Genomic DNA, 461,373 nt, shown 5'->3' with positions numbered 1-461,373 from the left:
GTGAGCACGCGGCGCATGCCACCTTCATCCCGGCGGAGGGTGCCGGTCACCACGACCGGCCCGGCATCCGCTCGCTCGGCCGCCGCCTCGATGCTCATCGTCAGCACCGGATGCGCGCTCACCTCGACAAACGCCGCAAAGCCTTCCTCGATCAACTGGTTGATCGACGGCGCGAACCGCACCGTGCTCCGCAGATTCCGATACCAGTACCCGGCATCCAACTCCACCGTATCCACCCACCCCGCCTCCACCGTAGAGAAAAACGGGATACGCGACGACACCGGCCGCACCTGCGCCAACGACCGGGCCAACTCCTCCTCCACCGCCTCCACCTGCGCCGTATGCGAGGCATAATCCACATCCACCCACCGCGCCCGCACCCCCGCACCCCCGCACTCCTCCACCAGCTCACGGAGCGCCTCCACCTCACCCGCCACCACCACCGACGACGGCCCATTCACCGCCGCCACCTCCACCCGACCCGACCAACGGGACACCAATGGCTCCACCTCCGCCACCCCCACAGCCAGCGACACCATCCCACCCCGACCCGACAACCCCACCGCGATCGCCCGACTCCGCAACACCACCACCCGCGCCGCATCCTCCAACGACAACCCACCCGCCACACACGCCGCCGCAATCTCACCCTGCGAATGACCCACCACCGCCGCAGGCTCCACCCCAAACCACCGCCACACCCGCGCCAACGCCACCATCACCGCAAACGACACCGGCTGCACCACATCCACCCGATCCAACGACACCCCACCCCCCACACCCCGCACCACATCCACCAACGACCACCCCGTCAACGGATCCAACACCCCCGCACACTCCCCCAAAGCCTCCGCAAACACCCCACACGACTCCAACAACCCAGCCCCCATACCCACCCACTGCGCACCCTGACCAGGAAAAACAAACACCACCCGACCCCGAACATCCGCCCTTCCCACGACATCGCCACCGGCCACCTCATCTCCCGCCACGGCCTCCAACCCGGCCACGGCCTCACTCCGGTTGCTCGCCAACACCACCGCGCGCTCCGACAACGCCGCCCGCGACGCCGCCAATGACCGTGCCAGATGGTCCAGGTCCACATCCGGCCGTCGCTCGACGACATCCAGCAACCGCCGCGCCTGCGCCCGCAATCCCGCATCGCCACGCCCCGACACCACCAACGGCACCACACCACCCGGCACCTCCGGCATCGGAACACCATCCCCCGACCGGTCCGGAGCCTGCTCCAAAATCACATGCGCATTCGTCCCACTCACACCAAACCCCGACACCCCGACCCGACGCGGACGCCCCACCTCCGGCCACACCCGCTCCTCGGCCAACAACTCCACCGCACCCGCCGACCAATCCACCTGCGGCGACGGCTCATCCACATGCAACGTCCGCGGCAACACCCCATACCGCAACGCCAACACCATCTTGATCACACCAGCCACACCCGCAGCCGCCTGCGCATGACCAATATTCGACTTCAACGACCCCAACCACAACGGACGCCCCTCAGGCCGACCCTGACCATAGGTCGCCATCAATGCCTGGACCTCGATCGGATCACCCAGCGTGGTGCCCGTACCGTGCCCCTCGACCGCATCCACATCCGCCGCCACCAGCCCCGCGCCGGCCAGCGCCTGCCGTATGACACGCTGCTGCGACGGACCATTCGGCGCCGTCAACCCATTCGACGCACCGTCCTGATTCACCGCCGACCCCCGCACCACCGCCAACACCCGATGCCCACGCCGCTCCGCATCCGACAACCGCTCCAGCACCAACACACCCACACCCTCGGCCCACCCCGTACCGTCCGCCGACGCCGCGAACGACTTGCAGCGGCCGTCTTCGGCCATGCCGCGCTGCCGCGAGAAGCCGACGAAGGCGCTGGGGGTGGACATGACGGTGACTCCTCCGGCCAGCGCCATCGAGCACTCCCCCGACCGCAGCGCCTGCGCGGCCAGATGCAGGCCCACCAGCGAGGAGGAGCATGCCGTGTCGATGGTCATCGCCGGGCCCTCGAACCCCAGCTCATAGGCGACCCGGCCGGTGAGCACGCTCGCCGAGCTGCCCGTCATCAGGTAGCCCTCGACGCCCTCGGGGACCGTGTCCACGTCCGTGGCGTAGTCCTGGTTGAGGGTGCCGAAGTAGACGCCGACGTCCTTGCCGCGCAGGCCTGTCGGGTCGATTCCGGCGCGCTCCAACGCCTCCCACGACGTCTCCAGCAGCAACCGCTGCTGCGGATCCATCGCCAGGGCTTCACGCGGTGAAATCCCGAAGAAGCCCGCGTCGAACTCCCCCGCGTCGCGAAGAAAGCCACCCTCACGGACATAGCTGGTGCCCGGGTGATCCGGATCCGGGTCGAAGAGGTTCTCCAGATCCCAGCCACGGTCCTCCGGAAACCCGCCGACCGCGTCACCGCCGGACACCACCAGGTCCCACAGCTCCTCCGGCGTGGTCACACCACCCGGCAACCGGCACGCCATCCCCACAATCGCGATCGGCTCCGACAGGCCGGCCTCGAGCTCGGTGAGCCGCTGCCGCGCCTGGTGCAGGTCGGCGGTCACCCGCTTGAGGTACCGGACCAACTTCTCGTCGTTGTCCACCGGAGGTCACCTTCCCCTTCACTCGTAGGCGCGGTCGGAATCCGACGGGTCCACGATGCCGAACTCGTCGTCGATGAAGGCCAGTACGTCGTCCACCGACGCCGCTTCCAGCGTCGCCTCGATGTCGGTGCCTCCGGCCGGCCCGGGGGCATCGGTGCTGAGCTTGGCCGCCAGGGCCCGGAGCCGGGCGGCGGCGCCGGTGTCCTTGGCGCCGTCCGGTGGCCGGGCGGCCACCAGTTCTTCGAGCCTCGCCACTTCGGCCAGCACCGGGTCCTGGGTGGTGTCGGCACCCAGACGGGTGGTCAGGTGGTCCGCCAAGGTCAGGGGGGTGGGGAAGTCGAAGGCGAACGTGGCGGGGAGTCGCAGCCCGGTGCGGGCGAGGAGCCGGTCCCGTAGCTCTATCACCGTGAGCGAGTCGAAGCCGACGTCGGTGAAGGCGACATCGGGGCCGATACGACCGACCGAGGCGTAGCCGAGCACATACGCCGCCTCCTGCCGGACCAGGTCGAGAAGGATCGCCTGCCGGTCCGTGGAACCCGCCCCGGCCAGTCGTACGGTGAGCGCGTCGGCGTCATGCGCATGCGCCGACTGCGCCTTCTGCCGGATCCGCCGTGGCTGGGGGACCAGCCCCCGCAGCAGCGGCGGCACCGCCCCGGTGGCGGCCTGGGCCCGTAGCGCACCGAGGTCCAGCTTGATGGGGAGGACCATGGGTTCGCCCGTACGCAGCGCGGCGTCGAACAGTTCCATGCCCTCGGCCTGGGATAACGCGGCGAGTCCGTCGCGTGCCAGCCGACGGTGGTCGGTGTCGCCGAGCTGGGCGGTCATGCCCTCGTCCTGGGCCCACATACCCCAGCCGAGGGAGATCGCGGGAAGCCCTTGGGCGGCCCGGTGCTGTGCCAGCGCGTCGAGATAGGCGTTGGCGGCGGCGTAGTTACCCTGCCCCGAACTGCCGAAGGTGCCGGCGGCTGAGGAGAACAGGACGAAGGCGGACAGGTCCAGGTCCCGGGTCAGCTCATGCAGATGGAGCGCCCCGTCCACCTTCGGCCGCAACACCGCGTCCATACGCTCCGGGGTCAATGCCGTCAGCACACCGTCGTCCAGAACACCGGCCGTATGCACCACCGCCGACAACGGAGCATCCCCCGGAACCATATCCAGCAGCCCGGCCACCGCGCCCCGATCCGCCACATCACACGCCACGATGCGTACCCGCGCACCCGCCTTCACCAGCTCCGCCTCCAGCTCGGCGGCACCATCGGCCCCAGGCCCGTTCCGGCTCGCCAACACCAGACTCCGCACCCCATGCACCGCCACCAGATGCCGCGCCACCACCCCACCCAGCGCGCCCGTACCACCCGTCACCAACGCCGTCCCACCCGAGCCCACACCGCCCGGCCCAGCCTCGGGCGCCTCCACGACACGGGTGAGCCGCCGCAGTAAACACGCTCCCGAGCGGAGCGCTGCCTGGGTCTCATCGGCGGCGAACAGGGCGGGGACGAGGGTGCTCAGGGTCGCGTACGAGGACGGCTCGTTGTCGACGTCCACCATCAGGATGCGCCCGGTGTTCTCCGACTGCGCGGTGCCCATCAGCCCCCATACGGCGGCGATGGCGGGCTCGACCCGCTCACCCGGTTCGACGGCGACCGCGCCCGTGGTCAGCACGACCATCCGTGTGCCGTCCAGCGCGGGTTCGGTCGACCACGCCTGGACGACCTCCAGTACGCGGCCGGTCAGCTCACGCACGCTCCCGGCGTCGGTCACTTCGACCGTCACGGCGTCGAACCGGCCGCCTCGCTCGGCCAGTGCGCGTACGTCCTCGGCCGTGGCCACCCGCACCGTGTTCAGTGGGCTGTCGTCCGGCGTCAACGTCGTCTCCTCCCACGCCGGGCGGAGCAGACGGTCGTGTGTCGAGGCGGCCTTGAACTGCCCGGGCTCGACCGGACGGGACACCATGGAGCCCACCGAAGCCACCGGGGTACCGGACTCATCGGCGAGATCCAGGGTCAGCGTGTCCTCTCCAGTGGGGACCACCCGTACCCGCAAGGCCGTGGCACCCGTGGCGTACAGCGCCACATCACGCCAGACGAAGGGAAGGGCTGTCCGCTGGTCGGCGCGCTCCGCACGGTGCTGGAAGGCGGCCGCGTGCATGGCCGCGTCGAGGAGTGCCGGATGCAGTCCGAACCCCGCCGCCTGGACCCGATGCTCCTCCGGCAGAGCCACCTCCGCATACACCACACCATCCGACCGCCACGCCGCCCGCACCCCCTGGAACACCGGCCCATACCGATAGCCCGCCCGCTCCAAACCCTCGTACAGGCCCTCCACCTCCACCGGATCCACCGCCACCGCACCCACTGGAGGCCACACCGACAACCCCACGTCAGGCGCGGAGACCCCCTCCACAGAGCGCAACGTCCCGCTGGCATGCCGCACCCACGCAGCACCTACACCGGCGTCCTCCGCACGCGAATACACCCGCACCCCACGCCGACCACCCTCATCGGCCTCCCCCACACACACCCGCACCTGCACCGCCCCGCCCTCCGCCAACACCAGCGGAGCCTCCATCACCAACTCCTCCACCCCACCGCATCCGATCTCATCACCGGCCCGCACCACCAACTCCACAAACGCCGCCCCCGGCAACAACACCGCACCCGCAGCCACATGATCAGCCAGCCACGGATGCGACCCCAACGACAACCGCGACGTGAACAACACCTCACCCGAACCCGGCACCTCCATCACCGCGCCCAACAACGGATGCCCAACACCCACCAAGCCTGCGGACGTCATATCGCCCACATCCCGCCGCTCCCCCACCAACCAGTAATGCTCCCGCTGGAACGCATACGTCGGCAGGTCGACCCAACCGGTAGGCGTTCCGCCCAGCACGTTCGCCCAGTCCACGTGCACACCACGGGTATGGCAGGTGGCCAGAGCCGTGACCAGGGCATGGGTCTCGTCGCCCTCCCGACGGAGGGCCGGTACGAAGGCGGCGTGCCCGTCGTCCAAGCACTCGCGGCCCATCGCGGACAGCGTGCCATCGGGCCCCAGTTCCAGATACGTACTCACCCCGTACTCGGCCAGCGCCCGCACACCGTCCGCAAACCGCACGGCAGAGCGCACGTGCTCCACCCAATACTCCGGCGAACACACCACCTCCGCGTCCGCCAACGCACCCGTCACGTTCGACACCAAGGGGATCACCGGCGCGGCGAACGACAAGCCCTCCACCACTTGCCGGAACTCCGCCAGCATCGGCTCCATCCGCGCGGAATGAAACGCATGCGAAACCGCCAGACGCCTGGTCCGACACCCCCGCACCGAAAGCTCTTCCGTCACCCGCAACACCGGCTCCTCATCGCCCGAGAGCACCACAGCCGCAGGACCGTTCACCGCAGCGATATCCACTCCCGGCACTAGCAGCGGCCGCACCTGGTCCTCACCCGCGCCCACCGCCACCATCGCACCGCCCTCCGGCAGCGCCTCCATCAACCGACCCCGCGCCGCCACCAACACCGCCGCATCCGCCAACGACAACACACCCGCCACATACGCCGCCGCCACCTCACCCACCGAATGCCCACCCACCACATCCACCACCACACCCCACGACTCCACCAACCGGAACAACCCCACCTCCACCGCAAACAACCCCGCCTGAGCAAACACCGTCCGCTCCAACAACACCCCATCCCCGAACACCACATCCCGCACCGACCCCGACACACCACCCGCACCCAGCTCACGGTCCAACGCCTCACACACCACATCAAAGGCCTCCCGGAACACGGGAAAGACCTCATACAACCCACGCCCCATCCCCACCCGCTGACACCCCTGACCGGCGAACAACACCCCCAACCGACCACGCACCACCGAACCCGACACCACACCCACCACCGACTCACCCCGCACCACCGCACCCAACCCCGACAACGCCTCCTCCCGATCCCCCGCCACCACCACCGCACGATCCGACAACCCCGCCCGCCCACAACCCAACGCGACACCCAGCTCCGCCACCCCCACCTCAGGGTGGGCATCGACGAAGTCCAGCAGCCGCCGCGCCTGGGCCCGCAGGGCCGCGTCACCCCGCCCGGACACCACCAACGGCGCCGCTCCACCCGGCGCCCGCACCACAGGCGCCACCTCCGGCGTCCCCACCTCCAGCGTCTCCACCGCAGGCTTCTCCACCACCGACCCCGCCGCGACCGCCACTTCCGGAGCCTGCTCCAGAATCACGTGGGCGTTTGTCCCGCTCACCCCGAACCCCGACACCCCGGCCCGGCGCGGACGCCCCACCTTCGGCCACACCCGCCGCTCGGTCAGCAGCTCCACCGCCCCCGCCGACCAGTCCACCTGCGGCGACGGCTCATCCACATGCAACGTCCTCGGCAACACCCCATGCCGCAGGGCCATCACCATCTTGATGACACCGGCCACGCCCGCCGCTCCCTGGGTGTGGCCGATGTTGGACTTGAGCGAGCCGAGCCACAGCGGGCGGTCCTCCGGTCGCCCCTGGCCGTACGTGGCGAGCAGCGCCTGTGCCTCGATCGGGTCGCCCAGCGCCGTGCCCGTCCCATGGGCCTCCACCGCGTCCACCTCGGAGGCGGTGAGGCGCGCATGGGCCAGCGCCTGCCGGATGACGCGCTGCTGCGAAGGGCCGTTCGGCGCCGTCAGACCGTTCGACGCACCATCCTGGTTCACCGCACTGCCCCGCACCACCGCCAGCACCTGGTGACCGTTCCGCTCCGCGTCCGACAACCGCTCCAGCAGCAGCACTCCGGCGCCCTCGGAGAAGCCGGTGCCGTCCGCCGCCGCGGCGAATGCCTTGCAGCGCGCGTCGGCGGCGAGTCCGCGCTGGCGTGAGAAGCCGATGAACGCCCGTGGGGTGCCCAGGACGGTGACGCCACCGGCCAGCGCCATCGAGCAGTCTCCGGCCCGTAGGGCCCGCGCCGCCAGGTGGAGGGCCACCAGCGACGCGGAGCACGCGGTGTCGACCGTGACGGCGGGGCCCTCGAACCCGAAGGTGTAGGAGATCCGGCCGGACAGCACACTTCCGGCGTCGGAGGTCATCAGATAGCTCTCCAGTGCCTCGGGCAGCTCCGGCAGCCCGGCGCCGTAGTCACTGCCCGCGAACCCGGAGAAGACACCGACGTCCTTGCCGCGCCACGCGGTCGCGTCGATTCCGGCCCGTTCGAACGCCTCCCAGGAGAGCTCGAGCATGATGCGCTGCTGTGGATCCATCGTGACCGCCTCGCGCGGGGAGATCCCGAAGAAGCCCGCGTCGAACTCCCCGGCGTCGTGCAGAAATCCGCCCTCGCGTACGTAGCTGGTGCCCCGGTGGTCGGGGTCCGGATGGAACAGGTGCGCCAGATCCCAGCCGCGGTTCTCCGGGAAGCCGGTGATTCCGTCCCGCCCGTGCAGCACCAGGTCCCACAGCTGCTCCGGGGAGGACACGCCGCCCGGAAGCCGGCAGGCCATCGCGACGATCGCGATCGGCTCCGACTTCTCGGCCTCCAGCTCGCGGACCCGCTTCTGGGAACGGCGGGCGTCCGCCAGCACGCGCTTGAGGTATTCGCGCAGCTTCCCGTCATCTGCCATCAGTGGTCACTCCTGAAGGAAACGGTGGCGTGTGCTGGAGGGTCGGCGGGGTGCGGTGTGCGGTCGCGCGGGCCCGGGCGGTCACGATGTGCCGAACTCCCGGTCGATGAGCTCGAACATGGCTTCGTCGGTGGCGGTGTCCACATCGAACTCCTCGTCCTCGTCGGCGGCTGTGGCGCCTTCGGCGGTTTCCCACTGCTCGACCAGCAGTTGGAGGCGGGCCAGCACCGTGGCGTGGGTCGTGGCGTCGGGGGTCACCTCGGCCAGGGTCGCGGCCACGGTGTCGAGCTCGGCCATCAGCACCTCGGAGGTGTCGACCTCCTGGCCCAGTTCGGCCAGCAGGTAGCGGGCGAGTGGCGCGGGGGCGGGATGGTCGAAGATCAGCGTGGCCGGCAGCCGCACCCCGGCGCGGCGGGAGAGCCGGTTGCGCAGCTCCACGGCGGTGAGCGAGTCGAAGCCGATTTCCTTGAAGGGCTGGTTCGGTTCGATGAGGTCGGCCGAGGCGTGGCCGAGGACGGCGGCGGCCTCTTGCTGGACCAGGTCGAGCAGGATCTTCTCCTGCTGGCCGGCGGTCGCCCTGGCCAGCCTGCTCACCAGGTCGTCCGTGTCCGCCGCCGCGTTGTCGACGGCCCGGCGCGGGGCTCGGACGAGGGCGCGCAGCAGTGCGGGCAGCGAGCCGGATCCGGCCAGGGCGCGCAGTGCGGCGAAGTCCATGTGGGCGGGGACCAGTACGGTGTCGGGGCCGCGCAGCGCGGTGTCGAACAGCTCCATGCCCTCGGGTACGGAGAGGCCGAGCATGCCGCCCTTGGCCATGCGCCGCTGGTCGGAGTCGTCCAGGTGTGCGCTCATGTCGGTGACCTGCCCCCACAGGCCCCAGGCGAGCGAGGTGGCGGGCAGCCCCCTGGCGAGGCGGTAGCGGGCCAGTGCGTCGAGGAAGGCGTTGGCGGCGGAGTAGTTGCCCTGGCCGGGAGAGTCAAAAGTGCCCGCGCCGGACGAGAAGAGGAGGAACGCGGCGAGGTCGAGGTCGCGGGTCAGCTCGTGCAGGTTGAGCACCGCGTCCACCTTGGGGCGGAACACGGCGTCCAGCCGTTCCGGCGTCAGGGTGGTGATCACGCCGTCGTCCAGCAGCCCGGCGGTGTGCACCACGGCGGTCAGCGGGGCGTCCTGGGGGATCGAGCCGAGCAGTGCGGCCACCGCCTCCCGGTCGGCGAGGTCGCAGGCCACCGTGTGCACGGTGGCTCCCAGCGCGCTGAGCTCGTCCTCCAGCTCCGGCATTCCCGCGGCGGCCCTGCCGCGCCGTCCGGCCAGGACGACGTTGCGCATCCCGTGCTCGGCCACCATGCGCCGGGCCACCAGGCGGCCCAGGGAGCCGGTGCCGCCGGTGACCAGGACGGTGCCGGTGGCGTCGAGGGTGCGGGGCAGGGTGAACACGTTCTTGCCGATATGCCGCCCCTGGCTCATATAGCGGAAGGCGGCGGGGGCGTTTCGTACGTCCCAGGTGTTCAGCGGCAGCGGGTGCAGCGCTCCCCGGTCGAACAGCCCGGTCAGTTCGCGGAGCATCTCCCCGATGCGGTCGTTGCCCGCCTCGTAGAGGGAGAACGCCTGGTAGGAGACGCCGGGATGGGTGGCTGCCACCTCCTCGGGGCTCCGCAGATCGGTTTTGCCCATCTCCAGGAACCGGCCTCCTCGGGGCAGCAGCCGCAGCGAGGCGTCTACGAACTCCCCGGCCAGGCTGTCCAGCACCACATCGACGCCCCGGCCCTGGGTGGCGTCCAGGAAGCGCGGTGCGAAGTCCACCGTGCGCGAGGTGGCGAGCCGGTGTTCGCCGATTCCGGTGGCGCGTACGGCGTCCCATTTGGCGGGGGCGGCGGTGGCGAACACCTCGGCGCCCCAGTGCCGGGCGAGCTGTACGGCGGCCATGCCGACCCCGCCGGCGGCGGCGTGGATCAGGACGGACTCACCGGATCGCAGACCGGCGAGGTCCCGCAGCCCGTAGTAGGCGGTGAGGAACGCCATCGGCACGGTGGCGGCCTGCTGGAAGGACCAGCCGTGCGGGATCCTGGCCACGGTGCGGTGGTCGGCCACGGCCAGCGGGCCGACGGCGTCGGGGAACAGCCCCATCACCCGGTCGCCGACGCCGATCTCGTCCACGCCGGGGCCGATCTCGGTGACCACTCCGGAGCCTTCGTTGCCAATGGTGGCATCGACCCTGTTCATGCCGAGGACGACCAGCACGTCCAGGAAGTTCAGCCCCGCCGCCCGGACCTCGATCCGGACCTGACCTGCGTCCAGCGGCTCCAGCGCGGCGGGCGCGGGGCGCAGGGCCAGGCCTTCGAGGGTGCCGTCGGTGCCGGGCTCCAGCCGCCAGGCCGCGGCGCCCGCGGGTAGGGCCAGCGCGCCGGTGGCATCCGCGCGGGTCAGCCGACGGGCGTAGCGGATGCCCTCGCGCAGGGCCAGTTGTGGCTCTTCCAGGGTGAACACGCTGGACAGCAGGGCCAGGGACGCTTGGGCCCGGTCGGTGTCGACCAGGGTGATCCGCCCGGGGTTCTCGGCCTGGGCGGACCTCAGCAGACCGCATACGGCGGCGGCGGTGGGATCGGTCAGCTCCCGGTCGTGGTGCACCGCCACCGCCCCGTGGGTGAGCACGAGCAGCCGGGTGTCCTCCAGTTCGGATGCGGCCAACCAGGTCTGCAGCAGTTCCAGCACCCGGCCGGTGGCCTCTCGTACGCCGCTCGCGCTCGGCTCCTGGTCCTCGCCGGCCGGGTCCGGGAGCAACGCCTCGCGCGTCAGGTCCAGAAGCAGCGCCTGAGGCACGCCCAGGTCGGCGGTCTCGGCCAGTTCCCGGATGTCCTCGGCGATCGCCACCGGCACGGGGTGCGGTGTGTCCGCCGTGGTGGCGGGCGCCGGAAGCTCGTCCCAGCCGACGCGGAACATCCGCTCCCGGGCCGGGGAGGCGCCGGTGTCCAGCTGTTCGGTGGCCACCGGCCGGGACACCACCGATCCGACGGCGGCGACGGCCGCGCCGCCGGTGTCCGCCAGCTGAAGCGCCACCTCCTCGGGGCCGTTCGGCGTGATGCGGACGCGCAGGGCGGACGCTCCGGCGGCGTGCAGGGCGACGTCACGGTAGGCGAAGGGCAGCGCCAGCCTGGCCTGCTCGACGGCCAGGTCACGGAAGGCGATCGCGTGCATGGCCGAGTCGAGCAGCACCGGGTGCAGGCCGAAGCCGTCCGTCGAGAGCCGCTGGTCCTCGGCCAGTGCGACCTCGGCGAACACCTCCTCGCCCCGGGTCCACACCGCGCGCAGTCCCCGGAAGGCCGGTCCGTAGCCGTATCCGGCGGCCGCCATGTCCTCGTACGCCTGCGACACCCGCTCCGGGTCCACCGGGACCGCACCGGCCGGTGGCCACTGGGCGAGGCCGGTATCCGGCGGGGTGGTGACGGCGGCGGGGGCCAGGAAACCGGTGGCGTGCCGCGTCCAGGCCGCCCCCGGTGTGCTTCCCTCCGGGCGGGAGCGCACGGAGAGCGGACGCCGCCCGGCGTCGCCCGCCTCGCCACGAACACCTGCAGGCGGGCGCCGTCGCCCTCGGCCAGGGTGAGCGGTGCCTCGATGACGAGCTCTTCCACCACACCACAGCCGACCTCGTCACCGGCGCGCACCGCCAGTTCCACGAAGGCCGCCCCGGGCAGCAGCACCGTGCCCGCCGCCGCGTGGTCGGCCAGCCACGGATGCGTACGCAGCGACAGCCGGGAGGTGAACAGCACACCGCCGGACTCGGGGAATTCGGTGACCGCGCCCAGCAGGGGGTGCTGTGCCGGTTCGAGACCGAGCCCGGCCGCGTCGCCGAAGGTCTCGGTCGACTCCAGCCAGTAGTGCTGGTGTTGGAAGGCGTACGTGGGCAGATCGACCCGGCGCGGCTCCGAACCGGCGAACACCGTCGACCAGTCCACCGGCAGCCCGCCCACATGGCCCTCGGCGAGAGAGGCGAGAAACCGCCGCGCACCGCCCTCGTCGCGCCGTAGGGAGCCCACGGCCACCGCGTCGGCCCCGGCGTCCTCGAACATCTGCTGCAGGGCCGTCACCAGCACGGGATGGGCGCTGGACTCGACGAAGAAGCCGAATCCGTCGGCGAGAAGTTCGCGGACGGCGCCCTCGAAGTTCACCGGCCGGCGTGCGTTGCGGAACCAGTACTCGGCGTCCAGTTCGCCGGTGTCGAGCACACCGCCGGTGACCGTCGAATAGAACGGGATGTGTCCGCGGCGCGGGGCGATGTCGGCGAACATCGCCAGGATGCGGTCCCGCAGCGGGTCGACCTGGGCGCAGTGCGAGGCCACCGTCGAACCCACGACCTGCGCCCGGATCCCGTCGGCCTTGCACCCGGCCACGAATTCCTCCAGCGCGGCCACCTCACCCGCCACGGTCACCGCCGAGGGCCCGTTGCGTCCGGATATCACCAGCCGCTCGCCCCAGGCCGCCAGCCGCTTCTCAACGGCCTCGGCCGACAGCGCTACGGAGGCCACCGCGCCCTTGCCCACCAGTTCCTCGGCGAACAGGGCGCTGCGCAGGACCACGATCCTGGCCGCGTCCTCCAGGGACAGCGCCCCGGCCACATACGCCGCCGCGATCTCCCCTTGGCTGTGGCCGACCACCGCCGCCGGTTCGACCCCGGCCGCCGCCCACGCCGCCGCCAGGGACACATGCACCGCGAACAGCGCGGGTTGCAGAATCTCGATCCGGTCCAGGGAGGGCGCTCCGTCGGCACCCCGGATCACCTCGGTGACGGACCAGTCCAGGAGGCGGCCCAGGGCGTCGTCGCATTCGGCGAACCGGGTGGCGAACGCCGGTGAGGAGGAGAGCAGTTCGGCCGCCATGCCCTGCCACTGCGAGCCCTGGCCGGGGAAGACGAAGGCGATGTGCCCGGTGGCCGGGCCGGTACCGCGGATCACATCGGGTGCGGGGGTGTTCTGGGCCAGTGCGGTCAGACCGCGCAACGCGCCGTCCCGGTCGGCGGCCAGCACCACCCCGCGCTGCTCCAGCGCGGCGCGCCCGGAGGCCAGCGACCAGCCGAGATCCGGCAGGGCCACCGCGGGGCGTTCGTCCAGGAACGACAGCAGGCGCTGGGCCTGGGCGCGCAGTCCCGACTCGCCCCGCCCGGATACCAGAAGCGGCACCGGGGCATCGTGGCCATCGACGAACACGGGCGGCGTCGGGGAGGACGGCGCCGGATCGGTGGCGGCGGCGGTTTCGGCAGCCGAGCCAGTGGTGGGGTCGGGCTCGGTGGGCTGGGGGGCCGGGGCCTCTTCGAGGATCACATGGGCGTTGGTGCCGCTGATGCCGAAGCCCGATACGGCGGCCCGGCGCGGCCGTTCCGTCTCCGGCCACGGCTGTTCGCTGGTCAGGAGCTCCACGGCACCGGCCGACCAGTCCACCTGGGGCGTGGGCGCGTCCACATGCAGGGTGCGCGGCAGCAGGCCGTGCCGCATCGCCATCACCATCTTGATCACACCCGCGGCCCCGGCGGCCGCCTGGGTGTGGCCGATGTTCGACTTCACCGACCCCAGCCACAGCGGGCGGTCGCGATCCCGGCCATACGTGGCCAGCAGGGCCTGCGCCTCGATGGGGTCGCCCAGCGCCGTACCCGTGCCGTGCGCCTCCACCACGTCCACCTCGGCGGCCGACAACCGCGCGCTGCTCAGTGCCCGGCGGATGACACGCCGCTGTGAGGGGCCGTTGGGCGCCGTGAGGCCGTTGGACGCACCGTCCTGGTTCACCGCCGAGCCCCGCACCACCGCCAGCACCGGGTGTCCCGCGCCGACCGCGTCGGACAGGCGCTCCAGCAGAAGCACACCGGCGCCCTCGGAGAACCCGGTGCCGTCCGCCGAGGCCGCGAACGCCTTGCACCGGCCGTCGGGGGCCAGTCCGCGCTGCCGGGAGAAGCCCACGAAGGCGTCGGAGGCCGCCATCACGGTGACCCCACCGGCCAGCGCCATCGAGCACTCCCCCGCACGCAGCGCCTGCGCCGCCAGATGCAACGCCACCAGCGACGACGAACACGCCGTGTCGATCGTCACGGCGGGGCCTTCGAGGCCGAGTGCGTAGGAGACCCGTCCCGACAGCACGCTTCCCGCGCCACCGGTGAGGATGAAGCCCTCCAGCCCTTCGGGAACCTCGGCGAGACCGGCGCCGTAGTCGTGGAACGCGATACCGGAGTAGACACCGACGTCCTTGCCCCGCTTGGTGGTCGGGTCGATCCCGGCGCGCTCGAACACCTCCCAGGACAGCTCCAGCATGATCCGTTGCTGGGGGTCCATCGCCACGGCCTCCCGGGGCGAGATGCCGAAGAAGCCCGCGTCGAACTCGCCTGCGTCGTGCAGGAAACCCCCTTCCGTGGCATAGCTGGTGCCGGGGTGGTCCGGATCGGGGTGGAAGAGGTTGTCGAGGTCCCAGCCGCGGTTCACCGGAAAGCCGGAGATGCCGTCACCGCCGGTGGACACCAGCTCCCACAGCTCCTCCGGTGTGCTCACCCCGCCCGGCAACCGGCAGGCCATCCCGACGATGGCGATGGGAGCGGAGGTGGTCGCGACCGCCTTGTCGTACTCGTGCTTCAGCCGGGCGTTGTCCTTCAGCGAGGCGCGCAGGGCTTCGACGATCTGTTCACTCTGGCTGCTGCTGCTCATGGCTGCTCCCACCGCTTCGAGTGCGCGATCACAACTGGGTTCCGTCGAATGCCCGTTGGACCAGTCCGGCGATATCCATTCCATCGATCAGGTCAAGCTCTTCGTCGGCGGACGGCCGACTCCCGTTCCCCTCGGTCGCATCCGTCCTGGCCAGCGACCGCAGCGCGTCGAGCACTCCGGCCTCGCGGAACCGGCTGAACGGTACGGAGGCCAGGACGCGGCGGATCTCCTCCTCATCGGCCTCGGTGACCTCGTCGTCGCCCTGGTCTCCCAGGAGTTCGGTGCGCAGGTACTCCACCAGCGCGGCGGGCGTGGGGTAGTCGAAGACAAGGGTGGCCGGTAGCCGGGTGCCCAGAGCGGCGCCGAGGGTGTTGCGCAGGTTCACCGCCGCCAGGGAGTCGAACCCCATCTCCTGGAAGGCGCGTTGCGGTTTGACGGCCTCGACACCGCTGTGTCCCAGCGCGATGGCCGCGTTCTCGCGCACCACCTTCATCAGCGCGCGTTCCCGCTCGGCGTCGGAGCCCGCGGCCAGTTCGCGCAGGAACTCCGAGGCGGACTCGTCGGCGGCCTCGTCCGGCCGAAGGCTGTCGACGATCTCCTGAACGCCCGGCAGGTCACCGATCAGCGGGCTGGGCCGCAGCGAGGTGAACGCCGGGACGAACGCCGCCCAGTCGATGTCCGCCACCGCCGCGAGCGTGTCGTCATGGCGGACGGCGTGTGTCAGGGCCGCCATGGCCGCCTCGGGCGCCATGGGCAGCACACCACGGCGGCGCAGCTGCTCCTGGGCGGTGGCGTCGGCGGCCACACCGAAGCCGTCGATCACCCCCCAGGCCACCGAAGTGGCCACCTGCCCCCTGGCGCGACGACGCTCGATCAGGGCGTCGAGCTGTGCGTTGGCCGCGCCGATCAGTCCCTGACCGCCACCGCCCCAGACGCTGGCGACCGAGGAGAAGACCACGAACAGGTCCAGCTCCCGATCGGTCAGGAGCGTGTCGAGATGGAGCAGACCGTCGACCTTGGCCGCCAGCGTCCGAGCCAATTCGTCGGTGCTGGTGGCATCGGTCTGGGCGATCCGTGCGAGGTCGGCGGTGTGGACGACGCCGGTGAGCTCGGGATACGCGGCGGGGCCGGTGAGCAGCCGCTCGACCGCGTCCCGGTCGGTGAGCTCCACCGGGCACACCGTCACCTTGGTGCCCTGACCGCTCAGCTCGTCCCGCAGGGCGACCACATCCGGCGCCTCCGGATCCGACGCCCCCGGCTCCGTCCCGACGGTCAGCACCAGGTGTTCGGCACCGGCACCGGCCAGCCAGCGCGCGGCGTGCCGGCCGAGACCCTCCGTACCGCCGGTGACCAGGACGGTGCCACGCGGCCGCCACTCCGGCTTCGCCACGACGCTGGGCAGTGGATGGCTCCGCATCCTGCGTACGAACGCGCCCGTGGCACGGATCGCGAGCTGGTCCTCATCGCCCGGATCGGCCAGCGCGCCGAGCAGGGTCCGGGCGGCCCGGTCGTCGATCAGGTCCGGGAGGTCCACCAGCGCTCCCCATCGGTCCGGCTGCTCCAGCGCCACGGCCAGGCCGAGTCCCCACACCGCCGCCTGTTCCGGTGCGCTGAGCCGGTCGGCCGCGCCGACGCTCACCGCGCCTGTGGTGGCGCAGTACAGACGGTGGCCACAGCCCAGGTCGCCGAGCGCCTGCACCAGCGCCAAGGTGGCCGCGACCCCCTCGGTGAGCGTCGCGGAGCCGGGACGGATGCGCTGGTCGAGCGCGAGCAGGGACAGCACTCCGCCGATGTCCTCATGGTCCGCCAGCGCGCCGCGTAGCGTCTCGGCGAGGGCGACGCGGTCCGCCGATTCGGCTCCGTCGAGCCGTAGGGTCGTGGTGCGCAGACCTTGGCGATTCAGGGCCGGAACCACCTGGGCCGCGTAGTCCTCGTCCCGGCAGCCGTACGGCAGGACGACCAGCCAGGTGCCGGTGGGTACGCCGGAGGCGGCGCCGGGAAGCGGCTTCCAGATGACCTGGTAGCGCAGCCGGTCGGCCGCGGACTTCTCACCGCGCTTGCGTCGCCAGTCCGACAGCACGCCCAGCGCACCGCCCACGGCGTCCAGAGCGGCACGGTCGTCCTCGCCGTCGGCCAGGTCCAGGGCCTCGGCCACCGAGCCCAGGTCCTCACGTTCGACGGCGGCCCAGAAGCGGGCGTCGTCGGTGTCGTCGGAGGCGCCGCCGGGGCTCTGGTGAGCGCCGGGCCGGGTGTCATGGAGCCAGTAGTGCGCACGCTGGAAGGCGTACGTGGGCAGATCGGGGAGGTGAACGGGCGGAACGGCGCCGCCGAACAGGGCGCCGAAGTCGATGCGTACGCCTGCCACATGCAGTCGGGCGACGGCGGACAACAGCGCACGGACCTCGTCGCCCTCCCGCCGCAGCGACGGCACGACCACGGACTCTTCGGCCGACTCCTCCGGCAGACAGTCACCGACCACCGCGGACAACACCGCATCCGGCGCCAGCTCCAGATACGTGCTCACTCCGTAGTCGGCGAGTGCTCGCACACCGTCCGCAAACCGCACCGCCGCACGCACATGCTCCACCCAGTACTCCGGCGAACACACCACCTCCGCGTCCGCCAACCGCCCGGTCACGTTGGACACCAGAGGTATCACCGGCGCCGAGAACGACAGATCAGCGATGGCTTCCCGGAAGTCCTCCAGCATGGGCTCCATACGGGCCGAGTGGAAGGCATGCGAAACCGCCAGCCGCCTCGTGCGACACCCCTGCTCGGAGAACGTGCGCGCCACCCGCAGTACCGGCTCCTCATCGCCGGAAAGGACCACGGCCGAGGGGCCATTCACCGCCGCTATGTCCACTCCCGGCACCAGCAGCGGCCGCACTTGGTCCTCGCCCGCGCCCACCGCCACCATCGCACCGCCCTCCGGCAACGCCTCCATCAACCGACCCCGCGCCGCCACCAACACCACCGCATCCGCCAACGACAACACCCCCGCCACATACGCCGCCGCCACCTCACCCACCGAATGCCCACCCACCACATCCACCACCACACCCCACGACTCCACCAACCGGAACAACCCCACCTCCACCGCAAACAAGCCCGCCTGAGCAAACACCGTCCGCTCCAGCAACACCCCATCCCCGAACACCACATCCCGCACCGACCCCGACACACCACCCGCACCCAGCTCACGGTCCAACGCCTCACACACCACATCAAAGGCCTCCCGGAACACGGGAAAGACCTCATACAACCCACGCCCCATCCCCACCCGCTGACACCCCTGACCAGCGAACAACACCCCCAACCGACCACGCACCACCGAACCCGACACCACACCCACCACCGACTCACCCCGCACCACCGCCGCCAGCCCCGACAACGCCTCCTCCCGATCCCCCGCCACCACCACCGCACGATCCGACAACCCCGCCCGCCCACAACCCAACGCGAGGGCGAACTCGCCGAGATCCTGGTCCGGTCGCTGATCCAGGGAGGACAGCAGCCGCTGTGCCTGAGCGCGCAGCGCGCCCTCGCCTCGCGCGGACACCGGAAGAAGGGCCAGGCCACCCGGCAGCTGAGGAGCAGGTGGGGCGGGCTCAGCAACGTCCAAGGGCTGTTCCAGGATGACGTGGGCGTTGGTGCCGCTGACCCCGAACGCCGACACCCCGGCCCGACGCGGACGCCCCACCTCCGGCCACACCCGCTCCTCGGTCAACAGCTCCACCGCACCCGCCGACCAATCCACCTGCGGCGTCGGCTCATCCACATGCAACGTCCGAGGCGCGATGCCATGCCGCAACGCCAACACCATCTTGATCACACTAGCCACACCCGCAGCCGCCTGCGCATGACCAATATTCGACTTCAACGACCCCATGAGCAGCGGCCGCTCACGATCCTGGCCATACGTGGCCAACACCGCCTGCGCCTCAATCGGATCACCCAACGGCGTACCCGTCCCATGGGCCTCGACCGCATCCACATCCGCCGCCACCAACCCGGCAACCGCCAACGCACGCCGAATCACCCGCTGCTGCGACGGACCATTCGGCGCCGTCAACCCATTCGACGCACCATCCTGATTCACCGCCGAACCCCGCACCACCGCCAACACCCGATGCCCAAGACGCTCCGCATCAGACAACCGCTCCACCAGCACCACGCCCGCGCCCTCGGCCCACCCCGTACCATCCGCCGACGCCGCGAACGACTTGCACCGCCCATCGGCAGCAAGCCCGCGCTGACGGGAGAACTCCACGAAGGCCTCCGGCCCGGCCATCACCGTCACCCCACCGGCCAGCGCCATCGAGCACTCCCCCGACCGCAACGCCTGCGCCGCCAGATGCAACGCCACCAACGACGACGAACACGCCGTATCCACCGTCACCGCAGGGCCCTCGAACCCCAGCACATACGACACCCGACCCGACAGCACACTGCCCGCGCCGCCGGTCATGAGGTAGCCCTCGGAGCCGTCGGGAGCCGTGTCGAGGCGGCTGGCGTAGTCGTGGTTGACCATTCCGGCGAAGACACCGATGTCATGGCCGCGGAGCGAGGCCGGGTCGATCCCGGCCCGTTCCAATGCCTCCCACGACGTCTCCAGCAGCAACCGCTGCTGCGGATCCATCGCCAACGCCTCACGCGGCGAGATCCCGAAGAAATCCGCGTCGAACTCCCCCGCGTCATAGAGGAAACCGCCCCGCCGCGCATAGCTCGTCCCCGCGTGATCCGGATCCGGGTCGAACAGGTTCTCCAGATCCCAGCCGCGGTCCGCGGGGAAATCGCCGATGCCCTCGCCCTGGGCCGTAACCAGTTCCCACAGGTCCTCCGGCGAGGCCACGCCGCCCGGCAACCGGCACGCCATCCCCACGATCGCGATCGGCTCCGTGGGATCGCCTGCCGCCCGTGCCGATCCGGTCGGGCCGGTGTCCCGTCCGAGAAGCCGGGCGTGCAGGAACGACGCGAGCGCGGCCGGTGTCGGATAGTCGAAGGCGAGCGTGGTCGGCAGCTCGGCGCCGGTCAGCTCCCGCAGGCGGTTGCGGAGCCGGACCACGTTCAGGGAGTCGAAGCCGAGGTCCTGGAAGGCCCGTTCGCCGTCGATCGCCGACGCGTGGTCATGCCCCAGCACCGCGGCCGCACTGCTCAGCACCACATCCATGACCAGCCGGCGGCTCTCGGCCTCCGTGCCGGCCATCAGTCGCTCGGCGAAGTCCGTGCCGCCGCCCGGGAGCGCTGCCGCATCCGGCGGCAACCGACGTGCGGAATCCAGCTCGCCCGCCGTAGTGGCGTCCGATACGGGGGCGTCGGGCCAGTACCGCCGGTGCTGGAAGGCGTAGGTCGGCAGGTCGACCCTGCGCCGCGAGGACCCCGAGAACAGCGCGGTCCAGTCGACCGGGACGCCACGGACGTGCAGCCGGGCGAGCGCGGCCACGGCGGCGACCGGCTCGGCCTCTTCGCCGTGCAACGTGGCCACGAACATGGCCGGGTCGGCACCGTCGCCCAGCGCTTCCTGCGCCATGGCGGTGAGGACGCCATCGGGGCCCAGTTCCAGGAAGGTCGTGATGTCCCCGTCGTTGAGCGTGCTGACGCCGTCGAGGAACCGGACCGTCCTGCGGGCGTGTTCGACCCAGTAGTCCGGGGAGCACAGTTGGTCGGGGGTGGCCCATTCGCCGGTGACGTTGGAGACGATGGGCACCGTCGGAGGCGCGTACGACAGCCCGGTGGCGACGGCGCGGAACGCCTCCAGCACGCCGTCCATATGCGCGGAGTGGAAGGCATGGCTGACCCGCAGCCGCTTGGTCCGGTACCCCTCGGCGGCGCATGTCCGCTCGACGGCCACCACGGCGTCCCGGTCGCCGGAGACGACGACGGAGGCAGGTCCGTTGACCGCGGCGATGTCCACGGCGCCCGGTTCATCGGCCAGCAGAGACCGCACCACGGACTCGGGAGCGTTGAGCGCGACCATTACGCCACCGGGCAGGTCCTGCATCAGCCGCCCGCGCGCGGCCAGCAGCGCGGCGGCGTCCTCGAGGGACAGCACGCCCGCCACATGGGCCGCGGTCAGCTCGCCCACGGAGTGGCCGGCGAGGGCGTCGGGGCGCACTCCCCAGGATGCGTACAGCCGGAACAGCGCGGTCTCCAGTGCGAACAGCCCCGCCTGGGCGTACACCGTCCGGTCGAGCAATTCCGCTTCGGGGGATCCGGGCTCGGCGAACACGACGTCCCGGACGGGGTGCGCGACATGCCCGGCGTCGACCAGATGCCGGTCCAGTTGCCCGCAGACCGCGTCGAAGGCATCGCGGAACACGGGACAGCGCGCATGCAGTTCCCGGCCCATGCCCACGTACTGGCTGCCCTGCCCGGTGAACAGCACCGCGAGCCTGCCGGGGCTCGGCACACCTCGCGCGATGGGGCCATCGCTCGGCCCCGTGATGGCGTCCAGCCCGCTCAGCAACTCCGCACGCCCCACGCCCACGACCACGGCCCGGTGGTCGAACGCTGCTCGTGTGGTGATGAGCGAGTGGGCGATGTCGCCCGGGTCGAGTTCCGGGTGCCTGCGGGCGAATTCCGCGAGCCGGGCCGCTTGGCCGAACAGCCCGTCGGCGGTCCTGGCCGAGATCACCCACGGTATGGCGGGGATCGCGTCCGGGTCCGCCGCGGCGGGCTCGGTGGGGGTGGCGGTGGCAGGCGCCTGCTCGACGATCACATGGGCGTTGGTGCCGCTGACGCCGAAGGCCGACACACCGGCCCGGCGCGGGCGTTCCGCTGCCTCCGGCCAGGGCCGTTCCTCGGTCAGCAGTTCCACCGAACCCGCCGACCAGTCCACCTCCGGGGTGGGGGCGTCGACGTGCAGCGTGCGCGGCAGAACACCGTGCCGCATCGCCATGACCGTCTTGATCACACCGGCCACGCCCGCGGCGGCTTGGGCATGACCGATGTTGGACTTCACCGAGCCCAGCCACAGCGGCCGGTCGCGGTCCTGTCCGTAGGTGGCGAGAATGGCCTGCGCCTCGATGGGATCGCCCAGCGCCGTCCCCGTGCCATGCGCCTCGACCAGATCCACGTCCGCGGCCGAAACGCCCGCTCCGGCCAGTGCCTGCCGGATGACGCGCTGCTGCGACGGACCGTTCGGCGCCGTCAGACCGTTAGACGCACCGTCCTGGTTCACCGCGCTGCCCCGCACCACTGCCAGCACCTGGTGGCCGTTCCGCTCCGCGTCCGACAGCCGCTCCAGCAGCAGCACACCCACGCCCTCGGCCCACCCCGTGCCATCGGCCGAGGCGGCGAAGGGCTTGCACCGGCCGTCGACCGACAGTCCGCGCTGGCGGGAGAAGTCCACGAAGGCGTCGGGCCCGGCCATCACCGTCACCCCACCGGCCAGCGCCATCGAGCACTCCCCCGACCGCAATGCCTGCGCCGCCAGATGCAACGCCACCAACGACGACGAACACGCCGTGTCCACCGTCACCGCGGGACCCTCCAGGCCCAGGGTGTAGGCCACCCGCCCGGACAGGACGGCCGCGGAGACGCCGGTGATCCGGTGCCCCTCGACCTCGTCCGGAACGTGGCGCAGGCGGATCGCGTAGTCCTGGGTGTTCATCCCGGTGAACACGCCGATGGCGCTGCCGCCCACCGTGGTCGGGTCGATCCCGGCCCGCTCGAACACCTCCCATGAGGTCTCCAGCAGCAGTCGCTGCTGCGGATCCATCGCCAGCGCCTCACGCGGCGAAATCCCGAAGAACTCGGCGTCGAACCCGGCGGCATCGGGCAGGAAGGCGCCATGCCGGACGTAGGAGGTGCCAGGGTGATCCGGGTCGCGGTCGTAGAGCGACGACAGATCCCAGCCACGGTCGTCCGGGAAGTCCCCGACGGCGTCACCGCCCTCGTTGATCAGGCGCCAGAAGTCCTCGGGGCTGTGCACCCCGCCCGGAAAGCGGCAGCTCATCGCCACGATGGCGATGCCCTCGTCCGACGCCTTGTCCGCGGGTGCCGCGGCTACGGGGGTGCTCGGCGAGCCCAGCAGTTCGGTGTGCAGATGCCTGGTGAGGGCCCGCGGGCTGGGGTGATCGTAGAGCAGAGTCGAGGGAAGCCGGAGCCCGGTGGCCACGTTGAGCCGGTTGCGCAGTTCCACGGATGTCAGCGAGTCGAAGCCCAGATCCCGGAAGGCCCGCACGGCGGCGAGACCGTCCGCCGAGGAGTGCCCGAGCACCTGGGCGGCATGGCGTGTGACCAGGTCCAGCAGCATCTGCTCCCGTTCGGCCGGGTCCGCCGACTCCAGCCGTCGTACGAGGTCGGTCTGCGGCAGTTCCGTACGGCGCACGATCCGGCGGCCCGGTGGCACCAGCTTGTGCAGCAGAGGGACGACCGGGGTGGTGGCCGCGTGGACGCGCAGGCCCGCGAGGTCCAACCGGGCCGCCACCAGCGCGGGCGCGGCGCTGCGCAGACCGGCGTCGAACAGCGCCAGACCGGTCTGCTCCGCCAGGGCGGTCATGCCGAAGCGCCGGGTGTGCTGGCGCAGATCAGCCGCGGTGAGATGTGCGGTCATCTCGCTGCTCAGCGCCCAGTGGCCCCAGGCGAGCGCGGTGGCCGGGAGCCCTGCCGCCCTGCGCTGCTGAGCCAGTGCGTCCAGGAAGGCGTTGGCCGCCGCGTAGTTGGCCTGTCCGGGGTTGCCGAAGACGCCCGCGGCCGAGGAGAACACCACGAACGCCGCAAGGTCCAGGTCGCGCGTCAGCTCGTGCAGGATGACGGCGGCGTCCGCCTTGGGGCGGAGGACGGTGTCCAGTCGTTCGGGTGTCATGGCGGTGACCACGCCGTCGTCCAGGACCCCGGCAGTGTGGACGACCGCCGTCAGGGGAGCATCGGCGGGAATCGAGGCCAGCAGCTCCGCAACCGCGGTCCGGTCGCCGATGTCGCAGGCCACGGTACGTACGGACGCACCCAGCGCGCCCAGTTCGGACTCCAGCTCCGCCACGCCCTCGGCGGCACCGCCACGGCGACTGACCAGCAGGAGGTTGCGTACGCCGTGCTCGGCCACGAGGTGCCGGGCGAAGAGCCGACCCAGTGCACCCGTGCCACCGGTGACGAGAACCGTACCCGCCGGGTCCAGCGGCCCCCGTGGCTCTTCCTCATCCGGTGTCGCGCGCACGAGCCTCGGTACGGATGCCGCCCCGGCGGTGATGGCGATCTGCGGTTCGCCGGTGGCCAGTGCGGCGGGCAGCAGCGCGCCGGAGGCGGCGTCCTCGTCCATCGCCACCAGGACCAGCCGGTCCGGGGCCTCCGACTGTGCCGAGCGCACGAGCCCCCAGACCGCCGCGCAGATCGGGTCGGTGGCCTCGCGTGTGACGATGACCAGCCGCGCATCGGTCTCCGGGGCGGCCAGCCACGCCTGGACCCACTCCAGCGCCTGCGAGGTCAGCGCCCGGAGGCCGTGCGTGGTGTCCGCCAAGTCCACACAGACGAAGGGCGGTACGTTCCCCTGGGCGGCGAGCGTCGTCAATTCGGCCGGGCTCGTGACCGTCAGTGTCATCGTCGCCGTCACCGGATCCGAGGTGGCCAGGGCGGATGCGGCCGACGCGACCGGAAGGGGGCACCACTGCACCTGGAACAGCGCGTCCTGCGGATCCGTCCCCGCCCCCGACACCAACCCGTCGGCGGGGAGCGGCCGCCACATCACCGAGCCCACGGACCCGACCGCCCGACCTGCGGAGTCCGCCAGCTCCAGCGCCACACCCCCCTGACCGTCCGGGCTGATACGCGCACGCAGCGCGGTCGCCCCGGTCGCGGATAGCGACACCGCACGGTAGGCGACGGGCAACGCCGATGCCTCGCCGTGAGTGTCGGCGTGTGTGTCGGCGTGTGTATCGACGTGGCAGACGGCTTCCAGCAGTGCGGGGTGCAGTGTGCAGCGCTCCGCTTCCTCGTACTGGTCGTCGGCCAGTTCCACCTCGACGAAGGTGTCGGTACCACGGGTCCACGCCGAGCGCAGAACACGGAAGGCCGGGCCTATGCCACGTCCGCCCTGTGCCAGGTCGTCGTACACCTGGTCCACATCGATGGGGGTGGCTCCGGCCGGCGGCCACAGTGCGAGGTCGATATCGGGTGCGGTGGTGGCCTCGGCGAGGGTGCCCGTGGCGTGTCGGGTCCAGTCCGTCCCGTCCGACCCGTCGCCCTGCCGCCGGGAGTGCACGGTGAGGCGGCGTCGGCCGGAGTCATCAGCCCCACCGACAACCACCTGAAGCTGCACACTCATGCTCTCCGCCAGCACGAGCGGGGCCTCGATCAGCAATGCGTCAACGACACCGCAACCGACCTCGTCACCGGCACGTACCGCCAGCTCCACAAAGGCCGATCCAGGGAGGACGACCGCACCGGCCACCCTGTGGTCGGCCAGCCATGGGTGAGTGCTCAGCGACAGTCGGGAGGTGAACAACACCCCGTCTGTGTCGGGCAGTTCCACCCATGCGCCCAGCAGGGGGTGCTGAGCACCGGCGAGGCCGACGGCGGTCGCCTCACCGGACCGGTGGCCACTCTTGAGCCAGTAGTGCTGGTGCTGGAAGGCGTAGGTGGGGAGATCCAACGCGGCATGCGCCGGGACGCCGCCGAGCAGCGCGGTCCAGTCGACGGGAACACCGCGTACATACGCCTCGGCCAGGGACGTGAGCACGCGACGCATGCCACCCTCATCCCGCCGGAGTGTCCCGGTCACCACGACCGGCCCGGCATCCGCTCGCTCGGCCGCCGCCTCGATGCTCATCGTCAGCACCGGATGCGCGCTCACCTCAACAAACGCCGCAAAGCCCTCCTCGATCAATTGGTTGATCGACGGCGCGAACCGCACCGTACTCCGCAGATTCCGATACCAGTACCCGGCATCCAACTCCGCCGTATCCACCCACCCCGCCTCCACCGTCGAGAAAAACGGGATACGCGACGACACCGGCCGCACCTGCGCCAACGACCGGGCCAACTCCTCCTCCACCGCCTCCACCTGCGACGTATGCGAGGCGTAATCCACATCCACCCACCGCGCCCGCACCCCCGCACCCTCGCACTCCTCCACCAGCTCACGGAGCGCCTCCACCTCACCCGCCACCACCACCGACGACGGCCCATTCACCGCCGCCACCTCCACCCGACCCGACCAACGGGACACCAATGACTCCACCTCCGCCACCCCCACGGCCAGCGACACCATCCCGCCCCGGCCCGAGAGCCCCGCCGCGATCGCCCGACTCCGCAACACCACCACCCGCGCCGCATCCTCCAACGACAACCCACCCGCCACACACGCCGCCGCAATCTCACCCTGCGAATGACCCACCACCGCGGACGGCTCCACCCCAAACCACCGCCACACCCGCGCCAACGCCACCATCACCGCAAACGACACCGGCTGCACCACATCCACCCGATCCAACGACACCCCACCCCCCACACCCCGCACCACATCCACCAACGACCACCCCGTCAACGGATCCAACACCCCCGCACACTCCCCCAACCCCTCCGCGAACACCCCACACGACTCCAACAACCCAGCCCCCATACCCACCCACTGCGCACCCTGACCAGGAAAAACAAACACCACCCGACCCCGAACATCCGCCGCGCCTGCCCCGCCGCCCTCCGCAACCGCTGCCAGCCCCGCCAACGCCTCAGCCCGATCCCCAGCCACCACCACCGCACGATTCGACAACGTTGCCCGACCGGACGTCAGCGCCGCTCCCAGCTCCACCACACCCACATCCGGCTGGCCCTCGGCGAAGTCCAGCAACCGCCGCGCCTGCGCCCGCAACCCCGCATCGCCACGCCCCGACACCACCAACGGCACCACACCACCCGGCACCTCCGGCATCGGAACATTATCCCCCGGCCAGTCCGGAGCCTGCTCCAAAATCACATGCGCATTCGTCCCACTCACCCCGAACCCCGACACCCCGGCCCGACGCGGACGCCCCACCTCCGGCCACACCCGCTCCTCGGCCAACAACTCCACCGCACCCGCCGACCAATCCACCTGCGGCGACGGCTCATCCACATGCAACGTCCTCGGCAACACCCCATACCGCAACGCCAACACCATCTTGATCACACCAGCCACACCCGCAGCCGCCTGCGCATGACCAACATTCGACTTCAACGACCCCAACCACAACGGACGCCCCTCAGGCCGACCCTGGCCATACGTGGCCAACACCGCCTGCGCCTCAATCGGATCACCCAACGGCGTACCCGTCCCATGGGCCTCCACCACATCCACATCCGCCGCCACCAACCCGGCGACCGCCAACGCACGCCGAATCACCCGCTGCTGCGACGGACCATTCGGCGCCGTCAACCCATTCGACGCACCATCCTGATTCACCGCACTGCCCCGCACCACCGCCAACACCCGATGCCCAAGACGCTCCGCATCAGACAACCGCTCCACCAGCACCACGCCCGCGCCCTCGGACCACCCCGTACCATCCGCCGACGCCGCGAACGACTTGCACCGCCCATCGGCAGCAAGCCCGCGCTGACGGGAGAACTCCACGAAGGCGTCCGGCCCGGCCATCACCGTCACCCCACCGGCCAGCGCCATCGAGCACTCACCCGACCGCAACGCCTGCGCCGCCAAATGCAACGCCACCAACGACGACGAACACGCCGTATCCACCGTCACCGCAGGACCCTCGAACCCCAGCACATACGACACCCGACCCGACACCACGCTCGCCGAGGTGCCGGTCATCAGGTGGCCTTCCAGACCGGCCGGTGTGTCCGCTGCTTCGGTGGGGCCGACTCCGTAGTTCTGATGCATCATCCCAGCGAAGACGCCCACGTCCTGGCCCCGCAACGAGCCAGGATCGATTCCGGCCCGCTCCAATGCCTCCCACGACGTCTCCAGCAGCAACCGCTGTTGCGGATCCATCGCCAACGCCTCACGCGGCGAGATCCCGAAGAAATCCGCGTCGAACTCCCCCGCGTCATAGAGGAAACCGCCCCGCCGCGCATAGCTCGTCCCCGCGTGATCCGGATCCGGGTCGAAGAGGTTCTCCAGATCCCACCCCCGATCCGCCGGGAATTCCCCGATACCCTCGCCCCCTGCCAGAACCAGCTCCCACAACTCCTCCGGCGAACCGACCCCACCCGGCAACCGGCACGCCATCCCCACAATCGCGATGGGCTCGTCGCCCGCGCCAGAGCCCGCGACCACGGCCGATCCAGGAGCCGGAACCGGAATGGCAGCAACCGGCGGCCCCGATGCCACTGCCGTACCGCCGCCGAGCAGCTCGCGCCGCAGCATGCTCCCCAACGCCAGCGGTGTGGGGTGGTCGAAGGCGGAGGTGGCGGGCAGGCGGAGCCCGGTGTCCTCGCTCAGCCGGTTGCGCAGCTCCACCACGGTGATCGAGGTCAGGCCCAGGTCGGTGAAGGCTCGCTCGGGCTCGACGGCCTGCTTGTCGGCGAGGCCCAGCAGGTCGGCGAGGTGTCCGCGGACGAGATCGGTGAGCAGCCGGTCCCGGTCGGCTTCGTGCGCATCCGTCAGCCGCTCCCGAAGGGCGATCGCGACGGCCTCGTCCACGGTGGCGGTACGGGCCGGCACGTCGATCAGGTCCTGCAACAGCGGGGAGGACGCCCCGGTGGGTACGGCCGTCGAGTCGAGTTTCATCGCGACGAGTTGGGCCTGGTCCACGGCCAGGGCGGCGTCCAGCGCGGCGAGCGCCTGCTGCGGGCTCAGGGCACCGGTCGTCTCGTCGGTCTCCCCCTCCCACGGCCCCCAGGCGATGGACTGGGCGGGTACCCCCCGCATACGCAGATGCTGGGCGTAGGCATCCAGGAAGGCGGCGGAGGCTGCCTCGGTGGTCTCCCCTGCCGCGCCCAGCAGCCCCTTGGTCGAGGAGGACAGTACGAACGCGGTGAGATCTGCGTTCCGGGTGAGCTCGTGCAGCGTTCTGGCCTCGGCGGCCACTCGCGCGTCGGACGGCTCGTCCACGGCCTCCCAGGCGTGTACGACCACACTCAAGGGGCTGCCCGCCTTGGCCAGCGCGCGCCTCAGTTTCGTGCGGTTGTCCAGGTCGCATTCGACGAGCCGCACATCGGCCCCGGCGTCGGTGAGCTGGGCGCAGAGCTCGGCGGCCCGGCCGCCCTGCCCTGGCGGGGCGATCAGCAGCAGTCGGCGGACGCCGTAACCGGCCACCAGATGCCGAGCGATGGCGGCGCCACGCCGGGTGTCCACTCCGGTGACGACCGCGGTGCCGAGCGGGTCGAAGGCCACGGAGGTGTCCCGCTCGGTGTCCATCCCCAAACCCAGACCCACGCTCACATCCGGCCCCATGCCCAAGCCCAGGTCCAGCGCCACGCGTTCGAGCCTTGGCAGCAGCACCACGCCCGAGCGCACCGCGCTCTGTGGCTCGCCCGAGGCCACCGTCGCCACCAGAGCGGAGACAGACGCCTCGTCATCCGGCTCGTCGAGGTCGACGATGGCGATACGGCCGGGATGAGCGGCCTGCACGGACCGCACGAGCCCCCACAGCGCGGCCTGTTCCGGATTCCGCACGTCTTCGCCCGTGGTGGTGGCCACGGCGCTGTGGGTCAGCACCACCAGCACCGCATCGGACAGTTCGGCGGCGGCCAGCCACGTCTCGACTTCCCTCAGAACCACATCGGTCGCGGTGGCGCGCCCATAGCCCTGAGCAGTGGCGTCGGCCCCGGTATCCACGGGAGCCGGTAGCAGGGCCACGGCGGGCAAGGGGCTGCTTGCTCCCGCCACCGCCGCCCTCAGCCCATCCGTGTCGATGTGCCCGACCGGCTCGGTGCCGGTGGCCCGCAACAGGCCGACGAGCCCGGTATCCGGCTGTCCGAGCAGGGCCCAATGGCCGGGCCGGGGCTGAGGGGCGGTCGGCTGGGGGATCCAGTTCGTGCGGAAGAGCGCGTCGTGGTAGGTGTTGCCGACCGCGCGCAGCCGTGCCGGGCCGTCCAGCAGCCGGTGCCGGGTGACCTTACCGGTCGCGGTGCGCGGGATCCGCGCGATCTCGTACAGCTCCTCGGGGACCTTGAAGTACGACAGCCTCTCCCGGCACAGGGCGAGCGCCTGGGCCGGGTCGAAGCCACCAGGCGCCGGGACGATGAAGGCCACGGGGACTTCACCGAACACCTCGTGCGGCTTGCCGACCACGGCGACGTCGGCCACACCGGGCGTCATCCGCAGGACGTCCTCCACCTCGACGGGGTGGATGTTCTCCCCGGCGCGGATGATGAGTTCCTTGAGCCGCCCGGTGACCGTCAGATAGCCGTCCCGGTCGCGGCGGGCGAGGTCGCCGGTGTGGAACCAGCCGTCCCGCAGCGCCTCGGCGGTGGTTTCGGGCTGGTTGTGGTAGCCCGCCATGATGTTCGGGCCGCGGACCCACACCTCGCCCTCGGTCCCGTCGGGCACGTCCAGGCCGGTGCGGTGGTCGACCACCCGCAGGGCGAGGCCGGGGACGGGGAGTCCGCAGGAGCCCTCGACCCGGGCCCCGGTCGGCCAGTTGATGGCGATCGAGCCTGACGTCTCGGTGCTGCCGTACGCGTCGATGAGCGGGGCCCCGAAGGCGTCCTCGACCGAGCGCCGCAGCGCCGCGGTGGTCACGGCGCCGCCGACCAGGCCCACCCGCAGTTCCGGGGCGGTGAACCCGGGCGCCTTGGAGGCGCGAACGAGGAAGTGGTACAGCGTGGGGACACCGGCGATGACCGTGGAGCGCTCCTGCCCCCACTGCTCCAGCACATCCTCGGCGGAGTGTCCGTCGGTGATCCGGGCGGTTGCTCCGACAGCCGTCACGGCCAGCACGCACACGATGTGGGAGAGGCTGTGGAACAGGGGCAACGGCCAGAGCACACGGTCCTCGGCGGTGAGGCCGAGCGCGGGTACGTACGACGCGGCCACCGACCAGAGGCAGTTGCGCTGGGTGGCCAGCACTCCCTTGGGCTTGTTGGTGGTTCCGGAGGTGAAGAGCATCCAGGCGATGTCGTCGAGCCCGTGGTCGTCGCGGGCCGGTGTGCCCGGCTCGGTGGTGGCGAACCGCTCGTAGGACAGACAGCCCGGCGGGACCGGATCCTCCCCCACGACCAGCACGGTCGGCGGGCTCGTCCCGGGTGGCAACCGGCGCAGCAGCGGCAGGTGGGCGGTGTCGGTGATGACGACCTGGCTGCCGCCGGCGGAGAGCAGATGCTCCAATTCGGCCTGGGAGACATGCGGATTGACCGGGACGCCGATGCCACCGGCGCGGACGACGGCGAAGTAGCTCTCCACCATCTCGACGCGATTGCCGAGGTACATGGCCACGCGGTCACCCGGCAGCAGACTCAGCCCGGCCAGATGGCCGGCGAGCCGACGGGTGCGCACCTCCAGTTCGCGGTAACTGATGGCGCGACGGGCGTCGATGTAGGCGGTCTTGTCGCCGTAGCGGCGGCTCTGCTCGGTGAGGAGGTCCTGGATCGGGCGGATCAGTTCGGTGCGCAGCATGCACCTCTCCCCTCCCTGCGGTCAGGGTTGCAGGTGATGCGTCAGCGGCTTCACCCACTCCAGCTTCACACCGGAAAACTAGAAGAATCCCCTGATTCACCCCCCTCATCCCCCCTTACTTGGTGATCGCCAAGCCCCCCTTATCCGTGGTCGGTTGGGCCTCTCTCCGTAGTCCGCGCGGCGCCCGCTGATAGGTTCACCGCACCGGAGGAGGGAGGAGCGGATGCGCCCTGCGGGCCCGGACACACCACAAGCGGACACACCAGAATCAGGCGTGCCGAAAGCGGACGTGCGGGAAGCGGATGTGCTCATCGTCGGCTACGGACCCATCGGTCAGGTGCTGTCCATCCTGCTGGCCACCCGGGGCTGGCGCGTGCTGGTCGTGGAGCGGTGGGAGACCCCGTACACGCTGCCCCGTGCGACCAGCTTCGACGGTGAGACGGCCCGGACGCTGGCCTCGCTGGGGGTGGCCGGTTCGTATCCGGAGATCGGTCTGCCGGCCGACGCCTATGACTGGCGCAACGCCGAGGGCAGGTCCCTGCTACGCGTCGAGCTCGCCGAGCGGGGTGTGCACGGCTGGCCGGAGACGACCACGATGCACCAGCCGGCGCTGGAGGCGGTGCTGTGCGCCCGCGCCGAGCGGCTGCCCAACCTGCGGGTGCTGCGCGGTTACGGCGCGACGGACCTGGTGGACCACGGCACCGGGGTCGAGCTCACGGCGATCGACACGGCGGGTGGGCGGTTGCGGTGCGCCGCCTCCTGGGTGGTCGGTTGCGACGGGGCGAACAGCTTCGTCCGCGACCACATCGGGGTGCGCACCACCGATCTCGGCTTCTCCTTCGACTGGCTGCTGTGCGATGTGGTGCTCCATGAACCGCGGGTGTTCTCCCCGCTCAATGTGCAGCACTGCGATCCGGACCGGCCGACGACGGCGGTGGGCAGCGGGCCGGGGCGGCGCCGCTGGGAGTTCATGCGGCTGCCCGGGGAGAGCGTGGCCGAGCTGAACCGGGCGGAGACGGCCTGGCGCCTGCTGAAACGCTTCGATGTCACCCCGGAGAACGCCACGCTGCAGCGGCACACCGTCTACAGCTTCCAGGCCGCCTGGGCCGACGAATGGCGGCGGGGACGGGTGCTGCTGGCCGGGGACGCCGCCCATCTGATGCCGCCGTTCACCGGTCAGGGCATGTGCGCGGGCATCCGGGATGTGCTCAATCTGTCCTGGAAACTGGACCTGGTGCTGCGGGGCGCCGCCGGTGAGCGGCTGCTGGACAGCTATCCGCGTGAGCGCGTCGACCATGTGCGGGAGGCCATCGACACCGCGGTACGGCTGGGCAGGGTGCTGTGTGTGACCGACGCCGCCACCGCCGCGAGCCGGGACGCCTCGCTGCTCGCGGGCGTGAGCGCGGACACCGGCCGGGGCAGGCAGCACGGCGCGGGTCCGCCGCTGCGGACCGGTCTGCTGTACACCGGGATCGGCACGGCGCCGGTGCCGCCGGCCGGGGAGGTCATGCCGCAGGGCCGGGTGCGGCACGAGGGCGTGACCGGGCTGTTCGACGAGGTGGTGGGCACCGGTCCGGTGCTGCTGGGGTCGGCCGATCCGGCCGCCGCGCTGGAGGAGTCTCAGCTCACCTTCCTCACCGGGCTCGGCACACCTCTGGTGCACATGGTGGCGGGGGACGCCGAGGTGGCACCGGGTGCCGTTGTCGACGTCGACGAGGTGTATCTGCCGCTGCTGAGGGCGGCGCGGGCACGGTTCCTGCTGGTGCGCCCGGACCACCACATCTACGGCGCGGCCCGCACCTCCCGTGAACTCACCGCGCTGGTCGGCCAGTTCAGGTCCGGGTTGCTGGAGTGACAAGGTTAGAGGAAATGCGGCAGATCCTGCCGCCGCTTGACGTTGACTTTACGGAACACCCGCGTGAGGTGCTGCTCGACCGTGCTCGCGGTGATGTAGAGCTTGGCGGCGATCTCGCGGTTGGTGTAGCCCTTGGCCGCCAGTAGCGCGATCCTGCGCTCCTGCGTGGTGAGCGCGGACAACCCGTCCTGGCGCTGTTTCGCGGCCAGCTCGGCCTCGGGGTCGATGGGGTCGAGAGCGGCCTCCCGGCACAGGTGCTCGGCCCCGGTCTGCTTCGCGAGATGCCAGGCGCGGTGCGCCACCCGGCGGGCGTTGCGCTGGTCCCCGGTGTCCTTGAAGGCGATGCTGAGGTCGATCAGCGCACGGGCCAGTTCGTAGTCGTCGCCACTGTCCTTCAGCATGTCGACGGCCTCGGTGAGCAGTTGCGGGCGGCGGGTGACCCGGCTGACCGCCGCCAGGGTGCGCAGGCACAGCCCGCGGGCCCGGGAGGGGCCGGGGTACAGCCGGGCTATCTGTTCCCGTACCAGACGTTTGGCCTGGTCCTGGTCGTCCTGTGCCAGCCATGCCTCGGCCGCGCTGGTTCGCCACGAGACCACGTCGGCGCCGGGCGCGTTCCAGGTCTCGGCGAATCTGCCACAGGCGAGGAAGTCCGCGAGCGCGGCCTGCGGATGGTGGGTGGCCAGTCGGTAGTGGCCCCGGGCGTGCAGATAGTGTGCGCCGTGGCGGCTGTGCAGGACCGGTTCGGGTATCGGCTGTGCCACGTACTTCTCCGCCTGCTCCAGCCTGCCGGACCGGGTGGCGGCCAGGATGGCGCAGCCCAGCACCCCGGCCAGGCCGATCCCCCAGCCCTGGGGCGCTACGAGGTCCATGGCGCGGGCCGCCAGGTCGTGGGCGCGGATCAGGTCTCCCTGCCGCAGATGGGCCTCGGCGCGGATGGCGAGGAACTTCCCCTGCCAGGCGACGGCGTGGTGGGCGGCGGCCTCGGCCTCGAGCTTTTCGCACCAGGCCACGACCTCGTCCGGGCGACCCGCGTAGAGGACTGCGCGCAGGGCGAGCGCTCCGGCCTCGGCGTTCCACAGTGAGCCGTGGTCGAGGTGGAAGGTGCGCAGCAGCAGTTCGGCGCGGTGCACCAGCTGGTCGTCGCGTCCGCGGATCAGGTCGTCGGCCAGGGTGACCGCCGAGGGCAGCCAGGGGTCGTGACAGGGGGCGGCCTCGGGGGTGGCCGCGGCGACCGACTGGGCCAGCTTCCGCAGCCCGGTGTGGAGCGGGTACACCATCGCCGCCCAGTTCGTCAGGGGGCGCAGGTCCTCGGTTCCGGAGCCGGCGCCCTGGTGGGCGCGGGTGCGCAGGGCGTCCAGCAGGGCGGTCAGCTCGGTGAGCGCACCGGCGTTGGCCAGGCCGAGCACCAGCTCGGAGACCTCGCGCCGGTCCAGGTGGCCCGCGGTGAAGTCGCGTAATTGGGGGCGGAGATGGCGGACGGCGACCTGCGGTTTCAGTTGCCACTCCAGGCGGCTGAGCCGGGCGCGGATACGCGCCGCGGTGGGGTCGTCGGTCCGGGTGCGCTGGGCGAGGTCCAGGCAGCCGAGCGCGGTGCCCACCTCGCCGGCCGCCAGCGCCTCGTCGGAGGCCGTCACCAGCACCTCGGTGGCGCAGTCGGCACGGGAGTCCCCGGCGCTCATCAACTGCCCGGCCACCGTCAGCGCGGGTGCGCCCGCCTCGTGCAGCAGCTCGGCGGCCGCGCGGTGCAGTGCGGCCCGGCTGTCGGCGGGCATGTCGTCCAGCACGGCGGTGGCGGCCACCGGATGGCGGAACGCATGGCCCTCGGTGAGCAGTCCGGCGCTGACCAGGGCGTGCAGGGCCCAGCTGGTCACTGTGGCGTCCACCCCGGCCAGCCGGGCCACGTCGGTCACCGAGGCCGCACCGCCGAGTACGGCGAGGGCGCGCACCACGGACAGCATCGACGGCCGGGAATGCGTCACGAGGTCGAGCAGTGCCCGTCCGTAGCCGTCCGGATAACATGCGCCGCCGGCCTGCTGATCGATGATCAGGGCCTGGACGGCCAGGGGGTTGCCGCCGCTGATGCGGTGGAGCTCCGCGGTCAGCCGGGGGGAGGCGATATGCGGTCCGAGCAGCCGCACGGCCAGGGCGTCGACCGCGCCGCGGCTCAGGGGGCCCAGGGGGATCCGGTGTGCGTTGGGGCTCTGCGAGAGCAGTCCGGCCAGCAGGGGCGAGCGTGGCCACCGCAGCGTGTGGTCATCGGTGAGCAGCACCAGGATGCGGGCGGAATGCAGCCACGGGACGATGCCGGCGAGGAAGTGCAGGGAGGGCGGGTCCAGGTAGTGGGCGTTGTCGATCCAGATCACCAGGGGGGTGGTCTCGGCCAGCTGGGCCAGCTCCATGGTGAGCTTCTGGAAGACGTCGACGACATGGACCTCCCAGTCGCCCCCGGCTGATTCCCCGTCGATGACGGTGTGTTCGACCGCCGAGGTGAGCAGGGCGCGCACCCGGTCCCGGCTGGGCGGCGGGATCGTCATGCCGTGGAAGAGCTGGGTCACCACGCCGAACGGCAGGAGGTGTTCCCGGAGCGAGGCGGTGGCCCTGAGGACCAAGGCGCCGTCCGGTTCGAGGGTTTCGAGGAACTCGTGCACCAGCCGGCTCTTGCCACTGCCCAGCGGCCCGTCCACGACGGCCAGCTGCCCCTTGCCCCGGGAGGCATCGGCGAGCAGCCCGCCCAGGCCGGTCAGGATGTCGTCGCGCTCCACCAGGTCGGGGGCCCCGCCGGGCCCGCGATCCCCCTCGTTTCCCTGGCCTTCCTGGTCCCTCCGGAAACCGATCGCCGGCCGACCGGCGTCGGCCGTGGAATCGTGGCATTCCATCAAGCTCACAGGCACCCCAGCTTTCTGAAATTCCTCAATCCGCGCGGCCGCTCATAGGGCATGTCCGCGCGAAAGCGCATGACGAGCAGGCAGAACTCCTCGGCGGCACAAGCGCGTCGCCCACCCTCGATGCCCGCGGCGTCCCGCCGGGGAAGAGAATGGGTGAGGGAAATACACGAGCCGGGCCGGAGTCTTTTGTTTCAACAGCATGTGAACAGCGTGTGGCTGCGACATGCACCGGATAGGGGCACTCTCGGGTCCTATGCGTAGGTCCCGGTGCGGCGCGCTGTCAAGCGAGTGAGTCGTACATCACGAAACGATCACGCCGCGCTTTTCGGCCGCCTCGGCGTGGCCCTCGTCCCTACGGGAGGGCACCGTACGGGCGGTATGGACGAGCGGTGGGGGCCGATGATTGGGCCGAAAGTCGACGGTCCTCGAGGAGTCCCGCGTACATGGCTCGGCGTACCGGCGCCGAACGAGGCCGGCACGGCGAGGGGATCGCCGCCCGACGCGAAGAGGGATCAGGTCACCGCGTATGAAGTGGCCTGATCCCCTGGGTGTGTGCGCCTTACATCACCTCACTGCTGTCAGACCAGCTGTACCGCCTGCTCGTACGAGGGGCGCGGCAGCCGGTCCCGGTAGGCCTCGGCGCCCGGGTAGCCGATGTTGACCAGCAGAATCGACCGCCACCGGCCATCGGGGAAGAACTCCTTGTCCACCGCTGCGGCGTTGAAGCCCTTCATCGGCCCGGCGGCGAGCCCCGCCGCGCGGACGGCCAGCACGAAGTAGCCCGCCTGGAGCACCGCGTTGAAGTCCATGTGGGACTCGCGCAGCTCCTGGTTGGCCTCCAGCATCTGCTGTAACTGCGGGTTGGACGGCGCGAGGAACGGCACATACTCCGGGTACCGGGTGTCCGCGGCCAGCACCGCGGTGACCGGGGCCGAGGCGGTCTGCTCCTGGTTGGGCTGCGCCACCCCGGTCAGCAGCCGCTGCTTTCCTTCCTCGGTGCGCACGTACGCAATGCGCAGCGGATTGATATTCGCCGAGGTCGGGGCCCATTTGAACAGTTCGTAGATGGCCCGCAGACGGTCGTCGCCCACCGGCTTGTCGCTGAAATCATAGGCCGTCTTGGCCTCGGTGAAGAGAAGTTTCCGCCCCTCGGGGGAAAGTGCGTACAGGGCCTGATCTATATCGGGGGCCAGGGTGCTGTCCGACATGGCCGTTCCACTCCTTGCTCACGGTATGGCAATCGCGTCCACAGCGTACGCGTAGGTGATGTGCGGCGGATGAGACTTGGTCAGGTGCGGCAGTGGCGTGGTCTATCGCCGCACGGATCATGTGTGGCACGCTCTTGGCATGATGCTGGCGGCGCGTCTTTCCGGAAAGCAGGCGTTCCCTTGAGGGCCGCCGTGCTGACGGAGCCCGGTGTGCTGTCCGTGGTGTCCGTGCCGGAGCCGTCCTGCGGCCCCGGGGACGTGCTGATCCGTATGCGGGGCACGGGGCTGTGCGGCTCCGATCTCGCGGTGCACGCGGGACACCGGCGGCCACCGCGTCTGCCCTGGATCCTGGGCCACGAGGGGGCGGGACGGATCGTCGAGCTGGGCAGTGCGGTCAGCGGTCTGCGCACCGGCCAGGACGTGGTCATCGAACCGGACTACTGCTGTCTGACGTGCGCCGCCTGCCGGGCCGGGCGGACGTCGGCCTGCGCTGGCCGGGCCGCCGTGGGACTGACCGTTCCCGGCCTGCTGAGTGACTACGTCGTGGCGCCGGCCGCCTTCGTCTGGCCGGTCGCCCCGCGGCTGCCGCTCGAGGACCTGGTCTGTGTGGAACCGGCGACCGTGGCCCGGGCGGCGATGCGGCGCTCGGGCATCGCGCCGGGGCAGAGCTGCCTGGTGATCGGGGCCGGTTCCCAGGGGCTGCTGCTGTGTCAGGCGCTGGTCGACCACGGTGTGACGGTGTTCGTCCAGGAGCCCAACGAGGCCCGGCTCGACCGCGCGTGTTCCCTGGGCGCCACGCCCCTGCCACCGGACACGGACGGGCTCCCCTGTCTCTTCGAGACCTCCGGCGCCCCCGGAGTCATCGAGCAGGGGCTACGACGGCTCGCCAAACCCGGCACCGCCGTCCTGATCGGGATGGACACCTCCCCTCTCGGGGTCTCCCCCGCGATCTGGTGGCGGGGCAGATCACCCTCATCGGCAGCATGATCTACGACCATCCGGTGGACTTCGCACAGACTCTCAGCGCCCTGGAGTCGCGGACACCGCCCCGGCTCGCGGCGGTGGTCAGCGACGGCTATGCCCTGGAGGACGTCCAGGAGGCGTTCACCGCGGCGTACACCGCGGCGGGAAAGGTGTGGGTCGACCTCTCCTGAGCCGCGGCTCCGGCGTAGCCGCCCGGCGGCGAACCTCACTCGGCGGGCCCGGTCAAACGCAGCACACTCCCCTCTCCGTCGGCCGATACGAGGAGGGCGCCATCCGGGGCGACGGCGAGCCCGGCGAACTGGCGCGGGCGGCCGGGGACTCCGGGAATCGGCTCGGGTTCGGTGCGCGTGATCCCGGGCGGCAGGCCGACCGCCAGGTTCTCGGCTTCGATCCTGCTCTCTCCCGTGGCCGGCGAGATCGCCCGCAGCCGCCGGTGCGCGACCTCCACCGTGAACAGCTCATCACCGCGCACGGCCAGGCCCTGCGGTGCGCCGAGCCCGTCCGCGACGACCACCGCCGCGCCGTCCTCCATCCGGAGCACCGCGCCGCGCCGGTCGTCGCTGACGTAACAGTGCCCTGCGCCGTCGAAGGCGACGTCCAAGGGGTGGTCGAGTCCCTCGGCGAGCACGCTCACGGTGTCGGTGTCGTCGATGCGCAGGATGCGGCCCGCACCGGTCTCGGCCACCACGAGGGAGCCGTCCGGTGCGACGGCGATTCCGGTGGGCTGGTCCAGCCCGGTGGCCCGTACCCGCGTGGTCTTGTCGACGGGGTCGTGAGTGCGCACATCGCCGAGTTGTGAGGTGAGGTGCAGCAGGCCGTCGTCGGCGGTGACATTGTGCACGGCGTACATCAGCTCGTGGGTGACCACACCGGGCTCGTCTTCGTCCTCGCGGGAGCCGGAGCCCGAAACCTCCGGGCTCGCCAGTCGGAAGTGGTCGGCCGCATACACCGTGCCACCGAGGTCCACCGTGATGCCGAACGGCCCGTCGAACCCCTGGGGGACCACCACCCGCGTCCTGCCGTCCGTGTGCATCTCCGCGATCCCGCCACTGGCGAAGCTGGAGACGAACATCCGGTTCTCGTGGTCGAACGCGGCGTTGTCCAGCCCCACGATGCCGCTCGCGACGACCGTCCGCGCCCCGGTGTTCAGATCGATCCGGGTCACCAGACCGGCCATGCCACGGGACAGGACGACGAGCACACCGCCCCGGTCGAACCGCACCGCGACCGGGTCGTCCACCTCCTCGGCGACCAGCTCGGACACCCCTCCGTCGGGCGGGATCCGCCAGACCTGGTTGCGCATCATCTGCGGGTAGTACAGGCAGCCGTCGGGGCCGAGCTGCATGGCATTGCCCAGGGCCAGCCCGTCGGTCAGCACCGCGGGGTCGCCGCCGCCGGGGAACAGCTCCATCAGGCGGCCGTTCATCTTCATCTCGTTGACGAAGAGGCGGTCGCCGACGCAGGTGATGCCATTGGGCACCGACACCTGGTCGGAGACGAGGGTGTACGCGCCCTCCGGGCTGCGCCGCCACACCCGGCCGGGGGTCAGATCGGCGATGTACATCGAGCCGTCCGCCCCGAAGGCCAGGTCGTCCGGCGCCTCCACCGGGCCGTCGAGCGGCACCACCACCTCGACATCACCCGAGGCCGGATCCACGGCGCTGATCTGCCCGGCGAGGAACTGCGCCACGTACAGCCGCCCGTCGGGGCCGAACGTGACGCCGTTGGAACCCCACAGCCGGTTCGTCCTGGTGAGTCGGCGCACCTCCATGCGGTCGCTGGTGGCCTGGCCGCCGCCGGTGCCGTCGAACCGGCTGGGGTGCATCGTCGCTCCTTGGGAGTAGGTGGCATCCATCGGTGTCAGAACACCAGCACGTCGTTCATGCCGCCGTCCGCGCGCCAGCGCCTGAGCAGGTCATGGAAGGCGATCGGCCCGTCGCCGAACGACTCGCTGCGCTCCCTGGGCATGCCCTCGTTGTTGTAGTAGCCGGGGGTGCACTCGGCCTGGAAGGCGTACAGGTCCGCCGCCTTCTCACGGATCGTGGCGCGCCAGGCCGCCTCGGCCTCGGCGGTCGGCTCGACATACCGGGCCCGGCGCTTGCGCGCCTCGGCGAGCACCTCGGCGACGTGGATGGCCTGTTCGTCGAGGATGTGCACATAGTTGACGGCGCTGGCGTTCTGCAGCGGGCCGAGCTGGAAGAGGTTGGGGAAGCCGTGGCTGTAGAAGCCGTGGAGTGTCTTCGGGCCGTCGCTCCAGGCCTCGGTCAGGGTGACACCGCCGCGGCCGTGCACCGGGAGGAGTCCGGAGGTGACGCCGGAGACGCCGACCTCGAAGCCGGTGGCGAAGATGACGCAGTCGACCTCGTATGCGACCCCGCCGGCCATGACGGCGTTCTCGGTGATGTGCTCGACACCCCCGTGGTCGGCCGTGTCCACGAGTGTGACGTTGGGCCGGTTGAAGGTGTCCAGATAGGTGTCGCTGAACGTGGGGCGCTTGCACATGTAGCGGTACCAGGGCTTGAGCGCCTCGGCCGTCGCCGTGTTCTCGACGATGGAGTCCACGCGGTCGCGGATCCCGTTCATCTTCTGGAAGTCGGCGATCTCGTAGAGGCGTTCGCGCTCCTGGGGTGGCAGGCCCGCGTAGCCGTCGGTCGGGATGAGCTTCTGCTGCAGCCGCGCGGTGCTCGTCCAGCCGTCGTTCACCAGGTCCTCGGCCGCCTCGCCGCCGGTGACGACGGCGAGGAAGTTGTCCCTGCGGCGCCGCTGCCAGCCGGGTGTCAGCGATGCGGCCCACCCCGGATCGGTGGGGCGGTTGCCGCGCACATCGACCGAGGACGGCGTGCGCTGGAACACATACAGATGCTCGGCGTCCCGTCCCAGATGGGGCACGACCTGGATGGCGGTGGCGCCGGTGCCGATGAGGGCCACGCGCTTGTCGGCGAGTCCGCGCAGTCCGCCGCTCGCGTCGCCGCCGGTGTAGTCGTAGTCCCAGCGGCTGGTGTGGAACGTATGCCCCTTGAAGGTCTCGATCCCGGGGATGCCGGGGAGTTTCGCCCGGCTGAGTGTTCCGCTGGAGATCACCACATGGCGCGCCCGGATGCGGTCGTCCCGGTCGGTGTGGACGGTCCACTCCAACTCGACGTCGTCCCAGTGGAGTTCGGTCACCTGGGTCCGGAAGCAGACATCGCGGTAGAGGTCGAAGTGGCGCCCGATCGCCCGTGCGTGCTGTCTGATCTCCTCGCCCGGCGCGTATCGCCACTGGGGTACGTAGCCGATCTCCTCGAGCAGGGGGAGATAGACATAGGACTCGATGTCGCACTGGACACCCGGATAGCGGTTCCAGTACCAGGTGCCGCCGAAGTCCCCGCCCTGTTCGACCATGCGGATATCCCGCACACCGGCCTGCCGCAGCCGCGCACCGGCGAGCAGACCGCCGAAGCCGCCCCCGATGATCAGCACGTCGACCCGGTCGTGAAGTGGCTCCCGGCTGAACTCCGGTTCCACGTACGGGTCCTGGGCGTAGGAGCCGAAGTCGCCGGCGATGCGCCGGTACTGCTTCCTGCCGTCGGGGCGGATCCGGCGGTCACGCTCGGCCCGGTACTTCGCCCGCAGGGCGTCCGGGTCGAATCCCAGCTCGTCGGCATCCAGGGAGGTGGCGGCGGCGGGCGGATGGTGGGGGGTGGACATAGGGGGTCCTCGTGCCTCTGGCGTCGGAAGGTCTGCGGGGCTCGGGCGCCGCCCGGGGTCCGTTGATCGGCGGCGCGGGCTCAGCCTCACAGAAAACGTTCCCACTGCGCAAGGTTTCCCAGTGGGCAAGAATCAGCCTTATCCCGTATGCTCACCGGCGATGACTATCGGCCTGCGCGAGCGCAAGAAGGCGGCGACCCGCCAGTCGCTGCACGATGCCGCCGTACGCCTCGCCGCCGAGCACGGCGTCGAACACCTCACGGTGGAGGCCATCGCCGATGCCGCCACCGTCTCCCGGCGCACCTTCTCCAATTACTTCGCCAGCAAGGAACAGGCGCTGCTGCATCACGACAGGGCGCGCACGGTCCGGCTGGTCGAGCTGATCCGCGCCCGCCCGGCGGGGGAATCCCTGATGACGGCGGTGATCCGCGCCGCCGAGCAGCACTCCACCGAGTTCGCCGCCGACCCGGCGCAGGAGGAGCACTACCGGACCCTGCGGCTGCATCCGGCGCTGCTCCCGGAGCTGGTCGCCACCTACGCCGCCGCCGAGCGCGATCTCGCCGAGGCCGCCGAGGAGCGCCTCCCCGCCGGACCGGACACCCCGCTGCGGGCCCAGGTCCTCGCCGCGACCCTGCTCGCCGCCTTCCGTGTCGTCGGGCAGACGGCTCTCGAACGCCGTGAGCACGATGTCGTGGACCTGCTCCGGCAGGCCATCGACATCACCCGCGAGGGCTTCCGCTGACCGTTTTCACCCGGCCGGGGGACGGTCGGAGGGACCGCCGGACCAAGCGTGGCCAGATCTGAGCGGCCCTCGATAGGCACTGACTATCGAGATGATCAGAATCATATCTTGGCCCTTTCGACCCGCCCGGTTCTACCGTCGTGTTCATGGCATTGACAACGCGGCCGGAGCAGCGTCCGACGCGGGCGGAGCGACGGCCGTCCATGGCGCTCACATTCTGGCAATCGACGCTCGGCAAGAAGATCGTCATGGGCGTGACCGGTCTGATCATGATCGGTTACCTCTGCGTTCACCTGCTCGGGAACATGAAGATCTTCTTCGGTCCCGAGGAGTTCAACGGCTACGGACACTGGCTGCGCGTCATGGGGGCGCCCGTCCTGCACCACCAGTGGGGCCTGTGGATCGCCCGTATCGTCCTGGTCGCCGCGGTGGTCCTGCACGGTGTTTCCGCCTACCAGCTGAGCAAGCGCGACATCAAGGCCCGCCCGCAGAGCTACGTCCATGCCAAGCCACGGATGAGCTATGCCACCCGGACCATGCGCTGGGGCGGGGTGATCCTGGCCCTGTTCATCGTCTGGCACATCCTGGACCTCACCACCGGCACCACGCACAGTGGCGGATTCCAGGAGGGCCACCCGTACCAGAACGTGGTGGACACCTTCTCCACCTGGTACGGGAACGTCATCTACATCGTGGCGATGCTGGCCATGGGCATGCACGTCCAGCACGGCTTCTGGAGCGCCGCACAGACCCTCGGGGCGGGCAGCCGTACCCGCGACCGTGCCCTCAAGGCCACTGCCAATGGGCTGGCGATTCTTCTCACCGCCGGGTTCATCTCGATACCCGTCGGTGTCATGACCGGAGTGGTGAGCTGACCATGACCTCGTACAGCGAATACACCGAGTACACCGTCGGCGAGCCGATCGAGGACGAGCAGGCCCCCTCCGGGCCGGTGAGCGAGCGCTGGGACACCCGCCGCTTCCAGGCCAAGCTGGTCAACCCCGCCAACCGCCGCAAGCACACCATCATCGTGGTGGGCACCGGCCTGGCCGGTGGCGCCGCCGGCGCCACCCTGGCCGAGCAGGGCTACCACGTGGTGCAGTTCTGCTACCAGGACTCGCCGCGCCGGGCCCACTCCATCGCCGCCCAGGGCGGGATCAACGCGGCGAAGAACTACCGCAACGACGGCGACTCGATCCACCGGCTGTTCTACGACACCGTCAAGGGCGGCGACTTCCGCGCCCGCGAGTCCAATGTCCACCGCCTGGCGCAGATATCGGTGGAGATCATCGACCAGTGTGTGGCCCAGGGTGTGCCGTTCGCCCGGGAGTACGGCGGTCTGCTGGACACCCGCTCGTTCGGCGGTGTGCAGGTCTCCCGCACCTTCTACGCCCGCGGTCAGACGGGCCAGCAGCTGCTGCTCGGCGCCTACCAGGCGCTGTCCCGCCAGATCGCGGCGGGCAATGTGGAGATGCACGCCCGCACCGAGATGCTGGACCTGATCGTGGTCGACGGGCGGGCGCGCGGCATCGTCGCCCGCGATCTGGTGACCGGCAAGATCTCCACGTACTTCGCCGACGCGGTGGTGCTGGCCAGCGGCGGCTACGGCAACGTCTTCTATCTGTCGACGAACGCCATGAACTCCAACGCGACCGCCATCTGGCGGGCGCACCGGCGCGGCGCGTACTTCGCCAACCCCTGCTTCACCCAGATCCACCCGACCTGCATTCCGCGCTCCGGGGACCACCAGTCCAAGCTGACCCTGATGAGCGAGTCGCTGCGCAACGACGGCCGGATCTGGGTGCCCAAGGCGAAGGGCGACACCCGTCCGGCGGCCGAGATCCCCGAGGACGAGCGCGACTACTACCTGGAGCGGATCTATCCATCGTTCGGCAATCTGGTGCCGCGCGACATCGCCTCCCGCGCCGCGAAGAACGTCTGTGACGAGGGTCGCGGCGTCGGACCCGGCGGCCAGGGCGTGTATCTGGACTTCGCCGACGCCATCGCCCGGATGGGCCGCAAGGCGGTCGCGGAGAAGTACGGCAACCTCTTCGACATGTACGAGCGGATCACGGCGGAGAACCCGTACGAGGTCCCGATGCGCATCTACCCCGCGATCCACTACACGATGGGCGGGCTGTGGGTCGACTACGACCTGCAGACCACCGTGCCGGGGCTGTTCGCGATCGGCGAGGCCAACTTCTCCGACCACGGTGCCAACCGGCTCGGCGCCTCCGCGCTGATGCAGGGCCTGGCCGACGGCTACTTCGTCCTGCCGTCGACGATCAACGACTATCTGGCCCGCCACCCGCACAAGGAAGAGGTGGATGCCGGGCACCCCGCGGCCGTGGAGGCGGTGCGGGAGACCGAGGACCGGCTGGCCAAGCTGCTGGCCGTCGACGGCGACCGCACCCCCGACTCGTTCCACCGCGAGATCGGCGAGCTGGTGTGGGAGTTCTGCGGCATGGCCCGCACCGACGAGGGGCTGCGCAAGGCGCTGGACCGCATCCCGCAGATCCGCGAGGAGTTCTGGCGCCGGATCAAGGTGCCGGGCACCGGCGAGGAGTTCAACCAGTCGCTGGAGAAGGCCAACCGGGTCGTGGACTATCTGGAGCTGGCCGAGCTGATGTGCCTGGACGCCCTGCACCGGGCCGAGTCCTGCGGTGGCCACTTCCGCGAGGAGTCCCAGACCCCCGATGGTGAGGCCGCCCGCCGGGACGAGGAGTTCACCTACGCCGCGGCCTGGGAGTTCACCGACACCGGCGCCGCCCCCGTGCTCCACAAGGAGCAGCTGACCTTTGAGTACGTCCACCCCACTCAGCGGAGCTACGCATGAAGCTCACCCTGCGCGTCTGGCGCCAGAAGAACGCCGACACCCCCGGTGCCATGGCCACTTACCAGCTCGACGGTGTCTCCCAGGACATGTCCTTCCTGGAGATGCTCGACATCCTCAACGAGGAACTCATCGTCAAGGGTGAGGAGCCGGTGGCCTTCGACCACGACTGCCGTGAGGGCATCTGCGGTGCGTGCAGCCTGGTGATCAACGGTGACGCCCACGGTCCGGAGCGCACCACCACCTGCCAGCTCCATATGCGGTCCTTCCAGGACGGCGACACCATCGACATCGAGCCGTGGCGTGCCTCCGCCTTCCCGGTCATCAAGGATTTGGTGGTGGACCGCTCCGCCTTCGACCGGGTGATCCAGGCCGGTGGCTTCATCACCGCCCCGACCGGGGCCGCGCCGGAGGCACACGCCACTCCGGTGCCCAAGGCGGACGCGGACTTCGCGTTCGAGCACGCCGAGTGCATCGGCTGCGGCGCCTGCGTGGCGGCCTGTCCCAACGGTGCGGCGATGCTGTTCACCTCGGCCAAGGTCAACCACCTCAATGTGCTGCCCCAGGGCTCTCCCGAGCGGGAGACCCGGGTGCTGGACATGGTCTCCCAGATGGACGCCGAGGGCTTCGGCGGCTGCACCCTCACCGGTGAGTGCGCCACGGCCTGCCCCAAGGGCATCCCCCTGTTCTCCATCACCGCGATGAACAAGGAGTGGCTGCGGGCGACCCGCAAGGTCAAGCGCTGACCCGCACTCCCCCGAAAACGGCACCCCTCGACAACGCTCCGTGGATGGGGTGTCCCGGCGGCGGAGGTCTCTCCGGACGCAAGACCTCCGCCGCCGCTCGACCCAGCGGCCGGGCGCCGGGCAATCGGCTCATGTGCCCCGCGCCCGGCCGCTAGGTTGGGCGTATGTATGCCACGCGAGTCTCCCGACGTGTGAACGCTCCGCGCTCGGCCGTCTACCGGGCGCTTCTCGACGCGAGCGCGGTCGCGGCCTGGCGGGTGCCCGACGGCATGACCTGCCGGGTGCATGAGTTCGACGCCCGCGAAGGCGGGACCTTCCGCATCTCGCTCAGCTACGACGACCCGGCGAGCACCGGCAAGTCGGGCGGCCATACGGACACCTACCACGGCCGCTTCAGCCGGCTGGTGCCGGACGAGCAGGTGGTCGAGGTGTCCGAGTTCGAGACCACGGATCCCGCCCTGCGCACCACGATGACGATGACGACCACGCTCACCGACGCGGAGGGCGGCGGCACGGACGTCCACGTCCTGCACGAGGGGCTCCCCGACGCCGTACCGGCCGCCGACAACGAGCTGGGCACCCGTATGAGCCTGGACAAGCTGGCCGAGCTCGTCGAGACGGGCCGGGCGCCCGGCTAGGAAGACCCCCGGCCGGGCGCGTGTCCGCTTATGCGGGCCGATGGTCGCCGCTCAGGCGGGCCCATCGTCGTCGAAGGAGTCCAGATGGGCGGTGAGGTCGTCGACGAAGCGCGCCAGAAGCCGGCCGAAGACCTCGCGGTCGTGCGGGCTCCAGCCGGCGAGGGCATCGCCGAACCATCCCAGGACGGTCCGCATATAGCGGTCGGTCGCCGCCGCTCCCTCGGCGGTCGGCTCGATGAGCCGAGCGCGCTGATCGTCCGGATCGGTGACCCGGTGGACCAGTCCGCGCCGCGCCAGCTCGTTCACCTGCCGGGTGACATGGGGCCCGACGACCTGCATCCGTGAGGCGATCTCCCCCACGCGCAGGGGACCGCCCGCCACATGCAGGGTGAGCAGCACCGACATCGCGGGCCGGTCCACGGATACACCGGCGGCCTCCATGGCGCGCTCGGTCAGGCGGCCCCGGTTCACGGCACCGCTGAGCTGCGTCAAGCGGGGCAGCATGGCCAGCAGGTCGTGCTCACCGTCGCCGCCCTGCCGGGCCTCCGGTTCCTCGGCCGTCATCCCGCACTCCACATCTACCTAAGTTAGGTATATAGTCTTTCCATCGGCCCCACGCCCGGGGCCCTTTCGCGCCATCAAAAAGGATACCTGAGTTAGGTATACGCCAGGCCCTCCCCGCAGGAGGGCCGGAGAGGAGTGCCCATGGGCGGCATGAACACCGCGCCGAAGCGCACGATCCTGGTCTCCGGCGCCAGCATCGCCGGCCCCGCGCTGGCCTACTGGCTCCACCGGTACGGCTTCGCGGTCACCGTCGTCGAGAAGGCGGCCGCACTACGCGGTGGCGGCTACCCCATCGACATCCGCGGCACCGCTGTCGAGGTCGTCCGGCGCATGGGGGTGCTCCCCCGGCTCCGGGACGCCCACGTCGGCGTCCGCCGGATCTCCTTCGTCGACGCGGAAGGCCGTCCGATAGCCGACCTCCGGCCCGAAGTCCTCTCCGGCGGCGAGGAAGGCCATGACCTCGAAATCCCCCGCGGAGAGCTGGCCGAGATCCTCTACGGTGCGATCCGCGACGACGTCGAACTCCTCTTCAACGACTCCATCGCCACCCTCCACGACCACGACGGCGGCGTGGACGTGACCTTCCGCGGCGGAGCCCGGCGTACCTTCGACCTGGTCATCGGCGCCGACGGCATCCACTCGCACACCAGGGGCCTGACCTTCGGCCCCGAGGAGCCCTACCACCGCTATCTCGGCCACAGCTTCGCCGGATTCACCATGCCCAACCATCTGGGGCTCGCCCACGAGGGTCTCACCTGGAACGTGCCGGGCAGGACCGCCGTCCTCTACGCACCCCGCGCGGGCGACCGGGTGCACGCCTTCCTCAACTTCCTGCGCCCCGACCCGCCCCTCGACGCCTTCCGCGACCCCGCCGCCCAGCGCGACCTCGTGGCCGGGACGTTCGCCGGATACGCATGGGAGATCCCACGCATGGTCGCCGCCCTGCGCGACAGCGACGACCTCTTCTTCGACGTGGTCGGCCAGATCCATATGCCACGGTGGTCCACCGGCCGGGTCGCCCTGGTCGGCGACGCCGCCTACGCGCCGTCGTTCTTCTCCGGCCAGGGCTCGAGCCTGGCGCTGGTCGGCGCGTATGTCCTCGCCGGCGAGCTGGCCGCGGGCCCCGACCACGCCGATGCCTACGAGAGGTACGAGCGCACCCTGCGGTCGTTCGTGGAGATGAACCAGGCACTCGCCACCGAAGGAAGCGCGGGCCTGTCTCCCCGTACCCCCGAGGACCTGGCCCGGCGCAACGAGGCGCTGCGCGACCCGTCCCCCGTGCTCAACAGCACGGGCCGGCACGCCCACTCGGCGCTGACCCTCCCCGGTTACGACGCCGCCTGAGGGCAGGTCACGCCGATATCGGCGCCGACCCGGTCAGCCGGTGGTGCCGATGGCCCGGGTGGGGCCCGAGCCGGCGGTCACGATGGACGGCACCCGGTCGGCGAGGTCGAGGGAGTAGGAGTAATACGCCTTCGGGTCGAACGCGGTGCCGCCGCTCTCGTTGCGGCCGGTGGTGTTGACGAAGACGTTGCCGCGCTGGACCAGGGCGGCGGTGGCGTCCTTGATGACCGGGTTCTCGAAGCCCTGGAAGTAGCTGTTCTCCAGCACCATCTTGGTGTTTCCCCGGGCGTAGTTGCCGTAGGAGGAGTTGATGTCCGTGCCGGGGTCGTCCTGCAGGTAGTTGTTGTACAGATGCGCATGGGCGATGTTGTCGGCGGACGGGTTGCGCTGCTCGCTCTCGCGGAACCAGTTGTGGTGGATCGTGAGGTCGGCCGTGGTGTTCTCCGTCCAGCCGATCCCGAAGCTCTTGTTGTTCTGCTGCAGGCGGTTCCAGGACACCGTGAGGTAGGTGGTGTCCTTACGGCTGTCGATCAGCCCGTCGGCCATATGCCGCAGTTCGTTGTGATCGATCCACACATGGTGGGCGCCGTCCATCTGGATGGCGTCCCAGTCGTGCTCCTTGTCGTTCCATGTGCCCTCGTAGGAGTCACGGATCGTCAGATTCCTGATGATGACGTTGTGCACGCCCTGGCCCAGGAAGAAGCCACCACCGACGATCTGGCCCGAGGTGCCCGAGCCCACGATGGTCTTGTCGGAGGCGACCTTGACCTCCTTGCCCTTGGGATCCATCGTGATCGCCGCGGCCACGACGATGACGTACGGCTCGGATGCCGTCGCGTACTTCTCGAGATCGGCGAGTGTCCGCACGGTGACGGTACGACCGTCCCGGCCCCCGTACGTACCGTTCTGCCCCAGCGCGCTGACGGATGCGAACCCGTCGGCGACCTCGGCGCTCCAGGGCGCGGCGGCCGGTCCCCGCCCGTCCTCGGCGAATGCGCCCTCCCCCGGCAGAGCGACCACGCCCGCCAGCGTCAGTGCCCCGACGACCGCTGCCGGCCCACGACGCCTGCCGCGCCCCACCGTCCGACGTTCGGCTTCCATGGCCCACCACTCCCACTGCTCGAATACATCTGCCGTGCGACTGTCGCCACCGCGCGCCGGGAGGTTGCCGGGGCCGCGGATCGTCCGGTGGCGGATTCTCGCCGGTCTTGCCCGGGCCAGGACGCGCTGACAGACTCCGACGGAAGACAGAAAGCGCTTACCGGCAGGCGCGTTACCCAACAGGCAGACGCATCACCCGAACAGGCACACGCACCGCCCAACAGGCAGACGCACCACCCAACCGACGGACGCACCCCCATGAGTCGCCCCGGAGGGAACAGTGAGCGAACACGGTCGCAGGCAGGTATTACGGACCGGCCTCGGCGCGGTCGCCGGATCGACGGTGCTCGGCGGAGTCGGCGCCACCACCCCGGCTTCTGCGACGCCACGGCCAGGCGGACCGATCGAGGCAGGTGGCGCGGTGACGGCAAGTGAACCGGCCTCGGCCCGCACGCATCTCCCCTGGGCGGCCGACCTGGGGGACGGCCGCTATCGGAACCCGGTGCTCAACGCCGACTGGTCCGACCCCGACGTGATCCGGGTGGGCCCCTACTTCTATCTGGTCGCCTCCACCTTCAACCGCGTTCCCGGACTGCCCGTGCTGCGGTCGGTCGACCTGGTCAACTGGAGCGTCATCGGCCACGCCCTGACCGAGCTGGAGCCCGAGGACCACTTCAGCGAGCCGAGGCACGGCGAAGGGGTGTGGGCCCCGGCCCTGCGCCATCACGACGGCAAGTTCTGGATCTTCTATCCCGACCCCGACTTCGGGATCTTCATGGTGACCGCCACCGATCCGCGAGGGCCATGGAGCGCACCGCGTCCGGTCAAACCGGGCAAGGGGCTGATCGACCCGTGTCCGCTGTGGGACGACGACGGGCAGGCGTATCTGGTCCACGCATGGGCGAAGAGCCGCAGCGGTATCAACAACCGGCTCACGCTGCACCGTATGAGCCCGGACGGAACCGAGCTGCTCGACGCGGGCCGGATCGTGATCAACGGCGATGAGCTCCCCGGCTACACCACACTGGAGGGCCCGAAACTCTACAAGCGGGACGGCTGGTACTGGATCTTCGCGCCCGCCGGAGGTGTCACCAACGGCTGGCAGTCGGCGTTCCGCTCCCGCTCCATCTGGGGGCCGTACGAGGACCGCATCGTCCTCGCCCAGGGCGACACCCCCGTCAACGGGCCGCACCAGGGGGCATGGGTGACGACCGAAAGTGGCGAGGACTGGTTCCTGCACTTCCAGGACCGCGATGCCTACGGGCGGGTGGTGCACCTCCAGCCGATGCGGTGGCGCACCGATGGCTGGCCGGTGATGGGCACCGACGACGGCAGCGGCCGCGGTACGCCGGTGCTGGTGCACACCAAGCCCCGGGTGAACGGCCGGACACAGGTCACCGCGCCGGCCAGTGGCGACGACTTCAGCAGGGCGGAGCTGGGCCGGCAGTGGATGTGGCAGGCGAACGCCGACCCGGCGTGGTGGTCGCTGCGCCACTCCCCGGGCCGGCTCACCCTGATCTGCCAGCCGAGCACGGTCGGCGATGATTTGCGGCTGCTGCCTCATGTGCTGACCCAGCGGTTACCCGCCGAGTCGTTCACCGCGACGACCTCGATGAGCGTGTCCACCATGACGGCGGGGTCCCGGGCCGGGCTGGTGGTTCTGGGTGAGAGCTACGCCTGGGCGGGCCCGCACCACGACGGTGACCGGATCGTCCTCGTATGCCGTACCGCGGCCCGGGACGCCGCCGAGGTGGACGTCGTCACGCCGGTGCCGTTGCGGAGGGGGCGCGCTGCCGTACGGCTCCGGGTGACTGTGCGGCCCGGCGCGGTGTGCCAGTTCGCGGCCGAGGTGGACGGGCGGGGGTTCACACCGCTCGGGGCGCCGTTCCCCGCGACCGCGGGCAAGTGGATCGGGGCGACCGTGGGACTCTTCGCGACCGGCCCGGCGACCGGCGGCAGGGGCGGTGTGGCGGAGTTCGACTGGTTCCGGATGGGACCGATTTTCTCGTAGACGGCCGGGGACGGGCCCTCGGGACCAGTCCCCGCCGGTTCGTGGTGCCCTGTCGGCAGAAGGGGCGCCCAGGAGGGCGCCCCCAGCGGAAGCCGGGAGGAACACCATGCACCAGCGCATCGCCGTCACGGCAGCCCTGTCCGCGGCCCTCGTCGCCGTACTCGCCAGCGCGCCCACCGCATCGGCCGAGCCCAGCCCGCCCGACTGTCCCCCGGGGAACGTCTGTGTGTTCGACAGCAACGTGGGCACCGACGGACCGGCCGTGATCAAGAGCACCGGCAACTGGAGGGGATCCCACCCGACCGGCATCGTCGGCAGCACGATCTTCAACAACGGCACCCGTCAGCCGGGCCACGATCACATCCAGGCCACCTGGGTCTTCAACGGACAGACGTTCGGCAGGTGTCTCCACTTCAACCCCGGCCCCGGCGACTACAAGTTGATCATTGGGAACAAGGCCACCCTGACCAGCCTCACCTGGCGCGGTGAATGTGACGACTGAACGGGCGGACGTCCCCTGCCCGGCCGGGCAGGGGACGTCGCCGAAGCTCCGGCACGGCTCGGATGACGGGACCAGGGGTCATTGGTGGGCGGGTGCGGACACCGTCCACTCAGAGGCCGTAGCGGCTCTTCAGATGGCGCCAGAAGTCGCGGAGCATCCACTTGTCGAACTCCGTGATCTGCGTGGCGCTTCCCGCCTTCATGAGGAAGCAGCACTGGCCGGTCGGCGTCCAGTCGTAGAAGTCGTCGAGGCCGAAGGTGTGGCCGACTTCATGCAGGTAGATGTGGATGTTCTCCTGGTTCAGCGCGCCGGTGAAGTACTCCTGTCCCACCCGCTGACCCCAGTCCCCGCCGGCACCGCCCTGGAAGCCCTTCGTCAGCCACAGCGACTGGTCGTAGTGGCGGGCCGCACCGCCCGGGCAGCGCGAGTAGTTACCATCCTGGTGGAAGAAACGTCCGCAGTCGGGTGAGCACTGCGGGGCGCCGCCGCCGTCGAGGTTCCCGGCGTAGATGTCGACCGAGTTGTCGGTCCACTGGAGTGTGGAGCGGTTCTTCACGGCCCAGCCGACGATGTTGACCGGGACATTGGTGTAGGGCCAGGCGTTGTGTCCCTTGCCGTTCTCCACCATGGCCGCCATCCACTTGGCGTACTGCTTCTTCACCGCGGTGTGGATCTGGTCGCGCAGCGCGGCGCTGACGGGCGCGTCGGACTCCCAGCGGACGCAGTAGTTGACGCTTCCCCTGTTGGCCATGACCTGGTCCCAGCCGTAGTTGCGGAAGCCGTAGAGATCGGGATAGGTCGACTCGACGTGATTCCACACCTCGCCCAGCGGCTGCACCAGGTTGGCGGGCGGGTTCCAGTCGTCGGCGACCCGCGACGGGGCGGCCGTCGCGACACCGGGCGCGGCGACCAGCGCGGCCAGGGCGGCCGGCACGGTGGCCAGGCGCGCGAGGAATGAGCGCACTGTGAACTCCCTTGAGCAGCTGACAAGTTGTCAGCCCCAGGTCGCCGCCACTGCCGCTTGGGTTGCCGCCATGTATCCGCGATCGCCGCGTCCGCGTGGATCCCGCCCACATCGGCCAGTGGCCAACAGTCCCGCTCAGACCGGCCGGGTGGCCACCACCAGTCGGCAGCGAGGGCTGCCGTCCGCCCGCCGGCCGAGCTCCTCCAGTGCCCTCAGTTCGACCTCGAACCCGGCCCGGAGCAGCTCTTCCCGCACCTCCGCGAGCCGGAAGGTCCGGTAGTACATCACAAAGCGCGGCCGCCATACCGCGTTGCGCACCCGCATCGCGGTGTCGAACGCCAGGAGCTCCCAGTAGTGCCGGGATCGCGGACGGGCCGGTGCCCCGATCGGGAAGGCGAACCGGCCGCCAGGGCGGAGCACGGAATGGACCTGGGCGAAGAGCCCCGGCAGCTCCCGCGGCAGGAAGTGGCCGAACGCCCCGAAGCTCACCGCCAGGTCGAAGACCGGCCCGAACGGAAGGGCGCGTACGTCGGCGCGTACCCAGTCCGTGCGCGCGGCGGCCGGCGCCACCGGCGTACGCGCCCGGCCCGCGGCCAGCATGCCCGCACTGAAGTCGACGCCGGTGATCCGCTCCCGGCACACCTGCCGCAGCACGCCCATGCCCGCGCCGGTTCCGCAGCACACGTCGAGGCCGCTGTCGAAGGGCCCGAGCCCGCGCAGGGCGCCGGTCACCGAGTCCAGCACCGACGCCGGGGTCCGGTACCCGGTGTGGTCGAACTTCGGGGCCAGCAGGTCGTAGCCGTGCTCGACGGACGACAGCGCCTGGACGACGAGCTCACGGAAGGTGGGGCCCTGGGGTGCGGACATCACCCTCAGCATAGAACCCCACCCGGGGCAGGGCGGTCGTACTCCCGGCTTGTCACACTCACGGCTTGCCGCACTCCTGGCTTGCCGCACTCCCGGCTTGTCGTCCTCCCGACCTGTCATGCACCTGGACAGGGCGCCGGTGGCGTGCTGTGATGCCCGACAACGATGTCAAGCACGACGTGTCGTCCTTGACCATCCCTCGGCACTTCTTCGGCACTTCCTCGGCACCCCCACCGACAGGAGCCGCACGATGCCCCTCGACCGACGTCGCTTCCTCCGCACCAGCGCCCTCACCCTCGGTGCCCCCGCGCTCGCCGCCCACCTGGCCCCGGCCGCCGTGGCATCCCCGGCATCTCCGGCCCGGCGGCCGAGGGCCCCGCTGGCCGATGCCTTCGACCGGCTCCCGTCCGGGAGCGTCACCCCGCGCGGATGGCTGGCCGAGCAGCTCCGTCTCCAACTCCATGGGCTCTGCGGCCGGTACGAGGAGCGCTCGCACTTCCTCGACTTCCATGCCACCGGGTGGACCCATCCGGACCAGGACGGCTGGGAGGAGGTGCCCTACTGGCTGCGTGGCTATGTCCCGCTGGCCGTGGCCACCCGTGACCAGGCGGCGCTCACGAACTCCCGTAAGTGGATCGACGCCATCCTCGCCACCCAGCAGAGCGACGGCTTCTTCGGGCCGCGCTCCCTGCGGACAAAGCTGAACGGCGGCCCCGACTTCTGGCCGTTCCTCCCCCTCCTCATGGCCCTGCGCACCCATGAGGAGTTCACCGGCGACCAGCGCGTGGTCCCCTTCCTGACCCGCTTCCTGAGCTTCATGAACGCTCAGGGGCCGGGCGCCTTCGACTCCAGCTGGGTCTCCTATCGCTGGGGCGACGGGCTCGACACCGCGATGTGGCTGTACCGCCGCACCGGCGAGGCGTTCCTCCTCGACCTCGTCCACAAGATGCATACGTACGGCGCCAATTGGGTCGACAACCTCCCGAGCCCGCACAACGTCAATATCGCCCAGGGTTTCCGCGAGCCCGCCCAGTACGCGCAAGTGACCGGTTCCGCCGAGCTCAGACAGGCGACCTATCGCACCTACGCGTCGGTGCTCGGCGCATACGGCCAGTTCCCGGGCGGTGGCATCGCCGGCGACGAGAACTACCGCCCGGGTTTCGCGGACCCCCGGCAGGGGTTCGAGACCTGCGGCATCGTCGAGTTCATGGCCAGCCATGAGCTGCTGACCCGGATCACCGGCGACCCCGTCTGGGCGGACCGCTGCGAAGACCTGGCCTTCAACATGCTGCCCGCCGCCCTCGATCCCCAGGGCACCGGCACCCACTACATCACCAGCGCGAACAGCATCGATCTGAACAACGCGGTGAAGTCCCAGGGGCAGTTCCAGAACGGCTTCGCCATGCAGTCGTACCAGCCGGGCGTCGACCAGTACCGCTGCTGTCCGCACAACTACGGCATGGGCTGGCCGTACTTCGCCGAGGAGCTGTGGCTGGCCACTCCCGACAAGGGGCTCGCCGCTTCCCTGTACGCCGCGTGCCAGGTGAGCGCGAAGGTGGCCGGCGGTACGGCGGTCACCTTCACCGAGGACACCGACTATCCGTTCGACGAGACCATCAGGCTCACCCTGTCCACCCGCGAGAAGGTGGCCTTCCCGCTCCATCTGCGCATCCCCGGCTGGTGCGCGAACCCCCGTATCGAGGTCAACGGCCGGGCGGTGGCCGCGAGCGGCGGTCCGGCCTTCGTCAAGGTCGACCGGAGCTGGATGGACGGCGATGTGGTGACGATCCGCCTGCCGCAGCGCACCACCCTGCGGACCTGGTCCGCCCAGCACAACGCGGTCAGCGTCGACCACGGCCCGCTGACGTACTCCCTGCGCATCGGCGAGGACTTCGTGCGCTACGCCGGCACCGACACCTTTCCCGAGTACGAAGTGCACGCCACCACGCCGTGGAACTACGGCCTCACCCCCGGAGCCCTTCCCGCCCTCACCCGCGACGACGGACCGCTCGCCGCGAATCCCTTCACCCACGAGGGCACCCCGGTCCGCATGACCGCCCAGGCGCGTCGCGTCCCCGAGTGGGTCTCCGACGACGAGCAGGTGGTCACCCCGCTACAGCAGAGCCCGGCCCGGGCCGACACACCGGCCGAGACGGTCACCCTCATCCCCATGGGCGCCGCCCGGCTGCGCATCACCTGCTTTCCGACTGCCTCGCCGGAGGGCCGGGCATGGACCCCGGAGCCGCCCTTCCGCCGCCTGCAGAACAAGCACAGCGGCAAGGTGCTCGCGGTCGACGAGATGTCCACGGCCAACAGCGCCCGTGTGGTGCAGTTCGACAACACGCCGACGGGAGACCACGCCTGGCAGTGGATCGACCGGGGCGACGGCTGGTTCCTGATTCGCAACGGCCACAGCGGCAAGGTCCTGGGCGTCGACCGGATGTCGACCGCCAACAGCGCCATCGTCGTCCAGTACGAGGACAACGGCACGGCCGATCACCTCTGGAGGAAGGTGGACAACGGCGACGGCTGGTTCCGCATCCTCAACAAGAACAGCCAGAAGGTGCTGGGCGTCGACGGCATGTCCACCGCCAACAGCGCCCAGGTGGTGCAGTACGACGACAACGGAACCGACGACCATCTGTGGCGGCTCGTGTGATCGGGCCGGGGCGGACGAGCAGGGCGCGGGGCCAAGTCGCCGCGCAGCACGGCACTCCCTTGTGATTCGTGGCAACACATTGACGGAGTGAGTACTCACTCCGTACGGTACCGGCATGCCGGAGAACTCCTCCACCCCGTCTCGGCGCCGTGCGCCGGCCATGGATCCCGACCAGCGCCGAGCGATGATCGTCGCCGCCGCACTCCCCCTCGTCGTCGAATACGGCGCCTCCGTGACGACGGCGAAGATCGCCCGGGCCGCGGGCATCGGGGAAGGCACGATCTTCCGTGTCTTCGAGGACAAGGACGCCCTGCTCGCGGCCTGTATGGCCGAGGCCGTGCGACCCGATGACACCGTGGCCCATCTGGAGTCGATCGCCCTGGACCAGCCGCTGGCGGACCGGCTCGCCGAGGCGGCCGATGTGGTGCGCGGGCACATGGCGCGCATCGGCGCGGTCGCCGGAGCGCTCGCGGCGGCCGGGCGGCTGGAACGTGTCGCCCCCAAGCCCGATAAGGACGGGCGCCTCCCGGACCGCGAGGCGAGCCTGGCCCGGCCGCGCGCGGCGCTGGCCGCGCTCTTCGAGCCCGACCGGGACAGTCTGCGGCTCGCCCCGGAACGGCTCGCGGACGCCTTCCAGCTGACGCTGATGTCGGCCGGGCGGCTGGGCGCCCCCGACCCGCTGACCACGGAGGAAGTCGTGGACCTCTTCCTGCACGGCGCGCTCGCGGCACCCGGGGAGGCCAGGTGACCGGACCCGACGCGTACGAGGAACTCCCGTCCCGCCGCCGGACCCTGATCACCCTCGCCCTGCTGGGCTGCGCCTTCCTGGCCATGCTGGACGGCACCGTGGTCGGCACCGCGCTGCCCCGCATCGTCGAGCAGATCGGCGGAGGGGACGCCTGGTACGTCTGGCTCGTCACCGCCTATCTGCTGACCTCCTCCGTCAGCGTGCCGGTCTACGGCCGCTTCTCCGACCTCTACGGCCGCCGCCGGTTACTGATCGGCGGGCTCGCCGTCTTCCTGATCGGCTCCGTCGCCTGCGGCCTGTCCGCCTCCCTGCCGGCGCTGATCCTCTCCCGGGCGCTCCAGGGCCTGGGCGCCGGAGCGCTGCTGACCCTCGGCATGGCGCTGGTCCGCGACCTCCACCCACCGTCCCGACCCCAGGGCCTGATCCGGATGCAGACGGCGATGGCCACCATGATGATCATGGGCATGGTCGGCGGCCCGCTCCTCGGCGGACTGCTCGCCGATCATGTCGGCTGGCGCTGGGCGTTCTGGCTCAACCTCCCCCTCGGGCTGGCCTCCATCGCCGTCATCGCCCTGGCCCTGCCCGACCGCCGTCCCGCCACCCCGCCGTCCGGCCGGCTCGACGCGGTGGGGATCATCCTCCTCGCCACCGGGCTCTCCCTCGCGCTGACCGGCCTCAGCCTCAAAGGCAACGCGACCGCCGGGCACGCCCCCTCTTGGACGGACCCGGCCGTCATGGGCTGTCTGCTCGGCGGTCTGGCGGACCGGCCATGGGCGGGCTCACCATCGCCACCCAGAACTCCGTCCCGCGCGCCGACATGGGCACCGCCACCGCGGGCTCCGCGCTCACCAAGCAGCTCGGCGGCGCGGTCGGCCTGGCCTGCGCCCAGTCCCTGATCGGCCACTCCGGCACGGCCGCGCCCACCACGACGGCCATCGGCTCCACCATCGCCTGGAGCGGCAGCGCCGCCGGGCTGCTCGCCCTCGGGGCGCTGTTCCTGATGCGCGACATCCCCATCGCCACGCCCGGACGGCGCCCCGGCGCGCCCACTCCCGCGTCCGCCGTCACCACGCCCGGGACGTCCCGGTAGCCATCGGCCGGGCGCTCGCGGCACGGCCTGTCGATCGCACTTGACCTCAAGCGCTTCAAGTGTCGGATGCTCGTCATATGACAACGACAGGGACAGAGGTCCGGGGCTCCCCGATGACCATCCAGCAGGTGTCGAGACTGAGCGGCCTCTCGGAGCCGACGCTGCGCTACTACGAGAAGATCGGCCTGATCCCCGCGGTGGACCGCGACCGGGACAGTGGCCACCGGCGCTACCACCCCACCGTGGTGGAGACGATCAAGGCGCTGGGGTGTCTGCGATCGACCGGCATGAGCGTGCAGGACATGCGCGCCTACCTCCGCCACCTCGACGAAGGCGCGCAGGGCGCCGCTCCCCTGCGCGACCTCTTCCGGCGCAATGCGGAGCGCCTGGAGCGGGAGATGGCGCTCATGGCAGTCCGCCTGCGCTATCTGCGGCTCAAGGCGGAGATGTGGGACGCGCGGGAGCGCGCCGACGCCGATGCGGAGCGCCGGGCGATCGACGAGATCACGGGCGTCATCGACGCGCTGTGAGAAATACGTTTCGGAAAGGATGCAAGGAATCCATGGAAGGCAGGATTGTCCCCGTGTCCGCTGACACCGACACCGACACCGACACCGACACCGGTGGTGGTGAACTCGTCCTGGTGACCGGAGGCAACGGCTATGTCGGCACCCATGTGATCAGCGGTCTGCTGCGAAGCGGCCATCGGGTGCGTACCACGGTCCGTTCGCACGGCCGGGCGGCGAGCGCCGCCGCGAGCGTCCTGTCGGCCGTCGCGGCCTCCGGTGTGGATCCGGGTGGGCGGCTCGACATCGTCGGCGCCGACCTGACCGCGGACGACGGCTGGGACGACGCGGTGGCGGGGTGCACCCACGTCCTGCATGTCGCGTCGCCGTTCCCCTCCGTCCAGCCGGAAAACGAGGACGAGCTGATCGTCCCCGCACGGGACGGCACCCTGCGGGTGCTGCGGGCCGCGCGGGACCACGGTGTGCGCAGGGTCGTGATGACGTCCTCGTTCGCCGCGGTGGGATACAGCCCCAAGGACGGTGACACCTACGACGAGAGCGACTGGACCGACCCCGCGGACGACAACCCGCCCTACATCCGGTCGAAGACCATCGCGGAGCTGGCCGCCTGGGATTTCGTGGCGAAGGAGGGGGACGGCCTCGAACTGACGGTGATCAACCCGAGCGGCATCTTCGGTCCGACGCTCGGTCCCCGGCTGTCCGCCTCGACGGAACTCGTGAAGGCGATGCTGGAGGGGACGATGGAGGCCGCCCCTCGTATGCACTTCGGCATGGTGGACGTGCGCGATGTCGCCGACCTCCATCTGCGGGCCATGGCCCATCCCGGCGCGGCCGGGCAGCGCTTCCTCGCCGGCGGCGAACGGGCCGTCAGCTTTCTGTGGATCGCCCGGGTACTGGCCGAGCACCTGGGAGAGCGCGCCGCCCGGGTACCCACGCATGAGGTGAGCGACGAAGAGCTACGGGAGGCCGCCCGCTCCGACCCGGCGCTGCGGGAAGCGGCCGGGCAGGCGGCGAAGGTACCGGTCCTGCGCAACGAGAAGGCGCGTTCCGCCTTCGGCTGGACCCCGCGCGACCCGGTGACGACCATCCTCGACACCGCGGAGAGCCTGTTCCGCCTGGGCCTGGTGAAGGACTGAACCGCCCCTGGCCCGTGCCGCCGGCCGCCATCCGTCGGTGTTCCGCTCCGCCATCCGTCGGTGTTCCGGCGCAGCGGGCTCGGGCCCCGGCGGGGGCGGTAAGGTCGGCGTCATGAAGTGATGACCCGGCTCACCGATCGCGATCCGCGTGAACGCCGTCCGAGCCTGTGCTCCGGCGTCCGGTCGGTGTGCCCGCAGCACCCGTCATCCACTTCACACGATCGGATCCGTATGACCGACATGACCGACGACATGTTCCTCGACGAGGTCGCTGAGCGGCTCGCCGCCCTGCCCGCCGTACGCGCCGTCACCCTCGGGGGCTCGCGTGCCCAAGGCACCCACACCCCGGAGAGCGACTGGGACCTGGCCGTGTACTACCGGGGCGGCTTCGACCCGGCCGACCTGCGGGCCGTCGGCTGGGAGGGCGAGGTCTCCGAGATCGGCGAGTGGGGCGGCGGTGTCTTCAACGGGGGCGCCTGGCTGACGATCGACGGACGGCGCGTGGACGTCCACTACCGCGACCTCGAGGTGGTGGAACACGAACTCGCCGAGTCGCGGCAGGGCCGCTTCCACTGGGAGCCGCTGATGTTCCACCTCGCGGGCATCCCCAGCTATCTGGTGGTGGCCGAACTCGCCCTCAACCAGGTGCTGCGGGGCGCCCTGCCCCGCCCCGAGTACCCGGAGGCGCTGCGCGAGGCGGCGCCTGCGGTGTGGCGCGGGCGCGCGGCTCTGACACTGCGGTACGCCTCGGCCTCGTATGTCGGACGTGGCCAGGCCACCGAGGTCGCGGGTGCGGTGGCGACCGCCGCCGTGCAGACGGCGCACGCGGTGCTGGCGGCGCGCGGCGAGTGGGCCACCAACGAGAAACGCCTCCTCCAGCGGGCGGGTCTGCGCGGTATCGACACGATCGTGGCAGGGCTGCGGCCGGAGCCCGCCGTCCTGGCCGAGGCGGTCGCCGATGCGGAGGCGTTGTTCGAAGCCGTCGGCTGAGCGGTGCCGTCCTGGGCGCGCCTCAACCGAGTCCGTGCCGGTGCGCGTAGGCGATGGCCTGGCCGCGGTCACGGCTGCCGGTCTTGGCGAAGACGCGGTTGACATGGGTTTTGACGGTGGCTTCGCTGACGAACAGCGATCGGGCGATCTCGCGGTTGGACTCGCCCTTGGCCATGCAGATGAGCACTTCGGCCTCGCGTGCGGTCAGCCCGGCGGGCAGCTCCCGCGATCCGGCGGCGGGCTGCTGCCGGGCGAGCGCGACGAGGCGGGCGTGTACGGCGGGATCCAGGAGGGCCTGTCCGCGGGCGGCCGCCCGCAGTGCCCGATCGACGTCCTCTCGCCCGGCTTCCTTGGTGAGGTAGCCCAGGGCTCCGGCGGTGAGCGCCGCGTTGATCGATTCATCGTCGATGAAGGTGGTCAGCACGACGACATGCGTCGCGGGATGGTCCATGGTGATGTGCCGTGTGGCTTCGATGCCGTCCATGTGCGGCATGCGCAGGTCCATCAGCACCACGTCCGGGGAATGCTCGGCGACCGCGGCCAGGGCCTGCCGACCGTCGCCGACGGCGGCGACCACCTCGACGTCGGGCAGCCGCTCGCAGATGGTGACCAATCCGTCGCGGACAATGGTCTGGTCGTCCACGATGACCACCTTCACGCCGGGACCTCCGCTTCCACTCTCCAGCCACCGGTTTGGGGAGCCGCGCCCTTGGGACCTGCCTCTTCGGGACCTGCGTCCTTGGGACCTGCGTCCTTGGGACCTGCCTCTTCGGGACCTGCGTCCTTGGGACCTGCGTCGAGTGTGCCGCCGAGCAGTTCCACGCGCTCGCGCATGCCGGTGAGGCCGAAGCCGCCGCCGGTCTCGGCAAGCGCTCCGGCCGGATCGACGCCAGATCGTACCGTCGCCTCATTGGTGACCGTCAGACGGGTGGACGCTTCGCCGAAGGCCAGGGTGACGGTGACGGCGGCGCCCGGTGCGTGCTTGCGCGTGTTGGTGAGTGCTTCCTGCGCGACCCGCAGCAGGGCTATTCCGGCCGCCGGCGGCAGCGGCCGTACGGAACCGGTGATCCGGAAGTCGGCGTCTTCGTCCGTGGCGAGGGCGGTGAGCTGTTCGTCGAGGGCGACCGGCTCCTCGCGCAGCGCCCGCACCGCCCGGCGGGTCTCGTCCAGGCCCTCCACGACCAGGCGGCGGGACCGGCCGATCGCGGCCCGCACCTCGTCGGTGCCGGCGCCGTCCTCGACGATGGAATCAAGAGCGGTGATCTGCACCGACAGCGCCGACAGGGTGTGGGCCAGCACATCGTGCACCTCCCGGGCGATCCGGTTGCGCTCGGCGAACAGTTCCGCGCGCTCGTGCTCGACGGCGCCGCGTTCCCACGCCACCGCCAGCTCGGCCTCGGACCGCAGCCGGTCCCGGCGCTGGCGGCGTACGACGCCCAGCAGCAGGCCGAACAGCGCGCCCACCCCCACGGCGGCGAGCTTCGCGACGTCCTGCTCGTCGATGACGAGGGCGACGGCGGCGGCCGCGACACCGAGGCCGGCCAGAGCCGTGGCGGGGAGCAGCCCCACCAGCATGACGGCGCACATCGCGGCCACCCCCACGACCACCGCACCGAATGACGCCCACGCCCCCGCCACCCCGCCACAGACCGCCACCAGGGCCACCGCGCACACACCGACTGTCGGCCGGTCTCTCCGCAGCCCCACCAGCCAGCCGACCCAGCCCAGGCCCAGGCCCACGGTGACCCCCAGCGCGACGAGGCCGCGGGCGTCGAGGCCGGGATGTGTCGCCTGCACCGCCCCGTAGATCAAGCCGCCCAAGGCGAGCAGGCCCACGGCCCATTCCGCGGTCGGTTCATTGACATCCCACCGGCCGGACGGTCCGCCGGGGCCCGACCGGAGATCACCAGTACTCATCCGACCAGCATGCCGCGCCCGTGACCTGCCCAGCCCCGGGGGCCACCGCTCATACCGTGGCCCGTCGCTCACTGAACACCCAGCCGGCCCCGGTCCGACGCCCCCAGGAGCACCGCCCGTGCACGCCAGGCCACGATGGCGGTGCGGGCGATCACCTCGGCGAACGCCATCAGGAGAATCGCCGGGGCCCAGGCCGTCGGATCAAGGTGGTAGTCGGTCGAGAAGCGGCCGATCGCCTCGTCGCCACCCTGCGTGGCGAACAGTTGGAAGGCCATGCGGAAGCCGCAGCCCACCACCCACAGGACGGCCGCCGTGGCCGTGGCGCGCGCGATGACCTCACCGGCGTCGTTGTGGTACACCCGGGTCAGCATCCCGGCCCCCGCGCCCAGAGCGAGCCCGATCAGCGTGGTGGCGGTGATCAGCAGGAGATCGTTGCCCGACGTCGGGATCTCGTGCAGGTACTTCGTCGCCGCCCATGCGACGAGCGCCACCGGGAGCAGCAGCGTCTTCGCCGTCAACCGTCGGCCACGCAGCTGCAGCAGCACCATGCCCACGAGGGCGATATCGATCAGCCAGTCCTTGATATCCATGCCGTCATGCTCGGCCGGAGCCCCTGCCGCGCACGTCAACCCACAGGTCCACCCCGGGTGGACATGAGCCTCCACCCACACCCGAGCACCGCACTGTGAGCGGTGGCGTCATGCCCGCCGGGACGGGACCCCGTCAGCCGTGTCGCGCACCGGCCGTCCGCGGCGGTACGCGGTCCTTCAGCCGCGCCGGGTGAGGATGCTCAGTGTGTTGGCCGCGACGATGGCGCCTATGCTCGTCCACTCCGTCCAGCCCAGGTTCTGCCCCAGGCCGACCCAGCCCACCAGGGCGGCGAGGACGGGGTTGATGCTCATGAAGAGCCCGAACGCCTGGGCGGGCACACGGCGCAGGGTGAACAGATCCGCGAGGTACGGCACGGCCGAGGAGAGGACGCCCGCGGTGACGGCGTACGCCACGGCGCTCGGGGTCGGCGGCTGATGGACGGCGACGGCGATCCCGATCGGCAGGAACATCAGGGCGGAGAGCCCCGCGGCCGCCGCCGACCCCTGAGCGCCGGGGACCCGTCGGCCCACGGTGCGGTTGAGCAGGATGTACGACGCCCAGCACACGGCGGCCAGCAGCCCGAGGCTCATGCCCAGGTAGTCGGCCGAGGGCCGCGGGCGCATCAGTGTCACCACGGCGGCCGCCGCGACCAGCGCACAGCACGCGTCCGCCCGGCGCCGTGAGGTGGCCAGCGCGATGCACAGCGGGCCGAGGAACTCCAGGGTCACCGCCAGCCCGAGGCCGATGCGGTCGATGGCGGTGTACAGGGAGAGATTCATGGTGCCGAACACCACGGCAAGACCCACCACGGGCCGCCACTGCCACCAGGTGAAGCTCCGCAGCCGCGGCCTGCCGACGGCCAGCAGGACGATCGCGGCCACATACTGGCGGACGGCGACGACCCCGACCGGGCCGAGGACGGGGAAGGCGTGGGAGCCGATCGCGGCGCCGGTCTGGTTGGACAGACCGCTGCCGATCATGGTGGCCACACCGGCGAACCGCCGCCCGGTCGGCTGCTGATCCGGGTCCGGGTGCGGGTCCGGCTCCGGGTGCGGGTCCGGGCTCGGTCCCGCTCCCAGGTCCGTATCCAGGCCGGGGCCCGGGTCGGAGTCGGCAGGGGTCGACGGGGTCCGGTGTGCGGTTCCCGTCGATCGTGCGGCGGCGATACGTGACGCGGGAGCTGGTCGCATGCGTCGATCGTGCGCCGGGCCCACGCATGCACATAATGCGTTCGGTGTCTTATCTATACGCTGGGCGTATGGATGTGGAGCTGCGGCAACTGCGCTGTCTCGTGGCGATCGTCGACGAGGGCACCTTCACCGACGCCGCCATCGCGCTCGGCGTCTCCCAGGCCGCCGTGTCCCGGACCCTGGCCTCGCTCGAACGCGCCCTGGGAACACGGCTGTTGCGGCGGACCTCCCGCGAAGTGACCCCGACGGGCACCGGGCTGCGTGTGGTGGCACACGCCCGGCGGGTGCTGGCGGAGGTGGACGGCCTGATCCGGGAGGCCATATCGGGCCACGCCCATCTGCGGATCGGCTACGCCTGGTCCGCGCTCGGCCGCCACACCCCCGCTTTCCAGCGCCGCTGGGCCCAGGCGTACCCCGAGACGGATCTGCACCTCGTCCGTGTGCATTCCGCGACCGCCGGGCTGGCGGAGGGCGTCTGCGACCTGGCCGTCGTGCGCAGGCCCCTCGACGAGCGCCGCTTCGACTCCGCCATCGTCGGGCTGGAGCGGCGGCTGTGTGCCGTGGCCGCCGACGACCCCCTCGCCAGGCGCCGCTCGGTCCGGCTGGCGGACCTCAGCGGACGCACCCTGCTGGTCGACCGGCGGACCGGGACCACCACCGCGGAGCTGTGGCCGCCCGACTCCCGTCCGGCCACGGAGGAGACCCACGACGTGGAGGACTGGCTCACGGTGATCTCCGCGGGCCGCTGCGTCGGCATGACGGCGGAGTCCACCGCCAACCAGTACCCGAGGCCCGGAATCGCCTACCGGCCGGTCCGCGACGCCGAACCGATCGCGGTACGCCTCGCCTGGTGGCGGGACGACCCGCACCCCGCCACCCAAACCGCGATCGAGCTGCTCACCACCCTCTACCGCAACGGCTGACCCCGCCCCGGGTATGGACTGTTCCGGATAATCCAGTACGGATCGAATTGTTACCCTGGGCCACATGACCGCGATGGCGCCCACCCAGAACGAACCGGACCTGTCCTTCCTCCTCGACCACACCAGCCACGTCCTGCGCACCCAAATGTCGGCCGCGCTCGCCGAGATCGGGCTGACGGCACGGATGCACTGCGTACTGGTCCACGCCCTGGAGGAGGAGCGCACCCAGGCACAGCTCGCCGAGATCGGCGACATGGACAAGACCACGATGGTGGTGACGGTGGACGCCCTGGAGAAGGCGGGTCTCGCGGAGCGGCGCGCCTCGACCCGGGATCGCCGGGCCCGGATCATCGCGGTGACCGAGGAGGGCGCGCGGATCGCCAAGCAGAGCCAGAACATCGTGGACGGCGTCCACCGGGAAGCGCTGGCGACACTCCCCGAGACCCAACGCGCCGCCCTGCTACGGGCCTTGACCCGGCTGACGGAGGGGCACCTGGCCGCACCCGCCGAGAGCCCCCGTCCGGCCCGGCGGGCGCGCCAGAGCGAGAAGTAGCACCGCCCCCACAGTCGCGTCCTGGCCCAAACCCAGCACCACACCTGGAACCACGAGCCGAGCCACGAGCCGAGCCACAAGGAGAGCCAAGAGTAGAGCCGAAACAAATAGTCTGCAACGAAACCATCTGCTACGGTCACTCCTGTCGCGTCTACCGACAGGAGTGACCGCATGTCCGCCACCGCGTCCGAGTCCGCCCCGTCCTCTTCCCGCGTCCGCCCATCACGCCGACTGGCCCTCGGGGTCATCGCCACCGGGATGTTGATGGTCATCCTCGACGGCAGCATCGTGACCGTGGCCATGCCCGCCATCCAGAGCGATCTGGGGTTCTCCCCCGCCGGGCTGAGCTGGGTCGTCAACGCCTATCTGATCGCGTTCGGCGGTCTGCTGCTGCTCGCGGGCCGCATCGGCGATCTCATCGGCCGCAAGCGCATGTTCCTGGCCGGCACCGCGGTGTTCACCGCGGCCTCGCTGCTGGCCGCCGTGGCCACTTCCCCCGCGGCGCTGATCGCCGCCCGGTTTCTGCAGGGGGTCGGCAGCGCGCTGGCCTCCGCGGTCAGCCTGGGCATCCTCGTCACGCTCTTCACCGAACCCACCGAACGCGCAAAGGCCATCGCCGTGTTCAGCTTCACCGGCGCCGCCGGAGCCTCGATCGGCCAGGTGCTCGGGGGCTTCTCACCGACGCGCTCAGCTGGCACTGGATCTTCCTGATCAATCTGCCGATCGGACTGCTGACCCTCGCGGTCGCCATCTCCGTCCTGCCCGCCGACCGCGGGCCCGGTCTCGCGGCCGGCGCCGACGTCCTCGGCGCCCTGCTCGTCACGGCCGGGCTGATGCTGGGCATCTACACCGTCGTCAAGGTGGCGGACTACGGCTGGACCGCGGCGCACACGCTCGGCCTCGGCGCCGTCTCGCTCCTCCTGCTCGCCCTGTTCCTGGTCCGCCAGGCCACCGCCCGCACCCCGCTGATGCCCCTGCGGATCCTGCGGTCGCGCGGTGTCGCGGGGGCCAACCTGGTCCAGGTCCTGATGGTGGCCGCACTCTTCTCGTTCCAGATCCTCGTCGCCCTCTATCTGCGGAACGTCCTGGGATACGGTGCCACCAGGACCGGTCTGGCCATGCTCCCGGCCGCCCTCGCCATCGGCGCGGTGTCACTCGGCGTCTCCGCACGGCTCAGCGCCCGCTTCGGCGACCGCGCGGTACTGCTGGCCGGGCTGGCGCTGCTGGCCGGGGTCCTCGGACTGCTCGTCCGCGTCCCGGTGCACGCCCGGTACCTTCCCGACCTCCTCCCGGTCATGCTGCTCGCCGCCGGTTTCGGGCTGGCCCTCCCGGCGCTGACCAGCCTCGGGATGTCCGGTGCGAAGGAGGACGAGGCCGGGCTCGTCTCCGGGCTGTTCAACACCACGCAGCAGATCGGCATGGCGCTGGGCGTCGCCGTGCTGTCCACCCTGGCCGCCTCCCGCACCGACGCGCTGCTCGACCGGGGCAAGGGCCGGGCCGAGGCGCTGACCGGCGGCTACCACCTGGCCTTCGCCGTCGGAGCGGGGCTCATCGTGACGGCCTTCGCCGTGGCCTTCACCGTGCTGCGAGGACCCGCGCCGAAGCGCCCCGCCGCGCCCCGGAAGGCCAACGCGGCCGCCGCACCCGTCACCAGCGTCTGACCCTCCCTTCTCCCCTTCCGAACGAAAGGTGCACCTCATGGCGACGACCGAGACCACGAACCCGACGAACGGCGCCGGGACGACACCAGGGGCCGGACCCCCGCCCCGGGTGCTCACCGAGGACGAGCTGTCCCTGATACTGCGGGACCAGCGGTTCGGGGTGCTCGCGACGGTCAGGCGCAGCGGCCATCCCCATCTGTCGACCGTGATCCACCACTGGAGTCCCGAGGAGCGGGTGCTGCGCATCTCCTCCACCGCCGACCGGCTCAAGGCGCGTCAGCTACGGCGCGATCCCCACGCCGCCGTGCACGTGGGCGCGCCGGACGGCTGGTCGTTCGCCGTCGCCGAGGGCGAGGCGGAGGTATCGGAGGTGACGGCCGTCGCCGGGGACGCGGTCGGGCGGGAACTGCTGTCCATGACGCCCGGCTTCGCCGATCCACGCGACGAAACGGCCTTCCTGGAGCAGTTGGTGGCGGACCGGCGGGTGGTGATCAGGATCCGGGTGTCCCGTCTGTACGGAACGGCCCTCGACATGGCCACCAGCTGACCACTCACCGGAACTGCACTCTTCCCCAGGCCGGTGGTTTCCCTGCCCGGACACGGTGAACATCGTGTCCGGGCCGTACGTATCGGGAGTGTGGCGCACCTGATGAACGCACCCGGTGTTCGGGTGCGGAGGGCTCGGGTGTCCCCCATGACGAGGAGAGATACCGTGAACGCACCTCATCTGCCGTCCCGCCCTCGGGCGCCGCGGTTCGGCGCGCTGGCCATCGCCGCGTCGGCGCTCGTCCTCGCCACGGCCTCCCCCGCCCTGGCTCACACCGAGGTGAGCGCCTCCGACTCGCACACCCTGGCGAAGAACGTGACACTGACGTTCGAGTCGGAGCCGGAGAATCCCGCCCCACTGCTGAAGCTCGAGCCCGCGGCTCCGTCCACCTCACTCTCGGCCTCCCCGCGGCCGGAGAGCCGGGCGCCGGACTCGGACGGCACGTCGCCCTCGAAGGCGGCGACGTCGGACGACGGGTCCCCGTGGCCCGCCGTGGGAGTCATCGTCGGCGTCTGTCTGGTCGCCCTGGCCGGAGGTTTCGTGCTGGTCCAGCAGCGGCGCGGCGCGGGCACCGAATGAGCCAAGGGGCGCCCCGCCGCGCCGACGGCCCCGCGCCCCGGGTTTGCTGCCGGGCCGAGTGGTAACGCGGTGGACATGACCGAGAAGAAGAACGCACACACAAGTGTCAGGAGCGCCAACGCTCACGCGAAGGCCGCCACCACCAAGGCCAAGGAGACGACGGCGAAGGCCAAGGACACCGCGGGCGAGGCGGAGACCACGGCGAAGACCGCCGCCGCGAGCGCCGCGACGACCGCCGCGCACACCGCTCATGTCGCCGCCGACAAGGCCCATGTGGCTGCCGAGAAGGCCGTGGCCACCGGTCGTACCGTGGCGGCCGAGGCCCCCAAGAAGGCGGCCGCGGCGGCCGGTTCGGCCTGGGTCGCGCTCAAGGCGCGGAAGGTCCAGGCAGCAGTCGCCGGCGTGGGAGCCGCCGCGGCGGGCGCCACCGCGGTGGTCCTGCGCAGGCGCGCCGCCCGGCGTCGCAGCCCGCTCGCACGGCTGACCGGTGGCCGGCTCGGCGCCTGAGGTCCGCCGTCGGCGTACGCGGCCTCTTCCCCCTGCGCGCCGGCCACCGCCGCCCGCCCCTGGCCTTCCGGCCACCGGCTGGGGCTACTCGGCCGCCCAGGTCACCGGCAGCTCGTGGACACCGTAGAACGAGGTGTTCTCCCGGTACCGGATCTCCTCCGGGGCCACCGCCAGACGCAGACCGGGGAACCTGGCGAGCAACCGCTGCAGGAGCACCTTCAGTTCCACCCGCGCCAACTGCTGCCCCAGGCACTGATGCACACCGTGTCCGAACGCGAGATGGGACGTGTGCGGCCGGTCGAGAGCGAGGCGGTCGGGGTCGGCGAAGCGTTCGGGGTCCCGATTGGCGGTGGACACCAGACCGGCCACCATCTCGCCCTGCGCGATGGGATGACCGTTGATCACGGCGTCCTCGGTGGCGGTGCGCACGGTGCCGAAGTTGTTGACGGGGAAGTAGCGGAGGAACTCCTCCACGGCGTCGTCGAGCAGGTCGGGGTTCTCACGCAACCGGGCCAGCTTCTCACGGTCCTCGAACAGCGCCAGCATGCCGAGCCCGATCAGGTTCTCCACGGGTTCATGACCGGCGAAAATGATGGTCATGGCGATGCCGACCACCTCCTCGTCGGTCAGCGCCCCGCCCTCGACCTCGCCGTGCAGCAGCCTGCTGATCACGTCGTCCGCGGGCTCCACCCGCTTGGCGCGTACGAATCCGCGCATCTCGTCCCACCACGCGGTCGCCATCGCGCCGACGGCCTGGTCGTCGCCGCCGGTCTCCCTGAGCGTGCGTACCTCGTGGTCGAACTTCTGGTGGTAGGTGTACGGCACGCCGAGAATCTCGGAGATCACCATCGCGGGCACCGGGTTGGCATAGGCCGCCACGAGATCGGCGCTGGTGCCCATCGCCTCCATCGCGTCGAGGTGCTGGTCGGCCAGCCGCTCGATCCGGCCGGTCAGTTCGCGCGCACCGCGCACCGAGAACTCGGCGGTGAGCGTGCGGCGGTAGCGGGTGTGGTCCGGTGGGTCCATGGAGAAGAAGAAGCCCGCCGGTATCTCCGGGCTCATCGCCGGGAACGGCACCCTGGCGCCGCTGAACCGGGAGTCCGCCAACATGGCCCTGATGTCGTCGTGCTTGGTCAGAAACCACATCACCAGGCCGCCGGGCAGCTCCAGTTTGCCCAGCTCACCCGCGTCCCGCAGGCGGCGGTGGTTCTCCGGAGGGTCGTACGGACAACGCCGTTCGGCCTTCACGGTACCGGGAAGGGGCAAGGTCTCACTCACTGTTTTTGACTCCCTCGTATGTGCCTCAGGGGCGGATGGTGCGTCAGGGACGGTGCGGTGTGTCCGCTCGTATGTGGTCATGGATGTGTGGTCATGGATGATCCGTCCGCTCGATCCACTTCGCGGACAGATCCTGGAGCAGGGTCGAGATCCGCACCCGTGCCGCGCTTGCCGGGTCGAGGTCGAGGATCGACTCGTCGAGTTTGTTGAGCTCTTCGAGCACGAGAATGGCGGCCGCCGCGTCGTCGGGCAGCATCTCGGTGCGCAGATGGCGGGCGAGCTCGACGGCCGTGGGATGGTCGAAGGTGAGGCTGGCGGGCAGTTCGAGCCGGGTGGCCCGGGCCAGCTGGTTGCGCAGTTTCACGGCCGCCACCGAGTCGAAGCCCATATCGACGAAACCCCGGTCCGGGTCGACCATGGCGGCGTCCGGATGGCCGAGGACCATCGCGACCTGGTCGCGGACCAGCTCCAGCAGGATCTCCTCCTGCTCGTCCTCCGACCGCCCGGCCAGCCGCTCCAGCAGCGTGGTCGCGGACGCCTCGGCCGCCGCGGGTTGGTCCACCGGCTGCCGGGCCGGTTCGGTGCGTGCCGGGACCGCTGTCGCGGCGGTGACCCGGACCGCCTCCCCGGGTCCGGCGCATGCCACGTCGAACAGGGCGAGGCCCAGGTCGGTGGAGACGGAGACCGCGGGCAGCCCGAGGGCCCGCCGGTATGCGGCCAGGGCGTCGGCGTACGCGGGGCCCGGTGTCCCGTCGGCGGAGGTGAGCAGCACAAAGCGGTCCAGCTCCAGGTCCCGCGTGGCCATGTGCAGATTCCAGGCCCCCTCCAGCTCCGACCGCAGCCGTGCCCGGAGGGTTTCCGGGGAGAGCGCATGGGCCGGTGTCCGCTCCAGGTCCTCGGCCGCGGTATGCACCACGCCCCGCAGTCGCGGAATCGTCTCCAGCAGCTCTGCCAGCGCCTGACGGTCCGCCGGATCGCACAGGGCGAGCCGGACGGTCGCTCCGAGGGCTTCCAGCTCGGCCATGTCGCCATTCCCGGCCATGTCGCCGACCCCGGCTGTGTCGCCGACCCCGGCCAGGACCAGGTCGTTCACGCCTCGCTCGACGATCAGGTGCCGGGCCACGTCCATGGCCGACCCGCCGGTCACCAGCACCGTGCCCGAATCCCAGGCGGGCGGGTTCTGCTCGGTGACCGCCACCGCGGCCAGGTCGGGTAGCAGCACCGCCGACGCCCGGACCGCCATCCGGCCCTTCCCCACGGCCACCGCGGCGGGCAGCAGGCGCAGATCGGACGCATCGGTGTCGACGAGTGTCATCCGTCCCGCGTGGGCCGCCTGGCTGCCCTCGACCAGCGACCACACCGCGGCCGCGGCCAGATCCTCGACCTCCTCACCTCCCGCCACGGCGAGCGCGCGCCGGGTCACCAGCACCAGCCGCGAGGCGGTGAAGCGTTCCTCGGACAGCCACGTCCGTACGGCGGCGGCGGCGCGGAGGGCCACCTCGGACGCCGTCGCGCCCTCGGACACGCACGGGAGGAGCACGACGTCCGGCACGTCCTCAATGGCCGCCAGGTCCGGATAGACCGCGACCGGCGCGCCGAGCGTGTCCGGTTTCCAGCCGTCCGGGTCGCCGACGAACCCCCACCGGACGAGGCCGAGCTCCGGTTCGGCCGGCGCAGGACACACCGTCCACACCGTCTGGAACAGTGACGCGTTGGCCTGCCGCAGCCGCTGCCCGGACACCGGGCGCAGCACCAGCGAGTCCACCGACAGCACGGGCGCGCCGGCGGCGTCGGCCACCTGGAGCGAGACCGTGTCCGGGCCGGTGGGCGCGAGGGTGACCCGCAGTCGCGTGGCCCCCTCCGTGTGCAGGGTGATTCCCGTCCAGGAGGACGGCAGATGGGTCCGCTCGGGCTCGGTGACCAGCCCGGCCAGCGCCTCCGCGGACAAGGCCCGGTCGAGCAGGGCGGGATGCAGGGTCCATCGCCCGGCCTCGGCCCCGGACGTCTCCGACAGCTCGATGTCGAGGAAGACCTCGTCGCCGCGGCGCCACGCCGGTGTCCCGGTGGACTCCAGCGGACGGGCGCCGGTGGGCGGCCAGGTCTCGGTGTGCGGCACCGGCGCGGGCGGCCGGTCCGCGCCGAGGATGGCGGTGGCGTGGCGGACCCACCGCTGGTCCCGGCGGCAGTAGACGGTGACCGGGCGGCGGCCGGACTCGTCCACGTCCCGGACGGACACCTGCACCTCGGCCCCGCCCCGTTCGGGGAGGACAAGTGGCTCATGAAGGGTGAGTTCGTCCACCGTCCGGCAGTCGAACTGCAGCCCCGCCTGGAGCACCAGCTCCAGGAAGCCGGTCGCCGGGAACAGGGGCACGCCCAGGCCACGCCGACCGGTCGGCCAGGAGTGCGCGTCGGCGGAGATCCGGCCGGTGAGGAGGACACCGTCCGCGTCGGGCAGCTGCACCGTCGCACCGACCAGCGGATGGTCCAGCGCGCCGAGCCCGAGACCGGCCGCGTCGCCGGGGGTACGGGAGGGCTCCAGCCAGAAGCGGGAGCGCTGGAAGGCGTAGGTCGGCAGCTCGACGCGCCGGGCGCCGGGGAAGACTACCGACCAGTCCAGCTCCACCCCATGGGTGTGCAGTTGGGCGAGGGCGGTGGTGACCGTGACCGGCTCGGGCCGGTCGGCGCGCAGGCTGGGGATGAACTCGGCGTCGGCCCCGGTGATCTGGGCCTGCGCCAGGGCGGTGAGGGTGCCGTCCGGTCCGAGTTCGAGGAAGGTGCCGGTGCCGAGTTCCCGCAGCCGGTCCAGCCCGTCGGAGAACCGCACCGTCTCACGCACCTGCCGCACCCAGTACGCGGAAGAGCACAGCTCCTCCCCCGCCACCGAACCCGTGAGGTTGGAGACCACCGGTATCCGCGGGGTGCGGAAGTCCACGGTGCCGAGCACCTCGGCGAACGCGGTGAGCATCTCGTCCATCAGCGGCGAGTGGAAGGCGTGGCTGACCCGCAGCCACCGCGTCTTCACCCCACGCGCGGCCAGTGCGTCGGCCACCCCGCTCACCGCGTCCACGCCCCCGGACACCACGACCGACGACGGTCCGTTCACGGCCGCGAGGGCGACCCGGTCGGTCAGGAACGGCCGCACCTGATCCTCCGGTACGGCCAGGGCCACCATCGTGCCGCCCGGGGGCAGCGCGCCCATGAGCCGGCCCCGGGCCGCGACCACCTTGGCGGCGTCCTCCAGCGACCAGAGGCCGGCCACATATGCGGCGGCCAGCTCTCCGACGGAGTGCCCCAGCAGATAGTCCGGGCGCACACCCCAGGAGGACACCAGCCGGAACAGCGCCACCTCGAGGGCGAACAGACCCGCCTGCGCATACGCGGTGGCGTCCAGCGCTCCCGTGGCGTCGGACACCACCTCGTCGAGCGGACGGTCCAGATACGGGTCGAGCGCGGCGCAGACCTCGTCCCACGCGGCCGCGAAAACCGGGAACGTCTCGTACAACTCCCGTCCCATACCGGCCCGTTGCGCACCCTGGCCCGCGAAGAGCAGGCCCACTCGCCCGGGACCCGCAGTGCCCAGGACCACGCCTGGCGTGGGCTCGCCGGCCGCCAACGCGGCCAGTCCGTCCAGCAGCTCCGCCCGGTCCGCCCCGACCACCGCGGCGCGGTGCGAGAGCGCCGAACGGGTGGTGGCCAGCGACCAGCCCACGTCCACCGGGTCGGGTCCGGGGTGCGCGGCCAGGAAGGACCGCAACCGGGCCGCCTGCGCCCGCAGTCCGTGCTCACCCCGGCCGGACAGCACCCAGGGCAGCACCGCCGGGGCGGGCTCGGGTGCCGGCTCCGGATCGGCCCCCGGATCCGCGGGGGGCTGTTCGAGGATCACATGGGCGTTGGTCCCGCTCACTCCGAACGAGGACACTCCGGCCCGGCGGGCGCGGGAGGCCGACGGCCACTCCACGGGCCCGGTCAGCAGCTCCACCGCACCGGCCGACCAGTCCACATGGGTCGACGGCTGGTCCAGGTGGAGGGTCCGGGGCAGCATCTCGTGCCGCATCGCCAACACCATCTTGATCACACCGGCCACCCCCGCGGCCGACTGGGTGTGCCCGATGTTCGACTTGATCGAGCCCAGCAGCAGTGGGCGTTCGCGCTCCTGCCCGTAGGTGGCCAGCAGTGCCTGTGCCTCGATCGGGTCGCCCAGGCTGGTGCCGGTGCCGTGTGCCTCCACCGCGTCCACGTCCGTGGCGGCCAGCCCGGCACTGGCCAGCGCGGCCCGGATCACTCGCTGCTGCGAGGGTCCGTTCGGCGCGGTCAGGCCGTTCGAGGCGCCGTCCTGGTTGACGGCGGAGCCCCGTACGACCGCCAGGACCCGATGGCCGTTGCGGCGGGCGTCGGACAGCCGTTCCAGCAGCAGCAGGCCGACTCCTTCGCCCCAGCCGGTGCCGTCCGCCGCGTCGGCGAACGCCTTGCAGCGTCCGTCGGCGGCCAGTCCGCGCTGCCGGGAGAACTCCACGAAGATGCCCGGGTTCGCCATCACCGTCACCCCGCCGGCCAGGGCGAGGGAGCATTCGCCGGACCGCAGCGCCTGCGCCGCCAGGTGCAGCGCGACCAGCGACGACGAGCAGGCGGTGTCCACGGTGACCGCCGGCCCTTCCAGACCGAGGGTGTACGAGAGCCGGCCGGAGACCACGCTGCCGGCGCCACCGGTCAGGAAATAGCCCTCGGACCCCTCGGCCGCCTGGCCGGCTCCCGTTCCATAGCCCTGCGACGCGGCACCGACGAACACCCCGGTCTGGCTTCCCTTCAGCGACGCCGCCGGGATACCGGCCCGCTCCACCGCCTCCCAGGCCACCTCCAGCAGCAGCCGCTGCTGGGGGTCCATCGCGAGCGCCTCACGCGGCGAGATCCCGAAGAACCCGGCGTCGAACTCCCCCGCGTCGTACACAAAGCCACCGGCGCGGACGTACGAGGTGCCCGTGCTGTCCGGATCGGCGCTGTACAGGCCGTCCAGGTCCCAGCCCCGGTCGTCGGGCAGATCCGAGACCGCGTCACGCCCGGTGTCGAGCAGCTCCCACAGCTCCTCGGGCGAGGTCACCCCGCCCGGATAGCGGCACGCCATCCCGACGATCACGACCGGGTCGTGGTCGGTGGCAGCCGGGGCGGCGGGCGTCGGCACGGCCTCGTCGACGGTGCCGCCGCCCAGTTCCCGCAGGAGATGACCGGCCAGGACCGCCGGTGTCGGGTAGTCGAAGATCGCGGTGGCCGGCAGCCTGACCCCGGTGGCGGTACGCAGCCGGTTGCGCAACTCGACGGCCGTGAGGGAGTCGAATCCGGTCTCCGCGAAGGTACGCGCCGTGTCGACGTCGCCGGGGGTGCCGTGCCCCAGCACGGTCGCCACATGCGTACGGACCAGGTCGAGCACATGCTGTTCGCGCTCGGCGACCGGCATGGCGGTCATCCGGTCGCGCAGTGACGACGCGTCGTCGCCCGTGCCCACGCCGGTCGCGCGGCGGATCGGGGCGCGGACCAGACCGTGGAAGAGCGCGGGCAGCGCACCCGCGTCGGCCTGTGCCCGCAGCGCCGCGGCGTCCAGCGGTGTCGCCAGCACGACCGCCTCGGTGGCCGCCCTGGCGCTGTCCAGGAGGCGGAGCCCCTGATCGGTGGCGAGCGGCGTGGCACCGGCCCTGGCCATCCGGGCGAGGTCCCGGTCCGACAGATGGCCGGTCATCCCGCTGCGCTCGGCCCACAGCCCCCATGCCACGGAGACACCCGGCAGCCCGGCGGCCCGGCGATGCGCCATCAGCGCGTCCAGCCAGGCGTTCGCCGCCGCGTAGGCGCCCTGCCCCGGGCTGCCCAGAACACCCGCGGCCGAGGAGAACACCACGAATTCCGCCAGCTCACGACCGGCCGTCAGCTCGTGCAGATGCCATGCGGCGTCCACCTTCGGCCGCAGCACCTCGCGCACCCGCTCCGGGGTGAGCGACTCCACCACCCCGTCGTCGAGCACGCCCGCGGTGTGCACCACCATCCGCAACTCGGGCACGGTGTCCAGCAGCCGCGCCAGCTCGTCCCGATCGGCCACGTCACAGGCGACCACTCGCACCTGGGCACCCACTTCCCGGAGAGTGGCGGTGAGTTCGGCCGCTCCCGGGGCGTCCGGCCCCCGCCGTCCGGCCAGGACGAGGTCCCGTACCCCGTGCCGTTCGACCAAGTGACGGGCGACCAGCCCGCCCAGGGTGCCGGTGCCGCCCGTGATGAGCACGGTGTCCCGCTCCCGCAACGGCTGCGGAACGGACAGCACCAGCTTGCCGATATGGCGTGCCTGGGAGAGGAAACGCAGCGCCTCGCCGGTCTGCCGGACGTCCCAGCACCGGGTCGGCAGGGCGGTGAAGACCCCCTGCTCGAAGAGCGACACCAGCAACTGGAGCAGCTCGCCGATCCGGTCGGGGCCCGCGTCCATGAGATCGAACGCCTGGTAGCGCACCCCGTGCTCGGCGGCGACGCGCTCACCGTCGCGGATGTCGGTCTTCCCCATCTCCAGGAAACGGCCGCCGTCGCCGAGCAGACCGAGCGACGCGTCCACGTACTCGCCCGCGAGCGAGTTCAGCACCACGTCCACCCGGTCGAAGCGCTCGGCGAACTCCAGAGTGCGGGAGGAGGCGATCCGGTCGTCGGCCACTCCGCCGGCGCGCAGCGTGTCCCACTTCCCCGGGCTCGCGGTGGCGTACACCTCCGCGCCGAGCCAGCGGGCCACCTGCGTCGCGGCCATGCCCACCCCGCCCGCGGCCGAGTGCACCAGCACCGATTCACCGGACCGGAGACCGGCCAGGTCCATCAGCCCGTACAGGGCGGTCAGGAACACCACCGGCGTGGCCGCCGCGTCGGCGAACGACCAGCCTTCCGGCAGCCGCGCCAGCAACCGGTGATCGGTCAGTGCCACGGGGCCGAACGCGCCGGAGAACAGGCCCATCACCCGGTCACCGGGCGTCAGGCCGGACACACCCGGACCGATGTCGAGCACCACCCCGGCGCCCTCGCTGCCGATGACGTCCTGGCCGGGGATCATGCCGAGGGCGACCACGACGTCCCGGAAGTTCACCCCGGCCGCGTGCATCGCCACCCGCACCTGTCCGGCACCGAGGGCACCGGCGGCTTCCGGGCAGGGGACGGCGGCCAGATTCTCCAGCGTGCCCTGGCTGGTGACGTCCATCCGCCACGGCGTCCCGTCCCCGGGGGCCGGGGTGGTGGCGGAGGGGGCCGACGGAGCCAGCCGAGGCGTCAGGGCACGGCCACGGCGCAGCGCGAGATGAGGATGGCCGGCTGCCACCGCGGCGGCCAGCACCGCGCCGGAATCCTGGTGGCCGTCGTGGTCGACGAGGAGGAAGCGGTCCGGATGCTCGGCCTGCGCGCTGCGGAGCAGGCCCCAGACCGCCGCCGCGCCGAGGTCTTCGACGTTCTCGCCGGGAGCGGTCGACACCGCGCCACGTGTCAGCACGGCCAGCCGCGACCGGGCGCAGCGCTCGTCGGCGAGCCACCGCCGTATCGCCGTCAGCGCCCGGCCGACGACGGTGGACACCGTGTCACCGGCCGACTCGCAGGGCAGCACCACGACGTCGGGGACTGCGGTGTCCGGTCCCAGGTTCTCTCCCAGGTCGTCGAACTCCATTGGTGCTTCGCCGGCCGTGGTCGGCAGCGGCGTCTCGGTCCAGTCCATGCGATACAGCGCGTCCTGGTCCACGCCCCGGGTGTCCGCGATCTGCCGGTCGGACAGCGGACGCAGCGCCAGCGACGCCACGGACAGCACCGGCGCGCCCGTCGGATCGGCCACCTCCAGCGACACCGCGTCCGGCCCGGCCGGGGACAGCACCACGCGGATGGCGGAGGCGCCGACCGCGTGCAACGCCACCTTGCTCCAGGAGAACGGCAGATAGGCCTGGCCGGGTTCGGTGAGGAAACGGCCGAGCCCCACTCCGTGCAGGGCGGCGTCGAGCAGGGCGGGATGCGCACCGCACCGCGCCGCCACGTCCTGTGCCGTCGGCTCCAACGTCACCTCGGCGAATATCTCGTCGTCGCGTGTCCACGCGGCACGCAATCCTTGGAAAGCGGGGCCGTATCCATGGCCGCGCTCCGCCATCGCCTCGTACATCCCCGAGACATCGACGGGCCGCGCGCCCTCGGGCGGCCACACCTCCAGGGACCGGGCCGGCGCGGTGGCGCCCTCGACTTCTGTGACGCCGAGGGTGCCCGAGGCGTGCAGCAGCCACTCTCCGGCGCGGCACGAGTGCACCGTGACCGGCCTGCGGCCCGACTCGTCCGCCGCGGAGACGGCCACCTGCACCTGGACGCCGCCCTGATCCGGCACCACAAGCGGGGCCTGGAGGGTCAGCTCCTCCACCACCGGGTGGGCGAAGTGCTGCCCGGCCTGCAGGGCGAGCTCGACGAAGCCCGTGCCGGGGAAGACCACCGTGCCCCGCACCCTGTGGTCCGCCAGCCAGGGCTGTCCGGCCAGGGAGAGCAGTCCGGTCAGCACACCGCCCTCGGTCCCGGGCAGCGGCAGTACTGCGCCCAGCAGGGGGTGCTCGATAGCGCCGAGCCCCAGACCGGACGCCTGGGTCACCGCCCGCACGGGTTCGAGCCAGAAGCGTTCCCGCTGGAAGGCGTAGGTGGGGAGGTCGACCGTCCGGGCGCCCGCGAAGAGCGGACGCCAGTCCACGTCGACGCCGTGGGTGTGGAGGTCGGCGAGGGCGGTGAGGAAACGGGCGGGACCGCCGTCGTCGCGGCGCAGCGATCCGGTCACGACGATGTCGGTGTCGACGGCGTCGGCGGTGTCCTGGATGCCGACGGTCAGCACGGGGTGCGGGCTCACCTCGACGAACACGGTGTGGCCCTGGCCCATCAGGGCTTCGAGGGTGCTCTGGAATTTCACCGTGTGCCGAAGATTGCGGTACCAGTAGTCGGCGTCGAGCGCGCGGGGGTCGGTGAGCCGTCCGGTCACCGTCGAGTGGAACGCGATCTGCCCGGCGCCCGGCTGGACCGGCGCCAGCGCCTCCGCCAGCTCCTCTCGGATGCGCTCCACCTGTGGGGAGTGCGAGGCGTAGTCCACCGGGATCCGCTTGGCCTTCGGGAACTCCGCGAGCACCGCGTCCAGCACCTCGGTCGCGCCTGACACCACGGTGGACGCGGGGCCGTTCACCGCCGCCACCGACAGCCCGGGGCGGTCGCGGAGCTGGTCGGCGGGCACGGGGACGGACACCATCCCACCTCGGCCGGACAAGGCAAGCAGCGCCTTGCTGCGCAAGGCCACCACCCGCGCTCCGTCCGCCAGGGACAGAGCGCCCGCCACACACGCCGCCGCGATCTCGCCTTGGGAGTGACCCACCACCGCCGACGGCACCACGCCGTACGAACGCCACAGCTCGGCCAGGGACACCATCACCGCCCACAACACCGGCTGCACCACATCGACACGGGCCAGCGCTCGTTCATCCGCCAGCACATCGAACAGCGACCACTCGGCGAACGGGGTCAACGCATCGGCACATTCACGCATTCGCCGTGTGAACACCGGCGAGGATTCCATCAGTTCCAGCGCCATCCCGGCCCACTGCGACCCCTGACCCGGGAAGACGAACACCACCTCGCGCCCGGGCTGGGCCGCGCCGCCGATCTCGATGGCGTCCAACCCCCGTCGTAGCTCCGCGAGGTCCGCGCCCACCACCACGGCACGGTGCGACTGAAGCGAACGGCCGGACACCAGCGTCCATCCGACATCGGCGGGATCCAGCCCCGGATGGGTGTCGATGAAGGACGTGAGGCGTTCGACCTGGCCCCTCAGCCCGGCCTCTCCAGCGCCTGACAGCACCCACGGCAGGGGCAGCGCCCTACGGTGCTGGTCGAGCAGCGGCTCGGGGGCCGATTCCGGCAACGGCTCCGGCCCGGACGCCGACTCCGGCAACGGCACGGGCACCGGCTCCGGCCCGTCCACCGCATCCGCCGGGGCCGCCACCGGCCCCTGCTCGACGATCACATGGGCATTGGTGCCGCTGACCCCGAACGAGGACACGCCCGCCCGGCGCGGAGCGCCGTCCCCTGGCCACGCCCTCGCTTCGACGAGCAACGCGACCTGGCCCGCCGTCCAGTCCACATGGGGCGAGGGCTTGTCGACATGCAGGGTCCGCGGCAGTACGCCGTGCCGCATGGCCATCACCATCTTGATCACACCGGCCACACCGGCGGCCGCCTGGGTGTGCCCGATGTTCGACTTCACCGAGCCGAGCCACAGTGGCTTGTCCTCGGGCCGTTCCTGACCGTACGTGGCGAGCAGCGCGTGTGCCTCGATCGGGTCACCGAGGCTGGTGCCGGTGCCGTGCGCCTCCACGACGTCGATGTCGGTGGCGGACAGGCGGGCGTTCGCCAGCGCCTGGCGGATCACCCGCTGCTGCGACGGGCCGTTCGGCGCCGTCAGGCCGTTGGAGGCACCGTCCTGGTTGACGGCGGATCCACGCATGACGGCCAGCACCCGGTGGCCGTTCCGCTCGGCGTCGGACAGCCGCTCCACCAGGAGCATGCCCGCGCCCTCGCCCCAACCGGTGCCGTCCGCCGCCGCCGCGAACGCCTTGCAGCGTCCATCGGCCGCCAGTGCGCGCTGGCGGGAGAATTCCAGGAAGGCCGCCGGGGTGGCCATGACGGTCGCGCCACCGGCCAGGGCCAAGGAGCATTCGCCGGAGCGCAGGGCCTGCGCGGCGAGATGCAGCGCGACCAGCGACGACGAACAGGCGGTGTCCACGGTGACGGCCGGGCCCTCGAGGCCGAAGGTGTACGCCAGTCGGCCCGAGGCGACACTGGCGGCGCTGCCCGTGCCCAGATAGCCCTCCGCGCTCTGCGGGGCCCCGCTCGCCAGAGCGGCGTAGTCCTGGCCGTTGGTCCCGATGAACACACCGGTCCGGCTGCCCTTGAGCGTGGCGGGTGACATATGGGCGCGCTCGAACGCCTCCCAGGCGACCTCCAGCAGCAGCCGCTGCTGCGGATCCATGGCGATCGCCTCACGCGGCGAGATCCCGAAGAACCCGGGGTCGAACGCGGCCGCGTCATCGAGGAAGCCGCCCGCCCGGACATAGGAGGAGCCAGGGTGGTCGGGATCCGGGTCGTACAGCTCGGCCAGGTTCCACCCACGGTCCGCCGGGAACTCCGACACGGCGTCGCGGCCGTCGGCCAGCAGCCCCCACAGGTCCTCCGGCGAGCTCACCCCGCCGGGGAAGCGACAGCTCATCCCGATGATGGCGATCGGTTCGTCGTCCACCGGGCGTGGCGCCACCGGGACCGGTGTCCGGACGGCCAGGCCCAGCGTCTCCCGGCACACATGCTCGGCGAGCGCCGCGGGGGTCGGGTAGTCGTAGATCACGGAAGCCGGGAAACGTGCCCCGATGGCCGCGGTGAGCCGGTTCCGCAGCTCCACCGCGGTGAGCGAATCGAAGCCGATTTCCTGGAAGGGCCGGGCCGGGTCGATCGCCTCGGATGCCGCGTGGCCCAGTACGGCGGCCACATGCGTGCGGACGAGGTCCAGCACGGTGGCCGTCCGTTCGCGCTCGGCCATGGCCTCCAGGCGGGTGGCGAACGCGTCGGACGCCCCGCTGCCGGTCGGCCCGGTCGGCATGGATACGTCCCTGAGCAACTCCCTCAGCAGCGGGCTCGGCCGTGAGGCGGTGAGCCGCGCCCCGAAGGTCGCCCAGTCGATATCGGCGACCATCACGGTGGTTTCGTCAGCCGCCAGCACCAGCCCCAGGGCGGAGAGCGCCGACTGTGGGTCCATGCCCTGCGACCGCGCCACTCCCGCGGCCATACCGGAATCGGCCCAGGCTCCCCAGGCCACCGATGTGGCCACCAGTCCCTCGGCTCGGCGCCGCTGGGCCAGTCCGTCCAGAACGGCGTTGGCCGCCGCATAGCTCCCCTGGCCCGGATTGCCCACGGTCCCGGCGGCCGAGGAGAACAACACGAAGGCGTCGAGAACGGTGTCACGAGTCAACTCGTGAAGATGGCGTGCGCCGTCGGCCTTCGTCCGCATCACGTCACGGATCCGCTCCGGGGTCAGCGATTCGAGTACACCGTCGTCGAGGACACCGGCCGCATGCACCACGGTACGCAGATCCGGAATCGTCCCCAGGAGAGCCGCGAGCGCCTCGCGATCGGCGACATCGCACGCCACCACGCGCACCAGGTCCCCCAGCTCGGCCACCAACTCCGCAACGCCAGGCGCCTCGGACCCCCGACGGCTCGTCAGCACGACCCGCTCCACACCGGTTCCGGCCAGCCAGCGCGCCACATGGCGCCCCAGTGCCCCCGTACCACCCGTGACCAGCGCAGCGCCGCGACCCCGCCATCCGGCCGACGCCACACGGGACGGTTCCGCACGCGTCAGACGGGCGGCCCACGTCCCGGTGGCACGGATCGCGATCTGATCCTCACCAGTGTCACCGGCGAGGATGGCGGCCAGTGCCTCCCCCGCCTGATCATCCATGACCGCCGGCAGGTCGATCAGCCCGCCCCAACGATCCGGATGCTCCAGACCGATGACATGGCCGAGGCCCCAGACTCCGGCCTGGTCAGGCTCCACCACGTCTCCGTCGACCGCCGCGACCGCACCCCGGGTGACACACCACAACGGTGCGTCGATCCCGGCGGCCAAGAGGCTCTGCAGCAGCGACACCGTCGCCTCGACCGACAGCAACGACACCACACCCGCGACCGGGGCCTCGCCCGGCTCCAGCGCCGCCACGACCCGGACATCCGCCCCGGCCGACCGCAGCGCGACGGCCACCTCGTCTCCATCAGTACCGTCAGCATCCGGCTCGCCCACAACCAGCCAGGTCCCCGTCAGCACCTGCCCGGACGGCACACCCGTGACCGGCGTCCAGCCAAGCCGATAGCGCCAGCCGTCGACGATCGACTGTTCCTGCTGTGCCCGCCGCCACGACGCCAGGGCAGGCAACACGGCACTCAACGGCTGTTCCTCGTCAACGCCCAGCGCCTGCGCATCCCCGCGCTCGACCGCGTCCCAGAACGCGGCGTCCACGGCGCTGGTCGCGGGCCGGGCCGAGGACGGCTCCAGCCAGAACCGCTGCCGTTGGAAGGCATAGGTGGGGAGATCGACCCGTCGACCGCCGGGGAACACCGCCGCCCAATCGATCTCGATGCCCCGGACATACAGCCCGCCCACAGCCTCCATGGCAGTGGTCGGCTCCGGGCGATCCGGGCGGAGGACGGGCAGTCCGTCGCCATCAGCCAGAGCGGTCAACGTGCCATCGGGTCCAAGCTCCAGGAAGGTACTGACGCCCAGCCCACGGAGTGTGTCGAGCCCATCGGCGAACCGGACTGTCTTCCGCACATGACGCACCCAATACTCCGGCGAGCACAGCTCATCGCCCGCCACCACACCGGATACGTTCGACACCACCGGCACATTCGGGGCCCGGAACTCCACCGACCCCAGCACCTGCCCGAACTCGGCCAGCATCCCGTCCATACGCGACGAATGAAACGCATGACTCACCCGCAACCACCGCGTCCGCACCCCCCGCCCGATGAACACCTCCTCGACGGCACGAACCGCCGCCTTATCACCGGACAACACCACCGACTCGGGACCGTTCACCGCCGCGACGGCCACGCCCTCGGTCAGCAGCGGCCGTACCTCATCCTCGGACGCCGCCACAGAAACCATGGCACCGCCCGACGGCAACGCCTGCATCAAGCGACCCCGAGCAGCCACCACCCGCGCCGCATCCTCCAACGACCACACACCCGCCACACACGCCGCCGCCAACTCACCAATGGAGTGGCCCAGCAGATAATCCGGCTTCACACCCCACGAGACGATCAGCCGATACAACGACACCTCAAGCGCGAACAGACCCGCCTGCGTATACGCCGTCGCCCCGATCAACTCAACGTCATCACCCCACACCACCTCACCCAAAGGCCGGTCCAACCACCGGTCCAGCTCCCCACACACCTCATCCCACGCCGCGGCAAACACCGGATACGCCTCATACAAACCACGCCCCATCCCCAACCGCTGCGACCCCTGACCCGCAAACACCACACCCAACCCACCACCTACCGAAACCCCCACAACCACCGAACCCAACCCACCCAGCAACTCATCCCGATCCGCACCCACCACCACCGCACGATGCGACAACGCAGAACGAGCAGCCGCCAAAGACCACCCCACGTCAGCCGGATCCCATTCGGGGTTGTCTGCCACAGACCCGCGCAACCGCTCCACCTGAGCCCGCACCGCGGCCTCGCTCTGACCGGACACCACCCACGGCACAGCGGGCAGCCCCACACGCTCGCCCCCAGCCTCCCCCTCCACCACAGGCGCCTGCTCCACAATCACATGCGCATTCGTCCCACTCACCCCGAACGCCGACACACCCACCCGACGCGGCCGATCCACCTCCGGCCACACCACGGGCTCAGTCAGCAACTCCACCCCACCAGCCGACCAATCCACATGCGGCGACGGCTCATCCACATGCAACGTCCGCGGCAACACCCCATACCGCAACGCCAACACCATCTTGATCACACCAGCCACACCCGCCGCCGCCTGCGTATGACCGATATTCGACTTCACCGACCCCAACCACAACGGCCGACCCGGGGCCCGATCCTGACCATAGGCGGCCAACAGAGCCTGCGCCTCGATCGGATCACCCAGCGTCGTCCCCGTACCGTGCGCCTCCACCGCGTCGACATCCCGAGCAGCAAGCCCGGCGCTCGCCAGCGCCTGCCGGATCACCCGCTGCTGCGACGGACCATTCGGCGCCGTCAACCCATTCGACGCGCCATCCTGGTTCACCGCGGAGCCGGAGACAACGGCCAGCACCGGGTGGCCGTTCCGCTCGGCGTCCGACAGCCGCTCGACCAGCAGCATGCCGACACCCTCGGACCAGCCCGTCCCGTCCGCGCCGGCGGCGAAGGACTTGCACCGGCCATCGGCCGCCAGCCCGCGCTGGCGCGAGAACTCCACGAAGGTTGCGGGTGTCGCCATCACCGTCACCCCGCCTGCCAGGGCGAGGGAGCACTCGCCCGACCGCAGCGCCCGCACCGCCCAGTGCAGTGCCACCAGCGAGGAAGAACACGCCGTGTCCACCGTGACCGCTGGGCCTTCCAACCCGAACGTGTAGGCCACCCGACCGGACACCACACTGCTCGCGTTGCCGGTCAGACGATATCCCTCGGAGCCTTCCGGGGCCTGCCCGTCTCCGCCGCCGTAGCCCTGCGCGGACGCACCCACGAAGACACCGGTCTGGCTGCCCTTGAGCGTCGAGGCCGGGATTCCGGCCCGTTCGAACGCCTCCCATGACGCCTCCAGCAGCAGCCGCTGCTGCGGATCCATCGCGGTCGCCTCACGCGGCGAGATCCCGAAGAACCCGGCGTCGAACTCGGCCGCGTCATGGAGGAAACCACCCGAGCGGACGTACGACCGACCCGAGCGAGTGGCGTCGGCGTCGTACACACCGGCCAGATCCCAGCCACGGTCGGAGGGAAGGCCGACACGGCGTCGTCACCGGCGCTGACCAGCCGCCACAGTGCCTCCGGAGAGTCCACACCACCCGGGAAACGGCAGCTCATCCCGACAATCACGATCGGATCGTCATCCACGGCACTCGGCGTGTGCGGTATCTGTATCTCTTCGGCCAGCCCGAGCGCCTCCCCGCACACATGCTCGGCGAGCGCCGCCGGGGTCGGGTAGTCGAAGATCACGGAAGCCGGGAAGCGCAGCTGGGTGGCCGTACTGAGCCGGTCCCGCAGTTCCACGGCAGTCAGCGAATCGAAGCCCAGCTCCTGGAACGTCCGGTCGAGCTCGATCGCGGTCGGGTTCCGGTGACCCAACACCTCGGCGGCATGCGTCCGTACGAGCTCCGCGACCGCACGATCCCGCTCCTGCCGCGACAACCCGCGCAGCGCGGCGACGAATTCGCCGGCCGTCGACGCGATCGGCTCGGGCGTGTCGACTATCAGCTCGCTCAGCAGGGGACTCGGACGCAGGGCCGTGAACCTCGGCCCGAACCGCTCCCAGTCCACATCCGCCACCACAAGCGCCGTCTCACCATCACACAACGCCCGCCGCAACGCCACCACCGCCGACCCCGGCGCCATCCCCGACACACCACGCTCAACCAGGAACTCCTCACCCCCAACAGCCATACCACCCCCACCCCACATACCCCACGCCACCGAAGTCGCCACCAACCCCACACCACGACGCCGCCACGCCAACCCATCCAAAAACGCATTCGCCGCCGCATACGCCGACTGACGACCGCTCCCCCACACCCCCGCAACCGACGAAAACAGAACAAAGGCATCCAGATCGGCGTCCGCCAGCAGTGCGTCCAGGTGCGCCGCTCCGGCAACCTTCGACCGCACGCTCTCCTCGAACTCATCGGTGGTCAGGCTGTCCACCGCACCCCAACTTGGCACCCCCGCGGCGTGCACGACGACCCGGAGATCGGGAATGCCGGCCAGCAGCGCCGCGACCGCGTCCCGATCGGCGACATCACACGAGGCCACAGTCACCTGGACTCCGAACGCCTCCAGCTCGGTCACCAAGTCGGTGGCACCGGGGGCCTCGACCCCTCGTCGGCTCGTCAGAACGATGCGCTCCACACCGGTCCCGGCCAGCCAGCGCGCCACATGACCGCCCAGCGCACCCGTGCCCCCGGTGATCAAGGCGGCTCCCCGACCATGCCACCCGACGGACGTGTCCGCCGCCGGTGCCACCCGGGTCAGCCGGGCACCCCACGCCTCAGCGGCACGGATTGCCACCTGATCCTCCCCGGTGTGCCCGGCGAGAACCCCGGCCAGCAAGGAGCCCGCACGCGCATCCATCTCCGTGGGCAGGTCGATCAGCCCGCCCCAACGCTCCGGATGCTCCAGGCCCACCACGCGGCCCAGCCCCCAGACCGCCGACGCGTACGGATCCACCACATCCCCGTCCGCCACGGAGACCGCACCCCGAGTGACGCACCACAACGGTGCGTCGATCCCGGCGGCCAGGAGGTTCTGCAGCAGGAACACCGTCGCCTCGACCGACAGCAGCGACACCACACCCGCGACCGCCACATCGCCCGGCTCCACCGCCGTCACGACCCGCACCTCGGCTCCGGCTGACCGCAGCGCGACGGCCACATCAGCACCGTCCGCACCCTGCTCGACCACGACGAGCCAGGTCCCCGTCAGCACCTGCCCGGACGGCACACCCCTGACCGGCGTCCAGCGAAGCCGGTACCGCCAGCCGTCGACCACCGACTGTTCCTGCTGCGCCCGCCGCCACGAGGCCAAAGCAGGCAACGCGGCACTCAACGGCTGCTCAGCATCAACCCCCAGAACCTCCGCATCCCCACGCTCGACCGCATCCCAGAACGCCGCATCAACGGCACTGGTCGCGGGCTCCACCACCGCCGACTCCAGCCAGAACCGCTCACGCTGGAACGCATACGTCGGCAAATCCACCTGCCGAGCACCCGGAAACACCGCCGCCCAATCGATCTCGATGCCCCGGACATACAACCCGCCCACAGCCTCCATGACCGCGGTCGGCTCCGGACGACCCGGACGCAGTACGGGCAGACCATCACCATCGACCAGAGCGGTCAACGTGCCATCGGGACCCAATTCCAGGAAGGAACCGACACCCAACCCACGAAGCGTCTCCAGGCCGTCAGCAAAGCGCACGGTCTCCCGCACATGACGCACCCAATACTCCGGCGAGCACAGCTCATCGCCCGCCACCACACCGGATACGTTCGACACCACTGGCACGCTCGGGGCCCGGAACTCCACCCCCCGCAGCACCTCACCGAACTCCGCCAGCATCCCTTCCATACGCGACGAATGAAACGCATGACTCACCCGCAACCACCGCGTCCGCACCCCCCGACCGATGAACACCTCCTCGACGGCACGAACCGCCGCCTCATCACCGGACAACACCACCGACTCGGGACCATTCACCGCCGCGACGGCCACGCCCTCGGTCAGCAGCGGCCGTACCTCATCCTCGGACGCCGCCACAGAAACCATCGCCCCACCCGACGGCAACGCCTGCATCAAACGACCCCGAGCAGCCACCACCCGCGCCGCATCCTCCAACGACCACACACCCGCCACACACGCCGCCGCCAACTCACCAATGGAGTGGCCCAGCAGATAATCCGGCTTCACACCCCACGAAACGATCAGCCGATACAACGACACCTCAAGCGCGAACAAACCCGCCTGCGTATACGCCGTCTCCCCGATCAACTCAACGTCATCACCCCACACCACCTCACCCAAAGGCCGCTCCAGATACCGGTCCAGCTCCCCACACACCTCATCCCACGCCGCGGCAAACACCGGATACGCCTCATACAACCCACGCCCCATCCCCAACCGCTGGGACCCCTGACCCGCAAACACCACACCCAACCCACCACCGACCGGAACTCCCACAACCACCGGCCCCTCCAAAGCCCCCAGCAACCCCGCGCGATCCGCACCCACCACCACCGCACGATGCGACAACGCAGAACGAGCAGCCACCAACGACCACCCCACATCCACCACATCCAGCCCAGCATCACCCGCCACAAACCCACGCAACCGCTCCGCCTGCGCCCGCACCGCCCCCTCACCCACACCCGACACCACCCACGGCACAGCAGGGAGCCCCACACGCTCGCCCCCAGCCGCCTCCACCACCACAGGCGCCTGCTCCACAATCACATGCGCATTCGTCCCACTCACCCCGAACGCCGACACACCCACCCGACGCGGCCGATCCACCTCCGGCCACACCACCTGCTCGGTCAGCAGCTCCACCTCACCAGCCGACCAATCCACATGCGGCGACGGCTCATCCACATGCAACGTCCGCGGCAACACACCGTTGCGCAGGGCCAGAACCATCTTGATGAGTCCGGCGACACCAGCGGCCGCCTGAGTGTGTCCGATGTTGGACTTCACCGAGCCCAGCAGCAGCGGCCGCCCAGGATCCCGATCCTGACCGTACGTGGCCAACAGCGCCTGCGCCTCAATCGGATCACCCAACGTGGTGCCCGTACCGTGCGCCTCCACCGCATCGACATCCCGAGCAGCAAGCCCGGCGCTCGCCAGCGCCTGCCGGATCACCCGCTGCTGCGACGGACCATTCGGCGCCGTCAACCCATTCGACGCACCATCCTGATTCACCGCCGAACCCCGCACCACCGCCAACACCCGATGCCCGTTGCGCTCAGCATCGGACAACCGCTCCACCACCAGCATTCCCACGCCCTCGGAGAAACCGGTGCCGTCCGCCGCCCCCGCGAACGCCTTGCACCGACCGTCCGCGGCGAGGCCGCGCTGGCGGGAGAACTCCACGAACAGACTCGGTGTCGCCATCACCGTGACACCGCCCGCAAGCGCCAGCGAACACTCACCGTTCCGCAGCGCCTGCACCGCCAGATGCAACGCCACCAGCGACGACGAACACGCCGTATCCACCGTCAGGGCAGGACCCTCAAGGCCCAGGACATAGGCGATCCGGCCGGACATCACCGACGCCGAATTGCCCGTTCCGACATGGCCCTCGAACTCCTGCGGCTGATCTCCGCCCAGAAGACTGACGTAGTCCTGGCCGTTGGTACCGGCGAACACTCCCGTCGTGCTGCCCCGCAGCGACCGAGGATCGATCCCCGCCCGCTCGAACGCCTCCCACGACGCCTCCAGCAGCAGCCGCTGTTGCGGATCCATCGCGGTCGCCTCACGCGGGGAGATACCGAAGAACCCGGCGTCGAACGAGGTCGCGTCATGTACGAAGCCACCTGTCCGCGTGTACGAGGTCCCCGGGTGGCCGGGGTCGCTGTGGAAGAGCCCGGACAGATCCCAGCCACGGTCGGCGGGGAAGGCCGACATCGCGTCCCCGCCCTCGGTGAGAAGACGCCACAGGTCCTCCGGCGAGCTCACCCCGCCGGGGAAGCGACAGCTCATTCCGACGATCACGATCGGATCGTCGTCCACGAGGGACCCGCTCGGCCCGGTGCGCAGGGGCTCGGCGCGCAGGGGCTCCGCGGCCGTCCCCAGCAGTTCGGAGCACGCGTATTCCGCCAGGGCGAGCGGGGTCGGGTAGTCGAAAACGGCAGTGGCCGGCAGCCGCAGACCGGTCGCGGCACCCAGTCGGTTGCGGAATTCGACCGCTGTCACGGAGTCGAAGCCGAGCTCCTTGAAAGCGCGATGGGACGGCACGCTCTCCGGGTCGGTATGCCCGAGCACGACCGCGACGTTGCGGCGCACCATGTCGAGCAACAGTCGCCGCTGCTCGGCCTCGTCGAGCCCGGCCAAACGCTCGCCGAGTCCGGACCGGTCAACGCCCGTCTCCTCGACGACGGAAGCGGCCCCCGCGTCGACGAGTCGCCGTACTTCGGGAAGGTCGGCGAGCAGGGGACTGGGCCTGGTCGCGGTGAAGGCGGCGTAATGGCGTTCCCACTCGATGTCGGCGACGGTGACCACCGTGTCGCCCTGCTCGATGGCCGTACGGAGAGCGGCCACCGCCAGTTCGGGGGACAGTGCCGGAACGCCATGCCGCCGGGCCACCTCACCGGCTTCGCTCTCCCCCATCCCGCCACCGGCCCACAGGCCCCAGGCCACGGAGGTCGCCACCAGGCCCTCGGCCCTGCGGCACTCGGCCAGCGCATCGAGGAAGGCGTTGCCCGGTGCGTAGTTGCCCTGCCCTGGCGTACCGATGGTCCCGGACAAGGACGAGAAGAGCACGAACGCGGACAGCTCCATGTCGCGGGTCAGCTCGTGCAGATGCATCGCACCGTCAGCCTTGACGCGCAGTACCCGGTGCAGTTGCTCGGTGGTCAGGGACTCGACCGTCGCATCGTCCAGCAGGGCGGCCGTGTGCACCACAGCCGTCAGCGGGCCTGCCTCGGCTATCAAGGCGGCCAGTTGGGCACGGTCGGCCACATCGCATTCGGCCACCGTCACCGCCGCTCCGGCCATCTCCAGGTCCGCGACGAGCTCGGACGCCCCGGGCGCGGCCATCCCGCGCCGGCTCGTCAGCACGAGGTGCTCAGCGCCCTGCTGCGCCAGCCACCGCGCGATATGCCCGCCCAGTGCTCCGGTGCCTCCGGTGACCAGTACGGTCCCGCTCGGATTCCAGGACGGCAGGTCGGTCCGCAACGCGGGAGCATGGGCGAGCCTGCGCCCGAAGGTCCCCACCGCCCGGATCGCGACCTGGTCCTCGCCCGATGCACCTGACAGGACCCTTGCCAGCTGTGCGCATGCCCTCGCGTTCACGTCGGTCGGCAGGTCGATCAGACCACCCCAGCGCAGTGGCTGCTCGAGCGCGATCACCCGGCCGACGCCCCACACCAGCGCCGATGCCGGTGCGGGCTCGGCGAGAGTGTCCCCGGGCCCGGTCGACACGGCTCCTTGGGTCACGCTCCACAGCGGGGCCTCCACACCCGCGTCGCCCAATGCCTGAGTCAACAGCACCGTCATGGCGAAACCGACGGGAACGGAGGCGAAGTCCGGGTGCGGCCGCTGGTCCAGGGCGACCAGCGACACCACGCCGCTGATATTCGTCGCGCTGCTCGTTCCGGTCGGGCTGGTGGTGCTGCTCGTGCCGGCGGTGCTGCTTGTGTCGGTCCTGCTGGTCGCAGTGGTCATGCTCGTCAGCTGGGCGGACAGCACAGCACGATCCATGTGCCGCTCGTCCACCGGACACACCACTGGCTCGGCCCCGTGCTGAGCGAGTGCCTCGCAGACGCCGGAGACCCACGGATGCTGCGCGTCCGCCTGGGAGACCACAACCAGCCAAGAGCCCGACAACATCGCGGCCTGGTCGTCGGCGAGCGGCTTCCAGTTGACCTGGTACCGAACCGCCTCGAGCGCGGACCTCTCGTGCCGTCGGCGACGCCAGGCCGACAAGGCGGGCAGCAGGCCACCCAGCGATGCGTCATCGACCTGGAGAACGGTCGCCAGCGATGCGGCGTCTTCGCGCTCGATGGCTGCCCAGAACTCACTGTCCGCGCTGGTGTCCCCGTCTCGGACCACGTCCGGGGCAGTGGGCTCGACCCAGAAGCGCTCCCGCTGGAATGGGTAGGTCGGCAAGTCGACATGCCGGGGGCCAATCCCTCCGAACGCCTGCCGCCAGTCCGTCGTTACCCCTCGTACGGACAGTTCGGCCAGCGCGGTCAGGAAGTGGGCAGGGCCGCCGTCGTCGCGGCGCAGCGATCCGGTGGTGATGATGGGGGTGTCGGTGGCGTCGGCGGTGTCCTGGACGCCGATGGTCAGCACCGGATGCGGACTGGCCTCCACGAACACCGTGTGACCGAGCTCCAGCAGCCCCTCGATCGTGGACTGGAACTCCACGGTCTCGCGCAGGTTCCGGTACCAGTACCCCGCATCCAGCTCCGCAGTGTCCATCAGCCGCCCGGTCACCGTCGAATAGAACGGCACCTGCCCACTACGCGGCTCCACGCCCGCCAGAGCCTCGGCCAGCTCTTCCCTGATCTCCTCCACCTGCGGGGAGTGCGAGGCGTAATCCACCGGAATCCGCTTGGCCTCCGGAAACTCCACCAACACCGCATCCAGCACCTCAACCGACCCGGACACCACCGTCGACGCCGGACCATTCACCGCCGCCACCGACAACCCGGGGCGATCACGGAACCGATCGGCGGATACAGGGACGGACACCATCCCACCCCGACCCGACAAGGCCAGCAACGCCTTACTCCGCAGCACCACCACCCGCGCCCCATCCGCCAAGGACAGGCCGCCCGCCACACACGCCGCCGCAATCTCACCCTGCGAATGACCCACCACCGCCGACGGCACCACACCATACGAACGCCACAGCTCCGCCAGGGACACCATCACCGCCCACAACACCGGCTGCACCACATCGACGCGAGCCAGCGCTCGTTCATCCGCCAGCACATCCGACAGCGACCACTCCACCAACGGAGCCAGCGCATCCGCACACTCGCCCATCCGCCGCGCGAACACCGGCGAGGACTCCATCAGCTCCAGCGCCATCCCGGCCCACTGCGACCCCTGACCCGGGAAGACGAACACCACTCCGGTGGGCGATCCGGCCTCGCCGGTCACCACTCCTTGGTCGGGGCTTCCGTTCGCCACCGCGTCCAGACCACGCAACAGCTCAGCGCGGTCGGCCCCCACGACCACCGCACGGTGAGACAGCATCGCTCGGGTCGATGCCAGCGACCAGCCGACATCGACCGGCTGTACGCCACCATCGGCGCTCACGAAGGACCGAAGCCTGGCGGCATGCGCCCGCAGCCCTGCCTCGTTCCGTGCCGACAGCACCCACGGAACGGCTGAGGGTTCGGTCGTTCGCACCGTCTCGGGTTCGGCCGCCACGGATGCCTGTTCGAGGATGACATGCCCGTTGGTGCCACTTACTCCGAACGAGGAGACCCCGGCCCGTCGCGGCACTCCCCTCTGAGGCCAGAGGGACGGTTCCGTGAGCAGTGCGATCCGTCCGGCCGTCCAGTCCACGTGGGGAGTGGGCTCGTCAATGTGGAGGCTCTGCGGCAGCACACCGTGGCGCATCGCCATCACCATCTTGATCACACCGGCCACACCCGCCGCCGCCTGCGTATGACCGATATTCGACTTCACCGAGCCCAGCAGCAGCGGCCGCTCCGGATCCCGGTCCTGACCATAGGTGGCCAACAGGGCCTGCGCCTCGATCGGATCACCCAGCGTGGTCCCGGTGCCGTGCGCCTCCACCGCATCCACATCCGCCGCCGACAGACGGGCATTCGCCAACGCCTGCCGAATCACCCGCTGCTGCGACGGACCATTCGGCGCCGTCAAACCATTCGACGCACCGTCTTGGTTGACGGCGGAGCCACGCATGACGGCCAGCACCCGGTGGCCGTTCCGCTCGGCGTCGGACAGCCGCTCCAACAGGAGGATGCCCACGCCTTCGCCCCAGCCGGTACCGTCCGCCGCCGCCGCGAACGCCTTGCACCGGCCGTCGGAAGCCAACGCCCCCTGGCGGGAGAACTCAGCGAACGCGGTGGACGTGGCCATCACCGTCGCGCCACCCGCGAGCGCCATACCGCATTCACCTGCGCGCAGCGCCTGCGCGGCCAGGTGCATGGCGACCAGCGACGACGAACACGCGGTGTCCACGGTGACGGCCGGGCCCTCGAGCCCGAAGGTGTAGGACAGTCGGCCGGACGCCACGCTCGCCGCGCTGCCGGTGGCCAGATGGCCGTCCGCACGCTGTGGCGCGTTACCGACGAGGGCAGCGTAATCCTGACCGTTGGTGCCGACGAACACTCCGGTGGAGCTTCCCCGCAGCACGTCCACGGCGATCCCGGCCCGTTCGAAGACCTCCCACGAGACCTCCAGCAACAGCCGCTGCTGCGGATCCATCGCGACAGCCTCACGCGGCGAGATCCCGAAGAAGGCGGGATCGAAGTCGGCAGCCGTGTAGAGGAAACCACCCGCCCCGACGGAGAGGCCATCGGCTCCGCCGACCAGGTCCCAGCCCCGATCCAGCGGAAAGGCGGATATGGCGTCCGTTCCCGATTCCAGGAGCCGCCACAGTTCTTCGGGCGAGTCGACGCCACCGGGGAACCGGCAGCTCATGCCGATGATCGCAATCGGGTCGTCATCCACCAGAGCCGTGGCGACCGTCGCCGAGAGAGCTGCCGATCCCACCCCTAGCAGCTGATCCCGCAGGTGGCCGGCGAGGAGTTCCGGCGTGGGGTAGTCGAACACGACCGAGGCAGGTGTCTGTACGCCGGTGGCCGCCATGAGTCGATTGCGGAGTTCGATCGCGGTCAGAGAGTCGAAACCGGCTGACTGGAATGTGGCCGCCGGGTCGATCGCCGCCGGGGTGGCGTGCCCCAGAACGGCGGCCACCTGGCCACGTACGAGCTCAAGGACCGCCCGTTCCCTTTCGACCGCAGGGAGGCTCCGCAGTCGCTCGACGAACTCGTCCGCCACGGGCGTGCGGCGAGCGGCGCCACCCAGCACATCACCAAGCAGCGGGTTGGGCCGCGCCCCGGCGAACCGCGAGGCGAAGTGCTCCCAATCGATGTCCGCGATCAGCAGTGCGGTCTCGTCGTCATCCAAAGCTCCCTGAAGGGCGGCCAGTGCCAGTGATGGCGCCATGGCCCGTGCGTGCCCGGCCCCCATGCCGCTGTCGGCCCAGGCGCCCCAGGCCACAGACGTGGCTACCAGTCCCTCCGCCCGACGCCGCCAAGCCAGCCCGTCCAACACCGCATTGGCCGCCGCATAACTTCCCTGGCCCGCGTTGCCCACGGTCCCCGCGGCCGAGGAGAACAACACAAAGGCATCCAGATCCCGACCTCGCGTCAACTCATCCAGATACCGCGCCCCCGTAACCTTGACCCGCATCACGTCACGGATCCGCTCCGGGGTCAGCGATTCGAGTACACCGTCGTCGAGGACACCGGCCGCATGCACCACGGTACGCAGATCCGGAATCGTCCCCAGGAGAGCCGCGAGCGCCTCGCGATCGGCGACATCGCACGCCACCACGCGCACCAGGTCCCCCAGCTCGGCCACCAACTCCGCAACGCCAGGCGCCTCGGACCCCCGACGGCTCGTCAGCACGACCCGCTCCACACCGGTTCCGGCCAGCCAGCGCGCCACATGGCGCCCCAGTGCCCCCGTACCACCCGTGACCAGCGCAGCGCCGCGACCCCGCCATCCGGCCGACGCCACACGGGACGGTTCCGCACGCGTCAGACGGGCGGCCCACGTCCCGGTGGCACGGATCGCGATCTGATCCTCACCAGTGTCACCGGCGAGGATGGCGGCCAGTGCCTCCCCCGCCTGATCATCCATGACCGCCGGCAGGTCGATCAGCCCGCCCCAACGATCCGGATGCTCCAGACCGATGACATGGCCGAGGCCCCAGACTCCGGCCTGGTCAGGCTCCACCACGTCTCCGTCGACCGCCGCGACCGCACCCCGGGTGACACACCACAACGGTGCGTCGATCCCGGCGGCCAAGAGGCTCTGCAGCAGCGACACCGTCGCCTCGACCGACAGCAACGACACCACACCCGCGACCGGGGCCTCGCCCGGCTCCAGCGCCGCCACGACCCGGACATCCGCCCCGGCCGACCGCAGCGCGATAGCAACATCGGCCCCGTCAGCGCCCACCACCAGCCACGTGCCACGCAGACTCGGCTGCTCAGGAACTTCGCCGATCGGGGACCAGCCGAGGCGGTACCGCCACGATTCGACCAGTGACCTCTCCTGGCGACGGTGGCGCCATGCCGCCAGGGCGGGCAGAGCCGCGCTGAGCGGCTGCCCGGCGTCGATACCGAACGAACCGAAATCCTCACGCTCGACCGCATCCCAGAACGCCGCGTCCACGGCACTGGTCACGGGCCGGGCCGAGGACGGCTCCAGCCAGAACCGCTCACGCTGGAACGCATACGTCGGCAGATCCACCTGCCGAGCACCCGGAAACACCGCCGCCCAATCGATCTCGATGCCCCGGACATACAACCCGCCCACAGCCTCCATGACCGCGGTCGGCTCCGGACGACCCGGACGCAGTACGGGCAGACCATCACCATCGACCAGAGCGGTCAACGTGCCATCGGGACCCAATTCCAGGAAGGTACCGACGCCCAGCCCACGAAGCGTCTCCAGGCCGTCAGCAAAGCGCACGGTCTCCCGCACATGACGCACCCAATACTCCGGCGAGCACAGCTCATCGCCCGCCACCACACCGGATACGTTCGACACCACTGGCACGCTCGGGGCCCGGAACTCCACCCTCCGCAGCACCTCGCCGAACTCGGCCAGCATCCCGTCCATACGCGACGAATGAAACGCATGACTCACCCGCAACCACCGCGTCCGCACCCCCCGACCGATGAACACCTCCTCGACGGCACGAACCGCCGCCTCATCACCGGAGATGACGGTCGCCGCCGGGCCGTTGATCGCCGCGACGCTCACCCGGCCCTCGTAACCGGCCAGACGCGGAAGCACCTCGGCCTCAGCGGCCTGGAGGGAGACCATCGCACCGCCCTCGGGCAGCGCCTGCATCAAACGACCCCGAGCAGCCACCACCCGCGCCGCATCCTCCAACGACCACACACCCGCCACACACGCCGCCGCCAACTCACCGATGGAGTGGCCCAGCAGATAATCCGGCTTCACACCCCAGGACGACACCAACGCAAACAACGACACCTCAAGCGCAAACAAACCCGCCTGCGTATACGCCGTCTCCCCGATCAACTCAACGTCATCACCCCACACCACCTCACCCAAAGGCCGCTCCAACCACCGATCCAGCTCCCCACACACCTCATCCCACGCCGCGGCAAACACCGGATACGCCTCATACAAACCACGCCCCATCCCCAACCGCTGCGACCCCTGACCCGCAAACACCACACCCAACCCACCACCGACCGAAACCCCCACAACCACCGAACCCAACCCACCCAACAACTCATCACGATCCGCACCCACCACCACCGCACGATGCGACAACGCAGAACGAGCAGCCACCAACGACCACCCCACATCCACCACATCCAACCCAGCATCACCCGCCACAAACCCACGCAACCGCTCCGCCTGCGCCCGCACCGCCCCCTCACCCACACCCGACACCACCCACGGCACAGCAGGCAGCTCAACTCCCTCATCCCGAGGGCCCTCCACCGCCGCAGGCGCCTGCTCCACGATCACATGGGCATTCGTCCCACTCACCCCGAACGACGACACACCCACCCGACGCGGCCGATCCACATCCGGCCACGCCACCTGCTCGGTCAGCAGCTCCACCGCACCGGTCGACCAGTCCACATGAGCAGAGGGCTCGTCCAGGTGCAGGGTCCGGGGCAACACGCCGTGGCGCATCGCCATCACCATCTTGATCACACCGGCCACACCCGCCGCCGCCTGCGTATGACCAATGTTCGACTTCAACGACCCCAGCAGCAGCGGCCGCTCCGGATCCCGGTCCTGACCGTAGGTGGCCAACAGCGCCTGCGCCTCGATCGGATCACCCAGCGGGGTGCCCGTGCCGTGTGCCTCCACCGCATCGACGTCCTGGGTGGCGAGTCCGGCGCTGGCCAGCGCCTGCCGAATCACCCGCTGCTGCGACGGACCATTCGGCGCCGTCAACCCATTCGACGCACCATCCTGATTCACCGCCGAGCCCCGCACCACCGCCAACACCCGATGCCCACGACGCTCAGCATCAGACAACCGCTCCACCAACAGCAGCCCCACACCCTCCGACCAACCCGTCCCATCCGCGTCGGCGGCAAAGGACTTGCACCGGCCATCGGCAGCCAGCCCGCGCTGACGCGAGAACTCCACGAAAGCAGTGGGGGTCGCCATCACCGTCACGCCACCCGCAAGCGCCAGCGAACACTCACCGTTCCGCAGCGCCTGCACCGCCAGATGCAACGCCACCAGCGACGACGAACACGCCGTATCCACCGTCACCGCCGGGCCCTCAAGCCCGAGCGTGTACGACACCCGACCCGAAATGACGCTGCCCGAACTGCCGGTGAGGAAGTAGCCCTCCGATGCGTCGGCAGCGCCGTAGCCCTGCGGGGAAGCTCCCACGAACACTCCCGTCCGACTGCCTCGGACCGAGGCGACCGGCACACCCGCCCGTTCGAACGCCTCCCATGCCGCGTGCAGCAGCAGCCGCTGCTGCGGATCCATCGCCAGCGCCTCACGCGGCGAGATCCCGAAGAGGCCGGGATCGAACTCGCCCGCATCGTGAACGAATCCACCGACACGCGCATACGACGTGTCCGACTCCCCCGCAGCCGCGTCGGAGAGTCCGGTCAGATCCCACCCGCGGTCCGCCGGGAAGGCCGTGATGGCGTCGCCGTCGGAATCGACCAGCCGCCACAGGTCCTCGGGAGACTCGACATCCCCAGGGAAGCGGCAGCTCATGCCGACAATGACGATGGGGTCGTCGTCATCCGGTGCGACCACCGGCAGCGGCGGCACACTCTCCCGCGGCGCGCCGAGCAATTCCACGTTCAGGTATTCGGCGAGGGCCACGGGAGTCGGATAGTCGAAGATCATCGTGGCGGGCGGTCGGATGCCGGTGGCTGTGGCCATCCGATCGCGCAGCTCCACCGCGGTCAACGAGTCGAAGCCGATTTCCTGGAACGTCCTGCCGGGGTCGATCGCCTCAGGGCCCGGGTGCCCCAGCACCGCCGCGGCAGAAACACGCACCAGCTCGACGGCCGCGCGCATACGCTCGCCCTCGGACAGGGTGTGGAGGCGGGCCGCGAATTCGCCCGCGCCAGTCCCCAAGTCGACGGTGTCGGCTATCAGCTCGCTCAGCAGGGGACTCGGACGCAGGGCCGTGAACCTCGGCCCGAACCGCTCCCAGTCCACATCCGCCACCACAAGCGCCGTCTCGCCATCACACAACGCCCGCCGCAACGCCACCACCGCCGACCCCGGCGCCATCCCCGACACACCACGCTCAACCAGGAACTCCTCACCCCCAACAGCCATACCACCCCCACCCCACATACCCCACGCCACCGAAGTCGCCACCAACCCCACACCACGACGCCGCCACGCCAACCCATCCAAAAACGCATTCGCCGCCGCATACGCCGACTGACGACCGCTCCCCCACACCCCCGCAACCGACGAAAACAGAACAAAGGCGTCCAAGGACATGTGGCGCGTCAGCTCATCCAGGTGGATGGCACCCATGACCTTCGACCGCATGCCGGCCTCAAGGTTCTCTGCGGTAAGGGCGCTCAACGGGCCCCAGCTCGGCACTCCCGCAGCATGGACGACCACGCGAAGATCCGGGATTGTCCCGAGCAGTTCCGCAACCGCGTCCCGATCGGCCACATCACATGCCACGGTCCGCGCCGACACACCCATGGCCGATAGTTCGGCGACCAGTTCCCGAGCTCCGGGAGCGTCCGGGCCTCGCCGACTCGTCAGCACGATCTCTGCGACGCCGGTACCTGCGAGCCATCGGGCGACATGGCTCCCGAGAGCCCCCGTTCCACCGGTGATCAGCGCCGTCCCCGACGCTTCCCAGGCAGCGGACTGCCCCCGACCCGACGTCGTCACACGGCTCAGACGACAGCCGAAGACTTCGTTGCCACGGATCGCTGTGTGATCCTCACGCGTGGCGCCTGAAAGCACCGAGCACAACAGACCGCAGGTCCGCTCATCCCATGCGGTGGGCAGGTCGATCAGTCCGCCCCAACGCTCCGGATGCTCCAGACCGATCACGCGGCCCAGCCCCCAGACCGCCGACGCGTACGGATCCACCACATCCCCGTCCGCCAAGGAAACCGCACCCCGGGTGACACACCACAACGGTGCGTCGACCCCAGCCACCCCGAGCGCCTGCACCAGCGACACCGTCGCCTCGACCGACAGCAGCGACACCACACCCGCGACCGGGCCCGCGTCCAGCTCCTCGACCGTGACAACGCGCACCTCGGCTCCGGCGGCACGCAGCGCGGCGACAACGTCCGTCTCCGCTCCGTCGGGCTCGATCACCACCAACCACAGCCCAGAGAGTTGCGAAGAGGGACTCACAACCGGGGTCCAGGTCACCCGATACCGCCATGCGTCGACCGCCGACTCTTCCCGGCGCGCCCGCCGCCACGACGCCAAGGCAGGCAACGCGGCACTCAACGGCTGCTCAGCATCAACCCCCAAAGCATCCGCATCCCCACGCTCGACGGCTTCCCAGAACGCCGCATCAACGGCACTGGTCGCGGGCTCAACCACCGCCGACTCCAGCCAGAACCGCTCATGCTGGAACGCATACGTCGGCAAATCCACCTGCCGAGCACCCGGAAACACCGCACGCCAATCCACCTCCACACCCCGGACAAACAGCCCACCCAAAGCCTCCATGGCAGCGGTCGGCTCCGGACGACCCGGACGCAGTACGGGCAGACCATCACCATCAGCCAGAGCGGTCAACGTGCCATCCGGCCCCAGCTCCAGGAAGGAACTGACACCCAACCCACGAAGCGTCTCCAGCCCGTCAGCAAAGCGCACGGTCTCCCGCACATGACGCACCCAATACTCCGGCGAACACAACTCCTCACCCGCCACCACACCGGATACGTTCGACACCACCGGCACATTCGGGGCCCGGAACTCCACCCCCCGCAGCACCTCGCCGAACTCCGCCAGCATCCCGTCCATACGCGACGAATGAAACGCATGACTCACCCGCAACCACCGCGTCCGCACCCCCCGACCAGCCAACACACCCGCGACCTCGGCCACCTCATCCGCATCCCCCGAGATCACCAGGGACTCGGGACCGTTCACCGCCGCAATAGCCACACCCCCGGTCAGCAGCGGCCGCACCTCATCCTCCGACACCGCCACAGAAACCATGGCACCGCCCGACGGCAACGCCTGCATCAAGCGACCGCGTGCTGCCACCACCCGCGCCGCATCCTCCAACGACCACACACCCGCCACACACGCCGCCGCCAACTCACCAATGGAGTGGCCCAGCAGATAATCCGGCTTCACACCCCACGAGACGATCAGCCGATACAACGACACCTCAAGCGCGAACAAACCCGCCTGTGTATACGCCGTCTCCCCGATCAACTCCGCGTCATCACCCCACACCACCTCACCCACAGGCCGCTCCACATATCGATCCAGCTCCCCACACACCTCATCCCACGCCGCGGCAAACACCGGATACGCCTCATACAAACCACGCCCCATCCCCAACCGCTGCGACCCCTGCCCCGCAAACACCACACCCAACCCACCACCGACCGGAACCCCCACAACCACCGGCCCCTCCAAAGCCCCCAGCAACCCCGCGCGATCCGCACCCACCACCACCGCACGATGCGACAACGCAGAACGAGCAGCCACCAACGACCACCCCACATCAGCGGAATCCAGATCTGGATTCCGCTCCGCCACAAAGTCGCGCAACCGCTCCGCCTGCGCCCGCACCGCCCCCTCACCCACACCGGACACCACCCACGGCACAGCGGGCAGCCCCACACGCTCGCCCCCGGCCTCCCCCTCCACCACAGGCGCCTGCTCCACAATCACATGCGCATTCGTCCCACTCACCCCGAACGCCGACACACCCACCCGACGCGGCCGATCCACCTCCGGCCACACCACCTGCTCGGTCAGCAACTCCACCCCACCAGCCGACCAATCCACATGCGGCGACGGCTCATCCACATGCAACGTCCGCGGCAACACCCCATACCGCAACGCCAACACCATCTTGATCACACCAGCCACACCCGCAGCCGCCTGCGTATGACCGATATTCGACTTCACCGACCCCAACCACAACGGCCGACCCGGGGCCCGATCCTGGCCATACGTGGCCAACAGGGCCTGCGCCTCGATCGGATCACCCAACGCCGTACCCGTACCGTGCGCCTCCACCGCATCCACATCCACCGCCGACAAACGGGCATTCGCCAACGCCTGCCGGATCACCCGCTGCTGCGACGGACCATTCGGCGCCGTCAACCCATTCGACGCACCATCCTGATTCACCGCCGAACCCCGCACCACCGCCAACACCCGATGCCCGTTGCGCTCAGCATCGGACAACCGCTCCACCACCAGCATCCCCACACCCTCGCCCCAGCCGGTGCCGTCCGCCGCAGCCGCGAACGCCTTGCACCGCCCATCGGCGGCCAGGCCGCGCTGACGGGAGAACTGGACAAAGGTGCCGGGTGTGGCCATGACCGTGACGCCACCCGCAAGCGCCAGCGAACACTCACCGTTCCGCAGCGCCTGCACCGCCAGATGCAACGCCACCAGCGACGACGAACACGCCGTATCCACCGTCACCGCCGGACCTTCGAGCCCCAGCGTGTACGACACCCGGCCGGACGCGACGCTCGCCGCGCTGCCGATTCCGACGTATCCCTCGAGCTCGTCCGGAACCGCCGAGAGCCGCGAGACATAGTCGGAGGACATCAGTCCGGCGAACACCCCGGTCCGGCTGCCCTTCAGGGAGTCGGTCGGAATGCCCGCCCGCTCCAGAGCCTCCCAGGATGCCTCCAGCAGCAGCCGCTGCTGCGGATCCATCGCCAGCGCCTCACGCGGCGAGATACCGAAGAGGCCGGGGTCGAAGTGGCCGGCGTCGGGGAGGAACGCGCCCTCTCGGGCATACGACCGTCCGGCACGATCCGGATCCGGGTTGTACAGGCCGTCCAAGTCCCAGCCACGGTCGGTGGGGAAACCGGAGACCGCGTCCACCGCCGACTCCGTCAGCCGCCACAGGTCTTCCGGCGAGCTGACTCCACCCGGAAAACGACAGCTCATGCCAACGATCGCGATCGGCTCGCGGCTCTTGGCCTCGACATCCGCCAGGCGCTGACGCGTCTGGCGCAGATCGGCGGTGAGCTTCTTGAGGTACTCGAGTACCTTTTCGTCGTTCGACATCCCCGTGCCAGTCCCCTCGATCCCCGGTCGGACGTTCTCGCTGCTCATGACCCATCGAGTTCCTGGTCGATGATTCCGAACATGTCGTCGAGCGAGGCCGATTCCAGGTCTCCCTCAACGTTGCTCGACCGCTCCGGACGGTGCAGGTCGGCCCACATCGAAACGATGGTCTCCATCCGCGAGGACAACTGCTCGCGCATGGTCTCGTCCTCCGCCATCACCGAAATCATGGCGGCGACCTTGTCCAGCTCCCTGAGCCGGGCCGCGACCGGGTCGGCGGTCTCCGGCGCAACCTCGGCGAGCACGTGGTCCGCCAGCGCCGCCGGGGTCGGATAATCGAAGATCGCGGTCGCGGCCAGCCTGATTCCGGTGGTGGCGCCCAGCCGGTTTCGCAGCTCCACCGCGGTCAGCGAGTCGAAGCCGATCTCCTGGAAGGTCCGCGCCGGATCGATCGCCGACGCGTCCGGGTGCCGCAGCACCGCGGCCACTTGCCCGCGTACCAGCGCCAGTACGGTCTGGCTCCGTTCCGCGTCCGCCATCTCGGCCAGGCTGTGCCGCAGCGCCACCCCACCGTCACCGGCCTCGGCGGCCCGGCGCGGCGGGGTCGGTGCCAGCGCGCTCAGCACGGGCGGCACCGCGCCGCTGGCCACCACCGCCCGCAGGTGCAGCGGGGTGGCCACGAGGGTGGCTTCGCCACTCCGGCACGCGGCGTCGAACAGCTCGAGACCACGCTCGTCGGACAGGGGAACGGCGCCCGTGCGGGCCATCCGGGCCACGTCCTCCTCCGACAGGTGTGCGGTCAGGCCACTGCGCTGCTGCCACAGGCCCCACGCCACCGACACCGCGGCGAGTCCCTGGGCCCGCCGGTGGGTGGCCAGCGCATCGAGGAAGGCGTTGGCCGCGGCATAGTTGCCCTGCCCGGCGCTGCCCAGTACTCCGGTGGCGGAGGAGAACAGCACGAACGCGTCCAGATCCAGCCGACGTGTCAGCTCGTGCAGGTGCCATGCCGCGTTCGCCTTCGGCCGGAGGACGGTCTCCATGCGTTCGGCGGTCATCGAGCCGATGACGCCGTCGTCCAGCACTCCGGCGGTGTGAACGACGGCGCGCAACGCCGGAATGGTGGCGAGCAGCGCGGTCAGCTGGGCGCGATCGGCCACATCACAGGCGGCGATGCGGATGCGGGCGCCGAGCGCCTCCAGTTCGGCGGCGAGGTCCGCGGCGCCGGCCGCCGTGGCACCGCCACGGCTGGCCAACACCAGGTCAGTCGCGCCATGGGCGGTCACCAGGTGGCGTGCGACCAGACCTCCGAGGGTCCCCGTCCCGCCGGTGATCAGTACGGTGCCGGTGTCCCAGGCGGGGGCCTTTCCGTCCGCTACGGGCGCCTTGACCAGCCTGGGCACCAGTACCGTCCCGGTCCGGATGGCCGCTTCGGGTGCCCCCGTCGCGAGCACCGCGGGGAGAACCCCAAGGTCCGAATCGTCGTGGTCGATCACGACGAGCCGGTCGGGGTTCTCCTGCTGTGCCGTGCGCAGGAGTCCCCGTACGGAGGCTGCCGCCAGATCCTCCACGTCGTCTCCGGTGGTTGTGGCCACCGCGCGGCGGGTGAGCACCACCAGGCGGGTATCGGTGAATCGCGCGTCCGCGAGCCAGCCCCGCACCACCCCCAGCACTCGGCGCAGAGCGGACGAGATCGCTTCCGGGACCGGACCGTCATCCGCCTCGGGCAGACACGGCAGGACCAGCACATCCGGCACCTGGCCGACGGAGGCGAGGTCGCGATGGCGCTGTGGCGCCACACCGGCCGTGGTCAGCGCGGCGGTCAGCCGCGGATCGTCGTGGCCACCCAGCAGTGCCCAGGACAGAGCCTGCGAGCCGACGGCCCCCGTGGGGAGAGGAAGCTCCTTCCAGTCCAGCCGGAACAGCGCATCGCTCCGGCCGCCACCGGCCACTTCGAGCAGCCGGCTCTCCGCCACCGGACGCATCGCCAGCGTGTCGATGGACAGCACGGGAGCCCCGGTGGTGTCCGCCATCCGGATGGCCACCGTATCCGGACCCGCCGGGCTGATCGCCACCCGGACGGTGGTCGCACCCACCGCGTGCAGGGTCACCCCGCTCCAGGAGAAGGGGAGATGGGCCTGACCCGGCTCGCTCACGAAGGCGCCCAGGCCGATGCCCTGCAGAGCCGCGTCCAGCAAGGCGGGATGCACGCCGCATCGGGCGGCGTCGCCCGCTAGCTGCTCGGGCAACGCGACGTCCAGGAACACCTCGCTGTCACGAATCCACGCCGCCCGCAGACCCTGGAAGGCAGGGCCGTACTGATAGCCCCGCTCGGCCATCGCCGAGTACAGCTCGGTGACGTCGACTGGCCGGGCATCGGCCGGTGGCCAGGCCGACAGGTTCGCGGACGGGTCGCCCTGCTCGCCCGTGCGCAGCGTGCCGCCGGCGTGCCGTGTCCAGTCGCCCTCGCGGCGGGAGAACACCGTAAGGGAGCGGTTTCCGAGGTGGTCCGGGCCTCCGACCGACACCTGGAGCTGCACGGTCTCCTGGTCGGGCACGACGAGCGGCTCATGCAGCGTCAGCTCTTCGAGTGTGTCGCAGCCGAACCGCGCCCCTGCCTGCAGCGCGAGCTCCACGAACGCGGTGCCCGGAAGAAGCACCATGCCGAGGACGGCGTGGTCGGCCAGCCAGGGCTGCCCAGCCAGCGACAGCGCACCGGTCAGCACACAGCCGTCCGCGTCCGGAAGCGGCACCGCCGCGCCCAGCAACGGATGGTCAACGGTTCCCAGACCCAATCCGGATGCGTCGCCGGTGCGCGTGGACGGCGTCAGCCAGAACCGCTCACGCTGGAAGGCATACGTGGGCAAGTCGACGTGTCGAGCACCGGTGCCGGCGAAGACCGTCTGCCAGTTGACCTCGGCTCCGTGGACGGACACCTCGGCCAGTGACGTCAGGAACCGATCCACGCCTCCCTCGTCACGGCGGAGGGAACCGGTGGCCACGATGGCGGTGCCCGTCGCATCGGCGGTGTCCTGGACGCCGATGGTCAGCACCGGATGCGGACTGGCCTCGACAAACACCGTGTGACCCTGGCGGATGAGGGTCTCAACCGTGCCCTGGAACTCCACGGTCTCGCGCAGATTCCGGTACCAATACCCCGCATCCAGCTCCGCGGTGTCCATCAGCCGCCCGGTCACCGTCGAATAAAACGGCACCCGCCCCTCGCGCGGCTCCACACCCGCCAGCGCCTCCGCCAGCTCTTCCCGGATCTCCTCCACCTGCACCGAATGCGAGGCGTAATCCACCGGAATCCGCTTGGCCTCCGCAAACTCCACCAACACCGCATCCAGCACCTCAACCGACCCGGACACCACCGTCGACGCCGGACCATTCACCGCCGCCACCGACAACCCCGGACGATCCCGCAACCGATCAGCCGCCACCGGGACGGACACCATCCCACCCCGACCCGACAGAGCCAGCAACGCCTTACTCCGCAAGGCCACCACCCGCGCCCCATCCTCCAACGACAAACCACCCGCCACACACGCCGCCGCAATCTCACCCTGCGAATGACCCACCACCGCCGACGGCACCACACCAAACGAACACCACAACTCCGCCAACGACACCATCACCGCCCACAACACCGGCTGCACCACATCCACCCGCCCCAGCGCCACCTCATCACCCAACACATCCCACAACGACCACTCCACCAACGGAGCCAACGCATCCGCACACTCACGCATCCGCCGCGCGAACACCGGCGAGGAATCCATCAACTCCGACGCCATCCCGACCCACTGCGACCCCTGACCCGGGAAGACGAACACCACCTCGCGCCCGGGCTGGGCAGCGCCGCCGATCTCGATGGCGTCCAGCTCGCGCATCAGTTCCGCGCGGTCCGTGCCCACGACGACCGCCCGGTGCGACAGAGTCGCGCGGGTCGCGACCAGGGACCATCCCACATCCACGGGATCGAGCTCGGGGTTCTGCCGCACGAAGGATGCCAGCCGCTGGGCCTGCGCCCGTAGCCCGGCCGTCCCAGCACCCGACAGCACCCATGGCACCGCGGGCAGCCCCGCCCGGTCGGTGTCCGGCTCACCGCTCTCGTCGAGCTCCGGTGCCTGTTCGAGAATCACATGGGCGTTGGTGCCGCTCACTCCGAACGCGGACACCCCGGCGCGGCGTGGGGGGTCCTGGTGGTCGGGCCACATGGTCTGCTCGGTCAGCAGCTCCATGGCCCCGGCGTTCCAGTCGACGTGCGGGGAGGGCTCATCGACGTGCAGGGTTCGTGGCAGTACACCGTTGCGCAGGGCCAGAACCATCTTGATGAGTCCGGCGGCACCCGCGGCCGCCTGGGTGTGTCCGATGTTGGACTTCACCGAGCCCAGCAGCAGCGGCCGCTCGGGGTCCCGGTCCTGACCGTACGTTGCCAACAGGGCCTGCGCCTCGATCGGATCGCCCAGCGTCGTCCCCGTACCGTGTGCCTCGACCGCATCGACATCCGCCGCCGACAGACGGGCATTCGCCAGCGCCTGCCGGATCACCCGCTGCTGCGACGGACCATTCGGCGCCGTCAGCCCATTCGACGCACCGTCTTGGTTGACGGCGGAGCCCCGCACCACCGCCAGCACCCGGTGGCCGTTCCGCTCGGCGTCGGACAGCCGTTCCAGGACGAGCACCCCCGCGCCTTCGGCGAATCCGGTGCCGTCGGCGGCGGCGGCGAATGCCTTGCACCGCCCGTCCGGTGCGAGTCCGCGCTGGCGGGAGAACTCGACCAGCAGGTCCGGTGTCGTCATCACGGCCACGCCACCCGCCAGCGCCAGTGTGCTTTCGCCACGGCGCAGGGACTCGCAGGCCCAGTGCACGCTGACCAGCGAGGAGGAGCACGCGGTGTCCACGGTGACGGCGGGGCCCTCGAGGCCGAGGGTGTAGGCCACGCGGCCGGAGATCACGGAGGTGGAGTTCCCGGTGAGCAGGTACCCCTCGGAGCCGTCCGGAGTGGCGGCCTGGCCCGCGCCGTACGTCGTCGAAGCGGCACCCGCGAAGACTCCGGTGCGGGTGCCCTTCAAGGCGAGGGGATCGATACCGGCGCGTTCGAAGGCTTCCCAGCACGCCTCGAGCCACAGACGTTGCTGGGGATCGGCGGCCAGCGCCTCTCGGGGGAGATGGTGAAGAATCCCGCGTCGAAGTCCGCCGCGTTTTCGAGGAAGCCGCCGGTCCTGGCGTAGGTCGTGCCGGGCCGGCTCCGGTCCTGGTCGTACAGCGCGTCAAGGTCCCAGCCGCGGTCGGTCGGGAGCTCCGATATCGCGTCCGCGCCGCTCTCCAACAGCCGCCACAGCGACTCCGGGGAGTCCACACCGCCGGGCAGCCGACAGCTCATGCCGACGATGGCGATCGGCTCGTCGGCCGGGTGCGCAACTGCGGGTGCCGGTACGGACACCGCCCCATCAGTGGAGCCGAACAGCTCGGCATCGAGATGGCGGGCGAGCGCGGCCGGAGTGGGATGGTCGAAGATCAAGGTGGCCTGCAGCCGTCGTCCGGTCGCCGTGCGCAGCCTGTTGCGCAGTTCCACGGCGGACAGCGAGTCGAAGCCGAGTTCCTTGAACGGCCGCTGCGGGGTCACCGATTCCGGGCCGCCGTGGCCGAGCACGGCCGCCGCCTGCCGGCGGACCAGGTCGAGCAGAGCGTCGAGGCGTTCGTCCTCCGCCAGCCCCGCGAGACCGTCGTACCCACCGTTGCCCACCGTCTCGGCCGGGCCCGGAAGGGCGCGGGCGAGTGGAGTGCGTACGAGGCCGCGCAGCAGCGCGGGCACCGGCTCGGCGGCCGGTGAGGACGGTTCGTACCGCATCGGCACCAACAGCGTGTCGCCGGTCGCCAGGGCGGCGTCGAAGAGGGCCAGCCCCTCATCGGTGGACAGCGGGCGGACGCCGGATCGGGCAAGCCGGTCGGTGGTCAGGTGTTCGGTCAGCCCGCTGCGCTGCTCCCAGAAGCCCCAGGCCAGCGAAGTCGCGGGCAGTCCCTGTGCCCGGCGGTGTGCGGCCAGCGCGTCCAGGAAGGTGTTGGCCGCCGCGTAATTGCCCTGCCCCGGGCCGCCGAGCACCCCGGCCGCCGAGGAGAACAACACGAACTCGGCCAGGTCCCGGTCCCGGGTCAGTTCATGCAGATGCCATGCGGCGTCGGCCTTGGGGCGCAGTACCGTCCGCAGCCGCTCGGGGGTGAGTGACCCGATCACGGCGTCGTCGAGGACACCGGCCGTGTGCACCACGCCCCGCAGATTCGGTAGCGAGTCGACCAACGCGGCGGTGGCGTCCCGGTCCGACACATCGCATGCGGCCACGCGCACGCGCGCCCCGGCGGCCTCCAGCTCGGCGACCAGCTCCGGCACCTCGGGAGCGGTGTGTCCGCGACGACCGGCCAGCACCAGCTCCGTCACTCCGTGCTCGCGCACCAGGTGGCGAGCCACCAGCCCGCCCAGCGTCCCGGTGCCGCCGGTGATCAGTACGGTTCCGCCGGAGAGCGGTCGGGGGATGGTGAGGGCCAGCTTGCCGATGTGCCGCGCCTGGGAGAGCCGGCGGAAGGCGTCATCCGCCTGACGTACGTCCTGGATCCGCAGCGGCAAAGGGGCGAACACGCCCTGTTGGAACAGGGAGAGCAGTTCGGTGAGCAGTCGCTGGATCCGGTCGGGGCCGGCGTCGAGCAGTTCAAAGGCCCGGTACGACACGCCGTGGCGCGCCAGCACCTCCTCGGCGTCCCGGAGGTCGGTCCTGCCCATCTCGATCAGTCGCCCGCCGGGGCGCAGCAGTCCGAGTGAGGAGTCGAGGAGTCTGCCGGTCAGCGAGTTGAGTACGACATCCACTCCGTCCGGTGCGCCCGAGCGGAAGCGTTCCGCGAACTCCGTCGAGCGGGAGGACGCGATCCGCTGCGGGGCGACACCGTATGCGCGCACCGCATCCCATTTGGCCGGGCTCGCGGTGGCGAACACTTCGGCGCCCAGCCAGTGAGCCACCTGCACTGCCGCCATCCCGACGCCACCGGCTGCCGCGTGCACCAGCACCGACTCGCCGCCGCGCACATCGGCCAGGTCGACCAACGCGTACATCGCGGTGAGGAAGGCGATCGGGGTGGCGGCGGCCCGTGCGAAGGACCAGCCGGCCGGGATCGGGGCCACCAGCCGGTGATCGGTGATCGCCACCGGCCCGAAGGCCCCGGAGAACAGACCCATCACCCGGTCTCCCGGCGCCAGTCCGGCCACTCCGGAGCCGATCTCCAGCACCGTTCCGGCGCCTTCGCTGCCCAGCAGACCGGCCTTGTCCGGGTACATCCCCAAGGCCAGGAGGACGTCACGGAAGTTGACCCCGGCCGCGTGCATGGCCACCCGGACCTCGCCCGCGGCCAGGGGCCTGGACACCTCCGCACAGGGCGCGAGGACCAGATGCTCCAAAGTGCCCTCACCGTCGGCCTCCAGCCGCCAGGTGTCCGTTTCCGTCGGGATCGGCAACGCCGGCGAGGTGGCCCGTACCAGCCTGGGGACCAGCGCCTTCCCTGCCCGGATGGCCACCTGCGGTTCGTCGGTGGTGAGCAGTGCCGGGAGCGCGGCCCCTGCGGACGGATCCTCGGCCGCCGTGTCCACGAGCACGAAGCGGCCGGGGTTCTCGGTCTGCGCGGTGCGTATGAGGCCCCAGACCGCGGCGGCGGCGAGGCTCTCCGGATTCTCACCGGCCATGGTCGCGACCGCGCCGCGCGTCACCACGACAAGGCGGGCGTCCGCGAACCGGTCGTCCGCCAGCCACGCCTGCGCGACTTCGAGGACGCGGCTGCTGAGCGCGTACACACCCTCCGGGCCCTCCTCAGTGGCGGAAGGCGTGAACACCACCGCCCTGGCTTGGGGCTGGGCAGCAGCCGGCTCGGCCAGTTGCGCCGCGGACTCGATGACGGGGAAGTCCTCCTCGTCCGAGCCGTCGGGCGAGCCGGGCAGGGCGAGTTCGGTCCAGTCCACCCGGAACAGCGCATCGTCGTGGGCATCGCCCAGCCCGCCCTCGGACACCGGGCGCAGGACCAGAGAGTCCGCCGACAGCACCGGTGCCCCCGTGCCGTCCATGACCAGGAGCGAGATGGCGTCCGGGCCGGCCGGTGACAGCGCGACCCGCAAGGTGGTGGCACCGACGGCGTGCAGGGTGACACCGGTCCAGGCGAACGGAAGGTGCGGTCGGCCCGGTTCGGTCACGAACGCGCCCAGTCCGGCGCCGTGCAGGGCGGCGTCCAGCAGGGCGGGATGGACACCGAAGCGGCCCGCGTCGCTCACGGCCGTCTCGTCCAAGGCCACCTCGGCGAACACCTCGTCGCCGCGCCGCCATGCCGTGCGCAGCCCCTGGAAGACGGGGCCGTACGCGTAACCGCGGGTGCTCATCTCGGCGTAGACATCGGTGAGGTCGACCCGTGTGGCGCCCTCCGGCGGCCACACCGTCAGGTCCACGGTGGCCGTGTCGCCACCGGGGCTGACGCTGCCGGTGGCGTGCCGTATCCAGGCCCGGTCCCGGCCCGGCCTGGAGTACACGGTGACCGACCGGCGACCGCTCTCGTCCGGCCCGCCGACGGCCACCTGGATCTGTACGTCTCGTACGTCTCCGTGCTCGGGCAGCACGAGCGGCGCCTGCAGGGTCAGCTCGTCCAGCGTGCGGCAGTCCACGTGCAGCCCGGCTTGCACGGCCAGTTCCACGAATGCGGTGCCCGGCAGCAGCACCTTGTCCAGCACGGCGTGATCGCGCAGCCAAGAGTGAGTGGCCGTGGAGAGCGAGCCGGTCAGCACACAGCCGCCGGATTCGGGCAGGGGCACCACCGCGCTCACCAAGGGGTGATCGAGACCGACTAGGCCCGCGCCCCCGACATCGGTCGCGCCGCGCACCGGATCCAGCCAGAACCACTCATGCTGGAACGCATAGGTCGGGAGATCGACCCTCCGCGCCCCGGCCTCGGCGAACAGCGGCTGCCAGTCCACCGGCACACCCTCGGTGAACAGCCGGCCGACGGTGCTGAGGAAGTGGGCAGGGCCGCCGTCGTCGCGGCGCAGCGATCCGGTGGTGATGATGGGGGTGTCGGTGGCGTCGGCGGTGTCCTGGACGCCGATGGTCAGCACCGGATGCGGACTGGCCTCGACGAACACCGTGTGACCGAGCTCCAGCAGCCCCTCGATCGTGGACTGGAACTCCACGGTCTCGCGCAGATTCCGGTACCAATACCCCGCATCCAGCTCCGCGGTGTCCATCAGCCGCCCGGTCACCGTCGAATAGAACGGCACCCGCCCCTCGCGCGGCTCCACACCCGCCAGAGCGTCCGCCAGCTCTTCCCTGATCTCCTCCACCTGCGGGGAGTGCGAGGCGTAATCCACCGGAATCCGCTTGGCCTCCGGAAACTCCACCAACACCGCATCCAGCACCTCAACCGACCCGGACACCACCGTCGACGCCGGACCATTCACCGCCGCCACCGACAGCCCGGGGCGGTCACGGAGCCGATCGGCGGATACGGGGACGGACACCATCCCACCCCGACCCGACAAGGCCAGCAACGCCTTACTCCGCAGCACCACCACCCGCGCCCCATCCGCCAAAGTCAGACCGCCTGCCACACACGCCGCCGCGATCTCGCCCTGCGAATGGCCCACCACCGCCGACGGCACCACACCGTACGAACGCCACAACTCGGCCAGGGACACCATCACCGCCCACAACACCGGCTGCACCACATCCACCCGCCCCAGCGCCGCCTCATCCGCCAGCACATCCGACAGCGACCACTCCACCAACGGAGCCAGCGCATCCGCACACTCGCCCATCCGCCGCGCGAACACCGGCGAGGACTCCATCAACTCCAGCGCCATCCCGGCCCACTGCGACCCCTGACCCGGGAAGACAAACACCACTCCGGAGTGCGTTCGGGCCTCGCCGATCGTGGCGCTGCCACTGGCCACGGCCGCCAGCTCACGGAGGAGGTCATCGCGGTCAGCTCCGACGACCACGGCACGGTGTGGCAGAGCCGCGCGGGTCGACGCCAGCGACCAGCCGACATCCACCGGACGCAGGTCCGGCCGGTCGCCGACAAAGGCCATGAGGCGCTCGGCTTGTGCGCGGACACCGGATTCGCCGGCACCCGACACCACCCACGGCACGACCCCCGATCCGTCGCGTTCCGGCGAGAGCTCGGGTTCGGCGACCGGTTCGGGAGCCTGCTCCACAATCACATGCGCGTTGGTGCCACTCACTCCGAAGGCCGACACTCCGGCGCGGCGGGGCCGTGTGGTCTCCGGCCACGCAGCCCGCGCGCTCAGGAGCCGCACCGCGCCGGTGGACCAGTCCACATGGGGTGTCGGCTCATCGATGTGGAGGCTCTGCGGCAGCACACCGTGGCGCATCGCCATCACCATCTTGATCACACCGGCCACACCCGCCGCCGCCTGCGTATGACCAATGTTCGACTTGATCGACCCCAGCAGCAGCGGCCGCTCCGGATCCCGATCCTGACCATAGGTGGCCAACAGGGCCTGCGCCTCGATCGGATCACCCAGTGTCGTCCCCGTACCGTGCGCCTCCACCGCGTCCACATCCACCGCCGACAAACGGGCATTCGCCAACGCCTGCCGAATCACCCGCTGCTGCGACGGACCATTCGGCGCCGTCAAACCATTCGACGCACCGTCCTGGTTCACCGCCGAACCCCGCACCACCGCAAGGATCGGATGCCCATGGCGCTCGGCATCGGACAGCCGCTCCACCACCAGCATCCCGGCACCCTCGCCCCAGCCGGTGCCGTCCGCGGCCGCAGCGAACGCCTTACAGCGTCCATCGGCCGCCAGTGCGCGCTGGCGGGAGAACTCCACGAAGATACCGGCGGTCGTCATGACGCTCGCGCCACCCGCCAGGGCCAGCGAGCACTCGCCGGACCGCAGGGCCCGTACCGCCAGGTGCAGGGCCACCAGTGACGACGAACACGCCGTGTCCACGGTCAGCGCGGGGCCTTCGAGACCGAGGACGTAGGAGACCCGGCCGGACATGACCGATGCCGAGTTGCCCGTGCCCACCCGGCCCTCGAAGTCTCCCGTCTCGTCCGCCTTCAGCAAGGCCGCGTAGTCCTGGCCATTCGTCCCCGTGAACACACCGGTCTCGCTGCCCCGCAGCGTCGTGGGATCGATACCGGCCCGCTCCAGCGCCTCCCACGACACCTCGAGCAGCAGCCGCTGTTGCGGGTCCATCGCCACCGCTTCACGCGGGGAGATCCCGAAGAATCCGGCGTCGAACTCACCGGCTCCGGCGACGAACGCGGCCGCTCGGGTGGAGGAGGTGCCCCGGTGGTCGGGATCCGGGTGGAACAGGTTCGCGGTGTCCCAGCCCCGGTTCTCGGGGAACGGGCCGATGGCGTCGGAGCCGTCGGCGAGCAGCCGCCACAGATCCTCGGGAGACATCACGTCCCCCGGGAAGCGGCAGCTCATCCCCACGATCGCGATGGGCTCGTCGTCCACCGCGCCCATCGCCTGGACCGGGAGGGCCGGGGCCGAGCGGTCCTGGCCACCGTGCAGCAGTTCGCCGCGGAGGTACTCCGCCATCGCCAGCGGGGTGGGCTGGTCGTACGTCAGGGTGGCCGGCAGCCGCAGGCCGGTGGCCCGGTTGAGCCGGTTGCGCAGTTCGACCGCGGTGACCGAGTCGAAGCCGCTCTCCTGGAAGGCCCGGCCGGGGTCGATCGCGTCCGGGCCGGTGTGCCCGAGCACGACCGCGACATGGCGCCGGACCAGGTCCAGCACCGCGCGATCCCGGTCGGCATCGGCCATCCCGGCGATCCGCTCGGCGAATTCCGAGCGCTCGTGGCCCGGCTCGGCGCTCTCCTGACCGACTCCGGCGTCGATCAGCGCCCGCACCTCGGGGAGTTCGGACAGCAGCGGGCTGGGGCGGGTCGCGGTGAAGGCGACATAGTGCCGGTCCCAGTCGATCTCGGCGACCGTGACGACGGTGTCGTCCTGCTCGACGGCGCGTGCCATGGCCGCGACCGCCATCTCCGGCGCCATCTCCGGTACGCCGTGGCGGCGGGCCACCTCGCCCACCCCGCCCTCGCCCATGCCGTCGCCGGCCCACAGACCCCAGGCGATGGAGGTGGCGACCAGGCCCTCGGCCCGGCGCTGCTCGGCCAGCGTGTCCACGAAGACATGGCCGGGTGCGTAGTTGCCCTGTCCGGGTGCGCCCAGTGTGCCCGACAGCGAGGAGAAGAGGACGAAGGCGGACAGGTCCATGTCCCGGGTCAGCTCGTGCAGATGCACCGCGCCGTCGGTCTTGACGCGCAGCACTCGATGCAGTTGCTCGGTGGTGAGCGAGTTCAGGGTGCCGTCATCGAGCACCGCCGCGGTGTGCACCACCGCGGTCAGCGGTCCGACCTCGGCCAGCAGCTCGGCCAGGGCGTCCCGGTCCCCGACGTCACACGCCGCCACCGTCACCCGGGCGCCGAGCGCCTCCAGTTCTCCGGCCAGCCGCTCGGCGCCCGGCGCGGCCATGCCCCGGCGGCTGGTCAGCACCACATGTTCGGCACCCCGGCCGGCCAGCCACCGGGCGACATGGCCGCCCAACGCTCCGGTGCCGCCGGTGACCAGTACGGTGCCGCGAGGTTGCCAGGACCCGCCGCGCTCACGGGCCGGCGCATGCGCCAGCCTCCGGCCGAAGAGCCCACTCGGGCGTATCGCCACCTGATCCTCGCCCGAGGTGCCGGCCAGCACACCGGCCAGGTAGTCCTGGGTGCGCGGGTCCACACCCTCCGGCAGATCGATCAAACCACCCCAGCGCAGCGGCTGTTCCAGGGCGATCACCTTGCCGAGGCCCCAGGCCAGAGCCTGCTTTCGGCGGACGGCCTGGTCGCCTTCGCCACTGCCTTCGCCACCAGTTTTGGCATCGCTTTGGGCACCGCTATTGGCACCGCTCTGGGCATCGCCACCGACGCCGTCGCCGTAGCCGAGCGAGACGCCACGCTGGGTGAGGCACCACATCGGCGCTTCCATACCGGCGTCTCCGAGCGCCTGCGAAAGCAACAGCGTCATCGCGTATCCCTGGGGGACCGAGGGGTACGCGGGGTGCGGGCTCTCGTCCAGCGCGGTCAGCGACACCACACCGCTGATCCGGGGGGTGTCGGCCAGGACGGCGCCCAGCCGGTCGGCCAGCGCGGCACGGTCCAGTTCGGGCTCGCCGAGAACGACCATGAGGGGCTCGGCACCGTGCCGGGTCAGCGCACCGGCCACCCCGGCGACCCACTCGTGCTCGGCCTCCGCATGGGAGACCACGACCAGCCAGGTGCCGGCCGGCGACGTGGCGGGTGCGGTGAGCGGCTTCCAGCGGACCTTGTACCGCCATGAGTCGATGGTGGAGACATCACGGCGTTCGCGCCGCCACTGGGACAGGGCGGGCACCACTTCGCGCAGCGACTGCCCGTCGACGCGCAGCGCCCCGGCGAGCGACTCGAGGTCCTCACGCTCGACGGTGTCCCAGAAGTCCGTGTCGACCGTGCCGGCGGAGGTCTCGGGCGGCGTGGCGTCCAGCCAGTAGCGCTCCCGCTGGAAGGCGTACGTCGGCAGGTCCACCCGGCGGGCGCCGCGGAACAGCGGCAGCCAGTCGACCTCGACGCCATGTGCGTACGCCTCGGCCAACGCGCCGAGGAAGCGGACGAGGCCACCGTCGTCCCGGCGCAGTGAGGCCAGGACGAGTCCGCCGTCCGCGCCCGCGTCGTCGAGCGTTTCGCGCAGGCCCGTGGTCAGGACCGGGTGGGGGCTGATTTCGATGAAGGTGTGGTGGCCGCCCTCCAGCGCCGTACGGGTGACCTGCTCGAGCTCCACGGTCTCGCGCAGATTGCGATACCAGTAGTCCGCGTCCAGTTGCGCGGTGTCGATGGGCCGCCCGGTCACCGTTGAGTGGAAGGGGGTCGTTCCCGTGCGCGGCTCGATGGACGCCAGGACCTTCAGCAGTTCATCACGGATCCCGTCGATCTGGGGCGAGTGGGAGGCGTAGTCCACCGGGATCCGCTTGGCCTCGGGGAACTCCGCCAGCACCGCGTCCAGCACGTCGACCGCACCGGACACCACCGTCGACGCCGGACCATTCACCGCCGCCACCGACAATCCGGGACGGTCACGGAGCCGGTCGGCGGGCACCGGGACGGACACCATTGCGCCCCGACCCGACAAGGCGAGCAGCGCCTTGCTGCGCAACACCACCACCCGCGCGCCATCGGCCAAGGACAGGCCGCCCGCCACACACGCCGCCGCGATCTCGCCCTGCGAATGACCCACCACCGCCGACGGCACCACACCATACGAACGCCACAGCTCCGCCAGGGACACCATCACCGCCCACAACACCGGCTGCACCACATCGACGCGAGCCAGCGCTCGTTCATCCGCCAGCACATCCGACAGCGACCACTCCACCAACGGAGCCAGAGCATCGGCGCACTCGCCCATCCGCCGCGCGAACACCGGCGAGGACTCCATCAACTCCAGGGCCATCCCGGCCCACTGCGATCCCTGACCCGGGAAGACGAACACCACCGAGCGTCCCGGCTCGGCCGCGTCCGCTGCCTCCACCACGCCCGGTGCCGGTTCGTCGTGTGCCAGGGCCGTCAGCCCGGCCAGCAGTGCGGTGTGATCGCCGCCGAGCACCACCGCTCGATGTTCCAGCACCGCGCGGCTGGTGAACAGCGAAAAACCGATGTCCGCCACGCTCCCGTCAGGGTGGCTCATCAGGTGGGTGCGCAGTCGTTCGGCCTGTGCGCGAATGGCGCGCCGGTCCCGGCCCGAGATGATCCACGGGACCGCCGCGCCTGGTTCGGCGTCGTCGGGCGCCTCCGCGGCCGTCGGCATCGGCGCCTGCTCGATGATCAGGTGTGCGTTCGTTCCGCTGATGCCGAACGACGACACTCCGGCGCGGCGGGGCCGCCCGGCCTCCGGCCACGCCGTCTGTTCGCCCAGGAGCCGCACCGCGCCGGTGGACCAGTCCACATGGGGGGTGGGCTCATCGATGTGGAGGCTCTGCGGCAGCACACCGTGGCGCATCGCCATCACCATCTTGATCACACCGGCCACACCCGCCGCCGCCTGCGTATGACCAATGTTCGACTTGATCGACCCCAGCAGCAGCGGCCGCTCCGAATCCCGATCCTGACCGTAAGTGGCCAACAAAGCCTGCGCCTCGATGGGATCACCCAGTGTCGTACCGGTACCGTGCGCCTCCACCGCATCGACGTCCTGGGTGGCGAGTCCGGCGCTGGCCAGCGCCTGCCGGATCACCCGCTGCTGCGACGGACCATTCGGCGCCGTCAGCCCATTCGACGCACCGTCCTGGTTCACCGCCGAACCCCGCACCACCGCAAGGATCGGATGCCCATGGCGCCGGGCGTCCGACAGCCGCTCCACCAGGAGCATGCCAATGCCTTCTGCGAAGCCGGTGCCGTCCGCCGCTCCCGCGAACGCCTTGCAGGTGCCGTCCGGTGCGAGCCCGCGCTGACGGGAGAATTCCACGAAGACGGTGGGGGTGGACATCACCGTCACACCACCGGCCAGCGCGAGCGAGCACTCACCGAGGCGCAGCGCCTGTATGGCGAGGTGTAGTGCCACCAGCGACGACGAGCAGGCCGTGTCCACGGTGACCGCCGGGCCTTCCAAGCCGAAGGTGTAGGCCACTCGGCCCGAGGCGACGCCGGCCGCCGCGCCCGTGCCCAGATATCCCTCGACGCCGTCCGGAGTGGTCGACAGGCGGGTGAGGTAGTCGTGGTGCATCACGCCGGTGAACACACCGATGCGCTCGCCCTTGACGGAGGTGGCGGGGATACCCGCGCGCTCGAACACCTCCCATGATGTCTCCAGGAGCAGCCGCTGCTGCGGGTCCATGGCCGCGGCCTCGCGCGGCGAGATGCCGAAGAACCCGGCGTCGAACTCGGCCGCGTCGTAGACGAATCCACCGCTGCGGGCATACGACGTGCCGGGGCGATCCGGGTCCGGATCGTAGAGACCGTCCAGGTCCCAGCCGCGGTCGGTCGGCAGGACCGATATCGCGTCGCCGCCCGAGCGCACCAGGTCCCACAGCGCTTCCGGTGAGGTGATCCCACCGGGGTAGCGGCAGCTCATTCCGACGATCACGATCGGATCGTCGGCGACAAGGGAACCCCCGGTCGGCGTGGCGACGGCGCCGCTGTCCGTGCCGAGGACTTCGGCCAGCAGGTGCTCGGCGAGCGCACGCGGTGTCGGATAGTCGAAGACGGCGGTGGCGGGTAGCCGTACGCCGGTGGCCGCGCTGATCCGGTTGCGCAGTTCCACCGCGGTCAGCGAGTCGAAGCCGATTTCCTGGAAGGTCCGCGCGGTGTCGACCGATTCCGTGGACGCGTGGCGCAGCACCGCCGCGATGTGATTGCGCACGAGGTCGAGTACGGCCTGATCCCACTCGGCGCGGTCCACGGCGGCCAGCCGGTGTCCGAGCGCGGACGCCGAGTCAGGAGCGTCGACCGCCTGGGCAGCGCGCCGGATTTGGGGGCGGACCAGGTCGCGCAGGACGGCGGGCAGGTTGTCGACACCTGCCCATGCCTGCGGGTCCAGCGGTGCGGCCAGCACCATCGCCTCATCGGCGGCGAGCGCGGCGTCGAACAGTTCCAGTGCCTGAGAGGTGGGCATCGGCACCGCGTGGGAACGTGCCAGATCGTCGACCGACAGGTGTTCGGTCTGCTCGCTGCGTTCCTCCCAGAACCCCCAAGCGATGGACACCCCCGGCAGCCCTCGCGCCCGCCGATGCGCGGCCAACGCATCCAAAAACCCATTCGCCGCCGCATAACTCCCCTGACCCGCATTCCCCAACACACCCGCCGCCGACGAGAACAACACAAACGCCGACAGATCCAACCCACACGTCACCTCATGCAAATACCAAGCCCCAACGCCTTCGGCCCCAACACCCCAACCAACCGCTCCCCATCCAAAGAACCAACCACACCGTCATCCACCACACCCGCCGCATGCACCACCACCCGCAAACCCTCAATCGACCCCACCAAATCCACCACCGCACCCCGATCCCCCACATCACACGCCACCACCCGCACCCGCGCACCCAACCCCTCCAACTCCCCAACCAAACCCCCAACACCCGGCGCACCCCAACCCCGACGACTCACCAACACCACCTCACCCACCCCATACACCGACACCAAATGACGCGCCACCACACCACCCAACAACCCCGTACCACCCGTCACCAACGCCACACCACCACCCACACCCGAAACCACACCACCAGCCGCACCACCACCACCCACACCCGAAACCACACCACCAGCCGCACCACCACCACCCACACTCACACCCACCAACCGCGGCACCCACACCCGACCCCACGCACCGCAACCTCCGACTCCCCCAGCCCCACCACATCCGGAACCACACCCCCAACACCACCAACCCCAACCCCCTCCACACCCTCATCAACACCCACATCCACCAGCACAAACCGCCCCGGATGCTCCGACTGCGCCGACCGCACCAACCCCCACACCGCACCACCACCCACATCCTCCACACCCTCACCACCCACCGACACCGCACCCCGCGTCACCACCACCAACCGCGAACCCCCAAACCGCTCATCCCCCACCCACAACCGCAAAACCTCCAACACACCCACCACATCAACCCCCGACAACACCACACACCCCGGCACCACCCCACCCACAACAACCTCACCCCACTCCACAAACGACCCCACCCCACACACACCCACATCCACCCACTCCACCCGATACAACGCATCGGTCCCGTTCCCCCGCCCGTCGTGCAGCTGCTGAGCGGAGACTGGCCGCAGGGCCAGGGAGCGTGCCGACAGGACGGGCGCACCGGTGACGTCCGTGGCCCGAAGGGCGATCGCGTCGCGGCCGGCCGGGGTCAGGGTGACGCGCAGGACCGTCGCACCGACCGCGTGCAACGTGACGCCACTCCAGGAGAACGGCACATAAGCCTGGTCGTCGTCGGTGACGAAGTCGCCGAATCGCACCCCGTGGAGCGCGGCGTCGAGCAGCGCGGGATGGACCGCGCACCGGGCCGCGTCCCCCCGAGCCTCCTGAGGGACGGCCACCTCGACGAAGACCTCGTCTCCCCGCCGCCAGGCATCCCGCAGCCCCTGGAACACCGGCCCATACGCATACCCCCGCTCCGCCAACGCCCCATAAACCCCCTCCACCCCAACCCGCTCCGCACCCACCGGCGGCCACACCTCCACAACCGACACCTCACCATCCGCCACCCCCACCACACCCACCGCATGCCGAACCCACTCACCCTCCCGACACGAAAACACCGACACCGAACGGCGACCCCCCTCACCAGCACCACCCACCGAAACCTGAACCTCCACCTCACCCCGCTCCGGAAGCACCAACGGCCCCTCCAACGTCAACTCCTCAACCACCCCACACCCCAACCGCAACCCCGCCTGCAACACCAACTCCACAAACCCCGTCCCCGGCAGCAGCACCACACCGGAGAGGGCATGATCAGCCAGCCAGGAGTGGCTGGCCAGGGACAGCCGACCGGTCAGCAGGCAGCCGCCGGACTCGGGCAGTGCGACCGTGGCCCCGAGGAGGGGGTGGTCGAGCGCGCCCAGTCCCAGCGCGGAGGCGTCACCGTGGCCGGGCCGCGGTGTCAGCCAGTAACGCTCCCGCTGGAACGGGTAGGTCGGCAGTTCCACCCGTCGCGCCTCGCCGAAGGCCGCGGGCCAGTCCACCCGTACGCCCTGCACATGCAGCCGCGCCATGGCCGAGAAGAACTGGGCGAGCCCGCCCTGGCCACGGCGCAGCGAGCCGGTGACCACCACGGCCTCGCCGGAGGCGTCCGCCGTGTCCTGGATGCCCATGGTCAGGGCGGGGTGGGTGCTCGATTCCACGAAGACGCGGTGGCCGTCGGAGAACAGGGCCTGGAGAGCGCCCAGGAAGTCGATGGGCTTGCGGGCGTTCCAGAACCAGTAGTCCGCGTCGAGTTCGGTGGTGTCCAGGAGTCCGCCGGTCACCGTGGAGTAGAACGGAACCGTGGACTGGCGGGGCGCCACGTCGGCCAGCAGGGTGAGCAGCCGTTCGCGCAGCGGTTCCACCTGAGGGCCGTGGGAGGCCACGGTGGCGGGCACGACGCGGGCGCGTACGCCGTCCGCCTCACATGCGGCCACGAACTCCTGGAGACTGTGCGGGTCGCCGGCCACCGTGGCCGCCGCGGGCCCGTTCACCCCGGCCACCGCGAGGCGTTCGCCCCACGGCTCGATCCGGGTGGCCAGTTGCTCCGCCGGCAGGGCGACCGAGGCGATCGCGCCGTTGCCCACCAGCGTTTCGGCGAACAGGCGGCTGCGCAACACCACGACCTTGGCCGCGTCCTCCAGCGACAGCGCCCCGGCCACACAGGCGGCGGCGATCTCGCCCTGGGAGTGGCCGACCACGGCGGAGGGAGTGATCCCGTAGGAAGCCCACAGCTCGGCGAGGGACACCATCACGGTGAACAGAACGGGCTGGACGACCTCGATGAGGTCGAGCGAGGGCGCACCGGGCGCGGATCGCACCACGTCCTCGATGGACCAGTCGAGATGCGTCTCCAGTGCACGGGCGCACTGGGCGAACCGGCGGGCGAAGGCCGGGGAGGAGTCCAGCAGTTCCACGGCCATTCCGGCCCACTGCGAGCCCTGTCCCGGAAAGACGAACACCACGCCGGTGTCGGGACCGGCCACTCCCTCCACCGCGTTCGGGGCCGGCTCTCCGGCGGCCACCGCGGCAAGGCCGTTCAGCAGTTCCTGCGGGGTGGCTCCGATCACCACCGCGCGGTGCGACAGCGCCGAGCGGGTGGTGGCAAGGGTCCATCCGAGGTCGCTGGGGTCCGCTTCGGTCGCCACGGTGGCGAGCCGGGCCGCGAACGCGCGCAGACCGCTCTCGCCCTGGCCCGAGAGCACCCAGGGCACCGCCACCGGTTCGGTCCGAGGCGGATCGGTGTGCACGGCCTCCGGTGCCTGCTCCAGGATCGCGTGGGCGTTGGTGCCACTCACGCCGAAGGCGGAGACTCCCGCCCTGCGCGGCCGGTCGTTCTCCGGCCAGGCAGTGCGCTCCGTGAGCACGCGCACCGCTCCTGCGGACCAGTCCACATGCGGGGTCGGCTCGTCCACGTGCAGGGTGCGCGGCAGCACACCGTGCCGCATGGCGAGCACCATCTTGATGACCCCGGCGACACCCGCGGCGGCCTGGGTGTGGCCCAGGTTCGACTTGACCGATCCGAGCCACAACGGCTGGTCCCGATCCTGACCGTAGGTGTCCAGCAGGGCCTGTGCCTCGATCGGGTCCCCGAGCCTGGTGCCGGTGCCGTGCGCCTCCACCACGTCGACATCGCCCGTGGACAGCTGGGCGTCGGACAGTGCCGCGCGGATGACCCGGCGCTGGGAGGGCCCGTTGGGCGCGGTCAGCCCGTTCGACGCGCCGTCCTGGTTGGCGGCGGTGCCACGCACCACCGCCAGCACCGGGTGTCCGTGCCGTTCGGCGTCGGACAGCCGCTCCACCAGCAGCATCCCGGCGCCCTCGCCCCAGCCGGTGCCGTCCGCGCCCGCCGCGAACGCCTTGGACCGGCCGTCCGGCGCCAGCCCGCCCTGTTTGGACAGCTCGACGAAGGTGTTGGTCGTCGTCATCACCGTGACGCCGCCCGCCAGCGCCAGCTCGCACTCCCCGTTGCGCAGCGCCCGGACGGCCAGATGCAGGGCGATCAGAGAGGAGGAGCACGCGGTGTCCACGGTGACCGTGGGCCCTTCGAGACCGAAGGCGTAGGCCACCCGTCCCGAGAGGACGCTGGCCGCGCTGCCGGTGCCGAGGTGGCCTTGCACATCGTCCCGCGCCGCGCTGAGCAGCGTCGCGTAGTCCTGGCCGTTGGTACCGATGAACACCCCGGTCAGACTGCCTCGCACGGCGTCACGGTTGACGCCGGCCCGCTCGAACGCCTCCCAGGAGGTCTCCAGCATCAGCCGCTGCTGCGGGTCCATCGCGATGGCCTCTCGGGGGGATATCCCGAAAAGCCCCGCGTCGAAATCGGCGATGCCGTGGAGGAATCCGCCGTAGCGGGTGATCGACTTCCCGGCCCCGCCCTCGGGGTCGTAGAGACCCTCGGTGTCCCAGCCACGGTCGACCGGGAATTCCGACACCGCGTCGCCACCGTCGCGCACCAGGTCCCACAACGCCTCCGGCGTTGCGATGCCACCGGGGAAACGGCAGCTCATGCCGATGATCGCAATGGGCTCGTGGCTCTTCGCCTCGATGTCCTGCAGGCGCTGGCGGGTCTGTCGCAGATCCTTCGTGACCTCTTTGAGGTAATGACGAAGTTTCTCTTCATTCTCCACAGGACGGCCCTCTCAACGCGGTGCTGGACTCACTCGGAGTCGAACTCGACGGCAGGTTCACGAGATACCGAATTCCTTGCCGAGGAGGTCGAACATCTCCTCGTCCGTCGCGGAATCCAGTTCAATGTCACGGTCGGTGGCCGCGCCCCAGTGGGACAGCAGGCTCTTGATCTTCGCGGCGACCTCGGCACCGGCCACGTCGCTCGGGGACAGGTCGGACAACACCGCTTCGAGCCGGTTCAGCTCGTCGAGCACGGACGTCGTATCGTCCTCGGATTCGCCCTGGAGGAGTTGGGCCAGGACGTGGTCGGCGAGCGCCGCGGTGGTCGGATAGTCGAAGATGACCGACGCCGGGAACGGTACGCCGGTGACGGTGGCCAGCCGGTTCCGCAGCTCCACCGCGGTGAGCGAGTCGAAGCCGACCTCCTGGAAGGTCCGCGAGGGGTCGACGGAGGCGGGCTTCGCATGTCCCAGCACGGCCGCCACATGAGTACGGACCAGTTCCAGCACCGCCCGGTCGCGCTCGATCCGCGACATGCCCCGCAGCCGGGTGGCGAATTCCTCGACCGGTTCCATAGGAGGGGTGGCGATCGTGAGTAGTTCGCTCAGCAGCGGGCTCGGCCGTACGGCGGTGAACCGGGAGCCAAAGCTCGACCACTCCACATCCGCGATCATCATCGTGGTCTCGTCCGCGACCAGTGACTGCTGAAGCGCGGCGATCGCCAGATCCGGGGGCATCCCGGGGAGCTGTCGCTGAGCCGCCCCCATGCCGCTGTCGGCCCAGGCTCCCCAGGCCACAGACGTGGCCACCAGCCCCTCGGCCCGGCGCCGCTGGGCCAGTCCGTCCAGAACGGCGTTGGCCGCCGCATAGCTCCCCTGGCCCGCGTTGCCCAGCGTCCCCGCAGCCGACGAGAACAACACGAAGGCATCCAAATCCCGACCCCGCGTCAACTCATCCAGGTGCCGCGCCCCCGCGACCTTGACCCGCATCACCTCCCGGATCCGCTCCGGGGTCAGCGACTCCAACACACCGTCATCCAGCACACCCGCCGCATGAACCACCACGCGCAAATCCGCGATCCCCGCCACCAACGCCGCGGCCTCTCCTCGATCAGCCACGTCACACCCCACCACCGACACCACCGCACCCGATGCCTCCAACCCCGCCACCAACTCCGCGACGCCGGGTGCCTCGGCCCCTCGACGACTCGCCAGCACAATCCGCTCCACGCCGGCCCCCGCCAGCCAACGCGCCACATGACCGCCCAGTGCGCCCGTACCCCCGGTGACCAAAGCAGCCCCACGACCACGCCACTCGGCGGACGTGTCCGGCGCCGGTGCCACGCGGGTCAGCCGGGCACCCCACGCTCCAGCGGCACGGACCGCCACCTGGTCCTCCCCTGCCGCCCCGCTCAGAACTCGACACAGCCAAGCCCCGACACCCTCATCCGCCACCGGCGGCAGATCGATCAACCCACCCCAGCGATCGGGATGCTCCAAACCGATCACCCGGCCGAGCCCCCACAGTCCCGTCTGATCCGGATCCACCTCATCCCCGTCGGCCACCGAGACCGCACCCCGAGTAACACACCACAGCGGCGCAGTCGTACGAAGCGTCTGCAGCAAGAGGACGGTCTCCTCGACGGGCAGCAACGACACCACACCCGCCACGGCAGGGACGGTCTCCGGCGCGGCAGGGTCTGCGAGTTCCGCGACGTCTGCCACCGTCACCCTCCGCACCTCGGCCCCTGCCGCGCGCATCGCACCCATCAGGTCATCGGCGCCGCCGCCGGGCTCGACCACCAGCAGCCATGTGCCGGTGAGGACGGACTCTTCGGAGGCTCCCGGAATCGGCGCCCACCCGAGCCGATAGCGCCAGCCGTCGATGACCGATTGCTCCTGCCGCACCCTTCGCCATGCCGCCAGGGCGGGCAGAGCCGCGCTGAGCGACTGCTCGGCGTCGATACCGAACGAACCCAAATCCCCACGCTCGACCGCATCCCAGAACGCCGCATCCACCGCGCTGGTCACGGGCCGGGCCGAGGACGGCTCCAGCCAGAACCGCTCACGCTGGAACGCATACGTCGGCAAATCCACCTGCCGAGCACCCGGAAACACCGCCCGCCAATCCACCTCCACACCCCGGACGTATAGCCCGCCCAGAGCGGCCATCACGGTAAGGGGCTCCGGACGATCCGGACGCAGTACGGGCAGTCCGTCGCCACCGACCAGAGCGGTCAACGTGCCGTCCGGTCCCAGCTCCAGGAAGGTACCGACGCCCAACCCACGAAGCGTCTCCAGCCCGTCAGCAAAGCGCACGGTCTCCCGCACATGACGCACCCAATACTCCGGCGAGCACAACTCCTCACCCGCCACCACACCGGATACGTTCGACACCACCGGCACATTCGGGGCCCGGAACTCCACCCCCCGCAGCACCTCACCGAACTCCGCCAGCATCCCTTCCATACGCGACGAATGAAACGCATGACTCACCCGCAACCACCGCGTCCGCACCCCCCGCCCGATGAAAACCTCCTCGACGGCACGAACCGCCGCCTCATCACCGGACAACACCACCGACTCGGGACCGTTCACCGCCGCGACGGCCACGCCCTCGGTCAGCAGCGGCCGTACCTCATCCTCCGACGCCGCCACAGAAACCATCGCCCCACCCGACGGCAACGCCTGCATCAAGCGACCCCGAGCAGCCACCACCCGCGCCGCATCCTCCAACGACCACACACCCGCCACACACGCCGCCGCCAACTCACCGATGGAGTGGCCCAGCAGATAATCCGGCTTCACACCCCAGGACGACACCAACGCAAACAACGACACCTCAAGCGCGAACAAACCCGCCTGCGTATACGCCGTCGCCCCGATCAACTCCGCGTCATCACCCCACACCACCTCACCCAAAGGCCGGTCCAACCACCGATCCAGCTCCCCACACACCTCATCCCACGCCGCGGCAAACACCGGATACGCCTCATACAACCCACGCCCCATCCCCAACCGCTGCGACCCCTGACCCGCAAACACCACACCCAACCCACCACCGACCGGAACCCCCACAACCACCGGCCCCTCCAAAGCCCCCAGCAACCCCGCGCGATCCGCACCCACCACCACCGCACGATGCGACAACGCAGAACGAGCAGCCACCAACGACCACCCCACATCCGCGGAATCCAGATCCGGATTTCGCTCCGCGAAGGCCCGTAGCCGTACGGCCTGCGCTTGCAAACCCGCCTCGTCCCGGGCCGAGAACACCCAGGGAATCGCCGGGAGTTCAATTCGCTCCGGCCCGGGCTCAGCTTCGCCCGTCGTGTCGGGGGCCTGCTCCAGAATCACATGGGCGTTGGTACCGCTCGCCCCGAACGATGAGACTCCGGCGCGGCGGGGCCGCCCGGCCTCCGGCCACGCCATCTGTTCGCCCAGGAGCGCCACCGCGCCGGCGGACCAGTCCACATGGGGTGTCGGCTCGTCGATGTGCAGGCTCTGCGGCAGCACACCGTGGCGCATCGCCATCACCATCTTGATCACACCGGCCACACCCGCCGCCGCCTGCGTATGACCAATGTTCGACTTCAACGACCCCAACCACAGTGGCCGCTCCGGATCCCGATCCTGACCGTACGTGGCCAACAACGCCTGCGCCTCGATCGGATCACCCAGCGTCGTCCCCGTACCGTGCGCCTCCACCGCATCCACATCCACAGCCGACAAACGGGCATTCGCCAGCGCCTGCCGGATCACCCGCTGCTGCGACGGACCATTCGGCGCCGTCAAACCATTCGACGCACCATCCTGATTCACCGCCGAACCCCGCACCACCGCCAACACCCGATGCCCGTTGCGCTCAGCATCAGACAACCGCTCCACCAACAGCAGCCCCACACCCTCCGACCAGCCCGTCCCATCCGCGCCGGCGGCAAAGGACTTGCACCGGCCATCGGCGGCCAGCCCGCCCTGGCGTGTGAACTCCACAAAGACCTGCGGCGTCGCCAGCACGGTGACCCCGCCCGCGAGCGCCAGCGAGCACTCACCGCGCCGTAGCGACTCGCTTGCCAGATGCAGCGCCACCAGCGACGATGAACACGCCGTGTCCACCGTCAGGGCAGGCCCCTCCAGACCGAACGTATAGGCCAGCCGCCCGGACGCCACGCTGCCCGCGATGCCCGTGCCCCGATAGCCCTCGATGTCCTCCGGAACATCGGCGAGCCACGAGCCGTAGTCGTGGTACATCACACCCGTGAAGACCCCGGTCCGGCTGCCTTTGAGCGTGTCGGGGGCGATTCCGGCCCGCTCGAACACCTCCCAGGCCGCCTCCAGCAGCAGCCGCTGCTGCGGATCCATCGCCAGCGCCTCACGCGGCGAGATACCGAAGAACCCGGCGTCGAACTCAGCGGCGTCATAGAGGAATCCGCCGTCTCGGGCATACGAGGCACCGGCGCCGTCCTTGGCTCCGGCCAAGGTCGCCAGATCCCAACCCCGGTCCGTGGGCAGCGCGGAGACCGCGTCGGTGGCCGAGTCGACCAGGCGCCACAGATCCTCGGGGGACTCGACACCTCCGGGGAAGCGGCAGCTCATGCCCACGATCACAATCGGATCGTCGTCGACGGCCGGCAACGGCGCCATCGGGGCGGCAGCGGGCAGGGAGCCCCATACCTCGGCCAGTACGCGCTCGGCCAGCAGCCCGGGAGTGGGGTGATCGAAGACGGCGGTGGCGGGCAGCCGTACGCCGGTGGCCGCGCTGATCCGGTTGCGCAGTTCCACCGCGGTCAGCGAGTCGAAGCCGATCTCCTGGAAGGTCCTCGAGGTGTCGATGGAGTCCGCGGAGACGTGGCCGAGGACACCGGCCACGTGCTCCTGCACCAAGCCGACGACCCGGTGTTCCCTTTCGGCGTCTGTCGCCCCGGCGAGTTCGTGCCGCAGTCCGGCCGGAGTGCCTCCGGCCCCCACCGCCCTACGGACGGGGGCGGTGACCAGGCCGCTCAGGATCGACGGCAATGTGCCCGCGGCAGCCTGTTCCCGCAGCGCCGGCAGGTTCAGGGGCGTGGCCAGCACCATCGCCTCATCGGCGGCGAGCGCCGCGTCGAACAGATCCAGTCCTTGTTTGTTGCTGATGCTCGTCCCCACGGACCGGGAGATCCTCGACAGTTGGACCTCGGCCAGATCGGTGGTCAGTTCGCTGCGTTCCTCCCAGAACCCCCAAGCGATGGACACCCCCGGCAGCCCTCGCGCCCGCCGATGCGCGGCCAACGCATCCAAAAACCCATTCGCCGCCGCATAACTCCCCTGACCCGCATTCCCCAACACACCCGCCGCCGACGAGAACAACACAAACGCCGACAGATCCAACCCACACGTCACCTCATGCAAATACCAAGCCCCCAACGCCTTCGGCCCCAACACCCCAACCAACCGCTCCCCATCCAAAGAACCAACCACACCGTCATCCACCACACCCGCCGCATGCACCACCACCCGCAAACCCTCAATCGACCCCACCAAATCCACCACCGCACCCCGATCCCCCACATCACACGCCACCACCCGCACCCGCGCACCCAACCCCTCCAACTCCCCAACCAAACCCCCAACACCCGGCGCACCCCAACCCCGACGACTCACCAACACCACCTCACCCACCCCATACACCGACACCAAATGACGCGCCACCACACCACCCAACAACCCCGTACCACCCGTCACCAACGCCACACCACCACCCACACCCGAAACCACACCACCAGCCGCACCACCACCACCCACACCCACCAACCGCGGCACCCACACCCGACCCCCACGCACCGCAACCTCCGACTCCCCCAGCCCCACCACATCCGGAACCACACCCCCAACACCACCAACCCCAACCCCCTCCACACCCTCATCAACACCCACATCCACCAGCACAAACCGCCCCGGATGCTCCGACTGCGCCGACCGCACCAACCCCCACACCGCACCACCACCCACATCCTCCACACCCTCACCACCCACCGACACCGCACCCCGCGTCACCACCACCAACCGCGAACCCCCAAACCGCTCATCCCCCACCCACAACCGCAAAACCTCCAACACACCCACCACATCAACCCCCGACAACACCACACACCCCGGCACCACCCCACCCACAACAACCTCACCCCACTCCACAAACGACCCCACCCCACACACACCCACATCCACCCACTCCACCCGATACAACGCATCGCGGTTGCCGACCCGGGCGTCAGCGAGCTGTCCCTCCGGGGCGGGTCGGAGTACGAGGGAGTCCACCGACAGGACCGCCTCACCCGCCTCATCGGTCACGCTCAGCGACACCGCGTCCGGCCCGGTGGGCTTCAGCGCCATCCGGACAGCGCACGCGCCGACCGCGTGCAGCCTGACGCCGTTCCAGGAGAACGGGAGATACGCCCCGCCGTCGTCGGTGATCAGACCGCCCAGTCCGACGCCGTGCAGCCCGGCGTCGAGCAGAGCCGGATGTATCGCGCAGCGCGCCGCATCACCTCTCGCCTCCTCCGGTACCACCGCCTCGACGAAGAGCTCGTCTCCCCGCCGCCAGGCATCCCGCAGCCCCTGGAACACCGGCCCATACGCATACCCCCGCTCCGCCAACGCCCCATAAACCCCCTCCACCCCAACCCGCTCCGCACCCACCGGCGGCCACACCTCCACAACCGACACCTCACCACCCGCCACCCCCACCACACCCACCGCATGCCGAACCCACTCACCCTCCCGACACGAAAACACCGACACCGAACGGCGACCCCCCTCACCAGCACCACCCACCGAAACCTGAACCTCCACCTCACCCCGCTCCGGAAGCACCAACGGCCCCTCCAACGTCAACTCCTCAACCACCCCACACCCCAACCGCAACCCCGCCTGCAACACCAACTCCACAAACCCCGTCCCCGGGAACAGGACCACACCGGATACCGAGTGTTCGGCCAGCCACGGCTGACCGGCCAGCGAAAGCACACCGATGAGCAGAGCACCTCCGGAATCAGGCAAGGGCACCACCGCACCCACGAGGGGGTGGTCGACCTCGGCCGAGCCGGGTGTCGACCGGAGGGAAGCCGCCCAGAAGCGCCGACGCTGGAAGGCGTAGGTCGGCAGGTCGATGGCCTGCGCCTCCAGCCCGGCGAAGGCCGCCCGCCACTCCACCGCGACGCCCCGGACATGCAACCGGGCCAGCGCGGTGAGGAAGGAAACCAGGCCGCCGTCGTCGCGGCGCAGCGATCCGGTGGTGATGACCGGGGTGTCGGTGGCGTCGGCGGTGTCCTGGACGCCGATGGTCAGCACCGGATGCGGGCTCGCCTCGACAAACACCGTGTGACCCTGGCGGATGAGGGTCTCAACGGTGCCCTGGAACTCCACGGTCTCGCGCAGATTCCGGTACCAATACCCCGCATCCAGCTCCGCAGTGTCCATCAGCCGACCGGTCACCGTCGAATAAAACGGCACCCGCCCCTCGCGCGGCTCCACACCCGCCAGCGCCTCCGCCAGCTCCCCTTGGATCTCCTCCACCTGCACCGAATGCGAGGCGTAATCCACCGGAATCCGCTTGGCCTCCGGAAACTCCACCAACACCGCATCCAGCACCTCAACCGACCCGGACACCACCGTCGACGCCGGACCATTCACCGCCGCCACCGACAACCCCGGACGACCCCGCAACCGATCAGCCGCCACCGGGACGGACACCATCCCACCCCGACCCGACAGAGCCAGCAACGCCTTACTCCGCAAGGCAACCACCCGCGCCCCATCCCCCAACGACAAACCACCCGCCACACACGCCGCCGCAATCTCACCCTGCGAATGACCCACCACCGCCGACGGCACCACACCAAACGAACACCACAACTCCGCCAACGACACCATCACCGCCCACAACACCGGCTGCACCACATCCACCCGCCCCAGCGCCACCTCATCACCCAACACATCCCACAACGACCACTCAGCGAACGGAGCCAGCGCATCAGCACACTCACGCATCCGCCGCGCGAACACCGGCGAGGACTCCGCCAACTCCGACGCCATCCCGGCCCACTGCGACCCCTGACCCGGGAAGACGAACACCACGCCACGATCCGCCCCGACCGGGCCGGTGAGCTCCACCCCGTCCAACTCATATCGCAGTGCGGCAAGGTCCGTGCCCACGACGACGGTGCGATGTGGCAGCAGCGCACGCGTAGATGCCAACGACCAGCCCACGTCCACCGGGTCAAGCGCGGGATGGTCGTCGACGAAGGCCCGCAATTGCTCGATCTGCGCCCGCAGACCCGCCTCGCTCGCGCCCGAGAGCACCCAGGGCACCGCCACCGGCGCTACGCGATGCTGCCTGCTCTCGGCCGCCACTTCCGGTGCCTGCTCCAGGATGACGTGGGCATTGGTGCCACTCACGCCGAAGGCCGACACCCCGGCTCGACGCGGTCGACCTTCCTCCCGCCACTCGGCCGGCTCGGTGAGCAACTCCACCGCACCGGTGGACCAATCCACCTTCGGTGTCGGCTCATCCACATGCAGCGTTCGCGGCAACACCCCGTGCCGCAGCGCCATCACCATCTTGATCACACCGGCCACACCCGCCGCCGCCTGCGTATGACCGATATTCGACTTCAACGACCCCAACCACAGTGGCCGCTCCGGATCCCGATCCTGACCGTACGTGGCCAACAGGGCCTGCGCCTCGATCGGATCGCCCAGCGTCGTCCCCGTACCGTGTGCCTCGACCGCATCGACATCCGCCGCCGACAGACGGGCATTCGCCAACGCCTGCCGGATCACCCGCTGCTGCGACGGACCATTCGGCGCCGTCAACCCGTTCGACGCACCATCCTGATTCACCGCCGAACCCCGCACCACCGCCAACACCCGATGCCCGTTGCGCTCAGCATCGGACAACCGCTCCACGAGCAGCATGCCCACGCCCTCGCCCCACCCCGTGCCGTCCGCCGCCCCGGCGAACGCCTTGCACCGACCGTCCGGGGCCAGCCCGCGCTGGCGCGAGAACTCCACGAAAGTGCTGGGCGTCGCCATCACCGTCACGCCACCCGCGAGCGCCAGCGAACACTCGCCCCGCCGCAGCGCCTCGCTCGCCAGATGCAGCGCCACCAGCGAGGACGAACATGCCGTGTCCACGGTCAGGGCGGGGCCCTCCAGACCCAGCGCGTAGGCGATTCGACCGGACATCACGCTGGTCGCGGCGCCGGTCAGGGCATATCCCTCGTCCGATGCCGACGGATAGCCCTGGGCCCAGCCGCCGATGAAGACACCGGTCCTGCTGGATCGCAGGGAGGTCGGCGCCATCCTGGCGCGCTCGAAGACCTGCCACGCCGACTCCAGCAGCAGTCGCTGCTGGGGGTCCATCGCGAGCGCCTCGCGCGGGGAGATGCCGAAGAGTTCCGGGTCGAACTCCGCGGCGTCGTAGAGGAATCCGCCCGTACGCGCATAGCTGGTGCCGGGCCGGTCCGGATCCGGGTCGTACAGCGCGTCCGTGTCCCAGCCGCGGTCGTCGGGGAAGTCGCATAGCACTTCCCGGCCTTCGCTGACGACCCGCCACAAGTCCTCGGGGGTGTGAATGCCTCCCGGGAAGCGGCAGCTCATCGCGATGATGGCGATCGGCTCGTCGAAGGCCACCGAGCCGACGGGCACAGCCTCCTCGGCGGAGGGCACCGCGAGGGAGCCCGACGGGTCGCCGCCGAGCAGTTCCGAGCACAGCAGGTCGGCAACGGCCCGGCAGCTCGGATGGTCGAACAACAAGGTGGCCGGGAGACGCAGTCCCGTACTCGTGTTCAGCCGGGTCCGCAGCTCGACCGCCGTCAGCGAGTCGAAGCCCAGTTGCCGGAAGGGCACCGTCGGGTCGATGGCCGCCGGGTCGCGATGGCCCAGGAGTTCGGCCGCATGCTCCCGTACCAGATCCACCAGCATCCGGTCCTGATCGGCCGCTGGCACCCCGGCCAGTCGCCTCCGCAATCCGGTGAGGTCGCCTGCCACCGCCGGGGCGCCGGAGCTCTTTCGCAGCTGTGGCAGTTCGCTGAGCAGGGGGCTGGGCCGACCGGCCATGAAGGCCGGGCCGAAGGTCTCCCAATCGACGTCCGCGATGACCGGGCAGGGCTCGTCCGATCCGACGACGTGGCGCAGCGCGGCGACGGCCGAGTCCGGCGGCATCGGGCGCAGGCCGATGCGGCTCAGCCGCTCCTCGTCCTCGGGCGCGAGGCTGCCGCCCCAGGTGCCCCATCCGATCGAGGTGGCCGGTAGGCCGCGTGCTCGGCGCCGCTGTGCCAAACCGTCGAGCAGGGCATTCGCCGCCGCGTAACCGGCCTGGCCGGCGCCGCCCCAGACCGCCGCTGCCGAAGAGAAGAGGACGAACGCCTCCAGCGACGCGTGGTCGAGCAGCTCGTCCAGGTGCAGGGCGCCGGTGACCTTGGCGTCGAAGACGGCGGCGTACTCGTCGAGATCCGCGTCGATCGCACCGCCGAACCGCACGGTTCCCGCGAGATGGACCACGGCGGTGAGGCCCGGCACCGACGCCAGCACCTCGGCGAGAGCGGCCCGGTCGGTCACATCGCAGGCCATGATGGTCACTCGTACGCCGAGCGCGGTCAGTTCGTCTTCCAGCGCAGCCGCCCCCGGGGCCTGCGGGCCGCGACGGCCGAGCAGCACCAGGTGCTCCGCGCCGGCCTGTGCCAGCCACCGTGCCACCTGTGCGCCGAGCGCACCGGTGCCTCCGGTGATCAGAACCGTGCCGTGCGGGCGCCATGCGTCGGCCGGTCCGGTCGTGGCCGCCGATTCCAGCCGTCGGCCCAGGGCCGCCGAGGACCGCACCGCGATCTGGTCCTCGCCGCCCGCCTCGGCGAGCACGGCGACGAACCTCCGCGCCACCCGTGCGTCCCACTGCGTGGGCAGGTCGATCAGGCCGCCCCAGTGCCCGGATCGCTCCAGCCCGGCCACCCGTCCGAATCCCCATATCGCCGCCTGCGCGGGGCTGGGTTCCGGATCCCCCGGCAGGGCCGCGACGGCCGACCGGGTCACACACCACAGCGGCGCCTCGACCTCGACGGCGGAGAGCGCACACAGCAGCTCGACAGTGTGCGCCATCCCCCGGGACAGGGCCCGATGGGTCGGATGCGGACGCTCGTCGAGGGCCAGGAACGAGACGACACCGGAGATGTCATCGGCTCCCACCACATCCGTCAGCAGCCCGGTCAGGCTCTGACGCTCCGCGTCGTACGGCACCTGGAGAGTACGGACCCGCGCGCCACCCCGCTCGGCCAGCGCCCGGGCACCGGCCATGGCCCACTCGTCTCCTTCGGGGACCACCGCCAGCCATGTGCCCGGCAGGGCCGGGGTGTCCATCCCGGGCAGTGGCTTCCAGGCGATCCGGTATCGCCACGCGGCCGCGGCGGACTCGGCAGTGTCCGCCCCAAGCCAGAACCGTTCCCGTTGGAAGGCGTACGTCGGCAGCTCGACGGGCGAGACACCGGCGAAGAGCGGTCGCCAGTCGACCCGGACACCGCGCACGTGGGCCTCGGCCAGGTGGCTCAGGAAACGCTGGATCGTGCCGTCGTCGCGGCGCAGCGATCCGGTGGTGATGACCGGGGTGTCGGTGGCGTCGGCGGTGTCCTGGACGCCGATGGTCAGCACCGGATGCGGGCTCGCCTCGACGAACACCGTGTGACCCTGGCGGATGAGGGTCTCAACCGTGCCCTGGAACTCCACGGTCTCGCGCAGATTCCGGTACCAATACCCCGCATCCAGCTCCGCGGTGTCCATCAGCCGCCCGGTCACCGTCGAATAAAACGGCACCCGCCCCTCGCGCGGCTCCACACCCGCCAGCGCCTCCGCCAGCTCTTCCCGGATCTCCTCCACCTGCACCGAATGCGAGGCGTAATCCACCGGAATCCGCTTGGCCTCCGGAAACTCCACCAACACCGCATCCAGCACCTCAACCGACCCGGACACCACCGTCGACGCCGGACCATTCACCGCCGCCACCGACAACCCCGGACGATCCCGCAACCGATCAGCCGCCACCGGGACGGACACCATCCCACCCCGACCCGACAGAGCCAGCAACGCCTTACTCCGCAAGGCCACCACCCGCGCCCCATCCTCCAACGACAAACCACCCGCCACACACGCCGCCGCAATCTCACCCTGCGAATGACCCACCACCGCCGACGGCACCACACCAAACGAACACCACAACTCCGCCAACGACACCATCACCGCCCACAACACCGGCTGCACCACATCCACCCGCCCCAGCGCCACCTCATCACCCAACACATCCCACAACGACCACTCCACCAACGGAGCCAACGCATCCGCACACTCACGCATCCGCCGCGCGAACACCGGCGAGGAATCCATCAACTCCGACGCCATCCCGACCCACTGCGACCCCTGACCCGGGAAGACGAACACCACGTCTCCGGCTGCTCCGGTGCCCCGTACCACTCCGGGCGCGGGCATCCCATCGGCCACCGCGTCCAGACCGCCCAGCAACTCGTCGTAGTCAGCCCCCACGACCACCGCCCGGTGCGACAACGTCGTACGTGTCGATGCCAGCGACCATCCCACCTCTGCCGGGGTGGGACGGGGACCGCGCGCCAGGAAGGCACGGAGCCGCTCGGCCTGCGCCCGTAGCCCCGCCTCGCCCTGACCCGACAACACCCAGGCGACCGTCGCGGCTTCGGGGCCACCTTCCCCCATGGAATCGGTCGGCTGGGCCGTCTCCGGGGCTTGCTCCAGGATGACGTGCGCGTTGGTGCCGCTCACTCCGAACGACGAGACGCCCGCTCGGCGCAGGCCACCGGTCGTGGGCCACGGCATTGCCTCGGTGAGCAGTTCGACCCGGCCGCCGGACCAGTCGACGTGTGGCGACGGCGCATCCACATGCAGCGTTCGCGGCAGCACGCCGTGGCGCAACGCCATCACCATCTTGATCACACCGGCCACACCCGCCGCCGCCTGCGTATGACCGATATTCGACTTCACCGAGCCCAGCAGCAGCGGCCGATGCGGTTCCCGGTCCTGACCGTAGGTGGCCAGCAATGCCTGGGCCTCGATGGGATCGCCCAGCGTCGTCCCCGTACCGTGCGCCTCCACGGCGTCCACATCCGACGCCACAAGCCCCGCACCGGCCAGTGCTTGGCGGATCACCCGCTGCTGCGACGGACCATTCGGCGCCGTCAACCCATTCGACGCACCATCCTGATTCACCGCCGAACCCCGCACCACCGCCAACACCCGATGACCAAGACGCTCAGCGTCCGACAGCCGCTCGACCACCAGCATTCCGACGCCTTCGGCCCATCCTGTGCCGTCCGCCGCCGCCGCGAACGCCTTGCACCGACCGTCCGCGGCCAGCCCCCGCTGACGGGAGAACTCCACGAACATCGCCGGTGTGGCCATCACCGTCACTCCGCCCGCCAAGGCCAGCGAGCACTCGCCCGCCCTCAGCGACTGCGCTGCCAGATGCAATGCCACCAGCGACGATGAGCATGCCGTGTCCACGGTGACCGCCGGACCTTCGAGGCCCAGGGTGTAGGACACCCGGCCCGAGGCCACGCTCGCCGCGGTGCCGGTCAGCCGATAGCCCTCGGCCGCTTCTCCGGCATCCGCCGCGTAGCCGGCCGACGAGGCTCCGATGAACACACCTGTGCCACTGCCCTTGAGGTGCCCCGCGGGAATTCCCGCCTGTTCCAACGCCTCCCACGCCGTCTCCAGCAGCAGCCGCTGCTGCGGGTCCATCGCCGCGGCCTCGCGCGGGGAGATGCCGAAGAACCCCGCGTCGAACTCGGCGGCGTCGTACAGGAATCCGCCGTCGCGTGCGTACGAGGTACCGGGGTGGTCGGGGTCGGGATGGTAGAGGCCATCGAGATCCCAGCCCCGGTCGGACGGAAAGCCGGAGATGGCGTCTTCGCCATCGGCCACCATCCGCCAGAGATCCTCCGGCGAGTGCACCCGGCCGGGGAACCGGCAGCCCATGCCCACGATCACCACCGGATCACCGCTGTCGGGCGTCGGTTCCGTCGCGTGCACAGTCCGCTCGTCCACCCCGCCGCGGAGCCTGCGGCGCAGATGCTCGGCGAGTGCGGCGGGTGTCGGATAGTCGAACAACAAGGTGCTGGGCAGAGGGAGGGCGGTCGCCTCGCCGAGTCGTTCGCACAGCTCGACGGCGGTGATCGAGTCGAACCCCAGTTGCTTGAAGGTGCGCTCGGCGCCGATGGCCGCCACCGACTCGTATCCGAGCACGACGGCCGCGTGCGCCCGGACCATGCCGAGCACCTCGCCACCGCTCCGGACCGGGTCCGAACCCGCAGGTCCGGAAGTGTCTTCAGGCCCGGAGGCGACCCCAGACCCGGAAGTGTCCTCAGGCCCAGGGACAACCGCAGGTCCGGAGGTGATCGCAGGTGCGGGCCTGGCCCCGCCCTCGGGGCCGGACGCGGAAAACCAATACGACCGCCGCTGGAAGGCGTACGTGGGCAGCGGAATCCGCCGTCCACCGGACACCAGCGGGTCCCAAACCACCTCGGCGCCCGAGACATATAGCTCGGCCAACGCGGTGACCAGGGCCAGTGGCTCGGGCCGGTCGCGGCGGAGCGTGCCCACCAGCGTCCCGGGCCTGGTCAGGCAGTCGCGGGCCAGGGTGGTGAGCGCCCTGTCCGGGCCCAGCTCCACGATGGTGGTGACGCCTTCGCCTTCCAGCGCGCGAATGCCGTCCAGGAAACGTACGGTCCGGCGGACATGCCGTACCCAGTACTCCGGGGAACACAGCTCTTCCGCCGTGGCACGGCTGCCGGTCACATTCGATATGAGGGGTATCCGCGGCGGCCGGTACGTGAGGCCCTCGGCGATGTGCCGAAGCTCGTCGAGGACGGGGTCCAGATGCGGCGAATGGAAGGCGTGGCTGGTCCGGAGCCGCTTCGTTCTGCGTCCGCGGTGGGTCCACTCCGCCGCGAGGTCGACGACGGCGCGCTCATCCCCCGAGATCACCGTGGCGGTCGGCCCGTTGACCGCGGCCACGCAGATCCGGGCGCTGTCGTCCGATGCCTCGCCCGTCATGAGGGTCCGGCTGGCCTCGTCCTCGGTCGCTTCGAGCAGGACCATGGCGCCCGGTTCCGTCACGGCCTGCATCAGCCGGCCGCGGGCGGCGACGAAGGCGGCGGCGTCCGCCAGCGACAGCACACCGGCGACATGGGCGGCGCTCACTTCGCCGAGGGAGTGGCCGATCAGCACGTCCGGTACGAGCCCGAAGTCCTCCAGCAGCCGGAAGAGTGCCACCTCCACGGCGAAGAGTCCGGCCTGGGCGTACAGCGTCTGGTCGAGCAGCTGGGCGTCGTCGCCGTGGATGACGTCCCGAAGGGGACGGTCGAGGTGTGCGTCCAGCGCCGTGCACACGGCGTCGAGAGCTTCGGCGAACACGGGGAAGGCGGCGCTGAGTTCGCGCCCCATGCCGAGCCGCTGGGACCCCTGGCCGGCGAAGGCGAAGGCGAGCCTGCCCGCCCTCGCCGTGCCGGTCACCAGGCCGGGAGCCGTGCCGCCTCCGGCGAGCGTGTCCAGGCCGGGTGCCGCGTCGGTGGCCTCCCCGGCGATGAGCACCGCGCGGTGTTCGAAGGTGGTTCGGGTGGTGGCGAGGGAGAAGGCGAGGTCGGTGAGGTTCGGCAACCGCTCCGCATACGGCCGTAGCCGTACCGCCTGGTCCCGCAGCGCGTCCGCGGTCGACGCCGACAGCGTGAGCGGGACCGGGAGGGAGACAGGGGCAGGGACCGGAAGCGGGCTCGGGAGGACCCCGGGCTCCGGGTGTGCGGAGGCGCGGGAGGGGGCCTCGGCGGGTGGTTCGGCAACCACCACATGGCAGTTGGTGCCGCCCATCCCGAACGAGCTGACGCCGGCGATCAGGCGGTGGTCCGCCTTCGGCCACGCCCCCGGTGCCAGACGCATTTCCAGGTTGAGCTCGTCCAGGGGGATGCGGGGATTCGGCGTGCGGTGATGGAGACTGGCGGGCAGCTGACGGTGGTGGATGGCCAGTGCCGTCTTCAGCAGTCCGGCGATACCGGCGGCGGCTTCGAGGTGGCCGATGTTGGTTTTCACCGAACCCAGTTGCACCGGCCCCGTCCCGGTCCGGCCGAAGACGGCACCCAGGGCAGCCGCCTCGACCGGGTCGCCGAGCGCCGTTCCGGTGCCGTGCAGTTCCACGTACTGCACGGCGCCGGGTGAGACCGCGGCCCGCCGCTGGGCCAGCCGGAGCACCTCTTGCTGACCACGGGGGTCGGGGGCGGTGAGCGACGTACCGCCGCCGTCGTTGTTGACCGCGCTGCCCTCGATCACGCAGTAGACGGTGTCGCCGTCGGCGAGGGCGCCGGACAGCGGTTTCAGGACGACGATGCCACCGCCCTCACCCCGCACATAGCCATTGGCGCGGGCGTCGAAGGTGAAGCAGCGGCCGTCCGGGGAGAGCGCGCCGAACGCGGCGATGTCGGCGGCGGTTTCCGCGGAGAGGTTCAGGTTCACCCCGCCCGCCAGCGCGAGCCGTGACTCGCCGCGACGCAGGCTCTCCACGGCCATATGCACCGCGACCAGGGAGGACGCCTGGGCCGCGTCGACGGTCACGCTGGGACCGCTCAGGCCGAGCACATGGGAGAGCCGGTTCGCGATCATGCCGCGCTGGACGCCGGTCAGCGTGTGGTGCGAGCGGCCGCGGGCGCTGATCAGCGAGGCGTAGTCGGCGGACCCGGCGCCGATGAACGCGCCGACGGTGGCTCCCCGCAGGGTGGCGGGCACGATGCCCGCGTCCTCCAGCCCCTCCCATCCCAGCTCCAGTATCAGCCGCTGCTGGGGTCCATCGTCACGGCTTCGCGTGGCGAGATGCCGAAGAACGCGGCATCGAAACGATCGACGTCGTCGATGAAGCCGCCGTGGCGGATGGCGGGCGGCATGGAAGCGTCGTCGGTCCACCGCCCGGCGGGCACCTCGCTGATCGCCGAGACGCCCTCGCTCAGCAGCCTCCAGAACGCCTCGGGATCGGGTGCCTGCGGAAAGCGGCAGGACATTCCGACAACGGCGATGGCCTCGTCCGGTTCCATGCTGTTCCTCGGGGCGGAATCGTGTGCGGAACGGTCTGCCGGACCGTTCGCCGAATCACCTGCGGGGTCGTCGTTCACTGATCGCGCCCTCGGACCTGCCAGACCTGCGAGACCGACCGTCCGGGGTCCGCGGCGGCCGTGGAGACCACCGCCACCACGTCGTCGCAGAACCGCTCGATCGTGGCGCGGTCGAAGAGGGACGTGCTGAACAGCACGGTGCCGGCGAGGCCGCCGTCCTCCGCGTTCTCGTACAGGTCGATCTCCATGTCCACGTTGACGGTCACCGGGGGGTGGGTCATCAGAAACGGTTCGGCGGTCAGCCCGGTGAGCATCAGCGGTCGCTGTGGGGTGTTGACGATCTGGAAGATCACCTTTACCGGCGGATCGTCCGACAGCCACTTCCCGGCGTGGCCGCCGGTGGGCTTGTCCGAGTGCTTGAGTACGGAGACGAACGGCACGTCCTGGTGCGTAAAGGCGTCGGACATCGCATCGCGCACCGTGGCCAGCAGTGTGCCGAAGTCGGTGGCGCCGGAGACCTCGGTGCGCAGCGCCAGCATCTTGGAGACGAGGCCCACCACGTTTTCCAGTTCGTCCCGGCCACGGTTGGCCATGGGCACGCCGACGAGGACGTCCTGGTTGTCCGAGCGGGCGGACATGACCACCTTCAGCGCGGTGAGCAGCGTCATGTACAAGGTGGCGCTGGACGATTCGCCCAACCGCCGGGCCGCCTCCACGGCGTCCTTCGGCAGTCGCCAGTGGTGGACGCCGCTCTCGTACCGGGCGGACGTGGCGCGGGGCCGGTCGGTGGGCAGTTCGGCGGGCGCCATGCCGTCGAAGTGCCGCTGCCAGTAGTCGAGTTGGCGTCGCAGCAGATCCCCGCGCAACCACTCGCGCTCCCAGTTCGCCACATCGGCGTACTGGACGGGCACGGGTGGCAGATCGGGTTCGGCGCCGCGCAGCAGCGCCGAGTACACGACGGACAGATCGCGGACCAGCACACCCTGGGACCAGCCGTCGGTGACCAGATGGTGCAGGGTGAGCACCAGCACATGGTCGAGCTCGGCCAGGCGGAGCACGCGCAGCCGCGCCAGTGGGCCGCTCGTGAGGTCGAAGGGCCGGGCCGCCTCCTGTCCGGCCAGTACGGAGGCTTCGGCCTCGTCGTCCGCCTCGGCCACCTCCACCTGGCCCGGCACATGCGGCCGGATCACCTGGACGTATCCGTCGGCTTCCTTGACGAAGGTGGTGCGCAGGGCCTCGTGCCGGTCGATCAGCAGGTCCATCGACCGCCGCAGGCAGTCGAGGTCCAGTTCGCCAGACACCCGCACGGCCATGGGGATGTTCCAGTGCCCGGCCTCGAGGACATCACCGAAGAAGAGGTCCGTCTGCTGCTGTGCGAAGGTGAGGGGGACGGGCCGATCGCGCCGGGCGGGGACCAGTGGCGGCAGCTCGGGTTCGGGAACGGAGCGGGCCGCGGCGGTGAGCGTGGCCGCCAGTTCCCTGGGGGTGCGCTGCTGGAAAACGGTCTTCAGCGGTACGTCGATGCCAAGGGCGGTCCGGAGCCTGGCGACCACCCGGGTGGCGATGAGGGAATGGCCGCCCAATGCGAAGAAGTCGTCGTCGATACCGACCCTGGTGGCGCCGAGCAGATCCGCGTAGACCCGGCAGACGGCCTCTTCCTCGGGGGTGCGGGGGGCGACGTAGCCGACCTCGAGCACGGTGCGCAGGTCCGGGGCAGGCAGCGCCTTACGGTCGATCTTGCCGCCCGAGGTCAGGGGCATGGTGTCCAGCAGGACGAAGGCAGAGGGCACCATGTACTCGGGCACCGCGGACTCGACGTGCCGGCGCAGGGTTTCGGTCAGCCGGTCGTGCCGGTCCGCGGCGGTGGCATCGGCCACCACATAGGCCACCAGCCGCTTGTCCCCCGGGGTGTCCTCACGCACCATCACGGCCGTGTGGAGCACGTCCTGGTGCCTGGCCAGGATCGCCTCGATCTCGCCCGGTTCGATCCGGAAGCCGCGGATCTTCACCTGGTCGTCGATCCGGCCGAGGTATTCCAGGTTGCCGTCGGGCAGCCAGCGCACCAGGTCGCCGGAGCGGTACATACGCGATCCATCGCCGTGGAACGGGTTTGCCACGAACCGGGAGGCGGTCAGGTCCGGGCGGCCGAGATAGCCCCTGGCCAGGCCCGCTCCGGCCACGCACAGCTCACCGGGCACTCCCACGGGGACGGGCCGGAGCCGCCGGTCGACAACGTACACCCGGGTGTTGCCGATCGGGCGGCCGATGGGGGCGGTGAGCGGCCACTCGGCCACCTCGGCGGGGAGCGAGTACGAGGTCACCACATGGGCTTCGCTGGGACCGTAGTGGTTGTGCAGCCGCAGCTCGGGGCGGCGGGCGCACAGCTCGCGCAGATCGTGGTGGAGGGAGAGGGGTTCTCCGGCCTGTGAGAGATGGCGCAGCGCGGCCAGCTCGGTGCCGTGCGGATCCACCTCCTCGGAGATCGCCCGCAGCATCACGTTCGGTACGAAGAGCTGGTCGATCTCGTGGGTGTGGATCCATCGGGCGAACTCGACGGGGTCCATGCGCAGTTCCTCGCCGGGGATGACGATCGTCTCGCCGTACAGCAGCGCCGAGAAGATCTCCTGGAGCGAGATGTCGAAGGTCAGCGTGGCGAACTGGGCCGTCTTGGCGTCGGGGCCGATCGGCAGGGCCTTCTTCTGCCAGGCCACCAGGTTGAGCACACAGGAGGCGGGCATGAGGATGCCCTTGGGGACTCCGGTGGAGCCGGAGGTGTAGATGACATAGGCGAGGTTCTGGGCGCTGGGCCGTGCCGTGGGCGGGGTCGGGGCCGGCTGGTGAGCGATGCGCGCTCGGCGTCGAGCAGGATGAGCCGGATCCCGGGCGTCCCGGCCTCCGTTTCGGAGGGCGTTGCGAGCAGGCTGGTGAAGCGCTGCTGGGTGACGGCGACGGTCACCCCGGCGTCGGCCAGTACGAACTGGACGCGGTCCCGGGGGTGGTTCGGGTCGATCGGCACATAGGCCGCTCCGAGCTTGAGGATCGCGAGGATGGCCACGATCATCTCGGCACCGCGGTCGACACACAGCCCGACCAGGGTCTCGGGGCCGATCCCCCGGCTCTCCAGGAGGTGGGCGAGCTGGTTCGACCGCTGGTCCAGCTCGGCGTAGGTGATGCGGTCGCCACCGCTGATCACGGCCACCGCGCCGGGGCGGCGCTCGGCCTGGGCGGTGAAGAGCGCGGGCAGCGATCCGGCCGGTACGGGGCCCGTGGTGTGGTTGAACTCCTCCAGGACCTTCGTCCGCTCGGCGTCGTCGAGCGGGGAGATCTCGGAGAGGGGCCGGTCCGGCTCGGCCAGAACACCTCGCAGGACGACGGTGACATGGTGCAGCAGCCGTTCGACGGTGCTCCTGTCGAACAGGGCCTTGCTGAAGACGATGTGGCCGAGCACGCCGTCCTCGGTCTCGACGAGATGGACCTCCAGGTCCATGCGCGTGAGGATCCGGCCGTGATCGTAGGGCTCGGTCTCCGCGCCGGGCAGGGCGAGCCGCTCCCCCGGCACGTTGATCATCTGGAAGAGCACCTGTACCAGGGGGTTCCGGGACAGGTCCCGCTCCGGGTGCACCTGCTCCACCAGATACTCGAACGGCAGGTCGCCATGGGCGAAGGCACCGGCCGCCATGTCCCGGACCCGTGCCAGCAGTTGGCGGAAGGTGGGGTCGCCGGACAGGTCGGTCCGCAGCACCACGGTATTGACGAAGAACCCGATGAGGCCCTCGACCTCGGCGCGCCCCCGGTTGGCCACGGGGGTGCCCACCGTGATGTCGTCGCTGTCCACATACCGGCCCAGGACCAGCTGGAAGGCGGCCAGCAAGGTCATGTAGAGGGTCGCGTTCTCACCGGCGCCCAGCCGGCGGGCGGCCCGGATCAGTTCGGCGGGCAGCTCCCAGCGCACCGCGTCGCCTTCCTGGCGGGCGACCGAGGGCCTGGGCCGGTCGGTGGGCAGCTCCAGCGCGGGTGCCATACCGTCGAGCCGCTTCGTCCAGTAGTCCAGCTGGCGGCGCAAGGTCGGACCGGACAGCCAGTCGCGCTCCCACTCCGCGTAGTCGGCGTACTGCACGGGCAGCGGCGGCAGTACGGGCTCCCGCCCGGCGTCGAGCGCCTCGTACGCGGCGGACAGCTCACCCACCAGAATGCCCTGTGACCAGGCGTCCGTGGCCACATGGTGCACCGTCAGCAGCAGCACGTGGTCATGTTCGTCCAGCCGCAGCACCTTGGCCCGCAGCAGGGGTCCGGTGCTCAGGTCGAAGGGCTCGGTGATCTCCGCTCCGGCCAGTTGCCGGACCGCGGCAAGCCGCTCCTCCTCCGGGCCGTCGGGCACCGATGCGATCCGCACCGGGACGGGGGCGGGGGGCTGGATCCGCTGCACCGGTTGGCCGCCGGTCTCGGTGAAGCTGGTGCGCAGCGCCTCGTGCCGGGCGACCACCAGCGAAAGGGCCCGGGAGAGATGAGCGACGTCCAGGCGGCCGCGCACCCGCACCGCGAAGGGGAGGTTGTACGAGGCGTTGCCGGGCTCCAGCTGGTCCAGAAACCACAGTCGTCGCTGCGCGAATGACGCCCTGAGCTCACGGTCCCTGGCGACGGGCACCACACCCGTGGATTCCTTTCGCCTGGTGCGCTCGAAGAGATTGCTCATGGCCGCGCTGAGACCTTGGGATTTGGGCGCGCCTGATTGCCCCACAACACAGCCTTCCCCGACGACTGATGGAAATGGTTTTGCGCGATTATTTCGCTGATACTGCCGCTGATGCTTGCCCAGCTATGGCGCGGACGCCGTTTAAAGGGAAGTCAGCAGCACCGGTGCACCATCGCCCCGGCCCGCGCTGGTATTGGACGTGCGGCATACAAGGACCCGGAGTCCGTCGAAGTTCGCCCGTCGGCTGAAACTCACCGGGTGGGCGGCGTCGATATCCGAGGCGAGCATCCGGCGCGCCTCGAACTCCGCGGAGTGGACGGACGGTTGAGTGACAGCTCGCGCACCGGCGCCCACCAGGCTCTTGCTGGATCCATGAGGCGGCAGCCATGCGGTGACGCCGGGGCTGAACAGGGAACTTCCGCGAAATCCGCCACGCTGCGGTGAGATGTCGCTTTCCTCGCGATCCTCGCGATCCAAGACAGCATTTCCTGAGGTCAACCGGTCGGTCATTCGGTCCATTAAGACAGCATGCGTAACCGGTCGCGCGATCCTCGTGATATCGGATGCGCGCAACGCCAAAACACTCACCACAGCCCCCGTTCGCCGTCCAGCGAGTCCCCTGAGGTGAACCTAGATCGTTGGCTGATCCGCTGTCAACCCGCACCTTTTCGGCGATAAATAGCGGGAGTTGCCGACCTGCGCGAACTCACCGCCCGTGTGATCCGCCAGTCGGCGGTGACGCGAGGTGATTTCGGTCACCATGCCCATTTGGGTGTCCAGGCGTCGGTGTCACGGTGGCCGGGCGGCGCGGAGGCGAGGTGGTCGCGGAGCGCGCTGAGGGCGGAGTGCGGGTTGTCGCGGTGCCAGATCAGCGAATGCGGGTAGACCGGGGTCGGGTGGCGCACCGCGATGCGCCGCAGCCCGTAGTCGGCGGGCCAGACCAGGCGGGTCCGTTCGCCGACGAAGGTCGCCAGCGTCGAGGAGTCGGCGATCGTGTCGAGGAGCGGCTCGGGCCCGAAGTACGGGCCGATCGCGTCGATGGTGATCCCGAACGCGGTGGCGAGGTCGTCGTAGTAGGCGGCCCATTCGGTACCGGGCACGATGCCCGGCATCCAGATCCGGTGCCCGGCGAGCTCGGCCGGGGTGACCTCGCGGGCGGCGGCGAGTTCATGGGACGGTCCGGTGAGGAGCTGGATGGGCTCGTCATGGACCCGGCTGGCCTCGATGCCGCCCGGGAGCCGCCGCGCGGGCAGGGTGACCGCCCGGAACGACGCGTCGATCGTGCCGGTGCGTACGGCGGCGATGGCCGCGTCGGCGTCGAAGAGGGTCACCACATCGAGTTCGACCTCGGGGTGCGCGCGGTGGAATCCGCGCAGCAGATCGGCCGGTGCGAGCCGCCGCCCGATCACATCGACGCGCAGTGCGCGGCGGCCGGGGCGTACGGAGGCGGCGGCCCGCTCCTCGGCCCGCAACAGCTCCCGGGCGTGGGGCAGGAACGCCTGCCCGTCGATGGTGAGCCGGGCTCCGCGCGCGGTGCGGGTGAAAAGCCGCACACCGAGCTCCTTCTCCAGCGCGGCGATGCGCTTGGAGACGGCCTGCTGGGTGATGGACAGCTCGGCGGCCGCCTCCTGGAACTGGCCCGCGTCCGCGACGGCGACGAAGGTGCGCACGGCCTTGAGGTCCACGTCGGCCACCTTAGCCGCACAACTCATGGTTGTGGCATGTCGAGGGCGTTGTTTGAACCGCCCGCCCCGGCTCGCTTGGATATCGCCCGTTCTACATGAGGTTCTTCGGGCGAGATGGCGGGGAGTGCGCTGCACATGGGGGCGAGGCGGAAGCTGGGGCGGCAGTTCGGATGGCTCTGGGCGGCGTACGCGGTCAGCGCGTTCGGCACCTGGCTCGCGTTCGACGCGTTCCCGATGATCGCGATCATGGTGCTCCATGCCGGGGCAGCCCAGGTGTCGCTGCTGGCGGCCGCGGGGCTGGCGGTGGGTGCGGCAGTGGCGCTGCCGCTCGGGCCGTGGATGGAGTTCCGCCGCAAGCGGCCGGTGATGATCACGATGGATGTGGTCCGGTTCGCGGCCCTGATGACCGTCCCCGTTCTGTATCTGCTCGACCGGCTCACCTTCGTCCAGCTCGTGGTCGTGTCGGTCGTCGTCTCCGCGGCCGACATCGCCTTCACCGCCGCCAGTGGCGCGTGCCTGAAGGCGCTCGTGCCGCGGGAGGACCTGCTGGTGGCGAACGCGCGGTTCGAGTCCACGTCCTGGACCGCCACCATGCTCGGACCCCAGATCGGCGGGGCCGCGATCGGGCTCTTCGGTCCGGTGATGGCCGTGGCGGCCAACGCGGTCAGCTTTCTGCTCTCCGCGGCGGGGATCCGTGCGATCGGCGGCACGGAGCCACGCCCCGAGCGCACCGGCCCGCCTCCACGGCTCCGCGCCGGTGAGCTGCTGGAGGGCTGGCGGTGCATTCTGACCCACCCGGCGCTGCGCCCGCTGTTCTTCAACCAGGTCCTGGTGGGCGGGCTGATCATGGCGACCGCGCCGCTGCTCGCCGTGCTCATGCTGGGCAGCCTGGGGTTCGCGCCCTGGCAGTACGCGATGGCTTTCACACTGCCGTGCGTCGGGGGTCTGATCGGCTCCCGGCTGGCTCCCCGGCTGGCGGCACGGTTCGGACGGCACCGGGTCATGCTGATCTCGGGGGCGCTGCGGGCGTGCTGGCTGCCGGGGTTGGCCTTCGTCCGCCCCGGTACACCGGGGCTGGTGCTGGTCATGGCGGTCGAGCTGGGGCTGATCTGCTGCATGGGCGTGTTCACCCCGCTGTACGCCACCTATCGGCTCGACCGGACCCCGGCGGACCGGGTCGCCCGCACCCTCTCCGCGTGGTCGGTCTCCAGCAAGGCCACCATCGCGACCCTGACCGCCCTGTGGGGCCTGCTGGCCGCTGTCACCGGCCCCCGGATCGCGATCGCCACAGCCGGAGTCCTCAGCCTGGCGACCCCGCTCCTCCTCCCCCGGCACGAGTACGACGCGCCCCGCCCCGAACAGGAGCCGGCGCCGAGCCACACCTGATTCGGAGTCCGCATGACCATTCTGAACGCATGTCCTGAACGATCGTTCTGAACGTACGTTCAAGACTGGGGTAGGGTGGTCGGCATGGGACATCGGGAACAGTTGATGGCCGGGGCGAAGCGGTGCCTGGAGGAGCGGGGATTCGCCCGTACGACCTCCCGTGACATCGCCGCCGCCGCCAACGCGCCGCTCGGCACGATCAATTACCACTACGGCTCGAAGGAGCGGCTGCTCAACGCGGCGCTCCTGGAATCGCTCGACGAGTGGAGCGAGAAGGTGCGGTCCGGGTCGGCGGAGACCGTCCCGGCATCCGGGGGCGGGGCGCGAGTGGAGTCGATGTGGGCCCGGATCATCGAGTCCGAGACCACGGACCGGCCGCTGCTGGTGGCCAGCGCGGAAGCGCTCGCCCAGGCCGAACGTTCCGCCGAGGTCCGGCAGCAGCTCGCCGAGGCGTTCGAACGGTCCCGTACGGCGCTGGCGGCCGAGCTGCACGGCATCGAGGACGCGGAGGGCGAGGTGGCCCGTGCGGTCGGGTCGGTGCACATGGCACTGATCGCCGGTCTGACCCAGCAGTGGCTGGTCGATCCCGAGCGCGCCCCCTCGGCGCGGGAGGTGGCCACGGGCCTGCGGAGGATCGCCCAGGCCCTCGAGTCCGACACCTGATCCGGGGGACGGAGTGGCACCGCCTTTCACCCATCTGCATGTGCACACGCAGTACTCGCTCCTGGACGGCGCGGCCCGGCTGAGGGATCTCTTCGCGGCCTGCCAGGAGATGGGCATGTCGCACCTCGCCCTGACCGACCACGGCAATCTGCACGGCGCGTACGACTTCTTCCAGCAGGCCACGGCCTCGGGCGTGACGCCGATCATCGGGATCGAGGCGTATGTCGCCCCGGAGTCGCGGCGCACCAAGCGCAAGATCCAGTGGGGGCAGCCCCACCAGAAGCGCGATGACGTCTCCGGTTCGGGCGGCTACACCCACAAGACGATCTGGGCGGCGGACACCACCGGGCTGCACCATCTGTTCCGGCTGTCGTCGGACGCGTATGCGCAGGGCTGGCTGCAGAAGTGGCCGCGGATGGACAAGGAGGTCATCGCCGAACACGCCGAGGGGCTGATCGCCTCGACCGGCTGTCCGTCCGGTGAGCTGCAGACCCGGCTGCGCCTGGGCCAGTTCGACGAGGCGCTGAAGGCCGCCTCCGAGTACCAGGACATCTTCGGCAAGGACCGGTACTTCCTGGAGCTGATGGACCATGGCATCGAGATCGAGCGCCGGGTCCGGGACGGGCTGCTGGAGATCGGCAGGAAGCTGGGCATCCCGCCGCTGGTGACGAACGACTCGCACTACACCTACGCGGACGAGGCCACCGCACACGATGCGCTGCTGTGCATCCAGACCGGCAAGAGCCTCTCCGACCTGGACCGCTTCCGCTTCGACGGCACCGGCTACTACCTCAAGTCCGCCGCCGAGATGTACGCCATCGACTCCTCGGACGCCTGGCAGGAGGGCTGCCGCAACACCCGGCTGGTCGCCGAGCAGATCGACACCACCGGCATGTTCACCAAGCGCGACCTCATGCCGCGGTTCGATGTGCCCGACGGCCACACCGAGGTCACCTGGTTCCGCGAGGAGGTCCGGCGCGGGATGGCCCGGCGCTATCCCGGTGGCGTCCCCGAGGACCGGCAGAAGCTGGCCGGGTACGAGATGGACGTCATCATCCAGATGGGGTTCCCGGGCTACTTCCTCGTGGTCGCCGACTTCATCATGTGGGCCAAGCAGCAGGGCATCGCCGTCGGGCCGGGCCGTGGTTCGGCGGCCGGTTCGATCGTCTCGTACGCCATGGGCATCACCGACCTCGACCCGGTCGAGCACGGGCTGATCTTCGAGCGGTTCCTCAACCCCGAGCGGGTGTCCATGCCGGACGTCGACATCGACTTCGACGAGCGCCGGCGGGTCGAGGTGATCCGCTATGTGACGGAGAAGTACGGCGCCGACAAGGTGGCCATGATCGGCACCTACGGCACCATCAAGGCCAAGAACGCCATCAAGGACTCGGCCCGCGTGCTGGGCTATCCGTACGCGATGGGCGACCGCATCACCAAGGCCATGCCCGCCGACGTCGGCGGCAAGGGCATCCCGCTGTCCGGCATCACCGACCCGGAACACCCGCGGTACTCCGAGGCGGGCGAGGTGCGGGCGATGTACGAGAACGAGCCGGATGCGCGGAAGGTCATCGACACCGCCAAGGGTGTCGAGGGCCTGGTGCGGCAGATGGGTGTGCACGCCGCCGGGGTGATCATGTCGAGCGAGCCGATCGTGGACCATGTTCCGGTCTGGGTGCGGCACACCGACGGGGTCACGATCACGCAGTGGGACTACCCCACCTGTGAGTCGCTGGGCCTGCTGAAGATGGACTTCCTGGGCCTGCGCAACCTCACCATCATGGACGACGCCGTCACGATGGTGCGCGCCGACAAGGGCGTCGACCTGAAGCTGCTCGATCTGCCACTGGACGACCGCAGGACCTTCGAGATGCTCGGCGGTGGCCACACCCTCGGTGTGTTCCAGTTCGACGGCAGCGCGATGCGCTCGCTCCTGCGGCTGATGAAACCCAACCAGTTCGAGGACATCACCGCGGTCACCGCCCTGTACCGGCCGGGCCCGATGGGCATGAACTCGCATATCAACTACGCCCTGCGGAAGAACGGGCAGCAGGAGATCACCCCCATCCACCCGGAGCTGGAGGAGCCGCTCAGGGAGGTCCTCGACATCACCTACGGCCTGGTCGTCTACCAGGAGCAGGTCCAGAAGGCCGCCCAGGCCCTCGCGGGCTACTCACTCGGCCAGGCCGACCTGCTGCGCCGGGCGATGGGCAAGAAGAAGCAGGAGGTGCTGGACAAGGAGTTCCTCCCATTCCGGGACGGCTGCCGGGAGCGCGGCTACTCCGACGAGGCCGTGCAGGCGGTCTGGGACGTCCTGGTGCCCTTCGCGGGCTACGCCTACAACAAGGCGCATGCCGCCGCCTATGCGCTCGTCTCGTACTGGACCGCGTATCTCAAGGCCAACTACCCCGCCGAGTACATGGCGGCGCTGCTCACCTCGGTGCGGGACGACAAGGACAAGTCGGCGGTCTATCTGAACGAGTGCCGTCGCATGGGCATCAAGGTGCTGCCGCCGAACGTCAATGAGTCCGAGGCCAACTTCACCGCTCAGGGTGATGATGTGATCCTCTTCGGTCTCACGGCGGTCCGGAACGTCGGTCAGAACGTGGTGGAAGCGATCATCCGCGGCCGTAAGGCCAAGGGGAAGTACGCCTCGTTCCCGGACTACCTGGACAAGGTCGAGGCGGTGGTGTGCAACAAGCGCACCACGGAATCGCTGATCAAGGCGGGCGCCTTCGACGAGATGGGCCACACCCGTAAGGGGCTCACGGCGCACTACGAGGCGCTGATCGACAATGTGGTCGCGGTCAAGCGCAAGGAGGCCGAGGGGCAGTTCGACCTCTTCGGCGGCATGGCCGGTGACGGCGGGGACGGCGAGGGGCCGGGCTTCGGCCTCGACGTCGAGTTCTCGGACGAGGAGTGGGACAAGCCGTATCTGCTCGCTCAGGAGCGGGAGATGCTCGGTCTGTACGTCTCCGACCACCCGCTCCTCGGCCTGGAGCAGTTGCTGGCCGGTACGGCGGACGCCACCGTCGCGCAGCTCACCGGTGGTGACTTCGCGGACGGCGCGATCGTCACGGTGGGGGGCATCATCTCCGGTCTGCAGCGCAAGATGACCAAGCAGGGCAACGCCTGGGCCATCGCCACCGTGGAGGACCTCGCCGGCTCCATCGAGTGCATGGTCTTCCCGGCCACCTATCAGCTGGTGTCGGCCCAACTCGTCGAGGACACGGTGGTGTTCGTCAAGGGCCGCCTCGACCGACGCGAGGACGTGCCCCGGCTGGTGGCGATGGAACTGGCGGTCCCCGACCTCAGCGCCCGCCATGCCCCGCTGCGCCTGGAGATGCTCGAAGCGCAGGTGACACCGCGCTCCGTCCAGCAGCTCAAGGAGATCCTCCAGGCCCATCCGGGACCGACCGAGGTACATCTGCGGGTGCGCGGCCGGACCGGGACCACCGTCTACCGGCTGGGCTACCGTATCGGCATCCGGCCCGAGTTCTGGGCCGACCTCAAAGCCGCGGTGGCCGTCACCCGGGCCAGATGAGCCGGGGCCACCACCGGGGTTCGCACGATCTACTCCCCCATTACGCAAGCGACTTGCAATTCTTGCGCTACGCTTGCGTGCATGACGCGACGACTTGCTGAAGTGGCGAAGAAGGTCGGTGTCAGCGAGGCCACGGTCAGCCGGGTGCTCAATGGCAAGCCCGGGGTCTCCGAAGCCACCCGGCAGGCGGTGCTGTCCGCGCTGGACGTCCTCGGCTACGAGCGGCCCACCCAGCTGCGGGGCGACCGGGCCCGGCTGGTCGGGCTGGTCCTGCCCGAGCTGCAGAACCCCATCTTCCCGGCGTTCGCCGAGGTCATCGGCGGGGCGCTGGCGCAGCTGGGGCTGACTCCGGTGCTGTGCACCCAGACCAAGGGCGGGGTCTCCGAGGCCGATTACGTGGATCTGCTGCTGCAACAGCAGGTCTCCGGGGTGGTGTTCGCGGGCGGGCTGTTCGCGCAGGCCGACGCGCCGCACGACCACTACCGACTGCTCGCCGAACGCAACATTCCGGTGGTGCTGGTCAACGCGGCGATAGAGCATCTCGGCTTCCCGGGCGTCTCCTGTGACGACGCCGTGGCCGTGGAGCAGGCCTGGCGGCATCTGGCCTCTCTCGGCCACGAGCGGATCGGGCTCGTACTCGGGCCCAGTGACCATATGCCGTCGGCGCGCAAGCTGGCCGCCGCGCGCGCGGTCGCCGGCCATCTGCCGGACGAGTTCGTGGCCCGGGCGATCTTCTCGATCGAGGGCGGCCACGCCGCGGCCTCCCGGCTGATCGACCGGGGGGTCACGGGCATCATCTGCGCCAGTGACCCGTTGGCCCTGGGGGCGATTCGGGCGGCGCGCCGCAAGGGGTTCGGCGTGCCGTCGCAGGTGTCCGTGGTCGGCTACGACGACTCCGCGTTCATGAACTGCACCGAGCCGCCGCTGACCACCGTCCGCCAGCCCATCGAGGCCATGGGCCGGGCGGCCGTGGAGCTGCTGAACGCGCAGATCGGCGGCGCGGCCGTACCGTCCGAGGAGCTGTTGTTCGAGCCGGAGCTGGTGGTGCGCGGCTCCACCGCGCAGCCGCCGCGGGAGTAGAGCGCGGGGCCTGTCGATATGCGGTCGGCAGGGGGAGGTTGGCATGCAGCCGCAAGGCGGTTGGCAGGCCAATCCACCTGATCCACAGTCCAGTTGAATAATTACAGAATCTACGCGACATCTTGCGGCCCGTTGTCGACGGTGCTTGAGTGTGCGGCGCACTCACGGTTGTGTGCGCCCCGCTCGCGGCCGTGGGGCTTCCCTGCTCCTGTACAGAGGGGTCCACCCATGAGAAGCACCGGGTTCCGCCGTACGCTCATCGCGCTCAGCGCCTGCTCCCTCGCCCTCACCGCCTGCGGAGGGTCGAACGACGACTCGGCGGGCGGAAAGACGCGTATCACCGTCAACTGCATGCCGCCCAAGAGCGCCAAGGTCGACCGGCAGTTCTTCGAGGAGGACATCGCCTCCTTCGAGAAGCAGAACCCGGACATCGACGTCGTCGCGCATGACGCGTTCCCCTGCCAGGACCCGAAGACCTTCGACGCCAAGCTGGCCGGCGGCCAGATGGAGAACGTCTTCTACACGTACTTCACCGACGCCCGGCATGTCGTCGACATCAACCAGGCGGCCGATCTCACTCCGTACGTCAAGGAGCTGAAGAGCTACCCCACCCTCCAGAAGCAGCTGCGCGACATCTACACGGTTGACGGCAAGGTCTACGGCATCCCGCGCACCGGCTACTCGATGGGCCTGATCTACAACCGCAAGCTCTTCGAGAAGGCCGGACTCGACCCCGACAAGCCGCCGATGACCTGGGAGGAGGTCCGCGCCGACGCCAAGAAGATCGCCGCGCTGGGCAAGGGCACCGTCGGCTACGCGGACTACAGCGCACAGAACCAGGGCGGCTGGCACTTCACGGCGGAGCTGTACGCACAGGGCGGCGACGTCGTCAGCGCCGACGGCAAGAAGGCCACCATCGACACCCCCGCGGCGCGCGCCGTCCTGCGGAATCTGCACGACATGCGCTGGGTGGACGACTCGATGGGCAGCAAGCAGCTCCTCGTCATCAACGACGCCCAGCAGATGATGGGCTCGGGCAAGCTGGGCATGTACCTCGCCGCGCCCGACAACATCCCGATCCTGGTGAAGGAGAAGGGCGGCAACTACAAGGACCTCGCCATCGCCCCCATGCCCGGTGGCAAGGGCACGCTCATCGGCGGCGACGGCTATATGTTCCAGAAGAAGGACACGCCCGCCCAGATCCGGGCCGGCCTCAAGTGGCTCGACCATATGTTCCTGACCCCGGGCAAGGGTTTCCTCGGCGACTACGTCCGCGCCAAGAAGAACGACGCCCCGGTGGGCCTGCCCGAGCCACGGCTGTTCACCGGCGCCGCCGACGCCAAGGACCAGCAGATCAAGAAGGCGAACGCCAATGTCCCCGTGGACAACTACCAGACGTTCCTGGACGGCAATCAGAAGCTGCGGATGAAGATCGAGCCGCCGCATGCCCAGCAGATCTACTCCGTCCTCGACGGAGCCGTCTCCGCCGTCCTGACCAAGAAGGACGCCGACATCGACCAGCTCATCGAGGACGCCGCCGGAAAGATCGACAGCATCCTGGCCCGGGGCTGACCCGATGACCAAGACGGCTGCGCGGCCGCCCGCCGAGGCGATCGCCGTCCACCCGGTGCAGGCGCCGCCCCCGGCGGGGGGTCGGGGGCGGCGCCGCCTCGCCGACCAGGCCCGTGCCTACGGCTTCCTCCTCGGCGGTCTCGTCTGCTTCGCGCTGTTCTCCTGGTATCCGGCGATCCGCGCGGTCGTGATCGCCTTCCAGAAGTACACGCCCGGCTCGTCCCCCGAATGGGTCGGCACCGCCAACTTCACCCGGGTGCTGCACGATCCTGAGTTCACCGCGGCGTGGCGGAACACCCTCACCTTCACGCTGCTGGCGCTGGTCATCGGCTTCGCGATCCCGTTCCTGCTCGCCCTCGTCCTCAATGAGCTCCGGCACGCCAAGGCGTTCTTCCGGGTCGTGGTGTATCTGCCGGTGATGATCCCGCCGGTGGTCAGCGCCCTGCTGTGGAAGTGGTTCTACGACCCCGGCGCCGGGCTGGCCAACGAGGCGCTGCGCTTCGCGCATCTGCCCACCTCGAACTGGTCCAACGGCGCGGACACCGCCCTGGTCTCCCTCGTCATCGTCGCCACCTGGGCCAATATGGGCGGCACCGTCCTGATCTATCTGGCGGCCCTGCAGTCCATCCCCGGTGAGCTGTACGAGGCGGCCGAACTGGACGGCGCGAGCCTGCTGCAACGCGTCCGCCATGTCACGATCCCCCAGACGCGGTTCGTCATCCTCATGCTGATGCTGCTGCAGATCATCGCGACGATGCAGGTCTTCACCGAGCCCTTCGTGATCACCGGTGGTGGCCCGGAGAACGCCACGGTCACCGTCCTCTACCTCATCTACAAATACGCCTTCCTCTACAACGACTTCGGTGGCGCCTGTGCGCTGAGCGTGATGCTGCTCGTGCTGCTCGGCGCCTTCTCCGCCCTCTATCTGCGGCTGACCCGCTCCGGGGAGGACGACGCATGAGCACCCGGACCCTCGTCTCCCCCGCCGCCCTGGCCCGCCCCCGCGGCCGGGCCGTCTACTGGACGGTCTTCACCGCCGTGGTGGTGCTCTTCGCGATCGCCTTCCTCTTCCCCGTCTACTGGATGGTGACCGGGGCGATGAAGTCGCCGGACGAGGTGGCGCAGACCCCGCCGACCCTCGTCCCGAAGCAGTGGCACTCCAGCGGCTACACCGACGCCTGGGACCTGATGCAGCTTCCGCAGCATCTGTGGAACACGGTCGTCCAGGCGGCCGGTGCCTGGCTGTTCCAGCTGGTCTTCTGTACGGCCGCCGCCTACGCCCTGTCCAAGCTGAAGCCCGCCTTCGGCAAGGTGATCCTCGGTGGCATCCTGGCCACGCTGATGGTCCCGGCCCAGGCGCTGGTCGTGCCGAAGTACCTGACCGTCGCCGATCTGCCGCTGATCCACACCAGCCTGCTCAACGACCCCCTCGCGATCTGGCTGCCGGCCGTGGCCAACGCCTTCAACCTGTATCTCCTCAAGCGGTTCTTCGACCAGATCCCGCGTGACGTCCTGGAGGCCGCCGAGATCGACGGCTCCGGGAAGCTGCGCACGCTGTGGTCGATCGTGCTGCCCATGTCGCGTCCGGTGCTCGGCGTTGTGTCGATCTTCGCGCTGGTCGCGGTGTGGCAGGACTTCCTGTGGCCGCTGATGGTCTTCTCCGACACCGGCAAGCAGCCGATCAGCGTCGCACTCGTCCAGCTGTCGCAGAACATCCAGCTGACCGTGCTCATCGCCGCGATGGTCATCGCCAGCATCCCGATGGTCGCGCTGTTCCTCGTCTTCCAGCGGCACATCATCGCCGGGATCAGCGCGGGCAGCACGAAGGGCTGACTTCGCCCCCTCGACAGAAAGGCATCCACCGTGGCCCAGCCCACCCCTGCCCGGACGCCCCACGACTGGTGGCGCTCCGCCGTCATCTACCAGGTGTATGTGCGCAGCTTCGCCGACGGGGACGGCGATGGCACCGGCGACCTCGCGGGCGTCCGCGCCAGGCTGCCGTATCTCGCCGAACTCGGCGTCGACGCTCTGTGGTTCAGCCCCTGGTACCAGTCGCCCATGAAGGACGGCGGCTATGACGTCGCCGACTACCGCGCCATCGATCCGGCCTTCGGCACCCTGGCCGAGGCGGAGAAGCTCATCGCCGAGGCCCGGGAGCTGGGCATTCGCACGATCGTCGACATCGTGCCGAACCACGTCTCCGACCAGCACCCCTGGTGGCGTGCCGCCCTCGCCGGCGGCCCCGAGCGCGAGCTCTTCCACTTCCGCCCGGGCCGTGGCGACCACGGTGAATTGCCGCCCAACGACTGGAAGTCGGAGTTCGGCGGCCCGGCGTGGACCCGGCTGCCCGACGGCCACTGGTATCTGCATCTGTTCGCCCCCGAGCAGCCGGACCTCAACTGGGCGCACCCGGCCGTACGCCAGGAACACGAGGACATCCTGCGCTTCTGGTTCGAGCGGGGTGTCGCGGGCGTCCGTATCGACTCGGCCGCCCTGCTGGCCAAGGATCCCCGGCTGCCCGACTTCGTCGAGGGCCGCGATCCGCATCCGTACGTGGACCGCGACGAGCTCCATGACATCTACCGCTCCTGGCGCGGGGTGGCCGACGAACACGGTGGTGTGTTCGTGGGTGAGGTGTGGCTGCCGGACAGCGAGCGCTTCGCCCGCTATCTGCGCCCCGACGAGCTGCACACCGCCTTCAACTTCTCCTTCCTGGCCTGCCCCTGGGAGGCCCGGCGGCTGCGGGCGTCGATCGACGAGACGCTCGCCGAACACGCTCCGGTGGGCGCGCCCGCCACGTGGGTGCTGTGCAACCACGATGTGACCCGCACGGTCACCCGCTACGGGCGCGAGGACACCGGTTTCGACTTCGCCACCAAGGTCTTCGGCACCCCCACCGACCTCGCCCTCGGCACCCGGCGGGCACGGGCCGCCGCCCTGCTGTCGCTCGCCCTGCCCGGCGCCGTGTACGTCTACCAGGGGGAGGAGCTGGGCCTGCCCGAGGCCGACATTCCCCGCGACCGCATCCAGGACCCGATGCACTTCCGCTCCGGCGGCACCGATCCGGGCCGCGACGGCTGCCGGGTGCCGCTGCCGTGGGGGGCCAAGGCGCCGTACGCCGGTTTCGGCTCGCGCGAGGAGCCGTGGCTGCCGCAGCCCGCGCACTGGGCGGCGTACGCGGCCGATGCGCAGGAGGCGGACCCGGGGTCGATGCTCGCCCTCTACCGCGAGGCGATCCGCATCCGCCGCGCCACCCCCGGTTTCGGCGACGGGCCGCTGACCTGGCTCCCCTCGGCCGACGGTGTCCTGGCCTTCGCCCGTGACAACGGGCTGGTCTGCGTGGTCAACCTCGCGGACACCCCCGCCGAGCTGGACCGCACCTCCCGGCTGCTGCTCAGCAGCGGCCCGCTGGACGACCAGGGCCGCCTTCCGCGGGACACCGCGGCCTGGCTGCTCGCCTGAGCCACCCCCACCGCACCGCGCTATCCCCACCCCCACCACGAAGGGATCAGCACATGCACAGCAGCAGCATCGCATCGGCATCCGCCAGGCGCTTGTCGGCGATCGGCGCGACCGTCGCCCTCGCGGCCGGCATGCTCGTCACCCTGACCCCCACGGCCGCCCACGCGGCGGCGGGCGCCGCCCTGCCCTTCACCTCGGTCGAGGCCGAGTCGGCCACCACCACGGGTACGAAGATCGGCCCCGACTTCACCCAGGGCACGCTCGCCTCCGAGGCGTCCGGGCGTCAGGCCGTCCGTCTCGCCGGCGGCCAGCGCGTCGAGTTCACCGCACCCCGCGCCGCCAACGCGGTGAACGTGTCCTACAGCCTGCCCGACGGCCAGTCGGGCACGCTCAACGTCTATGTCAACGGCACCAAGCTGGCCAAGACCCTCACGGTCACGTCCAAGTACTCGTATGTGGACACCGACTGGATCATGGGCTCGAAGACCCACCACTTCTACGACAACGCCCGGCTGCTGCTCGGGCAGAACGTCCAGGCCGGTGACAAGATCGCCTTCGAGGCGGCGAACGCACAGGTCACCGTGGATGTGGCCGATTTCGAGCAGGTCGCGGCGGCGGCGAGCCAACCCGCCGGATCGGTCTCGGTCACCTCCAAGGGCGCCGACCCCAGCGGGCAGGGCGACTCCACCCAGGCGTTCCGGGACGCCATCGCGGCCGCCCAGGGCGGCGTGGTCTGGATCCCGCCGGGCGACTACAAGCTGACTGCCTCCCTGAGCGGTGTCCAGAACGTCACGCTGCAGGGCGCCGGCAGCTGGCACTCCGTCGTGCACACCTCGCGGTTCATCGACCAGACCAGCTCCTCCGGCAACGTCCACATCAAGGACTTCGCGGTCATCGGCGAGGTCACCGAGCGCGTCGACTCCAATCCGGACAACTTCGTCAACGGCTCGCTCGGCCCCGGCTCCGGCGTGTCGGGCATGTGGCTCCAGCATCTGAAGGTCGGTCTCTGGCTGACCGGCAACAACGACAACCTCGTGGTCGAGAACAACCGCATCCTCGACACCACCGCCGACGGCCTCAACCTCAACGGCAGCGCCAAGGAGGTACGGGTCCGCAACAACTTCCTGCGCAACCAGGGCGACGACTCACTCGCCATGTGGTCGCTGAACTCCCCGGACGTGAGCAGCAGCTTCGAGAACAACACCATCTCGCAGCCGAACCTCGCCAATGGCATCGCGATCTACGGCGGCAGGGACATCACGGTCAAGAACAACCTGATCTCCGACACCAACGCGCTGGGCAGCGGCATCGCCATCTCCAACCAGAAGTTCCTGGACCCGTTCCATCCGCTGGCCGGCACGATCACGGTCGACGGCAACACGCTCGTGCGCGCGGGGGCCATGAACCCCAACTGGAACCACCCGATGGGCGCCCTGCGCGTCGACTCCTACGACAGCGCGATCGACGCCACCGTCAACATCACCAACACGACCATCACGGACAGCCCGTACAGCGCCTTCGAGTTCGTCTCCGGCGGCGGCCGGGGCTACGCGGTCAAGAACGTCAATGTGACCGGCGCGACCGTGACCAACCCCGGAACGGTCGTCGTCCAGGCCGAGGCGCAGGGAGCGGCGAAGTTCAGCCGTGTCACCGCCTCCAGCGTCGGCGCGGCGGGCGTCTACAACTGCCCGTTCCCGGCCGGTTCGGGCACCTTCGAGGTCGGCGACGGCGGCGGCAACTCCGGCTGGAGCAGCACCTGGTCGGACTGCTCCACTTGGCCGCAGCCGGGCCAGGGCAACCCGGACCCCGACCCTGGCCGCAACCTCGCCCAGGGCCGCCCGGCCACCGCGACCGGCTCCCAGGACGTCTACACCCCGGGCAAGGCGGTCGACGGCGACGCCAGCACCTACTGGGAGTCGGCCAACAACGCCTTTCCGCAGGCGCTGACCGTGGACCTGGGCTCCAGCCGGGCCGTCCGCCGGCTGGTGCTGAAGCTGCCGCCCTCCTCGGCGTGGGGTGCCCGTACCCAGACCCTGTCCGTGCTGGGCAGCGCCGATGGCTCCGCGTATTCGACGGTGGTGGGGTCGCAGGGCTACCGCTTCGACCCGGCGACCGGCAACACGGTCACCGTCGATCTGCCCGGCACCACACAGGTGCGCTATCTGAAGCTCAATGTCACCGGCAATACGGGCTGGCCGGCGGCCCAGCTCAGTGAGGTGGAGGCGTATCTGACCTCGTAATCCCCGCCCCCGCGCTTCGCCGCCCGGAGCCACCCGGGCCCCCCGGTTCCCGGCCCGGCGAAGCGCGGGAGGAGGCGTTTGGATCACGAGCATCACCAGGGGCGCTTGCATGATCATGCATAAGACTGCATACTCCTGCTGTGTCCAAAGTTCTCACCTCCCTCCCTGTCGGCGAACGCGTCGGGATCGCCTTCTCCGGCGGCCTCGACACCTCGGTAGCGGTCGCGTGGATGCGCGACAAGGGCGCGGTGCCCTGCACCTATACCGCCGACATCGGCCAGTACGACGAGCCCGACATCGCCTCGGTCCCCGGGCGCGCCACGACGTACGGCGCGGAGGTCGCCCGGCTGGTCGACTGCCGGGCGGCCCTGGTGGAGGAGGGGCTCGCGGCCCTTGCCTGCGGGGCGTTCCACATCCGCTCCGGCGGCCGCGCCTACTTCAACACCACCCCGCTCGGGCGGGCGGTCACCGGCACGCTGCTGGTGCGCGCCATGCTCGAGGACAATGTGCAGATCTGGGGCGACGGCTCCACCTTCAAGGGCAATGACATCGAGCGGTTCTACCGCTACGGCCTGCTGGCCAACCCCTCCCTGCGGATCTACAAGCCCTGGCTGGACGCCGACTTCGTCAGCGAGCTCGGCGGCCGCAAGGAGATGTCGGAGTGGCTGGTCGCCCACGACCTGCCCTACCGGGACAGCACCGAGAAGGCCTACTCCACCGACGCCAACATCTGGGGCGCGACCCACGAGGCCAAGTCGCTCGAGCACCTCGACACGGGCATCGAGCTCGTCGAGCCGATCATGGGCGTGCGGTTCTGGGACCCGACGGTCGAGATAGCGGCCGAGGACGTCACGATCGGCTTCGAGCAGGGCCGGCCGGTGACCATCAACGGCAAGGAGTTCGCCTCCGCCGTCGATCTGGTGCTGGAGGCCAACGCCATCGGCGGTCGGCACGGCATGGGCATGTCCGACCAGATCGAGAACCGCGTCATCGAGGCCAAGAGCCGGGGCATCTACGAGGCACCGGGCATGGCGCTGCTGCACGCGGCGTACGAGCGGCTGGTCAACGCGATCCACAACGAGGACACCCTCGCCACGTACCACAGCGAGGGACGGCGGCTCGGCCGGCTGATGTACGAGGGCCGCTGGCTGGACCCGCAGGCGCTGATGGTGCGCGAGTCGCTGCAGCGCTGGGTCGGTGCGGCGATCACCGGCGAGGTGACCCTGCGGCTGCGGCGCGGTGAGGACTACTCGATCCTGGACACCTCCGGACCGGCGTTCAGCTACCACCCGGACAAGCTCTCCATGGAGCGGACCGAGGACTCCGCCTTCGGGCCGGTGGACCGGATCGGCCAGCTCACCATGCGCAATCTCGACATCGCCGACTCGCGCGCCAAGCTGGAGCAGTACGCCGGTCTTGGCATGGTCGGCAACGCGCATCCGGCGCTGATCGGCGCCGCGCAGGCGGCCTCGACCGGGCTGATCGGCGCGATGCCGCAGGGCGCCTCCGAGGCGATCGCCTCGGACGGACATGTGTCCGGGCAGGACACGCTGCTCGACCGCGCCGCCATGGAGTTCGGCGCCGACTGATTCTTCGCTCCACCGCGCGCGACAACGGCCAGGACGGCCCTCGACGGGGCGTCCTGGCCGTGTGCTTTCCCCGGTGGCACGCGAGGTATTGACACCCCGGGTGAGTCCTCTATCGCCCAGGGTGTCCGAGAGGCCGGCCGGCATTCGACTATCGAACACTCGCCGCACGCGCCGAGCACGAGGCCGCCCGCACCCCGCACCATCATCCGTTCCGGTAAGGCCCGCCCCACGCGCCACCGTGCCGGATCCACGAAGGCGCCCGCGGTGCTCGTGCGGCGGGCCTGGGTCATCCGCGACGACGCCAAGTGCTATCTGTTCTCCTCGGACGACAACGGCCACCTCTTCCGCTCGGAGACCACCGTCGGCGAGTTCCCGGGCGGCTTTGGCAACACCCAACTCGTGCTGCGGGAATCCGAGTTCGCCCTGTTCGAGGGCGAGGCCGTCCACCGCGTGCAGGGGACCAGCACCTATCTGCTGATGATGGAGGCCATCGGCAGCGACGGCAGGCGCTACTACCGCTCCTTCACCGCCCAGGGGCTCACCGGCCGGTGGCAGCCCCTGGCGGCCACCCCTTCGCGCGCAGCAACAACGTGTCCTTCCCGGCCGGGGCATGGACCCGCGACATCAGCCACGGTGAGCTCATCCGGACCGGGACCGACCAGACGATGACCATCAACCCGTGTCGGCTCCAATTCCTCTACCAGGGCATGAACCCCTCGGCCGGCGGGGACTACTCGCAACTCCCCTGGCGGCTGGGACTGCTCGCCCAGACCAACGCCACCTGCTGACCGCTCCCCCGCGTACGCCAAGCGGCGCGCGGGCCGGGTCAGCTCACGGGCTTGCCCGCCGCACCGCCGCCCAGGCCATCGACGTACGAGGCGATCCAGGCCAGCGGGGCGTTCCAGTTGATGGTGATCTCGTTGGTGGAGTACGCCATCAGGCTGTCGGTGTAGCACATCGCCGGGGCGCAGCCCTTCAGCTTCTTCTTGGCGACCACGTCCTGCAGCCCGGAGTTCGGGCCACCGGCCAGCGAACCGGGTGCCGGATGCGGCAGCTTGTGGTCACGCTGGTGCGCCCAGAAGCGGTGGTGCTGGTTGTGCGAGTTCCGCTCGCCGTAGCCGGTGACATAGGACTGGTTGAGCGGATTTCCGCCCAGCACGTAGTCCATGCCACGGAGCACCGCGTCCAGGTAGCGGGGCTTGCCCGTCAGGTCGTGTGCGGTGGCGAGCACGATCATGTTGTTCAGCACCTGGCTGTTGGAGCCCCACTCGTACTTGCCGTCCTTCGGCGCGTACGGAACGCCGTAGGCCGACTTCGCGGAGTCCGCGGCGTAGCGGTCGGCGGCCTTCGTCACCATCGTGCGCACCTCGGCGCGCTGCTTCGCGGTGAGCTTGTTGGGGACGGTGGCCAGGTCGAGCGCGCCGAGACCCGCGGTCGAGGCCCACGACATGCCGCCGCCGCGCGGGAAGAGCGCGTCGACGTCGCGGTGCAGCGGCGAGTCGAGCACCGCCTTGGCGTAGGTGTGATCGCCGGTGCTCAGGAACAGCTCGGCCGCGGCCCAGTAGAACTCGTCGCCCACGGAGCGGTCCCCGTAGGCGCCGCCGCCCGTGGAGTCCTTGTCGCTGGCGAAGATCTTCGGATGTGCCTTGGCCGCGTCCCACGCGGTCCGGGCCGCGTGCAGGCAGCGGGCGGCGAACTCCGGGTCGTAGGACTTGAAGACGCGGGCGCTCTGCGCGGCGGAGGCCGCCAGGTTGAGCGTGGCCGCGGTGGACGGCTTGTGCAGCTCACGCTGCTGCTTGTCCTGGTCGGGCCGGGTCGGGAAGCCGGTCCACTGCTTGTCGTGCACCTTATGGAACGCCATACCGGCGAGCGGCTTGCCCTGGGGCACCTGCATGCGCAGCAGGAATTCCATCTCCCAGCGGGCCTCGTCCAGGATGTCCGGGACGCCGTTGCCACGCTCGGGCACCCGGAGCCGGCCGTCGCCGAGCGGCGCGGCGTCGACGCCCTTGGTGGTGTGGGCGCGCTCGTACGCGGACATCAGCTGGGCCACCGAGATTCCGCCGTTGACGACGTACTTGCCCTGGTCACCGGCGTCGTACCAGCCACCGGAGACATTCCGGCGGTAGTCGCACTCGCCCTTCTGGCACGGGACGTCGGTGTCGCCCCGGTGCGGGGCGGCCTTGTCATGGCCCGCGGGGCGGGCGTACTTCGAGCCCACGAGGTCCGCATCGATCTTGATGCCGCTGCGGTTGTGGTAGAAGTACGCCAGCGCGTCGCTGCGCAGCGAGCGGTAGAGGTGGTCGCCGATGGTGAACGGCTCGCTCTTCTTCCCGCCGATGGTGACGGTGTACCCCTCGCCCGCGTCGGTGACCTTGCTGAAGTCGAAGGTCTGGACGTTCTGCCGGGAGCTCGGGTCGACGCCCGCGGGGTGGGTGGTCCCGCTTGCCCGCTTGGTGCCGTCGGCGGCCCGGAGCGTCCAGGTCAGCGGCTTGGTGGCAGTGGTGACGACGGTGCCCTTCTTGAGGCCGTGGGTCAGATAGCCGACCTGGTTCACCCGCACCGGCGAGCCGGTGTCGGCCTTGGGGGCGGCCGCCCCGGCGCCGTGCCGTGCGTGGTGGTCCACGGCGCCGGCCGCGGGTGCGGCCAGGGCGCCGAGGGCCAGGCCGGCCGCGATCGCCGCGCCCAGCGTGCGCCGGCGGCGACGATCGGTCCGATCAGGGGCGGTACGTACGCGAGGAGCAGAAGACAAGTCTCAGCACTTCCGAGGGTTTCGGCGTCTTTTCCGTCCCTCAGAGGCTAAGAAAACGTCCTGGCCTGCAGCTTCGTACGCTTAGCCGAAATCCGGATACACCAGGTGACCGAGCACGGCCTCCGTCAATCGAGGTATTCCGGCAGGTGAGCCCGGGTGGCGGCGGGCCACCAGCGGGGGGCCTACCAGCGGGCGAGATCGGCCTGGAAGGACGGGTCGAAGCGCCGCATGTACCCGGTGTCATCGCGGTTGCGCTGTCCGCAGCGGACGTACTGCTCATGCAGCCGCGCCAGGGCGTCGGGGTCCAGCTCCACACCGAGGCCGGGGGCGGCCGGCACGGGCACCGAGCCGTCGGTGAACGTCAGCGCGCCGTCCACGATCACGTCCTCGGACTTCCAGGGCCAGTGGGTGTCGCAGGCGTAGGTGAGGTTCGGGGTGGCCGCGGCCAGATGGGTCATCGCGGCCAGGCTGATCCCCAGATGCGAGTTCGAGTGCATGGACAGGCCCATGCCGAAGGTGTCGCAGATACCGGAGAGCAGCTTGGACCGGCGCAGTCCGCCCCAGTAGTGGTGGTCGGAGAGGACGACCTGGACGGCGTCGGCGGCCACCGCGGGGGCCAGCTCGTCGAAGGCGACCACGCACATGTTGGTGGCCAGCGGCATGGGGACCTCGCGGGCGACCGCGGCCATGCCCTCGATCCCGGGGGTGGGGTCCTCCAGATACTCCAGCACGCCGTCGAGCGCGCGCCCGACCTTCACCGACGTCTCGGTCGTCCAGACGGCATTGGGGTCCAGCCGGAGCGGATGGTCGGGGAAGGCGCGGCGCAGCGCCCGTATCGCCTCGATCTCCTCCTCGGGGGGCCTGACGCCGCCCTTCAGTTTGATCGCGGTGAAGCCGTAGTCGTCCACCATCCGCCGGGCCTGCGCCACGATGGCGTCGGGGTCGAGGGCCTCGCCCCAGGAGTCGGGCTCCTGGCCGGGGTGGGCGGCCCACTTGTAGAAGAGGTAGGCGCTGAACGGGACCGCGGACCGCACCGCGCCGCCGAGCAGGTCGCTGACCGGCCGCCCGACGGCCTTGCCCTGGATGTCCAGAAGCGCCACCTCGAACGGGGAGGCGACCCGGTCGACGGTGCTGCTGGTGGTGATCATGCCGGTGAGCCCGGAGCCACCGGCGCCGCCCACGCGCTCGATGACCCGCTGGACGCGCTGGTGCAGCTCCTCGGTGGCGAAGGCGTCGAGCCCGACGATCTCGTGCCCGACGGCCGCGAGCCGCTCCAGGTGGAGCTCGTCGGCGTAGGTCTCGCCGAGTCCGGTCAGGCCCGCGTCGGTGTGGATCTGCACGATCGAGCGGAGCGCGAAGGGTTCGTGGACGCCGACGGAGTTGAGCAGGGCCGGGTCGCGGAAGGCGACGGGGGTGATGGTGACATCCGTGATGCGCAGAGGTGCTCCGTCAGACATCGACGTCCATTCATATGGTTGAACAGATAGTAGGTGTGTGAACCCTATCAAGGGCATGCCCGGGCGAGGGGAAGGCAAACCATCGGCCACAACTCAAGCGTTCGCCAGCGGAATTGTTGCTTCCGGAGTCATTGACCGGCGGGAACGGGCGATCGTAAGGTCTGCACACACTTCATAAGTGTTCGTGTACATGAACGACGCGAGGAGACCCGGAATGGTGAATCCCCCCGCCCCCGACCCTGATCCGGCCGCCTCCTCGGAGCTCGTCGAACGGGCCGTGACCAAGTTTCTGCGGCGTGTGATGCCCATCTTGGTCCTCATGCTGGTGGTCAACCAGATGGACCGCACCAACGTCGGCTTCGTCCAGGACGACCTCAAGGCCGACATCGGCATCGGAAGCGCGGCCTACGGACTCGGCGCCGGTCTGTTCTTCATCGGCTACGCCCTGCTCGAGGTCCCCAGCAACATGCTGATGGAGCGCTTCGGTGCCCGCGTCTGGCTCACCCGGATCATGATCAGCTGGGGCGCGGTGACCCTCGCCATGTGCTTCATGTCCGGGGCCACCTCCTTCTACGTGCTGCGGTTCCTGCTGGGCATCGCGGAGGCGGGGTTCTTCCCCGGCGTCATGTACTACCTCACCACCTGGCTGCCGGACTCCGCCCGCGGCCGGGCCAGCGCCCTCTTCCTCGGCGGCTCCGCGACCGCCTACATCGTCACCGGCCCCATCAGCGGCGCGCTGCTGGAAATGCACGGCCTGGGCGGATTCGCCGGCTGGCGCTGGATGTTCGCACTCGAAGGCGCCATCTCGATCACCGTGGGCATCGTCGCCGCCTTCTTCCTCGTCTCACGGATCAAGGACGCCCGCTGGCTGACCGGCGAGGAGAAGGCCGCCCTCGGCGCGGCGGTCGGCCGGGACCGCGAGGCGCGCAGCCGCGAACCGCGGGTGTCCAGGCTGCGCCTGGTGGTCCACCCCCAGGTGGCGCTGCTGACCGGCGTGTTCTTCGCCATGGCGCTGACCGGGTACGCGATCACGTTCTGGCTGCCGAGCCTGGTCGACGACATCGGCGGGCTCTCCTCCTTCCAGATCGGGCTGCTCACGGCCATCCCGTGGATCTGCGCGGTCATCGCGATGTACACGATGAGCCGCTACACCGACCGCATGCCCGACCGGCGGCCCTACCTCGCCGTCGTCCTGGTGCTGTCCGCCATCGGCACCTTCCTCGCCACCCTCGGCTCCCCGTGGTTCGGCCTCGCCGCCGTCACCCTGGCCGCCGTCGGCAGCAAATGCGCCGCCAACCTCTTCTGGCCGCTGGCGCAGTCCACGCTCGACCTCAGGGTCACGGCCGCGGGGCTCGCCGTCGTCAACTCCCTCGGCAACCTCGGGGGCTTCGTCTCCCCGACCCTCTTCGGCTATCTGGAGGAGACGACGGGCAGCACCAACGGCGGCCTCTACGCGCTCTCCGCGGCCTCGCTGCTCGCCACCGTCGGCGTGTACTTCCTGCGCCGCGGCAGCGGCCGGGGCGGCACCGAAGCCGCCGCCCCCGTCCCCGCCCGGACCGTCTCCGGGTGACCGCGGCGCGCCCGCCCGGAACCGTGTGTTCCGGGCGGGACGGGACCGTCGAGCGTCAGCGACGGACGGCCGTGGCCGTCGGCACGCGCTCATCGGCAGGACTCGGTCAGCGAAGCCCTGAGGCCGGCGTGGGCACGGCACGGGTGACCTGGATCTTCTCCCGGAACATCAGTTCCTCGACCCGCGGGGCGATCTCCTGCTGCCACCGCTCGCTCTCGTAGACCGCCGCGTAGAGCCGCTCCCGCTCCGCCTCGTCGGCGAACCGCCGCATCCACACGTAGCCGTCGGGGTCCTCCTCGTCGATGAACGAGGCGATGACGTTCATCCCCTTCGACTCCTGGAAGGGAATGATCACCTCTTCGATGAAGGCGACCCATTCCTCCCGGCGGCCGGGCCTGATCTGATAGCGGCGGATCTCGTAGAACATGCGTGTCTCCTTCGGGCCGATGTGATGGGTGGTGCGAGAGGGTCTGGGGCGTCCGCCGTCGCGCGGAGCGGGTCAGGCGCCGACGCGGAGGACCAGCTTGCCGCGGGTGTGGCCGTCCTCCCCCTGGCGGTGGGCGCGAGCGGCCTCCTCCAGCGGGAAGACCTCCTCGACCTCGACCGCGACCTCACCCTTGTCGATGAGTCCGGCGATCGTGGTGAGGGCGGCACCGTCCGGCTCGACGAGGTAGGCGCTGGTGCGGATCCCCCGGGCGTCCGCGGCCTGCCGCACCTCGGGGGCGACGCCACCGGGGACGGCCACCAGCAGTCCCCCCTTCCTGAGCACCTTCAGGGAACGGGTGCTGGTGGCGTCGTGGTCCTCGCCCAGAAGGTCGATCACCACATCGACGTCCTCGACCGCGTCTTCGAAGCGCTGCTCGGTGTAGTCGACCAGTTCCGCCGCTCCGAGCCGGCCGAGCCATGCGTGCCGGCTCTCCCGGGCGGTCCCCACCACCCGGGCCCCCAGGTGCCGTGCGAACTGGACGGCGAAGTGCCCGACGCCACCGGCGGCGGCGTGCACAAGAACCCGCTGGCCGGCCGTCACGTGCGCGGTGTCCACCAGGATCTGCCAGGCCGTCAGCGCCGCCAGCGGCACGGCGGCCGCCTCCTCATGGCTCAAGGTGGCCGGCTTACGGGCGAACTGGCGGGCCGGGGCCGTGACGTACTCGGCGTAGCCACCGGCCTGACGGGGGAACCACGGCATGCCGTACACCTCGTCGCCGGGGGCCAGCGTAGTCACCCCGAATCCGACTTCCTCGACCACACCGGAGACATCCCAGCCCAGGGTGAACGGCGGCTCGCCGAGCACACCCGCCATCCCGCCGCCCTGACGGGTCTTCCAGTCGACCGGGTTGACACCGGCGGCGTGCACCCGCACCAGCACCTCGGTGGGCAGCGGCTCCGGCCGCGGGACCTCCGCGACGCGCAGCACCTCCGGGCCGCCGAGCGCGTCCTGTACCACCGCACGCATCATGGACCTGGCCACGTGTGCCTCCTGAACTCCTCGTTCTCGTCACGCCCGCTCTCCGGGCGCGCTCGCACGCTATCCGCGGGGGCCTGGTTACCCACAAGGGACACTGCTACCTTTTGGGTAGTACCAGCATCCGGAAGGTCCTCCATGAGCACGCAATGTCACACAGGCCAGCACGACCATCATGATGTGTACGAGGCCCAATGCCCGTGCCGGGCCATGCTGGATCTGCTCGCGAACAAGTGGTCGGCGCTCGCCATCGGGGCTCTGGAGGACGGCCCTCTCCGGTTCGGCGCTCTGCAGCGCCGTCTTCAGGGGATCAGCCCCAAGGTGCTCACCCAGACCCTGCGCCGTCTCGAAGACGCCGGTCTCATCGAGCGGACGGTCTACCCCGCCGTCCCGCTCCACGTGGAGTACGAACTCTCTCCCCTGGGCCACAGCGCGTCCGTCCCGCTCAGGAACCTGCGCCTGTGGGTCGAGGACAACCTGGACCTCACCACCGCCCCCGCCAAGCCCATGTGACGGCGCCGGTCCCCTCCGGCGCCGCCCGCCCCCCTCAGCACCCTCCTCGCAGTCGGAGGGCACCCTTTCCGGGTCCGGGGCTCCTCAGGCGGCGGGGACAGTGCGGATGGCGGCGATGTCGAACTGGAGGCGGACCTTCTCACTCACCAGCGCGCCGCCCTCGGCCAGTCGGGCGTTGTAGGTCAGGCCCCATTCGGAGCGGTTGATGGTGGTGGTGCCGTCGAAGCCCGCCCGCTGGTAGCCGAAGGGGTCCGTGACGTACCCGATGTAGGTGAGTTCCAGGACGACGGGGCGGGTGATGTCTCTGATCGTGAGGTCCCCGATCATCCGGTAGACGTCCGGGCCCGCGAGTTCCACGGCGGTACTCGCGAACCGGATGTGGGGGTAGGTTCTGGCGTCCAGGAAGTCCCGGCCCATCAAGTGGTCGTCGCGCTGCTCGACACCGGTCTGGACACTGGCGGTGGACAGCAGGACCTCGGCCCGGGAACGGCGCGGGTCGCGGCCGTCGAAGTAGAGGCGGCTTTCGAATTCCGTGAAGGCGCCACGTACCGTGCTCACCATGGCGTGGCGGACGGAGAAACCGATCCGGCTGTGGGCCGGGTCGACGATCCACTCTCCGGTGAGCGCCGCGAGGCCGGTATCCGGCACAGCGACGCCGCCGGACGTCGCCCGGGCAGGGGGGACCGCCGGTGCGGCGTTGGCGACCGCGCGACGGGAGGTACTGCGGCTGAACAGGTTCATGCCACCTGTTGTTACTTTCAACTTAGGGGGTGACGCAACCCTTGATCAAGGGCAGTTACTCAAGGATCTTGAGTAATGACGGCCGGGTGCCCTCCGAGCGCGCTCATCAGTGGCCCGCACGAGGACACCCGTGCTCGACGCGGGGCGGCGTCCACACGGCTGGATACGTCATCCTGGTCAACGCCCGCTGATCACCACGATGTTCCCGCCCGAGGAGAAGTCCCCGTTGACCACCGACAGTTACTACGAGCCGATCGATGAGCACCGCTACAAGCCCACCGCCCACGTCAGTGGCGCCTGGAGCACCGACGAGCAGCACTTCAGCCCGCTCGGTGGGCTGATCGTGCACGCCATCGACCGCCACCTCGCCGCCCGGCCGCACACCGGGCTGCTCCTCAGCCGGATCAGCTTCGACATCCTCGGGCGCCTGGCCCTCGACGAGTGCGAGATCCGGGTGGAGACCGTCCGGCCCGGCCGCACCATCGAACTCATCGAGGCCGTCGTGCTCATCGCCGACCGCCCCGTGGTCCGGGCCCGTGCGTGGCTCCTCGCCGCCGTGGACACCGCCGCCGTCGCCGGTGGCGCCGGGGACCGGCTCACCCCTCCCGAGCAGCTCGCCCCCTGGTCGATGGCCTCCCTGTGGCCCGGCGGATACATCGCCTCCCTGGACTCCCGTCCGCTGGCGCCACCCCAGCCGGGCCGCGCGACCGTCTGGGTCTCCACCCCGCTCACCCTCGTGGCCGGGCAGACCAGCACCCCCCTGGCCTCGTACATCACGCTCGTCGACACCGCCAACGGGATCGCCGTACGACAGCCGCCCACCGCCTGGATGTTCCCCAACGTCGACCTGACCCTCCACCTCCACCGCCAGCCCGAGGGCGGCTGGGCCGGGCTGGACACCACGGTCACCTTCGGTCCCACCGGCCAGGGCATCACCAGCACCGTGCTGCACGACCTGCGCGGCCCGATCGGACACGCCCAGCAGATCCTCACCGTCCGCCCCCTGCCCGGCGCCTGACCTGGTACGAGACCTGCCGCCACCGGCGAGGTGGCGGCCTGCCTGTACGATGACGCGGCAAGCAACGAACCACTCTGCCTGACGCAGAGCTGGCGCGACCGCCCGGCGGCCGCGGTCCTTCTGCCCCCTCATCGGCGCGGACCCGGTATCTACCCCGGTCCAGCGCGAGAGGACAGCTCTCGGCGCACTCCGCCATGCCGGCCCGAGTGCGCTACCAGGCGGCGGAAAGGCGTCGGCCGTGGCATCCGCGGTCTCCAGCACCACCCCTCCTCCCGCACAGCGCGCCGGCTACCGGCACCTGCTGCGCACACCGGGCGCATGGACCTTCCTGCTGCCCGGCTTCGCCGCCCGGCAGCCGTTCGCGATGCTGACGATCAGCATCGTGCTCCTGCTGCGCCACACCACCGGGTCGTACGGGCTCGCCGGGGCGGTCGCGGCCGTCACCGGCGTGTCCATGGCGCTGTTCGCGCCCCAGAGCGGCAAGCTGGCCGACCGCCACGGGCAGAGCGCGGTCCTGGTGCCGGGTGTGCTGCTCCACGCGGCGGCCGCCGCCCTGCTGACGACGCTGGCCCTGGCCCACGCGCCACTGTGGGCGCTGATCGCCGCCGCGGTGCCGACGGGCGCCTCCGTCCCGCAGGTCGGGCCCATGGTGCGGGCCCGCTGGGCGGCCGCCCTCGGGGACGGCGCTGCCGGGGACGGCGCCCCGGGCGGATCCGGGCCGCGTTCGGTACGCCATCCGCTGCTGGCGACCGCGGCCGCGTTCGAGTCCGTGACGGACGAGCTGACGTTCGTCATCGGCCCCGTGCTCGCGACCGGTTTGAGCACCGGTGTGCACCCGGCGTCCGGCCTGATCGCGGAGGCGGCACTGACGCTGGTGGGCGGCCTGCTCTTCGCGGCCCAGCGCCGTACCGCGCCGCCGCTGAGCGCGGGGCGGGCGGACACCCGGGAGCGGCCCGCCTCGGCCCTGTCCATACCGGGCGTGCGGGTCCTGGCCGTGGCCTTCCTGGGCGTCGGCTCGGTGTTCGGCGGGATGCAGGTGGCCCTGACCGCCTTCGCCCAGGAACACGGTCAACCGGGCCTGAACGGTGTGCTGTACGGCGTCTTCGCGGCGGGCAACATGCTCGCGGGCGTGGCCTGTGGCGCCATCGCCTGGCGCACCTCCCTGCGGCGGCGGCTGCTGATCTCCTACGCCGCGCTGACGCTGGTCTGCTCAACGCTGTGGGCGGTGCCCGCGCCACTCCCGCTGGGCGGGCTGGGGCTGCTGGCGGGCCTGTGCATCGCACCGGCGCTGATCACCGGATACACCCTGGTGGAGGCCCTGGTCCCGGCCACCTCCCGGACGGAGGCGTTCACCTGGCTGACCGGTTCGGTGGCGCTCGGGCAGGCCGCGGCGGTGACGGCGGCCGGACAGCTGGCGGACGGCTTCGGCGCGAGCGCCGCCTTCACGGTGCCGCTCGTCGGCACGGCGCTGGCCCTGCTGACCGTGGTGTCCCTGCGCGCCCGGATCGCACCGCGCGGCGTCTCCACGGCGATACGCCATGAGCAACGCACCGCCGATACGCACAACGGGTCGCTCCAGACGGCGGACACCGCCTGAGCCACATCCCGGCCGTACGGTCCCGGCACGCGCTTAAGCGAAGGTCACCTCCGCCGTGGCGTGCCGGGCCTCGCGGTGGGTGGCGATGCGCAGGTCGGCGCCGCCGCCGGAGGGTGTGCCGGATGTCACGAGGCGTTCCCCGGCGAACAGCGGCCGCCGCAGTCGGTAGGACAGCGAGGCCACCCGCCGCGCCGGGGCGTGGCGGCGGACCAGTTCGAGCATGAGCAGGGCCAGCAGCGGACCGTGGACGACGGCCCCCGGGTAGCCCTCCTCCCCTTGCGCGTACGGCTGCCGGTGCGGGATGGGCGGCAGGAAGTGTCCGTTGCGGGGGTGCCCGTCGGCTCCGAGCTCCCGCTGGGCGGGCCAGTGCAGGAAGTAGAGCCAGTGCCACAGCGGTGGCAGGGGCTCACCGTCCTTCGCCACGGCCTCGGGCAGGTCGAGGACCGCCGACAGGGCCACGACGGGCCCGACGGGCAGCGCGTCCTCGGCCGCGACCGGTCCCGGGGCCCATGACGCGACATACGAGCTGAGCGGGGGCGGAGTGGGGTGCATGGTTCTTCTGTCCCTCCTCATGCGTGAGTAGGTGGTCAGACCAGGAAGGGCTCCTCCGCCAGGAACGACGACACGATCGTCGCGGCCGCCGGGCGGCACTCCTGGAAATAGCCGTGCCGCGCGCCCTCGAAGATGTGCGTACGCGCCTGGGAGATGCGCGAGGCGAGCAGCGGTGCGTTGGCCGCCGGGGTGAGCCGGTCGTCCGCGCCGTGCAGGATCAGGGTGGGCGCGGTGATCAGCGGGAGGACGTCCCAGGCGTCGTGTCGATTGCTGGCCACGAGGTGGCCTCGCCGGGCGTGCGGGGGCATACCGGGGGCGCCGAGGGTCGTATAGGGCCCGGGGTGTGCGGTCCGCCAGGCCGGGGTGTACATCAGGTCGATCAGCGCTTCGTTCGCCGCCCGCGCGTCGGTCTGGGCCAGGGAGCGCCGTACCGCCATGTCGCGCTCCGTCGCGTGGGGCCCGCCGGGCGAGGTGCAGCCCAGGACGAGCCGGCGGATCCGGTGCGGATGGCGGGCGGCGACCCACTGGGCGACCCGCCCGCCCATGGAGGTCCCGTACAGATCGGCGTGCTCGATGCCCAGATGGTCGAGGACGGCGATCACATCGTCGGCGAAGCCCGGCGTCGAGTAGGGCTGGTCGGGCTTTTCGCTCTCCCCCGTGCCACGCCAGTCCATGGTGAGGGTGGTGTGGGTGGCGTGGAAGTCCGCCCGTATGCCGTCCCACCAGTGGTGGTTGTTGGCCTGGCCGGCCAGGAGCACCAGCGGGGGCCGTCCGGTGCCGTGGTGCTGATAGGCGAGGAGGGTGCCGTCCAGCGCGCGGGCGTGGCCGCTGACCTGCTGATGGACGTCGGTGCTTGCCATGGGTGCTTCTCGCCTTTCGGGCCTCAGGTGTCGCTTTGGGGTTCCGGCTTCAGGTTTCGTTTTTCGGGTTTCGGGCTTCAGGTGTCGTCGGTGGATGCGGCCCGCGTGTGCAGCTGGGCGGAGGGCCACCGCTCCTGGTCCACGGCGGAGGTGATCTGGCAGAGCAGCTCCCGGGCGACGGCCTCCACCGCGGGGGGTGTCCGCCCGGCTCTCGACATCCCGAGGACGATCGAACGCCATACGTCGGGTTCGCACAGCGGTGCCGCGCCGAGTGTGCCATCGGCCACGTCCTCGGCGATGCCCAGTCCCGGCAGGATGGTCCAGCCGTGCCCGGCCCGGACGAGTTGCTTCTGCACCCGCATGGAGTTGGTCTGCACGGCGATGTCCATCTCGACCGCGGCCCGTCCGGCGGCCCCGTCGATCAGGCTGCGCAGGGCGTGCCCGGCCGCGGGCATGACCAGCGGATGCGCGGCGGCCCGCGCGAGGGGGACGGGCTGATCGCGACGCAGCCCCGCGGACGGCGGCGCGACCACCCAGAGCCGCTCGCGCACCAGGGGGCGGAGGTTCAGCGACGGCGTGTCGGCCAGATTGTAGAGCAGCGTGAGGTCCAGGTCGCCGTCGTCCAGCCATTGCTGGAGGTGCCCGGAGTACGCCGTCATCAGGCGCAGCTCGATCCCGGGGTGGTCCCGGGCGAGCGCGGACACCAGCGGCTCCGCCAGCAGATCGGTGGTGCTCTCCAGCAGGCCCACGGTGACGACGCCGGTCACCGCGCCCGGGGCCGGCTGGACCTCGGCACGGGCGCGCTCCAGCTCGTTCAGGGCGCGGCGAGCGCGGTCGGCCATGATCGCGCCGGCCTCGGTGGGCCGCATGCCCTGCCGGGTCCGCTCGAAGAGGGGGACGCCCAGCTCCTCCTCCAGGGTGCGGATCTGCCGGGTGACCGCGGGCTGGACCAGATGGAGCAACTCCGCGGCCCGGGTGACGCTGCCGACCTCGGCGACCGTGACGAGTGCCCTGAGTTGTCTGACGTCCAACGCTCGCTCTCCAGCCATCCGCGCCCGGACATGGACGTATCACGCATTGCTATTTCACTGAGACCCCCATGAGTATCCATGATGACACTGAGCTCGGAAGGCACTCCCGCCTCCCCGTCCTCCCGTCCTCCCGTCTCACAGGAGCGTCAGAGCATGAGCACCCTCGACATCGTGTCCGAGGACGAGCGGTTCATCGTCAGGACCGTGCGCGACTTCGTGGACAACGACGTCAAACCGGTCGTCCGGGAGCTGGAGCACACCAACACCTACCCCGTGGCCCTGATCGAGCGGATGAAACAGCTCGGTGTCTTCGGGCTCGCCATCCCGGAGGCGTACGGCGGCACCCCCGTCTCCACCCCGTGTTATGTCCTGATCACCGAGGAACTGGCCCGTGGCTGGATGAGCCTGGCCGGTGCGATGGGCGGCCACACCGTGGTCTCCACGCTCCTGTTGCGCTTCGGCACCGAGGAGCAGAAGCGCCGCTATCTGCCGAAGATGGCCACCGGCGAGATCCGGGCCACCATGGCGCTGACCGAACCGGGCGGCGGCTCCGACCTCCAGGCGATGCGCACGATCGCCCGTAAGGACGCGGACGGCTATCTGGTCGACGGCTCCAAGACCTGGATCACCAACTCCCGCCGCTCCCAGTTGATCGCCCTGCTCTGCAAGACCGACCCCGACGCCACCCCGGCGCACCGGGGCATCTCCATCCTGCTGGTCGAGCACGGGCCCGGTCTGACGGTCTCCCGCGATCTGCCCAAGCTGGGCTACAAGGGGGTCGAGAGCTGCGAGCTGTCGTTCGACGGCTACCGTGCCCCGGCCGACGCCGTTCTGGGCGGGGTGGAGGGCAAGGGGTTCGCCCAGATGATGAAGGGGCTGGAGACCGGACGGCTGCAGGTCGCTTCCCGCGCCCTCGGCGTGGGCCGGGCGGCGCTGGAGGACGCGCTGGCCTACGCCCAGGAACGCGAGTCGTTCGGCAAGCCGATCTGGCAACACCAGTCGATCGGCAACTACCTCGCCGACATGGCCACCTCGCTGACCGCGGCCCGTCAGCTCACCCTGTACGCGGCGCGGGAGGCCGACGCGGGGCGGCGCGTGGACATGGAGGCGGGCATGGCGAAGCTCTTCGCCTCCGAGACGGCCATGGAGATCGCGCTCAACGCCGTCCGCATCCACGGTGGTTACGGCTATTCCACCGAGTTCGACGTGGAGCGCTACTTCCGCGACGCACCCCTGATGATCGTCGGTGAGGGCACCAACGAGATCCAGCGCAATGTGATCGCGGCTCAGCTCGTGAAGCGCGGCGGACTGGAATGAGGCCGACGGGAAGACGGGCTGGAGTGAGGCCGACTGGGGTGACGTCCGCTCGCCCGCCGTACGCTCAGCCGCCTGCGATGACCTTGCCCGGGTTGAGAATCCCGTGCGGATCGAGGGCCGCCTTGACGGCACGGTGCATCTCCAGAACGGCCGGTGTGAGCTCCCGCTCCAGACCGTCCCGCTTCAGCAGGCCCACCCCGTGTTCACCGGTGACCGTGCCGCCGAGGTCGATGGCGTCCGCGATGATGTCGTGGAAGGCGGCCTGGGCCCGCTCCCGGGCCGCCGTGTCGCCGGGCTGGGTGATCAGCAGCGGGTGGAGGTTGCCGTCACCGGCGTGGGCGATGTTGGCGATGAGCGTGTCATGGCGGGTGGCGGCGCGCTCGATCCGCGCCAGCATCTCCGGTACGGCCGCCTTGGGCACGCAGACGTCCTCGGTGAGCACCGGGCCCAGCCGCTCCAGCGCCGGATACGCGAGCCGCCTGGCCGAGAACAGCGCGTCGGCCTCCTCCTGGTCCGTGGACTGCGCGGCCCAGGTCGCCCCCGCCTCCTCGAAACAGGCGAGCATGCGCTCGGCCTCCTGCGCACCGGCCGGGCCCGGGGCGTCCGTACGGCCGAGGAGCACCACGTCCGCGTCGACGGACAGGCCCATGTTCTTCCACTTGTCGACCGCCGCCAGGCAGTGCCGGTCGATCAGCTCCAGCGCGGACGGGGTGAGCCCCGCGGCCCCGATCGCGGCGACCGCGCGTCCCGCCGCCACGACCGAGGAGAAGTAGCCGGCGACCGTGCGCTCGGCCTCACGCCGCGGCCGCAGCCGTACCGTGACCTCGGTGATCACTCCCAAGGTGCCTTCGGAGCCGACCATCAACCCCGCCAGGTCGTACCCGGCGACCCCCTTGGCGGTCCTGCGGCCGAGCCGCACGAGCTCACCGGTGCCGGTCACCATCTCCAGACCGAGCACATAGTCGCGGGTGACGCCGTACTTCACACAGCACAGCCCGCCCGCGTTGGTCGCCACATTGCCACCGATGGTGGACCAGGGCGCGCTCGCCGGGTCCGGCGGGTACCAGAGGCCCTGCTCGGCGCAGGCGGCCCGCAGATCGTCGTTGACCACACCCGGTCCGACGACCGCGAGGCGCTCCACGGGGTCGATCTCGTGGATGGTGTCCATGGCCTCGGTGGAGAGCACCACACAGCCTTCGACGGCGTTGGCACCACCGGAGAGACCGGTGCCCGCGCCCCGGGTGACCAGCGGAACGCCGTGCCGCATACAGGCTCGCACCACGGCACGCACTTCCAGTGCCGTACGTGGCCGCACCACCACGAGGGGCGTGCCGTACGGCGCCCACTCCGCCTCGTCGTGGACGAAGCCGGCGGCGACGCCGGGGTCCTCGACCATCCGGCCGTCCGGCAGCTCCTGCCGCAGATCATCGATCAACACGCCCGGTCCCCTGCCTTGTCGTCGAGCACGGTGCTTCCGCTCGCACGGTACCCACCGCCCCGAGAAGGCCTGATCACCACCCCCGCCACCAGGAAGGCCGCGGGCCGGTCCTTGCGCGAGAACCACCGTTCTCCTATGCTCGCACCCGAAGGGGAGAATGCCCGTTCTCCCCTCCCCGCCCCGCTCCACGGCCCACAAGGAGACGCTGTGACCGACGCCCCACGCCCTCCGTTCCCCCCGTTCACCCGGGAGACCGCCATCCAGAAGGTCCGTCTGGCGGAAGACGGCTGGAACTCCCGCGACCCGGAGAAGGTCGCCCTGGCCTACACCGTCGACTCGCGCTGGCGGAACCGCGCGGAGTTCGTCACCGGGCGCGACGAGATCATTGCCTTCCTCAGCCGCAAATGGGCGCGCGAGCTGGACTACCGGCTCATCAAGGAGCTGTGGGCCCACGACGGCAACCGCATCGCGGTCCGCTTCGCCTACGAATGCCACGACGACTCCGGCAACTGGTTCCGCTCCTACGGCAACGAGAACTGGGAATTCGACGACGCCGGTCTGATGCGGCTGCGCTACGCGTGCATCAACGACCTCCCCATCAAGGAGTCGGAGCGTCTCTACCACTGGCCGCTCGGGCGCCGCCCCGACGACCACCCGGGGCTGAGCGACCTCGGCCTCTGACCGACCGGCACGCTGACCGACCGGCACCAGGAGAGCGGCGAAATGATCAGTCCCGAGACCGCGGAGCTCCGGATCCTCGACGCGGCCGAGACCCAGTTCTACGGACGGGGGCTCCAGGCCGTGGGCATGGACGAGATCCGTTCCGCCTCCGGCGTCTCCCTCAAACGGCTCTACCAGCTCTTCCCGTCCAAAGGGGAACTCATACAGGCGTATCTGCGGCGGCGCGACATCCGCTGGCGCCAGAAGCTGGCCGCGTACGCCGATGCCCAGGACACACCCGAGGAACGCATCCTCGCGGTCTTCGACTGGCTCCACGAGTGGTTCGGCGAGCCGGACTTCCGCGGCTGCGCCTTCAGCAACTCCTTCGGGGAGCTCGGCGCCACCTCCTCGCCCGTGGCCGAGACGGCACGCGCCCACAAGGAGGCGTTCTTCGGGTACCTCGCCGAGCTGACGGCGGCCGCGGGCAAACCGGCCTCGCTCTCCGGCCACTTGGCACTCCTCGCCGAAGGCGCCATCACCACCGCGGCCATCACCGGCAGCGCCGAACCGGCGCACCAGGCGAAGGAAGCAGCACGCGTCCTGCTGGCGGCGGCCTGACGCCATCCCCCTCATGGCGGTGCGGCGCCCCGCGCCTGTGCCGTCGCGAGCACCTCGGGCAGATCGGCCAGCCGGTCCAGGCCCCGAACCGCCCTGGCCATGCGGTGGTTGCCGGAGAGCCGGCCGCGATGACGGTGCAGAAAGGACCAGTAGCCGGTGGTGTAGGGGCAGGCGCGCTCGCCGGTGCGGTCCCTCGGGCGGTAGGCGCAGGGGCCGCACAGGTCGCTCATCCGGTCGATGTACGCTCCGCCGGAGGTGTACGGCTTGGTGGTCATCAGGCCGCCGTCGGCGTACTGGGACATCCCCACGACGTTCGGCAGCATCACCCAGTCATAACCATCGACGAAGCAGCGGTGGAACCAGTCCGTGACCGCCGCCGGGTCCCAGCCGTCCTGGAGCGCTCGGCTGCCGAGCACCATCAGCCGGGGGATGTGATGGGTCCATCCGGTGTCCCGGACCTGTTCCAGTGCGTGGCGCAGGCAGCGGGCGGTGACCGCGTCGGCGTCGAGTTCGAGGAACCAGCGAGGCAGCGGCTCGGTGTGGCCGAGGGCGTTGTGGCCACGGTAGTCGGGGCCGAACCACCAGTAGACGTGCCAGATGTACTCGCGCCATCCGGCGATCTGCCGGATGAACCCCTCGACGCTGTTCAGGGGCGCGTCACCGGCGCGCCACGCCCGCTCGGCCCGGTCCACGCACTCGGCCGGGTGCAGCAGCCCGAGGTTCAGCGGTGCCGAGAGCAGGCTGTGGCTCAGCACGGGATCCGCCGCGAGCATCGCGTCCTCGTACGGGCCGAACCACGGCAGCCGGTGTGCGATGAAGTGGCGCAGGGACGCCAGTGCCTCCCGGCGGGTGGCGGGGAAACTCCGAGGGCCGTCGCGTCCGACGAAGGACACCCGGCCCTCGCGCTCCCAGCGGTCCAGATCGTGCCGGACCTCGTCGTCGATCTCGTCCTCCTCGGGGCGCCACGGGTCGGGTGCGCCGAGGGTGGGGGCGCCGCGGGGCGGGGGCTCCCGGTTCTCCCGGTCCAGGTTCCAGCGCCCGCCGGCGGGCTGATCGCCGTCCATGAGCAGCTCGTGTTCACGGCGCACCCAGCGGTAGAAGTCCTCCATCCGCATCCGCCCCGGGGCGCGCTCCCCGGCCCAGGTGGCAAAGGCGCCCTGAGGCGTCAGAAAGCCTCTGGCGGGCAGCACATGCACCTGGGCGAGCGACTCGACCAGGCCCAGCGCGGCATGGGAGGTCGGCCGGCAGACGGTCACCGGCTCGCGCCCGGCGGCCTCGGCCAGCCCCTCGCGGTACGTCCGCGCCCGTACGTACCGCACGCGGTCGCCGAGTTCGGCCGCGCGGTGCCGCATCGCGGACAGCAGGAGATGGGCCTTGGCGCGGTGGAAGCGACGGCGGCGCAGCACCGCCCAGGACTCGATCATGATGAGCGGGGCCCGTGGATCGGGGCCGTGGTGGCGGTGGTCGATGAAGTGCGGGCCGAGTTGATCGCCGAAGAGCCAGTGCGGGCGTGCGGCCATCGTGCGAACTCCTGGAAGGCGGCGGAAGGACGGGCTCCTGGCGGCGGGAGGATGGCGCCCGCCGCGGGCGGCCCGGCGGACCGGGCGCGGTGGACGCCCTCAGGCTATGCGCCACACCCGCCCGGTCCGCCCGCGACGCGCCTCAGTCCGCCTTGAGAGCCATGAGGACGTTCGGCCGGGCCGCCGGGCGGACGGGCCAGAGTCCCGCCACGACGCCGACGAGTGCGGCGCCCGCGAGGGCCATGGCGCGGCATAACGGATACCATCCTGTTTTGTGCGGGGGTGGTGGGAGCGGGGCCGGGCGCTGGGAGCAGCCCATCCTCTGGCCGTTGACCTGGGGATCGCGCTCCTGGTCCAGGCGGCCATGACGATGCCGTTCGTGGTGCCGCGGCCACCCGATCTGGAGCCGGCGACCTGGCCCGCCTACGGGCTGACCACGCTCACCGTCGTCCCCCTGATCTGGCGTCGACGCGCTCCCCTCGCCGTGCTGATCGCCATCATCGCGGCGAGCGCGCTGTACAAGCTGGCCGTGGAGGGCCCCGGACAGCCGCTGCCCTACACCGGGCTCGTCATCGTCTATACGGTCGCCGTTCTTTCACCGCCGTGGAAGCGGCTGGTCACCGCGGGGCTGCTGACGGTTGCCGTGCCGGTGTCGGTGTGGCTGAACACCCGGACGGCGCGCGAGCTCACCTTCTCCCTCTTCGTGTTCGCGGCGGCCTATGTCTTCGGTCGGCTGACCGATGCCCGGCAGCGGGCGAACCGGATCGAGGCGGAGCGGGCCGCCGCCCGCGAGCGGGCCAGGATCGCACGGGAGATGCACGACATCCTCTCCCATGCGGTGAGCCTGATGATCGTGCAGGCGGAGGCCGGTCCGGTGGCCGTGCGGACGGCTCCGGAGCGGGCCGAGGCCGCCTTCGACGCCATCTCCACGACGGGCCGGGAGGCGATGGTCCAGCTGCGCCGGATGCTGGGAGTGCTGCGCACGGGCGACGAGCCGGGCCGCGCCCCGCGTGAGCCGCAGCCGGGCCTTGCCGGTCTGTCCGATCTTCTCGACCGGGTACGGGCGAGTGGCCTCGAGGTCGCGTACGAGTCGGCGGGGGCCGTACGGCAGCTGCCGGACGCCACCGGGGCGGCCGTCTTCCGGGTCGTCCAGGAGGCACTGACCAACGTGGTCAAGCACGCGGGAGCCCGTACCGTCTCCGTCCACCTCACCTATGGTGAGGGCGTCGTGGACATCCGGGTGCTGGACGACGGGCGCGGACCACAGCCCGGTTCCGGTGGCGGCCACGGTCTGATCGGGGTCCGCGAGCGGGCCGTGGCGCACGGCGGTACGGCGGTCACCGGCCCGGGCCCGGACGGCCGGGGCTTCGAGGTACGGGTCCGCCTCCCCGTACTCTCCTCGGCGGAGGTGGCGCGTTGACGATCCGTGTGGTGGTGGCCGACGACCAGGAGCTGGTGCGCAGCGGCTTCTCCATGATCCTTGACGCCCAGCCGGACATCGAGGTGATCGCGGAGGCGGGCGACGGGGCCGAGGCCGTCGCGGCGGTGCGGCGGCACGCGCCCGATGTGGCGCTGCTCGACATCCGGATGCCGGGTATGGACGGCATCGAGGCATGCCGCGCGATCGGCGCGGGCGGCGCCTGCCGGACGGTGATGCTGACGACCTTCGACTCCGACGAGTACGTGTACGAAGCGCTGCACGCGGGCGCGAGCGGCTTCCTGCTGAAGGATGTGCGCAGGGACGATCTGGTGCATGCGGTACGGGTGGTGGCGCGGGGCGACTCGCTGCTCGCGCCGTCGGTGGCCCGGCGTCTGGTGGAGCAGTACACCCGGGCGACCGCCCGGCCACGGCGGCCCGATCCCCGCCTGGACATGCTGACCACACGGGAGCGGGAGACACTGCTGCTGCTCGCGCGCGGCCTGTCGAACGCCGAGATCGCGGCGGAGCTGGTCGTCAGCGATCACACGGTCAAGACGCATGTCGGCAATGTGCTCGCCAAGCTGGGGCTGCGGGACCGGATCCAGGCGGTGATCTGCGCGTACGAGACGGGCCTGATCACGGCCGGGGGTCCCCCGCCCGGGGGAGCGTCCCGGCCCGGTTCCTCCCCCGCGTCGGCGAGGGACTGACACCCGGAACACGCTCGCGCGGGCGATCCGCGACGGACCGCCGGTCACCAGGATGGAGCCATCGGGAGCAACGGCTCATACGGCGCTCCTATCGCGTCCCTATCACTGGAGTTGACCATGCAGAGCACCAGACGCACGCTGCTGGCCGCGGCGCTTGTCCTGGGCGTCGCGGCGGGTCCGGCGGCGCCGCCGGCCCTCGCGGCCACCTCGTCCGCGGCGGACCGAACGCGGTCCGGGATTCCGGCGCTGGAAGCCGCCATCGCGGGTCTGCCGACACGGGACGCGACGGCCGCGCTGGTACGGGTCGGAGGCTCCGAGGGCGTCTGGAGAGGCAGTTCGGGTGTGCACGACCTGAGGACCAACCGGCCGGCCGATCCGGCGGGCCGCTTCCGCGCCGGTTCCGTGACCAAGGTCTTCACGGCCGCGGTCGCCCTGCAGCTGGCCACCGAGGGCACGCTCGACCTGGACCGCAGCGCCCGTTCGTATCTGCCGGAGCTGATCCCGGCGTCGTACGGGAAGGTCACCGTCCGGCAGTTGCTCAATCACACGCACGGCATCCCGGCCCCTGACTTCCCCGGGGACACGGTCGAGGAGTGGTACGCCGACCGCTTCCGGATCCATGACCCGAGGACATGGTCCGCTCGGCGACCTCGAAGAACCGCGAGTTCCGGCCCGGCGAGAAGCAGCACTATCTGAACATCGGCTACACCATCGCCGCTCTGATCGTCGAGCGGGTCTCGGGTGACGCGTACGAACACCAGGTGGCCCGCCGGATCCTGAAGCCGCTGGGGCTGCGCGACACCTATCTTCCGGGGGTCGATCCGCGCATCCTCGGCCCGCACAACCACGGCTACCAGACGATGCGGCTGGACGACGGCACGACCGGTCTGCGCGATGTGTCGGTGTGGGGGGCGACGGACGGCTGGGCGGCGGGTGACATCATCTCGACCACGGCGGACCTGGAGCGGTTCACCAAGGCCCTGTTCCAGGGACACGTGGTGCGCGGCCCGCTGCTGCGCGAGATGTTCACCCTGCCGAAGGTGGCGGACTGGGGAACTGGCGACCCCGCCGCGTACGCGGTCGGCCTCTCGATGAAGAAGCTGGGCGGCCGTGAGGTGTGGGGCAAGACGGGCGGCCGCTGGGGCTACAACACCGGCATCGCCTCCACCCGCGACGGCTCGCGCACCCTCGTCTACAGCGTCAACTCCACGGACGCCAAAGGCCAGGGGATGAACGAGGTGGCGCGGAACATCATGGTGGCCGCCTACGGCAGCCCCTGAGCACTCGGGCGGGCAACCGCCGAGCGCTCAGGGGAATGCGCCGGGTGGCACCCGTGGCGGCGGTGGCACCAGTCCGACCGCCGCCCGGGTCCAGTCCGTCCCGCGCGCCTCAGTCGGCCTTGAGGGCCGTGAGGACGTTCAGCCGGGCCGCGCGGCGGGCGGGCCAGAGTCCCGCCACCACGCCGACGAGTGCGGCGCCCGCGAGGGCCATGGCGATGCGGCCCCAGGGGATGACCATCTCGTACCCCTGGATGCTGTCGGAGGCGAGCCTGCCCGCGGCCCAGCCGAGGAAGATGCCCGCGCCGATGCCCAGAAGGGCCCCGAACAGCGAGATGAGGACGGACTCCAGGTGGATCATCCGCTTGGTCTGCTCGGGCTGGAGCCCCACCGCGCGCAGCATCCCGATCTCACGGGTGCGCTCGAACACGGACATCGCGAGGGTGTTGACGACTCCCAGGACGGCGATCACCACTGCCATGGCCAGCAGCCCGTACAGGACGTTGAGGAGCAGGGTGATGGTCTCGCCGCCGGCGGACTCGGCCAGGTCGTCGGTGTTCCGCAGCTGGATGAGGGGGTTCTGGTCGAGGGCGCGCTGGAGGGACCGACGTACCGTTTCGCCGTCGCCGTCCTTGGTGTGCACCAGGACCGAGGTGTCCTCGATCTCCTTCAGATGGGGCTGGAGGGTGGCCAGCGGCATCATGGTGGCCGGGAGGAATTCGTCGTCGCGGTAGATGCCGCCGATCCGCAGGGTGCCCCGGCTCCCGTCGCCGTAGACCACCGGCACCCGCTGTCCCATGGTCCATCCGTGGATGTCGGCGGTGGAGGTGTCGATCAGCAGGTTCCTGCCGCCGTTCGCGCCCAGTGCCTCGAGCGACCCCGAGGCGAAGCTCGGGTCGAGGAGGTCGCCGATGCTCCGGGGGTCCACACCGGTCAGGTTCACCTCGTCGCCGCTGCTCCGGACGGCGCTCTGGCGCTGTGGGCTGGAGGAGGTCACGGCCGTGGACTTCGCCAGGGTCTCATGGACCGACGCGGGCAGGTGGCCGCTGCTCCTCGACGAGATCTCGAAGTCGGCCGTGACGGTGTTCTCCGCCCGCTGGTGCAGCGATGTCGTGGCGGACACCGCGACCACCGTGAGGCCGGTGACCATGGACAGCCCGATCATCAGGGCCGAGGCCGTGGAGGCGGTGCGCCGGGGGTTGCGCCGGGCGTTGCGCGGGGCCAGCGTGCCCGGGACACCGAAGCGGCGCAGGAGGGGCCCGGCCAGGGTGATGGCCGGGCCGGAGAGCGCCGGGGTCACCACGATGATGCCGATGAGCAGCAGAACGGCCGGCAAGAGGACGGTGGTGCGGCCCTGCTCGCCGCTGGACGCCGTGTACAGCACGCCGAGCACACCGATCACGATCAGGGCGACACCGATGGCGTTGCGCCTGCGGAGGCCGCGGACCGGCGGGGGCGTGTGGAGCGCGGACATGGCGGCCACGGGAGGCACGGCGGCGGCGCGGCGGGCGGGCAGATAGGCGGCGAGCATGGTGACGACGACGCCCACCAGGAACGAGATCAGTACGGTGCCCGGGGCGATGACCAGCGGCCCGTCGGGGAAACCGGATCCGGTGGACGCGAACAGTTGCCGGAGGCCCATGGCCACGCCGATGCCGAGGAGGAACCCGGCGGCCCCTGCGCACAGCCCCAGCAGGGCGGCCTCGATGAGGACGGAGCGGGTCACCTGGCGGCGGTCGGCACCGACGGCCCGCATCAGGGCCATCTCCTGCGAACGCTGGGTGACCAGCATGGTGAAGGTGTTGCCGATGACGAAGATGCCGACGAACAGGGCGATGGCCGCGAAGACGAGCAGCACCTGGCCGAGCCCGTCCGCCCCCTCGGCGGCCTCGGCCTGCTGCTGCGCGCGCAGTTGGGCCCCCGTGCTGATCTCGGAGTCATCGGGCAGCAGATCGCGCGCCTCGGCCGCGAGCCGCTCCTCGGAGGTGCCGCGCTCGGCCTCGAGGGAAACTCCGTCGTACTGGCCGGGCTTCAGCAACAGCTTCTGCGCGGTGGCGTCGTCGAAGAACACCGAGGTGCCGCCGGAGCCGGAGGTGTCGTCGGTGCGGACGATGCCGACGAGTTTCTTGTGCAGCACCGGCCCGTCGACGGCCAGCCGGACGGTGTCGCCGACCTGGTAGCCGCCCTGGTCGGCGGTGCTGGTGTCCATCAGCACCTCGTCGGGCCCGGTGGGAGGGCGTCCGGCGGTCAGCGGGTGGCGGTTGTCCTTGCCGTCGGCCTGGGGGAAGTAGTTGCCCGCCGTGGTCACGTCGTCCTCGCCGAGGGGGTGGCCATCCTTCGCGGCCACGGCGGCGAACCCTTCGACGGAGCCGGTCACGGACGCCACGCCGGGCAGCCGCCGCAGACGCCGCAGGGTGTCCTCCCCCACCGTTCCGGGCTCGCCGGCCTTCTCGTCGAACGGCGGTGTGGCCTGCACCGAGACATTGCGCAGGGTGGTGAGGTAGCGCTCCTTGTAGGCGTTGCCGACGGTGTCGGTGAAGACGAGGGTGCCCACGACGAAGGCGACGCCGAGCAGAACAGCGAGCATGGTCATCAGCAGGCGGGCTTTGTGCGCGAGGACGTTGCGCAAGGCGGTGCGGAACACGGACGGCCTTCCGGGAGGGTGCCGGGTGGGGGGTGCTCGGGGAGCGGGACGCGCGTCAGGCGCGGGGCGTCTGGGTCAGGCGCGACGCGCGGACGTCAGGCGTGGCGCGTGGGCGTCAGGCGTGGCGCGTGGGCGTCAGGCGCGGTGAGCGGACGTCAGACCTGGTGCGCCGGCGTCAGGCGGCCCATGCGCTCCAGGACGGCCTCGGCGGTGGGCGCGTGGAGTTCGTCGACGATGCGCCCGTCGGCGAGGAAGACGACACGGTCCGCGTAGGAGGCGGCGGCGGGGTCGTGGGTGACCATGACGACGGTCTGACCCAGCGCGCTCGTGGAACCGCGCAGGAACTCGAGGATCTCGGCGCCACTACGGGAGTCCAGGTTGCCCGTGGGCTCGTCGGCGAAGACGATGTCGGGCCGCCCCGCCAGCGCGCGGGCGACGGCGACGCGCTGCTGCTGGCCGCCGGAGAGCTGGCCGGGCCGGTGGTCGAGCCGGTCGGCCAGGCCGACGGTCTGGATGATGCTCTCCAGCCAGGCCCGCTCCGGCTTACGGCCCGCGATGTCCATGGGGAGGGTGATGTTCTCCACGGCGCTCAGAGTGGGCAGCAGGTTGAACGCCTGGAAGACGAAGCCGATGCGGTCGCGGCGCAGCCGGGTGAGCTGACGGTCGTTCAGGGAGCCGATCTCCGTGTCGCCGAGGCGGACCGACCCGAAGGACAGCGAGTCGAGACCGGCCATGCAGTGCATCAGGGTGGACTTCCCCGATCCGGAGGGACCCATGATCGCGGTGAACTGGCTCCGGACGAAGCCGACCGTGACCCCGTCGAGGGCCACCACACGGGTATCCCCCGTGCCGTAGACCTTGGTCAGGTCGGTGGCGTGGGCCGCGTAGCTCTCCGGGGCGGAAGGGGGCAGGTTTGCGTGCATGCCGATCCTCGGTGGACGCTCGATGGATTGCCCCTCGTGGCCGAGGGTGCCGCCGCTGATGGCGACGTCCATGAGCCTCCCGCTCGGCCGCCCTCGTGCGGATCCCCCGAACATCCGGCACCGCATCCACCGATCGGGGGAGATCGCCGCGGGACCGCCCTTCCGGCCGGACCGCGATGACGGCGGGACGGCGATGACGGCGGGACGGCGGGACGGCGATGACGGCGGGACGCTTTTACGGCGGGACCACTCTTACGGCGGGACCGCTATTCGGCACGCCCCGTACGGAACGCCCAGGCCGCGACCTCGACCCTGTTGCGCAGGCCCAGCTTCGCCTGGACCGACCCCAGATGGGTCTTGACCGTGCTGGGCGCGATGTACAGCTCGGCGGCGATCTCCGGGTTGGTCAGTCCGCGGGCGATGCCCTGGATGACCTCCTCCTCGCGGTCGGTCAGCGGATCGGCCGGCTCGGATGCGCCGCGCCGCCGTGCCTTGGTGAAGTGCTGCAGCAGACGGAGGGTGATCTGCGGGGCGACCATGGCGTCCCCGCGGACGGCCGCCCGGACGGCCTCGGTCAGCAGCGCCGGACCGGCGTCCTTGAGGAGGAAGCCCGACGCTCCGTTCGACAGCGCCGTATACACATATTCGTCGATGTCGAAGGTGGTGACCACGACCACTTTCGGCGCTCCGAGATGACCGCCGCCGGCCAGTCGGCGGGTGACCTCCAGACCGTCGGGCGGGGGCATCCGGATGTCCACGAGACACACGTCCGGCCGGGTCTCACGGGCCAGTGACAGGGCCGAGGCCCCGTCGGCGGCCTCGGCCACCACCTCCATACCGGACTCGGCCGACAGCACCATGCGGAACCCGGCCCGCACCAGATGCTGATCGTCCGCGACCAGGATGCGTATGGTCATGCCGTCCTGCCCTCCCGTAGCCGCAACCCGGATCGTACGGCGTGCGGCCCGCGTGCACGGGCGTTCCGTGACGCCTCGTCGGGGTGCAGTGGTACGGAGGCGTGGACACGCCACCCACCCTCGGGGCGGTGCCCCGCCTCGAAGGCGCCGCCGAGCAGCTCGATCCGCTCCCGCATGCCCATGATGCCGAAGCCGCCGCCGAGCCGGCCGAGGCTGCCGCGGTGTCCGGACGGGGAGCCTTGTCCGTCGTCCTCGACGACCAGTTCGGCGTGGCGCGCCGCGACCCGGGCGGACACATCCACCGACCGCGCCCCGCGCGCATAGCGCTGGGCATTGGTCAGGGCTTCCTGCAGGACGCGACTCAGCCCGCCGGTGACCTCCGCGGGGACGTCCTCCGGCAGGTCGCGGCCGAGGTCCAGCCGGATCGGCAGCCCTGTCGCCCGTGCCTCGTCGACGATGCGGGTGAGAACCTCGCCGAGGTTCTCCGGATGCCGCGGGGTCTCGTCACCGCGCATCGAACCGACCAGACGCCGCATCGATGTCAGCGCCTCGCCGCCCGCGTGCTCGACGGCCTCGAGCATCTCGTTCAGCATCCGCGGGTCGGGGGTGCCCCGGCCGGTGACATGGCGCACGGCCTGGAGCTGCACCACGATCGCGGTCACCTGATGGGCCACGGTGTCGTGCAGGTCCCGGGCCAGCGCCAGCCGTTCCTCCTGGCGCACCAGCTGTCCGGTGCGTTCCTGCTGGGCGTCGTAGAGGCGCAGCACCAGGCCGCAGACGAAGGCCAGGGCCAGCACCAGCAGGGTGTTGTCGGAGAAGTCACCGGGATTCGAGTCCCGCAGCACCGGGACGGAGTACACGCTGACGCTCACCGCCGCCATGGCCACCAGGGCCCACCGGGGCGTGCAGCGGCGCACCGCAACGGCGAGGAGGAACAGCAGGCCCAGGAGTTCGCTGCCGCTGCTCTCGCTGGTCACCATGTTCACCGGCAGCAGGTGATAGGCCACGGTGGCCACGAAGGTGCCGGCGCAGGCCACCAGTACGGCCCGTGGGACCCACCGGACATCGCGCACCACGGCCAGCACGGCCATCGCCCCGGCCAGGGCTCCGGAGCAGACCGGCACCCAGTCCCCGACGAAGGACTCCGTGTCGAAGGTCGGGTTGAAGACGATACGTTCCCGCATGTCCTCATAGACGGAGAAGAGGAACAACAGCGCCAGCGCCAAGATCAGGATCCGCCCCGGCCAACGTCGGTAACCGGCGCGCCGGCCGGTGGACACAGCTATTCGCACCCGCGCCACCCTACGCACCTACGGCGGCGACTGCCGCCCGTCTCCCGCGCGCGGGTCGGTGGGCATGGGTGCGGGCCGGGCGTCGCGCACCCGCTCCGGTGTCCAGTACGAGGGGTCCGGCGGATCGGCCCGGTGGGTCCGTGGGGTGTCCGGGGCGGGGGGATCGCCGGTGTCCTGGCCCCGGGCGGTGACGGCGAGGGCCGCGACGATGCCGGTTGCCGCGATCGCCGCGGTGAGGAGGGCTGCAGTGAGCGGGCGCATGGCGTTCTCTCCCGATGCCGGAGGCCGGGACCCCTGGATGCGGGGCCCCGGCCGAGTGCGGTGTGGTGCTCAGCCGTTGGCGGTGTTGTCGTAGATCGTCTGGATCTTGTTGTCGAAGTAGGGGCTGTCGATATAGGCGGGCGGATCGGTCCGGGTGCTGGTGACCCCGATCTCGGTCCCCAGGCCCGTGGTCTCGTTGTAGTCCCGCAGCCAGGGGCCGCCGCTGGCGCCCTCGACCATGGTGCACCCGTTCTGCACCCGGGAGCCGTCCTGCCAGGTGCCGATGTTCTGGCACACGTAGGGCACCTCGCCGTCGTAGCCGAAGGCGGCCGGGTAGCCCCAGACGGTCACGGTGTTGACGTACCCGTAGTTGTAGCCGAGCCCCATACCGCCGACGGTGTTGACCAGCTTGCTGGTGCCGTTGTCCCAGACGTTGGCCACGCCGATGTCGTAGTTCAGGTCACTGCTGTTGATCCAGCCGTTGAACGAGGTGAGCGTCTTGGCGGACCAGGTTCCGTACGGCCGGGAGCCGTTGTAATAGGCGGGAACGAACACCCAGTTGGTCGCCCAGGTGCCGCCGGCGCCACCGTGGACACAGTGCCCGGCGGTGAACACCATGTTCTTCGTGGGATTGTTGACCGCCGCGGCGGAGCAGGCGTAGTCGCCGCCGTTGGTCGGGTTGTGGAAGAAGACCTTCCCCTGCACGATCGAGGTCGCGATACGGATTCCGCGGGCCTTCTTCGACGTGGTCGCCTTCTGCGGTTTGGCGAGCTGAGAGGGTTTGGCCGCCGCGTCGACGGCCGCCTTCCGCGACGCCTTGGCGTCGGCGGGCGTGTCGGCCTCGACGGCTCTGCGCATGCGCTGCGGGGTCCAGTAATTCTCGGCGGACTCAGCGGATGAGCGGGATGCCGCACTCTTGTGTGTGGACACCGCGGTGTCCGCGGTACGTGTGACGGCGCTGTTCGAGTCGGCGGACGCGGCCGCCGGAATCGTCAGAGCGAATGCGAAAACCACTCCGCTCGCCGCTAAAACGACCTTGCGTATCTGCACCAGTCCCCCCAAATTGTGATCGGGACAGGGAGCGGATGCCCCCGGAGAAATCCCGGCCGCACCGTATCGCGCGCTGAAGCGCGCACGCCAAGGGCCTAGGGGGTGGCCAGAACGGTATCCGGCCAGGCATTACAGCCCGGGCCGGTACGGAAAATCGCTTCCCGGCTCCTGGGCTGCCCTCCCCGGCAAAAGCGGAATGGGTCATGTACCGCATTGAACGAGAAATTCCGACGCGTCGACGCGCGTCAACGCACAACACGTCCCACCACCGCCTCTGTGGCGACGGCCGCCCCACTCCCACAGTGTCCGGAATCCGCATTCGCATTCATCCGGCTGAATTCATGGAGGGGGCATTCATATATGCACAGCAGCCCCGCACAGCGCCATATGCACCGCCTACCGCAGCGGATACGGGAGCACGACGGACCGCCCGCCACCCCACCTCGTCCACGACCCGCCCGGCGCACCACGGGGTTCCGCCGAGGAATCGTCACCGCAGGGAAGTTGGCCTGACGCGATCACTTCGTTAGCCTCCCGGCAGCCCCGCAGATCCACCGCTCCCGAGGAAGACAATGCAGTGACGAACCCCCAGGACGACCAGGACACGCAGGCCCCGCACCCCACATCGGACGCACCGCCCCCGGGCTGCCCCGCCCACGCCGCACGGCTGTACGGGCCGGATTTCCGGCGCCGGCCGGCCGAGACCTACCAGCGGATACGGCACGAGAGCGGACAGGTCGCCCCCGTCCTGCTCGAAGGCGACATCGACGCCTGGTTCGTCCTCGGCTACCGCGAGACGCGCCAGGTGCTGTCCGACGTCGAGACCTTCGGCCGGGACCCGCGCCGCTGGAACGGCTGGGACAGCGTGCCGCCGGACTGGCCACTCCTGCCATGGGTGGCGTACAGCCCGATGATGACCTTCACGGAGGGCGAGGAGCACCGGCAGCGCGCGACGGCCGTCGGCGAGGCCCTCGCCACGATCGACCCCTTCGTGCTGCGCGGGCACTGCGAGCGCTTCGCCGACCAGCTGATCGACAAGTTCGCCGCGAGCGGCAAGGCGGACCTGGTGTACGACTACATCTACTCGGTGCCCACCCTCGCCACGGCCGAGCTGTTCGGCCTGTCCGACGAGGAGGCCGGGCTGGAGGCCCTGGCGGGAGGGCTGACCGTCTCGTTCCTCTCCAACGAGGAAGCCATCGCCGGCCAGCAGCACGTCGCCGCGTACGTGGCGGAGCTGGTGAAGGCCAAGCGCGACGCGCCGGGCCCCGACCTGACCTCGCAGTTCATCCTGAACACCCCGGACCTCACCGAGGAGCAGCAGACCGCCGACCTGATGGTGCTGATGGCGGCCGCGCTGCCGCTCACCTCGTACTGGATCGGCAACACCCTGCGGCTGATGCTCACCGACGAGCGCTTCGCCATGACCCTCTCGGGCAACCGCCGCAGCATCGGCGAGGCCATGAACGAGGTGCTGTGGGCGGACTCCCCGCTGCAGAACCTCATCGGGCGGTACGCCACCCGCGACACCGCCCTCGGGGGCCGGCGCATCCGCACCGGCGACCTCGTCGTCCTCGGTCTGGCCGCCGCCAACGCCGATCCGCTGCTGTGGCCCGACACCCCCGTCGGCCACGGCGGGAACCACGCGCATGTCAGCTTCAGCGGCGGTGACTACGGCTGCCCGGCGGGCGGTCCCGAGACGGCCAGGATCATCGCGGAGACGGCGATCGAGGTGCTGCTGGACCGCGTTCCGGACCTGACGCTGGCGGTCGCGCCCGAGGAGCTGAGGTGGGTGGACTCCTTCTGGTACCGCTGCCTGGAATCGCTGCCCGTCACGTTCAGCCCCACGGCGGTCAACGCGGGTTAGCAGCCGGGACTACCCCCGGCGCCGGGCGGCGCCGGGGGGCCGTGCGTGTCCGGTGGCGTCAGTGGCCGGGCGGCTGCTGGAGCATGGCGAGGGTCAGGACGTTGCCGCCGATGCCCCAGCCGCCGTCGGTGACCTCCTCGACCACGACCAGGGTGTTGGCGCGGGCGCGCTCGCCGTAGATCTCGACGTACAGCTCGGTGGTACGGGTGACGATCTCCCGCTTCTGCTTCTCGTCGAGGGATCCGGCGGGGACCTTGAAGTTCGCGAAGGGCATGGTCGTTCTCTCTCCTGGCGGGGAAGGGGTGGAAAGCGGTCGTGCGGGGCGCCGCGGCGGTCAGACGATGCCGCCGTTGGCGCGGATGACCTGGCCGTTGACCCAGTGGCCGGCCGGGGAGGCGAGGAAGGCGACGACCTCGGCGATGTCGGCGGGGGTGCCGAGGCGCTCCAGCGGGGGCTGGGCCGCCATCCGGGCGATGGTCTCCTCGTCCTTGCCCTCGAGGAAGAGGTCGGTGGCGGTGGGGCCGGGGGCGACGGTGTTGGCGGTGACGTCCCGGCCACGCAGCTCGCGCGCCAGGATCATCGTGAGTGCCTCGGTCGCTCCCTTGCTGGCGCTGTAGGCGCCGTAGGTGGGGAGGGCCAGGCCCACGATGGACGTGGAGAAGGTGATGAGCGCCCCGCCGCCGCGGATCCTGCGGGCGGCCTGCTGGGCGACGACGAAGGTTCCGCGGATGTTGGTGCGGTGCAGTGCGTCCAGCTCCGCCAGGTCCAGCTCGGCGATGGGGGCCAGGTACATCCGGCCGGCCGCGTGGACGACGACGTCGACCCCGCCGTACTCGGACTCCGCGGTGTCGAAGAGCGCGGCCACCTGCTGCTCGTCGGCCACATCGGCACGGACGGCGACGGCCCGGCCACCGGCGGCGGTGATGTCCTGGGCGGCGGCTTCGGCCGGCTCCCGGTGGCCCGCGTATCCGACCACGACGGCGTATCCGTCGGTGGCCAGCCGCTTCACCGCCTCGTGGCCGATACCGCGGGAGCCGCCGGTGACGATGGCGACGCGGGGCCGGTCGGTGGGGTGCTGGGGTGCGGTTGCCTGGGGTGACATGGAGACTCCTGGAACGGGGTGCAGGCGAGCGGATGCCACATGGTGTGGCCGTGGCCCGGAGCGTCGGCGGTGTCGCCGTCGACGCTCCGTCGATGTCTCCACTGTGGGCCCGGGTCTCCGGGTCAGCCAGGGCTGTCCCCACCCAGGGGTTGTCAGCCCCTGGCTCGGCCCACCGGCACAAGCGACCATGGGGGGCGTGAACCATTCCGAATTCGCCGCGTTCCTCAAGTCCAGGCGCGACCGCGTCCGCCCGGCCGACGTCGGCCTGCCCACCGGGCCGCGGCGCCGGGTGCCCGGGTTGCGCCGCGAGGAGGTCGCCCAGCTGGCCGGGTTGTCCGCGGACTACTACACCGAGCTGGAGCGCGGACGCGGCGCTCAGCCCTCGGCCCAGGTGCTGACCGCCCTCGCCCGGGCGCTGCGGCTGAACGGCGACGAGCGCGATCATCTGTTCCACCTCGCCGATCGCCCCGTTCCCCCGGTGACGCACGGCCCGGCCGCGCAGGTCCAGCCGGCCCTGCTCGGCCTGCTGGACCGGCTGGCCACCACCCCCGCCCAGGTCATCACCGACCTGCACCAGACCCTGGTGCAGAACGAGCTGGCCGCCGCGCTGCTCGGCCGTCCCCCGGCGGTCCGCGGGCCCGCGGCGAGCTTCGTCCACCGCTGGTTCACCGATCCGGACGCCCGTGCGGTCTACCCGCCCGAGGACCACCCCCATCACTCCCGGGTCTTCGTCGCCGATCTGCAGGCCGTCGCGGCCCGGCGTGGCGGCGACACCGAGGTGCGGCGGATGGTGGCCGCGCTGCGACGCCACAGCGAGGAGTTCGCCACCCTCTGGGACACCCACGACGTCGCCCTCCGGCGGACCGACCACAAGCGCATCGTCCACCCCGCACTGGGCGTCATCGAGCTGGATTGCCACTCCCTGTTCAGCGAGGACGGCCGTCAGCGCCTGCTGTGGTTCAGCGCCCCGCCCGGCACCGAGGGCGCCGCCCAGCTGGAACTTCTCTCGGTCATCGGCACACAGGACATGACGGCCGACGAGAACAGCACATCACCGTAGATCCCCTGTCGTACGGCGCCGGGGCGGCGGTCTCCGGGGCCGGGCACGGCGCTCTGATCGCGCCAACGTGGTGACGTTCGGGGTGCGGAGCGAGCACACCGCCCATCGTTGGGAACCCCTGTCGCAGTACGAGCGGGCTTCACCCGTGCCGGGGCACGGCACCGGGCGGGCCCGCCGGTCTCCGACGCACACAAGGATCCCGTATGACTGGACCAGCCCCTCTTCTGACCCTGAACAACGGCGTGCGGATGCCCACTCTGGGCCTCGGCGTCTACCAGAGCCCGCCCGACGAGACCATCCCAGCGGTGACGACCGCGATCGAGAACGGCTATCGCCTCATCGACACCGCGGCCGCCTACGGCAACGAGAAGGAGGTCGGTGCGGGCATCGCCCGCTCGGGCATCGGCCGTGAGGACATCTTCGTCATCACGAAGGTGTGGATGACCGACTACGGCTACGAGGCCACCCTCCGCGCCTTCGACACCAGCCTCACCAAGCTGGGCCTGGACCATCTCGACCTGTATCTGCTGCACTGGCCGGCCCCGTCCGCGTTCGACACCACGGTGGCCTCGTACAAGGCGGCCGAGAAGCTGCTGGCCGACGGTCGGGTGCGGGCCATCGGCGTGTGCAACCACACGCCCGCACACCTGACCGATCTCATGGCGCGCACCGACGTCGTGCCCGCGGTGAACCAGGTCGAGCTGCATCCGTTCTTCAGCCAGCCCGAGCTGCGCGCCTTCGATGTCCGCCAGGGCATCCGCACCCAGTCCTGGTCGCCCATCGGCGGCGTGAACCGCTACGGGGGCGAGAGCCCGGACAAGGTCAGGGACCCACTCCAGGAACCCACCATCACCGGCCTGGCCGAGAAATACGGCAAGTCCCCGGCCCAGATCATCCTCCGCTGGCAGGTCGAACACGACCTGTGCGCGATCCCGAAGTCCGTCAAACCACATCGCATCGCGGAGAACATCGCGATCTTCGACTTCTCCCTCACCCCCCACGAGGTGGCCGCCATCGACGCGCTCGACACCGGAGCGCGCGGCGGTCCCGACCCCGACCATGTCGGGCCCGACACGTTCTCCTGAGACACCGCGTCTCGGGAGACACCGCTTCTCCCGAGAGACCGCGTATCCCGAGACACCGCGCGGGGCGGCTACCGGGCCGCCCCACACAGCTCGCGGACACCTCCCCCGGGCCGAGTCAGGTTTCCAGGTCGTCGGCGAAGTGCCGGAAGCCGTGGCGATCCTGGTGCAGGGTCCACAGCGTGTCCGCCAGCACGGCCGGGTCCTTCTTGTCGTGCCCGGGAACGATCGCGCCCGGGATGATCAGCTGCGCCACGTGGATGCCGTCGCCGGCGAGGGTGTCGTGCAGCAGCCGGCCGTACGCGCTCTCGGCGGCGAAGGCGATGGAAGTGCCCGCGCGCTCCGGGTGCGCCACCACGGCGGTGCCTCCGTTGACGAAGAGCACCGTGCCGCGGCCCAGGGCGCGCATACCGGGGAGCACCTGCCGTACGGCGGTGACGGGGCCGTATACGGAGAACTCCAGCGGGCCCGCGAGGTCGTCGGCGGTGGTGTCCAGGACCGGCAGCATGAATTCCCGCTGCGGCACCGGGCTGTACTGCAGGACCTCGATCGGCCCCAGGGCCGTGGCCGCGGCTTCCAGGGCGGCGGCTAGGGCCTTCGGATCGCGTACGTCGGCGGCGAAGCCGCGCGCCGTCACGCCCTCGCCGGTGAGGCCGGCGGCCAGGGCGTCGAGCCGGCCCTGGTCGCGGGAGACGAGGGCGGTGGCGTAGCCCTCACGGCCGAAGCGGCGCGCGACGGCGGCGCCGAGACCGGGGCCGGCTCCGATGATGGCAAGGGTGGTCATGGGGTCTCCGGGTGCTCGGGCGCCTCAGGGGCCGGGGTGTCGCGGTGGCGGGGTGGGGTGAAGGCGGTTGGCGGTGGCCGGCTCGCCCGCCGTCACCGGGGCAGGAGCCTCAGCGTGGTGGCGCGCGCCGGGTCCGCGACCATGGGCTCGACGTAGGTGCCTCTGTAGCGGCTGTACTTGGAGCGGTACGCGTCGTCGAGCCGGTCGTTGACACCGGGGTCGCCCTCCTCGATCAAGGTGACGTCCCGGTCCACGCCGCCGGAGCGGATGTGGCCCTCGTGGCTCCCATGGGCAGTGCGCCACCAGGCGCCGTCGGTGCCACGGTAGGAGCGGACGTAGAGGTCGTCGCCGTCACGGACGACCCAGATCGGCACCGCCGTACGCGGTGTGCCGTCGCCCCGCAGCGGCGCCATTTCCAGCTCGTCCGTCGTCGCGATCCGGTTGAGTTCGTCGCTCGTCCATGTCGTCATCGTCTGCCTCCTTCACGAGTAACCGACAGGGGAGAATTCCATCTCGGGAGGAAAGCAACCAGGGAGAGGACCTTCCCCCTGGGCGGCCGGCGAACGATGCCCCACCGACCAGTATGCCGAGCGGGAGGTCACCCGGCGAGGGCGGCGAACGCCTCGTCCAGGAGGGCGGTGAGGTCGGCGCGGCCGTCGGAGGCCGTCCAGTGGTCGAGGGCGATGTTCAGGCAGCCCAGAGCGGCGGCGGCCTTCGCCGACAGGGCCAGGGGCGTGGGACGGGGAGCGTCCCCGTGCCGCTCGGCGAGGGCCCGGGCCAGCATGGGCCGCCAGCCGTGCTGCTTCTCCAGCAGCCGGGCGCACAGGGCGGGGGTGTTCCGGACCAGGCGGGTCGTCGCGAGGGCGCTGACCGGGTCCCGGCGGTGGTACGCGATGACGACGTCCAGTGCGCGCCGCAGGGCCGTCCAGTCGTCCTCATCGGCGGGCCTGGCCCGCAGGGCGTCGGCGGCCTGCTCGCCGTAGGCGTCGAAGGCGCTGAGGACGGCCTCTTCCTTACTGCCGACGTAGCGCAGGAAGGTGCTGCGCGAGACACCGGCGGCCGCGGCCAGGTCGTTGATGGTGACCTGCTCGAAGCCCTTGTTCCGGAACAGGCCGGACGCCACCTCGGCCAGCTCGGCCCGGATGGCCGCTCGCGCGATGTCTCTCGTGCTCGTACGCGCCGCTCCGTTCACCCCGCGATCCTACCGCCGAGCTGAACCACGATCGCAGTGATGAGATCCGAACCCTGTTGTGACACCGAGTTCCATGCTAGGAATGCTGCTTCACGACGATCCTTCGGTTCCAGACCTCGGTGAGCGGGAGAGCGGCATGCGGGGACTTCAGGACAAGAGGATCGTCGTCGCGGGCGGCGCCACCGGGATCGGCGCCGCCACGGCCGAGCGGCTCGCCGAGGAGGGCGCCTCGGTCGTCGTCGGCGACATCAACCTCGTGGGCGCGAAGGCCACCTCCCAGCGCATCGGCGAGGCCGGCGGCACCGCGGTCGCCGTCGCGTTCGACCTCGCCGACGAGGAGTCGATCGGTGCGCTGGTCGACCGGGCCACCGCCGAGTTCGGCGGGATCGACGGGCTCTACAACGTCGGCGCCGACCTCTCGGACGACCACCTGGGCCGGGACACCGACCTGCTGGAGATGGACCCGGCGGTGTGGCGGCGCACCCACGAGGTGAACCTGCTCGGCTACGCCCTCACCTGCCGTGCGGTCATCCCGCGGCTGCTGGCCCAGGGCGGCGGCGTCATCGTCAACACCTCCTCCGGTGCGGCCTGGGGAGGGGAGCCCCGGCGTCCCGCGTATGCCGCCTCCAAGGCCGGGATCAACGCACTGACCCGCCATATCGCCTCCCGCTGGGGCAAGGAGGGCATCCGCTGCAACGCCGTGGCGCCCGGGCTGGTCATGGGCGACACCCAGAAGCAGCGGGACGACCAGCGGCTGCAGGCCATGGCGCTGAAGATCGCCCGCAGCCCGCGGCTGGGCGAGCCCGCGGACGTGGCCGGCACCGTGGCCTTTCTCCTCTCGGACGACGCCGAGTGGGTCAACGGCCAGGTGTGGTCGGTCTGTGGCGGCATGAGCCTGCGCGACTGAGACTCCGCCGGCTCACACCATCGGCCCACGACCTGGCCGGTCACCGCTTTCCGTACTCCTTTGTCACCCGGCGTTCGGACGCCGTTGGGCGGCAATCCCGCCGCCGTCCTCGGCCTCGACATCGCTCAGCGGCCCACCGGGATCCCGGCCCGGGAATGGCATTCGGAGAGGAGTAGTCTCCTGCGCAGCGGCTCGTACGGTTCGTTCGCCCTGCACGCATACGAGGAGAGACCGGTTGTCGACGTTTGTCGTGTTCGACCTCGAGTTCACCTCATGGTCGGGATCGCTCGAGCAGGATTGGTCGGAGCCGGGGCAGCTTCGCGAAATCGTCCAGATCGGCGCGTTGCGCATCAGCACCGGCAATTCCGCTGACGACCACTGCGTTGTCGAGGAATACGAGGCGCTGGTCAGGCCGGTGGTCAATCCGCGGCTGTCCCCGTTCTTCACCGGCCTCACGGGCATCGACCAGGAAACCGTGGACCGCGGGGGGGTCGCCCCCGCCGAGGCGCTCAGTGACTTCCTGGCGTTCTGCCGGGGGCAGTCCGTACTCTCCTACGGCAACGACATGGTCGTCCTCGGGGAGAACGTGGGGTGGGCCCGGGCGCGCGGGGAGGAGATCAAGAACGGCTTTCTCACCGCCGGCTTCCTGAATATCCGCCCATGGCTGAATACCATCGCCCCGATCACGGCATCGGCCAACTCCGGTCGGCTATGGGAAGCGCTCGGCCTGCCCAAACCCGTGGCGGGCAGGGAGCATTCAGCGCTCTTCGACTGTTATTCGATCGCCGCGGCGATCAGACACCTCTGCGCCGGTGGGGCCGTCCTGCCCGAGGGCTGCCGCTAGCGATGGGGCGAATCGGCCATCGCGAGCGTGTCGTCCGACGCGCCGTCGGCGAGTGGCACGATGGCCCAAAGATCTTGGTCGGCGGCGCTCCTGCGCGTCGTCCGGTAGGTAGGAAAGGAACCCCCTTATGACCGCAGTGCGCGGAACAGCCGTCGACATCCCCACCCGGGACGGCATCGCCGATGCCTATCTGGTCCATCCCGACGACACCGACCGCCACCCGGCCGTTCTGCTGTACATGGACGCCTTCGGCCTCCGGCCCCACCTGCGGGCGATGGCCGACCGTCTGGCCGCGGCCGGTTACACCGTGCTGGTGCCCAACGTGTTCTACCGCCACGGACGTGCTCCCGTGGTGGAGTTGCCCGACTTCCTCGACCCGGCGGCGCGTCCGGCGATCTTCGAGCACATCGCCCCGATCGCGCAGGAGCTCACTCCCGAGCGCGCGATGAGCGACGCCGGCATCTATCTCGACTGGCTGGCCTCCTGCCCGCAGGCCACCGACGGGCCCGTGGGCCTCACCGGCTACTGCTTGGGCGCCGGGCTGGCCCTGCGGACCGCCGGAGCGCACCCCGATCGCGTCGCCGCGGCGGCCGGTTTCCACGGTGCCCACTTGGCCACGGAGACGCCGGACAGCCCGCACACGGTGGCCGGGCAGGTCACCGCCGAGCTGTACTTCGGACACGCGGACCAGGACCACGCCCTTCCGCCCGAGCAGATCGAGCGCCTGGACAAGGCCCTCGACGAGGCCGGTGTCCGTCACCGCACCGAGGTCTACACGGGCGCTCAGCACGGCTACACCCAGGCCGACACCTCCGCCTACAACGCCGAGGCCGCCGAACGCCACTGGGAGGCCCTGCTCGACCTCTTCGGCCGCACCCTCTGACCGCGGCTGGTGTCCAGCCGCCCCGGGCTGGTCACCACCCTGCGGCGACCGGCCTAGAGCTGCCGCAGATGGTCCCGCAGGGTGCGGGCCACCTGCGCCATGAGGGCGTCGGCTCCGGGCTGGGTGCTCGCGGGCACGAGTGACTCGGTGAGCACGGCGATGGCGAACGCCTGGCCGTCGGAGTGCTCGACGATGCCGACCTCATGGCGGAGGTTGAGGAGGGTGCCGGTCTTGGAGGACCAGGTGGTGGCGTCGGAGCTGAAGTCCGGGGCGAGCCGGTGCCGCAGCACGTTGTGGGTCATGAGGTCGCGTACGTGCAGCGCCACGTCGGGGTGGATTCTCGACGGTGTCCACAGTGCCTGGAGCAGGTCCACCCAGGCGCGTGCGCTGCCGGTGTTGGCGCGGGTGGTGTCGAGTTGCGGCACCCGGTGGCCGCGGCCGCTGGTGCCGGCGTCGATGGCCAGCGCGTGGGCGAGATGCACCTGCTCGGCGTCGAAGCGCTCCACGGGGGTTTCGGTCAGTTCGCGCATGCCGTGCCGGACGGTGATGCCACGCAGCCCGAGTTCCTGGAGGATCTCGGCGACCTGGGCGGGCGGGGTGAGGTCGAACAGCGCGTCGGCCGCCGTTCCATCACTCACACATGTGCTCAGATAGAGCAGATCCTCGATCGCGATCCGGGCGGGGTGGCGGAACCGGCTCAGCCCGGTGGGACCGGGCGTGGTGATCCGCCCCGGGGGTACGTCGAGCAGCGTCGCTGCGTCGAGTTCGCCGCGCCGGATGCGCTCCGCCGTCGCCAGCGCGAGCGGGACCTTGACCAGGGAGGCGGATGGCAGCTGGGTGTCCGGGTGGATCCCCAGCTCGTCCCCGGTGTGGAGATCCCGTACGAGCAGGCAGCCGTGCAGTCCGCCGTCGCGCAACTGCTCGCGCAGATCGCGCAGCAGTGTCTCGGTGCTCACGCTTTTGTTCCTTCCTCGGTGTCCGCCCGGGTGTCCGCGCCGAGGCAGCGGGCGATGGCGCCGCCCAGGCGCCCTTCGATGGGCTGCGGATTGCCGTCCGCGGCGGCGGCGAGAGCGAACCCCCGGCCGAGCGTGATCTCGCCGATGGGCCGCCACTTCAGGGCGAGTTCCGCGGCCTGCGCGGGAGAGCACAGCAACAGGTCGCGGGTGCACAGGACTTCGGCGGCCGCGGCCGTCAGGTCGGTGGCGGCCACGAGCTGGGCGGGCCGCAGACCGACCGCGTCGCGCAGCCGGGTCAGCGGGTCGCGGATATGCGGCACATCGTCCTCCGGCTGGATCCAGATTCGGCGGGCCGGGCCCGGAGCGGCCCGGCCGACCCGCAGCGTTTCGAGATAGACCCGCCGCACACCGGGATCCTGGACTCCGGCGAGCCCGAGCGGCACGGACCAGGTGGCCTCGTCAGCGGGCACCGCGAGCAGGGCGGCCCGCACCTGCTGCGCGTGGATGAGCTCCAGGCGCTGCGCCGGCGCCGCCACGCGGAGGTCGAGCGTGATGCCGTGCCCGCGTGCCTCGGCGACGAGGCGGGCCAGACCGGCCGTTGAGCAGATGCCGGGCACCGCGAGCCGCCACGGCTTGCGCTTGGCGGCCTCGGCCTCGTGCAGCAGCACATCGGCCGCCTGTACGAGCTGTCTGGCCACCGGCAGCATCTCCCGCCCGAAGGGGGTGAGTACGGCCCGCCGTGAGGTGCGTTCGAAGAGCTGCTCACCGAAGCGCTCCTCCAGAGCGGCCACGCGACGGCTGGCCACCGACTGGGACATCCGGGCAGCGGCCGCCCCGACGGTGAAGCTCCCACGCTCGCTCACGCTGACGAACGCGCGGCACGCTCCCACCAGATCCACATCCGCACTCTATGCCAGATCAGCATGAAGAAGCGCATGAGCGTATTGGACCGCATAGCCGCCCGGCGGCGAAGGTGATCCCGATGCCCACGGCCGCGCCCCGGTAAGGGCCCGGTCGTTCCATCCCCTGTGCCCCCGGCGTGACGGGGGCCCAACCGGAGGTCAGGATCATGCGATTCCCCCGTGCCCGGCACACCGCCCTCGGCGCGCTCACCGCGCTCACGCTTCTCGTCCCGCTGACGGCCTGCGGCCAGGACGGATCCTCGGACTCGTCGGGGTCGTCGAGGTCGTCGGGCGCATCGAGTTCGCCGTCCGCGTCCACGGATCTGGCGGCGAAGGCGGGCAAGGACGCGGCGTCGTCCACCGGCGAGTTCAAGAAGCTGGAGCGCTCCTACGACGCGCGGCTGGGTGTCTACGCCATCGACACCGGCACCGGACACGAGGTGGCCTATCGCGACGGCGAGCGGTTCGGCTACGCCTCCACGTTCAAGGCGCTGGAGGCCGGCGCCGTGCTGCAGAAGGTCAAGCTGGGCGGGCTGGACCGGGTGATCACGTACTCCAAGGACGATCTCATCGACAACTCCCCCGTGACGGAGAAGCACGTCGACACCGGGATGAGCCTGGGCGCGCTGTGTGACGCCGCCGTCCGCTACAGCGACAACACGGCGGCCAACCTGCTCTTCGACCAGCTCGGCGGGCCCAAGGGCCTCGACGCCATGCTCGAGAAGATGGGCGACGACGTCATCCGGATGGAGCGCCTCGAGCCGGAGTTGAGCCGATGGGTCCCCGGTTCCACACGAGACACGAGCACCCCACGGGCGATGGCCAAGGATCTGCGCGCATTCGTGCTCGGCGATGTCCTCGGCAACGGAGAGCGCGCACAGCTCACGAAGTGGCTGCGGACCAACACCACCGGGGACGCGCTGATCAGGGCGGGGGTGCCCAAGGACTGGCAGGTCGGCGACAAGACCGGAAGCGGCAGCTACTACGGTGGCCGCAACGACATCGCGGTGGTGTGGCCGCCCGACTCCGCTCCCATCGTCATGGCGATCATGTCGAACCGCGGTGACAAGGACGCCACGTCCGACGACAAGCTGATCGCGGACGCGGCACATGTCGTGGCCGACCAGCTTTCGTAGCACCCCTCCCCTGCCCATCCGCTCTTCCGCGGGGCTGCGCCACCCGCTCAGCCCCGGAGGAAGTACAGGACGGTCATGGTGACGGCGGTGGTCAGCACGACACTCCGCAGCAGCCACGCGGGGAGACGACGGGCGATGTGCGCTCCGGCCACCCCGCCGGCCACCGCGCCGATCAGCATGGTGATGAGCACAGACGGTGCGCTCAGCGCGTCCGAGGCGATGAGGAACAGCCCGGTCGCGCTGAGATAGATGGCGGCGGTCTGGGCGACCCGCATCGGGTTGCCGGCCGAGGTGTCGAGGCCGAGGCCGATGCTCCACACGGCCAGCATCATGATGCCTACGGCACCGCCGAAGTAGCCGCCGTACACGGCGAGGAGGAACTGGCCGATCAGGACGGTCCGGGGGCTGATGCCGACCGCATGGCCCTTCGCGTCGCCGACCACACGGGAGACGTGGCGCCCGAAGGCGAGGACCACCGTGGCGAAGGCGAGCAGCCAGGGCAGCGCGGCATCGAACGACACCGCGGGCAGCGTCAGCAGCAGACCGGCACCGAGCCCGCCGCCGATCACACTGACCACGGTCAGCGCCCGTGTGGACGTGCCCCCGACCGGGGCGAGATCGCGCCGGTACACCCAGGCGCTCGCCACGGTTCCGGGTGCGAGGGCCACGGTCGAGGACGCGTTCGCCGTCACGGGGGACAGACCGGCCGCGACCAGGGCGGGGAGCGCCACGAACGTGCCCCCGCCGCCGACGGCGTTCAACGCCCCGGCGGCCACGCCCGCCAGCAGAACCATCACCATCTCCGACACCCGCCGAGCATCGCCCCACGGCCCGTGGGCGCACAATGCGTGATCCGCGTAGCCTGCGCAAGGCTGTGCCATAGGCTCGACAGGGTGCGTTATGACCTGGACGACCTGCGGCTCTTCCTTCACATCGTGGCGGAGGGCTCGATCACGGCGGGCGCCCGCCGGATGCATCTGAGCCTCCCGTCGGCCAGCGCCAGGGTGCGCTCGCTCGAGCACCACGCGGGCGTGGCCCTGCTGATCCGTGGCCGGCGGGGGGTGCGCCCCACTCCGGCGGGGACGGCGCTGGCCCGCCACGCCCGGGATGTGCTCGCCCAGACGGCGCGCCTCGAAAGCGCCGTGGCGAGCTACGCCCGGCCCCCGACCGCGCCACTGACCCTGCTGGGCGGCGGCTCGGCGATGCATCACCTCGTGCCGCGGGCCCTGGTCTCGTTCCTCCGCGCGCACCCGGACGTCGATGTGACGGCGTCCGAGAGCCGCACCCCACGGACCGTGCGGCTGCTCGCCGACGGCCAGGCGGATCTGGGCGTGGTTCTCGACACCGAGGCGCGCGACTGCGGCCTCGCCATGGAACCCCTCTGCGATGACTCCCTGGTGGTGGTCGGCCAGTCCGGCGGGATCCTCGCGGGCCGCACCACGGTGGCCTACAGCGAGATCGCCGAGCACCCGCTCGTGGGACTCGACACCGGCTCCTCGCTGCGGCGCTCGATCGAGAAGCACCTCGGTCCGCACGCTCCGGCGGTGCGCTATCGCACCACCGTCGCCCACCTCCCCACCCTTGTCTCCCTCGCGGCCGCCGGTGTGGGACTCGCGGTCGTGCCACGCCGCGCCATCGCCCCCGGCCGGCCACTCGATGTGTGCGAGCTCCAGGACCCCTGGTCACGCCGCACCCATCTGCTGGCCTGGGGCGAGAAGGCGCGGACCTCGTCCACCGCCACCGCGGCACTCGCCGAGCACCTGCGCCGGGCGGCCGTGTCCGAGCCGGAAGGGGGAACGGGCGTTCCGGCGATGTGAACGCGGGACCCGAGGGGAGCCGAATCAGCGCTGTCGCGCGTGTCCCGTATCGAGGCGGCGCAGTTCCAGCACACTGTCCGCGAGCGTGCGGTCGCCCAGCGATTCGAGCACCGCTTCCTCGGCCTCCGCGGTGAGCGTGGCGAAGTACTCACCGGCGTGTGCGGTCACCTGGCACACCGGCTCCACACCCGGCGAGCAGGCCCACAGGGGCTTGTCGCCGACGGCGCAGCGGTAGATCTCCGCCAGGGTGATCCGGTCGGTCGGCCGCCCCAGCCTGGCCCCACCGGTGCGGCCCTTGACGCAGACGACCAGCCCCTCCTCCGTCAGCGGGACGAGGAGCTTGCGGACCAGGCTGGGGTTGGTGTTCAGCAGGCGGGCCAACTCGGCGGAGCTCAGCGGTGCGGAGTCGTCCTCGGCGGCGACCGCGAGGAAGAGCATCAGCTGCAGCGCGCGGGAGAACCGGATGTCCAACAAGGTCTCCACCTCCGCGCGCAGATCGTGGCACAGCCTACTCGACCGTGTCGTTTCACCGTTCCCCTAAAGCGCAATCGACACAGTTGCAGTTTACGGCATAAAAACTGTACCTTTCAGATTCACACTTTCGGGCTCCGGGGGAAGCCACCCCGGAACGACACGACAGGAGAGCGACACGGTGAACACCCGCGCGGCCACGGCACTGTCCCGCCCCTTCGCACTGGGCTCGGCCAAGCTGCCGAACAGGATCGTCATGGCACCCATGACCCGCGGACACTCTCCCGATGGCATTCCCGGTGAGGACGTCGCCGCCTACTACGCGCGCCGGGCCGCGGCGGGGACGGGCCTGATCATCACCGAGGGCACCACCGTCGACCACCGGTCCGCCGGTTATCTCGACGGCGTCCCCCGGTTCCACGGCGAGGCGCAACTCGCCGGATGGCAGAAGGTCGTTGAGGCCGTGCACACCCACGGTGGCGCGATCATGCCCCAGCTCTGGCACGTGGGAATACAGCGGCCCGCGGGAGCGCCGCCGTTCCCCGACGCCCCGTCCGTGGGTCCGTCCGGGATCGCGCTGGACGGCACGCCCGGAGCGGGCGGGACGATGACCCTCGCCGATATCGACGACGTCATCGGCGCCTTCGCCAAGGCCGCACGGGAGGCCGAGCGGATCGGCTTCGACGGCGTGGAACTGCATGGCGCGCACGGCTATCTCATCGACCAGTTCCTCTGGGAGCGCACCAACCGGCGCACCGACGGCTACGGCGGCGACCTGGCCTCGCGCACCACGTTCGCCGCCGACCTGGTGGCCGCCATCCGCGAACAGGTCGCGCCCGACTTCCCCGTCGTGCTCCGGTTCTCCCAGTGGAAGTCCGAAAACTACGACGTCCGGCTCGCCGAGAACCCCAAGGAACTGGAAGCCGTGCTCACCCCGCTGGCGGAGGCCGGAGTCGACGCGTTCCACGCGTCCGGACGCCGCCACTGGCAGGCCGAGTTCCCCGACACGGGATCGGAGCTGAACATCGCCGGATGGGCGAAGAAGGTTACCGGTAAGCCGGTCATCACTGTCGGCTCGGTCGGCCTGGACACCGTCTTCCAGCCCGGTTCCCTCTCCGGCGCGAACGCGGCCGTGGACACCATCGAGGGGCTCCTCGACCGTCTGGAGCGGGACGAGTTCGACCTGGTGGCGGTCGGCCGCGCACTGCTCGCCGACCCCCAGTGGGCGGAGAAGGTCCTGAACGACCGGATGAGCGAGCTGATTCCGTTCAGCAAGGACTCGGTGGCGTCCCTGCGCTGAGCCGAGCCCCCGCTCGGGTGACGCGGCGGGGAGGGGATCGGCGCCGACCGGCACGGGGGAATCCGGTCGGCGCCGAGCACGGGGTGCGGCAGGTAGTTTAACATTTCACGACCGCGCCGCATCGGGCCGGGTCGGCATGGGCGGTGCGGCCGAGTCCGGCGATCCCGAGGGGTGCGATCCCATCCATGACATCGCCCCCCGGAGACGCCAAGACTCCGGTGCGAACCGGAATGCGGACGGGGGCGCCGAGGTTATGACGGCATGAGCGATTCATCCCGCAATGGCGCTCTGCCTCCGGCCGAGCGCGCGTCCATCCGTGAACAGCTGGTGGCCGAGCATGCCGGCACCAGGGAGCAGATCGCGGCCCTGAACCGTGAATTCGAGGGGATCGTCGCGTCGAACGCCCTGGTGGCGGTGGACGACGAGCACGACCCGGAGGGGTCGAGCACCGCCTTCGAGCGAGCCCATGTGGCCGCCTTGCTGGCCCAGGCACGCGATCATCTGACCGCCCTGGACGAGGCGCTGGAGCGGCTGGACCGCGACGACTACGGGCGGTGCGCGGTGTGCGGCGAGCCGATCCCGGCGGAGCGCCTGGAGGTGCGCCCGGCGGCGGACACCTGCGTGCGCTGCGCGGCCGCCCGCCCCCGCTGACCAGCGCGGCACCGAGCGGCTCCGGTGATCGGACGGTCGGCTCGTGGGCGGCCTGCCCCGGCCGATGGGCTCAGACCACGGTCGCGCGGTACGCCGAAGGGTGTAGGGGCGGTTTCATCAGTGGCTACGACCTTCGTGGCGATGTGGGACGTGAGGATGGCGGGAGTCACCGCGCCTCCCGGAGGACCTCCCCATGGCCGAGCCGCACACCGGTATGCCCGCCCCCTCGACCGCCGCCGCCCTGCTCCGGGCGCTGACCGGTGGTCTGGTGATGGCCACGGCACTCGGTGTCGGCACGGCCCTGGGTCCGGTCGGCGCCGATGCCCTCGGCCTCACCGGCTTCGCGGCCCGGGTGCTCCCGGGCGCCCTGGTCACCGCGCTGGCCGTGCCACTCGTACTCCTCCTTCTACGCCGGGGGCGCCGGTCCCCGGCGTGGCTCGGGTCGGGCGGGGCGGGTGCGACTCTGCGTGCGCTGCTGACCGGAGTGGGGGTGACGGCCGCCGCGGCCGCCCTTGCCCTCGGTGCAGGTACCGCCGCGGGCATGCTGCGCTGGTCGCGTATCGAGCCCGCCACCCTCGCCGGGTTCCTCCTCTCGAACGGGGTGGTCGCCCTTCTGCTCGAAGCCCTGCCGGAGGAGACGACTCTGCGCGGCTACGCCTGGACCTCATTGCGCACCCGGTTCGGCGCCACCGTGTCGGCCCTCGGCACGACGGCGGTGTTCCTGCTGGTGCCGGGGGCATCGACCGTGGTCGGGGCCGCGACCGCGCATCTGGCCGGCGGCGATCCGGAACCGATCGGGTTCGCCCCGGACGGGCAGAATCCCGCCGACTATCTGATCCTCCTGACCGTGTTCGGACTGACGCTCGTGGCGGCCCGGACGGCCGTGAGCCGGGCTCCGCTGTGGGCCGCCATCGGCACCCATCTGACCTTCCTGACCGTCAACCGGATCGTGCTGGAGGGCGACCGGCGCGGCGCGGGCTGGCACACCGAGCAGACGACACCGGACGCGGTGCTGCTCGTCCCCGCCTATCTGCTGCTGGCCACCGCCGGTTTCGCGGTGTGCCGACGGGCCGCGCGACGGCGTGGCGCCGGGCCGCCGCCGGCGGTGGCAGAGCGGGCAGAACACCCGGCGCCACATGCGTGACGCGTTGATCAGCCCTGACGGGATCGCTGTCAGGTCGCGGTCCGGCTGTCAGGTCGCGCTCCAGCTGTCGGGCTGCGTCCCGTCGGTGTCGGTGAATCCGTACTCCCCGGCGAGCTGGGCGGAGCTCACCGACCGCTGGTTCCACCTGGCCCGGTCGGGGTCGGCGGCCAGCGCGGCGACGGCGCGGCCGACGTAGCGCGGGGACTCGGAGGATGCGAAGCCTCCAGGGGCGGTCGGGCGGCCCTCGCCCCTGGCCGGCAGCAAGGCGTCACGCCAGTTGTCCTCGCCGACTCCGTAGGCGTCGAGCATCATCTCCGAGCGCAGCCAGCCCGGTGTGATGGCGACCGCCGTCGCCCCGTACGGCGCCAGCTCGTGGCCCTGGGAGAAGGCCAGCCGGTTCACCGCGGTCTTCACCAGGTCGTAGAAGACGGAGATGCGATACCGGTCGGCGTTGTACGCGGCGGTGCCGTCGGTCATCTCGACGAGCAGACCACCCGGCTTGCCGATCAGCAGCGGCAGCAGGTGGTGCGAGGTGATCAGGTGGGTGTCGAGACCGAGCCGGAGAATGCGCAGCCCGTCGTCGAGGCTGTGTTCCCAGATCGGGGTGTTCCAGTCGGCGGGCCCGCCCTTGAGCCGCTCGGCGCCCCAGATGTCATTGACCAGGACGTCGATACCGCCGTGATCGTGGCGGATGCGCTGGGCCAGCCGCCCGACCTGCGCGGAGTCGAGATGGTCGGTGCGGATGGCGACGCCGGTCCCACCGAGCCGCGTGACGAGTTCGGCCGTCTCCTCGATCGTCTCGGGCCGGTCGTAGTCCGACCCGTCCCGGCCCGACACGCTGCTGCGCCCGGTGCAGATGACGGTGGCGCCGGCCTCGCCCAGCGCGGCCGCGATCCCGCGCCCGGCACCGCGGGTCGCCCCGGCGACGACGGCGACACGTCCGCGCAGTGTCTCGTGATCGAGTGTCCGGCTCACCCGATGAGTGTCGCAGAACAACGGCTACACACACCGGACCGCACGGCCGTGGCGGATCAACCGTGCCGGCCCGGGGAGTAGTTGTTCCCCCGATGCCATCGCTCGGCCGATACCCCGAAGCGTGGGCGCATTTCGCCCGGTGAGACGATGCGGTCGCCCAATCTTCAACAATCGAAAAGGAGCGCGAATGCATAAACGTCGTGGAATCGTGACCCCCCGCTGGAGAGTCGCGGCGGTCGCGTCCACGGTGGCCGTAGCGATCGCGGTTCCGGTGGCGATGGCCCAGGCTTCGGCCGAGCCGCCGCCGGAGGTCAGCGCCCAGGGCGCGTACCTGCTCGACACCGGTTCCAACAAGGAGCTGATGGCCAAGGACGCCAACACCAAGCGTCCGATGGCGAGCACCACCAAGATCATGACTGCCCTCGTGGTGCTCGAGACCCGAGGTCTGGACCTCAACCAGCAGGTCACCGTCAAGCAGGAATACCGCGACTATGTCACCAAGGCGGGCGCCAGCACGGCGGACCTGCAGACCGGTGACAAGCTCACCGTCAACCAGTTGCTGTACGCGCTGATGCTGCCGTCCGGCTGCGACGCGGCGATGGCGCTGGCCGACACCTTCGGCACCGGCGACACCACCGCCGAGCGCACCAAGTCCTTCATCTCCAAGATGAACACGAAGGCGAAGGACCTGGGGCTGGCCAACACCAACTACGACTCCTTCGACGGTGTCTCGGCCGACAGCGACAACTACTCGACGCCCCGCGACCTGGCGCAGCTGACCCGCCGCGCCATGGACAACGCGACGTTCGACACGGTCGTCAAGTCCGTGTCCACCAAGCAGGAGGCACCGGCGGCCAACGGCCACACCCGGTACTACTCCTGGGACAACACCAACCAGTTGCTGGGCTCGTACCAGGGCGCCATCGGCGTCAAGACCGGGACCACCACCCCCGCCGGACCCTGTCTGGTGTTCGCCGCCAAGCGCGGTGACAAGGAGGTCGTGGGAGTCGTGCTCAACGACGCGGACCGCTACCCGGACGCGAAGAAGATGCTCGACTGGACGTACGACACCACCACCGAGGTGAAGTGGCGCCAGCTTCCCAAGGGCGCCCAGCGGGACTGATCCACAAGCCCCGCGAAGGCGACAGCACGGTGCCCCGGCCGGATTCGTTCCGGCCGGGGCACCGGTGCTTGGGCGCCCGCACCCTCGGGTTTCCCTGGAGTACGGGAGCGGACTCGGGGAAGGCGCCGGTCGGGAGACCGAGGGTCAGGGCGGGCGCACCGAAGGGAAGGGGCGCCCGCCCCGGGGGCTCCCGCCGCGCCACGGCCGGCTGTCCGCGGCCGCCCCGGACTGCGGCCACGCTGGGCTTCGCGGCCGCCGCCGAGCTTCTGTACCGGCTCTCAAGCGCAACTCAGCAGCGTTTGAGGACAGTTGGGGTAGCCACCCCGCCGTCCTCGAACGGAGTCGACCATGGCCTTCACCCTCGACCCTGAGCTCGCCGCGGTGCTGCAGGCCCTCGCCGAGCAGGGTGGCCCCACTCCCCCGCCCGCACGCGACGACTGGCGGACGCTGCGCGCCAGGGGCACCGCCTCGATGCGGTGGCTGGCCTCCCTGCTCCCGGCCTACCCCTCCGGCTTTCCCCTGGTGAAGGCGGACTCGCACAAGGTGCGGTCCGCGGACGGGGCGGAGATCCTCGTCCGCTGGTACGAGAAGGCCGACTCCGCGCCGGGTTCCGCGGTCGTCTACGCCCATGGCGGAGGGATGATCGCAGGCAGCGTCGACCTCTACGACTCCGTCGTCGCCGGGTACGTCCAGGCGACCGGGGTGCCGTTCCTGTCCGTCGACTACCGTCTGGCCCCCGACGCGGCCACCGGCACCGGCCCCGTGGAGGACGTGTTCGCCGCGCTGACCTGGTTGGGCGGCCAGGCGGCCGAGCTGAGGGTCGACCCCCGCCGCATCGCCGTCATGGGCGACAGCGCCGGCGGCGGGCTCGCCGCGGGCACCGCGATCCTCGCCCGTGAGCGGGGAGTTCCCCTCGCTCGCCAGGCGCTTCTGTATCCCATGCTGGACGACCGCACGCTCACCCCGGACCCACGGCTGACCCCGTATGTCGCCTGGACCTGGGACGACAACTGGACCGGCTGGCACGCCCTGCTGGGCACGGCATTCGGCACCGACGCCGTGCCGCCCGAGGCGGCGCCCGCGCGCGTCGCCACCGTCGCGGGTCTGGCACCCGCCTATGTCGAGGTCGGAGAGCTCGACATCTTCCGCGCCGAGGCCGTCACCTACGCACAGCGGCTCGCCGAGGCCGATGTCTCCACCGAACTGCATGTCCACAGCGGGGCCATCCACGAGTACGACCGCCTCGCCCCCGCCTCCCGGCTCGCCCGCCGGGCCATGGAGGACCGCAGGCGGGTGATCTCCGCGCTGTGAGGGCCCGCCACCTTCCCTTGCACGCGGGTAACACCAGCAGTGCCGGATGTGCAATTGCCGTTCATGGATGAGGTTGCCTACCGTCGAGGCGCAGACGGCGAAGCGCGCGCCAAGCCTCCCCTCTCTTCACCATTCGCGGGAGCACCTCATGTCCACTGCCACCGGCACCACCCCCGACAACGGCCTCGACGCCACCTTGCTCAACCGGGTCACCGAAGCCGTTCGCACCGCCGGCGAACTGCTGCGGAAGCGCCACACCCCACAGGCCGGCGGCGTGTCCCTCGACGAGATCGTCACGGAGATCCACGCCAATGACGACGCCGTACTCGACGTCCTGAAGGCGCCGCTGATGGCCGCGAGGCCCGGTGCGCGCTGGGCCGAGGACGAGTTGGAGGGCGGTGCGCTGCCTCCGGGCGAGTGGTGGATCGTCGACCCGGCCGAGGGCAATATCAACCATGTGCACGGCATGGACGACTGGGCCGTGACCGCCACCCTCGTCCGCGACAACCACCCGGTCCTCACCGTCGTCCACCTTCCGCTGACCGGCGACTGGTACACCGCGGTGGCCGGTCACGGCGCCCATCTGAACGGGGCGCCGCTGCGGGTGTCGGCCAAGACGGACCTGGGCGCGGCCCTGGTCGGCACGGGCCAGGCCCGGCCCGGGGAGGACGAGGACACGTTCCACCGGATCGGCGCCTCGGTCACCCAGATGCTGATCCACGGCCTGGTCGTCCGGGTCTCGGTGCCCGCCACCCTGCAGCTGATCCATGTCGCCGCCGGACGCATGGACGCGTTCTGGCAGTTCTCCGATGTGCGCTCGGGTCTGGTGGCCGGCGCCCTGCTGGTCGCCGAGGCCGGGGGCACGGTCACCGACACCCGGGGCAATCCATGGGACCTGGCCGGCCGTGACTTCCTGGCCACCGCCCCCGGTATCCACGCCGCGGCCGTCTCCGCCCTGTCGCCCCGCGCCTGACCACCCGCTTCCGGCAGGTCCTGTCGCGCATCGTCTGACCACCCGCACCCAGCAAGGAGCACACCCGCATGACCAGCATCGGCATCCTCGGCACCGGACGCGTCGGCAGCGGTCTCGCCCGCGCCCTCGCCACCGCCGGCCACCAGATCACCCTCGGCCACCGTCAGCCGCCCCAGGAGGCCGGGGCCGACGAGACCGGCGCCGTCCCGGCGATCCGCCACGCCGACCAGCGCACCACCGCCGCCACCAGCGACATCGTCATCAACGCCACCCCGGGTGACACCGCCCTGGAACGCCTCTCCGCCCTGCACACCGAGCTGGCGGGCAAGATCCTCATCGATGTCTCCAACGCCACCCGGCACACCTCCGACGGGCTTCCCTCGGACCTGTGCTATCCCGGCAGCAGCCTGGCCGAGCGGCTTCAGCGGGCGCTGCCCGCGACCCGGGTGGTCAAGACCCTCAACACCATGCTCTTCCCGGTCATAACCGCCCCCGCCGACCTGTCCACCCCGCCCACCGCCTACCTCTCCGGAGACGACGCGGACGCCAAGGCCCTCACCGCGGACCTCCTCGCCGACCTCGGCTGGAAGTCCGAGTGGATCGAGGACCTCGGCGACATCACCACCGCCCGCGCGACCGAAGCCCTCGTCCTGCTCGTGCCCCATGTGCTGCGCCGCCACGGACTCCGGCCGTTCGCCGTCTCCCTGGCCCGCTGAACCTCCGCGCACCGACCGCAGAACCTCAAGCCAACATCGTTCGTCTTCTCCTTCGAACAGCCGCCGGACGAAGGACGCGCATGACAGGCAGAGACGGGGAGACGACGGGGACCCCCACCACGGGGTCGGCCGACCCGGGCGGGCAGCGCAAGGGGCGCCGCCCGCTGCGGATCGCTCTGCTGATCGTGGTGTCGTTCCTGCTGCTGCTCGGCGGCGGGGCCGGCTGGCTCTACTTCAAGCTGAACGGCAACATCACCACCTTCGGGGCGGACGGGCTCTCGGACGATCGGCCCGAGGGCAACGCCGCCGGCCAGAACGTGCTGGTCATCGGATCGGACACCCGGTCGGGCGACAACAGCAAGCTGGGCGGCGGCACCGGAGACGTGGGCCGATCGGACACCGCCCTCCTGCTGCACGTCTACTCCGATGGCAAGCACGCCGTCGGAGTGTCGATACCCCGCGACACCCTGGTCGACATCCCGCCGTGCCGACTGCCCGACGGCACCTGGACCAGGACGCAGCGGAACACCATGTTCAACTCGGCGTTCTCCGTGGGCGAGACCGCGCAGGGCAACCCGGCCTGCACCCAGAACACCGTCGAGAAGCTGACCGGGCTGCGCATGGACCACACCGTCGTCATCGACTTCGAGGGCTTCGCGCGGATGACCTCCGCGGTCGGCGGGGTGGAGGTGTGTGTGCCCCAGGACGTCTACGAACGCGATCTGAGCCCCCATCGCGGCACCCGCGGCAAGCGCATCTTCAGCAAGGGGGTGCAGACGGTCTCCGGGCAGAAGGCGCTGGACTACGTCCGCATCCGCCACGGCATCGGCGACGGCTCGGACATCGGACGCATACAGCGGCAGCAGGCCTTCATCTCCAGTCTGTTCAAGAAGGTGAAGGGCCAGGGATTCGACCCGACCACGCTGTATCCGCTGGCGGACGCGGCCACCAAGTCCATGACCGTGGACCCGGGGCTCGGATCGGCCAAGAAGCTGATGTCCTTCGCCATGTCGCTGAAGGACATCGATCTGCACAACACCAAGTTCCTCACCATCCCCTGGCGCTACCAGGGCGAACGCGTGGCCGTGGTCCAGCCGGACGCCGACGCGCTGTGGGCCGACATCAGGGCCGACCACACCATCGACGGGAAGGCGGCCGGTGGGAAGAAGGACGGGCATGGGCCCTCCGCCACGCCGAGCGGCACCCCGAGCGCCACGTCCACCGTGGCGGGCGCGGGGATCAGCGTCACCGTGTACAACGGCACCACCACCCCGGGGCTGGCCGCACGCGCCGCGGACACCCTCAGGACACATGGCTTCACCGTGGCCGGCGCCACGAACGCCGACAGCCAGGACCACGCCACCACCGTGGTCGGCTACGGCCCCGGCGAGCGGGACAAGGCCCGGACCGTGGCCCGGCTCTTCCCCGGCGCCGGACTGCGGCCCACCACCACCGCGGGCATCAGCCTCACCCTGGGACAGACGTACCTCACCGCGCCCTCGCCCGGTGCCGCCACGCCCGCCACGCCCTCCGCGCTGCCCTCGAAGGTGGCCGAGGACGCCCGCTCCGCCGACGACGACCCCTGCTCCAATCTGTCCTACGGCTGACCGGCGTTCTTCACGCACTGTTCAGGCATGGCGCACGCTCCCCCGGGCATCCGGAGATCAAGCCGCTCACCCCGGCACGGCACGACCGCACCAGAGCACAACGAAGGGGACGACAACGTGGGCATCGTCAGCTGGATCATCCTCGGCCTGCTGGCCGGAGTCATCGCCAAGATCCTTCTCCCCGGGCGTGACCCCGGCGGGCTGGTCGGCACCACGGTCATCGGCATCGCGGGGGCCTTCGTGGGCGGCTGGATCTCCGCGCAGTTCTTCGACCGGGAGGTCCAGAAGGAGTTCTTCGACCCCGCCACCTGGGGCGCCGCGATCGGCGGCTCGTTCGTCCTCCTGGTCCTGTACCGCCTGCTGTTCGGCAATTCACGGGATTGACGGCGCGCGGGCCACGTCTCAGGACGCCGCCGCGCCCGCGAGCCGGCGGATCGTGCGGGCGGAGGGCGACCCGGGGTCGGCCGTGATCAGGACCACCTCCTGGTCGTCCTCGGGTACCAGCAGGACGTCGCAGTTCAGCCGGAGCGCACCGGCCGTGGGGTGGTCGATGGTCTTGGTCCGGTGGCCGGGTGCGTGGACCGGACGCTCGTCCCAGATCTGCCGGAACTCCTCGCTGCCGGTGCGCAGTTCGCCCAGCAGCGCGGTGAGCGCCGTGTCATGGGGGTAGCGGTCGGCGGCCCGGCGCAGCCGTGCGACCACGATGCGGCCGAACTCCTCGGCGCTGGAGCTCTCGTACGCGTGCCCCCGGGCCAGGAAACGGCGGCGGGCGAGATTGCCGTGCCGGCCGAGGTCGTCGCCGAGCAGGGCCTGCGCCAGCGGGTTCCAGGCGACCACGTCGTAGGCCGCGTCGGTGACGATCGCCCCGGTGTCGGGCAGCCGCCGCAGCATCTGGGCGATATGCGGGCGGACCCGCCGCACCGCCCGCACCCCCGGGGGCGCGCTCGTCCCGCGAGCCGGAACAGATGGCTGCGCTCGGCGGGCGCGAGCCGCAGCGCCCCCGCCAGCCCGTCCAGGATGCGCGGCGAGGGCCGAGGGCCCCGGGCCTGTTCGAGGCGGGTGTAGTAGTCGACCGACATATGGGCCAGCTCCGCCACCTCCTCCCGCCGCAGACCCGGCGTACGGCGGTGTGGGTCGGCGGGCAGACCGATGTCCTGGGGGCGCAGCCCCTCGCGGCGGTCCCGCAGGAAGCGGGCCAGTTCATGCCTCGCCATGCTGCCTCCTTCGGCTGCCTGGTACAGGTTGTCCCTGGCAGGGTGGCCGTGGCCGGGGAACCCTTGATGTCATGAACGATCGCACAGCACTGGTCACCGGTGCCAACAAGGGCATCGGCAAGGACATCGCACGTCTGCTCGGAGCCGAGGGGCTCACCGTGTACGTGGGCTCGCGCGACGCCGAGCGGGGGCGCCGGGCCGTCGAGGAGATCGGCGGCGGCGCCCGGCTGATGGTGCTCGACGTGACCGACCCCGAAAGCATCGCCTCGGCCGCCGCGCGGCTGGACCGGCTGGACATCCTGGTCAACAACGCGGGGATCATGGTGGACGGCGCCCCGGCGCCCGAGGCGGATCTCGAGGGTTTCCGCCGGACCTATGAGACCAACGTCTTCGGTGTTCTCGCCGTCACCAACGCCTTTCTTCCGGCCCTGCGCCGCTCGCCCGCGCCCCGGATCGTCAATATCTCCAGCGGCACCGGTTCGCTGACCTGGAGCGCGGACCCGGAGCAGCAGTTCGTCCTCTCCGCCGGATCGGGTGCGGCCTATCGCTCCTCCAAGACGGCCCTGAACGCCCTGACCCTCTACACCGCACAGGCCCTGGCCTCCGAAGGCTTCAAGGTCAACGCACTGGCCCCCGGGCTGCGCAGGACCGATCTGAACGCCCGCGCCGCCGAGAGCGACGGGGATCCGGCCGAGGCCGCGGCGGGTGCGGTCCGGCTCGCCCTCCTGCCGGACACCGGGCCCACCGGCGGGTTCTTCTCCTGGGACGGCACGCCGGTGCCCTGGTAGGTCCGGTTCGCACGAGCCGTACGGTGGCGGCTCCCGCCCGCCGCCTCGGTGTCCGCCCGCTCCCGCCGACCGGGTCAGTCGGCGGAGAGCTGGGTGTTCGGCACCCGCCAGGCGGCGATCACGAAGGCGATCAGGCCCACGGCGGCCCCGGTGAGGAACACCACGCGCAGGGCGCTCACGTAGCCCTCCAGGAACGGCTGCGCCACGCCCGGATCGAGGTGGCGGAGGAACGCCGAGTCCTCCAGGTTCACCCCGCCGTCGGGCCGCAGCACGCCCTTCAGCGCCTCCGCGTTCGCCGGTTCCCCGGCGAGCCGGCGGAACGACGCGTCCTGGGAGGCCACGGCCACGCGCTCGCTGATCCGCGAACCGGCCAGGGAGAAGAGGATGGACAGGAAGGCGGCGGCGCCCACCGTGCCGCCGTTGGAGCGGAAGAAGTTCACCGACGCGGTGGCCGCTCCCATGTCCCGCCCGGGCACCTCGGACTGGGCGAGCGTGGTGATCGTCTGCATCGCCGCGCCCAGGCCCGCCCCCATGAACACCATGCCGATGGCGACGTACCACAGCGGGCTGTCGTCCCGCAGCGTGGCGAACACCAGCATGGCGACGGTGAGGGAGCCGACGCCCGCCACCAGATGGACCTTGAACCGGCCCGTCCGTGACATCAGCCGGCCCACCACCAGGGTCACGGTCACATTCGCCGCCATGGTGGGCAGCGTGGCCAGGCCCGCCTTCATCGGGCTCATGCCCTTGGCGAGCTGCAGATACAGCGGAAGCGTGGTCATGGCGCCGAACATGGTGATGCCCACGGTGAAGTGCAGCACGGTGCCCAGCCGGAACGCGCGGATGCGGAACAGTTTGACCGGCAGCAGCGCGGCGTCCGCCATCCGCCGCTCCAGCAGCACGAAGGAGACCAGCCCGACCACTCCCACCGCGTACATCACCAGCGCCCGGGAGAGCCCCAGCCCCAGCTCCGCCCCTGTTCGGCGACGATGAGCAGGGGCACGATCCCGACCGCCAGCGTCAGCGCCCCGCCGTAGTCCAGGCGGTGCCGTACGGGCTGGTGGGGCACGTGCAGTACCCGCAGGATCACCACGATGGCGAGGGCCGCCAGCGGTATGTTGACCAGAAAGATCCAGCGCCATCCGTCGAGCCCCAGCAGAGTGGCGCGCCCGGCGAACACCCCGCCCACCAGCGGGCCGACGACACTGGAGCCGGCGAAGACCGCCGTGATGTAGCCCTGGTAGCGGCCTCGCTCCCGTGGCGAGGTGATATCGGCGATGATCGTCATGGCGAGGGACATCAGTCCGCCACCGCCGAGGCCCTGGACCGCTCGGAAGGCCGCGAGCTGGTGGATGGACGTGGCGAATCCGCACAGCAGCGACCCGAAGGTGAACAGCACGATGGCGGTCAGATAGACCGGCCGACGGCCGTAGATGTCCGAGAGCTTCCCGTACAGCGGGGTGACGATGGTGCCGGTGACGAGATACGCGGTGGTCACCCATGCCTGGGCGGTGAGACCGTGCAGATCGTCGGCGATGGTGCGCAGCGCCGAGGAGACCACGGTCTGGTCGAGCGCGGCGAGGAACATGCCGAGCATCAGCCCGGACAGCACGGTGACGACCTGGCGGTGGGTCAGCCGGGCGGGGCTCTGGGGCTCGGTGGGCTCGGTGGTGGTGGATGAGGACGACATACGTACCTGCGAACCTTCTCTGCCGCGCGTGGGGGGCCGGGGAAAGCCGGGGCTCGAAGCCCGGAGCGGGGAGTCGAAGCCGGAGGCCGGGGAGGAGCGGAGGCCGGAGGCCGGGAAGAGCGGAGCCCGGGCGCGGGGCCCGGGCTCCGGGAGCCGGGTGTTATCCGGCGATCTTCTCCAGATCGGCGACGGCGCTGTCGATCTCCGGCAGCGCCAGCATCTCCAGCCGCGCCCGGCGGGCCATGGCGCGGCAGTCGTCGTCGGCCAGCAGCTCACGGCAGACGGTGGTGATGCCGTCCGGCGTGGGGTCGGTGATGTGCCGGCCGAGGCCGAGTTCCTCGACCCGCTGTGCGTTCCCGGGCTGATCGCCGAACTGGGGCAGCACCGCCATCGGCGTGGCCGTGCGCAGCGATTCGCGGATGCTGTTGAAGCCGCCATGGGTGAGGAAGAGGTCCACGGATTCCAGCAGCAGGGGCTGTGGCAGCCGCTCGGTGATGTGCACATGCGGCGGCACCCCGTCGGTGTCCACGGGGAGGCCGGCGGTGGCGAGGACGACGGTGCACTCCTCCAGCCGCGACAGCCCCTGGATCATGGCCTGCAGGGTGTCCACCGGGTCCGGCAACGGCATGGGCGACGCGGGGACGTCCGCGTCACTCTTGCCGTGGAACATGGGGATCGCGGTGCCGATGGCGGCGAACATCAGGGGCCGGTCGGTGGGCAGTTCGGCGACCCAGCGCGGCAGCACGGCGCCGCGGTCCACGTCCACCGTCTGCCGGTAGGACCAGGAGGCCGGCAGATGCCGGGCGAAGGAGAAGGCCGGTGGCACGTAGTCGATGCGCCCGTGCGGGATGAGCGACAGCGGGTCCTCGGCGGTGGCCAGTCCCTGTCGTTTCCGCAGGGCGTTGAGGCCCGGCAGTATTCCGGCGGGGTCGAAGGTGTTGGAGGCCCCGGAGGGGGTGGACAGCTGGGGTATGCCGAGCGCTTCGGCGATGACGCAGGAGGCGAGGTCCATGCCGTCGCGCAGGATCAGGTCGGGGCGGAAGTCGTGTGCCACGGGGAGCAGGGTGTCCAGCAGCATCGTGGCCATCGGGCCGGACACGGCCTTGGTCATGAGGCGCAGTATGCGCGCCTGCGGCGGCTCGCCGTCCATCTCCGGCGGACCGCCCTGGGCGTTCTCCTCGGCCAGTACGGTGCCGAGGAAGGCGGACGGGCTGAAGTCGCCGATGGCGCTCGTCACCCGCACCTCCTCCCGCTCGAAGACGAAGGCGAGGGCCGGGGTGGTGACGACCAGCACCTCATGACCGGCGGCCGCGAGGGACCGGGCCAGGGGAAGCTGGGCCCGGCCGTGGGAGGGGCTGCCGAGCGTGGTGAACATAACCCGCAACGCAGGGGCCTTTCTGTGGGAAGGGTCTCGTACGGCGAGAGAGGGCCGGGGCGGTCAGCCCGCCATCGCGAGCGTGCGGCCGATGCCCTCGCAGGTCAGCCCGGCGCGACGGAGCCGGTCCGGGTCCAGGAGGTTGCGGAAGTCATAGACGTGCGGGGATCCGAGCAGTCCGGCGATGTGCTCCCAGTCGAGGTCGCGGAACTCCGGCCACTCGGTGAGCACGAGACAGGCGCGCGCTCCCCTCAGGGCCTCCTCGGGGGTGTCGGCGAGGCTGAGCAGATCGCTGAGGTCGGGGCGGGTCTCGCTGAGGGCGGGGTCGTAGGCGTGGAGCTCGGCGCCCCGCTCCTTGAGCAGCCGGGCGATGGCCAGGGCCGGTGAGTCGCGCAGGTCGGAGGTGCCCGCCTTGAAGGCCAGGCCCAGCACGGCCAGCCGCACGCCGCGCAGCGAGCCGTCGCCCGGTGTGCACCCGGCCACCACCCGCTCGACGAGCCGCCGCTGGTGCTCGACGTTGGTCTCGATGGTGGCGCCCAGCAGCGGGAAGTCCACGCCCGACTCCTGGCAGACGGTCAGCAGGGCGTGGGTGTCCTTGGGCAGGCAGGAGCCGCCCCAGCCGGGGCCCGGCCGCAGGAACGCCGAGCCGATGCGCGGGTCGTGGCCGATGCCCGCGAGCACATCGTCCACATCGGCGCCGAAGTGCTCGCACAGCGTGGCGAGGTTGTTGGCGAAGGAGAGCTTCATGGCCAGGAAGAAGTTGGCCGCGTACTTGGCGAGTTCGGCACCCGCGGCGTCGGTGAGCACCAGCGGGGCGTCCAGCCCCGCGTACAGGCCGGCCACCCGCCGCGCCGCGTCCTGGTCCGCGGCGCCGACCACGATGCGGTCGGGGTGGAGGAAGTCGCGCACCGCGTAACCCTCGCGGAGGAACTCCGGGTTGCTCACCACGGCCACGTCCGGACGGTTCAGCAGCGCGGCCACGCGCTCGGCGGTGCCGACGGGCACGGTGGACTTGTTGACCACCACGCTGCCGTGCGGCAGCGCGTCGCGGATCTGGTCCGCCACGGCCTCGACGGCGGCCAGGTCGGCGGCTCCGCCGACGCCCATCGGGGTCGGCAGGCACAGGAACACCACGTCGGCGTCGGCGACCGCGGCCCGGGTGTCCCGGATGAACTCCAGCCGCCCCGAGTCCAGGCCCTCGCGGACGAGTTCGGGCAGGCGGGGCTCGAGGATGTCGACCTCGCCCCGCCGGAGCCGCTCGACCTTGTGGCGGTCGGTGTCCGCGCACACCACTCGATGGCCGAGGGTGGCCAGACAGGCGCCGGTGGTCAGTCCGACGTATCCGGTGCCCACCACGGCAACGCGTCGTATCTGCACAGGGGTTCACCACTTCTGCTGGGGGTCAGATGCGGGCACGTGGCAAGGGCCGGCCCGGCGGCCGCCCGGTCGCAGACGAGCGGGCCGGACACCCTCGTCCGGCCGGGACCGCGCGAGCCGGCGACCAAAGTCACCACGCGTTGACAAAACATAACGCGTTGACCCCGATCTTGGTCAACAAGTGATGACAACGGTGGATGACTTCTGGACATGCGAGGCTGAACCGGCAGCATGTACGGCACGGTCCAGGCGGAGGTGCGACAAGTGAACCGGGCAAGCGACCCGCGAGGGTGCGACGATCTCCCCCCGCGCGCCCGCAGATACGACGCGGCGGGCACGCGCAGCGCACTGCTGGGGGCCGCCGAGCTGCGTTTCGCCAGGTACGGCTACGACCGCTGCAGCGTGCGCGACATCGCCAAGGACGCGGGGGTGGACGCCGCTCTGGTCTACCGCTATTTCGGCTCAAAGGAGGCGCTGTTCGACGCCGTCTCGACCAGCACCGGCCTGTTCGAACCGCTGCGCCATCTGCCGCTGAACGAGGTGTCGGCCTGGATCTGCGATGTGGTCTCGATGGGGCCCACCGAGGAAGAGGCCCCGCATCCGCTGCTGACCAAGCTCCGCTCCTCCAACCGGGAGGAGACCGTGGGGCGGCTGCGCGAGGAGGTCACCGAGGTGTTCTCGCAAGGGTTCGCGCGGCGCCTGGAGGGCGAGGACGCCGAGCTGCGGGCCGAGTTGCTGGCCGCATGGCTGATGGGCATCACCCTGCTGCGGCTGGCCATCCGCTCACCGGCGCTGGCCACCACTCCGGACGACACGCTGCTGCGCTTCCTGCGGGCCGGTATCGATCCGCTGCTGGACGCGGACTGCCCCGGGCGCGGAGGCGAGGACGGCTGACCCTCTCCTCGCTCCGCCCCCGGGGCAGCGGAAACCGGCGCCACGGCTAGACGTTCGGCACGCGCAGCTTGTCCCAGCTGGTCTTGCCGGGGATGCCGTCCGCGTCATCGCCGGAGTAGCCCAGTTTGCGCTGCCAGGCCGCGTAGGACTTGCGGTCCGCCTCGGTCCAGTCGGGGCTCGGGCCCTCCTCGTAGCGTCCGCAGCCCTCGGCCACCAGCCGCTTGCCCATCGCCGTGATGATCTTGCTCACCCGGCCGGAGCGGAAGAAGTCGGCGCCCGGGAACGGCTCATAGGTCGCCGGCGGCTTGGGGGCCGGGCCGTCCGGCTTGGCGCCGAGCCGCTTGGCGATGCGGCCGCGCATGGAGTCCATCGTGAAGCCACGCGGGTCGATCTTGCCCGGCTGCCACTCCAGATGGCCGATCACCGACCGCTGGGTCCAGCCGTGGGCGCGGCAGATGGCCGCGGACACCTTCTCGATCGCCAGCTTCTGCGCCTCCGGCCACGGGTCCTCGCCATCGCCGAGGTTGATGCACTCGAAGCCGTAGAAGTGGCGGTTGCCGTCGGTGTCGGCCTCGTTGTCGGGCGGCAGCGCGGATTCGTCGACGACGGCTCTGAGCACGTCGCTGTCGCCGAGCCCCGCGTGGTTGGCCCGGCCGTGGCCGACCATGTGGACCGCGCCGGCCTTGTCGATGACACCGTGGCACAGCGGCCCCGGCAGTGCGGAGTGCCCCTCGTAGCACAGCTCCACGGAGGAGTCCGTGCCCTTGGTGACGGTGTGGTGGATCATCACCCCGTTGACCGGGCCCCAGGGGCCCTTGGAGTTGCGGTTGTGAGTGCGCCAGTCGCGGTACTCATGGACTTCCAGTCCCTCGTCGCGAAGCGCCTTGAGCAGACGGTCGGCGGTGAGCGGCGTGGCCATGGATGCTCCTTAGGGATTCGGCATGGTGATGTACGGATGCCACGGTCACGGAACTCAATGGGCTCCGGGCCGGGCCTACGCTTCCGGTTCGGCGTCCTTCCCGGCCCTGGTCTCGGCATCCGCCTCGGCCTCCGCCGCGAGCGCCTGCGCGTCCGCGGCCGGGGCGGGCGTGGCCAGCGGCCCGAACACCATCCGCAGATCCAGCTCCGCCTGTTCGGCCGTCACCCACGCCAGCGGGGCGTAGTGCACCTGGATCCCGGCCGGGGCCTGGAGCAGCGGAGTGCGGGCCGCGTTCACCGGCCACTCCACGGTGCCGGTGGCGGTGCGGGCCGGGATCAGCCAGTGGTCCCCGGAGCGGTAGGCGCCGTCGGGGGCGAAGTACACCTCGACACCGTCCTCCAGCGGCAGCCAGCGGCCCTCCTCGACCTTGAGCGCCCCGCGCTTCAGCCGCGCGGCCGCGCCCTTGCGCGGGCGCCGGGCGCTCTCCCGGTGGTCCCAGCGGCGCAGGAACGGCCGCAGCTCCGGGCGGCGTCCGACGCCCGGCTCCGGCTCACCGGACAGCCGCACCCGCCGCCCCGGCAGGTCGACCTCCTCCACCCGCAGCAGCGGCAGCGGTTCACCCCGGCTGGTGTAGGCGGTGTCCACGAACTCCACCAGGTCCCCGACGCCCAGATCCAGCTTGTCGTCGCCGCCCAGTGACGCCAACTCCACCCAGGTACCGTCGAGTTCATCGACCGGGAAGACCACCGAGCCGTTCTCCCGGGACCATTTGAAGGTCGCCTCCTTCGCCGTACCGCCGTCGTGGATCTCCACCCGGTACAGCTGGTTCTCCGGGCCCCGGTAGCGGGCGTCCGGCCGCACCAGACAGGGGTCCTCATCCGCGTGTTCCGGCCGCTCGCCGCGGGCCGCCAGCCGGGACCCGGGCGCCGACGCCTTCCGCGCCCACGCCTCGAACGCCTTGCCGACCTGGTCCTTGTTCGCCCCTTCCGGGTTCTCCAGCTCCAGGGCCGAGCCCTCCAGCGGCAGCACCTGCCAGACCACCTTGACCCGCGCCGCCGTGTCCGGCATGGCCGAGCCGAGGGCCACCTCGCGCAGCGCCGGGTCCTCGGCGGCGGTGACCGACCGCTCCCACACCTTGAGGCAGACCAGGAACGGCCGCTGCTCCGGCAGCCGGTCGCCCGGCCGCTCCGGGTCCCGGTAGGCGTCGGGCTGGTCCCAGTAGGTCCAGGTGGCGGGCGGCTCGTCCGGCTCGGGCGCGTCGGCCTCGCCCTCCTTGGCGGTGGCCCCGTCCGTCGCCTCGTCGTCGACCGGCACCCCGGGCAGCGGCCGGGTCGCGTCGCACAGAATGCCGTCGACGTAGTAGCGGCCGCCCTCGATGATCAGGTCGTCCAGATCGCGGCTGCCGCCCTTGAAGGTGATGTGGAATCCGGCGTCCACGGACGGGCCGCCGTGCTGGCCGATCAGGTCGGCGGCCAGCGTACGGGCCTGGTGGAGCTGGATCGCGGTCTGCTCGTTGGCGTCGGCGTCGAGCTGTACGCGACCCTGCTGGGCGACGACGGCGGAGTAGCGCCGGTCGGGCCGGAAGGTGAGACGGGAGAGATCGGCGTGCATGGAAGGGGTCCCCCTCGGAAGGTTCGGAAGTCTGGCGGGCGGGGGCCCGGACGAGCGGGCCGGGGCGTCGGGTCATGTCACGGCGATGACTCCCGCGTCCGTGCCCGCCGGGGCGTACTCCGCGAGCCGCGCCCGCAGGCTGTCCTCGCGCTGCGGCTGGTACAGGTCGTGGAAGGCGCCCATCTCGGCGCCGTCCTCGGCGCCCCGGCGGATCTCCTGCGCGCAGCCGGCCGCCAACAGCCCGTACACCGGTGTGCCGTACCGCTCGCCGCCGAACAGCGGCCGCACCCGCCACGCCTCCTCGGCCCCCACCAGATCCGGCTGGCAGCGGTAGCGGCGCGGGGTGCGCGAGCCCGGCGGCACATAGCTGAATCGCAGGCATCCGACACCGCGCCGGGCCACGTGCATCCGCCCGGTGAAAAGGCTGTTCTCGCCGATCTGGACGGCGTGGGTGTGCACTTCGCCGATGACGGTGGTGCGGTGGGCGTGGAGTACGGCGTGGGCGTGGCGGCAGTCCGGGGCGGACAGCGCCGGGCGGTCGTGTCCGGTGGCGTCCACGATGGAGTCGCGGATGTGGAGGGCGAGCGGGTCGGTGTGCACCTCCTCGCCGATGACCTCGATGGTGCCGAGGATGCTGCGCTCGATCTGGACGCATGCGGTGGTGCGTTCCAGGACCAGGCTGGGCTCGTCGGGCGAGCGCGGCTCGCACTCCGGCTCCAGGGACCAGCCGGGGACGAGGGTGCAGTGGCGCAGCACGACGGCGCCGACCGGCCCGGTGACATTGAGGCCGCGCCCCGCGATCAGCAGCCCGTCCAGGACGATGCGCGGCGCCTGGCCACCGGTGTGCCCGGCCTCCTCCCGAGCCCGGATGTTGAGCGCGTCGGGGCGGTTGCTGTACCAGTCCAGCAGCCGGATCACCGGCCGGGTGCCCTCGGCGGCACGCAGTTCGAGGCGGTCGCCCGGGTCCAGGTCGAAGTCCAGCTGCTCCTGGTAGGCGCCGCTGTGGGTGATCTCGATGATGCCCTCGGGGCCGCATCGCCCGCCCCGCCGGTCGTGCTGCCACTGCCGGTAGGCGTCCATGATCCGCTGATGGGCGCAGCCCGGCCCGACCCGGTAGACCTCCGCAGCGGGGGAGGTCTCGCGGTCGTCCCGCTCGTACTCCCCGCCGCCCATGTCGTCGGGGTACGCGTAGTGGTAGGTGACCCAGACGCCGTGGCGCGGCGCGGCGCGCGAGCCGAAGGCGATCCGGCCGCGCTCGGGGTCGATGACCACTTGGCCGCGCTTCGCCCGGTAGCGCCAGTCGGTCAGATCGGCCACCACGATGTCCGACGGCGGTACGGGCTCATCGTGGCCGTCGCGCCAGACGGTGAAGCTCTTGCCAGGTCCGTAGTAGTCGAGGAGATGGTCCGCGAGCTGCCGGCGGCCGATGTACGCGGGCACATTGTCGAGGGCGGCGATGTGCGTGGCGGACGGCTCTGGTTCGGGCCGGGTCACCAGCGGGGTGTCATTGCCGAGGATCGAGAAGGTGTAGAGGTTGCGGGCCCGGTCGATGCAGTACGCGGGCGCCTTGGTCACGTGGTACGGCTTCAGCCGCCAGACGAACAGCCCGACCCCGGCCGGGGTGTGGCCGCCCTGCCTGCGGCGGGAGTCCGCGCGCCGTACGTCCACCGAGCGCGCCACCGTCCCGAACGGCCCGCCCGCCAGGTCCAGCGCCGCCCCGTCCCGCAGATCGGCGAGCCGGCCCCGGGAGAGCCTGCGTACATCCGCCGCGGCGCCACCCGTCCCGCCGTACAGCTTGACCGGCTGCTGGTGCGCGGTGAGGCGGGAGAACTCCACGGCACGGGCGGGCCATCCGGCCACCGACGCGGAGAGCTCCTCCAACAGCGCGAGCGTGCCCTTGCGCCGCCGGTTGGCCACGGTGGCGGCGACGTCGCGGCGCGGCGCCAGTGCCTCGGCCAGCCGCGCCCGGGACGCGTCCGGCGGCCCGCCGTCGCGCAGTCCGGTGGCCAGGACCCGTTCGTAGCCGGGCAGCGGGCGGTAGCCCACCAGATCGCCGAGGTAGGGCAGCACCCATGCGGTGGCGGTCTCCACGAACCAGTCGTCGTACTGTCGCTCGGCCCCGTCGCGTACGCGATCGACCTGCTCGGCGATCACGGCGAGCAGGGCGCGCAGGGGCTCGCCCGCCTCGGCGTCCCTGAGGCGATGCCACTGCGGAAGCAGCTCGGCGAGCCCGTCCGGCTCCCTGCTCATGAGGTGACCTCCGTAAGGATCAGCGTGTCCGGGACATCGGGCGAGAGCAGCGCGAGCCGCGCCGGGCGGATGCCACGGAAGACGGACACCGAGCGACCCTCGGCGAGCCGGCGGGTGTCGGTGATGTCGGGGTTGAGGCGCAGCAGTTCGGCGAGCGGGATGCCGTGGCGCCCGGCGATGTCGGTGAGCGTCTCGCCGTCCGTGGCGGTGACCCGGTAGGTGTCCTCGGCGTACTCGGCGGGCCGGGCGGGGACCACGGCGCCGGGCTCGGTGAGCCGGCCGGCCAGGTCGGCCAGCTCCTGCGGGGTGCTGGAGGCCGGGACGCCGGTGAAGGCGTCCACGTCCACATAGTCCACCCCGGGCACCGACTGGGCGGTGGCCAGGACCTCGGAGAGCACGGCGGGCTGCCCCAACTCCCGGCCCGGATATCCGAGTTCGCGCAGCAGTGCCTGGCGCAGCCGGGGTTCGACCAGCTCCCAGGAGTGGTCCGGCGCCACCTTCACCCGCGCCACCAGCACCAGCAGGACGAGCTCGCGCACATCCACCCGGACCGGCAGCCGGGTGTCCCCGTAGTCGGCCAGCGAGGTGCGCAGGGCGCGCAGTACCTCCGCGTCCTCGCCGATCGGCGCGTCGTCCACCCCGGCCACGGTGACATGGAGCACCTTGCGCCGCCCGTCGAACAGTTCACGGGCCAGGGCCCGGCCGATGCCCGCGCGGGATCGGGCGAAGTCCTCGTAGTCCTGGAGGGAGACCAGCCGGTCGAGCGCGGAGACCGCGAGCGGGATGGTGCGGCGGGTCATCCCCGGGCCGTCGCCGTCCGCGCCACCGGTGGCGGGCTGCGGGTTGGTGACGGCGGTGACGCCGAGCGGCCGGGTCAGGGCCTGGGTGATGCGGTCCGCGGAGACGTTGGCGGCCTTGCCGGTGCCGAAGCGGTAGCGGGCCCGTACGTTCTCGTGGCCGCTGGGCAGCCTGGCCCCGTGCACCCCGTCGCCGAAGGTCACCGTGGTCCTCCCGTCGCCGGTGGTCCCGGTGACGTAGACGCGCTCGTACGGTCCGCGGCCGGCGAGGCTGTCCACCCGGTGCCACAACAGCCCGTCGACCCGTATGTCGAGGGCGGGGGTGGCGCCCAGCGGGTTGTCCGCGGGGAGCCAGGTCAGTGGCGACTGCCACAGCGCGAAGGTCTGGTTGGCCAGCGCGGGATCGCCGCTGCCGATGGGCTCGTCACGGCTCTCGCCATGGGTGGCGGGCACCACGTTGCCCTGGACGCGGACCGTCTCCCGGCGGTAGCGGTAGGCCAGGTCGGCGGTGAGGGTCAGGGTGGTGTGGACGTGGTCGCCGGGCAGGTCGGGGTCGACGCGCTGGTCCACGGCGGCGATCACCGCCAGCTCCGTGCCCCGAACCCCCGTCGGGCCGCCCGGTCCGGCCGGACCCGGGATGTCGGTGCGCTCACCGGAGACGACGATCCGGCGGCCCGGCCGCAGCCCGTCGTACAGCTCGGCGAGCTCGATCTCGTTGCCGTGCACATCCTCGCCCAGCGGCTCGTCCGCCGGGCGCAGCGGCTCACCGCCCGCGTGCACGGTGGTGTCGCGAATCGCCGAGAGCAGCACATCGTGTTCGTCGAGCCATGGGTCGGCGAGCGTGAGCTGGGTGCCGCGACCGGTGATGCCGTAGTTGGTGTACGCGGCGGTGCGCACGGCGACGACGCGGGTGGTGACGCGGGCCAGCTTCTCGTCGCCCGGGATGCCGTCCGGCTCACCGGAGCCCTTGCGGGGGCGCTCGATGGCCACCCAGCTACCGACGGTGAGGGAATTCTGGACCGAATCCAGCGGCAGGACATAGCGGTTGGCGGGCTCCGGCACGGTCGCGATGCCGATCTCCACGGCCGGGGGCTCGCTGCCGGGAGTGAACCGCAGCGTCAGTTCGTAGGTCCCGTAGGGGATCTGCTTCGGGGGTTCGCCACGGCTCAGCATCCACTGCTGGGTCTCCCCGTTGTCCACGACCACATGCACCCGGCCGTCCTCGGCGGGCCGGGACACGAAGAGGGTGAGCGGGGGCAGTCCGGGCAGCAGGGTGGCGGTGACACCGGGCTCCTGCGAGTCGGTGGGCCGGCTCCTGAGCCAGCCCAGGTCATGGTCCTGGCCGAGGCGGGTGGACAGCTGGACCTTCCCCGGGCCGAGGTCGAACTCGGCGCTCTGCGGCAGGTTCTCGGTGCGCTGCCACGACGTCCCGGTCTCGATGTGCTGGAACTCCGCCTTCACCGGCACCTTGCCCGCCGTGTCGTACACGATCCGTACGGCGGTCAGCTCACCGCCGGTCAGCGGCCAGTCGGTCTGCCGGATGACCCGGCCCCGGTCGTCCTGCACCGGCTTGAGCGGCGCCATCGCCCCGAAGGGCGCGGCCGTCACCCGCATCGCCAGCAGCTCGCGCAGCAGCGGGACGGTCCCCGGCGGGGCGGTGGCGGCCGGGGCGGCCCGCCGCCACGCCGCGTACATGCCGTGGGCCACCCTCGGGTCGAGGGCGGAGAGCAGTCCGGCGGCCAGGTCGGAGCCCGGCCCGAAGAGCCGCCGCGGATCGTGCGCAGCGGTGGAGCGGGCGCCGGACGGGGGCCGTACGACGCGGGTGCGCAGGGCGGGGAGGACGGCGCCGAGCGCGCGGACGGCGGCGGAGCCGTGGGCGGCGGCGGGGGGCCCGGTGGCGCTGTCGGCCGCGGGCCGGTCCTCGGCGAGCTGGGACCTCAGCCGCACCTCAGCGGGCCCGGAGGAGTCCAACTCATTTGCCCGTTCGCGCAGTAGGCCGATCACCGCCTCCAGCCGTTCGAACCAGGCGGCGACCTCCTCGTACGGGGCGGCCAGCACCTGCGCCTCCGCCAGCCGGGCATGCGGTTCGGCGAGCCGCCGGGCGAGCTGCGCGGGCGTGGTGATCCCGTCCAGGTCGGCTCGCAACGGGGCCAGCACCTGCGCGTCGAACTCCTCGATCAGACGGCTGACGGGACGCGGATCGGGGTGGTCCGGCGCGGGCTCGGCGTCCCCCCAATCGTCCGGGTCCTCGCCCGCCTCCGGGTCGGTGACCCACCGGCGTACCTCGTCCACCAGCTCCTTGAGGGACGGCGGGGCGGACTCCGGCAGCCCGATCGCGGTCACGTCCTCGTCGCGGTCGACGGTCACGCGCGCGACGGGCAGCAGCAACCTCCCCCAGCTACCGCTGGGAGGTGCCCCCTGACCGCCACTCCCTGACTCCGCCGTCCCGCCGAAGACGAAGAGCAGCTTGTCGCCGACGGTCAGCCCGAGCGAGGTCCCCGAGACCAGCAGTTCCGACCTTCGCCGAAGGTCGTCGGGGCCGATCAGGGCCGGGCGACGGCGGCGCACCGCCAGTTCGTTCCAGGCCCAGCGGGCGGCCAGGTCCTCACTCGTCTCGAAGGTCTGCGACTCCTCGTCGGAGGCCGCCGGGACGCTGTGGCTGATGGCCCCGCGCGGAATCGTCACCACCACGTCCTCGGCGCGCGGATCCCGGTCCAGGGTGTACGCGAGGTGGGTGTCGGCGGCCACGCCCGGCCGTGGCACATGCCCGACCAGCCGCCCCAGGAGGGCGAGCGAGCGGTGGTCGTGGGCGGTGCGCAGATAGCCCTCGTCGGCGATCCGCTCGGAGTGGAAGGTGAGCAGGTCGCCCAGGACCGCCCAGGCGTCCAGCAGCCCGATGGCCGGGTCGTCCGGGGTGCGTACGGTCAGGCCGCGCAGCGCGGGGTAGGCGGGCGAGGCGAGCCGGTCTAGCATCGCGGCCAGGAAGGAGCCGTAGTCGCCGACGCGATAGTCCAGGGCGGTGCGGCCGGGCGGGTTGTGCGGGGCGCCGGGAGCCCGGCGCTCGTCGTGGCCGCCGCAACCGCAGCCGCAGCCACCGGAGTTGACGTGGTCGGGGTGGTCGCTCATCGGGCCCCCTTCAGCTCGATGACCAGGCGGCCGTTCTCGGGCCGGTCGGGGTCGTTGTCGCATTGGGCGATCTCCAGGGGGCCGAGGCGCAGGATGCCGTCCTCCAGCGCCTCGCCGTGCGATGTCTCGTACGAGGTGCCGTCGTCGGGTCCCTTCGGTCCCTCCAGCCCCTCGTGCCACAGCCGTCGCAGCCGGGTGACCTCGACGCTCAGCACGCCCGGCACCGCCGCGGCGACGGCCACCAGCCGGCTGAGCCGCACCGGTTCGCCGAAGGTCAGGGCGTCGGGGTGGAAGAAGCCGAGCCGCCCGCCGGAGAACCGGCGGCTGCCCAGCGCTCGGTACAGCTCGGCGAGGATCTGCCCGTGCTGGTGCCCGGGCGCGGCACACACGGCGAGCGCGATGTCCAACGGCACGGCGCGGGCCGGGCCGACCACCAGGTCGTGTCCGATCCGGCGGTAGCCCTCCAGGGCGTGCGTGACCGAGTCGAGGAGGGCGCAGGGCGGCGACCCGGTCCCGTACGCGTCGATGGCGATGTGTGCCTCCTGCACGCTGCCGGTCCAGCGGATCTCCGCCGCCGCGCGCCGCACACCGGGCAGCCCGGAGGCGAGCGCCGCGTAGTCCTCGGCGGTGATGGCCCGGTGCCGGGTGCGCTTCAGGTCGAGCGGGGCGAGCTGGCGGACCTGCTCGACCGGCTCGGGCTCGGTGCCGCCGACGGCGGGCAGCGGATTGCGCACCCCGGCCACGGGCAGGGGCCGCCCGGTGTCAGCCTTTCCCGGGCGTTCCGGATCCCGGCACAGCACCAGGTGGTTGATGGCCTCGGGGCCGATGTTGCCCGCCGTGCCGCCGCCGACCCGGTAGTGGACGGCGAGGCGCGCCCCGGGCGCCGGTTCGGCGCCGTACCGGCCGTCGCCGAAGCGCAGCGCGATGCGGCCGTCGTCCTCCAGCTCCCCGACGACGTGGCGGTCCCGGGGGCGGGAGCCCAGCAGGTCGCGGCGCGGTGTCCAGGTCTCGCCGTCGGCTTCGATCCGTACGGCGGGGAGCGCGGCCCGTGGATCCTGGACGAGGGCGGCGGCCGGCCCGTGCAGCACCGGGTCCTCGGGGCGCAGCCCGGCCGCGTAGGTCCGGCCCCAACTGTGCGCGATCTCCCAGGCGACGCGCCCGTCCAGGACGGTGCCCGCCCGGGCCCTGGCGGTCAGTGCGCCAAGGCGCGTCAGCTTGGCTTCGAGCAGCCGCTCGCAGCGGTGCAGCAGCTCGCGCAGCGCGCGGACGGGGTGGCGGGCCAGTTGGAGGCGGTCCAGGACGCGCAGCCCGAACAGGACGGTGAGCTCGGCGATCTCCTCGTCCGAGAGCCCGTCGCGGTCGCGGGCGCTGCGCCACAGCTCGGTCAGCCGCTGTCGCACCCGTCCCGGGATGGCGGCCAGGTGCTCGGCCTGCCCGGCGGCGATATGGCGCGGATCGGGGAAGGGCACGGCCTGGGTGACGGGCGCCTGGTGCAGTACGGGCCGGAAGCGCGGCGCGATCCGCGGGTAGACGGACTGGGCGAGCAGCGTCCGCAGGGCCTCGGCCTGGGCGTACGCGGTGCCGGGCACGACCTTCTCGCGCCGCTGCCCGGCCGACTCCAGACCGATCCCGGCCCGGCCGGTGGCCTCGAGGCCGACGGTGGTGAACAGCTCCCGTACGTCGTCGGCGGTCAGCGGCCGTCCATGGCGGGCCCGGTCCAGCAGGGAGTCGATGAGCCGTGCGGGCGCGTTGCCGGCGTCCTTGTCGAAGCAGCCGAAGGCGGGCGGCTCGCATGAGCCGACGACGGCGGGGACCGGCGGCACGGTGAAGGTTTCCGGTGTGCCGCAGCAGAAGGTCAGCGAGCGCCCGTGGTCGACGAGCACCACATTGCCGCGCGCCACGCTGACGTCCTCGATGGGCGCGCAGTCCGTACCGCCCCGGGTGGCCAGGCACAGTGGGAAGGCCAGTGCGTCCTCCCGCGCCCAGGTGACCTCCAGCACCGGCTGTTCGGCGAGCCGGTCGACGGCGGGGGTGACGGAGGTGAGGCGCACGGCCTGCCGGTGCGACGGGTCGGCGTCGCCGGGCGTCCCGGAGCGCGGCCCCCGCACCTCCTCGAAGAGCAGCAGATCGCCCGGTCGCAGATCGATCGCGCGGGTTTCGCACTTCTCGTCGGCCCATGCGTCGCGCAGCGTGGCGGAGGTGGCGCCGACGGGCAGCGAGCAGACCTCGCCGCCCCAGGTCCACAGGCGGATGCGGTGGTGTTCCGGCCGCAGGTGGAGGGGTTGATCGGTGACGACGGGCTCGAACACCTCCACCGACCCGCGCTCGTCGAGCACGGCCAGCTCCCGGTCGTCGAGCACCGCCCCGATGTCCGGCCGGTCGAGCGGGCCGAGGGTGCGGACGTCGACGGCGGCGAAGCGGTACTCCCCCGGGCCCAGGGTCAGCGGCTCGACCGTCTCCACGGTGACGAAGGCGCGGGCGTTGCAGCCGTCGTGCATCGCGTAGTCGATGAGCCGTACGTGGCGGCGTACGGACACCCGGCGGCGGGCGGTGTCGAGATACGCCTCGGTGGCGACCGCGTCCTGCTGGTAGCTGATCTGGTCGGCGGTGTAGGCGAGCAGCTCGACCAGGGTGGTGCCGAGGTCGGCGGTGTTGCGCTCGACCCAGTCGGGGGTGGTGAGGCGGAGCCGGTCCAGGACGACCTGGCGGAGGGTGTCGTAGTCGCGGGCGGTGTAGTCGATGACGGGGGCGGGCCCGGTCCGGAAGGTGGCGGGGAGGTCGTCGCCGTCTTCCTTGCAGTCGAAGGGGGTGGGGCAGTCGGGCCGGAAGGTGAACTCGGCGGAGAAATACCGCTGGTCGAAGCCGGGGAACGGCTCGGTGCCGGGCCGCCCGTAGGGATCGGTGTCCACGATGGAGAGCCGGTAGGCGGAGGTGTCCCCGGCCCGGTCGACGGTGACGTACAGCTTGTCGTCGAGCTCCGGGTCCTCCTCGCGCTCGACGGAGATCTCGAGGACCTCGATGCCGGTGATCCGGCGGCCGCCGTCGATGCGTACGTTCTCCGGACACAGGCCGTGCGGGGCCTTGCCGAGGAAGGTGACGGTGAGGGTGGTGCCCTGTTCCGTGCTGTCCCCGACCTCGACGGCGTCGACCCCGCCCAGCTGGGCTGCCCTGATGAGGTCGCGCCGTGACCCGGCGGTCTGCTGGCTCACGCGGATCCCCTCCCCTCGAACACCTCGTCGCGCAGACTGGCGGTGGCGCGCACCACATACCGCAGATGGACACGCACGACGTTCTCCTCGCTGACCACGTCCAGGGACTCCACCTCGATCAGCTCGCCGAGCCGTCGCTGCAGCGACGCCTGGACGGACAGCTCGACGGCGGAGGCCAGTTCGGGGCTGTTGGGCGTGAAGACGAGGTCGAGGAGGCCGCATCCGAAGTCGGGCCGCATGACGCGCTCGCCGGGGCTGGTGAAGAGCAACTGCTCGATCAGATCGCGTATGTGGTCGTCGTGGTCCGCGTGCGCGGTGCGCCCGCGCCGGTCGATCCGGAACGGAAAGGCGATGTCGGTCCGTACCGTGCGGGTCCTGCCGGTCCGTGTCCTCATCCGCACCTCACCCCCTGCCGCGCGGCGGAGACGACCGGTGGCCCCTGTGGCACGAGCCCCGCGCTGAAGCACTGTGCCGAGGAGGTGTCGAGCAGTACGGGCACGCCGTCGATCAGGACCGTGTCGCGGTCCGGAGTCCACCGGACGGTGGTGCACGGCAGCGGGACGCGGTCGACGGTGTGCGGGCAGCCTACGACCGTGAAGACGTCGTCGGCGGATGGCATGGGCTGCCCGTCGAGCCGCACACCGGACGACGGAACGGATGCCGCCCGTACGCGTCCGCCGTGCGGGCAACTGATCACGGCGGTATGGCTGACGAGATTGCCGGAATTCCCGGACACGTCCCTTGTCCCTCCCCGTTCTCGTGCGCTGGCTGGTTATCGCTTCCTGGGCACGGTCAACCGGCCCTCGTTCAGATCGACTTGATCTCCGACCAGGGAGACCGACGCCCCCTGGCCGTTGTTGATATGCACTCCGGTCGCGTCGATCTTGACGAACGCGCCACCGGGCGCCTGCAGCACAATGCCTTCGGCCGGAACGTCGGACATCACGATCTTGTGCTTCCCCGGTGTCTGGATCACCACGGGGTGCGCGGTCGCCGGATCGGTCCGCGCGTCCTCCGGGAGCTGCTCCCTGGCCCCGAACCAGCACCCCGTCCAGATGGGGAAGCTGGGGTCCCCCTGCTCGAACTCCACCCACACCCCGGCGCCGACGGACGGCACGACATACTGCCCCGCGGGCCGTAGCTGGTCCCCCGTGAAGGGAAAGCAGGGCATGGCCCAGGTCGACGGCTCATCGCCGAGGACATCGGGCACCTCGACGGTGATCCGGCCTATTCCGAGCGGGTCCTGGTTGTCCCGCACCCGGCCCCGGAATTTCCCGAGGTAGCGGTTGTTGGGCGTGGCCGCCATAGGGGCTCCTGATTCTTGTCCTTGGGGTCCTTAGGGCCGAACGGTGTCGCTCCGGGCGATCAGCCCTTCGCGGGTGAGCGTGAAGTTCTGCTGGAAGGAGCCGGGCCGGAGATGGTGGGTGACGGACTTGACGTAGTACTCGCCGTCGTAGGTGGCACCGGCGCCCCGGACGCCGACGAGCTGGCGCGGCTGGAGGATGTACCCGTGCCGATTGACGTCCAGCGAGCCGGAACCGGAGATGGCGTCGGCAGAGACGGCGGCTCGCGCAAGAGCCTCGGCCTCGGCCTGCGCCCGGTCCTTCTTGGCCGTGCCGGAGAGCGTCTTGCGCTTGAGGGCAGGGGTGGCTCGTTTGCCCAGCGGTGGGCGGAGCGGGCTGATGTCGGGCTGGGCGAGGAGGGTGGAGGTGCGGGTGGCCGGGTCCTGCCAGCGGGCCTGGGGCTCCTCGCGCGCGGTCCCGTCGTAGGCGAACGTCAGCTGGTCGACGGTGGAGTTGACGTCCATGTTGACGCTGAGGGCGTGCTGGGGTGTCCCGATGCGCTTCTCGGGCCCCAGTAGGCGGTGGAGACCCCGGCGACGGGCCCGGGGATGAGGTAGAAGACATAGCCGTTGGCCTGCGCGAGGTCGGTGACGTACTGCAGGTCGGTGCCGGTCTGGTAGTCGACGCGGCGTTGCGCGTTGGGCGGCTGGAGGATCTTCTCCTCGATGACGTCCGCCTCGATCCCGTAGTCGGTGTACTTCGAGAGGATGCGGGTGACGCGCTTGAAGGGCGGGAGGTTGGGATAGCGGTCGGTCCGCTCCTCGAGGTCCATGAGGAGGGTGAGGTCTTCGCCGGTGACGGTGAGGGTCGTCTGCCCGGGCTGATTGCTGGCCCCCACCTCGTGGCGCACGATGAGCCCGTCGAGGAGGACGATCGGCGTGCCCTTGACGGCGGCCGTGACGACCACGCGGGTGCGGGGGTCGAAGAACCCCTCGGGGAGCAGCCGATCGATGATCGCGCCCTTTTTGGTGAGATCGAACGCCATCTGGAAGCCGCTGCGTTCGCCCGCGGTGGTGGTGATCTGCGCGGACAGCAACGCCTCGGTGACCTCGGGGGGCACGGGGCGGGTGAGCTTGGGCCCCATCCGTAATTCGAGGTGAATGGGCCCCTGCCCGACGGGCTCATCGGCCACGCATCCCACCCCCTGGCCCGCTTCCGGGGAACCCGTTCGGGATCTCGATCTCCTCGCCCGGCTCGGCGGTCAGCTCGCGAGGGTCGAGGACGGGGTTGGCGTCGGCGATCCGCCACCAGGCGGCAGGGTCGCCGAAGTAGCGCTGACCGAGGTGGTCGGGGCGCTCGCCGCTGCTGACGGTGTGGGTGGTCTCGGCGTCCTCGGGGGAAACGCCGAGGGGCGGCAGCAGCCGCCGCTTGACGTACCGGACGGGGGTGCCGTCGGGCTGGGTGTGGATCCCGATCTCGGCGTCGTGGTAGCGGCTGGAGCGGGGGTAGGGGTGCGCCCCCGGAATCGCGTCGAGCGCGCTTTCGTACGGCTGTGGCTCTGTCATCTGCTAAACCCTCCCCAGCCCGATGTCCCCGCTGTTCAACCCCAACGCACTGAGCGCTCCCCCACGCGCCGCCGCGGCGAGCCGCTCCTTCTGCGCGAGATGCGCGAGGTAGAGCTCGGCGCCGCGGTGGCCGGCGGGGAGGTCGCTGACGGTGAGCACCTTCAGCCCGATGCTGAGGGAGGCGCGGATGGGGTTGAGGTTGACGTCGAATGCCGATTCGTTGATGGAGAGTTCCGTGATCCGGACCGGCATGACCCGCTTGCTCCCCCAGGTGAAGAGGGTCAACGGCATCTCGATCGGGCTGATCTCGATGGTCCCCTTCTTGGACAGCCGCATGGCCTCCCGCAATTTTGCGGTGGTCGGCTGCACGAGCATTTCGAGCGTCGCGAGCTGCGGGTGTATCCCGTCGGGCGCGGCCACCTCGAACTGATCGGTCGCGTCGATCTCCGCCGTGAACTTCCACGTCTCCTGGGCGGGGCCCTTGAGCCGGAGCGCCTCGTTCTTGTCCCCGCTTCCGCTGCCACCTCCGCCGCTGTCGGCTTGGTCGCCGGCGGATTGGGGGAGAGGGAGCGTTCGAGGGTATCGGGGTTGAACTGGAGGATGATGATGCGTTGGGGGGTGCCGCGGTCGGGGTCGACGAGGACTATTCCGGAGCGGATGGGTTTGGGGATGTCGGGGTAGCGGGTCACAGGCGGGCCTCCAGCCGGACGCGCAGGTCGGAGTAGTCGTGGTTCGGGAAGATCTGCGGGAAGAGGCTCAGCATTCCTTCGAGATAATCAACTGTGTCCGAGAAGCCGTCGGCCAGTGAGATATCCGTGTACAGATACTGCCACCCGTATGTCCCTTTGGTGAGAAGCAGCGCGTCCAGGTATTCGCTGTATGTGATGTCCATCTGGATGAACCCCCCGGGGTACGGGGGAGCACCTATGGCTGCAATATCGCTGTACCAGATCTCTAATGGACTGGTGCCGGGCTTGAGTCGCAGATACGTGAGCATACCGGCTCCGGAGCGGGGCGTCTGGTCCATGACGCGCAGTTCGGAGAGAAACGTTCGCTGAAACTCGGTCTCCACCGGGTCAGCGGGACCTGCCGGCTGGCTCAGAATGTCATGAATGGAGCGAAGGAAGAATTCGCCGCGGATCTCGGGAGGTTCGGATTCGATGAGACGGTCAGCCTCTACGTCCTCGCTCACATCGTCGTAGTCCTCTCCGGTCATGGTTGACCAGCAGGCACCTAATTCGGTGAACCTCAGACCGCGCGAAACGATGTCGCCGTCCAGCTGGACACCTCTCCATTTCTCGTTGAAGTCAGCCGGCGGAGGCAGATCCGCCAAGGGGGGAGTGAGCTGCTCCACTTCCTCGTGCTCGACGTCTATATACGGGCAGTTCACCAGCTCGCGCAGGGAGGCGAGGTGTCGCTCCTCGTTCGCGGTGAAGAGTGGCATTCTGTGCTTTCCCAATCGTTTGTGGTGGCGGTTTCACTTGAATGTGAAGTAGCCGTGCTTGAGGCGTAGTCTCAGGGCTGCCAAGAGCTCGGGGAGACCATCAAGTGGCTTTCCCCCTGCGTTTCTGTAGGCCCGCATCTTGTAACTCAGTTCATGGAAGCTCTTGAATGCCTTTGTTCCCGGTGCCGTGCTGCTGCGTTCTTCCATGAACGCGTCCATGAATGCCTTGTTCATGACTTTCTTGGCGGTGGTCGTCCTTCGGAACCTGAATGCCAATTCAACGTCGACCCGGCTTGCGGTGTTGATCGGGACCGAGGGGTCGGGCTGATGGTTGGGGTTCGGCAACGGAGGTTCATTGAAGGTGTTCAGAGCGGTGCTGGCACTGGCCGGCAGCTTCTTCCAATCGGATCGCCTTCTGCCAGTTCCTTTTACCTGTTGGTACATCCCCCACTCGACGGTGATCTCGTCGGGGAATCCCTTCGGGTAGGTGGGACCGTTCGGGTAGGAATGGGGACTCGTGCCCTCGTAGCGCTTCAGGGTCACTCTGTACCAGCCGGGGTCCGACGACTTCGGCGTCGACGACTTCGCCGATCCAAATTTCTGGGAAGGGAAAATCTCGAAGCCGTTGTAGAAGGGGCGGTTTATGGAGTTCGGGGCCGGAACGAAGTTGGATCCCTTGGCAGGCCCTCCCAGTTCTCGAGGAATCAGATGCATGCGATCCCATTGGTCGGGAGTCGTTGTCAGGCCATACCTCTCAAGATATTCCCAGCCTTCAACGTAGCTCATGTTATTGGGTTTCTGCCCGCTATACCTTGCCCACTCAGGGTTGACGTACTTCGCCTCCGTAACCCTTCCCGGCCTGCCGTAGTCCTGCGGCGCGGGAGTGATTCCCGGGTCCGGCAGCTGCTGCTTTTCAAGATACCGCATGACTTTTTTCAGGTGTCCACGGGTGACTGTCACTCCGGGGTTCAGGACAGCCTCGACGCTGAATTCTTCCCCGCCCAACGTATACAGCCTGGTAAGGCGGTGCTGACGGCGCAGATAGGCCAGGAGTTCCGTGAACGTCTGCCGATGTATTCCGGGTTCCAGTTTTCCCTCGATGATCGGGCGGATTCTGGCGACGATCAGCGCAAGTCGGGCCTGCTTTGCTGCCTCGGACTCCTCTTCCTCCTTTCTGTCCTTCTTCAGCTTGTCCTTGTCCGGCTTGGACTTGGGCCGACCCGGGCCGCTCTTGTCGGGGTGGGGCTTGCGGTTGTCGGGGCCCTTCTTGTTCGGCCGCCTGCCGGGGCCGTCCTTGTCGGGCTTGGGCTTTCGGGAGCCTGGCGTGTCGCCGTCCTTGTCCGGCTTGGGCTTCTTGCTGTCGTCTTCCTTCGGCCTGGTGGGCTTCTCGCCGTCCTTGTCGGGCTTGGGTTTCTTCGGGTCGTCCTTGTCGGGCTTGGTCGGGTCCTGGTCCTTGGGATCCTTGGTCGAGGGCTTGTCGTCGCTCTTCGGCCTGTCCTCGGGTCCCTTGTCGTCCTTGGGGTTGGGCCCCGTCTCCGGTTCGGGCTTCGGCTTTGGCGGGGGTTCCGGCTTGGGCTTGGGCTTTGCGGTGGGGGTTGGGCGGGTGTCCGGCTTGTCTTCTGTGGGGTCCTTCGGCTTGCCGTTCTTGTCCTTTGTCGTGGGGGCCGGGGTCTTCGTGTCGGACGGGCCGGGCTTGGGTTTGCCGGGGGCGTCGGGCCTCGTTGGTTTGGTCTGCGGCTGTGTTGTGGGCTTCTTGGGGTCCGGCTTCGTGCCGGGCCTTGGTTTCGTGCTGGTGGTCGGCGTCGGGCGCGTTGTGGGGGCAGTTGTCCCGGGCGGGGTCGGCTCCTGCGTCTTCTGGGGCCAGGCTTCCCGGCCCCTCGTCCGCACCGCCCTTGCCCCCCGTCCCACCCTTGCCGCCCTTGCCCTGCCCCAGCTTCGCCGCGATGTCCTTGAAGCGCCGGCCCACCTTCGCCACGTACTTGCCGATCCCCGACAGCAGCGCCTCATAGGCCAATTCGAGGAGCGCCACGATGCCCGCTGCGACCGCCTTCGCGAAGAGGATGCCCGCGCCGCCCATGCGGACGGCCTTCAGCCAGTCGAGGACCGCGCCCATCGCGCGCAGGATTTCGCCGAGCGCGCCGATGGCCGTACGGATGGCGTCGATGACTGCCATCACCCAGCCCGCCCCGGGGATCAGCTTGGCGATGACCTTGGTGATGACGATCTCGCCGATGATCAGAGGCAATTGGGGAACGATCGCCTCCCACGTCTCCTTGACGATCTGCTCCATCGTGAAGCCGCCCTTGAGCAGCTTGTCCAGGATCGCCTTCGGGACGCCGATGATTTCCTCGATCTTGGACTGGAACCAGTCCTTGACCGCCGATTTGACCTCCCTGAACAGGTGGTTCTTCGCGCCGTCCACCGCCGAGTTCTTCGCACCGCTCAGCCAGCCGCCGGGGTCGGAGAGGAAGTCGACCGCGATGAGCATGAAGTCGCCGAGCGCGCCCAGCAGCTTGGAGGCGAAGTCCAGGACCGCCTTGACCGCGTCCACGACGGCCTTGATCACGTCCTGCAGCATCTTCTTGAGGACGTCCAGGATGCTGCTCAGCAGCTTGCCGAGGGCGTCCAGCAGGTCGGTGATGGCCTGCTTGAGCATCGTGGCGAGCTTGTTGACGAGGGCGATCGCGGCGTTGATCAAGCCCGTGATGAAGTTCCGGATGCGCTTGGCCAGGTCGATGACGGCCCGCACCATCGCCTTGGCGAACTCGATCAGATCGTTGATGAAGTTCTTGATCGCGTCGACGATCGCCTTGCGGGCGTCGTTGATCCAGCGCTCGACGGTCTCCTTGAAGTTCTTGATGAAGTTGACGACCGCGTCCCGCGCCTCCCTGATGACACGGACGATCGCGTTCTTGATCTCGATGACCTTGTTCTTGATCCATTCAAAGGCTTTCGAGATCCAGTTGCCCGACTCCTGGACGCTGTCGTCGCGCTTCTTCTCGGCGTCCCGTTCGGCCTGGTCACCCTTGTCCTGGATCTTCTTGTCGCTGTCGTCCTTCTCCTTGCCGACGTCCTTGTCGGTCTGCTCTTCCTTGTCCTTGACGTCCTTGCGGATCTTCTCGTGGCGCTCGGTCTTCTTGTCACCGAGCGACTGGAGCTCCTTGTCCTGCTCCATGCGCCAGTCCTGACGCTTGGCGGTGACCTCCGTCATCGCCTTCTCGCGCTCGCTCGCCTGGCTCTTCGTATTGCCCGCGACCTCGGCGTCGACCTGCTGTTTGTGCTTTTGCTGACCGTCCCGGAAGTCGCGGTCCTTGGTCTGCCGCCCCTCGGACATGCCCTTCTGGCCGTCGGTGAACGCCGCCTGGAACTGCGGTCCGCGTTCGTGCTCGGCCACTTCCGACGCGGCCTCGGGAGGGACGGCTCCCGTCGCAGCGCCGCCGCCGGGCGCACCGCCGCCCCCGCCAGCCCCCTGCCCGGGGACCTTGGCCGCCATCTGCTCCTTGGGCGCGTCGGGATAGACCTGGTCCTCGCCCATCCCGCGGCCCGCGTCGTCGCGGCCCGTCGCCACGGTCTCCTGGCCCTTGGTGTCAACGGCGGAGCCCTGCTCACCCGCCGTCTGGTCGGCGTCGCCCCGCATCTGCACGCCCGGCGCGTTGCCCGCCTGGGCCTGCTTGAGCGCTTCGTCCTTGGTCGGCAGCCCGGCGAACTTCGCCGCCAACTCCTGCGGGTCCACTACGGGTTCGTCGGCGCCGAAGAGGCTCGCGACCCCGTTCACGATCTTGCCGCCGATGAAGCCCAGGGCCATCTTGAAGGTGTCCCAGCCGCCGGGCTCCTCGGCCTTCTCCGCCTCGATCTGCCCCTCGGGCTCCTTGGCGCCCGTGACCTCGGCATCTTCCTTCTCCGGCGCCTCGGACTTCTGGGCCGGATCCTGCGAGTACTGGGCCGCGGCGTCGGTCGCCGGCTTGCCCTGGAGGGTCTGCGGGGCGCCCGCCGGGCGCTGCATCGAGGGCGGAGCGGCGGCGAGCGCCTTGTGTTCGTCGCCGACGGTGCGGTCCACCGAGCCGCTCACACCGGTCATGGCCTGCAGCGCCACATGGGGCTTGAGCTTCGAGGCGGTGGACAGGCCCGCCTCCGGGGACACCTGGGAGAGGTTCGGGGCCGGACCGGAGTTCTTCTTCTTGCCCTTGGCCGGGGCAGACGCCTTGCCACCGCCTCCACCCCCACCGCCACCGCCACCGCCACCGCGCGGTGTCTTGGCGGACGGTGCCGACTTGGGCGCCGCGGCCTTCGCGCCCGGGGCGGCCTTTGGCGCCGGAGTCTCCTTCGGGGGCGCGGCCGTGGGCTGAGCGGTCCGCTCGGGCTCGGCGGTCTGCTCGGTTTGCGGGGCGGACGGCGCCGACTCCGCAGTCGGGGCCTCCGTACGGTCCGCCGGCGCGCTCTGCTCGCTCTGCGCCCCACTGCTCGCCCCGCCGGGCGTATCCGCGTTGGATCCGCCCGTGACCTGGGTGTCCCTGGCGGGTGAGGGGGAATCGGCGTCCGCCGTGGCTTCGCTCGTGGCCGCCGGCTTCGCGTCCGCCTTCTTCTGTTCCGCCTTGGCCGCGGGCTCCTGCGCCGCCTGACCGCCCACCGCCTGCTGGGACGCCTTGTCCTGCGCACCGCCGGACGCCTCACCCCCCGCGGAGGTGCCCTTCTCCTCCTTCGCGGCCTGTTCCGTGGCTTCGCTGCCGTCCTCCGACCTGCCCGCGGCCTCCTGCACCGTCGTCTGGGCGACGACGGGCCCGTCCTTGGGATCGGCGCCGCTCTTCGGGTCGCGTGTCACGGCCGGTCCCGGTCGGCTCTCGGCGGCCTGCTCCACGGCGAGATCGCCAAGCCCGGCGCCTGCCGCCGCCGCGCCGTCGTCCGCCTCCGCCGACGGCTCGGCGTCGGGGGCCGCGTCCACGGTGTCCTCGTCGGGTTCGGCGTCCGCCGCCTCGTCCTCGGCGTCCTCCGCGTCCCGTTCGGCGTGCACCGTGTCGGCCTTGGTCACCGGTGGGGCGGGGAATGACGGGGCGGGAGGGGCGGCGGACGAGGCGGGGTCGAGCGTGTCCGCGGTCGGTACGCCGGACACATCGAGGTCCTGCTTGGGCAGGAAGTCCTCCGGCTGGAGCTTGATCTCCCAGGCGCTCTTCTCCTCGCCCCCGACCTCGACCTCCGACTCACTGCCGGAGCCGAACGGATCCTCCTCGGCCTGCTCCTCCGGGCCGTCCAGATCCTGGGCACGCACGCCGTCGAGCGTGGAGAACGCGCCGGGCGACTGGGTGTCCTTGCCCGACACCGTCGGCGAACCGGTGGGTTTGTCCACGCCCCGCTTGTCCTGCTGCTTCAGCTGCCGGCCTGCCACGAGCGCATCGGCCGCGCCCGGACGGTTCTTGGCCGCCGACTCCTCCTTGCTCGGCGTCGCGACGCCCTGCTGCTCCTGCCCTTCCTTCCCCTCCCCCTCCTTCCCTTGCTTCCCCTTCTCGGAGCCCTCGGCCTTCTTCTCGCCACCCTGCTGCCCGCCTTCCGACTTCCCGCCCGAGGACGAGGAAGAGGACGACGACGGCTGCTGGGACGGGGGCGCGGCGGCCGGTGCCGCCGAGGCCGAACCGCCGGACTTCCCACCCGACGAAGCGCTTCCGCCCTCGCGCCCCGCGTCGGCGCCCGGCCTCTGTTCCTGGCTCCCGCCCCGGCCCTCCCCCTCGGGCGCGCCCCCACCGTTTTGCGGCGTACTGCCCGGCGCGCCCTCCTCCGCGTGCTGGTCCTTCTCCGGACCCGGCGCAGGCGCGGGGCGCTGCTCCTCCTCGCGCCGCTCCTCCGCCCTCCGTCGCTGCGTCTCGCGCTCGAACAGCAGCTCCTCGACCGAGTCCGGCTCGACGTCCGGGGCGGCCAGCGACTCCCGCTCCAGGTCGTCGTCCGCCTCGATCTCGTCGACGAAGTCGAGCACCCGCTCGTGCTCCGAGCTGAGGAGTCTGGTCTCCAGCCGGTCGAGGACGGCGTCCTGCACCTCGTCCGGCATTCGCGCCAGTTGCATACGGGTGCGCTTGGAGCGGTCCTCGGGGTCGCCGCGCAGGGAGCGGATCACGCCGTTGGCGAGGCGGTCGACCAGCGTCGCCGGGTCCAGCTTCTCCATGCGGTTACGGTCGGCGTCGACCGTGGCGTAGCGGAGCCATCCCGGGGTCGCGGACGTCTGCGGCGCCACGTCCGCTTCCGGTCGCCCACTGCGGACCAGTTCCCGCGCCGTGCCCTCCGCCTCGCGCTCCACCGCGTCTTGCGGGAGGCTCACCGCGCCCAGGTCGCGGCCCGCGCGCAGGGCGCCGAGGCCGTGGGGGTTCTGGACGGTGTGGAGCAATTCGTGGGCGAGGAGCCGTTGGCCGTCCGTCGTGCCGGGGCGGTAGATGTTCTCGCGGAAGAAGATGTCCTGGCCGACCGCCACCGCGTCCGCGCCCAGCAGTTCGGTGAGATGGCCGGCGTCACGGTCGGTGTGCAGGCGGACCTGGCCGAGGTCGTGGCCGAGCTGTTCCTCGAGGTCGCGCCGGACGCTCGGGTCGAGGGACTGTCCCGCGCCGCTGACGATGTCCTTGGGTTCGGGCGCACGGGCCCTGCCGGTCCGCTCCTTGCGCTTGCGGCGCTTGGCGGACTGGGACGCGCGGTCGTCCTGGGTGGCGGACGGTGTGTTGCTCATGTCCCCTCCCGCCCCCTTCCGGACAGGCCCGCGTGCACGGCCCGGGCCAGGGCCTCGCCCAGCCGGGCCGGGGAGGTGGTGGCGGGGAGCGGGGGCAGATCGGACAGGGCCTCGATGGCCGTGCCCTCCCCGGCCGCCGCCAGCGGTACGCCGCGCTCCCGCACCAGCCGGGCCAGCTCCGTCTGGAACGCCGCCGAGACCCGGTCCGGGTCGATCCCGGAGCCGAAGCCGGACAGCGCCAGCTCGCCGATGTCCACCCGGACCGCACGCGGTTGATCGTTCAGACCCATCCGTGGACCTCCGAGGGCGTGAGCGAACGGTCCAGCTTCTGGTACTCGGTGCGCGCCGCCGCCAGCATGTGACGCATCTGGAGGCGGTCGCCCTCCTCGGCGGCGAGGAAGGCGCCCGAGAGGGCGATGTTGCGGATCGAGCCGCCCGCCACGGTGAGTTGGGCGAGGCGCTGGGTGTCGATGTCCTTCATCGGCGCCTGGGCGGGGAGCACCCGGCGCCAGATCTCGGCGCGCTCGCTCTCGCCGGGGAAGGGGAAGTCGACGACGAAGCGGATCCGGCGCATGAAGGCCGGGTCGAGGGCCTTCTTCATGTTGGTGGTGAGAATGGCCAGGCCCCGGTACGCCTCCATGCGCATCAGCAGATAGCTGACCTCCAGGTTGGCGTATCGGTCGTGGCTGTCCTTGACCTCGCTGCGCTTGCCGAACAGCGCGTCCGCCTCGTCGAAGAGGAGCAGTGCGCCACCGCGCTCGGCGGCGTCGAAGACCTTGCGCAGGTTCTTCTCGGTCTCGCCGATGTATTTGCTGACCACCTGGGAGAGGTCGATGATGAAGAGGTCCAGGCCCAGCTCCTTGGCCATCACCTCGGCGGCGAGGGTCTTGCCGGTGCCGGAGCCGCCCGCGAACAGGGCGGTGACGCCGAGGCCCCGGCGGAGTGTCGCGGCGAAGCCCCACTCCTGGTGGACGGTGGCGCGCTGCCGCACATGGGCGACGATCTCGCGCAGGATTCGCGACTGGTGGTCGGCGAGCACCAGATCGTCCCAGGCGGCCTCGGGTTCGATCCGCCGGCCCAGCTCGTCCAGGCCGATGCGCGCCTCGATGAGCCCGGCCCGCCAGGCGAGTTCGGTGGGGTCGAGGGCGTCCGTGTCAGCGCCCGTGCCCGCGTCGGGGAAGTCACGGCGTACGGCGGCGGCCGCGGAGCGGATGACATGCGGCGGAAGCTGGAACTGGGCGACCAGCGACCGCAGATGGCTCTTCTGGATCCGCGGGATGTCGGCGAAGGCGTCCGCCCAGAGGGCGAGTTGTTCGGTGTCGTCCAGTCCGGGAACGGTGACGCGCTCACCGCGCGGGCGGCCGGTCGGGCGCGGGTCCGGGCTGGAGACGACGAGGGGCACGGCGGCGGCCTCGATGAACGCGTCAGTGGCGGCGGTCTGTTCCCGGTCCATCTCGCCGACTTCCAGCAGGAGCGCCGCGGGCAGCAGGACGGCCTCGCGCTGCCAGAGGCGGGCGAGGCGGTCGCGTTCGGCCGCGTCGGTGGGGACGTCGTCCGAGGCCATGACGTACAGGGCGAGTCCGGTGCGGCGGGCGGCCGTGGCGGCGATGTCGGTACGGGTGGTGAGGTCCCCGCCGACGAGCTCCACGCGCAGCGGGGCCTCCGGGCGGGACTCGTTCCAGCCCGCGGCCACCCGGTCCGCCGCGCGGCCGTAGGAGGGGGGCAGGGTTTGCGGGGCCTGGGCGCGGCGCAGCAGCCCGTGCAACCGGGCGTCGAGGTAGGGCGATCCGGCCAGGAAGTGCAGGATGCGCTCGTCGATCCGCAGCCGGGAGGTGGTGAGCCGGGTCTCGTCGTCGAGCTCCGTCAGCCGCCAGCGGCGGAGCGGGGACACGGGGGTGAGCGCGCTCCAGTGCGGCTCGTCGAGCGCGGCGAGGGCGAGCGAGAAGGTGGGGTACGTACGCGTCGGGTCGCCGCTGGCGGCGGCGCACCGCGCGGCGGCGGTGGGGTCCAGTTCGGCGGCCGCGGCCAGCAGGACGAGCTGGCGCTCGAAGGTGCTGAGGCCGAAGCAGGCCACGAGCGCGTCGAGGGTGGCGGGGCCGGAGATCCCCTTCGGGGTGGCGCTGTGCCCCCGGGCTCCGGTGGAGGGCGGCTGGTTGGCGGGGGTGGTGGGCCCGTCGGTGGTGGCGGCATCGCGGGGTGCGGCGGCTGCGCCGGAGGAGGCGGCGCCGGGCCGGGAGCCGTTGGAGGTGGCGCGGCGCGCGTGGGCGTCGACGCGGGCCAGCACGGCCTGGACGGCGGCGGCCAGGGCCTGCCCGTCCTCGGCCGCGATGGAGTCCCCGCCCGTGACGGAGTCCCTGCCCTCGTTGGCGCCCCCACCCGCGATGGAGTCACCGTCCGCGAGGCCGTCTCCGTCCGCGACGGCATCGGCGGCCGCCGATGCGTGGCCGTCCCGCGTACCCATGCTGTCGTCCACCCCCTTCTCCCCCATCGCGTGCCTCAGCTCTCCGTGTCCTCGGAGCGCCCGCCAGGGCGCCGGGGCGTGGCCTTGCGCGTACGGGCGGACGAGGCGGCCGACTTGGCGGCGGCGGTCTTGGTGGTCTTGGTCGCGGCCGACTTGGTGGCGGCGGCTTTGGCCGTCTTGGCGGCGGCGGTCTTGGCGGCGGGCGTCGTGGCAGCGGCCGTCCTCGCGGCGGCGGAACGCTTCTTGGCGGGCTTGGCGGGGGCCGAGGTCTCGTCCTCCGCCGCCGCCTCCGCCCGGGCGGGCTCCTCGGGCCGCTGCGGCTCCGCCCCCGGCAGGGTGGGGGGCTCCGGCGCTCCCGGCGAGCCGAAGGGCAGCACCCGCACCGTGGGCCGTTCCACCGGCTTCGCCGGGACCGGCTGCTCGCGCCCCTCGATCAGGACCAACGAGCCCTGGTAGCAGACCGACAGCACATACGGGGTCTGGTAGAGCATCCCCCAGAGCTTGGAGGTCTCGTCCACGTCCATCTGCGTCGGTGTGAAGCGCACCCGCTGCAGCGACTCGGCCAGGTCGCTGCCCGTCAGATACGAGCGCCGGGCGGCCTCCTCGATCACGTCCTTCGGCAGCATCGGTATCTCGTGCAGAGTGCGCACCACGCTGCCGATCAGGCGCTGCCCGACCAGCTCGGACTCCTCCCCGTACGCGCTGATCAGGTAGTGCAGATCCATCGCCGCGGCCGGTCGCTTGAGCAGCGTGCCGTCCGAGGCCCGGGTGGGCAGGTCGGTGGAGCGCAGGGAGGCGTTGGGGGTGACCTGGTAGAGGAAGATGTTGATGGTCGGTTCGGTGGGCGGCTCCGTGGGGGGCCTACGGGTGTCCACCGTGACCGCGATGTCGATCTCGGGCCGCAGATTGTTCGCGATCAGCAGCGCGAGGGCCTGGGTGACGGTGGCGAACGCGAGTCCGTTGCTCATGGTGTCAGTCCCTCCTCTCGCCGCGCGCCAGGTAGTCGTCCAGGCTCAGCGCGGGTGCGCGCCGTCCCGTCGGTCCGGGGCGGGCGGCCGCGGGGCGGTCGGCGCCGGGCGGGGCGGCGGCGGTGACCTCCAGCCGCCCGATCTGGACATGCACCGTGCGCTGGGCGGTGCGGCCGCGGCGCCGCCCGGTGGGGAGCCGCGCGGCGTCCCGGCCCATGGCTGCGTCGGCAGCGCGGGGCGGCGGCGCGGCGGCCGCCGCGGGCCATAGGCCCGGGGACGGCGGGCCGGGCCGGGGCCCGGCAGCGGCCGGGGCGGCGTCGGGTGCGGGGGTGGCCGTGTCGCCCCGCCGGGTGGGCGGGGTGTCGGTGGCGGCCGGTCGCGGCCTGACGGTGATCTGTGTGCTGGGGAGCAACAGCGGTGCCGGGGCGGGGGGTTCGGCATCCCGCTCCACATCCTCGTACGGTGTGGGCTCGGCGCGTATGACGGTGTGCCGGTCGGTCCTGACCTCGCGCTCGTGCCGGACCACCTCCTGGTGGCGGTCGGCCGCCGGTGGCGGGGCCACCCGAGCAGACGCGGACTCCTCCGGCAGCGGCTGGTCTCCCCCCAGCGCCTCGATCCGCTCGTACGGGCCGGGCAGCCGCGGCCGTGCCCGGACCGGGCGGCCGCCGGCGCCGCCGCCCGCCGCCGGCCCGGGCGCGGGCACGGGGGCGTGCCGCGCGAGCAGCCGGTCGAAGAAGTCAGCCATCTGCGCACAGCTCCAGGTAGTAGCGGCGCCGCAGCGGGCTGAGCGCCAGGATCTGAGGCTCGCTCCAGCCGTATGCGGTGGCGAGCAGGTGGACATCGAGGAGCAGGTCCCGTGCCCAGTGGTCGAGTTCGGCCCACAGGTAGGAGGCGATATCCAGCTCGGCCCGGGTGGCCTCACCGCATTCGGGGCAGGCGACGTTGAGCGTCACATCGGCCGCCGGGTCGGCGCGTTCGGCGGCCTCGGCGAGCTTCCGCTGCACCGGCTCGGGCAGTTCGGCCACCGGGAGGCGGTCGGCCGGGACGGGCTGCCCCGCACGGTGCACGGAGACGAGGCAACGGGCGAGCAGGACCCACCGGGCGCGGGCCGCGGCCGTGGACGCTTGGGCTCCGTCGCCGCCCTCCGCGTCCACGGGCCGGCCCGCTTCGGCCACCGCGTGCGCGGCCGCCTCGAGGTCGGCGACGGTGGGCAGCCGGAACTCGACCGTCCACTCGCCCTCCTCCACCCGGAGCGGCCCGTCCCGCTCCCGCGGGCGCACCCCCAGGTCGCGGGCGTCGAGGTCGAACTCCATGGCCTCGCCGCACGCACCGCACTCGGCCCGGATCTGCATCCGCTCGCCGAAGAGCGCGCGCCGCAGGGCGTACAGGTCCGCCTCGCGCTCGCCCACCGGCAGCGACAGCAGTTCGTCCGCGGCGGACTCCGGGCGGGCCGCCCGGTGCAGCAGCAGGGCGCGGCCGGGGCCGTGGTGCGCCAGCCCCGCCTCCCAGATGGCCAGCAGCTCCGCGGGCCCCGTGTTCCCCATCTCTCAGGCCGTCCGCTTCCCGCCTACGCGGGATGGGTGAACGAGGGCTCTTCCGGCTCCGGCACCTCGTAGTCCCGCTCCCAGCCCTCGCACTCCAGCTTCAGGCTCTGGATCGCGACCGCGTTGGCGTTGGCGTCCAGCTCGCCGAGCACCTGGTACTCGCTCGGCCAGGTCCGGTAGAGCTTGTGCGAGACGGCGACCTGGCCGGCCTCGTTGAGGACCTGGATGACGATGTCCTTGCGGAAGTCGGCCAGCGAGACCTCGGAGCCGAGCCCCGCGCCGACCTGCCAGACCTTGTTGGCCCAGCGGTCGAACTCGGGGTCGTGGGTGACGCCGCGCTCCAGGGTGATCCCCTCGAACTCGGACCGGCCCGGGGACTTGCGGGGCGAGCTGGGATCGCCGCCGTTGCGGTGCTTGACGACCTCGGTGGTGCGCTTCAGCGGACTGATTTTGCTGATGCCCGCGACCGTACGACCGTCCCAGAGGACCAGAAACTTAAAGTTCTTGTACGGGTCGAAGCGATGGGCGTTGACCTGGAACTCAGCCATCACATTCCTAAATCTCGAACTGTCCGGCCATCTGCTGGATCTTGACGATCACGAACTCCGCGGGCTTGACCGGCGCAATACCGACCACGACATTCACGATGCCGTGGGCGATGTCCTCGTCCGTCGTCGTGTCCTTGTCGCACTTGACGAAGTACGCCTGACGCGGAGTGCCGCCCTTGAACGCGCCCTTCTCGAACAGTGTGTGCAGATAGCCGGAGGCGTTCAGCCGGATCTGCTGCCACAACTGCTCGGTATTGGGTTCGAAAACGACCCATTGCAGTCCGCGGCGCAGGCTCTCCTCGATATGCAGCGCCAGCCGCCGCACCGGGACGTACTTCCATTCGCTGTCGAGCGCGTCGGCGCCGCGCAGCGTGCGGGCGCCCCAGACCAGCGGGCCGACCACCGGGAAGGTGCGCAGGCAGTTGATGCCCAGCGGGTTGAGCAGTCCGTTCTCACGGTCGGTGAGCTGGACGCCGAGCGAGTACACCCCGGCCAGCCGCGCCTCGGTCCCGGCCGGTGCCTTCCACACGCCGCGCTCGCCGTCCGTACGGGCGATGACGCCCGCGAGTGCCCCGGAGGGCGGGAAGGCGCGCAGCCGCCCGGTGAGCGGGTCGGTGAGCCGCAACTGCGGGAAGTACAGCGCGGCGTGGTCGCTGCGGACCGGCTCGAAGGCGCCGATCCCGGCGCGGGCCGCGTCCACGCTGCCCCAGGCGGAGGGCGCGTCGACGAGCAGGAAGATCCGCCGCTCCCGGCACAGCCGGTCGGCCGCCGACAGCACGGTGACCATGTCGCCGACGGACTCGTACGCGGCGAGCTCGGGCAGCGACAGCAGGTTGACGTCCTCGATGTCGCGCAGCGCCTGCAGGCCGGTCTTGTCCGCCTCGCCGCCGATGAGGTCGCGGGGGCCGGGCGGGGCGCCGTCCTCGCCGCCGGACAGCGGGAAGACCGGCGGGTTGACCGAGGCCTCCAGGCCGAGGTCATTGGCGCATTCGCCCAGGAAGCGCACCACGTCATCGGGGTCGATGGAGCCGGCGACGACTTGGAGGCGGCGGCCGAAGGCGGTGACCTCGGTGCCCGCGAAGGCGTGCTTGCCGGGCGCGTCGGGCAGGGCGCGCAGCTTGCGCTCCAGGAGCAGGGCCAACTCGGTGACGTCGCACGGAGCCTCGCCGTCGCAGTCCGGGTCGTACAGGGTGAACGCGCGCTCCACCTCGCCGATCTTGACCGTCAGCTCGACGGCCGGATCGGGGAGTTCGCCCGCGAACGGCTTGGAGACCGTGCCGGAGGGGTCCGGCCGGCCCTCGCCGACGGCCTTGACCCGGATCAGCGCCGACCCGGCGTTGATCACGGTCTCGGCGTGGCGGCCGTGGGCGGGGTCCATGGACAGGTTGGTGAAGGACTCCCGGGAGGTGCCCCGGGCGTCGAGCACATGGAGGTTGAAGGTCTCCTCCGGGCACGGGGTGTCGTAGTCGACGGCCAGCCGCAGGCCCGAGCCCCAGTGGCCGGGCTCCTTGGCGTGCACCTCCAGCACGGGGCATGCACTGTGGCCCTCGGTGGAGTCGAGGGTGACGCAGGCGGCCTTGCCGGTGCCGGCCTTGGTCACGCGGACGACGACCGCCACGGTGCCGCCGTTGCCGAAGAACTGGTGCACCGCGTAGCCGACCGCGCTCTGCGAGGTCAGCCCCCCGAAGCGGCGCTCGAAATCGGCGAAACTGGTGATGCGCACCGGGGTGTTCAGCGGGCCCCGCCGGGTGTGGCCCACGAACGCGGTCACCGAGGTGGTGACCGAGGCGATGGTACGGACACTGCTGGGAAGCTCTTCGATGTAGACACCGGGATAGCCCGCGGGCGTCGGCATTCCCCCTCCATTCTCTTCGCGCATCAAGAGATGAGGAGGGGAAGTGAAGATCACACGCGCGGATTTGCCGCCGTGTGCACACTTTCTCCTTACACTTCCCCCGGTCGCACGCCCCCGCGAAACCGGTATCGCAGGATTCGGAACGTCGCTTGCGGCTCCTGATGCGTGAGTGCGCTTTGAGTCTCCGCGCCGGGCATGATTGCGGTCAAGACATTGAACCGGTCATCTCTTTCCCGGTGAATTACTAGATCGTTTTGCGGTCTGCACAGAGTTGACCAAGCCATTACCGTGCGCGAACGCTCCCGACAATTCGTGATCACGAAATTCCGCCCGGAGCGCGCGGACGACGAGAACGAGCCGAAAAGGCGAACGGTGCGGCGCGTCGTTTTGCGGTCCCGCGCTCGGCGCGTTATCGCACCCGCGCCCGCGGGCCGCACGCCTGGTGACCTGGGCGCCAGCCGTGCGCGAGGGCCTCAGCCGTGCGCGAGGGCCTCAGCCGCGTGCGCGCGGTTCTCAGTCGTGCGCGAGGGGCGACGGTGCGAGGACCGCGCGCCCGTCCAGCCAGGCCGGCCGGCTGAGCAGCGGGCGGAAGTGGGTGAACAGGGCGAGGAGTTCGGGCCCACGGCGTTCCCGGAGGGCCGGGTCCCGGCGGGCGAGGTCGAGTTCATTGGCGGCCGTCAGCTCGGCGAAGTCCCGGAGCAGCCGGGGTTCCGGGATGTACGCACGGCCGGTGAAACGGTCATGGAAGACCACGTCGGCATCCCCGAGCACCCGGCACGTGGCCTTGCGGTCGCAGCTCGCGTAGAGGTACACGATGGCCTCGGCTTCCGCGCCGATCACCGCCACGAGCTCGCCGCGACGCCCGAGGGGCAGCAGGGTGACGGGAAAGCCGTCGGTTCCGTAGAACGCGTGGCACAGACCGGCGAGTTGGAGTTCCGGACGGGCCCCCCATGCGGCGAGCCGGGCCCGTACGCGCTGGAGGTGGGCGAGGAGGGTGCCGCCGGGGTGGGCGATGCGCGCGGCGCCGAGCCGGCGCAGAAGTGTGACGGCCCGGTCGGCGGCGGCAGGAGGGGGAGCAGCAGGCACAGGTCGGGTCCTTTCGGTGCTGGGCAGGTCGGCACCCGTACCGCACCGGCACCCGGTCCGGATCCTCGTGCGAGCGCCGTACGGGTTGCCGCCTGAGCCCTACAACGATCGTCGCCACCACCTGCCACCCCAGTCAATCCTGGGGATTGCTCACCAACTCCAAGCTCTAACTTGGAGGTTATGACTCTGGATGATCTGCGGGTGTTCGTGGCCGTGTGCCGCGCCGGAAGCCTCAGCGCCGTCGCCCGGGAGCTGACCTGCACACAGTCGGCGGTGAGCCAGCGCGTGAAGCGGCTGGAACGCGAGACCGGCGTCAGCCTGCTGGAGCGCCAACCGCGCGGTGTCGTACCCACCCCGGCCGGACGCATTCTGTGCGAGGCGGCCGCGGACGGGATCGCCGGGCTCGATCTGGCGCTGCGCCGCCTGAGCGACCTCGTGCACGGGGAGAGCGGTTCCGTGCGGATCACCACCGGCAGCACCACCGTGCGGCACTTCATGGCCGAGGCGATCGTCTCCTTCCGCCGTCGCTATCCGAACGTGAATCTGGAGTTCCAGACCGAGAGTTCCAGCCGCGGCTGCCTCGATGCCCTGATCACCGGCCAACTGGATCTGGCCTGGATCACCCTCGGCGCCCCGGTGCGCGGCGCCGAGCAGCGGCCCGTGACCGAGCTGCCCTGGGTGCTCGCCACGCGGGCCGGGGACCCGCTCGCGGACCGGTCGCACGTGGAGGTGTCCGACCTCGCCGATGTCCGTCTCTTACGGCTGCCGCCGAACTCGACCTCCGGCGGGCGCCTCCACGCCGCCCTGGCCGAGCTGGGCATACGGGCCGGCTCCGATACCGGCGTCGCCGACTGGGACACGGCCCTGTTGCTGGCCGAACTCGGCCTGGGGCGCGCCGTGGTGCCCGCCCTGCCGGGGCTTCCGGTGCCCGGGGGCGAGGGGCCGCTGCGGCTCGTCCCGATCCCCGCGCTGCCGCCGCTGCCGGTCGGCTGGGCCGCACGCCGCTGGGACGCGCTGCCGCCACTGGCCCGGGCCTTCGCGGACACCGTGGCCCACACCCTGAACGAAGACGCCTCCCCAGAACGGCACTCCGCCCGGCCCACCGAGTGATCATTTTCGGACTTCCCCCGCCAACGCGCGGAGATGGCCATCTCGAGGAGGCACACACCCCTATGCTTCTACATGCATGTAGAAACACGGAGGGCGGACGCACGGAAGAACGGGCGATGGGCCGCGAACGTTCCGCGGTCCATGGCCCGTTGTCGCGCGACCACCGTCCTCCGCCGCACGCGCCCGTAACCCCCCACGCTCACGCGTGCAGTAGGCATAGCGAAGGAGTGAACGCCACGATGGTGTTCAAACGACTGCTCGGCTCGCTCGGTGTCGGCGGGCCCACCGTGGACACGGTGCTGGGCCCCGGCCCGGTACGCCCCGGCGGGCCGCTGACCGGTCAGGTCCATCTCCAGGGCGGCACGGCGGACTTCGAGATCGAGCAGATCACGCTGGAGTTGGTGGCCCGGGTGGAGGACGAGCACGGCGAGGAGGAGCGGGAAGGGGTCGTCCTCTTCGACCGCTTCACCGTCGGCGGCGGCTTCCGGCTCGCCGAGGGCGAGCAGCGCAGCCTCCCGTTCACGGCCCGCCTTCCCTGGGAGACGCCGATCACCGAGCTGTACGGGCAGCCGCTGGGCATCATCCTCGGGGTCCGCACCGGGCTGGAGATCGCGGGCGCGAAGGACAAGGGCGACCTCGACCAGCTGACCGTGGATCCGCTGCCGGTCCAGGAGGCCGTTCTGGAGGCGCTGGGCCAGCTCGGCTTCGGCTTCAAGGCCGCCGATCTGGAGCTGGGCCATGTCGGCGGCACCGGGCAGCGGCTGCCGTTCTACCAGGAGATCGAGCTCACCCCTGCCCCCCGGTACGCCCACGCCATCAACGAGCTCGAGGTGACCTTCCTGGCGAGCCCGGGCGGTATGGACGTCGTCCTGGAGGCCGACAAGCGCGGCGGGCTCTTCTCCGCGGGGAACGACGCCCTCACACTCTTCACCGTCGGCCATGAGGGCGTCGAGCACCGCGACTGGAACACCGAGGTCGACGCCTGGATCCGCCACCTCGTCGAACGGCGCGCCGCGTACGGCTCGTCCGGCTCCTATGGCCACGGTGAGTACGGCGCGCCCGGCCACGGCCACCACGACGGTCACGGCCACGGCCGTGGGGACCACCACCATGACGGCGGGCGGCGCTCCGGCCCGAGCACCGCGGCGATCGTCGGGGGCGTCGCGGCGGGTGTCGCGGTCGGCGTCGTCGGCGGAATGGTCGCCGCGGAGGTCGTCGACGAGATCGGCGACGCCTTCGAGGACGAGGAGGACGAGGACTGACGGCCTCCCCGGCCCGGGGCGGTCCCCGGGCCGGGAAGTCCGGTCCCCTACCTGGGGTTTGGGCCTCCCCGGCGCGGCCACGGCCCAACAGCCGTGGTCCCATGGGGCCACATCGCCAGCCGGCGACCGGACCTGCCGTCGAGGAGGACGAACCACCATGACCGCCGACAGCCGCCCAGAGCCGCCCCACCTCGGCGACGAGCGCGCGACCCTGCGCGCCTTCCTCGACTACCAGCGGGCGACGCTCGCCATGAAGTGCGAGGGGCTCGGCGACGAGGAGTTGCGGCAGCGGTCGATGCCGCCCTCGACGCTGACGCTGCTGGGCCTGGTGCGGCACATGGCCGAGGTGGAACGGGCCTGGTTCCGGCGGGTGTTCGAGGACCACGACGCGCCGATGGTCTGGGCGCCGACGATCGACTTCCAGGCGGCGTACGACGTGAGCGGATCGTCCCGGGCCGAGGCGTTCGCGGCCTGGGAGGCGGAGGTCGAGACCTCCCGCCGGATCGAGCGGGAGGCGGAATCGCTCGACCTGGTGGGCTATCAGCCGCGGTGGGAGGAGGAGGTGTCGCTGCGGATGGTGCTGGTGCATGTGCTGCTGGAGTACGGCCGCCACAACGGGCACGCGGACTTCCTGCGCGAGGGTGTGGACGGGGTCGTGGGGGCCTGAGCCCCTCGCTCGGGCGCGGGCGCGTTGTCCGGCACACCATGGCCCAGCCTGGTTCCGGCTGATCCCACCCCGCCCGCGCACGCGCCCTGGGCCACGCCGGGGCGCAACGGGCGCCCTCTCCGGCCCGGTGAGAACGGCGGTGTGCGCCCGCCACGGTGATCGCGCCCAACCTGGCACCCGGCAGCGGACCGCACCTTCGGCTATGAGCGTGGCGGCGTCGTCCGGTGCCCGCGCTACCGGCATCGGGTGGTTCCGGCGGGTGGCGGGCGGCCGGTCCGGACTGCGGCTGAGACCGCGCGGCCCGGGTGGGGCGGCGGGGGCACGGGGGCTGGTTGAGGCGGCCGGGGCTGGGCACTCCGTGGGGCGCGTGGCCTGATACGACCTTGCGGAAGCCGGAAGGACGATCATGAGCGAGCCCAGGACATCCCCCCGCATGCTCGGCATCTACCTCAATGACCACCTGGCCGGAGCGACGGCCGGAATGGAGCTGGCCCGCCGCGCGGCCCGTGAGCACCGGCGGTCGCCCTTCGGCGGCGAGCTGGAGGACCTCGCCGTACAGATCATGGAGGACCGTGCGGCGCTCCTGTCCCTCATGGCCGACCTCGAGGTGCCCGTACGCCGCTACAAGCTCTACGGGGGCTGGCTGGGCGAGAAGGCGGCGCGGCTGAAGCCCAACGGCCGCCTGCGGCGGCGTGCCGGGCTCAGCTCGGTCGTCGAGCTGGAGTCGCTGCGGATCGGTGTGGAGGGCAAGGCGATGCTGTGGCATTCGCTGCTGGCCGCGACCGGCGAGGACACCCGGCTGGACCCCGATCGGCTGACCGAGCTGCTGACGCGCGCGCGGCGGCAGCGCGAGCTGCTGGAGTCGCTGCACGACGGCGCGGCAGCCACGATGTTCACCCCCGATCGGGCGGAGTCGCGAGAGGCGGTGGTCGGGCCATGACGCCTCCGCCGGACGGCGCCGCCGAGTTCCTCTTCATCGGCAACGCCACCCTCCTCATCCGCTACGGCGCGCTGACGCTGCTCACCGACCCGAACTTCCTGCACCGGGGCCAGTACGCCTACCTGGGCAAGGGGCTGATGTCCCGGCGGCTGACCGAGCCCGCCCTGGCCGCCTCCGACATACCGTCCGACCTGGACGCCGTGGTGCTCTCGCATCTGCACGGCGACCACTGGGACCGGGTGGCACGCCGGCGGCTGGACCACTCACTGCCCATCATCACCACCCCGCACGCCTCCCGGCGGCTGCAGGGCGTCCATGGGTTCAGCCGGGCGACCGGGCTGCCCACCTGGCACGATCAGGTCCTGGTGAAGGATCACAGCCAGGTCCGGGTCACCGCGCTGCCGGGCAGACACGCCCCCGGCCGGTGGCAGAAGCTGCTGCCACCGGTGATGGGAAGCCTGCTGGACTTCGGCGCGCCGGGGCAGCCTCCTCGGCTGCGGGTCTACATCACCGGCGACACGCTGATGTTCCCGGGCATCCATGAGATCGCCCGGCGCTACCCGGAGGTGCATCTCGCGGTGGTCCACCTGGGCGGCACCCGGCTTCCGGGCGGGCTCATCGTGACCATGGACGCGCTCCAGGGGGCCGGTCTGGTCAAGGCGGTGCGGCCGGAGCGGGTGCTGCCGGTGCACTACGACGACTACGCCGCCTTCAGCTCCCCGCTCTCCGCGTTCCTGGAGGAGAGCCGGAGCCCGGACTTCCCGTCCGCGGTCGTCCACTGCGCCCGCGGGGAGCACGTCACCGTGAACGCGCAAGGGGTGCTTGCGACGCCGTGAAGGCCGCCGGTGCCACCGTGGCGGTCAGACCGCGCTGGTGGGCGTCTGGTCGTCGCTGTGCAGCCGCCGCAGACGTTCCACCAACTGCGGACGGTGGAGGTCCACGACGAGCGCCATCAGATCCGGATGGCGCAGCAGCGGTGCGGCCCGGCAGTCGAGCGCGTCGGGGGCCGTGAGCCGCCGCCACTCCCCGGGGGATCCGCCGCCGTCCTCACGGTCGCCGAGCGCCGCCACGGCCTGGGACGCCAGCGTGGAGCAGGTGAGCAGGGCCGCGGCCCAGCTCGCCACGACCTCGTCCACCCAGGTGCGCCAGACGCCGTCGGGGCCGCTGATCTCGTACGGCTCCGCGTCCACGAGCCAGTCCAGCCGGAAGGAGCCGTCCGGTCCGGCGAGGGGTGACAGGGGGCAGTCGGTGGGGGTCGCGTAGCGCAGCAGGGTGGCCAGCGTCACGGCCTGTCTCGCCTGGGCCTCGGCGAGCGCCGCGTTCATCGCTCCGTCGGCCGCCGGGTAGGCCCTGATCAGCCACTGCGTGGTCGCAGCGATGACGGATGACAGGTCCAGGGACAAACGACGCCGCTCCTTGTACGCGATAGATGTCAGCACCGTACCCGCGGAACGGCGGTGTCTAACATGACGTAGATCACGTTGACGGGCTCCGGCATGACACAGATCACGCCATACGTCGGCGCGCCGAGCCCCGTGTAGCCGGCCGCGCACCGCATAGTGGCCGGTTGGCCGGGTACATGGAGGCCATGAACGCGCCGGGCCCCGCCGTCGGCGTGGTCGTCGCCACCCGCGACCGCGCGGAAAGTCTCGCCACGGCTCTGGAACACCTCACCGCCCTGCCGGAGCGGCCACCGGTCGTGGTCGTGGACAACGGCTCGACGGACCACACCAGGGCCATGGTCGCCGAACGGTATCCCCACGTGCGGGTCCTTGCCCAGGGGGACGACCGCGGGTCGCTCGCGCGCAACGACGGCGTACGCGCCATCGGCACCCCCTACGTGGCCTTCAGCGACGACGACTCCTGGTGGCACCCCGGCGCCCTGGCACGGGCGGCCACCGTGCTGAACGGCCATCCGCGGCTGGGGGCGCTGGCCGGCCAACTGCGGGTCGGCCCGGCGGAGCGGCCCGATTCCCTGAACGCCACACTGGCCGCCTCTCCCGTCGGCCGCGCCGAGGACCTCCCCGGACCGGAGGTGTACGACTTCCTCGCCTGTGCGGCCGTGGTGCGCCGCGGCGCCTTCCTGGAGGCGGGCGGCTTCCATCCGCTGGCCCTCTCCGGCGGCGAGGAGACCCTGCTCGCCTACGACCTCGCGGCGATGGGCTGGGGCGTCTCGTACTGCCCCGAGGTGGTCGCCCACCGCGAACCGGCCCCCTCGCCGTCCGAGGAGCGCATCGCCGCGATGCGGCGCGACGAGCTGATCGGCTGCTGGCTGCGCCGCCCGCTGCCCCTCGCGGCCCGCCGCACCGCCGCACTCCTCACCGAGGGCGGGCGGGACCCGGTGGCGCGCGCCGCGCTGCGCGGTCTGCTCGCCCGGCTGCCGGCCGCACTGTGGCTGCGCCGCCCGCTGCCACCGTGGATCGAGGAGGCCGCCCGGCGCGTGGACGGGCAGCGCGCGGACGAGGGGGCGCGGCAGGACGAGAGGCAGGTCGTCACCCATGACCGATGACGGGGCCGGCCGGCGATGCGACCCCGCGGCGCCGGGGGTGCGGCAGGCACTGGAGGTGCGGCAGGCCTTGGAGGTGCGGCACGCGCTGAAGGCACGACAGGCACTGAAGGCACGGCAGGCCCCGGAGGCACGACAGGTACTGAAAGCGCGGCACGCACTGAAGGCACGGCACGCCCTGGAAGCACGGCAGACGCCGGAGGCGCGGCGCGCGCTGGAGGCGGCGGCGCGGGAGCCGCGGTCCGGGACCGCCGATGGCCGCACGACGGTCGCCATCAACACCCGCGACCGGCAGGCGTAGCCGCCGCACGCCCCGAACCGGCCGACCGAACGCCCGGGCCGCCGTCCGTGATCGTCACCGACAGCGGACGGAGGGACGCACGGGCGACCGGCCAGCGGCCCACCGGCGGCGAAGCCGCCTACCTGGTGGCCGCGCGCCGCACGCCGTAGGCCGCCGCGCCCAGGGCCAGCACCGCCGCGCCGGAGACCACCGAGGAGACGGGCAGGGCGAAGGCCAGCAGCAGACACCCGGCCAGACCGAGCCCCGGCACGATCCGCGGTGGGCGGCCCTCGGCCGGGGTGAGGGTCCAGGCGGAGGCGTTGGCGACGGCGTAGTAGGCCAGCACTCCGAACGAGGAAAACCCGATCGCACCGCGCAGATCCGCCGTCGCCGCCAGGACCGCCACCACCGCGCCCACGGCCAGCTCGGCGCGGTGCGGCACCGCGAACCGGGGGTGCACGGCGGCCAGCGCGGGCGGGAGGTGCCGGTCGCGGGCCATGGCCAGGGTGGTCCGGGAGACGCCCAGGATCAGCGCGAGCAGCGACCCGAGCGCGGCCACCGCGGCGCCCGCCCGCACCACCGGCACCAGCCACGCGAGCCCGGCGGCGCGCACCGCCTCGGCCAGCGGGGCGCCCGCCGCGGCCAGCCCGCCGCTGCCCAGCACGGTCAGCGAGGCGATCGCGACCGCCGCGTAGACGGCCAGAGTGATGCCGAGCGCGAGCGGAATGGCGCGCGGAATGGTGCGTGCCGGGTCGCGGACCTCCTCACCGAGGGTGGCGATACGGGCGTATCCGGCGAAGGCGAAGAACAGCAGGCCGCCCGCGCGCAGCACCCCGCCGAGCGTGGCGTCCCGGCCGATCTCCAGCCGTGCCGCGTCCGCTTCCCCGGAGGTGAGGAGGGCGACGACCACGGCGGCCAGGACCGCGAGCACGACGGCCACGATGGCCCGGGTCAGCCAGGCGGCCTTGTGCACCCCCACGTAGTTGACGGCCGTCAGCGCCACCACGGCCGCCACCGCCACCGCGGACGCGTGATCGGGCCAGACATAGGAGCCGACGGTCAGGGCCATCGCCGCGCAGGAGGCGGTCTTGCCGACCACGAACCCCCAGCCGGCCAGATACCCCCAGAAGTCGCCCAGCCGCTCACGGCCGTAGACATAGGTGCCGCCCGAGCGCGGATAGCGGGCGGCCAGCCGCGCGGAGGAGGTGGCGTTGCAGTACGCCACCACCCCGGCGGCCACCAGACCGAGCAGCAGCCCCGACCCCGCCTCCCGCGCCGCGGGCGCCAGCGCCCCGAAGATGCCCGCGCCGATCATCGACCCCAGGCCGACCACGACCGCGTCGAAGACCCCCAGGCGGCGTCGCAACTCCCCCGGCCCGGTCGGGGTGTTCGCCGTGTCGCCCACCGCTCAGCCCCGGTCCGTGTCGAGATCGGTCTTCGCCGGCGCCGGCAGGTCGCGCGCGCCGAGCCGCAGATGCTCGATGTGGTAGACGGCCTCGTCCAGGAGTTGGGCGACGTGGTTGTCGTAGAGGCTGTAGACGATCCGGCGGCCCTGGCGTGAGCCGGTGACCAGCCCGAGGGCGCGCAGCAGCCGGAGTTGGTGGGAGACCGCGGACTGCTCCATGCCGACCGCCTCGGCCAGTTCGGTGACCGCGCAGGGGTCCTGGCGGAGGCGGGTGAGGATCATCAGCCGCGAGGGGGTGGCCAGGGCCTGGAGGGTGGCGGCGATGGTAGCGGCGGAGTCCGCGTCCAGATGCGCTGCCGGGGTGGTCTGACTGTCGGCTCCGTGTCCCATGACGTCATCGTATCCACAGCAACACTTGAAGAGCTCTTCATACGTTCCAGTATGGTGGCGGGGTTCGACCATCGCCCCACCGCCCGAGGAAGAGGTGTGCCCCCGTGCCCGCCGAGCTCATCGAGGAGCGGCCCTCCGCCGACGCTCCACCGCCCGTACGGCCACGCCGGACCCGCGTCCGCGAGCTGCCCGAGGTGCGGTGGGCCGCACTGGCCACCGCCGCGTTCCTGCCCGCCTTCCCACTCGACCTGGCGGGCGCCCCCGCGTGGCTGTGGGGCCCGCTCTACGCGGTCTGCTACGCCGCCGGGGGCTGGGAGCCCGGCCTGGCGGGGCTGCGCGCCCTCAAAGAACGGGCCCTTGATGTCGATCTGCTGATGGTCGTGGCCGCGCTCGGGGCGGCGGCGATCGGGCAGTTCCTCGACGGCGCCCTGCTGATCGTCATCTTCGCCGTCTCGGGCGCGCTGGAGGCGTTCGCCACCCGGCGCACCGCCGACTCCGTACGCGGACTGCTGGATCTGGCACCCGACACCGCCGCGCGGATCACCCCCGGCGGCGCCGAGGAGCGGGTGGACGTCAGCGCGCTGCGCGTCGGCGACACCGTGCTCGTCCGGCCCGGTGAGCGGCTGCCCGCCGACGGCACCGTGCGCGAGGGAATGAGCGACGTCCAGCAGGCCGGGATCACCGGCGAGCCGCTGCCGGTGGACAAGGGGCCCGGCGACGAGGTGTTCGCGGGCACGCTGAACGGAACGGGCGCACTGCGCGTCACGGTGGACCGGGACGCCTCCGCGTCGGTCATCGCCCGGATCGTGGCCATGGTCGAGGAGGCGAGCGAGCGCAAGGCCCCCGGCCAGCTATTCATCGAGAGGATCGAGCAGCGCTACGCCATCGGCGTGGTGGCCGCCACACTCGCCCTGTTCGCGGTGCCGCTCGCCTTCGGCGCGGACCTCACCGAAACCCTGCTGCGGGCCATGACCTTCATGATCGTGGCATCGCCGTGCGCGGTGGTGCTCGCCACCATGCCGCCCCTGCTGTCCGCCATCGCCACCTGCGGACGCCACGGCGTGCTGGTCAAGTCCGCCGCGGCCATGGAACGCCTGGGAGCCGTCACCCGGGTGGCGCTGGACAAGACCGGAACGCTCACCGAGGAGTCGGCGCGCGTCCGCGGGATCCGGGCGCTCCCGGACAGTGGCCTCACCGAGGACGAGGCCCTGGCCCTGGCCGCCGCGGCCGAGCGGCCCAGCGAGCATCCGCTGGCCCGTGCGGTGGTCGCCGCCGCGCGGGAACGCGGGCTGCGCCTGGAGCCCGCGGCCGACTTCACCTCGGCACCGGGGCGGGGCGTACGGGCGGTGGTCACGGACCACACCGTCCAGGTGGGCAGCCCCACGGCCCTGCTGGACGGCGCGCCGCCGGACTGCCCCGGCGCCCGGGTCCGTACAGACATCGGGGACGGCCCGATCCGTACAGCCGTCGCGGAGGTCGAGGACAGCGGTGCCACCGCCGTCGCCGTGCTCGTCGACGGCCGCCCCGTCGCCGTCCTCGCCATCGCCGCTCCGCTGCGCGCCGGGGCCGCCGAAGCCGTCGCCTCGCTGGGCCGACTCACCGGCACACCACCGGTGTTGCTGACCGGCGACAACAAGCATGCCGCCGCCCGGCTGGGCGAGGAAGTCGGCATCACCGACGTACGGGCCGGGCTGCTGCCGCAGGACAAGGTGACGACCGTACGGGGCTGGGAGGACGCCGGGGAGCGGGTCCTGATGGTCGGCGACGGAGTCAACGACGCCCCGGCGCTGGCGGCCGCGCACGCCGGTGTCGCCATGGGGCGGGCGGGTTCCGCGCTGACACTGGAGACCGCCGACGCCGTGGTCGTCCGCGACGAACTGGCCGCCGTGCCCGCGGTCGTGACCCTGTCGCGGCGCGCCCGCCGCCTGGTGGCGCAGAACCTGGTCATCGCGTGTGTGTGCATCGGCGCGCTGGTGGTGTGGGATCTGTTCGGCCATCTGCCGCTGCCGCTCGGCGTGGCGGGCCATGAGGGCTCCACCGTCCTGGTGGGCCTCAACGGTCTGCGCCTGCTGCGCACCTCCGCCTGGCCGGGCGCGGCGCGGGCCCGCCGCCCGGCCGCCGGGGGCTGAGCGCGGTGCGGGCCGAGCGGGGTCCCCCCTCGGCCCGCCGCTCTACGATGGGGGCATGCCGGTCAGCGAACCCTCCTCAACTGCGACCCGGTCGCATGCGCATCACAGCGGCGCCGCGCAGTTCTCCACGGCCGCCAATGTCTTCTCGCTGCTCTCCGACCCGACCCGGCTGCATCTGGTGTGGTCCCTCGCCCGGGGCGAGGCCGATGTCAACACCCTCACCGAGGCCAGCGGGGCGGCCCGCCCGGCGGTGAGCCAGCATCTGGCCAAGCTCCGGCTGGCCGGGCTGGTCCAGGTGCGCAAGGAGGGCCGTCGCTCGGTGTACTCCCTTCACGACGGCCATCTGCGCCGACTGGTCACCGAGGCCGTCAACCACGCGGACCACATGGTCACCGGGGCCCCGCCGCACGACTGAGGCCGGGGCGCGGTGGCCGCCGACCGCACCGGCTCCCCGGTGCCGCCGGACCTCCTCACCCGGTGTGATGCGCCAGCAGGTGATGCGGGTCCCGTGCGCCCGGCCCAGGGGCCGGATCGGTGTGCACCAGGGCGGCGGTCAGCCGGGGCACCGTGTGGCGGAGGGCGTGTTCGGCCTCGACCGCCACATCGTGCGCCGCGCGCAGCTCCAGGCCGCCGTCCACTTCGACCGTGACCTCGGCGCGCAGCCGGTGGCCGATCCAGCGCATCCGCAGTTCGGTCACGCGCAGCACGCCGGGGACCGCGCGCAGGGCGGCCTCGCCCGCGTCGACCACCGCCGGGTCGACGGAGTCCATCAGCCGCCGGAACACCTCGCGGGCCGCGTCCTTGAGGACGAGCAGGATCGCGACGGTGATGGCCAGGCCGACCAGCGGATCGGCCGCCTGCCAGCCGAGCGCCACACCGCCCGCGCCCACCAGCACGGCCAGCGAGGTGAAACCGTCGGTGCGGGCGTGCAGCCCATCGGCGACCAGGGCCGCCGAGCCGATCCGCCGCCCGACCCGGATCCGGTGGCGGGCTACCCATTCGTTGCCGAGGAAGCCGAGGACCGCCGCGACCGCCACGACGCCCGGATGGGAGATGTCGCGCGGGTGCAGCAGCCGGTCCACGGCCTCGTAGGCGGCCAGGGCCGCCGAGGCGGCGATGGTCAGGACGATGACGATCCCGGCCAGGTCCTCGGCCCGGCCGTAGCCGTAGGTGAACCGGCGGTTCGCCGCACGGCGGCCCAGGACGAACGCCACGCCGAGCGGCACCGCGGTGAGCGCGTCGGCGGCGTTGTGGACGGTATCGCCCAGCAGCGCCACCGAGCCGGACAGCAGGACGACCCCGGCCTGGAGCACCGCGGTGGCGCCCAGGACGGCGAGGGAGAGCCATAGGGCACGCATGCCCTCGGCCGATGACTCCAGCGCGGAGTCGACCTTCTGCGCCGACTCGTGGGAGTGCGGTTTCAGCAGATGCGCGAGCTGGTGCCGCCGATGGGACCAGCGTCCGTGATGACGGGACTCCATGACGCCATTATGTGCATACACGCGCACCCATGCACCCGTCGGGGCGAAGGGTCCTAGCGCGACCCGTAAGGCAACAGCGCCATCTCCCGCGCGTTCTTGATGGCGCGGGCCAGCTGCCGCTGCTGCTGCGCGCTCACCCGGGTCACCCGGCGGCTGCGTATCTTGCCGCGGTCGGAGATGAACTTCCGCAGCAGCTCGGTGTCCTTGTAATCGATATAGGTGATCCCCGCCTTGTCCAGCGGGTTCACCCGGTTGCGCCGGGCGTCCCGGCGGGTGGGGTCGAGGCGTCGGGCCATCATCGGGTCCTTGTCTACGTGGTGCGTGCGGTGTCCGTGCTCCGGTCAGGACACCTGGTCGAGCAGTTCGTCGAAGGCGTGCGGCAGCCGGCGCCAGGCGTCCGGTCCGGCCGCGTACTCGGCGTCGGTCAGCAGACACGAGTCGAGCAGCGCCAGCAGCCCGTCACGGTCGAGGCCGGGCGAGGTGAAGGTGAGGTGCTGACAGCGGTCGCCGTGGTCGGGATGCCAGTCGAGCGCGGCGGCGACCCGCCGCTCGGCCGGGACCATCTCCCAGGCGGCGTCCGGCAGCGCGGCCAGCCACGGCCCGGCCGACTCCACACACAGCGCCCCGCCCGCCGCGTCCCACGACAGCAGGGTGTCGCCCCGGTCCGCCAGCCAGAAGCGGCCCCGGCTGCGGGCGGCGGCGCAGGTCAGGTCCTCCAGCGCGGCGTAGAGCCGCCCCGGGTGGAAGGGCCGCTCGCGCCGCCAGACGAGGGTGGCCACCCCGTGGTCGTCGCCATCCTGCGGCAGCAGCGCGCACGCCGGGTGCTGACGGGCGGCCGCCGCCGCGATGTCGAAGCCCTGGAGAAGCGCGGGCCCCAGGACCCCCTCGCCGAGCCGCTTGTGCCGTGCGCCCGGGGTGAGGTGGGTGAGCAGGGCCAGGTCCCCGTCGCCCGCGGACTCCTCGGACGACTCGTCCTCGGCGACAGCGATCACGGTGGGGTACTCCAACTGCCGGGCGAAGGTGTCCGCGATGGTGCGCTGGTCGGTCGGAGCGGCGGCGAGACCGGCCTCGGCGAGGTCGTCGCCGTTGGCGAGGTACGGCACCATCAGGGCCGGGTCGACCGCGGTGGCCACCCCGGTCAGCTCCAGCGGCGCTCCCTCTGCCGCGATGACGGCGGCCATGGCCTGGGGCTCGACCGACTCCCACAGTTCGACGACGGCGAGCCGGTGCCCGCCGCCCGTGGCCAGCCGCAGCAGCTCGGGGACCATGTCCTCGCGCAGCGCACAGCACGCGCAGTCGTTCACCAGCGGCGCCTCGCCACTGCCGAGCGGCCCGGAGGCATCGCGCACGGTGCGGCGCACGGCGCGGTCGGTGGCGGCGGACAGGTCGTGGTGCAGCGCCACGGAGCCGGGCACCGTGCGCAGGATCTCCTCGACGGCGGCGCGGCGGGCGTCGGCGTGCAGTCCGCCCACGACCGCCACGGCCAGCCGGTTCTCGTCCGCGGTCACCGGCCCCTCCGCCCGCGTCCGTAGCGCCGCTCGAACCGCTCGACGCGGCCCGCGGTGTCCACGACGCGCTGGTTGCCGGTGTAGAAGGGGTGGCTCGCCGAGGAGACCTCGACGTCGATGACCGGGTAGGTGTTGCCGTCCTGCCACTCCACCGTCTTGTCGCTGGTGGCGGTGGAGCGGGTGAGGAAGGCGAAGTCGGCGGACCGGTCGCGGAAGATCACGGGCCGGTACGCGGGGTGAATGCCGGGCTTCATGGCGGTCAGCGCTCCTCACGGAAGTCGACGTGGCGGCCGGCGACCGGGTCGTACTTGCGGAGGGTCATCCGGTCGGGGTCGTTCCGCCGGTTCTTGCGGGTCACATACGTGTAGCCGGTGCCCGCGGTGGACCTCAGTTTGACGATCGGGCGTAGTTCATTGCGTGCCATGAGCCACAGCATACACGGTAGTGGTTTTCATTTTCATCTAGCTGCTACGCTGCCGCGACATCCACACCACACCACCGAACGGAGGAACCATGTCCGCCCACTGCCAACTCACCGGCCGGCAGCCCGGCTTCGGGCACCACGTCTCCCACTCCCACCGCCGCACCAAGCGCCGGTTCGACCCCAACGTCCAGCGCAAGCGCTACTGGCTGCCGAGCGAGGGCCGTCACATCCGGCTCACCCTCAGCGCCAAGGCCATCCGTACCGTCGACGTGATCGGCGTCGAAGCGGCCGTGGCCCGTATCCGCGCCCGGGGAGGGAAGGTCTGATGGCCAAGAAGAGCAAGATCGCCAAGAATGAGCAGCGACGGGTGATCGTGGCGCGTTACGCCAAGCGCCGCGCCGAGCTGAAGGCGCTCATCGCCGACCCCCGGACCTCGGCGCAGGAACGGCTCGACGCCCAGCGGGAACTGCGCCGCCAGCCCCGCGACGCCAGTGCCACCCGCGTACGCAACCGCGACTCCGTCGACGGCCGGCCCCGCGGCCACCTGCGCGCCTTCGGCCTCTCCCGCATCAGGCTGCGCGAGATGGCACACGCGGGCGAACTCCCGGGGGTGACCAAGAGCAGCTGGTGATCCCCCACCGCTCCGGGCGACTCTGCCGGGGTGGCCGCTTGGCACACTATTTATGCCGTCGGACGCCGAACGGTTGCCCATCGACGCCGACGAACTCGCCCTGTCGGCGCCCACGGACTCGCCCATCGGCGCCGACCGGGCATCCCGCTACGGGGCGTCGGCGAGGCGGAGGTCACCGTCGGCGGGCGGTGCGAAGAAGCCGGCCACCTCCGCGTCGGTCACCTCGGCCAGAGCGGCCGGGGTCCAGCGGGGGCGGCGGTCCTTGTCGATCACCTGGGCGCGGACGCCCTCGACGAAGTCCGGGCGGGACAGGGCCGCGCACGAGACGCGGTACTCCTGCTCCATGACGCGCTCCAGCGAGTCGAGCGCCCGGGCCCGGCGCACGGCGGCCAGCGTGACCTTCAGCGCCGTGGGGGACTTGGCGAGAAGGGTCTCGGCGGTCTCCTTGGCGGCCGGTTCCCCGACGGCCATCAGCCGGTCCACGATCTCCTCGACGGTGTCCGCCGCGTAGCAGTGGTCGATCCACTCCCGCTGGTCGTCCAGGGTTCCGGCCGGGGCCTGCGCCGCGTACCGGGGAAGGACGTCCGGCACCGGGTCCGCGGCCAGGTCCCGGGTCAGCGCGGGCAGCAGCTCGGAGGGGACGACATGGTCGGCCAGCCCACAGCGCAGCGCGTCGGCGGCGCCCACCGACGCTCCCGTGAGCGCCAGATGCGTCCCCAGTTCGCCCGGTGCGCGGGACAGCAGGTAGGTGCCGCCGACGTCCGGTACGAAGCCGATCGTGGTCTCGGGCATGGCCACCCGGGAGCGCTCGGTGACGATCCGCACGCTGCCGTGGGCCGAGACCCCGACGCCCCCGCCCATCACGATGCCCTCCATCAGGGCCACATACGGCTTGGGGTAGCGGGCGATCCGGGCGTTGAGCATGTACTCGTCGCGCCAGAACGCCCTTGAGGCCGCGCCGCCGCCCGAGGTCACATCTCGATGGATCATGCGGATGTCGCCGCCCGCGCACAGCCCGCGCTCCCCCGCCCCGTCGATCACCACGGCCTGGACGGCCGGGTCCCGCTCCCAGGCGGTGAGGGCCTCGGCGATCCGGGTGACCATCGGAGGGGTCAGGGCGTTGAGGGCGCGGGGCCGGTTGAGGGTGAGATGTCCGACGCGGCCCTCGGTGCGCGTCAGCACGGCATCGTCGTCGGTCACGCGGTCGGTCACGGAGTCGCTCACGGGGTGTTCGGTCCTTCCGGCGTCTGGGCGTTCGCGGATCACCACCGATCCGTCACCGCCGATCCTCTCAGCGGGCCATCGGCCCGGGACAGCCGCGCCCTCTGCTTGACTGGGCACATGCTGTCGATCGGTTCCGTGGTACTGGGAGTCTCGGACGTCCGGCGCGCGGCCGCGTTCTGGACGCGGGCCCTGGGATACGTCCCGCGCGGGGAGATCGAGGACGACTGGGTGGTGCTGGTGCCGCCGGACGGGCGCCCCGGGACCGGCCTGTCGCTCGGCCGCAGCGATACCCCGGTCCAGGGGCGCCCACGGGTCCATCTGGATCTCTACGCGGGGAACGCGGCCGATCAGGCCGCCGAGGTCGAGCGGCTGGTGTCGCTCGGCGCCCGGCGGGTCCGCTGGGAGCTGTATCCGCCGGACGCCGATTTCATCGTCCTGGCCGACCCGGACGGAAACCGCTTCTGCGTCATCGACACCGGCCGCGGCTGAGACCCGCTCCCCGCCCCGTGAGCGCCGTCGGCACAAAACGCTCTGGACACCCGCCGCCCCGGCGGGGAGGGTGGGCGCGGCCCATCACTGACCCCCGAGGACCCGTCTGATGACTGCTCATCCGCTGCCCACCAGCACCCCCGCCGCCGAGGGCGTGGACGCGCGGGGCGTCCATGCCTTCCTCGACGCCGTCGAGGGCGCGCCGGACATCGAGCCGCACAGTCTGATGATCCTGCGCCATGGCCGGCTCATCGCCTCCGGCTGGTGGGCGCCGTACACCGCCGAGCGGCCGCATCTGCTCTACTCCCTCAGCAAGAGCTTCACCTCCACGGCCGCGGGGCTGGCCGCGGCCGAGGGGCTGCTGAACCTCGACGATCCCGTGATCTCGTATTTCCCCGAGTTCGAGGCGGAGATCACCGACCCGGGCAGCCGTGCCATGCTCGTCCGCCATGTCGCGTCCATGGCCAGCGGACATGCCGAGGAGACCGTGGAGCGGGCGTTCGGCGGCGACCCGGAGGAGCCCGTGCGCGGCTTCCTGCGGATTCCGCCGGACCACGCGCCCGGCACCGCCTTCGCCTACAACCAGCCCGCCACGTACACGCTCGCCGCGATCGTCCAGCGGGTGACCGGGCAGTCGCTGACGGAGTACCTGCGGCCGCGTCTCTTCGAGCCGCTGGGCATCGGCGAGACGGCCTGGCTGCAGGTGCCGGCCGGGCGTGACCTGGGCTTCAGCGGGCTGTTCGCCGCCACCGACGCGATCGCCCGGCTGGGGCTGCTGTATCTGCGGGGCGGCGCGTGGGAGGGCCGGCGGCTGCTTCCGGAGTCCTGGGTCGCCGAGGCGACGCGGGAGCACATCGCGACCGAGGAGGCCATGGTCAATGGCTCGGGGCCGGACTGGCGGCGGGGGTACGGATTCCAGTTCTGGATGTCCCGGCACGGGTACCGGGGCGACGGGGCGTTCGGGCAGTTCTGCCTGGTGCTGCCCGAGCATGACGTGGTGATCGCCACGACGGCGGATACCGAGCGGATGCAGGCCGTTCTGGACGCGGTGTGGGAGCATCTGCTGCCCGCGTTCGGCGAGGCGCCGCTCACCGGCCGCGAGGACGAGGACGCCGCGCTGGAGCGGCGGCTGTCCCGGCTCGCCCTGCCGCCCCTCGCGGCGAAGCCCGCGCCGCTCACGGACCCCGGCGCCTGGTCGGGCGCGGAGTTCGCCCCCGAAGGCGGCGCCTGCGCGGATCAGCCGACCCTGACGGGGGTCACCGTGGCCGAGGACGGCGGCGGATGGACCGTCTCGCTGACCGAGGAGGCCTCCCGGCTGGACCTGGGGTTCGACGGCGCGGGGTGGCGGGTCCACGACGGGCCGCGGGCGACCGTCCCCACGGCGGTGAGCGGGGGCTGGACGGACCCGGACACCCTGACCGTGGACGTGGCGTTCCTGGAGACCCCGCATCACCTGGTGGTCACCTGCTCCCTCGCGGACCGCGTCTTCACCGCCCGGTGGCGCACGGTTCCGCTGCACCGGGCCCCGCTGCACGTCATGCGCGCACCAAGGCCGCGTTGACGCGTTCCGCCGTACTGAAAGGGGGGCTCCGGTCCGGGGCCGCCCCCGGGACGGACCAAGGCCCCCTTGCGGGCGGACTGCGGAACGAGGCTGAGACGCGCGAGATCGATGCGACGGGCAGGGCCGAGGGCCAGGGCGTACGGAGGGACGCGCCGGGCGTGCGGGCGCACCCGGCGGCGGGTGAGGGATCCGCGGGCGCGGTGTGGGTGCTGCGCCCCGACGGGGGCCTCGAGCGGCCGGACCATCCCCTGTTCACCGGCGCATGGCAGGTCGGCCGGGACAGACCCACCGCCGCCGTGATCGTGGATCTCTCACGGGTCCGGGAGATCACGGCGGACGGGGCGCGGGGGCTGCTGCACTGCGCGCGAGGCCTGGCCGAAGCCGGTGCCGCGCTGCTCCTCGCCGGGCCGACGAACCCGTGGCGCGGCTGCTGCGCGTGGCGCTGGTGGACGGCATGATCCGGATCCACGACACCGTCGAGGCGGCCGTCACCGCCTGCGGCGCGGCGGCGTCGAGGGCGGACGCCGCCGCGCGGGACGGCGGCCGAACGGCGGAGCCCGAGGTGATACGGCTGCGCCGGGAAACCGTCGATCTACGCGCCAGACTGCGCTCGCACCCTCTGATCGCGCAGGCGAAGGGCGTACTGCGGGAGAGCTACCGGCTGCCCGATCCACAGGCGGCGTTCACCCTGCTTAAGCGCAGTTCACAGACGCACAACGTCAAACTGCGGACCCTGGCGGCCGCGGTGCTGCGCATGGACCGGCCCGATCCGGACAGCCCGCTGTGGTTTCCGGAGCGCGCGCCCGAGCAGGCCCCCGCGCTGCCGTTCCTGCCGGGTGTGCGGCCCGGCGAAGTCAACCGCGGCGCGGTGGTGAAGAGGGCGCTGAGCCAAGCCCTGGAGGTGCTGGGCTCCGACATGGGCGATCTGCAGCTCGCGGACCCGGTGAGCGGGCTGCGGATGGAACAGCACCATGGGTTCGGCAGGGAGTTCCTCGACTTCTCCGCCCATGTCGGCGAGGGCGAGACCTCGTGTGGGCGGGGCGCAGCCTGACCCACACCGAGGCCGGGATACTCCACCAGCCGGCCACCCGGGCGGAGCTGTGGCTGGGATGGCATGAGCGCACCGTCGTGCTGGACGCGCTCGAAGATCTGCATCAGCGCTCCCCGGGCTGGCGCGGCGCCGGAGGGCGCGGACCCCGAAGCGGCTTCGCGGCGGTAGGACCCCGACGCCGCCGCTCCCCGACGACCGACCCGGAAGCGGCTCCCCGGCGGTCGTCTCTTGGGATTGCGCGCAGGGGGTACCCGGCAGGGTCGTGACAGCGCTGCTCGGGGCCCGGCGTCGGGAGGACGACCATGGCTGTACCGGCCGCGACCCGCTCCGGTGGCATCCACGCGCCGCCGTGGCTCGGGATCTACCTCAACGACCATCTGGTGGCCGCCACGGCATCGGTCGGGCTGGCCCGCCGGATGAATCGCAGACACCGGCGCTCGGCCTACGGTGGCGAACTGGCGAGGCTCACGGCGGAGTTCGTCCAGGACCGCAGGTCACTGCTGTGGTGCATGGCCTCGCTCGACGTCCCCGTCCACCGCGGCAAGGTCCGCGCGGCGCGGGCGGCCGAGCGCACCGCGCGGCTGACGCCGGGCAGCCGGCCGCGGCGGCGCTCGGGGGTGAACACGCTGGTGGGGCTGGAGGCGCTCCGGCTGGGCGTGGAGGGCAAGGCGCTGCTGTGGCGCTCGCTGCTCGCCGTGGCCGTCCATGACACCCGGCTGCAGACGGGCCGCCTCGCCGAACTGCTGGAGCGGGCCGGGCAGCAGCTCACGGCCCTGGACTCGCTGCACTCCCGGGCCGCCTCGGCGCTGATCTCGGCCGACGACCCGGCGCAGGCCGCGTCCGGTCCGCCCGCTTCAGTCGGTCGCCGGTGGGCACTCGGGGATGATGAATGACCTTCCTGGTGTGCCCGAGTCGTACTGGCTTGACACCGCACCGCCCAGCACCCCCCACCCGGCCCTGACCTCGGACCTGGAGGTCGATGTCGCCGTCGTAGGCGCCGGCATCGCGGGGCTGAGCACCGCATGGGAGCTGACCCGCGCCGGGCACCGGGTGGCGGTGCTGGAGGCGGATCGGATCGCCGCGGGGGTCACCGGCCACACCACCGCCAAGCTCACGGCGCTGCATGGGCTCATCTACGACCGGCTGCGCCGCACCCGCGGCCCGGAGGGCGCACGGATGTACGCGCGGTCGCAGTCCGACGCCGTCGAGCGGGCGGTGGCGATCACGGCCGAGCTCGGCATCGACTGCGATCTGGAGAACGTCCCGGCCTTCACCTACACCGAGGACCCGGCGCGCACGGACACCATCCGCGCCGAGGTGGACGCCGCCTACGAGGCGGGGCTGCCCGCCTCGTATGTGACGGAGACCGGGCTGCCCTATCCGGTCGCGGGCGCGATCCGGGTCGAGGGAGGGGCGCAGTTCCATCCGCGCGGCTATCTCCTCGCGCTCGCCGAGGATCTGCGCGCCCACGGCGGGCGGATTCACGAGCACACCCGCGCCACCGGCCTGGTGGAAGGGTCCCCCTGCCGGGTCACCACCCAGAGCGGGGCGGTGGTGACGGCCGGGGACGTGGTGATCGCCACCCACTACCCGGTGTTCGACCGGGCGCTGCTGTTCACCCGGCTCTCGCCGCGCCGCGAACTCGTCGTGGCCGCGCCCCTCCCCGCCGAACAGGACCCCCGGGGCGCGTACATCACCCCGGAGAATCACACTCGGTCGGTGCGCACCGCGCCGTACGGCGACGGGAAGCGGCTGCTGATCGTGACCGGGGAGTCCTTCACACCCGGCACCGGGGACACCCCGGAGCGCTTCGAGCGGCTGGCCGACTGGACCCGGGAGCGCTTCCCCGGCGTGGAGATCACCCACCGCTGGTCCGCCCAGGACAACGACCCCACCGACAGCGTGCCGATGGTCGGCCCCTTCCACCCCGGCGCACGCCACACCTACGTCGCGACGGGCTTCGCCGGCTGGGGCCTGAGCGGCGGCATCATGGCGGGCCGGTTGCTCACCGCGCTCATCGGCGGTGAGCGGCCGCCGTGGGCCGGGCTGTACGACCCCCGGCGGCTGCGGACCGCGCTGCGCGAGGCCCCGGCGCTGCTCGGCCACCAGCTCCAGGTCGGGCGGCATTTCGTCGGCGACCGGCTGCGCGCCCCGCAGGCCGCCTCGGTCGACCGGATCGCCCCGGGCACCGGGGCCCTGGTCCGTGTGAACGGGCGGCACTGCGCCGTCTACCGGGACGAGGACGGCACGGCTCACGCGCTCTCGGCCCGCTGCACCCATCTGGGCTGCCTCGTCGCGTTCAACGCCGCCGAGCGGACCTGGGAGTGCCCCTGCCACGGCTCCCGCTTCGGAACCGATGGCCAGGTGCTCCAGGGCCCGGCCAACCGGCCCCTGGAGCAGCGCGACATCTGACCCCCCGCCTGCCCCCGCGCGACGCCTGAACTCCGCGACGCCCGACCCCCGCGGCATCCGCCCGGCGACGCCTGATGAGAAGACGCACATGGCCTCGGGCCATGGGGGTATACGCGGTGGCGTACCCCCTCCGGCTGAGAAAGGACCACTGCCGTGCTGATGGCCCACCCGGTCGTACTTCAGAACCTCATCGAGCAGTACGAGACGCTGCGGATGCTGCACGCCGAATCGGGCGGCGCCGAGGTACGACAGCGGATGGACGACCTCGCCTACACCCTGTGCGTCTCCACCGGGACGCGGGATGTGGACGCCGCCCTCATCGCCGCCCGGCACCAGCTGCCCGGCGCCCGCGTGGAGGACGACTCGGCCCTCACGGCCGGGGCGGGCACAGCGGGCGGCTGAGCCCGCCGCGCCGCCCACCCCGGAGGCGCCGCCGCCGGATCAGCCCTCGGCCCCCGAGCCAGCTCGGCGAGGTCCATGGTCTGGTTCGCGGGCGGCGCCTTCACCGTGACCGGCTCATTGAGGCCGGAGAAGGTGATGGTCATGTCGAGCGGGCCCTTGTCCCCCTCGCCGCGCATGCGGAACCGCTTGGTGTGGCCGTCCCGGTCGATCCACATGTCCATGGACAGCCGGTCGACCCCCATCTTCTCGTACTCCTCCAGGTTCTTCTCGCGGCGCTTGCGGGTCGCCGCGTCCTCGTCCTCGAGGCTCTCGCGCATCTGAGGCAGGGTGATGGTGCCGCGGTAGTGCGTCGTGCGCACCCCGTCGATGGTCTCCTCGCCGACCCGCTTCACATCGTCGGCGCCGGAGAGGAAGGCCGAGTCGTCCGCCGGGTTCTTGTCGGCCTGGCGGGAGAGCGAACCGCCGCCCAGCGCGCCGGTCGCCTTCTCGCCCAGGACCGAGAGGTCCAGCTTGAGCCAGCTCTTCCCGTTCAGCTCGCCGGCGGCCTCCTTGCCCCCGTCGAGGTACATCGCCCCGTCCACCAGCCGGATCTCCACCGCCGCGTCGGTGCCCTGGCCGAGTGCGCGCATCGTCATCCGGACCGCGACGGGCTTGGTGCTCATCGCCGCCTCGCCCTCGATCCGCCCGTCCTCGGGGGTGCGCCCGGTCATCCGGTAGCGGAACGAGGTGAGCTTCTCGCTCTTCTTCGCGGCCGCCCGCACGGCCGCCGCCGGGGCCATCCGCACCTGCTCCGAGGACTTCTCCCCCGCCTTGCCCTCCGGCTTCCCGTCCGCCCCGGACGAACCGCAGCCGACCGCACCGCCGCAGAGCAGCACGGCGGCGAGCACGGCACCGGCCGCGCGAGTGCCTCTGCCATGTCCCCCATATACGACCATGGCCATATACCCCACCCCTTGCAGAACTTCTGTTCGTTTCTCTGTGATCCGGGACAGTATCAGCAGCGGGTGACAACCGACTCCCGACGGTCATGCGCACACCGCGCAGCGTGTGCCGACCCCTCTCGGCGTGGGCATACTTGAAGGCGCGACCATTGGTTCACTCTCCGCCAAGGGCGCCACGGTGGAGCCGCCACCTCGCACACGCGCTCAGGGCGGACGACCCGGGCAAGGGTGAGATGACACCATGACGCGACCGGACACCCCGCGGGACGAGCGGTCCGTCCGGTCGGACGTTCTCCCCGGCAAGGGGGCCACCGCCAAGGCCACGGTCGACGGGCACGGCATCGTCACCCAGTGGAACGAGGCGGCCCGTGGGCTGCTCGGTTACCTCCCGGCCGAGATCGTGGGCCGGCCCGCGGCCGATCTGCTCCATGACGCCTCGCCCGCCCGCGCCGAGGTGCTGGCCGCGCTGCGCTCCCCCTCCCCGCCCACCCGGCTGAACGGGCGGGCCACCCTGCTGCGCCGCGACGGCTCCACCGTGGAGCTGGCAATGCTGGCGCACCGCCGTGCCTCGACCGCCGGGCCCCCCGAGTGGCTGGTCGTCTCCGCCATACCGCGCCCCGTGCACGCCGTCGAGGACGAGGAGCTGATGCGGCGCGCCTTTCTCGAAGGGCCCTGCACGGCGGCGGTCTACGACTCCGGGCTACGGCTGCGCTGGGCCCATCACGACCTGCGGCGGGTGATGGGCCTGGACCAGGAGGAGATGCGCGGGCTGCGGCTTTCGGAGCTCCTGCCCGACCCCGAAACCGAGGCGGCCGAGCGGACGATGCGGCAGGTGCTGGAGACGGGCGAGCAGCGGGAGCTGGATCTGACCACGCCCATACCCGGCCACCCCCGCCCCCTCGCCTGGTCCATCGACATCGCCCCGCTGCGCGACGACGAGGGCCGGGTGGCGGGCGTGATCCTGTCCGCTCATGACATGACCGGCCCGCGGACCGCCCGGCAGCGGCTGACGCTGCTCAACGAGGCCAGCGTCCGGATCGGCAGCACGCTGGACATCGACCGGACCGCGCAGGAGCTGGCCGATGTGGCCGCCCCGGCGCTCGCCGACTTCGTGACGGTCGATCTGCTGCCCACCGTGCACGACGGGGGCGAACCGCGCCCCGGCTCGCCGGGCGGCCATGTGCTGCTGCGCCGGGTCGCCGCCCAGTCGGTCTTCCCTGGCTGCCCGGAGACCGTGCTGCGGCCGGGGCAGGTGGCCGCCTACCCCGACTTCTCCCCCTCGGCCGAGTGTCTGAAGGCCGAGCGGGGGCTGCTGCACCGGGTGACCGACCCCGCCGTCGCCCGGTGGGCCCACGAGGACCCGGCCCGGGCCGCCATGGTCCGCCGGTTCGGGTTCCATTCGACGATGGCCGTTCCGCTGCGGGCGCGCGGCACCACCCTCGGCGTGGCCAACTTCTCCCGGCACCGCCGCCCCGAGCCGTTCGAGGAGGACGATCTGCTGCTCGCCGAGGAGATGACGGCCAGGGCCGCCGTCTGTGTCGACAACGCCCGGCGGTACACCCATGAGCGGCACACCGCGCTGGCCCTGCAGCGCAGTCTGCTGCCGCGCACCCTGCCCCGAGCGCCGCGGTGGAGCTCGCGTCCAGCTATCGGCCGGCCGACTCCCGGTCCGGGGTGAGCGGCGACTGGTTCGACGTCATCCGGCTGGCGGGCGCGCGGGTCGCCCTGGTCGTCGGCGATGTGGTGGGCCATGGTGTCCGGGCGTCGGCGGCCATGGGGCGGCTGCGGACGGCGGTGCGCACCCTCGCCGACGTCGATCTGCCCCCCGATGAGCTGCTCACCCATCTGGACGATCTGATCAACCATCTCACCGCCGAGTCGGAGAGCGGCGCCGGCGATCCGGACGCGGCGGAGGCGGCCTACGCACAGGTCGGCGCCACCTGTCTGTACGCGGTCTATGACCCGGTCTCCCGCCGCTGCTCCCTGGCCCGAGCCGGGCATCCGCCACCCGTGCTGGTCACGCCAGACGGCACCGCCACCCTCCTCGACCTGCCCGGCGGACCGCCGCTGGGGCTGGGCAGCCTGCCGTTCGAGGCGGTGGAACTCGAACTGCCGGAGGGCAGCCTGCTGGCCCTCTACACCGACGGTCTGATCGAGACCCGCTGCCAGGACGTCGACAAGGCGGTCGACACGCTGCGCCGCACGCTCGCCCGGCCCGCCCACTCGCTGGACGGCCTGTGCCGGACGGTGCTGGCCAAGCTGCTTCCGGGCCATCCCACCGACGACGTCGCCCTGCTCCTGGCCCGCACCCGGGGGCTGGGCGCGGACCAGGTGGCCACCTGGGAGCTGCCGAACGACCCGGCCGTGGTGGCCCGGGCCCGCCGGGACGCCACCGAGCGGCTGGCCGCATGGGGTTTCGAAGAGGCCGCCTTCACCATGGAGTTGGTGGTCAGCGAGCTGGTCACCAACGCCATCCGGCACGCCACGCCGCCCATCAGGCTGCGCCTGATCCACGACCGGGCGCTGATCTGCGAGGTCTCCGACAGCAGCGGCACCTCACCGCATCTGCGCCGCGCCCGCGCCTTCGACGAGGGCGGCCGCGGACTGCTGCTGGTGGCCCATCTGACCGAGAGCTGGGGCACCCGGCAGACCGCCACCGGCAAGACCATCTGGGCCGAGCTGGCCGTGCCGACGCCGTAGGGGCGTCGTGTACGGAGGCTCTCCAGGGGCCCCATGGCCTGAGGCTGCACGACGGCGGCCGCCACCGGTCGGCTTCACGGCAGCAGCTCCCGCCGCACGGCTTCACTACAATCGCGGAGCAACGAAGCCCCGCTCAGCAGAGGCTGAAGGCTGCCATCCATGCGTTCCCAGCACCCACGCGACGCCGGTCCCCTGGCCGCGCTGAGCCCCGCCGAATCGGCCCGTCTCATGGCGGCGATCCGCGAGGCGGCGCTGAGCCGGGGACGGCTTCCGCTGCCCACCCGTCCCATCATCGGCGCCTCCTGGGACCGGATGCTGCGCCTGGGCCTCGACCCGGATCGCGGCCGCGCCCCGCGGCCGCTGGGGCTGGACGAGCTGGAGCTGCGGAGGCGGCAGACCCGGCTGGCCGAGGTACTGCCCACCCTGCACAACGGGCTGCTGGAGGCGGCGGACGCGGCGGGGCACATCATGATCATCGCCGATGCGGAGGGCCGGATCCTGTGGCTCGACGGCCATCGGGGCGTCCGCCGGCAGGCCGACGGCATCGCGCTCGTGGAGGGTTCGCACTGGGCCGAGGACGTCGCCGGGACCAGCGGAATCGGCACCGCGCTGGCCGTGAAGTCCCCCGTACGGGTGCATTCGGCGGAGCATTTCGTGAGCGCCTTCCACACCTGGAGCTGTGCCGCCGCCCCCGTCCACGACCCGCGGGACAGACGGCTGCTGGGCGTCATCGACGTCAGCGGCCCCGCCGGGACCGCCCATCCGACGGTGCTCTCCCTGGTCACCGCGACCGCCCGGTGGGCCGAGGGCGAACTGCGCCTCGCCCACAGCCGCGATCTGGAGGGCCTGCGCGCCGTCGCCGCCCCGCTCCTGGCGCGGATCCACGGCAAGGCCGTCGTGGTCGATCACCACGGCTGGATCGCCGGGGTCACCGGGGTGACCCCGCGCGAGCGCCGGCTGTTGCTGCCGAAGGCGCCGTGCGACGGGCCGGTCTGGCTGCCGGCGCTCGGCGCGTGTGCGGTGGAGCCGCTGCCCGGCGGCCATCTGCTGCGAGTGCTGGACGGCGAGAACGCCGAGGGGGGCGGTCCGGCCGGCTGGGGCGATCTGCTGCTGGACGTACGCCATCCGCACCGCTGGACCCTGACCTTCTCGGGCCCGTCGGGCGCCTGGACGCATGAACTCAGCGCCCGTCAGGCCGAGGTGCTGCTGCTGCTCGCCGCGCACCCCGAGGGGCGTACGGCCGCGCAGCTGGCCGAGGACCTGTTCGGGGACCCGACGCGGACGGTGACCGTACGGGCCGCGATGTCCCGGCTGCGCGGGCGCATCGGGGCGGTGCTGGCGCACCGCCCCTACCGGATCGCCGACAGCGTCCGCATCGACGTGGCAAGCCCGGACCACCCCGCCGAGTTGCTCCCCTTCAGCTCGGCCCCTGCCATCGCGCGGCTACGCCGCCCCCCTTATTGAGGCTCGTTCGCCTCCGGGGCGCATAAGTCTCCCCCGGCTACCGCCGGGAGGTGCCCCTGGAGCAGAACCCCCGAGCGCCCGGAGACGAACCGAGCCTCAAATAGAGCCGCTCCCAGCCACTTCCTCCGGGCGCAGCACCTGGGCCAGCCGGTCGGCCGGCAGCAGGCCCTTCTCCAGGACGAGTTCGGCCACGCCGCGCCCTGTGGCCAGCGCCTCCTTGGCGATGCTGGTGGCCGCGCTGTAGCCGATGTACGGATTGAGCGCGGTGACCAGGCCGATGGAGTTCTCCACGGAGGTGCGCAGCCGCTCGGTGTTGGCGGTGATGCCCGCGACGCACCGCTCGGCCAGCACCAGGCAGGCGGCGCGCAGATGGGTGACGCTCTCGGAGAGGGAGTGCAGGATGATCGGCTCGAAGGCGTTGAGCTGGAGCTGTCCGGCCTCGGCGGCCATCGTGATGGCGACGTCGTTGCCGATCACCTCGAAGGCGACCTGGTTGACCACCTCGGGGATCACCGGGTTGACCTTGCCGGGCATGATGCTGGAACCGGCCTGCACCGGGGGCAGGTTGATCTCGTTGAGCCCGGCCCGCGGGCCCGAGGAGAGCAGCCGCAGGTCGTTGCAGCTCTTGGAGAGCTTGACGGCGATGCGCTTGAGGACGCCCGACAGATGGACGAAGGCGCCGCAGTCCTGCGTGGCCTCGACCAGGTTGGCGGCGGTGACCACCGGCAGTCCGGTGATGGCTTCGAGGTGGCGGCGGGCGGCCTCCGCGTAGCCCTTGGGGGCGTTGAGGCCGGTGCCGATGGCGGTCGCGCCGAGGTTGATCTCGTGCACCAAAGTGGCGGCCTCCAGCAGCCGGCTCTGGTCCTCCTCCAGCATCACGGCGTACGCCGAGAACTCCTGGCCCAGCGTCATGGGCACCGCGTCCTGCAGCTGGGTGCGCCCCATCTTGAGGACGTCGCGGAACTCCTCGGCCTTGGCGGCGAACGCCTGGCGCAGCGTCTCCATGGCCGCGTGGAGCTCACGGACGGCGATGATCGTGGAGACGTTGACGGCGGTCGGATAGACGTCGTTGGTGGACTGGCTGAGGTTGACGTCCTCGTTGGGGTGGAGGTGGGCGTAGTCGCCCTTCTCCTGGCCGAGGAGCTCCAGCGCCCGGTTGGCGATCACCTCGTTGGCGTTCATGTTGGTCGAGGTCCCGGCGCCGCCCTGGATCACGTCGACGATGAACTGGTCGTGCAGGGCGCCCCGGCGTATCTCCTGGCAGGCGGCCGCGATGGCGTCGGCCTTGGCGGAGGTGAGCAGCCCGAGGTCCTCATTGGCGCGGGCGGCGGCCTCCTTGACCGCGGCCAGGGCGCTGATCAGGTGCGGATAGGCGGAGATGGAGGTGCCGGTGATGGGGAAGTTCTCGCCGGCGCGCAGGGTGTGGATGCCCCAGTAGGCGTCGGCGGGGACGTCGCGGTCGCCGAGCAGATCGTGTTCGCGGCGATAGCCGGTGGCAGTCATGGCGTGCGGTCTTCCTTGGTTCCTCGGGGAAGGCGGGACGGTCAGGCGGCGGGCGGGGCGAGGGCGTCGGTGGGGTGCACACCGCCGACGGTGACTCCGCCGCCGTACACCGGCGTGGTGGCGAATTCGGTGAGCACACCGGGGTCGATCCCGCAGTGGGCGAGGGCCGCGGCGGTCACCGGCATCCGGGCGCGGTCCGCCCCGTCGGCGATCTTCACGGCGACAGCCCGGCCGTCGGGCAGCGCCGCGATCTGTACGCCCTCGAAGCCGTCCTTGGCGATCAGGCCCGGTACGGCGCGCATCAGCCGGGCCACGTCGCGGTCGGGGCCGGACGCCATCTCCGGGTGGGCGCGCAGCGCTGCCGCGACCCGGCCCTCGGGGGTGTCCATGGCGCCCGAGGCGATCCGTGCGGCGGCCGTCGCGAGCCCGCGCAGGGAGACCGAGAACAGCGGCGCGCCGCAGCCGTCGACCGAGACCTGGGCGACGCGCTGTCCGGTGAGGTCCTCCACGGTCTCGGCGATCAGCCGCTGCAGCGGATGGGCCCGGTCGAGGTAGTCCGCCAGCGGCCAGCCGCGCAGCTGGGCCGTGAGCAGCATCGCGGCGTGCTTGCCGGAGCAGTTCTGGGCGAGCCGGGTGGGCTCGCCGCCGTCCCGCAGCCAGGCGTCGCGCTCGGCGGCGCCGTACGGCAGGTCGGGGACGTTGCGCAGATCGGCCTCGGTGAGCCCGGCCTGGTCGAGGATGCGGCGCGCGCCGTCCAGATGGCGCCGCAGGCCGGAGTGGCTGGCGGCGGTGAGCGACAGCAGCTCCCCGTCCAGCGGCAGCCCGGCCCGCAGCAGGGCGACGGCCTGGACCGGCTTGAGCGCGGAGCGCGGGTAGAAGGCCACATCGATGTCGCCGGCCTGGAACGCGACCCGGCCGTCGGCGGCCAGGACGACGACCGAGCCGTGGTGGACGCCCTCGATGACCCCGCCGCGTACGACATGGGCGAGCGGCACATGGCGGGGTTCGCGGAGGGCGGGGGGCTCGGCCGGGGTGCGGCGGGTCGCGTCGAGGGTCCGTCCGAGGGGGTGTTCATGGTGGTGCTCTCGTGCTCGGGGGTGTTCACGGGGTGGCATTCCTCCAGGAGGTGGTGGAGGGGCAGGGCGGCCGAGGGGTGGCCTCGGCCGCCCGGAGAAACGATTCCTCTTGGGGATTCAGCGGCGGGGGTTCACCGGCGCGGGCTCACCAGGGGTCCTTCATCCGGCCGCGGGACGCGAACCAGCCGATGACCAGCGCCGCCAGGATCGCCGGAAGCGCCATCACGGTGAGCCGGCTGGGTCCGCCGTCCGCCCACATCAGGACGAGAACCGAGGCCAGGAAGCCCAGGGTGACGATCTCGGTGTACGGGGAGCCGGGAAGCCGGTAGCCGGGGCGGGTGAGCTGACCGGCCTGGGCGCGCCGCCAGAACAGCAGATGGCAGAGCATGATCACGGCCCAGGTCGAGAGGATGCCGATCGCGGCGAAGTTGAGCACGATCTCGAACGCCTTGTCCGGCACCACATAGTTCAGGCCCACGCCCAGCACACAGAAGAAGGCGGTGAGGAGGATGCCTCCGTAGGGCACCTGGGTACGGCTCATGGCGCCGGTGAACTTGGGCGCGGAGCCGGACATCGCCATCGAGCGCAGGATCCGGCCGGTGGAGTAGAGACCGGAGTTGAGGCTGGACATCGCGGCGGTGAGCACGACGAGGTTCATCACGCCGCCGGCCGCCGGGACGCCGATCTTGGACAGCACGGTGACGAAGGGGCTCTGGTCGCCCGAGTAGGAGTCGGAGGGCAGCAGCATCGAGAGCAGCACCACGGAGCCGACGTAGAACAGGCCCACGCGCCACATGATGGAGTTGATCGCCTTGGGCATGATCTTCTCGGGGTTCTCGGTCTCACCGGCGGCCACGCCGACCAGCTCCACGGAGGCGTAGGCGAAGACGACGCCCTGGATGACCAGCAGCATCGGCAGCGCACCGTGCGGGAAGACGCCGCCGTGGTCGGTGATCAGGCTGGGCCCGGTGCTGGTGCCGGCCACCTGCTCGCGGGTGACCAGCAGGAAGATGCCGATCGCCATGAAGACGACGAGCGCGCCGACCTTGATGATCGCGAACCAGAACTCCAGCTCACCGAAGATCTTCACCGAGATCAGGTTGACCGTGAGCACCACGGCGAGCGCGATCAGGGCGATCACCCACTGGGGGATCTCGGTGAACATCCCCCAGTAGTGGGTGTAGGTCGCCACGGCCGTGATGTCGGCGACCCCGGTGGTGGCCCAGTTCAGGAAGTACATCCAGCCCGCGACGAAGGCGCCCTTCTCGCCGAGGAACTCACGGGCGTAGGAGACGAACGCCCCGGAGGACGGCCGGTGCAGCACCAGCTCGCCCAGGGCGCGCACCACCAGGAAGGCGAAGATGCCGCAGACCGCGTACGCCACGGCCAGTGACGGCCCGGCGTCCTTGAGCCGCCCGCCGGCGCCGAGGAAGAGGCCGGTGCCGATGGCGCCGCCGATGGCGATCATGTTGACGTGCCGGGCCTTGAGGGACTTGCTGTAACCGGCGTCGCCCGCGTCCACATGCGCGGGGTGCCCGGCCTGCTGCTGTTGGCGATCTTCTTGCCGGAGGGACTGCTCGCTCACGCCTGCTGTCCGCCTTCCGTCGGTACTGTCGTCCGGTCGTCCGCCGTGGCGGGCCGCACGATGGAGGTCAGGGTGGTCTCCACGCGTTCGAGGTGGTGGGTCATCGCTTCCACGGCGTCGTGCTCGGACCCGTCGGCGAGCGCCTCGACGATCGCCCGGTGTTCTCGGTTCGACTGCTCACGGCGGCCGCCGAGCTCGTTGAGAAATGCCGACTGCCGGGCCAGGGCATCGCGGATCTCCTCGATGACCCGACGGAAGACCGGATTCCGGGCCGCCTGGGCGACGGCGAGATGGAACAGCGTGTCCATCGCCACCCATGCGGTGGTGTCGGTCTCCCGCTCCATCCGCTCCAGCAGATGGGACAGGTGGTCGAGATCCTCGGCGGAGCGGCGCAGCGCCGCGTAGCCCGCCACCGGGATCTCGACGTGCCGGCGCACCTCCAGGAGGTCACTTGCGGCGTAGTCGCCGAAGGTGGGATCCTCCACCGGCCCGCTGGAGATGACGAAGGTGCCCTTGCCGGTGCGTGAGGCGGTCAGCCCCATGGTCTGCAGGGCCCGCAGGGCCTCGCGGAGCACCGGTCGGCTGACCTCCAGGCGACGGCACAGCTCCGCCTCGGAGGGGAGTTTGTCCCCCACCGCGTAGTCGCCGCGCTCGATCGCCTCGCGGAGGTGGGTGAGGACCGCTTCCATCGCGCTGATGCGGCGAGGGACGTCGAACCCTGAACCACCTGTCTGGCTGTCTGACAAGTTCACGCGGCGATCCTCAGGCGTACACCGGAGGGTTGTCAAGGGTCGACTTTCCCCTCCCCGCCGACCGTTCTGTGCTGATATGGGGTATTCATCCCGAACGCCGAAGACCGTCGAGCCCGCGGCCGACGACCAAGGCGCGGCGTCCGAGACCGTTCCACCGAGCCGGATTCAGGAGCCGAGAGCATCATGCGCCACCGCCTCACCACCTCCATCGCGGCCCTTCTCCTGCTGTGCGGCCCGGCCGCCGCGGGCTGTGGCGGCGGTGCGGACCCGGACCGGGTCGGCGTGGTGCTGCCGCTGCTGACCTCGCCCTTCTGGGAGGCGTACAACCAGGACATCCCGAAGCAGGCCGCCAAGGCGGGTGTGCGGATCCTGCCGACGGTCAACTCCAATGATCAACCGGCCAAACAGATCACCGATATCGACAATCTGCTGGCCCAGGAGGTCAAGGGCCTGGTCGTCACCCCGGTCGACTCCGCCGCCATCGGCCCCGGCCTGAACGCCGCCCAGCGCGCCCATGTGCCGGTCGTCGCCGTCGATGTGGCCCCCGACCGGGGCAAGGTCGCCATCGTGGTACGGGCCGACAACCGCGCGTACGGCGTCAAGGCGTGCCGGAGCCTCGGCGGGGCCGTGCGGCGGGGCACGGTGGTGCAGATCCAGGGCGATCTGGCCTCGGTCAACGGCCGGGACCGCACGGTCGCCTTCGACCGCTGCATGGCGCGGCACTACCCGGACATCAAGGTCCTGGACATCCCGGCGGCCTGGCAGGCGGAGCGGGCGGCGGCCGGTCTGGAGGCCCTCTACAGCGCCCACCCCCACATCAAGGGCATCTACCTCCAGGCCGGCGGCGTCTATCTGGCCCCCACCCTGCGCACCCTCCAGAGCCACCATGCCCTGGTCCCGGTGGGCCGCCGCGGCCACATCACCATCGTCTCCAACGACGGGATCCCGCAGGAGCTGACCGCGATCCGCGAGGGTCTCATCGACGCCACCGTCTCCCAGCCGGCGAACCTCTACGCCGCCTACGCCATGCGCTACATCAAGCAGGCCATGGCCGAGAAGCCCTTCAAGGTGGGGCCGACCCGCCACGACAGCACGATCGTCCGGCTGCCCGGCGGCAATCTGGAGGATCAGCTGCCCGCCCCGCTGGTGACCCGGGCCAATGTCGACAGCCGCTCCCTGTGGGGCAACCAGGTGTGACCGAAGAGCCGCCTCTGCCGGTTGAGGCGCGTGGGATCAGCACACTCGTCGTCGCACGGCTCACCACCGGGGAGGCCCAGAAGTCATAGTATTAAGGGAAATGTATCCGCAGAGGGGACGGGTGCGATGGCCATCCCCCAGGGAATCGCGCCGACCGAGACGCATGTCCCGTTCGACATGGCGGATGCGGCCTCGGCGCTGATCGACGCCACGGGGATCATCATCGGCTGGACCCCGGCGGCGGAGAGACTTCTCGGCTATCCGGCGGCCGACGCGATGAAGCAGCCGGCCAGGATGCTGCTGGTGGCACCCGAGGACGCGGCGCAGGCCGGGGCGATCGGCTCGTGGTGCCAGGCGCACGACGGCTGGGGCGGCCTGGGACGGCTCCGGCACCGGGACGGCCGCCGGATCGAGGTGGGGCTGCGGGTCAGCGCGATGCGCAATCCGGGCGGCGACGTCTCCTGGCTGGTCTCCGGGATCGATGTGGGCTCCGTCCCGGCCTGGGCGCTCAGCGGTTCGCTGCTCCAGGCGTTCCTCACCCGGTCACCGATCGGGATGGCCGTGCTCAGCCCGGATCTGCGCTATGTGTGGATGAACGACACGCTGGAGCGCTACGGCGGGCTGCCGCGCGAGCAGCGGATGGGGCGCCGGATGGCGGAGTGCCTGCCGGGGCTGGACACCGAGGCGCTCGAAGCGCAGCTGCGGCAGGTGCTGAAGACCGGCAGGCCGGTGATCGACTACGAGTACCGGGGCTGGACGATGGCCCATCCGCACCGCGAGCACGCGTACTCGACCTCCTTCTTCCGGCTGGACAACGCCGAGGGCCGTCCGGTGGGCGTGTGCTACATGGGCATCGACGTCACCGACCGCTGGCGGGCCCGGGAGCGGCTGGCGCTGCTCAACGAGGCCAGCGCGTACATCGGCAGCACCCTGGACGTCATGCGCACCGCCCAGGAGCTGGCCGACTTCGCGGTGCCGCGGCTCGCCGACTTCGTCACCGTCGATCTGCTGGACTCCGTACTGCGCGGCGAGGAGCCCATGGAGAGCGCCGGCGACACCCTGCCCGCCTTCCGCCGCGCCGGTCAGGCATCGATCAGGGAGGGCTGTCCGGAGTCCATCGCGAGGCCGGGGGACGCGGTCGCCATCTCCGCCACGTCCCCCTTCGCCTGCTGCTTCTTCTCCGGGGAGGCCCTGCTCGATCCCGTGATGGACAGCTCCATCAGCGCCTGGTCCGGGGACGATCCGGCGCGGACGGCGAAGGCGCGCGAGTTCGGGATGCGGTCGCTGATGGTGGCGCCGATCGGGGCCCGCGGCGCCCTCCTGGGCGTGGCCTCGTTCGTCCGCTCCCGCCATCCGGACCCGTTCGAGGAGGACGATCTGCTGCTCGCCGAGGAGCTGGTCGCGCGGGCCGCGCTGAACATCGACAACGCCCGCCGCTACAGCCGTGAGCACGCCGCCGCGCTGGCCCTGCAGCGCAGTCTGCTGCCGCACGCCCTGAGTGGCGGCCAGGCCGTCGAGGTGGCCTCCCGCTATCTCCCCACGGACGCGCGCAACGGAGTCGGCGGCGACTGGTTCGATGTGATCCCGCTGTCCGGTGCCCGGGTGGCGCTGGTGGTCGGCGATGTGGTCGGGCACGGCATCAACGCCGCGGCCACCATGGGGCGTTTGCGCACCGCCGTGCACACGCTCGCCGATATGGACCTGCCGCCCGAGGAGTTGCTGGCCCACCTCGACGACCTGGTCATCCGGCTCACCGAGGAGGAGACCGGGCAGGAGGGCCTGGCGGCCGCGGTGCTCGGCGCCACCTGTCTGTACGCGATCTACGACCCGGTCACCCAGCGGTGCACGATGGCGCGGGCGGGACACCCCACCCCCGCGATCGTGGACCCCTCGGGCGAGCTCTCCTTCCCCGCGCTGCCCGCCGGTCCCCCGCTGGGCCTCGGGTCGCTGCCGTTCGAGTCGGCGGAGCTGGCGCTGCCCGCCGGAAGCCTGATCGCCCTCTACACCGACGGATTGATCGAGACCTGCGACCAGGACATCGACGTGGGTCTCGGCCGGCTGAGCAACGCCCTCGGCCAGGCCGCGCTGCCGCTGGAGGAGCTCTGCTCCCTGGTGGTCGACACCCTGCTGACCTCCCCGCAGACCGACGATGTGGCCCTGCTGCTGGCCCGTACCCGCGCACTGGGCGCCGGACATGTCGTCTCGTGGGACCTGCCCTGCGATCCGGCCGTCGTGGCCAGCGCCCGCTGTCTGGCGATGCGCCAGCTCGCCGAGTGGGGTCTGGAGGAGGTGATGACGACCACGGAACTGATCGTCAGCGAACTGGTCACCAACGCCATCCGCCATGGCGTCGGCCCCATCCGGCTGCGGCTGATCCGGCACGACGTGCTGATCTGCGAGGTCGCCGACACCAGCAGCACCTCACCGCGGCTGCGCCACGCCCGCACCACCGACGAGGGCGGCCGCGGGCTGTTCCTCGTCGCCCAGCTCACCCGCCGCTGGGGAACCCGCTACACCGAGGGCGGCAAGCTCATCTGGGCCGAACAAGACCTCCCGGAACCGGCATGAAGCACGCTCCGGCGCACCCCCGCCCTATTCATGATCGGCTGACTCCCGCACACTGGCCCTGGGCCAACAGGAGGGGAGCGTCGAAGGTGCGGAGGCCGGTCGGCGGCGAGGATCGGTGGGGGCGGCGGCTCGCCTCCCCGTGGTGGCGCGGCGCGATGGCGCTGCTGGTGGGCGCGCTGCCCGCGCTGGCCTTTCCCGAGCCCTCGCTGTGGTGGTGGGCGTATGCCGCCCTGGTGCCCTGGCTGCTGCTGGTGCGCTCGGCGCCCACCGGCCGCCGGGCGGTGCTGGACGGCTGGCTGGGCGGCGCCGGGTTCCTGCTCGCGGCGCACCACTGGCTGATGCCGAGCCTGCATGTGTTCATCGTGGTACTGGCGCTGCTGCTGGGGCTGTTGTGGGCGCCCTGGGGGTGGCTGACGCACCGGCTGCTGCACGGCCGGCCGGGCTCCGGGCGGGTGGCGGCGGCGCTGGTGGTGCTGCCGTCCGCCTGGCTGATGGCCGAGCTGGTGCGGTCCTGGGAGTATCTCGGCGGGCCATGGGGGCTGCTGGGCGCGAGCCAGTGGCAGGTGGCGCCCGCGCTGCGGCTGGCCTCGGTGGGCGGGGTATGGCTGCTCGGCTTTCTGCTGGTCATGGTGAACGTCGCGGTGGCCGTGCTGATCGCGGTGGCCCGGGCCCGTACGGTGGCGCTGGCCGGGCTCACCGCGTGCGGCGCGGCGGCGGCCGCGGCATGGGCCTGGGTGCCGCAGGCCAAGGAGCCGGGGACGGCACGGATCGCGGTGGTGCAGCCGGGGGTCATCCAGGGTCCGGGGCCGCGCTTCGAGCGCAGCGCGGAGCTGACCCGGCAACTGGCCGACCGCCATGTCGACCTGGTGGTGTGGGGCGAGAGCAGCGTGGCCCAGGATCTGACCACCCACCCGGAGGTGCGCCGGCGGCTGGCCGGGCTGTCCCGGACGGTCGGCGCGGATCTGCTGGTCAACGTGGACGCGCGCCGCAGCGACATGCCCGGGATCTACAAGAGCTCGGTGCTGATCGGGCCGAACGGTCCGACAGGGCAGCGCTACGACAAGATGCGGCTGGTCCCCTTCGGGGAGTACGTCCCGGCCCGGCCGCTGCTGGGCTGGGCCACCTCGGTGGGCAAGGCGGCCGGTGAGGACCGCCACCGGGGCACCGAGCCGGTGGTGATGAACCTGCCGAACTCCCTGCGGATCGGGCCGCTGGTGTGCTTCGAGTCCGCGTTCCCTGACATGAGCCGGACCTTGGCGCGGGAGGGGGCGCGGATGCTCGTCGTCCAGTCCTCGACCTCGACCTTCCAGGGGAGCTGGGCGCCCGAGCAGCATGCCTCGCTGGCCGCGCTGCGCGCCGCCGAGACCTGGCGGCCGATGGTGCATGCCACGCTGACCGGGGAGAGCGCGGTGTTCGGGCCGCGCGGCGAGCCGGTCGGCCCCCGGATGCCCACCGACGCCAGCGCGGCCACCGTCTACACGGTGCCGCTGGGGCAGGGCACGAGCCCGTATGTGCGGATCGGGCCCTGGCCGGTGTACGGGGCGATGGCGGCGCTCGCCGTCTTCTGCGCCGCCGAGGGGGGCCGGGCGCTCAGACGGCGGACGGACCGGCCGTCGGATCAGGGGCCGGACCGTTCGTCGGACTCGCGGACAGACCAGCCGACTCCAGGGCATCCCTGACGACCCGTTCGCACAGCTCATGGGTGCGCAGCGCGTCCTCGGCGCCGATCCGCCGCCCGGAACGCACCGCGTCCAGGAAGGCGTCGGTGATCTGCTCGATCCCGCGCTGGCGCGCCACCGGCACCCAGTCGCCCCGGCGGCGCACGCTCGGCTGGCCCTTGTGGTCGATGACCTCGGCGAGGTTGAGCACCTGCCGCTTGGTGTCCTGGCCGGAGACCTCCAGGACCTCCTCGGTGGAGCCGCTCATCCGGTTCATCACGCCGAGCGCGGTGAATCCGTCCCCGGAGAGCTGCAGCAGCACATGGTGTATCAGCCCGTCGCGGATCCTGGCACGCACATCGATGTGGTCCACCGGCCCGGGCGCCAGGAAGCGCAGCGTGTCGACGACGTGGATGAAGTCGTCCAGCACCAGGGTGCGCGGGTCCTCGGCGAGGCCGACGCGGTTCTTCTGCAGCAGGATCAGATTGCGCGGATGGTCCAGGCACTGCGCGTAGCCGGGCGCGTAACGCCGGTTGAAGCCGACCATCAGGCTCACCCCGCGCTCCTCGGCGAGCCGCACGATCCGCTCGCTGTCGGCGAGGTGGTACGCGAGCGGCTTGTCGACGTAGGTGGGCACCCCGGCCTCGATCAGCCGGGTGACGAGGTCGGCGTGGGCATCGGTCGGGGCGTGCACGAAGGCCGCGTCCAGCCCCGCCGCGAGCAGCGAGTCGAGGTCGGCGTGGCGCTGGGCGTCGGGGACACGGTAGGTGTCGGCGACCCGCTGGAGGGTGGCGGGGGTGCGGGTGTGCAGATGCGGCTCCAGGCCGGGGCGGGCCATGAGCACGGGCAGATACGCCTTCTGCGCGATGTCGCCGAGCCCGACGCAGCCGACCCTCATATGTGCTCCCCGCAATCCTCGGTCATGCCTTCCGCTGTGCCCCCGAAGGATACGTGCGGGTGGGCGGATGCCAGTCGGCGATGCCGTCGAAGGAGCGGAGGGCCAGACCGGGGACAAGGCGGCCGACGGCGGCGATGGCGATATCGCGCAGGGCGACGGCCGGGGCGCTGGTGAGGGTGACCATGCGGGCGGTGCGTGCCGAGCGGCGTACCACGTCCATCGTGCGGGGCAGCCGGTCGCGGGTGTAGGCGGCCAGGGCGGCGGAGGGGTCGGCGGCGCCGGGGGCCAGATGGTGGGCGAGGACGACGGCGTCCTCGATGGCCTGGTTGCCGCCCTGCCCCATCGTGGGGGCCATCGCGTGGGCGGCGTCGCCGAGGAGGGCGACCCGGCCCCGGTGGTAGGCGGGCAGGGGCTCGGCCATGTACCGGATGTCATGGCGCAGCACGTCCTGGGGCGCGGCGGCGGCGAGGACGTCGGGGACGGGCCGGTGCCAGTCGCCGTAGAGCCGCAGCAGTTCCGACCTCTCGTCGTCGGGGGCGCGGCCGCCGGGCGGGGTGACGGCCGCCGCGTAGGCGTAGACCCGGCCGTCCTTGAGTGGCTGGGTGCCCCAGATCCGGCCCCTCCCCCACGTCTCATGGGGCTCGAACGGCCGGCCCAGGTCGGGGATGACGACACGCCAGGTGGTGAATCCGGCGTAGCGGGGCCCGGGGTGGTCGGGGAAGAGCGCGCGGCGGACGGCCGAGTCGATGCCGTCGGCGCCGATGACGAGGTCCGCCTCGTACGTGCCGTCCTCGGTGGTGACCCGCGCCGGGCGGTCGGCGCCGCCGGGGTCGGCCAGCCGGGCGGCGGCCCCGGTGCGGACCACGCCCTCGGGCAGCCGGGAGACGAGCAGGTCGACGAGGGTGGCCCGGTGGAGGAGGACCAGCGGGCCGCCGAAGCGCTCGGCCGTCGCCGCGCTGTCCATCCGGGAGAGCCAGCGGCCGCCGGGGGTGCGCAGTCCGCCGCCGCCCTGCCAGGCGGCGAGCGCGCGCACATCGTCGCCGAGGTCGATGGCGTCCAGGGCGCGCTGGGAGTTGGGGGCGAGCGAGATACCGGCGCCGACGGGCTCGAGGCGGGCGGCCCGCTCCAGGACGGTGAGGGACCAGCCGCGGCGGTGCAGGGCCGCGGCGGCGGTGAGCCCGCCGACTCCGGCACCGATGACGACGGCACGGGGCTGCTGCATGACTCCTCCAAGGCAACTACAGGTGTAGTACTCATTACGTTACTACATTTGTAGTGCGAGCGGCGGATGGGCTTAGGTTGGCCCCATGACCGCTGATCGAACCGCCGCCTCCGCATCGGCCGCGTCCGTCTCCGCATCGGCCACGTCCGCGTCCGCCGCCTCCCGTGCCGAGCTGATCGCCGACACCGCCCTGGGGCTGCTGGCCGGGCGCGGGATGCGCGGGCTGACGCACCGTGCGGTGGACGAGGCGGCCGGACTGCCGCTCGGCTCGACCTCGAACCACGCCCGGACCCGCGCCGCCCTGCTCAAGGCGGCGGTCCGGCGGCTGGCCCAGCGGGAGGCGGAGGTGCTGACGCCCGATGAGATGCCGCGCTCGGCCGGCGCGGTGCGGAACGGGGCCGATCCGGTCGCGGAGCTGGCCGACGCGCTCTCGCTCGCCCTGCACCGCTCGCTCACCGCCCAGCGCGATCTGCTGATCGCCCGCTACGAACTCGCCCTGGAGGCGACCCGCCGCCCCGAACTGCGGGAGTTCTACGACGCGACGGGGCGCGGCTTCCGGGAGCCGCTCGAAGCGATGATGACGGCGCTCGGCTCCACCGAGCCCCGGCGGCACGCACGGTCACTGGTCGCCTGGTGCGAGGGGCTGATGTTCAGCTGTGCCGCGGGCGCCGACCACGACGCCGTACCCGACCGCGCGACGCTGCGCACCGGCTTCGCGGAGCTGCTGCGCGGGATGCTGAACGAATAACGCGTGGCGGGCCGAGTGGCCGGACCGCCATCATGACCGCCATGACAACCGCAGAACGCCACGAAGCGCCCCGGACCGCCGATGAACGCACCGGCCTGGAGGGGTGGCTGGACTTCCACCGCGCGACCCTCGCCCTCAAATGCGAGGGGCTGGACGACAAGCGACTGCGCGAGGCGTCGGCGCCGCCGTCCGAACTGACCCTGCTCGGCCTCGTACGGCATATGGCCGAGGTCGAGCGCAGCTGGTTCCGGCGGGTGCTCGCCCACGAGGACACACCGCCGATCTGGTACAGCGAGGAGGACCCGGACGGGGAGTTCCACGTCACCGACGGGGACACCGCGGAGAGCGCCTTCGCCATCTGGCGGGACGAGATCGCCAAGGCCAAGGAGGCCGCCGCGGGCCGCTCCCTGGACGATGTCGTCACCCGTCCCGGCCGTGGGGACTACAACCTGCGCTGGATCTATCTGCACATGATCGAGGAGTACGCCCGCCACAACGGCCACGCCGACCTCATACGCGAACGGATCGACGGCGTCACCGGCGACTAGGGCACATAGCGAGGGCGCCGCGGGGTCAGTGGGCGTGGTGGTCGTGGTGGTCGTGGTGGTGCTCGTGGTCGTGGCCGTCGCGGTGGTCGTGGCCCGGGGGGCGTTGCGCCAGGGCGAGGGTGCGGGCGGTGACGTCGTCCGCTGAAACGGCGCACCGGCCGGCGAGCGTGTCCTCCAGGGCGGCCAGCCAGAGCCGGTAGTAGTGGTACGGCTCGCCGGGTGCCGCCGCGGCCTCCCAGGCCGCGATCCGGGCGATCAGCGCGGCCTGGAACTCCGGCCAGGTGAACGCGCCCGCCTCGTACAGGCTGACGGCCATGCCGAAGGCCCGGCTCTCCCAGGGCTCGGCGAAGACCAACTCACCGTTGGAGCGCGGTGGCGCCGCCGGGCCCTCGATGTCCAGTGGCGCGGTCATGGTGCCGCCACCTTGGCCACGCCGACCATCGCCTCCCGGGTCACCAGCGGCACGAGCTGTTCCTCGGAGAGGTGCTCGGTGCCGGCCGGACGCTCGGGCAGTACCAGCCAGCGCACCTCGCTGGTGGAGTCGTGGACGGTGATCCGCACGTCGTCGTCGAGTTCGAGGCCCATCTCGAACAGCACCGTGCGGGGCTCCTTGACCACGCGCGCACGGTAGGCGGGGTCCTTGTACCAGCTCGGCGGCAGGCCGAGCACCGGCCACGGGTAGCAGGAGCACAGCGTGCACACCACCACATGGTGGGTGGTCGCGGTGTTCTCCACCACGACGATGTGCTCGCCCTGCGACCCCGAGAAGCCGAGCTCCTCGATGGCCGCGGTGCCGTCCTGGAGCAGCCGCCGCCGGTACTCCGGGTCGCTCCACGCCCTGGCGACGACCTTGGCGCCGTTGAGCGGGCCCACGTTGGTCTCGTAGGTGGTGATGATCTCGTTCATCACCTTCGGGTCGATCAGGCCCCGCTCGGTGAGCAGTTGTTCGAGCGCCTCGGTGCGCAGGGCCACGGGAGGGGCCTCGCCCGGTCCGCCATCGGTGGGGGTCATGAGGTGGCCTCCAGGTAGTTCTCGAACAGGTCGGCGGTGACCGCGAAGGGCTCGGCGTCGGCGCCCCACAGCTCGCGCGAGTCGAAGCGCACCGAGTAGACGTACTGCGGGTTCTCGCCCTGGAAGTGGGCGTTGGTGTCGGGGAGTACGAAGGCGGGCTGGACGACCTCGACGATTCCGGTGTGTCTCCGTGCGTAGCCCGGCAGCCGGGTGTGCCCGGGCACCGACATGGCCTTGGTCCGCACCCGCTCGCCGACAGCGAAGGCGGGCGGGTGGTCCACCGAACGCAGCGAGCCCTCGGCGCTCGGCGCGTAGTCGGGCACGGCGGGCTCGGGGATCGGCGGCTCCTCCACGCCTTCGCCCCGCAGGTTGCGGGCGCGGGCGCGGATCGCGCCCGGCGCGAGGACGGCGCTGTCGGTGAGCATCAGCTCCGCGCCGTTGAGCCAGCGCCCGTAGTAGCCGTCGTCCAGGTAGGCGGCGCGATCCAGGCGCTCGAGCCCGTGCCGGAAGGCGTCCAGGTTGACGCCGCCGAAGGCGATACGGCCGGAGAGACTGGCCAGCGCGAAGGCCCGGCCCTGCCAGGGCTCCTCGAAGACCGGTTCATCGCGCCTCGGTGGACGGACGCGTCCCCATCCCGGGGTGCCGCCCATATCAGCGATGCCCTCCATGGCACGCCTCCCCATATGGCCACATAACGGAACTATGGGAATGAATCGTATGCGACGGGCGCCATCCGGGCCGTGACGACCGCGCCGCGTAGGTCCCGGGACCGCACCCGAACGCTGCGATCCCGGCACCTGGGCGGGTCAGACCAGGACACGGCCGAGGAAGTCGCGGATGTACTCGGTGATCGGCTGCAGATGGCTTTCGAGAGCGAAGTGCCCCGAGTCGAGCAGATGAATCTCGGCGTCGGGCAGGTCCTGGCCGAACGCCTCCGCACCCGCCGGGCCGAAGATCTCGTCGTTGGCGCCCCAGACCGCCAGCAGCGGGACCCGGGAGTCACGGAAGTACTGCTGGACCCGCGGGTAGAGGTCCACGTTGGTGGGGTAGTCGCGGAAGAGCTTGAGCTGGATCTCGTCGTTGCCGGGCCGGTCCAGGAGCGCCTGGTCGTGCACCCAGTTGTCGGGGCTGACCAGGGTGGGGTCGGCGACTCCGTTCAGATACTGCCAGCGCGTGATCTCGGCGGTCAGGGCGCCGCGCATGGGGGCCTCGGTTTCCGGTCCGGGGGCCTCGGCGTAGGCGAACACGCCGTCCCAGAACGGCTTGACGAAGCCGTCGACGTAGGCGTTGCCGTTCTGGGTGATGATCGCGGTGATGCGGTCCGGGTCGCGCAGCGCGAGCCGCCAGCCGATGGGGGCGCCGTAGTCCTGTACGTACATCGCGAACCGGTCGACGCCCAGGCTCTGCAGCAGGCCCGAGGTGACCTGGGTGAGGGCGTCGAAGGTGTAGGGGAAGTCCCGCAGGGAGGGCATCGCCGACTGGCCGAACCCGATGTGGTCGGGGGCGATGACGCGGTACCGGTCGGCGAGGGCCGGGATCAGGTGGCGGAACATGTGCGAGCTGGTCGGAAAGCCGTGCAGCAGCACCACGACGGGCGCCTGGGGGTCGCCGGCCTCCCGGTAGAAGACCTCCAGGCCATCGACGGTGGCGGTGCGGTGGTGGACTACGGTGGTCATCACTCTAACCTTTCTGCGCAGCTTCAGTGGTTACACGGCCCAGTCGAGCATGCTGGAGCTAACCAGTCAAGAAGTTGTAGAGGGTTAGGTTGAACTGGGTCGCCGTCTCGCCGTCTCCGTACAGCGGCGCCCTGATTCCAGCCTCCGCCCGTCCGCGGCCGTCGGCCAGTGCGGTCGGCACCGAGACGCCGCCATCACATCGCCGTCCGCCACCCGGCGCCCGGACACCCGGCACTCGGCGCAGCCGCTTGCACGCTGCGCTAACCTGTCACACGAGGCGAAACGGTTAGGACGTGTCATGGTGACCACGCAGGAGCAGCAGGACACGCTGCTGGAACTCCTCAACAGCACACCGGTGGTCCGCGGGGTCGTCCAGGACCAGCTGGCGGATCCGGAAAGGGCCAGGTCCTGGCAGCAGGCGCACGGCGGCAGCGGCACCGCGGAGGAGCACGCCTGGCTCCTGCGCGCGCGGGACGCGCTGCAGGACGTGGTGCGCGGCGGCCGGCCGGCCGCTTCACTGGCTCCGCTCCTCGACGGGGTCACCTCCCACCCGGAGGTCTCCTCCGAGGGGGTGTCCTGGCGGCTCGACGCCCCGGAGGAGCGCCGGATGGCGGTGGAGGCGGTGATGGCCTGGAGCGCGCTGCTGGAGACGATGTCCGGTCGGCTGCGGCCGTGCGCCAACCCGGAGTGCCGCCGCTTCCTCCTCGACCGCAGCAAGACCAACAAGGCCCGCTGGTGCTCGATGGCGGTCTGCGGCAACAGGATGAAGGCCAGGCGCCATTACCAGCGCACCCGGGACGGAGCGGCCGAGTAGCCGCCGTCGCGGCAGCGGCAGAGGCAGAGGCCGGAGCCTCCGGCCGCTGATCGGCCGCCAGTCCCCCTAGTCCCTCTAGACCTCCAGTCCCCTAGTCCTCGACGGCGCCCTCCAGAGCCAGCGTCAGCCGCAGGATGGCGGCCCGTACCCCGTCGCCGTACGGATCCTCGCCGAGCGCACCGGCGGCCGCCCGGGCGAGCGCCAACTGGCCCCGGGCCGCCTCCTCCTGGCCCAGCTTCAGGTAGCCGGTGGCCACATTGAGGTGGAGGGAGGGGAAGAACGCGCGCGGGACCAGGGCCCCGGTGAGCCCGTCGGCGGCGGCGAGCGCCCGCAGGTTCCAGATCAGCTCGTCGAGCGGATCGTCCTGGGTGTCGGCCAGATAGTGGGCGAGGGCGCAGCGGTGGAAGGGGGCGCCGTCCCGTTCGATCTCCTGCCACAGCGCGGCGAGGCGATTGCGCGCCTCCTCCCGGTCACCGCCCCGGTGCAGCATGACCGCCTGCCCGATCCGGGTCAGTACGGCGTCGCCGTTGGGCGCCTCCCGCTGCGCTTCCGTCATCGCGGCCTCCCGTCCTTCGAGCGAAGCTAGGGGGTGTCCTGCGGATCATGCACCGTTCGCCATGCCCCGCTCGGCGTGTCGTGGTTCGGCGGGGCCCCGGGGGTGTCGTCCTTCGGCGCGCCGTAGCGGCGGGCCAGTTCGGCGACGGCCCGGGTGACGGCCGACCTCAGCTCGGGCGGCCCGAGCACCTCGGCGTCGGTGCCCAGCCGCAACATGTCGTGGACCGCGACCGGCAGCGACTCCACGGGCAGGACGGCACGCCGGCGCCCCCGGTCGTCGGGCGGGCCCGCCGCGGCCACCGCCTCCGCGCCCACCGCCCCGAACTGCATCGGGAGGAGCTGCACCCCGCGCTCGGAGAGCAGGAGTTCGGCCTCGCCGTGGAAGCGCGAGGACTCCAGGCGGCGGGACGACTCCTCCCAGTAGGCGGCGAGGTCGAACCCGGCGGGCCGGTCGAAGACCTCCTCCAGCACCTCGGCGGCGATGATCCGGGAGACGCGGTAGCTGCGCACGGTGTCCTCGACCCGCGCCACCAGGTACCAGATGCCGCCCTTGAGGACGAGGCCCAGCGGGCACAGCTCCCGCCGTACCTCGCCGCGCCAGCGGCGGTAGTGCACCCGCAGGACCCGCAGCTCCCATACGGCCTCGGCGGCCGCCGCCAGATGGGGCACCGACTCGGCGTCCCGGAACCAGCCCGGCGCGTCGAGGTGGAAGCGCTCCTGGATGCGGCGGGAGCGCTCCCCCAGCTCGGCCGGGAGCGCGGCCCGCAGCTTGAGCTGGGCCGTGGTGAGGTCGGCGCCCAGGCCCAGCTCGGCGGCCGGGCCCGGCATTCCGGCGAGGAAGAGCGAGTCGGCCTCGTCGCCGGTGAGTCCGGTCAGCCGGGTGCGGTAGCCGTCGAGCAGCCGGTAGCCCCCGGCCGGGCCGCGGTCGGCGTACACCGGCACACCGGACGCGCTCAGCGCCTCCACATCGCGGTAGACGGTGCGCACCGAGACCTCCAGCTCGGCGGCGAGGTCGGGCGCGGTCATCCGGCCCCGGTTCTGCAGCAGCAGAAGCAGCGAGAGAAGGCGGTCGGCACGCATGCGGTCCATTGTGGGCGCCGTACCTGACAAAAGATGTCAGGTACGGCCGCCAGAGTGGCTTCCACAGCCGATCCACAACAGATCCGGCCCCTGACCGGCACCTGACCGGCCGCTGACCGGCCCCTGAAAGGACCCGCCATGACCACCCACACCACCGGCCACTTCACCTACGCCGACTGGAAGGAGACCGCTCTCGAAGAGGCCGAGGACGGCGGCGCGAAGCTGGCCCAGGCCGTGGTGACGAACGCTTTCTCGGGCGGCATCGAGGCACCGCGGACCAGCTGCAATTACGCGATCACCTATCTGTCCGACAAGACCGGCGTCTGCTGCGGCTACGAGCTGCTGACCGGCACCCTCGACGGGCGGACGGGCAGCTTCGTCGTCCTGCAGCACGGCAGCTGGGGCGAGGACGCCACCGTCCACTGCACCTTCGAGGTGGTGCCCGGCTCCGGCACCGGCGAGCTGGCCGGGCTCACCGGATCGGGCACCTTCGCCGCCGTACGCGGGGAGACCGAGATCCCCTACAGCTTCGACTACACGCTCTAGCCGTGCGGTCCGGTCAGGCGCCGAGGTCCGGGATCCGCCAGTCGATCGGGGTGTGTCCCTGGGCCTTGACCGCCTCGTCGATATGGGTGAAGGGGCGTGAGCCGAAGAACTTCTTCGCCGACAGCGGGGACGGGTGCGCCCCCTTCACCACCGCATGCCGCGACTCGTCGATCAGTGGCAGCTTCTTCTGGGCGTAGTTCCCCCAGAGCACGAAGACGGCCGGATCGGGGCGCGAGGCCACCGCGCGGATCACCGCGTCGGTGAACTTCTCCCATCCCTTGCTCTTGTGGGAGTTGGCCTCGCCGCCCCGGACCGTCAGCACCGCGTTGAGCAGCAGCACACCCTGGCGCGCCCACGGCATCAGATAGCCGTTGTCCGGCACTGGGTGGCCGAGCTCCTCCTTCATCTCCTTGAAGATGTTCCGCAGCGACGGCGGGGTCTTGACGCCCGGCCGCACCGAGAAGCACAGACCGTGGCCCTGACCCTCGCCGTGGTACGGGTCCTGCCCGAGGACGAGCACCTTCACCTGGTCGAACGGCGTGGCCTCCAGGGCGGCGAACACCTCCTCGCGCGGCGGGTACACCGGCCCCTTGTCCCGCTCCTCCTCGACGAACTCGGTGAGCTCCTTGAAATAGGGCTTCTCCAGCTCCTCGCCGAGGACCCCGCGCCAGGACTCGGGCAGCACATAGGGCACGTCTACAAACCTCCGGTCGTGTTCCGTCCAGGGCACAGAACCTACCGGTGGCCACTGACAACGCCTCATGTGGACCGGGCACCGACCCGCGGTGCCCAGCCTCATGGGGACCGGGCACCGGTCCGCGGTGCCCATTGGCGCGGGGGTGGGGCCGGGCGCCGGTCAGCCGATCCCGGCGCCCAGGAGGATGCCACCGTCCACGACCAGCGTCTGGCCGGTGACCCACGCCGCCTGGTCGGAGGTGAGGAACGCGGCCACGCCCCCGATGTCCTCCGGCGCGCCGAGCCGCTTCAGCGGATAGGCCGCGGCGGCCTCCTCCTCACGCCCCTCGTACAGGGCGGTGGCGAACTTGGTCTTCACCACCGCCGGCGAGATGGCGTTGACCCGGACCCGCGGGGCGAACTCCTGGGCGAGCTGCACCGTGAGGTTGATCATGGCGGCCTTGCTGACGCCGTATGCCGCGATGAACGGCGAGGACGACATCCCGGCGAGCGAGGCGATGTTGACGATCGTGCCGCCGTTCTCCTGCTGCCAGGCCTTCCAGGTCCGCTGGGCGAAGCCCAGTGCCGAGACGACGTTGGTCTCGAAGACCTTACGGATCACATCGAGGTCGAGATCGGCGATGGGCGAGTACACCGGGTTGGTGCCGGCGTTGTTGACCAGGTGGTCGATCCGCCCGAACGCCTCCATCGTCCGCTCGACGGCGGCCGCCTGGTGCGCCTGGTCATGGGCCTTCCCGGCGGCGTAGATCGCACGGTCGGACCCCAGCCGCTCCACGGCCTCCTTGAGCGCGTCCTCGTTGCGCCCGGTGATGCACACCCGGTCGCCGCGGGCGACCATCGCCTCGGCGATGGCGTAGCCGATTCCCCGGCTCGCCCCGGTGATGAGCGCGGCCTTGCCGCTGTCCTGTATCTGCTCGGACATCTGGTGGGTGACTCCTGATCAGTTGAGCGGGCCGCCGGCCACGTACAGGACCTGGCCGGAGACGAAACCGGCCGCCTCGCCGGTGAAGAAGGCGACCGCGTTGGCGATGTCGCCGGGCTCCCCGACCCGCTGCACCGGGATCTGGCTCGCGGCGGCCTTCTGGAAGTCCTCGAAGCCCATGCCGACGCGCTGGGCGGTGGCGGCGGTCATGTCGGTGGCGATGAACCCGGGCGCCACGGCGTTGGCGGTGACGCCGAACTTGCCGAGCTCGATGGCGAGGGTCTTGGTGAAGCCCTGCATTCCGGCCTTGGCCGCGGAGTAGTTGACCTGGCCGCGGTTGCCCAGCGCCGAGCTGCTGGAGAGGTTGACGATCCGGCCGAAGCCCGCGTCCACCATGTGCTTCTGGCAGGCGCGCGACATCAGGAACGCGCCCCGCAGATGCACGTTCATCACGGTGTCCCAGTCGGACTCGCTCATCTTGAAGAGCAGATTGTCGCGGAGCACGCCCGCGTTGTTGACCAGGATCGTCGGCGCGCCGAGCTCCTCGGCGACACGCGCGACGGCGGCCTCGACCTGCTCGGCGTCCGACACATCGCAGCCCACGGCGATGGCCTTGCCGCCCGCCTCGGTGATCTTCTCCACGGTGTCCGCACAGGACCCCTCGTCGAGGTCGAGCACGGCGACGACGCGACCCTCCTCGGCCAGGCGCACGGCGGTCGCCGCGCCGATGCCGCGGGCCGCGCCCGTCACGATGGCAACGCGCTGCTCGGTGGTGGACATGCGGGTTCTCCCTCGCATCGATGGCGGCTCACCGTCCCGGCCCCGGGAGTGAGCAACCGCTTAGTCTCTCCTGCGCACGAGACGCTATGAGGCCCGCCACCGCCTGTCAACGACCGCCCATATGTACTCGCTCACCTCCGGGCACTTTCACCCGGTGTGTCACCGCACCGGCAGCCGCTGTGTCACCGCACCAGCAGATCGAGCAACCGCTCGACCTCCGCCTCCGCGTCCGCCGTCAGCCCCGTGTGCACCGGCCCCGGCTGGACGACCGTGGAGCGCGGCGCGACAAGCCAGCGAAAGCGCCGTCCCGGGTCCTCCTCCGACGCCTGACCGGCCTGCTCTCCCCCGCAGCAGACGCACTCCACCGCGCGCAGCGCGGCCCGTACCGCCCGCACGTCCGCCGAGGGGTCGAGGGCACGCAGCCGGTCCTCGTCCAGATGGACCCGGGCCGCCACGAAGGACGTGGCGCGGCAGTAGACGACGACGCCCGCGTTGATCTGCTCACCGCGCTCGACCCGGGGGACGACGCGCAGCACGGCGTATTCGAAGACATCCCGGCCGTTGTGGAACCCGCTCACTTCGACGCCTTTCCCTCGACCCACACCCGCAGCCACTCCGGGGCCTTGGACGGCTCCTCACCGGCGCGCTCGCCGAGCGTGATCCTCGCCCCGACCGTGGCCGCCCGCTCCAGCAGCACCTCGACATAGGCGCGGCGCACCGCGTCCGGTCCGTCGAAGCCCGGCTCGTCGGTCAGCCACTCGTCGGGGACGTCCGCCACCACCTCGGTGAGCAGCTCCTCGGTGATCAGCGGCGCCAGGGCCTCGGCCGCCGCGGCGACGTCGGGCGCGAACGGTGCGAGCACATGCTCGGAGGCGTCGTACGGCTTGCCGGCGGCCTTGTCCAGACCGCGCCAGCCGTGGTGCCAGATCATCGTGGCGCCGTGATCGATGAGCCACAACTGCCCGTGCCAGACCAGCATGTTGGGGTTGCGCCAGGAGCGGTCCACATTGCCGATGAGCGCGTCGAACCACACGACCCGGCCGGCCTCCTCCGCGCCCACCTCGAAGGCGAGCGGGTCGAAGCCGAGCGAGCCGGGAAGGTAGTCCATGCCCAGATTGAGCCCGCCACTGGCCTTGAGCAGCTCCTGCACCTCCTGGTCGGGCTCGCTCAGACCGATCACCGGGTCCAGCTGCATCCGCACCAGCTCCGGAACCCGCAGCCCCAGACGGCGGCCCAGCTGACCGCACACGACCTCGGCGACGAGGGTCTTACGGCCCTGTCCGGCGCCGGTGAACTTCATGACATAGGTGCCCAGATCATCGGCCTCGACGATGCCCGGCAGCGATCCGCCTTCACGCAAGGGCGTGACATAGCGGATCGCGGTGACTTCGGTCAACATTTTCCCAGGCTATCCGACGTACTGGCCTTGCAATTCACCATTGACTCCGGGCAGGAACAGCCCGAGGAACCCGCCGCCATAAGCCCCAGCCCGGCCTGGGCGCCGCGCCTTCCGGCAAGCCATCGAGGCCATGGGCGGCTCCCGTCGCACGCCGAAATGAACGGGCCCGTACCCAGCCCGGGCTCGCTCAGCTCGACGCGCTGGTCGCACGGGTACGCGCCGCCGGGACGCCCGTGAGCGTCGGGGTGCCGCTGCCGCCGGAGCCGCTGCCACCGGGGGTGGGCCTCGCGGCGTATCGCGTCGTACAGGCGCCGTCATCGCCGACGACCAAGCCCTCGTACGCACCGGTTTCAGGGTGATCCTGGCCGCGGACGGCATCGAAGTGACGGCCGAGGCGGCCGACGATCTGGTCTCCGCCTACGCCTGGTGCAGTCCGGCGACGCTCTCCTCACGCCCACGATCACTCGTCGGCTGATCGAGCGGTTCGCCCATCGCGACGAGCCGCAGACCATCACCGCGCACCGTGAGCTGTCCGACCTGACCCCGCGGGAGCTCGAAGTGCTCCGCCTGCCGGCGACGGGCCTCAGCAATGCCGCACTCGCCTCCCGGCTGTTCCTCAGCCCGACCACGGTCAAGAGCCACGTCGGCCGCATCCTGTCGAAGCTGGACCTGCGCGACCGCGTCCAGGCCGTCGTCTTCGCCTACGAAACGGGTCTGATCGCCCCGGGCGGTGGCGCTTAGCTCAAGCGTATGTCCAGCATCCCGGGCGTCGCCGCGGGCCAGCAGGGACGTGCAGGATGTACCGGGATCCGTTCGCAATGGGCGGCTCGCAAAGGGAGCCGTCCGAGATGCGCAGATGTGCGATGCAGACGGTTCGGCTTGATGCCTTGCGTCCCGGGGCGGCAGCACGGGCGAGCGCCGGATTACCGATACGGCCGTTGCCTTCGGCAGGATGGACGCCATGACCGAGATCCGCACACCCCGCCTCCTCCTCCGTCGCTGGTATGAGGACGACCTCGCGCCGATGGCGGACATCAACGCGGACCCTCGGGTCATGCGCTGGATTGACGACGGCTCGGTGCGCGACCTGGACGACACGGCAGAGGCCATCGAGCGGTGGGAGGAGGAGTGGGACGAGGAGGGCTTCGGACTCTTCGCCGTCGAGCTGCTGGCCTCGGGTGAGCTGGCAGGCTTCACGGGCCTGTCCGTGCCCGAGTTCCTGCCGGAGGTACTGCCCGCCGTGGCCATCGGCTGGCGGCTCGGCTCACAGTTCTGGGGCCAGGGATACGCATCCGAAGCCGCCCACGCCACGCTGGAGTTCGCCCTCCAGGACCGCGGCCTCGACCGCGTCATCAGCATCAACCGGGTGGGTGACGACGCCTCCGAGAACGTCATCCGAAAGCTCGGCATGGTGCCCGAGCGAGAGACGGTGCACCCGGTGTATGCCTATCCGCTGCGCGTTCGCACCATCGATCTCACCGAGTTCCAGGCGTGAACCGACCGCGTCATCGATCATCACAAAACAGCCGACCGCTGTAGGGGTGGGGCCGCTCTCCTCGACGCACTGGTCGAGTCCGCCGAAGCCTCCAGGTCCGGACCACCCACTCCGGCATGACACCACGCCGAGGCCCGCTCCGGGCCTGTGGTCTTGTTCGGCCATGTGGTCCCGTCTCGCTGCCGGAGGCGGGACCACATGAGCGTGTGAACCCTGGGGCTCAGCCGAGCCAGTGCTGGTTCGTTCCCTCCACGCAGTCCCACTGGACCAGCGCGGCGCCGTTCTGGGCGCTCGCGCCGTCAACGGACACGCACTTTTGGCTATTGCGGGCCACCAACTCCGCGGTGAACGTGGCAGCGGAGGCTGTGGGGGCCGGCACGCTTGCGATCAGTCCGGCGGAAGCCACGGCCGTGACGACTACGGACCAACGGGCGAACTACATGGGCGCCTCCGAGGAGTGGCACGAATCAGCACCACCATTGGTATGGGAGGCGAAGCCCACGCCCAGGGCTAGTGGACGCTACATCGGCCGCAGGCGGCTCCTGGTGAAAACGCTGGGCTGCGCGGCGACGCCGACGAGGCGGCGGCAGTTGACCGAGCCGACCGACCCATCCATCCTGATCATCCCGACCGCCCCGGAACCACCCTGCCCTGGAGCTCACATGGCTGACATGATCGTGCCCGACCCCGTCACGCGCGACATTCTCGCGGCCTTCGAGAACGTGCGATTCCGGCTGTTCGAGCGCATGAAGGACCTGACCGACGCCGAGTACCACTGGGAGCCGGTCGGCGACTGCATCAGCATCCGCCCCGGCGACAACGGTGTCTTCCGCGTCGCCACGCTGATTCCGGAATCGAGTCCGGAGGCACCGGACCCCTTCACGACGATCGCCTGGCGCATCTGGCACATCGGCAGCCTCTGCCTGCGCGGCTATGTGATCCACTTCTTCGAGGACGTTCCCGAGTTCGGCGACCGCCACGAGTGGCCGGGCACCGCGCAAGAGGGCGTCCAGGCGCTGGCCGAGGACTGGGAGCACTTCATCTCCCGTATCGCAGCCCTCGGCGACAAGCGCCTCCTGGCGCCGATAGGCATGGGCCCAGGCGGTTGGGCCGATGAGACCTATCTCAAGCTCGCGCTGCACGCTCTGAAAGAGGTCACACATCACGGCGGCGAGATCGGCCTGCTGCGCGACCTGTACCTGCGCGAAGGCGTCTGATTCTGGCGGTGGGCGACCTTGTCCGGCGGCCGGGGTGCGGATGGCCAGATCGTCGATCCGGTGGCGCTCGTCGAGATCGATGACGTCGTGGGTCACCGGGTGCCCTGGGCGCTGTGGCCTCCGGCGAACTGAGCACGTTCGTCTGTACCCGGCTGGGGGGCAGGACGCGTACGCCGACAAGATCGGCGCGAAGCCCTGTCGGCCACCGAGAGGGACTGACCGACTGGTGGGCTTCTTGCCGGCTCAGCCTCTCGGGCCGGGAAGGGCGCGGATATCCCGTCGGGCGATGTCGGTGTGGCGAAGCTGCTCGTTTTCGACCTCCAGCACCTGGACAACGCGGGCGAGCTGCTGCACCTGCGTGATCCGGGGGCGCGGCGTCCTGCTGCCCCTCTGAGTGCTCCGGCGGCGTGCTGGTGGGCCGGGACGATGGTGTTCGCCGGCGCTGACCGTGCAGCGCGGGGACAGCCGTATGGAACACCTCGCAGAGGCAAGGGGATCAGGTCACCGGCAGTTCGTTGTTCTCCCGTCGGGCGGCTGTGCCGAGCAATGTACGTGCGGCGTCTTCCAGTGATCCGAGCAGCGGGTTGGGGTCGTCAGCGCGCGTGACGAGCACGACCTCGCAGGGATCCATGTCGATGACGGGCACCAGGGCGATGTCCTCGCGCACAGCGGCGCGTCGATCGCCGGCAGGGAAGATCGCGACACAATGGCCGGTGGCGATGAGTTCCAGCTTGTCCTCGTAGCTGTCGTCGATCGCGGGCGGAGGTGGTGCCGGACGGTCGCCGACCGGCTTGGGCGTGCTCCAGACCACCGGAGTGCTGACGCAGGCCACCAGTTCCTCGTCCGACAGAGCCCGCAGGCTGACGGCTTTCTCGTGCGCCAGATGATGACTCGCCGACGTGACGAGTACCCGCGAATCCTCGTGGAGCTTTGTCACCCGGAAGCCGTCCGTGGGGAAGGGCAGTGGCCGGTACCCGACGAGGGCCTCGACCCGCCCCTCGGCGAGGGCGCGCGTGTCCCGCCAGTCGAGGTGCCGGGTGCGGACCTCGCCGTCAGGGTGCCGGCGGCGCAGTTCCTGTACCCAGGCGGTGATGACCAGTCCTTCGGCGCAGCCGACGGTGACGGTACGGGGCTGGACGGCGGCTCTGGCCGTGCGCACGGCTTGCTCGGCCTCTTGGAGCAGTATCCGGGCCCTGGGCAAAAATGCCTGACCGGCGTCGGTGAGGCTGCTGCCCTGCGGCGTGCGGTCGAAAAGCCGGACACCGAGCTGAGCCTCCAGTCGCTGGATCTGGCGGCTCAGCGACGGCTGCGCCAGGTGCAGCCTGGTGGCGGCCCGGCCGAAGTTGCCGTACTCCGCCACGACCGTGAAATAGCGCACGAGCCGCAGATCGACGTCCATTCGCCCAGGGTACGTCGCGCGCCGTCATACGCCTGCGACATGACGGCATACGGAACAGGTCTTGGACAGGGTGTGCTGGTGGATATTTGGCTTGCGGGCATGACCACTTATGACGGCAAGAAGATCGTGATCACGGGCGGAAGCAGCGGGATTGGCCTGACTGCGGCCCGGTTGTTCGCGGACGGTGGGGCGCACGTACTGATCACCGGCCGCACCCAATCCACCCTGGACACCGCGCTGGAGCAGTTGGGGGGCAAGGCGATCGCCGTCCGCAGCGACGCCGCGTCCCTGAAGGACATCAAGGCGCTGGCCGGCACGGTCCAGGAGCGGTTCGGCGCGGTGGACGCGCTGTTCGTCAACGCCGGCGTCACTGCGTCCGCGCCGTTCGACTCGACGACGGAGGAGATGTACGACGCGCTGTTCAGCACCAATGCCAAGGGCCCGTACTTCACGGTGCAGGCGTTGGCGCCGCTGTTGCGCGAGGGAAGCGGCGTGGTCCTCACCACGTCGGTGGTGAACGTCCTGGGCCTCGACGCGCTCAGTGTCTACTCGGCGAGCAAGGCAGCCCTGCGGTCGATGACGCGCACGCTGGCCCGCGAGCTGCTGCCGCGCAAGGTGCGTGTCAATGCCGTGAGCCCCGGTCCGATCGACACGGGCATCCTGGACCGCTCCGTCCCCGCCGACGTCCTCGAGACGATGAAGGACACCTACCGGAGCACCAACCCGATGCAGCGGCTGGGGTCCTCCGAGGAAGTGGCCGCCGCGGTGGCGTACTTGGCGTTCGGCGCCACCTTCTCGACGGGAACGGAGTTCCCTGTCGACGGAGGGGCTTCGCAGCTCTAGGCGCTCTGACCGCAGAGGTTCGCTGGGGCGTCCAGTCCGCGGCGGCGAGGGGGCGTCCGCCCCAGCGGATGCTCTTCTCGCCGCGGGCGCGGGCGCGTTCTTGCGCTCGGCAGCCAGGTCGCCCGGGTGGCGGGCGTTGGCGTTGCGCCAGCGCGGGTGTGCGTGCAGGCCCGGGGCTGAGCCGTCCGGCGGTGGGCCCGATGCCGAACGTCACCGCGTCCTCCGCGGCGGCCGATCTCGCCGACCGAATACGCGCGATCGACGCCGGGCGACCCTGTCTCGTCGTCGCGCACAGCATGGGTGGCGTGGTCGCCACCGCGGTCGCGGAACTCGCCCCCACGCGCAGGCCCTGACCTTGTCGTTCATCCCGTGCGGCGTGGTTCGGGGCCGACCTTGTGGTCGGCCGGCCGGTCGTCGGTGAGGTTCGCCGGTGACCAGGGCGTCCCGTCCAGGATCACCTACGCCGCCGCTTCGCCCGCCGCATCGCGGCGGGCGGGCTCTTCGGACAGGCCGATCGCTGACGGGTACACAAGCACCGAGGCTCCCGGGGTCGCGGTCGCTCCTGGTCGACAACCCGTCTACCAGGACCCTCGCCACGTCCACCAGCCAGCCCTCGAGCCTCACCCACCGCCAGGGCGGACGGCTCAGTGCGATCACAATGTGCGAGATCCCCACCTTCCGCGCGGTCGCGGAGTCGTGCGGCGGATCTCCTCCGATACCTTGCGGTGGGCATGTCCATGCGGGTGAAGCAGCGAAAGGCGTCTCTATCCGGTCGGCCGTGCGCTGGGCGAGGATCCGGGCGCGGAACCCGCGCCCGGCGACGGCGTGTTCGCGTAGCGGCTGACGAACTCGCGGATCTCCCGGGCGACGAGTTCGGGAGACTCGTAAGGGGCGAGATGTCCCGCGTCCGACAGGAAGACCAGCCGGCCTCCGGGCATCGCACGGACGTCGGCGATCAACTTGTCCTGCGGGGCAATGGTGTCTCTGCCGCCGATGACGTAGCACGCCGGCACGGCGATCCCGGACAGCTCCTCGAACATGCTCGTGTAAGCACCGCCACCGGTTCCGAGCCAGCTGCGCCAGAACTGCTCCGTGACAGCACTCGTCATCGTGCGCACGACATCGGTCGTCTTGCTCGGCTCCAGCGAGATGGCCCCAATGGCCTGCGTTATGGCTTCGACGTCATGGAAGGACTTGTGGAACCCTTCGATGACTGGATCGCCCGCCTCGGTACCGCCCGCGTTCCACGGCATGAGCGCCATGACCGCGGACACCTGGCCGGGCCGGTTCAGAGCGATCCGCACACTGAGCGCGCCACCGAAGGAGAGACCGACGAGGGCGAAGCGTTCGAGGCCGAGCTGATCACAAGCATCGATCACCGTTTCGGCGATCCGGGCGAGGCTCGATCCGTCGGCAGGCGCATGGATGGAGCCCGCGTGGCCCGGCAGGTCCATGAGAACGAGGCGATAGCCGTCGAGTAGGGGTGCCACCTCGGACCAGCACTTGAGTGAGCACCCGAGTCCGGGCAGCAGAACGATCGCGTCCGGCCCGTTTCCCCGCTCCTCGTAATGGATACCGTTGTTCGTTTTCGGCATGAGATTCCTCCGTGTGTCACGTGATCCGGGCTGTCGTCGGTCGCCGCGCGTGCGGGTGTCACGCCGCTACACCAGCGACAGGCTCGCGCGAAGTGAGGCGAGCAGACCCACCACCTCGGAGAGCCCGGTAGCGGTGCCGAAGACGTAGAAGTCCGGGCGAACCAGCACGGCCACGACACCGGACTCCTTGAGCCAGTCACTCAGCGTCTCGCCCTCTTCCTGGACCCCCTCGGCGCCGACCACCACGGACCGCAGCCCAATCGCGCGCTCGAGTTCCGAGACGGCCGCGGTCGTCGCCGCGTCCGGTTCGACCAAGCTGAACAGGGTGAACCCGCGGCCGAGCACGTCGTCGGACCGCTCGGCCTTCCCGCCGCTCGTACACAGATAGGGCTGTACAGCCAAGTGGCCGGCCAGCGGTTGTCCGTCTCGGAAGCCTGCGCCGACAGGCGGCTCGAACGGTGGCGGAAGCTCGGTCGCCGACCGCATCTCCTCACGACGTTGCGCCGCACGAACGGGGTCGGTCTCGCAGACGACGGTCCCTACCCGCACCGACTCTTCGATGTAGTCGATGACCTGTGGCCTTCTCGAGAGCGTGTACAGGTCCAGCAGCTTCGGGTCCGCGGCGCCGGTCAGCACGAGGTCGAGCATCCAGCCGAGGGTTGCGGCGTCTCGGATGCCAGAGCTCATGCCCTGTCCGAGAAAGGGCGGCATGACGTGAGCAGCGTCACCGGCGAGCAGAACCGACCGGTGGCGGAACGTATCGGCCACGATGGATCGGAACTGGTAGACGGTCTGCCGGATCACCTCCCCCTCCTGCGGGCCGATCCAGGGCCTGAGCAACTCCCGGACGCGTTCCGGCTTCACCATCTCGGTGGGATCGTCGCCCTCGACGAGCATGAACTCCCAGCGGAAGTACCGCTGAGCCACTCGGCCCATGTGGTTCGGCCTCGCGGGGTCGAGTACCTGGCCGGTGTCCGGGATGTCCAGGGTCGGGGCGCCGGGCCGAGGCCGGACGTCAACGACCAGCCAGTCGCCCCGGAAACCGAGATCTTTCGTCGGAATGCCGCAGAGCGTGCGTACCGCGCTGTTGGCGCCGTCTGCCCCGACCACATAGCGGGCGGTGACGACGCCGCCGTCTGCCAATGTCACCACCACGTGGTCGACCCCCTGGCGCAGGTCGACCAGCTCCGCACCGAAACGAACGTCCACAGTGGATGCTCCGCGGACTGCCGCGTCCAGGGCATCTTCGAGTTCCGGCTGGTAGAAGTGGTACGACGCATCCCAGCCGGAGGGAGCGCTCCAATCCCTTGGCAGACGAGAAATCACGCTTCCGTCGGGATCGAGGAATTCATACACACGAGCTGGTTCGGCAATGCGCCTTACATCGTCGGCAATGCCCAAAGATTGAAAGACGCGCATGATTTCGTGATCGAAGTGTCCGGCTCGTGGCGTCTCGTAGCGCCCGACCCGCCGTTCGCACACCAGCACGCGGTGCCCCGACGCCCCCAGTAGAGCAGCCAGGGTCTGACCGACCGGGCCGTACCCGATGATGAGGACATCCACACCCCCGGCATCCGGCGTGATCGTGGATGTGCGGGGTTCATCGGCAAGCATGTGTCCCAACCCTTCGCTTACACCGGAGCGTGTACGTGCCGGAAGACCACCCTCAGGCGGCGTCGATGTCCAGTACGATCCGGCCGCGGGCGCGGCTGTCCGCATGGAGCATCCGCCAGGCGTCGGCGGCCTGCTCCAGCGGGAAGGAGCGATTCACGGGGACGGACAACTTCCCTGACTCGGCGAGCGCAGCCACCTCCGTCAGCTCGTCGGCGTTCGCGCGTGCCCACACCAATTGGCCACCCTGTTCGGGAGCGGTGATGTCGGCCACGGAGGCGACCCGCGCGGGATCCTTCAAGACCTTCCGCGAGACGGCCACCGCGCCCTCGCCGTAGAAGTCGAGCGCCGCGTCGACGCCCTCTGGCGCGAGCTCGCGCACCCGCTCGGCCAGTCCTTCTCCGTAGGTGATCGGTGTGGCGCCGAGTTCACGCAGACAGTCGTGGTTGCGCTCGCTGGCGGTGCCGATGACGTGTGCGCCCCGGGTGGTGGCGATCTGCACGGCGAGCGTACCGACCCCACCGGCGGCCCCGTGGATCAGGACGGTGTCGCTCTCGCCGATGTTGATGCGTTTGATGGCCTGGTAAGCCGTCAGCCCGTTCAGCGGCAGACACGCCGAATGCAGCCAGTCCCAGGACGCCGGCTTGCGTGCCAGCGTGCGGGCCGGGGCTGAAACCAGTTCGGCGTAGGTACCGTTCTGCGCCCAGTCCTTGACGACGAAGCCGATCACCTCGTCGCCGATCTCGAACTCGGTGGCGCCGAAACCGCGAGCCTCGACGACGCCGGACATCTCGAAGCCCGGGATGAGGGGGAAGTGGGTCACCATGATGCCGTCGAGGGTGCCGACGGCGATCTTTTCGTCGCCCGGGTTCACTCCGGCCGCCTTGACCCGGACAAGGAACTCCCCGGGCGCGACCGCCGGTGTCGGCTGTTCCGTGAGCTCCAGGTCGTCCGCGCCGCCGTAACGCGGGAGTGCAATTGCTTTCATGGTCACCTCAATGGTCTTGTCAGCTGTTGGGAGCCGGATGTGTGGTCGCCTGGGTCACGCGCGGCCGAGCTGGGCACGGAACCAGTCACAGACAAACTCCGTGCGCTCGGCCGAGTGGTTGTACATGGTGTGGTCGCCGTCGTCCCAAACCCGCAGGGTGGGATGCTCCGACAGGTCGAGGAACACCTTCTGCTGGTCGAGGCTGACCAGCGGGTCGTTGCCGCCGTGCAGCACGAGCATCGCGGCGCTCGTGCGCTCGACCGTCGGGTCGAGCCACAGGGTGCGGAAGACGGCCGCGGCTTCGTCGTCGGTGTCGACGCCCAGGAGCGCCCGCGATTGTTCGCGTGCGGTCCGGAACGGCAGTGGCTCCGGCTTCGCGGTGGCCCCGTTGACGCAGCACGCGCCGAAACGGCTGTCGTGCACCGCGGCACGGGCGGCGAGCAGTCCACCGAAGCTGTTTCCCCATACCCCGCACCGGCCGTAGTAGCCGGTACGGGCACGCACGGCGTCGAGGGCAGCGCTGAAGGCTCGGTCGACGTTCCCGTCGAGGTGGAGTCCGCCGGCCATGCGCGTATCGCCCTGGCCCGGTGCCTCGAGCAGGACAGCGGACAGTCCCCGCCGGGCCAGGGCTTTGGCCTGCTGATGAAAGGCCGGGCCCCAACCGCTCTGCCCGCCGACGATGACCACCGTGGGGCCGGGGCGATCGCCGGAGCGACTGACGAACCAGGCGGTGCAGTGGCTCTGCCGGAACGGGATCGACAGCCGTTCCACGCGCAACTCGGTGTCGAGCTCGGCCGCGGCCTGGTAGGCCCGGGTGAGCCGGACGTAGAGCGCGCGTTTGGCCGGGTGGTCGGTGTTGAAGGCCATCTGCGCGAAGATCAGGGAGGCCGTTGCCCGGCGATAGCACGCGACCGCGGTCTCGACATCACCGCGGTCGGCGGCCGCCTCCGCGCGGGTCAACTGCGCCTCGGCCAGGCGAGTCGCGACGTCGTGCCACGGTTCCGAGACGGCCGCATGGGCCAGGTGGACGGCGTCCCCGTGGTCCATGCCGTAATCGAGCATTCGGGACATCGGCATGGCACGCAGCAACGCGGCCCGAATCTTGGCCGGGTCCTCCGCCGATACGGGAGCGTCCATCAGCGCGCGGCTCCGTCGGTGCATCGCGGTCGTGTTCCGTCCCCCCGCCCTGTCGCGCCCCGGGTTCGCAACGGAATGACCGGCGCCGCCTCGGTGACGGTATTACGCAACTCACCGAGACCTTCGATCGCCGCGACGACCTCGTCGCCCGGCTGCAACCAGGGGTAGGTCGCCGAGTCGTGAGTGCGGGAGAGCTCCAGGATGCAGCCGGTGCCGCAGGTGCCGGAGCCGATCACATCGCCCGGCCTCACTTCGGCGCCGCGGGAGGCGTAGGCGATCATCTCGCCGAACGACCAGTGGATGTCTGACCACACGGCGCGGGAGTAGGAGGCACCGTTGACCGTGCAGGTCATTTCGAGACGGTATCCGTTGCCCTCGCGGAAGTCAGCGATCTCGTCCGGGGTCACGAAGTACGGGCCGAGGCTCGTCGCGGTGTCCTTGCCTTTCACCGGCCCCATCGACAGCTTCATCTCGCGCTGCTGCACGTCCCGGCCGCTCCAGTCGTTGAGCACACAGTAACCGGCGATGGCGTGTTCGGCGTCCTTGGCGGTCAGGTCGCGGCCGCCGCGCCCCACCACCGCGGCGACCTCCAGCTCGAAGTCGAAACGCTCCGCACCCGGCGTCATCGGCACCGGCCCGCAGCCCATCACGGCGTAGGGGCTGGAGAAGTAGAAGACCGGCAGCTCATACCAGTCCGGTTCCATCTCGAGGCCCCGCCAGGCGCGCCCTGCCCGGACGTGCTGTTCGAAGGCGTAGAAGTCGCGGACGGTCGGAGGCGTCGCGATCGGCGGCAGGGGAACGATGTCCGGCAGCGGCACGGTCGCGCCGCGCCGCAGCGCGGTCCGTCCAGCCGCGAGCAACTCGGCCTCGCCGGCCTCGATGAGAGGCAGCAGGTCTGCCAGACCGTCGACGACCCGGACCAGGTCGCCGTTCACCACGCCGACGCGTGCGGACGGCCCGTCCGCGTAGCGAACGAACTTCACTGCCTTACCTCCTTGGCTGCGGCGCCACCGGCCGGCATCGCTTGTTCGCGCGTCCAGGCGCGATAACTCTCCTCGGTGAAACCCGTCGCGCCGTGGCGCTCGACCGAAGCCCGGATGGTGTCCAGAAGCTCCTCAGGGTCGGTCTCGATGTCGATGTGCTCGACGAAGGGCTGTCGTGCCACGAGCCCGGTCCGCCAGTAGACCTCACACCGGTTGCCCTCCGGATCGTAGAAGTAGACGCCGACGGCATTGCCGTGCGAGACGATCATGTCGAGCCGGACGTCGTGCTCCCGGAAACGCCGATGGAAGCCGAGGACGTCCTCGAAGCGCGCGCACCGGAACGACACCTGCTGGATGAGTTTGATGCCGACCGGCGCGTCCCGCCCCTCGGCCAGGAGCAGTTCGTGATGTTCGGTGTCCGGCCGGGCGGACAGGAACCAGATGCCCAGCCGCTCGTCGTGGTCGGTGACCGTCAGTCCGAGGACTTCGGTGTAGAACGCGAGTTGCCTGCTCACGTCGTGACAGCGCAGGCCGACATGGCCGAGTTCCGCGACGGACGGCGTTGGAGTCGTCACGGCGCTCCTCTGAGACAGCGTTCTGCAAGACAGATCATGTTCTGCAGAGTAACCCGGCCCCAGTACTTGGTCAACGCTTGATGTTCTGCTGGGCGGCAGGCGCTCTGTCCAGCAGAACGAGACAAGGCGAGGCGATACATCGGCGGGATGGCGGCCACGGCGGTGACTCCGACCGGCGGGAAGGATTCGCTCCAACCCGCTCGCGGAAGTTGCTCGAAGGCGGCTCCGGCGCCTCCGGCGGCGCCGTGACGCACCACCGACACGGCCTGCGGACTGACTGGCGAGATCCGCCGAGACATCGAGGGGGGACTGCGGTTATTCTGGCAGGCGAAATACAATTCCGATCACCAGAACAGCCGCGCCGCAGTGACGACGGCGAGACGGAGGGGTTGTGGCAGTGCCGGCCGCCTACCCGGTGGAATCGATCGACAACGCCGCGCGGATCCTGCTGATGCTGGTGGACAACCCGTCGTTGCGAGTGGCCGACGTGTCCGCCGAGCTCGGAGTGGCCAGGTCGACCGCTCATCGGATGCTGACCACCCTGCAGGCCCGCGACCTGCTCCGCCAGGACGCCCAGACCAAGGCCTACGGACCTGGGCCCGCCCTGGCCAGGCTCGGCATCGCCGTGATGGGGGCAGTCGCCCTCCGCGACGAAGCGCGTCCCCTGCTGGAAAAGCTCGTCGAAGACACCTCCGAAACCGCGCATCTGCTCGTACTGGAAGGCACAGAGACCGTCTTCGTCGAAGGTGTGGAGAGCCAGCAGGTAATCCGTGCCGGGATGCGTACCGGGCAGCGAGGCCCGGCGCACGCGTCTGCCGCAGGGAAAGTGCTGCTCGCCGAGCTTTCCCGCGAAGAGTTGCGGCGCCGCTATCCGGGCGCGCGGCTGCGAGGCGGAACCGAGCGCGCTGTGAGCACCCGCCGGGCGCTCGAGGCCGAGCTCGAGAAGGTAAGGGAGACCGGCTACGCCACCAACATGGAGGAAAGCGAATGGGACCTCTGCGCGGTGGCCGCCCCGGTACGGAACCGGCAGGGCGTGGCCTGCGGTGCGCTGTCCGTATCCGGCCCGGCGAGGCGGGCGGATGCCAAACTCGCCCTCCTCAGCGGCGCTGTCGTCGCCGCCGCCACCGAACTCGGCGCGCGGCTCGGTTAGGGCGCAGACCGAGCCGTCCGTCCTGGCGGTGGGTGAGGCTCGAGGGCCGGCTGGTGGACGTGGCGAGGGGCCCACGCTACGTCCATGACGCAACGGGCCGTGGCCGCGGGCTGGACAGCCGCTGCGAAGCACTGGTCGGGCGCCACGCGAGCGGTGGGCGCGGCTTACGACGCGGCGCACCTGCTGCCCTCCCGAGCCATCGAACGGGCCACCGCTCTGGCCCGGCGCGTACTCGACCCGGACGTCGTACCCCCATGGTCCGCGGACCTGCCGGGCTCCGGGACCGGGCGCATTCCCCGCTCCCTGCCGAAGAGGCAGCCGGACGCCGTCCTCTTCAGCTCCTGCACCGGCACGATGTTCGGGCCGACGCAGCTCGGCGCGGCAGGCGCCGGCGAGGCTTTCGCCCGGTCCCACATCCTGGAGCTGCTCGAACGCGCGACGCGCACCGAGACGGAAGACGCTGGTCAGCCACGTCTCACCAGCACGCCGGAGGCAAGCGCGACGGCGCGCCCGGCGCTCGCCACCCGCACGTAACCAGCTCGAGCAACGGTTTCCGACTGGAGTACCGGACTGGCGCTGCCGCCCACACACGCTGATACACAACTGAGCGGTCGCCGTGGAGCGCCTGATACGCGGGTGAGCCCCGCCGGAGGACCGCTGCGTCCAGGATCAGTGGCCGGGCGGGACGGCCGAATGCTGTTCCTCCTCCGTACGAGCCCGCCGCAGCGATGACCGGTGGCGGACGAAAGGGGAGAGACCTATGCGCAAGTGGATCAGTCCGAGGACGGCCGCCGTCCTGACGACGGGGGTCGCCGTGACCGCGACCGTGATGGCCGTCTGGCCGGCGCAGGCCGTCGTGGGTGGCACCGAGTCGACCCACGCCTACTCGTTCATGGGCTCGTTCCAGCCGTCCTATCCCGCGCCGCCGCGCCCGGACGGACACGGCTGTGGGGTGGAGGTCCTCGCACCGCAGTGGGTGCTGACCGCCGGCCACTGCGCCGGCAAGAACCCGACCGGGGCCAAGGCGGGTGTCCCGCGTGGCTGGAAGGTCCGGGTCGGGTCGCTGGACACCTCGTCCGGGGGCGAGGTCGCCGAGGTCGACCACTACTACCGGCTGGCGACCCATAATGATGAGGGGGGTTTCTGGGGCCGGGACATGGCGTTGATGCACCTGCGCACCCCGGTCCGGGCCGAGCCCGTGCGGATCGCCTCGACAACGCCGGCGGACAACACACCCGTCCGCATCATGGGCTGGGGCATGACCTGCGACGACAGCACCAACTCGGCGTGCTACCCGACGCGGCTGCGGGAGGCCGACACCGTGGTGCAGCCGATCTCGACGTGTCCGTCACACGCGGCCAGTGGGGAGTTGTGCGTCGGTAGCGCCGATGGCAGCGTCGCCGCGTCGAACATGGACTCCGGTGGGCCCGCGCTGGTCCGCGAGGGCGGCCAGTGGGCGGTGGCTGGTGTGGTCAGTGGCCCCGACGAGAGCGGCAAGACGCTGTACACCGACGTCACCAGGCACGCCGGCTGGATCGACGGCATCATCAGCGGCACCCACGTGCCGGCCGACGACGAGATCCCGAACGTGGAAGGCGCGGCGGACCTGGGCGGCTGCGTGGGCTCGGTGGTGAGCCCCCGGCCGCCCGGCCGCAGGACCCGGCGCTGCTGCTGACCAACGGCCACTGTGTGCAGGGAAAGCGGCCCGCGCCCGGAGCCGCGCTGGTGGACCGGCCGGCCGACCGCGAGGTGCCGATCGCCGACCGCCAGGGCTACCCGCAGACCACCGCCCATGCGCAGCGTTTGGTGTACGCGACGATGACCGGCACCGACGTCGCGCTTTACCGACTGGACCAGACCTACGCGCAGTTGAGGGCCGAGCGCGTGAAAGTATTCCGGCTCACCCCCACCCCCGTGCGTGCGGGTGACCCGCTGACCCTGGCCTACGCCGGTGGCCGCCTCGAGTGCACCGCCGAGGCCGTGGTCACGCACCTGCGGGAGGGCGGCTACCAGCAGGACCACTCGATCCGCTACGCCACCGGCAAGGACTGTGCCCCTGGCACGGCACCTCCGGTTCGGCACTGCTGGCCCCGACGGCACCACGGTCGTGGGGATCCACAACACCCACAACGACGCCGGCGAGAAGTGCACCGACAACAACCCCTGCGAGGTGGGCCCGGACGGAACCGTGACCGCCGTGCGGGGTCGTGGCTACGGCCAGCAGGTCTACATGATCGCGTCCTGCCTGACCGAGGGGAGGCTCGACCTGTCCCACCCGGGCTGCACCCTGACCGGTGCCACACCGCGTCCCGACCACCGCGGGGGCACCCCCGGTGACCAGGACCAGCACAGCGGCCCCCGGGCCCACCAACACTGATCCGATCGGCTGCGTCGGCGAACCCGGACCCGGCAAGGGCGTGGTGGCGTCCCTGCCGGACGACATGTGGTGTGTGGAGCTGAGCGAAGCCGTGTTGGCGCCGGCGGCGTGGGCTGCGACTCCCCACGGCAGAGACGCACCTGCCTGGAGCCGCCCTCTTGGTGGCTGTCATACCCGGCGAAAACCCGGACCTGGACCGGGCCGTCCACATTCACGGGTCAGGAACGTACGGGGAGCACCGGGCGCGCAGCGTGGAGACCGGGACGGTAGAAAGGGCGTATGCCCCGCCCTTCTCCAGCCTCCGAGTCCGATGCCGAGGCGATGGTCACCGCCCTGCTGACCGCGTCCCGGCTCCTGGTCGCCGTCTCCGCCCGGTCGTTGGCCGCGGTGGAGGATTCCCTGACCTTGCCGCAGTTCCGCATGTTGGTCGTCCTCGACGGCCGGGGGCCGCTGAGTCTGTCCAGGCTGGCGGGGGAGCTGGGGGTGCAGCCATCGACCGCGATGCGCATGATCGACCGCCTGGTCGCGGCAGGCACGGTAGCGCGCGGTGTCACCGCGGAGGACCGGCGCACCAGCATGATTTCCCTCACTGAAGATGGCCGGCGGATCGTGCACGAGGCCACCAGCCGACGGCGACGGGAGATCGCGGGCATCGTCGACGTCATGCCACCCGGTCAGCGGCGTCATCTCATCGAGGCGCTGCAGGCGTTCACGGAAGCAGGTGGCGAACCCTCCGTGGAGGACGGTCCGCAGACGCACGCGACCTGGTGACCCCCGACGGCGCCGGACTGCCCGTCCTGACGCGGAGACCGGCGAACCGGGTGAGCCTTCTTCACCGCGGCGCGGGCCGTTCGTCGGGGAGGACGCGTACGAAGGGGATGTGGTCACGCCCGATGCGGTGGTAGTCCTCCGCGCTGCCGTCGCCCTCCAGACCGCACATCCGCATCAGTCCCCTGGCCAGCCGTGGATGCCGCAGCGCGTAGGTGGCCATCAAGCGCCCGGACTCCTCCGGATCCAGCGGCTCGGCGATCGCCGGCATCCGGCGCCGTCCGACCTGGATGGTGACGTGCGGAGTGCGCCGGATGTTGCGGTACCACTGCGCGGACGGGCCGAAACCGGAGGCGAGATGGTACGCCCCGGTCGCCGGGTCGCGACCGGTCACCTCCAGGACGACCTGCCGCGGCAGGCCACTCGTACGACCCCTGTGCGTGAGCAGCAGCATCCGGCCGCCCAGCAGCCACCCCAGGCGCCAGCGGTAGAGCACGAGCGGCGCCCGGAACATCAACCTGCGCAGCCCGGAAGGCGGGGGCACCCGCGTACGGCGGTTCGGCATCGACGGGTCTCCTCCTCGCAGGCGGCCGGGGTCCGCACTCTCGCCGTCGGGAAGCGGAGGAGCGTAGCGAATCGGAGGGGCCCCGGCCATCGGTTCCGCATGCTTTATCAAAGTGCAAATTTTGCACTGTCTAAAAGCCTAGCGTGCTGCGTGCCCACGACGCATGTGTCCGCCCCCGGCAGGCGAACACACCCCGATCCAGGAGGCACCATGACCGCGCACGCCCGGTCGGCATCCGGCCGCTCACGCAACCTCACCATCGCGGGCGTCCTGCTCCTCGCCCTGGCCGTCATCGCCGGAGCGATCGTGTGGGCCACCCGGGGCGACGCCAACGCCACGGAGAACGGCTCGTCGAACTTCCCCAGCGCGAAACCGGCCGCGCCGGGTGATGTGGTCACCACGGCCGGCCCGGTGAGCAAGCTGGACATGGAGTTCCTGGTGAAGGTCCGGCAGGCCAACCTGTGGGAGGCCCCGGCCGGGCGGCTCGCCCAGACCCACGCCACCAGCGAGGCCGTCAAACGGGCCGGGATGCACGTCATGGACGGACACTCCAAGCTGGACGAGTTCGTCCGCAACACCGCCGAAGCGCTCAACGTCGCCCTGCCGGACGAGGCCAGCGCCGAGCAGCAGGGCTTCGTCCGCACCCTGGAGGACGCCCAGGGCGCCGACTTCGACAAGAAGTTCGCCAACATCCTCCGCGGCACCCACGGCAAGATCTTCGTCAGCATCGCCCAGGTCCGCGCCGGCACCAAGAACTCCCTGATGCGCCGCTTCGCCTCCGAGGTCAACCTCACCGTCCTCGACCACCAGAACGTCCTGGACGACTCCGGCCTGGTCGACGAGGCCACCTACGACGACATCGCCTCCACCTTCTGACACTCGCATGCAGGGCAGGACGGCAGACGCGCGGCCGATGGCGGCATTGGCGCCCGCGACGACGACCGTCTGGGACATGAGCGGTCGGGTTTCCTCCAGCTAGGGGGCGGCATCCGCGGGCCGAGGCGGCTTCCGCGGGGTGGTCGCGGGGCCGGCCAGCCGTGCCGACGCTTCGAGCATCAGGGCATGGACGAACGCCTGGGGCAGATTGCCCAGCAGCCGGCGCTGGGCGACGTCGTACTCCTCCGCGTACAGGCCCGGCGCGCCGCAGGCGCCGCGGTTGCGCTCGAACCAGCGGTATGCGTCGATCTCGTGGCCCTGCTGGTGCTCCGCGAGTGCCACGACGAAACCGCACAGGACGAACGCGCCCTCGGCCTCGTTGAGGGGCCGTTCGTCGTGCCGGAAGCGGTAGGCGTAGAAGCTGTCGGTCAGCTCCGCGGTGTAGGCGCGGAGGGTGGCCCGGGTGCGGGGATCGTCGGCCGGCAGCAAGCCCCGCAGGGGAGGCAGCAGCAGCGCGGCATCGAGCGAGGGGTCGTCCGGGGAGCGCTGCCAGCGCCCGTCCGGGTGCAGGGCGCGCCGGGCGGTGTCGGCGACGATGGCATCCGCCAGAGAGGACCATTCATGGACCGACGGCCCGCGGTGGGCCGCGTCGGCGATCCGGCGCAGTCCGGCGGCGCAGATCAGACGGCTGTGTGTCCAGGCGCGGTTGTCCAGTTCCCAGATCCCGGCGTCCGCATCCCGCCACCGCCGCCGGATGGCGTCCGCGGCGATCCCGGCGGCCGCCCAGCCGTCGCCGTCCAGCCGGCCATGCTCCGCCGCGGCGGCGAGGAGCAGCAGCGCCTCACCGAAGCAGTCGAGCTGGAACTGCCGGTTGACGTGATTGCCGATCCGGTCGTAGCCGCCGGGATAGCCGGGCAGGTCGAGCGGCTGCTGGTCGGGGACCGGGCGGCCGTCCACGGTGTACGCGGGGCTCAGGTCCGGCCCGTCGGCGTGCAGCCTGGCCGTGGCGAAACGGACCGCGTCGTCCAGCAGCGGTCCGGGGGCGGCCGCGGCCACGGCCTGGCCCGCATAGGACTGATCGCGGATCCACACGTACCGGTAGTCGTAGTTGCGTCCCTCTTCGGCGCGCTCGGGCAGGCTGGTGGTGGCCGCGGCGACCATCCCGCCGCCGGCGCTCGTCATGCCGCGCAGCACCGCGTAGGCCTGGCGGGCGTCACGGACCGCCACGGTGTCGCCGAGCCCCGGGATTGCCGAGGCCCAGGCCCGCTCGGTGGCCGCCCAGGCCCGCCCCGGATCGACGGTCGGCGTCCGCAGCGGCCCGGCTCCCAATTCCAGCACCAGATCACGCCGCTGGCCCTCCGCCAGATCCAGCTCCAGCGTGAACCGGCAGCCGTCCCCGCCCTCGCCGGCCGGCCGGGCGTCCTCGGCGCCCGACCACCGCAACGCCAGCCTGCCCAGCCGTGCCCGCCACTCCCCCGACGCGCCGCGCCGCGTCTCGCGCATCGGCTCCCGTCCGTAACCCGCCACCGGGTGCAGCACCACCCGGACCCGGGCCCTACCCTCGCGGGCCACGATGCGCCGCAGCAGGACCAGACGCCCGGTCTCCCCCGGGAACGCCAGCGCATCGCGGCACTCGACGATGCCGCTGCGCGTCACCCACCGGCTGCGCCAGATCAGCGAGCCGTCCTCGTACGTGCCGCCGGGCACGAACCGTTCCGCCGGGGTGACGGCGTACAGTCCGCCGCCCCCGATGAGCGCGGCGAACACCGCGTCGTCGTGCCAGCGCGGCGCGCACAGCCAGCAGATCTCTCCGCGCGGGCCGACCAGGGCGCCGCGCTCGCCGTCGGCGAGCAACGCGTAGCTGCCCAGGTCCTGCGGCGGATAGCGGGGCGTCTCGTCCGGCCGGTGGCCTTTGGTCATCGTCGCGGTGTCCTCAGGCGATGCGGTAGGGATCGGCACGGTCGGCACGGAGTGTGAGCCCATGGCCGGGTGACCGGTCCTCGCCCGGCCGGATGGTGCCGCCCGCCGGGTCCAGAACGCCGCTGAACATCAGGTTCTCGATGCGCACATGATCGTGGAACCATTCCAGGTGCCGCAGATTGGGCACGGACGCCGCCGCATGGGCGTGGACATGTGGCGCGCAGTGGCCGGAGATCTGCAGACCGGCCGCCTCGGCCAGGGCCGCCGTGCGCAGCCAGACGGTCAGGCCGCCGCAGCGGGTGGCGTCGGCCTGCAGACAGTCCACGGCGTCGGCCCCGAGCAGATGCCAGAAGTACGGCAGCGTGTAGCCGTACTCCCCGGCCGTCACGTCGGCCGCGACGCCGGCCCTGACCTGCGCCAGACCGGCCCGGTCGTCGGAGGAGACCGGCTCCTCGAACCACGTGACGCCGTGTGCGTCGAGGTGCGGTCCGAGCCGGATGGCCTGTTTGCGGGTGTAGGCGCCGTTGGCGTCGACATAGAGCTCCGTATGGTCGCCGACGCTCCGGCGGGCGAGCGCGATGCGCCGCCGGTCGCGCTGCTCCGCGGTGCCCCAGGACTCACCGATCTTGATCTTGACCCGTGGAATGCCCTGCTCGGCCACCCAGATGCGCAGCTGCCGGTCCTGCCGACGGTCGTCGTACGTGGTGAAACCGCCGCTGCCGTACACGGGCACCTCGGCACCGCTCGCCCCCAGCAGCCTGATGAGCGGCACCTGAAGCAGCCGCGCCTTGAGGTCCCACAGGGCGATGTCCACGGCCGAGATGGCGCCCGCGACCATACCGGGCCGGCCGGCGTTGCGCACCGCCCGGGACATCGCCTCGTTGGCGCCGGGCACATCCAGCGCGCAGCTGCCGGTCACGATGCCGGCCAGCTGCTCTTCGACGACCTGGGCGGTGGCCGCGGCCCCGTAGGTGTAGCCCAGGCCCGTCGTGCCGCCGGAGCGGACCTGGGCCACGACCACGGTGGTCGAGTCCCAGGCCAGCGTGCCGTCGCCCTCGGGGACATCGGTGGGAAACCGGTAGACCGAGGTACCGACCGAGTCGACAACGGGGTCCGCGCCCCGGGCGTGGTGGCGCACCGTCAGTCCTCGTGGTGCTTCCGGCCCGGAAGAAACTCCTGGACCTTGGCCTTGAAGCCCTGTTTGACCATCGCCTCACGGTCACTGTCGCCCTTGACGATGGCCGTGGCGGCGGCCTCGATCTGGTCGAGGCCGGCGTGCGGCGGAATCGGCGGCACGGCCGGGTCGGTACGGAAGTCGATGACGAACGGCCGGTCGGCGCCGAGCGCCTTGTGCCAGGCGGCTTCCACGCCGTCGGGCTTTTCCACGCGTACCCCGCCCAGACCGATGGAGTGGGCGAAGTCCGCGTACCGTACGTCCGGGAGGGCCTGCGAGGGCAGGAACTGCGGTGCGCCGGACATGGCGCGCATCTCCCAGGTGACCTGGTTGAGGTCCTGGTTGTTGAGAACCGCGACGATCAGCCGCGGGTCCCGCCACTCGGGCCAGTATTTGGCCGCGGTGATGAGTTCCGCCATGCCGTTCATCTGCATGGCTCCGTCGCCCACGATGGCCAGCGCGGGCCGGTCGGGGTGGGCGAATTTGGCTCCGATGACATACGGCACTCCTGGACCCATGGTGGCGAGGGTGCCGGACAGCGAGCCGCGCATGGATCCGCGGATGCGGAGGTGGCGCGCGTACCAGTTCGCCGCGGAGCCGGAGTCGGCGGCCAGGATCACGTCGTGGGGCAGCAGGGCGTCGAGGGCGTGGACGACGTATTCGGGGTTGATGGGATCGGCGTCCACGGCGGCGCGCCGTTCCATGACCTGCCACCAGCGGGCCGTGTCCTTCTCGATCTTCTTGCGCCACGATCCGTGCTTCTTGCGCTTCAGCTGGGGCAGCAGCGCCCGCAGCGTCGCCCGGGCGTCTCCGACGAGGTTGACCTCGAAGGGGTACCGCAGTCCGACCATGAACGGATCGATGTCGATCTGCACGGCGCGGGCCTGGTCGAGCTCGGGCATGAACTGGGTGTAGGGAAAGCTGGATCCCACGACCAGCAGGGTGTCGCAGTCCTGCATCAGCTCATAGGACGGTCGGGTACCGAGCAGCCCGATCGCTCCCGTGACATACGGCAGGTCGTCGGGGAGCGCGTCCTTGCCCAGGAGCGCCTTGGCCACCCCCGCGCCGAGGACGTCGGCGAGTTTCTCGACCTCCGCGCGGGCCCCGCGCGCACCCTGGCCGATGAGGACGGCGACCTTCTCGCCCGCGTTGAGCACCTCGGCGGCCCGGGTGATCTCCTCGGCGGCGGGGGTCGGCGCGTACCGGGCCATGCCGAGGCTGGAGGGGACCATCTTGAACGCGTGGGTCGGCGGTGAGTAGTCCAGTTCCTGCACGTCGGCCGGGATGATGACGGCCGTCACGGTCCGCTTGGCACGGGCCGTGCGCATCGCCCGGTCAATGACGTTGGGCAGTTGCTCGGGGACGGTGACCATTTCGCAGAAGTCGGCGGCGACGTCCTTGTACAGGTTGCTCAGATCAACTTCCTGCTGGTACGAGCCGCCCATGGCGCTGCGGTTGGTCTGGCCGACGATCGCCACCACCGGTACGTGGTCCAGCTTGGCGTCGTAGAGGCCGTTGAGCAGGTGGATGGCACCGGGGCCGGAGGTCGCCGCGCACACCCCGACCCGGCCGGAGAACTTCGCGTACCCGACGGCTTCGAACGCGGCCATCTCCTCGTGCCGCGCCTGGATGAACTGCGGCTTGTTCTCGGCCCGCCCCCAGGCGGCCAGCAGGCCGTTGATGCCATCGCCCGGGTAGGCGAAGACGTGCTCCACGTCCCACTCGCGCAGTCGCTGGAGAATGTAGTCGGACACTTTGCTCGACACGGTTTTTCCTCTCTCGTCAGTGGTCTGGCTGAGGTGTCGCCGTTGTACGGCGGTTTCGGCCGGCGGGACCCGCCGCGCTCACCCGCGGCGGTGGCGTACCAGGGCGCGGACCCCGGCCACCGTGGCCCCGGTGACGGCGAGTGCGGCGCCGGTGGCCAGGCGGGCGTCCCTCACGGAGGGTTCGGGGCGGCGGAGGAGCTTTTCGGGCCGGTGCGCGGGCGGCGGCCCGTCCAGGCCGAGGGCCAGGGCCTCGGCCAGGTGCATCGCACGTCGGCCGGTGTCGCCCTGTTCGATCTGGGTGCGGCAGCTGAATCCGTCCGCGAGGACCAGTGCGCCGGGCGAGGTGTCACGCACGGCGGGCAGGACGCCTTGCCCGGCGATGGCCATCGACAGCTCGTGGTGGCCGCGTTCGAACCCGAAGTTGCCCGCGAGCCCGCAGCACCCCTCGTCCAGGACATCGGCGACAAGGCCGGCCCGGCGCATCAGCTCCCGGTCGGCGTCGTCCTTGAGCACGGCATGCTGGTGGCAGTGCGTCTGCACCGTGGCCGTCCTGCTGAGCTTCGGCGGCTGCCAGCCGGGAGCGTCATTGACCAGCAGTTCCGAGAACGTGCGGAACTGCCGGGCAAGCCGCTGGATGGCCTGGTCCTCGGGCAGCAGTTCGGGTGCGTCGGCGCGGAAGACCGCGGTGCACGAGGGCTCCAGGCCGACGATCGGGGTGCCGGCCTCGACCCACGGCCGCAGGGTGTCCGCCGTGCGGCGCAGGACGCGTTTGGCCGTGGCGAGCTGTCCGGTGGAGATCCAGGTCAGGCCGCAGCATACGGCGCGGGTGGGGACCGCCACGCGGAACCCCGCGTCCTCCAGCACCCGGACCGCCGCCTGGGCGATGTTCGGCTGGAAGAAGTTGCTGAAGGTGTCCGGCCACAGCACGACCGCGTTCGCGTCGCCGGGCTCCGGTTGCGACCCGTCGCGCGCCTGCCACCACTGGAGGAACGACTCCGGTGCGAAGGTCGGAGCGTTCCGTTCGGTGGCCACCCCGGCCAGGGCCTTCCCGAGCCGGGCGATGCCCGGGGCGTTCAGTACGGCGTTGACCAGCCGCGGTGAGATCCGCGACAGGCGGGCCCACACCGGGAGCCAGCCCATCGAGTAGTGGGCGGCCGGACGGAGCCGCCCGGCGTAGTGGTGGGCGAGAAACTCGGCCTTGTAGGTGGCCATGTCCACCCCGACCGGGCAGTCGGACTTGCAGCCCTTGCAGGCCAGGCACAGGTCGAGGGCATCACGAACCTCGGTGGAACGCCAGCCGTCGGAGATCGTCGAGTCGGCGTGCCCCTCCAGCATCTCGAACAGCAACCGGGCACGGCCGCGGGTGGAGTGTTCCTCCTCGCCGGTCGCCCGGTACGAGGGACACATCACGCCGCCGGTGTGGGTACGGCAGTTGCCGATGCCGACGCAGCGCATGGCCGCATGGGTGAAGGATCCCTGGTCGTCGGGGTAGCCGAAGTGCGGCTGGTGGGTGCGCGGCCGCCAGTGCGGGCCCAGTCGCAGATCCTCATCCACCGGATGGGGAGCCACGACCTTCCCGGGGTTCATCCGGTTGTCCGGATCGAAGAGGTCCTTCACCTCGCCGAACGCGGTGACCAGCCGGTCGCCGAACATCCTCGGCAGCAGTTCGCCGCGGGCCTGCCCGTCGCCGTGTTCCCCGGAGAGCGATCCTCCGTAGGAGGTGACCAGATCCGCGGCCCGGACGAGGAAATCCCGGAAGGCCGCGACGCCCTCGGCGCTGGTCAGCTCGAAGGGGATGCGGGTGTGCACGCATCCCTGGCCGAAATGCCCGTACAGCGAGGAGAGACCATAACCGAACCGCTCGAACAGCCGCTTGAGGTCGCGGAGGTAGTCGCCGAGCCTCTCCGGCGGAACGGCCGAGTCCTCCCAGCCCTCCCAGGTCTCGCGCCCGTCCGGTGGGCGCGCCGTCAAGCCCAGTCCGGCCTCCCGGGCCCGGAGCATCTTCTGCTCCCGCCGGGGATTGTCGGAGAACGTCACGGTGCCGTCGTCCTCGCTGCGGCCGATCGCCCGCAGCAGCGCTTGGCCCTGTTCATCGACACTTTCCTGGGTATCGCCGCTGAACTGCAGCAAGAGCCAGCTGTTCCCGGATGGAAACTGATCCAGGGAATCGAGATAGGCGTTTTCCTCCCGCATGAGCTGTGCCATCCGGTCGTCCAGGGCCTCCAGCTGGGTGGGGCGGCTGTGGTCCAGGAGCCGGGGAACGTCGTCCGCGGCCGCGCAGATGTCGTCGTAACCGAGTACCAGCAGGGATTCGTACGGTGGTACCGGCACCAGATCCAGCTCGGCCCGCAAAACGGTGACCAGGGTGCCCTCGCTTCCCACCAGCGTGCGGGCGAGGTCGAAGCCGTTCTCCGGGAGGAGCGAGTCCAGGTTGTATCCCGATACGCGCCGAGGGATGGCGGGAAAGCCACGCCGGATGTCCCCCAGATAGCGGTTGACGACGTCCCGCAGCCCTTGGTAGATCTCCGCGCGGCGGCCACCGGCCGCGATGACTGCCGCGAACTCGTCGTCCGAGGTGCGACCGACCCAGCAGCGGGTTCCGTCGTAGGTCAGGACCTCCAGCCGCCGTACGTTGTCCACCGTCTTGCCGTAGGCCTGAGCGGACGCGCCACAGGAGTTGTTGCCGATCATGCCGCCCAGCGAGCAGTGGCTGTGCGTCGAGGGTTTGGGCCCGAACTTCAGCTGGTGGGCGGCCAGCCGACGGTTGAGCTCGTCGAGCACGATGCCCGGCTCCACCACACAGGTCCGCCGGTCGGTGTCGACCGATACCAGCCGGTCGCAGTACTTCGTCCAGTCGATGACGACCGCCGCGTTGGTGCACTGGCCTCCGAGGCTGGTTCCGCCGCCCCGGTTGAGCACGGGAGCATCGAACCGGGCGCAGACCGCGACGGCCTCGGCTCCGGCCTCCACCGTCCGTGGCACCACCACACCGATCGGCACCTGGCGGTAGTTCGAACCGTCCGTGGAATACGCGCCCCGGCTGCCCGCGTCGAAACGCACCTCCCCGTCGACGCTCTCGCGCAACGCCTTCTCCAACGTCCTGGCCCGTGTGTCGCGCTCATCGCCGCCGATGGCGGCCTTCCGACCTTTCCTGAGCATGGGCACCTTCCCGCTGTGGCCTCCGAGGCTGTGACCGGCCCCTTGAACGAGTTCCCCTTCCTCGCTCCTCATCCCGCCCGAAGTGCCGGGCCCTCCCCGTTCGGCTCAGCGCCCCGAGCCCGCGGGCGGAGCCGGGGCCCGGCGTACGGCCGGACGCCGGGGCGGGCAGACGGGCGGTGGCCACAGGCGCCGCGACCGAAGGCGAGGACAGGCTCAGAGGCGCGGCGAGGACCCTCGGCGTTTCTTGCGCGAGCGGTGGAAAAGCCGGATCGCGGGTACGAACCAGCAGGTCACAAACCAGAGCAGGGCCACGGCCCGGCGGTGGAGACGCGGACCCGGACACGGGACCTGTACGAATCACGGCGATCAGGGGCACCCGGCGATGTGCGTGGCCTCGCTCCTCGACGGGTGCGGGCAGCGGGCGATCGATGCGCTGGTCGTAGGTCCCCCGGCCCGTCGTCGACGCGGGTGAAGGCCATCTGCGACGGACCTCGCGACTGGCCGAGGAGATGGCCGCCCTCTGCCGTTCGCGGCATGTCTCGTTCATCGCCACGACCCAGGCCCTTGCCAGTGCCCCTGCCTGGCCAAGGGAAGCGCTGGCCGACGGTGCCCACCCAGGCAGCGCCGGACCACCCATCCTCCGTCTCACCCCTTGAATCATCTATCGAGATTCGATAGATTCCCATCGTAACTCGATGGAAGGATGGGACATGGGACAGCTGGCAGTGCGTGCGCTTCGCGCCGTGCTCGTGGTGGTGCTCGCCGGCACCGTGTTCGTGCAGGCATTGATGGTGTGGGTGTTGGTCAGCGGGAGCGACCCGGAGGACGGGTCGCTCCCGCTGACCCCGCTGCGCGTGATCACGGTCCTGGGCATGGTGTCGGCCCAGGTCGCCCTGGTCAGCGTCTGGCGGCTGGTGACGATGGTGCGCCGCGGAACCGTGTTCTCCCATGCCGCCTTCCGGTACGTGGACGCCGTGATCGGCGCGATCGTGGCGGCCGCCCTCCTGTGGTTCGCGGTCACGGCCATCAATGCGCCGGGCCAGCGGGACGACCCGGGCGTCACCGCCATCATGGGCGGGATTGGCGTGGCCATCCTGGGGGTCGCGCTCATCGTGTTCGTGCTGCGGATGCTGCTCGCCCAGGCCGTCGCGCGCGACGTCGAAGCGGCCCAGATGCAGGCCGAGCTGGACGAGGTGATCTGATGCCGATCGTCGTCGACATCGACGTCATGCTGGCCAGGCGGAAGATGTCCGTGGGCGACCTCGCGGACCGCGTCGGGATCACACCCGCCAACCTGGCGGTACTCAAGAACGGCCGCGCCAAGGCGGTGCGCTTCGCGACACTGGCCGCGCTCTGCGAGGTACTCAAGTGCCAGCCGGGCGACCTGCTGCGCTGGGAGGCCGAGGACGCCGCGGGCGAATGACGTCCCCGAGCGGGCGTGAAAACGCGCGGGACCACCGGCCCGCGACACGGCACCTGGGCCGGAGCGCCGAGTTGGTCAGCCGGCGACTCCGGCCCTGTGCCATGCAGCCAGGACTTCCTCGATCTGCCCTATGGTCAAGTCCGGACCCATCGTCTGTCCTTGACGTGTTCAACCCGCTCCGTTGTGGAGAGGATCCCTCCAACACGGCGTCGACCACCCCGGTCTTCCACATCCTCTGCGCTGCTGCCGTGGATCCGTCGCTTGAGGGAAGGACGTGTCCCTGGTGTTCACCACACGGAACGAATGGAACACCGGCTATGCCGATGGCCGCCGCTATCGCCCGCTCAGCGACCGTGAGCGGTCACTGCTCGCCACACACCTCCCCGCCCCTGTCGGGGGTAAGGCCCTCGACATCGGGTGCGGGGTCGGTGAACTCGCCGCCCACCTGTCCTCGCTCGGCTACCACGTCGACGCCGTCGACTGGTCCGACAACGCCCTCGCCGAGGCAACCGCCCGGCACGGAAATGCCGCCCGGTGGCTACGCCTGGACATCGAGCTCGACGACTGGGCGCCGCTGCACGCCGACGGCTACGACGTGATCACCTTACGGTTCGTATATCCCTTCCTGAAGCACCGCGACCGAACCATCCGGGCCCTCGGCCGCCGCCTGCGACCTGGCGCCGCCCTCGTGGTCATCGCGCCCCTCGCCACCGATACCCCGGCCGGGCGGCGCGGCATCGCGCTCGACGAGGATGAACTCGCCCAGCTCCGGGCGGGCTGGTCCACCACCGAACGCCACGACGCCGAAGGACTGGCCTTCGTAGTCCTGCGCGGCCCCCACCCGGCCGAGGCCACGCTGCCCGCTGGGCCATCGGCCAACCGCGCACCCCGCACACTCGCCGAAAGCCCAGGCGCGACGCCCACCGCGCGGCAGCACCACTTCACCCTTCAGGAGCGCTACTACGCACAGGTGGAATCCGGACGCAAAACAATCGAAGTACGCGTCAGGACCGCCAGGAAAGCGGCCGTCGAAACCGGGGACACGATCATCTTCCGCGAGCCGGACAGCGGGCGGGAACTCGACATCGTCGCACAGCGAATCACCCCGTACAGCTCATTCGACGAGCTTCTCGACGCGGAGGACCCGACACGCATCGATCCCGACTCCTCGCGCGAGGAGCAACTCGCCAATCTCCGCCGCATCTACTCACCGGACAAGGAAGCCCTCGGCGCCCTCGCTTTCGAGTTCGACCACCGTCCGGGACGGCCCGGCCACACCATGCCCATGACTCCCGCGGAGTACGTCCAGACGGTGCCCCATCACACGGTGTACAGCTGCCTGTACATCCGCGACGAGCACGATCGCCCGGTACAGCTGCGCTCCGTGTACGGCGACCGGCTGTGGCAGTTGCCCGGTGGCAACGCCGACGCCGGTGAAGACCCCTTGGAGACCGCACGCCGCGAAACGGCCGAGGAGACCGGACTCCAACTCGGCCGGGGCCAACCACGCCTGCTGCTGACGCACTACCGCCCGCCGGGTCCCCGCTGGCCGCTGGGCAAGATCGGTTTCATCTTCGACGGCGGCCGACTCAGCCCCGAGCAACTGCGCCGCATCCGGCTCGACCCGGCCGAACACGACCTGTGGGCCGTCCATGAGATGGCCCAGTGGCGACGGCTCATGGGCGAGCTGCCCTTCGCCCGTCTCGAGGCCATCGAACGCACCCGCCAGGGCCGAGGCCCGAACTACCTCGCCGCGGGGCCTTGAGGCCCAAACCGGATGATGGAGCGCGCAGCTACTACTCTCTTCTCTCTGCTCTCGGGAGTTCCGGTGTCCATTGAGGACCTCAATGCCGAAGCCTGGACCGTATACGGCCAACGTCAGCTGGACCGTGGATACATGCCGCCTGTCCCCGAACGACTGGAGTGGGCACCGTGGGAAGGGGTAGGCCCCGGTGCGGAGATCCTCGGTGACGTCACCGGCCAACGCGTCCTGGACATCGGCTCCGGCCCCGGCCACCACGCCGTGCACCTGGCCCGGACGCACGGTGCGCAGGTCACCGCGATCGAGCTGTCCCTCACCCAGCACCAACGCGCGATCGATACGCATGCAGGCACTCCCGGCGTCCAATTCGTGCATGGCGATGTGGTCGGCTACCTCCGCACCGCCAAGCCCTTCGACGCCGCGTACGCCATCGGCAGCCTCGCCTTCACCGATCCGCACCGCTCCCTGCCAGCGCTGCGCGACGGCCTGCGCCCCGGCGCACCGCTGGTCCTCTCGCTCCTCCACACCGACCTGAACGGCCGCGGTCCATCCACCACTGTCACGCCACGCGACCAGATGATCATGCTCCGCGACGATCCACCGCTGCCCACCCGGATGTGGGTCCTGGCCCCGCGGCTATGGGAGAACCTGCTCACCGACCACGGCTTCCGAGTCGAGGCCATCGACCTCCTGCACCCCTACGACGAGAACAACCCCGTCGTGCAGCAGCTCATCCGCGCCCGTCGCCTCCCCAACCGCCCCGCACGCATCTCCAGCCGCCCCCGCACCACGCGGCCTCCCACGCCACATGCTGCCATCGGCGTCGGCGCCATTGTCCTCAGCGACCGGGGCGTACTCCTCGGCCGCCACCGCCGCGGCACCCTGGAGCTACCGGGAGGAACGGTAGAGCCCGGGGAATCCCTCGAGGCGACCGTGATCCGTGAACTCGCCGAGGAGACCGGTCTGATCGCCCGGCCCGACGACGTCACGCTCCTGGGCACGCTCGTCGACCACGTCGGAGACGTGGTGCGGGTCACCGTCGGCGCCATCGTCAGCACCTGGCAAGGCCGGCCGGCCACGCAGCCGGACGAGAGCGTCGGTGACTGGGCTTGGCACCCCCTGGACCAGCTGCCTGACGGCCTGTTCGTGTGCAGCGCCCAGATTCTCACCGCCTGGCGCCCCGACCTGCCCATCGACCACACCCCAGCGCATTTCACTCCCTACGCCTGACGGTGATGCTCGTCAGGCGGATAGAGCGTCGTTGTCGCCGGAGCGGGGCGAAGAGCAGGTCGGATGCGATGTCAGCCGATCCGCCACATTTCGCGGGGGCCGCGGGGCAGCAGCACGCACGCTGTTTACCGGACCGCGTCCTCGGCGAGAGCGGCCAGGTCCAGCGGGCCGTCGCGGACCGGTGACGGGTCCGCTCCGCGCCGGGTGAGAAGGGCGCTCGCGCTCACTGCGCCGCTTCCGTCAGCGTCAATTCGTAGGTCATCGCCACCGGGTTGTGCCCGGGCACGAGCCGTCCGCTGTGGACGATGCCGTGACGGTCGACGAGATGAGCCTGCAGGTGGGCGCGCATCCGGCCGTTCTCCCGGCGCACCGATCCATCGAGGAACATCACCTCCGTGGCCGGTCCGTCGACCTCGACCACGCTGCCGTCGGGCTGGCCCAGGCGTCCACCGATCAGTGAGCCGATCTGCCCGCATACGTTGGCGCCGGCCCAGCCCTGTTCGTCGGCGAGGAGCTCGATCACGCTCACCAGGTCCACGTTGGGGCGGATCCGGCACACCATCCCCGCGACCTCGCCGCGGCCGGTGGTGGCGATTCGACGAGGAGTGAACAGCGACATCTTCGTCTCCGGGTCGGGGTGGACCTCGATCTGGACGTCCGTGGCGAGGGACAGCTGCGCCCGGACGCCTGCGCCGAGTACCACGCTCTCGGGGATGAGGTGACCAGCCCTGCGGAACCCATTGGCATCGACGAACAGGGCGTGACTGTGTGAGAACACCGCGCCCTCTTTCAGTCCGAGGGTCAGCCCGCCACGCACCAGCCTGCCCGGAGCCACCCCCGACCGCGGGTCGCTGAAGGTGGCGACAGGACCACCAGGAGACCCGAGAGCGGGTACGTAATAGGAGAACTCCGCCAACTCGCCACCGACGAGTTGCCCACAGCCCGACCGGCCACCCGTCTCTGCGAGAAGCTGTTCCAAGGCGGTCAGCAGCGGGAGCCCGGCAGGCAACTCAACATCGTGTGTCGTGAGGCGCGTCTCCACCGCCACCACCCGATCCGCGGCAACCGGACCGGGATGGGTCAGTCTCGGCGCTCCGGGATCCGGTGCGGCAGGCACTGTCGTCGAACCGCCCGAGTGGGTCGTCATCGGGAACCCCCCTTGGGCCAGATACCGGCGTCTTGGAGCAGCTGCCGCAGGACGGGCGTGGTGACCTTGCCGTAGGCGGTGGTCGGCAACTGGTCCCCGAGATGGATGCGCTTGGGTGCCTTGTGGCGAGCCATGTTTTCGCGGCACCAGCCCAGCAGATCCTCGGCGGTGAGCCTGTCGTCGACCACCGCGACAGCGTAACCGACCTCGCCCCAGTCCGGGTCGGGCGCCCCGACCACGCCCGCCGCCTGCACCTTCGGGTGGGTCACGAGCTTCTCCTCGACTTCACGGGGATCGATGTTCGACCCTCCGGAGAGGTACATGTCCGAGGCTCGCCCGGTGATGTAGAGCAGCCCGCGCTCGTCGAGTACGCCTAATACTGCTCGATCACCGCGCCGAACATCTCATGGGCCCGGCGCTGGTCCTGCCGGGTGATCGGCGCACCGGCGTAGCTGACGCAGCGCGGCGACGAGTGGTCGGTGTCCCCGGCGACGGACTGGACCAGTCTGTTGAGGACCGTCGGTACGGTGAACATCGTCGAGACACGGTGCTCGGCCACGAGCTCCCAGGCCTGTGCCGTGTCGAGCGACCCGCCGGGCAGCAGCACGATCCGCGCACCGCGGGCAACGTGAGTGAGCACGTGCACGCCGGCTCCGTGCGAGAGCGGCGCCAACACCAGCGTGGCGTCGTCGCTCGACAGGCCGGCATCAGGTCGGCGATGTGGTTGTTGATGATGAAAGCCAGGTGGTCGTGGGTCAGCACGGCCGCCTTCGGGCGGCCGGAGCTGCCGGAGGTGAAGAAGAACCAGACGGGATCCCCCGTCATCACCTCGGCATCGGGCACTCGAGCGCCGAGGTGTTTGTCGATGAGCCGTCCCACCTGGGGGGGGTGGCACCGCTGCCCGAGGCGTCGGAAACGGCCCAGGACGGTGTGGCATCCAGCGCCGTGGCGTGGTCCTCGGCGCCCGCTCCGACGATCAGCAGGGCCGGGCGTACGACCTCGGCGAGCTGGACCAGTTCCCCGGCGGTCAGCTTCGCGTTCGTCGGTGTGATGATCCCGCCGACCCGCCAGGTGGCGAACATGACACTGAGGTAGTCGCGGCTGTTGGGCGCGTGCAGCATGACCACGTCGCCGCTGCCGACACCGGCATCGATCAACGCGGCGGCCGCAGCATCGGCCCTGGCGTCGAGCTCGCCCCATGTCCAGGCCACGTCGCCGCGGATCAGGGCGGTCTGGTCACTTGAACACCCCGGCCAGCTCCGCCCGCGGAAGCTGCATGTCGTCGGCGGTGCCGGTCAGCTGCATCGCCGCGATGGCGTGCATCGAGACGCCGGTCGCCCCGAGCGGGTGCCCCTTCGCCTTGAGCCCTCCGGATCGGTTGACGGGCAGTTTGCCATGAGGGCCGACCAGCCCCTCCTCCAGCACCCGGTGGCCCTGACCGCGCTCGGCCAGTCCGAACGCCTCGTACTGCAGCAGGGTGGCAGCCGACCACCGTGGCAACGGCGTCGAGTCTGTCCCAGGGTGCGGCCTCGCGGGTCTCTAACCGAGCTGGGCACGCCGGCAGGTTCCGGTGAATACGCGGCCGAGGTAGTCGTCCAGCGCGGCGAGGATCGCCGGTTTCGGTGTGCCGTCGCGGTCGATGTGCGTGTGCAGGGCGAGTCCTTCGGCGAACGCGACGATGCGCAGGGCCTGGTCGGCCGCGTCGATCCCCTGAGCGACCTCGCCGCATACCGTGCCATTTTTGATGGCTTGGGCGACGCGTGAGCGGATGCCCACGAGGGTCTCTCTCTGGACGCCGGCAAGGCGGGCGTTGTGCGCGGCCTGGTCTGCGAAGGCGAGACGGACCAGGAATTCGGCGCGGCGGGCGTCGTCGAGCGGTATCAGCTCGGTCAGCGCCTGCCGCAGCATCTCGGCGATGGTGCGGCCCTCGGCCTCGCCTCGGTTCACCAGCTCGTCCACCCGTGCGGTGAAACGCCCGTTGACGCGGGTGAACGTGGCCAGCAGCATCTCTTCCTTCGCCGTGAAGTAGTGCTGCACCAGGCCAACGGACATGCCCGCTTCCGCGGCGGTCCGCGCGACGGTCACGGAGGTGAGGCCGTATCGCACGATCAGGCGTTGGACGGCGTCGGTGATCTGCCCGTGGCGGGCGTCATGGTCGGCAACTCTCGGCACGTGAGGACGGTACCGCGTGCTATAACCGTATACATATATTGCTACCGGGGAGGGCCCTCGCGATGATCCGACAACGCTCAACTCGCCTGTTAACCCTGGGGCTTACTCTCGCTCTCCTGCTGCCGCCCGGCATGGCCACTGCGGGCCAGGCCGGTGACGGACAGACGGCCGGCAGCCACCGTGACCCGGCTCTGCAGGCCCTGGCCGACCAGGTGGTGGCCGACCCGAACCCCAACCCCGGCGCTTTCCTGCGTGCCCGCCGTGGCTCGGACGACCGCTTCGGCGCGGCCGGCGTCGCCGACCGATCCGCCGGCACGCCGATGGCACCGGACCTGAAGTTCCGCGCCGGAAGCGTCACCAAGACCTTCACCGCGACGGTCGTCCTGCAACTCGTCGCCGAGCACCGGTTGCGACTCGACGACACCGTGCAGAGCCTGCTGCCCGACCAGATCCGCACCGACAACGCACTGTCCGGTGCGGCCATCACTGTCCGCCAGCTGCTCAACCACACGAGCGGGCTGTACGACTACATCGACGGGCTGCTTCCCCACTTCCGCGGGCTTGACCAGTACTGGCCCCGCGACCAGCTGATCAGCATCGGTCTTGCCCAACCCCGGTACTTCCCAGCTCCCGGCACCCGATTCCGGTACTCCAACACCAACTACCTGCTGCTCGACCTGATCGTGGAACGGATCACCGACCGCGATCTGCGCACCAACCTCGAACGCCGCGTCTTCACCCCCCTCAGGTTGCGTGACACCTCCTATCCGTTGGCGCGGAACACCATCGACGGAGCGCACGTACACGGCTACGCGGACGTTTCACCGCTGCTGCCGAACGCGCCGGAGCCAACCCGTCTCGACGTCACCGCGTTCAGCCCATCCGAGGCTGGGGCATCGGGCGCCCTCGTGACGACCGCGGCCGACATCGCGCGCTTCTACCGGGCCCTGCTGCAAGGACGTCTCCTCCCCCCAGACCTGCTTCGCCGGATGCTCACCGACACGGTCCCCACAACCGGCGCCGTCCCGCCCGCTGTCGCCTACGGGCTTGGTGTCTACGTCTACGCCACCGGCTGCGGCCGTGCGTACGGCCACGGCGGCAGTGCACTCGGGTACCTGACCTTCGCCCTCAACAGCCGCGACGGGCGCGACCAACTCGTCGCCCACACCAACTGGAACTCGTTCGCCGACACCGGGATCGACGAGGACTTCTGGGCTGCCTTCCAGCGGGGTTACTGCGGAACGCCTGGGCAGATCGGCGGCCGGGTGTGATCGCTCCACGAGGGTGACTCATGGCCGCGGCGGGCCAGCTGCCAGAGCGTGTCCGCACCGGCCAGACCGGCTCCGATCACGAGGTACTTCGACGAACTCATGGTCGTGAACTCCTGATCCGCGGGTGGCTGGACAGGTCAGCGGGCAGGTGTGGGTTCGCGTGGGGACGGCCCGCCGGTGCTGGGCGGCGTCGGTGCTGGCCGGAGGCGGGCGCGGCGTCCGGAGCCGACGTCTCGACGCGCACACGGGCCACGGTCGCGCCCTGGAGGGCGAGGCGTGTGTCTTCGGTGCCAGGAAGGATCGTGTCGAAACGCTCCAGCCGTCGGTCGTCGAGCGTGACGATGCCGTCGAGGACCACCAGAGCGGTGGCGAACGCGGCCGAGACCGACAGCTGCGTGTCGCCCTCAAGGAGATCGAGGCTGCCGTGGATGCCGCTGCGCACCATGAGGTTGAGCGCCTGTGCCCTGCCGTGAACAGCGGTCGTGGCCACTTCGGAGGTCCCGCCGAACGTGACGATCTGGGTGTACCGCAGATCGTGGACGACACCGTCGATGGACAGTTGAAGGGGCACGGGGGCGGCCGACAGCAGATGGCGCTCCATCCCCGGGAAGGGTGAGAAGGGGCCGGTGTCCTCGATATCCGCAAGGCTCAGCCGCCACGCGACCGTCTGCGGGGAATCCGCCGCGGGCTCACGGTGGATCTCGCGGGTCCAGCCGCGTCCGTTGGCCCACCGCTGTGGTTCGAGCGTGGCCATCGGGATGATGTGTGCGGTGTCCGCCGCGCCGTTTCCCGGTTCTCCGGAGGGCTTCTTCGGTGATGGCATGTCGAGTTCGTCTCCATCCCGCCCGGCCTGGCCGATCGGGTTCAGTGGCGGGAGTGTCGGGGGCGCGGCTTCGGTCGGGGGAAGTACGGGGGTGGTACGGGTGCTCATCCTGCTCAGGGTCAGTATCCGGCAGTGCCCTTGTAGGGGTAGGTCCAGTCCAGGTCGGGGTTCGGCCTGCTCACCGGCGCGGCCTGACCGTCCGCTTCTGCGGGGCACTTCGATATCCGATCGCGTGAGACGGAGGTGGGCTGCCAGGCTGCGTCCATGGATCACGCGGAAGTGCTCCTCATCGGAGGGCGGGCCGGGGTCGGCAAGACGACGGTGGGGTGGGAGGTTTCGGCGTTGCTGCGAGGTGCGGCGGTCCCCCACGCGGTCATCGACGGTGACTTCATGGGGCAGGTGCATCCAGCTCCGGAAGGTGATCCGCACCGTGCGGAGATCACTGAAAGCAATCTGACTGCGGTGTGGACGAACTACGCACGCCGCGGCTACCGGCGTCTGATCTATACGAACACACTGAGCGTGGTGCCCGAGGCGACCGGCATGTTCGAGCGGGCCATGGGCAGCGGGGTGCGGATCGTGCGGGTTCTTCTCACGGCCACCGACACGACCACGCGGGAGCGGCTGGAGCACCGGGAAATCGGCTCGGAACTGGAGACGGAGTGGGAGAGCAGTACCCGTAAGGCACGGTTGCTGGACCAGCGGGCCCCTGCGGACGCGGTGCGGGTGGCGACGGACGGGCGGGCTGTCGCCGACATCGCGCGCGAGGTGGTCGCCGCCACCGGCTGGGCCGAGCAGCACTCCACGAGCAGGCCGTGAGCAGATCGGTGGATCGGTCCGGCGGTGGCCGCGGCCGACTGCTGATCATCGGTGTGTGAAGGCTGAAGATGAGGGGTGCCGAGCGTGGCACCGGCGCTGCCGAGCTGCGGCGAGGCGGGTCTGCCCGGCGGCGTCGGCGGTCCGGGGCTGCCCGAGGATGTCGCCGCGGTGCGGCAGGTGCTGCGGGCCGGCGACGAGCCGACCGTCGTGGTCGCCCACGGCTACGGCGGCATCGTCACCGCGGAAGCCGCCGCGGGAGCCGGTCGGTGCGCCACCTGCTGCTGGTCTCCAGCTACCTGCCAGGTCGGGCAGAGCCTGTCGGATTTCGGGCACGGCAGCCCCGCCCCGTTCCTGTCCCAGCCTGAAGCCGTCCGGGACCTGCTGCTGAGCCTGTGACGGCTGCCGGGGACGAGCCGGGCCGACGACCCGAGAGCGAGGAGGCCGCCGTGAAGCCCGGGCACCGGCGGCACCGCCATCCGCACCGCACAGAGGTCCGGATGGCACTGCCGAAAGGCGCCGGGATTCGCGGCACTCCGCACCACGCACCACTCGCTGCTCGGCCGAGCGCCCGAGCGGGCTGCCTCAATACGGTCCCCGCGGAAGGGACGGTCAGGCCGCGCGCGTCAGCTCGATCCGGCCGAACAGGAGGGCATAGCCGGAGGGAAGCTGGGCGAGGATACGGTCCACCAGGCCGTCTCCCGCGAGTTGCGTGACGACCTTGAGGACGGAGCCGGTGTCCCAGCGAGCGGTGGCGGGAGTGCCGCCCACCCGGGTGGCGAGGTCCTTGACGAAGCCCCAGCCGGTGAGGGGCTCGGCGGCGGGGATCTGGTCGGCGAGCGCCCGGGCCGCCTCCACGGGCAGACGGGCGGCGAGGTCGACCCGCTCGTCGCCGGTGAGCTGCCGGCCCAGGCCGGCGAGCACGGCACGGACGATCGTCTCGGCCCGTTCACGGGTGGGGTAGGCCCCTTCGTAACGGACCTTCTCCAGCATCTGGTCGAACGTCATCGCCGCCGCGGTCGGGGCGTATTCGGACTGGACCGGCATGGCTGGGTCAATTGCCTTTCTCGTCATGCTTGCTTGTCATGGTGGTGTACGCGAGTGATCGCGGAGATCGGGCGGAGGTCGGGAGGGGGTCGGCCGGTGGTCATGGAGGACGGGGCAGAGGACGGGAAGGGAGCGCCCGGCCTTCCTGGCGTCCTCCGCCCGCGATGGTGGATCCCCCTGGATGCCTGGACTCAGCTCCGGATCTGCTTGCGCCCGGCGCCCTCGCCGATGGCGATCTTGCGGGGCTTGGCCCGCTCGGCGATGGGGATGCGCAGCGTCAGGACACCGGCTTCGTAGTCTGCCTCGATGCCCTCGGTGTCGAGGGTGTCGGCCAGCATCAGCTGGCGGGAGAAGACCCCGAGGGGCCGCTCGGACAGCTCCATCTGCACATCGTCGGCCTTCGTGATCGGCCGCCGCTCCGCCTTGACGGTGAGCATGTTCCGCTCGACATCGATATCGATCGCATCGGTCGAGACGCCGGGGAGGTCGAGGGCGATCACATAGGCGTCGCCCTCACGGTAGGCGTCCATCGGCATGGGGGACGGCCTCGACCAGGTGCCGGACGAGCCCATGAGCTGCTGGGTGAGCCGGTCAAGCTCGCGAAACGGGTCGGTGCGCATCAACATCGTGAAACACCTCCACTGTGCTTGTGTCCTTTGGGCGGTACCGCCAATGCGCTGTAACCTGCTTCCGTTGTAGCATGTCATCGGAACGATGACAAATGATTCTGTCGTCAATCCGATGACGAAGGAGGGACACGCCATGGTCAGCCCGGAGGAGTCTCACGAACCCGGCCCCCACCCCGCCCCCACGTCGTTCCCTGCCACCTCGGCGGCGCTGGAGGCCATCAACGAGGTCGTGCGCACCGCCACCGCCCCACCAGACCGAGGCCCGGAGCCACCCCGGACCAGCTCGGAGCAGGCCCTGGCCGCGCTGCTGCTGCTGCGGGAGGTCAGGGACCGGCTCGCCGGGTGGGAGCCGTGGCTGATCGAGACGGCTCGCGAGGCGGGCGCCAGCTGGGCCGAGCTCGCGCACCCCCTGGGCGTGGCGAGCCGCCAGGCCGCCGAGCGTCGTTACCTGCGCGTACGGCCCGGAACCCCTGGCGCCACCGGCGAGCAGCGAGTGCAGGCCACCCGTGACCGCCGCGCCGCCGACCGCACCGTCACCTCATGGGCCCGGGGCAATGCAGCCGATCTGCGTCGGCTCGCCGGGCAAGTCACCGCCCTCACCGATCTGCCCGCCGAGGCCCGCGACCACATCGCCCGGCTGACGGACGCCCTCGCCGACGACGACGCCGCCCAGCTCGTCGCCCCGCTCGCCGAAGCCCATCAGCATCTGACAGCACGTCATATCGACCTCGCGGACCGCGTCGACACCGTGGCCCGCCACGCCGACGAGCTGCGGCAAGCGAGCGGCGACCAGCGGCGCGGCGCGGACTGACCCCTCCCCGAGTCGGCCGACGTGCCGTCGGGACCCGCGCCTGAGGCGCTCGGCTACGCGACAGCCAAGGGCGCCGTCGCGACGTTCCAGGACGAGCGGCTCATCGTCACTGCCGGGAATCCGCGTCGGCGTCGGCCTCGGCCGCTACTTGGCGCAGTGTGCGCCGCGTCCGTACGGACCTGGCCCGGGCCGGATCGGGGGTGCGGTGCCGGGAGCCACGCGTGTCGTCCTTCTTCACCAGGAGCCACGCTTCCCGCTCCGTGCCCTGGCGGATGCGGGTGAGCGCGTAGCCGCCGTGGAGTTTGTGGCCGCGCAACTGGAACGAGGCGTGGCCGCGTTCCAGGGCTTCGGCGAACGGGATCTCCTTGCCCTCGCGGTCCGCCGAGGTGCTGCGGTACGTCCCCTCGTCCCACAGGATGACGGTGCCCGCTCCGTACTCGCCTTCGGCGATGGTGCCCTCGAAGTCGGCGTATTCGAGCGGATGGTCCTCGGTGGGCATGGCGAGCCTCTTGTCGTGCGGATCGCCGGAAGGCCCCTTGGGAACGGCCCACGATTTGAGGACGCCGTCCACCTCGAGCCTGAAGTCGAAGTGGGTGGTGGTGGCGTCATGGATCTGCACGACGAAGGAGAGCTGAGCGCCTCGGTGCTCGCCGCCGCTCACACCGCCCTTCGGCTCCGCCGACTTCGCGAAGTCCCGCTTGCGGCGGTATTCCTCAAGATCATCGGTGGTCGGCATGGTTCCTCCCTTCCGGCGCTGGGTCCGCCGGGCAGGTACCCATCCGATTCCACGCTACGCGGGCGCATGGGTGGAGTCGGCTCCGCGAGGGCCAAGCGATCGCCGTTGTCACTGGCGGGGCATCCAGGACCGGCACGACGGCGAGATCCCGGCCCAGGTCGGGGCCGGCGGATCTGCGGTCGGGCTCGACACGGAAATTCTGTATACCGAGCGACAGATCAAAGTCGGGTGTTTCGTGTTCGTGCCGGCCCCAAGGCGGTGGGCTAGTCCCCGCCGACGGGGCAACGCCAACCGTTGTACCAGGCGTTGCGGATCGCATGCCCCGATGACCTGACGAGCCGGGAAAAGGGTCCGAATGCCACGGCGGGCGAGGTCATGACGGCCGGTACGACCAACGGACGGCCATCGTCCTGGGCAACACAGACGTCAGCGGGACGGCGACCAGCCCGCGCCCAGGACGAAGGAGGGCGCGATCCAGCGGCACGAGCAGTACCTTCAACGCCTCGGCCGTGAGGGTTGGTACACCACCGACTGACACGATCGCCGCACCGGCCATCTGAGCGTCGGCTCCGCCAGCGCCGCTGACGGAGCCGACGCTCAGTTACTGACGCCGCCGGCCGAGGACACAGAACTCGTTGCCCTCGGGGTCTGCCATGACAACCCACGGCTGGTCACCCTGACCAATGTCAACACGCTGTGCGCCATGAGCCTCGAGGCGAGCCACCTCGGCGTCCTGATCATCGGGCACAAAGTCGAGATGCAGTCGGCTCTTGGCCTTCTTGGGCTCATCGAGCAGGACGAACTCCAACCCCGGCAGGCGATCCGGCTCCGGGCGGATGGCGAACTCCACATCGGAGGAGTGGACCACTACCCAACCAAGAGCCTCGGCCCACCACTGCCCCAGGGCCGCCGGATCCGCAGAGTGAACAATGACGTGTCGCCATTCCAAGGTCATCGGCTGAGCCTAGCCCTGACAGGGCTTCGACAACAGGCATGCGTGCGTGCGCCGGTGCTGGTTGAGATCGGCGGCGAGAGCCGCGCCGCCGATCGCGATGTCGCCCTCCCCCGGCTCGGCTCGCAACCGCTCGATCTCCTCCGCCAGGCCGTCCGGAGGCCAGGCGGGGCCTCGCGGGGTGTGCTTCACCGCGTGAGCGGAGAGGATCCGGAGCCGATGACCCATGCGCACCTGAGTAGCCATGCTCAGGTGGTCGCGTCGCCCCCCCGGCTAGTTTGCCGAGCATGATGCCGACGACGCAGCCCCGTGATCTTCTTGAGGATGAGGCGCCGCTACCGAACTACACAGGTAACACCGCGCTGGTCCTGGGCGTGGTGGCCGTCATGATGCTCGGCTGCCCGTGGCTGCCCGATCCTGTACCCGCGTGGATGCGGTACTTCCCGCTCTACCTCGTTCTGGCCACGGGCATCTGCGCGGCTCTGGCGGGTGCCATCACGCTACGGAGCATGCGCGGCCAGGCGGACGCCGATCGCCGTCGGGCACAGGCCGGCATCCTGTTCGGCTCCATCGCCATCATCGTGCCCCTGGCTGTCATCGCCTGGGCCTGCTGGCAACTGCGCGACATCTGACCCTGGGGCGACGGCTTCTCGTGCCGTGTCGAGTGCTGTAGCGGCGCGTGCCGGGCATGGGGTCATCGGGTGATCGGGGTGGCACCGGTCGCGGTGATGGAAAGGTCCCACAGCCGGGCGGCCGCGTCGGGGTCGATGGCGTATGCGCGGACGCCGCCGTCGTCCATCGGCGCGTCAGGGGCGGAGACACGTGCGACGTCGCAGTCTTCCAGGTAGAGGCCACCGCGGTCGTCGAGGAGTGGCGACGTGGCGGCCCACAGGCCGGTGGCGGCGCCCTGGGAGGGCGTCTTGAAGTCGGCGCCGATCACGTTGCCGTGCTCGTCCACCCAACCGCGATCGATCTGCTCCCGGAGCGTCATCTCCCGCTGCAGGCCGGTGACGATCTTGCCCGGGTGGAGTGCGAGCGCCCGGACGCCGTCGTTGCGTCCGAGGGTGTCGAGCCGCACGGCGAACAGGGCGTTGGCGGTTTTGGCCTGGCCGTAGGCCAGCCACTTGTCGTAGCCGGTGCGAAGGTGCGGGTCGTGCCAGCGGATGTCGGTCAGGGCGTGTCCGGCGGAGCTGTTGACGACGACGCGCGCACCGCCCGCGGCGGCCAGCAGCGGATAGAGCTCGCAGACGAGAGTGAAGTGTCCGAAGTGGTTGGCGGTGAACTGGCTCTCCCAGCCAGGGCCGACGCGCCGCTCCGGGGTGGCCATGACGCCGGCGACGGCCATGAACAGTTCGAGCCGGGCGAGGGAGTCGCTGATCCGTGCGGCGGCGGCGCGCACACTGTCGAGGTCTGTCAGATCCATGGAGATGACCTCGCAACCCGCCACCTCCGCCAGCGCGGCGCGGGCGATTTCGGGCCTGCGTGCCGGAACGATGACCCGGGCCCCGGCCGCCGACAGGGCCCGGGTGGTTTCCAGGCCGAGCCCGGAGTAGCCCCCGGTCACGACGGCGCTCGTGCCGGAGAGGTCGAGGCCGGCCATGACGTCCTCGGCGGTGCTGGCGGCGGAGAAGGGCGAGCCGAGCGGCTGCTGATCAGTCCTGGTCATGTCGACGACGCTACGATCTAGAGCGAGGTCTAGATCAAATCCTGGAGTGGGCGCATGGCGACTGGCGAGATCTCCGCGGAGTCACTGAGCATCGGTGAGGTGGCCGAGCGGACCGGACTCAGCGTGCATGCCTTGCGCTTTTACGAGCGCGAGGGCCTGCTGGTCGGACCGGTCCAGCGCACCTCCGGCGGTCGGCGGCGGTACACCGCGTTCGACGTCGACTGGTTGCTGATCTGCGTCAAGCTGCGTGAATCCGGCATGCCGCTCGCAGACCTCAAGCGGTTCGCCGAACTGGTGCGGCACGGTCCGGGCAACGAGGCGGAACGGCTGCGGCTCCTCGACGCCCACCGGCAGCGCGTCGACGCACAGATCCGGGCGCTGGAGGAGTGCCGTTCCCTCATCGCCTGGAAGGTCGGCGTCTACGCCGAACACCTCGCCCGCGGCGAGGCCGGCGGACTCTGGGACCCGACGGCGCCGGGCTGAGCTGCAATGTCGTCGCCGCGTTCCATCACGACCACCTGTTCGTCCCGTACGAGCACGCTGATCGGGCGGTGGCCGTCCTGGAGAGTCCGGCGCGGCGCTCCGCCTGAGCTGCCGCACGGCCACGACCGCCCCGCTGCGGGCGTTCGGTGTCCGATTCGCAGGGTGGCGTGGGGGCGCGCAGCATGGAAGTGGCCGGCTGCCATCGTTTCGCGAGGGGACAGGCCATGACCGGTTGAGCCCGCTGGAAGCAACGGCCGCGCCCGGGCCGAGGCCGCCCGGCCAAGGGGCGTGGACGCCGGGGCTCCGGCCCGGCGTGCCGGTCGGAGGATCCATAGGAGGTCGTCGATGGCGTCGCACGCACACGGAGACGAACCGATCGTGGTCGGCCTCGACCCCGAGCCGGGCAGACGCGCGGCACTCGGCTGGGCCGCCGACGAGGCGGACCGGCGCCGCCTGCCGCTGCTGCTGGTCCTCGCGCAGAACGTGCCGACCCCCGGTTATCGGCCGACGGGCGGGCGGCCGTCCTGGGAGGAGTGGAACGAGTCGTTGCACACGACGGGGGATCGCATGCTGAAGGAGGCGGTGGCCTTCGTCGAGTCCCGGCATCCGCAGGTGCGGGTATCGGGGCTGCTGGCCGAGGGGCATCCGGCGTGGGTGCTGCGTGAGCAGGCGCGGAACGCCAGGGTGGTGGTGATCGGGTCCTGGCGTCTGAGCGCTCTTCAGGAGCTCTTCACCTCCGCCGCCGTCGCCCTCCCGCTCATCGCCCACGCGCCCTGCCCCGTGGTGGTCGTGCCGGAGCCGGAGCAGGTGCCCGAGGCGGAACACGTCGCCGAGGCGGCACACGCCCCCGAACCGGAGCACGTCCCCGAGTGGCAGCCGCATTTCGTGGTCGGGGTCGACGGCAGCCGTCATTCCGCGGCCGCCGTCGACTTCGCCTTCGACGAGGCCGCCTCGCACGGCTCGGCCCTGCGCGCCCTCTACGTCTGGCAACCTCCGCGGTTCGCAACCCAGGACGAGGAGGCCGCCGTCCAGGAGTGCCGTCGGCTGCTGTCGGAGACCGTCGCCGGGCGTACCGCCGACCATCCGGAGGTGGAGCTGCGCCAAGACGTCGTATCGGGCCACCCGGTGCAGGTCCTGACCGAGGCGGCCGAAAACGCCCTCGGCCTGGTCGTGGGCACACGCGGACACGGCGGGTTCACCGGCCTGCTGCTGGGCTCCGTCAGCCAGGGCGTGACGCAGCACGCCCGCTGTCCGGTCATCACCGTCCCGAACGCCTGACCACGGCCGCGGCCCCAAGGGCCCGGTCCGGTTCGGTGTTCTTCAGGCCCTGGCGGAACGGGGGGCGATCTCCCGAAGCAGCTCCATCACCGCACGGGCGCGGGCGGTCTGGGTCATGCCCTTCACCGAGGCGATCTTGACTTCGAGCGGGGGGCTTCCGTCCCGCAGCTCCAGTTCCGCGATCTCGCCGCCGCCGTAGGTCTGGCCGGTCGCCGGCCGCTGGTTGAGCACCGAGTATCCGAGCCCCCGGGCCACCAGGGAACGTACGGTTTCATAGCTCCGGGTGCGGTAGCGGACATCGGGCGCGGTGCCGGTGGCGGCGACCAGGGAACGGAAGTAGTCACGGCTGTGGGGCAGGTCGAGCAGGACGAGGGGTTCCGCGGACAGTTCGGCCAGCTCCACGGAGCCCTGCCGGGCCAGCGGGTGATCGGCCGCGACGATGACATAGGCCGGGGCCCGCGCGATCGTCTCGCTGCGCAGGTCCATCTCGGCCGTCAGACCGAGGTCATAGGTGAGGGCGAAGTCGATGCGCCCCGCGCCCAGGGCCTGGACGAGCTGGTCCGTCTCCCCCTCCACCACGTCGATCTCGATGCCCGGGTAGCGGTCGGTGCATTCGCTGAACAGGGGCGGCAGATAGTACGGGGCCAGGGTCACGAAGCAGCCGACGGCCACCGGCCCGGAGATCGTCTCGCCGTCTCCCCGGGCCTCCCGCTCGATCTCGCGCGCACGGGCCAGCATCTCCCGCGCCTGCTGCTGAAGCCTCTCCCCCGCGGGCGTCAGGGTCAGTCCCCGGCCCCTGCGGCGGATGAAAAGCTGTACCCGCAGGTCGCGCTCCAGGTTGTGGATGGCCGCGGACACGGCGGACTGTGCGATATGGAGCGCCCCCGACGCCTCCGTCATCGAACCGCGCTCGGCGGCGACGAGGAAGTAGCGGAGCTGGAGGAGGGTGAAACCCACCGGTGACGTCATGCGTGACCCTCGCGCCTGGTGATCGGTGTCCGTGCCGATGCCGACCCTATGCGGCCGCCGGACGCTATGCGGGCGGTGCGTGGTGGCGCTCGGCGGGCGCGTCGGAGACGTCCTCGGGGCGCAGTAGGGCGGAACCGGCGGTCTCCTTGAGGGACAGGGCGGCGATGAGGCCGCCGACGGCGAACACCATCAGGTAGGGGCCGGGCAGCAGGGTGCTGCCGGTCGCGGAGATGAGCACGGTCATCAGGTACGGCACCGTGCCGGCGAACAGGGCCGCGGTGAGGTTGTAGGCGATGGACAGGCCGCTCTGGCGGGTGCGGGTGGGGAAGATCTCCGCCGACCACACCGCGTAGGTGCCGAGGATCGCGGCGAGGATCGCGCCGAGCAGCAGCCCGGCGATCCAGGTTCCGGCGAGCCCGGTCCGCATGAGGAGGAACGCGGGGGTGGAGAGGACCAGGAGGGCCGCGGTGGCCCCGACGAAGACCGGTTTGCGTCCCACGCGGTCGGACAGCAGCCCGAACACCGGGACCAGCACCAGCCCCAGCAGCGAGATCGCCGTGGACAGCAACGCCGCGCTGCCGGCCGAGTGCCCCAGGTGGTCGGTCTCGTAGGTGACCAGGTACGTCAGCACCATGTAGAAGGGCACGTGCATGGCGGCCATCAGGCCCGCGGCCTGGAGCAGGTGCCGCTTGTGGCGGCGGAGCAACTCCCGTACGGGGGTGCGCGGCACGGCGTCGTTGGCTTCGAGCGTCCGGTACTCGGGGGTGTCCTCGATCTTGTTGCGGATGATGAAGCCGATGACGCCGAGCGGCGCGGAGACGAGGAAGGGGACGCGCCAGCCCCAGGCGGTCAGCTGGTCCTCGTCGAGCCCCGTCGTGAGCAGCAGATAGACGAACGAACCGGCGAGGAAACCCAGCAGGGAGCCGACCTCCAGCCAGCTCACCCCGAAACCGCGGCGGCGCCGGGGTGCGCTCTCGGCGAGGAAGCTCGCCGCGCTGCCGAACTCGCCGCCCGCCGCGAATCCCTGGATCAGGCGCAGGATCACCAGGAGCACCGGGGCGGCGACCCCGATCGTCGCGTAGCCGGGCAGCAGGCCGATCGTCAGGGTCGCGCCGGACATCATGAAGATGACCAGCGACAGCGTGCGCTTGCGGCCGATCCGGTCACCGAGCGGTCCGAACACCAGGGCGCCGATGGGCCGGATGCCGAAGGACACGGCGAACACGCCGAACACGGCGAGCAGTCCGGTGGTGCTGTTCTCGTCCGGGAAGAACACGGTCGCGACAGTGCCGGCGAGATAGGCGTAGGCGGCCCAGTCGAACCAGTGCACGAACACGCCGACGGCTCCCGCGGCAACGCTTCTGCGCAGTGCGACGACGTCGGTGGCCACCTCGACCTCGGCCGTGGTGACGTCGGTGTGAGTGGTGGGCATGCGCGCCTCCTTGGGGATGGGTGGAACAAGCCGGAGCTGTGCGGGGGCCGCCTCGGTCGGGAGGCCGTGCGGGGGTGCCGCCTCGGTCAGGAGCTCGCGCTCGCGTAGCGGCTCGAACTCCGGTCCACACCGGTCCAGGCCAGCGCCACCGCCCCGTCGAGCAGGGCCCGCTGGGCGTTTGCGCCCACGCAGAACGCGGCGAACTCGTGCTGGTGGTTGGTGGCGGGCAGCGAGCCGACGCCGATGTACGGGTGGATGGCGGGCACCGTCTGCGAGACGTTGCCCATGTCGGTGGAGGCGCGGTTCATCCGGGCGGCCTGACCCGGCGGCGCGAACTCCCGTCCCAGGGCGAGGGCGTTCGCGCGGTAGTGGGCAAGGGCGGTCTCGTCCGTGCGGAACTCCGCGTACGGCTTGCTCTCCGGCTCGATCTCCAGCTCGCATCCGGTCGCGAGGGCGCCCGCCTCGAAGGCCCGCATGACCCGGGGTTCCAGCTCGGCCAGTTCGGCGAGGGTCTCCGCCCTGACGTACCAGCGGCCGGTGGCCCGCTCCGGGATGGCGTTCGGGGCGTCCCCGGCGTGGGTCACCACGCCGTGCACCCGGGCGGAGGTGGGCAGTTGCTGGCGGAGCAGCCCGATCGCGACCTGGGCCACGGTGAAGGCGTCGGCCGCGTTGATCCCGGCCTCGGGGTAGGCCGCGGCGTGTGCGGACCTCCCGGTGTAGGAGATCTTGGAGTGGCTGACCGCGAACGGACGGGCCTCGGCGACGTCCACCGGCGCCGGATGCACCATCATCGCGAGGTCCATCCCGGCGAAGGCGCCCCGGTCGAGCATCTCGATCTTGCCGCCGCCGCCCTCCTCCGCCGGGGTGCCGTAGACCTCGACGGTGAGGCCGGCGTCGTCGGCGACGGCGGCGAGGCCGAGCGCGGCGCCGACCGAGCTCGCCGCGATGAGGTTGTGCCCGCACGCGTGGCCGAGGCCGGGCAGCGCGTCGTACTCGGCGCACAGCGCGATCCGCACGGGCCCGCTGCCGAACCGGGCGTGAAAGGCGGTCTCCAGGCCCAGGTAGGACGAGGTGATGTCGAATCCGGCGCGGTCCAGCGACTCGGGTACGGCGGCCGCCGCCCGGTGTTCCTCCCAGGCCGTCTCCGGGTCGGCGTGCAGCCGCTCGGACAGCCGGATCAGCTCCTCGGCATGCCGGTCGACCTCGCGCCGGGCGGCCTCTTTGAGCGCGCCCATCGTCCCCGTCATCCCCGGGGTGCCCATCGTCCCCATCACCGATCGCCCGGGACGCCGTAGGAGGGGGCGGAGGCGGGATCGAGTCCACGGCGCACATAGTCGTCCCGCTGCGGCAGCCAGACGGCGAGGAGTTCGGCGAGCCGGTCGGCGGGGTCGTCGGCCCAGTCCACGCGCAGGTCGGTCACCCGCCACTCCACGTCCGCGACGACCGCGAGCCCCGCGGAGTGCACCGGCCCCTCTTCGCCACCGGCCTCGACCGCGGCCCTCAGTGCGGTGACCAGCCGCTCCTCCAGCTCCCCCGAGGCGGCGGAGTACGCGTCGAGGAGTACGCCCGGGATGTGCTCGCCGCACAGCATGTTGCCCGCCGCCACCGCGCCCTCGGCGGTGGCCGAGGCATGCTTGCCCAGGGTGTGCGCGCCGCTGTAGACGAACCCGGGCCCGGAGCGGCCCAGCACGGTCAGCTGACGGTGGGCGATGGACTTCGCGTTCCGCGCCGCACCGGTGACACCGGCCAGGGCGCGTTCCGCGTCGCCGTGGTCCGCCAGTTCCGCCAGCAGGCTCGTGCCGAGCGTGGGGTCGGTGACGTTCTGCGACGCCGCCGCGCCGACCCCGGGCCGCAGATGGGCGACCCGGGCGGCGACCGCCGGACTGGACGAGCTGACCACGATGCCGAACCGCTCGCCATCGCGGACCACCAGGGAGAAGGTCATGCCCGCTCCTCCCCGGGGATCACGGCGACGGCGTCGATCTCGCACAGCCACTCCGGACGGGCCAGAGCCGACACCACCAGGCCGGTGGAGATCGGGTGGACGCCCTTGGTCCAGCGGCCCACGGTGCGGTACACCGCCTCGCGGTAACGCGGGTCGATCAGATAGATGGTCAGCTTGACCAGGTGCTCCATCCGGCTGCCCGCCTCTTCGAGCAGCATCTTGATGTTCGCCATGGCCTGTTCGGCCTGCGCCTCGGCGTCACCGATGCCCACCGACTCGCTGGTGTCGAGGTCCTGGCCGATCTGACCCCGGACGTACACGGTGCCGCCGGCGACGACGGCCTGGCAGAGGTCGTTGTCGAGGTTCTGCTCGGGATAGGTGTCGCGGGTGTTGAACGGACGGATCCGGGTGTGCCCGCCGGCAACGACCGGGGCCTTGACGGCGTTCGCCCGGCGGCCCTCGCTCGTGGAGGTCATCGTCTGCTCCTCAGTTGTTCCAGGCCGCCGGCTCGGCGCCGGGCCGGTCGGTGGTGCCGTACGCGAGATAGCCCCGCTGGGTCGTGATGTGATCGGCGACGTATCCGGCGTCGTGCCACACGCCCCAGATGAAGCTCGATCCGCGGCGGGACAGCCAGGGCAGGCCCAGGAAGTACACGCCGGGTTCGCAGGACACGCCGCGTCGCTGGTTCGGCCGGCCGTTCTCGTCGAACGCGTCGACCTCGAGCCAGCTGTAGTCGGTGGCGAAGCCCGTCGCCCAGACGATCGAGGTGACACCGGCCGCGGCCAGGTCGAGCTCCAGCCGGGGGTCGGCCACGCCTGCCGGGTCCGGCCCGAGGACGTGGGCCTGCGGCTCCTCGGGGAGGTCGAGCCCATTGCGCTCGACGTACTCATCGGCCGCCCGGAGGAGTTCGAGGTACTTCGCGTCGCCGAGCGCGATATTCGTGGCGAGATCCGGCGCGAAGCGGAGCACACCGTCGTCGTAGCACGCGGTCAGACCGACGAGCTCGACGCCGTCGGCGGCCAGGGCACGGAAGTCCACGGTGTGGCCGCCACGGGCGCCGCTCACCGCGATGGTGACGTGTTCGGCACCCTGGGGAGGCGTCTCCGCGTCCCAGCGCCCGAGCACACCGAGCCACCAGCAGAAATCGCGTCCGCGGTATTGGCGGGCGGGACGGTCGTGCGGGCCGACGGAGAGGAAGACCCGGCGGCCGGAGCGGCGCAGCTCATCGGCGATCTGGACCCCCGAGGAGCCGGCCCCGACCACGAGGACCGCGCCGTCGGGGAGCTGCTCCGGGTTGCGGTACCCGCTGGAGTGAATCTGCACGGGGACGGCGCCGTCCGGGACGATGGGCGGGATCACGGGCCGCTGGAACGGCCCGGTCGCGGCCACGACGAAGCGCGCGTCGATGGGGCCCCGCGAGGTCTCGACCCGGAAGCCGGGCCGACCGGCCCGTCTGCGCACCGAGGTCACCTCGACACCGCACCGGATCGGGGCGCCTATCTTCTCGGCGTAGGTGACGAAGTAGTCGGCGATCTGCTCCTTCGAGGCGAAGGCGTCGGCGTCGACAGCGGGGTCGACATCGGAGAACTCCAGCCCCGGGAACCGGTCATGCCACGCGGGCCCGTTCGCCACCAGGGAATCCCAGCGCTCCGAGCGCCACCGCTCGGCGATACGGTGCCGCTCCAGGACGATATGCGGCACACCGTGGGCTCCCAGGTGCTCGCTCATCGCCACGCCCGCCTGGCCCGCGCCGACGACGACTACCTCAGTCTCTTCACTCAACGTTCAGCCTCCACTCAGGCGGTAGCGCATCCCGGTGTCGCGTCGACTGTGCTGTGGGTGCTACCGCACGAGGGATCCTTGGGCATGGCCGTAGTGCTGTCCAACAGATGTTTCCGCTGTAGGCGATCTGATTTACAGATGTGGACACTGCGGCCGGCGGCTGCGCGGGAAAACTGCCCGGCGTCAACGGAGGCTTGGCCGCACTCCTGAACGTCACCTGGCGACGGGAACCTCTTCGGAGTCGGCGAGTTCAGCGATCACTTCGGGGGGCACCTTCCTGCTGGCCGAGGCGGGCGTGCTGGACGGCCTTCGCGCGACCACGACTTTGTGGCTGGCGCCGGTCTTCCGCAGGAGGTATCCGGGAGTCCAGCTCGATCAGAACCGGATGGTCATCGACTCGGGCGTCACCACCGCGGGTGCGGCCTTCGGGCACGTCGACCTCGCCCTGGCGATCGTCCGGGCGAGCAGCCCCGCCCTGGCCGACCTGGTGGCCCGCTGTCCGGTGGTCGACGAACGCCCGTCACAGTCCGCCTACAGCATCCCCAGCGCACCATGGGGCCCCCATCCGCTTCGTCCAGGACCTCAGGGTCCAGCGGGCCTCCCACTTGCCGCGCACCACCGAGCTGCCCCTGGAACCATCGCCCGGAGAGTCGGCTACGAGCACCCCAACACGCTGCGCGTGCTCCTTCGCGAACGCACCGGCAAGACCACGATGGCCTTGCGGGGCGCCTGACCCGCGATCGCCTGGCTACGAGCCGGGTGGCAGGAGTCCGCGGGCCAGGGTGAAGGCAGCCGTGGCGGTGGACAGGAGGGCGTTGATCCTTCCGAGGATGCGTGCCGTCCTGTCGGGATCCTGCGCGTCGACGGCCGCGGCCAGGTCGTCGGCGTACTCCCGTGCCCTCACCGCCTCATCGGACGTCGCGGTGTCCGCGTCCGTACGCAGGGCGTCGATCAGTTGCTGATGGGGGATGTCAGTCGCGTTCGTCCGGTTGCCGTAGCCGCCGTGGACCACCGAATGATGGCTGTTGACGTTCGCCACGACGAAGCCTCCCGGTCCAGTGGAGATGTGCACCCCTTCGCCTCCCGTCCAGATGAACTTGCCCTCGTACTCGGTCCAGCCCTTGTACGTCACGCTGTAGCTGCCGAACCGCCAACCCTCCACATCGATCAGCTTGTGCTTGAGCGGCTCGGCCAGGATGCGCATGGCGTCCGCCCGATTCCATCCCCGCTGGGCGAAGTAGTCGGTCATCATCACGCGCCGACCCGGATTCGCCGCCCGTCGGCAGATCTCGCGGAACGCCTGCCCCTGATAGGTCTCCAACTGGCCCGGGGCGACCGACGGCTCCGGCAGCCGCCGCCGATGCACGATTCCGCGGATCCATACGAACAGTGCGTAGATCAACCAGCAGAGCAAGGCGATCACAATGACTAGCCTCGGTGCCAACTCCACGCTCGTCACCCTCCCCCGTCGGCCCCAAGCCAACCCATTTTAGGACCAGTTGGTGCGCAGCGACCCTGACCTGTAACGGGCTTCGGGGACAAGCGGCTACTGGGGCAGGGGGCGGTCGTGGACGACGTTCTTCATGACGGGGGTGGAGTTCCGGCGCTGGACGCCCGGGAGTCTGGCCAGCCGCTGGTCGTAGAGCTGCCGGTAGGCGGCCAGGTCGGTGGGGCGACGCGCAGCAGGTAGTCGGGGTCGCCGAAGAGCCGCTGGGCCTGGATGACGTGCGGGATGGCGGCCACGGCCTCTTCGAAGACGGTGACGGTGTCGGCGTCCTCCCGTCCATCTCGCCGTCGGCGTCCTGGCCCGTACCGTGCTCAAGACCCGGCCCTCGGCGGCCCGGACGGTGACCCGGGTCTCCGGTGTCATGATGATCGCCATCGGCGGTCTTCTGCTGGTGGAACGCCTGGCGGGCTCGTGAACCCGCCCCGCCCGTACGAACGCTCGCGCCCGCCGCCGGCGACCCGTCTCCGAGGGCCAAGAGGAGTCATCACTGGCAGCAGCTCAGGGCGCACGGGAGATATGAGCCGCACCCGCCGAAGTCCGGTACGCCGCCTATGGCCCGGCCCGTCAGCGTGTGTGGCGGCGGACCGCGTCGAGGAGCTGGTCGATGTCGTCGGCGCTGTGGGTGAAGGAGGTGACCAAGCGGACCCTCCCCGGCTCCCACCGGTCGTGGTGGAAGACGTAGCCCTCCGCGAGGAGTCCTTCGGTGACGTGCTGGGGCAGGCGGCAGAAGAGGATGTTGGCCTGGGGGTGGCCACAAGAGCGATGTCGGGGATGGCCTTGAGGCCGTCGCCGAGCCGGGTGGCCATCGCGTTGGCTCGGCGGGCATTGCGCAACCAGAGGTCGTCGGTGAGATAGGCGTCGATCTGGGCTGCGTAAAAGCGCATCTTGGAGGCGAGCTGGCCGGCGCGCTTGGCGCGGAAGCCGAGCTCGGTGGCGAGTTCGGGGTCGAAGGAGACGATGGCGTCGGCGGTCATCGCACCGTTCTTGGTGGCGCCGAAGGACAGCACGTCGATGCCGGCCTTCCAGGTCATCTCGGCCGGGGTGGTGCCGAGGTGGGCCAGGGCGTTGGCGAAGCGCGCGCCGTCCATGTGGACGCGCAGCCCGGCGTCCTTGGCGATGGCCGACAGGCGGCGGATCTCCGCCACGGTGTAGACGCTGCCGAGCTCGGTGGCCTGGCTGATGCTCACCGCGGATGGCTGCACACTGTGCACGTCACCGGCCTTGCGGCGCACCGCCGCATACAGCGCGTCGGGGTCGATCATGCTGTTGTCGCCGGGAACGCCGACGAGCTTGGCACCGGCGGTGAAGAACTCGGGTGCGCCGCATTCGTCGTGGTGGATGTGGCTGTCGGGGTGGGCCAGCACACTGCCCCACGGCGGGGTGAGGGCGGCCAGGCTCAGACCGTTGGCGGCGGACCCGGTGGAGACCATGAAGACATCGACGTCCCGCTCGAAGATCTCGCTCAGCCTGCGGCGGGCGCTGTCGGTGAAGGGGTCGTTGCCGTACGGCAGGACCTGCCCGGCAGCCGCGTCGGCGACGGCCTGGACTATCTCCGGGGCTGCTCCGGCCATGTTGTCGCTGATGAAGGCGTGTCCGGCGGGGGTGGTGGCGATGGTGGCGCTCATGAGTGGGATTTCCTCGGTGTCAGGTTCCGAACGGTCAGAGGGTGATGGTGCCGCGGATGTGGCTGGTGGCGGCGCCGCCGACCCAGACGGTGCCGTCCTCGTCGGCGATGACCTCGATGGTCCCGGCCCGGCCCAGGCGCGCGCCCTGGGAGACTCGGTAGGCGGACGGCGCCGCACCGGTGGCGGTGAGCCACTGCCCCACCGAGGCGTTGATGCTGCCGCACACGGGATCTTCCGCCACGCCGACGCCGGGCGCGAAGGTGCGCATCTCGAAGTCGTGCCCGGATCCCTCGGGGTGGGCACCGATCGCGCCGACCATCGCGTCCGGGATGAGGGACAGGTCGGGTTCGAGGGCGAGCACCTCCTCGGCCGTGGCCAGCCGGACCACGGCCCAGCCGGGTCCGTTGTCGACCCACTGGTGGCCGATGACCCGATCCCGCTTGATACCGAACGCGGCGACGATCCGGTGCAGATACGCGTCGTCCAGCCCGCCGTCGCGGACGAGCGGCGGGGCGGCGAACGACAAGATGCCTTCACCGCGGCGCACGGTGACCAGGCCGGCGCCGCACTCCTGCACAACGCGGTCCGCGTGCCGTGGCGCGCCCCCGTTGTCCAGCCACGCGCGCGCGGAGCCGAGCGTGGGATGCCCGGCGAACGGCAGCTCACCTCCAGGGGTGAAGATCCGCAGCCGGTAGTCCGCCTCCGGCGTGGTCGGGGGCAGGACGAACGTGGTCTCGGACAGATTCGTCCAGCGCGCCAGACGCCGCATCTCCTCGTCGGTGATATCCGTCCCATCCAGGACGACGGCGACCGGGTTACCGAGACAGGGGGTCGTGGAGAACACGTCGACCTGCATGAACGAGCGTGCGCGTGGCGTAGTCATCAAGGGCCTTTTCACAGTGGCGGAAGCGGCGGAAGCGGTCCTCGGGCGTCCGGTGTGTCCATGGAAGCTCCATCCCAGCGGCTGCCGGCCCGGTGGAAAACAGCCAGTCACGACTGGGTGGACTGATTACTGGGGCTGGGAGAAGGCGAGGGCAGGATCTCGCACGATGGCGCCGCATCCCGTACCGACGCGCATGCCCGCCTCGACACCCATGTGCCGTGATCGCGTCCGAATACCGTCGCCGACCGCGGCAAACCCCAGGCAGGGCACGATCATCTTATCGAGTTAACGCCAGCGGCTCTCCGAGGCCGAATGGGTACACGGGCCGCTACTGTTCCCCGGGTCTGGACGGATTCCCGGATGTTTACCCCCTCCTTTCCTCTTTGCCGGTGACACGCACGCACGCCAGCCATCGCCCTCACGAAGGAGAGCCCGCCCGATGACTGTTGGTACCAGCTCGGAAGCACCTCTGGAGCCGCATCGGCAGTCCAGCCTGAGCACGGCGGCCGCCCGCAATCTCGCCACCACGACCAAGTCCGCCCCGCAGATGCAGGGGATCACCTCGCGCTGGCTGCTGCGGACGCTCCCCTGGGTGGAGGTCAAGGGCGGCACCTACCGGGTGAACCGCCGGCTGAGCTACACCGTCGGCGACGGGCGCATCGAGTTCGTCCAGGACGGTGCCGACGTCCGGGTGATCCCCCGCGAACTCGGCGAACTGGCCCTGCTGCGCGGTTTCGAGGACGTGGAGGTACTGACCGCCATCGCCGACCGGTGCGTTCAGCGCGACTTCCGTGCGGGCGAAACACTGGTGGAGCGCGGGAGGCCCGCCGAGGAGTTCCATCTGATCGCCCACGGCCGCATCAGCCAGACCTCCGTCGGCCCGTACGGCGACGAGACCGCCGTCGCCGTACTGGCCGATGGCGACCGGTTCGGCGAGGGCGCTCTGCTGAACGAGGATGCCCGGTGGGACTACACCGCCACCGCCGAGACCTCCGGCACCCTGCTCACCCTGTCCCGCGCCGACTTCGCCGCCGTGCTGACCTCGGCGCCGGGCCTCCAGGCCCACATCCAGGAGTTCAGTTCACTCCGCGGCCAGGCGCAGAACCATCGCGGCGAGGCGGAGATCGCCATGGCGGCCGGTCACACCGGCGAACCCGCGCTCCCCGGCACGTTCGTCGACTATGAACTGAAGCCGCGCGAGTACGAACTCTCCGTCGCGCAGACCATTCTGCGGATGCATACGCGGGTCGCCGACCTCTACAACGAGCCGATGGACCAGACCGAGGAGCAGCTCAGGCTCACCATCGAGGCGCTGCGTGAGCGCCAGGAGCACGAGCTGATCAACAACCGGGAGTTCGGTCTGCTCCACAACGCCGACTTCAAGCAGCGCATCCAGCCCCACTCGGGCCCACCCACCCCGGATGACCTGGACGAGTTGCTCTGCCGCCGCCGCGGCTCCAAGTTCTTCCTCGCCCACCCCCGGACGATCGCGGCGATCGGGCGGGAGTTCAACTCCCGCGGGCTCTACCCGACCCATGTCGACCTGGGCGGGCAGCAGGTCCCGGCCTGGCGCGGCGTCCCGATCCTGCCCTGCAACAAGATCCCCATCACGAAGGAGAACACCAGCTCGGTCCTCGTCATGCGCACCGGCGAGGACAACCAGGGCGTCATCGGTCTGCGTCGGACGGGCCTGCCGGAGGAGTACGAACCGGGTCTGTCGGTGCGCTTCATGGGCATCGACGACAAGGCGATCATCTCCTACCTCGTCAGTACGTACCACTCCGCCGCCATCCTGGTGCCGGATGCGCTCGGTGTGTTGGAGAACGTGCAGATCGCCCGCAGTCGCGACTAGTGATCCTGCCCTGCCCGGCGGCTACGAGAGCCCGGTGCTCCGAGCCGGGCGGGCATGCCCGATCCGGGACAGCCACCCACCCCATCGAGGAGCTATGGATGCCCGCGCCCGAGCCTTCCCCTCCGCAGCCGAGCCCGCCCGCGGCTGGTTCGCACTCCGGGGCGTATGTCCTCGCTGAGGCCGCCGCCCGCGCCCGCGACATCAGGGCCGCCTTCGGCGGCGGCAGATCCCCCGCGCCGTCGTTGCCCGCACCGCCTCCCGCCGACGCCCCTGCCACCGACGTTCCTGCCGCCGAGATGCCCACCGCGGGCGCCGGCCTGGGTCGGATCCTGCGTGGCCCCAGTGGCCTGGGCACGGTGGGCCTGCGTCTGGCCCGGTGCGAGGGCGCGTCGGCGCCGGTGGAGCCGGTGGAGCCGCCGACGGCTCCGGCGGAAGGCACCCCGGTCCCGGGCCTCTACCACCATCCGGTGCCGGAGCCCGACCCGGTGCGGGTGGAGGAGGTCAGCCGCAGGATCAAAACCTGGGCGCTGGACGAGGTCGATCTGTACCCGGAGGACTGGGAGGACCAGTTCGACGGCTTCTCCGTGGGACGCTACATGGTCGCCTGCCATCCGGACGCTCCCACCGTCGACCACCTGATGCTCGCCACGCGCCTGATGGTCGCCGAGAACGCGGTGGACGACTGCTACTGCGAGGACCACGGAGGATCGCCCATCGGCCTCGGCGGGCGCCTGCTGCTGGCGCACACCGCCCTCGACCCCCTGCACACGACCAAGGAGTACCAGCCGCGCTGGGCGGAGTCGCTCCATTCGGACGCGCCCCGGCGCGCGTACCGCTCCGCCATGGAGTACTTCGTCCAAGCGGCCGGCGCCTCCCAGGCGGACCGGTACCGGCACGACATGGCCCGTCTGCACCTGGGGTACCTCGCCGAGGCCGCCTGGGCCCAGACGGACCACGTGCCCGAGGTGTGGGAGTACCTGGCGATGCGCCAGTTCAACAACTTCCGCCCCTGCCCCACCATCACGGACACCGTCGGCGGCTACGAGCTGCCGGCGGACCTGCACGCCACGCCCGCCATGCAGCGCGTCATCGCGCTCGCCGGGAACGCCACCACCATCGTGAACGACCTGTACTCGTACACCAAGGAACTCGCCTCCCCCGGGCATCATCTGAACCTGCCCGTGGTGATCGCCGAACGTGAGGGCATCTCCGACCGCGAGGCCTATCTGAAGTCGGTCGAGGTCCACAACGACCTCATGCGCGACTTCGAAGCCGCGGCCGCGGACCTGGCCGCCGCCTGCCCCCTCCCGAGCGTGCAGCGCTTTCTGCGGGGCGTGGCCGCGTGGGTCGACGGCAACCACTACTGGCACCAGACCAACACCTATCGCTACAGCCTGCCCGACTTCTGGTGAGAAGAATGGACTTATCTGTGACCAGTACCGACCTCTCCACCGACGCCGCCGTCTCCACCAGCGCCGCCTCCGTGTTCATCCCCGCCCCGGTGACGCCCTACCAGGGGGACATCGCCCGTTACTGGGACGGCGAGGCCCGGCCGGTGAACCTGCGTCTCGGCGATGTCGACGGCCTTTACCACCACCACTACGGCATCGGCGCCGTCGACCGCACCGCCCTCGGCGACACCGACGACAGTGCGTACGAGAAGAGGCTGATCGCCGAGCTCCACCGCCTGGAATCGGCACAGGCCGAACTTCTCCTGGACCACTTCGGCCCCGTGGAGCGCGACGACACGCTCGTGGACGCCGGCTGCGGCCGCGGCGGCTCGATGGTCATGGCCCACCAGCGCTTCGGGTGCAAGGTCGAGGGCGTCACCCTGTCGGCCAAGCAGGCGGACTTCGCCAATCAGCGTGCCCACGAGCTCGGCATCGAGGACCACGTCCACGCCCGCGTCTGCAACATGCTCGGTACGCCCTTCGAGACCGGGCAGATCGCGGCCTCGTGGAACAACGAGTCGAGCATGTACGTCGACCTGCACGACCTCTTCGCCGAGCACTCCCGCATCCTCGAGGTCGGCGGTCGCTATGTGACCATCACCGGCTGCTGGAACCCCCGTTACGGCCAGCCCTCGAAGTGGGTCTCCCAGATCAACGCGCACTTCGAGTGCAACATCCACTCCCGCCGGGAGTATCTGCGCGCCATGGCCGACAATCGCCTCGTACCGCAGGCCGTCGTCGACCTGACCGCCGCGACCCTGCCGTACTGGGAGCTGCGAGCCACGTCCTCGCTGGTCACCGGCATTGAGGAAGCGTTCATCAACTCCTACAAGGACGGCTCCTTCCAGTACCTCCTGATCGCGGCCGACCGCGTCTGACCGCCTCCCGGCACATCGCCCCGTCGCCCTATGGTGGCGGGGCGAAGCGCTGTCGACCGGCTCTCGGGTTGTCTCCGTACACTGACGGGCATGGCATGCCGCATCAGTGAACTGGTCCTCGATTGCGCCGACGCCGAGCGGCTCGCCGCATTCTGGAGCGAGGTGCTCGGCTACGTGGAGCTCGGCCGGGAAGACGACGGAAGCATCGAGATCGGGCCGCCCGACACCGGTTTCGGCGGTCTGCAGCCGACCCTCGTGCTCAGCCCCAGCAGCGACCCGCGGACCGGGAAGCTCCCGCTGCACATCGACGTCAACGCCACCGACCGCGACCAGGACGCCGAGCTGGAGCGGCTGCTCGCTCTCGGCGCCAGGCCCGCCGACGTCGGCCAGACCGGCAACGAGAACTGGCACGTCCTGGCCGACCCGGAAGGCAACGTGTTCTGCCTCCTGCACGCGCGGCTCCAGCAGGCCTGACCAGGGGCGGACGCGGCCACTCTGGGTGCCCTGGGCCGGTGTCTCACGGGGTCTGCCCGTGGCCGGTCATCATGGTGACCAGGCTGTGGGGTGCGCCTGCTCCGTAGAACATCTCGTGGACCTGGATTCCTTCGGCGGCGGCCGCGGCGCTGCGGGGGAACATGGCCTGCTCGTACGCGGTGAGCGCGGCCTCGATGTCCTCGGGGTGCGCGGCGAGGGCCTTGCCCAGTTCGGCGCCGTCGTACATGGCCAGGTTGGCGCCCTCGCCGTTCGGCAGCGAGAGGTGGGCGGCGTCGCCGAGCAGGGTCACCCCCGGCTGCCGCTCCCACCGGTGCTCGATGGGCAGGGCGTAGAGGGACCGCAGGACCGGTGCGGTGTCACCGTCGGCGATCAGCGCGGTGAGTTCCGGTGCCCAGCCGTCGAATTCCCGCGCGATCCGGGCGGTGGCCGCGGCGGCATCGGTGAAGTCCGTGTTCGCGAACCAGTCCTGAGGCCGGGCCAGCATCACGTAGGCGTGCAGGGTGCCGGCCCTCTCCCGGTGTGCCAGGAATCCCTTGCCGGGCGCGAGCGCGAACAGCGACCCGCCGCCGACCGCTTTCGCGCTGTCCGGATGCCGGGTGTCGGCGTCGCACAGGGAGGTCTCGACGTACGACATGCCGATGTACTCGGGTGTCGCAGGGGACAGCAGTGGCCGGACTCGGGACCACGCGCCGTCCGCGCCGACCAGCAGGCCGGTGGTGACGGTGGTGCCGTCCGCGAAGGTCACCTCGTGGCGGCCCGCGCCGAGGGCACGGGTGCCGCTCACCTTATGGCCCCACCGGACGGTGCCGGCCGGGAGCGAGTCGAGGAGCATCTGCCGCAGCTCGCCGCGCAGCACCTCGGGGTTGCCACCCGTACCGTCGTCGGGCTTGTCGAGCAGGACGGTCCCGGCCAGGTCGAGAACCCGTATCGCCTGGCGGCCCTCCAGGACGATGCCGCGGAACTCGTTCATCAGGCCGGCCGCCCGCAAGGCGGGCTGGCCGCTGTCCTCGTGGATGTCGAGCATCCCGCCCTGCGCACGCGCCATCGCAGAGACCTCCGCCTCGTAGACCGTGGCCGGGATGCCGTGGAGGTGCAGGACGCGGGCGAGCGTCAGGCCGCCGAGTCCGGCACCGATGATCGTGACGTCAGTGGTCATGGTGGTTCCTTGCTGTCGGACGTCTGCCGAATGGGCATCCGGCAGGATTTCCCGAACGGTTCCGGATCCCGCCGACACGCCACCGACAACGCGACCGACAGCCACCGACAAAGAGCATGTGCGTACCGACACCGCCGTCACCCCTGACGGGCGTAATGTGTGCATATGGGTGATATTCGGTGCGGTTGGTGCGATGCGCCGCTACCGAATCAGGCCGGCCGCAACCGGCGGTATTGCAGTCCGGCACACCGGCAGGCGGCCTGGCGGGCGCGGTCTCGATGGCCGGCGGCGGCCGAGACGCGGCAGGCGATGGTGCTCGCGAGCGCGGATCTGCTGGACCGGGTTCAGTCGGCGGCGCGGCAGGCGGGTGAGCTGTCCCCGGCGCGGGAAGCCGCGGTGGGCTCTCACTGTGCCGCGGTGGCGGAGGTTCCCGGGCTGGCCGAGCGATTGGTGCGGTACGCGGTGCTGGCCGATCGGCAGGCCGGGGTCGGCTGGGCGCGGATCGGTGCCGCCTTCGGGATCGGCGCCGAGGCGGCCAGGCGCCGCTTCGGGCGGGTGCGGCACGTCGCACAGGAGGAGCAGGGGACGCGGGACGATGCCACGCCTGCCGCCGGCTCCGGTATGGAGCTGCTGGATGCGTTCCTGTGCACGGCGGTACGGGAAACGGGCGCGTCCACGGGCCTGGTGTATCTGCTGCCGCCGGGCGGGCGGGTGCTGCGGCTGGCCATGATGACCGGGGTGCCACCGAAGATCGCCGAGCTCTGGGAACGGTTGCGGCTTCGGGCTTCGGGTCCGTTGGCGGACGCGGTGCGTGAGCGGCGCCTGGTATGGCTCGCCAGCCAGGCGGAGCTGGCGCGCCGCTACCCGAAGGCAGCGCTGGTATGGCCCTACCCGGTGGCGCTGGCCGCCGCACCGATCACATCCGGCGCCACCGCTTGGGGCGGACTGGTGCTGCTGTGGCCCGGTCCGCGCCGGCCGCACCTGAGCGCCCATGAGCGCGCCGTGATCGACTCCACCTGCGACCGGGTGGGGGCATTCTTGCGGTATGCCGCCGAGGACGGGCACCCGATAGCGCCCGAAGAGCCGCACGTGGCGGCCCCGCCGCGGCCTGGACCGCCGGGCCGGTCCAGGCACAGGCCGCGGTGGACTTCGCCGACCGTCTCCCGGAGGGCTGTTGCGCGCTGGACGTGGCGGGCCGGATCACTTTCCTCAGCGCCACCGCCGCCGATCTGCTCGGCGGGAGCGTCCCGGATCTGCTCGGCGCGCCGCTGTGGGAAGCGCTGCCATGGCTGGACGACCCGGTCTTCGACGACGGCTACCGGGCCGCGGTGCTCGGCCGCAGGCCCACGTCCTTCACCGCCCTGCGCCCGCCGGACCGGTGGCTGTCCTTCCAGCTCTGCCCGGATGCCTCCGGTGTCAGTGTGCGCGTCTCCCCCACCGACGACACCGCCCCGATCGACCGCCCGGCGTGCGGGCCGGACATCGCCACACCGACACGGTCCGGCAGGCTGTACGACCTGATGCACCTGGCCGGCGCGCTCACCGAGGCCGTCAGCGTTCAGGACGTGGTGGAGCTGACCGCCGACCTGATCCTGCCCGCCTTCGGCGCCCAGGGCTTCGTCCTGTCCGTGGCGGAGGGCGACCGGCTGCGTGTCGTCGGCCAGCGTGGCTACCCACCCGAGGTCATCAGCCGCTTCGATCTCCCCGCGTTCCGGGACGACTCGGCCCCCACCGTGCGCGCCGTGACCACCGGAGCACCCCTGTTCTTCGCGTCCCCGCACGAGATGAATCAGCTCGCTCCCGACATCCCGCGGCTGACCAAGAGGGCGGCCTGGGCGTTTCTGCCGCTGCTGGCCTCCGGTCGCCCGGTCGGCTGCTGCGTGGTCTCCTACGACCGGCCCCACGACTTCACCCCGGACGAACGCGCCGTCCTGACCTCTCTCGCCGGACTGATCGCCCAGGCCCTCGATCGCGCCCGGCTCTACGACGCCGAACACCAGCTCGCCCACGGTCTGCAGTCCGGCCTGCTCCCCGCCGCCCTCCCGACCGTGCCCGGGCTGGAGGTGGCGGCCCGCTATCTGCCCACGGCGCGCGGCATGGACATCGGCGGCGACTTCTACGACCTCATCCGCTGCGACGCCACCACCGTCGCCGCGGCCATCGGCGACGTCCAAGGCCACAGCGTGAACGCCGCCGCCCTCATGGGACAGGTCCGCACCGCCGTCCACGCCACCGCCGGGGCACATCCCGGGGAAGTCCTCGCCCGCACCAACCGCCTGCTCACCGACCTCGACCCGGGCTTGTTCACCAGTTGCCTGTATGCCCATATCGACCTGGCACGCCACGTTGCCCACCTGGCCACCGCCGGGCACCCGCCCCCGCTCCTGCGCCACCCCGACGGGCACACCGAGGTCCTCCATCTGCCACCCGGCCTCCTGCTGGGGATCGAACCCGACGTCGACTACCCGGCCACCGAGATCCCCCTGCCGCCCGGCGCCGTGCTGGCCCTCTATACCGACGGCCTCGTCGAGAGTCCCGACGTCGATCTCGACGACGCGACCACCCACCTCGCCGACCAGCTCACCCAAGCCCGTGGCCAGCCCATGGACACCCTCGCCGACGCCCTCATCCACCACGACCCGCACACCGATCCCCACAGCGATGACATCGCCCTGCTCCTGCTCCACCCGCAAGCGGTCGTCGGATGACAGGGCCATCGTCCGGCTCGAGCCGTCGCCCGGCTCGCCGAGCCCGCGCCTTCAGCGTCGCGCCCGCGCCCTGTGCGATGGGACGAGACGCTCGCCGGACACGAGCGTGCCGGCCTGCTTGATCTGCTGCAGCAGAGGAGAGACCTCCATGCTCTGGAGGCCGGACAGCGACCCGATGCGGTCCGAGGTGTACTCGAACAGTTCGTCGAGGTCGCGGCAGTGCGCGACGGCTTGGAGGTTGTAGGGCCCGGAGACGGCCGCGGCGAAGGCTATGTGGGGTTCCCGCGCGAGTATGCGGCCGATGTCCTTGACCGCCGTCGGGTGCGCGCGGAGCCAGAGGTTCGCCCGAGCGTGATAGCCCAGTGCGGCCGGGGCGATCTCGACATCGATGTGGACGACCCGGCGCCGGAGCAAGGCGTGAAGACGACGTGATGCGCGCCCGGGCGTGAGGTTCGCCGCCGCGCCGAGATCGACGAGGCCGGCGCGACCGTCCGCGGCGAGAAGGTCGAGCATCTTCTCGTCCTCGGGGTCGAGGTGCACGGGAACGCGAGGGACCACCGGGGATTCGGTGAAAGGGGCGCCATCGCTCCCGAGCGCCGACTCCTGCTGTGGAGTCAGCGTGCCGCGCAGCGCGGCCCAATAGTGGCCGCGGCCTCCGACGAACTGACGCAGTATCGCGGACGCGTTGATGTCGATGACGGCCGCGGTGCGTGGAAGCCGCCGGCCGAGGAGGTCCTCGCGCTGTTCCCGCGTCCGCGACCGGACCGCGCAGGTGATTTCGGAGCCCGCGGCGCCGAGGGCCACCCAGCTGACATCGTCGCGCTGCGCGAGTGCGTCGGCGATCGCCGTGACACTGCCGGGGCGGCACCGCAGTCGCACCAGCCACCGGCTCTGTCCCAGCGCCCCCGGATCGACGACACCGGCCACGCGGATGACGCCATCGGCGAGCAACCGGCGATAGCGGCGGCCGACGGCGCCCTCGGAGAGGCCGAGCACCGCCGCGATCGAGGCGAACGAGGCCCGCGGAGCCACCTGGAGTGCGCGAATGACCCGCACATCCTCGGGCTGCACACCGGCGGATTCGGCCATCAGCGCTCCTGTCATGAGGGCGATCGTACAAATCCACGCCCTGGACGTGCCCCGAGTGCGATGGATCGGCAAGGCTTGCGGCGCATCAGGGGTGCCGCCCGTGGCGGTCGGCACTCCGCAACTCGAAGCAAGAGAAATAAGGGGATGACGCGGAATGTCGTCAACTGACGCGGACCGGCACCCGCCAACCGCTCTCATCGTCGGGGCGTCGCGCGGTCTCGGACACGCGGTGGCGGCCGAACTCTTCGACAGGGGATGGAACGTCATCGGCACGGTACGGGACGCAACCGCTCGCACCCTCCTGCACGACCTCGCGGACCGCTCCGACGGGCGCGTCAACGTCGAGCATCTCGACATCAACGAGCCCACACAGTTGGCGCCCCTCCATGAGCGTCTCGCCCCACGCACACTCGACATGCTCTTCGTCAACGCGGGGACCACGAACAACGAGTCGACGCCGATCGGCGCCGTTCCGACAGCCGACTTCGTGGACGTGATGGTCACCAACGCGCTCAGTCCGATGCGCGTCATCGAAGCACTCGAAGACCTCGTCTCTCCGAGCGGACTCATCGGGGCGATGTCCTCCGGGCAAGGCAGCATCACGAACAACACGACCGCATCGCGCGAGGTCTACCGGGGCAGCAAGGCAGCGCTGAACATGTTCCTGCGCGGCTTCTCGGTCCGGCAGGCCCAACAGCACGAAAGCCGGCGCGCGTTCGTCCTCATGGCGCCTGGCTGGGTCGGCACCGCCCTGGGGGGACCGGACGCGCCACTCACCATCGGCGAGAGCGTCCCGCGGGTGGTGGACGTTCTGCTGTCGAGGCTGGGGAAGCCCGGTCTCGCGTATCTGGATCGCTTCGGTCAGACCGTCCCATGGTGAACCCCGCCCCGGGAGGGGACACAGGGGGCACCGCTCACTCCGCTCCGTTGGCGACAGCTCCCCGTTCGATCGCCAGCCGGGTCAGTTCGACCCGCGTGTTGATATCGAGCTTGGTGAAGATGTGCTTCATGTGGGTGTTGACGGTGTGCACGGACACATAGAGCCGGTCGGCGATGGCTCGGTTGGTGAGACCGTCCACGACCAGCGGGATCAGTTTCCGCTCGGATTCGGTGAGGGTGCCCCACCCCGGGGGGCCGGTCGTGTGGTGGCGTGGGGCGCCGGTGCGCACACCGAGCCGGCGAAGGCGCCGCCGGATCCGTTCGTGATCGCGCAGGGCTCCTGAGGCCGACGCCAGCTCACCCGCCTCCTCGAAGTGCGGGATCGCCGCCGTCGTATCGGCCGAGGTGGCCAGGAGTTCGCCGAGGTCCTCGCAGGCCGCGGCCAGGGCCAGCGGCCTGTCACCGCTCCGGTAGGCGTTGATCGCGGACGCCAGCGCTCGGGGGTCGCGGTGGAGCAGGCCGTCCACATGGGCGCGGACCGCCCCCATGATCTGCTGGCTGTCGTCCCGCGCGAGCAGGGTGCGCAGTGCGTCGGACACGGACTGTGCGGCCGACGAGTCGGCGCCACGCAGCGCAATGCGCACGATCCCGGGCCAGTGGGACGGGCCCACCGTGAGCAGCCGCGTCGGCTCACCGTCCCCGAAGCCGCCCGTGAGTGCTTCCGCCGCGGCGCCGTCCTGGCCCTCCGCGTCCGCCAGGCAGGCGCGCGCGAGCACCACCCACAGGCCGTACCGCTGGGTGTGGGTGCCGGAATCGGCTTCGGCGGCGCGGAGATGGTCCCTGGCCTTGACGAGGTCACCTCGTCTGGTCTCCACCAGTGCCCGTACGGAGTGGGCTCGCGGATTCGGGTGAGTGATCTCGAGTTCGTCCGCCACCATCAGACTGGCCTCGGCCTCCACGGCCGCGTCGTCCAGCGCTCCCTGTTCGAGGAGCGCGCAGGCGCGGGCGGCATGCCAGTGCGGAAGCGACCAGCCCAGGCCCCGCGCCTCCGCTTCGCGCTGTCCGTCCCGCAGAATCCGCTCGGTGTCCGCGAGCCGGTCGGTGGCGGTCAGCACCATGGCCAGCCACAGCGCCGGAATCCGCGGGGGGCGCAGGTAGAACCCGGCGGATTCGGTGCCGGTGTGTCCGGCCGCCGCCTCCGCGAGTTCGAGGGCGCGGGCGAGGCGGCCGCGGTAGAAGGAGGTCTGTGACCGGAACACCATGGCGCTGACGACGACGGCCGGATCGTCGCTGCGGTAGGCCTCGGCGACCAGCCCGGTGTCGGTCTGCTCGGCGGCGGTGATGTCCCCGAGGTACACATGGCCCGTGGCCTTGGTCTTCAGCAGCCGGACGCGCACGTCGGACGGCAGCTCGGGCAGGTCCAAAGCCCGCCGGAGGTGGGTCATCGCGGCGGCGTCGTCGCCCGCGGCCTGGTGGATCTCGGCGGCCGCCAGGCGCAGGCATGCCTCCTGCAGCGGGTCGGGACCGTCCGACAGGGTGGCGTCGACCAGGCCGAGCGCCTCGTGAATCCGGCGGGTCCGGCCGAGGTATTCGGCGGCGTCGGTCAGCAGGGCGATACGGCGCCGGTCGTGCGGGTGCAGCAGTGAGGCGATCCGCTGGGCCAGGTCCGCGGCCGCGTCGGGGGCGGACGGCGACAGTTCCTGTACGGCGGTGGTCAGCGTGGTCACGGCATCGTCGTCGACCGGGCCGCCCGCCATGACGACGTGCCAGGCGACCTCGGCCGACCGTGCCCCGATGCCCCGCAGGCTGTCGGCCGCCTCCCCGTGCAGTGCGGTCCGCACCGCCCGGGGCAGGTTCTCCTGGAGAGCCTGCCGGATGAGGTCGTGGCGAAAGGCGAGTCGCGGGCCGTCGGCCGAGAGCAGACCGGCACTCAGGGCGGCCTCGACGCCCGACAGCAGGCTGCCGACGCGCCTGCCGAGCATGCGGGCGGCCGTGCCGAGGTCGAACTCGCGGCCGAGGACGGAGCCGATCTGGAGCAGCCGCACGGCGTCCTCCGGGAGCCGGTCCAGGCGCGCGGCGACACTGCGCCGGAAACCGGCGGGGATACCGGGGTGCGGGAGGCTCGCCACGCCCGCCTCCCCTGTACCGGCGTCCGTCTCCGCGAAGGCGCGCACCAGTTCCAGCGCCAGGAACGGATTGCCCGCGACGCCACGCAGGAGCCGGGCCAGACCGGGTGACGGCCTCGTCCCGAGGACATCGGCCGCGATACGCAGCAGCTCCTGCTGTGGCAGGGGCCGAGGGTCAGCCAGCGGGCTCCGAGGTGTTCGAGGTCCTCCCGCACCCGGGCCACGGTCGGCCGCTCGGCTTCCGACCGCACCGCCAGCACCCACAGGATGCGCGAGGCGGCCAGTCGTCCGGGCAGCGTACGCAGGACGAAGAGGGTGGCCGGATCGGCCCACTGCGCGTCGTCCACGACCACGGCCACCGGGGCGCGCTGGGCCCGGGCCTCCAGGGCGTCCGCGATGCCGTCCAGCAGCCACAGCCGCTGGTCGTCGGTGGCCGCGACGGCTTGGTGGCAGTCGCCGGAGGGCTGCAGGGCGGACTGCAGGGCGGCGCCCGCCGCGTACTGGTCGAGTTCGTCGGCCCGTACGGACACCACGTCGAACCCGAACCGCCGCGCCATCTCGTCCAGCTCCGCGAGCAGCCGGCTCTTGCCGACGCCGGGCGCGCCCTCCACGACGACGTAGGCACCCCGTCCGCCACGCACCGTTTCCAGGTCCTCACGGACAGCGGCCATCTCGTGGTCGCGTCCTCTGAGGGGCAGCCCTGCCGAGGCCCCCTTGCCGCGCCCACGCGCCCGGTCGCCCGCGGGGTCTGTGCTGCGCATGGGGCAAGCATGCCGCACGGCCACATCGCCCTCAACGCCGGTGCCTGCGTGATCGACTCTTTCACCCGGGTGATTCCCGCCGCAGCGCCGTCCTGTCACCCCACCGCGACGCATGCTCCGAACCGTCCAGATCTCTTGCCCCTGGAGAGGAGCACGACGTGCGTACAGGCAAGGAATACCTGGCGGCGCTGAACGACGGCCGCACGGTATGGGTGGGTGACGAACTCGTCGAGAACGTGGCCACGCACCCCAAGACCCGGGCGTATGCCCGCAGGCTCGCGGACTTCTACGACCTGCACCACCGCCCGGAGCTCCAGGACGCCATGACGTTCGTGGACGAGGAGGGCGTCAGGCGGTCCATGACGTGGTTCCAGCACCGCTCCAAGGAGGACCTGCAGCGCAAGCGGCGCTACATGGAGACGGTGTTGCGGGAGCTCGGCGGCGGGGCGACCCCGCGCACCCCGGACGTCAACAACTACGTCCTGTTGACCTACGTGGACGACCCGGAGCCCTGGAGCAGCCAGTCCGTCGGCACCGAGGGCAGGGACCTGACCGAGGGGATCCTGGACTTCTGGCACGAGGTGCGGGAGGGCGACCTCAACACGACACCGGCGTTCGTCGACCCGCAGACGGACCGCTCGCGCGATTCCGCACAGGCCGATTCCCCGGCCCTGCAGGTGGTCGGCACCTCGGACGAGGGCATCACCGTGCGGGGTGTGAAGGCGATCAGCACCGGCGCGGCCTTCGGCGACTGGATCCACATCGGCGTCTTCTACCGGCCGGGCATTCTGCCGGAACAGATCATCTTCGGGGCGGTGAAGCCCAACACCCCCGGGGTCACCATCGTCTGCCGGGAGAGCAACGTCCGGGACGGCCAGGACATCGAGCACCCGCTCGCCTCCCAGGGGGACGAGCTGGACAGCGTCATCGTGTTCGAGGATGTGCTCATCCCCTGGAGCCGGGTGTTCCACATCGGTAACCCCAAGCACGCCTCGCTGTACCCGCAGCGCGTCTTCGACTGGCTGCACTACCAGGCCCTGGTGCGCCAGATGGTGCGCGCCGAGCTGATGCTCGGTCTGGTGCTGCTGATCACCGAGCACATCGGCACCTACCAACTGCCGCCGGTGCAGACCCGTATCGCCCGGTTCGCCGGCTTCCACCAGACGATCAAGGCGCATGTGATCGCCTCGGAGGACGAGGGCTTCACCACACCGGGCGGCCTCTACAAGCCGAACGTCCTGATGTTCGACTTCGGGCGGGCGTTCTACCTCGAGAACATCGCCGGCATGGTGCACGAGGTCGTCGACCTGGCCGGTCGTGCCTCGCTCATCTTCCCGACCGAGGGGCAGTGGCAGCGGCCCGAACTGCGGCCGTGGCTGGAGGCGCTGCAGACGGGGCCGGTCGGCAGGCCGCACGACCGGCTGAAGATCAGCCGCGTGATCCGCGACCTGTTCCTGTCCGACTGGGGCGACCGCATCAGCACCTTCGAGAACTTCAACGGCACGCCCCTGCTGGCGATTCGCACCCTCACCATGAAGCGCGCCGAGATGTCCCCGGGCGGCAGCATGGCGGACCTCGCGCGCAAGGTCTGCGGCATCGAGCCGGCGCGCGACGCCGAGGAGAAGGAGACCGCGTACACGGCTCAGGCGGACTACGCCCGGCGCCAGGACGCTTCCCGCAAGGACGCCTCCTAGCAGGAGGCCAGGGCCCGGATCAGAGCACACCGCACTCCCGGGCCCTGGCGATCGCTCCGCTCCTGTCGTGCGCGTCGAGCTTGCGGAAGATCGCCCGTACCTGTGTCTTGACGGTGTTGTGGGACACATAGAGCTCGGAGGCGATCTCCCGCAGGGTCAGCGGGCCGCACAGGGCGCGGAGCACTCGGCGCTCCCCCAGCGACAGGTCCTGGGGGCCGGGCACGGCGGGCGGCACGACCGCCTCGCCGCCGACTCGCCTCAGCAGGTCCGTCAGGACGCCGGGGGACTCACACCGGTCCGCCGCCCGCTCGGCCGCCTCGCGGGCCTCCCGCGAGGCGTCCGCGTCCTGCCGCGCGTTCTCCAGTCGCGCCCACATGACGTGGTACAGCGCGCGTACGTGGGGTTCGCCGCCGGTCCGGGGCGAGCCCGCCGGCGCCGCCTCCGCGTCGGCCAGAACCCGTTCGGCCTCCTCGATCCGTCCCTCTTCGAGGAGAAGGCCGGCCCGGCAGATATGAGCGGGGACGGCGACGAAGTGCCGGCTCAGACCCGCCGTCGCGGCCGCCTCCAGGGCCTCGTCGCTCAGAATGCGCGCGGGCTCCTGCCGTCCGGCCATCAGCGCGCACAGCGCCCGCAGTCCCAGCGCGCGAACGAGCGCCAGGCCATGACCCGCGGCGTGCGCGTCACGGGTCGCCTCGCCGAGCACCACCTCCGCTTCCTCGTACCGGGCGGTCCACAGCAGCGCGGCGCCACGGGCCGTACAGCCCAGGGCGCGCCAGGAGGTGAGCGGCATGGCTCCGGCGACGGCGGATTCGCCGAGCCGGTCGGCGGTCAGGACCTCCCCCTTCAGACAGCAGGCCACGGCCCGAGCGACGGCGGTCGCGTCGGAGACCGTGCTGCCTTCACCGATCGTCTCGGGTCCCGTCGCTCGGAGCTGGGCCACGTCCAGCCAGCGCCGGGCCGTTTCCGGGGCGCCCCCTGACAGGGCAGCCATCGCCGCCACGACGCACAGGCGTGCGTCGGCGGCGACCGTGCGGGGCGGCAGGAGACCCAGCCACTGCGAGACCCGCGCACTACGGCCCGCCGAGATCGTCTTCTCCCAGGCGTCGAGGATCGAAGTGCCGGCCGCCGACTCGTCGCCGCCCAGTACCCAGTGCCGTACGGCCTTGGTGGTCTCCCCCTGCCGCGCGTACCACCGGGCCGCGGACCGGTGCAGGGACACCACGGTGTCCGGCCCTTCGGAGGTGAGGGCGTCGGCGAGGAGCGGCGCCAGTGCCCGGTGGTGCCGGTACGCCGACGGATCGGCGGCCACGGGCACCAGCAGTTGCACGGTCCGGGCGAGTTCGCGCAGCAGTACGCCCGCCCGGTCCCCGGCGAGGGCCTGGCACGCCCCGGTGCTCAGCTCGTCGAGCACACTGGTGCGCAGCAGGAACTGGCGCTGTTCCGTGGTGAGCCGGAAGAGCACCTCGGTGGCCAGATACTCGGCCACCGCCTGCCTGCCGTGTGCCACGTTCCCCTCCGCGTCGGCCGGGTCGGCCGAGCGGGCGAGGGTGCGCCCCATGATGCACAGTCCGGCCGCCCATCCCTCGGTGGCCTCGTACAGCGCGCCGGCGATGTGCACGGCCGGAGCGGACCCGAGCAGGCCGGTGAGCACCTCTTGTGCTTCGCCGGGGGTGAAGGCCAGGTCGTGCTGGTCGAGTTCGGCGATCAGGCCCCGGGCGCGCAGAGTGGGAACGGGCCGTCCGGGAACGTGGCGGGTCGACAGCACGACTCGGAGACCCTGGGGCAGCCTGGTCAGGAAGTCCGCCAGGCTGCGGACCGCGTCCGCGTCCGTGATGGCTTCCAGTCCGTCGAGGATCAGCGTGAGCGGCCCCTCGCCGCCCAGGCCGGCCACCAGGCTCGGCAGGATCTCCTCGAGCCATGCGTCGAGCGTCCACTCGTCGCTGTCGAGGTGGACGGGCAGCTCCGGCCGTACGTCCCGCAGCGCCCGCAGGATGCCGGCCCAGAGTCGGCCCGGGGCGTTGTCGTACCCGTCCAGGCCGAGCCAGGCGCACTCTCCCCGGGCGGCGGGGCAGCGCGACCACTCGGTCAGGAGCACCGTCTTGCCCGCCCCGGCCGGCGCGGACACCACCACCACGGGCTCGGTCATCGCGTCGAGCCGGCGCAGCAGACGCGGGCGGGTCAGCAGATGCGGGGGCTGGACCGGGGGATGCAGCTTGAAGGCGGGTACGGAGTTGGTCATGGCACCTTTGCGTGGGGTCGGCGGGACGGGCTGAGCCCCCGACGTCCCTGGCCGGCCTCGTGAGAGCCGGACATCGGGGGCGGCGGGGCCGGTCACGGGCCCCGCGGCGGCCTCCTTTCGGGCCGCTGCCATACGCGCTAGTGGGGAGCCCCGAGCGTGCCGAAGCCGCCCGCGAAGTGGAGCAGCGGCCGGCACTCCGTCCGGTGGTCGCAGTAGCGGACGTCCCCCACGAAGATGGTGTGATCGCCGCCGGGGAGCGCCTCGGCGACATCGCACACGATCACCGCGATGGCGTCCTGGAGCACGGGCACACCGTGGTCGTCGAAGGTCTCGACGCCCGCGAACTTGTCCGGCTTGGAGGCGGCGAAGTTGCGCGCCAGGGCCTCGCTGTCCTCGCCGAGGACGTTGACGGCGAAGCGGCCGTGCTCGGCGATCGCGGTCCGGGTGTACAGGTGGTTGGCGATGCACACGAGCAGCTGGAGCGGGTCCAGGGAGAGGGCGGATACGGCGCTGGCCGTCATGCCGATGGGCGTGTCTCCTGAGCGTGTGGTGATCACGCTGACGCCCGTGGCGAGCCGGCTCATCGTGGCTCGGAAACCGACCGTGATGTCGAGGGTTTCAGTCATCGGGGGACCTCCGTGAGAGTGGGGCTGGACCCTGGTGCCTGCCATGCAGTGTGTGTCGCGGGCTGTTAACACCGGCGAAATCGGTTCGTGGGCCGCAGGCCACCGGGCGTCCACGCGGGCTGCCCGCTCATCGGCGCAGCCGGTCGACCAGGCGTCTGAGATCGGCGGACGGCGCCACGCCCAGCTCCTCCATGACGCGCAGATAGCCTCGGTACAGGTCGAGCAGTTCATCGTCCGAGCCGGCCGCCTCAGCGGCGCACAGGGCGACCCGCCAGGCCTGCTCCCGGTAGGGATCGCCGTCCAGCACATGGCGGGCCAGCCGACGGGCCTCCCGGACGCGGCCGAGGTGCAGCGCCACGGTCGCGGCGTCCACGCGGGCCTGCAGGAGGGCGGCGTCGAGTTCGGTGCGCCGGGTGTCGAGCCAGTGCGTCGAGAGGGAGTCGAAGTAGGCGCCGCGTTCGGCGATCTGCAGGGCGCGCCCCAGGGTGTCCCACCGGTGCTCGCCGTCCTGCCGTGCGGCTTCCGCCAGCAGCCGCTGGAGGGTTCCCGAGGCGCTGATGACGGCGGACGCCGGTGTCAGCCGGTACACATCACCGTCCTGGAGGAGCGACAGCCCGTCGGGCAGCACCTCGCGCAGCCGGTAGACGGCCTGCCGGAGGTAGCTGCGCCCGGTGGTGTCGCTCCGGCCGGGGAACAGCGCCTCCACCAGCGCCCGGCGCCTGGCGCCGGCCGCGGGCTGGTGCAGCAGATAGGCGAGCAATTCGACGCTCTTGGCCAGCCGCGGGTGGATCTCCCGCCCGTCGACGGCCAGCCGCACCGGGCCGAAGTCCTCGAGCGTCAGCCGGGGTACGGCGCCCCCGGTCACCGGTCTCGCGGTGGCGAGCGCGGACACCAGCTCGTGCCAGCGTGAGGAGTGTGTGGGTTCCGCGTCGGCCCGCCGCACGGCGACGGAGGGCATGTCCTCCAGCGCCTGCACCAGCAGATTGCGGGGTCCTTGGGTGGTGGCCACCTCCAGCGCCAGATCGGCGGCGGCGTCCGCGCCGTCCTCGTCGCCGGTGCGCCACAGCGCCTCGCTCAAGTAGACGGCCGCGGTGGGGAGTTCGACCCGTCGGCCGCCCGTGCGCATGGTGGAGACCGCGGTGGTGAGGTGGGGCACGGCGTCGTGGTCGCGGCCGGCCAGCAGCAGTTCCAGACCTCGCCAGGTGCCCGCCAGTTCCGCGGTGAACGCGTAGCGCGCGCACCCTCGGCGCTCCGCTTCGGCCAGGGCGCGGGCCGCTCGTGGCAGGTCGCGGTCCAGGCGCAGGGCCAGCTTCGCCTCCAGGAGCAGGCTGAGGATCTCGTACACCCGGGATCCGGTCGAGGCGATTCGCTGTCGCCCGGCCAGCAGTGCGGGCCACGCCTCGTCCCGGCGTCCGAGGTCCGCCATCAGCTCGGCGGCCTCGAAGGCGGCCAGCCAGACGGGCCCCGGCGCGTCTCCTACCGCCGCGTACGCCTCCTCCGCCTGGGAGATACGTCCTTCGGCGCGCAGCGCCGCGACCGTCCATGACGTGCCCGCCACTTTCCGCCAGGCGCCGGACATGCCGTCCCGCAGTTCGCGCAGGTGCCCGGAGCGGTAGGCGATGCGCATCACCATGGCTTCGAGGGGGCCCGCGACCCGGTCGAGGAGGTCCGGGGCGAGCTGGGGTGTGCTGTTGTCCGCCAGAGCCAGCACGGCCGCCGCGATGTCGCGAGGGTGCCCGGGCGGCATGACTTCAAGGATCTCGCGCGCCCCGTCGATCCTCCCGGCGTGCCACAAGCACCACACCAGCAGGGCCAAGTCCTCCTCGCCGCCGGGCTGTTCGGCGAGCGCGCCCCACCACGCACGACCGTGGTGGTCGGCCAGCTGCACACCTCGCCAGCACTGTTCGAGCCCCAAGGCGACGCGGAGCGCCGCCGAGGCCAGGCTCGGGGTGGGCGCCGGGCGCATGCGGTCGAGCCAGCTCTCGGCGGTCCTCAGGTCGAATCGCCCCAGGACCTCGGGCAGGGCCCGTTCCGCCACGTCCCGGGCGGCGGCGGTGTCGCCGCTCATGAGCAGCTCGGACACCGCGTCCTCGTGCCGCCCCCTGCCCTGGAGCAAGGTGGCGTACCCCCGGCGCAACACCCGCAGGGTGTCCGCGTCCAGGCCCTCGATCTCGCGCTGGAGATGGTGGCGGAACCGCGGCAGGGCGACCATCCGGCTCCCGTCGGAGGACCAGCTCAGCGGCAGCCGCCGGCCGCGGAGGGCGGCCAACGTCCGGTCCGGCGAGGCCAGTCCGAGGGCGTTCGCCTGCTCGGCCGTCACGCCGTCGTCCAGCAGGCTGGTGCGCACGAGCAGTGCTGTCTCCGCGGGCGTGAGCTGGGTCAGCAGGTCGGCCGCGAGGCATCCGTGCTGTACGGCGGAGGCCGAGGCGTCGGCGCCCCACCAGTCGTACAGGACTCCGCCGACCCACCCGCCCGTGGCCTCGACCAGCCGGGACGGGTCGTCGGCCCGGTCGACGGCCCGCAGGGCTTCGGTGGCCTCGGCCACGTCGAAGGCCAGGTCCCGGTCCTCGAGGAAGGCGACGCGATGGACATCGCCGAGACCTCCTCCGAAGCCGGGGGGCAGCTCCATACGCGAGATCAGGACCAGCCGCGGCCCGTCCGGCAGGTTCCCGGCCAGGGCGTCGAGCAGCCCCTGCGCACCGGGACGCCCGCCGATCGTCTCCACGCGGTCGAGCACCAGCACCAGTTCCGTGCCGGCCAGCGCCCGGGCGAGCAGGACGCCGATCTCCGACGCCGAGAGTCCTCGCTCCTGCGCGTCGGTAAGTGCGGCCGCCGCGGCCGGCGCATGGGGCTCGACGGCCGCCCGCAGACGGCGCGTCAGCGCCTCGGCGCCGGGATCGACATGGCCGGGCATCCGGGCGAGCGATACCCAGGCGACCGGCCCGGACAGCGCCTCGGCGGCCTGGACCGCGGCGGTCGTCTTGCCCGAGCCCGCCGAGGCGGCCATGACCAGTACGGGGTACTGGTCCAGCAACCGATGGATGCTCCGGACCAGCCTCGGCCGGGGTATGACATGACCGGGCAGCCGAGGCAGGCCACTACCCGCCTCGCCCGGGTCGTTGCTCCTCATGGATGACCGCCTCTCGACGGTGTGCCCGCTCGCCGAGATCAGTCCGCCGGGCGGGGTTCGAGAACGAAGGTGTGCCGCAGCAGGGTGTACGGCTCGTCGGTCAGCTCGCTGCAGGGCCCGGCGTCGGCCGCGTAGGTGTCATAGCACTCGACCAGCGACTCCTTGACCCCGAACACCGGATCCGCGTCCAGGTACGGGTCGTCCGACGGGAAGAGCATGGTGGTCACGCGCTGGAATCCGGGAGCCTCGATCAGCAGGTGCACATGGGCGGGGCGCATCAGCGACCTGCCGGTCGCGCTCATGAGTTCGCCGACCGGACCGTCACCGGGGATCGGGTAGCTGGACGGGCGAATGGAGCGGAAGCCGAAGTGTCCGCTCTCGTCGGTCCGGAACAGCGCGCGCATGGCCGGGTCGACCTGACCGGGCACATCCACGTCGTAGTGGCCGTCCGCGTCACTGTGCCAGACGTCCACCGCGGCGCCCTCCACCGGCGCTCCCGTACGGTCCACGACCCGTCCCTCGAAGAACAGCGGGGTGCCGGGCAGACCGCCGGAGATGTCGGCGGCGTCGGCGTGCTGCGGCCGGTCCTCCCGGAAGAAGGGGCCCAGGACGCTGTTCTGGGTGGCTTCCGTGGGTCGCTGATTGCTCAGGGCGTCGACCAGCATGGTGATGCCCAGCACGTCGGACAGCAGGATGAACTCCTGGCGCGTGGACGTGCACTTCTGCCCGGTGCGCGTCAGGAAGTCGATTCCCCGGGCCCACTCCTCCTCCGTCAGGTCCACATCACGGACGAAGTCGTGGAGATGGCGCACCAGTGATTCCAGGATCTTGGCGACGCGGGGGTCCTTGGTGTCCCGCATGGTCGAGATCATGGCCTCGGTGATGGTGTCGCTCGTCAGATCACGCATGCGCGCTCCCGTGGTGGTTGAGTGTTCGCTGACGGAGTGGGTCGCAGGGCTGTTCGTCGCCGGGTGACGTTCATGGCGTCTCGCCGGCCCAGGCGCGGGTCAGGAAGGCGCGCACCGCGTCCCGTTCCACCGGTCGCGGATTCCAGTAGCCGTCCCGCACGATGAGGTCGGCCGCCTGCTCGATCCCCGATTCCGGCATGCCGAGGTCCCGCAGCGCCCTGGGGGCGCCGAGCCTTCCGGCGAAGTCGAAGAGGCCGCTGGCGGCGTCGTCCCACGCCGTGGCCCACGCGATGCGTGCCATGGCCTGGGGGGCCGCCGACCGGTTGTAGGCGACCACATGCGGCAGGACGACCGTGTGGGTTTCGGCGTGCGGAAGCCCGAAGGTGCCGCCCAGCACATGGCACACCTTGTGGTGCAGGGCCATGCCCACCGTGCCGAGGCAGGTGCCGGCCAGCCACGCCCCGTACAACGCGTCCGCCCGCGCCTCGGCGTCGTCCGGGCGCCACGCGACGACCGGAAGGGATCGCGTGAGGGAATCGAGCGCCTCACCGGCCATCAGGAAGGCGACCGGATCGCGGTCCTGTGCGTAGAGGGCCTCCACGGCGTGCGCCATCGCGTTGATGCCGCTGACCACCGATATCGCCGCGGGAAACGTGAGCGTCAGGTCGACGTCGTACACCACCGTCTTGACCAGCACTTCCGGCAGTCGGCGGGTGGTCTTCTTGCGGCCTTCGGTCTCTCCGAGGATCGGTGTCATCTCGGAACCGGCATAGGTCGTGGGCAGCGCCAGCTGCGGAAGACCGGTCCGTACGGCGATCGCCTTGCCGAGACCGATGGTGGACCCGCCACCGATGGCGAGCACGCAGTCGGCTTCCACGGATTCGGCGTACGCGACCGCCTTCTCGGTGACCTCGACAGGGGTGTGCGGTGCCGCTTCGGTGAACGTGCCGACCGCCGCGGCACCCAGCAGCTCGCGGATCTCCGATGCCTGGTCCACTTGGCCAGGGGTGCACAAAAGGAGCACCCGACCGCATCCGAGGGCCTCGACCTCCTCAGGGATACGGCTGCGCGTACCGCTGCCGAAAACCACCTTGGTGATTTGTCCTCGATGCACGAATGTCTTCATCAGAATTTCCTCGGTCCCGCCGCTCCTCGGTTTATGGATGAAGCCTCGGCACTGGGATCTCGCACGTCAATGGATTCGGTGGGCGATAACGGGGAGCAACGTGGAAATACCGCGTTCGCGCGACCGGTACCGACACCGTGACCGCGGCATCCTGACCGATATCACTCATCTGCGGGATGTCCGGGACCCGCCGCCCCGGCCGAATAGTTGAGATTGCCTTTCGGAAGCAGCGTCCGATGGATCCATATTGGCCGAGGGTGGAGTAGAAAAGATGGATAAAGTGGTCGCCACGGCCCTGGAGGCGGTGGCGGATGTGCCCGATGGTGCGTCGTTGGCGGTAGGCGGATTCGGTTTGAGCGGTGTCCCGAACGCGTTGATCCAGGCGCTGTTCGAGCGGCGCGTCGGCGGCCTGTCGGTCGTCTCGAACAACTGCGGGGCGATGGAGTCGGGTCTGGCGGTGCTGCTGGCGGCGGGCCGGATCGGGCGGGTGACGGGCTCGTACATCGGGGCGAACAAGGAGTTCGCACGGCAGTATCTGGCCGGAGAGCTGGAGGTGGAGATGATTCCGCAGGGCACCCTGGCCGAGCGGCTGCGGGCCGGCGGCGCGGGAATCCCCGCCTTCTACACCCCGGCCGGGGTCGGCACCCAGGTCGCGGAGGGCGGACTGCCCTGGCGGTATGACGGCTCGGGCGGGGTGGCGCTGGCCTCACCGGCCAAGGAGGTGCGGACCTTCGACGGGGTCGCGTATGTGCTGGAGCGCGGAATCCGTACCGACTTCGCGCTGGTACGGGCGGCGAAGGGAGACCGGCACGGCAACCTGGTCTTCAGCAAGTCCGCCCGCAACTTCAACCCGCTGGCCGCGATGGCGGGCAAGGTGACCATCGCGGAGGTGGAGGAGCTGGTGGAGCCGGGCGCGATCGACCCCGACGCGGTGCATCTGCCGGGGATATTCGTGCAGCGGGTGGTGGCCCTCACCGCGGAGCAGGCGGCGGACAAGAAGATCGAGCGGCGCACGGTGTCCGTGCCCGCGACACGAGGGTCGGTGGGCGGCTGATGGCCTGGAACCGCGAGGAGATGGCCGCCCGGGCCGCCGGTGAGCTGGCGGACGGCCAGTACGTCAATCTCGGCATCGGGCTGCCGACGCTGATCCCCAACCATCTGCCGGAGGGCGTGGAAGTGATCCTGGAGTCGGAGAACGGGATCCTGGGCACCGGCCCCTACCCCGGCGAGGAGCAGGTCGACCCCGACCTGATCAACGCGGGCAAGGAGACCGTGACGGTGCTGCCGGGCGCCTCCTTCTTCGACTCGGCGCTGTCGTTCTCGATGATCCGCGGCGGCCATATCGATGTGGCGGTGCTGGGTGCGATGCAGGTCTCCGCGCGGGGGGACCTGGCGAACTGGGCGATCCCCGGGAAGATGATCACGGGGATCGGCGGGGCGATGGACCTGGTGCACGGCGCCCGCACGGTCATCGTCGTGATGACACATACCGCCAAGGACGGCTCGCCGAAGATCCTCGCCGAGTGCGCGCTGCCGCTGACCGGGCAGCGCTGTGTGAACCGGATCATCACCGACCTCGGCGTCCTCGACATCACCGACGAGGGCCTGGTGCTGGTCGAGTGCGCCCCGGGCGTCGCCGTCGAGGACGTCATCGCCAGGACCGGCGCCGAACTGACCGCCACGGAGGGCCTGAAGTGAAGAACGTGTACATCGTCGACGCCGTGCGCACACCGACCGGGCGCTACAACGGCGGCCTGGCCTCGGTACGCCCCGACGACCTGGCGGCCCACACCATCCGCGAACTCCTGGTCCGTACCCCCCAGTTGGACCCCGCGCGCATCGCGGACGTCTACCTCGGCAACGCCAACGGCGCCGGCGAGGAGAACCGCAATGTCGGCCGCATGGCCGCGCTGCTGGCCGGTCTGCCCACCTCCGTACCGGGCGTGACGGTCAACCGGCTGTGTGCCTCCGGTCTGGAGGCGGTCATTCAGGCCGCCCGTGCCATCGCCGTCGGCGACGCGTCCATCGCGGTCGCCGGTGGCGTGGAGTCGATGACCCGGGCTCCGTATGTGCTGCCCAAGAACGACCGGCCGTTCCCGGCCGGCCACGCCGAACTGCACTCGACCACCCTGGGCTGGCGCATGGTCAATCCGGGGATGCCCCCGCAATGGACCATCCCGCTCGGGGAGTCGGCCGAACTCATCGCCGACAAGCACACGATCAGCCGCGCGCGGCAGGACGAGTTCGCCCTGGGCAGCCACCGCAAGGCCGCCCGCGCCCAGGCCCAGGGGCTGTTCGACGCCGAACTCACCCCCGTGCCGGTCCGGCAGCGCAAGGGCGACCCGCGGCTGTTCGCGGCCGACGAGTGCGTCCGCCCGGATGCCTCCCTGGAGGCGATGGCCAAGCTGAAGCCGTCCTTCCGCGGCGGGAGCGAAGCGAGAGGGGGGTCCCCCCGGCCGGAGGCTGGGGGAGGCACGGTGACCGCGGGCAACGCCTCACCGCTCAACGACGGGGCGGCCGCCCTGCTCCTGGCCGACGAGGAGGGCCTGAAGGCCACCGGCCGCGAACCGCTGGCCCGGGTCTCGGCCACCGGAGTGTCCGCGATCGACCCGGACCACTTCGGCCTCGCCCCCGTCGAAGCCGTCCACCGGGCCCTGGCCAAGGCCGGCCGGGCCTTCGCCGATCTCGATGTGCTGGAGCTGAACGAGGCCTTCGCCGCACAGGTCCTCGGGTGCGTGGCCGAATGGCCCGAGTTCGACCCGGCGATCCTCAATCCACAGGGCGGCGCCATCGCCCTCGGGCACCCACTCGGCGCCTCCGGTGCCCGCCTCGCGGGAACTGTCGCCCACCAACTGGCCCGCCGCGGCTCCGGCACCGGCATCGCAACCCTGTGCATCGGCGTGGGCCAGGGCCTCGCCCTGGTCCTCGAACGCTGACCCGGATCCGCCCGCCTCTCCGCCGCCCCCACCGCGCGTCCATGCCGCGCACGTCGCTGTCTTGACAGTGCGGCTGCGCGTCACCACGATGGAAACTATGGAAACGAATCGAGTTTCTCAAGTTTCCGAACGCGCTTCCCAGCGCGACGAGCGGCGTGCCGATGTGATCGTGGAGGCGGCCGGCAGGCTGTTCTTCGCGCCGGGCTTCGCGCGGGTGAGCATGGACGATCTCGCCCGTGAGCTCGGGATGAGCAAGAAGACGATCTACCGTCACTTCCCGGACAGGCGCAGCCTGGTGGCCGCGGTGCTGGATCGGCAGTTCGCGGCGGTGGAGCGCACGCTGGTGGCCGCCGAGGACTCACCGGGGCAGCCGTTCGAGGTGCGGGTACAGCGGTTCGTGATCGCGGCGGGCACGGAGCTCGCCCGGATCGGAGCGGCCCAGCTCGCGACCGGGCGGGGCGACGCGATGCTGCGCCAGTACGTGGAGCAGCGGGTGGACGCGGTGATCTACCGGCGGCTCGACGAGCTGTTCCGGGACGGGCACCGGCGGGGACTGCTGGCGACGCCGCCCGAGCTGCTGAGTGAGATCACCCGCGGCGCGCTGGAACGGCTGCTCACCTCGCGATTGCCGCATGAACTCGACTGGACCGCGGGCGATCTGCTGCGGGCGACCGTCGACACCGTCCTGCATGGGGCGATCCGCTCAGCAGCCCCTGGCACCGGCGAGGAACGACCCCGGGTGGTGCCCCGACGGACCGCGACGAGAAGGAGGGTTCATGACCGAGGCGACCGGCAGGGTGGCATTGGTGACCGGAGCCAGCAGCGGAATCGGAGCGGCCACCGCGCGTCTTCTGGCCGCGCGAGGGATGCGCGTGGTGGTCAACTACCTCCGCAGCGAAACGGCGGCCGAGGAGGTCGTGGCCGACATCGAGGCATCGGGCGGCCGGGCCATGGCCGTGCGGGCCGATGTGCGCGAGGTGGCCGCCATCGAGAGCATGGTCGAGCGGGTCCAGGCGGCATGGGGCGGCATTGACGTGCTCGTGCACAACGCGCTCATCCCGTATGCGGTGAAGTCGTTCCACGACATGACGTGGGAGGAACTGGGCGGCAAGCTCGACGCCGAGATGCGTGCGGCGTTCGCGGTCACCAAAGCCGTCCTGCCCGCCATGACCGATCAGGGCTGGGGACGCATCGTCTATCTCAGCACCGGCCTCAGCCGCAGGCCCCGGGAGGGCATGATCGCGCTGGGCACCTCCAAGGCCGCCCTGGAGCAGTTCGCCCGGTACCTCGCCCAGGAGTTGGGCCCGCAGGGCATCACGGTCAACATCGTCGCACCCGGTCCGGTGGAGGACACCCGCATGGCGGATGTGTTCGACGATGCGCACAAGCGGCGGCAGGTGGCCGCCACCCCGCTGGGCCGCCTGGCACATCCGGCCGACGTCGCTCAGGCGGTCGCCTTCTACACCGGCGAGGACAACGCCTTCATGACCGGCACCACGGCCGCGGTCAATGGCGGAATGTCCATGTACTGACCGCGCCCGCGGCACGCGCCGCCGCATGGCGGTGACACGATCAAGGAAAGGCGTTCATGCACACCATCGATCTCGCCTACGTCGGGCGGGGCCTGCACGAGGAACTGGCCGCCTACATCGCCGACCAGCAGGACTACTGCGCCGATGAGGGGGTCCATGTCGCGTTGCGCGACGGCTGCACCTGGGACGAAGGGCGGTTGCGCCGCGGCGCCACCATCGGGCTCGGCCGGGCGCTGCTGTCCCGCCTGACCGACGGCACGCCCTGGGTCGCGCTCAACGTCAACACCCACCGCCCGCTGTTCTGGTTCCTGGCCCGCCCCGGTCTGTCCTCCCTGGCCGACCTGGCCGGCAGGCGGCTGGCGGTACACGCCCCCCACACCGCGCCCGGGTGCTTCGCCCGGATCGTGCTGCGCCAGGCCGGCCTCGACCCCGACCGCGACCTCCAGACCGTCGTCCGCCCGCCCGGCGACTACGGTCTGGACCTGCGGGCGCTGCACGACGGCAGCATCGACGCCGCCTACGTCGGCAGCACCATGGCACCGGAGGCGGTAGCCGCCGAGCACGGCTGGCAGGTGCTGGCCTGGGTCGGCGACCACTTCCAGATCCCCACCGTCGGCGTGGCCGTCGACCCCACCCACACGTCACCGGACGACCCCGCGGTCCAGGCCGTCGTACGAGCCCACCGGCGCGCACTGAAGGTGATCCGCGAGGACCCCGACACCACGGTGCGGCACATGCGGACGTTCCTCGGCGGACAGACCGCGGAGGAAGCCCGAGCCCACTACGAGAGCTTCATCGCGCCGTATTTCACCACCGACGGCCAAGCCGACCTGTCCATCGGCGCCACCGCGATCACCGCGGTCGCCGCCGAACTCGGTGTCCCGGCCACCGTCACCGCGGCCGAGTTCTACCGCGCCGCGGCCACCACACCCTAGGAGCCGCGGCCGTCGGCCCTTCCGCGGCGAACGGATCTTCGGGGACACGCCGCACACCGCCATGGCCAGATGCCATGGCGGTGTGCGGCGGAGGATCGATTCCGCCGCGGAGATAAGGCGGACGCCCCGGCTCAGCCGAACTGGCCGACCTTGTAATCGCCGGCCGGCTGCTGGTTGATGATGTTGATGCGGTTGTAGCAGTTGATGATGGCGATAAGAGTGATCAGCGCGGCGAGCTGGTCCTCGTCGAAGTGCTTGGCGGCGTTCGCCCAGGCCTCGTCCGTGACCCCACCGGCCGCGTCCGCGACCCGGGTGCCCTGCTCGGCCAGCTCCAGTGCGGCACGCTCGGCCTCGGTGAAGAGCGTCGCCTCCCGCCAGGCGGCGACCAGGTTGAGCCGTATCGAGGTCTCGCCGGCGTGGGCCGCTTCCTTGGTGTGCATGTCGGTGCAGAAGCCACAGCCGTTGATCTGGCTGGCGCGGATCTCCACCAGGCTCTGAATGGTGTGCGGCAGCGTCGAGTCCGCCAGCACCTTGCTGACCGAGGCGAAGCCCTTCATCGCCTTGGCCGCGAGGCCATTGCCGTAGTAATGGATACGGGGATCCATGGGTCCTCCTAGCAGAATTGCCGTTACGCACTCATGACCGGGCAGCCCGGCGAGGTGTGACACCCATGGCCGTGTGAGGTGGGTCTCCGCGGCCGTGTCGTCGCCGTACCGTCCGGGCGACCGGAGGCGGTCGCGCAGCGGGAGCGCGAAGCGAGGAATGAGGCGATCTTGCTCGGGGTGAACACCCACATCACCTTGTGGATGCCGACCTTCGAGGCGGCTACCGTCAGGAACGTCGCGGGCTCGCCATCGCGGTAACACACCGCGCCCGTAAGGCCGTTGGCCTCGACCAACCTGGGCTCCGCGTCCCGCCAGAGCCGCGGATAGGTCGCCAGTTTGGCGATACGCGCAGGGCCCAGCACCGGGATACGCGCGCAGGCCCGCAGACCGTTGCCGTCGGACAGGCTGGTGGCATCGGGGGCGAGAAGGGCCTCCAGCGACGCCACGTCGCCGGTTCGAGCCGCGGAGACGAAGGCGTTCAGCAGGCGCCGGTGCTCCGCCGTGTCCACGCTCTCCCGCTGCTCGTCCGACAGATGCTTGCGGGCACGGCTGACGATCTTCCGCACGTAGACGGGGCTGATGTGCAGCATGTCGGCGATCTCGGGATAGCCGTAGTCGAACGCCTCACGCAGCACATACGCGGCGCGCTCGACGGGGCTCAGCTTCTCCAGCACCAGCAGCAGGGCCAGCTCCAGTGCCTCCGCGCGCTGCGCGCCCACCTCCGGATCCGCGCTGGTGTCGATGGGCTCGGGCAGCCACGGCCCGATGTAGGTCTCCCGGCGCACACGCGCCGATTGCGCCACGTTGATGGCCAACCGGGTCGTGGTGCTCGAGAGGAAGGCCACCGGGCTCACCACCGCGGAGCGGTCCGTCTTCTGCCAGCGCAGCCACACCTCCTGGACCACGTCCTCGGCCTCGACCACGCTGCCGAGCACGCGGTAGGCGATGCCGAACAGCCGCCCCCGGTGCCGCACGAAGACAGAGACGGCCTCTTCAAGGTCCCCTGCCGGGGGACGCGGTTCGAGATCCATGATCCTGCGGTCATACCTCTGAGTAGTAAGGCGTGTGCGTTCCCACCTGGCCACACTGGATCGGGACGGTCCTGCATCGCATCGCATAAACGAGTGATTCGAGCCGGGTTGCCGCTTCGCGCACACCGCCATCACCCAGCGCGGCAGGCCGTCGCTTTCCGTACCGCCCGCCCCGTACAGCCGGCCGATGTGGCCCGCTACGAAGCCAGCGTGATGGTGGTCGCCGTTCCCTGCCGCGCCATCTTCGCGTAGGGGCTCAATGCACCGGCCCGCTCCAGGAGCGGGGCGCCGACGGCGGGATCGATGCCCGGCCACATGACGGAGAGGTCGACGCGCAATACGTAGCCACCGTCTTCCGGGTCCCGCCCAAAGGCCACGGACGCCGCCACGGAGATCGCGGCGGGGTCGAGCGCGGCCTGTCGTGCCACCAGGCTCAGCGCCCCGTGAAAACAGGCGGCGAGGCCGGCGGCGAACAACTGCTCGGGATTCGTCCCCTGACCGTCTCCTCCCAGCTCCGCGGGCATGCGCAGAGGGAGATCCAGGACTCCGTCGGCCGACCGGGCTCTCCCCGAAGCCCGCCCATGACGCGCCATCCCACCGCTCACCGTCACGGTCGTCGTGTAGATCGGGGCGAAGGACTCTCCGTCGAAGTCATGGTCGGTGGACAGCTGGGGCAACCGGATCTGCTCGGTCATTGCGTCACTCCGTCGACGTTGCGGCATACGGCCGGGCGCGAACACCTGGTTGACCGGCGAGCCACGCGTGTTGTGACAGTCCCTGGTCAAGCGCCACCCGTCACGGGACCGGCGGGAGCGAAAGGTGTCACATATCCTGGGACGGTCTGGTCGTAGTGAGTGTCAACCCCTCGACGATCGGAGCAGACCGTGGCTATCACCGAACGACGTCTTTCCACCATGGTGCTGGTGATCGGCACCGGAGGGGCCGGGCTGCGGGCGGCGATCGAACTGGCCGAGGCCGGTGTCGACGTCCTCGCGGTCGGCAAGCGCCCCAAGGAGGACGCCCATACCGCCCTCGCCGCCGGAGGGATCAACGCGGCCCTCGGCACCATGGATCCCCAGGACAGCTGGCAGCAGCACGCCGCCGACACGCTCAAAGAGAGCTATCTGCTGGCCGATCCCCGCACGGTCCAGATCGTCACCCAGGGCGCCGCCCGGGGAATCGACGACCTGGAACGCTACGGCGTGGACTTCGCCAGGGAAGAGGACGGACGGATCTCCCAGCGCTTCTTCGGCGCGCACAAATTCCGGCGCACCGCCTTCGCCGGCGACTACACCGGCCTGGAGATCCAGCGCACTCTCATCAGACGCGCGGAGCAGCTCGACATCCCCGTGCTCGACGGCGTCTACATCACCCGGCTCCTGGTCCATGACGGGGCCGTTTTCGGCGCGTACGGCTTCGACCTCACGCATGGAACGCGCTATCTGATCCATGCCGACGCCGTCATTCTGGCGGCGGGTGGCCATACCCGTATCTGGCGGCGCACCTCCTCACGGCGCGACGAGAACACGGGCGACTCCTTCCGCCTGGCCGTGGAGGCCGGAGCCCGGCTGCGCGACCCGGAGCTGGTGCAGTTCCATCCCTCCGGGATCATCGAGCCGGAGAACGCGGCCGGCACCCTCGTCAGCGAGGCCGCACGGGGTGAGGGCGGCACGCTGCGCAACGCGCTCGGGGAACGGTTCATGACCCGCTACGACCCGGCGCGCATGGAGCTGTCCACCCGCGATCGCGTGGCCCTGGCCTCCTACACGGAGATCAAGGAAGGGCGCGGGACTCCCAACGGCGGAGTGTGGCTCGACGTCTCCCATCTGCCACGGCACACGATCATGACGAGGCTCCCCCGCGTCTATCAGACCCTGCTGGACCTCCAGATGCTGGACATCACCCGCGATCCGATCGAGATCGCGCCCACGGCGCACTACTCGATGGGCGGGGTGTGGGTGCGTCCCGAGGACCACAGCACCGAGGTCCGCGGTCTGTACGCCATCGGTGAGGCGTCCAGCGGGCTGCACGGCGCCAACCGCCTCGGCGGGAACAGCCTCATCGAACTGCTGGTCTTCGGCCGTATCACGGGCCAGGCGGCCGCCGCCTACTCGGCGTCCCTGACCGCGCAGCCACGGTCCGCCTCGGCCATCGCGGCGGCCCGCGCGGAGATCGACGATCTTCTCGCGGCCGACGGACGGGAGAATGTCCGCGCCCTGCAGCGCGCCATCCGCAACACCATGACCGAGCATGCGGGAGTCGTACGCGACGAGGAAGGGCTGCGCGCCGGGCTGGTGGAGCTCGCGCTGATCGAGAAGAGGATGCAGGACGTCGGCGTGCACCCGGACATCGCCGGCTTCCAGGACCTCGCGCACGCCTTCGATCTCAAGTCCGCCGCCCTGTCGGCCCGGGCCACCCTCGAAGCGGCGCTGGAGCGGCGCGAGACCCGCGGCTGCCACAACCGCGGCGACTACCCCGACCTCGACCCCGCTCTGCGGGTCAACCTCGTGTGGTCCCCCACGACCGGTATCACCCACGAGAGCATCCCGGCCGCACCGGACGAGATCTCCGCGCTGATGGAGGAGGTCTCATCCGAGGGAAAGCTCGTCGAATGACCTCGTACAACACCGCGAATACCACTGCGAACAACGCTGCGAAACACAGACCGGGGGCGCCGCTTCGGCGCCCGCGAGGAGCTCATCGCAGGAGCGCCCCGCGCCATGAAACCGAGAGAGGAATCCGTTATGAAGATCGTAGTGATCGGTGGAACGGGGCTCATCGGCTCGAAGCTGGTCGGCAAGCTCAACGCACACGGGCACGAGGCGGTCGCGGCGGCCCCCAACACCGGGGTCAACACGCTGACCGGCGAGGGTCTGGCCGAGGTTCTGGAGGGCGCGTCGGTCGTGGTCGACGTGTCCAACTCCCCCTCGTTCGAGGACGAGGCCGTGATGGACTTCTTCCGCACCTCCACCACCAACCTCCTGGAGGCGGAGGCCCAGGCCGGTGTGGCGCACCATGTGGTGCTGTCCGTGGTCGGCACCGACCGGCTCCAGGACAGTGGCTACTTCCGGGCCAAGCAGGTCCAGGAGGACCTGATCAAGGCGTCCGGGATCCCGTACTCCATCGTCCATGCCACCCAGTTCTTCGAGTTCATGAACAGGCTGACGGACGCGGCGACCGAGGGCGACACCGTTCATCTGGCCCACGTCAAGATCCGGCCCATCTACTCCGACGACTTGGCCACGGCCGTGGACCGCGCCGCGCTCGGTACCCCGACCAACGACGTGGTGGAGGTCGCGGGCCCCGATGAGTTCGAGCTCGACCAGCTCATCCGCGACATGCTCGCCGCCAAGAACGACCCCCGCCAGGTTGTCGCGGACCCGGGCGCGAAGTACTTCGATGTCGAGCTGCAGGAGACCTCGCTGCTGCCGGGTCCAGACGCGGAGATCACCGAGACCAAGTTCAACGATTGGCTGGTGCAGCAGCGCTAGCCCGCGGGCGGCCGCACGGCGCCCGTCGGCGGAAGGGACCGGTCGTCCCCCGCCACGGGCGCCTTCTCCTGCCCGGCGGAAGAGTGGCAAAAAGGTGCCGCGCTACCGGTCCAGGTGTCACACGTCGCAGTGCCATCTGGTCACGCAGGTAGGACAGCGAATCGTCTCACCCGTACCCGTACCTCGACGGCAGGCCGCGCCACCGGCGCGATCGCCCGAGTCGGAATGGAGATGACACAGCATGCGGCACCATACGGACTCTGATCGCGGCGGGCGTGTTGCTGCGGAGGTCGACCGTCTTTCCTGCGGCTCCGGCCTCGGACTTCATGGCAAGTGGCTGGTGGGCCTGCAGTTCCACACCGCCGACTTCCAGCGGTTCTGGCTGTACTACGTGGTGGACGGGGCCTGCGATTCGTCTCACGCGGTGTGCCGGGCCCTGCGGTGTGCCGAACGTGACCCGGACCGGGTGGCCCGGAGCGGGGTCCAGGCCGAAGCCGATCAGATCCAGGTCCAGCAGATCCTTCGGGACGCTCTCGGCTCCTTCAGCCTGACCCGTTCCTTCTGACCCGTTCCTTCTGACCCGTTAGGGAGGTTGCCGTATGGAGCACGCTGACGCGGTGCCGATCGCGGAGCTGCTCGACGAACGCCGGTATCTGCTGGACGTCGCCTACTGGATGCTGGGCGGCCCCCGTGAGGCGGAGAACGTCGTCGATGAGACCTACCGCCGGTGGTACGGGCTGTCCGACGCGGAGCGCCGGCAGATCACCGCGGCCCGGTCCTGGCTCGCGAAGACCGCGGGGGGCATCTGTCTGAACCGGCTCACCCACCCCGACCGGGGTATGACCGGCCGGACGGAGGATCACCGCACGGAGACCGGAGACACCGAGGGGGCACCGGCGAGGCTGGTGGCGGAGGTCAGCCAGGTTCTGCTGAACGCGCTGGACTCACTGCCGCCACCCGAACGGGCGGTGTTCGTGCTCCATGACGCCTTCGGCATGGCCCCCGATACGGTCGCCGACATCGTGGGGCGCACCGGGCCAAAGTGCGCCGAACTCGCCGACCGGGCCCGCCACTGCCTCCGGATGCGGCGCTCACACCCCACGACGCCGGAAGAGCACGATGCCCTCGCCCGCGCCGTCCGCCGGGCCTGTGCGAGCGAGGACGCCGACCTGCTCGCGTCGCTGCTGTGTCCGGACGCCACGGCGTTCTTCGACGGCGGTGGCAAGGTCCGGACGCTGATCAGGCCCGCACACGGCAGCCGACGGGTCGCCCACAGCCTGCTGACCCTCCTGGCCCACCGCCCGCGCACCACGCTGACCACCCACTCCGTCAACGGGCGCACCGGCCTCGTCGCCCGCTACGGCCGCCAGGTCGCCGCCGTCATCAGTCTCGATGTCACCGACCACCGCGTCGCACAGGTCTGGGTCGTCCTCAACCCCGAGAAACTGCGCTCCTGGAATCGGCCCCCTCGCCCCCTGTCCTGATCACCTGTGAACGCCGACGTCGCGACGTCGGCGCAGGACACCGGCTGGATCTGGGCGGGTGCCAGCCAGATGATCCAGTCTTCCGTGGCGGCATCGGCGATATCACCGACGGACTCGAAGAGCTGGGTCGTGCGGGTGATCGAATACGGCATGGGAGACCGCCTGATCAGCTCTTCCTGGGCGTGCGGGGCCCGGAAGTACCCTTCCTCCCGCAACCGCTCCACACCCACCACGGACAGGGAGACGTGGTGCCTCACACCGACGGCGGCCTCCACGGCGAGGAGGTTGGCCACCCCGCGGCACAGCCTCTCCGCGGCAGCGCTCACCGTGGGGCTCTTCACATCACATGGACCGGGTAGTTCGCCCGTCTGTGCCAGGTGCCGCTGAAGGCAGGGCGGTCCGCCGACGGCTCGCGGGCGGCGGGGCCAGGAGGACGGCTCACCCGCGCTCGTCCACGGGCGCCAAAAAAAGTTCGGCCGGCGATGTCGAGAACCCGCGACCTGCTCCGTCCCGGAGGTGAACGCGACCACAATGGGTCGCATCAGCACCGAGGAGAAACACGATGGCCAAGTACTTGCTGCTCAAGCACTACCGTGGCGCTCCGGCCGCGGTCAACGACGTGCCCATGGACCAGTGGGCGCCGGAAGAGGTCTCCGCGCACCTGCAGTACATGAACGACTTCGCGGCGCGGCTGGAGGGGACCGGCGAGTTCGTCGGCGGCCAGGCACTCGCCCCCGAGGGGACATGGGTGCGGTACGACGGTGAGGGGCGCCCGCCGGTCACCGACGGCCCGTTCGCCGAGACCAAGGACCTCATCGCGGGCTGGATGGTGATCGACGTCGACAGCTACGAGCGCGCCGTCGAGCTGGCCGGGGAGCTGTCGGCCGCCCCGGGGGCGGGTGGCAAGCCGATCCACGAGTGGCTCGAGCTGCGCCCGTTCCTGGCCGAGTCGCCCAACACCACCGAGTGCCCTCATCGATGAACGAGGCCCTGATCCGGAGCCTCACGCCGAGCGTGCTCGCCGTCCTCGTCCGCCGCGGAGCCGACTTCGCGGCGGCCGAGGACGCCGTACAGGACGCACTGGTCGAGGCGGTCCGCGGCTGGCCGGCCGACCCTTCCCCAAGCTCTCGGCTGCGCTCGGGCAGGGGAGACCCCATTCGGGATGCGAAGGGCTGGCTGGTCACCGTGGCCTGGCGCAAGTTCCTCGACGCCACCCGCTCGGATGCCGCCCGCCGCCGGCGTGAGGACCGTGTCGACGAGGAGCCGGCGCCCGGGCCCGCGCCCGCGGTGGACGACACGCTCCAGCTCTACTTCCTGTGCGCCCACCCGTCGCTGACGCCGTCGTCCGCGGTCGCGCTCACCCTGCGCGCCGTGGGCGGGCTGACCACCCGCCAGATCGCCGAGGCCTACCTGGTGCCCGAGGCGACCATGGCGCAGCGCATCAGCCGGGCCAAGCGCACCGTCTCCGATGTGCGATTCGACCAGCCCGGCGACGTCGCCACCGTGCTGCGCGTCCTCTACCTGGTCTTCAACGAGGGCTACTCCGGCGACGTCGACCTCTCCGCCGAGGCCATCCGGCTCACCCGGCAGCTCGCCGCCCAGATCGACCATCCCGAAGTGGCGGGGTTGCTGGCCCTCATGCTGCTCCACCACGCCCGGCGCGCCACCCGCACCGCGCGGGACGGCAGTCTGGTGCCGCTCGCCGAGCAGGACCGCGGCCGGTGGGACACCGCGTCGATCGCCGAGGGGGTGGTGATCCTGCAGGCGGCCCTCGCCCGCGACCGGCTGGGCGAGTTCCAGGCCCAGGCCGCCATCGCGGCACTCCACGCCGACGCGCCCACCGTCGAGGAGACCGACTGGGTGCAGATCCTGGAGTGGTACGACGAGCTCGTGCGCCTGACCGACAGCCCGGTCGTCCGGCTCAATCGCGCGGTGGCCGTCGGCGAGGCCGACGGCCCGCGGGCCGGCCTGGCGGCGCTCGCGGAGCTGAACGACGCGTCCCCGACCTCTTCGGGCAAGGGACACCCCGTGCCCCGCCGCACCGCGGTGGCGGCGTACCTCCACGAACGCGACGGCGACCTGGCGACGGCGGCACGGCTGTACGCCGAGGCGGCCCACCAGGCACCCAACCTCGCCGAGCGCGACTATCTGACCCGCCAGGCCGCCCGGCTCAACACCCGACGGCGTGGCTGACGCGTCGCGCCGGGCGGCCCGGCTCCGTGCGGGCTCGGCCGAGTGCGCGCGGTGCCGCGATGAGTTCCGGGCGGGACGCGAGTCTGTTCTGGTGACCGTCGTAGGACGCCGTACGACGCTGCCCGGTACGAGACACCTCGGAGGACACCATGACGACCGCACCGGACGACCCGACCACCGCGCTGCCCGGCCGCCCGCCCATCGTCGACCTGGCCACCTGGCAGGCCGCCCGTGACGAGCTGCTGGTCCGCGAGAAGGCCCACACCCGCGAGGGCGACGCCATCGCCGCGGCCCGCCGCCGGCTGCCGATGGTGGAGTTCGACGGGACGGTCGAGGTCGTCGGACCGGACGGCCCGATCCCGTTCCTGGACCTGTTCCAGGGCCGCGACGAGCTCGTGGTCTACAAGCACATGTGGTACGACGGCGCGCCGCACCAGGGACAGTGCGAGGGCTGCACCACCACGGCCTGGCACCTGAAGGACGCCGTGTACCTCAACGCCCGCGGCGTCTCGTTCGCCATCGTGACCACGGGCCGGTGGGACGAGGTGGCCTCCTTCGTCGACTTCATGGGCTACACCCAGCCCTGGTACTCGGTGCGCGACGTGGAGGCGCCGGTCGGCGGGGACATGGGGTACCTCACCTGCTTCCTGCGCGACGGCGACCGCGTGTTCCTCACCTACTCCACGACCGCCCGTGGCAATGAGTCGGCCAACGGGTCCCTCGGCCTGCTCGACATGACGCCCTACGGGCGCCGCGAGGCGTGGGAGGACGACCCCGAGGGCTGGCCCGAGGCCCCGCAGGCCGGTGCGCCGGTCGGCGGGCACGGCGCGCCGATCTGCTGGTACTGGCGCACGGACGCGGACGGGAACGCCACCTGGGGCCCGACCGGCCGCCCCGTGCCGCAGTGGACCCGCCCCGGCGCGACCCCCGTGGAGACCCTCGGCCGGCAGGGCCATCACTGCTGACACGCCTTCGCCGACGGCATCGGCACGGGCGTGAGACGCCCGCGCGCTCGGCCGGTGGGCGGCCCCTGGTGGGAGACGGGCCGCCCGGGCTTGCCACTCCCCCAGGGCCCGACCCGGTCTACCGCTTGTACGGATCCCCGTCGGGGAGCCATGCGTCCGGCGCGTGGATGCCGAAGTCGCCGACGCCTTCCGTCAGGGCGTCCACGGTACTCAGTACGGCCGGGCGGAGTTCGTCCCGGCGCCAGACGAGAGACCAGGTCCAGTAGAGCTTCGGCCCGGCCACGGGGCGTGCGGCCAGATCGGGCGGCAGCGAAGTGGTCTGGCCCTTGGGCGAGTTGAGGATCGGCCGCGCGCTCCGCCGCACATGGTCGAAGAACACGGGACCGGTGATGCCGCCGTCCGTGATGCGCTCCACCGGGACGCCGGTCTCTTCGGCCAGTCGCCTCGCGTAGTCATTCCAGGACAGCCATGTGGTGGTGTCGTCGTCCAGCAGAGCGACGGTGTCCTGGGCGCGGACCTCGCCGGTGTCCTGCCCGGCCGAGACGGCGTAGAGCCGCTCCGCGCCGATCAGTCTGGCGCTGAGTCCGAGCTTCTCCAGGTCGTCGTTGCGGATCCAGCACACCGCGAGGTCGAGGCCGCCGTCCGCGACACGGGCGGCCTGGGCGTGGGAGGGTGCGACCCATGCGTCGATGTGCAGGCGCGCCACGGACGAGGCACGGGCGGTCACGTCCGCGGGCAGCCAGTTGACGTAGCCGAGCCGGACCGGTGCCGAGCCCGCGATCCTGGCGGCGCGGTTGCGGAGGTCGTCAGCGCGCTCGAGCAGGGCCCGGGTGTGCGGGAGCAGGGCCGCACCGGCCGGAGTGAGGGCCACCGAACGACGGTCGCGGTCGAAGAGGCGGACGCCGAGATCCCGTTCCAGCGACTTGATCTGCTGGGAGAGGGAGGGGCCGGCGATCAGGAGCCGCTCCGCGGCCCGGCCGAAGTTCAGCTCCTCGGCTACAGCGACGAAATACCGCAACTGGCGCAGTTCCACGCCCGCAATGCTACCCGCGGCCGGGGCCCCGGCCCCTCCCGCCCTCGCCCCCCGTGGACTCCCGCTCAGTGGCCCCGACGCGCGAGCGGGGCGGTCTCGTATCGGAGGCGTCCGTGTGACCGGCTTCCTCCCATCTGGTAGGCGCTGCCTCCCACCGCAGGTCACAGCGGTGCCGGGGCAGGCGGGGGGTCCTCGCCCTTCTTCGCCTTTTGTCGACCGGTCGTCTATGTTCAGGGAGAGCCGGTCATGAACACCGGTCCGGACAACCCCCACTGGAGACAGTCACCATGAGCACTCCTGACCAGAAGGTCGCCATCATCACCGGCGCCTCCCAGGGCATCGGCGCGGGCCTGGTCGAGGCCTACCGGAAGCTCGGCTACGCCGTCGTCGCGACCTCGCGCGGGATCGCTCCCTCATCGGATCCGCAGGTCCTCACCGTCCAGGGCGACATCGCCGACCCCGCCACCGCGGAGCGGGTGGCCGGCGCCGCGACAGAGCGCTTCGGCCGCATCGACACGCTGGTCAACAACGCCGGCATCTTCGTCGCCAAGCCGTTCACGGAGTACACGCAGCAGGACTACGACACGGTCACCGGCGTCAACCTGAGCGGGTTCTTCCGCATCACCCAGCTCGCGGTCGAGCAGATGCTCCGTCAGGGCGGCGGGCACGTCGTCCAGATCACCACCAGCCTGGTCGACCACGCCCACTCCGCCGTCGCCTCCGTACTGGCCTCCCTGACCAAGGGCGGACTCCAGTCGGCGACCAAGGCCCTGGCCATCGAATACGCGACCCGCGGGGTGCGCAGCAACGCCGTGTCGCTGGGCATCATCAAGACGCCGATGCACCCGGCGGAGTACCACGACACCCTCGCCGCCCTCCACCCGGTCGGCCGGATGGGAGAGATCAGCGACATCGTCGACGCCGTCACCTACCTGGAGCACGCCCCCTTCGTCACCGGCGAGATCCTCCATGTCGACGGCGGCCAGAGCGCCGGCCACTGACGCACCCACCGCCCGGGCGCCGCACCCGCCGCCCGGGCACCCCCTCTCGGACCGTGATCCTCAGGCGTCGGCTCCCCGGCAGGTGGGCGACGCCTCACCCCCCTGTTGGAGCTGACACCATGAGTACTGATGCGCTGGACGACCCCCTGCACGAGGTGCTGAGCCGCTGGCAGGCCGCTTTCGACGGCCACCAGACGGACGTGATGGCCGACCTGTTCACACCCGACGCCCTCTTCCAGGGGTTCGGGCCCGGGACAATCTCCGGCCGGGACGCGGTGCGCGGCTACTACGCGGCCGTTCCGGACTACCGCAGGGCCCATCTGGGGAACGTCCAGGGCTACCGGATCGGCGAACACGTGGCCGGTGGCTTCGCCGACGTCACCTTCCGGGATCCGACGGGCTGGGAGGCCGCGGTGCATCTGTCGCTGGTCCTGCAGCGCGAGGATGGCGGTTGGCGGATCCGTCAGTACCACGTCTCCCGGATCGTCGCTGATCACTGAGGCGGCGGTGCCCGTAAGAGGCTGGGCCTACCAGCAGGGAGGAAGCCGATCCTGGCATTCGCCCTGGTGGCGGGCGCAGCCTGGGGCCATGCAGCAGCACATCACCGACTCCCGAGGCGGACGTCACTCACCCTGGGGCCATGTCGTACAGGCCGCCGCCGCGCTGGGAGCGGGCATGGGTGTGGGCCGTTTCGTCTACACCCCTATTCTTCCCCTGATGCACGCTCAGGCCGGGCTGTCCGCCGCGACGGGGGCGAATCTCGCCACCGCCAACTACGTCGGCTATCTGATCGGCGCGCTCGCCGGAACCTTCCTGCCCCGGCTGGTGCGTTCCCCGGCCGTGCTGCGGGGTTGCCTGGTGGTGCTGGCGGTGTCCCTGGCCGCGATGCCCTTGACCCACTCCCCGGTGTATGGCTGGTGCTCCGGCTGTGTGCGGGCGTGGCCAGTGCGCTGATCTTCGTCATCGCCGCCAGCTCCCTGCTCAGCCATCTGCGCGACCATCCCGCGCACTTGCCCGGGTGGGCCTTCGGCGGAGTCGGGGCCGGTATCGCCCTGTCCGGGCTGCTCGTCCTCGCCCTGCGCACCATCGCCGACTGGCAGGCCGCGTGGTGGGCCTCCGCCGCGCTGACCGCGCTGCTCGCCGTTCCGGCATGGTTCCTGCGGCCGGAACCCGCGCCCCCGCCGGCGTCCGCCACGCCCGGAGCGAAGCGGCGGGCGACCGCGGGCACCCATCGGTGGTTCACCGCGCTTCTCGCGTCCTACACGCTGGAGGGCATCGGCTACATCATCGCGGGCACCTTCCTGGTGGCCGCGATCGAGCAGAGTTCGCCCGGCTGGATCGGCAGTGGTGCCTGGGTGCTGGTCGGCCTGGCGGCCATCCCGTCCTCCGCGCTGTGGGCGGGGCTGGGCCGGCGCTGGTCCCGCCCGGGCCTCCTGCTGGCCGCCCTGGCCGTCCAGGCCGTCGGCATCGCCCTGCCCGCGCTGATCGGTGGCGTCGCCGCCGCGCTGCTCTCCGCGGTGCTCTTCGGCGCCACGTTCATCGGCGTCAGCACGCTCGCGCTCGCGACCGGTGCGCATCTGCGCTTCCCGCGCGCGGTCGCCCTGCTGACGGCCGGATACTCGGTGGGCCAGATCCTCGGCCCGCTGGTCGCCACCCCGCTGCTGCGCCACGGGTACCACCAGGCCCTGATCCTCGCGGCCGTCGTCGTCCTCGCGGCCGCCGGCGCGGCAGCCCTGCTCCGGATCGGTTTCCCCCACCACATGCCCACGCCCGGCCACCCGGTCGCGCGCTCGGAACCCGCACCGGGCGGGCAGCCCACGGCCGTCGACACCGCGCGGGCGCAGGCGGACTGACCTCCGCAGAAGGCCCGCCGTCGTGGACGGCACGCCCGTCATCCGGATCCAAGCACCCCGGCCCGCCGGACCAAGCCGTCTCGATGTCCGTACCCCGTGCTGTCCACGTTCGTATGACGGATACGACGTTCTCCGAATTGCTCGGCACCGTCGATGAGTTCGCCGGAAGACTGGACCCGCATGAGCAGGTGGCTCGCCTGCGGCGGCCTTGCGGATGCCCCGCACCGCCTCCGGGGTCGAGAGCACGGGCTCATCGCTCAGCTCCTCGTCCTCCTGAAGGCCGTCTCTCGGAAGAGGGATCGGCGGGTGCACAGTGGAAGACATGGGGCTTTGTCGGCGGCTGACGGATCTGATGAGGCCATGGCAACCGGGACACGCCTTGGTGGCGATCCCCGTCGGGCTGATTCTGGTGATCACCTGTGTGGACCTGCTGACCCCGACCCAGGTCCACCTCGGCCCCCTGCTGGTGGTCGCCCCGGCCCTCACCCCGTCGTTCGCCGGGCCCCGGGTCACCGCGCTGATCGGCGCGCTGGCGGTGGCCGCCCAAGTGGTCATCGCGGCGCTGCGCGGTGGCTTCACCGTCAATCACCAGGTGCAGATCGCGGCCGTCGCGGTGATCTCGCTGCTCATCGTGGCCTACGCCCAGGAACAGCGGCGGCGCCACCGTGAGCTGGCCCGGGTGCGGTCGGTGTCCGAGGCCACACAGCGGGTCGTCCTGCGGCCGTTGCCGCACCGGCTCGGCCCGCTGCGGGTCGCCTCGCTGTACATGGCGGCCGAGGACGAGGCGCAGATCGGCGGGGACCTGTACGCGGCGACCCGGGTCAAGAACTCCACCCGGATGATCATCGGGGATGTCCGGGGCAAGGGGCTGACCTCCATCAGCGACGCGTCGGTGCTGATGGGCGCCTTCCGGGAGGCCGCCCATTTCAGCCCCGGCCTGCTGGAGCTCGCCGATGTGCTGGAGCGCAGCGTCTGCCGGCATCTGGCCGAGCACACCACCATCGCGCACGGCGAGGGCGGCGGTGCCGCCGAGCCGCCGGCCGCGGAGGCGGAGCTCAGTGAGCACTTCATCACCGCCCTGCTGGTCGACATCCCGGACGAGGACACCGTGGCGTACATGGCCAACTGCGGGCATCCGCCACCCCTGCTGCTGCACGAGCGGGGCGAGGTGACCACCCTGTCGGCGGCCCAGCCCGCCCCGCCGCTGGGCAGCATGTGCGGACTCCCGCACGGCTCGAGCACCGCCGGCCCGCCCGACACCTTCGCCTTCGAGGACGGCGACACGCTGCTGCTCTACACGGACGGGGTGATCGAGGCCCGCGCCCCCGACGGGTCCTTCTATCCGCTGGCCCAACGGGTCGGGCAGTGGAGGTGCTCCGGTCCCGAAGGGCTGCTGCACCACCTCCGCCGCGATCTGCTGGACCATGTCGGCGGGCGGCTGGGGGACGACGCCGCCATGGTGGTCATCCAGCGCTCGCCCGCCCTCCACCCGGTCCAGCAGCTGAAGAAGATGGTGCCGGTCAACGGCGCTCACCGTTGATCCGCGGCGTTCCGGCCCATCGTGCGGACCCGGCGGAACGGCGCCCGGCCGGCGGACCGCCCGGCTAGCGGACCCGGTCGACGCGGCGCTCGTCCCAGACCGGCTCCGCCGTCTCGCGGACGACACCGTCCGAACCGAAGACCAGGAAACGGTCGAAGGACCGCGCGAACCAGCGGTCATGGGTGACCGCCAGCACCGTCCCGTCATAGGCGCCGAGCCCGTCCTGCAGCGCTTCGGCCGACTCCAGGTCCAGGTTGTCCGTGGGCTCGTCCAGCAGCAGCGCGGTCGTCCCGGCCAGTTCGAGCAGCAGGATCTGGAACCGGGCCTGCTGACCGCCCGAGAGCCGGTCGAAGGTCTGGTCGCCCTGGCGGTCGAGCTCATAGCGCCGTAGCGCGCTCATCGCGCGGCCCCGGTCCCGGGCGTGCTCGGTCCACAGGATGTCGACCAGCGTGCGCCCGAAGAGCTCCGGATGGGCGTGGGTCTGGGCGAAGTGACCGGGCACGACCCGCGCGCCCAGCTTCCACTCCCCCGGTGGTCGACGCTCTGGCCCGCCAGGAGCCGCAGGAAGTGGGACTTGCCCGAGCCGTTGGACCCCAGGACGGCCACCCGCTCACCGTAGAAGACCTCCAGGTCGAACGGGCGCATCAGCCCCTCCAGCTCCAGCGCCCGGCAGGTCAGCGCCCGCACCCCGGTGCGCCCGCCCGCGAGCCGCATGGTGATGTCCTGTTTGCGCGGGGGCTCCGGTGGCGGCCCGGCCTCCTCGAACTTCCGCAGCCGGGTCTTGGCGGCCTGGTAGCGGGAGGCCATCTCGTCGCTGCGGGCGGCGTACCGCTGCATGTCCAGCACCAGCCGTTTGAGCTGGGCACGTTTCTCGTCCCAGCGCCGCCGGAGCTCCTCGAAGCGCTCGAACCGCTCCTCGCGGGCGTCGTGGTAGGTGGCGAAACCGGCGCCGTGCACCCACACATCGCTGCCCGCCGGGCTCGGCTCGACGCTGACGATCCGGTCGGCCGCGCGGGCCAGCAGTTCCCGGTCGTGGCTGATGAACAGCACCGTCTTACGGGTCTCGCGCAGCCGCTCCTCCAGCCACTGCTTGCCCGGCACATCGAGGTAGTTGTCCGGCTCGTCCAGCAGCAGCACATCGTCGGGCCCGCGCAGCAGCGCCTCCAGCACCAGCCGCTTCTGCTCGCCGCCGCTGAGGGTACGCACCTGGCGCCACTGGGCCCGTTCGTACGGCACTCCGAGCGCCGCCGTGGTGCACATGTCCCATACCGTCTCGGCCTCGTAGCCACGCGCCTCGGCCCAGTCGCTCAGGCTCTGGGCGTAGCCCATCTGGGCGGCCTCGTCGTCCCGCTCCATGATCGCCAGCTCGGCCTCGTCGACCGCGCGGGCGGCCTCGCGGACCCGGGGCTGGGCCACCGACACCAGCAGGTCGCGCACCGTCCGCTCATCGCGCACGGAGCCGATGAACTGCGGCATCACCCCGAGCGAGCCGCTGACCGTGACCGTGCCGCCGTGCGGCTCCACCTCGCCGGAGACCAGCCGCAACAGCGTGGTCTTGCCCGCCCCGTTGGGCCCAACCAGGGCGGCCACCGTGCCCTCCGCGACGCGGAAGGACACATCGCCCAGCAGCAGCCGTCCGTCGGGCAGGAAAAAGGCGAGGTGCGCGGCCTCCAGATGTCCCATGGTCCGGCATTCTCACGGCCCGGCCGCCCCGTCGGCAAAGCGATTTCCCAAACCGGGCCCGAGGACGCCCGCAGATGGCTGAACGCGGGGGCCCCGCCATCCGTATGGGAGAGAAACGTCCCCTGATCAGGAGGCACCACCATGACGCAGTCGGCAATCAACGGGCAGGGCACCACCCGCCGCGCCGTCGTCACCGCGGCGGGAGTGGCCGGGCTGGCCGCCACGCTTGCCGCATGCGGCAAGGACGACAGCGGCGATTCGGACAGCGGCAGCGCGGGCAGCGCCCAGGACGCCGGGGGTTCGCAGCCGTCGCAGAGCGCGGAGGGCGGCCAGTCGGCCGGCGGGGACGGCATGGAACTGGCCAAGACCTCCCAGATCCCGGAGGGCGGCGGCATGGTCTTCAAGGACCACAAGGTCGTGGTGACCCAGCCCAAGGCGGGCGAGTTCAAGGCGTTCTCGTCGATCTGTACGCACCAGGGCTGCTCGGTCGGCGATGTGACCGGCGGCACCATCAACTGCCCGTGCCACCAGAGCAAGTTCGACATCACCGACGGCAGCGTGAAGGGCGGACCGGCGCAGAAGCCGCTGCCGGGCGCGCAGATCAAGGTGCAGGGAAGCTCGATCTGGATGGCGTGACGGCCGTCCTCCGCCAGCAGGCGACCACCTCGTCGGCCGTGGTGACGGCGGCCACGAGGGCGAGGGTGTGGCGGACCATCGCCGGGGTGTACGAGGCGGGCACCCCGGCGATCGCGTCCTCGGGCACCACGGCCGTGTAGCCGAGGTTGACGGCGTCGAAGACGGCGGCCGGGATCGCCACATTGGCCGACACGCCGGTGATGACCAGCGTGCGGCAGCCGAGATTGCGCAGCAGCGCGTCCACCTCGGTCCCGGCGATCGGCGAGAGGCCGTGCAGCCGCCGTACGACCAGGTCCTCGGCGGCCACCGGAACCGGTTCGGCGATCTCCACCGCCGCGCTTCCGGTGAGCTGCCGGACCGGCAGCCGCTCGACGGCCCGGAACAGGGGAGCGTTGCGGTTCGCGCCGCGTCCGTCGGCGCGCCGCTCGGCCACCGCGTGCAGCACCTGGACGCCCGTGTCGTGGGCGGCCGCCACCAGCTGGGCGACACGCCCGAGCGCACCGGACTCCTGGGCCACGGTGGCCAGTTCGGGCAGCGCGCTGTCCGGGCCCACCACACCGCGCTGGCATTCGACGGTGAGCAGGGCGCAGCCTTCCGGCCGGAGCAATTCCACCAGGTCTTCGCGGGGGCTCGGGGTCACGGCGCCGGAGAGTAGCGTCCCTTGCGTCATCAAGGAAGAGCCATCATCCTGTGCCGCACATCCAGTTACCGGGAGGTACAGGGTCGGATGACCGTCACCCAGCGGCGGGGACGCCGCATCATGATGGCCCAGGACGAGCTGGACGCCTTCCTCGCCGAACAGCGCACCTGCCGGGTGGCGACCGTGGCCGCGGACGGGCGGCCGCATGTCAGCCCGCTGTGGTTCTGCTGGGACGGCGCCGCCCTGTGGCTGTACTCCCTGACCCGCAGCCGCCGCTGGGCCGAGGTGCGCCGCGATCCGCGGATCGCGGTGGTGGTCGACGACGGGCAGGACTACGGCGAACTGCGCGGGGTGGAGCTCTCCGGCGAGGCGGTCCTGATCGGCGAGGCGCCGCGCACCGGCGTGTCGTGCCCCGAACTCGACACGCCGGAGCGGATGTTCGCGGCGAAGTACTTCGGCCTGGACGCCATGCCGCACGACGGGCGCCACGCATGGCTGCGCCTGGACCCCGAGGCGATCCGCTCCTGGGACTTCCGCAAAATGCCGCAGGGCTGACCCGGCCCCCGGGCGGAGGCTCCGGATCGGCCAGCGGTCAGTCGATGATCTTCTCGCCGACGGACCGCAGCACCTCGACCGCCGCCCGGATCGAGGGCCTGCGATCGGCGTCCGCGCGCCAGATCGCGTAGATGTGCCGCCGCATCGTGGGTTGGCTGACGGGCACCATCCGCACCCCCTTGGGCACCGGGCCGCGGCCCAGCCGGGGCACCACGGCGATGCCCAGCCCGGCGGCGATCAGCGACAGCTGGGTGTGGTGCTCATGCGCGGTGTGCCGGATCCTCGGCTCGATGCCCTTGCCGCGCAGGGTGACCATCAGCCAGTCGTAGCAGAACCCGCCCTTGGGCCAGGAGACCCACTCGTCGTCCACGAAGTCCTCAGGCTCGACCGCGTGCCGGTCGGCGAGGGGGTGGTCGGCGGGCATCGCCACATCCACCGGGTCGTCCAGCAGGGCGGCCTTCACCAGCCCGCCGGGCATCGGCAGCGGCTTGTTGTACCAGTCCAGGACCACGGCCAGATCGATGTCGCCGCGCACCACCGAGGGCACCGACTCATCGGGCTCCATCTCCTGCAGCCGCACATTCAGCTGCGGATGCTCGGTGCGCAGCCGGCCCAGCGCTTCGGGGAAGAGACCGCGGACGGCGGTCGGGAACGCGCCCAGCAGCAGCTCGCCGACGGCATGGCCACGCTGCGCCTCCAGATCCGCCTGGGCCAGCTCCACCTGGGAGAGGATGCGCGCCGCGTGGTCGGAGAGCAGCCGCCCGGCGTCGGTGAGCCGGATCCCGCGCCCGTTCTTGGCGAGCAGTTGCTGACCGGTCTCCCGCTCCAGCTTGGCGAGTTGCTGCGAGACGGCGGAGGTGGTGACGTGCAGCCCCTCGGCGGCGCCGCTCACGGAGCCGTGGCGGGCCACGGCGTGCAAGGTCCGTAGGCGATCCAGGTTCAACAACATGTAAGGAATCCTACGCGATACCGCGAACGAAATCTCGCTTGTCCTAAGAGGTTGTAGCCCACATCGTAAAGGCATGACCTCAGCGACCGCCTCGGCACCCCCTGCCGCCGCCTCCACGGCGGAGACCTCCTCCTCCCCCGCCCGCAGACCGCTCCTCGACTGGCGGATCCGCTTCGGCGTGCTCTCCCTGATCTGGGGTTTCAGCTTTCTCTTCATCAAGGTGGGCAATGAGGCGTTCGCCCCCTTGTATGTCACGCTCGGGCGGATGCTGTTCGGCACCGCCGTGCTGCTCGTGACGGTGGTGGTGCAGCGGGAGCGGCTGCCGCGCGGGGCGCGGGTCTGGGGCCATCTGGCGGTCGCCGCGTTCTTCCTCAACGCGCTGCCGTTCTCGCTGTTCGCCTACGCCGAGCTGACCATCCCCTCCACCCTGGCCGGTATCTGCAACGCCGCCTCGCCGCTGTGGGGGATGCTGCTCGCGGTGGTCGTGGTCTCCGACGACCGGCCGAGCCGTCAGCGTGTCGCGGGTCTCGGGCTCGGCTTCATCGGCGTGTTGATCGTGCTGGGCGCCTGGCAGGGCTTCTCCGGCCAGGACCCACTGGGCACGGTGCTGGCGCTGATCGCCTCGGCCAGCTACGCGGTCGGCTGGCAGTACGTCCGGCGCACGCTGAGCGACACGGGCCACTCCCATCTGTCGATGTCCGGCGGCCAGCTGCTGCTCGGCACGGTGCAACTCGCCCTCGTCGCACCGGTGTTCGCGACGACGCCCACCTCCTTCCCCCTGCTGCCCGTGCTCTCCGTGCTCGCCCTGGGCGCACTGGGCACCGGCGTGGCGTTCCTGGTCCAGTACGGGCTCGTCGACGAGGTCGGCCCGACGACGGCGATGATGGTCACCTACTTCGTCCCGGTGATCGCCACCACCGCGGGCGTGGCGATCCTCGGGGAACACCTCACCTGGAACACACCGGTGGGCGCGGCCGTCGTCCTCATCGGCGCGGCCCTGACCCAGCGGCGCTCCACTGCCCGATAGCCGCCTCCCCGCCCGATAGCCGGTCGGCCGCCTGTTGGCCGATCGGCCTCTGGAGCCGACGCGGAGCGTCGGCGAGTGACGACAACGCCGCAGCTGCGCGTGCCAGAGCCCGCGAGCCCGGCCTGATCCAAACGACAAACGACAGGCCCTAGTCCAGCCGTCCCGAGACCGTCGCCCCCGCCGCCGCGGCCACCGCGGCGGCGACCGTCTCGATCTCGTCGGGGGCCAGCGGCGAGACCGTCAGCCGGATCCCCGGTGGCGAGGCCACGCGGAAGCGTGCCCCGGGGGCGGCGGCCCAGCCCGACGCCAGCAGCCGGGCGACCCCGCCGGTCTCGTCCGGGACCGGCACCCACACATTCATCCCGCTGCGCCCGTGCGCGGCGATCCCCCGCGCCCGCAGCGCCCGCACCAGCGCGGCGCGGCGCGTGTCGTACGACGCCGCCACCGCCGCCGCGTCGACCGCGCCCGTCCGCCACAGCCCGCCGACCGCGTCCTGCAGCAGATGGCTGACCCAGCCCGGCCCCAGCCGCTGGCGGCCGCGCACCCGGTCCAGGGTGACGGAGTCGCCGGTGAGCACCGCGAGCCGCAGATCCGGGCCGTACGCCTTGGCGGTGGAGCGGACCAGCGCCCAGTGGGCTGTGCCCCCGGCCAGGGGGCACAGCGGGAGGTCCACGATGCCGTGCCCGTGGTCGTCCTCGATCAGCAGCACGGAGGGGTGGGCGGCGAGTACGGTGCGCAGCTCGCGGGCGCGGGTCGCGCTCACCACCGCGCCGGTCGGGTTCTGCGCCCGGTCGGTGACCACCAGCGCCCGCGCCCCCTGGGCCAGCGCCTGCTCCACCCGCTCGGGCAGCGGTCCGTCGTCGTCGACCCCGACCGGGACGGCGCGCAGTCCGAGCGCCGGGATCAGGTCGAGCAGACTGCCCCAGCCGGGGTCCTCGACCGCGACCGCGTCACCGGGACGCAGATGCGCGGCCAGTACTCGCTCGATCGCGTCGAGCGCGCCGGAGGTGACGGCGACCGGCCCGGCCGGCACCCCGTCCGCGTCGAGGGCGGCCCGGGCGAGCTCGGCGACCTCGGGGACCACGTCCGGCGCGCCGTACAGCGTGGGGCGCTCCGCCGCCCGGGCCGCGGCCGCCGCGAGCGGCGCGCCGAGCGGGGGCAGCAGCGCGGGGTCGGGGTTGCCGCTCGACAGGTCGCGCGCCCCGGCGGCATCGACGCCGATCCACTCGCGGGGCGTACTGGAGGGGCGGGAGCGCACCCTGCTCCCCCGACGCCCCGCCGTTTCGATCACGCCCCGTTCGCGCAGCACGCGATAGGCGGCCGCGACCGTATTGGGATTCACGCCCAGCCGCTGCGCCAACTCCCGCAAGGGCGGCAGCAGTTGGCCCGGCGGCAGCTCACCGGCGCCGACCGCGCGCTCCACACTGGCCGCGATCTCGGCTGCGCGTCGGCCGACGATCGGATATTCTCCTAGCACAAACGCTATTTTGCACTAATGCAATGGAGGACGCAAATGCCCGCCCCGGACGCCACCGCCGCGACCAACGCGCCCGACAACGCCTACGCACCGACCGACCGCACCGTGCCCACCCGCTCCCGCGAGCGCGCGTCGTACGACCGGGAGATGGTGCACGCGATCCTCGACGAGGGCTACGTCTGCCATCTGGGCTTCATACGCGATGGCGCCCCCGTCGTCCTGCCGACCCTCTACGGCCGGGTCGGGGAGCGGCTGTACCTCCACGGCTCGACCGGCGCGCGCCCCCTGCGCATGGCGGGCGCGCCGGGCGGCGAGGAGCCGGGGCTGCCGGTGTGTCTGACCGTCACCCATGTCGACGGGCTGGTCCTGGCCCGCTCGGCGTTCCACCACTCCATCAACTACCGCTCGGTGGTGGTGCACGGCATCGCCCGCCCGGTGACCGATCCGGCCGAGCGCACCGCGGCCCTGGACGCCCTGGTGGACCATGTGGTGCCGGGCCGCGCCGCCGACTCCCGGCCCGCCAACGCCAAGGAGCTGGCCGCCACCGCCGTGCTCAGCCTCGACCTCGAAGAGGTCTCCGCGAAGATCCGCACCGGCGGGCCCGGCGATGACGCCGAGGATCTGGGGCTCCCCCACTGGAGCGGCGTGGTGCCCGTCGCCCGCGTGTACGGCGCGCCGGAGCCCGCCGAGGACCTCGCGCCCGACACGCCGGTGCCCGGCTACCTCACCCGGCTCTGACCCGACCCGGAGGGCGGCGGGGGTTTCTGGTCACCGGGGACGGGGGCGGTCACCGTCCCGCCGTGTACTCCCGCTCCCCCTCGACCGGCTCCGAGGCCGCCACCGGCTCGGCGGCGGCGGCCTTCGGGGTGGAGGTCTGGGCGATCAGGGCGCCGGCCAGCACCACCACACCGCCGACGACCTGCGCCACGCCCAGGTGCTCATCCAGCAGCACCCACGCCAGAACGGTCGCGATGACCGCCTCCAGACAGGCGAGCACCCCGGCCACCTGCGGTGAGAGGCGGCGCACCGACAGCACTCCGGTGAGATACGCGATCACCGTGGCCACCAGCACGATCCAGGCGAGCAGCACCAGCGCGGGAACGCGGGCGCCCGCCAGGTCGGCGCCGCCGGTGAGAACCGTCCAGTCCATGCCCCAGGGACGGCCGACCACGGTCAGCGCGACGGCTCCGATCAGCAGTCCGTAGGCGATGACGCCGAGCGGATCCGCCGGGTCCTGGCCGTCGCTGCCGTGGTCGGAGAGGACGAAGTAGCCCACCTGGCAGAAGGCCGCGCCGAAGGCGAGCAGCAGGCCGAGGGGGTTGAAGCTCAGCCCGGACCAGACCTCCACCACACACGCGAGCCCGCCGACGGCCAGGACGACGCCGATCGCCGCGGCCCGGCTCACCGGGCGGCGCTGGACGAACCGCACCCACCCCAGCACCAGCGCGGGCGCCAGGTATTCGACGAGCAGCGCGACCCCGACGGGGATCCGGGAGAGCGCCGCGAAGTAGCACGCCTGCACTCCCGCCACGGCCAGCAGACCGAACCCCACCAGCAGGGCGGGGCGGCGGGTCAGCAGCCGGCGATGGCGCCAGGCCAGGGGCAGCAGGATCAGGGCCGCGCCGGTCACCCGCAGCCAGGTGACCTCGAGCGGCGCGAGCCCCGCCTCGATCAGCGGTTTGGCGGCGACACCCGATCCGCCGAACGTGAGCGCCGACACCAGGGCGAGCCCCAGGCCGACCTTCCTTTGCTGTGAGTGGCCTCCGGATACCTGCACCGGGCCATCATGTCAGTTCGGGTCAGCACCGTCATCCCGTTGACTGCTGGCAGGTCTCCACGGCCAGGGCGGTGACCAGCGGTTCGACGGCGACGCCCGCGCGCCGCAGCACCTCCATGGCGCGACACTCCCGGTCGCGGACGAACGCGGCGAGGAGATCCAGGCCACCGGCGCGGGACCGGCCACGGGAGACGGCGCGGCGAACCGCCGTATCGAGGGCGGCCGTCGCGGCGGGCGACCATCCGGCCGGCCCGCTCCCCGCCGACGGCGCCGCCCCCGAGACCTCGACGGTGCCGCTCCACCGGAGCCCGTAGCCGATGACGCGCTGCACCAGATACCCCAGCAGCCGTATCACCTGGGGCGTGCCGCCGGGAAACACCTCCCGTACCTCCGGGTCGGACTCCAGGAGGCCGTGCAGCAGATGGGCGGTGTCTATCTGCGCGTCACCATCGCGTACGGCGCGCCGGCGAGCCCCCGCGATCACGGTGGCCACCACTTCGCTGACCCGGTCCTCGCATCCGGCGTCGTCCGGGCCGGCGGAAAGGGTACGACTTCGCACGCTCTCACCCCATCAGTCCCTCGAGGCCGGAGCATCCTCGCCGGGAAGCATGTGCGCATCCCACCGTGGTTGTGCGCGGATGACCGGTTCTCATCCTCGGGGAGGAGAGGAAGGGAAACACTGGAACTGACGACTCGTCAGTATTGAATGTTCCGGACCCCGGGGCTACGTTGCCCGGCACCGTCGCACCACACACCGCAGGAACCCGCCGAAGGGACTCCCCCATGGCCGAGGTCAGCGCGCAGACACGCATCGAGGCACCGGCCGAGAAGGTCTGGGCCCGGCTGACGGACTTCTCCACCTACGGCGACTGGAACGCCACCCACACCAGCTTTCCGCGGGGCGGTCCGGCCACGTTGGAAGTGGCGGCGACCTACGAGGAGAACATGAAACTGATGGGCTTTCCGGCCGAGGTGACCTGGACCGTCGAGGAATGCGAACCCGCCCGGCTGCTGGCCACCCGGGGCAAGGGCCCGATGGGCGTGAACCTCGCCATGCGCTATTCGCTCACACCGGACGGCGATGCCACGACGGTGCGCGTGGACGGGGAGTTCACGGGGGCGGCGGTCTCCTTGATGGCCGGGAAGCTGAAGGACTCGGCGACCGGCGCGCTCAATGAGTCGCTGCGCAAGCTGAGCGCGCTGGTCGTCTGACGCCGGACAGGCACCGGGTCCCCCGCCCCGCCGCCCCCGTGCGGCCGTACCCCCGTCCGATCGGGCTCAGCTCTCGCCGCCCCGCTCGGTACCACCCTTCTCCTCATCCTGCTCGGCGAGGATGAGATACAGCCGCTTGCGCGACTCATTGATGACGGAGACGGCCTTCTGCCGCTGCTCCGCGCTGCCGGTGCGCCAGACCTGGGAGAACGCCTCCATCAGCCCGAAGCCCGCCTGACGGACCTCCTGCATGGCCTCCCAGTCGATACCGCGCCCGGCCTCCTCCCACGGGGCCGCGGGCCCCGCCTCGGCCTCGGTGCGGCCGGCGTCGGTGAGCGCGAACAGCTTCTTGCCGCCCTCGCTCTCGCTGCCGATCAGCCCCTCGTCCTCGAGCAGCTGAAGCGTGGGATATACCGAGCCGGGGCTGGGCCGCCAGGCTCCCCCACTGCGCTCGGCGATCTCCTGGATCATCTCGTAGCCGTGCATCGGGCGGTCCTTCAGCAGGGCCAGGATCGAGGCGCGCACATCGCCGCGCCGCGCCCGCCCACGCGGCCCGCGGCCACCGGGGCCGCCGCGGCCTCGGCCGCCGAACGGGGGCCCACCGAAGGGCGGGCCGTCGAAACCGGGGCCGAACGGGCCGAATGCCGCGCGCCGCCCCTCACCCTCGCCCCGGCCGCGGTGGCCGGGTCCGCAGTGTTCACGTCCATGTCCATGGGAACGCATCGTGACGCTCCTTTCTATCGTCGATCCATCACGACACGTCAACGATATATCGGAACCGATCGGATGCCAACCCCTTGGCTCGCCGCTTGTGTGAAGCCGGTTGTCGTCCCAGGGCTCGGCTACGGGTTCTTCCTGGCCGCGCCGTTTCCTAGACTCACGGCATGAAGAACAACACGTGCACCCACTGCGGCACCGTCGGCCTGGCGGAAGGTTTCATCGAGGACGCCGGTGAGCACTCGCGCGGGTACGCGCGCTGGATCGAGGGTGCGATGGAGCGGGGACTTTTCGGGGGCGCCAAGCGGATCGGCCGTCCCCGGCGGAAGATAGTGGCGTTCCGCTGCCCTGAGTGCGGGCACCTCGAGCTGTTCGCCGCCGACGAGGGGTAGTCGGCCCTCGCTCCCCGCACCACCGGCCAGGGCCCACACCAAGGGCGCCACGGCTGGGGGATTGGCCATGGCTGCCCCACCGCCCGCCGCCTACGGTCGACGGTATGCGGATACGTATCGTCGACGCCTTCACCGAGCGCCCCTTCGCCGGCAACCCGGCCGGGGTCGTCCTTCTCGACACCGACTCCTTCCCGGACGACGGCCGGCTGCAGCAGGTCGCCGCCGAAGTCAATCTCGCCGAGACCGCCTTCGCCCACCCGCTCCCGCGGGCCGCGGAGGCGGACTGGGCGCTGCGCTGGTTCACCCCGGTCACCGAGGCGCCCATGTGCGGCCATGCCACGCTCGCCACCGCCCATGTCCTGAAGACCACGGGGACAGCGACCGGCACGGTCCGCTTCGCCACCCTCAGCGGGGTCCTGTCGGCGACGGCCGACGACGACGGCTCGATCACGCTGGACTTCCCCACGGCCTCACTGACCGCGCTGCCGGTCTCCCAGAAGACGGCCGAGGTCGCCGGAGCCCTCGGCGCCGATATCGTGTCCGCCCATCACGCCGGCCCCCACATCGACGATCTGCTGATCGAGCTGGCCGACGAGAAGAGCGTGCGCGCCCTGGCCCCCGACCTCGCCGCGCTCCAGCGGATCAGCCACCGGGGCATCATCGTGACCGCGGCCGCCGAGGACCCCACGCGCGGCTACGACTTCGTCTCGCGGATGTTCGCCCCGGCCGTCGGCATCGACGAGGACCCGGTCACCGGCAGCGCACACACCGCGCTCGCGCCCTACTGGTCGGCCCGGTTCGGCCGCGACGAGCTGACCGGGCTGCAGGCGTCCGCGCGCACCGGCCTGGTCCGCACCGCGCTGCGCGGCGACCGTACGCTGCTGACGGGCGGCGCCGTCACCGTCATCGACGGCGAATTGCTGGCCTGATACCCATCGGTCACGGCGGACGGGTGGATCAGGCCGTGGGCAGCCAGTCCACCCGGCCCGCCAGCAGGGCGTATCCGACGAAGGCCACGATGTCGATCAGCGCATGCGCGGCGACCAGCGGCCCGACCCGCCCCCAGCGGCGGTAGAGCAGTACGAAGATCACGCCCATCGCCAGGTTGCCGAAGAAGCCGCCGATCCCCTGGTAGAGGTGGTACGAACCGCGCAGCACCGAGCTGGCCAGCAGGGCGGCCATCGGGGTCCAGCCCAACTGCCCGAGCCTGCGCAGCAGATAGCCCACCACGATCACCTCCTCCAGCACCGCGTTCTGCACGGCGGAGGCGATGAGTACGGGGATCTTCCACCACACATCGGGCAGCGACTCGGGCACCACCGTCAGATTGCCCCCGGCCGCCCGCGCCCCCAGATACAGCAGCAGCCCGGTGCCGCCGATCGCGGCCGCGACCGCGGCGCCCCACGCCAGGTCGAACCGCGGCCGGTCGCGGTCGAAGCCGATCGCCCGCAGTCCGGCGCCCTCGCGCAGCAGCAGATGGGCCACGAGCACGACCGGCACCAGCGCGGTCGAGATGCCGAACAGCTGCCAGGCGAGATCCAGCCAGGGCCGCCCCGGCGCGGCGGAGGAGTTGAGATTGGCCGCCTGGTCCTTGAGCCCGCCCGGTTTGGTCACCGAGCCGATAAAGCTGATCAGTGCGGAGAGCCCGCTCGCGCCGAGGGACAGCGCCAGCACGAGCAGCGTCTCAGTGCCCAGCATCCGCCGCGAGAGCCTGTCCTCGACCGGGGCATCCGCGTCCCGCGCCTGTGACCGCACTCCTGTCCCCACTTCCGCTTGTCCGCCTCATCGGGTGCCTCCGCCCCGCTCACCGGACAATACGGTGTCATGGTCGCCGGTGTGGGCGTCACCCGGAGAGATCGGTGGGCCAGGTGTGCACCGGCGCGTCGGTCCGCATCAGGGCGCAGTAGCGGCGGGTCATGGCCGCGAGCGCGGCGTCCCGGTCCAGCCCCCCGGCCAGCGCGCGGTGGTAGGTGGCCGTCTGCCAGGACGCGCCGTTGACCCGCAGCTTGCAGCGCTCCTCGATCACGCCGAGGTAGCGGTCGCGGTCGGCGGGCTCCACGCCCCAGGAGTCGAGGCCGGACGCGGCGAGCGGCAGCAGCTCCTCGCGGACCAGCCGGACGGCGGAGGTGCGGGCCAGGGAGGCCGACCGGCCGGATTTGGGCCACTGCAGGACCGCGTCGATGCCGTGCCGGCAGGCCGCGTCGAAGTTGGCGGCGGCGGCCGCGAAGGGCAGCCGGCTCCACACCGGGCGGGACTCCTCGGCGAGCGCCCTGACCAGTCCGTAGTAGAAGGCGGCGTTGGCGATGACATCGGTGACGGTGGGCCCCGCCGGGAGCACGCGGTTCTCCACGCGCAGATGCGGAACACCGTCCACGACGTCGTAGACGGGCCGGTTCCAGCGGTAGATCGTGCCATTGTGCAGCGCCAGCTCCTGGAGCTCGGGCACCCCGCCCTCGTCCAGCACCCGCAGCGGGTCCTCGTCCTCGCCGGTGGAGAGCAGAGGCGGGAAATAACGCAGGTTCTCCTCGAACAGCTCGTAGGCGGAACCGATCCAGCGCTCGCCGAACCAGGTGCGCGGGCGCGCCCCCTGGGCGGCGATCTCCGGCGGACGCACATCGGTGGCCTGCAGGAACAGCGGCGGCCGGGATTCGCGCCATGCCTCATGGCCGAAGACGAAGGGGGAGTTGGCGCCGATCGCGATCTGTACGGCGGCCACCGCCTGCGCCGCGTTCCACGCGTCCGCGAAGCGCGCCGGGGTGACCTGGAGATGGAGCTGGACGGAGGTGCAGGCCGCCTCGGGGGCGATCGAGGCGCTGGCGTAGGTGAACCGCTCACGGCCCTCGATGTCGATGAGGAAATCCTCGCCGCGGGCGGCCAGCATCTGCTCGTTGAGGAGTTTGTAACGGTCGTCATAGGAGAGGCTCGTGGATCCCAGATCGTCCGCGGCGAGGGTCGGCAGAATTCCGATCATCACGATCTCGGACGACACTTCCCGCGCCTTGCGATCGGCATATGACAAACCGGTTCGGAGCTCTTCCGAGAGCTGATCGAGAACACGTCCGCGCAAACGGTGGGGCACGATGTTTACTTCAAGGTTGCACTGCCCGAGTTCGGTCTGGAAATCATGACTCCCGATGCGCTCCAGAACCTCCGCGTTCATCATCCTCGGCAGTCCGTCGGCCCCGGCGAGATTCAGCTCGATCTCCAGCCCCATCAGATTCTTCGGGCGGTCGAATCGCTTGTCGGCCAGGAGCCGGCCAAGCCCGTCGAGGCACTGCCGCAACCGGACGCGCTGCCGTCGCCGGCCGGACGGGTCGAACTCACCGGCTATGAGCTTGTCCCCCATCGAAGCGTCCCTCCTCGAGTGGATCATCGGTGCCAGCCGTCTGCACACCACGCTCGATGATGCCCACCAATGTGATCGATAACGCCCCGCGATCCCCACCCAGCCGGTAGGCTCTCTGGAACTGTTCATTGCGCCGGAACAATGGACCGGCGAGTTCCAGCCTACCGCGCCGGCCTCAAAATGCCAGGTCATATCCGTTCATCTGGCATGGAATCGGGGAAAATCCCCGCCTTCTCGGGGTCTGGATAACGTCTTGTCGGCAATGCGGGCAGCGGCTAGATGAAACACAACGGGAACATGTGTCGTATAAACTCGGCTAACGAGGCAGAGAGATAAGGCCCGAACGGTCTGTTCCGGTTCCCCTCTGACCCGTGTTCCACCGACAGCGCCGCCCAAACCCGGCCCGCTATCGCTTCACCGTGTCTCCAAGCGAGAGGCGACCCACCATGCCGCTGCATGTGCCCCAGGCCCCCGCGCCCGCCCTGCGCAGCGTCCTCACGGCCCTTGATTCCCCCACCGCCGTCCGCGAGGCCCGCACCCCGGTACTCTCCACGCTCACCGGCCCCTTCGAACCCGAACTTCCGCTCCCCGTCCATGTCCTGGACGACATCACCACCGCCGATGCCCCGCCACGCACCCGGCTCACCGGCTGGCGCTTCCTGATCCGCGACGGCAACCGCACGGTGGCCGCCGCCGAGGCGATGCTCACAGCCGACGGCTGGGCCTTCTCACACTTCTCCGAGGGCCCCTATGTCAGCTCGGCCGAACTCGCCCTGAGCCAGGCCGAGTCGCTGCCCTCGGCGTACCAACCGCGGCTGCTGTCCATCCCCGAGCTCTACATGGTCACGCTCTGGCTGCACGGCGACCTCGCGGCGGACGGCGCCGAAGGCGGCCTCGGCGCGGGGGACCTGTTGGTACCGCTCGCCCCGGCCCCACCGGGGATCGCACCCCACCGGGCGCATCGCGCAACGGATCTGCTGCCGCTCCTCACCCACCGGCTCACCCGGGCCCCCTTGCTTGGCTCACCCGCCTGACCTGGGCCTCCGTCAGGTTGGGAGCGCCCCGTGACCGCCGGGTCACGGGGCGCTCCGCAGCATCCTCGTAACAGTCCGGCGGCGATGAACCGTCCGGACGGGTGATGCGTCATTATCTAGCGAGACCGGTACCGCGAAATCCCTGCGGATTCCAGGCCGTAGGGCAACACTGGAGCAATCGACCGACTCAAACCACGGGGGGCGGCATGAACGCCGCAGCGAGCCGCAGGACCTTCACCACTCCGCAGCGAAAGAACCCTGTCATGTGCCAGCATCAACCACCCTGCCCGTCAGCCGACTCCGCCGACCGGGAGGCCGCCCATCTGGTGGCGCACCACCCGGAGCAGGGATGGAGCCTGCTGTGCAACGGCGTCCTGCTCTTCGAGGACACCGGTGAGCTGCTGCCGGACGGGCGCGTCATCGCACCCTGCCGGCCGCGGGGTTCCGAGCACATCGTCACCGCGGCCTGACGGCCGCCCACACCGTCACCACGGCCTGACCCGCCGTCGACGGCACGTACCCGCAGGGGCCGGCCCGGCGTATCCGCCGCACCGGCCCCATTGACGCGTCTGCGAGTCTCCGAATTCCGAGGGCTGGTCCTCAGCCCTCGTAGGACTCCAGCGGCGGGCAGGAGCAGACGAGGTTACGGTCTCCGTAGGCCCCGTCGATCCGCCGCACCGGCGGCCAGTACTTGTCGGCCGCCGAGACCCCGGCCGGGAAGACCGCTTCCTCCCGGGAGTACGGGTGGTCCCACTCCCCGGTCAGCGACGCCGCCGTATGCGGGGCGTTCCGGAGCGGGTTGTCCTCCTTGGCCCACTCGCCGGAGCCGACCTTCTCGATCTCGGCCCGGATGGCGATCATCGCCTGGCAGAACCGGTCCAGCTCCGCCAGGTCCTCGCTCTCGGTCGGCTCGATCATCAGCGTCCCGGCGACGGGGAACGACATCGTCGGCGCGTGGAAGCCGTAGTCGATCAGGCGCTTGGCCACATCGTCGACCGTCACGCCGGTGGCCTTCGTCAGCGGCCGCAGATCCACGATGCACTCATGGGCCACCAGGCCGCCGGGGCCGGTGTAGAGCACCGGGTAGTGCGGCTCGAGACGCTTGGCAACGTAGTTGGCGCCGAGCACCGCGACCTGGGTCGCGCGGCGCAGCCCCTCGGCGCCCATCAGCCGGATGTACGCCCAGGAGATCGGCAGGATCCCCGCGGAGCCCCACGGCGCGGCCGAGACCGGGCCGACGCCGGTGGCCGGCCCTGCGGCGGGCTGCAGCGGATGGTTGGGGAGGTAGGGCGCCAGGTGCTCGCGCACCGCGACCGGACCGACGCCGGGGCCGCCACCGCCGTGCGGGATGCAGAAGGTCTTGTGCAGGTTCAGATGCGAGACATCGCCGCCGAACCGGCCCGGCTCGGCGAGCCCGACCAGCGCGTTGAGGTTGGCGCCGTCCACGTAGACCTGGCCGCCCGCATCGTGCACGGCCGCGCAGATCTCGGTGATGTGCCCCTCGAACACACCGTGGGTGGAGGGGTAGGTGACCATCAGCACGGCCAGTTCGGCACCATGCTTCTCGATCTTGGCGCGCAGGTCGCCGGTGTCGATCTCGCCGTCCTCACCGGTCTTGACCACGACGACCTTCATGCCGGCCATCACGGCGCTGGCGGCGTTGGTGCCGTGCGCGGAGGACGGGATCAGGCAGACGGTGCGCTGGGTGTCCCCGTTGGCGCGGTGATAGGCGCGCACCGCGAGCAGCCCGGCGAGCTCGCCCTGGGATCCGGCGTTCGGCTGCAGGGAGACCTTGTCATAGCCGGTGACCTCGGCCAGCCGCTCCTCCAGCTCACGGATCAGGGTCAGATAGCCCTGGGCCTGCTCGGCCGGTGCGAAGGGGTGCAGCGCGCCGAACTCGGGCCAGGTGACCGGCTCCATCTCGGTGGTCGCGTTGAGCTTCATGGTGCAGGAGCCGAGCGGGATCATGCCCCGGTCCAGGGCGTAGTCCCGGTCGGCCAGCCGCCGCAGATAGCGCAGCATCGCCGTCTCGGAGCGGTGCTGGTGGAAGACCGGGTGGGCCAGATAGCCGTCGTGGCGCAGCAGGGCCGCGGGCAGCGCGTCCGGCGCCGCGGCGTCCAGCTCGTCGATGCCGGGGATCCCGGTGGCGTCGCCGTTTCCGCCGTCCACCCCGAAGGCGGACCACACGGCGGCGAGCTGCGCACGGGCGGTGGTCTCGTCGCAGGCGATGCCGACGTGGTCGGCGTCGGTCAGCCGGAGGTTGACCCCGGCCTCCCGGCCCGCGGCGACGACCTCGGCGGCCCGGCCCGGCACCCGCGCGGTGAGGGTGTCGAAGAACGCGCCGTGCACCACCTCGACACCGCCGGCCCGCAGCCCCTCGGCGAGCACCGAGGCGTAGCGGTGAGTACGGCGAGCGATCGCGGCGAGCCCGTCCGGGCCGTGGTAGACGGCGTACATCCCGGCCATCACGGCCAGCAGCACCTGAGCGGTGCAGATGTTGCTGGTGGCCTTCTCCCGGCGGATGTGCTGCTCACGGGTCTGCAGCGCCAGCCGGTACGCCTTGTCGCCGTCGGCGTCCACGGAGACCCCGACCAGCCGGCCGGGAAGGTTGCGGGCGTAGGCGTCGCGCACCGACATGAACCCGGCGTGCGGTCCGCCGAAGCCCATCGGGACGCCGAATCGCTGGCTGTTGCCCACCGCGATGTCCGCGCCCAGTTCGCCGGGCGAGGTGAGCAGGGTGAGCGCGAGCAGATCGGCGGCGACGGTGACGACGGCGCCCAGCTCATGGGCGCGCTCGATGACCGGCCGCGGATCGCGCACCACGCCGGAGGCGCCCGGGTACTGCAGCAGTACGCCGAAGACCCCGCGCTCGGCGATCTCGTCCGGAATGCCCTCGGTCAGATCGGCGACGACGACCTCGACACCGGTCGGCTCGGCGCGGGTCCGCAGGACCGCGACGGTCTGCGGCAGACACTCGGCGTCGACCAGGAAGACGCCCTCCTTGACCTTGCCGACGCGCCGCGACAGCGCCATCGCCTCGGCGGCCGCGGTGGCCTCGTCCAGCAGCGAGGAACCGGCCGTGGGCAGCCCGGTCAGATCGGCGACCACGGTCTGGAAGTTGAGCAGGGCCTCGAGCCGGCCTTGGGAGATCTCCGGCTGGTAGGGCGTGTACGCGGTGTACCAGGCGGGGTTCTCCAGCACATTGCGCAGGATCACCGGCGGGGTGTGGGTGCCGTAGTAGCCGAGACCGATCATCGACGGCAGCACCTGGTTGCGGTCGGCGAGCCCGCGCAGCTCGGCGATGACCTCCGGCTCGCTGCGGGCCGGGGGCAGCGCATCCAGCGCCTCGGTGCTCTTTATGACCTCCGGTACGGCGGCCTCGGTGAGCTCGTCCAGCGAGCCGAAGCCGACGTGGGCGAGCATCTTGGCCTGCGCCTCGCCGTCGGGGCCGATATGGCGCTGCTCGAACGGAGTACCGCGTTCCAAGTCGGAGAGTGCGATGCGATTGGCGGTCATCTGCGGGGGCCTCCTGGTCTGTAACGACCGGCGAGGGGCACCGCGGCGCGGGTGCCCGGACGGCCTCCCCCTCTGTCATCTCAACCTGAGAGCTTCACCGGTCCACATACCGCCTGACCGGTTTTCACCGTCGGTGAGGAGGGGTTCCGGGGCTCTGCTCGCCCGTGGCCCGCCCTGCTTTCCAGAGTGACCTCACCCGCACGGTACGTGTGCCTGAGAGATTCCGGGGAGGGTTTGCTCCTTCGGCGCCTCCGACAGCGTCGGCGGAGGACTCTCCCGCACGGGGTTTACAGCCACAGTCAGCGTACCAGCGGTTCTACCGTGGGGGACGGTCGCCGGCGTTCGAGTGGCCGAGCACGGCGATGTGCCTTTTTGTAGGTATCAATGGCCACTTGCCACCTGTGGGAGAGAGCGTGCAGACCGATATCGACCCGCGGACCCTGATCGGCCGCAAGGCATTCGACCGCGAGGGCTCCAAGATCGGCACCGTGGACGAGGTCTATCTCGACGACGCGACCGGCGAGCCCGAATGGGCGGCCGTACGCACCGGGCTGTTCAGCCGGGACGTCTTCGTGCCGCTCGAACCGAGCGAGGTCGTCGGCGACACCCTGCGGGTGCCGTACGACCGAACACTGATCAAGGACGCCCCGGACTTCGGCGTCGGCCGCCACCTCTCCCCCGAGCAGGAGCTGCAGCTCTACCACCACTACGGGCTGGACGTCACGGGCTGACCTTGGGCCTGGGGCCGACCCTGCTCGTGGCCTGGGGCGGCCTGTTTGTGTCCCGGGGCCTGCTCGCGGCACGGGGCCTGGTCGCGGCTTGGGCCGTGGCCCTGCATGTCACCTGGGCTCTGGCCCTGCTCGTGGCTCAGGACCTGCCCCCGCTCGGGTCCGCCGCCGAATCCCGGGGCCAGATCATCAGCGCCCTCGGCCAGGCCGTCCGGCCCCGCGGCCAGGTCATACGCGCCCGGGGCCAGGCCCTCCGGTCCCGGGGCCCGCTCGCGGCACGGGCCGTGGCCCTGCATATGGCCTGGGGTCCGCTCCCGCTCGGGTCCGCCATCCGGGCTCGGGGCCAGTCCATCCGGTCCACCCGGTCCCGGGGCCAGGTCACCCTCGGTCTGCTCTTGGCCCGGGGCTATGCGCTCCCCCACGTTCAGGCCCGTGGTTCCCTCCCGGCCCGTGGTCCCGTCCGGGGCCAGGTCCGAAGCCGCCTCCGGGGCCACGTCGAAGCACGGACCCGCGGCGTCCTCCGGGATCGGGCCGGCAGCCTCCTCCGAGACCGGGTCCGCGACCTCCTCCCGGGCCACGTCAGCGCGCAGGCACGCGGCGTCCTCCGAGACCAGGTCCACAGCCTCTCCCGGGATCGAGTCCGGGTCCGGGGCCGCCTCCCGGGCCACGTCCGGGCCCGGGCTCGCGGCGCCCTCCGGGACCGGGCCCGCAACCTCCTCCACGGTCGGGTTCGCGTCCGGGTCCGGACCCACGGCCGGGTCCGGGGCCAGATCCGCGTCCGGGCCCGGGTCCGCGCCGACGTCCGGGTCCGGGTCCACGTCGGGAGCCGCGTCCGCGTCCAGGGTCGCGGCCTCCCCCGGGATCGCGTCCAGGCCCGGAGCCGCATCCGCGTCCGGTCGCAGCAGGGGCAGCGGTTCGGTCGGCTCCAGCGCCGGGTCGTCCACCGCGAACGTCCGCACCCGCCCCGGCCGCGACCACGGCTCCTCGAAGCGCACGGTCACCCGGCCCACCCCGCTCCCCTGCACCCAGCCAGCCCCGTACTCGGCGTGCCGCACATCGGAGCCCGGCAGCCAGTGGCGCGGCTTCTCAGCGTCCCCAGAAGCCTCTCCCGCGCCCTCTCCCACACGATCCGGCCCCTCGGGCCCCGGCACGCGCCGGGCGTCCCCCAGGGCCTCATGGGCCGCCTGCGCGGCCTGCGCGGCCTGCGCGGCCTGCGCGAAGAGATCCTCCTGGGTGTAGTCCGCCAGACCGCTGACCCCGACCCCCAACAGCCGCACACCCGCCGTGGTGTCCACGCCGTCGATCAGCCGCGCCGCGGCCTCCCGCACCACCCCCGGATCGTCGGTCGGCCCGCGCAGGGTCTCCGAACGGGTCAACGTGGAGAAGTCGTACCGCCGCACCTTGATCACGACCGTCCGCCCCGAGCGGCCCGCCTCGCGCAGCCGCCGCACACAGCGGTCGGCGAGCCGTGCGATCTCCAGCTGCACCCGGGTGCGGTCGGTGAGGTCGACGTCGAAGGTGTCCTCCACCGAGATGGACTTGGCGTCCCGCTCGGCGACGACGGGCCGCTCGTCCCGGCCCTCGGCCATCAGGAACAGCGACGCTCCGTGGGCCCGGCCCAGCAGCCGCACCAACTCGGCCTCGCCCGCCTCCCGCGTCTCGGCCACGGTGTGGATCCCGGCCCGGCGCAGCGTCTCCGCCGTGGCGGGGCCGACGCCCGGGAGCGTCCGCACCGACATGGGGCCGAGCAGCTCGCGCTCCGTCCCCGGGTCGATGACCACCATGCCGTCGGGCTTGGCCTGCTCCGAAGCGATCTTGGCGAGCATCTTGGATCCGGCGAGCCCCACCGAGCCGGTCAGCCCGGTGGCCGCCTTGATGTCGGCCCGCAGCCGCTCCCCCACGGCGCGCGCCGCCCCCACGGTGGGCTCGGTGCCGCCCGCCTCCAGATCGACGAACGCCTCGTCCAGACTGAGCGGCTCCACCAGCGGCGAGAGCGTGTGCAGCAGGGTCATGACCGCGTCGCTCACCGTGCGGTAGAGGGTGAAGCGGGGGATGAGGAACGCCGCGTTCGGACACAGGCGGCGGGCCTGGGCCATCGCCATGGCCGAGTGCACCCCGAACACCCGGGCCTCGTAGGAGGCCGTGGCGACCACGCCACGCGGCCCCAGACCCCCGACGATCACCGGCTTACCGCGCAGGCTGGGCTTGGATGCCTGCTCCGCCGAGGCGTAGAAGGCATCCATGTCCAGATGGAGAATCGTCGGCGCACCCCTCACACCTACGATGCTGCCGCACCCCACTGACAATGGGCGGCACGACGGCCCGGAGGCGGGCCCGGGGCGCCGCTCGGCTCACGTCCGGGGCGGCGCCTGGCGAACGGCGCCCGACGAAAGGACGAGCGCTCAACCGGCCCGGTTACGACGCGCCGCGAGCTCATCGGTGGGGTTGTGCCGGATCAGCGTCTCACCCGTGTCCACCCGCTCGCCGTGCAGCTGGGACAGCGCCCTCTCGACATCCCGCCAGACGACGCCCACGGCGATCCCGAAGACACCCTGACCGCCCTGGAGGAGGTCCACGACCTCATCGGGCGAGGTGCACTCGTAGACGGTCGCGCCGTCGCTCATCAGCGTCATCTGGGCCAGGTCGTCGAGCTCCCGGGCACGCAGATGGGTCACCGCAGCCCGGATGTTCTGCAGCGATACGCCGGTGTCCAGCAGCCGCTTCACAATCTTGAGGACGACCACGTCCCGGAAGCTGTAGAGCCGCTGGCTGCCCGAGCCGTACGCGGGCCGGACGCTCGGCTCCACCAGGCCCGTCCGGGCCCAGTAGTCGAGCTGGCGGTAGGTGATGCCCGCGGCCGCGCATGCGGTGGGTCCGCGGTACCCGACCCGCTCCGTCTCCCCCGCGGCGGGCTCACGCGGCGGTGCTGCCTGTGCCGCGACCCGAGCCTTCAAAGCCGGATCGGCCGGTGCGCTCCCCTGGAGCGTATACGGACCGCCGGCTGCCGTGCCGTCGCCGGTGCTTCTCACGCCGACCTCCGTCCTCGACCTGCCATCTTGAAGGTAGGCAGTCACCCGGGGTGCGTCAACGATCGCCACACTCGGCACGCCGAGTGATAATCACCCTAAGGGTGGTTTCCCGTGTCCCTCGTCCGGGAAAGGCTACTCGAATGCGCGAGCGAGGACCGGCATACCGTTCACTGGCTGCTGGTTCCGAAGTCCTCGGGCGAGATCTGGTCGAGGAACTCGCGGAACTTCTCCACCTCGTCCTCCTGCTCGTCCGGGATCGCGATACCGGCGTCGTCCAGCACGCCGTCGCTGCCGTAGATCGGCGTTCCGGTGCGCAGCGCGAGCGCTATGGCGTCGGACGGCCGGGCACTGACCTCCACGCCGCTGGCGAAGACCAGCTCCGCGTAGAAGACCCCCTCGCGCAGATCCGTGATCCGGACCTCCGTCAGCTGCTGGCCGACCGCTTCGAGTACGTCTTTGAAAAGATCATGGGTCAGCGGGCGCGCCGGAGCCATGCCCTGCTGAGCGAAGGCAATCGCGGTCGCCTCACCTGGTCCGATCCAGATGGGGAGGTACCGGTCGCCTCCCACTTCACGCAGGAGCACGATCGGTTGGTTGGAGGGCATTTCCACCCGGACACCCACGACGTCGAGCTCGTTCACACAGCAACCCTAGGACGTGCCCGGCCGGTTTGGATAGTCGGGGCCCGGTCGATCACCGCTCCTGGACCCTCAGAGCCGACCGCACCAGCGCCGCGTGCAGCTGTACGGAGAGGGTGGCAAGCTCCCGCACACTGGCCTCCGCATGCGCTCTGGTCTGCGGGTTTCTATGCAACCGCAGCGGAGCGACCACCTGCTCGACCATGCCGGCCTCGCGCTCGGCGGAGGCTTTCATGATTCGCAGATGACGTGGTTCCAGGCCGAAACGACCAAGTTCGGCGATGAGCCGGGCGACGGTCACCGCCTCGATGTCGTACCCGCCGTCCGCGGTCGGCGCGAGCAGCCCGTACGACTCCCATTCGGCCAGCTGCACCTCGCTGACCTCGGCCGTTGCCAGCAGCTCGGCACGGCCCAGCCGGGCGGCCGTGGGGCCGTCCGCGGCCGCCCCGGTACCGCCGTCGAGCGCACCGGGCTGCCGTGCTCCCTGCGGAACGGCAGGAAGCTGCAACGGCTCGCCCCGATCCAAGGCGTCCAGATGCTCCCGGATGACCTTGAGCGGCAGGTAGTGGTCACGCTGCATCCGGAGGATATGGCCGAGCCGCTCCACATCCCGCCGGCTGAATTTGCGATAGCCGGAGGGCGTCCGCCGCGGCTCGACCAGACCTTCCGACTCCAAGAAGCGGATCTTGGAGATGGTGACCTCGGGGAACTCGTCCCGCAACAGATTCAGCACGGTGCCGATGCTCATCGACCGGCTGCCCGTGGGGGCGGTGCCGGTACCGGCACCGCCCGACGGTGTCTGAAGCATGGACCTCCCCTGACGGGTCAGATGCCGACGCCCCGCTGGCTCGGGTAGAAGACCAGCCGGTACTTACCGATCTGCACCTCGTCGCCGCTGGCCAGCACCACCGGCGCGTCGATCTGCTCCCGGTTGAGGTACGTCCCGTTGAGGCTGCCGACGTCCGAGACGGTGAAGCTGCCGTCCTGGCCGCGCCGGAACTCCACATGGCGGCGGGAGACCGTCACATCGTCCAGGAAGATGTCGCTCTGCGGGTGACGGCCCGCCGTGGTGACATCACTGTCCAGCAGGAAGCGACTGCCCGAGTTCGGCCCGCGGCGGACGACCAGCAGCGCCGATCCCATCGGCAGCGCCTCGACGGCGGCCTGCGCCTCCGGGCTGAGCGACGGCAGCGGCGTCTGCCCGGTCACCTCGGAGTCGTACGCCTCGAGACCCGAGATCGAAATGGTGGAGGTGGTCTCCGAGGCACGCTCGGAGGGGGCGCCGCCCCGCAGCGGGGCGCCGCAATTGGAACAGAACCGGCTGGCCTCCGCGTTCCGGTGGCCGCACCGCTGACAGACAGGCAAGCCGAACCCTCCACCACTGTGAGCGGCCGATGGCTCCTGGAAACCTATGGGGCCGGTCGCGGAGGGGTCAACAGACTCGCCCTGGGAGCCGACCTGGTCCCGGAACAGCGGGCGCTCCTCGGTCCCCCCTCCGCTCTCCTCCGCGGCACGCGAGGCGCGGTGGCGAGCGGTACTGCTGCCGCCATCCTGGCGGGCACTCTTGCCGAACAACTTCCCGAACAACTTCACGGGCGATTCCCCTTGACTGAAACAGACCCGCCCGTGGGGCAGGACAAACCCTCGATGCACACACCAGACGGTCCGGACATCCTCACAACGTCCGTGACCACCAGACAGTTTCCATCACGCGCGGATCTTCTGGTGCGTTGACCCCCCGCGTCCACATGGTCTCCCCGAGAGACCCTCATTTCGAACCGCCTCACCGTGATGACGACCGAGCGTAGTCAGGCCGCTTCGCCGATCGCAAGGCATCCACAACGATCTTCTTCTCCCGCCGCACGGACACAGTGGCCTGCTCCTTCTCCAGGCTCTGCACCACCCCGCCGGGGATGTTCAGCGCCGGCTCCAGATCTTCCGGCTTGCCGATCACCTTCACAACATACGGTTGCGTCACTTTCCGTCCATCGATCTGGATCGCGCCACCGCTGTCCGCGAAGTAGGTGCCGGCGACCACTCGCACCTTGCCGATCTGGATCGCCTCGGCGCCCGCCGCGCGCAGCTCCTGCACCGTGTCGAGCAGCATGTCCGACTCCACGGAGCCCCGGGAGTCGTCGATGGTGATCGTGATGCCAGGACCTTGTGCTGCCACCGTACCCGCGAGCACGCCCAGCTGCTGCTCCTTCTGAAGCGTCTGTTTGCGGGCCTCCTCGGCCTGGTCCGAGCTGTTCTCCAGCTCGGTGCGCTGGTTCTCCAGCCGTCGCTTCTCGTCCTGGAGCCGCTGGGTGCGGGAGTCCAGCTCGTCGAGGATCCGGACCAGGTCCTCCTGCCGGGCGCCGCGCAGCACGCTGTTCTCGTTGGTCGAGCGCACCTGGATGGCGAGGCCCAGGCCGAGGCCGAAGAGCAGCAGGGCGACGATCAGCTGCGCACGGGTCAGCCGCGGCGGCCATACACCCTTCAGCAGCCGCTGGCGGCCGGACAGGGCCTCTTCCGACCCCTTCTCGGCCCCGCGGCCGCCCTGCCCGGCTCCGGGGCCGGGGGCGGGCCCCACACGCTCCCCGGGGCCGCTCCTGGGCCCGCCGGGGGGCCTGGTGCCCTCGGCGGGCGGCGTGGGCGTGCCGCCCGGCTTGACGGGCCGGCCCTGGGCCTGCGGCGGCAGAGCCTCGGGCAGCACGGCCTTGGGCAGGGGCGTCCGGAGAGCGACGTCCTTGAAACCGCCCGGCGGCGGCCCGGCGGGCCTGCCCGGCTCACTCCGCTGAGACGCGGACGGCCTTCCCGACTCACTCCGCGGGGGCCCGGCGGGCCTGCCCGACTCACCTCGCGGGGGCGTGGACGGCCTGCCCGGCTGCTCCCGTACGTCACGATGCTCGGGCTTCCGGGCGGGCGACGGGGTGCCCGGCCGCGGCGTTTCGGCCACCGACGGCCGCTCCGGCCGCGCCCGCTCGCGCGGCTCCGGCTCCCCGGACGGCGCGGGCTTCTCGGCCGTCTCCGGCCGTCGCGGCGGCTCGGGCGATCGCCGCGGCGGCTCAGCGGCCGGTTCGGTCTCTCCGGCCTTCGCTGCCGGCTCGGGCTTCTCGGGCCGCTCGGGCTTCTCTTCCCTCTCGGCCAGTCGCGGCGTTTCGGCCGACCGTCGGTTTTCGGCCGACTCCGGCCGCTCGGGCTGCTCAGGGGTGTCGTCGGTCGTCATCGGCCTCACGCCCGGAAGACATGGCGGCGGATCGCGGCCGCGTTGGAGAAGATCCGGATACCGAGCACCACCACGACTCCCGTCGACAGCTGGGCACCGACGCCCAGCTTGTCACCGAGGAAGACGATCAGTGCGGCCACCACCACATTGGACAGGAACGATACGACGAAGACCTTGTCGTCGAAGATCCCGTCCAGCATCGCCCGGAAGCCCCCGAAGACCGCGTCGAGTGCCGCCACGACGGCGATCGGCAGATAGGGCTCGACCACCGTCGGCACCACGGGTCGAACCACAAGTCCGACCACGACTCCCACGATGAGCCCCAATACGGCGATCACGATGTGCCCTTCCCTGTGTCGGCGTCACCCTTGCCGGAGCCACCGGCTATCGGTTCCGCGGTGCGTACGATCAGGCTCGGCGCGGCCGGAAGCCGGAGCGAGTCCTGGGCGGAAATGCTCGTGCGGATGTCATAGTTCTGCTGCAGCACATGCAGATACTGGCCGTCCGCGCTGTTCTGGAAGGCGGTGCTCAGCCGCTGCCCGTCCCCCACCGCGAGCACCGTATACGGCGGCGCCAGCGGCTTGTTGTCGACCAGTATGGCGTCTCCCGCGGCCCTGATCGCCGAGAGCGCCGTCAGCCTCTGCCCGTTGATCGAGATGGCCTCCGCGCCCGACTCCCACAGGCCGTTGACGACGCGCTGCATGTCGTGGTCGCGCACCCGGCCGGTATCGGAGAAGTCGGCGCTCTCCCGTGGTCCCCCGCCGCCGCCGGCCGCGCCCTTGGCGTCGTCGACCACCAGCTTCACCCCGGGGCCGGTCACTTCGTTGGCCCCCGAGAGCAGCGCCACCAGATCGGCCTTGGCTCCGCCGTGCTTCTCCAGTGCCTGCCGCTGCTTCTCCCCGACCTCGCCACGGAGCTTGTCCACACTCCTGGCGAGCTCGTCCGCGTTCGAGTTCCCCGTCTCGATACGGTCGATCAGTTCTCCCCGCTCCTTGGCCAGCGTGGGCGCCGATATCCGCGCCTCGGCGGCGCCGACGGTGATGACCACCGCGACCAGGACAAGGCCGAGAGCCAGCCCCAGTTTGGCCCGCAGGGTGCGCGGCAGGCCCGAGCGGCCGGTCTCCCCGCGCCGCGCGGCGGCCTCGGCGTACCCGTCGTCGAGGCTGTGATCCATCACATTGGTCAGCAGCGACATGGACGCGTCGAGGCGCGGGCGAGGGCGCGGCGATGCTGTGCTCCGAACGGGGGGCGGCTGCGACATGCCGCACATCGTCGCACGTGGGGGCCGCCGCCACCGAATGGCCCCTCCGGCGTGCCGGATCGGGGACCTCGGGGCGGCGCCCCCCACGCGCTCAGACGTGCGGAGACGGCCTCGGGATCAGCGCCCCGCGCTGTCCACCACGCTCGACCACTCGTCCAGCAGGGCCTGCGCGGACGCGTCGTCCGGGCCCTCCGCCCACAGATGGGTGACCGCCTCGGCCGGGTCGGGCAGCACCATGACCCACCGCCCGTCGGCCTCCACGACCCGCACCCCGTCGGTGGTGTCCACCGAACGGTCGCCCGCGGCCTCCACCACATGCCGCATGACCAGGCCCTTGACCGCCCAGGGGGTGGCCAGATCACGCCGCTGGACATGCGCCCGCGGGATCCGCGCATCGATCTGGCTCAGCGTCAGCTGAGTGCGCGCCACCAGCCCGATCAGCCGGACGAAGGCGGCCGTACCGTCGAAGACGCTGCTGAACTCGGGAATGATGAATCCGCCGCGCCCGTCACCGCCGAAGATGGTGGTCTCCGACCGGGCGACCCGGGTCAGATCGTCCGCCGCGGTGGTCGTCCACTCCACCTGCGTGCCGTGATACGCCGCCACCTGCTCGGCGATACGGGTCGTGGTCACCGGAAGCGCCACCCGCCCGCTGCGCCGCTCCGCGGCCACCAGGTCCAGCATCACCAGCAGCGTCCGGTCGTCCTCCACGATGCGGCCCCGCTCGTCGACGAGCGAGAACCGCTCACCGACCGGGTCGAACCGCACTCCGAACGCGGCACGCGCCGAGGCGACGATCTCGCCGAGCCGGGCCAGCCCCGATCGGCGGGCGTCGGCGGTCTCCGTCGGACGCGCCTCGTTCAGACCGGGGTTGATGGTCAGCGCGTCCACCCCGAGCCGTCCCAGCAGGCTCGGGAGCACCAGCCCGGCGCTTCCGTTGGCGGCGTCCACGACGACCTTGAGACCGGATTCGGCGATCCCGCTGATGTCCACGGCGCGCAGCAGCGAGCCCGTGTACGAGTCGAAGACGCTCGACGGGAAGCTGAGGTCACCGATCTCGCCCGGGAAGGCCCGGCGGTACTCCTGGCGGGCGTAGACCCGGTCCAGCTTCCGCTGACCGGCCGCGGACAGATCGGCGCCCCGCTCGTCGAAGAACATGATGTCCACCGAGTCCGGCACCCCGGGCGAGGTCCGGATCATGAACCCGCCGGCACTGCCGCGCGCGGTCTGCTGCCGGGCCACCGGCAGCGGTACGTTCTCCAGGTCCCGTACGTCGATGGCGCTGGTCTGCAGGGCGGAGATCATCGCCCGTTTGAGCGCCCGCGCGCCCCTGGAGTGGTCACGCGCGGTGGTGACTGTGGAGCCCTTCTTGAGGGTCGTCGCATACGCTCCGGCGAGCCGCACCGCCAGCTCCGGGGTGATCTCCACATTGAGGATGCCGGAGACGCCGCGGGCGCCGAACAGATGAGCCTGCCCCCGGGACTCCCAGATCACCGAGGTGTTGACGAACGCGCCCGCCTCGATGGTCTTGAACGGATAGACCCGGACATTGCCCTGGACGATCGATTCCTCGCCGATCAGGCACTCATCGCCGATGACGGCCCCGTCCTCGATCCGGGCGGCGCGCATGATGTCGGTGTTCTTGCCGATGACACAGCCGCGCAGATTGCTCTGCTGGCCGACGTACACGTTGTCGTGCACCACGGCCTTGTGCAGAAAGGCGCCGCTCTTCACCACGACATTGGAGCCGACGACGGTGTGCTCACGGATCTCGGTGCCGGCCTCCACCTTGGCGTAGTCGCCGATGTAGAGCGGACCGCGGAGCACGGCCTCCGGATCCACATCCGCCCCTTCGGCGACCCATACGCCGGGCGAGATCTCGAATCCGTCGAGTTCGACGTCGACCTTGCCCTCGAGAACGTCGGCCTGGGCCTTCACATAGCTCTCGTGGGTGCCGACGTCCTCCCAGTAGCCCTCGGCGACATACCCGAAGATGGGCTTGCCTTCCTTCATCAGCTGGGGGAAGACATCTCCGGACCAGTCGACCGGAACGTCGGGCTCGACATAATCGAAGACCTCCGGCTCCATGACATAGATGCCGGTGTTGACCGTATCGGAGAAGACCTGACCCCAGGTCGGCTTCTCCAGGAAACGCTCGACCTTTCCGGCCTCGTCGACGATGGTGATACCGAATTCGAGGGGATTGGGGACGCGCGTCAGACAGACGGTGACAAGGGCTCCGTTTTCCTTATGGAAATTGATCAGATCCGTAAGGTCGAAATCCGTCAGGGCGTCACCCGAGATCACCAGAAAGGTGTCGTCCTTGAGCGCTTCCTCCGCGTTTTTGACGCTACCGGCAGTGCCGAGTGGCTTCTCCTCATTCGCGTACGTGAGCTCCATACCGAGCTCCTCGCCGTCACCGAAGTAGTTCTTCACCAGGGACGCGAGGAACTGGACTGTCACCACGGTCTCGCTGAGCCCATGCCGCTTGAGCAGCCGCAGCACATGCTCCATGATCGGCCGGTTGGCCACGGGCAGCAGCGGTTTGGGCATGGTCGAGGTCATCGGGCGCAGACGAGTTCCCTCGCCCCCTGCCATCACGACGGCCTTCATGTCGGAAGCGTCCTCCTTGAAGAGACGACGGTCATGCCGACCGCGCCCGCCCGATGGCCCTTACACTTACCGCGCTACGGGCCCCGGCCTCTATGGACGCCGCTACGGCGAGCTCAGTCGGCCGCGGTGTCCGCCCTGACAAGTCGGCGGACCTGAACCACGTAGAGGACTCCTGCCCACCAATAGAGTGTTGTACCCCATCCGGCGAACGCCCATCCGAAAATTGCGGCGGTCGTGTGAAGCCAGCCACTTCCCTCACTCAGAAGGAGCAAGGGGAAGGCGTACATCAGGTTGAAGGTCGCCGCCTTGCCGAGGAAGTTCACCTGGGGCGGCGGATAGCCGTGGCGCCGGAGGATGCCCACCATCACAAGCAGGACCAGCTCTCGCGCGAGAAGGACCGCGGTCAGCCAGAGGGGCAGGATCTCGCGCCAGGTGAGACCGACAAGCGTTGACAGTATGTAGAGCCGGTCGGCCGCCGGGTCGAGAAGCCGGCCGAGGCTGCTGATCTGGTTCCAGCGACGGGCCAGCTTCCCGTCGAGATAGTCGCTGACACCGCTGAACGCCAGCACCAGCAGTGCCCAGCCGTCGCTGTTGGGCCCGCCGAACTCGGGCCGGAGGATCAACCACAGGAAAAGCGGCACGCCGACGAGGCGCGCAGCGCTGAGGATGTTCGGGATGGTGAGCACACGGTCCGTCTGAACTCGTGTCTCCTGTACCTCCACCCGGGAGCCTCCCGTGAGAAACAGGCCGATGATGCTCCATGACTCTACCGGTAGGCCCGCATGGGTTCCGCACCGGGGCGTACCGGACATGGACATAAAAAAGACCCCGAGGGAAGCAGATTCCCATCGGGGTCTTTTTGAAGAATTGTTCGGCGGTGTCCTACTCTCCCACAGGGTCCCCCCTGCAGTACCATCGGCGCTGAAAGGCTTAGCTTCCGGGTTCGAAATGTAACCGGGCGTTTCCCTAACGCTATGACCACCGAAACACTATGAAACCAAAACCGGAACCACACCCCAAAAGGGGGGGCTCAATACGGTTCATTGCTTCAGAACCAACACAGTGGACGCGAGCACCTGAGGACAAGCCCTCGGCCTATTAGTACCAGTCAACTCCACCAGTTACCCGGCTTCCATATCTGGCCTATCAACCCAGTCGTCTACTGGGAGCCTTAACCCATCAAGTGGGTGGGAGTCCTCATCTCGAAGCAGGCTTCCCGCTTAGATGCTTTCAGCGGTTATCCCTCCCGAACGTAGCCAACCAGCCATGCCCTTGGCAGAACAACTGGCACACCAGAGGTTCGTCCGTCCCGGTCCTCTCGTACTAGGGACAGCCCTTCTCAAGACTCCTACGCGCACAGCGGATAGGGACCGAACTGTCTCACGACGTTCTAAACCCAGCTCGCGTACCGCTTTAATGGGCGAACAGCCCAACCCTTGGGACCGACTCCAGCCCCAGGATGCGACGAGCCGACATCGAGGTGCCAAACCATCCCGTCGATATGGACTCTTGGGGAAGATCAGCCTGTTATCCCCGGGGTACCTTTTATCCGTTGAGCGACGGCGCTTCCACAAGCCACCGCCGGATCACTAGTCCCGACTTTCGTCCCTGCTCGACCCGTCGGTCTCACAGTCAAGCTCCCTTGTGCACTTACACTCAACACCTGATTGCCAACCAGGCTGAGGGAACCTTTGGGCGCCTCCGTTACCCTTTAGGAGGCAACCGCCCCAGTTAAACTACCCACCAGACACTGTCCCTGATCCGGATCACGGACCCAGGTTAGACATCCAGCACGACCAGAGTGGTATTTCAACAATGACTCCACACTGACTGGCGTCAATGCTTCACAGTCTCCCACCTATCCTACACAAGCCGAACCGAACACCAATATCAAGCTATAGTAAAGGTCCCGGGGTCTTTCCGTCCTGCTGCGCGAAACGAGCATCTTTACTCGTAGTGCAATTTCACCGGGCCTATGGTTGAGACAGTCGAGAAGTCGTTACGCCATTCGTGCAGGTCGGAACTTACCCGACAAGGAATTTCGCTACCTTAGGATGGTTATAGTTACCACCGCCGTTTACTGGCGCTTAAGTTCTCAGCTTCGCCACACCGAAATGTGACTAACCGGTCCCCTTAACGTTCCAGCACCGGGCAGGCGTCAGTCCGTATACATCGCCTTACGGCTTCGCACGGACCTGTGTTTTTAGTAAACAGTCGCTTCTCGCTGGTCTCTGCGGCCACCACCAGCTCACCAAGAAAATCGGATCACCAGCAATGGCCCCCCTTCTCCCGAAGTTACGGGGGCATTTTGCCGAGTTCCTTAACCATAGTTCACCCGAACGCCTCGGTATTCTCTACCTGACCACCTGAGTCGGTTTAGGGTACGGGCCGCCATGAAACTCGCTAGAGGCTTTTCTCGACAGCATAGGATCATCCACTTCACCACAATCGGCTCGGCATCAGGTCTCACCCCTGAATGAGGAACGGATTTACCTACTCCTCGGGCTACACCCTTACCCCGGGACAACCACCGCCCGGGCTGGACTACCTTCCTGCGTCACCCCATCACTCACCTACTACAGGTCTGGACCGTCGGCTCCACCACTCCCCTTCACCCGAAGGCTCCAGGGCGGCTTCACGGACTTAGCATCGCCTGGTTCGACGTTGGCGCTTCAAAGCGGGTACCGGAATATCAACCGGTTGTCCATCGACTACGCCTGTCGGCCTCGCCTTAGGTCCCGACTTACCCTGGGCAGATCAGCTTGACCCAGGAACCCTTAGTCAATCGGCGCACACGTTTCCCACGTGTGTATCGCTACTCATGCCTGCATTCTCACTCGTGAACCATCCACAACTCGCTTACACGGCTGCTTCACCCGGCACACGACGCTCCCCTACCCATCACAGCGATCGTTGGACCACATGCTGCAATGACACGACTTCGGCGGTACGCTTGAGCCCCGCTACATTGTCGGCGCGGAATCACTTGACCAGTGAGCTATTACGCACTCTTTCAAGGATGGCTGCTTCTAAGCCAACCTCCTGGTTGTCTCTGCGACTCCACATCCTTTCCCACTTAGCGTACGCTTAGGGGCCTTAGTCGATGCTCTGGGCTGTTTCCCTCTCGACCATGGAGCTTATCCCCCACAGTCTCACTGCCGCGCTCTCACTTACCGGCATTCGGAGTTTGGCTAAGGTCAGTAACCCGGTAGGGCCCATCGCCTATCCAGTGCTCTACCTCCGGCAAGAAACACACGACGCTGCACCTAAATGCATTTCGGGGAGAACCAGCTATCACGGAGTTTGATTGGCCTTTCACCCCTAACCACAGGTCATCCCCCAGGTTTTCAACCCTGGTGGGTTCGGTCCTCCACGAAGTCTTACCTCCGCTTCAACCTGCCCATGGCTAGATCACTCCGCTTCGGGTCTTGAGCGCGCTACTATATCGCCCTATTCGGACTCGCTTTCGCTACGGCTTCCCCACACGGGTTAACCTCGCAACACACCGCAAACTCGCAGGCTCATTCTTCAAAAGGCACGCAGTCACGAGACACCAGCAAGCTGATGTCCGACGCTCCCACGGCTTGTAGGCACACGGTTTCAGGTACTATTTCACTCCGCTCCCGCGGTACTTTTCACCATTCCCTCACGGTACTATCCGCTATCGGTCACCAGGGAATATTTAGGCTTAGCGGGTGGTCCCGCCAGATTCACACGGGATTTCTCGGGCCCCGTGCTACTTGGGAAATACTCAAGCAAGTTGCTGACATTTCAGCTACGGGGGTCTTACCCTCTACGCCGGGCCTTTCGCATGCCCTTCGCCTACATCAACAATTTCTGACTCACCGACCGGCCGGCAGACCGATCAAAAGCACTCCCACAACCCCGTATGCGCAACCCCTGCCGGGTATCACACACATACGGTTTAGCCTCATCCAGTTTCGCTCGCCACTACTCCCGGAATCACGGTTGTTTTCTCTTCCTGCGGGTACTGAGATGTTTCACTTCCCCGCGTTCCCTCCACATACCCTATGTGTTCAGGTATGGGTGACAGCCCATGACGACTGCCGGGTTTCCCCATTCGGACACCCCCGGATCAAAGCTCGGTTGACAGCTCCCCGGGGCCTATCGCGGCCTCCCACGTCCTTCATCGGTTCCTGGTGCCAAGGCATCCACCGTGCGCCCTTAAAAACTTGGCCACAGATGCTCGCGTCCACTGTGCAGTTCTCAAACAACGACCCGTACCCCGTCACCCACACTCACCGCATGGTTCACCGGGACCGGCCGAAGGACGAGCGTGATAGCCCGTGCCCTCAGACACCCAACAGCGTGCCCGGCCCGACCCTCAAATCCACCAGTCTCGTTCCACGCCCCAAAAGGGGCAGTACTAGAGACAGCGGACCAGACGGCCGTGCCGAATAGTCAACGTTCCACCCATGAGCAAACCGTGCGAGACATGCGCTCGCAGTCGGCTATGCGCTCCTTAGAAAGGAGGTGATCCAGCCGCACCTTCCGGTACGGCTACCTTGTTACGACTTCGTCCCAATCGCCAGTCCCACCTTCGACGGCTCCCCCCACAAGGGTTGGGCCACCGGCTTCGGGTGTTACCGACTTTCGTGACGTGACGGGCGGTGTGTACAAGGCCCGGGAACGTATTCACCGCAGCAATGCTGATCTGCGATTACTAGCGACTCCGACTTCATGGGGTCGAGTTGCAGACCCCAATCCGAACTGAGACCGGCTTTTTGAGATTCGCTCCACCTCACGGCTTCGCAGCTCATTGTACCGGCCATTGTAGCACGTGTGCAGCCCAAGACATAAGGGGCATGATGACTTGACGTCGTCCCCACCTTCCTCCGAGTTGACCCCGGCAGTCTCCTGTGAGTCCCCATCACCCCGAAAGGCATGCTGGCAACACAGAACAAGGGTTGCGCTCGTTGCGGGACTTAACCCAACATCTCACGACACGAGCTGACGACAGCCATGCACCACCTGTACACCGACCACAAGGGGGCCCCTGTCTCCAGAGGTTTCCGGTGTATGTCAAGCCTTGGTAAGGTTCTTCGCGTTGCGTCGAATTAAGCCACATGCTCCGCCGCTTGTGCGGGCCCCCGTCAATTCCTTTGAGTTTTAGCCTTGCGGCCGTACTCCCCAGGCGGGGAACTTAATGCGTTAGCTGCGGCACGGACGACGTGGAATGTCGCCCACACCTAGTTCCCAACGTTTACGGCGTGGACTACCAGGGTATCTAATCCTGTTCGCTCCCCACGCTTTCGCTCCTCAGCGTCAGTATCGGCCCAGAGATCCGCCTTCGCCACCGGTGTTCCTCCTGATATCTGCGCATTTCACCGCTACACCAGGAATTCCGATCTCCCCTACCGAACTCTAGCCTGCCCGTATCGAATGCAGACCCGGAGTTAAGCCCCGGGCTTTCACATCCGACGCGACAAGCCGCCTACGAGCTCTTTACGCCCAATAATTCCGGACAACGCTTGCGCCCTACGTATTACCGCGGCTGCTGGCACGTAGTTAGCCGGCGCTTCTTCTGCAGGTACCGTCACTCTCGCTTCTTCCCTGCTGAAAGAGGTTTACAACCCGAAGGCCGTCATCCCTCACGCGGCGTCGCTGCATCAGGCTTTCGCCCATTGTGCAATATTCCCCACTGCTGCCTCCCGTAGGAGTCTGGGCCGTGTCTCAGTCCCAGTGTGGCCGGTCGCCCTCTCAGGCCGGCTACCCGTCGTCGCCTTGGTAGGCCATCACCCCACCAACAAGCTGATAGGCCGCGGGCTCATCCTGCACCGCCGGAGCTTTCCACACGCATCCCATGCGGGAGCGTGTCATATCCGGTATTAGACCCCGTTTCCAGGGCTTGTCCCAGAGTGCAGGGCAGATTGCCCACGTGTTACTCACCCGTTCGCCACTAATCCCCGGCCGAAACCGGTTCATCGTTCGACTTGCATGTGTTAAGCACGCCGCCAGCGTTCGTCCTGAGCCAGGATCAAACTCTCCGTGAATGCTTCCGGGATATCCCGGCAACACATCACGAGAGCGGAGCAGACCGGAGGAATAATCCAGTCCGCTCACAGCGTCCTCGCTGTGTATTTTTCCAAAGGAACCTCGTCCGAGATGGACGGGGTATCAACATATCTGGCGTTGACTTTTAGCACGCTGTTGAGTTCTCAAGGAACGGACGCTTCCTTCGAAACCGTTTCACCGGTCTCTCCGGGCGCTTCCCTTCGGTGTTTCACACGCTATCAGACCATTTCCCGCTCTCCGAACCGGTGTCTTTCGCGAGGCATGCGAAAGCGGATCCGAGATTTGGATCAAGTAGCTGATGGCGCTGCCCTGAACCTGGATGTACACGCAGATGACCGCAGTGCTTCATCCGGTGGGCAGGAGTACGACAGTACAGCGCCTCGCGAGGCCGTGGCAAATCGTTTCCAGGCCCGAGCGTCCACTCTGCCAGCGCCACGTGTGCGGAATCCGAAGTTCCTATGACTTACTCTTCTGGGCAGTGCGCTGTCCGGGACAGACGGTGACGGCGCGTGATGATTCTTCACCCCGGGAGGCCCCCATGACCAGCGTGACCTCACCGGTCACCGGCCGCGTGATCGGACTCGAAGCGGTTCCCGATCCGGTGTTCTCCGGCGCCATGGTCGGTCCGGGCACGGCGATCGACCCGGTGCTCGAGCCCTTTGTGGCCGTGGCTCCGGTCGACGGCATCGTCGTCTCTCTGCACCCGCACGCGTTCGTCGTCGTGGACGGGGAGGGGCACGGTGTGCTCACCCACCTCGGCATCGACACCGTGCAATTGAACGGTGAGGGCTTCGAGGTGCTCATCAACAAGGGGGACACCGTCAAGCGGGGCGACGCGATCGTGCGCTGGGACCCGGCCACCGCCGTGGCCGCGGGCAAGTCGCCGATCTGTCCGATCGTGGCGCTCGAGGCCACCGCCGATGCCCTGTCCGACGTCAAGCAGGACGTCGACGTGAAGCCGGGCGACACGCTCTTCAACTGGTGAGCCGCGCGTACGCTCGGCGGCCGGTGGGGACCGGGGCCGGGTGGCGCGCACTGCTGGTACGACATCCACCATGGCGGGGTTCCGCCGTATCGACCGGGGACGGGTGACATGGAGACAACGCTGCGAGGCGTCGGCGTGAGCCACGGGGTGGCCATCGGCGAGGTTCGCCATATGGGGACGGCGGTCCTGGAGCCGCCGGCGAGGCAGATTCCGGCCGATGAGGCGCCGCGTGAGCAGGGGCGGGCGCGCCAGGCCGTGGAGGCCGTGGCAGCCGATCTGGTCGCGCGCGGCAATCTGGCGGGCGGCGAGGCCCAGGCCGTGCTCGAGGCGCAGGCCATGATGGCGCAGGACCCGGAGCTGATGGCCGATGTCGAGCGGCGTATCGCCGTGGGCAGCACCGCCGAGCGCGCGGTGTTCGACGCCTTCGCCGCCTACCGGGCGCTGCTCGCCGGGGCCGGTGACTATCTGGCGGGCCGGGTGGCCGACCTCGATGATGTGCGGAACCGGATCGTGGCGCGGCTGCTGGGTGTGCCGATGCCGGGTGTGCCGGACAGTGATGAGCCGTATGTGCTGATCGCGCGGGACCTCGCCCCCGCCGACACCGCGCTGCTCGACCCGACGCTGGTGCTGGGGTTCGTGACCGAGGAGGGCGGGCCGACGAGCCACAGCGCGATCCTCGCCCGTGCCCTGGGGGTGCCGGCCGTGGTCGCGCTGCCCGGTGCCGGGGATCTGGTCGAGGGAACCCTGATCGCCGTGGACGGCAGCACGGGTGAGATCTTCGTGTCCCCGAGCGAGGAGAAGCGGGCCGAGCTGACGCGGGCCGCCGAGGAGCGCCGGGCCGCGCTGGCCGCCTCCTCCGGTCCGGGTGCGACGTCGGACGGGCACAAGGTGCCGCTGCTGGCCAACGTCGGCGGACCGGCCGATGTGCCGGCGGCGGTCGAGGCGGGCGCCGAGGGTGTGGGGCTGTTCCGCACCGAGTTCCTCTTCCTCGACGACAGCACCCAGGCGCCGTCGGAGGAGAAGCAGGTCGAGGCGTACCGCCAGGTGCTGGAGGCGTTCCCCGAGGGCCGGGTGGTGGTGCGGGTCCTGGACGCGGGCGCGGACAAGCCGCTGGACTTCCTCACCCCGGCCGATGAGCCCAACCCGGCGCTGGGTGTGCGCGGTCTACGGACCCTGCTGGACCACCCCGAGGTGCTGCGGACGCAGCTCACGGCGCTGGCCAAGGCGTCGGAGGGGCTGCCGGTCTATCTCGAGGTCATGGCCCCGATGGTGGCCGACCGACTGGATGCCAAGGCGTTCGCGGACGCGTGCCGTGAGGCGGGGCTGCGGGCCAAGTTCGGCGCGATGGTGGAGATTCCGTCCGCCGCGCTGCGGGCACGCTCGATCCTTCAGGAGGTCGAGTTCCTGTCGCTGGGCACCAACGACCTGGCGCAGTACACCTTCGCGGCCGACCGTCAGGTGGGTGCGGTCTCACGGCTGCAGGACCCGTGGCAGCCCGCGCTGCTGGACCTGGTGGCGGCGTCGGCGGAGGCCGCGCAGGCCGAGGGCAAGAGCTGTGGTGTCTGCGGTGAGGCCGCTTCCGATCCGCTGCTGGCGTGTGTGCTGGCCGGTCTGGGCGTCACCAGCCTCTCCATGGGTGCGGCCTCCATTCCGTATGTGCGCGCGACGCTGGCCAAGCACACGCTCGCGCAGTGCGAGCGTGCCGCTTCCGCGGCGCGCGCGGCGGACACCGCCGAGGATGCCCGCCGGGCGGCGCAGGCGGTGCTGTCCGGCGAATGAGCCGGGTGATCTCCTGACCGTGAGCAGGTGAGCTCGTGACCGTGAGCCGGTGAGCTTTTGGTGAAGGCGTCCCGCCGTGTGGCGGGACGCCTTCGGTCATTCCGGGCTGCCGAGCGGGATGCCCGCCCGGTATTCGACGCCGTGCTCCGGGGGGATGGGTTCACCGGTCTCGGCGTCGGTGCAGTACGCGGTGAACACCTCCGCCTCGCTCAGCGGACGCAGCCAGCCGTCGTGCAGCGCCCAGCCGCGGACCGTCTCGGGGGCGTCCGCGACGATGGTGCGCAGCACCAGGCCGCCGGGGCTGCGCAGGGCGATGCCGCAGGCCAGGACGGTGCGGAAGACCAGACCCGAGGGCTCGGGCAGCTCCGGCGGGCCCGCTTCCCCGGCATCGGCGTGCAGCACGGCGACCAGCGAGGCGCCATCCGCCGGAACGCTGCAGACCAGATGGTGGACGCCTGGACCGGCCGCCTCGACGACCTTGCGCAAGGCGGCCCCGGCGCGGTCGAACGCGGCGCGGGCGGTGGTGTCGTCGCGGCACTCCCCGCGGTGGCCGGCGCGGGAGAGCAGCGCCGTGGCGTACTCCCAGGTGGCCTGCTCGTCGGCCACGCCGATGAGGCGTGGGACCAGGCTGTCGATCGGCTGGCCCTGATAGGTGACGGTGCCGCCCGCGCCGGCCAGCTCCGCCGTATAGCGAGTGCGGCTCGCGGGGGTGTCCGGGTCGAGCCGGGTGTCCGCGCAGAACTCCTCGTAGGCGACGGGGTCGAACAGGGCGACGGTGATGTGGACTCCCTTGGCCGCCAGCGCCTTCAGCAGCCCTTCCATCTGCCGTAGATACGCGCCGTGGTCGTCGAAGGCGAACGATGCGTAGCGCCGCATGGCCGCGAAGTCCCGCTCGTCGGCGAGCAGGGCCACCGTGCTGGGCACCTCTCTGCGCAGGGCGCGGCGGGCGGTCTGGCTCCTCGTCCGGTGCCGCGTCCTCGTACTCGGCTTCGCTGTCTTCGGCTTCGTCGTCCTCGGATGTGGCTTCGGCTTCCCGTGCTTGCCCCGGTGCCTGCCGGGGCTGCCCCAGTCCTCGCTCCGCTGTCCGGTGTGCGCCATGACTCCCCCTCAGCGCGGATGTTCAGTGCTCACTCACCGTAACCGGGGTCACTGACAACGCTCCGTCGCGGCGGTCCCGCACCAGGTGGCGCTGGGCGCCGCACATCGCGGCGAGCCCGGCGCCGAGGCCGAGCCAGCCGAGGGGGCCCGCCGCGATCGCCGCCGTCACCGCGAGTGGTCCCACGCTGCGCTGGACGGCCTGGGCCAGGCCGTGCACGCCGAGGTAGGCGCCCTGCGCGGTGGGCGGGGCGAGGACGACGGACAGCTCCCAGGAGATCGTGGCGTGCAGCATCTCCGCGACGGTGAAGGCGGTGGCGGCCAGCACCAGCGTGACGGCCGCGAACCAGGGTGCGCCGACGGTCGAGGCGGCCAGCGCGGCCCCGCCGAGGAGGAACGCGCCCGCCAGCGGCCACAGCGAGGTGCGTGCGGTGTGCGGGGTGGCGCCGAAACGGGCGAACGGGACCTGGAAGAGCACCACGAGCACGTTGTTGAGGACGAGCAGCAGGGGGACGAGTTGATGCGGCGCGCTGGTGGCCGTCACGGCCCACAGCGGCAGGCCGATCTTGAAGACGGAGTCGTCGAGGAAGAGGACGGCCTCGCTGGCGGTGTAGGTGAGATAGCGGCGGTCGCGCCAGGGGTTGGGGGCGGTGGTCTTCTCGGGTGCGGGTGCGGAGTCGCTGGGTGCGGAATCGCTGGGTGCGGAATCGCTGGGTGCGGAATCGTCGGGCGTGGGTTTGCTGGGTGCGGTGTCGCCGGGCGCGGATGCCTCGGATTCCACGGGCGCGGGAGTGGACTTGGCCGCTACGCGGGCGGCCGAGGGCGGTTCGGCGCAGCCGAGGGTGAACAGCGCGGAGGCGAGGAAGGAGAGCGCGTCGCCGATGAGGAGCCAGCGGTAGACGGTGACCGTACCGCCGGTGAGTGCCGCTGCCGCCGCGAGGCCGCCGACGGCCCAGCCCACGTTCATGGCGGTGCGGCTGATGGCCTGGTAGCGGACGCGGTCGGGGCCCGCGACGCGGGTGGCGTACAGCTTGGTCAGTACGGAGGCCGCGCGGTCGCCGAGACTGCCCACCGAGGCGATGGCGAGCAGGAGCCCGAGGTCGGTGGTGGTGAGGAGGGCGAGTGAGGCGACGGCGCGGACCAGTTGGACGATGATCAGCAGCGGGCGAAGCGGGACGCGGTCGGCGAGGAGGCCGCAGAGGGGTGGGCCGGCGATGCCCACGCTTCCTGACACGGCGAGCAGTACGCCGATTTCGGCGGTGCTGAGCCCGGCGGCGTAGGTGAAGTAGAGCGTCGCGGTCGCGCCCCACAGGCCCGAGCCGATCCGGTCGACGAAGGTGACGGTCAGCATGCGCCGGCCGTCCCGGCCGCCGGGGATGCGGTCGCTCAGCGCGGTGCGCCACGTTGGCTTGCCCACCTTGGTCCCCCTTGACATTCAATTTTGTATTGATACAGAATATTTTCTGTGGCGACACAATATGAGATCACCGGAGCGTCGGCCAAGGGGATTGCCGCGTCCGTCGAACAGGGCGTGGTGGAGGGGGCGTTGGCGCCCGGCACCGCGCTGCCTCCGGTGCGCCGGCTGGCCGAGCGGCTGGGCATCAGCCCCGGCACCGTCGCGACCGCCTACAAGGAGCTGCGGCGGCGCGGAATCGTGGTGACCCACGGGCGGGGCGGCACGGTGGTCGCCCCGACGCCCGCGGTCGCCTCGCGGCGCCCGCCGCCGGTGCCGGAGGGGGTGCGCGATCTGGCGGGCGGTCACCCCGATCCGGCCTTCCTCCCCGCGCTGCTGCCGACCGCCCGCCTCTCCCCCGGAGTCCGGTCGCACCGCGCCCAGCCCCGGCTGGCCGGTCTGGAGGAGCTGGCCCGCGCCTGGTACGAGCGCGATGGCGTGCCGGCCGAGCACCTCACGTTCGCCCATGGCGCGCTGGACTGTGTGGCCCGGCTCCTGTCGGTCGAGCTCAGGCCGGGTGACGCGGTGGCGATGGAGGACCCCGGCTACCACCATCTGCTGGACCTCATCCCGGCGCTGGGGCTGCGGACCGTGCCGGTGGCCGTGGACGACGAGGGGATCCGGCCGGACGCGCTGCGGGCGGCGCTGCGGTCCGGGGCGCGTGCGCTGATCTGCAGCCCGCGCGGGCAGAACCCTTACGGCGGCTGGTTCTCCGCGGGGCGGCGGGATGCGCTGCTGGGGGTTTTGGGTGAGGCGGCGGGTGAGGTGCTGGTGATCGAGGACGATCATGCGGCGGACGTCGCGGGGGTGCCGTTGTACAGCCTTACGGCGGGCGGACTGGAGCGCTGGGCGCAGGTGCGCACGGTCTCCAAGCACCTGGGGACGGACCTGCGGTGGGGTGCGCTCGCCTGCGACCGTACGACGCTGGCGCGGCATGACGGCCGGATGGTGCTGACCTCGGGCTGGGTCAGCCATGTGCTGCAGGAGACGGTGGCCCGGCTGATGACCGACCCGGAGACCCAGGGCCTGGTGGCCGCGGCGCGGTCCGCCTACGCGCGGCGGCGTGAGGCCCTGCTGGCCGAGCTGTCGGCTCGGGGGGTCGCCGCGCACGGGGCGAGCGGGATGAATGTGTGGGTGCCGGTGCGGGACGAGGCGGCGGTCGTGAACGGGTTGCGGACGCGGGGGTGGTGGGTGGCGGCCGGTGCGCGGTTTCGGCTGGGTGCTGGGGCGGGGGTGCGGATTACGACGGCGGGGTTGGGGGTGGGGGATGCGGGGGGTTTGGCGGGGATTTGGCGGGGGTGTTGGGGGAGGCGCAGGCGACGTATGGGGGGTAGGCGGGGGTTTTCCCCACCCCGCCCCTTCCCGAACCGGGGCGCTGCCCCGGGCCCCGTTGGGGCTGCGCCCCAGACCCCGTTTCGGGGCTCCGCCCCCTGACCCCCGCCGGGGCTCCGCCCCTGGACCCCGCTCCTCAAACGCCGGAGGGGCTGGAGGTGCGGACGTGCTGGGGGTGCGGACGTGCTGAAGGGGCTGGGAGTCCGGAGGGGATGAGGGCTGGAGGGGATCGGAGAAGGCTGGGGGCTGGGAGGTCCGGAGGGCCCAGAGGAGCTGGAGGATCCGGAGGAGCTGGAGGGCCCGCAGAAGCTGGAGGGCCCGCAGAAGCTGGAGGGCCCGCAGGAGCTGGAGGATCCGGCTGCTCCCCCGACCTAAGATCGCGGCTCCCCCGGGCGACCTTCCTCTCAAGCCCCAGCCGCGCCCCCCGCCTGAGCCGCGCCGCGCTTCTCCTCCGCCAGGCGTTCGTAGTACCGCAGGAGCTCCACGTCGTCCACCGAGCCCGGGTTGACCGCCTTGTCCAGGGAGGTGCCCTGGAGGAGGCGCTTGACCGGGACCTCGATGCGTTTGCCGGTCAGGGTGTGGGGGACGCCGGGGACCTCGATGATCTCGTCCGGGACGTGGCGTGGGGAGAGCTGGGTGCGGATGGTGGTCTTGATGCGGGTCAGGAGGTCCTCGTTCAGGGTGGCGCCGGGGGCCAGGTGGACGAAGAGTGGCATCCAGTAGCCGCCGTCGGGTTGTTCGACGCCGATGACGAGGGATTCGCGGATCTCCGGGAGCCGTTCGACCGCCTCGTAGATGTCGGCGGAGCCCATCCGGACACCCTGGCGGTTGAGGGTGGAGTCGGAGCGGCCGTGGATGACCACGGTGCCGCGGGAGGTCAGGGTGATCCAGTCGCCGTGGCGCCACGCGCCGGGGAACATCTCGAAGTAGCTGTCGCGGTAGCGGCTGCCGTCGGGGTCGTTCCAGAAGCGGACCGGCATCGACGGCATGGGGCGGGCCACGATGAGTTCGCCGACCTCGTCGACCACCGGTTCGCCCTGTGGGTCCCAGGCCTGGAGGTCGGTGCCGAGGCCGGGGGCCTGCAGTTCGCCGATGTAGACGGGGAGGGTGGGCACGGCGCCCGCGAAGCAGCTGCACACATCGGTGCCGCCGCTGACGGAGGCGATCCACATGTCCTCGGCCACCTCGTCGTGGATCCACCGGAAGCCGTCGGGCGGCAGCGGGGAGCCGGTGGTGGCGACGCAGGTGATCCGGGAGAGGTCGAAGTCGCGGCCCGGGTGGACATCGGCCTTGCGGCAGGCCATGACGTATGCGGCGGAGGTGCCGTAGAGCGTGGTTCCGGTGCGCTCGGCGACGCGCCACTGGGCGGCGGTGTCCGGATAGCCGGGGCTGCCGTCGTAGAGGACCACGGTGGCGCCGACCAGCAGCCCGGACACCAGGAAGTTCCACATCATCCAGCCGGTGGAGGTGTACCAGAAGAAGCGGGCGCCGGGGCCGAGGTCGCAGTGGAGGCCGAGCTGCTTGAGGTGTTCGAGCAGGATGCCGCCCTGGGACTGGACGATCGCCTTGGGCAGGCCGGTGGTGCCGGAGGAGTAGAGCACCCACAGGGGGTGGTCGAAGGGCAGCGGCTCGAAGACCGGCTCCACCGGTTCGCGGACGATGTCGTCCCAGACGAGCGCGCCCTCGGGGGCGGGGGTGTCCAGCAGCGGGATGTGGACGACGGCGCGCAGGCTGGGCAGCTCGGCGCGGAGCTCGGCCACGGTCGCGGTGCGGTCGTGGGTCTTTCCGCCGTAGCGGTAGCCGTCGATGGTGAAGAGCACCACCGGTTCGACCTGCTGGAAACGGTCCAGGACGCTGCGGGCGCCGAAGTCGGGGGCGCAGGAGGTCCATACGGCGCCGACGGCGGCGGTGGCCAGGAGGGCGACGGTGGCCTGGGGGATGTTGGGGACATAGCCGCTGACCCGGTCGCCCGGGCGGACGCCGAGGCGGCGCAACTCGGCGGCGACGGCGCCGACCTGGCCGCGCAGTTCGGCCCAGCTGACCGGGCGCGGGTCATCGGTCTCGTCGACGTGGAGCAGCGCGGGCTCGTCGGCGCGGGCGGGGTCCTCGGCGGCGCGCAGGGCGTGCTCGGCGTAGTTGAGGGTGGCGCCGGGGAACCAGCGGGCACCGGGCATGGTGGCATCCGCGAGCACCCGTTCGTACGGGGTGGTGAAGCGCACCTCGAACCATTCGGCGACCGCCTGCCAGAAGGTCTCCAGCTCCTCCACCGACCAGCGGTGCAGCGCGGCGTAGCCCGCGGCCGGGTCGTCCTTGCTGGGGGCGGGCGCGCCGTGACGCTCGGCCGCCCAGGCGTGGAAGGCGGTCAGCCGGGACCGGGCGATCCGGTCCGCGCCGGGCTGCCACAGGGGCTGTGGCCGATGGTCGGAGTGGGCTGCGGTGGTCATGGCTGTCGGCTCCCGGGCTGTCCGCGTCGGATGTGTCCGTGGGTGGTGCATCCGCCTCGTATGCGTCCGGTCAGGACGATGCCATGTGATCGACTCCGACACCAGGGGCGCCACTCCACATCACAGGGCGGGATCATGTGGGAGGACCACAGGTGAACGGCAGTTGAACCATATATCTGCCGGGCGTCGGCAATGGCAGGCTGATCAGTATGGATGCGCGTGACCTGGTGCGGTCGGAGAAGCTGGTGCGGTCGGTGAAGGTGATCTGCACGGCGCAGGGGCTGCGGTCACTGCGCTCGGCGTGGCGGCGTCGGCGTTCCGACGCGGTCGGGCTGCCCCGCCGGGGCACCGAGCTGGCCCGGGTGCCGGGTGAGGTGGAGGGGGCCGATCCGGAGCCGGGTGGTGGGGTGGTGCGGTTCGCCAGGTCCTCGCTGCGGGTGCGGGTGACCACGGGTGGCGCGGTGTTCTGCGGCTGGGACGGGGCCGAGCCGGAGCCGTCGTACGCACTGGCCGGGCCGTGTCCGGAGGCGGACGAGCGGGCGGAGCTGGAGCCGGACACCGGGGGCGGCTGGCGGGTGGTGTCCGAGCGGGTCACGGTGATGGTGTCGCGGACCGGCACGGTGGAGGTGCGCACCCCGGGCGGGGTGGTGCTGCGGCGGGATCTGCCACCGCGCTGGTGGGAGCCGGCCGGGGCGCCGGGGCCCGCGGAGCCGGGGGCTGGGGTGGGCGGGGAGGGCGCGCGCTGGCTGCAGCGGTCCGAAGTGGCGGCGGACGCACGGTTCTTCGGGCTCGGCGGTCGGGCGTCGGGGCCGCGGCTGCGGGGCGGTGTGTACCGGCTGTGGAACACCGATCCGGGCGGCAGCTTCGGGCCGGGCGACGATCCGCTGTATCTGACCATGCCGGTGCAGCTGGTGGTGGCCGACGCGGGCACCCATCTGGTGTTCCACGACAACTCCTGGGACGGCTCGGTCACCCTGCGGGAGGGCGAGGAGGGCGCGGGTTCGGGCCACGACCGGCCCGGCGGCTGCCGGACGCGGATGGAGGGCGGCCCGCTGCGCTACTGGGTGATCGTGGGTACCCCGGCGCGGGTGCTGCACGGCTGGACGGCGCTGACGGGCGCCCCGGCCGTTCCGCCGCGGTGGGCGCTCGGCCACCATCACGCGCGCTGGGGGTTCCGCGACGCGGAGGAGGTGCGGCGGGTGGTGGCGGGCTACCGGGAGCGGGATCTGCCGCTGTCCGCGCTGCATCTGGACATCGACCACTTCGTCGGCCACCGGGTGTTCACGGTGGACGGCGCGCGCTTTCCCGATCTGCCGGGGCTCGCCGCCGAGCTGCTCGCGGACGGGGTGCGGCTGGTGTCGATCGTCGACCCGGCGGTGAAGGCGGAGCCGGGCAACGCGGTGTACGCGAGCGGGGTGGCGGAGGACGTCTTCGTGCGCGACACCCGGGGCCGTGAGGTGCGCGGAGTGGTGTGGCCGGGCGAATCGGTGTTCCCCGACTTCACCGATCCGCGGGTGCGCAAGTGGTGGGGCGGGCTGTACGCGGAGCGGCTGGCGCAGGGCTTCTCCGGAGTGTGGCACGACATGAACGAGCCGGTGTCGTTCGCCGCCTTCGGGGAGACCACCCTGCCGCGCTCGGCCCGGCACGCCCTGGAGGGCCGCGGCGGCGACCACCGCGAGGCGCACAACGTCTACGCGCTGGCGATGGCGCGGGCCGGCTACGAGGGGCTGTGCGAGCTGCGCCCCGACGAGCGGCCGTTCCTCTTCTCGCGCTCGGGGTGGGCGGGGCTGCAGCGGTACGGGGGCAGCTGGTCCGGCGATGTGGCCACGGGCTGGGCGGGGCTGCGGGCCTCGCTGTCGCTGGTGATCGGGCTGGGCCTGTCCGGGGTGCCGTATTCGGGGCCCGACATCGGCGGCTTCACCGGCCTTCCGTCGCCGGAGCTGTATCTGCGCTGGTTCCAGCTGGGCGCGTATCTGCCGCTGTTCCGCACCCATTCGGCGATTTCGGCGGGGCGGCGGGAGCCGTGGGAGTTCGGCTCGGAGGTGCTGGAGCACGCGGCGGCGGCGCTGCGCGAACGGCAGCGGCTGATGCCCTACTTCACGACACTGGCGCAACTGGCCGCGCGCACCGGCGCCCCTTACGTGCGCCCCGTCTGGTGGCGGACGCCCAAGGACCGCGCGCTGCGCGACTGCGAGGACGCCTTTCTGCTGGGCGACGCCCTGCTGGTGGCGCCGGTACTGGAGGAGGGCGCCCGCCGGCGGCCGGTGCGACTGCCGCGCGGCCGCTGGTACGACACGGTGACCGGCCGGGCGTACGACGGCCCGGGCCATGTGGTGCTGGACGCCCCACTGTCGGGCGTCCCGGTACTGGCCCGGGCCGGTTCGGTGGTTCCGGTGACGGGGGCGGACGGCGGGGTGGAGCTGGAGGTGTGGACACCGTGTCAGGGCCGTAAGGGCGCGGGCGCGGGCACGCTGGCCGTGGAGACGGGCGACGGCTGGGAGAAGCCGGAGCTGCTGCGGTTCGCCACCCGGCTGCGGGACGGTGTGCTGACGATAGAGCGGGAGGGCGGTGGCGAGGTGGGATATCCGGTACGGATACGGGGTGAGGCACCGCCGGAGGAGGGCAAGCCGTCGCGTCGCACGAGTTGAGGGGGCGCGCGTCGCGGGTCGCCGTGCGGGCGGCCGGTGTTCAGGTACCGCTCCGGCGGCAGAACTTCGTCTGGAGCAGATCGGTGAAGATGCCGATGGGGTCGTCCCAACCGCCGTCGCACCAGTCGCCGTTGACGTTGGCGGTGACCATCTGTTCGCCATCGCGGGCGCCGTAGCTGTAGGACCACGATCCGAACAGCGCGCCCCCCATGCCCCAGACCGTCTCCCCGCAGGGCAGTGTCACTGAGGAAACGCCCAGGCCGTAGGCGGCGTTGGAGATCCAGTCGCGGGTGGGCACGGTGGTGAACATGTCGTGTTGCTGGTCCGGGGGCAGTATCCGGCCTCCCAGCAGGGCGCCGAAGAACCGGTTGAGGTCACCGGCGGTGGAGATCATGCCGCCGGCTGCCCAGAACATGGCTGCATCGAGCTCGGTCGCGTCGTGGACCGGCGCGCCGGGGTCGGTCCGGAACAGCTTTGTGTAGTGCCGGGAGTGTGGCCCGTGGATCGTCGGGTCGCTGCCGTGCGGCAGGTACGTGCCCGTCAGGCCGAGTGGGCGGGAGATCCGCTCTGCGATCTCCTCGGCAAGCGCGCGGCCGGTGGCCCGTTCGATGATCATGCCCGCGAGGACGTAGTTGGTGTTGGAGTACGCCCATCCCGAACCCGGTGCGAAGGTGGGCGGATGGGATACGGCGATCCGCACCAGTGACTCGGGGGTGTGTGTCTCGGAACGGTTCAGCGCTTCCTGGTCGTCGGTGTAGTTGAAGATCCCGCTGGTGTGGTTGAGCAGCATGCGGATGTTCACGCCGGCACCGTCGTGGTGATGGCCGTGGACCACGCCGGGCAGCCACTGTTCCGCGGTGTCAGCCAGGCTCAGCCTGCCTTCGGCCGCCAGCCGCAGCACGACGGTGGCCACGAACGTCTTGCTGATGCTGCCGATCCGGAACCGGTCCTGCTGTGAGCGCTCGCGGCCGGTTCGGGTGTCGGCCACTCCCGCGGTCCCGAACCACTGCCGGTCGCCGTCGCGGACCTCAGCGAGAATGCCGGGAAGGCCGCCTTGAGCGACGGCTTGCCGAAGTAATCGCTGGATCGCCTGGTAGTCCTCGGCGGTTGAGTCCGGCGCGGGCTCGGACAGGGCGCCGGCAGCCTTGGCTGATGCGGCGTCCGGTCGGGCGCCGAGCGTCTGCCGTACGCGGTCGGCCAGTTCGGTCTGATCGATGCCGGCCAAGGCGAGAGCGCGTGGCACGGTGCCGATAGGAGCCTGCAGGATCCCGAGCAGCAGATGCGCCGACCCCAGGTCCTTCTTGCGGGCGGAGGCGAAGCTCCGCTCCAGTGCGAGTCTGGCGGACCCACCCAACTTGGGCTGCCGGGAGGCGTGGCTCGGCCTGGGGAGGTCATAGGTGGCCGGGGACACTCCGATCAGGCTCAGGCTGTGCTCGAACTCCCGGTCCAGTGCCTCGCGGACGGCAGCGTGATCGATCCCGGCCGAGGCCAGGACCCGCTGTGCGGTGGACCCCTGATCGGCGGCGAGCGACAGCAGGAGATGGTGCGCGTCGATCGTCGCCGACCCGTCCTCGTGGGCTTCGTGCGTCGCCCGCACGATGACCGCGTGCAGGTACTTGTCAAACGCGCTCATCGCCGCGCCTCCTCAGCTTGACTCCGGCGGCGATGAGCCGCTTGGCGTGCTTCTTGTGGACGGCTTGGCGGGTGACACCGAGTGCCTCGGAGACCTGCGGCCAGCTCCAGCCCGCCCGCATGGCCTGCTCGACGGCGGCGTCCTCCAGTTGATCGGCGAGGCGCCGCAACGCCACGACGGCCGCCAGGCTGTCAGCGGGCTCCTGAGGAAGGGGATTCTTGGCGCCGGACACGCAGGCAACTGTAGTTGACTCATAGGGTTAGTCAACCCGAGTTGCTCATGACGGGGACAGAGCCGGGGGGTTGTGGGCGGTGGCTTGTTTCCGGTTCTGGTGGGTGGGATAAGTGATGGGCATGCCAAGACTCGCCGTCGCGCTGCGTGCGCTCGCCCTGCCCGTTGCCGCTCTGCTGGCCGTCGCTCCGTCCGCTCCGGCGCAGGCGAAGCCGGAGCCGAAGGCTCCGAAGGAGTTCGTGGCCCTCAGCGACGTCGATCCGACGATCCTTCAGGAGATCCGCTACTTCACACCGCACAACTTCACCGGCGAACCGGTGGACGGCTACCGCCGGCCGATGTGCATCCTGACCCGCCCGGCGGCCGAGGCGCTGCACCAGGCGCAGCGGCAACTCCTGCGGCGCGGCTACACGTTGAAGGTGTACGACTGCTATCGGCCGCAGCGCGCGGTGAACGACTTCGTGGAGTGGGCCAAGGACCTGGGCGACCAGCGGATGAAGGGCGAGTTCTATCCGCAGGTCGACAAGACCCGGCTGTTCGAGGACGGCTATATCGCGGAGAAGTCGGGGCACAGCCGGGGCAGCACCATGGACCTGACGATCGTGCGGCTGCCCGCGCTGCCCACCCGGCCCTATGTGCCGGGCGAAAAGCTGGTGCCGTGCTACGCGGCCGAGAAGGACCGCTTCCCGGACAACTCGGTGGACATGGGGACCGGGTACGACTGCTTCGACACGCTCTCGCATACGCTCGATCCGCGGATCAAGGGCGCGCAGCGGGCCAACCGGCTGCTGCTCAAGGGGACGTTGGAGAAGCTCGGCTTCGTCAATCTGGCCGAGGAGTGGTGGCACTACACGTACCAGCCGGAGCTGTTCCCGGACACCTACTTCGACTTCCCGGTCTCGCGCCGCTCGCTGACCGGCTGAGCCTCACAGCCGTCCCCCCGCGGCGTCCGAGGACAGCCGCTGGGCGATGTAGACAGGGATCACGGACGCCAGGATGAGGAGCGCGGCGACGACGTTGACGACGGGGGCCTGGTGGGGGCGGGCCAGGTTCTCGTAGATCCAGATGGGCAGGGTGCGGGTGCCGGGCCCGGCGGTGAAGGTCGTGACGACGATCTCGTCGAAGGAGAGCGCGAAGGCCAGCAGTCCGCCCGCGAAGAGCGCCGAGCGCATGGCGGGGAAGGTGACGTACCGGAAGGTCTGCCAGGGGCGCGCCCCGAGGTCCGCGGACGCCTCGGCCAGGGAGGGCGCGATACGGCGCAGCCGGGCACCGATGTTGTTGAAGACGATGACGACGCAGAACGTGGCATGTCCCACGACCACCGTGAACAGGCCGAAGCCGATGCCGATCGGGTCGAGGACGGTGCGAAAGGCGGCGTTGAGGGCGATGCCGCTGACGATGCCGGGCAGCGCGATGGGCAGGACGAGCAGGAAGGACACGGTCCGCCGTCCGAAGAAACGGTGGCGGTGGACGGCGTACGCGGCCAGGGTGCCGAGCACCAGGGCGATCGCGGTGGCCGCGAGTCCGGCCTTGAGCGAGGTGAGCAGGGCCTGGCGGGCGCCCTCGCTGTGCAGGGCGGCCCGCCACCAGCGGCCGGTGAATCCGCTGGGCGGCCAGCCGAAGGAGCGGTCGGTGTTGACGGAGTTGAGCAGCACCAGCAGCAGCGGGACGTAGACGATCGCGAGGCCGGCCGCGGTGACACAGCCGAGGACGACGCGGGCGGTGCGCGAGATGCGCATGTGTCCACCTCCTGGAGCGACTGGAGCGACTAGGGCGGCTAGAGCGGCTAGAGCGGCTAGAGCGAGTCGAGGGCGCCCGCACGGCGTACGGCGGCCAGATAGCAGACGATGAGGACCACGGGTACGGCGGAGAGCGCGGCGGCCATCGGCAGGTCCAGGGTGACCTGCGAGGCGATGACGTTGCCCAGCAGCTGGGTCTTGCCGCCGACGATCTGCACGGTGAGGTAGTCGCCCAGGCTGAGCGAGAAGGTGAAGACGGATCCGGCGAGCACGGCGGGGCGTACGGCGGGCAGGACGACGGAGCGCAGGGTGCGCCAGGCGCCGGCGCCGAGGTCGGCGGAGGCTTCCAGCATGCGCTCGGGAAGCCGTTCGAGGGCCGCGTACACCGGCAGGATCATGTAGGGCAGCCAGAGGTAGGCGAGCACGATGACGACGGCGGTGGTGCCGTAGCCGGGTCCGTGCAGCCCGAACGGGGCGAGGGCGGCACCCACCACGCCGTCCTCGCCGAGCATGACCCGCCAGGCGTAGGCCTTGACCAGATAGCCGGCCCACAGCGGGGTGAGCACGGCGACCAGCAGCGGCCGCCGCCAACGCCCGCCCGCGACCCGCGCCATGAAGAACGCCATGGGCAGGGCGAGGAGCGCGTCGACGACGGTGACGGCGGCCGCGATGGACAGGGTGCGCAGGGCGATGGTGCGGTAGACGGGGGTGGTCAGCAGCTCGTGGAAGTTGTCGGTGTTCCAGGTGTGGACGACATCGGAGGTGAAGGAGTCGGTGGCCCAGAAGGCCGACAGCAGCAGGATGGCGAGCGAGCCCAGATAGGCCAGGGTCAGCCAGAGCAGGGGCGGGGCGAGGAGCGCGGTCAGCCGCAGCCGCGAGCCTGGGGTGGGCGCGGCGGGCATCTCAGCCCTTGACCTCCGTCCAGGCCCTGGTCCACTGGGCGTAGTCGGTGCAGTCGGCGTCCTTACGGCCGTCAAGGCACTGTTTGATGGGCGTGGTCCAGAAGTGGACGCGCTGGAAGTACTTCTCGTCGTCCGCGTGGAAGATCGCGCAGTGGTCGGGGGCGGAGGTCTGGGCGCACGCCTTACGGTTGGACGGAGCCTCGCCGAAGTACTCGGCGACCTGGGCGTTGACCTTGGGCGAGACGATCCAGTCGAGCCACTTGTAGGCGCAGTTGGGGTGCTCGGCCTTGGCGGAGACCATCCAGGTGTCGGACCAGCCGGTGGCGCCCTCCTTGGGGAGCACCGCCTTGACGGGGGCCTTCTCGGCCTGGGTGAGGTTGGCGATGACCTGCCAGGTGGTGCCGATGACGCTGTCGCCGCCCTTGAAGGCGGTGATCTCCTTCTGGTAGTCGCTCCAGTACTCCCCCACCGCCTTGTGCTGCTTCTTCAGCAGTGCGACGGCGGCGTCGAGTTGCTTCTGGTCGAGCGCGTAGGGGTTCTTGATGCCGAGCGAGGGCTTGGCGTGCATCAGATAGAGCGCGGCGTCGGCGATGTAGATGGGCGAGTCGTAGGCGGTGACATGGCCGTCGTACCGCGCGGCGTCGTCGAAGACGGCACGCCAGGAGTCGGGCGCCGAGGTGACCTTGTCGGTGCGGTACATGAGGAGGTTGGCGCCCCGGCCGTGCGGAATGCCGTACATCCGGCCGTCCTTGGAGTTGAACGGCTGCTGTTTGAGGGCCGGGAAGATGTCCTTGTAGTTCGGGACCAGCTTGGTGTTGACGGGGGCCGCGTCGCCGGAGGCGATGAGGCGCAGGGTGGCGTCGCCGGAGGCGGAGACCGTGTCGTACTGCCCGGTCTTCATCAGCGAGACCATCTCGTCGGAGGTGCCGGCCGTCTTGGTGTTCACCCGGCAGCCGGTCTTCTTCTCGAACGGGTGGACCCAGTCGACCTTGGGGTCGTTGGAGCCGTCCTCGGCGTAGCCGGCCCAGGCGATGATGTTGACCTCGCCTTCGGCCTTACCGAGCTTGTCGGGCGCGTGGCCGCCCTTGTCGTCGTCGTTTCCGGAACCGCATCCGGCGGCGGTCAGCAGCAGCGCGCAGATGGCGGCCGCGGACCTCCACGCAGACATCTTCCGTTTCCGCATCCGGTCCTCCTCGTCCCGCTTGGCACTTGAGGCTCGGCCAGTATCAGGCGGGTCGTATGCCCCCGCCAGGGTGCCGTCGGCAATGACAAGGTCAACTCGGTACGGGGAAGGCGTCCCGCTCGTCCCAGGAAAGCCCGATCTGGCCGTCCGGGCGGGCGGATTCGGGGAGTCCGGTGAGGTTCTGGCGGAGCACGGTGAGCCGGTCGCCGTGCGGAAGCACGATGGTGAAGCGGGTGTGCGCCCCGGCGTGCACGATATCGGTGATGCGCCCCGTGACGGTCCGGCGGCCGTCGGCGGACACTGCGGCGGACTGCCGGGCGGATGGTTCGGCGGGGTCGGTGAGCAGGATCCGCTCGGGCCGGATGGAGTAGGTGCCGGGGCGGCCCACGACGCGGACCGCGGCCTCGCCGCGCAGCAGGTTGGTGGTGCCGACGAAGCCCGCGACGAAGGCGGTGGCGGGGTGTTCGTACACCTCGACCGGCGGACCGGTCTGTTCGATGCGGCCGTCGCGGACCACGGCGATGCGGTCGCTCATGGTCAGCGCCTCGTCCTGGTCGTGGGTGACCAGGAGGAAGGTGATGCCGGTGGTGCGCTGGAGCTCCTTGAGCTCGGTCTGCATCTCCTGCCGGAGCGCCAGGTCGAGCGCGCCGAGCGGTTCGTCGAGCAGCAGCACGGCGGGCCGGTCGACGAGCGCGCGGGCGAGGGCGACGCGCTGGCGCTGGCCGCCGGAGAGCTCGGTGGGGCGGCGGGAGGCGAAGCCGTCCAGCCGTACGGTGGTCAGCGCCTCGCGGGCGCGGGCGAGCCGCTCGGCCTTGCGGACACCGCGCACGGTCAGGGCGTAGGCCACGTTCTGCTCGACGCTCATCTGCGGGAAGAGCGCGTAGTCCTGGAAGACGGTGTGCACATCGCGGCGGTTGGGGGGAGTCGCGGTGACGTCGTCTCCGGCGAGTTCGATACGGCCGCCGGTGGGCTGTTCGAACCCCGCGACCAGGCGCAGCAAAGTGGTCTTCCCCGAGCCGGAGGGGCCGAGCAGGGTGAAGAACTCGCCCTCGTGGACGGTGAGGTCGACGGCGTCCACCGCGCGCACCGTCCCGAAGTCCTTGGTGACGGCCTCCAGCCGGACGGCCGTGCCGGTCCGCGTCGTGGTCCGGGCTTGCGTCTGAGTCTCCGCCACCGACCGCTCCCCTCGCCCTTCGGCTGATCAGGACCGTGATCGCGGTCACTGTACCGGGGTTACGCGCGCTGCGGTCCCCGTGCCACACTTCTGACACA

Annotated in this window: 316 protein-coding genes, 3 rRNA genes, 33 pseudogenes and 2 riboswitches (1 of these 354 only partly in view); of the genes and pseudogenes, 154 read left to right on the top strand and 198 right to left on the bottom strand. The window is 70.8% G+C overall.

All coding sequences use genetic code 11. From position 1 onward, the window contains the following. The 6 genes and pseudogenes from BLV72_RS43100 to BLV72_RS43085 form a co-directional block, all read right to left on the bottom strand. Window positions 1–2,582, bottom strand: a pseudogene (locus BLV72_RS43100) (type I polyketide synthase); its annotated part reaches 3,946 nt to the left of the window's first position; the annotation flags it as partial. A gap of 57 nt (window positions 2,583–2,639) precedes the next feature. Then, window positions 2,640–8,234, bottom strand: a complete 5,595-nt coding sequence (locus BLV72_RS43095; protein ID WP_425288565.1) for a type I polyketide synthase — start codon at window positions 8,232–8,234, stop codon at window positions 2,640–2,642. A gap of 78 nt (window positions 8,235–8,312) precedes the next feature. Next, window positions 8,313–9,569: pseudogene (locus BLV72_RS52340) on the bottom strand (type I polyketide synthase); the annotation flags it as partial. A gap of 150 nt (window positions 9,570–9,719) precedes the next feature. After that, window positions 9,720–10,937: pseudogene (locus tag BLV72_RS52335) on the bottom strand (SpnB-like Rossmann fold domain-containing protein); the annotation flags it as partial. Between the two features lie 83 nt (window positions 10,938–11,020). After that, window positions 11,021–14,905, bottom strand: a pseudogene (locus BLV72_RS50765) (type I polyketide synthase); the annotation flags it as partial. 28 nt (window positions 14,906–14,933) lie between these two features. Next, entirely contained in the window at window positions 14,934–31,397 is a 16,464-nt protein-coding gene (locus tag BLV72_RS43085; RefSeq protein WP_093469292.1) for a type I polyketide synthase, read from the bottom strand. Between the two features lie 274 nt (window positions 31,398–31,671). Here BLV72_RS43085 and mhpA (BLV72_RS43080) point away from each other — a divergent pair, with 274 nt between their 5' ends. Then, the gene (mhpA, locus tag BLV72_RS43080; protein ID WP_342030711.1) at window positions 31,672–33,252 is read left to right on the top strand and encodes a bifunctional 3-(3-hydroxy-phenyl)propionate/3-hydroxycinnamic acid hydroxylase MhpA; all 1,581 of its coding nucleotides are present in this window, start codon (window positions 31,672–31,674) and stop codon (window positions 33,250–33,252) included. 5 nt (window positions 33,253–33,257) lie between these two features. Here the strand turns inward: mhpA (BLV72_RS43080) and BLV72_RS43075 are convergent, their stop codons facing one another. Together BLV72_RS43075 and BLV72_RS43070 are read right to left on the bottom strand one after the other, a co-directional pair. Continuing rightward, a complete protein-coding gene (locus tag BLV72_RS43075) occupies window positions 33,258–36,128 on the bottom strand; it encodes a helix-turn-helix transcriptional regulator (protein WP_093469289.1) in 2,871 nt (956 codons plus the stop codon). Window positions 36,129–36,715: 587 nt separating this feature from the next. Continuing rightward, window positions 36,716–37,345: a malonic semialdehyde reductase gene (locus BLV72_RS43070; RefSeq protein WP_093469288.1), complete on the bottom strand. Its 630-nt coding sequence runs from the start codon at window positions 37,343–37,345 to the stop codon at window positions 36,716–36,718. A 192-nt stretch (window positions 37,346–37,537) separates the two neighbouring features. On the opposite strand from BLV72_RS43070, the gene BLV72_RS43065 reads away from it, so the two are divergent. Continuing rightward, a complete protein-coding gene (locus BLV72_RS43065) occupies window positions 37,538–38,332 on the top strand; it encodes a zinc-dependent alcohol dehydrogenase (RefSeq protein ID WP_208905924.1) in 795 nt (264 codons plus the stop codon). Then, a complete protein-coding gene (locus BLV72_RS49105; RefSeq protein WP_208905923.1) occupies window positions 38,329–38,499 on the top strand; it encodes a hypothetical protein in 171 nt (56 codons plus the stop codon). The genes BLV72_RS43065 and BLV72_RS49105 overlap by 4 nt, the downstream gene beginning before the upstream one ends. A gap of 35 nt (window positions 38,500–38,534) precedes the next feature. Here the strand turns inward: BLV72_RS49105 and BLV72_RS43060 are convergent, their stop codons facing one another. Both BLV72_RS43060 and BLV72_RS43055 read right to left on the bottom strand, forming a co-directional pair. Then, window positions 38,535–40,154, bottom strand: a complete 1,620-nt coding sequence (locus BLV72_RS43060; protein ID WP_093469286.1) for a hypothetical protein — start codon at window positions 40,152–40,154, stop codon at window positions 38,535–38,537. Window positions 40,155–40,189: 35 nt separating this feature from the next. Further along, window positions 40,190–42,016: a flavin-containing monooxygenase gene (locus BLV72_RS43055; protein ID WP_093469285.1), complete on the bottom strand. Its 1,827-nt coding sequence runs from the start codon at window positions 42,014–42,016 to the stop codon at window positions 40,190–40,192. A gap of 160 nt (window positions 42,017–42,176) precedes the next feature. On the opposite strand from BLV72_RS43055, the gene BLV72_RS43050 reads away from it, so the two are divergent. The 5 genes from BLV72_RS43050 (at window position 42,177) to BLV72_RS43030 (ending at window position 46,975) form a co-directional block, all read left to right on the top strand. Next, the gene (locus BLV72_RS43050) at window positions 42,177–42,758 is read left to right on the top strand and encodes a TetR/AcrR family transcriptional regulator (RefSeq protein WP_093469283.1); all 582 of its coding nucleotides are present in this window, start codon (window positions 42,177–42,179) and stop codon (window positions 42,756–42,758) included. 146 nt (window positions 42,759–42,904) lie between these two features. After that, entirely contained in the window at window positions 42,905–43,633 is a 729-nt protein-coding gene (locus BLV72_RS43045; RefSeq protein ID WP_093470866.1) for a succinate dehydrogenase, read from the top strand. Window positions 43,634–43,635: 2 nt separating this feature from the next. After that, window positions 43,636–45,594: a fumarate reductase/succinate dehydrogenase flavoprotein subunit gene (locus tag BLV72_RS43040; RefSeq protein WP_093469282.1), complete on the top strand. Its 1,959-nt coding sequence runs from the start codon at window positions 43,636–43,638 to the stop codon at window positions 45,592–45,594. Beyond that, window positions 45,591–46,337: a succinate dehydrogenase/fumarate reductase iron-sulfur subunit gene (locus tag BLV72_RS43035; protein WP_059142553.1), complete on the top strand. Its 747-nt coding sequence runs from the start codon at window positions 45,591–45,593 to the stop codon at window positions 46,335–46,337. Before BLV72_RS43040 ends, BLV72_RS43035 begins: the two co-directional genes overlap by 4 nt. Before the next feature lie 164 nt (window positions 46,338–46,501). After that, window positions 46,502–46,975, top strand: coding sequence for an SRPBCC domain-containing protein (locus BLV72_RS43030; RefSeq protein WP_093469280.1), 474 nt, complete (start codon window positions 46,502–46,504; stop codon window positions 46,973–46,975). 51 nt (window positions 46,976–47,026) lie between these two features. On the opposite strand, the gene BLV72_RS43025 is transcribed toward BLV72_RS43030, so the two are convergent. After that, window positions 47,027–47,539: a MarR family winged helix-turn-helix transcriptional regulator gene (locus tag BLV72_RS43025; protein ID WP_244321292.1), complete on the bottom strand. Its 513-nt coding sequence runs from the start codon at window positions 47,537–47,539 to the stop codon at window positions 47,027–47,029. A gap of 150 nt (window positions 47,540–47,689) precedes the next feature. On the opposite strand from BLV72_RS43025, the gene BLV72_RS43020 reads away from it, so the two are divergent. After that, a complete protein-coding gene (locus tag BLV72_RS43020) occupies window positions 47,690–48,883 on the top strand; it encodes an FAD-dependent monooxygenase (RefSeq protein WP_093470864.1) in 1,194 nt (397 codons plus the stop codon). A 39-nt stretch (window positions 48,884–48,922) separates the two neighbouring features. Here the strand turns inward: BLV72_RS43020 and BLV72_RS43015 are convergent. Beyond that, a pseudogene (locus tag BLV72_RS43015) lies at window positions 48,923–49,984 on the bottom strand (pectate lyase family protein); the annotation flags it as partial. Between the two features lie 280 nt (window positions 49,985–50,264). Between BLV72_RS43015 and BLV72_RS43010 the strand changes: the two are divergent. After that, window positions 50,265–51,995, top strand: coding sequence for a glycoside hydrolase family 43 protein (locus tag BLV72_RS43010; protein WP_244321291.1), 1,731 nt, complete (start codon window positions 50,265–50,267; stop codon window positions 51,993–51,995). Between the two features lie 106 nt (window positions 51,996–52,101). Continuing rightward, on the top strand, window positions 52,102–52,497 hold the full coding sequence (locus BLV72_RS43005; protein WP_093469277.1) for a hypothetical protein: 396 nt from the start codon (window positions 52,102–52,104) through the stop codon (window positions 52,495–52,497). Window positions 52,498–52,606: 109 nt separating this feature from the next. On the opposite strand, the gene BLV72_RS43000 is transcribed toward BLV72_RS43005, so the two are convergent. Together BLV72_RS43000 and BLV72_RS42995 are read right to left on the bottom strand one after the other, a co-directional pair. Continuing rightward, complete coding sequence (locus BLV72_RS43000) at window positions 52,607–53,461, bottom strand: hypothetical protein (RefSeq protein WP_093469275.1); 855 nt, start codon at window positions 53,459–53,461, stop codon at window positions 52,607–52,609. Window positions 53,462–53,596: 135 nt separating this feature from the next. Continuing rightward, window positions 53,597–54,328, bottom strand: a complete 732-nt coding sequence (locus BLV72_RS42995; protein ID WP_093469274.1) for a class I SAM-dependent methyltransferase — start codon at window positions 54,326–54,328, stop codon at window positions 53,597–53,599. A gap of 250 nt (window positions 54,329–54,578) precedes the next feature. Here BLV72_RS42995 and BLV72_RS42990 point away from each other — a divergent pair, with 250 nt between their 5' ends. The 7 genes from BLV72_RS42990 to BLV72_RS42965 all read left to right on the top strand — a co-directional run bounded on the left by BLV72_RS42990 (window position 54,579) and on the right by BLV72_RS42965 (window position 61,478). After that, complete coding sequence (locus BLV72_RS42990) at window positions 54,579–56,987, top strand: beta-L-arabinofuranosidase domain-containing protein (protein ID WP_093469272.1); 2,409 nt, start codon at window positions 54,579–54,581, stop codon at window positions 56,985–56,987. Window positions 56,988–57,102: 115 nt separating this feature from the next. After that, complete coding sequence (locus tag BLV72_RS42985; RefSeq protein WP_093469271.1) at window positions 57,103–57,735, top strand: TetR/AcrR family transcriptional regulator; 633 nt, start codon at window positions 57,103–57,105, stop codon at window positions 57,733–57,735. After that, the gene (locus BLV72_RS42980) at window positions 57,732–58,631 is read left to right on the top strand and encodes an MFS transporter (RefSeq protein ID WP_244321290.1); all 900 of its coding nucleotides are present in this window, start codon (window positions 57,732–57,734) and stop codon (window positions 58,629–58,631) included. The genes BLV72_RS42985 and BLV72_RS42980 overlap by 4 nt, the downstream gene beginning before the upstream one ends. Continuing rightward, window positions 58,553–58,825: a hypothetical protein gene (locus BLV72_RS50755; protein WP_244321289.1), complete on the top strand. Its 273-nt coding sequence runs from the start codon at window positions 58,553–58,555 to the stop codon at window positions 58,823–58,825. Before BLV72_RS42980 ends, BLV72_RS50755 begins: the two co-directional genes overlap by 79 nt. 77 nt (window positions 58,826–58,902) lie before the next feature. Then, window positions 58,903–59,355 (top strand): MerR family transcriptional regulator, encoded by a 453-nt coding sequence (locus tag BLV72_RS42975; RefSeq protein WP_093469269.1) that lies wholly within the window; start codon window positions 58,903–58,905, stop codon window positions 59,353–59,355. A gap of 53 nt (window positions 59,356–59,408) precedes the next feature. Next, a complete protein-coding gene (locus BLV72_RS42970; RefSeq protein ID WP_244321288.1) occupies window positions 59,409–60,488 on the top strand; it encodes an NAD-dependent epimerase/dehydratase family protein in 1,080 nt (359 codons plus the stop codon). A 231-nt stretch (window positions 60,489–60,719) separates the two neighbouring features. Next, window positions 60,720–61,478: a nucleotidyltransferase domain-containing protein gene (locus BLV72_RS42965; RefSeq protein ID WP_208905922.1), complete on the top strand. Its 759-nt coding sequence runs from the start codon at window positions 60,720–60,722 to the stop codon at window positions 61,476–61,478. A gap of 22 nt (window positions 61,479–61,500) precedes the next feature. Here the strand turns inward: BLV72_RS42965 and BLV72_RS42960 are convergent, their stop codons facing one another. The 4 genes from BLV72_RS42960 to BLV72_RS42945 all read right to left on the bottom strand — a co-directional run bounded on the left by BLV72_RS42960 (window position 61,501) and on the right by BLV72_RS42945 (window position 65,176). Further along, a complete protein-coding gene (locus tag BLV72_RS42960) occupies window positions 61,501–62,121 on the bottom strand; it encodes a response regulator (protein WP_244321287.1) in 621 nt (206 codons plus the stop codon). A gap of 11 nt (window positions 62,122–62,132) precedes the next feature. Further along, window positions 62,133–63,395, bottom strand: a complete 1,263-nt coding sequence (locus tag BLV72_RS42955; protein ID WP_143059868.1) for a sensor histidine kinase — start codon at window positions 63,393–63,395, stop codon at window positions 62,133–62,135. Between the two features lie 68 nt (window positions 63,396–63,463). After that, window positions 63,464–63,985: a hypothetical protein gene (locus BLV72_RS42950; RefSeq protein ID WP_093469263.1), complete on the bottom strand. Its 522-nt coding sequence runs from the start codon at window positions 63,983–63,985 to the stop codon at window positions 63,464–63,466. A gap of 177 nt (window positions 63,986–64,162) precedes the next feature. Then, window positions 64,163–65,176 (bottom strand): EamA family transporter, encoded by a 1,014-nt coding sequence (locus BLV72_RS42945; RefSeq protein WP_244321286.1) that lies wholly within the window; start codon window positions 65,174–65,176, stop codon window positions 64,163–64,165. 68 nt (window positions 65,177–65,244) lie between these two features. Here BLV72_RS42945 and BLV72_RS42940 point away from each other — a divergent pair, with 68 nt between their 5' ends. The 6 genes and pseudogenes from BLV72_RS42940 to BLV72_RS42915 all read left to right on the top strand — a co-directional run bounded on the left by BLV72_RS42940 (window position 65,245) and on the right by BLV72_RS42915 (window position 69,946). Beyond that, window positions 65,245–66,099 (top strand): LysR family transcriptional regulator, encoded by an 855-nt coding sequence (locus tag BLV72_RS42940; RefSeq protein WP_093469260.1) that lies wholly within the window; start codon window positions 65,245–65,247, stop codon window positions 66,097–66,099. 64 nt (window positions 66,100–66,163) lie between these two features. Continuing rightward, complete coding sequence (locus BLV72_RS42935; protein WP_086708142.1) at window positions 66,164–66,652, top strand: MarR family winged helix-turn-helix transcriptional regulator; 489 nt, start codon at window positions 66,164–66,166, stop codon at window positions 66,650–66,652. Window positions 66,653–66,823: 171 nt separating this feature from the next. Further along, window positions 66,824–68,313: pseudogene (locus BLV72_RS42930) on the top strand (MFS transporter). Window positions 68,314–68,350: 37 nt separating this feature from the next. Then, entirely contained in the window at window positions 68,351–68,860 is a 510-nt protein-coding gene (locus tag BLV72_RS42925) for a TIGR03618 family F420-dependent PPOX class oxidoreductase (RefSeq protein WP_093469259.1), read from the top strand. Window positions 68,861–69,025: 165 nt separating this feature from the next. After that, window positions 69,026–69,439, top strand: coding sequence for a hypothetical protein (locus tag BLV72_RS42920; protein WP_093469257.1), 414 nt, complete (start codon window positions 69,026–69,028; stop codon window positions 69,437–69,439). 75 nt (window positions 69,440–69,514) lie between these two features. Next, window positions 69,515–69,946 (top strand): hypothetical protein, encoded by a 432-nt coding sequence (locus BLV72_RS42915; RefSeq protein ID WP_143059867.1) that lies wholly within the window; start codon window positions 69,515–69,517, stop codon window positions 69,944–69,946. A gap of 84 nt (window positions 69,947–70,030) precedes the next feature. Here the strand turns inward: BLV72_RS42915 and BLV72_RS42910 are convergent, their stop codons facing one another. The 18 genes and pseudogenes from BLV72_RS42910 to BLV72_RS42760 form a co-directional block, all read right to left on the bottom strand. Next, window positions 70,031–71,224 (bottom strand): cytochrome P450, encoded by a 1,194-nt coding sequence (locus tag BLV72_RS42910; protein ID WP_208905921.1) that lies wholly within the window; start codon window positions 71,222–71,224, stop codon window positions 70,031–70,033. A gap of 91 nt (window positions 71,225–71,315) precedes the next feature. Beyond that, window positions 71,316–72,701 (bottom strand): annotated as a pseudogene (locus BLV72_RS52330) (beta-ketoacyl reductase); the annotation flags it as partial. A gap of 228 nt (window positions 72,702–72,929) precedes the next feature. Further along, window positions 72,930–78,779, bottom strand: a pseudogene (locus BLV72_RS52325) (type I polyketide synthase); the annotation flags it as partial. Between the two features lie 216 nt (window positions 78,780–78,995). Next, window positions 78,996–82,454 (bottom strand): annotated as a pseudogene (locus tag BLV72_RS52320) (type I polyketide synthase); the annotation flags it as partial. 174 nt (window positions 82,455–82,628) lie between these two features. Continuing rightward, window positions 82,629–86,824, bottom strand: a pseudogene (locus BLV72_RS52315) (type I polyketide synthase); the annotation flags it as partial. A gap of 177 nt (window positions 86,825–87,001) precedes the next feature. Further along, window positions 87,002–91,207 (bottom strand): annotated as a pseudogene (locus tag BLV72_RS52310) (type I polyketide synthase); the annotation flags it as partial. Between the two features lie 189 nt (window positions 91,208–91,396). Beyond that, window positions 91,397–104,740: pseudogene (locus tag BLV72_RS51695) on the bottom strand (type I polyketide synthase); the annotation flags it as partial. A gap of 23 nt (window positions 104,741–104,763) precedes the next feature. After that, window positions 104,764–110,066 (bottom strand): annotated as a pseudogene (locus BLV72_RS52305) (type I polyketide synthase); the annotation flags it as partial. A gap of 192 nt (window positions 110,067–110,258) precedes the next feature. Then, window positions 110,259–121,142 (bottom strand): annotated as a pseudogene (locus tag BLV72_RS49065) (SDR family NAD(P)-dependent oxidoreductase); the annotation flags it as partial. Between the two features lie 387 nt (window positions 121,143–121,529). After that, a pseudogene (locus tag BLV72_RS52300) lies at window positions 121,530–121,939 on the bottom strand (KR domain-containing protein); the annotation flags it as partial. A gap of 149 nt (window positions 121,940–122,088) precedes the next feature. Then, the gene (locus BLV72_RS48470) at window positions 122,089–126,135 is read right to left on the bottom strand and encodes a type I polyketide synthase (protein ID WP_093469250.1); all 4,047 of its coding nucleotides are present in this window, start codon (window positions 126,133–126,135) and stop codon (window positions 122,089–122,091) included. A gap of 57 nt (window positions 126,136–126,192) precedes the next feature. Beyond that, window positions 126,193–140,784, bottom strand: a complete 14,592-nt coding sequence (locus BLV72_RS51690) for a type I polyketide synthase (RefSeq protein ID WP_483153946.1) — start codon at window positions 140,782–140,784, stop codon at window positions 126,193–126,195. Continuing rightward, a pseudogene (locus BLV72_RS52295) lies at window positions 140,764–142,503 on the bottom strand (type I polyketide synthase); the annotation flags it as partial. The gene BLV72_RS51690 and the pseudogene BLV72_RS52295, both read right to left, overlap by 21 nt. A gap of 93 nt (window positions 142,504–142,596) precedes the next feature. Next, a pseudogene (locus tag BLV72_RS52290) lies at window positions 142,597–143,225 on the bottom strand (beta-ketoacyl [acyl carrier protein] synthase domain-containing protein); the annotation flags it as partial. 107 nt (window positions 143,226–143,332) lie between these two features. Further along, window positions 143,333–146,122 (bottom strand): amino acid adenylation domain-containing protein, encoded by a 2,790-nt coding sequence (locus tag BLV72_RS52285; RefSeq protein WP_280143065.1) that lies wholly within the window; start codon window positions 146,120–146,122, stop codon window positions 143,333–143,335. Window positions 146,123–146,133: 11 nt separating this feature from the next. Further along, window positions 146,134–147,921: pseudogene (locus tag BLV72_RS52280) on the bottom strand (condensation domain-containing protein); the annotation flags it as partial. Window positions 147,922–148,110: 189 nt separating this feature from the next. Then, window positions 148,111–148,488 carry a hypothetical protein gene (locus tag BLV72_RS47555; RefSeq protein WP_143059862.1) on the bottom strand — a complete coding sequence of 126 codons (378 nt, stop codon included), beginning with the start codon at window positions 148,486–148,488 and terminating at the stop codon, window positions 148,111–148,113. A gap of 236 nt (window positions 148,489–148,724) precedes the next feature. Further along, entirely contained in the window at window positions 148,725–149,654 is a 930-nt protein-coding gene (locus BLV72_RS42760) for a LysR family transcriptional regulator (protein WP_093470858.1), read from the bottom strand. A 135-nt stretch (window positions 149,655–149,789) separates the two neighbouring features. Here BLV72_RS42760 and BLV72_RS42755 point away from each other — a divergent pair, with 135 nt between their 5' ends. The 11 genes and pseudogenes from BLV72_RS42755 to BLV72_RS42705 all read left to right on the top strand — a co-directional run. Beyond that, complete coding sequence (locus BLV72_RS42755; RefSeq protein ID WP_093469245.1) at window positions 149,790–151,040, top strand: MFS transporter; 1,251 nt, start codon at window positions 149,790–149,792, stop codon at window positions 151,038–151,040. A gap of 84 nt (window positions 151,041–151,124) precedes the next feature. After that, a complete protein-coding gene (locus BLV72_RS42750; protein WP_167746523.1) occupies window positions 151,125–151,703 on the top strand; it encodes a TetR/AcrR family transcriptional regulator in 579 nt (192 codons plus the stop codon). 13 nt (window positions 151,704–151,716) lie between these two features. Continuing rightward, on the top strand, window positions 151,717–155,247 hold the full coding sequence (dnaE, locus tag BLV72_RS42745) for a DNA polymerase III subunit alpha (protein WP_093469242.1): 3,531 nt from the start codon (window positions 151,717–151,719) through the stop codon (window positions 155,245–155,247). 81 nt (window positions 155,248–155,328) lie between these two features. Then, window positions 155,329–156,327 (top strand): LacI family DNA-binding transcriptional regulator, encoded by a 999-nt coding sequence (locus tag BLV72_RS42740; RefSeq protein ID WP_208905917.1) that lies wholly within the window; start codon window positions 155,329–155,331, stop codon window positions 156,325–156,327. Between the two features lie 228 nt (window positions 156,328–156,555). Further along, window positions 156,556–157,899 carry an ABC transporter substrate-binding protein gene (locus BLV72_RS42735; RefSeq protein WP_093469239.1) on the top strand — a complete coding sequence of 448 codons (1,344 nt, stop codon included), beginning with the start codon at window positions 156,556–156,558 and terminating at the stop codon, window positions 157,897–157,899. A 4-nt stretch (window positions 157,900–157,903) separates the two neighbouring features. Beyond that, the gene (locus BLV72_RS42730) at window positions 157,904–158,860 is read left to right on the top strand and encodes a carbohydrate ABC transporter permease (protein WP_093469238.1); all 957 of its coding nucleotides are present in this window, start codon (window positions 157,904–157,906) and stop codon (window positions 158,858–158,860) included. Further along, complete coding sequence (locus BLV72_RS42725) at window positions 158,857–159,732, top strand: carbohydrate ABC transporter permease (RefSeq protein ID WP_093469237.1); 876 nt, start codon at window positions 158,857–158,859, stop codon at window positions 159,730–159,732. The genes BLV72_RS42730 and BLV72_RS42725 overlap by 4 nt, the downstream gene beginning before the upstream one ends. A 30-nt stretch (window positions 159,733–159,762) precedes the next feature. Continuing rightward, the gene (locus BLV72_RS42720; protein WP_093469236.1) at window positions 159,763–161,361 is read left to right on the top strand and encodes a glycoside hydrolase family 13 protein; all 1,599 of its coding nucleotides are present in this window, start codon (window positions 159,763–159,765) and stop codon (window positions 161,359–161,361) included. A 53-nt stretch (window positions 161,362–161,414) separates the two neighbouring features. Continuing rightward, window positions 161,415–163,601: a discoidin domain-containing protein gene (locus tag BLV72_RS42715; RefSeq protein WP_093469235.1), complete on the top strand. Its 2,187-nt coding sequence runs from the start codon at window positions 161,415–161,417 to the stop codon at window positions 163,599–163,601. A gap of 140 nt (window positions 163,602–163,741) precedes the next feature. Continuing rightward, a complete protein-coding gene (gene argG, locus BLV72_RS42710) occupies window positions 163,742–165,190 on the top strand; it encodes an argininosuccinate synthase (protein WP_093469233.1) in 1,449 nt (482 codons plus the stop codon). Window positions 165,191–165,472: 282 nt separating this feature from the next. Then, window positions 165,473–165,978 (top strand): annotated as a pseudogene (locus BLV72_RS42705) (non-reducing end alpha-L-arabinofuranosidase family hydrolase); the annotation flags it as partial. 38 nt (window positions 165,979–166,016) lie between these two features. On the opposite strand, the gene BLV72_RS42700 reads toward BLV72_RS42705, so the two are convergent. Continuing rightward, entirely contained in the window at window positions 166,017–167,864 is a 1,848-nt protein-coding gene (locus tag BLV72_RS42700) for a glycoside hydrolase family 9 protein (RefSeq protein ID WP_425288563.1), read from the bottom strand. Between the two features lie 257 nt (window positions 167,865–168,121). Next, the gene (locus BLV72_RS42695; protein ID WP_093469232.1) at window positions 168,122–169,396 is read right to left on the bottom strand and encodes a glucarate dehydratase family protein; all 1,275 of its coding nucleotides are present in this window, start codon (window positions 169,394–169,396) and stop codon (window positions 168,122–168,124) included. A gap of 214 nt (window positions 169,397–169,610) precedes the next feature. Here BLV72_RS42695 and BLV72_RS42690 point away from each other — a divergent pair, with 214 nt between their 5' ends. Then, on the top strand, window positions 169,611–170,966 hold the full coding sequence (locus BLV72_RS42690; RefSeq protein ID WP_093469230.1) for an MFS transporter: 1,356 nt from the start codon (window positions 169,611–169,613) through the stop codon (window positions 170,964–170,966). 106 nt (window positions 170,967–171,072) lie between these two features. Here BLV72_RS42690 and BLV72_RS42685 read toward each other — a convergent pair whose 3' ends face one another. Continuing rightward, on the bottom strand, window positions 171,073–171,393 hold the full coding sequence (locus BLV72_RS42685; protein ID WP_093469229.1) for an NIPSNAP family protein: 321 nt from the start codon (window positions 171,391–171,393) through the stop codon (window positions 171,073–171,075). A 72-nt stretch (window positions 171,394–171,465) separates the two neighbouring features. Next, entirely contained in the window at window positions 171,466–172,434 is a 969-nt protein-coding gene (locus BLV72_RS42680) for an NADP-dependent oxidoreductase (RefSeq protein WP_425288487.1), read from the bottom strand. A gap of 174 nt (window positions 172,435–172,608) precedes the next feature. On the opposite strand from BLV72_RS42680, the gene BLV72_RS42675 reads away from it, so the two are divergent. Next, the gene (locus tag BLV72_RS42675; protein ID WP_228052623.1) at window positions 172,609–172,941 is read left to right on the top strand and encodes a winged helix-turn-helix transcriptional regulator; all 333 of its coding nucleotides are present in this window, start codon (window positions 172,609–172,611) and stop codon (window positions 172,939–172,941) included. 84 nt (window positions 172,942–173,025) lie between these two features. Here the strand turns inward: BLV72_RS42675 and BLV72_RS42670 are convergent, their stop codons facing one another. After that, window positions 173,026–173,682, bottom strand: a complete 657-nt coding sequence (locus BLV72_RS42670; protein ID WP_093469226.1) for a YceI family protein — start codon at window positions 173,680–173,682, stop codon at window positions 173,026–173,028. A 199-nt stretch (window positions 173,683–173,881) separates the two neighbouring features. On the opposite strand from BLV72_RS42670, the gene BLV72_RS42665 reads away from it, so the two are divergent. Together BLV72_RS42665 and BLV72_RS42660 are read left to right on the top strand one after the other, a co-directional pair. Then, window positions 173,882–174,700, top strand: a complete 819-nt coding sequence (locus BLV72_RS42665) for a thioesterase family protein (protein ID WP_208905916.1) — start codon at window positions 173,882–173,884, stop codon at window positions 174,698–174,700. 238 nt (window positions 174,701–174,938) lie between these two features. Next, on the top strand, window positions 174,939–176,297 hold the full coding sequence (locus BLV72_RS42660; protein WP_208905915.1) for an MFS transporter: 1,359 nt from the start codon (window positions 174,939–174,941) through the stop codon (window positions 176,295–176,297). Window positions 176,298–176,330: 33 nt separating this feature from the next. Here the strand turns inward: BLV72_RS42660 and BLV72_RS42655 are convergent, their stop codons facing one another. The 3 genes from BLV72_RS42655 to BLV72_RS42645 form a co-directional block, all read right to left on the bottom strand. Next, window positions 176,331–176,849 carry an HTD2 family dehydratase gene (locus tag BLV72_RS42655; protein WP_093469224.1) on the bottom strand — a complete coding sequence of 173 codons (519 nt, stop codon included), beginning with the start codon at window positions 176,847–176,849 and terminating at the stop codon, window positions 176,331–176,333. A 35-nt stretch (window positions 176,850–176,884) separates the two neighbouring features. Next, on the bottom strand, window positions 176,885–177,709 hold the full coding sequence (locus tag BLV72_RS42650) for an alpha/beta fold hydrolase (RefSeq protein ID WP_093469223.1): 825 nt from the start codon (window positions 177,707–177,709) through the stop codon (window positions 176,885–176,887). A 77-nt stretch (window positions 177,710–177,786) separates the two neighbouring features. Continuing rightward, window positions 177,787–178,740: a LysR family transcriptional regulator gene (locus BLV72_RS42645; RefSeq protein WP_093469221.1), complete on the bottom strand. Its 954-nt coding sequence runs from the start codon at window positions 178,738–178,740 to the stop codon at window positions 177,787–177,789. A 153-nt stretch (window positions 178,741–178,893) separates the two neighbouring features. On the opposite strand from BLV72_RS42645, the gene BLV72_RS42640 reads away from it, so the two are divergent. Then, a complete protein-coding gene (locus tag BLV72_RS42640; RefSeq protein WP_093469220.1) occupies window positions 178,894–180,057 on the top strand; it encodes an acyl-CoA dehydrogenase family protein in 1,164 nt (387 codons plus the stop codon). A gap of 64 nt (window positions 180,058–180,121) precedes the next feature. Here the strand turns inward: BLV72_RS42640 and BLV72_RS42635 are convergent, their stop codons facing one another. Further along, window positions 180,122–181,453: an FAD-binding oxidoreductase gene (locus tag BLV72_RS42635; RefSeq protein WP_244321506.1), complete on the bottom strand. Its 1,332-nt coding sequence runs from the start codon at window positions 181,451–181,453 to the stop codon at window positions 180,122–180,124. Between the two features lie 249 nt (window positions 181,454–181,702). Between BLV72_RS42635 and BLV72_RS42630 the strand changes: the two genes are divergently transcribed. Continuing rightward, window positions 181,703–182,176, top strand: coding sequence for a nuclear transport factor 2 family protein (locus tag BLV72_RS42630; protein ID WP_093469217.1), 474 nt, complete (start codon window positions 181,703–181,705; stop codon window positions 182,174–182,176). 42 nt (window positions 182,177–182,218) lie between these two features. Beyond that, window positions 182,219–182,773 carry a TetR/AcrR family transcriptional regulator gene (locus BLV72_RS42625; protein ID WP_208905914.1) on the top strand — a complete coding sequence of 185 codons (555 nt, stop codon included), beginning with the start codon at window positions 182,219–182,221 and terminating at the stop codon, window positions 182,771–182,773. Between the two features lie 11 nt (window positions 182,774–182,784). On the opposite strand, the gene BLV72_RS42620 is transcribed toward BLV72_RS42625, so the two are convergent. Then, window positions 182,785–184,293, bottom strand: a complete 1,509-nt coding sequence (locus BLV72_RS42620) for a cryptochrome/photolyase family protein (RefSeq protein WP_093469215.1) — start codon at window positions 184,291–184,293, stop codon at window positions 182,785–182,787. Window positions 184,294–184,567: 274 nt separating this feature from the next. Between BLV72_RS42620 and BLV72_RS42615 the strand changes: the two genes are divergently transcribed. From BLV72_RS42615 to BLV72_RS42605, 3 genes and pseudogenes are all read left to right on the top strand, one after another. Further along, entirely contained in the window at window positions 184,568–185,713 is a 1,146-nt protein-coding gene (locus BLV72_RS42615) for a sensor histidine kinase (RefSeq protein ID WP_425288486.1), read from the top strand. Next, entirely contained in the window at window positions 185,710–186,420 is a 711-nt protein-coding gene (locus BLV72_RS42610; protein ID WP_093469212.1) for a response regulator, read from the top strand. The genes BLV72_RS42615 and BLV72_RS42610 overlap by 4 nt, the downstream gene beginning before the upstream one ends. Before the next feature lie 117 nt (window positions 186,421–186,537). Then, window positions 186,538–187,700 (top strand): annotated as a pseudogene (locus BLV72_RS42605) (serine hydrolase domain-containing protein). 109 nt (window positions 187,701–187,809) lie between these two features. Here the strand turns inward: BLV72_RS42605 and BLV72_RS42600 are convergent. The 6 genes from BLV72_RS42600 to BLV72_RS42575 all read right to left on the bottom strand — a co-directional run bounded on the left by BLV72_RS42600 (window position 187,810) and on the right by BLV72_RS42575 (window position 194,592). Beyond that, window positions 187,810–190,341 carry an ABC transporter permease gene (locus BLV72_RS42600; protein WP_093469211.1) on the bottom strand — a complete coding sequence of 844 codons (2,532 nt, stop codon included), beginning with the start codon at window positions 190,339–190,341 and terminating at the stop codon, window positions 187,810–187,812. Window positions 190,342–190,496: 155 nt separating this feature from the next. Beyond that, window positions 190,497–191,264, bottom strand: coding sequence for an ABC transporter ATP-binding protein (locus BLV72_RS42595; protein ID WP_093470852.1), 768 nt, complete (start codon window positions 191,262–191,264; stop codon window positions 190,497–190,499). Between the two features lie 266 nt (window positions 191,265–191,530). Beyond that, a complete protein-coding gene (locus BLV72_RS42590; protein WP_093469209.1) occupies window positions 191,531–192,181 on the bottom strand; it encodes a response regulator in 651 nt (216 codons plus the stop codon). Beyond that, on the bottom strand, window positions 192,178–193,473 hold the full coding sequence (locus BLV72_RS42585) for a sensor histidine kinase (protein WP_143059861.1): 1,296 nt from the start codon (window positions 193,471–193,473) through the stop codon (window positions 192,178–192,180). Before BLV72_RS42585 ends, BLV72_RS42590 begins: the two co-directional genes overlap by 4 nt. Window positions 193,474–193,491: 18 nt before the next feature. After that, complete coding sequence (locus tag BLV72_RS42580) at window positions 193,492–193,734, bottom strand: hypothetical protein (RefSeq protein ID WP_093469206.1); 243 nt, start codon at window positions 193,732–193,734, stop codon at window positions 193,492–193,494. A gap of 69 nt (window positions 193,735–193,803) precedes the next feature. Further along, window positions 193,804–194,592, bottom strand: a complete 789-nt coding sequence (locus BLV72_RS42575) for a trypsin-like serine peptidase (RefSeq protein ID WP_143059860.1) — start codon at window positions 194,590–194,592, stop codon at window positions 193,804–193,806. Between the two features lie 769 nt (window positions 194,593–195,361). On the opposite strand from BLV72_RS42575, the gene BLV72_RS42570 reads away from it, so the two are divergent. After that, window positions 195,362–196,648 carry a cytochrome P450 gene (locus BLV72_RS42570; RefSeq protein WP_093469203.1) on the top strand — a complete coding sequence of 429 codons (1,287 nt, stop codon included), beginning with the start codon at window positions 195,362–195,364 and terminating at the stop codon, window positions 196,646–196,648. Between the two features lie 58 nt (window positions 196,649–196,706). Here the strand turns inward: BLV72_RS42570 and BLV72_RS42565 are convergent, their stop codons facing one another. Both BLV72_RS42565 and BLV72_RS42560 read right to left on the bottom strand, forming a co-directional pair. Further along, window positions 196,707–196,922 carry a tautomerase family protein gene (locus tag BLV72_RS42565; RefSeq protein ID WP_093469201.1) on the bottom strand — a complete coding sequence of 72 codons (216 nt, stop codon included), beginning with the start codon at window positions 196,920–196,922 and terminating at the stop codon, window positions 196,707–196,709. Between the two features lie 60 nt (window positions 196,923–196,982). Further along, window positions 196,983–197,750: an SDR family oxidoreductase gene (locus BLV72_RS42560; RefSeq protein ID WP_093469200.1), complete on the bottom strand. Its 768-nt coding sequence runs from the start codon at window positions 197,748–197,750 to the stop codon at window positions 196,983–196,985. 196 nt (window positions 197,751–197,946) lie between these two features. Here BLV72_RS42560 and BLV72_RS42555 point away from each other — a divergent pair, with 196 nt between their 5' ends. Then, on the top strand, window positions 197,947–198,810 hold the full coding sequence (locus BLV72_RS42555; protein ID WP_093469198.1) for a helix-turn-helix transcriptional regulator: 864 nt from the start codon (window positions 197,947–197,949) through the stop codon (window positions 198,808–198,810). Between the two features lie 203 nt (window positions 198,811–199,013). Further along, window positions 199,014–199,895 (top strand): aldo/keto reductase, encoded by an 882-nt coding sequence (locus BLV72_RS42550; protein ID WP_093469197.1) that lies wholly within the window; start codon window positions 199,014–199,016, stop codon window positions 199,893–199,895. A 115-nt stretch (window positions 199,896–200,010) separates the two neighbouring features. On the opposite strand, the gene BLV72_RS42545 is transcribed toward BLV72_RS42550, so the two are convergent. From BLV72_RS42545 to BLV72_RS42535, 3 genes are all read right to left on the bottom strand, one after another. Continuing rightward, entirely contained in the window at window positions 200,011–200,676 is a 666-nt protein-coding gene (locus tag BLV72_RS42545; protein ID WP_093469195.1) for an SDR family NAD(P)-dependent oxidoreductase, read from the bottom strand. A 92-nt stretch (window positions 200,677–200,768) separates the two neighbouring features. Next, a complete protein-coding gene (locus BLV72_RS42540; protein WP_093469194.1) occupies window positions 200,769–201,146 on the bottom strand; it encodes a DUF2255 family protein in 378 nt (125 codons plus the stop codon). Between the two features lie 128 nt (window positions 201,147–201,274). Then, the gene (locus tag BLV72_RS42535) at window positions 201,275–201,868 is read right to left on the bottom strand and encodes a TetR/AcrR family transcriptional regulator (protein WP_167746522.1); all 594 of its coding nucleotides are present in this window, start codon (window positions 201,866–201,868) and stop codon (window positions 201,275–201,277) included. A gap of 136 nt (window positions 201,869–202,004) precedes the next feature. On the opposite strand from BLV72_RS42535, the gene BLV72_RS42530 reads away from it, so the two are divergent. The 3 genes from BLV72_RS42530 (at window position 202,005) to BLV72_RS42520 (ending at window position 204,502) form a co-directional block, all read left to right on the top strand. Continuing rightward, complete coding sequence (locus BLV72_RS42530) at window positions 202,005–202,775, top strand: SDR family NAD(P)-dependent oxidoreductase (RefSeq protein WP_093469192.1); 771 nt, start codon at window positions 202,005–202,007, stop codon at window positions 202,773–202,775. Window positions 202,776–203,010: 235 nt separating this feature from the next. Further along, window positions 203,011–203,619: a 3'-5' exonuclease gene (locus BLV72_RS42525; RefSeq protein ID WP_093469191.1), complete on the top strand. Its 609-nt coding sequence runs from the start codon at window positions 203,011–203,013 to the stop codon at window positions 203,617–203,619. Window positions 203,620–203,746: 127 nt separating this feature from the next. Beyond that, window positions 203,747–204,502 carry a dienelactone hydrolase family protein gene (locus tag BLV72_RS42520; protein ID WP_093469189.1) on the top strand — a complete coding sequence of 252 codons (756 nt, stop codon included), beginning with the start codon at window positions 203,747–203,749 and terminating at the stop codon, window positions 204,500–204,502. Between the two features lie 53 nt (window positions 204,503–204,555). On the opposite strand, the gene BLV72_RS42515 is transcribed toward BLV72_RS42520, so the two are convergent. Together BLV72_RS42515 and BLV72_RS42510 are read right to left on the bottom strand one after the other, a co-directional pair. Then, the gene (locus BLV72_RS42515; protein ID WP_093469188.1) at window positions 204,556–205,458 is read right to left on the bottom strand and encodes a serine hydrolase; all 903 of its coding nucleotides are present in this window, start codon (window positions 205,456–205,458) and stop codon (window positions 204,556–204,558) included. Then, on the bottom strand, window positions 205,455–206,357 hold the full coding sequence (locus BLV72_RS42510; protein WP_093469186.1) for a LysR family transcriptional regulator: 903 nt from the start codon (window positions 206,355–206,357) through the stop codon (window positions 205,455–205,457). Before BLV72_RS42510 ends, BLV72_RS42515 begins: the two co-directional genes overlap by 4 nt. Window positions 206,358–206,527: 170 nt before the next feature. On the opposite strand from BLV72_RS42510, the gene bla reads away from it, so the two are divergent. Beyond that, the gene (gene bla / locus BLV72_RS42505; RefSeq protein WP_093469185.1) at window positions 206,528–207,496 is read left to right on the top strand and encodes a class A beta-lactamase; all 969 of its coding nucleotides are present in this window, start codon (window positions 206,528–206,530) and stop codon (window positions 207,494–207,496) included. Window positions 207,497–207,543: 47 nt separating this feature from the next. Here bla and BLV72_RS42500 read toward each other — a convergent pair whose 3' ends face one another. Next, a complete protein-coding gene (locus BLV72_RS42500) occupies window positions 207,544–208,296 on the bottom strand; it encodes a sulfite exporter TauE/SafE family protein (RefSeq protein ID WP_093470850.1) in 753 nt (250 codons plus the stop codon). A gap of 93 nt (window positions 208,297–208,389) precedes the next feature. Between BLV72_RS42500 and BLV72_RS42495 the strand changes: the two genes are divergently transcribed. Continuing rightward, window positions 208,390–209,313: a LysR family transcriptional regulator gene (locus tag BLV72_RS42495; protein WP_093469183.1), complete on the top strand. Its 924-nt coding sequence runs from the start codon at window positions 208,390–208,392 to the stop codon at window positions 209,311–209,313. A gap of 24 nt (window positions 209,314–209,337) precedes the next feature. Here BLV72_RS42495 and BLV72_RS42490 read toward each other — a convergent pair whose 3' ends face one another. Continuing rightward, on the bottom strand, window positions 209,338–209,796 hold the full coding sequence (locus tag BLV72_RS42490; RefSeq protein WP_244321285.1) for an RrF2 family transcriptional regulator: 459 nt from the start codon (window positions 209,794–209,796) through the stop codon (window positions 209,338–209,340). A 169-nt stretch (window positions 209,797–209,965) separates the two neighbouring features. On the opposite strand from BLV72_RS42490, the gene BLV72_RS42485 reads away from it, so the two are divergent. From BLV72_RS42485 to BLV72_RS42475, 3 genes are all read left to right on the top strand, one after another. After that, on the top strand, window positions 209,966–211,084 hold the full coding sequence (locus BLV72_RS42485; protein WP_093469182.1) for an NADH:flavin oxidoreductase: 1,119 nt from the start codon (window positions 209,966–209,968) through the stop codon (window positions 211,082–211,084). 261 nt (window positions 211,085–211,345) lie between these two features. Further along, window positions 211,346–211,735, top strand: a complete 390-nt coding sequence (locus BLV72_RS42480) for a TraR/DksA family transcriptional regulator (RefSeq protein WP_093469180.1) — start codon at window positions 211,346–211,348, stop codon at window positions 211,733–211,735. Window positions 211,736–211,928: 193 nt separating this feature from the next. Beyond that, a complete protein-coding gene (locus BLV72_RS42475) occupies window positions 211,929–212,879 on the top strand; it encodes a CPBP family glutamic-type intramembrane protease (protein WP_093469179.1) in 951 nt (316 codons plus the stop codon). Between the two features lie 48 nt (window positions 212,880–212,927). Here BLV72_RS42475 and BLV72_RS42470 read toward each other — a convergent pair whose 3' ends face one another. Continuing rightward, window positions 212,928–213,854 (bottom strand): SDR family oxidoreductase, encoded by a 927-nt coding sequence (locus BLV72_RS42470; RefSeq protein WP_093469177.1) that lies wholly within the window; start codon window positions 213,852–213,854, stop codon window positions 212,928–212,930. 187 nt (window positions 213,855–214,041) lie between these two features. Here BLV72_RS42470 and BLV72_RS42465 point away from each other — a divergent pair, with 187 nt between their 5' ends. The 6 genes from BLV72_RS42465 (at window position 214,042) to BLV72_RS42440 (ending at window position 219,968) form a co-directional block, all read left to right on the top strand. Beyond that, window positions 214,042–214,977, top strand: coding sequence for a D-alanyl-D-alanine carboxypeptidase family protein (locus BLV72_RS42465; RefSeq protein ID WP_093469176.1), 936 nt, complete (start codon window positions 214,042–214,044; stop codon window positions 214,975–214,977). 348 nt (window positions 214,978–215,325) lie between these two features. Continuing rightward, window positions 215,326–216,288 (top strand): alpha/beta hydrolase fold domain-containing protein, encoded by a 963-nt coding sequence (locus tag BLV72_RS42460; RefSeq protein WP_093469174.1) that lies wholly within the window; start codon window positions 215,326–215,328, stop codon window positions 216,286–216,288. Window positions 216,289–216,436: 148 nt separating this feature from the next. Then, window positions 216,437–217,261 (top strand): inositol monophosphatase family protein, encoded by an 825-nt coding sequence (locus BLV72_RS42455; protein ID WP_093469173.1) that lies wholly within the window; start codon window positions 216,437–216,439, stop codon window positions 217,259–217,261. Window positions 217,262–217,329: 68 nt separating this feature from the next. Then, on the top strand, window positions 217,330–217,977 hold the full coding sequence (locus BLV72_RS42450; protein WP_093469171.1) for an NADPH-dependent F420 reductase: 648 nt from the start codon (window positions 217,330–217,332) through the stop codon (window positions 217,975–217,977). A gap of 80 nt (window positions 217,978–218,057) precedes the next feature. Further along, window positions 218,058–219,584 carry an LCP family protein gene (locus BLV72_RS42445; RefSeq protein WP_244321284.1) on the top strand — a complete coding sequence of 509 codons (1,527 nt, stop codon included), beginning with the start codon at window positions 218,058–218,060 and terminating at the stop codon, window positions 219,582–219,584. A 117-nt stretch (window positions 219,585–219,701) separates the two neighbouring features. Continuing rightward, window positions 219,702–219,968 carry a GlsB/YeaQ/YmgE family stress response membrane protein gene (locus BLV72_RS42440; protein WP_093469170.1) on the top strand — a complete coding sequence of 89 codons (267 nt, stop codon included), beginning with the start codon at window positions 219,702–219,704 and terminating at the stop codon, window positions 219,966–219,968. Window positions 219,969–219,986: 18 nt separating this feature from the next. On the opposite strand, the pseudogene BLV72_RS42435 reads toward BLV72_RS42440, so the two are convergent. Further along, window positions 219,987–220,798: pseudogene (locus BLV72_RS42435) on the bottom strand (helix-turn-helix transcriptional regulator). Between the two features lie 71 nt (window positions 220,799–220,869). Here BLV72_RS42435 and BLV72_RS42430 point away from each other — a divergent pair. Then, window positions 220,870–221,586 (top strand): SDR family oxidoreductase, encoded by a 717-nt coding sequence (locus BLV72_RS42430; RefSeq protein WP_093469168.1) that lies wholly within the window; start codon window positions 220,870–220,872, stop codon window positions 221,584–221,586. A 74-nt stretch (window positions 221,587–221,660) separates the two neighbouring features. Here BLV72_RS42430 and BLV72_RS50720 read toward each other — a convergent pair whose 3' ends face one another. The 4 genes from BLV72_RS50720 to BLV72_RS42415 all read right to left on the bottom strand — a co-directional run bounded on the left by BLV72_RS50720 (window position 221,661) and on the right by BLV72_RS42415 (window position 226,028). Next, window positions 221,661–222,524, bottom strand: a complete 864-nt coding sequence (locus tag BLV72_RS50720) for an MFS transporter (protein ID WP_244321283.1) — start codon at window positions 222,522–222,524, stop codon at window positions 221,661–221,663. Then, a complete protein-coding gene (locus tag BLV72_RS50715; RefSeq protein WP_244321282.1) occupies window positions 222,524–223,276 on the bottom strand; it encodes an MFS transporter in 753 nt (250 codons plus the stop codon). Before BLV72_RS50715 ends, BLV72_RS50720 begins: the two co-directional genes overlap by 1 nt. 160 nt (window positions 223,277–223,436) lie before the next feature. Then, on the bottom strand, window positions 223,437–224,651 hold the full coding sequence (locus tag BLV72_RS42420; protein ID WP_093469167.1) for a glycosyltransferase: 1,215 nt from the start codon (window positions 224,649–224,651) through the stop codon (window positions 223,437–223,439). 63 nt (window positions 224,652–224,714) lie between these two features. Continuing rightward, window positions 224,715–226,028 carry a UDP-glucose dehydrogenase family protein gene (locus BLV72_RS42415; protein WP_093469166.1) on the bottom strand — a complete coding sequence of 438 codons (1,314 nt, stop codon included), beginning with the start codon at window positions 226,026–226,028 and terminating at the stop codon, window positions 224,715–224,717. A gap of 264 nt (window positions 226,029–226,292) precedes the next feature. Here BLV72_RS42415 and BLV72_RS42410 point away from each other — a divergent pair, with 264 nt between their 5' ends. After that, window positions 226,293–226,922, top strand: a complete 630-nt coding sequence (locus BLV72_RS42410) for a TetR/AcrR family transcriptional regulator (RefSeq protein WP_244321281.1) — start codon at window positions 226,293–226,295, stop codon at window positions 226,920–226,922. Window positions 226,923–226,968: 46 nt separating this feature from the next. Here BLV72_RS42410 and BLV72_RS42405 read toward each other — a convergent pair whose 3' ends face one another. The 22 genes and pseudogenes from BLV72_RS42405 to BLV72_RS42305 form a co-directional block, all read right to left on the bottom strand. Further along, on the bottom strand, window positions 226,969–227,841 hold the full coding sequence (locus BLV72_RS42405) for a peptidoglycan-binding protein (protein ID WP_093469163.1): 873 nt from the start codon (window positions 227,839–227,841) through the stop codon (window positions 226,969–226,971). A 75-nt stretch (window positions 227,842–227,916) separates the two neighbouring features. After that, a complete protein-coding gene (locus BLV72_RS42400) occupies window positions 227,917–229,452 on the bottom strand; it encodes a DUF6519 domain-containing protein (protein WP_093469161.1) in 1,536 nt (511 codons plus the stop codon). Between the two features lie 72 nt (window positions 229,453–229,524). Further along, on the bottom strand, window positions 229,525–231,702 hold the full coding sequence (locus BLV72_RS42395; RefSeq protein ID WP_093469160.1) for a hypothetical protein: 2,178 nt from the start codon (window positions 231,700–231,702) through the stop codon (window positions 229,525–229,527). Beyond that, entirely contained in the window at window positions 231,699–235,625 is a 3,927-nt protein-coding gene (locus BLV72_RS42390) for a putative baseplate assembly protein (protein WP_093469158.1), read from the bottom strand. Before BLV72_RS42390 ends, BLV72_RS42395 begins: the two co-directional genes overlap by 4 nt. Next, window positions 235,622–238,834: a putative baseplate assembly protein gene (locus BLV72_RS42385; protein ID WP_093469157.1), complete on the bottom strand. Its 3,213-nt coding sequence runs from the start codon at window positions 238,832–238,834 to the stop codon at window positions 235,622–235,624. The genes BLV72_RS42390 and BLV72_RS42385 overlap by 4 nt, the downstream gene beginning before the upstream one ends. Then, window positions 238,831–239,229, bottom strand: a complete 399-nt coding sequence (locus BLV72_RS42380) for a GPW/gp25 family protein (protein ID WP_093469155.1) — start codon at window positions 239,227–239,229, stop codon at window positions 238,831–238,833. The genes BLV72_RS42385 and BLV72_RS42380 overlap by 4 nt, the downstream gene beginning before the upstream one ends. Next, window positions 239,226–239,570 carry a hypothetical protein gene (locus tag BLV72_RS42375; protein WP_093469153.1) on the bottom strand — a complete coding sequence of 115 codons (345 nt, stop codon included), beginning with the start codon at window positions 239,568–239,570 and terminating at the stop codon, window positions 239,226–239,228. Before BLV72_RS42375 ends, BLV72_RS42380 begins: the two co-directional genes overlap by 4 nt. A 36-nt stretch (window positions 239,571–239,606) precedes the next feature. Beyond that, entirely contained in the window at window positions 239,607–240,140 is a 534-nt protein-coding gene (locus BLV72_RS42370) for a phage baseplate assembly protein V (RefSeq protein WP_093469151.1), read from the bottom strand. 30 nt (window positions 240,141–240,170) lie between these two features. After that, window positions 240,171–241,309 (bottom strand): annotated as a pseudogene (locus BLV72_RS42365) (hypothetical protein). Next, window positions 241,299–241,682 carry a LysM peptidoglycan-binding domain-containing protein gene (locus BLV72_RS42360; protein ID WP_093469150.1) on the bottom strand — a complete coding sequence of 128 codons (384 nt, stop codon included), beginning with the start codon at window positions 241,680–241,682 and terminating at the stop codon, window positions 241,299–241,301. Before BLV72_RS42360 ends, BLV72_RS42365 begins: the two are co-directional and overlap by 11 nt. 3 nt (window positions 241,683–241,685) lie before the next feature. Next, a pseudogene (locus BLV72_RS42355) lies at window positions 241,686–242,371 on the bottom strand (hypothetical protein). After that, window positions 242,368–243,126 (bottom strand): hypothetical protein, encoded by a 759-nt coding sequence (locus tag BLV72_RS42350; protein ID WP_093469148.1) that lies wholly within the window; start codon window positions 243,124–243,126, stop codon window positions 242,368–242,370. The pseudogene BLV72_RS42355 and the gene BLV72_RS42350 overlap by 4 nt, the downstream one beginning before the upstream one ends. A 33-nt stretch (window positions 243,127–243,159) precedes the next feature. After that, window positions 243,160–244,086, bottom strand: coding sequence for a hypothetical protein (locus BLV72_RS50710; RefSeq protein ID WP_244321280.1), 927 nt, complete (start codon window positions 244,084–244,086; stop codon window positions 243,160–243,162). Continuing rightward, entirely contained in the window at window positions 244,040–249,826 is a 5,787-nt protein-coding gene (locus BLV72_RS42345; protein WP_244321279.1) for an eCIS core domain-containing protein, read from the bottom strand. The genes BLV72_RS50710 and BLV72_RS42345 overlap by 47 nt, the downstream gene beginning before the upstream one ends. Further along, window positions 249,823–250,116, bottom strand: a complete 294-nt coding sequence (locus tag BLV72_RS42340) for a hypothetical protein (RefSeq protein ID WP_093469147.1) — start codon at window positions 250,114–250,116, stop codon at window positions 249,823–249,825. Before BLV72_RS42340 ends, BLV72_RS42345 begins: the two co-directional genes overlap by 4 nt. Continuing rightward, a complete protein-coding gene (locus BLV72_RS42335; protein ID WP_093469145.1) occupies window positions 250,107–252,314 on the bottom strand; it encodes an ATP-binding protein in 2,208 nt (735 codons plus the stop codon). The genes BLV72_RS42340 and BLV72_RS42335 overlap by 10 nt, the downstream gene beginning before the upstream one ends. Before the next feature lie 8 nt (window positions 252,315–252,322). After that, window positions 252,323–253,255 (bottom strand): Pvc16 family protein, encoded by a 933-nt coding sequence (locus tag BLV72_RS42330; protein WP_093469144.1) that lies wholly within the window; start codon window positions 253,253–253,255, stop codon window positions 252,323–252,325. Window positions 253,256–253,259: 4 nt separating this feature from the next. Further along, window positions 253,260–254,000 carry a hypothetical protein gene (locus tag BLV72_RS42325; RefSeq protein ID WP_093469143.1) on the bottom strand — a complete coding sequence of 247 codons (741 nt, stop codon included), beginning with the start codon at window positions 253,998–254,000 and terminating at the stop codon, window positions 253,260–253,262. After that, window positions 253,993–254,799: a T4 family baseplate hub assembly chaperone gene (locus BLV72_RS42320; RefSeq protein ID WP_093469141.1), complete on the bottom strand. Its 807-nt coding sequence runs from the start codon at window positions 254,797–254,799 to the stop codon at window positions 253,993–253,995. The genes BLV72_RS42325 and BLV72_RS42320 overlap by 8 nt, the downstream gene beginning before the upstream one ends. A 23-nt stretch (window positions 254,800–254,822) precedes the next feature. Next, window positions 254,823–255,347, bottom strand: coding sequence for a phage tail protein (locus BLV72_RS42315; protein ID WP_059144851.1), 525 nt, complete (start codon window positions 255,345–255,347; stop codon window positions 254,823–254,825). Window positions 255,348–255,354: 7 nt separating this feature from the next. Continuing rightward, window positions 255,355–257,202 carry a phage tail sheath family protein gene (locus BLV72_RS42310; protein WP_093469140.1) on the bottom strand — a complete coding sequence of 616 codons (1,848 nt, stop codon included), beginning with the start codon at window positions 257,200–257,202 and terminating at the stop codon, window positions 255,355–255,357. 513 nt (window positions 257,203–257,715) lie between these two features. Continuing rightward, the gene (locus tag BLV72_RS42305) at window positions 257,716–258,288 is read right to left on the bottom strand and encodes a DUF6817 domain-containing protein (protein WP_093469138.1); all 573 of its coding nucleotides are present in this window, start codon (window positions 258,286–258,288) and stop codon (window positions 257,716–257,718) included. Window positions 258,289–258,468: 180 nt separating this feature from the next. On the opposite strand from BLV72_RS42305, the gene BLV72_RS42300 reads away from it, so the two are divergent. From BLV72_RS42300 to BLV72_RS42280, 5 genes are all read left to right on the top strand, one after another. Then, window positions 258,469–259,398 carry a LysR family transcriptional regulator gene (locus tag BLV72_RS42300; RefSeq protein WP_093469137.1) on the top strand — a complete coding sequence of 310 codons (930 nt, stop codon included), beginning with the start codon at window positions 258,469–258,471 and terminating at the stop codon, window positions 259,396–259,398. Between the two features lie 239 nt (window positions 259,399–259,637). Further along, entirely contained in the window at window positions 259,638–260,660 is a 1,023-nt protein-coding gene (locus BLV72_RS42295; RefSeq protein ID WP_093469135.1) for a sporulation protein, read from the top strand. 157 nt (window positions 260,661–260,817) lie between these two features. Next, on the top strand, window positions 260,818–261,327 hold the full coding sequence (locus tag BLV72_RS42290; RefSeq protein WP_093469134.1) for a DinB family protein: 510 nt from the start codon (window positions 260,818–260,820) through the stop codon (window positions 261,325–261,327). A 406-nt stretch (window positions 261,328–261,733) separates the two neighbouring features. Beyond that, on the top strand, window positions 261,734–262,267 hold the full coding sequence (locus BLV72_RS42285) for a hypothetical protein (RefSeq protein WP_093469132.1): 534 nt from the start codon (window positions 261,734–261,736) through the stop codon (window positions 262,265–262,267). Continuing rightward, on the top strand, window positions 262,264–263,103 hold the full coding sequence (locus BLV72_RS42280; protein ID WP_093469131.1) for an MBL fold metallo-hydrolase: 840 nt from the start codon (window positions 262,264–262,266) through the stop codon (window positions 263,101–263,103). The genes BLV72_RS42285 and BLV72_RS42280 overlap by 4 nt, the downstream gene beginning before the upstream one ends. A 24-nt stretch (window positions 263,104–263,127) precedes the next feature. On the opposite strand, the gene BLV72_RS42275 is transcribed toward BLV72_RS42280, so the two are convergent. Then, complete coding sequence (locus tag BLV72_RS42275) at window positions 263,128–263,670, bottom strand: hypothetical protein (protein WP_093469129.1); 543 nt, start codon at window positions 263,668–263,670, stop codon at window positions 263,128–263,130. Between the two features lie 176 nt (window positions 263,671–263,846). Here BLV72_RS42275 and BLV72_RS42270 point away from each other — a divergent pair, with 176 nt between their 5' ends. Then, on the top strand, window positions 263,847–264,776 hold the full coding sequence (locus tag BLV72_RS42270; protein ID WP_425288562.1) for a glycosyltransferase family 2 protein: 930 nt from the start codon (window positions 263,847–263,849) through the stop codon (window positions 264,774–264,776). Continuing rightward, complete coding sequence (locus tag BLV72_RS42265) at window positions 264,766–265,074, top strand: hypothetical protein (protein ID WP_093469126.1); 309 nt, start codon at window positions 264,766–264,768, stop codon at window positions 265,072–265,074. The genes BLV72_RS42270 and BLV72_RS42265 overlap by 11 nt, the downstream gene beginning before the upstream one ends. Window positions 265,075–265,192: 118 nt before the next feature. Here the strand turns inward: BLV72_RS42265 and BLV72_RS42260 are convergent, their stop codons facing one another. Together BLV72_RS42260 and BLV72_RS42255 are read right to left on the bottom strand one after the other, a co-directional pair. After that, complete coding sequence (locus BLV72_RS42260; protein WP_093469125.1) at window positions 265,193–266,458, bottom strand: APC family permease; 1,266 nt, start codon at window positions 266,456–266,458, stop codon at window positions 265,193–265,195. A 3-nt stretch (window positions 266,459–266,461) separates the two neighbouring features. Then, window positions 266,462–266,848: an ArsR/SmtB family transcription factor gene (locus tag BLV72_RS42255; RefSeq protein ID WP_059143835.1), complete on the bottom strand. Its 387-nt coding sequence runs from the start codon at window positions 266,846–266,848 to the stop codon at window positions 266,462–266,464. A 104-nt stretch (window positions 266,849–266,952) separates the two neighbouring features. On the opposite strand from BLV72_RS42255, the gene BLV72_RS42250 reads away from it, so the two are divergent. Next, window positions 266,953–268,977: a heavy metal translocating P-type ATPase gene (locus BLV72_RS42250; RefSeq protein ID WP_093469123.1), complete on the top strand. Its 2,025-nt coding sequence runs from the start codon at window positions 266,953–266,955 to the stop codon at window positions 268,975–268,977. A gap of 55 nt (window positions 268,978–269,032) precedes the next feature. Next, a complete protein-coding gene (locus BLV72_RS42245; RefSeq protein ID WP_014058546.1) occupies window positions 269,033–269,392 on the top strand; it encodes an ArsR/SmtB family transcription factor in 360 nt (119 codons plus the stop codon). A 55-nt stretch (window positions 269,393–269,447) separates the two neighbouring features. On the opposite strand, the gene BLV72_RS42240 is transcribed toward BLV72_RS42245, so the two are convergent. Genes BLV72_RS42240 through rpmG form a run of 5 tightly spaced genes read right to left on the bottom strand, consistent with a single transcriptional unit; the run spans window position 269,448 to window position 272,390 of the window. Then, complete coding sequence (locus BLV72_RS42240) at window positions 269,448–270,458, bottom strand: cation diffusion facilitator family transporter (RefSeq protein ID WP_093469122.1); 1,011 nt, start codon at window positions 270,456–270,458, stop codon at window positions 269,448–269,450. Window positions 270,459–270,511: 53 nt separating this feature from the next. Continuing rightward, complete coding sequence (gene rpsR / locus BLV72_RS42235; protein ID WP_093470847.1) at window positions 270,512–270,754, bottom strand: 30S ribosomal protein S18; 243 nt, start codon at window positions 270,752–270,754, stop codon at window positions 270,512–270,514. A 45-nt stretch (window positions 270,755–270,799) separates the two neighbouring features. Further along, the gene (locus BLV72_RS42230; protein ID WP_093469120.1) at window positions 270,800–271,966 is read right to left on the bottom strand and encodes a GTP-binding protein; all 1,167 of its coding nucleotides are present in this window, start codon (window positions 271,964–271,966) and stop codon (window positions 270,800–270,802) included. After that, a complete protein-coding gene (locus tag BLV72_RS42225) occupies window positions 271,963–272,220 on the bottom strand; it encodes a type B 50S ribosomal protein L31 (protein WP_093469119.1) in 258 nt (85 codons plus the stop codon). The genes BLV72_RS42230 and BLV72_RS42225 overlap by 4 nt, the downstream gene beginning before the upstream one ends. Window positions 272,221–272,225: 5 nt before the next feature. Next, window positions 272,226–272,390 carry a 50S ribosomal protein L33 gene (rpmG, locus tag BLV72_RS42220; protein ID WP_059143937.1) on the bottom strand — a complete coding sequence of 55 codons (165 nt, stop codon included), beginning with the start codon at window positions 272,388–272,390 and terminating at the stop codon, window positions 272,226–272,228. Window positions 272,391–272,479: 89 nt separating this feature from the next. Here rpmG and rpmB point away from each other — a divergent pair, with 89 nt between their 5' ends. After that, the gene (rpmB, locus tag BLV72_RS42215) at window positions 272,480–272,716 is read left to right on the top strand and encodes a 50S ribosomal protein L28 (RefSeq protein WP_093469117.1); all 237 of its coding nucleotides are present in this window, start codon (window positions 272,480–272,482) and stop codon (window positions 272,714–272,716) included. Beyond that, window positions 272,716–273,021 (top strand): 30S ribosomal protein S14, encoded by a 306-nt coding sequence (gene rpsN, locus BLV72_RS42210; protein ID WP_093469116.1) that lies wholly within the window; start codon window positions 272,716–272,718, stop codon window positions 273,019–273,021. The genes rpmB and rpsN overlap by 1 nt, the downstream gene beginning before the upstream one ends. A gap of 147 nt (window positions 273,022–273,168) precedes the next feature. Here rpsN and BLV72_RS42205 read toward each other — a convergent pair whose 3' ends face one another. Continuing rightward, window positions 273,169–274,245 (bottom strand): enoyl-CoA hydratase/isomerase family protein, encoded by a 1,077-nt coding sequence (locus BLV72_RS42205; RefSeq protein ID WP_093469114.1) that lies wholly within the window; start codon window positions 274,243–274,245, stop codon window positions 273,169–273,171. A 117-nt stretch (window positions 274,246–274,362) separates the two neighbouring features. On the opposite strand from BLV72_RS42205, the gene BLV72_RS42200 reads away from it, so the two are divergent. The 7 genes from BLV72_RS42200 to BLV72_RS42175 all read left to right on the top strand — a co-directional run bounded on the left by BLV72_RS42200 (window position 274,363) and on the right by BLV72_RS42175 (window position 280,160). After that, window positions 274,363–274,734, top strand: a complete 372-nt coding sequence (locus BLV72_RS42200; protein ID WP_093469113.1) for a VOC family protein — start codon at window positions 274,363–274,365, stop codon at window positions 274,732–274,734. Between the two features lie 109 nt (window positions 274,735–274,843). Continuing rightward, a complete protein-coding gene (locus BLV72_RS42195) occupies window positions 274,844–276,295 on the top strand; it encodes a serine hydrolase domain-containing protein (RefSeq protein WP_093469111.1) in 1,452 nt (483 codons plus the stop codon). 158 nt (window positions 276,296–276,453) lie between these two features. After that, window positions 276,454–276,753 (top strand): hypothetical protein, encoded by a 300-nt coding sequence (locus tag BLV72_RS48465; RefSeq protein ID WP_167746520.1) that lies wholly within the window; start codon window positions 276,454–276,456, stop codon window positions 276,751–276,753. Continuing rightward, window positions 276,714–277,346, top strand: a complete 633-nt coding sequence (locus BLV72_RS42190) for an ANTAR domain-containing protein (RefSeq protein ID WP_167746519.1) — start codon at window positions 276,714–276,716, stop codon at window positions 277,344–277,346. The genes BLV72_RS48465 and BLV72_RS42190 overlap by 40 nt, the downstream gene beginning before the upstream one ends. A gap of 302 nt (window positions 277,347–277,648) precedes the next feature. Beyond that, window positions 277,649–278,239: a hypothetical protein gene (locus BLV72_RS42185; protein WP_244321278.1), complete on the top strand. Its 591-nt coding sequence runs from the start codon at window positions 277,649–277,651 to the stop codon at window positions 278,237–278,239. Then, window positions 278,232–279,758 (top strand): FAD-dependent oxidoreductase, encoded by a 1,527-nt coding sequence (locus BLV72_RS42180; RefSeq protein WP_093469108.1) that lies wholly within the window; start codon window positions 278,232–278,234, stop codon window positions 279,756–279,758. The genes BLV72_RS42185 and BLV72_RS42180 overlap by 8 nt, the downstream gene beginning before the upstream one ends. 153 nt (window positions 279,759–279,911) lie before the next feature. Beyond that, entirely contained in the window at window positions 279,912–280,160 is a 249-nt protein-coding gene (locus BLV72_RS42175; protein ID WP_093469107.1) for a DUF5133 domain-containing protein, read from the top strand. 53 nt (window positions 280,161–280,213) lie between these two features. Here BLV72_RS42175 and BLV72_RS42170 read toward each other — a convergent pair. Beyond that, window positions 280,214–281,101 (bottom strand): annotated as a pseudogene (locus tag BLV72_RS42170) (SCO4651 family lipoprotein); the annotation flags it as partial. Between the two features lie 241 nt (window positions 281,102–281,342). On the opposite strand from BLV72_RS42170, the pseudogene BLV72_RS42165 reads away from it, so the two are divergent. Together BLV72_RS42165 and BLV72_RS42160 are read left to right on the top strand one after the other, a co-directional pair. Then, window positions 281,343–283,801, top strand: a pseudogene (locus tag BLV72_RS42165) (SpoIIE family protein phosphatase). A 159-nt stretch (window positions 283,802–283,960) separates the two neighbouring features. Then, window positions 283,961–285,265, top strand: coding sequence for a GAF domain-containing protein (locus BLV72_RS42160; RefSeq protein ID WP_093469105.1), 1,305 nt, complete (start codon window positions 283,961–283,963; stop codon window positions 285,263–285,265). 96 nt (window positions 285,266–285,361) lie between these two features. Here the strand turns inward: BLV72_RS42160 and aspA are convergent, their stop codons facing one another. From aspA to BLV72_RS42140, 4 genes are all read right to left on the bottom strand, one after another. After that, entirely contained in the window at window positions 285,362–286,768 is a 1,407-nt protein-coding gene (gene aspA, locus BLV72_RS42155; RefSeq protein WP_093469103.1) for an aspartate ammonia-lyase, read from the bottom strand. Between the two features lie 41 nt (window positions 286,769–286,809). Further along, window positions 286,810–287,883: an asparaginase gene (locus tag BLV72_RS42150; protein WP_093469102.1), complete on the bottom strand. Its 1,074-nt coding sequence runs from the start codon at window positions 287,881–287,883 to the stop codon at window positions 286,810–286,812. 106 nt (window positions 287,884–287,989) lie between these two features. Next, complete coding sequence (locus BLV72_RS42145) at window positions 287,990–289,429, bottom strand: amino acid permease (RefSeq protein WP_093469100.1); 1,440 nt, start codon at window positions 289,427–289,429, stop codon at window positions 287,990–287,992. Further along, entirely contained in the window at window positions 289,426–290,181 is a 756-nt protein-coding gene (locus BLV72_RS42140; RefSeq protein WP_093469099.1) for a FadR/GntR family transcriptional regulator, read from the bottom strand. The genes BLV72_RS42145 and BLV72_RS42140 overlap by 4 nt, the downstream gene beginning before the upstream one ends. 183 nt (window positions 290,182–290,364) lie before the next feature. Here BLV72_RS42140 and BLV72_RS42135 point away from each other — a divergent pair, with 183 nt between their 5' ends. The 3 genes from BLV72_RS42135 (at window position 290,365) to lnt (ending at window position 295,625) form a co-directional block, all read left to right on the top strand. Further along, entirely contained in the window at window positions 290,365–291,378 is a 1,014-nt protein-coding gene (locus tag BLV72_RS42135) for a sugar ABC transporter substrate-binding protein (protein ID WP_093469097.1), read from the top strand. 126 nt (window positions 291,379–291,504) lie between these two features. Continuing rightward, the gene (locus tag BLV72_RS42130; RefSeq protein ID WP_093469096.1) at window positions 291,505–293,946 is read left to right on the top strand and encodes a SpoIIE family protein phosphatase; all 2,442 of its coding nucleotides are present in this window, start codon (window positions 291,505–291,507) and stop codon (window positions 293,944–293,946) included. Between the two features lie 155 nt (window positions 293,947–294,101). Continuing rightward, window positions 294,102–295,625, top strand: coding sequence for an apolipoprotein N-acyltransferase (gene lnt / locus BLV72_RS42125; protein ID WP_167746668.1), 1,524 nt, complete (start codon window positions 294,102–294,104; stop codon window positions 295,623–295,625). On the opposite strand, the gene BLV72_RS48460 is transcribed toward lnt, so the two are convergent. Beyond that, window positions 295,537–296,502 (bottom strand): Gfo/Idh/MocA family protein, encoded by a 966-nt coding sequence (locus BLV72_RS48460; protein WP_167746518.1) that lies wholly within the window; start codon window positions 296,500–296,502, stop codon window positions 295,537–295,539. The genes lnt and BLV72_RS48460 overlap by 89 nt on opposite strands. A 22-nt stretch (window positions 296,503–296,524) precedes the next feature. Next, window positions 296,525–297,724: an FAD-dependent monooxygenase gene (locus tag BLV72_RS42115; protein ID WP_093469094.1), complete on the bottom strand. Its 1,200-nt coding sequence runs from the start codon at window positions 297,722–297,724 to the stop codon at window positions 296,525–296,527. A gap of 85 nt (window positions 297,725–297,809) precedes the next feature. On the opposite strand from BLV72_RS42115, the gene BLV72_RS42110 reads away from it, so the two are divergent. Together BLV72_RS42110 and BLV72_RS42105 are read left to right on the top strand one after the other, a co-directional pair. Next, complete coding sequence (locus BLV72_RS42110; protein ID WP_244321277.1) at window positions 297,810–298,472, top strand: TetR/AcrR family transcriptional regulator; 663 nt, start codon at window positions 297,810–297,812, stop codon at window positions 298,470–298,472. A 41-nt stretch (window positions 298,473–298,513) separates the two neighbouring features. After that, window positions 298,514–299,020 (top strand): DinB family protein, encoded by a 507-nt coding sequence (locus tag BLV72_RS42105; protein WP_167746517.1) that lies wholly within the window; start codon window positions 298,514–298,516, stop codon window positions 299,018–299,020. A 25-nt stretch (window positions 299,021–299,045) separates the two neighbouring features. Here the strand turns inward: BLV72_RS42105 and BLV72_RS42100 are convergent, their stop codons facing one another. From BLV72_RS42100 to BLV72_RS42085, 4 genes are all read right to left on the bottom strand, one after another. Continuing rightward, a complete protein-coding gene (locus BLV72_RS42100; protein ID WP_093469091.1) occupies window positions 299,046–299,432 on the bottom strand; it encodes a nitrile hydratase accessory protein in 387 nt (128 codons plus the stop codon). Continuing rightward, the gene (nthA, locus tag BLV72_RS42095) at window positions 299,429–300,031 is read right to left on the bottom strand and encodes a nitrile hydratase subunit alpha (RefSeq protein WP_093469090.1); all 603 of its coding nucleotides are present in this window, start codon (window positions 300,029–300,031) and stop codon (window positions 299,429–299,431) included. The genes BLV72_RS42100 and nthA overlap by 4 nt, the downstream gene beginning before the upstream one ends. Then, on the bottom strand, window positions 300,028–300,699 hold the full coding sequence (gene nthB / locus BLV72_RS42090) for a nitrile hydratase subunit beta (protein WP_093469088.1): 672 nt from the start codon (window positions 300,697–300,699) through the stop codon (window positions 300,028–300,030). Before nthB ends, nthA begins: the two co-directional genes overlap by 4 nt. Before the next feature lie 138 nt (window positions 300,700–300,837). Beyond that, entirely contained in the window at window positions 300,838–301,707 is an 870-nt protein-coding gene (locus tag BLV72_RS42085) for an alpha/beta fold hydrolase (protein WP_093469087.1), read from the bottom strand. Between the two features lie 298 nt (window positions 301,708–302,005). Here BLV72_RS42085 and BLV72_RS42080 point away from each other — a divergent pair, with 298 nt between their 5' ends. After that, window positions 302,006–302,521 carry a CGNR zinc finger domain-containing protein gene (locus tag BLV72_RS42080; protein WP_093469085.1) on the top strand — a complete coding sequence of 172 codons (516 nt, stop codon included), beginning with the start codon at window positions 302,006–302,008 and terminating at the stop codon, window positions 302,519–302,521. Between the two features lie 91 nt (window positions 302,522–302,612). Here the strand turns inward: BLV72_RS42080 and BLV72_RS42075 are convergent, their stop codons facing one another. Both BLV72_RS42075 and BLV72_RS42070 read right to left on the bottom strand, forming a co-directional pair. Then, window positions 302,613–303,077: a hypothetical protein gene (locus BLV72_RS42075; protein WP_093469084.1), complete on the bottom strand. Its 465-nt coding sequence runs from the start codon at window positions 303,075–303,077 to the stop codon at window positions 302,613–302,615. Between the two features lie 26 nt (window positions 303,078–303,103). Continuing rightward, window positions 303,104–304,156 (bottom strand): helix-turn-helix transcriptional regulator, encoded by a 1,053-nt coding sequence (locus BLV72_RS42070; protein ID WP_483036752.1) that lies wholly within the window; start codon window positions 304,154–304,156, stop codon window positions 303,104–303,106. Between the two features lie 138 nt (window positions 304,157–304,294). On the opposite strand from BLV72_RS42070, the gene BLV72_RS42065 reads away from it, so the two are divergent. Further along, window positions 304,295–304,702 (top strand): DUF3224 domain-containing protein, encoded by a 408-nt coding sequence (locus BLV72_RS42065; RefSeq protein WP_093469081.1) that lies wholly within the window; start codon window positions 304,295–304,297, stop codon window positions 304,700–304,702. Between the two features lie 13 nt (window positions 304,703–304,715). On the opposite strand, the gene ung is transcribed toward BLV72_RS42065, so the two are convergent. The 5 genes from ung to BLV72_RS42040 form a co-directional block, all read right to left on the bottom strand. Continuing rightward, window positions 304,716–305,396 carry a uracil-DNA glycosylase gene (gene ung, locus BLV72_RS42060; protein ID WP_059143865.1) on the bottom strand — a complete coding sequence of 227 codons (681 nt, stop codon included), beginning with the start codon at window positions 305,394–305,396 and terminating at the stop codon, window positions 304,716–304,718. A gap of 162 nt (window positions 305,397–305,558) precedes the next feature. Then, window positions 305,559–306,320, bottom strand: coding sequence for an SDR family oxidoreductase (locus tag BLV72_RS42055; protein WP_093469079.1), 762 nt, complete (start codon window positions 306,318–306,320; stop codon window positions 305,559–305,561). 18 nt (window positions 306,321–306,338) lie between these two features. Further along, window positions 306,339–307,100, bottom strand: a complete 762-nt coding sequence (gene fabG / locus BLV72_RS42050; RefSeq protein WP_093469078.1) for a 3-oxoacyl-ACP reductase FabG — start codon at window positions 307,098–307,100, stop codon at window positions 306,339–306,341. Between the two features lie 182 nt (window positions 307,101–307,282). Next, window positions 307,283–307,678 carry a DUF3037 domain-containing protein gene (locus BLV72_RS42045; RefSeq protein ID WP_093469076.1) on the bottom strand — a complete coding sequence of 132 codons (396 nt, stop codon included), beginning with the start codon at window positions 307,676–307,678 and terminating at the stop codon, window positions 307,283–307,285. Next, window positions 307,675–308,499: a HipA family kinase gene (locus tag BLV72_RS42040; protein ID WP_093469075.1), complete on the bottom strand. Its 825-nt coding sequence runs from the start codon at window positions 308,497–308,499 to the stop codon at window positions 307,675–307,677. Before BLV72_RS42040 ends, BLV72_RS42045 begins: the two co-directional genes overlap by 4 nt. Window positions 308,500–308,815: 316 nt before the next feature. Here BLV72_RS42040 and BLV72_RS42035 point away from each other — a divergent pair. Together BLV72_RS42035 and BLV72_RS42030 are read left to right on the top strand one after the other, a co-directional pair. Then, window positions 308,816–309,240: pseudogene (locus BLV72_RS42035) on the top strand (response regulator transcription factor). Window positions 309,241–309,460: 220 nt separating this feature from the next. Beyond that, window positions 309,461–309,994, top strand: a complete 534-nt coding sequence (locus tag BLV72_RS42030) for a GNAT family N-acetyltransferase (RefSeq protein ID WP_093469073.1) — start codon at window positions 309,461–309,463, stop codon at window positions 309,992–309,994. Between the two features lie 220 nt (window positions 309,995–310,214). On the opposite strand, the gene BLV72_RS50700 is transcribed toward BLV72_RS42030, so the two are convergent. Further along, the gene (locus BLV72_RS50700; protein ID WP_280143064.1) at window positions 310,215–310,328 is read right to left on the bottom strand and encodes an RICIN domain-containing protein; all 114 of its coding nucleotides are present in this window, start codon (window positions 310,326–310,328) and stop codon (window positions 310,215–310,217) included. A gap of 328 nt (window positions 310,329–310,656) precedes the next feature. Here BLV72_RS50700 and BLV72_RS42020 point away from each other — a divergent pair, with 328 nt between their 5' ends. Further along, complete coding sequence (locus tag BLV72_RS42020) at window positions 310,657–311,211, top strand: DinB family protein (protein WP_093469070.1); 555 nt, start codon at window positions 310,657–310,659, stop codon at window positions 311,209–311,211. Between the two features lie 496 nt (window positions 311,212–311,707). Here BLV72_RS42020 and BLV72_RS42015 read toward each other — a convergent pair whose 3' ends face one another. Further along, a complete protein-coding gene (locus BLV72_RS42015) occupies window positions 311,708–312,610 on the bottom strand; it encodes a LysR family transcriptional regulator (RefSeq protein ID WP_093469068.1) in 903 nt (300 codons plus the stop codon). Between the two features lie 99 nt (window positions 312,611–312,709). Here BLV72_RS42015 and BLV72_RS42010 point away from each other — a divergent pair, with 99 nt between their 5' ends. Beyond that, window positions 312,710–313,453, top strand: a complete 744-nt coding sequence (locus tag BLV72_RS42010) for an SDR family oxidoreductase (protein ID WP_093469066.1) — start codon at window positions 312,710–312,712, stop codon at window positions 313,451–313,453. A gap of 200 nt (window positions 313,454–313,653) precedes the next feature. Then, a complete protein-coding gene (locus tag BLV72_RS47550) occupies window positions 313,654–313,806 on the top strand; it encodes an alpha/beta fold hydrolase (protein ID WP_143059859.1) in 153 nt (50 codons plus the stop codon). A gap of 411 nt (window positions 313,807–314,217) precedes the next feature. Here the strand turns inward: BLV72_RS47550 and BLV72_RS42005 are convergent, their stop codons facing one another. The 6 genes from BLV72_RS42005 to BLV72_RS41980 all read right to left on the bottom strand — a co-directional run bounded on the left by BLV72_RS42005 (window position 314,218) and on the right by BLV72_RS41980 (window position 320,342). Next, on the bottom strand, window positions 314,218–315,048 hold the full coding sequence (locus tag BLV72_RS42005) for an alpha/beta fold hydrolase (protein ID WP_093469064.1): 831 nt from the start codon (window positions 315,046–315,048) through the stop codon (window positions 314,218–314,220). A 66-nt stretch (window positions 315,049–315,114) separates the two neighbouring features. Continuing rightward, complete coding sequence (mhpA, locus tag BLV72_RS42000; RefSeq protein WP_167746515.1) at window positions 315,115–316,662, bottom strand: bifunctional 3-(3-hydroxy-phenyl)propionate/3-hydroxycinnamic acid hydroxylase MhpA; 1,548 nt, start codon at window positions 316,660–316,662, stop codon at window positions 315,115–315,117. Between the two features lie 52 nt (window positions 316,663–316,714). After that, complete coding sequence (locus BLV72_RS41995) at window positions 316,715–317,647, bottom strand: NADP-dependent oxidoreductase (protein WP_093469061.1); 933 nt, start codon at window positions 317,645–317,647, stop codon at window positions 316,715–316,717. Window positions 317,648–317,701: 54 nt separating this feature from the next. Next, on the bottom strand, window positions 317,702–318,784 hold the full coding sequence (locus BLV72_RS41990; protein ID WP_167746514.1) for an alpha/beta hydrolase: 1,083 nt from the start codon (window positions 318,782–318,784) through the stop codon (window positions 317,702–317,704). Then, a complete protein-coding gene (locus tag BLV72_RS41985; protein WP_244321276.1) occupies window positions 318,784–319,719 on the bottom strand; it encodes a fumarylacetoacetate hydrolase family protein in 936 nt (311 codons plus the stop codon). Before BLV72_RS41985 ends, BLV72_RS41990 begins: the two co-directional genes overlap by 1 nt. 44 nt (window positions 319,720–319,763) lie before the next feature. Then, on the bottom strand, window positions 319,764–320,342 hold the full coding sequence (locus BLV72_RS41980; RefSeq protein ID WP_093469057.1) for a VOC family protein: 579 nt from the start codon (window positions 320,340–320,342) through the stop codon (window positions 319,764–319,766). 391 nt (window positions 320,343–320,733) lie between these two features. Between BLV72_RS41980 and BLV72_RS41975 the strand changes: the two genes are divergently transcribed. The 5 genes from BLV72_RS41975 to BLV72_RS41960 all read left to right on the top strand — a co-directional run bounded on the left by BLV72_RS41975 (window position 320,734) and on the right by BLV72_RS41960 (window position 324,640). Continuing rightward, complete coding sequence (locus BLV72_RS41975; RefSeq protein ID WP_143059858.1) at window positions 320,734–321,492, top strand: IclR family transcriptional regulator; 759 nt, start codon at window positions 320,734–320,736, stop codon at window positions 321,490–321,492. An 84-nt stretch (window positions 321,493–321,576) separates the two neighbouring features. Beyond that, window positions 321,577–322,026 (top strand): hypothetical protein, encoded by a 450-nt coding sequence (locus BLV72_RS41970; RefSeq protein WP_143059857.1) that lies wholly within the window; start codon window positions 321,577–321,579, stop codon window positions 322,024–322,026. Between the two features lie 226 nt (window positions 322,027–322,252). Beyond that, window positions 322,253–323,167, top strand: coding sequence for a S1 family peptidase (locus BLV72_RS49045; protein ID WP_208905912.1), 915 nt, complete (start codon window positions 322,253–322,255; stop codon window positions 323,165–323,167). Between the two features lie 375 nt (window positions 323,168–323,542). Next, complete coding sequence (locus BLV72_RS49040) at window positions 323,543–323,869, top strand: hypothetical protein (protein WP_208905911.1); 327 nt, start codon at window positions 323,543–323,545, stop codon at window positions 323,867–323,869. A gap of 279 nt (window positions 323,870–324,148) precedes the next feature. Further along, on the top strand, window positions 324,149–324,640 hold the full coding sequence (locus BLV72_RS41960) for a MarR family winged helix-turn-helix transcriptional regulator (RefSeq protein ID WP_093469052.1): 492 nt from the start codon (window positions 324,149–324,151) through the stop codon (window positions 324,638–324,640). A gap of 61 nt (window positions 324,641–324,701) precedes the next feature. Here the strand turns inward: BLV72_RS41960 and BLV72_RS41955 are convergent, their stop codons facing one another. Next, window positions 324,702–325,202, bottom strand: coding sequence for a nitroreductase family deazaflavin-dependent oxidoreductase (locus BLV72_RS41955; RefSeq protein ID WP_093469051.1), 501 nt, complete (start codon window positions 325,200–325,202; stop codon window positions 324,702–324,704). 210 nt (window positions 325,203–325,412) lie between these two features. On the opposite strand from BLV72_RS41955, the gene BLV72_RS41950 reads away from it, so the two are divergent. Continuing rightward, complete coding sequence (locus BLV72_RS41950; RefSeq protein ID WP_093469049.1) at window positions 325,413–326,078, top strand: DUF4142 domain-containing protein; 666 nt, start codon at window positions 325,413–325,415, stop codon at window positions 326,076–326,078. Between the two features lie 99 nt (window positions 326,079–326,177). Here BLV72_RS41950 and BLV72_RS41945 read toward each other — a convergent pair whose 3' ends face one another. The 4 genes from BLV72_RS41945 to BLV72_RS41930 form a co-directional block, all read right to left on the bottom strand. Next, a complete protein-coding gene (locus BLV72_RS41945) occupies window positions 326,178–327,998 on the bottom strand; it encodes a glycoside hydrolase family 15 protein (RefSeq protein ID WP_093469048.1) in 1,821 nt (606 codons plus the stop codon). 13 nt (window positions 327,999–328,011) lie between these two features. Continuing rightward, complete coding sequence (locus BLV72_RS41940) at window positions 328,012–329,136, bottom strand: enolase C-terminal domain-like protein (protein ID WP_093469046.1); 1,125 nt, start codon at window positions 329,134–329,136, stop codon at window positions 328,012–328,014. Window positions 329,137–329,138: 2 nt separating this feature from the next. Further along, window positions 329,139–330,938: a thiamine pyrophosphate-requiring protein gene (locus BLV72_RS41935; RefSeq protein ID WP_093469045.1), complete on the bottom strand. Its 1,800-nt coding sequence runs from the start codon at window positions 330,936–330,938 to the stop codon at window positions 329,139–329,141. A 78-nt stretch (window positions 330,939–331,016) separates the two neighbouring features. Continuing rightward, window positions 331,017–334,097, bottom strand: a complete 3,081-nt coding sequence (locus BLV72_RS41930; protein ID WP_093469043.1) for an FAD-binding and (Fe-S)-binding domain-containing protein — start codon at window positions 334,095–334,097, stop codon at window positions 331,017–331,019. Window positions 334,098–334,807: 710 nt separating this feature from the next. On the opposite strand from BLV72_RS41930, the gene BLV72_RS41925 reads away from it, so the two are divergent. The 4 genes from BLV72_RS41925 (at window position 334,808) to BLV72_RS41905 (ending at window position 338,512) form a co-directional block, all read left to right on the top strand. Further along, window positions 334,808–335,299, top strand: a complete 492-nt coding sequence (locus BLV72_RS41925; protein WP_093469042.1) for a DUF2975 domain-containing protein — start codon at window positions 334,808–334,810, stop codon at window positions 335,297–335,299. Further along, on the top strand, window positions 335,299–335,520 hold the full coding sequence (locus BLV72_RS41920; RefSeq protein WP_037952025.1) for a helix-turn-helix domain-containing protein: 222 nt from the start codon (window positions 335,299–335,301) through the stop codon (window positions 335,518–335,520). The genes BLV72_RS41925 and BLV72_RS41920 overlap by 1 nt, the downstream gene beginning before the upstream one ends. 283 nt (window positions 335,521–335,803) lie before the next feature. Beyond that, complete coding sequence (locus BLV72_RS50695) at window positions 335,804–337,285, top strand: methyltransferase domain-containing protein (protein WP_244321275.1); 1,482 nt, start codon at window positions 335,804–335,806, stop codon at window positions 337,283–337,285. 63 nt (window positions 337,286–337,348) lie between these two features. Next, window positions 337,349–338,512 carry a bifunctional class I SAM-dependent methyltransferase/NUDIX hydrolase gene (locus BLV72_RS41905; protein ID WP_244321274.1) on the top strand — a complete coding sequence of 388 codons (1,164 nt, stop codon included), beginning with the start codon at window positions 337,349–337,351 and terminating at the stop codon, window positions 338,510–338,512. 223 nt (window positions 338,513–338,735) lie between these two features. Here BLV72_RS41905 and BLV72_RS46985 read toward each other — a convergent pair whose 3' ends face one another. From BLV72_RS46985 to BLV72_RS41875, 6 genes are all read right to left on the bottom strand, one after another. Further along, a complete protein-coding gene (locus BLV72_RS46985; protein ID WP_167746513.1) occupies window positions 338,736–339,521 on the bottom strand; it encodes a PCC domain-containing protein in 786 nt (261 codons plus the stop codon). Window positions 339,522–339,655: 134 nt separating this feature from the next. Further along, window positions 339,656–339,982 carry an AMP-binding enzyme gene (locus BLV72_RS41895; RefSeq protein WP_093469039.1) on the bottom strand — a complete coding sequence of 109 codons (327 nt, stop codon included), beginning with the start codon at window positions 339,980–339,982 and terminating at the stop codon, window positions 339,656–339,658. Window positions 339,983–340,032: 50 nt separating this feature from the next. Continuing rightward, window positions 340,033–340,596, bottom strand: a complete 564-nt coding sequence (locus BLV72_RS51280; RefSeq protein ID WP_093469037.1) for an AMP-binding protein — start codon at window positions 340,594–340,596, stop codon at window positions 340,033–340,035. Continuing rightward, window positions 340,484–340,870, bottom strand: coding sequence for an AMP-binding protein (locus BLV72_RS41885; protein WP_167746510.1), 387 nt, complete (start codon window positions 340,868–340,870; stop codon window positions 340,484–340,486). Before BLV72_RS41885 ends, BLV72_RS51280 begins: the two co-directional genes overlap by 113 nt. A gap of 25 nt (window positions 340,871–340,895) precedes the next feature. Next, window positions 340,896–341,159, bottom strand: coding sequence for a thiolase C-terminal domain-containing protein (locus BLV72_RS41880; protein ID WP_208905909.1), 264 nt, complete (start codon window positions 341,157–341,159; stop codon window positions 340,896–340,898). 39 nt (window positions 341,160–341,198) lie between these two features. Then, window positions 341,199–341,831 (bottom strand): TetR/AcrR family transcriptional regulator, encoded by a 633-nt coding sequence (locus BLV72_RS41875; RefSeq protein WP_093469034.1) that lies wholly within the window; start codon window positions 341,829–341,831, stop codon window positions 341,199–341,201. 62 nt (window positions 341,832–341,893) lie between these two features. Between BLV72_RS41875 and BLV72_RS41870 the strand changes: the two genes are divergently transcribed. Continuing rightward, window positions 341,894–343,102, top strand: a complete 1,209-nt coding sequence (locus tag BLV72_RS41870; protein ID WP_244321272.1) for a serine hydrolase domain-containing protein — start codon at window positions 341,894–341,896, stop codon at window positions 343,100–343,102. A gap of 97 nt (window positions 343,103–343,199) precedes the next feature. Here the strand turns inward: BLV72_RS41870 and BLV72_RS41865 are convergent, their stop codons facing one another. Beyond that, on the bottom strand, window positions 343,200–344,033 hold the full coding sequence (locus BLV72_RS41865; protein WP_093469031.1) for a HutD/Ves family protein: 834 nt from the start codon (window positions 344,031–344,033) through the stop codon (window positions 343,200–343,202). Window positions 344,034–344,189: 156 nt separating this feature from the next. On the opposite strand from BLV72_RS41865, the gene BLV72_RS41860 reads away from it, so the two are divergent. Then, on the top strand, window positions 344,190–344,744 hold the full coding sequence (locus BLV72_RS41860) for an ATP-binding protein (RefSeq protein ID WP_208905908.1): 555 nt from the start codon (window positions 344,190–344,192) through the stop codon (window positions 344,742–344,744). 84 nt (window positions 344,745–344,828) lie between these two features. Then, window positions 344,829–345,140, top strand: coding sequence for an alpha/beta hydrolase (locus BLV72_RS41855; protein ID WP_244321271.1), 312 nt, complete (start codon window positions 344,829–344,831; stop codon window positions 345,138–345,140). A gap of 213 nt (window positions 345,141–345,353) precedes the next feature. On the opposite strand, the gene BLV72_RS41850 is transcribed toward BLV72_RS41855, so the two are convergent. Both BLV72_RS41850 and BLV72_RS41845 read right to left on the bottom strand, forming a co-directional pair. After that, window positions 345,354–345,788 carry a DUF2267 domain-containing protein gene (locus tag BLV72_RS41850; protein ID WP_093469030.1) on the bottom strand — a complete coding sequence of 145 codons (435 nt, stop codon included), beginning with the start codon at window positions 345,786–345,788 and terminating at the stop codon, window positions 345,354–345,356. 191 nt (window positions 345,789–345,979) lie between these two features. Next, a complete protein-coding gene (locus BLV72_RS41845) occupies window positions 345,980–346,414 on the bottom strand; it encodes an Hsp20/alpha crystallin family protein (RefSeq protein ID WP_093469028.1) in 435 nt (144 codons plus the stop codon). Between the two features lie 136 nt (window positions 346,415–346,550). Between BLV72_RS41845 and BLV72_RS41840 the strand changes: the two genes are divergently transcribed. Next, window positions 346,551–347,228 (top strand): type III effector protein, encoded by a 678-nt coding sequence (locus BLV72_RS41840; protein ID WP_093469027.1) that lies wholly within the window; start codon window positions 346,551–346,553, stop codon window positions 347,226–347,228. Between the two features lie 106 nt (window positions 347,229–347,334). Here the strand turns inward: BLV72_RS41840 and BLV72_RS41835 are convergent, their stop codons facing one another. From BLV72_RS41835 to BLV72_RS51275, 3 genes are all read right to left on the bottom strand, one after another. Next, window positions 347,335–347,964 carry a DNA polymerase ligase N-terminal domain-containing protein gene (locus BLV72_RS41835; protein ID WP_093469025.1) on the bottom strand — a complete coding sequence of 210 codons (630 nt, stop codon included), beginning with the start codon at window positions 347,962–347,964 and terminating at the stop codon, window positions 347,335–347,337. Between the two features lie 601 nt (window positions 347,965–348,565). After that, window positions 348,566–348,919: a VOC family protein gene (locus BLV72_RS41825; protein WP_093469022.1), complete on the bottom strand. Its 354-nt coding sequence runs from the start codon at window positions 348,917–348,919 to the stop codon at window positions 348,566–348,568. Window positions 348,920–348,928: 9 nt separating this feature from the next. Further along, window positions 348,929–349,144 carry a hypothetical protein gene (locus BLV72_RS51275; protein WP_093469021.1) on the bottom strand — a complete coding sequence of 72 codons (216 nt, stop codon included), beginning with the start codon at window positions 349,142–349,144 and terminating at the stop codon, window positions 348,929–348,931. Between the two features lie 59 nt (window positions 349,145–349,203). Here BLV72_RS51275 and BLV72_RS41815 point away from each other — a divergent pair, with 59 nt between their 5' ends. Beyond that, window positions 349,204–349,548: a hypothetical protein gene (locus BLV72_RS41815; protein ID WP_093469019.1), complete on the top strand. Its 345-nt coding sequence runs from the start codon at window positions 349,204–349,206 to the stop codon at window positions 349,546–349,548. A gap of 62 nt (window positions 349,549–349,610) precedes the next feature. Here BLV72_RS41815 and BLV72_RS41810 read toward each other — a convergent pair whose 3' ends face one another. Continuing rightward, on the bottom strand, window positions 349,611–350,582 hold the full coding sequence (locus BLV72_RS41810) for an SDR family NAD(P)-dependent oxidoreductase (RefSeq protein WP_093469018.1): 972 nt from the start codon (window positions 350,580–350,582) through the stop codon (window positions 349,611–349,613). A 54-nt stretch (window positions 350,583–350,636) separates the two neighbouring features. On the opposite strand from BLV72_RS41810, the gene BLV72_RS41805 reads away from it, so the two are divergent. From BLV72_RS41805 to BLV72_RS41795, 3 genes and pseudogenes are all read left to right on the top strand, one after another. Then, the gene (locus tag BLV72_RS41805) at window positions 350,637–351,065 is read left to right on the top strand and encodes a MerR family transcriptional regulator (protein ID WP_167746509.1); all 429 of its coding nucleotides are present in this window, start codon (window positions 350,637–350,639) and stop codon (window positions 351,063–351,065) included. Next, window positions 351,056–351,172, top strand: a pseudogene (locus BLV72_RS50690) (ACT domain-containing protein); the annotation flags it as partial. The gene BLV72_RS41805 and the pseudogene BLV72_RS50690, both read left to right, overlap by 10 nt. Window positions 351,173–351,410: 238 nt before the next feature. Further along, a complete protein-coding gene (locus BLV72_RS41795) occupies window positions 351,411–352,343 on the top strand; it encodes a universal stress protein (protein WP_093469016.1) in 933 nt (310 codons plus the stop codon). Between the two features lie 42 nt (window positions 352,344–352,385). Here the strand turns inward: BLV72_RS41795 and BLV72_RS41790 are convergent, their stop codons facing one another. The 6 genes from BLV72_RS41790 to BLV72_RS41765 form a co-directional block, all read right to left on the bottom strand. Continuing rightward, window positions 352,386–353,312, bottom strand: coding sequence for a LysR family transcriptional regulator (locus BLV72_RS41790; RefSeq protein WP_093469015.1), 927 nt, complete (start codon window positions 353,310–353,312; stop codon window positions 352,386–352,388). A 64-nt stretch (window positions 353,313–353,376) separates the two neighbouring features. Next, the gene (locus tag BLV72_RS41785; RefSeq protein WP_208905907.1) at window positions 353,377–354,744 is read right to left on the bottom strand and encodes an MFS transporter; all 1,368 of its coding nucleotides are present in this window, start codon (window positions 354,742–354,744) and stop codon (window positions 353,377–353,379) included. 86 nt (window positions 354,745–354,830) lie between these two features. Further along, entirely contained in the window at window positions 354,831–355,979 is a 1,149-nt protein-coding gene (locus tag BLV72_RS41780; RefSeq protein WP_093469013.1) for a M20 family metallopeptidase, read from the bottom strand. Between the two features lie 35 nt (window positions 355,980–356,014). Continuing rightward, window positions 356,015–356,689 (bottom strand): DUF1028 domain-containing protein, encoded by a 675-nt coding sequence (locus tag BLV72_RS41775; protein WP_093469011.1) that lies wholly within the window; start codon window positions 356,687–356,689, stop codon window positions 356,015–356,017. Further along, window positions 356,686–357,165 (bottom strand): RidA family protein, encoded by a 480-nt coding sequence (locus BLV72_RS41770; RefSeq protein WP_208905905.1) that lies wholly within the window; start codon window positions 357,163–357,165, stop codon window positions 356,686–356,688. The genes BLV72_RS41775 and BLV72_RS41770 overlap by 4 nt, the downstream gene beginning before the upstream one ends. Before the next feature lie 10 nt (window positions 357,166–357,175). Further along, the gene (locus BLV72_RS41765) at window positions 357,176–358,471 is read right to left on the bottom strand and encodes a flavin-containing monooxygenase (protein WP_093469010.1); all 1,296 of its coding nucleotides are present in this window, start codon (window positions 358,469–358,471) and stop codon (window positions 357,176–357,178) included. Window positions 358,472–358,766: 295 nt separating this feature from the next. Here BLV72_RS41765 and BLV72_RS41760 point away from each other — a divergent pair, with 295 nt between their 5' ends. Beyond that, on the top strand, window positions 358,767–359,204 hold the full coding sequence (locus BLV72_RS41760) for a type 1 glutamine amidotransferase family protein (protein WP_244321270.1): 438 nt from the start codon (window positions 358,767–358,769) through the stop codon (window positions 359,202–359,204). A 15-nt stretch (window positions 359,205–359,219) separates the two neighbouring features. On the opposite strand, the gene BLV72_RS41755 is transcribed toward BLV72_RS41760, so the two are convergent. The 4 genes and pseudogenes from BLV72_RS41755 to BLV72_RS41735 form a co-directional block, all read right to left on the bottom strand. Further along, window positions 359,220–359,894, bottom strand: coding sequence for a hypothetical protein (locus tag BLV72_RS41755; RefSeq protein WP_244321269.1), 675 nt, complete (start codon window positions 359,892–359,894; stop codon window positions 359,220–359,222). A gap of 123 nt (window positions 359,895–360,017) precedes the next feature. Beyond that, window positions 360,018–360,250, bottom strand: a pseudogene (locus BLV72_RS41750) (Lrp/AsnC ligand binding domain-containing protein); the annotation flags it as partial. An 87-nt stretch (window positions 360,251–360,337) separates the two neighbouring features. Further along, a complete protein-coding gene (locus BLV72_RS41740; protein ID WP_342030710.1) occupies window positions 360,338–361,603 on the bottom strand; it encodes a threonine aldolase family protein in 1,266 nt (421 codons plus the stop codon). Between the two features lie 34 nt (window positions 361,604–361,637). Then, the gene (locus BLV72_RS41735; RefSeq protein ID WP_093469007.1) at window positions 361,638–362,486 is read right to left on the bottom strand and encodes a PhzF family phenazine biosynthesis protein; all 849 of its coding nucleotides are present in this window, start codon (window positions 362,484–362,486) and stop codon (window positions 361,638–361,640) included. Between the two features lie 439 nt (window positions 362,487–362,925). Between BLV72_RS41735 and BLV72_RS41730 the strand changes: the two genes are divergently transcribed. The 4 genes from BLV72_RS41730 to BLV72_RS41715 all read left to right on the top strand — a co-directional run bounded on the left by BLV72_RS41730 (window position 362,926) and on the right by BLV72_RS41715 (window position 367,141). Further along, window positions 362,926–364,338 (top strand): family 2B encapsulin nanocompartment shell protein, encoded by a 1,413-nt coding sequence (locus tag BLV72_RS41730; protein ID WP_093469005.1) that lies wholly within the window; start codon window positions 362,926–362,928, stop codon window positions 364,336–364,338. Between the two features lie 98 nt (window positions 364,339–364,436). Beyond that, window positions 364,437–365,750, top strand: a complete 1,314-nt coding sequence (locus BLV72_RS41725) for a family 2 encapsulin nanocompartment cargo protein terpene cyclase (protein ID WP_093469004.1) — start codon at window positions 364,437–364,439, stop codon at window positions 365,748–365,750. A gap of 5 nt (window positions 365,751–365,755) precedes the next feature. Then, window positions 365,756–366,667, top strand: coding sequence for a geranyl diphosphate 2-C-methyltransferase (locus tag BLV72_RS41720; RefSeq protein ID WP_425288485.1), 912 nt, complete (start codon window positions 365,756–365,758; stop codon window positions 366,665–366,667). A gap of 90 nt (window positions 366,668–366,757) precedes the next feature. Beyond that, the gene (locus BLV72_RS41715; protein WP_093469001.1) at window positions 366,758–367,141 is read left to right on the top strand and encodes a VOC family protein; all 384 of its coding nucleotides are present in this window, start codon (window positions 366,758–366,760) and stop codon (window positions 367,139–367,141) included. A gap of 43 nt (window positions 367,142–367,184) precedes the next feature. On the opposite strand, the gene BLV72_RS41710 is transcribed toward BLV72_RS41715, so the two are convergent. Next, window positions 367,185–368,318, bottom strand: coding sequence for an FAD-dependent oxidoreductase (locus BLV72_RS41710; protein ID WP_093468999.1), 1,134 nt, complete (start codon window positions 368,316–368,318; stop codon window positions 367,185–367,187). A gap of 621 nt (window positions 368,319–368,939) precedes the next feature. Here BLV72_RS41710 and BLV72_RS41705 point away from each other — a divergent pair. Beyond that, window positions 368,940–371,026 (top strand): annotated as a pseudogene (locus tag BLV72_RS41705) (SpoIIE family protein phosphatase). A 51-nt stretch (window positions 371,027–371,077) separates the two neighbouring features. Here BLV72_RS41705 and BLV72_RS41700 read toward each other — a convergent pair. Beyond that, window positions 371,078–372,130, bottom strand: a complete 1,053-nt coding sequence (locus tag BLV72_RS41700) for an Lrp/AsnC family transcriptional regulator (RefSeq protein ID WP_244321268.1) — start codon at window positions 372,128–372,130, stop codon at window positions 371,078–371,080. 139 nt (window positions 372,131–372,269) lie between these two features. On the opposite strand from BLV72_RS41700, the gene BLV72_RS41695 reads away from it, so the two are divergent. Continuing rightward, the gene (locus BLV72_RS41695; RefSeq protein ID WP_093468996.1) at window positions 372,270–372,995 is read left to right on the top strand and encodes an SDR family NAD(P)-dependent oxidoreductase; all 726 of its coding nucleotides are present in this window, start codon (window positions 372,270–372,272) and stop codon (window positions 372,993–372,995) included. Between the two features lie 34 nt (window positions 372,996–373,029). Here BLV72_RS41695 and BLV72_RS50680 read toward each other — a convergent pair whose 3' ends face one another. Both BLV72_RS50680 and BLV72_RS50675 read right to left on the bottom strand, forming a co-directional pair. Beyond that, window positions 373,030–375,123, bottom strand: coding sequence for a helix-turn-helix transcriptional regulator (locus BLV72_RS50680; RefSeq protein ID WP_244321267.1), 2,094 nt, complete (start codon window positions 375,121–375,123; stop codon window positions 373,030–373,032). Window positions 375,124–375,389: 266 nt separating this feature from the next. After that, window positions 375,390–375,881, bottom strand: a pseudogene (locus BLV72_RS50675) (ATP-binding protein); the annotation flags it as partial. A gap of 158 nt (window positions 375,882–376,039) precedes the next feature. On the opposite strand from BLV72_RS50675, the gene BLV72_RS41680 reads away from it, so the two are divergent. After that, complete coding sequence (locus BLV72_RS41680; RefSeq protein WP_093468992.1) at window positions 376,040–377,575, top strand: 4-hydroxyphenylacetate 3-hydroxylase family protein; 1,536 nt, start codon at window positions 376,040–376,042, stop codon at window positions 377,573–377,575. A gap of 19 nt (window positions 377,576–377,594) precedes the next feature. On the opposite strand, the gene BLV72_RS41675 is transcribed toward BLV72_RS41680, so the two are convergent. The 5 genes from BLV72_RS41675 to BLV72_RS41655 all read right to left on the bottom strand — a co-directional run bounded on the left by BLV72_RS41675 (window position 377,595) and on the right by BLV72_RS41655 (window position 385,604). Beyond that, window positions 377,595–379,814: a helix-turn-helix transcriptional regulator gene (locus BLV72_RS41675; RefSeq protein WP_167746507.1), complete on the bottom strand. Its 2,220-nt coding sequence runs from the start codon at window positions 379,812–379,814 to the stop codon at window positions 377,595–377,597. 137 nt (window positions 379,815–379,951) lie between these two features. Continuing rightward, a complete protein-coding gene (locus BLV72_RS41670) occupies window positions 379,952–380,440 on the bottom strand; it encodes a flavin reductase family protein (RefSeq protein WP_093468989.1) in 489 nt (162 codons plus the stop codon). Window positions 380,441–380,567: 127 nt separating this feature from the next. After that, window positions 380,568–383,570, bottom strand: a complete 3,003-nt coding sequence (locus BLV72_RS41665) for an AfsR/SARP family transcriptional regulator (protein WP_208905904.1) — start codon at window positions 383,568–383,570, stop codon at window positions 380,568–380,570. Between the two features lie 38 nt (window positions 383,571–383,608). Next, on the bottom strand, window positions 383,609–384,478 hold the full coding sequence (locus tag BLV72_RS41660) for a dioxygenase family protein (protein WP_093468986.1): 870 nt from the start codon (window positions 384,476–384,478) through the stop codon (window positions 383,609–383,611). 70 nt (window positions 384,479–384,548) lie between these two features. After that, on the bottom strand, window positions 384,549–385,604 hold the full coding sequence (locus tag BLV72_RS41655) for a maleylacetate reductase (RefSeq protein ID WP_093468984.1): 1,056 nt from the start codon (window positions 385,602–385,604) through the stop codon (window positions 384,549–384,551). 271 nt (window positions 385,605–385,875) lie between these two features. Between BLV72_RS41655 and BLV72_RS41650 the strand changes: the two genes are divergently transcribed. The 4 genes and pseudogenes from BLV72_RS41650 to BLV72_RS52275 form a co-directional block, all read left to right on the top strand. Then, window positions 385,876–386,658, top strand: a complete 783-nt coding sequence (locus tag BLV72_RS41650; protein ID WP_093468982.1) for a CoA transferase subunit A — start codon at window positions 385,876–385,878, stop codon at window positions 386,656–386,658. Continuing rightward, complete coding sequence (locus BLV72_RS41645) at window positions 386,658–387,302, top strand: CoA transferase subunit B (protein WP_093468981.1); 645 nt, start codon at window positions 386,658–386,660, stop codon at window positions 387,300–387,302. Before BLV72_RS41650 ends, BLV72_RS41645 begins: the two co-directional genes overlap by 1 nt. Then, on the top strand, window positions 387,299–388,540 hold the full coding sequence (locus tag BLV72_RS41640; protein ID WP_093468979.1) for a thiolase family protein: 1,242 nt from the start codon (window positions 387,299–387,301) through the stop codon (window positions 388,538–388,540). Before BLV72_RS41645 ends, BLV72_RS41640 begins: the two co-directional genes overlap by 4 nt. A gap of 88 nt (window positions 388,541–388,628) precedes the next feature. Beyond that, window positions 388,629–388,835: pseudogene (locus BLV72_RS52275) on the top strand (helix-turn-helix domain-containing protein); the annotation flags it as partial. A 63-nt stretch (window positions 388,836–388,898) separates the two neighbouring features. Here the strand turns inward: BLV72_RS52275 and BLV72_RS49030 are convergent. Continuing rightward, window positions 388,899–389,174, bottom strand: a complete 276-nt coding sequence (locus BLV72_RS49030) for a hypothetical protein (protein ID WP_208906124.1) — start codon at window positions 389,172–389,174, stop codon at window positions 388,899–388,901. Between the two features lie 142 nt (window positions 389,175–389,316). On the opposite strand from BLV72_RS49030, the gene BLV72_RS41630 reads away from it, so the two are divergent. Together BLV72_RS41630 and BLV72_RS41625 are read left to right on the top strand one after the other, a co-directional pair. Next, window positions 389,317–390,072: an SDR family NAD(P)-dependent oxidoreductase gene (locus tag BLV72_RS41630; RefSeq protein ID WP_093468978.1), complete on the top strand. Its 756-nt coding sequence runs from the start codon at window positions 389,317–389,319 to the stop codon at window positions 390,070–390,072. Window positions 390,073–390,128: 56 nt separating this feature from the next. Next, window positions 390,129–391,007, top strand: coding sequence for an ABC transporter substrate-binding protein (locus tag BLV72_RS41625; RefSeq protein ID WP_093468976.1), 879 nt, complete (start codon window positions 390,129–390,131; stop codon window positions 391,005–391,007). A 131-nt stretch (window positions 391,008–391,138) separates the two neighbouring features. On the opposite strand, the gene BLV72_RS41620 is transcribed toward BLV72_RS41625, so the two are convergent. From BLV72_RS41620 to BLV72_RS41610, 3 genes are all read right to left on the bottom strand, one after another. After that, the gene (locus BLV72_RS41620) at window positions 391,139–391,612 is read right to left on the bottom strand and encodes a carboxymuconolactone decarboxylase family protein (RefSeq protein ID WP_093468975.1); all 474 of its coding nucleotides are present in this window, start codon (window positions 391,610–391,612) and stop codon (window positions 391,139–391,141) included. Between the two features lie 23 nt (window positions 391,613–391,635). Beyond that, a complete protein-coding gene (locus BLV72_RS41615) occupies window positions 391,636–392,643 on the bottom strand; it encodes a sigma-70 family RNA polymerase sigma factor (RefSeq protein ID WP_093468973.1) in 1,008 nt (335 codons plus the stop codon). Between the two features lie 197 nt (window positions 392,644–392,840). After that, entirely contained in the window at window positions 392,841–393,338 is a 498-nt protein-coding gene (locus tag BLV72_RS41610) for an Ohr family peroxiredoxin (protein ID WP_093468972.1), read from the bottom strand. A gap of 219 nt (window positions 393,339–393,557) precedes the next feature. Here BLV72_RS41610 and BLV72_RS41605 point away from each other — a divergent pair, with 219 nt between their 5' ends. The 7 genes from BLV72_RS41605 (at window position 393,558) to BLV72_RS41575 (ending at window position 400,776) form a co-directional block, all read left to right on the top strand. Beyond that, a complete protein-coding gene (locus tag BLV72_RS41605; RefSeq protein ID WP_167746667.1) occupies window positions 393,558–395,258 on the top strand; it encodes an L-aspartate oxidase in 1,701 nt (566 codons plus the stop codon). A 129-nt stretch (window positions 395,259–395,387) separates the two neighbouring features. Continuing rightward, window positions 395,388–396,134, top strand: a complete 747-nt coding sequence (locus tag BLV72_RS41600) for an SDR family oxidoreductase (protein WP_093468969.1) — start codon at window positions 395,388–395,390, stop codon at window positions 396,132–396,134. A 241-nt stretch (window positions 396,135–396,375) separates the two neighbouring features. Then, on the top strand, window positions 396,376–396,699 hold the full coding sequence (locus BLV72_RS41595; RefSeq protein WP_093468967.1) for a hypothetical protein: 324 nt from the start codon (window positions 396,376–396,378) through the stop codon (window positions 396,697–396,699). 34 nt (window positions 396,700–396,733) lie between these two features. Beyond that, on the top strand, window positions 396,734–397,618 hold the full coding sequence (locus BLV72_RS41590) for a sigma-70 family RNA polymerase sigma factor family protein (RefSeq protein ID WP_093468966.1): 885 nt from the start codon (window positions 396,734–396,736) through the stop codon (window positions 397,616–397,618). Window positions 397,619–398,180: 562 nt separating this feature from the next. Beyond that, window positions 398,181–398,600, top strand: a complete 420-nt coding sequence (locus BLV72_RS41585; RefSeq protein ID WP_093468964.1) for a YciI family protein — start codon at window positions 398,181–398,183, stop codon at window positions 398,598–398,600. Then, window positions 398,597–399,811 carry an RNA polymerase sigma factor gene (locus tag BLV72_RS41580; RefSeq protein ID WP_093468962.1) on the top strand — a complete coding sequence of 405 codons (1,215 nt, stop codon included), beginning with the start codon at window positions 398,597–398,599 and terminating at the stop codon, window positions 399,809–399,811. Before BLV72_RS41585 ends, BLV72_RS41580 begins: the two co-directional genes overlap by 4 nt. 149 nt (window positions 399,812–399,960) lie before the next feature. Beyond that, window positions 399,961–400,776 carry a DUF899 domain-containing protein gene (locus BLV72_RS41575; protein ID WP_093468961.1) on the top strand — a complete coding sequence of 272 codons (816 nt, stop codon included), beginning with the start codon at window positions 399,961–399,963 and terminating at the stop codon, window positions 400,774–400,776. 118 nt (window positions 400,777–400,894) lie between these two features. Here BLV72_RS41575 and BLV72_RS41570 read toward each other — a convergent pair whose 3' ends face one another. Continuing rightward, a complete protein-coding gene (locus tag BLV72_RS41570) occupies window positions 400,895–401,818 on the bottom strand; it encodes a LysR family transcriptional regulator (protein WP_093470839.1) in 924 nt (307 codons plus the stop codon). A gap of 278 nt (window positions 401,819–402,096) precedes the next feature. Between BLV72_RS41570 and BLV72_RS41565 the strand changes: the two genes are divergently transcribed. The 4 genes and pseudogenes from BLV72_RS41565 (at window position 402,097) to BLV72_RS41550 (ending at window position 406,203) form a co-directional block, all read left to right on the top strand. After that, entirely contained in the window at window positions 402,097–402,810 is a 714-nt protein-coding gene (locus BLV72_RS41565) for an SDR family NAD(P)-dependent oxidoreductase (protein WP_093468959.1), read from the top strand. A 119-nt stretch (window positions 402,811–402,929) separates the two neighbouring features. Next, complete coding sequence (locus BLV72_RS41560) at window positions 402,930–403,310, top strand: nuclear transport factor 2 family protein (protein ID WP_093468958.1); 381 nt, start codon at window positions 402,930–402,932, stop codon at window positions 403,308–403,310. A gap of 175 nt (window positions 403,311–403,485) precedes the next feature. After that, window positions 403,486–404,663 (top strand): annotated as a pseudogene (locus BLV72_RS41555) (YbfB/YjiJ family MFS transporter). Window positions 404,664–405,045: 382 nt separating this feature from the next. Next, window positions 405,046–406,203: a PP2C family protein-serine/threonine phosphatase gene (locus tag BLV72_RS41550; protein WP_244321265.1), complete on the top strand. Its 1,158-nt coding sequence runs from the start codon at window positions 405,046–405,048 to the stop codon at window positions 406,201–406,203. Window positions 406,204–406,267: 64 nt separating this feature from the next. On the opposite strand, the pseudogene BLV72_RS41545 reads toward BLV72_RS41550, so the two are convergent. Continuing rightward, window positions 406,268–407,886: pseudogene (locus tag BLV72_RS41545) on the bottom strand (ATP-binding cassette domain-containing protein). 141 nt (window positions 407,887–408,027) lie between these two features. On the opposite strand from BLV72_RS41545, the gene BLV72_RS41540 reads away from it, so the two are divergent. Further along, window positions 408,028–408,522, top strand: a complete 495-nt coding sequence (locus tag BLV72_RS41540) for a Rieske (2Fe-2S) protein (protein WP_093468954.1) — start codon at window positions 408,028–408,030, stop codon at window positions 408,520–408,522. On the opposite strand, the gene BLV72_RS41535 is transcribed toward BLV72_RS41540, so the two are convergent. Continuing rightward, complete coding sequence (locus tag BLV72_RS41535) at window positions 408,488–409,192, bottom strand: cysteine hydrolase family protein (RefSeq protein ID WP_093468953.1); 705 nt, start codon at window positions 409,190–409,192, stop codon at window positions 408,488–408,490. The two genes, BLV72_RS41540 and BLV72_RS41535, sit on opposite strands and share 35 nt — an antisense overlap. A 57-nt stretch (window positions 409,193–409,249) precedes the next feature. Between BLV72_RS41535 and BLV72_RS41530 the strand changes: the two genes are divergently transcribed. Beyond that, complete coding sequence (locus BLV72_RS41530) at window positions 409,250–409,717, top strand: pyridoxamine 5'-phosphate oxidase family protein (protein WP_093468951.1); 468 nt, start codon at window positions 409,250–409,252, stop codon at window positions 409,715–409,717. Between the two features lie 37 nt (window positions 409,718–409,754). Here BLV72_RS41530 and BLV72_RS41525 read toward each other — a convergent pair whose 3' ends face one another. After that, on the bottom strand, window positions 409,755–410,663 hold the full coding sequence (locus tag BLV72_RS41525; RefSeq protein WP_093470838.1) for a LysR family transcriptional regulator: 909 nt from the start codon (window positions 410,661–410,663) through the stop codon (window positions 409,755–409,757). Window positions 410,664–410,739: 76 nt separating this feature from the next. Between BLV72_RS41525 and BLV72_RS41520 the strand changes: the two genes are divergently transcribed. Further along, window positions 410,740–411,693, top strand: a complete 954-nt coding sequence (locus tag BLV72_RS41520; RefSeq protein WP_093468950.1) for a DMT family transporter — start codon at window positions 410,740–410,742, stop codon at window positions 411,691–411,693. Window positions 411,694–411,841: 148 nt separating this feature from the next. Here BLV72_RS41520 and BLV72_RS41515 read toward each other — a convergent pair whose 3' ends face one another. Next, complete coding sequence (locus tag BLV72_RS41515; protein ID WP_093468948.1) at window positions 411,842–413,170, bottom strand: aminotransferase class I/II-fold pyridoxal phosphate-dependent enzyme; 1,329 nt, start codon at window positions 413,168–413,170, stop codon at window positions 411,842–411,844. Between the two features lie 36 nt (window positions 413,171–413,206). Between BLV72_RS41515 and BLV72_RS41510 the strand changes: the two genes are divergently transcribed. Continuing rightward, entirely contained in the window at window positions 413,207–413,908 is a 702-nt protein-coding gene (locus BLV72_RS41510) for a pyridoxamine 5'-phosphate oxidase family protein (RefSeq protein ID WP_093468946.1), read from the top strand. Window positions 413,909–413,957: 49 nt separating this feature from the next. Here the strand turns inward: BLV72_RS41510 and BLV72_RS41505 are convergent, their stop codons facing one another. Continuing rightward, window positions 413,958–414,947: an EamA family transporter gene (locus BLV72_RS41505; protein ID WP_093468945.1), complete on the bottom strand. Its 990-nt coding sequence runs from the start codon at window positions 414,945–414,947 to the stop codon at window positions 413,958–413,960. 31 nt (window positions 414,948–414,978) lie between these two features. Beyond that, the gene (locus tag BLV72_RS41500) at window positions 414,979–415,506 is read right to left on the bottom strand and encodes a Clp protease N-terminal domain-containing protein (protein WP_093468943.1); all 528 of its coding nucleotides are present in this window, start codon (window positions 415,504–415,506) and stop codon (window positions 414,979–414,981) included. Window positions 415,507–415,730: 224 nt separating this feature from the next. On the opposite strand from BLV72_RS41500, the gene BLV72_RS41495 reads away from it, so the two are divergent. Continuing rightward, complete coding sequence (locus tag BLV72_RS41495) at window positions 415,731–416,159, top strand: type II toxin-antitoxin system Rv0910 family toxin (RefSeq protein ID WP_093468942.1); 429 nt, start codon at window positions 415,731–415,733, stop codon at window positions 416,157–416,159. A 66-nt stretch (window positions 416,160–416,225) separates the two neighbouring features. Here BLV72_RS41495 and BLV72_RS41490 read toward each other — a convergent pair whose 3' ends face one another. After that, window positions 416,226–416,882, bottom strand: coding sequence for a PadR family transcriptional regulator (locus BLV72_RS41490; protein ID WP_093468940.1), 657 nt, complete (start codon window positions 416,880–416,882; stop codon window positions 416,226–416,228). 161 nt (window positions 416,883–417,043) lie between these two features. Between BLV72_RS41490 and BLV72_RS41485 the strand changes: the two genes are divergently transcribed. Then, window positions 417,044–417,268: a hypothetical protein gene (locus BLV72_RS41485; protein WP_093468939.1), complete on the top strand. Its 225-nt coding sequence runs from the start codon at window positions 417,044–417,046 to the stop codon at window positions 417,266–417,268. A gap of 104 nt (window positions 417,269–417,372) precedes the next feature. After that, window positions 417,373–418,197 carry a PhzF family phenazine biosynthesis protein gene (locus tag BLV72_RS41480; protein WP_093468937.1) on the top strand — a complete coding sequence of 275 codons (825 nt, stop codon included), beginning with the start codon at window positions 417,373–417,375 and terminating at the stop codon, window positions 418,195–418,197. Window positions 418,198–418,225: 28 nt separating this feature from the next. Here the strand turns inward: BLV72_RS41480 and BLV72_RS41475 are convergent, their stop codons facing one another. Further along, window positions 418,226–418,966, bottom strand: coding sequence for a CPBP family intramembrane glutamic endopeptidase (locus tag BLV72_RS41475; RefSeq protein WP_244321264.1), 741 nt, complete (start codon window positions 418,964–418,966; stop codon window positions 418,226–418,228). Between the two features lie 145 nt (window positions 418,967–419,111). Next, entirely contained in the window at window positions 419,112–420,614 is a 1,503-nt protein-coding gene (locus BLV72_RS41470; RefSeq protein ID WP_093468935.1) for a glutamate-cysteine ligase family protein, read from the bottom strand. Window positions 420,615–421,060: 446 nt separating this feature from the next. Between BLV72_RS41470 and BLV72_RS41465 the strand changes: the two genes are divergently transcribed. Continuing rightward, window positions 421,061–421,648: a hypothetical protein gene (locus BLV72_RS41465; protein WP_093468933.1), complete on the top strand. Its 588-nt coding sequence runs from the start codon at window positions 421,061–421,063 to the stop codon at window positions 421,646–421,648. Between the two features lie 263 nt (window positions 421,649–421,911). Then, a complete protein-coding gene (locus BLV72_RS41460; protein WP_043236576.1) occupies window positions 421,912–422,118 on the top strand; it encodes a DUF5999 family protein in 207 nt (68 codons plus the stop codon). 130 nt (window positions 422,119–422,248) lie between these two features. On the opposite strand, the gene gcvP is transcribed toward BLV72_RS41460, so the two are convergent. Continuing rightward, the gene (gene gcvP / locus BLV72_RS41455; RefSeq protein WP_093468932.1) at window positions 422,249–425,164 is read right to left on the bottom strand and encodes an aminomethyl-transferring glycine dehydrogenase; all 2,916 of its coding nucleotides are present in this window, start codon (window positions 425,162–425,164) and stop codon (window positions 422,249–422,251) included. Window positions 425,165–425,229: 65 nt separating this feature from the next. Beyond that, a riboswitch (glycine riboswitch) is annotated at window positions 425,230–425,354 on the bottom strand. 1 nt (window position 425,355) lies between these two features. Further along, a riboswitch (glycine riboswitch) is annotated at window positions 425,356–425,453 on the bottom strand. Window positions 425,454–425,577: 124 nt separating this feature from the next. Between gcvP and BLV72_RS41450 the strand changes: the two genes are divergently transcribed. After that, entirely contained in the window at window positions 425,578–425,895 is a 318-nt protein-coding gene (locus BLV72_RS41450) for a PRC-barrel domain-containing protein (protein WP_059143931.1), read from the top strand. Here BLV72_RS41450 and BLV72_RS52270 read toward each other — a convergent pair. The 13 genes from BLV72_RS52270 to BLV72_RS41380 form a co-directional block, all read right to left on the bottom strand. Beyond that, on the bottom strand, window positions 425,871–428,168 hold the full coding sequence (locus tag BLV72_RS52270) for a DNA polymerase IV (protein ID WP_425288484.1): 2,298 nt from the start codon (window positions 428,166–428,168) through the stop codon (window positions 425,871–425,873). The genes BLV72_RS41450 and BLV72_RS52270 overlap by 25 nt on opposite strands. A 126-nt stretch (window positions 428,169–428,294) precedes the next feature. Beyond that, window positions 428,295–428,921 carry a MerR family transcriptional regulator gene (locus BLV72_RS41440; protein ID WP_093468929.1) on the bottom strand — a complete coding sequence of 209 codons (627 nt, stop codon included), beginning with the start codon at window positions 428,919–428,921 and terminating at the stop codon, window positions 428,295–428,297. Between the two features lie 167 nt (window positions 428,922–429,088). Continuing rightward, window positions 429,089–429,562 carry a bifunctional nuclease family protein gene (locus tag BLV72_RS41435; protein WP_014058684.1) on the bottom strand — a complete coding sequence of 158 codons (474 nt, stop codon included), beginning with the start codon at window positions 429,560–429,562 and terminating at the stop codon, window positions 429,089–429,091. 52 nt (window positions 429,563–429,614) lie between these two features. Next, the gene (gene ftsR, locus BLV72_RS41430) at window positions 429,615–430,367 is read right to left on the bottom strand and encodes a transcriptional regulator FtsR (protein WP_093468927.1); all 753 of its coding nucleotides are present in this window, start codon (window positions 430,365–430,367) and stop codon (window positions 429,615–429,617) included. 17 nt (window positions 430,368–430,384) lie between these two features. Then, window positions 430,385–431,212 (bottom strand): double zinc ribbon and FHA domain-containing protein, encoded by an 828-nt coding sequence (locus tag BLV72_RS41425; protein WP_371864435.1) that lies wholly within the window; start codon window positions 431,210–431,212, stop codon window positions 430,385–430,387. A 130-nt stretch (window positions 431,213–431,342) separates the two neighbouring features. Beyond that, window positions 431,343–432,239 carry a DUF881 domain-containing protein gene (locus BLV72_RS41415; RefSeq protein WP_425288560.1) on the bottom strand — a complete coding sequence of 299 codons (897 nt, stop codon included), beginning with the start codon at window positions 432,237–432,239 and terminating at the stop codon, window positions 431,343–431,345. A gap of 533 nt (window positions 432,240–432,772) precedes the next feature. Then, a complete protein-coding gene (locus BLV72_RS41410) occupies window positions 432,773–433,105 on the bottom strand; it encodes a small basic family protein (RefSeq protein ID WP_014058688.1) in 333 nt (110 codons plus the stop codon). Further along, a complete protein-coding gene (locus BLV72_RS41405; protein WP_093468926.1) occupies window positions 433,102–434,028 on the bottom strand; it encodes a DUF881 domain-containing protein in 927 nt (308 codons plus the stop codon). Before BLV72_RS41405 ends, BLV72_RS41410 begins: the two co-directional genes overlap by 4 nt. Window positions 434,029–434,145: 117 nt before the next feature. Then, on the bottom strand, window positions 434,146–436,641 hold the full coding sequence (locus BLV72_RS41400) for a mannose-1-phosphate guanyltransferase (RefSeq protein ID WP_093468924.1): 2,496 nt from the start codon (window positions 436,639–436,641) through the stop codon (window positions 434,146–434,148). Window positions 436,642–436,754: 113 nt separating this feature from the next. After that, window positions 436,755–437,363 (bottom strand): cardiolipin synthase ClsA, encoded by a 609-nt coding sequence (gene clsA, locus BLV72_RS41395; RefSeq protein ID WP_014058691.1) that lies wholly within the window; start codon window positions 437,361–437,363, stop codon window positions 436,755–436,757. A gap of 147 nt (window positions 437,364–437,510) precedes the next feature. After that, window positions 437,511–437,627 (bottom strand): 5S ribosomal RNA (gene rrf, locus BLV72_RS41390). A gap of 92 nt (window positions 437,628–437,719) precedes the next feature. Then, a 23S ribosomal RNA gene (locus BLV72_RS41385) occupies window positions 437,720–440,840 on the bottom strand. A gap of 288 nt (window positions 440,841–441,128) precedes the next feature. Then, a 16S ribosomal RNA gene (locus BLV72_RS41380) occupies window positions 441,129–442,655 on the bottom strand. The 16S, 23S and 5S rRNA genes sit together here, the layout of an rRNA operon. A 560-nt stretch (window positions 442,656–443,215) precedes the next feature. On the opposite strand from BLV72_RS41380, the gene BLV72_RS41370 reads away from it, so the two are divergent. After that, complete coding sequence (locus tag BLV72_RS41370) at window positions 443,216–443,662, top strand: PTS sugar transporter subunit IIA (protein WP_093468922.1); 447 nt, start codon at window positions 443,216–443,218, stop codon at window positions 443,660–443,662. Between the two features lie 108 nt (window positions 443,663–443,770). Continuing rightward, a complete protein-coding gene (gene ptsP, locus BLV72_RS41365; protein ID WP_093468920.1) occupies window positions 443,771–445,441 on the top strand; it encodes a phosphoenolpyruvate--protein phosphotransferase in 1,671 nt (556 codons plus the stop codon). A 96-nt stretch (window positions 445,442–445,537) separates the two neighbouring features. On the opposite strand, the gene BLV72_RS41360 is transcribed toward ptsP, so the two are convergent. Together BLV72_RS41360 and BLV72_RS41355 are read right to left on the bottom strand one after the other, a co-directional pair. Next, window positions 445,538–446,539, bottom strand: coding sequence for a hypothetical protein (locus BLV72_RS41360; RefSeq protein ID WP_093468919.1), 1,002 nt, complete (start codon window positions 446,537–446,539; stop codon window positions 445,538–445,540). A 22-nt stretch (window positions 446,540–446,561) separates the two neighbouring features. Further along, window positions 446,562–447,953 (bottom strand): MFS transporter, encoded by a 1,392-nt coding sequence (locus BLV72_RS41355; RefSeq protein ID WP_280143041.1) that lies wholly within the window; start codon window positions 447,951–447,953, stop codon window positions 446,562–446,564. 48 nt (window positions 447,954–448,001) lie between these two features. Between BLV72_RS41355 and BLV72_RS41350 the strand changes: the two genes are divergently transcribed. Next, window positions 448,002–449,423 (top strand): aminotransferase class I/II-fold pyridoxal phosphate-dependent enzyme, encoded by a 1,422-nt coding sequence (locus tag BLV72_RS41350; RefSeq protein ID WP_208905900.1) that lies wholly within the window; start codon window positions 448,002–448,004, stop codon window positions 449,421–449,423. Between the two features lie 302 nt (window positions 449,424–449,725). On the opposite strand, the gene BLV72_RS41345 is transcribed toward BLV72_RS41350, so the two are convergent. After that, a complete protein-coding gene (locus BLV72_RS41345; RefSeq protein ID WP_093468917.1) occupies window positions 449,726–451,765 on the bottom strand; it encodes an acetoacetate--CoA ligase in 2,040 nt (679 codons plus the stop codon). A gap of 209 nt (window positions 451,766–451,974) precedes the next feature. Between BLV72_RS41345 and BLV72_RS41340 the strand changes: the two genes are divergently transcribed. Beyond that, a complete protein-coding gene (locus BLV72_RS41340) occupies window positions 451,975–454,413 on the top strand; it encodes a glycoside hydrolase family 31 protein (protein ID WP_093468916.1) in 2,439 nt (812 codons plus the stop codon). Between the two features lie 40 nt (window positions 454,414–454,453). Here BLV72_RS41340 and BLV72_RS41335 read toward each other — a convergent pair whose 3' ends face one another. Next, window positions 454,454–456,046: a serine hydrolase domain-containing protein gene (locus tag BLV72_RS41335; protein WP_093468914.1), complete on the bottom strand. Its 1,593-nt coding sequence runs from the start codon at window positions 456,044–456,046 to the stop codon at window positions 454,454–454,456. Continuing rightward, window positions 456,033–456,278, bottom strand: coding sequence for a hypothetical protein (locus tag BLV72_RS41330; RefSeq protein ID WP_093468913.1), 246 nt, complete (start codon window positions 456,276–456,278; stop codon window positions 456,033–456,035). The genes BLV72_RS41335 and BLV72_RS41330 overlap by 14 nt, the downstream gene beginning before the upstream one ends. A 121-nt stretch (window positions 456,279–456,399) precedes the next feature. Between BLV72_RS41330 and BLV72_RS41325 the strand changes: the two genes are divergently transcribed. After that, window positions 456,400–457,200, top strand: coding sequence for a M15 family metallopeptidase (locus BLV72_RS41325; RefSeq protein ID WP_093470836.1), 801 nt, complete (start codon window positions 456,400–456,402; stop codon window positions 457,198–457,200). A 3-nt stretch (window positions 457,201–457,203) separates the two neighbouring features. On the opposite strand, the gene BLV72_RS41320 is transcribed toward BLV72_RS41325, so the two are convergent. From BLV72_RS41320 to BLV72_RS41305, 4 genes are all read right to left on the bottom strand, one after another. Continuing rightward, complete coding sequence (locus tag BLV72_RS41320) at window positions 457,204–458,016, bottom strand: ABC transporter permease (RefSeq protein ID WP_093468911.1); 813 nt, start codon at window positions 458,014–458,016, stop codon at window positions 457,204–457,206. Window positions 458,017–458,072: 56 nt separating this feature from the next. Next, entirely contained in the window at window positions 458,073–458,918 is an 846-nt protein-coding gene (locus tag BLV72_RS41315) for an ABC transporter permease (protein WP_093468910.1), read from the bottom strand. A 1-nt stretch (window position 458,919) separates the two neighbouring features. Beyond that, on the bottom strand, window positions 458,920–460,101 hold the full coding sequence (locus BLV72_RS41310) for an ABC transporter substrate-binding protein (RefSeq protein ID WP_093468908.1): 1,182 nt from the start codon (window positions 460,099–460,101) through the stop codon (window positions 458,920–458,922). Between the two features lie 91 nt (window positions 460,102–460,192). Beyond that, entirely contained in the window at window positions 460,193–461,275 is a 1,083-nt protein-coding gene (locus tag BLV72_RS41305; RefSeq protein WP_093468907.1) for an ABC transporter ATP-binding protein, read from the bottom strand. Between the last annotated feature and the right edge of the window lie 98 nt (window positions 461,276–461,373).

The organism is Streptomyces melanosporofaciens, from assembly GCF_900105695.1.
Lineage (GTDB): Bacteria > Actinomycetota > Actinomycetes > Streptomycetales > Streptomycetaceae > Streptomyces > Streptomyces antimycoticus.
The sequence above is the reverse complement of the archived record's forward strand: the minus strand, read 5'-3'. Positions and strand labels throughout refer to the sequence as shown.

Coding starts and splice junctions, on each gene's coding strand:
- BLV72_RS43085 (WP_093469292.1), bottom strand. CDS start 31,397: ATGCTGCGCACCGAACTGATCCGCCCGATCCAGGACCTCCTCACCGAG.
- BLV72_RS43075 (WP_093469289.1), bottom strand. CDS start 36,128: ATGGAATGCCACGATTCCACGGCCGACGCCGGTCGGCCGGCGATCGGT.
- BLV72_RS43070 (WP_093469288.1), bottom strand. CDS start 37,345: ATGTCGGACAGCACCCTGGCCCCCGATATAGATCAGGCCCTGTACGCA.
- BLV72_RS49105 (WP_208905923.1), top strand. CDS start 38,329: ATGATCTACGACCATCCGGTGGACTTCGCACAGACTCTCAGCGCCCTG.
- BLV72_RS43060 (WP_093469286.1), bottom strand. CDS start 40,154: ATGCACCCCAGCCGGTTCGACGGCACCGGCGGCGGCCAGGCCACCAGC.
- BLV72_RS43055 (WP_093469285.1), bottom strand. CDS start 42,016: ATGTCCACCCCCCACCATCCGCCCGCCGCCGCCACCTCCCTGGATGCC.
- BLV72_RS43050 (WP_093469283.1), top strand. CDS start 42,177: ATGACTATCGGCCTGCGCGAGCGCAAGAAGGCGGCGACCCGCCAGTCG.
- BLV72_RS43045 (WP_093470866.1), top strand. CDS start 42,905: ATGGCATTGACAACGCGGCCGGAGCAGCGTCCGACGCGGGCGGAGCGA.
- BLV72_RS43040 (WP_093469282.1), top strand. CDS start 43,636: ATGACCTCGTACAGCGAATACACCGAGTACACCGTCGGCGAGCCGATC.
- BLV72_RS43035 (WP_059142553.1), top strand. CDS start 45,591: ATGAAGCTCACCCTGCGCGTCTGGCGCCAGAAGAACGCCGACACCCCC.
- BLV72_RS43030 (WP_093469280.1), top strand. CDS start 46,502: ATGTATGCCACGCGAGTCTCCCGACGTGTGAACGCTCCGCGCTCGGCC.
- BLV72_RS43025 (WP_244321292.1), bottom strand. CDS start 47,539: ATGACGGCCGAGGAACCGGAGGCCCGGCAGGGCGGCGACGGTGAGCAC.
- BLV72_RS43020 (WP_093470864.1), top strand. CDS start 47,690: ATGAACACCGCGCCGAAGCGCACGATCCTGGTCTCCGGCGCCAGCATC.
- BLV72_RS43005 (WP_093469277.1), top strand. CDS start 52,102: ATGCACCAGCGCATCGCCGTCACGGCAGCCCTGTCCGCGGCCCTCGTC.
- BLV72_RS42995 (WP_093469274.1), bottom strand. CDS start 54,328: ATGTCCGCACCCCAGGGCCCCACCTTCCGTGAGCTCGTCGTCCAGGCG.
- BLV72_RS42990 (WP_093469272.1), top strand. CDS start 54,579: ATGCCCCTCGACCGACGTCGCTTCCTCCGCACCAGCGCCCTCACCCTC.
- BLV72_RS42985 (WP_093469271.1), top strand. CDS start 57,103: ATGCCGGAGAACTCCTCCACCCCGTCTCGGCGCCGTGCGCCGGCCATG.
- BLV72_RS50755 (WP_244321289.1), top strand. CDS start 58,553: ATGGGCACCGCCACCGCGGGCTCCGCGCTCACCAAGCAGCTCGGCGGC.
- BLV72_RS42975 (WP_093469269.1), top strand. CDS start 58,903: ATGACAACGACAGGGACAGAGGTCCGGGGCTCCCCGATGACCATCCAG.
- BLV72_RS42965 (WP_208905922.1), top strand. CDS start 60,720: ATGACCGACATGACCGACGACATGTTCCTCGACGAGGTCGCTGAGCGG.
- BLV72_RS42955 (WP_143059868.1), bottom strand. CDS start 63,395: ATGAGTACTGGTGATCTCCGGTCGGGCCCCGGCGGACCGTCCGGCCGG.
- BLV72_RS42950 (WP_093469263.1), bottom strand. CDS start 63,985: ATGGATATCAAGGACTGGCTGATCGATATCGCCCTCGTGGGCATGGTG.
- BLV72_RS42945 (WP_244321286.1), bottom strand. CDS start 65,176: ATGCGACCAGCTCCCGCGTCACGTATCGCCGCCGCACGATCGACGGGA.
- BLV72_RS42940 (WP_093469260.1), top strand. CDS start 65,245: ATGGATGTGGAGCTGCGGCAACTGCGCTGTCTCGTGGCGATCGTCGAC.
- BLV72_RS42935 (WP_086708142.1), top strand. CDS start 66,164: ATGACCGCGATGGCGCCCACCCAGAACGAACCGGACCTGTCCTTCCTC.
- BLV72_RS42925 (WP_093469259.1), top strand. CDS start 68,351: ATGGCGACGACCGAGACCACGAACCCGACGAACGGCGCCGGGACGACA.
- BLV72_RS42915 (WP_143059867.1), top strand. CDS start 69,515: ATGACCGAGAAGAAGAACGCACACACAAGTGTCAGGAGCGCCAACGCT.
- BLV72_RS47555 (WP_143059862.1), bottom strand. CDS start 148,488: ATGGACCGAATGACCGACCGGTTGACCTCAGGAAATGCTGTCTTGGAT.
- BLV72_RS42755 (WP_093469245.1), top strand. CDS start 149,790: ATGGGGGCGAGGCGGAAGCTGGGGCGGCAGTTCGGATGGCTCTGGGCG.
- BLV72_RS42750 (WP_167746523.1), top strand. CDS start 151,125: ATGGGACATCGGGAACAGTTGATGGCCGGGGCGAAGCGGTGCCTGGAG.
- BLV72_RS42740 (WP_208905917.1), top strand. CDS start 155,329: ATGACGCGACGACTTGCTGAAGTGGCGAAGAAGGTCGGTGTCAGCGAG.
- BLV72_RS42735 (WP_093469239.1), top strand. CDS start 156,556: ATGAGAAGCACCGGGTTCCGCCGTACGCTCATCGCGCTCAGCGCCTGC.
- BLV72_RS42730 (WP_093469238.1), top strand. CDS start 157,904: ATGACCAAGACGGCTGCGCGGCCGCCCGCCGAGGCGATCGCCGTCCAC.
- BLV72_RS42725 (WP_093469237.1), top strand. CDS start 158,857: ATGAGCACCCGGACCCTCGTCTCCCCCGCCGCCCTGGCCCGCCCCCGC.
- BLV72_RS42715 (WP_093469235.1), top strand. CDS start 161,415: ATGCACAGCAGCAGCATCGCATCGGCATCCGCCAGGCGCTTGTCGGCG.
- BLV72_RS42695 (WP_093469232.1), bottom strand. CDS start 169,396: ATGTCTGACGGAGCACCTCTGCGCATCACGGATGTCACCATCACCCCC.
- BLV72_RS42690 (WP_093469230.1), top strand. CDS start 169,611: ATGGTGAATCCCCCCGCCCCCGACCCTGATCCGGCCGCCTCCTCGGAG.
- BLV72_RS42685 (WP_093469229.1), bottom strand. CDS start 171,393: ATGTTCTACGAGATCCGCCGCTATCAGATCAGGCCCGGCCGCCGGGAG.
- BLV72_RS42670 (WP_093469226.1), bottom strand. CDS start 173,682: ATGAACCTGTTCAGCCGCAGTACCTCCCGTCGCGCGGTCGCCAACGCC.
- BLV72_RS42665 (WP_208905916.1), top strand. CDS start 173,882: ATGTTCCCGCCCGAGGAGAAGTCCCCGTTGACCACCGACAGTTACTAC.
- BLV72_RS42655 (WP_093469224.1), bottom strand. CDS start 176,849: ATGCACCCCACTCCGCCCCCGCTCAGCTCGTATGTCGCGTCATGGGCC.
- BLV72_RS42650 (WP_093469223.1), bottom strand. CDS start 177,709: ATGGCAAGCACCGACGTCCATCAGCAGGTCAGCGGCCACGCCCGCGCG.
- BLV72_RS42640 (WP_093469220.1), top strand. CDS start 178,894: ATGAGCACCCTCGACATCGTGTCCGAGGACGAGCGGTTCATCGTCAGG.
- BLV72_RS42635 (WP_244321506.1), bottom strand. CDS start 181,453: ATGGTCGAGGACCCCGGCGTCGCCGCCGGCTTCGTCCACGACGAGGCG.
- BLV72_RS42625 (WP_208905914.1), top strand. CDS start 182,219: ATGATCAGTCCCGAGACCGCGGAGCTCCGGATCCTCGACGCGGCCGAG.
- BLV72_RS42620 (WP_093469215.1), bottom strand. CDS start 184,293: ATGGCCGCACGCCCGCACTGGCTCTTCGGCGATCAACTCGGCCCGCAC.
- BLV72_RS42595 (WP_093470852.1), bottom strand. CDS start 191,264: ATGCACGCAAACCTGCCCCCTTCCGCCCCGGAGAGCTACGCGGCCCAC.
- BLV72_RS42590 (WP_093469209.1), bottom strand. CDS start 192,181: ATGACCATACGCATCCTGGTCGCGGACGATCAGCATCTGGTGCGGGCC.
- BLV72_RS42580 (WP_093469206.1), bottom strand. CDS start 193,734: ATGCGCCCGCTCACTGCAGCCCTCCTCACCGCGGCGATCGCGGCAACC.
- BLV72_RS42575 (WP_143059860.1), bottom strand. CDS start 194,592: ATGCGCAGAGCCGTCGAGGCCGACACGCCCGCCGACGCCAAGGCGTCG.
- BLV72_RS42565 (WP_093469201.1), bottom strand. CDS start 196,922: ATGCCCTTCGCGAACTTCAAGGTCCCCGCCGGATCCCTCGACGAGAAG.
- BLV72_RS42560 (WP_093469200.1), bottom strand. CDS start 197,750: ATGTCACCCCAGGCAACCGCACCCCAGCACCCCACCGACCGGCCCCGC.
- BLV72_RS42550 (WP_093469197.1), top strand. CDS start 199,014: ATGACTGGACCAGCCCCTCTTCTGACCCTGAACAACGGCGTGCGGATG.
- BLV72_RS42545 (WP_093469195.1), bottom strand. CDS start 200,676: ATGACCACCCTTGCCATCATCGGAGCCGGCCCCGGTCTCGGCGCCGCC.
- BLV72_RS42540 (WP_093469194.1), bottom strand. CDS start 201,146: ATGACGACATGGACGAGCGACGAACTCAACCGGATCGCGACGACGGAC.
- BLV72_RS42530 (WP_093469192.1), top strand. CDS start 202,005: ATGCGGGGACTTCAGGACAAGAGGATCGTCGTCGCGGGCGGCGCCACC.
- BLV72_RS42520 (WP_093469189.1), top strand. CDS start 203,747: ATGACCGCAGTGCGCGGAACAGCCGTCGACATCCCCACCCGGGACGGC.
- bla (WP_093469185.1), top strand. CDS start 206,528: ATGCGATTCCCCCGTGCCCGGCACACCGCCCTCGGCGCGCTCACCGCG.
- BLV72_RS42500 (WP_093470850.1), bottom strand. CDS start 208,296: ATGGTGATGGTTCTGCTGGCGGGCGTGGCCGCCGGGGCGTTGAACGCC.
- BLV72_RS42480 (WP_093469180.1), top strand. CDS start 211,346: ATGAGCGATTCATCCCGCAATGGCGCTCTGCCTCCGGCCGAGCGCGCG.
- BLV72_RS42475 (WP_093469179.1), top strand. CDS start 211,929: ATGGCCGAGCCGCACACCGGTATGCCCGCCCCCTCGACCGCCGCCGCC.
- BLV72_RS42465 (WP_093469176.1), top strand. CDS start 214,042: ATGCATAAACGTCGTGGAATCGTGACCCCCCGCTGGAGAGTCGCGGCG.
- BLV72_RS42460 (WP_093469174.1), top strand. CDS start 215,326: ATGGCCTTCACCCTCGACCCTGAGCTCGCCGCGGTGCTGCAGGCCCTC.
- BLV72_RS42455 (WP_093469173.1), top strand. CDS start 216,437: ATGTCCACTGCCACCGGCACCACCCCCGACAACGGCCTCGACGCCACC.
- BLV72_RS42450 (WP_093469171.1), top strand. CDS start 217,330: ATGACCAGCATCGGCATCCTCGGCACCGGACGCGTCGGCAGCGGTCTC.
- BLV72_RS42445 (WP_244321284.1), top strand. CDS start 218,058: ATGACAGGCAGAGACGGGGAGACGACGGGGACCCCCACCACGGGGTCG.
- BLV72_RS42430 (WP_093469168.1), top strand. CDS start 220,870: ATGAACGATCGCACAGCACTGGTCACCGGTGCCAACAAGGGCATCGGC.
- BLV72_RS50720 (WP_244321283.1), bottom strand. CDS start 222,524: ATGTACGCGGTGGGAGTGGTCGGGCTGGTCTCCTTCGTGCTGCTGGAG.
- BLV72_RS50715 (WP_244321282.1), bottom strand. CDS start 223,276: ATGTCGTCCTCATCCACCACCACCGAGCCCACCGAGCCCCAGAGCCCC.
- BLV72_RS42420 (WP_093469167.1), bottom strand. CDS start 224,651: ATGTTCACCACGCTCGGCAGCCCCTCCCACGGCCGGGCCCAGCTTCCC.
- BLV72_RS42405 (WP_093469163.1), bottom strand. CDS start 227,841: ATGGCCACGCCGCTCACCGCCGACCGTCTGCTCAAGGCGCTTCGCGAC.
- BLV72_RS42400 (WP_093469161.1), bottom strand. CDS start 229,452: ATGCACGCCGATCTCTCCCGTCTCACCTTCCGGCCCGACCGGCGCTAC.
- BLV72_RS42395 (WP_093469160.1), bottom strand. CDS start 231,702: ATGAGCAGGGAGCCGGACGGGCTCGCCGAGCTGCTTCCGCAGTGGCAT.
- BLV72_RS42390 (WP_093469158.1), bottom strand. CDS start 235,625: ATGAGCGACCACCCCGACCACGTCAACTCCGGTGGCTGCGGCTGCGGT.
- BLV72_RS42380 (WP_093469155.1), bottom strand. CDS start 239,229: ATGAGGACACGGACCGGCAGGACCCGCACGGTACGGACCGACATCGCC.
- BLV72_RS42370 (WP_093469151.1), bottom strand. CDS start 240,140: ATGGCGGCCACGCCCAACAACCGCTACCTCGGGAAATTCCGGGGCCGG.
- BLV72_RS42360 (WP_093469150.1), bottom strand. CDS start 241,682: ATGACAGAGCCACAGCCGTACGAAAGCGCGCTCGACGCGATTCCGGGG.
- BLV72_RS42350 (WP_093469148.1), bottom strand. CDS start 243,126: ATGCCACTCTTCACCGCGAACGAGGAGCGACACCTCGCCTCCCTGCGC.
- BLV72_RS42345 (WP_244321279.1), bottom strand. CDS start 249,826: ATGAGCAACACACCGTCCGCCACCCAGGACGACCGCGCGTCCCAGTCC.
- BLV72_RS42340 (WP_093469147.1), bottom strand. CDS start 250,116: ATGGGTCTGAACGATCAACCGCGTGCGGTCCGGGTGGACATCGGCGAG.
- BLV72_RS42335 (WP_093469145.1), bottom strand. CDS start 252,314: ATGGGGGAGAAGGGGGTGGACGACAGCATGGGTACGCGGGACGGCCAC.
- BLV72_RS42330 (WP_093469144.1), bottom strand. CDS start 253,255: ATGAGCAACGGACTCGCGTTCGCCACCGTCACCCAGGCCCTCGCGCTG.
- BLV72_RS42325 (WP_093469143.1), bottom strand. CDS start 254,000: ATGGCTGACTTCTTCGACCGGCTGCTCGCGCGGCACGCCCCCGTGCCC.
- BLV72_RS42320 (WP_093469141.1), bottom strand. CDS start 254,799: ATGGGGAACACGGGGCCCGCGGAGCTGCTGGCCATCTGGGAGGCGGGG.
- BLV72_RS42315 (WP_059144851.1), bottom strand. CDS start 255,347: ATGGCTGAGTTCCAGGTCAACGCCCATCGCTTCGACCCGTACAAGAAC.
- BLV72_RS42310 (WP_093469140.1), bottom strand. CDS start 257,202: ATGCCGACGCCCGCGGGCTATCCCGGTGTCTACATCGAAGAGCTTCCC.
- BLV72_RS42300 (WP_093469137.1), top strand. CDS start 258,469: ATGACTCTGGATGATCTGCGGGTGTTCGTGGCCGTGTGCCGCGCCGGA.
- BLV72_RS42295 (WP_093469135.1), top strand. CDS start 259,638: ATGGTGTTCAAACGACTGCTCGGCTCGCTCGGTGTCGGCGGGCCCACC.
- BLV72_RS42290 (WP_093469134.1), top strand. CDS start 260,818: ATGACCGCCGACAGCCGCCCAGAGCCGCCCCACCTCGGCGACGAGCGC.
- BLV72_RS42285 (WP_093469132.1), top strand. CDS start 261,734: ATGAGCGAGCCCAGGACATCCCCCCGCATGCTCGGCATCTACCTCAAT.
- BLV72_RS42280 (WP_093469131.1), top strand. CDS start 262,264: ATGACGCCTCCGCCGGACGGCGCCGCCGAGTTCCTCTTCATCGGCAAC.
- BLV72_RS42270 (WP_425288562.1), top strand. CDS start 263,847: ATGGAGGCCATGAACGCGCCGGGCCCCGCCGTCGGCGTGGTCGTCGCC.
- BLV72_RS42265 (WP_093469126.1), top strand. CDS start 264,766: ATGACCGATGACGGGGCCGGCCGGCGATGCGACCCCGCGGCGCCGGGG.
- BLV72_RS42255 (WP_059143835.1), bottom strand. CDS start 266,848: ATGGGACACGGAGCCGACAGTCAGACCACCCCGGCAGCGCATCTGGAC.
- BLV72_RS42245 (WP_014058546.1), top strand. CDS start 269,033: ATGCCGGTCAGCGAACCCTCCTCAACTGCGACCCGGTCGCATGCGCAT.
- BLV72_RS42240 (WP_093469122.1), bottom strand. CDS start 270,458: ATGGAGTCCCGTCATCACGGACGCTGGTCCCATCGGCGGCACCAGCTC.
- rpsR (WP_093470847.1), bottom strand. CDS start 270,754: ATGGCCCGACGCCTCGACCCCACCCGCCGGGACGCCCGGCGCAACCGG.
- BLV72_RS42225 (WP_093469119.1), bottom strand. CDS start 272,220: ATGAAGCCCGGCATTCACCCCGCGTACCGGCCCGTGATCTTCCGCGAC.
- rpmG (WP_059143937.1), bottom strand. CDS start 272,390: ATGGCACGCAATGAACTACGCCCGATCGTCAAACTGAGGTCCACCGCG.
- rpmB (WP_093469117.1), top strand. CDS start 272,480: ATGTCCGCCCACTGCCAACTCACCGGCCGGCAGCCCGGCTTCGGGCAC.
- rpsN (WP_093469116.1), top strand. CDS start 272,716: ATGGCCAAGAAGAGCAAGATCGCCAAGAATGAGCAGCGACGGGTGATC.
- BLV72_RS42200 (WP_093469113.1), top strand. CDS start 274,363: ATGCTGTCGATCGGTTCCGTGGTACTGGGAGTCTCGGACGTCCGGCGC.
- BLV72_RS42195 (WP_093469111.1), top strand. CDS start 274,844: ATGACTGCTCATCCGCTGCCCACCAGCACCCCCGCCGCCGAGGGCGTG.
- BLV72_RS42185 (WP_244321278.1), top strand. CDS start 277,649: ATGGCTGTACCGGCCGCGACCCGCTCCGGTGGCATCCACGCGCCGCCG.
- BLV72_RS42180 (WP_093469108.1), top strand. CDS start 278,232: ATGAATGACCTTCCTGGTGTGCCCGAGTCGTACTGGCTTGACACCGCA.
- BLV72_RS42160 (WP_093469105.1), top strand. CDS start 283,961: ATGCGTTCCCAGCACCCACGCGACGCCGGTCCCCTGGCCGCGCTGAGC.
- aspA (WP_093469103.1), bottom strand. CDS start 286,768: ATGACTGCCACCGGCTATCGCCGCGAACACGATCTGCTCGGCGACCGC.
- BLV72_RS42150 (WP_093469102.1), bottom strand. CDS start 287,883: ATGCCACCCCGTGAACACCCCCGAGCACGAGAGCACCACCATGAACAC.
- BLV72_RS42135 (WP_093469097.1), top strand. CDS start 290,365: ATGCGCCACCGCCTCACCACCTCCATCGCGGCCCTTCTCCTGCTGTGC.
- BLV72_RS42130 (WP_093469096.1), top strand. CDS start 291,505: ATGGCCATCCCCCAGGGAATCGCGCCGACCGAGACGCATGTCCCGTTC.
- lnt (WP_167746668.1), top strand. CDS start 294,102: ATGGCGCTGCTGGTGGGCGCGCTGCCCGCGCTGGCCTTTCCCGAGCCC.
- BLV72_RS48460 (WP_167746518.1), bottom strand. CDS start 296,502: ATGAGGGTCGGCTGCGTCGGGCTCGGCGACATCGCGCAGAAGGCGTAT.
- BLV72_RS42115 (WP_093469094.1), bottom strand. CDS start 297,724: ATGCAGCAGCCCCGTGCCGTCGTCATCGGTGCCGGAGTCGGCGGGCTC.
- BLV72_RS42110 (WP_244321277.1), top strand. CDS start 297,810: ATGACCGCTGATCGAACCGCCGCCTCCGCATCGGCCGCGTCCGTCTCC.
- BLV72_RS42105 (WP_167746517.1), top strand. CDS start 298,514: ATGACAACCGCAGAACGCCACGAAGCGCCCCGGACCGCCGATGAACGC.
- BLV72_RS42100 (WP_093469091.1), bottom strand. CDS start 299,432: ATGACCGCGCCACTGGACATCGAGGGCCCGGCGGCGCCACCGCGCTCC.
- nthA (WP_093469090.1), bottom strand. CDS start 300,031: ATGACCCCCACCGATGGCGGACCGGGCGAGGCCCCTCCCGTGGCCCTG.
- nthB (WP_093469088.1), bottom strand. CDS start 300,699: ATGGAGGGCATCGCTGATATGGGCGGCACCCCGGGATGGGGACGCGTC.
- BLV72_RS42085 (WP_093469087.1), bottom strand. CDS start 301,707: ATGACCACCGTAGTCCACCACCGCACCGCCACCGTCGATGGCCTGGAG.
- BLV72_RS42080 (WP_093469085.1), top strand. CDS start 302,006: ATGGTGACCACGCAGGAGCAGCAGGACACGCTGCTGGAACTCCTCAAC.
- BLV72_RS42075 (WP_093469084.1), bottom strand. CDS start 303,077: ATGACGGAAGCGCAGCGGGAGGCGCCCAACGGCGACGCCGTACTGACC.
- BLV72_RS42070 (WP_483036752.1), bottom strand. CDS start 304,156: ATGCGTGCCGACCGCCTTCTCTCGCTGCTTCTGCTGCTGCAGAACCGG.
- BLV72_RS42065 (WP_093469081.1), top strand. CDS start 304,295: ATGACCACCCACACCACCGGCCACTTCACCTACGCCGACTGGAAGGAG.
- BLV72_RS42055 (WP_093469079.1), bottom strand. CDS start 306,320: ATGTCCGAGCAGATACAGGACAGCGGCAAGGCCGCGCTCATCACCGGG.
- fabG (WP_093469078.1), bottom strand. CDS start 307,100: ATGTCCACCACCGAGCAGCGCGTTGCCATCGTGACGGGCGCGGCCCGC.
- BLV72_RS42040 (WP_093469075.1), bottom strand. CDS start 308,499: ATGTTGACCGAAGTCACCGCGATCCGCTATGTCACGCCCTTGCGTGAA.
- BLV72_RS42030 (WP_093469073.1), top strand. CDS start 309,461: ATGACCGAGATCCGCACACCCCGCCTCCTCCTCCGTCGCTGGTATGAG.
- BLV72_RS42020 (WP_093469070.1), top strand. CDS start 310,657: ATGGCTGACATGATCGTGCCCGACCCCGTCACGCGCGACATTCTCGCG.
- BLV72_RS42015 (WP_093469068.1), bottom strand. CDS start 312,610: ATGGACGTCGATCTGCGGCTCGTGCGCTATTTCACGGTCGTGGCGGAG.
- BLV72_RS42010 (WP_093469066.1), top strand. CDS start 312,710: ATGACCACTTATGACGGCAAGAAGATCGTGATCACGGGCGGAAGCAGC.
- BLV72_RS47550 (WP_143059859.1), top strand. CDS start 313,654: ATGCCGAACGTCACCGCGTCCTCCGCGGCGGCCGATCTCGCCGACCGA.
- BLV72_RS42005 (WP_093469064.1), bottom strand. CDS start 315,048: ATGCCGAAAACGAACAACGGTATCCATTACGAGGAGCGGGGAAACGGG.
- mhpA (WP_167746515.1), bottom strand. CDS start 316,662: ATGCTTGCCGATGAACCCCGCACATCCACGATCACGCCGGATGCCGGG.
- BLV72_RS41995 (WP_093469061.1), bottom strand. CDS start 317,647: ATGAAAGCAATTGCACTCCCGCGTTACGGCGGCGCGGACGACCTGGAG.
- BLV72_RS41990 (WP_167746514.1), bottom strand. CDS start 318,784: ATGGACGCTCCCGTATCGGCGGAGGACCCGGCCAAGATTCGGGCCGCG.
- BLV72_RS41970 (WP_143059857.1), top strand. CDS start 321,577: ATGACGCAACGGGCCGTGGCCGCGGGCTGGACAGCCGCTGCGAAGCAC.
- BLV72_RS49045 (WP_208905912.1), top strand. CDS start 322,253: ATGCGCAAGTGGATCAGTCCGAGGACGGCCGCCGTCCTGACGACGGGG.
- BLV72_RS41960 (WP_093469052.1), top strand. CDS start 324,149: ATGCCCCGCCCTTCTCCAGCCTCCGAGTCCGATGCCGAGGCGATGGTC.
- BLV72_RS41955 (WP_093469051.1), bottom strand. CDS start 325,202: ATGCCGAACCGCCGTACGCGGGTGCCCCCGCCTTCCGGGCTGCGCAGG.
- BLV72_RS41950 (WP_093469049.1), top strand. CDS start 325,413: ATGACCGCGCACGCCCGGTCGGCATCCGGCCGCTCACGCAACCTCACC.
- BLV72_RS41945 (WP_093469048.1), bottom strand. CDS start 327,998: ATGACCAAAGGCCACCGGCCGGACGAGACGCCCCGCTATCCGCCGCAG.
- BLV72_RS41930 (WP_093469043.1), bottom strand. CDS start 334,097: ATGCTCAGGAAAGGTCGGAAGGCCGCCATCGGCGGCGATGAGCGCGAC.
- BLV72_RS41925 (WP_093469042.1), top strand. CDS start 334,808: ATGGGACAGCTGGCAGTGCGTGCGCTTCGCGCCGTGCTCGTGGTGGTG.
- BLV72_RS41920 (WP_037952025.1), top strand. CDS start 335,299: ATGCCGATCGTCGTCGACATCGACGTCATGCTGGCCAGGCGGAAGATG.
- BLV72_RS41895 (WP_093469039.1), bottom strand. CDS start 339,982: ATGTACCTCTCCGGAGGGTCGAACATCGATCCCCGTGAAGTCGAGGAG.
- BLV72_RS51280 (WP_093469037.1), bottom strand. CDS start 340,596: ATGCCACACCGTCCTGGGCCGTTTCCGACGCCTCGGGCAGCGGTGCCA.
- BLV72_RS41870 (WP_244321272.1), top strand. CDS start 341,894: ATGATCCGACAACGCTCAACTCGCCTGTTAACCCTGGGGCTTACTCTC.
- BLV72_RS41865 (WP_093469031.1), bottom strand. CDS start 344,033: ATGAGCACCCGTACCACCCCCGTACTTCCCCCGACCGAAGCCGCGCCC.
- BLV72_RS41860 (WP_208905908.1), top strand. CDS start 344,190: ATGGATCACGCGGAAGTGCTCCTCATCGGAGGGCGGGCCGGGGTCGGC.
- BLV72_RS41850 (WP_093469030.1), bottom strand. CDS start 345,788: ATGCCGGTCCAGTCCGAATACGCCCCGACCGCGGCGGCGATGACGTTC.
- BLV72_RS41845 (WP_093469028.1), bottom strand. CDS start 346,414: ATGTTGATGCGCACCGACCCGTTTCGCGAGCTTGACCGGCTCACCCAG.
- BLV72_RS41840 (WP_093469027.1), top strand. CDS start 346,551: ATGGTCAGCCCGGAGGAGTCTCACGAACCCGGCCCCCACCCCGCCCCC.
- BLV72_RS41835 (WP_093469025.1), bottom strand. CDS start 347,964: ATGCCGACCACCGATGATCTTGAGGAATACCGCCGCAAGCGGGACTTC.
- BLV72_RS41825 (WP_093469022.1), bottom strand. CDS start 348,919: ATGACCTTGGAATGGCGACACGTCATTGTTCACTCTGCGGATCCGGCG.
- BLV72_RS51275 (WP_093469021.1), bottom strand. CDS start 349,144: ATGGGTCATCGGCTCCGGATCCTCTCCGCTCACGCGGTGAAGCACACC.
- BLV72_RS41815 (WP_093469019.1), top strand. CDS start 349,204: ATGATGCCGACGACGCAGCCCCGTGATCTTCTTGAGGATGAGGCGCCG.
- BLV72_RS41810 (WP_093469018.1), bottom strand. CDS start 350,582: ATGACCAGGACTGATCAGCAGCCGCTCGGCTCGCCCTTCTCCGCCGCC.
- BLV72_RS41805 (WP_167746509.1), top strand. CDS start 350,637: ATGGCGACTGGCGAGATCTCCGCGGAGTCACTGAGCATCGGTGAGGTG.
- BLV72_RS41795 (WP_093469016.1), top strand. CDS start 351,411: ATGGCGTCGCACGCACACGGAGACGAACCGATCGTGGTCGGCCTCGAC.
- BLV72_RS41790 (WP_093469015.1), bottom strand. CDS start 353,312: ATGACGTCACCGGTGGGTTTCACCCTCCTCCAGCTCCGCTACTTCCTC.
- BLV72_RS41785 (WP_208905907.1), bottom strand. CDS start 354,744: ATGCCCACCACTCACACCGACGTCACCACGGCCGAGGTCGAGGTGGCC.
- BLV72_RS41780 (WP_093469013.1), bottom strand. CDS start 355,979: ATGGGCGCGCTCAAAGAGGCCGCCCGGCGCGAGGTCGACCGGCATGCC.
- BLV72_RS41775 (WP_093469011.1), bottom strand. CDS start 356,689: ATGACCTTCTCCCTGGTGGTCCGCGATGGCGAGCGGTTCGGCATCGTG.
- BLV72_RS41770 (WP_208905905.1), bottom strand. CDS start 357,165: ATGACCTCCACGAGCGAGGGCCGCCGGGCGAACGCCGTCAAGGCCCCG.
- BLV72_RS41740 (WP_342030710.1), bottom strand. CDS start 361,603: ATGAGCGCCACCATCGCCACCACCCCCGCCGGACACGCCTTCATCAGC.
- BLV72_RS41735 (WP_093469007.1), bottom strand. CDS start 362,486: ATGACTACGCCACGCGCACGCTCGTTCATGCAGGTCGACGTGTTCTCC.
- BLV72_RS41730 (WP_093469005.1), top strand. CDS start 362,926: ATGACTGTTGGTACCAGCTCGGAAGCACCTCTGGAGCCGCATCGGCAG.
- BLV72_RS41725 (WP_093469004.1), top strand. CDS start 364,437: ATGCCCGCGCCCGAGCCTTCCCCTCCGCAGCCGAGCCCGCCCGCGGCT.
- BLV72_RS41720 (WP_425288485.1), top strand. CDS start 365,756: ATGGACTTATCTGTGACCAGTACCGACCTCTCCACCGACGCCGCCGTC.
- BLV72_RS41715 (WP_093469001.1), top strand. CDS start 366,758: ATGGCATGCCGCATCAGTGAACTGGTCCTCGATTGCGCCGACGCCGAG.
- BLV72_RS41710 (WP_093468999.1), bottom strand. CDS start 368,318: ATGACCACTGACGTCACGATCATCGGTGCCGGACTCGGCGGCCTGACG.
- BLV72_RS41700 (WP_244321268.1), bottom strand. CDS start 372,130: ATGACAGGAGCGCTGATGGCCGAATCCGCCGGTGTGCAGCCCGAGGAT.
- BLV72_RS41695 (WP_093468996.1), top strand. CDS start 372,270: ATGTCGTCAACTGACGCGGACCGGCACCCGCCAACCGCTCTCATCGTC.
- BLV72_RS41675 (WP_167746507.1), bottom strand. CDS start 379,814: ATGACCAACTCCGTACCCGCCTTCAAGCTGCATCCCCCGGTCCAGCCC.
- BLV72_RS41670 (WP_093468989.1), bottom strand. CDS start 380,440: ATGACTGAAACCCTCGACATCACGGTCGGTTTCCGAGCCACGATGAGC.
- BLV72_RS41665 (WP_208905904.1), bottom strand. CDS start 383,570: ATGAGGAGCAACGACCCGGGCGAGGCGGGTAGTGGCCTGCCTCGGCTG.
- BLV72_RS41660 (WP_093468986.1), bottom strand. CDS start 384,478: ATGCGTGATCTGACGAGCGACACCATCACCGAGGCCATGATCTCGACC.
- BLV72_RS41655 (WP_093468984.1), bottom strand. CDS start 385,604: ATGAAGACATTCGTGCATCGAGGACAAATCACCAAGGTGGTTTTCGGC.
- BLV72_RS41650 (WP_093468982.1), top strand. CDS start 385,876: ATGGATAAAGTGGTCGCCACGGCCCTGGAGGCGGTGGCGGATGTGCCC.
- BLV72_RS41645 (WP_093468981.1), top strand. CDS start 386,658: ATGGCCTGGAACCGCGAGGAGATGGCCGCCCGGGCCGCCGGTGAGCTG.
- BLV72_RS49030 (WP_208906124.1), bottom strand. CDS start 389,174: ATGCGGCAATCGCGAGGTGAGCAGCCGTTCCAGCGCGCCGCGGGTGAT.
- BLV72_RS41630 (WP_093468978.1), top strand. CDS start 389,317: ATGACCGAGGCGACCGGCAGGGTGGCATTGGTGACCGGAGCCAGCAGC.
- BLV72_RS41625 (WP_093468976.1), top strand. CDS start 390,129: ATGCACACCATCGATCTCGCCTACGTCGGGCGGGGCCTGCACGAGGAA.
- BLV72_RS41620 (WP_093468975.1), bottom strand. CDS start 391,612: ATGGATCCCCGTATCCATTACTACGGCAATGGCCTCGCGGCCAAGGCG.
- BLV72_RS41615 (WP_093468973.1), bottom strand. CDS start 392,643: ATGGATCTCGAACCGCGTCCCCCGGCAGGGGACCTTGAAGAGGCCGTC.
- BLV72_RS41610 (WP_093468972.1), bottom strand. CDS start 393,338: ATGACCGAGCAGATCCGGTTGCCCCAGCTGTCCACCGACCATGACTTC.
- BLV72_RS41605 (WP_167746667.1), top strand. CDS start 393,558: ATGGTGCTGGTGATCGGCACCGGAGGGGCCGGGCTGCGGGCGGCGATC.
- BLV72_RS41600 (WP_093468969.1), top strand. CDS start 395,388: ATGAAGATCGTAGTGATCGGTGGAACGGGGCTCATCGGCTCGAAGCTG.
- BLV72_RS41595 (WP_093468967.1), top strand. CDS start 396,376: ATGCGGCACCATACGGACTCTGATCGCGGCGGGCGTGTTGCTGCGGAG.
- BLV72_RS41590 (WP_093468966.1), top strand. CDS start 396,734: ATGGAGCACGCTGACGCGGTGCCGATCGCGGAGCTGCTCGACGAACGC.
- BLV72_RS41585 (WP_093468964.1), top strand. CDS start 398,181: ATGGCCAAGTACTTGCTGCTCAAGCACTACCGTGGCGCTCCGGCCGCG.
- BLV72_RS41580 (WP_093468962.1), top strand. CDS start 398,597: ATGAACGAGGCCCTGATCCGGAGCCTCACGCCGAGCGTGCTCGCCGTC.
- BLV72_RS41575 (WP_093468961.1), top strand. CDS start 399,961: ATGACGACCGCACCGGACGACCCGACCACCGCGCTGCCCGGCCGCCCG.
- BLV72_RS41565 (WP_093468959.1), top strand. CDS start 402,097: ATGAGCACTCCTGACCAGAAGGTCGCCATCATCACCGGCGCCTCCCAG.
- BLV72_RS41560 (WP_093468958.1), top strand. CDS start 402,930: ATGAGTACTGATGCGCTGGACGACCCCCTGCACGAGGTGCTGAGCCGC.
- BLV72_RS41540 (WP_093468954.1), top strand. CDS start 408,028: ATGACGCAGTCGGCAATCAACGGGCAGGGCACCACCCGCCGCGCCGTC.
- BLV72_RS41535 (WP_093468953.1), bottom strand. CDS start 409,192: ATGACGCAAGGGACGCTACTCTCCGGCGCCGTGACCCCGAGCCCCCGC.
- BLV72_RS41530 (WP_093468951.1), top strand. CDS start 409,250: ATGACCGTCACCCAGCGGCGGGGACGCCGCATCATGATGGCCCAGGAC.
- BLV72_RS41520 (WP_093468950.1), top strand. CDS start 410,740: ATGACCTCAGCGACCGCCTCGGCACCCCCTGCCGCCGCCTCCACGGCG.
- BLV72_RS41510 (WP_093468946.1), top strand. CDS start 413,207: ATGCCCGCCCCGGACGCCACCGCCGCGACCAACGCGCCCGACAACGCC.
- BLV72_RS41495 (WP_093468942.1), top strand. CDS start 415,731: ATGGCCGAGGTCAGCGCGCAGACACGCATCGAGGCACCGGCCGAGAAG.
- BLV72_RS41490 (WP_093468940.1), bottom strand. CDS start 416,882: ATGCGTTCCCATGGACATGGACGTGAACACTGCGGACCCGGCCACCGC.
- BLV72_RS41485 (WP_093468939.1), top strand. CDS start 417,044: ATGAAGAACAACACGTGCACCCACTGCGGCACCGTCGGCCTGGCGGAA.
- BLV72_RS41480 (WP_093468937.1), top strand. CDS start 417,373: ATGCGGATACGTATCGTCGACGCCTTCACCGAGCGCCCCTTCGCCGGC.
- BLV72_RS41475 (WP_244321264.1), bottom strand. CDS start 418,966: ATGCTGGGCACTGAGACGCTGCTCGTGCTGGCGCTGTCCCTCGGCGCG.
- BLV72_RS41470 (WP_093468935.1), bottom strand. CDS start 420,614: ATGGGGGACAAGCTCATAGCCGGTGAGTTCGACCCGTCCGGCCGGCGA.
- BLV72_RS41465 (WP_093468933.1), top strand. CDS start 421,061: ATGCCGCTGCATGTGCCCCAGGCCCCCGCGCCCGCCCTGCGCAGCGTC.
- BLV72_RS41460 (WP_043236576.1), top strand. CDS start 421,912: ATGTGCCAGCATCAACCACCCTGCCCGTCAGCCGACTCCGCCGACCGG.
- gcvP (WP_093468932.1), bottom strand. CDS start 425,164: ATGACCGCCAATCGCATCGCACTCTCCGACTTGGAACGCGGTACTCCG.
- ftsR (WP_093468927.1), bottom strand. CDS start 430,367: ATGCTTCAGACACCGTCGGGCGGTGCCGGTACCGGCACCGCCCCCACG.
- BLV72_RS41405 (WP_093468926.1), bottom strand. CDS start 434,028: ATGTCGCAGCCGCCCCCCGTTCGGAGCACAGCATCGCCGCGCCCTCGC.
- BLV72_RS41400 (WP_093468924.1), bottom strand. CDS start 436,641: ATGAAGGCCGTCGTGATGGCAGGGGGCGAGGGAACTCGTCTGCGCCCG.
- BLV72_RS41370 (WP_093468922.1), top strand. CDS start 443,216: ATGACCAGCGTGACCTCACCGGTCACCGGCCGCGTGATCGGACTCGAA.
- ptsP (WP_093468920.1), top strand. CDS start 443,771: ATGGAGACAACGCTGCGAGGCGTCGGCGTGAGCCACGGGGTGGCCATC.
- BLV72_RS41360 (WP_093468919.1), bottom strand. CDS start 446,539: ATGGCGCACACCGGACAGCGGAGCGAGGACTGGGGCAGCCCCGGCAGG.
- BLV72_RS41345 (WP_093468917.1), bottom strand. CDS start 451,765: ATGACCACCGCAGCCCACTCCGACCATCGGCCACAGCCCCTGTGGCAG.
- BLV72_RS41340 (WP_093468916.1), top strand. CDS start 451,975: ATGGATGCGCGTGACCTGGTGCGGTCGGAGAAGCTGGTGCGGTCGGTG.
- BLV72_RS41335 (WP_093468914.1), bottom strand. CDS start 456,046: ATGAGCGCGTTTGACAAGTACCTGCACGCGGTCATCGTGCGGGCGACG.
- BLV72_RS41325 (WP_093470836.1), top strand. CDS start 456,400: ATGCCAAGACTCGCCGTCGCGCTGCGTGCGCTCGCCCTGCCCGTTGCC.
- BLV72_RS41320 (WP_093468911.1), bottom strand. CDS start 458,016: ATGCGCATCTCGCGCACCGCCCGCGTCGTCCTCGGCTGTGTCACCGCG.
- BLV72_RS41315 (WP_093468910.1), bottom strand. CDS start 458,918: ATGCCCGCCGCGCCCACCCCAGGCTCGCGGCTGCGGCTGACCGCGCTC.
- BLV72_RS41310 (WP_093468908.1), bottom strand. CDS start 460,101: ATGCGGAAACGGAAGATGTCTGCGTGGAGGTCCGCGGCCGCCATCTGC.